At 55.8% G+C, this 461,373-nt stretch carries 388 protein-coding genes, 1 tRNA gene, 2 pseudogenes, 2 riboswitches and 2 other annotated features (1 of these 395 cut by a window edge); of the genes and pseudogenes, 69 read left to right on the top strand and 322 right to left on the bottom strand.

The genetic code is table 11. The features are described 5' to 3' along the window. Nucleotides 1-140, bottom strand: the beginning of a protein-coding gene (gene hisS, locus J4772_RS06435; RefSeq protein ID WP_209074605.1) for a histidine--tRNA ligase. 1,120 nt of this gene lie to the left of the window's left edge; 140 of the gene's 1,260 nt are visible here — the first part of the coding sequence; its start codon is at nucleotides 138-140; its stop codon lies beyond the left edge, outside the window. A gap of 569 nt (nucleotides 141-709) precedes the next feature. Here hisS and J4772_RS06440 point away from each other — a divergent pair. From J4772_RS06440 to J4772_RS06460, 5 genes are all read left to right on the top strand, one after another. After that, nucleotides 710-2,455, top strand: a complete 1,746-nt coding sequence (locus J4772_RS06440; RefSeq protein ID WP_209074606.1) for a sensor histidine kinase — start codon at nucleotides 710-712, stop codon at nucleotides 2,453-2,455. A gap of 1 nt (nucleotide 2,456) precedes the next feature. Then, nucleotides 2,457-4,133: a response regulator transcription factor gene (locus tag J4772_RS06445; RefSeq protein WP_209074607.1), complete on the top strand. Its 1,677-nt coding sequence runs from the start codon at nucleotides 2,457-2,459 to the stop codon at nucleotides 4,131-4,133. Nucleotides 4,134-4,245: 112 nt separating this feature from the next. After that, on the top strand, nucleotides 4,246-5,955 hold the full coding sequence (locus tag J4772_RS06450; protein WP_209074608.1) for a type 2 periplasmic-binding domain-containing protein: 1,710 nt from the start codon (nucleotides 4,246-4,248) through the stop codon (nucleotides 5,953-5,955). A 79-nt stretch (nucleotides 5,956-6,034) separates the two neighbouring features. Further along, nucleotides 6,035-6,937, top strand: coding sequence for an ABC transporter permease (locus tag J4772_RS06455; protein WP_209074609.1), 903 nt, complete (start codon nucleotides 6,035-6,037; stop codon nucleotides 6,935-6,937). Between the two features lie 12 nt (nucleotides 6,938-6,949). Then, nucleotides 6,950-7,831: a carbohydrate ABC transporter permease gene (locus J4772_RS06460; RefSeq protein WP_209074610.1), complete on the top strand. Its 882-nt coding sequence runs from the start codon at nucleotides 6,950-6,952 to the stop codon at nucleotides 7,829-7,831. Between the two features lie 689 nt (nucleotides 7,832-8,520). On the opposite strand, the gene J4772_RS06465 is transcribed toward J4772_RS06460, so the two are convergent. The 9 genes from J4772_RS06465 to J4772_RS37495 all read right to left on the bottom strand — a co-directional run bounded on the left by J4772_RS06465 (nucleotide 8,521) and on the right by J4772_RS37495 (nucleotide 18,899). Continuing rightward, entirely contained in the window at nucleotides 8,521-8,700 is a 180-nt protein-coding gene (locus tag J4772_RS06465; RefSeq protein ID WP_116059094.1) for a hypothetical protein, read from the bottom strand. A gap of 66 nt (nucleotides 8,701-8,766) precedes the next feature. Beyond that, complete coding sequence (gene dtd / locus J4772_RS06470; protein ID WP_209074611.1) at nucleotides 8,767-9,207, bottom strand: D-aminoacyl-tRNA deacylase; 441 nt, start codon at nucleotides 9,205-9,207, stop codon at nucleotides 8,767-8,769. Between the two features lie 27 nt (nucleotides 9,208-9,234). Beyond that, nucleotides 9,235-11,430, bottom strand: coding sequence for a RelA/SpoT family protein (locus tag J4772_RS06475; protein ID WP_116059096.1), 2,196 nt, complete (start codon nucleotides 11,428-11,430; stop codon nucleotides 9,235-9,237). Nucleotides 11,431-11,621: 191 nt separating this feature from the next. Next, nucleotides 11,622-12,134 carry an adenine phosphoribosyltransferase gene (locus J4772_RS06480; RefSeq protein WP_116059097.1) on the bottom strand — a complete coding sequence of 171 codons (513 nt, stop codon included), beginning with the start codon at nucleotides 12,132-12,134 and terminating at the stop codon, nucleotides 11,622-11,624. Between the two features lie 117 nt (nucleotides 12,135-12,251). Then, on the bottom strand, nucleotides 12,252-14,693 hold the full coding sequence (gene recJ / locus J4772_RS06485; protein ID WP_209074612.1) for a single-stranded-DNA-specific exonuclease RecJ: 2,442 nt from the start codon (nucleotides 14,691-14,693) through the stop codon (nucleotides 12,252-12,254). Nucleotides 14,694-15,006: 313 nt separating this feature from the next. Next, the gene (locus J4772_RS06490; RefSeq protein WP_209074613.1) at nucleotides 15,007-15,945 is read right to left on the bottom strand and encodes a cation diffusion facilitator family transporter; all 939 of its coding nucleotides are present in this window, start codon (nucleotides 15,943-15,945) and stop codon (nucleotides 15,007-15,009) included. A gap of 23 nt (nucleotides 15,946-15,968) precedes the next feature. Further along, a complete protein-coding gene (secF, locus tag J4772_RS36920; protein WP_116059100.1) occupies nucleotides 15,969-16,877 on the bottom strand; it encodes a protein translocase subunit SecF in 909 nt (302 codons plus the stop codon). Continuing rightward, nucleotides 16,867-18,141, bottom strand: coding sequence for a protein translocase subunit SecD (gene secD / locus J4772_RS36925; protein ID WP_247741038.1), 1,275 nt, complete (start codon nucleotides 18,139-18,141; stop codon nucleotides 16,867-16,869). The genes secF and secD overlap by 11 nt, the downstream gene beginning before the upstream one ends. Nucleotides 18,142-18,269: 128 nt before the next feature. Continuing rightward, nucleotides 18,270-18,899 carry a post-transcriptional regulator gene (locus J4772_RS37495; RefSeq protein WP_371822827.1) on the bottom strand — a complete coding sequence of 210 codons (630 nt, stop codon included), beginning with the start codon at nucleotides 18,897-18,899 and terminating at the stop codon, nucleotides 18,270-18,272. Nucleotides 18,900-19,052: 153 nt separating this feature from the next. Here J4772_RS37495 and spoVB point away from each other — a divergent pair, with 153 nt between their 5' ends. Next, nucleotides 19,053-20,624, top strand: coding sequence for a stage V sporulation protein B (spoVB, locus tag J4772_RS06505; protein WP_209076998.1), 1,572 nt, complete (start codon nucleotides 19,053-19,055; stop codon nucleotides 20,622-20,624). Nucleotides 20,625-20,671: 47 nt separating this feature from the next. Here the strand turns inward: spoVB and J4772_RS06510 are convergent, their stop codons facing one another. Continuing rightward, nucleotides 20,672-21,397 (bottom strand): DUF421 domain-containing protein, encoded by a 726-nt coding sequence (locus tag J4772_RS06510; protein WP_209074615.1) that lies wholly within the window; start codon nucleotides 21,395-21,397, stop codon nucleotides 20,672-20,674. Between the two features lie 231 nt (nucleotides 21,398-21,628). Between J4772_RS06510 and J4772_RS06515 the strand changes: the two genes are divergently transcribed. Both J4772_RS06515 and J4772_RS06520 read left to right on the top strand, forming a co-directional pair. Next, nucleotides 21,629-22,033 (top strand): TIGR04086 family membrane protein, encoded by a 405-nt coding sequence (locus J4772_RS06515; protein WP_116059103.1) that lies wholly within the window; start codon nucleotides 21,629-21,631, stop codon nucleotides 22,031-22,033. Nucleotides 22,034-22,101: 68 nt separating this feature from the next. Beyond that, nucleotides 22,102-22,959 carry a phosphatase PAP2 family protein gene (locus J4772_RS06520; protein ID WP_209074616.1) on the top strand — a complete coding sequence of 286 codons (858 nt, stop codon included), beginning with the start codon at nucleotides 22,102-22,104 and terminating at the stop codon, nucleotides 22,957-22,959. Between the two features lie 79 nt (nucleotides 22,960-23,038). Here the strand turns inward: J4772_RS06520 and yajC are convergent, their stop codons facing one another. From yajC to J4772_RS06615, 19 genes are all read right to left on the bottom strand, one after another. Beyond that, the gene (yajC, locus tag J4772_RS06525; RefSeq protein WP_116059105.1) at nucleotides 23,039-23,356 is read right to left on the bottom strand and encodes a preprotein translocase subunit YajC; all 318 of its coding nucleotides are present in this window, start codon (nucleotides 23,354-23,356) and stop codon (nucleotides 23,039-23,041) included. Between the two features lie 18 nt (nucleotides 23,357-23,374). Continuing rightward, on the bottom strand, nucleotides 23,375-24,508 hold the full coding sequence (tgt, locus tag J4772_RS06530) for a tRNA guanosine(34) transglycosylase Tgt (RefSeq protein ID WP_116059106.1): 1,134 nt from the start codon (nucleotides 24,506-24,508) through the stop codon (nucleotides 23,375-23,377). Between the two features lie 39 nt (nucleotides 24,509-24,547). Further along, a complete protein-coding gene (queA, locus tag J4772_RS06535) occupies nucleotides 24,548-25,588 on the bottom strand; it encodes a tRNA preQ1(34) S-adenosylmethionine ribosyltransferase-isomerase QueA (protein WP_209074617.1) in 1,041 nt (346 codons plus the stop codon). Beyond that, a complete protein-coding gene (locus J4772_RS06540; protein ID WP_209074618.1) occupies nucleotides 25,585-27,708 on the bottom strand; it encodes a SpoIID/LytB domain-containing protein in 2,124 nt (707 codons plus the stop codon). The genes queA and J4772_RS06540 overlap by 4 nt, the downstream gene beginning before the upstream one ends. Before the next feature lie 40 nt (nucleotides 27,709-27,748). After that, nucleotides 27,749-28,762 (bottom strand): Holliday junction branch migration DNA helicase RuvB, encoded by a 1,014-nt coding sequence (gene ruvB / locus J4772_RS06545; protein WP_209074619.1) that lies wholly within the window; start codon nucleotides 28,760-28,762, stop codon nucleotides 27,749-27,751. Between the two features lie 28 nt (nucleotides 28,763-28,790). Beyond that, the gene (gene ruvA / locus J4772_RS06550) at nucleotides 28,791-29,414 is read right to left on the bottom strand and encodes a Holliday junction branch migration protein RuvA (protein WP_209074620.1); all 624 of its coding nucleotides are present in this window, start codon (nucleotides 29,412-29,414) and stop codon (nucleotides 28,791-28,793) included. Beyond that, a complete protein-coding gene (ruvC, locus tag J4772_RS06555; protein WP_116059111.1) occupies nucleotides 29,411-29,914 on the bottom strand; it encodes a crossover junction endodeoxyribonuclease RuvC in 504 nt (167 codons plus the stop codon). The genes ruvA and ruvC overlap by 4 nt, the downstream gene beginning before the upstream one ends. Before the next feature lie 268 nt (nucleotides 29,915-30,182). Beyond that, nucleotides 30,183-30,896 (bottom strand): BofC C-terminal domain-containing protein, encoded by a 714-nt coding sequence (locus tag J4772_RS06560; RefSeq protein ID WP_209074621.1) that lies wholly within the window; start codon nucleotides 30,894-30,896, stop codon nucleotides 30,183-30,185. Nucleotides 30,897-30,964: 68 nt separating this feature from the next. After that, a complete protein-coding gene (locus J4772_RS37395) occupies nucleotides 30,965-32,950 on the bottom strand; it encodes a LysM peptidoglycan-binding domain-containing protein (RefSeq protein WP_305827845.1) in 1,986 nt (661 codons plus the stop codon). Nucleotides 32,951-33,092: 142 nt separating this feature from the next. Then, a complete protein-coding gene (gene pheA, locus J4772_RS06570) occupies nucleotides 33,093-33,995 on the bottom strand; it encodes a prephenate dehydratase (protein ID WP_209074622.1) in 903 nt (300 codons plus the stop codon). Beyond that, nucleotides 33,992-34,999 carry a homoserine kinase gene (gene thrB, locus J4772_RS06575; protein ID WP_209074623.1) on the bottom strand — a complete coding sequence of 336 codons (1,008 nt, stop codon included), beginning with the start codon at nucleotides 34,997-34,999 and terminating at the stop codon, nucleotides 33,992-33,994. Before thrB ends, pheA begins: the two co-directional genes overlap by 4 nt. A gap of 88 nt (nucleotides 35,000-35,087) precedes the next feature. Continuing rightward, nucleotides 35,088-36,374, bottom strand: a complete 1,287-nt coding sequence (locus J4772_RS06580) for a homoserine dehydrogenase (RefSeq protein ID WP_116059115.1) — start codon at nucleotides 36,372-36,374, stop codon at nucleotides 35,088-35,090. Nucleotides 36,375-36,416: 42 nt separating this feature from the next. Next, entirely contained in the window at nucleotides 36,417-36,854 is a 438-nt protein-coding gene (locus tag J4772_RS06585; protein WP_181917481.1) for an ACT domain-containing protein, read from the bottom strand. Nucleotides 36,855-37,348: 494 nt separating this feature from the next. Further along, nucleotides 37,349-38,686, bottom strand: coding sequence for a GTPase ObgE (obgE, locus tag J4772_RS06590; RefSeq protein ID WP_116059117.1), 1,338 nt, complete (start codon nucleotides 38,684-38,686; stop codon nucleotides 37,349-37,351). A 15-nt stretch (nucleotides 38,687-38,701) separates the two neighbouring features. After that, entirely contained in the window at nucleotides 38,702-39,460 is a 759-nt protein-coding gene (locus J4772_RS06595; protein WP_209074624.1) for a Spo0B domain-containing protein, read from the bottom strand. A gap of 168 nt (nucleotides 39,461-39,628) precedes the next feature. Continuing rightward, nucleotides 39,629-39,940 carry a 50S ribosomal protein L27 gene (gene rpmA / locus J4772_RS06600; protein WP_116059119.1) on the bottom strand — a complete coding sequence of 104 codons (312 nt, stop codon included), beginning with the start codon at nucleotides 39,938-39,940 and terminating at the stop codon, nucleotides 39,629-39,631. A gap of 4 nt (nucleotides 39,941-39,944) precedes the next feature. Continuing rightward, the gene (locus J4772_RS06605; protein WP_209074625.1) at nucleotides 39,945-40,289 is read right to left on the bottom strand and encodes a ribosomal-processing cysteine protease Prp; all 345 of its coding nucleotides are present in this window, start codon (nucleotides 40,287-40,289) and stop codon (nucleotides 39,945-39,947) included. A gap of 13 nt (nucleotides 40,290-40,302) precedes the next feature. Beyond that, nucleotides 40,303-40,614 carry a 50S ribosomal protein L21 gene (gene rplU, locus J4772_RS06610; protein ID WP_116059121.1) on the bottom strand — a complete coding sequence of 104 codons (312 nt, stop codon included), beginning with the start codon at nucleotides 40,612-40,614 and terminating at the stop codon, nucleotides 40,303-40,305. 12 nt (nucleotides 40,615-40,626) lie between these two features. Then, nucleotides 40,627-40,729: a sequence feature (ribosomal protein L21 leader region), on the bottom strand. Between the two features lie 102 nt (nucleotides 40,730-40,831). Continuing rightward, nucleotides 40,832-41,662: a helix-turn-helix transcriptional regulator gene (locus J4772_RS06615; protein ID WP_209074626.1), complete on the bottom strand. Its 831-nt coding sequence runs from the start codon at nucleotides 41,660-41,662 to the stop codon at nucleotides 40,832-40,834. A 150-nt stretch (nucleotides 41,663-41,812) separates the two neighbouring features. On the opposite strand from J4772_RS06615, the gene J4772_RS06620 reads away from it, so the two are divergent. Both J4772_RS06620 and J4772_RS06625 read left to right on the top strand, forming a co-directional pair. After that, nucleotides 41,813-42,574, top strand: a complete 762-nt coding sequence (locus J4772_RS06620) for a sugar phosphate isomerase/epimerase family protein (RefSeq protein WP_209074627.1) — start codon at nucleotides 41,813-41,815, stop codon at nucleotides 42,572-42,574. 38 nt (nucleotides 42,575-42,612) lie between these two features. Continuing rightward, nucleotides 42,613-43,716 carry a Gfo/Idh/MocA family protein gene (locus tag J4772_RS06625; protein ID WP_209074628.1) on the top strand — a complete coding sequence of 368 codons (1,104 nt, stop codon included), beginning with the start codon at nucleotides 42,613-42,615 and terminating at the stop codon, nucleotides 43,714-43,716. Nucleotides 43,717-43,780: 64 nt separating this feature from the next. Here the strand turns inward: J4772_RS06625 and J4772_RS06630 are convergent, their stop codons facing one another. The 18 genes from J4772_RS06630 to hemL form a co-directional block, all read right to left on the bottom strand. Further along, a complete protein-coding gene (locus J4772_RS06630; RefSeq protein WP_209074629.1) occupies nucleotides 43,781-45,016 on the bottom strand; it encodes an Rne/Rng family ribonuclease in 1,236 nt (411 codons plus the stop codon). 58 nt (nucleotides 45,017-45,074) lie between these two features. Further along, entirely contained in the window at nucleotides 45,075-45,950 is an 876-nt protein-coding gene (locus tag J4772_RS06635; protein ID WP_209074630.1) for a M50 family metallopeptidase, read from the bottom strand. Then, the gene (locus J4772_RS06640; protein ID WP_209074631.1) at nucleotides 45,943-46,914 is read right to left on the bottom strand and encodes a M23 family metallopeptidase; all 972 of its coding nucleotides are present in this window, start codon (nucleotides 46,912-46,914) and stop codon (nucleotides 45,943-45,945) included. Before J4772_RS06640 ends, J4772_RS06635 begins: the two co-directional genes overlap by 8 nt. A 152-nt stretch (nucleotides 46,915-47,066) precedes the next feature. Then, on the bottom strand, nucleotides 47,067-48,212 hold the full coding sequence (locus tag J4772_RS06645) for an FtsW/RodA/SpoVE family cell cycle protein (protein WP_116059128.1): 1,146 nt from the start codon (nucleotides 48,210-48,212) through the stop codon (nucleotides 47,067-47,069). Nucleotides 48,213-48,218: 6 nt separating this feature from the next. Beyond that, nucleotides 48,219-49,013, bottom strand: coding sequence for a septum site-determining protein MinD (gene minD, locus J4772_RS06650; RefSeq protein ID WP_116059129.1), 795 nt, complete (start codon nucleotides 49,011-49,013; stop codon nucleotides 48,219-48,221). 3 nt (nucleotides 49,014-49,016) lie between these two features. Then, on the bottom strand, nucleotides 49,017-49,682 hold the full coding sequence (minC, locus tag J4772_RS06655) for a septum site-determining protein MinC (RefSeq protein ID WP_371822888.1): 666 nt from the start codon (nucleotides 49,680-49,682) through the stop codon (nucleotides 49,017-49,019). Between the two features lie 72 nt (nucleotides 49,683-49,754). After that, entirely contained in the window at nucleotides 49,755-50,279 is a 525-nt protein-coding gene (gene mreD, locus J4772_RS06660) for a rod shape-determining protein MreD (RefSeq protein WP_247741174.1), read from the bottom strand. 2 nt (nucleotides 50,280-50,281) lie between these two features. Beyond that, nucleotides 50,282-51,148: a rod shape-determining protein MreC gene (gene mreC / locus J4772_RS06665; RefSeq protein ID WP_209074634.1), complete on the bottom strand. Its 867-nt coding sequence runs from the start codon at nucleotides 51,146-51,148 to the stop codon at nucleotides 50,282-50,284. A gap of 42 nt (nucleotides 51,149-51,190) precedes the next feature. Continuing rightward, nucleotides 51,191-52,222, bottom strand: a complete 1,032-nt coding sequence (locus J4772_RS06670) for a rod shape-determining protein (RefSeq protein ID WP_116059133.1) — start codon at nucleotides 52,220-52,222, stop codon at nucleotides 51,191-51,193. A gap of 84 nt (nucleotides 52,223-52,306) precedes the next feature. Continuing rightward, the gene (gene radC, locus J4772_RS06675; RefSeq protein ID WP_256442680.1) at nucleotides 52,307-52,996 is read right to left on the bottom strand and encodes a RadC family protein; all 690 of its coding nucleotides are present in this window, start codon (nucleotides 52,994-52,996) and stop codon (nucleotides 52,307-52,309) included. Nucleotides 52,997-53,368: 372 nt separating this feature from the next. Continuing rightward, a complete protein-coding gene (locus J4772_RS06680) occupies nucleotides 53,369-54,175 on the bottom strand; it encodes a Maf family protein (RefSeq protein WP_209077004.1) in 807 nt (268 codons plus the stop codon). Between the two features lie 193 nt (nucleotides 54,176-54,368). After that, complete coding sequence (locus J4772_RS06685) at nucleotides 54,369-54,611, bottom strand: DUF4321 domain-containing protein (RefSeq protein WP_116059134.1); 243 nt, start codon at nucleotides 54,609-54,611, stop codon at nucleotides 54,369-54,371. Between the two features lie 154 nt (nucleotides 54,612-54,765). Then, a complete protein-coding gene (locus tag J4772_RS06690; RefSeq protein ID WP_209074635.1) occupies nucleotides 54,766-56,097 on the bottom strand; it encodes an SPOR domain-containing protein in 1,332 nt (443 codons plus the stop codon). A 104-nt stretch (nucleotides 56,098-56,201) separates the two neighbouring features. Next, on the bottom strand, nucleotides 56,202-57,590 hold the full coding sequence (gene murC, locus J4772_RS06695) for a UDP-N-acetylmuramate--L-alanine ligase (protein WP_209074636.1): 1,389 nt from the start codon (nucleotides 57,588-57,590) through the stop codon (nucleotides 56,202-56,204). Between the two features lie 7 nt (nucleotides 57,591-57,597). Beyond that, a complete protein-coding gene (locus J4772_RS06700) occupies nucleotides 57,598-58,983 on the bottom strand; it encodes a bifunctional folylpolyglutamate synthase/dihydrofolate synthase (RefSeq protein WP_209074637.1) in 1,386 nt (461 codons plus the stop codon). Nucleotides 58,984-59,001: 18 nt separating this feature from the next. After that, nucleotides 59,002-61,668: a valine--tRNA ligase gene (locus tag J4772_RS06705; RefSeq protein WP_209074638.1), complete on the bottom strand. Its 2,667-nt coding sequence runs from the start codon at nucleotides 61,666-61,668 to the stop codon at nucleotides 59,002-59,004. 650 nt (nucleotides 61,669-62,318) lie between these two features. Then, nucleotides 62,319-63,617, bottom strand: coding sequence for a LysM peptidoglycan-binding domain-containing protein (locus J4772_RS06710; protein ID WP_209074639.1), 1,299 nt, complete (start codon nucleotides 63,615-63,617; stop codon nucleotides 62,319-62,321). A gap of 159 nt (nucleotides 63,618-63,776) precedes the next feature. After that, nucleotides 63,777-65,078, bottom strand: a complete 1,302-nt coding sequence (hemL, locus tag J4772_RS06715) for a glutamate-1-semialdehyde 2,1-aminomutase (RefSeq protein ID WP_116059140.1) — start codon at nucleotides 65,076-65,078, stop codon at nucleotides 63,777-63,779. 107 nt (nucleotides 65,079-65,185) lie between these two features. Here hemL and J4772_RS06720 point away from each other — a divergent pair, with 107 nt between their 5' ends. Continuing rightward, nucleotides 65,186-65,848, top strand: coding sequence for a Crp/Fnr family transcriptional regulator (locus J4772_RS06720; protein WP_209074640.1), 663 nt, complete (start codon nucleotides 65,186-65,188; stop codon nucleotides 65,846-65,848). A gap of 15 nt (nucleotides 65,849-65,863) precedes the next feature. On the opposite strand, the gene hemB is transcribed toward J4772_RS06720, so the two are convergent. The 18 genes from hemB to J4772_RS06810 all read right to left on the bottom strand — a co-directional run bounded on the left by hemB (nucleotide 65,864) and on the right by J4772_RS06810 (nucleotide 88,852). Then, nucleotides 65,864-66,853, bottom strand: a complete 990-nt coding sequence (gene hemB / locus J4772_RS06725; RefSeq protein ID WP_209074641.1) for a porphobilinogen synthase — start codon at nucleotides 66,851-66,853, stop codon at nucleotides 65,864-65,866. Nucleotides 66,854-66,897: 44 nt separating this feature from the next. Then, nucleotides 66,898-68,433 carry a uroporphyrinogen-III C-methyltransferase gene (gene cobA / locus J4772_RS06730; protein WP_209077007.1) on the bottom strand — a complete coding sequence of 512 codons (1,536 nt, stop codon included), beginning with the start codon at nucleotides 68,431-68,433 and terminating at the stop codon, nucleotides 66,898-66,900. A gap of 5 nt (nucleotides 68,434-68,438) precedes the next feature. Beyond that, nucleotides 68,439-69,380 (bottom strand): hydroxymethylbilane synthase, encoded by a 942-nt coding sequence (hemC, locus tag J4772_RS06735; RefSeq protein WP_209074642.1) that lies wholly within the window; start codon nucleotides 69,378-69,380, stop codon nucleotides 68,439-68,441. After that, entirely contained in the window at nucleotides 69,381-70,043 is a 663-nt protein-coding gene (locus J4772_RS06740; RefSeq protein ID WP_209074643.1) for a precorrin-2 dehydrogenase/sirohydrochlorin ferrochelatase family protein, read from the bottom strand. Between the two features lie 38 nt (nucleotides 70,044-70,081). Then, nucleotides 70,082-70,903 (bottom strand): cytochrome c biogenesis protein CcsA, encoded by an 822-nt coding sequence (gene ccsA / locus J4772_RS06745; protein WP_116059146.1) that lies wholly within the window; start codon nucleotides 70,901-70,903, stop codon nucleotides 70,082-70,084. Between the two features lie 29 nt (nucleotides 70,904-70,932). Then, nucleotides 70,933-72,312 carry a glutamyl-tRNA reductase gene (gene hemA / locus J4772_RS06750; RefSeq protein ID WP_209077010.1) on the bottom strand — a complete coding sequence of 460 codons (1,380 nt, stop codon included), beginning with the start codon at nucleotides 72,310-72,312 and terminating at the stop codon, nucleotides 70,933-70,935. Between the two features lie 237 nt (nucleotides 72,313-72,549). Continuing rightward, entirely contained in the window at nucleotides 72,550-72,951 is a 402-nt protein-coding gene (speD, locus tag J4772_RS06755) for an adenosylmethionine decarboxylase (protein ID WP_116059148.1), read from the bottom strand. 312 nt (nucleotides 72,952-73,263) lie between these two features. After that, nucleotides 73,264-73,854, bottom strand: a complete 591-nt coding sequence (locus J4772_RS06760) for a non-ribosomal peptide synthetase module (protein ID WP_116059149.1) — start codon at nucleotides 73,852-73,854, stop codon at nucleotides 73,264-73,266. Between the two features lie 154 nt (nucleotides 73,855-74,008). Next, on the bottom strand, nucleotides 74,009-74,662 hold the full coding sequence (yihA, locus tag J4772_RS06765; protein WP_116059150.1) for a ribosome biogenesis GTP-binding protein YihA/YsxC: 654 nt from the start codon (nucleotides 74,660-74,662) through the stop codon (nucleotides 74,009-74,011). A 32-nt stretch (nucleotides 74,663-74,694) separates the two neighbouring features. After that, complete coding sequence (gene lon, locus J4772_RS06770) at nucleotides 74,695-77,112, bottom strand: endopeptidase La (RefSeq protein ID WP_116059151.1); 2,418 nt, start codon at nucleotides 77,110-77,112, stop codon at nucleotides 74,695-74,697. A gap of 368 nt (nucleotides 77,113-77,480) precedes the next feature. Beyond that, entirely contained in the window at nucleotides 77,481-79,250 is a 1,770-nt protein-coding gene (gene lonB / locus J4772_RS06775; RefSeq protein ID WP_116059152.1) for an ATP-dependent protease LonB, read from the bottom strand. A gap of 117 nt (nucleotides 79,251-79,367) precedes the next feature. Then, nucleotides 79,368-82,661, bottom strand: a complete 3,294-nt coding sequence (locus tag J4772_RS06780; protein WP_247741040.1) for a DEAD/DEAH box helicase — start codon at nucleotides 82,659-82,661, stop codon at nucleotides 79,368-79,370. A gap of 5 nt (nucleotides 82,662-82,666) precedes the next feature. Then, entirely contained in the window at nucleotides 82,667-83,158 is a 492-nt protein-coding gene (locus tag J4772_RS06785) for a PCYCGC motif-containing (lipo)protein (RefSeq protein ID WP_116059153.1), read from the bottom strand. Continuing rightward, nucleotides 83,151-84,251, bottom strand: coding sequence for a flavodoxin-dependent (E)-4-hydroxy-3-methylbut-2-enyl-diphosphate synthase (gene ispG, locus J4772_RS06790; protein WP_116059154.1), 1,101 nt, complete (start codon nucleotides 84,249-84,251; stop codon nucleotides 83,151-83,153). The genes J4772_RS06785 and ispG overlap by 8 nt, the downstream gene beginning before the upstream one ends. Nucleotides 84,252-84,364: 113 nt before the next feature. Continuing rightward, nucleotides 84,365-85,621 (bottom strand): ATP-dependent protease ATP-binding subunit ClpX, encoded by a 1,257-nt coding sequence (gene clpX / locus J4772_RS06795; protein ID WP_116059155.1) that lies wholly within the window; start codon nucleotides 85,619-85,621, stop codon nucleotides 84,365-84,367. Nucleotides 85,622-85,726: 105 nt separating this feature from the next. Then, the gene (clpP, locus tag J4772_RS06800) at nucleotides 85,727-86,329 is read right to left on the bottom strand and encodes an ATP-dependent Clp endopeptidase proteolytic subunit ClpP (RefSeq protein ID WP_116059156.1); all 603 of its coding nucleotides are present in this window, start codon (nucleotides 86,327-86,329) and stop codon (nucleotides 85,727-85,729) included. A 183-nt stretch (nucleotides 86,330-86,512) separates the two neighbouring features. Continuing rightward, complete coding sequence (gene tig, locus J4772_RS06805) at nucleotides 86,513-87,802, bottom strand: trigger factor (RefSeq protein WP_209074644.1); 1,290 nt, start codon at nucleotides 87,800-87,802, stop codon at nucleotides 86,513-86,515. Nucleotides 87,803-87,928: 126 nt separating this feature from the next. Then, the gene (locus J4772_RS06810; RefSeq protein ID WP_209074645.1) at nucleotides 87,929-88,852 is read right to left on the bottom strand and encodes a hypothetical protein; all 924 of its coding nucleotides are present in this window, start codon (nucleotides 88,850-88,852) and stop codon (nucleotides 87,929-87,931) included. Nucleotides 88,853-89,196: 344 nt separating this feature from the next. Between J4772_RS06810 and J4772_RS06815 the strand changes: the two genes are divergently transcribed. After that, a complete protein-coding gene (locus J4772_RS06815; protein ID WP_116059159.1) occupies nucleotides 89,197-89,331 on the top strand; it encodes a sporulation protein YjcZ in 135 nt (44 codons plus the stop codon). A 184-nt stretch (nucleotides 89,332-89,515) separates the two neighbouring features. Beyond that, nucleotides 89,516-89,719 (top strand): hypothetical protein, encoded by a 204-nt coding sequence (locus J4772_RS06820; protein ID WP_116059160.1) that lies wholly within the window; start codon nucleotides 89,516-89,518, stop codon nucleotides 89,717-89,719. 121 nt (nucleotides 89,720-89,840) lie between these two features. Here J4772_RS06820 and J4772_RS06825 read toward each other — a convergent pair. Continuing rightward, nucleotides 89,841-89,917: transfer RNA gene (locus tag J4772_RS06825), tRNA-Arg, on the bottom strand. 166 nt (nucleotides 89,918-90,083) lie between these two features. Here J4772_RS06825 and J4772_RS06830 point away from each other — a divergent pair. Both J4772_RS06830 and J4772_RS06835 read left to right on the top strand, forming a co-directional pair. Then, complete coding sequence (locus tag J4772_RS06830; RefSeq protein WP_209074646.1) at nucleotides 90,084-90,650, top strand: GNAT family N-acetyltransferase; 567 nt, start codon at nucleotides 90,084-90,086, stop codon at nucleotides 90,648-90,650. A 13-nt stretch (nucleotides 90,651-90,663) separates the two neighbouring features. Continuing rightward, entirely contained in the window at nucleotides 90,664-91,092 is a 429-nt protein-coding gene (locus J4772_RS06835; RefSeq protein WP_209077015.1) for an EamA family transporter, read from the top strand. Between the two features lie 3 nt (nucleotides 91,093-91,095). Here the strand turns inward: J4772_RS06835 and J4772_RS06840 are convergent, their stop codons facing one another. The 3 genes from J4772_RS06840 to J4772_RS06850 all read right to left on the bottom strand — a co-directional run bounded on the left by J4772_RS06840 (nucleotide 91,096) and on the right by J4772_RS06850 (nucleotide 92,409). Further along, a complete protein-coding gene (locus J4772_RS06840) occupies nucleotides 91,096-91,881 on the bottom strand; it encodes a DeoR/GlpR family DNA-binding transcription regulator (protein WP_116059162.1) in 786 nt (261 codons plus the stop codon). A gap of 122 nt (nucleotides 91,882-92,003) precedes the next feature. Continuing rightward, complete coding sequence (locus J4772_RS06845) at nucleotides 92,004-92,144, bottom strand: hypothetical protein (protein ID WP_181917466.1); 141 nt, start codon at nucleotides 92,142-92,144, stop codon at nucleotides 92,004-92,006. 7 nt (nucleotides 92,145-92,151) lie between these two features. Further along, entirely contained in the window at nucleotides 92,152-92,409 is a 258-nt protein-coding gene (locus J4772_RS06850) for a hypothetical protein (protein WP_209074647.1), read from the bottom strand. 211 nt (nucleotides 92,410-92,620) lie between these two features. On the opposite strand from J4772_RS06850, the gene asnB reads away from it, so the two are divergent. Further along, nucleotides 92,621-94,477: an asparagine synthase (glutamine-hydrolyzing) gene (gene asnB / locus J4772_RS06855; protein ID WP_209074648.1), complete on the top strand. Its 1,857-nt coding sequence runs from the start codon at nucleotides 92,621-92,623 to the stop codon at nucleotides 94,475-94,477. 278 nt (nucleotides 94,478-94,755) lie between these two features. Here the strand turns inward: asnB and J4772_RS06860 are convergent, their stop codons facing one another. From J4772_RS06860 to J4772_RS06870, 3 genes are all read right to left on the bottom strand, one after another. After that, entirely contained in the window at nucleotides 94,756-95,403 is a 648-nt protein-coding gene (locus tag J4772_RS06860) for an XTP/dITP diphosphatase (protein WP_209074649.1), read from the bottom strand. Then, a complete protein-coding gene (gene rph / locus J4772_RS06865) occupies nucleotides 95,400-96,146 on the bottom strand; it encodes a ribonuclease PH (RefSeq protein WP_116059166.1) in 747 nt (248 codons plus the stop codon). The genes J4772_RS06860 and rph overlap by 4 nt, the downstream gene beginning before the upstream one ends. 143 nt (nucleotides 96,147-96,289) lie before the next feature. Further along, the gene (locus J4772_RS06870; protein ID WP_209074650.1) at nucleotides 96,290-97,366 is read right to left on the bottom strand and encodes a GerMN domain-containing protein; all 1,077 of its coding nucleotides are present in this window, start codon (nucleotides 97,364-97,366) and stop codon (nucleotides 96,290-96,292) included. Nucleotides 97,367-97,523: 157 nt separating this feature from the next. On the opposite strand from J4772_RS06870, the gene J4772_RS06875 reads away from it, so the two are divergent. Beyond that, nucleotides 97,524-98,063, top strand: coding sequence for a phosphatidylglycerophosphatase A family protein (locus J4772_RS06875; RefSeq protein ID WP_116059168.1), 540 nt, complete (start codon nucleotides 97,524-97,526; stop codon nucleotides 98,061-98,063). Between the two features lie 121 nt (nucleotides 98,064-98,184). Here the strand turns inward: J4772_RS06875 and J4772_RS06880 are convergent, their stop codons facing one another. Continuing rightward, nucleotides 98,185-99,189, bottom strand: coding sequence for an MBL fold metallo-hydrolase (locus J4772_RS06880; RefSeq protein ID WP_247741041.1), 1,005 nt, complete (start codon nucleotides 99,187-99,189; stop codon nucleotides 98,185-98,187). Between the two features lie 247 nt (nucleotides 99,190-99,436). Here J4772_RS06880 and J4772_RS06885 point away from each other — a divergent pair, with 247 nt between their 5' ends. The 6 genes from J4772_RS06885 to J4772_RS06910 all read left to right on the top strand — a co-directional run bounded on the left by J4772_RS06885 (nucleotide 99,437) and on the right by J4772_RS06910 (nucleotide 108,113). Next, complete coding sequence (locus tag J4772_RS06885; protein ID WP_209074652.1) at nucleotides 99,437-100,804, top strand: YheC/YheD family endospore coat-associated protein; 1,368 nt, start codon at nucleotides 99,437-99,439, stop codon at nucleotides 100,802-100,804. Beyond that, entirely contained in the window at nucleotides 100,779-101,999 is a 1,221-nt protein-coding gene (locus J4772_RS06890; protein ID WP_209074653.1) for a YheC/YheD family endospore coat-associated protein, read from the top strand. Before J4772_RS06885 ends, J4772_RS06890 begins: the two co-directional genes overlap by 26 nt. Further along, nucleotides 101,980-103,356 (top strand): YheC/YheD family protein, encoded by a 1,377-nt coding sequence (locus J4772_RS06895; protein ID WP_116059172.1) that lies wholly within the window; start codon nucleotides 101,980-101,982, stop codon nucleotides 103,354-103,356. Before J4772_RS06890 ends, J4772_RS06895 begins: the two co-directional genes overlap by 20 nt. After that, nucleotides 103,353-104,525 carry a YheC/YheD family endospore coat-associated protein gene (locus J4772_RS06900; RefSeq protein WP_371822829.1) on the top strand — a complete coding sequence of 391 codons (1,173 nt, stop codon included), beginning with the start codon at nucleotides 103,353-103,355 and terminating at the stop codon, nucleotides 104,523-104,525. The genes J4772_RS06895 and J4772_RS06900 overlap by 4 nt, the downstream gene beginning before the upstream one ends. Before the next feature lie 81 nt (nucleotides 104,526-104,606). Next, entirely contained in the window at nucleotides 104,607-105,779 is a 1,173-nt protein-coding gene (locus J4772_RS06905; protein ID WP_209074654.1) for a YheC/YheD family endospore coat-associated protein, read from the top strand. 1,239 nt (nucleotides 105,780-107,018) lie between these two features. Further along, nucleotides 107,019-108,113: a glycosyltransferase family 4 protein gene (locus J4772_RS06910; RefSeq protein ID WP_209074655.1), complete on the top strand. Its 1,095-nt coding sequence runs from the start codon at nucleotides 107,019-107,021 to the stop codon at nucleotides 108,111-108,113. Between the two features lie 77 nt (nucleotides 108,114-108,190). On the opposite strand, the gene J4772_RS06915 is transcribed toward J4772_RS06910, so the two are convergent. From J4772_RS06915 to moaA, 16 genes are all read right to left on the bottom strand, one after another. Further along, the gene (locus J4772_RS06915) at nucleotides 108,191-108,934 is read right to left on the bottom strand and encodes a YheC/YheD family protein (protein ID WP_247741042.1); all 744 of its coding nucleotides are present in this window, start codon (nucleotides 108,932-108,934) and stop codon (nucleotides 108,191-108,193) included. 104 nt (nucleotides 108,935-109,038) lie between these two features. Further along, nucleotides 109,039-110,628 carry a sensor domain-containing diguanylate cyclase gene (locus J4772_RS06920; protein WP_209074657.1) on the bottom strand — a complete coding sequence of 530 codons (1,590 nt, stop codon included), beginning with the start codon at nucleotides 110,626-110,628 and terminating at the stop codon, nucleotides 109,039-109,041. Nucleotides 110,629-110,668: 40 nt separating this feature from the next. Further along, entirely contained in the window at nucleotides 110,669-112,267 is a 1,599-nt protein-coding gene (locus tag J4772_RS06925) for a sensor domain-containing diguanylate cyclase (protein WP_209074658.1), read from the bottom strand. A 229-nt stretch (nucleotides 112,268-112,496) separates the two neighbouring features. Further along, entirely contained in the window at nucleotides 112,497-113,936 is a 1,440-nt protein-coding gene (locus tag J4772_RS06930) for a flotillin family protein (protein ID WP_246016396.1), read from the bottom strand. A gap of 41 nt (nucleotides 113,937-113,977) precedes the next feature. Beyond that, a complete protein-coding gene (locus tag J4772_RS06935; protein WP_116059177.1) occupies nucleotides 113,978-114,478 on the bottom strand; it encodes an NfeD family membrane protein in 501 nt (166 codons plus the stop codon). Between the two features lie 156 nt (nucleotides 114,479-114,634). Continuing rightward, nucleotides 114,635-115,204 carry a manganese catalase family protein gene (locus J4772_RS06940; RefSeq protein WP_116059178.1) on the bottom strand — a complete coding sequence of 190 codons (570 nt, stop codon included), beginning with the start codon at nucleotides 115,202-115,204 and terminating at the stop codon, nucleotides 114,635-114,637. Between the two features lie 15 nt (nucleotides 115,205-115,219). Next, nucleotides 115,220-115,447 carry a spore coat protein CotJB gene (locus J4772_RS36940; RefSeq protein ID WP_246016408.1) on the bottom strand — a complete coding sequence of 76 codons (228 nt, stop codon included), beginning with the start codon at nucleotides 115,445-115,447 and terminating at the stop codon, nucleotides 115,220-115,222. A 226-nt stretch (nucleotides 115,448-115,673) separates the two neighbouring features. Further along, on the bottom strand, nucleotides 115,674-115,907 hold the full coding sequence (locus J4772_RS06950; protein ID WP_116059180.1) for a spore coat associated protein CotJA: 234 nt from the start codon (nucleotides 115,905-115,907) through the stop codon (nucleotides 115,674-115,676). 191 nt (nucleotides 115,908-116,098) lie between these two features. Then, nucleotides 116,099-116,263 (bottom strand): hypothetical protein, encoded by a 165-nt coding sequence (locus tag J4772_RS06955; RefSeq protein ID WP_209074660.1) that lies wholly within the window; start codon nucleotides 116,261-116,263, stop codon nucleotides 116,099-116,101. 41 nt (nucleotides 116,264-116,304) lie between these two features. After that, nucleotides 116,305-117,339, bottom strand: coding sequence for a sporulation integral membrane protein YtvI (gene ytvI / locus J4772_RS06960; protein WP_116059181.1), 1,035 nt, complete (start codon nucleotides 117,337-117,339; stop codon nucleotides 116,305-116,307). A gap of 32 nt (nucleotides 117,340-117,371) precedes the next feature. Continuing rightward, nucleotides 117,372-118,730: a hemolysin family protein gene (locus J4772_RS06965; protein WP_209074661.1), complete on the bottom strand. Its 1,359-nt coding sequence runs from the start codon at nucleotides 118,728-118,730 to the stop codon at nucleotides 117,372-117,374. Nucleotides 118,731-118,777: 47 nt separating this feature from the next. Then, nucleotides 118,778-119,935 (bottom strand): radical SAM/CxCxxxxC motif protein YfkAB, encoded by a 1,158-nt coding sequence (gene yfkAB, locus J4772_RS06970; protein ID WP_209074662.1) that lies wholly within the window; start codon nucleotides 119,933-119,935, stop codon nucleotides 118,778-118,780. A 139-nt stretch (nucleotides 119,936-120,074) separates the two neighbouring features. Beyond that, a complete protein-coding gene (locus J4772_RS06975) occupies nucleotides 120,075-121,193 on the bottom strand; it encodes an HD-GYP domain-containing protein (RefSeq protein ID WP_209074663.1) in 1,119 nt (372 codons plus the stop codon). Nucleotides 121,194-121,346: 153 nt separating this feature from the next. Beyond that, nucleotides 121,347-122,195, bottom strand: a complete 849-nt coding sequence (locus J4772_RS06980; protein ID WP_209077021.1) for an undecaprenyl-diphosphate phosphatase — start codon at nucleotides 122,193-122,195, stop codon at nucleotides 121,347-121,349. A gap of 66 nt (nucleotides 122,196-122,261) precedes the next feature. Continuing rightward, on the bottom strand, nucleotides 122,262-123,698 hold the full coding sequence (locus tag J4772_RS06985) for a bifunctional metallophosphatase/5'-nucleotidase (RefSeq protein WP_247741043.1): 1,437 nt from the start codon (nucleotides 123,696-123,698) through the stop codon (nucleotides 122,262-122,264). A gap of 11 nt (nucleotides 123,699-123,709) precedes the next feature. Next, complete coding sequence (gene moaA, locus J4772_RS06990) at nucleotides 123,710-124,711, bottom strand: GTP 3',8-cyclase MoaA (protein WP_116059185.1); 1,002 nt, start codon at nucleotides 124,709-124,711, stop codon at nucleotides 123,710-123,712. A gap of 110 nt (nucleotides 124,712-124,821) precedes the next feature. On the opposite strand from moaA, the gene J4772_RS06995 reads away from it, so the two are divergent. Both J4772_RS06995 and J4772_RS07000 read left to right on the top strand, forming a co-directional pair. Then, nucleotides 124,822-125,595, top strand: a complete 774-nt coding sequence (locus J4772_RS06995; protein WP_209074664.1) for a molybdenum cofactor biosynthesis protein — start codon at nucleotides 124,822-124,824, stop codon at nucleotides 125,593-125,595. Next, nucleotides 125,592-126,641 carry a ThiF family adenylyltransferase gene (locus J4772_RS07000; protein ID WP_209074665.1) on the top strand — a complete coding sequence of 350 codons (1,050 nt, stop codon included), beginning with the start codon at nucleotides 125,592-125,594 and terminating at the stop codon, nucleotides 126,639-126,641. Before J4772_RS06995 ends, J4772_RS07000 begins: the two co-directional genes overlap by 4 nt. Nucleotides 126,642-126,743: 102 nt before the next feature. Here J4772_RS07000 and J4772_RS07005 read toward each other — a convergent pair whose 3' ends face one another. Genes J4772_RS07005 through J4772_RS07025 form a run of 5 tightly spaced genes read right to left on the bottom strand, consistent with a single transcriptional unit; the run spans nucleotide 126,744 to nucleotide 131,445 of the window. Further along, entirely contained in the window at nucleotides 126,744-127,697 is a 954-nt protein-coding gene (locus J4772_RS07005; protein WP_247741044.1) for a 1-phosphofructokinase family hexose kinase, read from the bottom strand. A 19-nt stretch (nucleotides 127,698-127,716) separates the two neighbouring features. After that, entirely contained in the window at nucleotides 127,717-128,571 is an 855-nt protein-coding gene (gene fba, locus J4772_RS07010; RefSeq protein WP_181917468.1) for a class II fructose-1,6-bisphosphate aldolase, read from the bottom strand. Between the two features lie 31 nt (nucleotides 128,572-128,602). Then, the gene (locus J4772_RS07015; protein WP_209074666.1) at nucleotides 128,603-129,568 is read right to left on the bottom strand and encodes an ROK family protein; all 966 of its coding nucleotides are present in this window, start codon (nucleotides 129,566-129,568) and stop codon (nucleotides 128,603-128,605) included. Nucleotides 129,569-129,574: 6 nt separating this feature from the next. Continuing rightward, on the bottom strand, nucleotides 129,575-130,375 hold the full coding sequence (locus J4772_RS07020; protein WP_209074667.1) for a DeoR/GlpR family DNA-binding transcription regulator: 801 nt from the start codon (nucleotides 130,373-130,375) through the stop codon (nucleotides 129,575-129,577). Between the two features lie 20 nt (nucleotides 130,376-130,395). Continuing rightward, a complete protein-coding gene (locus tag J4772_RS07025; protein ID WP_209074668.1) occupies nucleotides 130,396-131,445 on the bottom strand; it encodes an SIS domain-containing protein in 1,050 nt (349 codons plus the stop codon). 209 nt (nucleotides 131,446-131,654) lie between these two features. Here J4772_RS07025 and J4772_RS07030 point away from each other — a divergent pair, with 209 nt between their 5' ends. Continuing rightward, on the top strand, nucleotides 131,655-132,734 hold the full coding sequence (locus J4772_RS07030; RefSeq protein WP_209074669.1) for an HD-GYP domain-containing protein: 1,080 nt from the start codon (nucleotides 131,655-131,657) through the stop codon (nucleotides 132,732-132,734). Nucleotides 132,735-132,844: 110 nt separating this feature from the next. Here J4772_RS07030 and J4772_RS07035 read toward each other — a convergent pair whose 3' ends face one another. Both J4772_RS07035 and J4772_RS07040 read right to left on the bottom strand, forming a co-directional pair. Further along, the gene (locus J4772_RS07035) at nucleotides 132,845-133,786 is read right to left on the bottom strand and encodes a C40 family peptidase (RefSeq protein ID WP_247741045.1); all 942 of its coding nucleotides are present in this window, start codon (nucleotides 133,784-133,786) and stop codon (nucleotides 132,845-132,847) included. A 125-nt stretch (nucleotides 133,787-133,911) separates the two neighbouring features. Then, nucleotides 133,912-134,145 carry an alpha/beta-type small acid-soluble spore protein gene (locus J4772_RS07040; protein ID WP_116059194.1) on the bottom strand — a complete coding sequence of 78 codons (234 nt, stop codon included), beginning with the start codon at nucleotides 134,143-134,145 and terminating at the stop codon, nucleotides 133,912-133,914. A 255-nt stretch (nucleotides 134,146-134,400) separates the two neighbouring features. On the opposite strand from J4772_RS07040, the gene J4772_RS07045 reads away from it, so the two are divergent. Next, nucleotides 134,401-135,522, top strand: coding sequence for an FtsW/RodA/SpoVE family cell cycle protein (locus tag J4772_RS07045; protein ID WP_209074670.1), 1,122 nt, complete (start codon nucleotides 134,401-134,403; stop codon nucleotides 135,520-135,522). Nucleotides 135,523-135,614: 92 nt separating this feature from the next. Here the strand turns inward: J4772_RS07045 and J4772_RS07050 are convergent, their stop codons facing one another. From J4772_RS07050 to J4772_RS07125, 17 genes are all read right to left on the bottom strand, one after another. Further along, nucleotides 135,615-136,724, bottom strand: coding sequence for a DUF4179 domain-containing protein (locus J4772_RS07050; RefSeq protein WP_209074671.1), 1,110 nt, complete (start codon nucleotides 136,722-136,724; stop codon nucleotides 135,615-135,617). Further along, entirely contained in the window at nucleotides 136,711-137,253 is a 543-nt protein-coding gene (locus J4772_RS07055; protein WP_247741047.1) for a sigma-70 family RNA polymerase sigma factor, read from the bottom strand. Before J4772_RS07055 ends, J4772_RS07050 begins: the two co-directional genes overlap by 14 nt. Nucleotides 137,254-137,715: 462 nt before the next feature. Next, the gene (gene sufB, locus J4772_RS07060) at nucleotides 137,716-139,113 is read right to left on the bottom strand and encodes a Fe-S cluster assembly protein SufB (protein ID WP_116059198.1); all 1,398 of its coding nucleotides are present in this window, start codon (nucleotides 139,111-139,113) and stop codon (nucleotides 137,716-137,718) included. 22 nt (nucleotides 139,114-139,135) lie between these two features. Continuing rightward, nucleotides 139,136-139,585: a Fe-S cluster assembly sulfur transfer protein SufU gene (gene sufU / locus J4772_RS07065; RefSeq protein ID WP_116059199.1), complete on the bottom strand. Its 450-nt coding sequence runs from the start codon at nucleotides 139,583-139,585 to the stop codon at nucleotides 139,136-139,138. Continuing rightward, the gene (locus tag J4772_RS07070) at nucleotides 139,569-140,801 is read right to left on the bottom strand and encodes a cysteine desulfurase (RefSeq protein ID WP_209074672.1); all 1,233 of its coding nucleotides are present in this window, start codon (nucleotides 140,799-140,801) and stop codon (nucleotides 139,569-139,571) included. The genes sufU and J4772_RS07070 overlap by 17 nt, the downstream gene beginning before the upstream one ends. A gap of 2 nt (nucleotides 140,802-140,803) precedes the next feature. After that, nucleotides 140,804-142,108, bottom strand: a complete 1,305-nt coding sequence (gene sufD, locus J4772_RS07075; RefSeq protein WP_116059201.1) for a Fe-S cluster assembly protein SufD — start codon at nucleotides 142,106-142,108, stop codon at nucleotides 140,804-140,806. Between the two features lie 14 nt (nucleotides 142,109-142,122). Beyond that, complete coding sequence (gene sufC, locus J4772_RS07080) at nucleotides 142,123-142,905, bottom strand: Fe-S cluster assembly ATPase SufC (protein ID WP_116059202.1); 783 nt, start codon at nucleotides 142,903-142,905, stop codon at nucleotides 142,123-142,125. Between the two features lie 172 nt (nucleotides 142,906-143,077). Further along, nucleotides 143,078-143,644, bottom strand: a complete 567-nt coding sequence (locus tag J4772_RS07085) for a DUF1802 family protein (protein WP_209074673.1) — start codon at nucleotides 143,642-143,644, stop codon at nucleotides 143,078-143,080. A gap of 67 nt (nucleotides 143,645-143,711) precedes the next feature. Then, entirely contained in the window at nucleotides 143,712-144,965 is a 1,254-nt protein-coding gene (locus J4772_RS07090; protein WP_209074674.1) for a hypothetical protein, read from the bottom strand. A gap of 6 nt (nucleotides 144,966-144,971) precedes the next feature. Then, a complete protein-coding gene (locus J4772_RS37300) occupies nucleotides 144,972-145,097 on the bottom strand; it encodes a hypothetical protein (protein ID WP_256442681.1) in 126 nt (41 codons plus the stop codon). Next, nucleotides 145,087-145,341 carry an RNA polymerase sigma factor gene (locus J4772_RS07095; protein WP_209074675.1) on the bottom strand — a complete coding sequence of 85 codons (255 nt, stop codon included), beginning with the start codon at nucleotides 145,339-145,341 and terminating at the stop codon, nucleotides 145,087-145,089. The genes J4772_RS37300 and J4772_RS07095 overlap by 11 nt, the downstream gene beginning before the upstream one ends. After that, a complete protein-coding gene (locus J4772_RS07100) occupies nucleotides 145,292-145,522 on the bottom strand; it encodes a sigma factor (protein ID WP_209074676.1) in 231 nt (76 codons plus the stop codon). Before J4772_RS07100 ends, J4772_RS07095 begins: the two co-directional genes overlap by 50 nt. Nucleotides 145,523-145,704: 182 nt before the next feature. Then, a complete protein-coding gene (locus J4772_RS07105) occupies nucleotides 145,705-147,099 on the bottom strand; it encodes a hypothetical protein (RefSeq protein ID WP_116059205.1) in 1,395 nt (464 codons plus the stop codon). 315 nt (nucleotides 147,100-147,414) lie between these two features. Beyond that, nucleotides 147,415-149,046, bottom strand: coding sequence for an alpha-amylase family glycosyl hydrolase (locus J4772_RS07110; protein ID WP_209074677.1), 1,632 nt, complete (start codon nucleotides 149,044-149,046; stop codon nucleotides 147,415-147,417). Continuing rightward, the gene (locus J4772_RS07115) at nucleotides 149,043-149,873 is read right to left on the bottom strand and encodes a sugar ABC transporter permease (RefSeq protein WP_116059207.1); all 831 of its coding nucleotides are present in this window, start codon (nucleotides 149,871-149,873) and stop codon (nucleotides 149,043-149,045) included. The genes J4772_RS07110 and J4772_RS07115 overlap by 4 nt, the downstream gene beginning before the upstream one ends. Beyond that, a complete protein-coding gene (locus J4772_RS07120) occupies nucleotides 149,870-151,162 on the bottom strand; it encodes a carbohydrate ABC transporter permease (RefSeq protein ID WP_209074678.1) in 1,293 nt (430 codons plus the stop codon). Before J4772_RS07120 ends, J4772_RS07115 begins: the two co-directional genes overlap by 4 nt. 83 nt (nucleotides 151,163-151,245) lie before the next feature. Beyond that, nucleotides 151,246-152,583, bottom strand: a complete 1,338-nt coding sequence (locus tag J4772_RS07125; RefSeq protein WP_209074679.1) for a sugar ABC transporter substrate-binding protein — start codon at nucleotides 152,581-152,583, stop codon at nucleotides 151,246-151,248. A gap of 366 nt (nucleotides 152,584-152,949) precedes the next feature. Here J4772_RS07125 and J4772_RS07130 point away from each other — a divergent pair, with 366 nt between their 5' ends. The 3 genes from J4772_RS07130 (at nucleotide 152,950) to mtnA (ending at nucleotide 156,508) form a co-directional block, all read left to right on the top strand. Continuing rightward, the gene (locus tag J4772_RS07130) at nucleotides 152,950-154,113 is read left to right on the top strand and encodes a LacI family DNA-binding transcriptional regulator (RefSeq protein ID WP_256442682.1); all 1,164 of its coding nucleotides are present in this window, start codon (nucleotides 152,950-152,952) and stop codon (nucleotides 154,111-154,113) included. Nucleotides 154,114-154,179: 66 nt separating this feature from the next. Then, on the top strand, nucleotides 154,180-155,388 hold the full coding sequence (mtnK, locus tag J4772_RS07135) for an S-methyl-5-thioribose kinase (protein WP_209074681.1): 1,209 nt from the start codon (nucleotides 154,180-154,182) through the stop codon (nucleotides 155,386-155,388). 49 nt (nucleotides 155,389-155,437) lie between these two features. After that, nucleotides 155,438-156,508 (top strand): S-methyl-5-thioribose-1-phosphate isomerase, encoded by a 1,071-nt coding sequence (mtnA, locus tag J4772_RS07140; RefSeq protein ID WP_116059212.1) that lies wholly within the window; start codon nucleotides 155,438-155,440, stop codon nucleotides 156,506-156,508. A 16-nt stretch (nucleotides 156,509-156,524) separates the two neighbouring features. On the opposite strand, the gene J4772_RS07145 is transcribed toward mtnA, so the two are convergent. After that, nucleotides 156,525-156,839 carry a YunC family protein gene (locus J4772_RS07145; RefSeq protein WP_116059213.1) on the bottom strand — a complete coding sequence of 105 codons (315 nt, stop codon included), beginning with the start codon at nucleotides 156,837-156,839 and terminating at the stop codon, nucleotides 156,525-156,527. Nucleotides 156,840-157,022: 183 nt separating this feature from the next. On the opposite strand from J4772_RS07145, the gene J4772_RS07150 reads away from it, so the two are divergent. Then, nucleotides 157,023-157,460, top strand: coding sequence for a hypothetical protein (locus J4772_RS07150; protein ID WP_116059214.1), 438 nt, complete (start codon nucleotides 157,023-157,025; stop codon nucleotides 157,458-157,460). A 66-nt stretch (nucleotides 157,461-157,526) separates the two neighbouring features. Here J4772_RS07150 and nrdF read toward each other — a convergent pair whose 3' ends face one another. The 5 genes from nrdF to J4772_RS07175 form a co-directional block, all read right to left on the bottom strand. Beyond that, a complete protein-coding gene (gene nrdF / locus J4772_RS07155) occupies nucleotides 157,527-158,498 on the bottom strand; it encodes a class 1b ribonucleoside-diphosphate reductase subunit beta (protein ID WP_209074682.1) in 972 nt (323 codons plus the stop codon). Between the two features lie 47 nt (nucleotides 158,499-158,545). After that, on the bottom strand, nucleotides 158,546-160,630 hold the full coding sequence (gene nrdE, locus J4772_RS07160) for a class 1b ribonucleoside-diphosphate reductase subunit alpha (RefSeq protein WP_209074683.1): 2,085 nt from the start codon (nucleotides 160,628-160,630) through the stop codon (nucleotides 158,546-158,548). Next, the gene (gene nrdI, locus J4772_RS07165) at nucleotides 160,617-160,976 is read right to left on the bottom strand and encodes a class Ib ribonucleoside-diphosphate reductase assembly flavoprotein NrdI (protein ID WP_209074684.1); all 360 of its coding nucleotides are present in this window, start codon (nucleotides 160,974-160,976) and stop codon (nucleotides 160,617-160,619) included. The genes nrdE and nrdI overlap by 14 nt, the downstream gene beginning before the upstream one ends. A gap of 192 nt (nucleotides 160,977-161,168) precedes the next feature. Continuing rightward, nucleotides 161,169-162,986 carry a putative bifunctional diguanylate cyclase/phosphodiesterase gene (locus tag J4772_RS07170; protein WP_246016402.1) on the bottom strand — a complete coding sequence of 606 codons (1,818 nt, stop codon included), beginning with the start codon at nucleotides 162,984-162,986 and terminating at the stop codon, nucleotides 161,169-161,171. A gap of 91 nt (nucleotides 162,987-163,077) precedes the next feature. Further along, nucleotides 163,078-163,452: a DUF423 domain-containing protein gene (locus tag J4772_RS07175; RefSeq protein WP_209074685.1), complete on the bottom strand. Its 375-nt coding sequence runs from the start codon at nucleotides 163,450-163,452 to the stop codon at nucleotides 163,078-163,080. 70 nt (nucleotides 163,453-163,522) lie between these two features. Between J4772_RS07175 and J4772_RS07180 the strand changes: the two genes are divergently transcribed. Further along, nucleotides 163,523-163,975 (top strand): hypothetical protein, encoded by a 453-nt coding sequence (locus J4772_RS07180; protein WP_116059220.1) that lies wholly within the window; start codon nucleotides 163,523-163,525, stop codon nucleotides 163,973-163,975. A gap of 741 nt (nucleotides 163,976-164,716) precedes the next feature. After that, complete coding sequence (locus tag J4772_RS07185) at nucleotides 164,717-165,385, top strand: transposase (protein WP_209074686.1); 669 nt, start codon at nucleotides 164,717-164,719, stop codon at nucleotides 165,383-165,385. Nucleotides 165,386-165,485: 100 nt separating this feature from the next. Here J4772_RS07185 and J4772_RS07190 read toward each other — a convergent pair whose 3' ends face one another. Both J4772_RS07190 and J4772_RS07195 read right to left on the bottom strand, forming a co-directional pair. Then, on the bottom strand, nucleotides 165,486-168,578 hold the full coding sequence (locus tag J4772_RS07190; RefSeq protein ID WP_209074687.1) for an AAA family ATPase: 3,093 nt from the start codon (nucleotides 168,576-168,578) through the stop codon (nucleotides 165,486-165,488). Beyond that, complete coding sequence (locus J4772_RS07195) at nucleotides 168,575-169,741, bottom strand: exonuclease SbcCD subunit D (RefSeq protein ID WP_209074688.1); 1,167 nt, start codon at nucleotides 169,739-169,741, stop codon at nucleotides 168,575-168,577. Before J4772_RS07195 ends, J4772_RS07190 begins: the two co-directional genes overlap by 4 nt. 208 nt (nucleotides 169,742-169,949) lie before the next feature. On the opposite strand from J4772_RS07195, the gene yhbH reads away from it, so the two are divergent. Next, on the top strand, nucleotides 169,950-171,095 hold the full coding sequence (gene yhbH / locus J4772_RS07200) for a sporulation protein YhbH (RefSeq protein ID WP_209074689.1): 1,146 nt from the start codon (nucleotides 169,950-169,952) through the stop codon (nucleotides 171,093-171,095). Nucleotides 171,096-171,149: 54 nt separating this feature from the next. Here yhbH and J4772_RS07205 read toward each other — a convergent pair. The 33 genes and pseudogenes from J4772_RS07205 to J4772_RS07365 form a co-directional block, all read right to left on the bottom strand. After that, nucleotides 171,150-172,493: pseudogene (locus J4772_RS07205) on the bottom strand (FAD-dependent oxidoreductase); the annotation flags it as partial. Nucleotides 172,494-172,511: 18 nt separating this feature from the next. Then, on the bottom strand, nucleotides 172,512-173,375 hold the full coding sequence (locus J4772_RS07210) for a carbohydrate ABC transporter permease (protein ID WP_209074691.1): 864 nt from the start codon (nucleotides 173,373-173,375) through the stop codon (nucleotides 172,512-172,514). Then, nucleotides 173,359-174,273: a carbohydrate ABC transporter permease gene (locus J4772_RS07215; RefSeq protein ID WP_116059229.1), complete on the bottom strand. Its 915-nt coding sequence runs from the start codon at nucleotides 174,271-174,273 to the stop codon at nucleotides 173,359-173,361. The genes J4772_RS07210 and J4772_RS07215 overlap by 17 nt, the downstream gene beginning before the upstream one ends. Before the next feature lie 14 nt (nucleotides 174,274-174,287). After that, nucleotides 174,288-174,980, bottom strand: a complete 693-nt coding sequence (locus J4772_RS07220) for a hypothetical protein (protein WP_209074692.1) — start codon at nucleotides 174,978-174,980, stop codon at nucleotides 174,288-174,290. Nucleotides 174,981-174,982: 2 nt separating this feature from the next. Beyond that, the gene (locus J4772_RS07225) at nucleotides 174,983-176,290 is read right to left on the bottom strand and encodes an ABC transporter substrate-binding protein (RefSeq protein WP_209074693.1); all 1,308 of its coding nucleotides are present in this window, start codon (nucleotides 176,288-176,290) and stop codon (nucleotides 174,983-174,985) included. Between the two features lie 105 nt (nucleotides 176,291-176,395). Beyond that, on the bottom strand, nucleotides 176,396-177,187 hold the full coding sequence (locus J4772_RS07230) for a response regulator transcription factor (protein WP_209074694.1): 792 nt from the start codon (nucleotides 177,185-177,187) through the stop codon (nucleotides 176,396-176,398). After that, nucleotides 177,180-179,015 carry a cache domain-containing sensor histidine kinase gene (locus tag J4772_RS07235; RefSeq protein WP_247741048.1) on the bottom strand — a complete coding sequence of 612 codons (1,836 nt, stop codon included), beginning with the start codon at nucleotides 179,013-179,015 and terminating at the stop codon, nucleotides 177,180-177,182. Before J4772_RS07235 ends, J4772_RS07230 begins: the two co-directional genes overlap by 8 nt. Nucleotides 179,016-179,644: 629 nt before the next feature. Beyond that, on the bottom strand, nucleotides 179,645-179,875 hold the full coding sequence (locus J4772_RS07240; RefSeq protein ID WP_247741049.1) for a hypothetical protein: 231 nt from the start codon (nucleotides 179,873-179,875) through the stop codon (nucleotides 179,645-179,647). A 21-nt stretch (nucleotides 179,876-179,896) separates the two neighbouring features. Further along, on the bottom strand, nucleotides 179,897-180,898 hold the full coding sequence (locus J4772_RS07245; RefSeq protein WP_209074695.1) for a Gfo/Idh/MocA family protein: 1,002 nt from the start codon (nucleotides 180,896-180,898) through the stop codon (nucleotides 179,897-179,899). Nucleotides 180,899-180,930: 32 nt separating this feature from the next. Continuing rightward, on the bottom strand, nucleotides 180,931-181,275 hold the full coding sequence (locus J4772_RS07250; RefSeq protein ID WP_209074696.1) for a putative quinol monooxygenase: 345 nt from the start codon (nucleotides 181,273-181,275) through the stop codon (nucleotides 180,931-180,933). Next, nucleotides 181,259-182,761 carry a sugar ABC transporter ATP-binding protein gene (locus tag J4772_RS07255; protein ID WP_209074697.1) on the bottom strand — a complete coding sequence of 501 codons (1,503 nt, stop codon included), beginning with the start codon at nucleotides 182,759-182,761 and terminating at the stop codon, nucleotides 181,259-181,261. The genes J4772_RS07250 and J4772_RS07255 overlap by 17 nt, the downstream gene beginning before the upstream one ends. Before the next feature lie 5 nt (nucleotides 182,762-182,766). Beyond that, nucleotides 182,767-183,756, bottom strand: coding sequence for an ABC transporter permease (locus tag J4772_RS07260; RefSeq protein ID WP_209074698.1), 990 nt, complete (start codon nucleotides 183,754-183,756; stop codon nucleotides 182,767-182,769). 94 nt (nucleotides 183,757-183,850) lie between these two features. Next, on the bottom strand, nucleotides 183,851-185,032 hold the full coding sequence (locus tag J4772_RS07265) for a substrate-binding domain-containing protein (RefSeq protein WP_209074699.1): 1,182 nt from the start codon (nucleotides 185,030-185,032) through the stop codon (nucleotides 183,851-183,853). A gap of 104 nt (nucleotides 185,033-185,136) precedes the next feature. Beyond that, a complete protein-coding gene (locus J4772_RS07270; protein ID WP_209074700.1) occupies nucleotides 185,137-185,973 on the bottom strand; it encodes a sugar phosphate isomerase/epimerase family protein in 837 nt (278 codons plus the stop codon). 13 nt (nucleotides 185,974-185,986) lie between these two features. Further along, nucleotides 185,987-187,054: a Gfo/Idh/MocA family protein gene (locus tag J4772_RS07275; protein WP_209074701.1), complete on the bottom strand. Its 1,068-nt coding sequence runs from the start codon at nucleotides 187,052-187,054 to the stop codon at nucleotides 185,987-185,989. Between the two features lie 130 nt (nucleotides 187,055-187,184). Continuing rightward, complete coding sequence (locus tag J4772_RS07280) at nucleotides 187,185-188,258, bottom strand: LacI family DNA-binding transcriptional regulator (RefSeq protein ID WP_209074702.1); 1,074 nt, start codon at nucleotides 188,256-188,258, stop codon at nucleotides 187,185-187,187. Between the two features lie 292 nt (nucleotides 188,259-188,550). Further along, a complete protein-coding gene (locus J4772_RS07285; RefSeq protein WP_209074703.1) occupies nucleotides 188,551-189,606 on the bottom strand; it encodes a LacI family DNA-binding transcriptional regulator in 1,056 nt (351 codons plus the stop codon). A 360-nt stretch (nucleotides 189,607-189,966) separates the two neighbouring features. Beyond that, on the bottom strand, nucleotides 189,967-190,998 hold the full coding sequence (locus tag J4772_RS07290; RefSeq protein ID WP_209074704.1) for a glycoside hydrolase family 18 protein: 1,032 nt from the start codon (nucleotides 190,996-190,998) through the stop codon (nucleotides 189,967-189,969). A gap of 19 nt (nucleotides 190,999-191,017) precedes the next feature. Next, nucleotides 191,018-193,789 (bottom strand): alpha-mannosidase, encoded by a 2,772-nt coding sequence (locus J4772_RS07295; RefSeq protein WP_209074705.1) that lies wholly within the window; start codon nucleotides 193,787-193,789, stop codon nucleotides 191,018-191,020. A 179-nt stretch (nucleotides 193,790-193,968) separates the two neighbouring features. After that, nucleotides 193,969-195,144: a GntR family transcriptional regulator gene (locus J4772_RS07300; protein ID WP_209074706.1), complete on the bottom strand. Its 1,176-nt coding sequence runs from the start codon at nucleotides 195,142-195,144 to the stop codon at nucleotides 193,969-193,971. A gap of 86 nt (nucleotides 195,145-195,230) precedes the next feature. Further along, nucleotides 195,231-196,181, bottom strand: coding sequence for a carbohydrate ABC transporter permease (locus J4772_RS07305; protein ID WP_116059236.1), 951 nt, complete (start codon nucleotides 196,179-196,181; stop codon nucleotides 195,231-195,233). A gap of 16 nt (nucleotides 196,182-196,197) precedes the next feature. Beyond that, a complete protein-coding gene (locus tag J4772_RS07310; RefSeq protein WP_209074707.1) occupies nucleotides 196,198-197,109 on the bottom strand; it encodes a carbohydrate ABC transporter permease in 912 nt (303 codons plus the stop codon). After that, entirely contained in the window at nucleotides 197,106-199,751 is a 2,646-nt protein-coding gene (locus tag J4772_RS07315; RefSeq protein WP_209074708.1) for a DUF5696 domain-containing protein, read from the bottom strand. Before J4772_RS07315 ends, J4772_RS07310 begins: the two co-directional genes overlap by 4 nt. Before the next feature lie 17 nt (nucleotides 199,752-199,768). Next, nucleotides 199,769-201,826, bottom strand: a complete 2,058-nt coding sequence (locus tag J4772_RS07320) for a YIP1 family protein (RefSeq protein ID WP_209074709.1) — start codon at nucleotides 201,824-201,826, stop codon at nucleotides 199,769-199,771. A gap of 14 nt (nucleotides 201,827-201,840) precedes the next feature. Then, the gene (locus J4772_RS07325) at nucleotides 201,841-202,713 is read right to left on the bottom strand and encodes a carbohydrate ABC transporter permease (protein ID WP_116059299.1); all 873 of its coding nucleotides are present in this window, start codon (nucleotides 202,711-202,713) and stop codon (nucleotides 201,841-201,843) included. Nucleotides 202,714-202,720: 7 nt separating this feature from the next. Further along, a complete protein-coding gene (locus tag J4772_RS07330; protein WP_371822889.1) occupies nucleotides 202,721-203,626 on the bottom strand; it encodes a carbohydrate ABC transporter permease in 906 nt (301 codons plus the stop codon). A 31-nt stretch (nucleotides 203,627-203,657) separates the two neighbouring features. Continuing rightward, nucleotides 203,658-206,597, bottom strand: a complete 2,940-nt coding sequence (locus J4772_RS07335) for an extracellular solute-binding protein (RefSeq protein WP_209074710.1) — start codon at nucleotides 206,595-206,597, stop codon at nucleotides 203,658-203,660. A 105-nt stretch (nucleotides 206,598-206,702) separates the two neighbouring features. Then, nucleotides 206,703-208,121 carry an ABC transporter substrate-binding protein gene (locus J4772_RS07340; RefSeq protein ID WP_209074711.1) on the bottom strand — a complete coding sequence of 473 codons (1,419 nt, stop codon included), beginning with the start codon at nucleotides 208,119-208,121 and terminating at the stop codon, nucleotides 206,703-206,705. A gap of 679 nt (nucleotides 208,122-208,800) precedes the next feature. Beyond that, complete coding sequence (locus J4772_RS07345) at nucleotides 208,801-210,300, bottom strand: sulfatase (protein ID WP_209074712.1); 1,500 nt, start codon at nucleotides 210,298-210,300, stop codon at nucleotides 208,801-208,803. A 23-nt stretch (nucleotides 210,301-210,323) separates the two neighbouring features. Then, nucleotides 210,324-212,360: an alpha-L-fucosidase gene (locus tag J4772_RS07350; RefSeq protein ID WP_209074713.1), complete on the bottom strand. Its 2,037-nt coding sequence runs from the start codon at nucleotides 212,358-212,360 to the stop codon at nucleotides 210,324-210,326. Nucleotides 212,361-212,471: 111 nt separating this feature from the next. Next, a complete protein-coding gene (locus J4772_RS07355; RefSeq protein WP_209074714.1) occupies nucleotides 212,472-213,935 on the bottom strand; it encodes an ABC transporter substrate-binding protein in 1,464 nt (487 codons plus the stop codon). 32 nt (nucleotides 213,936-213,967) lie between these two features. Then, nucleotides 213,968-214,786, bottom strand: coding sequence for a carbohydrate ABC transporter permease (locus tag J4772_RS07360; protein ID WP_116059245.1), 819 nt, complete (start codon nucleotides 214,784-214,786; stop codon nucleotides 213,968-213,970). 15 nt (nucleotides 214,787-214,801) lie between these two features. Further along, nucleotides 214,802-215,698: a carbohydrate ABC transporter permease gene (locus J4772_RS07365; protein ID WP_209074715.1), complete on the bottom strand. Its 897-nt coding sequence runs from the start codon at nucleotides 215,696-215,698 to the stop codon at nucleotides 214,802-214,804. Nucleotides 215,699-215,887: 189 nt separating this feature from the next. On the opposite strand from J4772_RS07365, the gene J4772_RS07370 reads away from it, so the two are divergent. Together J4772_RS07370 and J4772_RS07375 are read left to right on the top strand one after the other, a co-directional pair. After that, entirely contained in the window at nucleotides 215,888-217,420 is a 1,533-nt protein-coding gene (locus tag J4772_RS07370) for a response regulator transcription factor (RefSeq protein WP_209074716.1), read from the top strand. Next, nucleotides 217,413-219,191 (top strand): sensor histidine kinase, encoded by a 1,779-nt coding sequence (locus tag J4772_RS07375; protein WP_209074717.1) that lies wholly within the window; start codon nucleotides 217,413-217,415, stop codon nucleotides 219,189-219,191. The genes J4772_RS07370 and J4772_RS07375 overlap by 8 nt, the downstream gene beginning before the upstream one ends. Before the next feature lie 240 nt (nucleotides 219,192-219,431). Here J4772_RS07375 and J4772_RS07380 read toward each other — a convergent pair whose 3' ends face one another. From J4772_RS07380 to J4772_RS07395, 4 genes are all read right to left on the bottom strand, one after another. Beyond that, nucleotides 219,432-220,439, bottom strand: a complete 1,008-nt coding sequence (locus J4772_RS07380; protein WP_209074718.1) for an asparaginase — start codon at nucleotides 220,437-220,439, stop codon at nucleotides 219,432-219,434. Between the two features lie 38 nt (nucleotides 220,440-220,477). After that, nucleotides 220,478-221,170, bottom strand: a complete 693-nt coding sequence (locus J4772_RS07385) for a copper homeostasis protein CutC (protein ID WP_209074719.1) — start codon at nucleotides 221,168-221,170, stop codon at nucleotides 220,478-220,480. A 388-nt stretch (nucleotides 221,171-221,558) separates the two neighbouring features. Continuing rightward, a complete protein-coding gene (locus J4772_RS07390; RefSeq protein WP_209074720.1) occupies nucleotides 221,559-222,950 on the bottom strand; it encodes a (Fe-S)-binding protein in 1,392 nt (463 codons plus the stop codon). Further along, nucleotides 222,943-224,358 carry an FAD-linked oxidase C-terminal domain-containing protein gene (locus J4772_RS07395; RefSeq protein ID WP_116059269.1) on the bottom strand — a complete coding sequence of 472 codons (1,416 nt, stop codon included), beginning with the start codon at nucleotides 224,356-224,358 and terminating at the stop codon, nucleotides 222,943-222,945. The genes J4772_RS07390 and J4772_RS07395 overlap by 8 nt, the downstream gene beginning before the upstream one ends. Nucleotides 224,359-224,540: 182 nt before the next feature. On the opposite strand from J4772_RS07395, the gene J4772_RS07400 reads away from it, so the two are divergent. Then, entirely contained in the window at nucleotides 224,541-225,257 is a 717-nt protein-coding gene (locus J4772_RS07400) for a FadR/GntR family transcriptional regulator (RefSeq protein WP_209074721.1), read from the top strand. A gap of 91 nt (nucleotides 225,258-225,348) precedes the next feature. Here J4772_RS07400 and J4772_RS07405 read toward each other — a convergent pair whose 3' ends face one another. Next, a complete protein-coding gene (locus tag J4772_RS07405) occupies nucleotides 225,349-226,491 on the bottom strand; it encodes an extracellular solute-binding protein (protein ID WP_209074722.1) in 1,143 nt (380 codons plus the stop codon). Continuing rightward, nucleotides 226,491-228,284: an RNA polymerase sigma factor gene (locus J4772_RS07410; protein WP_209074723.1), complete on the bottom strand. Its 1,794-nt coding sequence runs from the start codon at nucleotides 228,282-228,284 to the stop codon at nucleotides 226,491-226,493. The genes J4772_RS07405 and J4772_RS07410 overlap by 1 nt, the downstream gene beginning before the upstream one ends. 239 nt (nucleotides 228,285-228,523) lie before the next feature. Here J4772_RS07410 and J4772_RS07415 point away from each other — a divergent pair, with 239 nt between their 5' ends. Continuing rightward, nucleotides 228,524-229,042, top strand: coding sequence for a hypothetical protein (locus J4772_RS07415; RefSeq protein WP_209074724.1), 519 nt, complete (start codon nucleotides 228,524-228,526; stop codon nucleotides 229,040-229,042). A 328-nt stretch (nucleotides 229,043-229,370) separates the two neighbouring features. On the opposite strand, the gene J4772_RS07420 is transcribed toward J4772_RS07415, so the two are convergent. Then, nucleotides 229,371-229,757: a hypothetical protein gene (locus J4772_RS07420; RefSeq protein ID WP_209074725.1), complete on the bottom strand. Its 387-nt coding sequence runs from the start codon at nucleotides 229,755-229,757 to the stop codon at nucleotides 229,371-229,373. A 65-nt stretch (nucleotides 229,758-229,822) separates the two neighbouring features. On the opposite strand from J4772_RS07420, the gene J4772_RS07425 reads away from it, so the two are divergent. Further along, a complete protein-coding gene (locus J4772_RS07425) occupies nucleotides 229,823-230,845 on the top strand; it encodes a stalk domain-containing protein (protein ID WP_209074726.1) in 1,023 nt (340 codons plus the stop codon). Nucleotides 230,846-231,091: 246 nt separating this feature from the next. Here J4772_RS07425 and J4772_RS07430 read toward each other — a convergent pair whose 3' ends face one another. The 4 genes and pseudogenes from J4772_RS07430 to J4772_RS07445 form a co-directional block, all read right to left on the bottom strand. Beyond that, nucleotides 231,092-231,868 carry an anti-sigma factor gene (locus tag J4772_RS07430; protein WP_209074727.1) on the bottom strand — a complete coding sequence of 259 codons (777 nt, stop codon included), beginning with the start codon at nucleotides 231,866-231,868 and terminating at the stop codon, nucleotides 231,092-231,094. Beyond that, a complete protein-coding gene (locus J4772_RS07435) occupies nucleotides 231,852-232,376 on the bottom strand; it encodes an RNA polymerase sigma factor (protein ID WP_116065044.1) in 525 nt (174 codons plus the stop codon). Before J4772_RS07435 ends, J4772_RS07430 begins: the two co-directional genes overlap by 17 nt. A gap of 165 nt (nucleotides 232,377-232,541) precedes the next feature. Continuing rightward, a pseudogene (locus J4772_RS36945) lies at nucleotides 232,542-232,703 on the bottom strand (SDR family oxidoreductase); the annotation flags it as partial. Nucleotides 232,704-232,838: 135 nt separating this feature from the next. Next, nucleotides 232,839-233,222: a RidA family protein gene (locus J4772_RS07445; RefSeq protein WP_209074728.1), complete on the bottom strand. Its 384-nt coding sequence runs from the start codon at nucleotides 233,220-233,222 to the stop codon at nucleotides 232,839-232,841. Between the two features lie 144 nt (nucleotides 233,223-233,366). Here J4772_RS07445 and yyaC point away from each other — a divergent pair, with 144 nt between their 5' ends. Next, nucleotides 233,367-233,945: a spore protease YyaC gene (gene yyaC, locus J4772_RS07450; protein ID WP_116065047.1), complete on the top strand. Its 579-nt coding sequence runs from the start codon at nucleotides 233,367-233,369 to the stop codon at nucleotides 233,943-233,945. 147 nt (nucleotides 233,946-234,092) lie between these two features. Here the strand turns inward: yyaC and J4772_RS07455 are convergent, their stop codons facing one another. From J4772_RS07455 to J4772_RS07505, 11 genes are all read right to left on the bottom strand, one after another. Then, nucleotides 234,093-234,497, bottom strand: coding sequence for a tellurite resistance TerB family protein (locus J4772_RS07455; protein WP_116065048.1), 405 nt, complete (start codon nucleotides 234,495-234,497; stop codon nucleotides 234,093-234,095). Between the two features lie 151 nt (nucleotides 234,498-234,648). After that, on the bottom strand, nucleotides 234,649-235,788 hold the full coding sequence (locus J4772_RS07460; RefSeq protein WP_209074729.1) for a glycosyltransferase WbsX family protein: 1,140 nt from the start codon (nucleotides 235,786-235,788) through the stop codon (nucleotides 234,649-234,651). 57 nt (nucleotides 235,789-235,845) lie between these two features. Beyond that, nucleotides 235,846-236,733, bottom strand: a complete 888-nt coding sequence (locus J4772_RS07465) for a carbohydrate ABC transporter permease (protein ID WP_209074730.1) — start codon at nucleotides 236,731-236,733, stop codon at nucleotides 235,846-235,848. A gap of 17 nt (nucleotides 236,734-236,750) precedes the next feature. Next, on the bottom strand, nucleotides 236,751-237,608 hold the full coding sequence (locus J4772_RS07470; protein ID WP_209077034.1) for an ABC transporter permease: 858 nt from the start codon (nucleotides 237,606-237,608) through the stop codon (nucleotides 236,751-236,753). 107 nt (nucleotides 237,609-237,715) lie between these two features. Further along, entirely contained in the window at nucleotides 237,716-239,401 is a 1,686-nt protein-coding gene (locus tag J4772_RS07475) for an extracellular solute-binding protein (protein ID WP_209074731.1), read from the bottom strand. 106 nt (nucleotides 239,402-239,507) lie between these two features. Continuing rightward, nucleotides 239,508-241,244 (bottom strand): sensor histidine kinase, encoded by a 1,737-nt coding sequence (locus tag J4772_RS07480; RefSeq protein WP_209074732.1) that lies wholly within the window; start codon nucleotides 241,242-241,244, stop codon nucleotides 239,508-239,510. Nucleotides 241,245-241,272: 28 nt separating this feature from the next. Then, nucleotides 241,273-242,880, bottom strand: a complete 1,608-nt coding sequence (locus J4772_RS07485; protein ID WP_209074733.1) for a response regulator transcription factor — start codon at nucleotides 242,878-242,880, stop codon at nucleotides 241,273-241,275. An 18-nt stretch (nucleotides 242,881-242,898) separates the two neighbouring features. Then, entirely contained in the window at nucleotides 242,899-246,384 is a 3,486-nt protein-coding gene (locus J4772_RS07490) for a pilus assembly protein (protein WP_209074734.1), read from the bottom strand. A gap of 723 nt (nucleotides 246,385-247,107) precedes the next feature. Further along, the gene (locus J4772_RS07495; RefSeq protein WP_209074735.1) at nucleotides 247,108-249,009 is read right to left on the bottom strand and encodes a hypothetical protein; all 1,902 of its coding nucleotides are present in this window, start codon (nucleotides 249,007-249,009) and stop codon (nucleotides 247,108-247,110) included. Nucleotides 249,010-249,051: 42 nt separating this feature from the next. Then, the gene (locus tag J4772_RS07500; RefSeq protein WP_209074736.1) at nucleotides 249,052-249,996 is read right to left on the bottom strand and encodes a sugar phosphate isomerase/epimerase family protein; all 945 of its coding nucleotides are present in this window, start codon (nucleotides 249,994-249,996) and stop codon (nucleotides 249,052-249,054) included. Between the two features lie 61 nt (nucleotides 249,997-250,057). Continuing rightward, nucleotides 250,058-251,254, bottom strand: a complete 1,197-nt coding sequence (locus tag J4772_RS07505) for a hypothetical protein (protein ID WP_209074737.1) — start codon at nucleotides 251,252-251,254, stop codon at nucleotides 250,058-250,060. A gap of 177 nt (nucleotides 251,255-251,431) precedes the next feature. On the opposite strand from J4772_RS07505, the gene J4772_RS07510 reads away from it, so the two are divergent. Next, the gene (locus tag J4772_RS07510) at nucleotides 251,432-252,283 is read left to right on the top strand and encodes a helix-turn-helix transcriptional regulator (RefSeq protein ID WP_116065060.1); all 852 of its coding nucleotides are present in this window, start codon (nucleotides 251,432-251,434) and stop codon (nucleotides 252,281-252,283) included. Between the two features lie 17 nt (nucleotides 252,284-252,300). Here the strand turns inward: J4772_RS07510 and J4772_RS07515 are convergent, their stop codons facing one another. The 20 genes from J4772_RS07515 to J4772_RS07610 all read right to left on the bottom strand — a co-directional run bounded on the left by J4772_RS07515 (nucleotide 252,301) and on the right by J4772_RS07610 (nucleotide 272,338). Continuing rightward, the gene (locus J4772_RS07515; RefSeq protein WP_209074738.1) at nucleotides 252,301-253,260 is read right to left on the bottom strand and encodes a DMT family transporter; all 960 of its coding nucleotides are present in this window, start codon (nucleotides 253,258-253,260) and stop codon (nucleotides 252,301-252,303) included. A gap of 70 nt (nucleotides 253,261-253,330) precedes the next feature. Beyond that, entirely contained in the window at nucleotides 253,331-253,747 is a 417-nt protein-coding gene (locus tag J4772_RS07520; RefSeq protein ID WP_181918116.1) for a type II toxin-antitoxin system HicB family antitoxin, read from the bottom strand. A 401-nt stretch (nucleotides 253,748-254,148) separates the two neighbouring features. Next, nucleotides 254,149-255,141, bottom strand: coding sequence for an RpnC/YadD family protein (locus J4772_RS07525; RefSeq protein ID WP_209074739.1), 993 nt, complete (start codon nucleotides 255,139-255,141; stop codon nucleotides 254,149-254,151). A 996-nt stretch (nucleotides 255,142-256,137) separates the two neighbouring features. Beyond that, nucleotides 256,138-257,466: an LLM class flavin-dependent oxidoreductase gene (locus J4772_RS07530; RefSeq protein ID WP_209074740.1), complete on the bottom strand. Its 1,329-nt coding sequence runs from the start codon at nucleotides 257,464-257,466 to the stop codon at nucleotides 256,138-256,140. Nucleotides 257,467-257,494: 28 nt separating this feature from the next. Then, nucleotides 257,495-258,028 carry a GNAT family N-acetyltransferase gene (locus J4772_RS07535; protein WP_209077036.1) on the bottom strand — a complete coding sequence of 178 codons (534 nt, stop codon included), beginning with the start codon at nucleotides 258,026-258,028 and terminating at the stop codon, nucleotides 257,495-257,497. Continuing rightward, the gene (locus tag J4772_RS07540; protein WP_209074741.1) at nucleotides 258,010-258,507 is read right to left on the bottom strand and encodes a DinB family protein; all 498 of its coding nucleotides are present in this window, start codon (nucleotides 258,505-258,507) and stop codon (nucleotides 258,010-258,012) included. Before J4772_RS07540 ends, J4772_RS07535 begins: the two co-directional genes overlap by 19 nt. Next, a complete protein-coding gene (gene solA / locus J4772_RS07545) occupies nucleotides 258,504-259,673 on the bottom strand; it encodes an N-methyl-L-tryptophan oxidase (protein ID WP_209074742.1) in 1,170 nt (389 codons plus the stop codon). Before solA ends, J4772_RS07540 begins: the two co-directional genes overlap by 4 nt. 14 nt (nucleotides 259,674-259,687) lie before the next feature. Beyond that, nucleotides 259,688-260,851, bottom strand: a complete 1,164-nt coding sequence (locus J4772_RS07550; protein WP_209074743.1) for an amidohydrolase — start codon at nucleotides 260,849-260,851, stop codon at nucleotides 259,688-259,690. A 54-nt stretch (nucleotides 260,852-260,905) separates the two neighbouring features. Continuing rightward, nucleotides 260,906-261,934 (bottom strand): LLM class flavin-dependent oxidoreductase, encoded by a 1,029-nt coding sequence (locus J4772_RS07555; RefSeq protein ID WP_209074744.1) that lies wholly within the window; start codon nucleotides 261,932-261,934, stop codon nucleotides 260,906-260,908. Between the two features lie 62 nt (nucleotides 261,935-261,996). Beyond that, entirely contained in the window at nucleotides 261,997-262,749 is a 753-nt protein-coding gene (locus J4772_RS07560) for an amino acid ABC transporter ATP-binding protein (RefSeq protein WP_209074745.1), read from the bottom strand. After that, nucleotides 262,746-263,456 carry an amino acid ABC transporter permease gene (locus tag J4772_RS07565; RefSeq protein WP_116065075.1) on the bottom strand — a complete coding sequence of 237 codons (711 nt, stop codon included), beginning with the start codon at nucleotides 263,454-263,456 and terminating at the stop codon, nucleotides 262,746-262,748. Before J4772_RS07565 ends, J4772_RS07560 begins: the two co-directional genes overlap by 4 nt. Then, entirely contained in the window at nucleotides 263,453-264,235 is a 783-nt protein-coding gene (locus tag J4772_RS07570; protein WP_209074746.1) for an amino acid ABC transporter permease, read from the bottom strand. Before J4772_RS07570 ends, J4772_RS07565 begins: the two co-directional genes overlap by 4 nt. 40 nt (nucleotides 264,236-264,275) lie before the next feature. Then, nucleotides 264,276-265,160: a transporter substrate-binding domain-containing protein gene (locus J4772_RS07575; protein WP_116065077.1), complete on the bottom strand. Its 885-nt coding sequence runs from the start codon at nucleotides 265,158-265,160 to the stop codon at nucleotides 264,276-264,278. Between the two features lie 681 nt (nucleotides 265,161-265,841). Beyond that, the gene (gene ssuE, locus J4772_RS07580) at nucleotides 265,842-266,393 is read right to left on the bottom strand and encodes an NADPH-dependent FMN reductase (RefSeq protein ID WP_116065079.1); all 552 of its coding nucleotides are present in this window, start codon (nucleotides 266,391-266,393) and stop codon (nucleotides 265,842-265,844) included. Between the two features lie 12 nt (nucleotides 266,394-266,405). Then, on the bottom strand, nucleotides 266,406-267,293 hold the full coding sequence (locus J4772_RS07585) for a LysR family transcriptional regulator (protein WP_371822832.1): 888 nt from the start codon (nucleotides 267,291-267,293) through the stop codon (nucleotides 266,406-266,408). Between the two features lie 289 nt (nucleotides 267,294-267,582). Further along, nucleotides 267,583-268,356, bottom strand: coding sequence for an MgtC/SapB family protein (locus J4772_RS07590; RefSeq protein ID WP_209074748.1), 774 nt, complete (start codon nucleotides 268,354-268,356; stop codon nucleotides 267,583-267,585). Nucleotides 268,357-268,382: 26 nt separating this feature from the next. Next, complete coding sequence (locus J4772_RS07595) at nucleotides 268,383-269,201, bottom strand: sugar phosphate isomerase/epimerase family protein (RefSeq protein WP_209074749.1); 819 nt, start codon at nucleotides 269,199-269,201, stop codon at nucleotides 268,383-268,385. An 18-nt stretch (nucleotides 269,202-269,219) separates the two neighbouring features. Next, entirely contained in the window at nucleotides 269,220-270,029 is an 810-nt protein-coding gene (locus tag J4772_RS07600; RefSeq protein WP_209074750.1) for a carbohydrate ABC transporter permease, read from the bottom strand. 18 nt (nucleotides 270,030-270,047) lie between these two features. Next, nucleotides 270,048-270,923, bottom strand: coding sequence for a carbohydrate ABC transporter permease (locus J4772_RS07605; RefSeq protein WP_209074751.1), 876 nt, complete (start codon nucleotides 270,921-270,923; stop codon nucleotides 270,048-270,050). Nucleotides 270,924-270,997: 74 nt separating this feature from the next. Continuing rightward, on the bottom strand, nucleotides 270,998-272,338 hold the full coding sequence (locus J4772_RS07610; protein WP_209074752.1) for an ABC transporter substrate-binding protein: 1,341 nt from the start codon (nucleotides 272,336-272,338) through the stop codon (nucleotides 270,998-271,000). A 131-nt stretch (nucleotides 272,339-272,469) separates the two neighbouring features. Between J4772_RS07610 and J4772_RS07615 the strand changes: the two genes are divergently transcribed. Together J4772_RS07615 and J4772_RS07620 are read left to right on the top strand one after the other, a co-directional pair. Beyond that, the gene (locus J4772_RS07615; protein ID WP_209074753.1) at nucleotides 272,470-274,278 is read left to right on the top strand and encodes a sensor histidine kinase; all 1,809 of its coding nucleotides are present in this window, start codon (nucleotides 272,470-272,472) and stop codon (nucleotides 274,276-274,278) included. Further along, complete coding sequence (locus J4772_RS07620; protein WP_209074754.1) at nucleotides 274,275-275,033, top strand: response regulator transcription factor; 759 nt, start codon at nucleotides 274,275-274,277, stop codon at nucleotides 275,031-275,033. The genes J4772_RS07615 and J4772_RS07620 overlap by 4 nt, the downstream gene beginning before the upstream one ends. A gap of 10 nt (nucleotides 275,034-275,043) precedes the next feature. Here J4772_RS07620 and J4772_RS07625 read toward each other — a convergent pair whose 3' ends face one another. Further along, nucleotides 275,044-275,835, bottom strand: a complete 792-nt coding sequence (locus tag J4772_RS07625) for a lipase family protein (protein WP_209074755.1) — start codon at nucleotides 275,833-275,835, stop codon at nucleotides 275,044-275,046. Between the two features lie 70 nt (nucleotides 275,836-275,905). Then, nucleotides 275,906-277,228, bottom strand: a complete 1,323-nt coding sequence (locus J4772_RS07630; protein WP_209074756.1) for an alpha-L-fucosidase — start codon at nucleotides 277,226-277,228, stop codon at nucleotides 275,906-275,908. A gap of 120 nt (nucleotides 277,229-277,348) precedes the next feature. On the opposite strand from J4772_RS07630, the gene J4772_RS07635 reads away from it, so the two are divergent. Then, a complete protein-coding gene (locus tag J4772_RS07635) occupies nucleotides 277,349-278,182 on the top strand; it encodes an AraC family transcriptional regulator (RefSeq protein WP_209074757.1) in 834 nt (277 codons plus the stop codon). 58 nt (nucleotides 278,183-278,240) lie between these two features. Here the strand turns inward: J4772_RS07635 and J4772_RS07640 are convergent, their stop codons facing one another. The 3 genes from J4772_RS07640 to J4772_RS07650 form a co-directional block, all read right to left on the bottom strand. After that, entirely contained in the window at nucleotides 278,241-279,662 is a 1,422-nt protein-coding gene (locus tag J4772_RS07640; protein WP_209074758.1) for a SulP family inorganic anion transporter, read from the bottom strand. 168 nt (nucleotides 279,663-279,830) lie between these two features. Next, a complete protein-coding gene (locus J4772_RS07645) occupies nucleotides 279,831-282,182 on the bottom strand; it encodes a glycoside hydrolase family 95 protein (RefSeq protein ID WP_209074759.1) in 2,352 nt (783 codons plus the stop codon). Nucleotides 282,183-282,227: 45 nt separating this feature from the next. After that, nucleotides 282,228-285,245, bottom strand: coding sequence for a glycoside hydrolase family 2 TIM barrel-domain containing protein (locus J4772_RS07650; protein ID WP_209074760.1), 3,018 nt, complete (start codon nucleotides 285,243-285,245; stop codon nucleotides 282,228-282,230). 143 nt (nucleotides 285,246-285,388) lie between these two features. Here J4772_RS07650 and J4772_RS07655 point away from each other — a divergent pair, with 143 nt between their 5' ends. Continuing rightward, nucleotides 285,389-286,261: a helix-turn-helix domain-containing protein gene (locus J4772_RS07655; RefSeq protein ID WP_209074761.1), complete on the top strand. Its 873-nt coding sequence runs from the start codon at nucleotides 285,389-285,391 to the stop codon at nucleotides 286,259-286,261. Between the two features lie 416 nt (nucleotides 286,262-286,677). On the opposite strand, the gene J4772_RS07660 is transcribed toward J4772_RS07655, so the two are convergent. After that, the gene (locus tag J4772_RS07660; protein WP_116062768.1) at nucleotides 286,678-287,316 is read right to left on the bottom strand and encodes a hypothetical protein; all 639 of its coding nucleotides are present in this window, start codon (nucleotides 287,314-287,316) and stop codon (nucleotides 286,678-286,680) included. 164 nt (nucleotides 287,317-287,480) lie between these two features. On the opposite strand from J4772_RS07660, the gene uraA reads away from it, so the two are divergent. Further along, nucleotides 287,481-288,788, top strand: a complete 1,308-nt coding sequence (uraA, locus tag J4772_RS07665) for a uracil permease (protein WP_209074762.1) — start codon at nucleotides 287,481-287,483, stop codon at nucleotides 288,786-288,788. Nucleotides 288,789-288,969: 181 nt separating this feature from the next. Then, nucleotides 288,970-289,578 (top strand): 3'-5' exonuclease, encoded by a 609-nt coding sequence (locus tag J4772_RS07670; protein WP_209074763.1) that lies wholly within the window; start codon nucleotides 288,970-288,972, stop codon nucleotides 289,576-289,578. A 68-nt stretch (nucleotides 289,579-289,646) separates the two neighbouring features. Here the strand turns inward: J4772_RS07670 and J4772_RS07675 are convergent, their stop codons facing one another. The 7 genes from J4772_RS07675 to J4772_RS07705 form a co-directional block, all read right to left on the bottom strand. Beyond that, nucleotides 289,647-290,030, bottom strand: a complete 384-nt coding sequence (locus J4772_RS07675; protein ID WP_209074764.1) for a DUF4183 domain-containing protein — start codon at nucleotides 290,028-290,030, stop codon at nucleotides 289,647-289,649. A 106-nt stretch (nucleotides 290,031-290,136) separates the two neighbouring features. Continuing rightward, nucleotides 290,137-290,508 carry a DUF4183 domain-containing protein gene (locus J4772_RS07680; protein WP_209074765.1) on the bottom strand — a complete coding sequence of 124 codons (372 nt, stop codon included), beginning with the start codon at nucleotides 290,506-290,508 and terminating at the stop codon, nucleotides 290,137-290,139. 317 nt (nucleotides 290,509-290,825) lie between these two features. After that, on the bottom strand, nucleotides 290,826-291,911 hold the full coding sequence (locus J4772_RS07685; protein WP_209074766.1) for an SGNH/GDSL hydrolase family protein: 1,086 nt from the start codon (nucleotides 291,909-291,911) through the stop codon (nucleotides 290,826-290,828). A 92-nt stretch (nucleotides 291,912-292,003) separates the two neighbouring features. Continuing rightward, nucleotides 292,004-293,806, bottom strand: a complete 1,803-nt coding sequence (gene recQ, locus J4772_RS07690) for a DNA helicase RecQ (protein WP_209074767.1) — start codon at nucleotides 293,804-293,806, stop codon at nucleotides 292,004-292,006. Then, nucleotides 293,803-296,160, bottom strand: a complete 2,358-nt coding sequence (helD, locus tag J4772_RS07695; RefSeq protein WP_209074768.1) for an RNA polymerase recycling motor HelD — start codon at nucleotides 296,158-296,160, stop codon at nucleotides 293,803-293,805. The genes recQ and helD overlap by 4 nt, the downstream gene beginning before the upstream one ends. A gap of 139 nt (nucleotides 296,161-296,299) precedes the next feature. Next, entirely contained in the window at nucleotides 296,300-300,673 is a 4,374-nt protein-coding gene (locus J4772_RS07700) for a choice-of-anchor I family protein (protein ID WP_209074769.1), read from the bottom strand. Between the two features lie 357 nt (nucleotides 300,674-301,030). Further along, a complete protein-coding gene (locus tag J4772_RS07705) occupies nucleotides 301,031-302,023 on the bottom strand; it encodes a histidinol-phosphatase HisJ family protein (protein ID WP_116062758.1) in 993 nt (330 codons plus the stop codon). Between the two features lie 323 nt (nucleotides 302,024-302,346). Between J4772_RS07705 and J4772_RS07710 the strand changes: the two genes are divergently transcribed. Next, a complete protein-coding gene (locus J4772_RS07710; protein ID WP_209077038.1) occupies nucleotides 302,347-303,735 on the top strand; it encodes a SpoVR family protein in 1,389 nt (462 codons plus the stop codon). Nucleotides 303,736-303,911: 176 nt separating this feature from the next. On the opposite strand, the gene J4772_RS07715 is transcribed toward J4772_RS07710, so the two are convergent. Continuing rightward, nucleotides 303,912-306,020 (bottom strand): methyl-accepting chemotaxis protein, encoded by a 2,109-nt coding sequence (locus J4772_RS07715; RefSeq protein ID WP_209074770.1) that lies wholly within the window; start codon nucleotides 306,018-306,020, stop codon nucleotides 303,912-303,914. Nucleotides 306,021-306,205: 185 nt separating this feature from the next. Between J4772_RS07715 and J4772_RS07720 the strand changes: the two genes are divergently transcribed. After that, nucleotides 306,206-307,093: an SDR family oxidoreductase gene (locus J4772_RS07720; protein ID WP_209074771.1), complete on the top strand. Its 888-nt coding sequence runs from the start codon at nucleotides 306,206-306,208 to the stop codon at nucleotides 307,091-307,093. Between the two features lie 51 nt (nucleotides 307,094-307,144). Here J4772_RS07720 and J4772_RS07725 read toward each other — a convergent pair whose 3' ends face one another. The 10 genes from J4772_RS07725 to J4772_RS07770 form a co-directional block, all read right to left on the bottom strand. Next, nucleotides 307,145-308,491 carry an MATE family efflux transporter gene (locus tag J4772_RS07725; protein ID WP_209074772.1) on the bottom strand — a complete coding sequence of 449 codons (1,347 nt, stop codon included), beginning with the start codon at nucleotides 308,489-308,491 and terminating at the stop codon, nucleotides 307,145-307,147. Between the two features lie 188 nt (nucleotides 308,492-308,679). Continuing rightward, nucleotides 308,680-310,380 carry an extracellular solute-binding protein gene (locus J4772_RS07730; RefSeq protein ID WP_209074773.1) on the bottom strand — a complete coding sequence of 567 codons (1,701 nt, stop codon included), beginning with the start codon at nucleotides 310,378-310,380 and terminating at the stop codon, nucleotides 308,680-308,682. 72 nt (nucleotides 310,381-310,452) lie between these two features. Beyond that, nucleotides 310,453-311,346 (bottom strand): carbohydrate ABC transporter permease, encoded by an 894-nt coding sequence (locus tag J4772_RS07735; RefSeq protein WP_209074774.1) that lies wholly within the window; start codon nucleotides 311,344-311,346, stop codon nucleotides 310,453-310,455. Between the two features lie 33 nt (nucleotides 311,347-311,379). Further along, nucleotides 311,380-312,348 (bottom strand): ABC transporter permease, encoded by a 969-nt coding sequence (locus J4772_RS07740; protein WP_209074775.1) that lies wholly within the window; start codon nucleotides 312,346-312,348, stop codon nucleotides 311,380-311,382. 212 nt (nucleotides 312,349-312,560) lie between these two features. Then, nucleotides 312,561-313,334 (bottom strand): class I SAM-dependent methyltransferase, encoded by a 774-nt coding sequence (locus tag J4772_RS07745; RefSeq protein ID WP_209074776.1) that lies wholly within the window; start codon nucleotides 313,332-313,334, stop codon nucleotides 312,561-312,563. 253 nt (nucleotides 313,335-313,587) lie between these two features. Beyond that, entirely contained in the window at nucleotides 313,588-318,243 is a 4,656-nt protein-coding gene (locus J4772_RS07750) for a GLUG motif-containing protein (RefSeq protein WP_209074777.1), read from the bottom strand. Nucleotides 318,244-318,417: 174 nt separating this feature from the next. After that, a complete protein-coding gene (locus J4772_RS07755; RefSeq protein ID WP_209074778.1) occupies nucleotides 318,418-318,813 on the bottom strand; it encodes a LytTR family transcriptional regulator DNA-binding domain-containing protein in 396 nt (131 codons plus the stop codon). A 27-nt stretch (nucleotides 318,814-318,840) separates the two neighbouring features. Next, nucleotides 318,841-318,957 (bottom strand): cyclic lactone autoinducer peptide, encoded by a 117-nt coding sequence (locus tag J4772_RS07760; protein WP_209074779.1) that lies wholly within the window; start codon nucleotides 318,955-318,957, stop codon nucleotides 318,841-318,843. Beyond that, nucleotides 318,954-319,499, bottom strand: coding sequence for an accessory gene regulator ArgB-like protein (locus J4772_RS07765; protein WP_209074780.1), 546 nt, complete (start codon nucleotides 319,497-319,499; stop codon nucleotides 318,954-318,956). The genes J4772_RS07760 and J4772_RS07765 overlap by 4 nt, the downstream gene beginning before the upstream one ends. Then, nucleotides 319,492-320,151 carry a hypothetical protein gene (locus J4772_RS07770; protein WP_209074781.1) on the bottom strand — a complete coding sequence of 220 codons (660 nt, stop codon included), beginning with the start codon at nucleotides 320,149-320,151 and terminating at the stop codon, nucleotides 319,492-319,494. The genes J4772_RS07765 and J4772_RS07770 overlap by 8 nt, the downstream gene beginning before the upstream one ends. A gap of 583 nt (nucleotides 320,152-320,734) precedes the next feature. On the opposite strand from J4772_RS07770, the gene J4772_RS37305 reads away from it, so the two are divergent. Continuing rightward, a complete protein-coding gene (locus tag J4772_RS37305) occupies nucleotides 320,735-321,685 on the top strand; it encodes a sensor histidine kinase (RefSeq protein ID WP_256442683.1) in 951 nt (316 codons plus the stop codon). A gap of 163 nt (nucleotides 321,686-321,848) precedes the next feature. Beyond that, the gene (locus J4772_RS07780; RefSeq protein ID WP_209074783.1) at nucleotides 321,849-323,387 is read left to right on the top strand and encodes a glycosyl hydrolase family 18 protein; all 1,539 of its coding nucleotides are present in this window, start codon (nucleotides 321,849-321,851) and stop codon (nucleotides 323,385-323,387) included. A gap of 129 nt (nucleotides 323,388-323,516) precedes the next feature. On the opposite strand, the gene J4772_RS07785 is transcribed toward J4772_RS07780, so the two are convergent. After that, nucleotides 323,517-325,412, bottom strand: coding sequence for a PrkA family serine protein kinase (locus J4772_RS07785; RefSeq protein ID WP_209074784.1), 1,896 nt, complete (start codon nucleotides 325,410-325,412; stop codon nucleotides 323,517-323,519). A gap of 174 nt (nucleotides 325,413-325,586) precedes the next feature. Between J4772_RS07785 and J4772_RS07790 the strand changes: the two genes are divergently transcribed. Both J4772_RS07790 and J4772_RS07795 read left to right on the top strand, forming a co-directional pair. Further along, nucleotides 325,587-326,480: a DUF2161 domain-containing phosphodiesterase gene (locus J4772_RS07790; RefSeq protein WP_209074785.1), complete on the top strand. Its 894-nt coding sequence runs from the start codon at nucleotides 325,587-325,589 to the stop codon at nucleotides 326,478-326,480. Continuing rightward, complete coding sequence (locus J4772_RS07795; protein ID WP_209074786.1) at nucleotides 326,477-326,791, top strand: Rieske (2Fe-2S) protein; 315 nt, start codon at nucleotides 326,477-326,479, stop codon at nucleotides 326,789-326,791. Before J4772_RS07790 ends, J4772_RS07795 begins: the two co-directional genes overlap by 4 nt. Here J4772_RS07795 and J4772_RS07800 read toward each other — a convergent pair. Further along, nucleotides 326,788-327,924 carry an aminotransferase class I/II-fold pyridoxal phosphate-dependent enzyme gene (locus J4772_RS07800; protein ID WP_209074787.1) on the bottom strand — a complete coding sequence of 379 codons (1,137 nt, stop codon included), beginning with the start codon at nucleotides 327,922-327,924 and terminating at the stop codon, nucleotides 326,788-326,790. The genes J4772_RS07795 and J4772_RS07800 overlap by 4 nt on opposite strands. Nucleotides 327,925-328,078: 154 nt before the next feature. Between J4772_RS07800 and J4772_RS07805 the strand changes: the two genes are divergently transcribed. Further along, nucleotides 328,079-328,228 (top strand): hypothetical protein, encoded by a 150-nt coding sequence (locus J4772_RS07805; protein ID WP_181917857.1) that lies wholly within the window; start codon nucleotides 328,079-328,081, stop codon nucleotides 328,226-328,228. 102 nt (nucleotides 328,229-328,330) lie between these two features. Here J4772_RS07805 and J4772_RS07810 read toward each other — a convergent pair whose 3' ends face one another. The 19 genes from J4772_RS07810 to J4772_RS07895 form a co-directional block, all read right to left on the bottom strand. After that, entirely contained in the window at nucleotides 328,331-328,573 is a 243-nt protein-coding gene (locus J4772_RS07810; RefSeq protein ID WP_116062739.1) for an AbrB/MazE/SpoVT family DNA-binding domain-containing protein, read from the bottom strand. Nucleotides 328,574-328,751: 178 nt separating this feature from the next. Continuing rightward, entirely contained in the window at nucleotides 328,752-329,213 is a 462-nt protein-coding gene (trmL, locus tag J4772_RS07815; protein ID WP_116062738.1) for a tRNA (uridine(34)/cytosine(34)/5-carboxymethylaminomethyluridine(34)-2'-O)-methyltransferase TrmL, read from the bottom strand. A gap of 96 nt (nucleotides 329,214-329,309) precedes the next feature. After that, a complete protein-coding gene (gene serC / locus J4772_RS07820) occupies nucleotides 329,310-330,398 on the bottom strand; it encodes a 3-phosphoserine/phosphohydroxythreonine transaminase (protein ID WP_209074788.1) in 1,089 nt (362 codons plus the stop codon). A gap of 217 nt (nucleotides 330,399-330,615) precedes the next feature. After that, nucleotides 330,616-332,040, bottom strand: coding sequence for a type I glutamate--ammonia ligase (gene glnA / locus J4772_RS07825; protein WP_116062736.1), 1,425 nt, complete (start codon nucleotides 332,038-332,040; stop codon nucleotides 330,616-330,618). Nucleotides 332,041-332,430: 390 nt separating this feature from the next. Continuing rightward, nucleotides 332,431-333,492, bottom strand: a complete 1,062-nt coding sequence (gene aroF, locus J4772_RS07830; RefSeq protein ID WP_116062735.1) for a 3-deoxy-7-phosphoheptulonate synthase — start codon at nucleotides 333,490-333,492, stop codon at nucleotides 332,431-332,433. 182 nt (nucleotides 333,493-333,674) lie between these two features. Further along, nucleotides 333,675-334,160 (bottom strand): DUF2062 domain-containing protein, encoded by a 486-nt coding sequence (locus J4772_RS07835; protein ID WP_116062734.1) that lies wholly within the window; start codon nucleotides 334,158-334,160, stop codon nucleotides 333,675-333,677. 26 nt (nucleotides 334,161-334,186) lie between these two features. After that, entirely contained in the window at nucleotides 334,187-335,146 is a 960-nt protein-coding gene (locus J4772_RS07840) for a 4-hydroxy-3-methylbut-2-enyl diphosphate reductase (RefSeq protein ID WP_116062733.1), read from the bottom strand. 182 nt (nucleotides 335,147-335,328) lie between these two features. Beyond that, on the bottom strand, nucleotides 335,329-336,834 hold the full coding sequence (locus tag J4772_RS07845; protein WP_209074789.1) for a sensor histidine kinase: 1,506 nt from the start codon (nucleotides 336,832-336,834) through the stop codon (nucleotides 335,329-335,331). A 2-nt stretch (nucleotides 336,835-336,836) separates the two neighbouring features. After that, nucleotides 336,837-337,523 (bottom strand): response regulator transcription factor, encoded by a 687-nt coding sequence (locus tag J4772_RS07850; RefSeq protein WP_116062731.1) that lies wholly within the window; start codon nucleotides 337,521-337,523, stop codon nucleotides 336,837-336,839. A 79-nt stretch (nucleotides 337,524-337,602) separates the two neighbouring features. Continuing rightward, on the bottom strand, nucleotides 337,603-339,090 hold the full coding sequence (locus J4772_RS07855) for a S1C family serine protease (RefSeq protein ID WP_209074790.1): 1,488 nt from the start codon (nucleotides 339,088-339,090) through the stop codon (nucleotides 337,603-337,605). 213 nt (nucleotides 339,091-339,303) lie between these two features. Beyond that, nucleotides 339,304-339,723, bottom strand: a complete 420-nt coding sequence (locus tag J4772_RS07860; protein ID WP_209074791.1) for a YugN family protein — start codon at nucleotides 339,721-339,723, stop codon at nucleotides 339,304-339,306. Nucleotides 339,724-339,786: 63 nt separating this feature from the next. Beyond that, nucleotides 339,787-340,452 carry a response regulator gene (locus J4772_RS07865; protein ID WP_256442684.1) on the bottom strand — a complete coding sequence of 222 codons (666 nt, stop codon included), beginning with the start codon at nucleotides 340,450-340,452 and terminating at the stop codon, nucleotides 339,787-339,789. Then, nucleotides 340,449-341,522 (bottom strand): HAMP domain-containing sensor histidine kinase, encoded by a 1,074-nt coding sequence (locus J4772_RS07870; protein ID WP_209074793.1) that lies wholly within the window; start codon nucleotides 341,520-341,522, stop codon nucleotides 340,449-340,451. Before J4772_RS07870 ends, J4772_RS07865 begins: the two co-directional genes overlap by 4 nt. A gap of 3 nt (nucleotides 341,523-341,525) precedes the next feature. Next, nucleotides 341,526-342,527: a cell wall-active antibiotics response protein LiaF gene (gene liaF, locus J4772_RS07875; protein ID WP_209074794.1), complete on the bottom strand. Its 1,002-nt coding sequence runs from the start codon at nucleotides 342,525-342,527 to the stop codon at nucleotides 341,526-341,528. Between the two features lie 183 nt (nucleotides 342,528-342,710). Beyond that, nucleotides 342,711-344,159, bottom strand: coding sequence for a methyl-accepting chemotaxis protein (locus tag J4772_RS07880; RefSeq protein ID WP_209074795.1), 1,449 nt, complete (start codon nucleotides 344,157-344,159; stop codon nucleotides 342,711-342,713). A 129-nt stretch (nucleotides 344,160-344,288) separates the two neighbouring features. Next, nucleotides 344,289-344,417 carry a hypothetical protein gene (locus tag J4772_RS37310; RefSeq protein WP_256442685.1) on the bottom strand — a complete coding sequence of 43 codons (129 nt, stop codon included), beginning with the start codon at nucleotides 344,415-344,417 and terminating at the stop codon, nucleotides 344,289-344,291. A gap of 61 nt (nucleotides 344,418-344,478) precedes the next feature. Further along, complete coding sequence (locus J4772_RS07885; protein ID WP_246016634.1) at nucleotides 344,479-344,946, bottom strand: RNA polymerase sigma factor; 468 nt, start codon at nucleotides 344,944-344,946, stop codon at nucleotides 344,479-344,481. Nucleotides 344,947-345,295: 349 nt separating this feature from the next. Then, a complete protein-coding gene (thrS, locus tag J4772_RS07890; RefSeq protein WP_209074796.1) occupies nucleotides 345,296-347,236 on the bottom strand; it encodes a threonine--tRNA ligase in 1,941 nt (646 codons plus the stop codon). Between the two features lie 385 nt (nucleotides 347,237-347,621). Beyond that, on the bottom strand, nucleotides 347,622-348,527 hold the full coding sequence (locus J4772_RS07895; protein WP_209074797.1) for a putative sporulation protein YtxC: 906 nt from the start codon (nucleotides 348,525-348,527) through the stop codon (nucleotides 347,622-347,624). A 118-nt stretch (nucleotides 348,528-348,645) separates the two neighbouring features. Here J4772_RS07895 and J4772_RS07900 point away from each other — a divergent pair, with 118 nt between their 5' ends. Beyond that, complete coding sequence (locus tag J4772_RS07900; protein WP_209074798.1) at nucleotides 348,646-349,770, top strand: GGDEF domain-containing protein; 1,125 nt, start codon at nucleotides 348,646-348,648, stop codon at nucleotides 349,768-349,770. A 61-nt stretch (nucleotides 349,771-349,831) separates the two neighbouring features. On the opposite strand, the gene mqnC is transcribed toward J4772_RS07900, so the two are convergent. The 5 genes from mqnC to metA form a co-directional block, all read right to left on the bottom strand. Next, on the bottom strand, nucleotides 349,832-350,968 hold the full coding sequence (mqnC, locus tag J4772_RS07905; RefSeq protein ID WP_116062720.1) for a cyclic dehypoxanthinyl futalosine synthase: 1,137 nt from the start codon (nucleotides 350,966-350,968) through the stop codon (nucleotides 349,832-349,834). Nucleotides 350,969-351,048: 80 nt separating this feature from the next. Next, nucleotides 351,049-352,419 carry an EAL domain-containing protein gene (locus J4772_RS07910; RefSeq protein ID WP_247741176.1) on the bottom strand — a complete coding sequence of 457 codons (1,371 nt, stop codon included), beginning with the start codon at nucleotides 352,417-352,419 and terminating at the stop codon, nucleotides 351,049-351,051. 127 nt (nucleotides 352,420-352,546) lie between these two features. Continuing rightward, nucleotides 352,547-353,734 (bottom strand): MalY/PatB family protein, encoded by a 1,188-nt coding sequence (locus tag J4772_RS07915; protein WP_209074800.1) that lies wholly within the window; start codon nucleotides 353,732-353,734, stop codon nucleotides 352,547-352,549. Nucleotides 353,735-353,754: 20 nt separating this feature from the next. Beyond that, entirely contained in the window at nucleotides 353,755-354,912 is a 1,158-nt protein-coding gene (locus tag J4772_RS07920) for a PLP-dependent transferase (protein WP_116062717.1), read from the bottom strand. A gap of 6 nt (nucleotides 354,913-354,918) precedes the next feature. Beyond that, on the bottom strand, nucleotides 354,919-355,863 hold the full coding sequence (gene metA / locus J4772_RS07925; protein ID WP_116062716.1) for a homoserine O-acetyltransferase MetA: 945 nt from the start codon (nucleotides 355,861-355,863) through the stop codon (nucleotides 354,919-354,921). 99 nt (nucleotides 355,864-355,962) lie between these two features. Beyond that, a riboswitch (SAM riboswitch) is annotated at nucleotides 355,963-356,075 on the bottom strand. A gap of 369 nt (nucleotides 356,076-356,444) precedes the next feature. Here metA and corA point away from each other — a divergent pair. Then, a complete protein-coding gene (corA, locus tag J4772_RS07930; protein WP_116062779.1) occupies nucleotides 356,445-357,380 on the top strand; it encodes a magnesium/cobalt transporter CorA in 936 nt (311 codons plus the stop codon). A gap of 107 nt (nucleotides 357,381-357,487) precedes the next feature. Here corA and J4772_RS07935 read toward each other — a convergent pair whose 3' ends face one another. Continuing rightward, nucleotides 357,488-358,483 (bottom strand): HRDC domain-containing protein, encoded by a 996-nt coding sequence (locus tag J4772_RS07935; protein WP_209074801.1) that lies wholly within the window; start codon nucleotides 358,481-358,483, stop codon nucleotides 357,488-357,490. A gap of 225 nt (nucleotides 358,484-358,708) precedes the next feature. Between J4772_RS07935 and J4772_RS07940 the strand changes: the two genes are divergently transcribed. Next, nucleotides 358,709-359,005, top strand: coding sequence for a DUF3055 domain-containing protein (locus J4772_RS07940; protein WP_181917843.1), 297 nt, complete (start codon nucleotides 358,709-358,711; stop codon nucleotides 359,003-359,005). A 63-nt stretch (nucleotides 359,006-359,068) separates the two neighbouring features. Beyond that, entirely contained in the window at nucleotides 359,069-359,344 is a 276-nt protein-coding gene (locus J4772_RS07945) for a hypothetical protein (RefSeq protein ID WP_209074802.1), read from the top strand. Between the two features lie 61 nt (nucleotides 359,345-359,405). Here J4772_RS07945 and J4772_RS07950 read toward each other — a convergent pair whose 3' ends face one another. From J4772_RS07950 to J4772_RS07965, 4 genes are all read right to left on the bottom strand, one after another. After that, entirely contained in the window at nucleotides 359,406-360,365 is a 960-nt protein-coding gene (locus J4772_RS07950; protein ID WP_209074803.1) for an Rpn family recombination-promoting nuclease/putative transposase, read from the bottom strand. 150 nt (nucleotides 360,366-360,515) lie between these two features. Beyond that, the gene (locus J4772_RS07955) at nucleotides 360,516-361,877 is read right to left on the bottom strand and encodes a phosphodiester glycosidase family protein (protein WP_209074804.1); all 1,362 of its coding nucleotides are present in this window, start codon (nucleotides 361,875-361,877) and stop codon (nucleotides 360,516-360,518) included. A gap of 57 nt (nucleotides 361,878-361,934) precedes the next feature. Further along, complete coding sequence (uxaC, locus tag J4772_RS07960; RefSeq protein ID WP_116062711.1) at nucleotides 361,935-363,341, bottom strand: glucuronate isomerase; 1,407 nt, start codon at nucleotides 363,339-363,341, stop codon at nucleotides 361,935-361,937. A gap of 15 nt (nucleotides 363,342-363,356) precedes the next feature. After that, complete coding sequence (locus tag J4772_RS07965; protein ID WP_209074805.1) at nucleotides 363,357-364,649, bottom strand: Gfo/Idh/MocA family protein; 1,293 nt, start codon at nucleotides 364,647-364,649, stop codon at nucleotides 363,357-363,359. A gap of 160 nt (nucleotides 364,650-364,809) precedes the next feature. Here J4772_RS07965 and J4772_RS07970 point away from each other — a divergent pair, with 160 nt between their 5' ends. Beyond that, nucleotides 364,810-365,685: an AraC family transcriptional regulator gene (locus J4772_RS07970; RefSeq protein ID WP_209074806.1), complete on the top strand. Its 876-nt coding sequence runs from the start codon at nucleotides 364,810-364,812 to the stop codon at nucleotides 365,683-365,685. A gap of 139 nt (nucleotides 365,686-365,824) precedes the next feature. On the opposite strand, the gene ssuD is transcribed toward J4772_RS07970, so the two are convergent. The 8 genes from ssuD to J4772_RS08010 are packed head-to-tail and all read right to left on the bottom strand — an operon-like array spanning nucleotide 365,825 to nucleotide 375,057. Beyond that, nucleotides 365,825-366,967, bottom strand: coding sequence for an FMNH2-dependent alkanesulfonate monooxygenase (ssuD, locus tag J4772_RS07975; RefSeq protein ID WP_209074807.1), 1,143 nt, complete (start codon nucleotides 366,965-366,967; stop codon nucleotides 365,825-365,827). 22 nt (nucleotides 366,968-366,989) lie between these two features. Further along, complete coding sequence (locus J4772_RS07980) at nucleotides 366,990-368,432, bottom strand: 4-hydroxyphenylacetate 3-hydroxylase family protein (RefSeq protein WP_209074808.1); 1,443 nt, start codon at nucleotides 368,430-368,432, stop codon at nucleotides 366,990-366,992. Continuing rightward, the gene (locus J4772_RS07985) at nucleotides 368,429-369,823 is read right to left on the bottom strand and encodes an LLM class flavin-dependent oxidoreductase (protein ID WP_116062706.1); all 1,395 of its coding nucleotides are present in this window, start codon (nucleotides 369,821-369,823) and stop codon (nucleotides 368,429-368,431) included. Before J4772_RS07985 ends, J4772_RS07980 begins: the two co-directional genes overlap by 4 nt. 2 nt (nucleotides 369,824-369,825) lie before the next feature. Beyond that, nucleotides 369,826-371,202: an LLM class flavin-dependent oxidoreductase gene (locus J4772_RS07990; RefSeq protein ID WP_209074809.1), complete on the bottom strand. Its 1,377-nt coding sequence runs from the start codon at nucleotides 371,200-371,202 to the stop codon at nucleotides 369,826-369,828. 3 nt (nucleotides 371,203-371,205) lie between these two features. Then, nucleotides 371,206-372,327 carry an acyl-CoA dehydrogenase family protein gene (locus J4772_RS07995; protein WP_209074810.1) on the bottom strand — a complete coding sequence of 374 codons (1,122 nt, stop codon included), beginning with the start codon at nucleotides 372,325-372,327 and terminating at the stop codon, nucleotides 371,206-371,208. 37 nt (nucleotides 372,328-372,364) lie between these two features. Beyond that, nucleotides 372,365-373,438, bottom strand: coding sequence for an ABC transporter substrate-binding protein (locus J4772_RS08000; RefSeq protein ID WP_209074811.1), 1,074 nt, complete (start codon nucleotides 373,436-373,438; stop codon nucleotides 372,365-372,367). Between the two features lie 24 nt (nucleotides 373,439-373,462). Continuing rightward, complete coding sequence (locus J4772_RS08005; protein ID WP_209074812.1) at nucleotides 373,463-374,263, bottom strand: ABC transporter permease; 801 nt, start codon at nucleotides 374,261-374,263, stop codon at nucleotides 373,463-373,465. 41 nt (nucleotides 374,264-374,304) lie between these two features. Continuing rightward, the gene (locus tag J4772_RS08010) at nucleotides 374,305-375,057 is read right to left on the bottom strand and encodes an ABC transporter ATP-binding protein (protein ID WP_209074813.1); all 753 of its coding nucleotides are present in this window, start codon (nucleotides 375,055-375,057) and stop codon (nucleotides 374,305-374,307) included. A gap of 252 nt (nucleotides 375,058-375,309) precedes the next feature. Here J4772_RS08010 and J4772_RS08015 point away from each other — a divergent pair, with 252 nt between their 5' ends. Next, complete coding sequence (locus J4772_RS08015; RefSeq protein ID WP_209074814.1) at nucleotides 375,310-375,894, top strand: transposase; 585 nt, start codon at nucleotides 375,310-375,312, stop codon at nucleotides 375,892-375,894. 175 nt (nucleotides 375,895-376,069) lie between these two features. Here the strand turns inward: J4772_RS08015 and J4772_RS08020 are convergent, their stop codons facing one another. The 12 genes from J4772_RS08020 to cysK form a co-directional block, all read right to left on the bottom strand. Continuing rightward, the gene (locus tag J4772_RS08020) at nucleotides 376,070-376,963 is read right to left on the bottom strand and encodes a 5'-3' exonuclease (protein ID WP_209074815.1); all 894 of its coding nucleotides are present in this window, start codon (nucleotides 376,961-376,963) and stop codon (nucleotides 376,070-376,072) included. Between the two features lie 8 nt (nucleotides 376,964-376,971). Beyond that, nucleotides 376,972-378,162, bottom strand: coding sequence for an aminotransferase class I/II-fold pyridoxal phosphate-dependent enzyme (locus J4772_RS08025; RefSeq protein ID WP_209074816.1), 1,191 nt, complete (start codon nucleotides 378,160-378,162; stop codon nucleotides 376,972-376,974). Next, nucleotides 378,159-378,527 carry an arsenate reductase family protein gene (locus J4772_RS08030; protein ID WP_246016633.1) on the bottom strand — a complete coding sequence of 123 codons (369 nt, stop codon included), beginning with the start codon at nucleotides 378,525-378,527 and terminating at the stop codon, nucleotides 378,159-378,161. Before J4772_RS08030 ends, J4772_RS08025 begins: the two co-directional genes overlap by 4 nt. An 18-nt stretch (nucleotides 378,528-378,545) precedes the next feature. Then, on the bottom strand, nucleotides 378,546-379,517 hold the full coding sequence (locus tag J4772_RS08035; RefSeq protein WP_209074817.1) for an RluA family pseudouridine synthase: 972 nt from the start codon (nucleotides 379,515-379,517) through the stop codon (nucleotides 378,546-378,548). Between the two features lie 4 nt (nucleotides 379,518-379,521). Then, nucleotides 379,522-380,100 carry a cob(I)yrinic acid a,c-diamide adenosyltransferase gene (locus tag J4772_RS08040; RefSeq protein ID WP_209074818.1) on the bottom strand — a complete coding sequence of 193 codons (579 nt, stop codon included), beginning with the start codon at nucleotides 380,098-380,100 and terminating at the stop codon, nucleotides 379,522-379,524. After that, on the bottom strand, nucleotides 380,097-380,678 hold the full coding sequence (locus J4772_RS08045; protein WP_116062695.1) for a bifunctional adenosylcobinamide kinase/adenosylcobinamide-phosphate guanylyltransferase: 582 nt from the start codon (nucleotides 380,676-380,678) through the stop codon (nucleotides 380,097-380,099). The genes J4772_RS08040 and J4772_RS08045 overlap by 4 nt, the downstream gene beginning before the upstream one ends. Nucleotides 380,679-380,723: 45 nt before the next feature. Continuing rightward, nucleotides 380,724-380,972 (bottom strand): aspartyl-phosphate phosphatase Spo0E family protein, encoded by a 249-nt coding sequence (locus tag J4772_RS08050; protein WP_246016632.1) that lies wholly within the window; start codon nucleotides 380,970-380,972, stop codon nucleotides 380,724-380,726. Between the two features lie 130 nt (nucleotides 380,973-381,102). Then, on the bottom strand, nucleotides 381,103-382,332 hold the full coding sequence (locus J4772_RS08055) for an aminotransferase class I/II-fold pyridoxal phosphate-dependent enzyme (RefSeq protein WP_209074819.1): 1,230 nt from the start codon (nucleotides 382,330-382,332) through the stop codon (nucleotides 381,103-381,105). A gap of 38 nt (nucleotides 382,333-382,370) precedes the next feature. Next, entirely contained in the window at nucleotides 382,371-382,862 is a 492-nt protein-coding gene (locus J4772_RS08060; protein WP_116062693.1) for an Lrp/AsnC family transcriptional regulator, read from the bottom strand. Nucleotides 382,863-382,985: 123 nt separating this feature from the next. After that, on the bottom strand, nucleotides 382,986-383,348 hold the full coding sequence (locus J4772_RS08065; protein ID WP_116062692.1) for a spore coat protein: 363 nt from the start codon (nucleotides 383,346-383,348) through the stop codon (nucleotides 382,986-382,988). A gap of 15 nt (nucleotides 383,349-383,363) precedes the next feature. Continuing rightward, on the bottom strand, nucleotides 383,364-383,585 hold the full coding sequence (locus J4772_RS08070; RefSeq protein ID WP_209074820.1) for a hypothetical protein: 222 nt from the start codon (nucleotides 383,583-383,585) through the stop codon (nucleotides 383,364-383,366). Between the two features lie 159 nt (nucleotides 383,586-383,744). Beyond that, on the bottom strand, nucleotides 383,745-384,662 hold the full coding sequence (gene cysK, locus J4772_RS08075; protein WP_209074821.1) for a cysteine synthase A: 918 nt from the start codon (nucleotides 384,660-384,662) through the stop codon (nucleotides 383,745-383,747). 408 nt (nucleotides 384,663-385,070) lie between these two features. Between cysK and J4772_RS08080 the strand changes: the two genes are divergently transcribed. Further along, entirely contained in the window at nucleotides 385,071-386,315 is a 1,245-nt protein-coding gene (locus tag J4772_RS08080; protein ID WP_209074822.1) for an IS110 family RNA-guided transposase, read from the top strand. Nucleotides 386,316-386,455: 140 nt separating this feature from the next. Here the strand turns inward: J4772_RS08080 and J4772_RS08085 are convergent, their stop codons facing one another. The 3 genes from J4772_RS08085 to J4772_RS08095 form a co-directional block, all read right to left on the bottom strand. Then, nucleotides 386,456-386,998, bottom strand: a complete 543-nt coding sequence (locus J4772_RS08085; RefSeq protein ID WP_209074823.1) for a hypothetical protein — start codon at nucleotides 386,996-386,998, stop codon at nucleotides 386,456-386,458. A 110-nt stretch (nucleotides 386,999-387,108) separates the two neighbouring features. After that, the gene (locus tag J4772_RS08090) at nucleotides 387,109-387,528 is read right to left on the bottom strand and encodes a DUF350 domain-containing protein (RefSeq protein ID WP_094045542.1); all 420 of its coding nucleotides are present in this window, start codon (nucleotides 387,526-387,528) and stop codon (nucleotides 387,109-387,111) included. Nucleotides 387,529-387,543: 15 nt separating this feature from the next. Beyond that, the gene (locus tag J4772_RS08095) at nucleotides 387,544-389,904 is read right to left on the bottom strand and encodes an endonuclease MutS2 (RefSeq protein WP_209074824.1); all 2,361 of its coding nucleotides are present in this window, start codon (nucleotides 389,902-389,904) and stop codon (nucleotides 387,544-387,546) included. A 105-nt stretch (nucleotides 389,905-390,009) separates the two neighbouring features. Here J4772_RS08095 and J4772_RS08100 point away from each other — a divergent pair, with 105 nt between their 5' ends. Both J4772_RS08100 and J4772_RS08105 read left to right on the top strand, forming a co-directional pair. Continuing rightward, nucleotides 390,010-390,366, top strand: coding sequence for a phage holin family protein (locus tag J4772_RS08100; RefSeq protein ID WP_116062687.1), 357 nt, complete (start codon nucleotides 390,010-390,012; stop codon nucleotides 390,364-390,366). Between the two features lie 197 nt (nucleotides 390,367-390,563). Then, nucleotides 390,564-390,938 (top strand): cupredoxin domain-containing protein, encoded by a 375-nt coding sequence (locus J4772_RS08105; protein ID WP_116062686.1) that lies wholly within the window; start codon nucleotides 390,564-390,566, stop codon nucleotides 390,936-390,938. A gap of 68 nt (nucleotides 390,939-391,006) precedes the next feature. On the opposite strand, the gene zapA is transcribed toward J4772_RS08105, so the two are convergent. The 22 genes from zapA to pxpB form a co-directional block, all read right to left on the bottom strand. Then, a complete protein-coding gene (gene zapA, locus J4772_RS08110) occupies nucleotides 391,007-394,441 on the bottom strand; it encodes a cell division protein ZapA (protein WP_209074825.1) in 3,435 nt (1,144 codons plus the stop codon). A gap of 111 nt (nucleotides 394,442-394,552) precedes the next feature. Then, nucleotides 394,553-396,994 (bottom strand): phenylalanine--tRNA ligase subunit beta, encoded by a 2,442-nt coding sequence (pheT, locus tag J4772_RS08115; protein WP_209074826.1) that lies wholly within the window; start codon nucleotides 396,992-396,994, stop codon nucleotides 394,553-394,555. Nucleotides 396,995-397,031: 37 nt separating this feature from the next. Further along, nucleotides 397,032-398,066 carry a phenylalanine--tRNA ligase subunit alpha gene (gene pheS / locus J4772_RS08120; protein WP_209074827.1) on the bottom strand — a complete coding sequence of 345 codons (1,035 nt, stop codon included), beginning with the start codon at nucleotides 398,064-398,066 and terminating at the stop codon, nucleotides 397,032-397,034. 43 nt (nucleotides 398,067-398,109) lie between these two features. Continuing rightward, nucleotides 398,110-398,378: a binding site (T-box leader), on the bottom strand. A 47-nt stretch (nucleotides 398,379-398,425) separates the two neighbouring features. Beyond that, a complete protein-coding gene (thiD, locus tag J4772_RS08125) occupies nucleotides 398,426-399,292 on the bottom strand; it encodes a bifunctional hydroxymethylpyrimidine kinase/phosphomethylpyrimidine kinase (protein ID WP_209074828.1) in 867 nt (288 codons plus the stop codon). Further along, complete coding sequence (gene thiO / locus J4772_RS08130) at nucleotides 399,289-400,578, bottom strand: glycine oxidase ThiO (protein ID WP_247741050.1); 1,290 nt, start codon at nucleotides 400,576-400,578, stop codon at nucleotides 399,289-399,291. The genes thiD and thiO overlap by 4 nt, the downstream gene beginning before the upstream one ends. Then, nucleotides 400,575-401,393, bottom strand: a complete 819-nt coding sequence (locus J4772_RS08135) for a thiazole synthase (RefSeq protein ID WP_371822835.1) — start codon at nucleotides 401,391-401,393, stop codon at nucleotides 400,575-400,577. The genes thiO and J4772_RS08135 overlap by 4 nt, the downstream gene beginning before the upstream one ends. A gap of 8 nt (nucleotides 401,394-401,401) precedes the next feature. After that, nucleotides 401,402-402,322 carry a thiamine phosphate synthase gene (gene thiE / locus J4772_RS36955; protein WP_209074829.1) on the bottom strand — a complete coding sequence of 307 codons (921 nt, stop codon included), beginning with the start codon at nucleotides 402,320-402,322 and terminating at the stop codon, nucleotides 401,402-401,404. Continuing rightward, a complete protein-coding gene (locus J4772_RS08145; RefSeq protein ID WP_209074830.1) occupies nucleotides 402,300-403,559 on the bottom strand; it encodes a ThiF family adenylyltransferase in 1,260 nt (419 codons plus the stop codon). The genes thiE and J4772_RS08145 overlap by 23 nt, the downstream gene beginning before the upstream one ends. Further along, nucleotides 403,552-405,315: a phosphomethylpyrimidine synthase ThiC gene (gene thiC, locus J4772_RS08150; protein ID WP_209074831.1), complete on the bottom strand. Its 1,764-nt coding sequence runs from the start codon at nucleotides 405,313-405,315 to the stop codon at nucleotides 403,552-403,554. Before thiC ends, J4772_RS08145 begins: the two co-directional genes overlap by 8 nt. Nucleotides 405,316-405,620: 305 nt before the next feature. Continuing rightward, nucleotides 405,621-405,724, bottom strand: a riboswitch (TPP riboswitch). Nucleotides 405,725-405,756: 32 nt separating this feature from the next. After that, on the bottom strand, nucleotides 405,757-406,974 hold the full coding sequence (rhaI, locus tag J4772_RS08155) for an L-rhamnose isomerase (RefSeq protein ID WP_209074832.1): 1,218 nt from the start codon (nucleotides 406,972-406,974) through the stop codon (nucleotides 405,757-405,759). 23 nt (nucleotides 406,975-406,997) lie between these two features. Then, the gene (gene rpe / locus J4772_RS08160; RefSeq protein WP_116062677.1) at nucleotides 406,998-407,663 is read right to left on the bottom strand and encodes a ribulose-phosphate 3-epimerase; all 666 of its coding nucleotides are present in this window, start codon (nucleotides 407,661-407,663) and stop codon (nucleotides 406,998-407,000) included. Between the two features lie 17 nt (nucleotides 407,664-407,680). Further along, nucleotides 407,681-408,715, bottom strand: a complete 1,035-nt coding sequence (locus J4772_RS08165) for an alcohol dehydrogenase catalytic domain-containing protein (RefSeq protein ID WP_209074833.1) — start codon at nucleotides 408,713-408,715, stop codon at nucleotides 407,681-407,683. A 2-nt stretch (nucleotides 408,716-408,717) separates the two neighbouring features. Continuing rightward, a complete protein-coding gene (locus J4772_RS08170) occupies nucleotides 408,718-409,782 on the bottom strand; it encodes a galactitol-1-phosphate 5-dehydrogenase (RefSeq protein WP_209074834.1) in 1,065 nt (354 codons plus the stop codon). Between the two features lie 14 nt (nucleotides 409,783-409,796). Further along, nucleotides 409,797-410,699 (bottom strand): sugar phosphate isomerase/epimerase family protein, encoded by a 903-nt coding sequence (locus tag J4772_RS08175; protein WP_209074835.1) that lies wholly within the window; start codon nucleotides 410,697-410,699, stop codon nucleotides 409,797-409,799. 715 nt (nucleotides 410,700-411,414) lie between these two features. Beyond that, nucleotides 411,415-412,557 (bottom strand): GntR family transcriptional regulator, encoded by a 1,143-nt coding sequence (locus J4772_RS08180; RefSeq protein WP_209074836.1) that lies wholly within the window; start codon nucleotides 412,555-412,557, stop codon nucleotides 411,415-411,417. Nucleotides 412,558-413,642: 1,085 nt separating this feature from the next. Next, on the bottom strand, nucleotides 413,643-414,278 hold the full coding sequence (locus tag J4772_RS08185) for a YcnI family protein (protein ID WP_209074837.1): 636 nt from the start codon (nucleotides 414,276-414,278) through the stop codon (nucleotides 413,643-413,645). Nucleotides 414,279-414,411: 133 nt separating this feature from the next. Next, nucleotides 414,412-415,092 (bottom strand): response regulator, encoded by a 681-nt coding sequence (locus J4772_RS08190; RefSeq protein ID WP_209074838.1) that lies wholly within the window; start codon nucleotides 415,090-415,092, stop codon nucleotides 414,412-414,414. Beyond that, a complete protein-coding gene (locus tag J4772_RS08195; protein WP_116062669.1) occupies nucleotides 415,089-415,949 on the bottom strand; it encodes a sensor histidine kinase in 861 nt (286 codons plus the stop codon). The genes J4772_RS08190 and J4772_RS08195 overlap by 4 nt, the downstream gene beginning before the upstream one ends. Nucleotides 415,950-416,018: 69 nt before the next feature. Further along, complete coding sequence (locus J4772_RS08200) at nucleotides 416,019-417,689, bottom strand: copper resistance CopC/CopD family protein (protein WP_209074839.1); 1,671 nt, start codon at nucleotides 417,687-417,689, stop codon at nucleotides 416,019-416,021. A 21-nt stretch (nucleotides 417,690-417,710) separates the two neighbouring features. Then, entirely contained in the window at nucleotides 417,711-419,834 is a 2,124-nt protein-coding gene (locus tag J4772_RS08205) for a putative bifunctional diguanylate cyclase/phosphodiesterase (protein WP_209074840.1), read from the bottom strand. 104 nt (nucleotides 419,835-419,938) lie between these two features. Continuing rightward, a complete protein-coding gene (locus J4772_RS08210) occupies nucleotides 419,939-420,682 on the bottom strand; it encodes a LamB/YcsF family protein (RefSeq protein ID WP_209074841.1) in 744 nt (247 codons plus the stop codon). Then, nucleotides 420,679-422,430 carry a 5-oxoprolinase subunit PxpB gene (gene pxpB / locus J4772_RS08215; protein WP_209074842.1) on the bottom strand — a complete coding sequence of 584 codons (1,752 nt, stop codon included), beginning with the start codon at nucleotides 422,428-422,430 and terminating at the stop codon, nucleotides 420,679-420,681. The genes J4772_RS08210 and pxpB overlap by 4 nt, the downstream gene beginning before the upstream one ends. Nucleotides 422,431-422,661: 231 nt before the next feature. On the opposite strand from pxpB, the gene J4772_RS08220 reads away from it, so the two are divergent. Both J4772_RS08220 and J4772_RS08225 read left to right on the top strand, forming a co-directional pair. After that, nucleotides 422,662-425,082: an MMPL family transporter gene (locus tag J4772_RS08220; RefSeq protein ID WP_209074843.1), complete on the top strand. Its 2,421-nt coding sequence runs from the start codon at nucleotides 422,662-422,664 to the stop codon at nucleotides 425,080-425,082. Nucleotides 425,083-425,284: 202 nt separating this feature from the next. Beyond that, complete coding sequence (locus tag J4772_RS08225) at nucleotides 425,285-430,456, top strand: S-layer homology domain-containing protein (protein ID WP_209074844.1); 5,172 nt, start codon at nucleotides 425,285-425,287, stop codon at nucleotides 430,454-430,456. A 56-nt stretch (nucleotides 430,457-430,512) separates the two neighbouring features. Here the strand turns inward: J4772_RS08225 and J4772_RS08230 are convergent, their stop codons facing one another. From J4772_RS08230 to ilvB, 18 genes are all read right to left on the bottom strand, one after another. Then, the gene (locus J4772_RS08230) at nucleotides 430,513-431,115 is read right to left on the bottom strand and encodes an SGNH/GDSL hydrolase family protein (protein WP_209074845.1); all 603 of its coding nucleotides are present in this window, start codon (nucleotides 431,113-431,115) and stop codon (nucleotides 430,513-430,515) included. A 112-nt stretch (nucleotides 431,116-431,227) separates the two neighbouring features. Further along, nucleotides 431,228-432,820, bottom strand: coding sequence for an extracellular solute-binding protein (locus J4772_RS08235; protein WP_209074846.1), 1,593 nt, complete (start codon nucleotides 432,818-432,820; stop codon nucleotides 431,228-431,230). A 32-nt stretch (nucleotides 432,821-432,852) separates the two neighbouring features. After that, a complete protein-coding gene (locus tag J4772_RS08240; protein WP_209071836.1) occupies nucleotides 432,853-434,211 on the bottom strand; it encodes an IS4 family transposase in 1,359 nt (452 codons plus the stop codon). Between the two features lie 184 nt (nucleotides 434,212-434,395). Continuing rightward, nucleotides 434,396-435,274 (bottom strand): carbohydrate ABC transporter permease, encoded by an 879-nt coding sequence (locus J4772_RS08245; protein ID WP_246016630.1) that lies wholly within the window; start codon nucleotides 435,272-435,274, stop codon nucleotides 434,396-434,398. Between the two features lie 15 nt (nucleotides 435,275-435,289). Beyond that, nucleotides 435,290-436,222, bottom strand: a complete 933-nt coding sequence (locus J4772_RS08250) for an ABC transporter permease (protein ID WP_116062659.1) — start codon at nucleotides 436,220-436,222, stop codon at nucleotides 435,290-435,292. A gap of 7 nt (nucleotides 436,223-436,229) precedes the next feature. Beyond that, complete coding sequence (locus J4772_RS08255) at nucleotides 436,230-438,074, bottom strand: right-handed parallel beta-helix repeat-containing protein (protein WP_209074847.1); 1,845 nt, start codon at nucleotides 438,072-438,074, stop codon at nucleotides 436,230-436,232. Between the two features lie 361 nt (nucleotides 438,075-438,435). Next, entirely contained in the window at nucleotides 438,436-439,941 is a 1,506-nt protein-coding gene (locus J4772_RS08260; RefSeq protein ID WP_209074848.1) for a response regulator transcription factor, read from the bottom strand. Further along, nucleotides 439,934-441,730: a cache domain-containing sensor histidine kinase gene (locus J4772_RS08265; RefSeq protein WP_209074849.1), complete on the bottom strand. Its 1,797-nt coding sequence runs from the start codon at nucleotides 441,728-441,730 to the stop codon at nucleotides 439,934-439,936. The genes J4772_RS08260 and J4772_RS08265 overlap by 8 nt, the downstream gene beginning before the upstream one ends. A gap of 192 nt (nucleotides 441,731-441,922) precedes the next feature. Beyond that, nucleotides 441,923-442,891 carry an aldolase catalytic domain-containing protein gene (locus J4772_RS08270; protein WP_209074850.1) on the bottom strand — a complete coding sequence of 323 codons (969 nt, stop codon included), beginning with the start codon at nucleotides 442,889-442,891 and terminating at the stop codon, nucleotides 441,923-441,925. Between the two features lie 105 nt (nucleotides 442,892-442,996). After that, nucleotides 442,997-443,293, bottom strand: coding sequence for a HesB/YadR/YfhF family protein (locus J4772_RS08275; RefSeq protein ID WP_246016629.1), 297 nt, complete (start codon nucleotides 443,291-443,293; stop codon nucleotides 442,997-442,999). 85 nt (nucleotides 443,294-443,378) lie between these two features. Further along, entirely contained in the window at nucleotides 443,379-444,698 is a 1,320-nt protein-coding gene (locus tag J4772_RS08280) for an MFS transporter (RefSeq protein WP_116062654.1), read from the bottom strand. A 72-nt stretch (nucleotides 444,699-444,770) separates the two neighbouring features. Further along, nucleotides 444,771-446,084 carry an ATP-binding protein gene (locus J4772_RS08285; protein ID WP_209074851.1) on the bottom strand — a complete coding sequence of 438 codons (1,314 nt, stop codon included), beginning with the start codon at nucleotides 446,082-446,084 and terminating at the stop codon, nucleotides 444,771-444,773. Nucleotides 446,085-446,324: 240 nt separating this feature from the next. Beyond that, nucleotides 446,325-446,750 carry a hypothetical protein gene (locus tag J4772_RS08290; RefSeq protein WP_116062652.1) on the bottom strand — a complete coding sequence of 142 codons (426 nt, stop codon included), beginning with the start codon at nucleotides 446,748-446,750 and terminating at the stop codon, nucleotides 446,325-446,327. 190 nt (nucleotides 446,751-446,940) lie between these two features. Next, a complete protein-coding gene (leuB, locus tag J4772_RS08295) occupies nucleotides 446,941-448,020 on the bottom strand; it encodes a 3-isopropylmalate dehydrogenase (protein ID WP_209074852.1) in 1,080 nt (359 codons plus the stop codon). Between the two features lie 622 nt (nucleotides 448,021-448,642). After that, entirely contained in the window at nucleotides 448,643-449,839 is a 1,197-nt protein-coding gene (locus J4772_RS08300; RefSeq protein ID WP_209074853.1) for an aminotransferase-like domain-containing protein, read from the bottom strand. Nucleotides 449,840-449,964: 125 nt separating this feature from the next. Continuing rightward, complete coding sequence (ilvC, locus tag J4772_RS08305; RefSeq protein WP_209074854.1) at nucleotides 449,965-450,957, bottom strand: ketol-acid reductoisomerase; 993 nt, start codon at nucleotides 450,955-450,957, stop codon at nucleotides 449,965-449,967. A 147-nt stretch (nucleotides 450,958-451,104) separates the two neighbouring features. Further along, complete coding sequence (gene ilvN / locus J4772_RS08310) at nucleotides 451,105-451,590, bottom strand: acetolactate synthase small subunit (protein WP_116062649.1); 486 nt, start codon at nucleotides 451,588-451,590, stop codon at nucleotides 451,105-451,107. After that, nucleotides 451,587-453,332, bottom strand: coding sequence for a biosynthetic-type acetolactate synthase large subunit (gene ilvB, locus J4772_RS08315; RefSeq protein WP_209074855.1), 1,746 nt, complete (start codon nucleotides 453,330-453,332; stop codon nucleotides 451,587-451,589). The genes ilvN and ilvB overlap by 4 nt, the downstream gene beginning before the upstream one ends. 495 nt (nucleotides 453,333-453,827) lie before the next feature. On the opposite strand from ilvB, the gene J4772_RS08320 reads away from it, so the two are divergent. Further along, nucleotides 453,828-454,274: a GNAT family N-acetyltransferase gene (locus tag J4772_RS08320; RefSeq protein WP_209074856.1), complete on the top strand. Its 447-nt coding sequence runs from the start codon at nucleotides 453,828-453,830 to the stop codon at nucleotides 454,272-454,274. A 42-nt stretch (nucleotides 454,275-454,316) separates the two neighbouring features. On the opposite strand, the gene J4772_RS08325 is transcribed toward J4772_RS08320, so the two are convergent. Then, on the bottom strand, nucleotides 454,317-454,595 hold the full coding sequence (locus J4772_RS08325; protein ID WP_209074857.1) for a 50S ribosomal protein L33: 279 nt from the start codon (nucleotides 454,593-454,595) through the stop codon (nucleotides 454,317-454,319). Nucleotides 454,596-455,145: 550 nt separating this feature from the next. Between J4772_RS08325 and J4772_RS08330 the strand changes: the two genes are divergently transcribed. Continuing rightward, nucleotides 455,146-456,501 (top strand): lytic polysaccharide monooxygenase, encoded by a 1,356-nt coding sequence (locus J4772_RS08330; protein WP_209074858.1) that lies wholly within the window; start codon nucleotides 455,146-455,148, stop codon nucleotides 456,499-456,501. 216 nt (nucleotides 456,502-456,717) lie between these two features. Here the strand turns inward: J4772_RS08330 and J4772_RS08335 are convergent, their stop codons facing one another. Further along, a complete protein-coding gene (locus tag J4772_RS08335) occupies nucleotides 456,718-457,041 on the bottom strand; it encodes a hypothetical protein (RefSeq protein WP_209074859.1) in 324 nt (107 codons plus the stop codon). A 150-nt stretch (nucleotides 457,042-457,191) separates the two neighbouring features. Then, nucleotides 457,192-457,335 (bottom strand): hypothetical protein, encoded by a 144-nt coding sequence (locus J4772_RS08340; RefSeq protein ID WP_209074860.1) that lies wholly within the window; start codon nucleotides 457,333-457,335, stop codon nucleotides 457,192-457,194. A 137-nt stretch (nucleotides 457,336-457,472) separates the two neighbouring features. Here J4772_RS08340 and J4772_RS08345 point away from each other — a divergent pair, with 137 nt between their 5' ends. Next, nucleotides 457,473-458,102, top strand: coding sequence for a YfbR-like 5'-deoxynucleotidase (locus J4772_RS08345; protein WP_116062643.1), 630 nt, complete (start codon nucleotides 457,473-457,475; stop codon nucleotides 458,100-458,102). A gap of 152 nt (nucleotides 458,103-458,254) precedes the next feature. After that, nucleotides 458,255-458,467 (top strand): hypothetical protein, encoded by a 213-nt coding sequence (locus J4772_RS08350; RefSeq protein WP_209074861.1) that lies wholly within the window; start codon nucleotides 458,255-458,257, stop codon nucleotides 458,465-458,467. Between the two features lie 2 nt (nucleotides 458,468-458,469). Here the strand turns inward: J4772_RS08350 and J4772_RS08355 are convergent, their stop codons facing one another. The 4 genes from J4772_RS08355 to infC all read right to left on the bottom strand — a co-directional run bounded on the left by J4772_RS08355 (nucleotide 458,470) and on the right by infC (nucleotide 461,369). Continuing rightward, complete coding sequence (locus tag J4772_RS08355) at nucleotides 458,470-459,672, bottom strand: MFS transporter (RefSeq protein WP_256442688.1); 1,203 nt, start codon at nucleotides 459,670-459,672, stop codon at nucleotides 458,470-458,472. Nucleotides 459,673-460,139: 467 nt separating this feature from the next. After that, nucleotides 460,140-460,499: a 50S ribosomal protein L20 gene (gene rplT, locus J4772_RS08360; RefSeq protein ID WP_116062642.1), complete on the bottom strand. Its 360-nt coding sequence runs from the start codon at nucleotides 460,497-460,499 to the stop codon at nucleotides 460,140-460,142. A gap of 158 nt (nucleotides 460,500-460,657) precedes the next feature. After that, a complete protein-coding gene (gene rpmI, locus J4772_RS08365) occupies nucleotides 460,658-460,858 on the bottom strand; it encodes a 50S ribosomal protein L35 (RefSeq protein ID WP_094045461.1) in 201 nt (66 codons plus the stop codon). Between the two features lie 16 nt (nucleotides 460,859-460,874). Then, on the bottom strand, nucleotides 460,875-461,369 hold the full coding sequence (infC, locus tag J4772_RS08370; protein WP_116062641.1) for a translation initiation factor IF-3: 495 nt from the start codon (nucleotides 461,367-461,369) through the stop codon (nucleotides 460,875-460,877). Between the last annotated feature and the right edge of the window lie 4 nt (nucleotides 461,370-461,373).

Here is a 461,373-nt window from a genome sequence, read left to right on the forward strand (position 1 = left end):
GTTCCTTCGAAGATCGGCGTTCTAATCTCCCTGAATCTGTAACGCCGGCAAATGTCGCGAGCCGTGCTCTCTACGTATTGCCAAAGCTCGGAATTGCCGGGCATAATGTCCTGCGTGCCCGGAGGCTTCTGAAAACCCATCGTTCTTATCACTCCCCTGCTTGTGCTTCAATTCCAAACAAGCTTGCCGAAAGCCGATGAGGATCAAAAAAGCCCCCGTCCCATGGCGATCTCAATAAAGATCGTCAGGGACGAGAGCTTGTCGTTACGCTCCCGCGGTGCCACCCGTCGTTCAAGTCTGTCTAATCGACAGAGGCTTGCTGCTTTCGCCCGGTTAACGCCCGGCTGCGCCGCAATGCTACTGAGCCGTACCCGACAATACGTCAGGCAGGCGGTTCCCATCGGGTTCTCGGGGAGGTCGTTCGTCCGATCATTGCCGGAAAGCTTACAGCCGAAGGCTTTCCTCTCTGTGGGCATGGGGCCGGATTACTTATTCCCGTCGTCGAATCTGAGGCTTTGGAAATACAGTTTGGAAATACAGATGTAGTTTATTGTAGTCTGTTGCGCAGCGGCTGTCAAGGAATTCGCACATTCGCTCGCTCATTCGTATCATTCGCCCTTATTTGCCCGTTAATACAAGTAGCCCTTCCCTTAAACTCTGATATAATGACAGCGTATTCAGGATTACAGGGAAGAAGGACGGCGATCGCATGCTTCGCACTTTATGGAAAAACTCGATTTTCAGCAAGCTCCTGCTCATTTTTCTATTGATTCTCATACCGCTGTTCTCGCTCGGCATCCTGTTGTACAACTGGGGAATCGGAGCGGTCAGGACGCAGCTTACCGGATCGATCCAAACATCGCTCGAATCGATCTTGGACAACTTCGACCAAGATGTTCAGCGAACGCAAGCGCTGCTGTTCGAGACGTTGATGAACGACGAGGATCTGGCCATGCTCGCCCTTTTCCCCCAGTCGACGGCGCAGTATTCGGAGTATGAGAAATTCCAGATGATCGGCCGGCTGAAAAAGCTGCTGCTTGCTGTCAAAAACAGCAATCGCTATATCGCGGACGTCCGCATTCACGTTCCCCTGCTGAACCGGACGTTATCCGCGGCTGCGTGGCCGGAGAGCTTCCGCCAGGACGAATACGACGATTTCTCTCGTCAGGACGAGCGCCTTCGGATGGTGTACCGCAACGACCGGCCTTACATTGTTATGAAAACGTTTAACAGTAAAACCGACAACGCGCAGCCCTACTTTATGATCGTGGTCGAATTTTCCGCGAAAGAGCTGAAGGATTCTCTGTTCCCGCTGCTTCAGTACGGCAACAGCGGAATCTATCTTCGGGATGATTCGTCCCGCTTCTTTGTCGGCACGACGAACGACGACAAAGCCCAGTCCGTGGAAGCCGCCCTGCCCCGATACGGCCAAGCCGAACTTGCGGAGCTCAAAGCTGCAGGGAGCAGCTATCAGGTTTTCCGCGCGCATTCGTCTTCTCTTGGACTGGAGGCTGTTCAGTACGTAAGAAACTCGGAGCTGTTCCAGACTATCCGCATTTATCGGGTCTGGATCTGGTGCTACTCCCTTGTCGGGCTTTTGATCCTTGCGCTGTTCTCGCTATATGCTTATCGGTACATTCATCAGCCGCTGGTCAAAATGGTCCGTTCCTTCTCGCGCGTGGAGAACGGAGATTTCAATGTCTTTATCAAGCACGACCGCAACGACGAGTTCCAATACCTGTTTTCTCAGTTCAATGATATGGTCCGCAACCTGAATACGCTCATCGACCAGTCTTATCGTCAGAGGCTTCTCGTCCAGAATGCCGAGCTGAAGCAGCTCCAATCGCAGATCAACCCGCATTTTCTGTATAACAGCCTGTTTATTTTGAACACGATGACCCGGACGGGCGATTACGATAACCTGGAATATTTCACGATTCAGCTCGGCGAGTATTTCCGGTTCATGACGAAAAACAATCAGGACGACATTTCGCTGGGAGAGGAAATTCGCCATGCGCGAACTTATGCGGACATACAGAGCCTGCGCTTCGGCAGCCGGATTAAAGTCGTCTTCGACGAGCTCCCGCCGGCTTATGCGGGTCTTTCCGTTCCTCGGCTTATTGTCCAGCCCGTTATCGAAAACGCCTTTATCCACGGTCTTGAACAGATGCCCGAGAAGGGCTGGATCTCCATCTCCTTCGCCGCGGAGGAGGATCATCTTGCCATTGTCGTGGAGGACAACGGCGGATCGCTATCCGATCAACAGTTGCAGTACGTACAGGCTATTCTCGCAGGGGAAGCGGAAGCAGGGGAAGAAGTCGGCTTGCATAACATTCACCGCAGATTGCAGCTCAAGTTCGGGCGGCACGGGGCTCTGCGGCTGTCTCGCAGCACCGAGGGCGGCTTAAAAGCCGTAATTTTGATTCCGTTGGAACCGACAAAGGAGAGGGAGTAACATGATTCGACTATTGATTGTGGACGACGAGCAGATTATTGCCGACGGCTTGTTCGAGACGCTGCAGCAGCTCGGCCATCTTGAACTGGATCTTCATAAAGCCTATTCCGGTATGGACGCCTTAAAACTCCTGCACGATGCCCGTTTCGACGTCGTGCTCTCCGATATTCGCATGCCCGGCATGAACGGCTTGGAGCTTCTGCGGCATATCCGCTCGACCTGGGCGGATTGCCGGGTCGTCTTCCTGACAGGGTTCAACGATTTCGACTACGTGTACGAAGCGATTCAAAATCAAGGCGTACATTATTTACTGAAAACGGAAGGCTATCCGAAACTGATCTCCGTCATCGAAAGCGTCGTCGAAGACGTCCGCGCTTCCAGGCAGTGGAGCGAGCTTGTCGTCGAAGTGAACGAGCAAATGGAAGCGGCAAGCCAGGTGCTGCAGAAGGAGTACCTGTTGAGGCTGGCCGGAGGCGATTCCGCCGCGAATCGGGAGACGCAGTTCGTTCAGTTGAAGCTGCCGCTCAACCCCCAGCTCCCCGTCCTGCTGCTTGCGGGCAAAATCCGCACGAACCGGGACGGCGAGCTCGATTATACCGGAAGATCGAGACTGGGCTACTCGATCCAGTTGATCGTCGAGCGGCATCTGTCTCCCGCTATGACCGTCAAAAGCGCGATCGACGATCTTAACCGGCTCGTCTGCTTCCTTCAGCCTCAGATTTCGTCGCTTGATGCGGAAGGCGCGGAAAAGGCGTTTGAGAAAATTTCCCTGTTTGCCGCAGGCATGCTGGACGTGATTCAGCAGGCGATAGAGCTGTCGGTGCAAGTACCGGTCTCCTTCGCCATCGCCGACAGATCCGTAAGCTGGGACGAAGCCGGAAGAGCGTTCGCGCGTCTGCAGTACGCGCTCGATTACCGGACGTCGATTGACGCGGAAATGATTGTGACCGTGGATCAGACGTCCGAGGATGATAGCCGAAACGGCGCAGACAACGAAGAAGTTCGCTTGATTCTGAACAAGCTTGGCCGAATGGACGCCTGTCTGGACGAAGGACGCGCCGAGGAGGCGCTCGCTCTGCTCTCGCAGGCCAAGGACGTCGTAGCCCGCCTGCCGTCCGACGATGTCGGCATGAGCATGGAAATCTATTATCGCATTGCCCTCTCCTTGCTCTCTTACATGAATCGTACGGGTATAGCGGGACGCCAGGAAGAGGAGATCGACCTGTCCAGGCTGCTGCGCGCGGAAGGGCCGGATTCCCTGCCGTTCGCCATCGAATATGCGATGCGGCTCATTCCCGAGCTGCTGGAGCTTAGGCAGCACGAGCGGGACCGCTCCGCATCGCAGGTCATCAACCGGATCAAAGACTATATCGCAGACAATCTCGCAGGCGACGTCTCGCTGACCCGCCTGGCCGACATCGTTTATTTCAACCCCGCTTACTTGTCGCGGCTGTTCAAAAAAACGACGGGAATTACGATCGTCGATTACGTTCACGAGCTGCGCATGAAAAAAGCGATCTTCCTGCTGGAGGACACCGACATGAAAATCCAGGACATCTCGGAAACCGTCGGCTTTACGTCCGCCACGAACTTTACGAGATTTTTCCGCAAATACGCCAAATCGACCCCTTACGAATACCGGGATGCGGCGCGCGCCAAAAAGTCAAAAATGGATTAGTCTGCACCGATCTGAGGTACGTTTTTGAATATTGTGGGCTGCCGAATCGGTGTCTTATGCTTAATACAGAGGTTGTGCACACCTACTTGTTAACGACTACGGGGGATAGAGAATGACCAACATGACTGCCGGAAAAAGAAGGAAGACGCTCGCAAGTCTCGTCTTCTCCTTATCGCTTGTTTTTGTATCCGCTTGCAGCGGCAATAATGGCGGCAATGGCGGCGGCTCCGCAACGAGCGCTAGCCCTTCCGCTTCCAATTCCGCTTCGCCGTCTTCGTCTGCCGAAACGGTGCAGGCAGCCGATCCGTTCGAGAAATACGAGCCGCCGATCGAGATTACGACGGTCAGAAGCACAAGCGCCCGCTTTAAGTTTCTCGAGGGCGAATCGCTGGACAACAACGCTTGGTCGAGAGCTTACGAGAACGAGCTTGGCATTAAAGTGAAAAACGTATGGACGATCGACGAAGCCCAGTACCAGAACAAAATGAACGTCACGATCGCCTCCGGTGATCTGCCTGATCTGATGTTTGTTTCGCCCGCCCAGTTCCAGCAGCTGCTTGAGAGCGAACAGATCGAGGATCTGACCGCCGCCTACGACCGGTACGCTTCGCCTTTCCTGAGAAAAATCATGGAGCAGGACGCAAACGGACTGATGAAAAAGGCGGCGACCATCGACGGCAAGATGATGGGCATTACCGGTTTCGGCAGCATTGAGCAGGGAACGTCGGTCGTCTGGCTGCGTTCGGATTGGCTGAAGGAGGCGAACCTGCCCGAGCCGACGACGTTCGCAGACGTGCTGAACATTGCCGAGAAATTCGCTCAATCGCATTCCGGCGCTTACGGCATCGGCCTGAACAAGGATTTGTTCGGCGGACTGGCGACCATCGAAGGCATCGCCAACGCCTTCCACGCCTATCCGAAAACATGGGTGAAGGACGCTTCCGGCCAACTGGTCTACGGCAGCGTTCAGCCGGAAATGAAGCAGGCGCTCGCCGCTCTGCAGGACATGTACAAGCGCGGCCTGATCGACAAGGAGTTCGGCGTCAAGGACGGCAACAAGATTGCCGAGGACATTATGAACAACAAAATCGGCCTGCTCTACGCCAACTTCTGGCACCCGCTCTGGCCGCTTCAGGAAGCGATGAACATGAACGCAGCAGGCGGCATGACCTGGAAGCCTTATCCCGTGCTGTCCGCCGACGATCAAGCCGCCTCCCCGTCCACCAACATTCCGGTGACCGGATACTACGTCGTCCGCAATGGCTACGAGCATCCGGAGGCTGCGATCAAATTGGCGAATCTGCAGCTTAAGAACGCCTGGAGCGACGAAGCTCAGGCCGAAATCTACAACACAGACAAAGATCAGACGCCGTTTTATTTGTACCCGACCATCAGCATGGAGCCGCCAAGCAAAAACCTGGAAGCCGGCTTAGCGGTCACCGAAGCCTATATGGCCAAAGACCCTTCCAAGCTGAACGAGGAGCAGAAAGGCTATTACGACAACGTCGTCGCCTATTTGGACAATGGCGACATTAAGAGCTTCGGCAATGCGCTCATCTTCGGACCCGGCGGCTCAGAGACGGAAGTGCTCAAAAAATACGTCGAAGGCAACAGGATGAAAATCGGCGAATTTTACGGCGCTCCCGTGCCGACGCAGCAGATGAAGCAGGCGACGCTCGACAAGCTTGAATTGGAGACGTTCACCAAGATCGTCGTGGGCGAAAGCTCCATCGATGAATTCGACAGCTTCGTAGAGAAATGGCACAAACTCGGCGGAGAGCAAATTACGAGCGAGATCAACGAGTGGAAGGCCGCTCATTAACTTAAAGCTTACGACAAGGGGGACGGCCGGCAGCGTCGCGGCTCTCCCCTTTCTCGTTCGCGGGGAAGGAAGAGAAGAGATGGACATCAAGCGAGGAATGCGCAGGGAGCTTCCTTTTCACCTTATGGTGTGGCCGGGCTTGCTCGCCGTGCTGATCTTCAGCTATGTACCGATGGCGGGCATCGTCATTGCGTTCGAGAAATTTATTCCGTCCAAAGGGATTTTCGCTTCCAAGTGGATCGGCTGGGATAACTTCCGGTTTCTGTTCGAGCAGCCGGACTTCGCCCAAATCATTCGCAATACCGTCGTCATCGCGGTGGCCAAAATTATCGCCGGACTCATCGCCTCAATCGGCTTTGCGCTGCTGCTGAACGAACTGGGCAGGGCGTTCGTCAAGAGAGCGATTCAGACGCTTGTCTACCTGCCTCATTTTCTATCGTGGATTATTCTGGGCGGCATACTGATCGATATTTTATCGCCTTCGACGGGAGTCGTGAGCTGGGCGCTCGGGCTGATCGGCATCGATGTTCCCTTCTTTCTCGGCAGCTCGTCCTGGTTTCCCTTTACACTGGTCCTATCCGATGTCTGGAAGGAGTTCGGCTTTGGAGCGATCGTCTATCTGGCGGCTCTCACCTCCATCGACCCGACCCACTACGAGGCTGCGGTCATCGACGGAGCGAACCGCTGGCGGCAGACCTGGCACGTTACGCTCCCCGGCATAGCGCCTATCGTTGTGCTGATGGTTACGCTCAGCCTTGGCAACGTTCTGAACGCCGGATTCGACCAAGTGTTTATTTTGCTTAATCCGAGCGTCATGGACACCGGCGACATTATCGATACATGGGTATACCGGATGGGACTGGTCAACGCGCAATACGGGCTCGCGACCGCAGTCGGCCTGTTCAAGTCGGTCATCTCCACCGTGCTGATCGTCTCCTCGTTCATACTGGCGTCCAAATTCGCCAATTACCGGGTTTTCTAAGGGGGGAATGCAATGACTCGGCTGACTTTCGGAAGAAAACTGTTTTTAGCTCTCGATTATGCTTTTCTCATTGGCTTGGCTGTTCTGTGCCTACTGCCGCTTATTAACGTGCTGGCCATTTCGTTCAGCTCCAGCACGGCGGCGACCGCCAATCTGGTGAAATTCTGGCCGGTCGACTTTAATCTGAAATCCTACGATTACGCGCTGAGCAAGCCGGAATTCGCGGACGCCTACTGGGTGTCGTTCAAGCGAATTTTGATCGGGACGCCGGTGAACGTCGTTCTGACAATGCTTGTCGCCTATGCGCTGTCGAAGGACGACCGGCAGTTTCGCTGGCGCAAAATTTACTCCTGGGCGTTTATCTTCACGATGCTGTTTAACGGGGGGCTGATCCCTTGGTATATTACGATCAAAGAGCTTGGGCTGATTGATACGTTCTGGGCGCTTGTTCTGCCGGGCGCGGTTCCGGTATTCAGCGTCATTCTGCTGCTTAACTTCTTCCGCGGCATTCCGAAGGAGATCGAGGAAGCCGCGCTGATCGACGGCTGCGGCCACTGGCGGATCATGTGGCAAATATTCCTTCCGCTGTCCGCTCCGGCCATCGCCACCATCACGTTGTTCTCGCTGGTAGGACACTGGAACTCTTGGTTCGACGGCTTGATTCTTATGAACAAAACGGAGCATTACCCGCTCCAAAGCTATTTGCAGACGCTGGTCATTAGCTTCGATCTGAAGATCATGAACGTGAAGGAAGCCGAATTGCTGTCGCAGATTAACAACCGCACGCTCAAGGCTTCGCAAATCTTCTTGGCGGCGCTGCCGATCATGCTGACGTATCCGATGCTTCAGAAATATTTTATGAAAGGGATCGTCATGGGGAGCGTCAAAGGCTGATCCGTTCGCGCGCGCTCGTCCGTTCCGTAGGAGCTGGGCGTGCGCACCGGGCTCCCGACAAAGTGCCGGAGAAAGAAAATAACCTGCCAAAGACCGGCAGGTTCAAGTTGTTTTATATTGAAAAAAGGGGGTCGTCTATAGATTAGTCGATTAACTTTAAGCTCGCGTGTACAACAGATTACAGTTTGATTACAAAAAAGTAAGCGTTGCCTAACAGCTGGCTTCAAGCGGTTAATCTCTCTAACCTGTTAGTCCAGGTCCCCCATTGTTGTGGTTAGGCGAACTATGAGCGACCGCAGGAGTTGCTTGGACACTAAGGCACTTTTTGAGGCCTCTACTTCCCGGTTCGGGTGTCGCCAAGGCACTTTTTTGGCCTACACTTCCCGGCCCGGGTCTCATCAAGGCACTTTCTTGGCCTACCTTCCCGGCTTGGGCCTCGTCAAGGCACTTTTTTGGCCTACACTCCCCGGCTCGGGCCTCGTCAAGGCACTTTTTTGGCCTACACTCCCCGGCTCGGGTCTCTTCAAGGCACTTTTTTGGCCTCCGCTCCCCGGCTCAGGTCTCGTCAAGGCACTTTTTTGGCCTACACTCCCCGACCCGGGTCTAGTCAAGGCACTTTTTTGGCCTCCGCTGCCCCGCTTGACGAGCGCCGAGCATGGAGCGACTAGCTTTAACCTGGCAACATTGGGTTATCCCCTGCCGCCGGGAGGTTGCCGCCGCCCGTTTGACGCACCCGCTGCCGGTCCGGCGCCCAACTCGCCTCCGAATTCCTCGCTCTGCGCCGCCAAAGCCATCGCTTCCCTACGCTCCGGCATTAGCCCTTCCTTCATCAGCCACTGCGTCGTCTGTTCCTTGCGCGATTGCCTCATGTCGTTCCCCGCCTTAACAGATGGTTTTGACATGTATTATGGCCCAATCGCAGCCCTCCCAAACCGTCAGCGGCTTTCCAGGATGAGCGTTACCGGGCCATCGTTAACCAGCGAGACATCCATCATCGCCCCGAATCGACCCGTTTCGACACGCAAGCCCCGCGCCCGCAGAAGCCCGTTAAACTTGTCGTACAGCGCCTCGGCCAGCTCGGGCCTCGCCGCCCCCATAAAATTCGGCCGTCTGCCCTTGCGACAGTCGCCGTACAACGTAAATTGCGATACCGACAACACGTCGCCCCCGACGTCTTCGATCGACAGATTCATTTTCCCGCCGTCGTCCTCGAAAATTCTCAGCCCGGCCAGCTTGTCCGCCATCCAGATCAGATCCTGCTCCGTATCCTCCTGTCCGACACCGACAAGCAGCATCAGCCCTTTGCCGATTGCGCCTACGACTTCATTCTCAACGGTTACCTTGGCTTCGGATACCCGCTGCAATACGACTTTCATCCTTCAGAATCCTCCGTCTCCACGCCTCTATTGCATCGTCCGCTGCACAGAAAAAATATCTTTCACCCGCTTGATCTTATCCACAACCGACTGCAAATGCTCCTTGTTGCGGATAAGAATCGTCATGTGCATAATCGCGTTTTTGTTTTTGTCCGACCGTCCGGATACGGCGGCGATATTCGTCTTGCTTTCCGAGACGGCCTGCAGCACCTCGTTCAGCAGCCCGCGGCGGTCGTGGCCGAGAATTTCGATATCGACGCTGTAATTGGCTTCGACCGAGCCTTCCCACTCTACTTCAATGACTCGCGCCGCTTCATCGCCTTCTTCGCCCGTCGGAATGTTGGCGCAGTCGGAACGGTGTACGGACACACCGCGTCCCCTCGTAATATAACCGATGATGTCGTCTCCCGGCACCGGGTTGCAGCAGCGCGCGAAGCGAACCAGCAAGTTGTCTACGCCCTTAACGCTGACACCGTTGGACGCGCGTTTCTTCTCCGCCGCCGAAGAGCCAGGCGTCCTCATCTCCTTCACTTCCGAGGTGAGCTGGATCTGCTGCGCTTCCTCCGCTTCCTTGCGGAGCTTCTCGGTCAGTTTCGTGCAAATTTGCGCCGCCGTAATGCCGCCAAAGCCGATCGCGGACAGCATATCCTCCACGTCGTTAAACGTAAACTTCTTGGCCGCGTCCAGCAGCTTCTCGTCCGACGTCCACTCGTGCGGCTCCAGGCCAAGTCTTTTCAGCTCGCGTTCAAGCAGCTCGCGCCCTTTTTCGACGCTTTCCTCGCGCTTCTCCTTCTTGAACCACTGGCGGATTTTCGTTCTCGTATGGGAAGATTGCGCGATTTTGAGCCAGTCTTGGCTCGGCCCGTAGGAATGCTTGGAGGTTAAAATTTCCACGATATCGCCAGTCTTCAGCTTATGATCAAGCGGCACGATCCGACCGTTGACTTTGGCGCCGATCGTCCGGTTGCCGACCTCCGTATGCACGCGGTAAGCGAAATCCAGTGGCACCGATCCGGCCGGAAGCTCGAACACCTCGCCCTTCGGCGTAAACACGAATACGAGGTCGGTAAAAAAGTCCATTTTCAGCGATTCCATGAACTCGGCAGCATCCCGCGTATCCTGCTGCAGCTCGATAATCTCGCGGAAGAAGTTCATTTTCTCCCCGAAGCTGTCCTGAACGGCTCCCGCCGGATTGCCGTCCTTATACGCCCAGTGCGCCGCAATCCCGATTTCGCTCGTCCGATGCATCTCCCATGTGCGAATCTGCACCTCGGTCGGTTCGCCCGTCGAACCGACAATCGTCGTATGCAGCGACTGGTACATATTCGCCTTCGGCATGGCGATATAATCTTTAAACCGTCCGGGCATTGGCTTCCATAGCGTATGAATGATTCCGAGCGTGGCGTAGCAATCCTTCACGTTCTCGACCAAAATGCGAATCGCCAGCAGATCGTAAATTTCGTTGAACTGCTTGTTGCGGGACGTCATTTTTTTGTAGATGCTGTAGATATGTTTGGGACGCCCCGAAATGTCGCCCTGAATGCCCATCTCTTCCAGCTTCTCGCGAATTTTGTCGATGAGCTCGGTAATATGTTTCTCGCGCTCCGTCCGTTTCATCTTCATCAGATGCGCGATACGGTAATATTGCTGGGGGTTGAGGAACCGAAGCGCGATATCCTCCATCTCCCACTTGATGGCGCTGATCCCGAGCCGATGCGCGATCGGGCAGAAAATGTCGAGCGTCTCCTGCGCGATGCGGCGCTGACTCTCTTCGGATTGAAACTTCAGCGTGCGCATATTGTGAAGCCGGTCTGCCAGCTTAATTAGAATAACCCGAATATCGTTGGCCATCGCCACGAACATTTTGCGATAATTCTCGTTCTGCTGCTCCTCCTTGGACCGGAACTGAATCCGCTCCAGCTTGGTCAAGCCGTCGACAAGGCCGGCCAGCGTCTCCCCGAACCGTTCGCGCAAGTCTTCCAAGGTGACCTTAGTATCTTCGACGACGTCATGAAGCAACGCCGCCATCACCGTTATGACGTCCATCTGCATTCCCATGCAAATTTCGGCAACGGCTACCGGATGCAAAATATAAGGCTCGCCCGATTTGCGAACTTGACCGCGATGAGCTTCTTCGGCATACACGTAAGCATCCCGGATTTTCTGCAAGTCTTGCTCTTTCATATAAGTAGATGCTTTCTCGAGAAGCAGCTCCATGCCCATGCCGACTTTCCTTTCCGCCGACGCCTTACGCCGGTAATTTCCCCAGAAGTGTTGCTACCATTATGCCTCTTCGCGACGGGAATCGTCAACCTTGGCTGCGAGGCTTTAGTCCTAGATTCGCTAAAGCAAAAAGACACCCCGCTCGGCAAAGCCGCCGTGGAGTGTCTCTCCGCCGCGCCAAAACGCGGCAATTAGTAGGTGACAAGGGACGCGACATCGATTCCGTTCAGCTTGTCGCGTCCGTTCAAATAGCTCAATTCAATGAGGAACGCCGCCCCCACAATCTCTCCGCCAAGCTGGTTAATCAGCCCGATCGTTGTAGAAATCGTACCTCCGGTAGCGAGCAGATCGTCGGCGATCAGAATTTTCTGACCCGGCTGGATGGAGTCGCTGTGAATGGCCAGACGGTCTTTGCCGTACTCCAGATCGTAAGCCGCCTCCACAGTCTCGCCGGGAAGCTTGCCGCTTTTGCGAATCGGTATGAAACCGACGCCAAGCGCAAGCGCGAGCGGAGCGCCGATCACGAAACCGCGCGCTTCCGGACCCGCGATCAGGTCGATTTGCTTCTCCTTGACAAGCTCCTTAAGCCCGTCGATGGCGGCGCGATAAGCTTGCCCGTCCTTCAGCAGCGTCGTAATATCCTTAAACCGGATGCCCGGCTGCGGAAAATCGGGAATAACCCGAATGTAATCTTTGAAGTTCACGGATATCAGGCTCCTTTTATCGGCATAAAACAGAATCATTCAAGTTTACGAGTAGCATTATACACTTTTTGAACGGGATTTGGCTACATGGATACGAGCACAGTCTCGCCGAGTTTGCTAGGCCCCGGAATGGCAAGCCGCCATCCAGCTTCGCAGCTCCTCCGTCGTCATCTCCGCCACCTGGCGCACCGCAGCCTGCTCCTGCGCTCTACGGTAGCGCGCCGATTCGCTCAGCTCCTTGCGCGGCGGATTCGCCACCGCCTTGCGCGATACGCCGTTTGCGGCGATAAAGCCAAGCTCGACGAACACCTCGTGCATCATGCGGACAGTAGCCAGAGGCAGACGAACGGCCTCCGCCGTCTCCCGCACAAAGCCGTCCGGACTGTCCAGCCAGCTCCCCCGCTGTCGGCACATCGTATATACTTCCGCGAAGTGTCGACGCTCAGGAAACTTGCCGGCAGTACCGACCGACGATCGACTCCCGCCTTCGCCGTCCGACAGAACCGTGACTCGTTCCAACTCGCGCTCCGGCCGCAGCCAGCTTCGGAGGCTGCCGACCTCGCGCTCTTCAATCGGCAGCCCGACAAGCACCAGATGGCGCACGCCGGACGGCAAGCCGGCCTTGTCCCCTGACGCAGCCGCAGCGCTCTCGGAAGAGACATCTATTCCGACATCGGCGGCCATCTCATACAAACCTATCGTTACACCCGCCATCCCGTAACGGCTGACGGCTTCATGATACGCCGCCTTGGAGGCGCATGCGACGGCAAGCCCTTCGGATTCCGTCGCAATCAGACGTTCCAACGCCGTCCATACGCCTCTTTCCGCGCGCCGATCGTTTACGATGAGCTGTCCGGAGCGGTAATCCTGAAACATCATCTGCGTCTTTCGATTTCCGTTCCATTCATTTACGCTTAGCTCGCCCAGCAGATCCACGCGCATTCCCGGCGCCATTCTTTCCCGCTGCGGCCCCATGCCGAAGGCGACAACCTCCAGGGATCGGCCGGCTTGCTCGATCGTTAATCTCAAGTGCTTGTCTTCTTTGCCCATCGTCCGGGCTTCCTTAATTACGACATCCTCCAGTACGACGCGCGGCGTCGGATTGCCGTTGCCGAAGGGCTCCAGAGCCGCCAGCTGATCAACGGCGCTCAGCGTGACGTCCTCTAGCGACACCCGAAGATCGACGCGTCGCTTCGGCTGCCACTCCTCCTCCGTCAGTCTCTCTGCGGCAAGCAGATCGAGCCGGTCTCCCAGCTCTGTCACCTGGTCTGCGCGCAAGGTCATTCCTGCCGCAGCCTGATGCCCGCCGTAATGCTCCAGCAAATCCGCGCAATCCGTCAGCGCCGCATACAGATCAAAGCCGTCGATGGAACGCGCCGAGCCCTTGCACAGCCCTGTCTCTCCGTCGATAGCAAGAATAACGGCCGGCAAGTAATAGCGTTCCACCAGCTTGGAAGCGACAAGACCGGCAATGCCGGCGTTCCAGCCTTCCTTCGCAAGCACAATGGCACGTCTAGGCTTCTCCCCGTCCGCTTCGCGCAGCTTGAGCCACAGCTCGTCCGCCTCTGCGGTTGTGTGTTCAACCAGCTGCTGGCGTTCCGCGTTCAGCCGATCCAGTTCCATCGCATACGGTTCCGCTTCCGCTTCGCTGGCGGCAGCGAGCAGCTTAACCGCGCTGTCGGCATGCTCCAGCCGGCCTCCGGCGTTCAGCCTGGGAGCCAGCGAGAAGCCGATTCGGCCGCTGGAAATTTCCGCGATGTCAATGCCTGCGATCCGAGCCAGTGCTTGAATGCCCGGAATCGGAGCCTGCCTTAGCTGTTTCAGTCCGAGCCGAGCGATGATCCGATTCTCACCCATAAGCGGCATCAGATCGGCAATTGTGCCGATTGCGGCCAAATCCGCGTACTCCAGCGCCGGACGACCGAGCATGGCATGCGCCAGCTTGAAAACAACCCCTGCACCGCATAGCCCTTTGAACGGATAAGGGCAATCCTTCTGCTTCGGATTCACAAGCGCGACCGCTTCCGCAGGCAGCTTCTCCGGCGGCTCGTGATGGTCGGTAACGACGACATCAATGCCCAAACTAGCTGCATGCGCAATTTGTTCAACCGCACTGATGCCGTTATCCACCGTAATAAGCAGCCTGACGCCCGCCGCAGCGGCCAAATCAAGCGCGGCGTTATTCAGTCCGTAGCCTTCGCGGCTTCTATGCGGAATATATGTATCGAAGCTTGCCCCCAGCTCCGTCAACAGCCGAATCATAAGCGCGGTGGACGTTACGCCGTCGGCGTCGTAATCGCCGTAGACGCGAATGCGTTCCCCGTCGCGCACCGCTCGGCCGATTCTGTCCACCGCCTCCGCCATTCCCTTCATTCGCAAAGGATCAAGCAGTTCCTCAACAGACGGCTCCAGGAAAGACCGCGCCTCTTCGATCGTGTCCCATTCCCGTCGTGCAAGCACGCCGGCGACCATTGGCCCGAGGCCGAGATTGGCCGTCAGCTCCTGCTCCCGCTCCGCCGCGCGCTGCGGCATATCCCATCTGTACTTCGATTTGATCATAATTGCGTCTTCCTTCCCGATTCCTACACCGAATGCCAAATGAAAGGGGCTGTCTCGTAAGTAAAAAAGTCGTACGAAAGGATGATCGATAGAGAAGATTGTCGTGCATGTATCTCCTTACGATGCTATACGATCCTGAAATTTGGAATGGTCAACCCGTTAAAAGGTGATTTCAGGACCGTATGAGGCAGTCTCCAGGAGATACATGCACTTTTTCTTGATCGATCATCTTGTACGACCCTACTTATGAGGCAGCCCCTTATTGTTCATCGATAATCTTAGACGACTCTGTATAGGACAGTCCCATCGCGTGTTATTGCAGCATCGAAGATAGCTGTTCCTCTTGATGATTCGACTTATATGGGTATCCCGGGTCGTATGGCTGCACTTTGACATTGACGTCCATCACGTGCAGGAACCGCTTAGTCAACATTCGCCGCACCCGATTCGCTACGTCCTGGCCTTCGAAGACGCTGATGCGAGGGTTTACCCTTATGGAAATATCAAGCACGATATAATGTCCGCGCTCCTGCGGCTTTACCTCGTCTACAGCCACGACGCCGTCAATTCTCTGTACGGCTTCCAGCAGCGTCTGCGCGTCGGCGTCGTCGATTGAAGTCCTGTTCGATGCCCGGACGACGTCCGCAGTCAGCCGATAGCCCATGCGGACGACAAACACCGAGATGACCAGACCTGCCGCAGGGTCCAGCACGTACAGGAAAGGCATGTCGTACCAGGAACCGACGACCGCTCCGGAAGTGCCGACTAACGCAGTCAACGATGCGAAAATATCGGAGCGGTTATCTCCGGCGCGATCGCCGCGTATGCCGCAGCGGCTGTCGCACCTTCGTTTATAACGAATCAGCGCCTCGCGCGTACCGATGCCTGCGGCAATGACGACGACTGCGCCGACCCCCGGAGCTTCTTCCGCGCCGTTGGCAACAGTCCGAATCGAAGAAATGCCCATTTCCAGACCGACGACAAGCAGGATCGCCGACAAAACTATCGCCGCTACCGATTCCGGATGGCGGGAAGAGCTTGTCGCGTTCGGAGCAAGCCTGGCTCTGCGCAGACCGAGATACGCGGCGAACGTGCCGGCGCAATCGGCCGCCGAGTGGCAGGCGTCGGCCAGCAGCGCTTTGCTTCCCGTCAGCCAGCCGACAGAGCCTTTCACAATTGAGAGGCCGAGCAGCCCGCATACGGACACGAGAGAGCCGCGTTCAGCAGCAAGGGAACGTCGAACCGTAGTCACCTGAGCCCCCCCTTTCAAGCTTTCTATAGCGAGCTTTGCGGTTTAACGGCTACCTTTTTCAAAGGTTCCTTCTTCTTGAAGTACAACCATACTTGGCTGGCAATAAAGATAGAAGAGTAAGCTCCGCTTGCCAGACCGATGATAATCGCCAGCGAGAACAGTTTAATTGACGCGCCGCCGAAAATGAACAGACAGACCGCCGCGACCAATACGGTAATAACCGTGTTGATCGAACGCGCCAGCGTTTGCCAAATACTATCGTTTACCAGCTTGTCCAAATCGGCATGGCTCTTGATTTTGGCGAACCGCAGATTTTCGCGGATACGGTCGAAAATAACGACTGTATCGTTGATCGAATAGCCGATAATCGTCAGTACCGCTAAGATGAACGGCAAATTGACCTCGAGCCGGAATATCGAAAACACACAGATGACGAACAAGGCGTCATAGACGGTCGATACGATCGCTCCGATCGAGAAGCGCCATTCAAAGCGAATAACGATGTAGAGCATGATGCCCAAGCTCGCCACGGCCATTCCGATCAGGGCGTTGCGCTCCTGCTCCTTGGCGATGTCGACGTCGACGATATTGATTTCGAACGAGGCGTCCGGATCCAGTTTAGCCAAGAAATTGGCTTTAAAATCTTTCTCCTGCTGCTCGTTCAGCGCCGTCTTGAAGCGAATGGACTCCCGGTTCTCCCCGGATACGAGCGTATAGTCACCCAGGTTCTGCTCGTCTAGATACGCTTTGACCTGAGTGTCCTCCAGCTTCTTGGTCGTCGTGATGTCCACGGACGTTCCGGAGCTGAAATCGATGCCGTAATTCACTCCGAATACGCCGAGCGCGATCAAGCCGATCAACAGCACAGCGGCGGAGATCGTAAGGAAAATGCGGCTGGATTTGACAAAATCGAATTTGCGATTAGAGCGCACTTATCTCACTCTCCTTCACATTGTAATACTTCGGCTTAGTGAAGTAAGAGCTCTTCACGAGCAGGTTGAGCAAATAGCGAGGCAGGAATACGTTCGTCAAAATGTTGACGGCGATACTCCACAGGAAAACGACCGCGAAGCTCTTAACGATGCCGTGGCCCATGAACAGAAGCACGAAGCCGGCGATCGCGGACGTCAAGTGCGCATCGATAATGGTACGGAAGCTGTTTTTGGCGCCGGCGCGCAGAGAGGACGCGATCGACTTGCCGCTGCGCAGCTCTTCCATAATCCGCTCGGCCGTAATGATGTTGGCATCGACGGCAATGCCGACCCCGAGCACGAATGCTGCGATGCCCGGCAGCGTCAACGTAGCGTTCATCAAGTAGAGAACGCCGAGCAGCATCCATACGAACACGATGAGACAGATGCTTCCTACGAAGCCCGGAAGCCGGTAGACGACGATCATAAACACCAAAATGAGCACTGAAGCCAGCATGCCAGCAAACAGCGTGTCCTCCAGAGCTTTCTGTCCGAGCGTCGCTCCGACGCTCTGGGTATATTTCTCCGTCAGCTTAAGCGGCAGAGCTCCCAGGTTGATGATGTCGGCCAAATCCTGTGCTTCCTGGCGCGAATCCTGGCCGGTAATGACGGCGGTTCCGTCGGTCAGCGCCTGCTGCACGACAGGAGCCGATTGAAGCGCGTCATCAAGAAAAATCGCCAGTTGCTTGCCAACGAGCTTGCTGGAAGCGTCGGCCAGCTTCTGCTTGTCCTTCACTTCGATCCGAACCATATAGCTGTTGAGGTCGCCTATTTCAACCTTCGCAGCGCCTTCCTTGAAGTCCGATCCGTACAGCTCTACATTACAGTACTCGCCGCCTTCGCATCCAACAGAGCTGCGGAATTGAAGCTCCGCAGGGCGCTTCATCAGGTCGCGGATTTTCTGGATCGCATCGTCGCGTTCCTTGGCGGTTTCGCCTGTCGAGACGGCGATTTTCAAGCGAATGCGGTTTTTGCCCTCTGTCGTAACCTCCGGCTCGGCTACGCCGCTGCGGTTAGCCCGCTGCTCCAAGCTGAGCGCGGTCCGTGTTAATGATTCCTTCGTAACGGTGCCGCCCTCCGTCAGCGGATGGGCCTCGTACAAAATTTCGACCCCGCCTTTCAGGTCGAGCCCAAGCTTCGTCCCGTTCAGCAGCCCCGGCGTAAATACACCCATAACTCCGAAGCTGACGAGAACGACGAGCACGAAAGCTACAATACGTTTCATCTCTGGTGCGGTCCCCTTTCGATTCTCAATGTTCCTATTATACCTACGCGATCAAAAAGAAGTCAAAAAGAAAGGGACGACCCTCGCCGTCATCGAAAGATGCCGGGGATCGTCCGCGCTGTCCGCCGTTATTTGCGGTACTCTCCTCTATACATATTAAGCGTAACGAAGTTCATAAATTGAGTGATCTTCAACGATAAAATATCGTTCACAATCTCGTACAGCGGGGGGACGCCTTTCTTATGATACTTGTCGCTGACGCATTCCCACACATCCGCCCCGGTTACCCGCTCGTATCCGATCAAGTGGAATTCCTCCGCTTTGCTTAGGCATAGCTGCGCGATCGTATCGTTCAACTCGTCCTCGCTCAGCACACTTATTCCACTGAATTCGTCCAGCTCTTCTTCGCTCGGTTCATCAGCCCCGCTCAATTCGTCCAGCTCTTCTTCGCCCGGCTCTTCGACCCCGCTCGATTCGTCCAGCCCATCTTCGCTCGGTTCATCGACCCCGCTCGATTCGTCCAGCTCTTCTTCGCCCGGCTCTTCTGCCACACTCGATTCGTCCAGCTCACCTTCGCTCGGCTCTTCTACCCCGCTCGATTCGTCCAGCTCATCTTCGCTCGGCTCTTCTGTCCCGCTCGATTCGTCCAGCTCTTCTTCGTTAAGCCCGTCTCCATTCAACTGGTCCTCATTCAAATCGGACTTGGCCTCAAGCTTGTCCAGTTTGATGGCCGGCTCGCCATTATCCTGCTCCTCCACCCGCGATTCCCTCCTGTCCGGTGCAAATGTTGTACACTCGCTTATAAATCCTTCTCCGCGGGACCCTAGTTTTCCTTCCCAATGCATGAAGATGGACAACCATCGCATACATATGAAACTAACCCATGCTAGGGAAGAGGGATTTCTTTGAGCTTGCGCAAACAATCGTTCATCCAGGGCGCTATGATTCTGCTAGCGGCCGGACTGCTCAACCGGGTGCTCGGCTTCGTTCCCCGCATCGCGCTGCCGAGAATGATCGGCGCGGAGGGCGTCGGGCTGATCCAGCTCGTATTTCCCTTCACGATCGTACTTCTAACGTTAATATCCGGCGGCATCCCGCTCGCTGTGGCCAAGCTTGTCGCGGAAGCCGACTCGAAGGACGATTCGGCAGGCGCTGGCCGCATTCTTAAGCTGGCGGTCGCGATTTCGCTTGGAATCAGCCTCGTTGCCGTCGTCGTCTGCTTTCTGTTGTCGGATTTCATCGCCACCCGGATCATGACGGATTCCAGGGTGCACAGCGCTTTCCTCGCCATGATTCCGGTGCTTCCGCTCGTGGCGGTTTCGTCCGTCTGGCGCGGATATTTTCAAGGAAAACAGAACATGGTACCCACCGCGATGTCTCAGACGGCGGAGACGTTGTTTCGCATTGTCTTTACGCTGCTGCTCGCTTGGCTGCTGCTGCCCTTCGGCGGTCTGGAGGCCGCCGCTGCGGGAGGCGTGCTCGGCATGGTGGTCGGCGAATGCGCCGGAGTGCTCGTGTTATGGCGGCAGTTCGTCCGCGATCGCCGGAAAGAACGGCCGCCTTCGGCGACCAGCTCCGCAGCCCCGGCGCCGAGAAGCTACTTGCGAGAGCTGCTGAATACGGCCGTGCCGGTAACCGGCAGCAAAATGATCGGTTCCCTCTCCTACTTGCTGGAATCGATCATGACCGTAAGAAGCCTGACAATCGCCGGCGTCGCCGCTGTCGGCGCAACCGCTCAATACGGCGCACTGCAGGGAATGGTCATTCCGCTGCTGCTGCTGCCGGGGGCGCTGACCTATTCCTTGGCCGTATCGCTAGTACCTTCCTTGTCCGAAGCGGCTTCCCGGGGCGATTGGGCCGTCATCCACTCGCGTCTCCAGCAATCGATGAAGCTGGCGGTCATAACGGGGGCGCCGTTCGCCGTTCTGCTCGCGCTGCTGGCCGCTCCGGTGTGCAAGCTGCTGTACGGGGACGACTCGATGGCCCATATGCTCAGATGGATGGCGCCATTAGCGGTTTTCTTATATATGCAAGCCCCGCTTCAAGCGGCGCTGCAGGCGCTTAATCGCCCGGGAACCGCTCTGTTCAACACCTTTGCCGGAGCGGCCATAAAGCTCGTGCTTATCATGCGACTGGCGACCGATCCGCAGCTCGGTATCGTCGGAGTCGTCATCGCCATCGGCGTCAATATGATGCTCGTCACGCTGCTTCATTGGATCAGCGTCGCGCGGCTTACCGGATTTCGCATGCACCCGCTCGACTTCCTCAAAGTCACCGCTGCGATGATCGTCATGAGTGCAGCGGCTTTGCGAATATGGGAGTTCGACTGGTTCGGCCCAAGCTCGGCGAATCTTGTTCTCGCAGGCGCGACCGGGATTGTCGTCTATGTTCTGCTGCTCGTACCGCTAAGGCTGATCAATCGCGAAGATGTCGCAAGAGTACCGCTGATCGGACGTTATCTGTCGCCTCGAAATCCTCGATGAGCTCGTCCCCATTGCGTTTGGGCCTGCTCATTGAAGATTTGGTTTAACTACTTCTTATCTATATACAACTTGCCTTTATGGTCGATGCTGCAAAAGAATACCTGCTTAAAGTTGTCCACGTCGTGCCGCTGCAGCTCGCCTTTTAACCAAAACCTGGTTTTCCCCAGCTTCTCCAAATTGTCGTCCTGAACCTGTCCGTCCATAATTAGCGGCAGCGGCAGCACCTCGTATCGCACCCTCGGCCAGGAGTCGGCCTTGCTGTTCGACGCGGCGGAATTCTCGGGAGAACGGTTGGCCGCCGTCCCCTCATTGCCGCCCTCGTCTCGTTCCTTCAATATCACTGACAGCTTGCCCGTCGATTCCAATACGGCCAGTTTAACTTCATGCAGGCTGGATACTTGGTTCTCTCGCAGCTGGAGCATCAGATCGTCCAGATTGTATCGTTGACGGAACATCTCCTTGCGGTTCAGATGGCCGTCTTGAACAAGCACGCTTGGCTTGCCGTCGAACAACAGCCGCATCGTCCGGTTTTTCAACGTAAGGAAGGCAAACCCGATCTGGATCAGCACCAGAAGAATGATCGGCGCCAAAGCCGTTATCAGCGTCTTCTCGGTCGATTCGATCACGATAACGGCAATTTCCGCGATCATGATCGAAATGACCAGGTCAAACACCGACAGCTTGCCGATTTCGCGCTTGCCCATCATCCTCAAAATCAGGAAGATGAAGAAATACATGAAGATCGTCCGAAGCAATATCGCCGTCAGTTCCATGTTTCCCTCCGTCATTCGCCCCGGCGCGGCGCTCGTTACCGCTCAGCCATTCCGGGTAAGGTAGCTCGGACCTATAGTGTCACCGCCTGTCAAGAGCCTCATTCCGTTCCGCCCTGCGGAAAATATGGTAAATCCCCGCCCGAATCATTCGAAAACACGGCAGGCCTGTACTACGAACCCTTTCCCCGCCATAAGCTGATACAAAACTAATTTCGTTAGGAGTGATCCGCATTGAGTTCGTTATCCCGCATATTCGGACTGCGCAATGCTTCTCCCGTCGCTTCCGGTCTTTATTGGTCCGGAATTTGGCTTGCCGTCGGCGCTATCATCCTGTCCATTCTGCTCGCCGGCTCTTCTCTGAAGGAATCGGGCATGCTGCCTTGGGTATTCGGCGTACACGGCTTTGCGACTCTGGCGGGCGGTTTCGTCTCGGCCAAAAAATCGGGGCGCAGAGGCTGGTACTTCGGAATGGCCAACGGCCTGCTCTATTCCGCGCTGCTGCTGGCTATCAGCTTTCTGGCGACAGACGCCGGATGGTCGACGGCCGTTCCGATTTTGCTGCTCGTTACTTGTCTCTCCGGAGCCGTCGGAGGGATGCTAGGCGTAAACGCCGGCTCCGCGGCAAAAACCCGTTAATAGGTGAAAGCGCCACTCCTATGATATAATATGCGGGTGCTTGTCAACATCGGGTTCGGAGGACCAATATGACTTTATTTCACAGTATGTCTACCGTGACATACTCCACCGCCCTAGCAGTCGCGGTTCTAATCTGGTTCGGCGCGGGCCGGCAGCCGCTCGCCGTCGGAATGGCATTCTTCCGTGCGCTATTCCAGTCGCGCCAATATTTACTGGTTTTCATCGCCGTCATCGCGATCCTGTTCCTGAACAAATACGAGCTGCATTTGGAAAACTGGCTCAACGTCTCCTATGACCTGACTGCGGCGCTTACCGGTTGGGAAGGAGCCTGGCAAGCCAAGCTGCAGGCGAGCTTGCCGTCCGATGCGCTAATTGGCTTCACTGCGATATTTTACCTTGTGCTGTTCCAAGCGACGATGATGGCTTCGTTCGGGATTTACACCTATGCGGGGAACATGAAGCTCTACTACGCCCTAAGCTTCGCGATTTTGGGGAATTACTTGCTGGCCGTGCCTTTTTACCTGTACGTCCCCGTCAACGAAGCCTGGTACGCCGATTCTCAGATCCGTTTTCTCATGCTTAACGTGTTCCCGACCTTCGAACAGCATTATCGCGCGTTGTCCGGCATCAACAACTGCTTTCCGAGCCTGCATACCTCGTTGTCCGTCACAATGGCTCTCATCGCCAGCAGGTCCGGTATCCGAAGATGGTCGATATTCGCTTGGATTAACGCGATCGTCGTCATATTCGCGATTTTCTATCTTGGCATTCACTGGTTTACGGATATGGTCGCAGGGCTGGTTCTTGCCAGCGTTAGCGTGTACGTCGGCTTAAAAATAGCGGCTCGGATGGAAAGCCATCCCCATTCAGGCATTCTCTCTCGATCCCGCAACAAACTCGAGCCGCCTTCTCCCGTTGAATCCTGAATACCCAACGTCAAAAAAAGCCTTCCCGCTCCGGAATAGCGTCCGGAAAGGGAAGGCTTTTTCATTGTTACGACGGCGATTAGGACTTCTCCAAAGACGGAGTCTCGGACTTTGCCGACACGTTGTTGATAGAAGAACGGTCGAACGTCAGCTTCGTAACGTCGTTCACCTTCAGCACAACCGTATCGTCCGTTATCTCGGCGATCGTCCCGTGCATGCCTCCGACCGTTACCACTTTATCGCCTTTCTTCAGAGCGTTCAGCATCGATCCGCGCTGCTTCTGCTTCTTCTGTTGCGGACGGATCAACAGGAAATAAAAGATGGCGAACATCAGAATAAACGGCGCCAGCGTCATCCAAATGTTTCCTCCGCCAGCTGCTTGGTCTGCCAACCACATTTTGTTTTCCCTCCTCTCTTAAAAACCGCTTTCGTTGTGCGCCATGCCGTATTTCTCAAAAAATTCGTCGCGGAACGTTCCCAGTCGATCTTCCCGAATCGCCTCGCGCACCTGAGCCATCAACTGCACCAAAAAGTGAAGATTATGTATGGTCGTCAGGCGGAGTCCGAACATCTCGTCCGCTTTAATCAAGTGGCGAATATAGGCGCGGGAATAGTTGCGACATGCGTAGCAGGAGCATTCCGGATCGAGCGGACTAAAATCGTTCGTGTACTTGGCGTTGCGGACGACCATTCGGCCTTGGCTCGTCATTAGCGTTCCGTTGCGCGCGATGCGCGTCGGCAGAACGCAATCGAACATATCCACCCCGCGAATGCTTCCTTCGAGAAGCGCATCCGGAGAGCCGACTCCCATCAAATACCGCGGCTTATGGCTCGGCAGATGAGGAACGGTCTCTTCCAACATTTCGTACATAAGCGGCTTGGATTCGCCCACGCTTAGTCCACCAATAGCATACCCCGGAAAATCAAGGGAAGTCAAATCCATGGCGCTCATTTTGCGCAAATCTTTGTGCATGCCGCCCTGCACGATACCGAACAGCGCCTGATCGTGAGGCCGCTGGTGCGCCTTCAAGCATCTTTCGGCCCATCGGCTCGTCCGTTCTGTCGATTGCTTGACGTACTCGTACTCAGCCGGATAGGGCGGGCACTCGTCGAAAGCCATCAAAATATCGGATCCAAGCGCGTTCTGAACTTGCGTCGCGCTCTCCGGCGTTAAGCTCAGCTTGTCGCCATTGATGTGGGAGCGGAACTCTACGCCTTCCTCGGTAATTTTGCGCATCTCGCTGAGAGAGAACACCTGAAAACCGCCGCTATCGGTCAAAATCGGGCGATCCCAGTTCATGAAGCGGTGCAGGCCGCCCGCCTCCTTTACCAGCTCGTGGCCGGGACGAAGGAACAGGTGGTAGGTGTTGCTGAGAATGATTTGCGCGCCGAGCGACTTCAGCTCTTCGGGGCTCATGCCCTTGACCGACGCTTGCGTGCCTACCGGCATAAACGTCGGCGTGTCGATGACGCCATGCGGCGTATGCAGCCTGCCGAGCCGCGCTCCGGTCTGGGCGCATGTTTTGATCAATTCATATTTAACTGCCATCGTGTGGGTAATCCTTTCAGAGGAAAGATGAGATTGGTGCTAGCTAATGAACATGGCGTCTCCGAAGCTGAAGAACCGATACTCCCGCTCGACCGCTTCGCGATATGCCGCGAGAATATTTTCCCGTCCGGCAAGGGCGCTGACCAGCATGACGAGCGTCGAACGAGGCAGGTGGAAATTCGTCAGCAGCGCGTCGACCATCGTAAATTCGTATCCGGGAAAAATAAAAATGCTCGTCCATCCGCTGCATGCTTCGACTTGGCCGCCTTTGAACCGCTGTCCGATCGTTTCCAAGGTTCTGGCGGAAGTCGTGCCGACGGCGACGATTCTGCCCCCGCTCGCCTTGGCCCCGTTTAACAGCTTGGCGCTCTCTTCGCTCACCGAATACCATTCGGCGTGCATCTCGTGCTCCTCGATCGTTTCCGCCGATACGGGACGGAACGTGCCTAGTCCCACATGCAGCGTAATGGGGCACAGCTTTACTCCTTTTGCCTGCAGCCGTTCCAGAAACTCCTTCGTAAAATGCAGCCCGGCCGTAGGAGCCGCGGCCGAACCTTCATTGCGGGAATACACCGTCTGATAACGCTCGCGATCGCTAAGCGTCTCCTTAATATAGGGAGGAAGCGGCATGTGGCCTAACCTGTCCAGCAGTTCGTTAAAAATCCCCTCGTACTCGAAGCGAACGATTCGCGCTCCCAGCTCGCCTTCCTCTTCTACGGTCGCGGAAAGCAGCGGCTGCTCGGCGGGGCCAAAGACGATTCGCGCGCCGCGGTGCAGCTTCTTGCCCGGCCGGACAAGCGTCTCCCAGCGGTCGCCTTCGAGCCGCTTAAGCAGCAGCAGCTCCGCCTTGGCGCCGGTATCGGCTTTGCTTCCAAACAAGCGGGCCGGGAGCACTCTTGTATCGTTAAGAACCAAGGTATCTCCCGGCTGCAAATGATCCTCCAGATCGGTAAAAACGCGATGCTCGACGCGCCCGGTCTGCCGATGCAGCACGAGCAGGCGCGACGAGGTTCTTTCCAATAACGGAGTCTGCGCGATCAGAGACTCCGGCAGTTCAAAATCGTAATCGCTAACGTTCATCCCCAGGCATCCTTTTCGATTGTCGCGTTTTGATAGTAGTATTGCAGGATATATTGGTAGTCATACCCTTGTTCGGCCATTCCGCGCGCGCCCCATTGAGACATGCCTACGCCGTGGCCGTAGCCGTTGCCCGAAATGACAAAGCCTAGAGCGGTCGTGCCGGCGCGAAGACCCCCGTCTCCGTCCATCACGTACACATTCGGACCGGTTAAGGCCCGCGGCTTGCCGTCAGCTCCGACGACCTGCAGCGCTCCTCCCTGTCCGGCGACCTCGCGGGTTTTGCCGTCCCCGCCGATAATCGTGAAGCGCCCGGTCTCCTCAATAGAGAAAAGCGTGCTTTTGACGCCTCCGAGGGCGCTGCGCAGGTTGTCGCCGACGCCGACGTTAACGGCGGTGCCGTTCGCCTTCACTTCCGTCACACGTCCCGAAGGACCGCGCTTGGACACCTCCAGCGTGCGCAGCGGACCTGCGATCGGGGTTTTGGCCCTCTTATTCAACGCTTCAAGCAGTTGGTCTGCCGTCATCGGAGCTTCGATCCAGCTGAAATCGTTGTATTCGGGAACCCGCTTCAGCTCCACGACGAGCTCGCCGGCGTTAAGCCGCGCAAGCGGCTCCTCCTTGTCGACGATCCTCGGCTTGGGACGAACCGCGGCACCGTCACCGATTACCTTCAATAGCTTCGCTCCGCTGTCATGCTTGCGTCCGCTGTCCTCGACCAGATCGGAACGGACATATCCGTTTGCGCCGCTCGATAGCGCGACATGATGCCAATCGAGCTTGCCCTGCTGCGGGCCTTCGTCCGGACTCTTTACGGCCGGAGCGTAATAAGCATTTTCTCCGCCCCAGATTTCAAGATTATTATCGGCGGTAATGCCTCCGGCATTGGCGGAGAATACCGCATTGATCAGCTTCCCGCCGGACGTCAGCACTTCTCCGGCCGTCGCGTCTACTCCGGCCGTCGAATTCGGATTTTCCGAGCCGATTCCGTAATAAGCTTGACTAACCGTCGTGTCCACGACGTTGGCGATCTGGAAACCCATTCCGGCAAACAATGCGTAGGTGCGAGCCGCGACCGCCTGCGCCTTCTGCGCCTCAAGCGGCCAGCTCGCTCCTACTTCGACTCCGACGACGGAATACAAATATTGCTCGAAGCCGACTTCGTTAACGACCGACAGCGACTGATTCAAGGTGCCGATTTCCATGCTGCCTCGATAGGTTCTCTTGCTTCGCTCGCTTAGCAAAATGCCTTCCGCTCCGGCAGGCTCCGCGCGAATGGACGAAGCGCCAGCAGGTAGCGCGTACATCGTACCCGCCGAATCGGCCTGCGTAGCCGTCTGGCGCAGCGTCGCATAGGACTCCCCGGCTTCGGGCACGCGCACGTTGGCCGCTCCGGCGGCCGCTGCGGTCTGTCGCAGCGCGCCAAGCTTGGAGGCGTCCTGCTCCTGGCCGATCCGCACAACGTACTGCACGGCGCCGCTAAGCGGCTTTAACGCCGCGAACGCTTCCAAGCCCGCGCTGCCAAGACGATCCGCGTCGGCTTGCGCCTCCGCCAGACTCGCATAGGAACCTGTCTCCACAGCCCAAGGGCCGAGCACTCTCGCCTTCGACAACGCCGGACCCGTACCGGCGCCGGCGCTTGTCCATTTGGCCAGTGCCGCGTTTGCTCCGGCTACGCTGGAATACGCCCCCTCTGTCACCTGATAGACAGTTTGGCCGGATTTGTCGAGTTGGACGATCGCTCCGGCGTTGGACGAGGCTTGGATCTTCTTCAATGAAGCGGCGGCGGCTTTGTAATCCGCCGTCTCAAGCACGAGCGCGCGGTAGACGTCCATCGTGAAAACCGCCGTCTGGCCCGCCGGAACGCTGCCGAATGGCGTGCTTGTCTGCGCGTCGCACCAGACTAGATTCATGCCGCCTTCGGACGATAGAGTCGCCGTCTGCGTAATAGCCTGATACTTGCCCGCGCCGAGATTTAGAAACAGGGCGACGCGAATCGTATCCGGAATGGCGCTCGCCGCCCGCACAACGATCGGCGAAGAGCTCAGAGCCAGAACCGCGGAGAGAAAAGCGAACAGGAGCAGACGAGCAGATCTTGTTTTCCCGGTAGCGCTTGGGATCATATAAAGTACCTCCAGTCCTATTGTGGTCGACGGGGCGTCTTCAACGGCCTGCGTCAGGCAGCGGAAGTCCTAAATGTCCGTAAGCTGCCGGGGTGGCGATTCTTCCGCGCGGCGTCCGCTGCAGAAATCCGATCTGCATCAAGTACGGCTCGTACACATCCTCGATCGTCTGGCTTTCCTCGCCGATGGAAGCCGCCAACGTATCCACGCCGACCGGACGGCCGCCGAAGCTGACGATCATTGCGCGGAGCATTTTATGGTCGATGCTGTCCAGGCCCATCGGATCAACCTGGATACGCTCCAGCGCGTCATGTGCGACTTCCTCCGTAATTATGCCGTCTCCCCTGACTTGAGCATGATCGCGAACGCGCTTCAGCAGCCGGTTGGCGATCCTCGGTGTGCCTCTTGAGCGTCTAGCGATCTCTCTGGAGGCTTCGCCGATAATGCCTACGCCGAAAATTTCCGCCGTCCTCGTCACGATGAATGACAGCTCATCCTCGCCATAGAACTCCAGTCTGCTGACGACGCCGAAGCGATCCCGAAGCGGCGCGGACAGCAGCCCCGCCCTTGTCGTCGCTCCAATCAGCGTAAACTTCGGCAGGTCAAGCCGCACAGAACGCGCGCTCGGTCCTTTGCCGATAATGAAATCCAGCGCGAAATCCTCCATCGCCGGATACAGCACTTCCTCGACTGTCCGGTGCAGACGATGAATCTCGTCGATAAACAGTACGTCGTTCTCCTGCAAATTCGTCAGGATCGCCGCCAGATCGCCCGGCCGTTCGATTGCCGGTCCGCTCGTCGTGCGAATGTGCACGCCCAGCTCGTTGGCGATAATGTTGGACAGCGTCGTCTTGCCAAGCCCAGGGGGGCCGTACAGCAGCACATGATCAAGCGGCTCCCGCCGCATTTTGGCCGCCTCTATGTAAATCTTCAGATTGTCCTTCACCTGCGATTGGCCGATATATTCCGCCAAATAGCGAGGACGCAGACTGTATTCCACCGCTTGGTCTTCCATCATCAGATGCGCGGTGACGATACGCTCCTCTTCTTCCATTGCTCCGGTCTCCTCTCCCGCTTGCCGATCATCCCTGGAACAATTTCTGCAGCGCAAGCTTGATCAGCGTATCCGGCGACTCTTCGCCAGTAATCCGATCCTTCATGGACAGCCAGGCTTTATCCATCTCCGCTTCCCTGTAACCAAGACCCGCAAGCGCCTCGCGCGCGGCCGCCCATGACGAACCGCCTTCCTCGGGCTGGTTCTGCGGCTGCTGCAAATCGATCATCGACGCGACGGCCCAACGGCTGTCGATCGTGCCAAGCTTGTCCTTCAGATCGAGGATCATTCGCTGCGCCGTCTTCTTGCCGATTCCGGGGAGCTTCGTTAGAAAAGCGAGATTCTCCTGTTGGATCGCCGCCACGACGTTCTCCGGCCGGCCTCCCGCCAGCACCCCCAGCGCCACCTTCGGGCCTATGCCGGACACCTCCAGCAGCCGCCGGAACAGCGCTTGCTCATCTCTTGTCGTAAAGCCGAACAGCTGCATCGCGTCCTCGCGAACATGATGGTATGTAAACAGTTGAACCGGCTCGTCGGTTCTCAATAAGCCGTACGGATTCGGCGTAAACACTTGGTAGCCTACGTCATGTACATCGAGTACGACATATTCTGATTCCGCATAAGCTACTTTGCCTCGCAAATAGTCGATCACCGGCGCATCGCTCCATTCATTCTCTCATTCAGGACGATAGAGTGGGCGTGGCAGATCGCAACCGCGAGCGCGTCGGCGACATCGTCCGGCTTGGGTATCGCTGATAATTTGAGCAGCATTTTGACCATTTCCTGAACTTGCCTCTTTTCCGCGCCGCCGTACCCGACAACCGCCTGCTTCACTTGCATCGGCGTATACTCCGAGATCGGCAGCCCTCGCTGGGCTGCAGCCAGCATAAACACACCGCGCGCCTGTCCGACGCTGAACGCATTCGTTACGTTTTTGTTGAAGAACAGCTTCTCGACCGCTACCGTATCCGGCTTATACTGATCCAGCAGATCGCACACGGCCTCGTAGATTTGCTTAAGCCTCATCTCCTGCGGCGTACCGGCCGCCGTCTCGATGCAGCCGTATTGCACGGGGGTCAGCTTATGTCCCGACTTATCGATAAACCCGAATCCCATAATGGCTATCCCAGGGTCGATTCCCAATACCCTCATGAAACGATCCCCCGATTCTAGCAGCTCTATTCTCGCAAGTAACGCCTTCTATCCCTATCGGTCCGAGAATCGCGAGACTCCGATAAAAATAATACTCTTCATTATAGCAAAAGTTCCTCTCTATGAGAACAGAAGGAGAACACCTTCTTCCATTACATTCCGAAAACGACGGCTCGGTTGGCTGTAAACAGCAAAAAGACGCCCCGAAATGCGGCGGGACGTCGATACTACAATATGCTGCTGTCGTTGGTTGGCTAAAATTCGAAGGTTACGGCTGGGGCTTGGTCTGGGAATGCAAGCTTCCCGCATATTCGTTAAAGGTAGACAAGACGCTGTTATACTCTTCCTTGTCCGATACCCGAATGCCTTCGGCCAATTCCCGAACGCGATCATCGCCTAAACGGGATTCAAGCATGTCCACGTCCAGTTGAAAAAACGTACGGATCACCTTGTCCTTCCACGGAGGTCCGTCGAACAAACTGAGGTTTCCGTCGCTGTCCATACCGATATACGCCGTTTTGCGGCATTGCGGCGAAAAATCGTCCACCTCTTCCTTGACGGTCAGCTTCCCTTCCGCATTAAAAAGGACGTCCCACTCCCGATGAGACCTGAGCAGCTCTGCCGCCTGCGATGCCGAATGCGTGCCGAGCTGCCTAACTTCCTCCCCGCACAAATAAGAACGGTGCAGAATAAGCTGAACTTCGCCTCTGCGCTTCTGGAGCGCCAACAGCGCTTGATCGCGGTTTGAAAGCTCGGGTGCGATCCACTGGATATCCGCCCCGACAAGGGTTGCGTCCACGGGTTGAACAACTTCCTGTTGAACGACTTCCATGCTCATATCGGTAACAACTCGACCTGCTAGCCACGTTCCCGCCAGGGACGCCATCACGAAAGTGAACGCAATCATCCCGAGCGACCAGACGTGGCGGCGTTTTCTCTTCAGCGACTTCTTCAGTTCCTTGAAAATACGGAAGCGCGACACCGGAATCCCCTTCTTTTTCTTCGTTTTCCTCTAGTGTTGCCTGGGGATTCCGGCGCTATGCGCTCATATTACCATTTTATCCAGGGCATGCTTTCTTTGCGCTTCGGTTTGCTGACCCGAGCCGCTGCCGATTTGGGTTTTGGCTTAGCTTGACGCTTCTTGGCCGAGGGAGCGGCTTTGACCGATACTTCCTCCTCGTCGGCGATAGATCTATGATCGTCGTCAATATGATCTCTCAGCGGGGGCATAGGCGGGATTGGAGGAAATCCCGGCATCGGCGGAATTGGGGGAAACCCTCCGACACAGTTCGGGTCGTAATACCCGGGAGCAACGTTCGCTCCGGCCACCATTCCCGGCAATCCTTCGGCCATCGGCGAAAGGCCTACCGGGATGTCTCCCATTTGAGCCCCGTAGCCGTAGCCGGGCTGCATTCCGGGAAAACCGCCCGACGCCGGGCTCACCATGCCGGGCATTGCCCCGTAGCCACCCGACGCCGCCGGGCTCACCATGCCGGGCATCGCTCCGTAGCCGCCCGACGCCGGACTCACCATACCGGGCATTGCTCCGTAACCGCCCGACGCCGGGCTCACCATGCCGGGCATCGCTCCGTAGCCGCCCGACGCCGGACTCACCATGCCAGGCCCCGCTCCGTAGCCGCCCGACGCCGCCGGGCTCACCATGCCGGGCCCCGCTCCGTAGCCGCCCGACACAGGGCTCACCGAGCTAGGCGACTGAGCTCCTGCGACGAAAGGAGTCGGACCGTACGGATACCTGCCGTCGCTGTAGCCCGCAGCTTTCGCTTGAGCCTCGGCGGCATACAGGTTGCCGGGAAGCGCGGACTTGGCTCCGCACGGCGCGCAACCTGACATGCTTCCGCTCGGCATAGAGCTTTGAGGGGCATCCGGCGCGCTGTAGGAAATGTCCTGCTGCCCGTACAATCCGCCCAAATCGGCGGGAATGCCGCCGGTAAGCGGAGAAATGGCGGACGGAGCTCCGCACCCGCAGTCGGCTTCCCCTGCTGTCGTCATACCGTAGCCGCCGTGTCCTTCCACTCCGCCGACGATAGGCTGAGCGTGGCCATGACCATAGCCCTGATCGGCGTAGCCTTGATGCGCTCCGACGCCCGGATACGGCATGCTATGCCCATAATGAGGCATACCGTATCCATGCTGCGGCATACCGTAGCCTTGGCCTTCCATGCCATATCCCTGCTGCGGCATACCGTATCCTTGGCCCTCCATGCCATATCCCTGCTGCGGTATACCGTAGCCCTGACCCTCCATGCCGTATCCATACTGCGGCATACCGTAGCCTTGGCCCTCCATGCCATATCCCTGCTGAGGCATACCGTAGCCTTGGCCTTCCATGCCATATCCCTGCTGCGGCATAGTGTGGCCTTGGCCCTCCATGCCGTACCCTTGATGCGGCATCGAATGCCCGCCCTGTTCGCCTCCGATGTTCACCGGATAGTGGATGTATTCGATTTTCTCATGAACTTCAATCCCGTATATCGGCTTCGTCTCTGGCAGCGGCGCGACTTCTACGGGCGCAGGCGCAGGCGCCGGCTGGACCGGAGCAGGCTGAGCGGGCACAGTTTCAATGGGCGTAATGACCACCGGTGGCGGGGCCGTCTCCTGTGCCTTCACGCCGGTATTGGCTTTGCCCGCTCCCGACACCGCGCCAGTTGGCGCTTTTCCGTGCATCGTTGCGGTCTTTTCCCCGTCGCCCGACGAAGCTTGCGGAATGTTGACCACTTCCCCGGTCAGCAACGCGTTCGGGTTTTTAAGCTGCGGATTCGCTTTGATCAAGTCGGTCAGTTGAATACCCCAGGCCTTGGACAGCTTCCACAGCGTATCTCCCTGCTGTACGATATGCTGGTGAATGACGCCGAACGTCGATTTTGGACGGGTTGGAATTTTAACCTTCATTCCCACGTCGATCGCGTCGGGGTTGCTGATGTCCGGATTGGCTTTCAACACGTCTTCCAGCGACACGCCGTATTTCTGGGCGATCGAATACAGCGAATCCCCTTGTTTAACGATATGGATTTTCACGCCGTTCCCTCCTGATAGTGATGAAATCGTTCACGACCGGGCGAATGCCCTCGCGCAATCCTTACATCCTATGCAGGTTCTAGGCATTTGACATCTATTGCGACAAAAATCCGGCAGCCTGTCGGCGTGCCGGATCGTTTTTTTATCGAGATGAAGCGCCGTTTCCGGCTTTCGCGGGCTCGTAAGGCAGACTCGGATAGGAGCCTAGCAGACGCACCTGGCAGCCAAGCGCTTCAATTTCGGCCAACGCTCCGGGGAGCAGCACCGAGTCGAGAGAATACACAATATCGATGTAAAAATAATACGTGCCCAGCTTCTTCTTCGTCGGACGCGATTCGATCTTGGACAAGTTGATCCGGCGCCACGCGAACGCCGACAGCACCTGATGCAGCAAGCCCGGATAATCCTCAGGCAGCGTAATCAGCACGCTTGTCTTCTGCGTTGAGGAAACCTGCGTCTCGTAGAGCGTATGGCCGACTAGCAGAAAACGGGTAAAATTGTTGTCGTGATCGGTTACGCCGCGTTCCAGCACGTCCAGTCCCATATCCGCCGCGGCAAGCTCCGTACCGAATGCCGCCCAGCCTTTTCCGGGATTGTTTTTCACTGTACGGACCGCTTCCGCCGTGCTGCTGAGCGTCTCCAGCTCGGCATGCGGCAGTTTGGAACGAACGAATTGCAGGCATTGCGCCATTGCGACCGGATGGCTCATCACTTTGACGATTTTATCCGGACTCCACCGGCCGTCTTCGCCGCTGAGCTCGGAACCGAACCCGATCAGATTCTGGATCGATGGATACACCCATTCCGCCCGAATCGGCAAGTCCACTTCATGTACAAGCCAATCGGTATGCAAGTTCACGGAGCCGTCGATCGTATTCTCGATCGGAATAACGCTCCAGTCGGTATGACCGTTCGCGGTCGATTGGAACACGTCGGCGATCATTTTGCAATAAACGAACTCCACGTCTTCGCCTCGAAACAAATAACGGACCGCTTCATCCGATACGGTTCCTTGCGGAAGCAACGCGACCTTTTTCCGACTCATACGCCCACCTCCGCTTGAACGTTCTGCAGCATCAGGAGCGGCTCTTCCGCGTAGCGAGGGTCATCCTTCGCAATATAGCGCACTTGCGGACCGTGAAGACACGGCTTCAACCAGCGCGCGTCCATCTGAATGCCTTCCGCCGACATGACCCGCTTCACGAACGAGACCAAGCTTCCGTCCGCGATTTGCTCGGTTTCCGCGATCAGGAGCAGCGTCGGCCCTGCGCCCGACAGCACCGCGCCAAGCGCGCCGTGCTTCGTCGCCTCGCGCAAAATCGTCTCCATCCCGGGAATAAGCGCCGCTCGATACGGCTGATGCAGACGATCCCGCATTGCGCGCCCCAGCAGATCCAATCTTCCCGAAGCGAGCGCGGCCGTCAGCAGAGAGCTGTGCGTCACGTTAAACACCGCGTCCTTCATCGACACCTGCTCCGGCAGCACGTTTCGCGCTTTTTTCGTCGCCAGCTCGAATTCGGGAATCGCCGCAAGCACCTCCATGCCTGCAGGAGGCTCGATGCGCACATAGTCGGCCCGTTCGCCGTCCCACGACGCCGCAATAATTCCGCCGAACAGCGATGCGCCGACATTGTCGGGGTGCTTTTCCAGCTCAGACGCCATCTGAAACAAGTCGTCGTCCGACAGCGCGTTGCCGATCAGCGCATTGGCGGCCACAAGCGCTCCGACAATCGCCGTCGCACTGCTGCCGAGTCCCCGAGCAAGCGGAATATCGCTGCGAATGCCGATATCCAGCTCAGGCATCGCAACCCCCGCCTTGCGGAATACGGCTTGCGCCACTTCGTAAATCAAATTCGTCTTGTCGGTGGCCACTCCGTCAAGATTGTCGCCGACAAGCGTAATCCGGGTTTCCTCCGCCGGCGCCATGCTGACCCATTCAAATAAGGACAAAGCCATTCCGAGAGAATCAAAGCCCGGTCCCAGATTGGCCGTGCTCGCAGGTACTTGGACGACGACTCGTCCCGGCTCGGTTGCAGATGCTGCTTGCATATTAAAGCTCCTTTTAAGAGGTTGTTCAAAAAGTCCGATCTTGATCACGAAGCCATTCGAGAAGTCTATTCGACTTCGAATCTTGCATTCAGCCTTCCACGCGATAGACGCTTTTGACGCGCCGAACGGCGGACAGACTTTCGAACGCGTTCAGCACCTCGTTCATCGCTTTTTTGCTGGCCTGATGAGTGATGATAATAATTTCCGTGCTCGATTGGTGAGGCGTCGACGGCTGCATAACCGATTCGATGCTGACGTCGCAATCCGAGAACACTTGGGCGATCTGCGCCAACACCCCTGCACGGTCTTCGACGTGCAGCAGCAGGAAAAACTTCGAGGCGATCTGATCGTCGCTTTTCAGCTTCATCACGTTGTAGGAAAGCTGCGCCTGACGGCCGTTAACGCCGAGCTTCATGTTTTTAATCACGGCGACCAAATCCGCGACAACAGACGTCGCGGTCGGCAATTCGCCAGCGCCCGCTCCGTAGAACATCGTCTCGCCGACCGCTTCGCCATGCACGTAGACAGCATTAAACACGCCGTTGACCGCCGCGATCGGATGGGTCGTCTTAATCATCGTCGGCTCCACGCTGACGCTGAACAGATCGTCCTGGCGCTCCGCGATGCCGAGCAGCTTAACCTCGTAGCCGAGCCGTTTCCCGTAGCGAATATCCTCTTGCGTCACGCCGCTGATGCCTCTAACGCTGACATTGTCGAGATCGACATTCGAACGGAAGCCAAGCGACGACAAGATCGTCATTTTACGCGCAGCGTCCAGCCCTTCGACGTCCGATGTCGGATCGGTTTCCGCGTAGCCCAGCTCTTGCGCTTCCTTCAGCACGTCGGCATAGGCGGCGCCTTCCTGGCTCATCTTCGTCAAAATGTAGTTGGTCGTTCCGTTGACGATGCCCATTATTTTCGTAATCCGGTCGGACGAAAAACCCTCGACCAAGGTGCGAATAATCGGAATTCCGCCCGCTACGCTCGCTTCGTAAAGCACGTCGCAGCCTTTATCCCGCGCCTTCGCCAAAATTTCCTGTCCGTGCAGCGCCATCAGATCCTTATTGGCCGTTACGATATGCTTGCCGCGCTCCAGCGCTTCAAGAATGTATTCCTTCGTCTGAGCGATTCCGCCCATTACTTCGACGATAATGTCGATGTCCGGGTTGCGCACGATATCCCACGGATCCTCCGTCAGCTTCGCAGCCTCGATTGGAATGCTGCGCGTCTTGCGACGATCCTTAACGAGAATTTGCGCGATCGAGATCGGCGAACCGACCTGATTGGACAGATCGTCCTGATGACCTTCAACGATTTTGACGACGCCCGTCCCGACCGTACCCAATCCAAGCAAACCTATTTTTATCGGCTTCATCCCTGCTCCTCCGCTTCCGACTGTCTCCCGTAATCGTTAATCTTAACTTCGTCCGACGACGATCGCTCGTTTGACCCCGTCCAATGAACGAATTCGTTCCAGCAGCTCCTTCAACGATTCGCCCATCCTCGCCGCATCGATCGAGACGACGACGTTCGCCATTCCTTGAAGCGGAATCGACTGTGAAATCGTCAATACATTGCCCTCGCTGGAAGCCAGCATTCCCAGCACCTTGGACAAAACGCCCGAACGGTGCTCCAAATCCATCGACAGCGTCGCGATTGATTCGCGCGAAGCTTGCTCAAGCAAATATACTCCGTCTTTGTATTTATAATAGGCGCTGCGGCTTAAGCCGACGCGTTCGGCGGCTTCGTGAATCGTGGCCGCTTCCCCCCGGCGCAGCAGCTCCTTCGCCTGCTCCGTCTTCAGGATGCCCTCCGGCAGCAAGTCCTCGCGGACGACAAAATAACGCTCCGCCACTGTGCGTCCTCCCAGGAAAGACGATTGTGTATACATAGAGGACATTATAGCGAAACAAGCCGCTTGCGGCAATAGGCAATACCCGTTTAGGCAACTCACACTACCCGCTTGCGTCGGCTACAGCAGATAACTACCGGCATGTCGAAGCCGCAAACGATCGTATCGGCCGCCAACCGCTCAACCAGCTCGCCGCTTCGAGTTCTTTAATCCGCTGCATAACAGCTTGCCAGTCCGAGTATATCATAAGAGATTCCGTCATTCCGATCATCTGGAACAATTTTTTGTATTGGTCCTGCACGCTGCTAGCAAAGCTGTAAATGCCAGATCAAATCTCCTCGCAGCGTTCAGCGCAATCTTCCGGTTCAGCCGTTAATTCGTACTATATACTCTTCACACTTACAGAAAGCAATACAACGTCTGTTCACGCCAAAAAGACCGATACGCAAACGCTTCGGCGCCGCAGCATCGGTCTTATTCGTACAGCAGGGCTTCACTTATTCCTCATCAAACAAATAGTCGTCCTGTCCGCCTTCGAAGAAGTCGAACTCGAATTTGCCGATCCGGATCGTATCGCCGTTTTTGGCTCCCCGCTTGCGAAGCGCCTCGTCGATGCCAAGACCGCGCAAAATACGCCCGAACCGCATAACCGCCTCATAGGAGTTGAACTGCGTCCGCCGCATCAGTCGCTCGATGCCTTCGCTCTCGATCACGTACACTTCGTTGTCGCGCGCGATCGTAAACGCCATATCGTCGTTGGCCTCGAAGCGGAAAACGACACCCTCCTCCGCTTTCGCAGCCTGCTCTTCAGCTTCCAGCTCCGTAACTTCAGGCAAGGAATCGAGCAGATCGGCTACGCGATACAGCATCTCCCGAATCCCTTGCTTCGTCAGAGAGGAGATCGGCATAATCTCAATATCCGGTCTGAGCTCAGCTACTTTATCGCGAAATGCGGCGAGGTTCTCCTCCGATTCCGGCATGTCCATCTTGTTGGCCGCGACGATCTGCGGACGGTCCGCCAGCTTCGCGTTGTACAGCCGCAGCTCGTCGTTGATTTTCACCCAATCGTCGAACGGATCGCGGCCTTCCATGCCCGACATGTCGACGACGTGCAAAATGATGCGGGTACGCTCGACATGGCGCAGAAACTCGTGTCCAAGTCCGATCCCGGTATGAGCGCCTTCAATCAGCCCCGGCAAATCGGCCATGACGAAGCTGCGCTCCTCATCCAGATCCACCACGCCCAGATTAGGCGTAATCGTCGTAAAATGGTAAGCGCCGATCTTCGGCTGGGCCGCCGATACGACCGACAGCAACGTCGATTTGCCGACGCTGGGGAAACCGACCAAACCGACGTCCGCCATCACTTTCAGCTCAAGCGTAACCCAGCGCTCTTGCCCTTCCTCGCCGTTCTCGGCAATAGCCGGGGCCGTATTCACCGAGCTTTTAAAACGGATATTGCCGCGACCTCCGCGTCCGCCCTTGGCGACGACGACTTCCTGGCCGTGCCGAGTCAAATCGGCAATCAGCTCCCCGGTATCGTCGTCCATCACGATCGTTCCCGGAGGGACGCGAACGACCATATGCTCGGCATTGGCTCCGTGCTGCGACTTGTTGCGTCCCTTCTCGCCCCTGGTCGCCTTGAAATGCTTCTGGTAGCGGAAGTCCATTAACGTACGCAGGCCTTCGTCCACGCGAAACACGACGTTTCCGCCGTTTCCCCCGTCTCCGCCCGCAGGTCCGCCTTCGGGTACGTACAGCTCCCTACGGAAGGCGACAAGGCCGTCCCCGCCATTCCCGCCTTTAACAAATATTTTCGCTTTATCCACAAACATGATGTCTTCACTCCATTATGCCGGCAGAGGAAAATGAATGATCATCGTCCGCGCCTGCGGTGAATTTTCCGCCGGCTCTAGTCCCTGCGCCAATTGTCCTGCGCCTTGCAAGCATAGCTCCAATTCCTCGGCAATGCTGTCCGCTCCCGCCAATTCGCCGCTGTATTGCATAATAGCTTCCAGCGTTTCATCCCGACGAGCCAGCTCAATTCGCAACACGTTCTCCCCGGCATACGTTACAGATGCACGGAAGCGGATGACGTTGATTGCGCCGATCATCGCCTGGCTCAGCTTTTCCGCTTCAAGCGGTAGTTTATCGAGGGTCAAACCGTCCTCAATCTCGACTTCAAGACGCATCGTATCGCAAATCGTGCGAAACGACAGCAAATAAGACGACAGCTCCGGGCAGCCAAGCTGAGAAATCCGGCTGTCTTGCTCCATCTTCGCTCTTATTCTGTCCACTACGTCGACCGCTTTATCGAGCTTATTTAGCTTAAGATAACCATATATGATTTGCAGCTCGTTCATCCAGTCGTGACGATGATGACTAAGCGTGCGAATCGTCGATAATTGCGCATGAGCCAGCAGCTTATCGCAATGCTCGCGATGCGCCTTCCGCTGCCATACGGCAAGGCCGGCGAACACCGCTGCAGTCCACACAACGAACACGATTAGCGCCCACCATGAACGAGGCCAGATCAGGACAGCCGCGACAGGCAAACACAGCGATGCGAGAGCCATAGGCTCCCTTAGTGACATTTTCCCAAATCTCATCCTGCATCCCCGTTTCGTAATTCCTCTCCCGTCAACGTCGGTACGGCAGTCTACCCGTTCAGTATACCATGGCGGGACATGCATCACCACGTCGTTGTGAACGCGATACGGCGCGCGTCACGCAAAAACCCCGACCAACTTGCATTGGCCGGGGTTCTAGATGCTCTATTAAGCTTCAACCGCAGCAGCTACCGGAGCTAGCGCTACAGGATAGACGCTGACTTTCTTGCGATCGCGTCCGAGACGCTCGAACTTCACTACGCCTTCCGTCAAAGCGAACAGCGTATCGTCTTTGCCGATGCCGACGTTCGTGCCCGGATGGATCTTAGTGCCGCGTTGGCGGTACAGGATGCTGCCGGCCGTTACGACTTGACCGTCCGCTCTTTTGGCGCCGAGGCGCTTGGAGTGGCTGTCGCGTCCGTTCTTCGTCGATCCGACCCCTTTTTTCGAGGCGAATAACTGAAGATCTAACTTCAACATGGTGTCAACCTCCTTTTTTCTCAAAGGTTTCTTTTATGGTCACGTACTTACCGTAGGATTCCACGATGGATTCTAGAGCGGCGACCATTCCTTCCAGCAGTAGCTGGACTTGATCATTCCGCCTGGGGTCCGCGCTAAGCGGAGCTTCCGCCTTGAGCAGGCCAGATTTCGATTCGGCGTCCGGGACAAGTCCCGTCAGCTTCTCGATCGCATTGACCGCTCCGATGGTTACAGCCGATACTCCGGCGCAGACGATGTCTTTGCCAGGATCGTTATAATAAGCATGCCCCGATACGGCGAACCGCACGATAGCCCTCTCGTCATTGCGCACGATCGTAATCGCGATCATCTCGGCAACCCTCTTACGCCTTGATGCTTTCGATCGTCACTTTCGTGTACGGTTGACGATGGCCTTGCTTGCGCTTGTAGTTCTTCTTAGGCTTGTACTTGAAGACGATAATCTTCTCGCCTTTGACTTGCTGCTCGACTTTGCCCGTTACGGAAGCTCCGGCAATCGTCGGCGAACCCGTCGTCAGTCCTCCGTCTTTGGAAACCGCCAAAACTTGGTCGAACGTTACGCTGTCGCCTGCGTTAGCGGAAAGCTTCTCAACGAAGATAACGTCGCCCGCTTGGACTTTGTACTGTTTGCCGCCCGTTTGAATAATCGCGTACATCTGGTGCACCTCCTTGTGTCTAAGACTCGCCTCATAGGGTGTCGGATGCCGCAGCTTCGATAAGCCAGAGCAGCGCCGATCTTGTCGACCCGGTGGAGTGCGGTTGTAGCCTGCAAATCCTCAGATTGCACGCACTATAGGATTTTAGCACATCGAGTCTAGGAACACAAGAAGTTTGTTGCGAGAATTTCGCTGCGCGCCTGTCGTAATCGACGATTTACGCATGACTCGCCCGATGGTCCGTCCGATACTGACTTGGCGGTATACGGTAGCGGGACCGGAAAGCTCGGCAGAAATACGGATAGCTGCGGAAGCCGCACGACTCCGAAATATGCTCTAGCGGAAGCTCGGTATGCAGAATACGCTCGACGGCGACGGCCAGCCGCACTTCCACGGCATAGCGGATGATCGACAGCTTAAACGTTTTCTTGAAAAGATGAGACGCGCTGGAAACGCTGATGCCATGCTGCTTGGCGATCTCCTCAAGCGTCAGCGGCTCGGTCGCGTGCTGCTCGACGTATCTCTTGATGCGATAAGGCATATACAGATCGGAGCTGGCGTCATGACCTGCGCGGCGGCGAATCGATCGCTCCAAGGTGAGGCAGAGCGCCTTGAGCAGATAATCCATCAGCTCGGAATTATCCTCGCGAAGATTCCTTTTCTCGTCGATCAGCCTTCTCCATAGAGACAAAATATCGTCGTTCACTTCGATGCGCACGCAATCGGGAAAACCGCCCTGCGCAAGCCAGCGCGCGATCCACTCCCCTTCGCAAAATAAGTAGTAGTCCGCGCTTTCCTTGCCGGGCGAGGCGTCTACCGTAAGCTGATAGGTTTCCGAAGGCTTCGAAAAAACCAAGTCGCCTGGCCCGACCTCGTAAGGACGGCCGTTAAGGCTCACTCGGCAGTTTCCCTTCACTTGGAGCCGCAGAAGCAATAAGGAAGAGACGCTCTTCTGCAGGTTGAAAAAAGGCTTGCGATGAACGGAGTAGCCGAGCGAGTGAAGCTCAATCGCATTATGCGCCATGAAGGTTCCCTTCCTCCATTTCATTGGGTCATCTCTTCGATGCAGCTTGGTCCGGATGATTTAGCTTAATAACATTTTGCAAGATAAGTCAACCGTTATCGGATAGGCTATTCACCCATTCCGCTTTCGGGGTTATGCTCATTGCGGAACCATCATACGGGGGAGGAATACGAAATGAAACACAAGATTTCGGTACAGCTGTACACGCTGCGCGAGCAATGCGCCGCAGATTTCCCGGGCACGCTTCGCAAATTGGCAGAGATCGGCTACAGCGGAGTTCAGTTTGCCGGATATCACGGGCACGAGCCCGCCTCGCTGAAAGCCGTCATCGAAGAAACGGGGCTCCGGGTGTCCGGTTTGCATGTCGGCGAAAACGAGCTTCTGAACGATTGGGAACGGCTGATCGCGGAGGCCAGGCTGTTCGGCACTCCGGACATCGTCTGCGCCGGAATCGGCGCGGACAATCGCAACGAAGCCGGATACCGGTCGGTTAAACGCCGATTTAACGAGGTTGCGAGCCGCTTGCAGGACGAGGGCTTGCGGGTCAGCTACCACAACCATGCCTTCGAGTTCGACACGACCGTTGACGGCAAAGACGGGCTTTCCTTCTTAATTGAAGCAGCGCCGGACAATCTCATTCTGGCGGAACCGGACGTCTATTGGCTGAAGAAGGGCGGACGCGACCCGGTTGCGTTCCTCGCTCCTTATGCCGACAGAGCTCCGATCCTGCATATGAAGGATATGACGGACGACGAGGAGCAAACCTACGCGGAAGTCGGCACAGGCACAATCGATTTCGAAGCGATTATCCGCTGGGGAGAAGCCTCCGGCGTCGAGTGGTACGTCGTCGAGCAGGACAGCTGCAAGTCTGACCCGCTGGAATGCGTTAAGACGAGCTATGCGAATTTGTCCAAGCTGATGGACAAGATCGATTAATCCTAATCCATTCCTCAAGAAGAAAGGAAGAGGTCGGAATGAGCAAACTAAAGGTCGGCGTTATCGGTACAGGCAACATTAGCGGCATCTATTTTAAAAACGGCAAACGTTTCGAATCGATGGAAGTGGTCGCCTGCGCGGATTTGGACAAGGAACGCGCTTTAGCCAAAGCGGCGGAATACGGCGTACGGGGATGCACGGTAGAGGAACTGTTGGCCGACAAGGAAATTCAGATGGTGATCAATCTGACAGTGCCCCAAGCGCATGCTGCGGTTGCCCTGCAGGCGCTTGAGGCGGGCAAGCACGTTTATTCGGAGAAGCCTCTGGCCGCAACGCGCGAAGAGGGCAAGCAAGTGCTTGAGCTCGCCCGCAGCAAAGGTCTGCGCGTCGGCTGTGCGCCGGATACGTTCCTCGGCGGGGGAATTCAAACGTGTATCAAGCTGGTGGAGGACGGGTGGATCGGCAGGCCGGTCGGCGCAACTGCGTTTATGATGGGAGGGGGCCCTGAAGGATGGCATCCGAATCCGGAATTCTTCTATAAACCGGGGGGAGGTCCGCTGTTCGATATGGGACCGTACTATTTAACGGCTCTCGTGTCGCTGCTCGGTCCAATCTCCAGAGTGACCGGGTCGGCCGGAATATCGTTCCCGGAACGAGTCGCTACAAGCGCAGAGCGCTTCGGACAGATCATCAAGGTGGAGACGCCGACCCACATCGCCAGCGTGCTGGATTTCGCGTCCGGTCCGATCGCAACGCTGCTGACGAGCTTCGATGTCAAGGGCGGTTCCGTGCTGCCGCGGATCGAATTGTACGGAAGCGAAGGAACGATGCAAGTGCCCGATCCCAACACGTTCGGAGGCAAAGTGCGCGTCCGGCGTTTCGATTCCGAGGAGTGGTCCGACATTCCGCTTACGCACTGCAAATCCGAGAATGCCAGAGGAGTCGGAGCCGCGGACATGGCGAAGGCGATTCTGACCGGCCGCAGCCACCGGGCGAGCGGCGAGATGGCCTATCACGTGCTCGAAGCGATGTTCGGCATTCTGGACGCCTCCGAGCAAGGAACGCATTATGCCATGCACAGCACCTGCCAGCGGCCTGCTCCATTCCCGCTCGGCCTTATGGATCATAGCTTGGGAGAATAACATTGAAACAAAAACTCGGGATGCCCGATGATCTTCCGGGCATCCCGAGTCTCTGTTCCGCTAATTATCGGATATAGATCTTACCGCTGCCTTTGCATGCCGCGCAAGGCTCGTAGAAATATTTCATCGCGTTCTCCCGCGCTTTCTTCCGCGTTAGCTCCATCAAGCCGAGTCGTGTCCAGCCGACGACTTGGCATTTCGTGCGATCGCGCTTAATGCGCGTCTCCAGCCGCTGTGCGACCTGATGGCGATGCTCTTCGATTTCCATATCGATAAAGTCGATAATGATAATGCCTCCGACATCGCGCAGCCTTAGCAGCCTAGCCACTTCGTCCGCCGCTTCCCCGTTCGTCTGAAAAACCGTTTCCTCCAGATCGACGGAGCCGGTATACTTGCCGGTGTTGACGTCGATGACCGTGAGCGCTTCCGTCTGTTCCCATACCAGATAGCCGCCGCTTGGCAACCCTATTCTCGACTGGAAAGCTTTGTCGAGCTGCTCCTTAATGCCGAACCTCTCGAACAGAGGTTTAGCTTCTCGATACAGCTGAACACGCCCTTCGAGCGCGGGAGCCGTCTGCCGCAAATACGACTTCGCCTCCTCGGCTCTAGCCTCGTCGTCGACAATCAGTTGCTCGGTATCCGGGCTGATCACGTCCCTGACCATTCGGCCTACAAGTCCAGTATCCCGATGCAGCTCGAACGGGGCCTTCGCATGACCGCTGCGTTCGGCGATGCTCCGCCATACCCGGCGCAGACCGTTTAAGTCCTCTTCCAGCGCCTCTCGGCTTTCCCCCGCCGCATTCGTCCGCAGAATGACGCCCTCGGCCTGCTCACGAATCGTTTCGGCCAAGCTTCTTAGTCTGCTTCGTTCGGGCTCCTGTTCGATTTTCTTCGATACGCCTATGTAATCCGCATCCGGCATATAGACGAGCCATCGGCCGGGAATCGAATAGTGGGTCGTTATCCTCGCCCCTTTGCCTCCGAGCGGTTCCTTCATCACCTGGACGAGCAATTCGTCTCCCGGCTTCAGCAGTTCGCCAATTGGGGGCTTCTCCTTCGGCTGCTTGTCCAGATGCGGATGCAGCACGTCGTCTACATAAAGAAAGGCATTCTTCGCTAAGCCGATATCGACGAAAGCCGCCTGCATGCCGGGTAGAACGTTGACAACTCGCCCCTTGTACAGGTTGCCGATCAACGAAGCGCCTTCCGTCCGCTCCACGGCAAATTCGGTCAGAACTCCGTCTTCCATAAGCGCCGATTGCGTCACCTGATTCGAACAATGGATAAACAGCTGCTTCATGCCAACCTCCCTAACGGGGACTTTTTTTCAGCATCCGAAAATTATCTCTCCTCTTATTTTACATGAAAAATCTCAAATCCGCATGCCCGGATGACATTCGACCAAGAAATCCGTCAATAATCGCTTTTTCGGGAACAACGCGAGCGATTTTTCCCTGCTTCATCACGTAAACGAGATGGTATTGCTCTTTCATATACAGCTTCAAAATACGCGCAAGCGGTCGATTCTCCGAAATGACAATCGGCATCGACAGCTTTCCCCGGTCAAAATGCAGCTCCGCCCGCTCGCTGCGATGGACGAGAAAACGCAGGAAAACAAACGGAATATTGCGAAAATAAGTCCAGTTGGACGCACAGAGAAATAGGCCGACGGCCAGCAAATTGAGATGAAGCAATCCGCCTCTGGCAAGAGGATAGAGCGATACGGCAACCATCATCCCGCTGAAGAGCAGACTGATCTTCACGCTCCATAGCAGCGTCCGATGGTACGGAATTCGCAGGCTGAGCCACGATTGCAGCATCCGCCCTCCGTCAAGCGGCAATATGGGCAGCAAATTAAAAAAAGCGATTACCGCATTGGCGCGAACGAAATCTTCCGACCAAGCTTTGTCGATCCAGCCCACGTATCCGAGCAGCAATCCAATCGCCGCCAGAACGGCGTTCTGAGCCGGACCGGCTATCGCAACCCATAGCTCCTCGCGTACGGGAACCGAGCCCGCATCCTCGACCTCCACTACTCCGCCGAACGGCAGCAGCTTGATCTCCCTCACCTTCCAGCCAAACCGCAAGGCAGCCATCAGATGCCCCAATTCATGCCATAAAACGATAAAAAATAAAACGATAAGCTCGGCAAATCGGCCGGTCGCGACCGAGCCGATCATAATCAGCACAAAAAGCGGATGCAGCCGGAACCCGATCCCCTTCCATTTAATCAAGGCCGACCACTTCCGCCGGATCTATTGCTTTGCCGTCGTGCTGCACAGAGAAACTGAGCACCGCTTCGGATTGATCGCTGGCGGCCGGGCCGAGACGGCCTATCGCTTGTCCTGTTTGGACCCACTCGTTCGGCTTGACGATGGCTTCCGCCAGACCGCCGTAAACCGTCAGAACGCGATTCTGATGCTGCACGAGGATCGTCACGCCGCTCTTGTCGTCCCGGGTAACCTGCTGTACCTTACCGGTAAAGACGGCGAACACTTCGCTGTCTCCTTGCGCGGCCACCTGCACCCCTTTCCCGTTATCGGCAAACGTCTGAACAATCGTCCCTCGAACCGGCACCGAGGTGGCCGTCGGGTCAAGCAATGCTGCGACCTCAAGCGTATCCGGCTCCTGGCGGCCGAACGTGAGGAAGGACGGCGACCCTCCGAACGTATCTCCGTACCAGGCTTCGATGGCACGGAAATCCATATCACGCGATACCGATTCGACCATCCATTCCTTCGCCGGCCCACTGCCTGGCAGTTCCAGCTTCATCCAAGCCCAGAAGCCTGCGAACGCGAGCGCGGCGATGACCAGTCTCACGCCGACTCCGCGAAGAAACCGATCCGAATGAACTCCGCCACTGCCTCCCCCGCCGCCGTCCGATGTCGGAGGAAGGCTTTTCAGTCCTTCCCATCCGAGCGCTTGTCCCGTTTTCAGCCGTTTCTCCCGTTCTCTCCACCACAGCTCGGGATCCGAGTCGGACGACGAATTGTCCGGACGGACGAGTTCTCCTCTAGACTCGGCAGGCGGCGCTTCCAACTCGGAAAACGCAGGTATCTCCTCTCGTGCATCCGCAACCAAGCTATCCCTTGATTGCTGCTCCCGACCCGGCGACGGCGCGGATTGTACCTCTTGTCGTTCCACCAGCCGAGCAATTCTCTCCCGTCTCCGCTCGCGTACATTGTCCCGTACTTGCATCGCCAGCCCCTCCTCCGTTTGTACTATTTTATGGCGGACAAGCGGGGAATAGACCTTGCCGAGAGACGGCGCAAACGACGAACGGGCCGTCCTCGCGCCATCGTCGAAAATGGCGGAAGGACGACCCGTTCAGGCCGACGCTATGAAGCTCGTCATTGATCCAGTTGGTTTTTCTCCTGGTGCGCTTTAATGCTGAACACAAGTCCGATCGACAGCATATTCAGCAGCAACGATGTGCCGCCGTAGCTGATGAAGGGCAGCGTTATGCCGGTAATCGGCATAATCCCGATCATCATTCCGATGTTCTGGAAAATCTGAAACACCATCATCGTCGCAATGCCGATAATGATGAATGACCCTCGTCGGTCGTAGCATTGATATGCGATCAGAATCATCCGGTAGATGAATAGGAAGTACAGCAGCAGCAGCAGCGCCGCGCCTTGAAAGCCGAACTCCTCGCCGATGACGACGAAGATGGAGTCCGAATAGGTGTACGGAATAAACTTGCGGTTTTTGGATTCGCCTTGCAGGTAGCCGTCCCCCGCAAGCCCGCCGGAACCGATGGCGATCATTGCGTATTCGGATTGACGTCTGGCATCGGCCGACGCCTCCTCCGGGTGAATGTACGTATTGATCCTCTCGTACCAGTGCCCTAGCTTGCGGTCGTTCAGATAGGATTCGATCTCCGCATTGTAGGAATTAAACAGCGTAACGAACAGCAGCAAACCGCCCAGCACGGCAGCAAGTCCGATCATGACGTACGAATAGCGGACATTGCCGATCCATAACATGCCGAGCACGATAAAAATGTAGATCATCGCGTTGCCCAAATCCGGCTGGAGCATGACGAGCAGGAACGGCACGAAGGAAAACGCCGCCACAACCATCACATCGCTGCGCATGCGCAGCGGGTCTCCCTGCCTTCGTCCCATGATGGCCGCGATCCCGATGATGAGGAACAGCTTCATGATCTCTGCCGGCTGAAACGACACTTCGCCGAATTCGAACCAGCTGCGCGCTCCGTTCTTCGGCTCCACCAGCACGAAAATAAGCAATAGCATAATGATGCCGATGGCGTACCAGACATACCAGGTTTTTAAAATCAAACGGTAATCGACCAACGTCGCCAAGAGGACGACGCCGAAACCAATCCCGTAAAAGATCATGGTCTTGAGATCATGATTCACATACGCGGGATTGTTATACGTTGCGCTGCGGACCGCGAGCGTGCTGATTCCCATAAACATCAGGAGGATCGTCAGCATCATCCAGTCGATATTCTTCAATCGGTTAAGCAAGCCCGATCATCCCATTCCAAGAAACTTCTTTACTTTGCTAAACATGCCCGACTTCTCGTCAAGATGGGAGAGAGGAACCGTTTCACCCAAAATGCGCCGCGCGATGTTGCGATAAGCGAGCGCGGCTCGGGAGTTCACGTTCATCACCGTAGGCTCCCCGGAATTCGAAGCTTTGATGACGGACTCGTCGTCCGGCACGATGCCGATCAGATCGATAGCAAGCACTTGGCAAATATCGTCCACTTCAAGCATATCCCCGCTGCGGACAAGGCCCGGACGTATGCGGTTGATCACCAGCTTGGGCGACGGGAAATTGCTCTTCTCCAGCAGCCCGATTACCCGATCCGCATCGCGAACGGCGGCGTTCTCCGGCGTCGTAACGATGATCGCCTGGGAAGCACCGGCGATGGCGTTGCGAAAGCCCTGTTCGATTCCCGCCGGACAGTCGATAATGATATAATCGAAATCCGGCTTCAAGCTCTCGACGATCTGGCGCACCTGATCCGGAGAAATATCGTTTTTATCCTTCGTCTGCGCTGCGGGCAGCAAATACAGCTCATCGAAACGCTTATCCTTGATTAAAGCCTGATTCACCCGGCAGCGTCCCTCGGCCACGTCGATCAGATCGTACACGATCCGATTTTCAAGCCCCATGACCACGTCCAGGTTGCGCAAGCCGATGTCGGTATCGATCATGCATACCTTCTGTCCCAGAATCGCCAAGGCGGTGCCCAAATTCGCCGATGTCGTCGTCTTGCCGACTCCGCCTTTGCCCGATGTGACAACGATCGCTTCTCCCATGATCTACACTCCTTTGAACAGCATGACTTCTTTGCGGTGACGTCCCAGGCCGCTCAACTTATCGATGGACATCTTGCCTTCGTTCAGAAACGCATATTCCATCCAAGGCTCGGCCGATGCCCATTCGTCCGGAGGCCGGCTGATAATGTCGGCGATACGAAGCTGAGTCGGTCTCATGAGCGAGGCCGCAATGATAGCCTCCGCATTGCCCTGCGTCCCCGCATGCACGCTCCCCCGAAGTGCTCCGAGCACATAGACGTCCCCGCTGCAGCGGATCGTGCCGCCGGGGTTAACGTCTCCGATCAGAAGCAGATGCCCTTCGTACTCGACCGTCTGCCCGGATCGGATAATGCCTGTCATCGTATGCAGATGAGCAGCCGGCTTCGCAGCCGGATCGGCCTCCGGCGGATCGCTTTCAATCGATTGAACAAGCAAATTGCCCTGCTTGCGCAAAATCGCCTTCAGCCGTTCCTTATCCTCTTCGCTCAGTTGCCTTGCGCCAAGCTTTATAAAAATATGAACGATCGGCCCGTTGAACTGCTGACCGTGTTTGTCCAATTTCGTGCTCAACTCGTCCAGCAGTTCAACGAAGTCGCATTGGTCGTCCAGTTGAAAGACGAGTCCCTCTTTGACGCCTTTGATCGTAATAATAGATTTGCCCGTCACGATGCCCGCCCTCCTTACGCTATTTGAAATTCGGCTTCGCAAAGCGGAATTCCTGCCTACCGGGTCAAACATGCCTTATTCCGAACTGTCTTCTCCCGTGGATGGCAATGCCTTGACCAAGTAGCGGCGCACCGGAACGTACATCAGAAGAGCGATCAGCAGCTGCAGGAGCGCGGTCGGCGCCACCTGCCAATAAAAAACATGCGCAAACTGCAGATTCGTAAGGCGAAACAAATTATAAATCCAATAGACGATAGAATCGAGCATCATTCCGAACACCAGAATCACCCATGAGAACAGACCGATCGTATAACTCTTGTATTCCGAGAGCAAGCCTGCGAAATACCCGATCAAGCCCATACCGAAGCCGTAAGGCCCGATGAGATGTCCATATGCCAACATATCCTGAAGCAGCCCGAAGCCGAGGCCAAAGAGAAACGCGGGGTGGCGTCCTGCGTAGCCTGCTACGAAAATTGTTAAAATGAACGTCAAATGAGGCAGCAGCCTGTCGCTCCAGCCCGGCGGAATCAGCCAGGGCACGACCGCATTTTCCAAAATTACGAGTACAAGCCCCAGCAAAATCGCCCAGTTGATGCGCATGCTCACGGCTCATCCACCTCATTCACATCATCCAACTCGGGCACGACGATGACGAACACTTCCTGGAGATGATTGAATTTGGCCGCAGGTTCAATAACCGCCGTGTAGGTCAGCCCGAAGTCGCCTACCTGGCTGCTCTTGACCGTCCCGACAATAATGCCCTTCGGGAATAAGCTGCCGAGTCCGGAAGTAATGACCGTATCTCCGTCCATCGGCTTGTCTTTTTCCTCGATTTTGGACATCATCAACGTCTTCGTTTCCTCGTCGTATTCGATAATTCCAAAAGAGTCCGGTTTGCTGAGGAATGTGGCGGATACGGGAGAGCCTTTGGAAGAGCTGGGGTCCAGATTTGAGATCAGAGTGACGGTGGATGTGAAGTTTTTGACCTTGCTGACCAAGCCCACAAGCCCTTCTACCGTTCTTACAGCCATCTCTGGCTTGATGCCGTCCTTGCTGCCCAGATTGATCGTAATCGTCCGTTCGTATGGATTGGACGTGCTCCCGACCACATGCGCGATCAGATAGCGGTAATTGTCCATATTCTTCTGTCTTTCGGTAAAATTAAGCTCCTCTTGCAGACGCTTATTATCCGCTTCGAGCTGATTAAACCGAATCTGATCCTGCGTATATTGGGCGACCGTCTGGCGCAGTTGCTCGTTCTCCTTATAGACATCGGAAAGCCGGCCGAGGTCGCGGAAGAAATCCGCAACCGCTCCGACCGGCCGGTAAAACACGCCTTGCACAGTCCCGATGGCATCGCTGACGAACTTCTCCGGCCAAGTTAACCGGTTTCTGCCGAACGTAAACCCCATTAGGGCGATAAACAGGATCAGCCCTATCATGAGAATAAACAAACGCTTATTGCGCATTAAGCGAAAGATCGCGCTCACCTGCTTTCCCGATCTAAAGATTTATCGGCTGGATCGGGACGAACCGCCTTTGGACTTGAACAGATGGATGTTCTCAAGCGCACGGCCGGTTCCGATCGCCACGCAATCGAGCGGGTTCTCGGCGACCAGCACCGGCATCCCTGTCTCGCGGGCGAGCAGCTTGTCCAAATTGCGCAGCAGAGCTCCGCCGCCGGTCAGCACGATACCACGATCCATAATGTCCGCAGACAGCTCCGGAGGACACTTCTCCAGCGTCGCCTTAACCGCCTCGATAATCGAATTGACCGTATCGGCCAACGCTTCCGTCACCTCGTCCGAAGTGATTGCAAGCGTCTTCGGCAAGCCGCTCACAAGGTCGCGCCCGCGAATTTCAATCGATTCGATCTTGTCCAATGGCATGGCGGAGCCGATCTCCATCTTGAGCTGCTCAGAGGTCCGCTCTCCGATCATCAAATTGTACAGACGCTTAATATAAGCGATAATCGCATCGTCCATCTCGTCTCCCGCAATGCGGATCGACTTGCTTGTAACGATGCCGCCGAGCGAGATAACGGCGACTTCCGTCGTACCGCCGCCAATATCGACGACCATGCTGCCGGTCGGTTCCCACACGGGCAAATCCGCTCCGATGGCTGCAGCGAACGGCTCTTCGATAATATAGGCTTCCCTGGCTCCCGCCTGCTTCGTGGCATCCTCTACAGCGCGTTTCTCGACGGCCGTAATGCCGGAAGGCACGCACACCATCACGTCCGGGTGGCGCGGGAACATGGCCCGAGGCTTCTGTGCATTGCGAATAAAATACTTAATCATCGTCGCCGTCGTCTCGAAATCCGCGATTACGCCGTCTTTCATCGGACGTATGGCTACAATGTTGCCGGGCGTACGACCGATCATTTTCTTCGCGTCCGAGCCTACCGCTTCGATTTTCTTTGTATCAGTACGCAGAGCGACCACGGACGGCTCTCTGACGACTATTCCCTTGCCTTTCATGTACACAAGCGTATTTGCGGTTCCGAGATCGATGCCCAGATCACGCGTGAATCCTCCAACCATTCTAGCTACCTCCTGCTATGACCGCGACTGCTGGGTTGACGCTCAGGCTGCGCTTCAGTCGTCGGGACAATCTAACTCATTATATTATATGCAGCCCATCTCCTTCAAACTAATAAAGCTGCTGTCACCGATTACCAAATGGTCGAGAAGCTCGATGCCCAGCAATTGACCGGCTTCCGCCAGCCTCTTTGTCAGTTGAAGATCCTCTGCGCTCGGCGTCGGGTCGCCGCTGGGGTGATTATGCGCGCAAAGAATCGATGCGCTGCTGCGCCTGATAGCTGCCTTGAACACTTCCCGCGGATGAACGATGGAAGCGTTAAGACTGCCGATCGATAACGTCTGACGGCCGATGACATGATTTTTGGTGTTCAAGAACAAGCAGACGAATTGCTCCTCCCGGTAATGCCGCATTTCCTCCATAAGAAGGTCGGCAACGTCCTGAGGACAAGTAATCTTGACCGTCTCAGGCAGCTTGGAACGGGCAATTCTTCGGCCCAGCTCGATGGAAGCCTGAAGCTGAAGCGCCTTGGCCGGACCGATCCCGCGAATATGGGTCAAATCCTCCCAGCCGCTCTCCGCCAACTTCCTCAGTCCTCCGCATTCGTTCAGAATGCGCTGAGCCAAGTAAACCGCCGATTCGTTCCGTGTTCCCGTCCGCAGCAAAATAGCAAGCAGTTCGGCATGGCTGAGCGCCTGCGCCCCATGCTGCTGCATGCGCTCCCGCGGGCGTTCCCCGGAAGGAAGCTCTCTCAAGCGAAAAGATCTTTGCTCCAATGAGATAACCAGCTTTCGTACGCCGCATCGGCTGCGGAATTGGCTTCGTCGTTCGAAGAGGGGACATCCCTTGATACATGATTCAGAAAGGATGACATTCGCGAGCCTTCTTGGAAATCGTCTCCGACATAAACGTTATCCCTACCGATCCTCAGGACGGCTTAAGCCGTTTATGCTTGTATCTTTTATTATATCATGATTTCATACCCGGAATCGAATCTCCGACTTCCCTCCAAATCGTAAAATAAAACACCCCTCCATCGTATATTTTCCGCGTAGAGACGCTTCCCTATTCGACGGATTTAGCTTCAGATAAGTTCAAATCGGATGTCGAAGGTAATCCTTAAAATTTTCTAATACGGATCGCACGGATCAACGCTCATAGAACGTTTTAAAGGGATCGGCTTTAAACGTTAAAAGCATTTGATAAAGCATATTCAAGGGCAGCCCCATGACACTGTAAAAATCGCCTTCGATTTTCTCGATAAAAACCGCGCCAAGTCCCTGTACCCCGTAACTTCCCGCCTTATCGCGCGGCTCGCCGGTTTTTATGTAGGCATAAATCTCCTCGTCGCTCATAGGCCGGAAAGTCACATGGCTAACCGTATGGCCCACAATAGCTCCGGGACTCCCGCCCGGCAATCGCGCGCATAAGCGATATTGACCGGTATCTCCAAGCACCACAGCTCCGACTTCGCCGGAAGACTCGCCCTCCTTCTCCGGCAGACGGCTCATACCCCCGGCGCCATCCGCAGTCTCGTGGCTGTCTGGCTCTTCTCCTGTATCCGTATGGATGCAGGCCACTCCGCTATACACCCGATGAGTACGGCCCTGAAGCCCTTTGAGCATCGAGAAGGCGTCGGCCTCGTCAACGGGTTTGCCAAGAATCCGATCCTCCAGCACAACGATCGTATCCGAACCAATCACAATGCCTGGCTTGTCTTCCGCGGACAGCTTATGCTCCAGTACAGCCTGCGCTTTCCTTAAAGACAGCTCCTCCACAACCTGCTCCGGCAGCATGTTCGGCTCGACAGCCTCGTCCGCATCGCTAACGACAACTTTGTAAGGAAGCCGGAACGTACGTACCAGCTCCTGTCGTCTCGGCGACGAGGAGGCCAGAATGAGCAGCGGCGCGGAAATGTCGGCACCCTGCGAATGATCGTTTGTTGAAGGCGACATTGAATTCACGATAAATTCCTCCCAAACGATAGGCATACATTGAGTTCATCGAAGTCTTCTCCATCAGCATAACCAGAAAAGCGGATTGAATCGCCTTCAATGACGCGATAAAAATCATACGGATTAAAAAAAGCTGCGGGAATGCCAGGAGACAGCCCCGAAGCTTTTTTTATTTTCGGCCCTCCGGCCGCAGTTACATTTTACGATAAAGCCAGATTGCGACGGCTGCGCCGATCACGCTGAGCAGGCTTAGCCGAATTTCAAGATTCAAGCTGTATTTGATTACCGCCAAATCTGCAGCCGGCGACCAACTGACCTCCATCGCGCGGGTCAAGAAAGAGAGTCCCGGAACCTCCTTCAGCCAATTCGCGAGCAACGCGCCGGCCAGCAGTCCGAGAAAGATAAACAGCAGCAGAATCCATCCGTTTTTCTTCATTTATCCCTGTCTCCCACCATTCTTCAACACTTCTCTTTCATTATACGGCCCTCGTACAAGTCGCACAACGGATATAACAAAAGACAGCCTGAACGATGCAGACTGTCCCGTTCTAAAGTCCCGAAGAAGCATACGGAAGCCGATTGTGCGGAATTTAGCGCAAAATCGCACGCAAACGATGGTCCGCGAGCAGCGCGCTCATCGCCGCCGTCTGCATATTCCACAGCTGCTTCCGGGACGGCTCGCGCAAATACTCGGCCATGGCCGCCTCGCCGGCCTTCAGAGCTTGCGTCATTGCCGCCGTTTCTTCCGAGGCCCCGCTTCCCAAAGCTTCCGCATGTGAGGCAGCCTTCTTCCAGCGCTCCTGAGCCGCCTGCCATTCGGCAAGCCGCTTATCGCTGAGCGCTGAAGGCTGCCGCTCCTGCAATCCCGCACCCGATACCCGGACAAGCTCGCGAATCATGGCCGCGCCCGCATCGATAAACTCCGCTCCGTCTCCGGTCAAAGCGCCCGAGCCGACCTCCAGCGCGGCGCCTTCGATTGGCTTGATGTAAACGTCCAGACCGGTCATCTGCGCAGCCAGCAGCTCGGCCTCCTCCTTCGTCAGCGCCGCCGCCGCATACACGCGGTAGCCGTCGCTCGCATCCGTCCCCCAGGAGTACCCTTTATCCTTGAGCTGTCCCGCGGCAGTCTCCATGCTTTCTTGGCTGCGGAACACGCCGAACTGCAGCAAGTAATAACGGCTGGCTCCCGCCTCGGAAACGGATTTCGCGGAAACGGCTCCGCTTGTCCCCTCTGTCGCTGTCGCTCCCCCCTTCTCTGCCGATGCGACGGGTGCGGAGACCGCTGCGGAGGACTGAGCCGGCAGCGCGGCAGGCGCGGCTTCCGGCTGTTTCGGAAACAATGAGTCGCCGGTGAACAAACCAAGCGCCACGTAGCCGAACAGCACGCCGGTCGCGATTGCTCCTGTTACGGATAACACCACTCTGCCCCAGGAAGGGCCGCGCTCGCGGACGATTTCGGTTGTCGTAATCGAATCGTACCAACCGTTGTCGGCTCCGGACGTTTTCCCGTCCCCGTATCCCTCGGCAGGCTTGTCCGTTATATTTTCGCGCTCTCGCTCCAACCATTCCAGCACGGTGATATCCTCAAGGTCATCGCGAGCTTTTTTGCGCTTCGGATCGGTAGAGAAAGCTTTCTCCGCTAGCAGCGGTTGGCGGGGCGAGTCCGATTTCCGAATGATTTCCTCCAACGCGTGAATGTCGTCCGGATAAGCGCCTTTCCAGGCCTCGAACGACGGCGGGGCGGCGGGAGCTGTCTCTTGCGATATCGGTTTTATTTCGATCGGTTCGGGTTGAAGGGCCGCAGGCAGCCCGCTCGATTTGGTCTTCGGCTCGGTCTGAACGACCGCGGGCAATTCGCTCGTCTTCGGCTTCGGTTTGGCCTGCGGTTCGAAACGAATGGTCATTCTGGCGTTGGATGGCATGCGGCTTCTCTCCTTGTCCTAATCTATGAAATAGAATATGAGAGAAGAGAGAGAAATATGAACAAAAAACCGCCCCGGGCCTCTCAAGGCCGGAGCGGTTGCGTTTATTCGGTTTCCCGTTCCTTCAACAAACGGGACAGCTCGACAGCCGTTTTCCAAATATCTCCGGCTCCCATCGTCAGCACAAGATCGCCTGGGGCCAGCCGTTCGGCGAGAATGTCTCGAACTTCTTCCCTTGTGGGCGCGTAGGAAACGTTCGGATTACTGTTCTCGGCGATCATCTCCACGAGCTTGCGGGAGCTGACGCCTTCGATTTTCTGCTCGCCGGCCGGCGAGTAGATGTCGGTAATAAACACTTCGTCCGCACCCGCGAACGCTTTGCTGAATGCGTCGAACAAGAAATACGTCCTTGTATATCGTTGGGGCTGGAATACGGCGATTATTCGTTTTCCGGTCGCTATGGCGGCCTGGATCGTCGCCTGAATCTCCGTCGGATGATGCGCGTAGTCGTCGATGACCAGCATGTCCTTCACTTCGCCAACCACTTGAAACCGTCTCTTGGCGCCGCGGAACTCCTGAATCGCTTCCGCGATTGTTTGGAACGGCGCACCCGCCTCCAGACATACGATAATGGTTGCCAAAGCGTTATACACGTTATGGCGACCTGGAACGGACAAGGACACTTGGCCGAGCTCCTCGCCGCGATGGCTGACCGTGAACGAGACGCAGCGGTCTCCAAGCTCAATATTCGTCGCTTTGTAATCCGCGTAACCGGCCTCTGCGCCGTAAGTGATTACCTGTTTGTCCTGAACCTGAGGCAGCAGCTCCCGAATGTTCTCGTCGTCCGCGCAGACGACGGCGCAACCGTCGGACTTGATGTTGCGCAGGAACGATACGTATGCCGCTTTCAATTTATTGAAATCGCCGTCGTAGTTCTCCAGATGGTCGGCCTCGATGTTCGTCACGACGCCGATCGCCGACTCGTATTGGAGGAAGGAACCGTCGCTCTCGTCCGCCTCCGCCACGACGAACGGGCCTTTGCCCGCCTTCGCGTTCGTACCGACGTTCATAATTTCCCCGCCGATAATGTAAGTCGGATCGAGCCGACAATTCTCCATGACGAGAGCGATCATGGAGGAGGTCGTCGTCTTCCCGTGCGCGCCGGCAACCGCGATGCCTGTACGAGCGTTCAACAGACGAGCCAGCATTTCGGCACGGTGCAAGACGGGGATGTTAAGCCTCTCCGCCTCCCGACGCTCGACGTTGTCCTTGGACAAAGCCGTCGAATAAACGACGAGATCGGCCCCCTGTACGTTGCCCGCTTCATGACCGATAAAAATTTGCGCGCCTTTGGCTGCCAACTTCTCGGTCAGCTCCTGGCTCGCTACATCGGAGCCCGACACTCGATAGCCCATCTCCAGCATAACCCGGGCGATGGCGCTCATGCCGTAGCCGCCGATGCCGATAAAATGCACATGTTCTGCAGTCTGCAACGAAGCTTCACCAGCCTTTTTCAGATTTCGTGCCTTGAAGCAGCCAAGAACGGACGTCCGCGATCAGGTACAGCGTACCGGTCACCGCGTTCAGCACGTTCGCATCCCCGGCTGAAGATGAAGCCCCGAGCAGCAACTCCAGCGCGCGCCGCCAATCCGGCTCCACGATCACGGTAGGCGACAGATCCAGCTCTGCGGCCACCCGCGCCGCGACAGCGGCGAGCTCGTCGGCATTCATTTTTTTATGAAAATCCGGTTCCGTAATCACAAGCGTATCCACCAATGGTAGTATATGCCGCAATGAATGCTCATGATTCTTATTCGGCATCATCGCCATCATTACATTCAGGCGATCGAACGTATATACGTTCTTCAGAGCGCGGCTAAGCGCCTCCATCCCCTCCGGATTGTGCGCTCCGTCGATTAGAATTCGCGGCTGGCGGGATACCATCTCCAGCCTTCCGGGCCATTTGGTCTCCTTCAAACCGGCTTCCAAATGCTCGTCGTCGACGATCAGCGCGCAATACTGACGCAGCACTTCAAGCGCCATGACCGCCGCCGCCGCGTTCGCGATCTGATGCTCTCCGCTTAGCGTAATCGTCAAAGCAGGAATAGCCCGGAATGGGCTGCGGAAAGAAAAGCTCTGTTCATCTTCCGCCACGGTCAACGTTTCGCTGACGAACTGCTCTCCCGCCCGGTATACGGTCGCTTTGCGCGCGCGCGCCGTCTCTTCGACGACCTGCACGACCTCCGGCTGGGAGACCGATGTAACGACGGGCACGCCCGACTTGATAATGCCGGCCTTCTCGCGGGAGATATCGGTCAGCGTCGGTCCAAGCACGTCCATATGGTCGTGGCCGACGTTGGTAATAATGCTGACCACCGGGGTGACGACGTTGGTCACATCCAAACGGCCGCCAAGTCCGGTCTCCCACACGACGTAATCAGGGAACGAAACCGTTCCGTAATAGAGCAGTGCCAGCGCCGTCGTTACCTCGAACATCGTAGGCGCGCCTAGCTCGCCCCCAGCCAGTTCCTCCGCCGCTGGCTTCAGCCGATTGGCGAGCAATACGAGATGCTCATCGGCGATGTCTTCTCCGTTGTATTGCAGACGGTTGGAATAAGAGGTGAGATACGGGGACGTAAACGTCCCCACGTCGTATCCGCTTTTCAGCAGCACGCTCGTCAGATAGGCGCATACCGAGCCTTTGCCGTTCGTGCCCGCCACATGGATGAACTTCAGCCTTCGCTCCGGATGGTTGAATCGTTCCATCAACGCCTGGATCCGGTCAAGGCCCGGACGGATGCCGAAAGCGGTCAGCCCGGTAATCCAAGCCATCGCTTCCTCGGCCGTGCGGAAGGCAATCTGTTCGGCTTGTTTGTCATTAGTCATGTTGCCTTGCGCCTCCCGTCATCCTTGCAGCTCGGCGATTCTCGCCAGCACCTTGTCGCGCTTGTCGCGGTAATCCTGTCCTTTGGCCCGCTCCTGCTCAACGACATGCGCCGGAGCTTTGGAAATATAGCCTTCGTTGGAGAGCTTCTTCTCGACCCGCTCCACTTCAGCATTTAAACCGTCCAGCTCTTTGTTCAAACGAGCAATTTCCTGGGCAATGTCGATCAATCCGGCGAGCGGCAAGTACAGCTCGGCTCCCGTCACGATCGCCGTCATCGCCTTGTCCGGAGGCGTCAACGCGCGATCGAGCGTATAGGCGGACGTATTGCAGAAGCGTTGAATGTAAATTTCGTTTCGCGAGAAAATCGCTTCTTCCGCCTCTCCCGTCGGTTTCAGCAGCAGCTCGATTTTCTTTCCCGGGGATACATTCACTTCCGCGCGAATGTTGCGAACCGCGCGGATTGCCTCCATCAGCAGCTCCATCTCCTTGACGAAGCCCGAAGCTTCGAAGTCGGCGCGGTATTCCGGCCAAGCCGCCAGCATAATCGTCTCGCCCGGCTCATGAGGCAGATGCTGCCAAATCTCCTCGGACAAATACGGCATGAACGGGTGCAGCAGACGCAGAGTGCGATCCAGCACATAGGCCAGCACCGACTGCGTGCTGCGCTTGGCCGCCGGGTCGTCCCCGTACAGCGTAAGCTTGGAAAATTCGATATACCAATCGCATAGATCGTCCCAAATGAAGTTGTACAGCAAGCGTCCGGTTTCTCCGAACTCGTAGTTCTCCATCAGACGAGTAATGTCGCGGGCGGTTTCGTTAAAGCGGTGCAAAATCCAGCGATCCGCGGTCGACAGCTCGCCGCTCAGATCGATTTGATCATGTGTGAAGCCTTCCAGGTTCATCAGTGCGAAGCGCGAAGCGTTCCAGATCTTGTTGGCGAAGTTGCGCGCCTGCTCGACCTTCTCGAAACGGAAACGCAAATCCTGACCTGGCGTGCTGCCGGTCGAGATCATAAAGCGCATCGCATCCGCGCCGTACTTCTCGATCACCTCGAGCGGATCGACGCCGTTGCCAAGCGATTTGGACATTTTGCGGCCGTCCGCGTCGCGGACAAGGCCGTGAATAAGCACATCCTTAAACGGAATGCGATCGGTAAACTCCAACGCCGTGAAAATCATCCGGGCAACCCAGAAGTAGATGATGTCGTAGCCGGTCACGAGCACAGCGGTCGGATAGTAGCGTTTGAAGTCTTCGCTGTCCTCCGGCCAGCCCAGCGTGGAGAACGGCCACAGCGCCGAGCTGAACCACGTATCCAGCACGTCGTTGTCCTGCTTCCACGGCGAGCCCGGCTGCTCCGCGCCCTCCGGCGCTTCCATGCCGACGTAAATCTCGCCGGTGGTCTCGTGGTACCAGGCCGGAATGCGGTGTCCCCACCAGAGCTGACGGGATATGCACCAGTCGCGCACGTTCTCGATCCAGTGCAGATAAATTTTCTCGAACCTGTCCGGCACGAAGTTAACGCCCGCTCCCGACTTCTGCGAAACGATCGCTTGCTCGGCGAGCGGCTTCATGTTGACGAACCACTGCGTGGATAAATACGGCTCGACGACCGCGCCGGAGCGCTCGCTGTGTCCGACCTGGTGCACATGATCCTCAATGTTGATGCAGACGCCTTGCTCCTGCAAGTCCTTGACGATCGCCTTGCGGCAATCCGCGCGGTCCAGTCCATTGTACGGACCGGCGAACTCGTTCATCTTGCCGCCTTCGTCCATCACCGTAATTTGCGGCAGGTCGTGCCTTGCGCCGACCTCGAAGTCGTTCGGATCGTGCGCAGGCGTAATCTTGACTGCGCCGCTGCCGAACTCCTTGTCGACATATTCGTCGCCGACAATCGGAATCTCGCGGTTAACGATCGGCAGCAGGATCATTTTGCCGATCAGATGCTTGTAGCGCTCGTCCTCCGGATGAACGGCGACAGCCGTATCTCCGAGCATCGTTTCCGGACGCGTTGTCGCGACCGTAATCGATCCGCTGCCGTCGGCAAGCGGATAACGGAGATGATACAGATGTCCGTTTACTTCCTTATGTTCGACCTCAATGTCCGACAAAGCGGTGCGAGCTGCCGGATCCCAGTTAATGATCCGTTTGCCGCGATAGATCAACCCTTTGTCGTACAGGCGCACGAACACCTGGCGCACCGCCTTCGACAGGCCGTCGTCCAGCGTAAACCGCTCGCGGGAATAGTCGAGGCTGAGCCCCATTTTCGACCATTGGTCGCGGATCGTTCCCGCATACAGCTCCTTCCACTCCCACACCTTCTCCAGGAACGCCTCGCGGCCGAGATCGTAGCGGCTCTTGCCCTCTTCGCGCAGCTTCTGCTCCACCTTCGTCTGGGTGGCGATGCCCGCATGATCGGTTCCCGGCAGCCAGAGCGCGTCAAAGCCCTGCATCCGCTTGAAGCGGATCAGAATATCCTGCAGCGTAAAATCGAGCGCATGCCCGATGTGCAGCATTCCCGTTACGTTCGGCGGCGGAATGACGATCGTGTATTTAGGTGCGTCAGGTCGGCGTCCGGCTTGAAAATAGCCGCTCTTCAGCCAATGGTCGTACCATTTGCGCTCGGCGCTTGTCGGGTCGTAGGTCGTCGGCAATTCGACGTTCGGGGTTTTCGTGGATTCGGACATGTGTGGCACTACCTCCATAGAGACATCAATTCGCGGTTTGCGTAGGGCTTGGCGCCTGCTGTACAGTCGCTTAGAGCCGTAAAAAAAACAAAAACCTCCCGTCACAAAGGACGAAAGGTAAACTTCCGTGGTACCACCTTCGTTCCGCACGATCCCCTCAAACGGATTCGTAACGGCACTCGACGCAAAGTAACGGTTGCCACCGTCCCGTTCTATCGCCGGCCCCAGGCCGACTTTCGAAAGCGGGAAACTCCAGGGCGACTCGCAGCAGCTCATTTGCCGCGGAACCTCTCAGCGCTGCCTTGGCAGCGGTCCCGCTCTCTGAAGGATGATCTGACTGCTCTTCCCTATCCTCGTTATTGTAACTTATTTTACCCTCCACCCGTAAGAGAGTCAATACGGCGCTTCGGAGCAATGGCGAAGAGGCTGTCCCAACAGCAAATTGAGTCGTTCTAAATGATTATCGACGGATAAATGTTAAGGGCATCTATCTCCCTCCGATGCTATACGATCCTGAAATTTGGATAGGTAAACCCGTGGCAGGGTTATTTCAGGATCGTATGATGCAGTCTCCGGGTGATAGATGCCCTTATTTATAATCGATAACCTTACGACTCTGCTTGTTGGGACAGCCCCTTCGTGCTCCGGGCTTAGGGAATGTACAGCACCTGTCCTTCCGACAAGTAAGGCTCCTGCAAGCGATTGTACAGCTGCAGCTCGCGCATCTGGAGATTGTAGCGGCTGGCGATCTCCTCAAGCGTCTCCTCGCGCTGGACGATGCACATTCTGACTTTACGGAACGATTGTCCCTCCGAGCCGCCGCTTAGAAACAGCCGCGTCCACTCGATTTCGTCGCCCGATCTCGCATTCTGCGCCGCATTGCTTTCCTGCTCGGACTGCTGCTCCGCCAGCGCTGCCTCCTGACTGCGAAGCTGCGCCTCCCGCTTTGCGCCTTTATCGCCAAGTTGACTGAGCAATCCAACTCCGGAGGCTTGGGAAGACGCCGCAGAATCCAGGGGCTTGCCCCCCAAGGCTACCCGCAAATCCTGCTTCTCTTCCGCCACAGGAAGCTGGGACTCCGCTGCCGGAGGTTCTTCGCCATCGATTTCGGCATCCGCTCCGATTCCCGGACCGGCCTCGGCCAGTTGCTCCGCTGCGGGTCTTCCCGTTGACAGGTCGCCCCACTGCACGCCTCCTTCGCCGCTGTCGGTCAGATCCGCCCCCTCGGCAGATCCCTGCGCTGTCTCAACCTGATCGCTCCTTGCTTCCTCCAATTGCTGGAACATCGAAAGCCAACTGCTTTCCTTGGCCTCCTTGCCCTCTTTGGAGGCATCGTGGGCAAACGCCGCGTCCGTCTCCTGCTGCAAGCCCCATTCATCGACGCGCTCCTGCTCGACCAATTCCCCGCCAAGAAACGCTGCCTCTTCCGCCGCTTCGGTCTCTGCGTCCGCCTTGACATCGCCGTACCCGAACGAAGCCTCCTGCTCAACCGACCTTAACTGAGTGCTTGCGTCCTGAGCGTCTTCCGGCTGCGCTTGATGCACGACCGTAAAGCTGTCGTCCCGCCAAACCGGGCTTTGGACGGATTGCATCTGCAGCCCCCGTAGCGCCAGCACCCCCGTTACGTTAAGGGAGCGGGTCGTCAGCAGATCGACGTCGAAATTATCGATCTCCACTGCCAGCTCTTCCACACTCTGAATGCGGTTAAGCGGAAGGGCGATCTCCACCGGAATCCAGTGCTCAAGCTGGGACAAGCCTGAACCGCCCTGCGACTGGTAAACGCCCGTCAGCAGCAAGTGCCCCCTTAACAGCACTTGATCGTCTTGAGGCAAAGCTTGCATATGAGGTACCAATTCGATTTCTTCCAGCTCTTCGATTGCGGCTACATCATCAGGCAGATGCACGCGCTCGTAAATGTCGAATCGCAGCCCGCTTAATTGATCCGTCACGACGAAGTCCTCCTTTCGGCATTAGCGTTCGGTCGATAAGACCGACACCTGTGCAATTCATTAATTATCTATATGCCGGGGATGGGCGAGCATGACTGAAAATGCAAACAACCTCTGCCAAGACGGGCAGAGGCTGTATGCATATCTTTCAATTCGGCTTTATAGCTCGGATAGCGCGATTCGATGCGCTTCGATTGTCTGATCGATGTCGTGCTCCGTATGCGCTGTGGAAACGAACAAGCCCTCAAACGGCGAAGGAGCGATGTTGACTCCGTTGTCCAGAAGGCTGCGGAATACGTTGCGGAACCGCTGCGTATCCGCCGTCTTCGCGATGTCGTAATTGATGACGTGCTTGTCCGTAAAAAACGGACAGACCATAGACCCGACGCGGTTGATCGTCATTGGAACGCCGAGCTGATCGGCGTTGCGCTGCAGTCCGACTTGCAGACGACCGGACAGCCGCTCCAGAAGCTGGTAAGCCTCCGGCGTCATCAGCTTCAGCGTCGTATAGCCTGCAGCCATCGCCAGCGGGTTGCCCGACAGCGTTCCCGCCTGATAGATCGGACCGACCGGAGCCATATGCTCCATAATCTCCCTCTTGCCGCCGTATGCCCCGACCGGAAGGCCGCCGCCGATCACCTTGCCAAGGCATGTCAGGTCGGGCGTTACGCCGTACAATCCTTGCGCGCAGTTGAGATCCACCCGGAAGCCGGTCATCACCTCGTCGAAAATAAGCAGGCCGCCATACTGGGTCGTCAGTTCCCTCAGACCCGACAGAAAACCCGGCAGCGGCGGAACGACGCCCATATTGCCCGCTACCGGCTCGACGATAACCGCCGCGATCTCTTCTCCGTACCGCTCGAAGGCCAGCTTCGCCGAATCGAGATCGTTATATGGAACGGTCAACGTATGGGAGGCTACGCTCTCGGGCACGCCCGGGCTATCCGGAAGCCCTAGCGTCGCCACTCCGGACCCCGCCTTGATCAGAAGACTGTCCGCATGTCCGTGATAGGAGCCTTCGAATTTCAGAATTTTGCTTCTCTTCGTATAGCCGCGCGCAAGCCGCAAAGCGCTCATCGTCGCTTCCGTACCGGAGTTGACCATACGCACGATTTCCACGGAAGGTACCCGCTCGCAGACGAGCTCCGCCATCAACGTCTCCAATTCGGTCGGCGCGCCGAAGCTTGTCCCTTTCTCCGCAGTGCGCTTGATCGCCTCTACGACTTCCGGATGCGCGTGGCCCGCAATCAACGGCCCCCAGCTCAGCACGTAATCGATATACGTCTGGCCGTCGATATCCGTAATCCGGCTCCCTTCGCCCTTGTCAATCACAAGTGGAGTCAGCCCCACCGATTTGAATGCCCGCACCGGACTGTTCACCCCGCCAGGAATGAAGCGCTTGGCGCGCTCGAACTCCGCCCTGGAGCGGGAATCGACACGAATTCGCTCTTTTTCGCTCATCTTCTTCACGTCCTACTATCAGATTTGGAAAAGGCTGTGTTACACTGAATACGCGCTGTTAACCCTTCTACCGAACGCTATATATGTGGAGCAGGAGAGATGATTCCATGATTGAATGGTTAAAGAAAGTATCGCTCTTCGACAATTTGAACGACGAGCAATTGGAGCACGTTCTGCGCATTTCCCAGAAAAAAACGTTTCCCGCCGGTACGGTTCTATTCCATGAGAAGGAAATGGGGCTTACCTTCTACGTCATTCTCAGCGGCTCTATCAAGCTGTTTACGAGAAGCGCCAACGGCGAGGAGAAGGTGCTGTCGCTCGCGAATACCGGCGAAAGCTTCGGCGAGCTGTCCCTGCTCGACGGCAGACCGCGCTCCGCTTCCGCCCAGACGCTGGAGAAGTCGACCGTACTGGAATTGGCCTCCGAGCAGTTCATGAACCTGCTGCAGGCTCATTTTGATATCACGCGAGGCATTCTGACCGAGCTATGCCGCAGATTGCGCGCGACCAACGAGCATGTCAACGATTTGACGTTCCTCGACGGACGGACGAGAGTGTTGAAAAATTTAATCGCGCTTGCCAACCGCAACGGCCGACGCGACGGCAACCTCATTTCGATTCCTATGGCGCTTAACTACGACGAACTGGCGCAAATGGCCGGCGTAAACAAAACCGTTCTCTCGGAAGTGACCCGCGAATTGGAGTCGCGAGGGGTGCTGCACTTCGAACTGGGCGAATACAGGCTTAACCTCGACAAGCTCCGCAGCTGAGCCGCCCCCTCCGTTCTACTCCTCCCGCAACCAGCGCGCGGCGTCCTTGGCATGATACGTAATAATCAGATCCGCCCCCGCGCGCTTCATGCCGGTCAACGTCTCCAGCACGATCGCCTTCTCGTCGATCCATCCCTGCAACGCTGCAGCCTTGATCATCGAATATTCCGCGCTAACGTTGTAGGCCACAATCGGCAGAGCATATCTGTCCCTCAGCATACGAATGATGTCCAAATAAGCCAGCGCGGGCTTGACCATCAGGAAATCCGCGCCCTCGTCGACGTCGCTTTGCGCTTCGCGCAGCGCCTCGCGGGAGTTCGCCGGATCCATCTGATACGTTCTACGGTCTCCGAATTGCGGCGCGGAATGAGCGGCTTCGCGGAATGGCCCATAATACGCCGATGAATATTTTACCGAATAGGACATTATCGGAACGTTCTTGTATCCGGCTTCGTCGAGCGCGTTGCGTATCGCCCAGACAAAACCGTCCATCATGTTCGACGGAGCAATGATATCCGCTCCCGCGCGCGCCTGAGATACCGCCGTCCGAGCGAGCAGCACCAGCGATTCGTCGTTGTCGATCTCCGCGCCGCATTCCGTCGTATGCACGACGCCGCAATGCCCGTGATCGGTATACTGACAAAGACAGTTATCCGCAATAACGACGAGCTCCGGATAGAGTGCCTTCATTTTGCGAATCGCCCGCTGCGTAATGCCGTTATCGTCGTAAGCGGACGTGCCCAACGCGTCCTTGCGATCCGGCACTCCGAATACCATAACGGACTGTACGCCGGCTTCCGCAATCTCCGCCAGCTCCCGTTCCATCGTATCGAGCGACCAATGATAAACGCCCGGCATTGAGGAGATTTCCTCCTGCACGACTTCTCCTTCCGTGATGAAGATCGGCATAATAAAATCGGTCGCGTCCAGCCTCGTCTCTCTAACAAGACTTCTCAGCCCGGCCGAGCTTCTCAATCTGCGGTTACGAACAACCGGAAAGGCCATATTCCCTCATCCTCGCTTTCATAATGCGAATTCATCGCCTGGTCTTATTCCCGCTTCCCAACAAGCGCCTGAACCAAACCTTCTATCGTATACTCGTCCGGCACGATCGTCGGCGTCAGCCCGTGCTGCTCCGCCGTTCTGGCCGTTACCGGCCCGATGCAGGCGATCTCGCACCGGGAAAGCGCCGCTTGCGGGTCCTCGACGCCCAGGCGGCGAAGCGACTCAAGCAGATTAAGCACCGTAGACGAGCTCGTAAACGTTACAATATGGATTTCTCCGTTTTGCAGCATCTCCGGCAGCCAAATATCCGCCGGAACGGACAGCGCCGTCTCGTAAACATCGATCTCGACCGTACGAACACCCTTCTTCTTAAGCTCCCGAGGCAAAATCTCTCTTGCCAGATTCCCTCGCGCCAACAGCGCCGTCTGCCCTTCCGCAACTTGATCCGCCAGACTGTCCAACAAGCTCTCGGCGCGATAGCTCTCGGGCAGCAGATCGGCGCGGATGCCTCGCTGCGCCAGCGCCTCGGCCGTCTTAGGGCCGACAGCGGCGAACTTGGCCCGGTGAAAGCGACGGATGTCGACGCCGAACCGCTCCAGCCAGCGAAAGAAATAGTCGACGCCGTTAACGCTTGTCAGCATCACCCAGTCGTATTCCTCCGCGCGGATAAGCGCGCGTTCGATCGCGCTTTCGGCTTCGTCCCCCTCCGGCAGCCGCGTTTCAATCACGGGAAATTCGTACGGCTCCCCGCCTAACTCGTCGATTCTGGCCGCCAACTCGCTCGCCTGAGAACGAGCGCGCGTAACGAGAACGCGCCGTCCAAACAAAGGCTTGCTTTCCACCCAACCCAACGTCTCGCGCTGCTTGACCACGTCTCCGACGACGATGACGGCGGGCGGCTGCAGGTTGGCCTCCTTCACCTTCTCTTCGATATCGCCCAGCGTACCGGCAACCGTGCGCTGCTCCGCTCTCGTCCCCCATCGGACAAGGGCCACCGGAGTCTCGGGCGTCCGGCCGTGTTTGATCAACTGTTCGCTAATATATCCGATCTTGGCAACTCCCATCAGAAACACAAGCGTTCCCGTCGCGTTCGTCACCTTGTCCCAATAGATCGAATGGTCGAGCTTTTCCGGACTTTCATGACCCGTAATGACGGAAAAGGAGGAAGCCAGATCGCGATGGGTAACGGGAATGCCCGCATATGCCGGAACCGCGATCGCCGAAGTGATGCCCGGAATAATCTCGTAAGTAATGCCGTTGCGCTTAAGCAACTCAGCCTCTTCTCCGACGCGCCCGAATACGGTAGGATCCCCGCCCTTTAGCCGAATGACCGTTTTGCCCTGCAGAGCCAAATCGACCAGCAGCTGATTGATCGCCTCCTGCTTCATCGTATGGCGATCCGGAAGCTTGCCGACATAAATTCTCTCCGCTTCGGCGCGCGCATAATTAAGCAGATGAGGGCCCGCCAGACGGTCGTATACGACGACATCGGCGCGTTTCAACGCCTCCTGACCGCGAACCGTGATCAATTTCGGATCTCCGGGACCGGCCCCGACCAGGTACACTTTGCCTTTTTCCACCGCCACTATTCCCTCGCTTCCGCGAGCAAGCTGCCCGCACCACGGCTCAGCAGCGCTTCCGCCGCATCCGTGCCGACCTGTAGCGGATCGCCGCCCGCAGCGGATTCCCGAAGCAGCTTGCTGCCGTCCGGGGAGGCGACAAGACCCTCAAGCACGAGGGCGCCATCCGCATTGCCCGTCGTCTCCAGACGAGCGTATGCGCCGATCGGTACCTGGCACCCCCCGTTAAGCAGCCCGAGCAAACGGCGCTCGGCCTCGACGGCGCGGGCGGTCGCCGTATCGTTCAGACGGCTCAGCACATCCAGCAGCTCGCTATCGTCGCTGCGGCATTCGATGGCCAGCGCCCCTTGACCGACTGCGGGAAGGCAGACGTCTGGAGACAAATACTCGGTAATCCGATCCTTCCAGCCCATCCGATGCAGCCCTGCGGCCGCCAGCAAAATCGCGTCGAAGCCCTCTTCCTCCAGTTTGCGAAGCCGAGTATCGATATTGCCCCGAATCGACTCGATGCGGAAGTCCGGGCGGGATGCTTGCAGTTGCGCAGAACGGCGCAAGCTGCTCGTGCCGATTCTCGCCCCCTGCGGGAGCTCCGCAAGCAGCTTGCCGCCTCTGCTTACGATGCAGTCTCGCGGATCCTCGCGCTCGGGAACCGCACCGATAACAAGACCCTCCGGCAGCTCGAACGGCATATCTTTCATGCTGTGAATCGCCATGTCGATCTGCCCGTTCAGCAGCGCTTCTTCGATTTCTTTGACGAACAGCCCTTTGCCGCCTACCTTCGACAAGGTGACGTCAAGAATCCGGTCGCCTCGCGTGACGATCGGTTTTACTTCGAATGTATAAGGCAGATTATTTCTCTCGCATATTTCTTTCAGCAATTGAATCGTTTGATTCGTCTGAGTCAGCGCCAGAGCGCTCTGTCTTGATCCGACAATAATGTTGCGCATTTAAGTATCCGTCCCTTCCGTTCGTTTCGCGAGCTGCCGCAGCTGCGCGATCAGCTCGTCCTTATCGCGCAGCCGGCCCGCCGTTCGCCACTGCGCAAGCGCTTCGTCCGTAACAGCCGCGCCGAGTAAAACCCGCCGTTCGGCAGGATCGGCGACGTTCGCCTTGACGATGCCGCGAATCGTTCTTAAAGCTTCGACGTTCTCATTGTAGATGTGCCCGTACCTTTCGGCAAGTTCGCCGATAATGCGCAACGGCAGCGCGGGTCCGGCTGCCGAGGCGCTCGCCGTCAGAATAAGATCGCCTCTGCGCAGTACGGCGGGTACGATAAAATCTCCGCTTTCTCCATCATCCGCTATATTCGCGGGTATTCCCCGCTCGGCCGCCGCCTCGGCCAGTCGGCGATTCAGCTCGGGACGATCGGTGGCGGCAAATAGGAGTTCGGCCCCGTCCATATCGTGAGGCTCCGCTTCCTTCTCATGCCAGCTAAGGCGCCCGTTGTTCGCCCACTCCAGCAGCTCCGGCGTTACTCGCGGGCTGACAATGTGAACGTCGGCGGCTGCGTCCAACAGTCCGCAAGCTTTGCGCTGAGCGACCGCCCCGCCTCCGAACACGACGCACTTGCGCCCGTCCAGCTTAAGCAGCAGCGGATACCACCCCGTCATCGGCATCTTCCCCTTTCCCGATATCGTTCTCGTTGGATTTATACAACTTGATGGAAGGAAGATGCCGAACCGATGAAAAATCCGATGACAAGCAGCGCATAACCCAGCAAATTCCAGATCGCCAGCTTCATTCCGTCGTCCTTGGAGCTCATTTTGCGCAGCAGATAGAAAATGTAGACCAACCCGGCCAAAAACGAGAGGATCACTCTGCCGTCCAACAGCTTGCCCGGATCATGGTCCAGAATAAGCGCCGCCGTACCCGTTGACAACGAGAGCAGCAACAGCAGCACCCCGATTGCTCCGATCCGGAACGCATAGCTGTCTATCGATTCCAGACTCGGCATCTTGCGCATGACGTGCGTCCATTTCTTCGTTTTCAGCTTGCGATGCAGAAACAGATACATCGCTCCGAGCAGCGCCGCGATCGTCAGCAGCGCAAAGGAGAGCGTGATCAGGCTGACGTGCATGATCAGCAGCTTCCTCGCCACTTCCCAAGGCTCCAGAGCGGCGGTGTGCTTCGGCCGCTGGATCAGATTAAGCGCAAATACGGCAAAACCGACAACGTTCACAAGCAGCACGAGCAGCTCCGCGCGAATGAGCCGGTTTAGAATAAAGGAAACTGACACAAGCATCCAAGATACGAAAAACAGGTAGTCTTTCGTCGTAAGCAGCGGAACGGAAAATCTTTCGATCAGGAAGCTTAGCAAAAAACCGCCTTGAAGAATCCATACAAAAACAAGCAGCCCTGTTCCCGTCTTCTTCGCCCTCGGGTTGCCGGATGCGGCATCGGAGACGAAAAAAAGCAGACTCAGGGCGTAAATATAGAGCACCGCGTCGGTTAACCAATCCTGCGTAATCATGAGGGCAGCGCCTCCAGCCTCCGCTTGCGTTATTGCAGCGCTCCCGCCAGCTTTGTCAACAGTCTATCGACATCCAGAACGGGGGCTGAATTCGTCTTGCGGGATTTCTCTTCCGCCTTCTCTTCCGCTTTCAGCCGGGACACTTCCTCATCAAGCGCGAACAGCTGCATAAACAGCTCCAGCGCTTCGTCGCTGCGCTTCTCGGCGGCCAGCTCCTTAATGCGTAATATCGGATCGTGAATAATTTGATTGACAATGCTCTTCGTGAGCTTGCGAATTACCTTCATCTGCCGCTCGTCCAAATCCGGAAGCTTGCGCACCAAGCTATCCATCGTGCTGTCGTGGATAGCGGCGGCCTTCTCCTGCAGCGCTCTAATCACCGGGCTGACGCCGAGCGTCGCGTACCACTGGCGATAAGCCTCGCACTCCAGCTCGATCATCTCTTCAATGATCGCGGCCTCCTGACGTCTCTTCGCCAGGTTCGTCTCCACGATCCCTTCGAGATCGTCGATATCGTACAGGAACACGTTAGGCAAATCTCCGCACGCCGGCTCGATGTCTCTTGGCACCGCAATATCGATCAGGAACAGCGGCTTCTTCTTGCGGGAAGCCATCGCCGCTTCCACGTGCTTGCGAGCGAGGACGAACTGATCGGCGCCCGTGCTGCTGATAACGATATCCATGTCGGCAAGCCGGTTCAGCGCCTCGTCCAGCGCTAGCGCCGCGCCTTGGAATTTGCCCGCCAGCTCGCGGGCCTTCTCCACGGTGCGGTTGACGACGAACACTTCCTTCGCACCGTTGGCATGCAGATGCTGAGCGGTCAATTCGCTCATTTTTCCCGCTCCGACGATCATAACCCTCTTATCGTCAAATCGCCCGAATATTCGCTTGCCCAGCTCCACCGCCGCATAGCTGACGGACACCGCGTTCTCCCCGATCGAGGTGTTGGAATGGGCCCGCTTCGCGAGCGTAATTGCCTGCTTAAACAAACGATTGAACAGCGTCCCGGTCGCATTCCGCTCCTGTGCAAGCAGAAATGCGTCGCGTACCTGACCCAAAATTTGCGTTTCGCCAATAATCATCGAATCGAGACCGCAGGAGACGCGGAATAGATGCTCCACCGCGCGGTCGTCCTCGTACATATACAGATGGCTGTTAAATTGCTGACGCGGAATGCCGAACCACTGCTCCATAAACGAACGAATATAATGTCCGCATAGCTGCAGCCGATCTACAATCGCATAGATTTCCGTCCGGTTGCAGGTCGCCACAATTACTCCTTCGAGAATGCTGGTCGTCTGCCGTAGCGCCTGCAGAGCAAGCGGCATCTCCCGTTCGGACAAAGCAAACCTCTCGCGGATTTCCACGGGAGCGGTTCGATAATTCAATCCGACGACGATCAGATGCATGGCTATATTCACCCGGCTTTCTTCTAGAAGTTGTTCACTTTCACTTTATGATGAAGTGTGGACTGGCCTGTGTATCAACGACTATTATAGCACAGTTGCACGAACGCTTTTCCGTCAAATATGAAAACTTTATGAAACCGTGTCGGATAGGCGGCTTTTCCTCTATTGTCGTCGAAACGGCCTTATCGTATGCGAAAAAAAGAAAAAGCCACGAGCGTCAGCCCATGGCTTGCATGATTATTTTACAAGTTCGACCTGTTTGACTTCCGGTTCCTCGACTTGCAGTTCGCCAAGTCCGCGAATCAATTTCTTCGCATAGGTTTTCTCCGGCTTCAGAACGTCGATGAGATAGTCGATTGCCAGCTGTGGATCCACGGTCTCGCCGCATGTATAACAGTCGATCGCGGCAAAGCCTCTTTCAGGATACGTGTGAATGGAAATGTGACTCTCCGAGAGCATCACCAGAACCGTTGCGCCTTGTGGCTCGAATTGCTTGGCTTGAACCGAGAGTACGGTCGCGCCGCATGCTTCTGCCGCTTCCACCATGTGCGATTGGAGAAGTTCCGCACTGTTCAGTAGATCGATGTTGCCTCCCCATGTGTCAACCGCAACGTGCCGTCCGAAAGTCGAGTATTCCATCTTCCGGTTCCCCCTTCCTAGGAATAAAATTGTAAAACTGATTTCATCCGCTAGGACCTACGTCATTCACTTGGAGGGAAATTGCTCTCATCGCATTCCTTGAGTGAATCCTGGTTCCTAATGTATTGAGTTGTCAACGAATCTAAAAATAACATCTATCTTAGGTAAATGCAATAGTTTTTTTTGGCAGCGGACACGCACGTTTCGGATAACGCCCGGCGGCGTTCGCACAGCTGCGACAGGACCGGCTAGCGTAAAAAAGAGAGCCTCTCGGCTCTCTTTTTCGGATGCTTGCGCGCGCAACCCGAAACGTCAGGCTTCTAGCGCGAACAGCATACGGCTATGCGATGTCAGGCTGTCGTCAATCTCGCGAATCAGCTCGGAATCTTTGGTCTGATTCCGCATGTCCAGCAGATCGTTGACCGAGCCGCGCAGACGCGTAATCTCCTCTTCGACGGAGAGCAGGTTAAACAGCGATTCCAGTTGGCCGGCCGTGTCTCGGTGCTCGAACACGGTGCGCAAGGTCATTCCCTTATGCTCTGCAATGCGAGCGACTTTGCCTTCAATATAATGATAAATCATCGTAAAACCTTGATAAATCCGATTGACGACCGCGTCTCCCTTAAAGGTCGCCACGAGCTTGCGCAGTGCGTTGGTCAGCTTCGGATGAACGACCCGGCACGTTAATGAGCAGCGGAACTGTCCATCCACGCGTTCGAAGGTGAGGCGGATCGATTCTCCGACGCTCTCGTCCTCCAATACGACTTCCTGATTGCCGTTATCCAATACGAATACTTGCAAACGAAGCTGTTGAAGCTCGCAGATCGAAAGCAATTGCAGCATTTCGGCTTCCGTCAGCTGCAGGTTGGCATTGACATACTCCGTGGCTACGCGTTGAGCCATAAAATCTCCTCAATTCCCCTGTCTTGCGATTGTGTTGCGCTAACTTAACTGTTTTTATTATACGCGAAATCGCAAGCCTTTTCCTGCCATCGGAAACCGATAATTACGGAAAAATCGGTTAAAAATCGATTTCTCCCGCGATCCAGACGATTTATTACCCGTTATCCTCTGTTTCCTGCGCGATGTTAGGGGGTTCTGAGGGGGATTTAAGCGGCAATCCTGCCGCTTGCGCGATCAGACTCCATAATTCGTCTCTTCCTTGTCCCGTTTCCGATGAGAAAAGAACGAGCGGAACATGTCCGGGCATCCCCAGCGTTTGGCGGATCACCTTCAGATGCTTCGGCCATTGCGAGCGCGAGACTTTATCCGCCTTCGTCGCCACGACGATCATCGGAATACCGTAGTGGGACAACCATTCGTACATTCTCACGTCGTCCGCGGACGGCGGATGGCGCACGTCGACAAGCTGGAGCACGAGCTTCAACGGCTCGCGCTCCCGCAAATAACGTTCGATCATTTTGCCCCATGCTTCGCGCTCCGACTTGGATACGCGCGCATAGCCGTAACCGGGAAAATCGACGAAGAAAAGCTCGCCCAGCTCTGCATGGATCATGTAATAGTTCAGCGTCTGCGTCTTTCCCGGCTGCTGACTCGTGCGAGCCAGATTGCGGCGCAGCAGCATTTTATTGATCAGCGAAGATTTACCTACGTTGGAACGTCCGGCCAACGCCACCTCCGGAAGATCGCCTTCCGGATATTGGCTTGGGCCTACGGCGCTGATCACAAATTCGGTCGATTTGATTTTCATTGCAACAAAGCTCTCCTATCTTGTCGGTCCTCTCAGTGTGCGCTTAACGGGGGCAGCTCCTCCGGCTTGTCGTCCAGCGGCGGCTGCAGTCCCCCTTCGGCTCCCGCAGCGCCGACGGCCTCCAGCGGTTCGACAAACGCCTCGCGCAGCACTTCGTCCATGTGGGAGACCGGCACGAACGTCATGTTCTCCCTCACGCTGTCGGGAATGTCGCGCAAGTCCCGCTCGTTGTCCTTGGGCAGCAGCACCTTCGTAATGCCGGCGCGATGGGCGGCCAGCGACTTCTCCTTCAGGCCCCCGATCGGCAGCACGCGCCCGCGCAGCGTAATCTCTCCGGTCATCGCCACCTCGCGAGACACCTTGCGTCCGGTTAATGCCGAGACAAGCGCGGTTGCAAGCGTAATGCCGGCGGAAGGACCGTCCTTCGGAATGGCTCCTTCCGGAATATGAATGTGGATATCGTTCTTCTCGTGGAATTGCGGGTCGATGCCGAATTCCTTCGCACGGCTGCGCGTGTAGCTGAACGCCGCCTGAGCCGATTCCTTCATCACGTCCCCCAGCTGTCCGGTAAGCGTCAGCTTGCCCGTGCCGGGTAGAATCGTCACCTCGATAACGAGCGTATCGCCGCCGACCTCGGTCCATGCGAGCCCTGTCACCGCGCCGATCTGATCCTCCTGCTCCGCCATGCCGTGTCTGAACTTCGGCGGGCCGAGCAGCTCCTTCAGCTTTGCCTCGTCGATCACGATCGGCGCAGCTGCAGGATCGTAGACGATCGCCTTGGCTGCTTTGCGGCAGAGGGAAGCGAGCTGCTGCTCCATATTCCGCACGCCCGACTCGCGGGTATAATGGCGAATCAGCGACAGCAGAGCCTCTTTCTCCACGACCAGTTGACCCTCTTCAAGGCCGTGATCCTGCTTCTGCTTCGGCAGCAGGTGCCGCTCGGCGATCTGCTCCTTCTCCAGCTCCGTATAGCCGGGAACCTGCAACAGCTCCATGCGGTCAAGCAGCGGACGCGGAATGTTATGCACGACGTTGGCCGTCGTCACGAACATGACGTTCGACAGATCGAACGGATGCTCGACGTAATGGTCGCTGAACGTCGAATTCTGCTCCGGATCAAGCACCTCCAGCAGCGCAGATGCCGGATCGCCGCGAAAATCCATCGCCATCTTGTCGATCTCGTCCAGCAGAAATACCGGATTGGACGTGCCGGCATTGCGAATTCCCTGGAGAATCCGTCCCGGCATCGCGCCGACGTAAGTGCGGCGATGACCGCGGATTTCCGCTTCATCGCGCACGCCGCCCAGAGAAATGCGAACGAATTCGCGACCGAGCGATTTGGCGATCGACTTCGCCAGCGACGTTTTGCCGACGCCCGGAGGCCCGACGAGGCACAGAATCGGCCCCTTCAGCTTCTTGACGAGCTTCTGCACCGCCAAATATTCCAGCACGCGCTCCTTCGGCTTATCGAGACCGTAATGCTCGGCGTCCAAAATCCGCTCGGCGTTCGCGATGTCCAGATCGTCCTCCGTCATCTTTGCCCACGGCAGCGCAAGCAGCCATTCCACGTAGGTGCGGATGACGCCCCCTTCCGCGGAGGCCGCCGGCATTTTCTCCAGACGATCGATTTCCTTAGCGACCTTGGCTGCGACCTTCTCGGGAAGCTCCGCCTCCGCCAGCTGCGCTCTTAGCTCCTCGATTTCGCCGGTTCGGCCTTCCTTGTCGCCCAGCTCCTTCTGAATCGCCTTCATCTGCTCGCGAAGGTAGTACTCCTTCTGCGTCTTCTCCATCTGTTTCTTAACGCGCTGGCTGATCTTGCGTTCGAGCTCAAGCACCTCGCGTTCGTTGCCGAGAAAATCAAGCAGCTTCTCCAGACGGGGGCGCACCTCGACGGTTTCGAGAATCTCCTGCTTATCTTTGATCTTAAGCGACAAGTGGCTTGTGATGACGTCGGCCAGGCGACCAGGCTGGTTAATGTCGGACACGGCGGCTAGCGTCTCCGGCGTCACTTTCTTGGACAGGTTGATATAGTGTTCGAACTGGCTGAGCACGGCGCGCATAAGCGCGTCCAGCTCCGAATCGTTGGTCTCGGACTCATGCAGTTCATGAGCCAGTACCTCGTAAAACTCCTCGTTCGGCAAGTATTGCTCGATCTCCGCGCGGCTTACGCCTTCCACAAGCACGCGGATCGTTCCGTTCGGCAGCTTCAGCATCTGACGCACTTTGGCAATAGTTCCGACCCGGTAGATGTCTTCCTGCGTCGGCTCCTCAATGTTGACCTCCGACTGGGAACACAGCAAAATCATATGGTCGTCGACCATGCATTGCTCCAGCGCCTTGACGGACTTCTCCCGCCCGACGTCCAAGTGGAGCACCATGCTCGGATATACGAGTAGCCCTCTTAAGGGCAGCAGTGGGATGGAACGGCTCTTCTGTTTGCTCGAACCCATAATTGACGCACCTCGCTGTCAGGAACGATTTCAAAACCTTTCGTCATTGTATCAAATGTCGCCGCTCGCCGCAAAAAACAAGATGCTCTAAGCAAATCAGCCGCTATTTAAGCGCAATAAGAAAATCCGGGAGCGAACGCCTCGATCGAAGCGATCCACTCCCGGATTTCATTGCCAAGCTTGCGAAGATTGCCTTCCCGTATGACTACTGAAAAACCGTATCCGGAGTTAAGGTCACGAAAGATTCCGGCGACTCCGAGAGCAAGGGCTTCGTCGCAGCGCTTTGCTCTCGGATTTTTTTATGGGGGTCGCCCCACTGAGCGACTGTCCGACTTCCCGGCTATACGACCGCTCGTCCCACTATCGCGTTAACGTTCAATCGAGCGCGTCGTACCTTCGGCAGGCTGGGCGCGGGCGTCCGAAGGCAGCTTTCCGGCGTGCAGCACCGACCCTGACGGAGCTGCCGCGAACGTATCGGCCGCCATAGGCAGCTCGACCGGATGCTGCTTCTCCTCCGTCCACGCCGACGCGTCGCCGAACACATGCCGGAATACGTCCTCCATCCGATCTACCGGAATGACTTTGACCCCTTCGAGCCCCTCGAAGATCGCCTGCCAGTTTTCCTTCGGTATGAGAACCGTATCGGCCCCCGACTGGAATGCGGCCTCGACTTTGGCGACGACGCCGCCGACAGGCTTCACCGAGCCGTGAATGCTGACCTCTCCGGTCATCGCCAGCTTATTGTCGACCGGCTGCCCGGTCATAGCGGAGGCGATTGCTACCGCCATCGCCACGCCGGCCGAAGGACCGTCTACAGGCGTGCCGCCGGGAAAGTTGACGTGCAGGTCATAGTTTTCCGGCTGGAAGCCGTGGCTGCGCAGCACCGTCAACACGTTGTCGAGCGAGCCCTTGGCCATACTCTTGCGGCGAAGCGTCCGCTGTCCGCCGCCAAGCTCCTCCTCCTCCACGACGCCGGTAATATTGAATTGTCCTTTGCCCCGCAGCGCAGGAATGGCGGATACTTCGATCTCCAGCAGCGCCCCCATGCTCGGGCCGTAGACGGCCAAGCCATTGACAAGGCCGACTTGCGGCTTGGCCGGCACTTTGCGATCCGGACGCGGGGGAAGCTGACTGCTGTTGACGACCCATTCAATGTCCGCTCCGGTCAGCTGTTCGCGGTTTTCGGACAGGGCGAGCCCGGCGGCAAGCTGGACGACGTTGACCGCTTCCCTTCCGTTCGTCGCATATCTCTTCACCACCTCAAGCGCTTCGGGTAGCGGAGCGAAGCCGATCTTCTGAATGGCGTTCTCGGCAATCTCGCCGATCTCGTCCGGCAGCAGCGGGCGGAAATAGACTTCCATGCAGCGGCTGCGCAGCGCCGGCGGCAGCTCGCTCGGCGACCTCGTCGTCGCGCCTACAAGCCGGAAGTCCGCAGGCAAGCCGTTCTGAAAAATATCATGAATATACAGCGGAATATTCGTATCCTCCGCATGGTAATAGGCGCTCTCCAAGTAGACTTTGCGATCCTCCAGCACCTTGAGCAGTTTGTTCAACTGAATCGGATGCAGCTCCCCAATCTCGTCGATGAACAAAATGCCGCCGTGCGCTTTCGTCACCGCGCCCGGCTTCGGCTGCGGTATGCCCGCCACGCCCATTGCCCCCGCTCCTTGATAGATCGGATCGTGAACCGAGCCGATCAGCGGATCGGCGATGCCTCGCTCGTCGAAGCGAGCCGTCGTCGCATCGATTTCGGTAAACTTCGCGTCCAGCCGGAACGGCGACAGCTTATTCTTCTTCGCTTCCTCCAGAATAACGCGGGCGGCTGCCGTCTTGCCGACCCCCGGCGGGCCGTAGACGAGCACATGCTGCGGGTTGCCGCTGCATAGCGCCGCTTTAAGCGCCCGCAGCCCCTCCTTCTGGCCGACGATGTCGGCTATCGATACCGGCCGCGTTCTCTCAGCCAGCGGCTTGGTCAAGGAGATCGAGCGCAGCTTGCGCAGCTTGTCCATCTCCTTGCGCGATTCTCGGTCCACCGCGCTGCGGTTGCTCTTCTGATTGCGCAGCAGGTTCCAAAAATAAATGCCGATCACAACGGCAAAAAAAACTTGAATCAGCATCAAAATCATGCTTAAGTTCATCTGCTTTCATCCTCCCCGATCCTGCATCCGGGCGTTCACTCCGTTAACCGGCCATAAAGAAAAAAACCGACGCCCAGGCTATACTTGGTAGTATTGCCCGAATGTCGGCACCTATAGTCATATAATCTCCAGCAGTTCGCGGATATCGTCCTCCGTCAGTGCGGACAAAGACGTCTCGCCCGGCTGAACGATCTCTTCGATCAGATCTTTCTTGCGCTGCTGAAGCTGCAGTATTTTTTCCTCTATCGTCCCTTGAGCGACCAGCTTGAACACTTGGACAACCTTTTTCTGTCCGATGCGATGCGCCCGATCCGCCGCCTGCTGCTCCACGGCCGGATTCCACCACAGATCGAACAAAACGACCGTATCCGCCCCGGTCAAGTTCAGTCCCGTGCCTCCGGCCTTCAGCGAGATGAGAAACATATCCCGTTCCCCGCCGTTAAACGCATCGCACATTTCCAAGCGCCGAGCGGCCGGCGTAGAGCCGTCCAAATAAAAGTAAGGTACGTCCCTTCCGTCCAGCTCTTGCCGGATGATGTCGAGCATCGATGTAAATTGCGAGAATACGAGCATCCGCTTGCCGGCCGAACGACATTCCTCGACGAGCTCAAGCAGTTGCTCCAGCTTGCCGGAGCTGCCTTCGTAGCCTTCCAGAAACAGTGAAGGGTGGCAGCAAAGCTGTCGCAGCCGGGTCAGCCCGGCCAATATTTTCATCCGATTGCGCTGGAAGCCGCCGTTCTCGGACAAATCCCGCACCACTTCGGTCTGCAGCTTCTCCAGATAAGCCAGGTAGAGCCGTTTCTGGTCGCCGGACAGCTCCGACGGCTGCACGCTTTCGATTTTGTCGGGCAGTTCCTTCAGCACATCGCTCTTGAGCCTGCGAAGAATGAACGGCCGCGCCATTCTGGCGACCTTGTCTCGCGATAGCTCGTTAAACGATTTGCGGCTGCCGAACAGGCCCGGGAATATCGCTTCGAAGATCGACCACAGCTCGTCGAGCGAATTTTCGATCGGCGTACCCGTAAGCGCAAACCGCTGTCCGGCTTGAAGACGCCTGACCGCATGGGCGGTCAGGGAAGCGTAGTTTTTGATGGCTTGCGCTTCGTCCAGGAACAACGCCCGAAACGTCCGCTTCTCGTACCAGTCGATATCGCGACGCAGCAGCGGATACGAGGTGATCCAAACATCCGTTTCCCGAGAGCCTTCATCGTCCATCAGTCCGCCCCGCTCCTGGGGATCGCCGGCCGCGACGATCGTCCTGAGCTCGGGCGCGAACCGTTTGATTTCCCGCTCCCAGTTGTAGATCAGCGATGCCGGACAGACGATCAGCACCGGCGACGGCGCCCCGCCTTCTTCCGTAGGAACAGCCGCTTCGGAGACGATATAAGCGATGCTCTGTATCGTCTTGCCCAGCCCCATATCATCGGCAAGAATGCCTCCCAGACGGTAATGGGACAGCGTCTTCAGCCAGTGGAAGCCGAATTTCTGGTAGTCGCGCAAAGTCGGCTCAAGCTCGGACGGAATCTTGAAATCCAGATTGTCGGGATGACGAAGATTGTCCCACAGCTGCCGCAGCGACTTGCCGACTTGAACTCCGCGGGAGGCGCCGCTGAAGCGGTCCATCAGCTGGAAGCCGCGAACGGCCGGCATGCGCATCCGCGTCCCGTTCATCTCCGACCGGTGGAAGTCGAGATCCTCGAACAGCCTGCTAATATCGCGAAAGCTGGGCTGCTCGAGAGATAGAAACCGTCCGTCGGGCAGTCGGTAATATTTCCTTTTCTCCTGAAGGTTCCGCATCAAGCTGCGAACGTCCTCTTCCTCCAGTCCCTCCATATCGAAGGAGACTTCGAGCCAGTTCGTTCCCACGTCGACGTCCAGCCGGGCGCGGGGCTCGTACTCGACTTCGCGCATAACCGCACGAACCGCATCGGTCGCATAGACGTCCACGTCGTCTCCAAGCTGCGGAAGAATGTCGTACAGAAAATCGTACATGTCGTCCTCTTGATCCAAGTAGACGTCCTTGCCGTTAAACTTGAAGGCGGCTCGTTCGATCAACGCCATAATACGATGCTCCCGGTCGAGATCGCGCATGAGCAGAACGTCCTCCCGAGCGTTCTTGATCGCCTTCTGCGGAAGCGGACTAATGACGATATCGTCGTACACGTATTCCAACCGCGCCAGCAGCCGGTCCTCCTCCAACTCCAAATAAAGGCGGGCGTTAAGAGGTGGACTGACGATCCGATCGGCGATATGAGGAGAGATGTCTACCCGAATCATCGTCTTTAGCTCGCGCACGACTCGATCGATAAACGGTTCGATCTGCTCCGGAGAGATGAACAGCCTGGTGCCCGACTCGTAGCGAAAAAGCTCTTGCAATTCCGCCAGTCGTCCAAGCCGCTCGGAATCGGCTCGAAACAGAAGCCCTCCCGAGACGGCAACGCCGTACTCATCCAGCAGCACGATGTCGTTCAAGCCTTCGAACACAAGCTGATAACCGCTTCCGGCTTTATCCAGACGCGCCGCAACGGGAAGCTCCCCGTCGACCAGCTCCATGCGGTGAACGCCGAGCTTATCCTCGAAGCTAACGTTCGTATGCACCAAATGAGGCAGCATTCTCTCCCATACGGCAGGTGGAACGGCCAATATTCTTTCCTCCCGGTAAGAGTAGGAGGACAAGGAATGTAGCAGATCCTTGTAGGTTTCTTCGGCATGCATCGCTTCCTTCAGCAGTCCTATCAACGCCTCGTCATGCTCGTTAAACGAATGCTCCGAAGGATCGTACGAGAAGTGCTTGGCGAACGCCATCTGCGTGCCGCTCTCGATATGCTTCAGAAACTCTTTGATTTTCTGAACGACGTACATGCGGGACAGCCCGATTTTCATCGAAACGGCCATCATTGTGCGGCCGCCGAAGCTTCTCACCAGCTTAAATCCGAATTCCGTCGCCAGCGTTCGCTTATCCCAAGTCTCGTCTTCCAGCGTCTGCATGGAAGCTTCCGTACGACGGCTTAAAGCCCGATCGAACAAAAAGATAACCTGCTTCGTCAGATGGACGTCCTTCCCGGACATCTCTTCCTCCTCCGCAGGCAATCTCTCCCCCTCACCCAGCTTCAACAATACGGCGACGATATGCTTGCAGTAGGAGAGGGGAGCATAAGCCTCGCACCCGCATGACGCCCTCAGCTCCCCGTCCCTGCCGATTTCTACTTCAACTTCGTATTTCTCGTTGTTTGCTCCCTTTACGACGGCCTTGTAGCTTGCTTCGCTGTCCGACTCCATCCTGACGGCCAATACTTGACCCGAACGAAAATAAGCTTCGCCGCGCAAATACGTCGCATCGTCGCTCATTTCCCGGATCTTTTGCTTATCGAAGACGAATTCGTTCACGCCCTTTGAACCGATAAACGACAAGCCCGTCACGCCGCAGGCATTGGCGTGTCCGTAGGCTTGGCGTATCCAGTTTGATAGTTGCTGTCGATTAGCTTGCGAATTTCCAAATTCGATTTGCCCTGCTGCTTCATCTGGGCCGATTCGACGGCGATCTGAACACAGACGCCGCATCTCGTGCCGTGATCGTCCCATTCGACCGTGCCGTCTGCGCGAACTTCGTTGATGAAGCAATTCAAATTGCTCTTATGTCCTGCACTGTCGCCGCAGCCGCAGTAGCAAGGAATCCATTGCAGCGTATCCTCTATTGTACCGGCAATCTGGTAGGCCAGCCTCACCGCTTCCGGCTGCTCTTCGAGAAAAGAAGGCATCTTATCTACGGAAGCGGTAATTTCTCTGAGATCTCCGTTCGGCGCGTGGGAGAGATGCTCCTCATGGGAGTTTTCGGCTTTACCGCAAGCGGCAGCCGCAAGCAGCCCCAGACCGATTGCAGCAACCGCCAGCCTCTTCAGCTTAGCCATGTCTCCTCCCCGGTATAACCCCTGTCTCGGCGTAAGCCGCCGCGATCTGGTCGATTTCCTTCTTCAGCTCGCTGACGAGCTCCGCCTCCGGCACCTTGCGGATCATCTCCCCGTAGCGGAACAGCATGCCTTCGCCACGAGCGCCGGCGATGCCGATGTCGGCTTCGCGCGCTTCACCCGGACCGTTGACGGCGCAGCCGAGAACGGATACCTTGATCGGAACCTTAAGCTTGGACAAATATTCCTCAACCTCGTTTGCCACGGCGAACAAGTCGATATCGAGCCGTCCGCAGGTCGGACAGGAAATAAGCGTCGGAGCGTCGGTAATCAGACCGAACACCTTGAGCAGTTCTCTCGCCGCTTTGATCTCCTCAACCGGGTCGGCGCTGAGCGAAATTCTCATCGTATTGCCGATGCCGTGGTTAAGCAGCACGCCAAGCCCCGCTGAGCTCTTAATCGTGCCGGAGAACAGCGTCCCGGCTTCGGTAATGCCCAGATGGAGCGGATATCGAATCACTTCGGCCGCTTTCGTATACGCTTCGATCGCCATAGGCACGTCCGAAGCTTTAAGCGAGACGATAATATCGTGAAAATCAAGCTCCTCAAGAATGCCGATATGGAATAGCGCGCTCTCAACCATAGCGTCTGCCGTCGGGTATCCGTACTTCTCCAGCAGATGGTTTTCCAGCGAGCCGGCGTTCACGCCGATGCGGATCGGAATTTTGCGTTCCTTGCACGCCTTAACGACCGCTTCGACTTTCTCGCGGCGACCGATGTTGCCGGGATTGATCCGCACCTTGTCGATGCCGTTCTCAATCGCCAGCAGAGCCAATCTGTAATCGAAATGAATATCGGCAACGAGCGGAATGCTGATCCGCCGTTTAATTTCCTTGATCGCTTCCGCCGCTTCCTTGTTGTTGACGGTAACGCGCACGAGCTGGCAGCCTGCTTCCTCCAGCCGTTTGATCTCGGCGACGGTCGCCTCCACGTCCGCCGTTTTGGTCGTGCACATGCTTTGCAATAGGACCTTGTTGTTGCCGCCGATCGTCAGGTTGCCGACTTGCACAGCGACGGTGTCCGTACGTTTGTACATAAAATTTCTCCCCTGTATACGCCAAAGTCCACCCCGCATAGGCGGGGTGGAACCGGCAATCTAGGCGAATTCCGCGGCGGCCGAAAGGCCTTGCGGCTTCCGTCCTGCTCCCGTTACGCGCTTTCTTCTTTTTTCTTGCCTTTTTTGGTCGTCAGCTCCGGCGCTACCTTGTCTTTGATCGCCTTTTCGGTGACCAAGCAATTGACCACATCGTCACGTGAAGGCACATCGTACATTACGTCGAGCATAACGCTCTCGATAATGGCCCGAAGTCCGCGCGCTCCCGTGTTCCGCTTGATCGCTTCACGAGCGATCTCTTCCAGCGCGCCGCTCTCGAATTCGAGCTTGACGTTGTCCATCTCCAGCAGCTTCTGATACTGCTTGACGAGGGCGTTCTTCGGCTCGGACAGAATGCGAACCAATGCCGGCTCGTCGAGCGGCTCCAGCGTGGAGATGACCGGAAGACGGCCGACAAACTCGGGAATCAACCCGAATTTCAGCAAATCTTCAGGCTGCGCAAGCGACAAATATTCGCCCGGCTTCATATCCTTCTGTCCTTCGAGGACGGAGCTGAAGCCGATTACCTTTTTGCCGATCCGGCGTTTGATAATTTGCTCCAGGCCGTCGAAAGCGCCGCCGCAGATGAACAGAATGTTGGTCGTATCGATCTGGATAAACTCTTGATGCGGGTGCTTGCGTCCGCCCTGCGGAGGCACGGAAGCGACCGTACCTTCGAGAATTTTCAGCAGCGCCTGCTGCACGCCTTCTCCGGACACGTCGCGCGTGATCGAAGGATTTTCGGATTTGCGGGCCACCTTGTCGATCTCGTCGATGTAGATGATGCCGCGCTCCGCTTTCTCCACGTCGTAATCCGCAGCCTGGATCAGCTTAAGCAAAATATTTTCGACATCCTCGCCCACATAGCCGGCTTCCGTCAACGAAGTCGCATCCGCGATCGCGAACGGTACGTTCAAAATTTTGGCCATCGTCTGCGCAAGCAGCGTCTTGCCCGAGCCTGTAGGACCTACAAGCATAATGTTGCTCTTCTGCAGTTCGACGTCCTCGATCTTGGCTTGGGAGTTAATGCGCTTGTAGTGGTTGTATACGGCAACGGACAGCGATTTCTTCGCCTGCTCCTGGCCGATGACGTATTGATCCAAAATGTTGCGAATATCCTTCGGCTTCGGAATGTCCTTCAGATCGAGCTCTTCCTCGTGGCCGAGCTCCTCCTCCACGATCTCCGTGCACAGCTCGATGCACTCGTCGCATATATAGACGCCGGGGCCGGCAACCAGCTTTCTTACCTGATCCTGCGATTTGCCGCAGAACGAACACTTCAACTGGCCTTTCTCGTCGCTGAACTTGAACATGTATACCCTCCTTATTCAACCGCTCCTAGTGTCCGCTTTTGATCACGCCGCATCACAAGAAGCTGAAAAGCGGACTTATTAAAGTCGCGGGAAGTTGTTGTCTTCTTAAGCTTGCGGATTGTCGACAGCCGTCGGCTGGGTGATGACCCGGTCGACCAGACCGTAAGCGACCGCTTCTTCCGCGCTCATAAAGTTATCGCGGTCGGTGTCCCGTTCGATTTTCTCGTACGGCTGGCCGGTTCGCTCAACGTAGATCTGATTCAGCTTCTGCTTCGTCTTGACGATCCAATCCGCATGAATCTTAATATCCGATGCCTGACCTCTTACCCCGCCAAGCGGCTGATGAATCATGATCTCGCTGTTCGGAAGCGCAAAGCGCTTGCCGGGCGCGCCCGCCGTCAGGAGCAAAGAGCCCATGCTGGCGGCCATTCCTACGCAGATCGTGGATACGTCAGGCTTGATGAACTGCATCGTATCGAAAATTCCCATGCCGGCCGTTACCGAGCCGCCCGGGGAGTTGATGTACAGATGAATATCCTTCTCCGGGTCTTCCGCCGCCAGGAATAACAGCTGAGCGATAATGAGATTGGCGACATCGTCGTCAATCGCGCTTCCGAGAAAAATAATGCGGTCCTTCAAGAGTCTTGAGTAGATGTCGTACGACCGCTCTCCGCGATTCGTTTGCTCGACGACCATAGGTACTAGCATGTTACCAACCCCTTTTCTCAATAGACGTTCGAATCTCGGTAATAGTTTAACACGTTCAAATCGGAATGTCATGTTGACGGGCCGTTTTCGGGCGTTCGTCGTTCCAACTCTTGGCATTTCGTATGTATTCAGGGTGAAAAATAAGGCACGCGATTTGCACGTGCCTTGTCTTTGTTGCGCAGATTACTCGGATTTGCTGTTTTCTACGAGGAACTTCACGGCTTTGCGAACTTTGAGATCCGCATTCAGGTTGTCCAGGTAGCCGTTCGCGGAGAAAATGCCGCGAAGCTCATCCGCAGGACGATTGTAAAGCTTCGACAGGTTGTCAAGCTCTTCGTTTACGTCCTCTTCGGACACTTCCAGGTTTTCCGCTTTGGCGATTTCTTCAAGCACAAGGTTGCTGCGAACGCGCTTCTCGGCGTCGCCGCGCATTTGCCCTTTCAGGGCCGCTTCGTCCTGGCCGCTGAACTGGTAGTACAGGTCGAGCGTCATGCCTTGCTGGCGAAGACGATTTTCGAAATCCTTCAGCATAGCGCCGATCTCGGTCTCGATCATCACTTCCGGAACTTCCAGCTCGGCCGCTTCCGCCGCTTTGTCGACGATCGCCGTCTCGCGAGCCGCTTCGGCGTCCTTCGTTTTACGCTCGCCTAGCTTGTTAGACAGGTCGGCTTTGAACTCGTCCAGCGTGTCGAACTCGCTTACGTCTTTGGCGAATTCGTCGTCGAGCGTCGGCAGGTTTTTACGCTTGATCTCGTGCAGCTTCACTTTGAACACGACCGCTTTGCCGGCCAGGTTCTCCGCTTGATAGTTTTCAGGGAAGGTAACGTCGATGTCCTTCTCTTCCGCGATGTTCAGGCCGACAACTTGGTCCTCGAAACCCGGAATGAACGAGCCGGAGCCGAGTTCCAGAGAATGCTTCTCGCCTTTGCCGCCTTCGAACGGCACGCCGTCGAGGAAGCCTTCGAAATCGATGGAAGTGAAGTCGCCCAGTTGAGCCGGACCTTCGTCAACGACGACCAGCTCCGCGTGACGCTGTTGCAGACGCTCAAGCTCCGCGTTCACTTCTTCTTCCGTTACTTCCGCGCTCTCTACAGGGACGACTACGCCCTTGTATTCGCCCAGCTTCACTTCCGGCTTTACCGGAACTTTCGCTTTGAACTTGAAGGATTGGCCTTTAGCGAATTGCTCTACGTCGATATCCGGACGATCGATCGGCTCGATGCCGACTTCGTCGATTGCCTTCGTGTACACTTCAGGAAGCAAAATGTCGATCGCGTCCTGATACAAGCTTTCAACGCCGAAACGAGCTTCGAAAATCGCGCGCGGCACTTTGCCTTTGCGGAAGCCCGGTACGTTTACTTTCTGAACGACCTTGCGGAATGCTTTGTCCAATGCCAGAGTGACTTGCTCCGCGTCCACTTCAACTTCAAGAACGCCGAGGTTCTTCTCTATTTTTTCCCAATTTGCTGTCATATTATGCTTTCCCCTCCGTAACATCTTGCCGCTGCGATGCGACAAATCACATAAACCATTCCATTATAGAACAACATTGCGCTCGGTTCAAGGCACAAACCGTTATAATCCTTCATCGATCGGTAATTAATCCGTAATTTGCGGCTCCATCGCATAGCTTCTAAGCCAGCGCAGCGCCTGCTCGTAACGAAAGCGCAGCTCATCGGTAATGCCGTACTGCTCTCTGATGCCTTCGTCGTTCATCTTCGCGTGCAGCCTCTCCATCAACAGCTGATGAAGCGCGGCCGCCCAGACGTCCGAGGAGCCGTCGTCGTCCTCGGCCATGCCTTTGAACATCGGCGTCCCGTAGGCCAATTCGGCGCAATCCTTCCACGTCTCTTCCGCGAAGTAGGAAAGAGTCGGGTCCGACACCTCCGCCGACTGCTTCACCCGTTCCAGCGCCTGATGCATCCCTTGGGGAAACTCCGCGAAGCTTAACGGCGTATCCGCCGCCTCCACGGTCAAGCTCTCTCCGTCTCTCCAGAACGCTACGGGCCCGCTTCCACCCTGTTTCCGGATCGCCTGTAATGCGCGAAACTGCACGGGGGCGATATATTCCTCGCGGGCTAGCCACTGTCTGAGAGAGCTGTCGATGTCCGGATGAAAAAGATGCTGCAATTGCGCCAAAATGAGCATCTGCTGTCCCGGGTCGTCGCCATTGTGCAAGGAAGCCAGTAGCTCAGGTATGTAATTGACATCCGATTGGGTACGCTCCGCCAATCTGCGCTTGAAAATTTCCTCTTCGCCTTCGTCTTCCTGCTCGTCGCCCTGCATCCATGCCTCGTAATCCAAATCTCCCTCGGCTGTAGGGAACGCGGCGTCGAGCCACCCGAGCAGCGCCTGCCATTCCGTATGATGCCGCTCCGCTTCCCCCCTGCATTGAAGCAGGAAGCCGAGCAGCGCTTTGGCTTCGCCGTAACGCTCCGTTTCCAGCATTTTCGTCAGCTGTATTTGATAATAATCCAGCGTTTTCGGAAACAGCACCAGATTATCTTTCGGTTGATCCGTCATGTGGGCAGTTCTCCTCCACCTGTACCGGCATTTGAAACGCACATCGTCTGCAAAATTATAGCATGAACGCATTCTAAAAGAAAAAATCGCTTTAGGGCGTGTCTGAAAACCCGCTCAGGGGCACCTTTCACCGCCTTTTCGCCCCCTGCTGCGTCACTTTTGCTTGACGTACCTCCGGTTCGGCAATCATTTTTTCGCGCAGCCTGCCGGCATATATGACGAAGCCGTCGAATTGGCGTGGGCTGACGTGGATTATTTGCAATCTGTGCGAATGCACTGGCCGTATATTGGCCTCCACATAAGCTATCACATGACTTCAATCTTCGCAGTTGGGTGGTGATTGCATGAGTTACCCGGTTGGAGGCGCAGGCGTTGGTCCTTGCTACGGCGGCGGCGGCGGCATGGGCGCGGCAGCATTCGCGCTGGTGTTGTTTATCCTTCTCGTCATTATCTTGCGTGCCGGTGCTGGCATCTGGTAAGAGCTACACCTCCCAATCGCCGCAGATGACGACTCTAATTCCACTCTAGATGGCGAATGTTGCTTCTGCTGAGAACCCCCGCCGCGGCGACTGCCGCAGCGGGGGTTCTCAGCAACATGCAACTATTCGCGCGCCAAATCGTACATAACTATATACGATTCCCCCAGCAAAGGAGCTGTTGAATATGAGATTTAGAGCCGACGGCGCAATGATTGTCTGTCCCTGCTGCAGGAACGACACTTTCGATAAAGATTACAGACAGCTCAACTCAAGAGGGGCTACCTTCTTCGGCTTGGATTGGGCGAACCGGAACGCCACGATTCTTGTCTGCCAGCGCTGCACGCATATTGCCTGGTTCATGTCCGAGCCCGAGCGTTGGGACGATTAGCTGCCGCCGTCACGATCCCGTTGCCATCCGTCCCAGAGGGCAACAAGGAAAGAAGCCCATACCTTCGCTCAGAAGGGTATGGGCTTCTTATGTATCGTCCAAACGAATGTGTCTTCATAAATGGCGTCCCAGGAGGGATTCGAACCCCCGACCGACGCCTTAGAAGGGCGTTGCTCTATCCAGCTGAGCTACTGAGACACGCAAAAAGTATATTAGCATATAAAGGGATGTCGCGCAACCCTTTTTTGTCGACTATTTTTGTTCCAGGGTACAGACGGACGCGCTTTATTCCCGCTAAAGATTTGAAATTGCCCCCCTAACAAGCTAAGATCATTTAAGAATGTTAAAGAAAATGAAGGTGATCATGATGACCATTCGAGCAGCCGGCGAGCGCGACGCTTCCTCCCTCGCCCGCCTTATCCTGCTGGCTATACAGGATATCGCTTACCAACTGACAGGGGAATCCTCCGAACGAGACGTCTTGCGTCAGTTGGAGGCGTTCATCGACGCTGAAGGCAACCGTTTTAGCCGTTCCTGCATTCTGGCGAAAGTAGAAAACGGCATTCCCGTCGGGATGATTTTGTGTTATCACGGCAGCGACGCGGAGCGGCTTTACAAGCCCGTTCTGGAGCATCTCAGCCGCAAGAGCGGAAATCCGGCGATTACGATCGATGACGAAGCGGATGAGGACGAGTATTACATCGACGCGATCGCCGTCGACCCTTCGCAGCAAGGCAAAGGATATGCCAAACAGCTCATCGCGGCGGCCGAAAACAGAGCCAGGGAGCTGGGCCACGACAAAATCGCCTTAAACGTCGATCAGACGAACGAAGGCGCGCACGCTCTATATGTTAAACTTGGCTACCGTGCGAACAAGGAAATCAAGATTCATGACAAACCTTTTTGGCATATGGTCAAAAGTCTGTCCTAACCTTGGAGGAGAGATCGGAATGTGGCTAATCTATGCACTGCTATCCGCCGCGACGGCGGCCCTCGTCGCCGTCTTCGGCAAAATCGGATTAAAGGATGTCGATGCCAACTCGGCAACCGCTATCCGCGCGGTCATTATGGCGCTTTTCCTTCTCGGTGTCGTCGTTGTTCAAGGAAAGTTCACTCAGCTCGGCGAAATTTTCACGCAAAAAAAGGCGCTGTCGTTTATCGTGCTCAGCGGGGCTGCCGGGGCGCTGTCGTGGCTATTTTATTTTCTGGCCCTTAAGGGGGGCAAGGTGTCCCAGGTCGGACCGATCGACAAGCTCAGCGTTGTGCTGGCCGTGTTGCTTGCCTTTTTCTTTCTTGGAGAACGAATTTCATGGATCAATTCGGCCGGCGTCGCATTAATCGCCATCGGCGCCATTCTCGTAGCCTGGAAATAGTCCTTATTCGGCTTTAATCCATGTGACCTGTTTCGCCTTCAGGGCAGATTTCCACTCCGGAGGAGCGGAGACGTCGCTGACGACAAGATCGATATCCTGCAGATCGGAAATCTTGAACAGTTGGGCCTGGCCAAACTTCGTCTTGTCGGCTACGACGATCGTCTGCTTCGCATGTTCGATGATTTTTCGGGCAAGCACGCCTCTCGGGGTGTCAAAGCCTGTCAGCCCACGTTCGACCGTTAGCCCGTCCACGGAGATAAAAGCCTTGTCGGAATAAAACAACTCGGCCATCCGGACTGCGACCGTTCCGGTCGAACGGGACTGCGACGCATCGATCTCCCCGCCGATGAAATAAATTTTGCCGCTGAACAAGCCTCGGTTCGCATAATCGATCAGCTTGCACATGCCGGCGACGCAGATCGTCAACACCGTAATATTTTTTTTACCCAGTATGCCGTCAATCATTGGCAGCGTTGTCGTACCGTCGTCGATAAAGATGACGTCTCCGTCCTCCACAAGAGTTGCCGCAGCCAAGCCGATTCTGCGCTTCTCCTCGGAATTGATCGCCTCCCGCTTCTGATAGGCCGGCTCCTCTCGGGATTCGTCCAGCTTCAGCGCCCCGCCGTATACGCGTTTCAGCTTGTTGTCCGCCTCGAGCTCCTCCAAATATTTGCGAATCGTCTCCGACGACACCTTAAGCTCGTTGACGAGATCGAACGTTCTGACCTTTCCTTCCAAATTCAACTGCTGCAAAATGTAAGCTTTTCGCTCTTCTCCGACTAATGACACGCTATCTCCTCCTACTTTTAAACATCTACATAAGTAAAAGGGTACACCAGCCGGGAAGAGCTGTAAATCGTCATAGCGCAAAGAAGCCGCCCAGCCCGTAAAGGGCGGAGCGGCTCGCTAAGTCAGCCTCGTCTGATCCGGTCAAGTCTTTTCGGATTGTTCATCGCAGAATGGGCGATATTGTTTTTGAGCGTCTCCTCGACAAATTCCTCGCCCTTATGGGCGATTTGATTGCCTTTATTTTTCTTGAATTGGTCTGTCACCGCTGTCTCACCTCCCCGCTACTGCAAAATGTTCATCGATTCGATGTGGTTTCTCTTCCAGCTTGTCGATCTCCGCTTCGGTAGCCCGAATCGCGAATTCGAAGGCGGCCGTCTCGGGATCCGTCAAAATTTGTCCAGGCCCCACCGCAACGTAATAAATTCTTTTGCCATCCTCCGGCGTATCGGCGTCATTCATGCGCGTCGGACTCCTTTCCCCGCTGACGGGGGCGTAGTCTCCGTCTATTTTCTCCTCGCGGACATACATCTTATGCCCTTTTTCGTCATATCCATCTGAATATGCTTCGAATGCTCTTTGATCGAAAGCGAGGAACTGAGGAACGGAGTGTAGGAAAACCTACATGAGTACCGGAAGGTCCGGCTGAGTTCAAGATTCGATGCCGAGTCTGCTTCATGGAGAAGCATCGTGATCAAAATCGGACTTTTTGAACTACCTTTTAGAAAGGAGGGGGAGACCGATGTGCGGTATTACCGGTTGGATAGACTGGAATGCGGATTTAACGAGACAGGCGAATACGATCGAGAAAATGACGGAAACGCTCGAACCGCGAGGTCCGGATGCTAGAGGCACGTGGCTTTCCCGTTATTGCGCTTTCGGGCACCGCCGCCTGAGCGTGATGGACCCCGCGGGAGGAGCACAGCCGATGATTCGTCCGGCCAAGGACTCGGACAGTCACGACTGCGTGCTTGTGTATAACGGTGAGCTGTACAATGCACCGGAGCTGCGCAGGGAATTGGAGACTCTTGGTTATCGCTTTCGCACGACGTGCGATACCGAAGTGCTGCTGCTGGCGTATGTGGAATGGGGACCGGGCTGCGTGGATCGGCTTAACGGCATTTTCGCGTTTGCGGTGTGGCATACGGCGGAACAAAAATTATTTATGGCCAGAGACCGTCTCGGCGTCAAGCCGCTGTTCTACCGCCGAGAGGAAGGACGGTTGTTGTTCGGCTCCGAGCCAAAGGCGATTCTGGCTCACCCGGATGTGGAGGCGACCATCGACGCAGAGGGACTGGCGGAGCTGTTCGTCATCGGTCCGGCACGCACGCCGGGACACGGGGTATGGAAGGACATGTGCGAATTGAAGCCCGGACACTGTCTGCTTTACGACCGCAACGGAATGAAGCTGCACGCCTACTGGCAGTTGGAAAGCGCGGAGCATGAGCAAGATGTCGCAAGTACGGCCGAAGCGGTGCGCGAGCTGCTCGCTGACACGGTCGAACGGCAGCTCGTCTCCGACGTGCCGATCTGTACGCTGCTGTCCGGAGGGCTCGATTCCAGCGCGCTGACCGCATTTGCGGTCGACTACTACGATAGAACGGGTCAGGGCCGGGTTCATACGTTTTCGGTCGATTATGTCGATAACGACAAGCATTTTCAGGCCCACGATTTTCAGCCGAACGCGGACGCCCCGTGGATCAAGCGGATGAACGACTATTTGGGGACGATTCATCATCCGAAGCAGTTCGATACGCCGGAGCTTGCGGGAGCGCTCGACGCTGCGGTGCTGGCGAAGGATTTGCCCGGCATGGCGGATATCGACGCTTCCTTGTATTTATTTTGCCGGGAGATTAAAAAGGAGGCGACGGTGGCGATTTCCGGCGAGGCCGCCGACGAAATTTTCGGCGGTTATCCGTGGTTTCATCGAGAGGATGCGCTTAAGGCGGAGACTTTTCCTTGGTCGCTTGCGACGGATTTGAGGGCCAGCCTGCTATCTCCGGAGCTCAGAGCCAAGCTCAGACCGCAAGAATACTTGGCCGACCGCTACGCACAAGCCGTCGCCGAGGTTCCGCAGCTTCCCGGAGAGAGCGAAGCGGACCGGCGGATGCGGCGCATGTCGTATTTGAACATTACCCGCTTCATGCCTACGCTGCTCGACCGCAAGGATAGAATGAGCATGGCCGTCGGCCTCGAGGTTCGAGTGCCTTTTTGCGATCACCGGCTCGTCCAATATGTGTTCAACATCCCTTGGGAGATCAAGACGGCGGGCATGCGCGAGAAAGGCATTCTGCGCAAATCGCTTGAGGGCGTGCTGCCCGACGATGTGCTCTATCGCAAAAAAAGTCCGTATCCGAAAACGCACAATCCGCACTATTTCGCCGCTGTAAGAGACCGACTGCTGGAAAAGCTGGACGATCCGTCGTCCCCGCTGCTCCCGTTGGTCGACACCGCCCGCATCCGCGAGCTGGCCGCAGCGAGCGATGCCGGCTCCCATATTCCGTGGTTCGGCCAGCTCATGTCCGGCCCTCAGTTGTTCGCCTACTTGCTGCAGGTGGATTTCTGGCTGCGGCATTATAAGGTCAAGTTGGTTTTGTAGCGAAGGAGTCGATAATAGCGGGACTAGGTCCGCTTTGCAAAAAGAGGGCTGCCCCATAAGCTCTCTTAGTTGCTTTCAAAGATGATCTATACTAAAGGTTAAGGGGTATGTACCTCCTTCCGATGCTCTACGCTCCCGAAATCTGAATGGGTAAACCCGTCACAGGGTAATTTCGGGAGCGAATGAGGCAATCTACAGCATCTACAGCAGGTACATACCTCTTACTTGGTGTAATGATCATCTCAAGCAACTTAGCTTATGGGACAGCCCCTCTAGGTTTACTCTTTATCCGCAAGCAGCGCCAGCAGCTTCCTCAGCGCTACGCCGCGATGGCTGATCCGGTTCTTCTCCTCCGGGGTCAGCTCGGCCATACCGCGCTGCAGGGAAGGCAGCCAGAACAGCGGATCGTAGCCGAAGCCGCCGCTGCCGCGAGGACGATTCATAATCCGTCCTTCGACGTAGCCTTCCGCCGCCAGCTTGCTGTCGTCCGACGGATCGTACAGCACCAGCGAGCATGCGAACCTGGCCGAGCTCAGCGCCGCGACATCTTCGCCCGCTTCAGGCAGCGGGTCGCCTGAAGAGACCACACGCCCGAGCTCTCGCAGAAGCTTCTCGTTGTTGGCGGCGTCGCTGGCCGGCTCGCCCGCATAACGGGCAGAGTATACGCCCGGCGCTCCGTCCAAAGCGTCGACGATCAGCCCGGAATCGTCGGCAAGCACCGGCATTCCGACCAGGGCGGCAACCGCCTTCGCCTTAATTGTCGCGTTTTCCTCAAATGTCGTTCCCGTCTCTTCGATGTCCGGAATGCCTTCAACCTCGTTCAGATCCTTGACAATCACTCCAAGCTGACCGAAGGCTTCGCGGAACTCCTTCGTTTTCCCCCGGTTTCTCGTCGCAATCAGCAGCGTGTCTCCCTTGCGAATCATTGACCGCCACCGCCGATCCGCGCACCGGCCTGTCCTAACGCTTCCTTCTGCCGCGCGATCAGCTCCTGAATTCCGGCTTCCGCCAAGCTCAGCATCCGATCCAGCTCCTGTCGCGTAAACGGCGCCTCCTCGCCCGTGCCCTGTACCTCGACAAAAGCGCCCGCTCCCGTCATGACGACATTCATATCGACCTTCGCCTTGGAGTCCTCTTCATAGTTCAAGTCAACGACCGGCTGATTCTGTATAACTCCCACGCTGACCGAAGCCAAGTAATCCGTCAACGGATACTTCTCAAACGTAATCGTGCCCGATAACTTATGTATCGCCAGTGCAAGCGCAATAAAAGCGCCCGTAATGGACGTCGTTCTCGTTCCTCCATCCGCTTGAAGCACGTCGCAATCGAGCGTAATCGTCCGCTCCCCGAGCGCATGCAGGTCGACGACAGAGCGCAAAGCCCGTCCGATCAAGCGCTGAATTTCCATCGTCCGCCCCGTCAGCTTACCCTTGGCGGATTCCCTATGATTGCGGGTATGCGTCGCGCGGGGAAGCATGGCGTATTCCGCAGTTACCCATCCCTTGCCTTGCCCTTTAAGAAATGGAGGCACTCTCTCCTCCACGGACGCCGTGCATAGCACCTTGGTGTTCCCGACTTCGATGAGCACGGAGCCCTCCGCATATTTATTCGGGTTCAGCGCAATTGCGAAAGACCGCAGCTCGCCTTGTTGTCTGCCATCGGATCTCATTGATTAACCTCCCAACTACTCAATCCTTCCCATTCTACCAGAGGTTGAACGCAAAAGCATCCGAACCACTGCCGCCATCGCTGAAAAAAGCTGCGCCTCGCTCGGAATCCGAGTCAGGCGCAGCCGGTTAATCGAATCAATGGTCAGCGGGCAAGCGAGTTAATGTAGAGCGGACGGGTAACCGGACGGTCATACGTGCGTTTGTCCGAATCCAGGAAAGAATCGTCCCCGTTCATGACGACGCTCACCTGAGGCAAATCCGTCGCTTCCGTTAGCGTAAGCACGAGGGCCTCCATCATGCTGGACGGCACTTCGGACTTCGGCATTCCTGCGGCGTCCTTCAAAGAAACGTTGACGGTATCGGCCATGCGGACAAGCTTCTCGATCGAGACGTCCGGGGTCAGCACCGGCTGAAGCGCCTTCGTGTTCTGCGGACCCGCGATCAGCTGCTCAAGCGCCGCCTTCGCGGCGTCTTCCTGACGGTTGACGAGCCTCGTAACAGGGACAAAGTAGCCTTCCCCGTCCGCCGTCTGCGAGGAAAAGTACAGCGTTACGCCCATCGCATAGGTCGGCTGAACGTCCTTGCCCTTCTCCACGTTGATACCGAGTCCGCGGGTCAAGACGGCGTCTACCGGCAAGCCTGAGGAAGGCAGCGAACGGATCGGCAGGCCGCCGACAGACAGCTTTACCTTGTCGATGCCGGGCAGCTCCGTCAGCGTCCAGACAAGCGCTTCGATTACCTTACGCTCCCGCGAGGCGGGAATTCCGGGCAGCGGAGCGGCGAAATCGACGGATATCGTCTGCTCGGCGGCATTTTCCGTTACTGCGTTGACCTTCGTCCCTTCCGGCAGCACGGCTACAAATCCCGGCGGCAACTGGTCCGCCAGTTGCCGGTTGGCGGTCATCCAAGCGATAGCCTTCTCCGCTCCGGAAACCGGGTTGGCCGGCTGCTGGTCCACCCTAAGCGACATGGGAGCCAAATATTCGTTGCGGTCAAGCAAATAGACGGTAATCATCTCGCCGACATCCGCGATTGCGGTTTGCTCGGCGTCCTGCATCCATACCTCTTCCAGATCGCTCGGTGGAGGATCGATGCTGGTCTGGGCGGAATTGTTTCCATCTTTTCCTCCAACCAGACTGCAGGCGGATAGCAGCGGAACAAGCAGCAGGAGCAGCGCCCATTTTCTCAGCATGGTCTTACGATACAGTGTCTTTCTCATGAACTAACCTCCCTTGAATTGGGACCGTCGAATAGACTGCCGTTTCACCGGAACTCTATTTGTAGTACTATGTATACGAGCCCTTGGCGCAAATATGTTAGTTTGTCCCATTTGAGTTCAAACGGAGGCCGACAGGCTTCAGAAAGAGGTGTTGAGAATGTCCCAACCGAACGTGTACCGCCTTAACAGCAAACAGGTCGCGCAAGCGACGGAAGAATGGCTGACGAAACGTGGCGTAACCAAGGAGCAAATCGGACAGCTCGTCATGCTGCTGCAAAAAGATTACTTCCCGGATTTGACGCTTGACGAGTGCGTCCTCAACGTCGAAGCGGTATTGTCCAAGCGCGAGGTGCAGAATGCGGTGCTAACCGGCATTCAGCTAGACATGCTCGCGGAGGAAGGCAAGCTTCTGCCGCCCCTGCAGGACATGATCGCCTACGACGAAGGACTCTACGGCTGCGATGAAATATTGGCTTTAAGCATTGTTAACGTTTATGGCAGCATCGGCCTGACCAATTTCGGATATGTCGACAAGCTGAAGCCCGGCATTTTGAAAAAGCTGAACGACAAGAGCAGCGGAGCGACCCACACTTTCCTGGACGACATCGTCGGTGCCATCGCCGCGTCCGCTTCGAGCCGTATTGCCCACCGCAAGCAGGCAGAGCGCGAGGAAGCGGCCCGCCAAAGCGGAGAATAAGACCCGCCGTCTCGGTGATGAACCCGGACTTTTTGCACTAGCCTAACAAGCAGGGCCCATCCGCCAAGTCGATTGCTGCACTTAGCGAATGGGCCTTGTTTATTTTTGCGTCCGTTCAGCTTCACTGCCGGCGCCAGCGCTCCGCCGCCTCGCCGGGCGCTCCCTCATGGACAATTCGGACGATCATCCCCTCGGCTTCCATCCGGACAAGATGGGCGATCGTCTCCGCCAGCGCAAAGCGCAAATTGTGCGTATTGCTTCTCAGCTTGGCTCCGAACAACAGCTCGCACACTTCGAAAGCGGTAAGCTCTCCGTCTCCGATCAGCTCCGCCATCTTGTTCATCCGCCGAATGTGATGATCGAGCAGTTCGTCGATCCGCTCGCGGTAACGGGAGTAAGGATTCCGATGGCCTGGAAACAAAATGCCCACCTCCAGCGATCGGAGCCTCCGCAGACTGTCCAGAAAAGACAGCAGCGGGTCTGGATCTCCCCCAGGCATCCAGCCGATGTTAGGCGAGATGTCCGGCAACACCTGATCTCCTCCAAGCAATCGGCAGCTCGTCCGATCGTAGAAGAGCAGATGGCCCGGCGCATGGCCTTCTCCCCCATGCACCTCCCATTCGATGCCGCCCATCACGAATGTCTCTCCCGGCGAAACGAGCCGCACTTCGCCCGGATGCGGCGACACCTTCTCTCCAAAACCGGCCAGATGCCCGTGCATGGCTTCGCCCAGTTCTGCCGGCAATCCATGGCGCAGCAATGCTGCACTCAACTCGTCCGAGAACGTCTCCCCTTCTCCCCATAGCCGGCGCACATTGCACAGCGCGACCGGGGACATCCAGACCGGGGCGCCGGTGCGCTCCTGAAACCACCCGGCCATCCCATAGTGGTCGGGATGATGATGGGTGACGACGATGCTGGTAATGCTCGTCCAAGCCAGATTGCGACTCTTCATCACCTCTTCCCAGAACGCTTCCGTCTCCTCCAGCCGCAGCCCCGGGTCGATCACCGTCCAGCCCGCTTCTCCCTCGGGCAGCAAATATGCGTTTACCCATTTTAACGAATACGGAAGCGGCACTTTAACCTGCAGCCAGCCTCCGTCCCATTCCGTAATCCGATCGTTCATCGTTCGCATCTCCCCACAATAATCAATCGTTTCGCAGCTCTTTCCCCGTTATGGACCGCCCTCTTCATCGCCGCAAAACGGTTGCCGAATTTCCATCCCGACCTTCATTGTTCGCCAGTCCCAATCCAACCGGGGCAATCACCGATAGATAGATGTCCTCATATGATGGAGTATTCTCGCTAGCCCCCGGGAAGGAAGCCTCTAAGCCTTCTCCGCGACATTCGCACAGGTGGAAGGAGTACGAAACATGTCCACCCCGAAAATCGACGTTCATGTCGTCAGTTCCGGCATACTGTCCGACGACGTCCTGATGCTGGGGGAGTCCCTGATCAAGCAATTGAGAATACCCTCCCAGCAGCACCTTGCTCTGCAGTTCGGTTCTTTCCGCCACTCCGTTACTGTCGTCCCGGTTCCCCGGTACGAGGGGCTGCGCATCAGCCAAACGCTCGCTCGCCGAATGGGCATCTATTCGGGCACTCCGCTGCGTCTGCTGTATCAGCAGTCGACCCGGACGCTCGCCCTCGGCCCGTTGATCGGCGTGCTGGTCAGCCGGGATCATTCGAATCAGCCGGATAAGCCGTTCGGGGATATTACGATGTTTTGCCGCGAGCTGACGGATGCCTGCCGGAGCCAAGGCGCATACGTGTATTTTTTCACTCCGAACGCCATCGGGTCAAGTCTCTCTTCCGTGGAGGGCTGGGTATACACCAAAGGCTGGCACAGGTTATCGCTCCCGGCGCCCGATGTCGTCAACAATCGTCTCACCTCCCGCAAGCTGGAGAACAGGCCGGTTGTTCAACAGTTCATGGGGGAAATCAAGCGCCGCTTCGGCGCGCACGTGTTCAATGAGAAGTTTCTCGACAAGTCGGAAGTGTTCGACGCGCTCAAGAAGGACGCAGGCTTGCAGAAGTATTTGCCTGAATCCCACTCCCTGCACAACTATACGATGCTCAAAAGCATGTGCTCCAGGTACAGCACCGTCTTCCTTAAGCCTGTAAGAGGCAGTCTGGGCAAAGGCATCATTCGCGTTTCCCGTCTCGGTCCGGAAAACTGGCAAGCTTCGTACGCCACAGCCCTCGGCACGAAGCGGCAAACGTTCGGAAGTCTGGTGAAGCTGTTCTCTACGCTCGCAGGCAAGATGAAAACCGTTCGTTACCTGATTCAGCAAGGCCTGCAATTGATCGAAATCGGCGGAAGGCCGGTCGACTACAGGGCGCTCGCGCAAAAAAACGCCAGCGGCAAATGGGCGATTACTTCGATTGTCGCCCGAACGGCGGGGAGCCAGCACTTCGTCTCTAACCTCGCCCGCGGAGGCACGTTGTCAACCGTCAGAGAATCCGTCGCCAAGTCCAATCTTCCCGCCCAACATCGGGGAGACGCTTCCTTGCGCCTGTCGAGAGCCGCTTTGGACATTGCCAAAGGCATCGACATGTACATTCCCGCGCATTTCGCCGAGCTCGGTATCGATCTCGCGCTCGACACGTCCGGCCGGGTGTGGCTGCTCGAAGTGAATTCCAAGCCTTCTAAAAACGATAACACACCGCTTAAGGAAGGAAAAATCCGTCCTTCGGTACGGATGCTCATTCAATATGCCCGCTATATTTCAGGCTTCTAAGACGTTCATCGGAGCGCCGTCGCCCGCAGAGCTCGGCGTGCTCGTCTGCGAGCGCCCAGGCTGGCCGCCGTTCGCCGAAAGTCGCTATGTTAAACGTTTGTCCGTTATCGCCGCCGGTTTAGGCATGCAGCTGTTCGCCTTCGCGCCCTGGACGTGGAACCCGCGGGACGATTCCGTCAAAGGATGGAGCTGGAACGAGCAATCGCGGGACTGGGAGCCTTCCAATCGCAGGCTGCCTTCCGTCGTCTACGACCGCGCCTGGCCGGAATCGGAGGAGGAGAAGCTGCGGTATCGACGTGCCCTGAAAGCCGTTCAAACGGCCAAGCGGCTCGTGCTTCTCAACGGTATCCTGCCGCACAAAGGCAAAGTATACGAAATGCTCGTCAAGGAGAGCGAGTTCGCCGCTTACTTGCCGCCTACAGCCCTATACGAGGGCGCTTCCTCGCTGGCTCTTTGGCTGCGCAAGCACAACGGCGCCGCCTTCCTTAAGCCGGTCGCCGGAAGTCAAGGCAAGCGGGTGCTGGCTATTACGCTCGATTCGGGAGGCGATGCGGCGCTGTCCGGAAGGGACGACCGCAATCGGCCACTTATACGCAGCTATGACAGCTCGGCTGAAGCGCTGCGCAGAATTGATCGCTGGATCGGCGACAGGAAGTATCTGATGCAGCCGCTGTTGGATATGAGAAGCGGCTCCGGGGAGCCTTGCGACCTCCGAGCTTTGATGCAGAAAAACCGTCGCGGCAGATGGTCGTTGACCGGAATCGCCGCCCGGATCGGCGCCCCTTCGTCCGTTACGGCCAATCTTCATGGCGGAGGCAAGGCCGCTCCGGCTGCCGGTACTTTGATTGCGCAGTTCGGCGAACGCCGGGGCGGGGAACTGCTGGAGGAGATCGCCAATCTATCTTCGTCCATTGTCACGCGTTTGGAACAAACTTTTGGGAGATTCGCCGAAATCGGTTTGGACTTCGGAATAGAACGGAGCGGCAAGCTTTGGTTTCTGGAAGCCAACTCCAAGCCGGGCCGCTCCGCCATGAGCTCCGCTGGCGAAGGAGCCGCCGCGGCCGCAGCGGAGCAGCCTCTGTCCTATGCCAAATCCATCTTGCTTCGACTTGCGACAACCGACGCGCGGCGATCGCCGCCGGGTAGCGGTTGCGCTTCACCTGGGAGGGTAATTCATGAGTTTGACCATCTGTAACGTCCATTTCACACAGCAGCCGGAACGTATCGTATGGTTCTCCAGCCCGCTTGCGAAGCTGCTTAAGCTTGGCGGACGTAAATCGGTCAACGTCAAGCTCGGCAAAGACGTCGTGCCCGCCACGGTTCGAACCATCAAACGTAAAGGCAACCATGTATATATGTCCGCGGGGCTGCGCCGTTCCGTGAAAGTTCCGAAATCAGGCAGCGTTTATCTCGTAGGCGAAGAAGGAGAAGACATTCAGCTCGGTCCCTTGATCGGGGTACTCACGGACAGCGGAACGCGCTCTTCCTCCGCCCCGTTCGGAGAACGGACCGGGTTCGTCAAGCAATTGCTGGGCCTTGGCCAGAAGCGCGCCTACATGTTCGCCTTTACGCCCCGGGATATCAACTGGCAGCAGGAGAAGATCAACGGCTGGTTTCTCGACGGCGGAGGCGGCTGGACGAGACGAATCGTCCCGCTTCCCGACGTCATCTATAACCGGCTTCCGAGTCGGCGCGCCGAGACGGGCGCAACGATCACCTCGCTTCGCGAGCGGTTTATTCGCAAGAAAATCCCGTTTTTCAACTGGAGCTTCTTCAATAAAGCCGACGTCTATAAGCTGCTCGACAACGATCCCGAGGCGCTGCGGCACTTGCCAGAGTCGGTCAACAACCCGGCGCCGGAGAAAATTAAAGAGCTTCTGGAGAAGCATCAGTTTCTGTACTACAAGCCAAGCGCAGGCAGCCTCGGCGCAGGCATCTATCGCCTGACCTATCATCCGCGCAAAGGCTACTTCATCCGCTATCGCAAAAGCGGCGGCAACGTGCTGCTGCGCTTCAGTACCTTTGCCGGCCTGATGAAAATGCTGAGAGCCCGACACGGAGGCGACTTGAACAACTATGTCGCACAGCAAGGCATACGCCTTGTCGAAATCGACAATTGTCCGATCGATTTCCGCTTTCACATGCATAAGGACGGACGCAACGAATGGGTCGTCGCCGGTATCGGGGCCAAGAAAGCCGGACGCGGAAGCGTAACGACGCACATCAAAAACGGGGGCTCGCTCATGACGCCCGAGCAGGCGCTCGGCCGCGCGTTCGGAGCGCGTTCGGAGGAAGTTCTGAAGGAGGCTAGAACGGTTGCCGTCCGGTTGTCCGAAGCGATCGAGCGGAATTATTCGCACCAGCTCGGCGAGCTCGGCCTCGACATCGGCATCGACCGCGACGGCGAGGTATGGATGTTCGAGGCGAACGCCAAGCCCGGCAGATCGATCTTCAAGCATCCCGCCTTGAAGGAGCAAGGCAAAGCCTCTCTGGAATACATTCTCGAGCATTGTCTCTATCTAAGCAGATTCCGCAGGAGGGATGAATCTTGACGATTCCTAAACCTCTCCAAACCAAGGCGAGCGTAATGGAAGCGACGACCGACAAGCCGGTCGTCGCAATCCTTACAATCGAGGACGATACGCAATTGTTTAGGGGCAATCGGGCGAACTTCGCGGATTTGATCCAAACCGGCCAGCAGATGGGCATTCTCACTTATGTCGTTACCGTTAAGCATTTGAAACTGCAGGCGCCCAGAATACTCGGCTATATATTTCGGGAATCGGACGAAACTTGGGTGCAAGCCTGGTTCCCCCGTCCTCATGTCGTATACAACCGGATTCCCCAGCGGGAGGACGAACGGCTGCCAAGAGTGAAGAAGAAACTGTCCGCCTTGGCGAAGCAGCCCGACATTCGTCTATTTAATCGACGTTTCTTCAACAAATGGTCGCTCTTCCAGTGGCTGAACGAGAGCAGAGCAACGAAGCCTTACATCCCTGAAACGAAAAAACTGACCGACTCGCTCGTGCTGAGCAGCCTGCTCAAAAGGCATCGCCTGCTCTACCTCAAGCCTGTTCGCGGCAAAGCAGGCGTCGGCATTATGACCGTAACCGTACAGCCGGAACGAAAACTGCCCTATCGTCTGCAGATTCAGGAGGAGAAGGGCAGCCGTACCTTCCGCGCAGGTACGATGAGGAGGCTGTGGGATCGCGTCTCGCGACAATCCCAGCGGCTTGGAGAGCCTTACATCGTCCAGCAGGGGATCGCACTTGCCTGCGTGAACAATCGGCCGTTCGATCTGCGCGCGCTTGTGCAGAAGAACGGGGCCGGCCAGTGGGAGCTTTCCGGCATCGGTGCAAGAGTTGCTGGCGATTCCAGCATTACGACTCACGTTCCCAGAGGAGGTTACATCGACGAGCCGGAGAAATTGCTTGTGTCCGTGTTCGGACAGGATAAAGCAGGCAAGGTGCTCGGCAAGGTGAAAGGGACGACGATTACGCTAGCTAAGCAAATCGAACGATCTTCGCATAGCAGGCTGTGTGAAATGTCGATGGATCTCGGCGTAGATACGACCGGCCATGTCTGGTTTTTCGAAGCCAACTCCAAGCCGATGAAATTCGACGAGCCGCACATTCGCAACAAGTCGCTGGAACGAATTTTTCAATATAGTCTATATCTGCACCGTTTGAAGCACGAATCTGGGGGAGGCGCGGTCACGTGACGTCGAACAGAGCATCCCTTGTCGCTTCAGACAGATTTCCATCGTTCGCGACGGCTTCGCCAGAGCGGAGGTGAATCTACGGTGCGACAGCCTACCCTCGGCATACTGACTCTTTATTTGAACGAATCGAAGTCGTTGGAAGAAAGGCCGGTTTACGAGAAAATGATTGCGGCTGGCAAGCGGGTCGGCTTGGACGTCTTCGTATTCACGCCTCAAGACGTGGACGACGACAAAGAGCTCATCCGCGCCCAGCTGTACAACCCGGAGACGAAGAAATGGAGCCGCCGGTGGGTTCGCTTTCCTAACGTCATCTACGATCGCTGCCGGATTCAGAAAAGCCATCGCTTCGAACAATTGCTCGCTTTTCGCAAACGCTATTCCTATCTTCATTTTCTCAACCGGCCTCTTCGCAACAAATGGACGATCTATCGCGCGTTAAGCAAAGTGCCGGCCTTCCGCGTGCACTTGCCGGCCACAAGACTGTACCAGTCCGCTGAGGACGTTTCTCTGATGTTAAAGAAGTACCCGACCGTTTACCTGAAGCCGATCAACGGCACCGGAGGCAGAGGTATTCTGCGCATCGAGCGCGGGCGGGAAGGCGGCTTGCTGCTGCAAGGACGCAACCATTCGCGATCGATCGTACAGCCGAAGCATATTTCCCGCGGCCGTCTGGCTTCCGCGCTGGACAGCTGGGATAAGAAGGGCAATCGCTACATCGTTCAGCAGGGGCTGAACATTAAGCTTCCCAGCGGCAGAGTGCACGACTACCGAATGCTGGTGCAGAAAAACGGCTTGGGCATTTGGGAGGTTACCGGCTGCGCGGGCCGGGTCGGCCCTCTTCGCAGCATTACCTCCAACCTGCACGGTGGGGGCGAAGCGGCTCCGATGAACGATCTGCTGAGGCAATGGATCGGCAACGAGAGCGATATCCGGCAAATTCGCCAGACGGCGGAAGCGTTCGGGATCGACGTAGCGCGCTATCTGGAAACAACCTATGGCGCGCTGTGCGAGCTCGCCCTCGATCTGGCCATCGATCGGAGCGGAAAAATCTGGCTGATCGAGGTCAACCCGAAGCCCGCGCGCGAAGTATTTCATCAAGCCGGGGAGCGTGACGTATACCGCAAAGCGATCGTGCGCCCGATTGAGTACGCGCTATGGGCTTATCGGGAAAGGCGCGGCTTGCGCACCCAGAAAACAGGCTCCGGCGTCGCTGTCGATACGGAGCATCGTTCGTCCTCGGAAGCGAGCGACTAGGACGTCTCATAAAGCTGTAGAGACGGTTTCGGAAGCGAGCGACTTGGACGTCTCATAAAGCTGTAGAGACGGTTTCGGAAGCGAGCGACTTGGATGTTTCCTAAAGCGGCGGAGGCTGATAATGGGGCGGAGCTGGTAGAGAGGCGAAGCTGGTAATGAGGCGAAGTTGGTAGAGGGGGGCGCTGTCGGCGCTCGGGGCCGTCCCATAAGTCAGCCTACTTGATGTGAAAGATAATCGATAAACAGATGAAAGGTTAGTACCTCCCTCCGATGCTATACGCTCCCGAAACCTGAATGGGCAAACCATTTGCAAGGTTTCAGGAGCGTATGAAGCAATCTCCGGGAGGTATATACACCTTCTCTCTTATCGATTTTCTCATCAAGCTCCGCTATGGGACAGGCCTTTTGCATTGTGCTGTGAACTTTGCCGAACATCAGCTTCTTCCTCGCTGGAGTACCGCCTGGCGTTCTTATTGGCTAGTCCCCGGCATTTTTCTCGTCAATAGGGCCGCCTCGCGGTCTTATTCGCTGGTCCCCGGCATTTTTCTCGCCAATAGGGCCGCCTGACGGTCTTATTCGCTAGTCCCCGGCATTTTTCTCGTCAATAGGGCCGCCTCGCGGTCTTATTCGCTGGTCCCCGGCATTTTTCTCGCCAATAGGGCCGCCTCGCGGTCTTATTCGCTGGTCCCCGGCATTTTTCTCGCCAATAGGCCGCCTCGCGGTCTTATTCGCCGGAAATCAACTGCCTCACGCTGATAGTGCAATCTATATCTTGGCGCTAACTTCAGCAGTAGAGGTTAGCTAAGCCTCGGCGCTACCCAGGCGGGGATAAAAACCCAAATGTTACTTAAGATCCAACCACTGGAGACGAATAGTCCACTTAACCTGATAACATTGCCCTCTTCCCTCTCCTTCCCTCCTTCCCTCCTTCCCTCTCCCCACCACCTCCTCGCCCACCAATCCCAATCTGCGCTGCAGAGTTGCGTTGTCCTGTCTTTTCAGCCGTTACTGCGAGTCGAAAGGAAACGGCAACGGCGGATTCTGGCGAGTTTTTTTTCGTACATATTTCTTCGTGGTCGGCTTGGACACCTGTAACGTCAAGCGCTCTCACTCTCTTGCCGCGAGTTGGAGCGAATATTTACGTTGACAGGCGGTATTTGTCCTAAGCGAACCTCGGTCGTCCATCATAAGTTGTGGAGGATCAAGTAAAAAATTTATACGGAGCAGGTGTTCGAAAATATGCGCATTCTGATCGTCGCCCCCGAGCAAATTCCCGTTCCTCCGCCGCTCGGGGGGTCGGTAGAAATTACGATTCTGGCCTTAGCCAAGCAGTTGGCCCGCAAACACCGAGTCACAATCGTCAGCCGGGCTCACCGCCGCTATCCGCGCCATTCCGTCATAGACGGAGTGCACATCCACAGGGTGCCTTCCGGCACTCGGGAGACTTACTTGTCCAATGTCAAAAAATTCATTCGAGGGAAAAACTTCGATCTCGTGCAGGTCGACAACCGCCCCCGTTTCATCGGCCCGATCAAACAAATGTCTCCCGGCACTCCGGTCTCGCTTTTCCTTCATTCCTTAACGTTCGTCTCGCCGCCGTATGCGACGCGTTCCTCTGCGGCAGCCGGTCTCTCTCAAGCCGACATCGTCATCGCCAACAGCACGTCGCTGAAGAAGCAACTATCCGCCCGGTTCCCGGGATCCGCGGGCAAAATCCGCAAAGTGTGGCTCGGAGTGGACACGCTCAGATTTACGCCTGCGGGCAAACGAAACTCGGATCGAGCGTTCACAGTGTTGTTCGCCGGCCGCGTCATTCCCCGCAAAGGCGTTCCCGTGCTCCTAAAGGCGATAAAATTGGCCCAGAAGTCCGCGCGTCGACCGATACAAGCGATCATCGCGGGCGGTTCTCCTCGTCCCGGTTATTCGCAACGCATGCGCTCGCTTGCCCGGAAGCTTCGGGTGAACACCCGTTTCCTCGGAACCGTTCCGCATCGCCGCATTCACCAAGTATTCCGCAAGGCCGACGTTTTCGTCTGTCCTTCTCAAAAGCACGAAGCGTTCGGGCTTGTGAATGTGGAAGCGATGGCTTCCGGCGTTCCGGTCATCGCCTCTAGCAACGGCGGCATCAAGGAGATCGTGCGGCATAACCGCAACGGGATTCTTGTGCGGCGCTATCGTCAGCCGCAGTCTTTCGCGACGGCGATCGCCAAGCTCGCCGGCAACAAAGCGCTGCGGCTGCGCATGGCGCGGGCGGCCAGACGGGACAGCTTGCGGCAATTCAGCTGGCAGGCCACGGCAGCCCGGCTCGGTCGAATCTACAAAGCAAGAACATAGAGTTTCTCCGTCCTCTAAAAATAACCCGACCCTCTTCGCAATCGCGGCGGGGGTCGGGTTATTTTGGGGAAAGCTGTTTATTTTCGTCCATAGGCTCTCGCATATCGTCTGATTCTCTTGAATATGGACGGATCGGGCAGCTTGCGGAAAATGTACGGATCGGGGCTTGTATTGACTTCGATAATCCAAGGCTTCAAGGACCGGTCCATACCGATGTCGACGCCAACCTCGCAAACGCCGGGATACTTACGCCGCAATGCCTGCCCCGCGTTGACGCCAATGCGTTCAAGCGTCCGGAGCGTACTTCGCGCCGAATTCTCGCCCATATGACCGCTGAGCAGCCGGTTTACAGGTACGAGTCTGCCTCCGCTGTGGTAGTTGGTCACGATTTTGCCCGGAGCCGCCACCCTGCCGATCATTCCGGTCGTTCGCCACATTTTGCGCGGAGTTAACTGTGCCATAACGCGCAGATCGAATACACGTCCCTTGTGCTTAAGCAATCGGATGCCTCGTTGAATCAAATATCTTCTGCCGCGGATAGAACGACGAATCTCATCGGCCATTGCTCCGCAGGAGGAGTAGGTTTGCGTGCGCTTGCCGTACCGCAGCCGGTAGCGGCCGTTGCCGAGGATCTCGGCGCGCATAACGCCTTTCCCATGCGTACCCGATTCCGGCTTGATATAGACCATTCCGTAGCGCTCAAGCGTGCTTCTAAGCTTGGCGCCCTCAAATCGGATCGTCTCGGGAACGAGCCGCCGCAACGATACGCTCCCCATTAACGCCGCGGTTTTCTTCCACTTACTGCTCACATGCCGGGGCACAGGGCACCTCCTTGGAATCATAATGCGAGCATACGATTCCAGTGTATGAAGCGGGAAGGTCGCCGGAGACAAAAACAGGCTATCGCATGCGCTCTGCGCATCCGCTAATTCGTTGCCGCAAGATCGTTCGCCGCGTGCGCGATCTCCACTCGGTTGCGGCCCTGATGCTTCGCCCGATACAGCGCTTCGTCCGCCACGCGGAAGAGCTGCTCGGCACTGCGGGCAGAGTCCGGATAGTGCGCCGCTCCGATCGACAGCGTCACTATGCCGCCCGTCGGACCATTCGTCTCCGCCATATATTTCCGAATGCGCTCCGCCGCCTCCATTGCGGGATCGAACCGTTCGTCAGGCACAAGAACGATAAACTCCTCCCCGCCGAACCTGCAAATCACGTTGTTTTCCTTAAGCAGCTGACGCAGACTGGTCGCCAGAAACTTCAATACCTCGTCTCCAACGTCGTGCCCGTACGTATCGTTAACGCTTTTGAAATGATCCAAATCCATCACGAGCAGCGAGAACGGATTCCCGCTGGCAATCCAGCTTCCGATAAACTTGTCCATCGTCCTTCGGTTGAACAAACCCGTCAACGGATCGGTCTGTGCCTCCTGAGACAAGCTGTCGAACTGATAGCGAAAATGCCGAACCGCTCTTCCGAACGCCTTGTGAAGCTCGTTGGCTTCATAGTTTAGACCGTGAATCTTCGGCAGCTCATCCGCTCCGCTATTCGTCGGGGAAAGCATCGAAGCAAACTCGGTCAGCTTGACCAACGGCTCGGACAACTTGCGTACGAGAATAGTGATCACGACGACAAAAAGCATCAGCGCAGGCAGCATATACAGCATGATCGACATGATCAGCCGTTTCGCCGACTCTAGCACGGATTCGGCAGGCGTCTGAGCGACAATTCCCCAACCGGCGCTGCCTATCGGTGCGTAGCTGGCCAGCATGTCGACTCCTCTTGTATTAACGATTCTCTTCGCCCCGCTCAATCCGGAAACCACGCTGGAGACGACCGGATTCTCGGTCACCTTCTCCCCGATACGCCCCGAATCGGGATGATAGAGCAGCACGCCTTTGGAGCTTACCACGTAGGCGTACGAGCCGTCCGATTCGTTCGGAACGCTGCCCAGCACCGTCTGGAAAATATTCGTCTCGTGCAGCCGAATCGATCCTCCGATAAACCCGATATAATTGCCGGAAGCATCGTGAAGGGGGGCGCTGACCATTACGATCAACTTGTTCGTTACTGTGCTTACGTACGGCTCGGAGACAAGCTCCCGCTGTTCCCGAAGCGCCTGCGTCGCACCTGCGGACGCCAGCTTGCTGCCCACAGCCGAAGGCAAATTCGAGGCGACGATTAACGTGCCTTCCTTGTCGACGATAAATACGGAGTTATAAAAAGAGTTGCCCTCTTGAAACCGCACGAGCTGGTCCTTCAAATCTGAACGGGTCAGGTCCTCCGATACAGACTCTCCCGTTATCGCCAGGCCATTCATCATATGCTTAAAAATGAAATTCGTCGTTTCGGCAATTTTGTCCGCGTATACTTCGTTTAGCTGAAACGTCAACCGGAATAGCGATTTCTTCTCATTCTGATAAGCCACGAACGATATGATGACGACTGTAGCCAATACTGTAGCCAAAACGATTGCGTTTACTGTCGATCTTAGCTTAAATCCTATGTTTTTGCGCATTTCACTAAACCCCTATAGCTCTCTTTGCTGATGTATTCGATTAATTCGTTGCTGCGACTTCGTTCGCCGCGAGCGCGATCTCCACCCGGTTGCGGCCCTGATGCTTCGCTCGATACAGCGCTTCGTCCGCCACGCGGAAGAGCTGCTCGGCATTGCTCGCGAACCCCGGATAATGCGCCGCTCCGATCGACAACGTCACTTTACCGCCCGTCGGGCCGTCCGTCTCCGCCATATATTTCCGAATGCGCTCCGCCGCCCCCAGTGCGGAATCGAATCGTTCGTCAGGCACAAGGACGATAAATTCCTCCCCGCCGAACCTGCAAATCACGTTATCTTCCTTAAGCAGCTGACGCAGACTGGTCGCCAGAAACTTTAATACCTCGTCCCCGACGTCGTGCCCGTACGTATCGTTAACGCTTTTAAAATGATCCATATCCAGCACGAGCAGCGAGAACGGGTTTCCGCCCGTTATCCAGCTTCCGATAAACTTGTCCATCGTCCTTCGGTTAAACAAGCCCGTCAACGGATCGGTCTGAGCTTCCTGAGACAAGCTGTCGAACTGGTAGCGAAAATGCCGAACCGCTCTTCCGAACGCCTTATGAAGCTCGTTGGCTTCATAGTTAAAACCGTGAATTTTCGGCAACTCGTCCGTTCCCCTATTCGTCGGAGAGAGCATCGAAGCAAAATCGGTCAGCTTAACCAGCGGTTCGGACAATCTGCGCACAAGCAGGGTGATCACGACGACAAAGAGCAGCAGCACCGGAAGCATATACGTAATAATCGCCATAATCAGCCTTCGCGCCGACTGCAGCACGGATTCGGCCGGGGTCTGAGCGACGATGCCCCATCCCGCCTTCTCGATCATGGCGTAGCTGGCCAGCATTTCAATATCGTTGCTGTTCACTAGGCTGAGCGAGCCCGAGCCTCGTTCTCCCGCCGCTATTTTTGCTACGATCGGATTGCGCGCCACTCTCTCTCCGATACGTTTCGGGTCTGGATGATATAGAAGAATGCCTTCCGAGCTAACGACATAGGCATACGAACCGTCCGCCTCATTCGGAACGCTGCCCAGCACCGTCTGGAAAATATTCGTCTCATGCAGCCGAATGGTGCCGCCGATAAAGCCGATGTACCTCCCGGAATTGTCCTGCAAGGGAGCGCTTACCATTACAACCAGATTTTTAGACAACGGATTGACATAAGGCTCGGAGACGAGCGCCCGCTTCATTTTCAGCGCCTGTTCCACGCCCGCGGACTTCATCTTCTGCCCTCGACGAAGCGAGGAAAGATCAGAAGCGTCCACGAGATTGCCCTCCTTATCGACAATAAACGTAATATTGAAAAACGCATTGCTCTGCTGAAAAAGCATCAGTTGGAAATGCAAATCCGTACGCGACAGATCCGACGCCAAGTATCTCCCCGTAATCGCCAGCCCCTGCGTCATATTGTGAAAAATCGAATTTGTCGTCTCGGCGATTTTATTGACGTAGACTTCGTTTAATTGGTAGGTTAGCCGAATGAGCGACTTCTTCTCGTTTTGGAACGCAACTAATGAAATAATGACAACCGTGGCCACTACCGTAATCAATACGAGCGCATTTACCGTTGAGCGTAACTTAAAACCTCTGTTTTTGCGCATATGCATGACCCCTATAGTTCTCTATACTCATTAATTCGACGTATTCGACACAAGCCTGCATTTTCCCTGCGCCGAAGTGCATATCCGCAACGATTATCTTTGAGAAGACCTTTTCAGTCTGTGAAAAGAGCGCCCGAAGGCGCTCCGCTAATTGTTTGCCCACATCCTCTCGGAACAGAGCATCCGTCTCTTCGACTTTGGTCTGTATCCTCCTGGCCGAGGCTATCTGCTATTCAAGCTTCTTCTGCTCGGAGCTGCTGTCAATCGACCGCTCTCCCTCGGTCAGATTGCGCAGCCACTGATGAATGTCCACGCCGGTAAGGGCTCCGACCGTCTCCGGCATTTTCGCGAGCAGGTCGGTTACATAACCGGTCACCTTACCCGCTCCTCCGTTCGGTCCGCTGCCTCCTCCGTCGACGATGACAATTTTCTCCGTCTTCGCAAGCGGCTCGGCAATTGCCCGGGCAATTTCCGGGAATTTCTGTACGATCAGCTCGATAACGGCAGCTTCTCCATACTTGCGCAGCGCGTCCGCGATTTTGTCCTTCGCTTCCGCTTCGGCGAGACCCTTCAGACGAATAACGTCCGCTTCAGCCGTACCTTCCGCACGTTCCTTGTCCGCGTTAGCATTACCGGCCAATCTGACAGCTTCCGCTTCCGCTTTAGCTTTGGCTTCAATCTGGTAGCGATCGGCCTCGGCCCGCTGCTCCTGCGCGAAGCGCTCCGCTTCGGCCTGCTTCTTCACCGTAGCGACCAGCTCGCGCTCGCGCCGTTCGATCTCCTTGGCTTCCAGCTCGATTTGCTTTTCGCGCTCGATGACCTGGATTTGCATTTCTTCGGCTTTAACCGCCTGCAGCGTCTTCGCCTCCTGAAGCTTGTAGGATTGGTCCGCTTCAGCCTTCTTCATATCCTGCTCGCGCTTGAATTCCGCCTTCTTCACTTCCATCTGCTTATGCGATTCAGCAATGTTCGTCTCGGCGGAGAACTCCGCCTTCTTGCCTTCCTCCAGCGCCCGCGACTTGGCGATCTGTTCGTCCCGATAAGCGTTGGCCTTGGCGATCTCGGCGTCGCGTTTGACTTGAGCGATCTGCGGCTGGCCCAGTGCGTCCAGATAACCGTTCTTGTCGCGAACGTCGCGAATCGTGAACGATACGATTTGCAATCCCATTTTGTTAAGATCGCTTGCTGCAACCTCCTGTACGTTCCTCGCAAACTCTTCTCGGTTTTTGTATACGTCTTCCACCGTCATCGTTCCGAGAATGGCGCGCAGATGGCCCTCCATCGTTTGAGTGGCAATGCTTTTGAGTTCCGCTTCGGGTTTGCCGAGGAATTGTTCGGCGGCAGTCGCCATCGACTCCAAATCGCCCTTGATCTTAATCTGGGCAATGCCTTCCACCATAACCGGAACCCCGTGCATCGTATAAACCTCCGGGGTATGTACGTCGACCGTCTGCACCTGCAGCGACAGGAACGACGCTTCCTGGACGACCGGCCAGACGAACGCTCCTCCCGCTTTGACGATCTTCATCCCGTCGCGCGTCAGCGCCCCGGTCACAATCATCGCCTGATCGGCCTTAACCGTGCGGTATCTTGATGCGAAAACGACGATCAGTAAAATCACGACAAGCACAATGCCTACCGGAATGTACAAGGTTGCGTCCACATTCATATGAAGTCCTCGCTTTCTGTAATAGATTGCGCAAATGCGCTTTACGCTTCCTCCACCACGAAGGTACCGGCGATCTCATCCACAATTCTGACTTGAGCGCCTTGCCGGATCGAAACGTCGCCATAGGTCTTTGCCGGCGCGCTATGCCTCGATCCTCCTTGCTCATACACGATTTCTCCCAAACGCGAGCTCAGGATGGATGTTGTGACTTCCGCCAGCGCTCCGATCATCAGCTTCGCGGATTTGGCGCTTCCTTTTTGCGCCGCCTGCAAAGGAATGACGACCAGGAACAGCACCACCGAGGACACACCCAGCGCGATCAGAAGCGATAAGCCGGCGATCGGTATCGCGGACCATTCGGTATTATGCAGCAGCATGTATCCTACTCCGCCAAACACCGTCAGGAATGTCGCGACAATCGTCGGCGACAAAAAAGGCAGCTCTCCCGTATGGATGTCCAGACTGAACAAATCTCCTACGAAAGCCGATAGCACCGCATATCCGACTCCTATGCCGAACAGCACAATCATCAACGTTTCCAAGTTGCCCCGCACCTCCTTCCGTACCTTCGTGGCGGTCTAATAAGTAATACGTAAAAATCGTTGGAAAGTTACTCCTTTTTTGTATTGATCAAGGACGCTGAACCAGCTGCCGCAAAAAACGGCACTCCCGCCACGGGAATGCCGCCGTCCTTACGATCAATACACCTTCTTCTGCTCCCGATCCGATTTCAAAATCTCCACCGCTTCCTTAAACCTAAGCGAGTGTACGATCTCCCTTTCGCGCAAAAATTTGAGAGAATCCTGAATGTCGACATCGTCCGTGTAATCGATTAGCCACTGGTAAGTCGCTCGGGCTTTCTCTTCTGCGGCGATGTCCTCGTACAGATCGGCGATTGGATCGCCCTTGGCGGCAATATAGGCGGCAGTCCACGGTACGCCCGCAGCATTGTTGTAGAACATCGCACCGTCGTGATTCACGAAGTTCGCGCCGAGTCCCGCCGCCTCCAATTGCTCCGGAGTCGCGTCCTTCGTCAGCTTATAGATCATCGTGGCGATCATCTCGAGGTGCGCAAATTCCTCCGTTCCTATATCAGTAAGTAATCCGATGACTTTGTCCGGAATCGTATACCGCTGGTTCAAATAACGAAGCGCCGCAGATAGCTCTCCGTCCGCGCCTCCGTACTGCTCGACAAGGTAACGAGCCATTCGGGGATCGCACTTGCTGACTCTGACCGGATATTGCAGCTTTTTTTCATAAATCCACATATTTCCGCCTCCTCCCTATACTTGCCACGGCCATGGCGTGTCGATCCACTGCCACGGAAACCGGCTGTAGCTCAGCCCGAATTGCAGCAGCGGACCGTATTTGATCTCGAATTCATGCGCGATCTGACGCCTCCTCTGCGAAAGCTGATTAAATTGCTGAACGGCCTGCATATCGTTGGGGTGGGTATCCAAATAAAGCGTCAATTCGACCAGCGCGAAATCCGTCTTCTGCAGCTCGAACAGTTCCTTGCAATAGGCGTCGTCCCCCCTTGAGCCCGGCTCGGGAGCTTGATCCTGACCGTCTCGATAGCCCGGATAGTCCCGGTTGTGGCGTTCGTACGTATCGTGGCGTCCGTTCCAATCGTTGCGATCATTTCGGTCATTACGATCGTTACGTTCATTGCGCTCGTTGCGCTCGTTGCGTTCGTTACGTTCGTTACGATCGCTGCGTTCATTGCGATCGAATCGATCAGCCATTGCCTTTCCCTCCTTTCGCCGAGCGCCGGGCCGGATAATTGCTGTACAGCGCGGGCCACAGAGTGCCCTTCCGCAGCGCTTCCTCCAACGAGAATTGCGGCAGATTCATTGGCTGAAACGAGATATATTGATTAGGCGGAACGACGTACCACTTCACGCGGATGGGAGGGCAAGGGTCGTGCGGCCCGACATAGGGCTTCCAACTCCGCCACTGAGAATCGTACATGATGCTGTTACCTCCTCTGTAGTTCGCCGATCTCGGCGCGATAGACGTAATTATCCGCTAATATCCTATGCCCAAAGTCCTACGTTTCTGACACCCTCTTTAAAATAAAGACGCCCCCGAGACTTTCCATGCGGACGCAGGCTGTACACCTGCGGCTTCCGCGCGGATCGTCCAAGGACATCTTCCTCTTTCTATATAAGTTGAACCAATGAAAGGGAAGCCCATTGCATTCCAAAAGGGATGATTTTGCCGACTTCAGACAGGTTGTTTTGGGCTGCTTGGATCGATAAGATCTTCAGAGGTAAGCAGCCTAAAGCCAAAACTCGCGGCAAAACCATTCCCTTTTTCCATTCCATTGGGTCATCTCTTCGAGGTATCTTTGGTTCAACTTATATAGCTATTGAAATTTGATCTTGAAATCGAACAGTCCCGCCTTGCGCATCGCCATGAACACAATGACAACGATTGGTCCGAGGAATACGCCGACGATGCCGACCAGTTCATAGCCGACATAGAGGCTGATCAGGGCCGACAAGGCGCTGATTCCGACCGCGTCTCCGAGAATTTTCGGTTCGACGATCCGGCGCACGACCGTGATGACGAGGAATAACAAAATCAATCCGATACCGGTGTACATGTCTCCGACGGCGATCTGGAACGCCGCCCACGGGACGAGCGCCGAGCCTACGCCAAGCACGGGGAGAATGTCGACGATCACGATGACGAGCGCTATGGCGAGCGGATATCCCGTTCCGATGATCAGTAGACCGGCGAATGATAAAATATAAGTAATGACGCTGAGCAGCAGCTGCGCGCGCAGAAATCCAAACACCGATCTGCGCAGGCTGGCCAGCACTTCCTCCACCTGAAGCTTTGACTTCTCTTCGAACAAAGACAGGAACGAGCTTTTCATCATCGGCAGGCTCAACGTGAACAAATAAACCGCGACCAGGAACACGATAAAAAAGATAAAAAAGTCCGGTATGCCCGATGCGAAGCTGAACAGTACCCCGGACAGCTTCGTGGACAGCTGGCTGAGCGCGGCCGTGATGTTGGACACCCAGGTCTCGAGCTGATCCGGCAGCGGCGCAGCTCCGTGGTTTGAATAGGTCTGCGCCTGCTCGATCAAGCTTTGTATGTACTCGCTGGCATCCTCCAGCATGCTCGGCATTTTATCCAGAAACGCTCTCAACTCGCTAACCAGCTTCATGCCGAGCAAGCCGAGCAACCCAAGCAGAACTACGGTGAACAGCGTGCTGGAAACGGTCGATGCGGCCAGCCGGTTCATCCTCGCCTTGTTCATAAACTGCAGCGTGAGCGGCTCTAGGAAGATGGCCACGACAAGCGCAAGCAAGAACGGCGCGCCTACCGTAAACAGCAAATACAAAAATAAGAGTGAGGAAACCATCAGCACAATGGCTCGAATCGGCACGGCCTTTTCCCTCTTCCCGGGCTCTCCCGCCGCTACTGATTGTCTGGGTTCGATCGCGATGCTTTATCGGGGGAATCCGCCAACGCTAGTTTATTTTTGTAAATATGCACCCGCTGTACTCGAAGCCGTTCCGTCTGGGCAATTTCGAAGACGTAGCCTTCATAGACGACCTTCTGTCCTTTGGAGATGGTGCCCTCCAAGTGGTTGAACAGCCAACCGCCGATCGAATCCACTTCGTCGTCCTCGATATCCAGGCCGAACAGATCGTTCACGTCCTCTATCAGCATACGCCCGTCCACGGAAGTTAATTCCCCTTTGATCACGACGTTCGGCAACTCATCGTCGAATTCATCCTGCAGTTCTCCGACCAGCTCCTCCAAAATCGTCTCGGCCGTCAGCATGCCTGCGGTTCCGCCGTATTCGTCGATGACGATGGCGACTTGAGATTTTCGGCGCTGCATCAGGTTCAGCACCTTGCTGATCTCCATCGATTCCGGCACGCTTAGAATCGGACGCAGAAATTCCTTGAGATTATGCTCCTCATCCGGATCGGCGGTTAGCAAATCGGTAATGTGCACGAATCCGATAATCTGATCCTTGTCCTCGACACCGACCGGATAACGCGTATGTTTAGTCGCATACACCAGCTTCATGTTGTCCGCGTACGAAACGTTCGTAAACAGGCAGTCCATGTCGGTTCTCGGAAGCATGACCTCGCGAGCGACCCGGTCGGCGAACTCGAAGACGTTGTCGAACAACGTCATCTCGTCCTTGTCGATAATGCCGCTCTTGGCGCTCTCATCCATCAGAATGCGAATTTCTTCTTCTGTATGGGCCGCTTCATGTTCGCCGGCCGCTTCAACTCCGATCAGCTTGAGCAGACGGTTAGCCGCGCCGTTCAATAACCAGATAAACGGCAGAAACAGCCGATAGAACATGAGCAGCGGCAAGCTCAGCCAGAGCGAGACGCCTACGGAGCGCTGAATCGCCAACGATTTCGGAGCCAATTCCCCGAGCACGATATGCAGAAATGTGATGATGCAAAAAGCGGCTACGAACGCGATCGAATGGATCACCGTTTCGTCCGTTACGCCGAACCCGTGAAGCAGAGGCGCAATGATCAGATCGGCGATCGCCGGTTCCCCGACCCAGCCCAAGCCCAGCGAAGCCAAAGTAATGCCTAATTGCGTCGCAGACAAATAGGCGTCCAGCCTCTGATTTACCTTCAGCGCGTATTTCGCGCGAACGTTGCCTTCATTGCTCAGCTGAGTCAGCCGGCTTTGCCGCACCTTGACGAGCGCAAACTCGGACGCAACGAAAAAACCGTTAAGGAGTACCAGGAATAATACGAGAACGACGTTCCAGAAAATCAAATTCCATTCGAGTTCCAAGTGAACGTATTCCTCCTTATCTTCGCGGGCGGAGCACTATCGTATTTTTATGGAAGGGCTCGCCTTGTCATAAAGTCGACATCCCTGTAGTACATGTCCTGAACAAGCAAATTGGGGCCGCAGCACCCTGCGGCGGGACAATGGCAGTTGATCGCCTGCTGCATCGGATGCTCCCGCCACTTGGCGAACACGTCGTCCAGCTTTTCCTCCCGGATATTGCCGAACGGGGGAACCGAGGCAAAATCGGTCACGTAGACGTCGCCGCTAAACATATTGACGTTAACGCGATTGCGGCCGTCAGGATCGTTGCGGACGGTCACATTCGGCTCAGATCTCAATCTGGACACGAGCCGGCGTTCCTCTTCCTCTTCGCTGCAGGCGAAAAACGGCAATGTCCCGAACAGCATCCATATCCCAGGGTCGCGCACATCAAGCAGCGTCTTTACCGCATCCATCATTTGCCGTCTGGTAATGACCGGAAGAGAGGACGCAAACGAGCTGGGATACATCGGGTGTACCTCGTGGCGCAGGCAGCCCATCTCGATAATAAGTCGATGAATATCCGCAATGCGCTCATGCGTCCGGTAGTTGATCATCGATTCCGCGGATACGAACAGACCGCCCTCGGAGAGCCTTCTAGCATTATCGATCATTCTCTCGTACAGCTTGGAAGTCGTCTCAAGCCGAACGCTGCGCCCGGTGCGAGCGAAGCCGACCTGATGGAAATCCTCGGCTTGCGTATAGTTAAAAGAGATGTGCATGACGTCCAAATAAGGCGCAATCAGCTCATACCGTTCGAAGTCCAAAGTGACGTTAGAGTTAAGCTGCGAACGTATGCCTCTCTCGCGCGCATACTTCAATACAGGCAAGATGACGTTCCTGACCGTCTCGAGGCGAAACGTGGGCTCCCCTCCAGTTATACTGATCGTCTCCAGATGGCGCACTTCGTCCATTCTGCGGAAAAGTAAGTCTAGCGGAAGATGCGGCGCCTCTGTCATCGTTAAGCCGTCGCCTACGGCGCAGTGCTCGCATCTCATATTGCACAGATGAGTCACCGTCAGCTCCACGCTCGTCAACTCGTGTCTTCCGTGCTGCTGCAGGGAACGAATCGGATCCCATGGATCGTAAGCGGGAGATAATACGGGCCAGTCGGAAGGAGCGGCAAAAGGAGCCGCCTTCGCTGGCCGGGATAAAGCTTGCTGCATCGTTCATGCTCCTGTCGTTCTTTACGTTATTTTTATTGTAATGGTCGGAGCCGATAAAAACAAACCCATCGTGCGGGAAAGACCAAACAAGCCGCCCTCCGCGCAGGTTCGTCTGCGCACGGGCGGCCTTACATCGGCTTTAGGCAGGCATCGTGCCTGCTCCTTCTGCCGGATTCAACTCAATTTTGGTGATCAGAACGTTCAAATGCTTGGACAGATCCAACTCGAACGGCACTTTCAGCTCGACGCCGTCCTCGTCTGTCAGCACGCGCAAAATCGGCCGGTGAGCGCATGTAGAATTGATGTCGCAGACGACCGCGCTCTGTCCCGTGTTCAGCTTCACGGTTAGTCCGATCGGATAGATGGCTACCTTGTCGCGAAACAGCTGCAGCTTCGACATATCGTACAGAGTCCCGCTTCCCGAGTACAGCATCTCCACTGCCTGATGCGGAAGGATAGCGTCGCGATACACGCGGTGGCTCGTCATCGCATCGTAGGAATCGACGATTCCGACCCATTTGGCATAATCGTGGATTTCGTCGCCCTTAATCCCTCTTGGATAGCCCGAGCCATTTAGCCGTTCGTGATGCTGGTAGGCGCAGTGAGCGGCCAGTATCGGAATGTTCGGCTCATCCTTGAGCAGGTAAAAGCCCCGCTCCGTGTGCCGTTTCATTTCGTCGAACTCATAGGCCGACAGCGATCCCGGCTTGAGCAGCACCTGCATGGAAATTTGCGTTTTGCCCACGTCATGAAGCAATGCGCCAATCCCCAGCGTTACAAGCTCGTCGTGACTATAGCCGTGGGCCATGCCGAGCAAAGTCGTATACACGCACACGTTCATCGAATGCATGTACAAGTAATGATCCACTGTATGCAAATTCATTAGCATGATCATCGCGTCCTGGTTTCTGTCCAAGTCTTCCATGATCAGCTGCATGACTTCTTTCATTTTGCGTCCGACGTAAGGATACGTGCTGTTTTTGCTTTTCGAGGTCGAATTGCCGAATTCCCGAAACACCGTGCGGATCGTCTGCAGCGTTCGTCGCTGCGTCTCGTCGCTGAGCAGTTCGGGGATGGACAGGTCGTCCGTTCGTGAATCCTGAATATATACAAAACTGACCCCGCATTCTCCCAGTCGCCGGATGAGTGTGGAAGTGAGCTCGACGCCTTCGGCCAGCAGCACGATGCCGTCATCGGAATAAATTCTTTTCGCCAGTCTCATCCCCGGCCGACATAGAGAAATCGGCATCATGCGCATTTCGTGATTTTCCTCCTTCGCGACGGAATCTGGCAGACAAAAGTTCCCTTATGATTACATCGGAATTCAACTTCGTTTATTGAATAGCCCTTCGAGGAGAATTTTGATTATTCTCCATGATTCGACATTATTCCACCCTGATTAAAGCAGCCGCTATCGCATAATGAAGAAATAAAACAAAGCGGCCAGAACGAAACGATACCACGCGAAATATTTCAATTTGAATTTCTGCAGCGCCTTCAGAAACGCGACGACGACGATCCAGGCAACAAGAAAAGAGACGATAAATCCGGTAAGCAGGAAACCCAGGTCGATGTCGCCGGAACGGAAATTGTCGATGTTGCTGAGCAGCTCGTAGCCGGTCGCCGCCGTCATGATCGGGATAGCGATGAAGAAACTGAAGTCGGCGGAAGCCCGGTAGCTGACGCCGCCGAGCATGCCGGCCGCGATCGTCGATCCGGAGCGGGAGAAGCCGGGCCATACGGCCGAAATGCATTGGAGAACGCCGATCAGCAGAGCCTGCTTGTAGGAAATGTCGTCCATCGTTTCCGCCGTTCTCTTCATTTTCCCCGCATCGTATAGCGCCTCGGCCGCCCACATGTAGATGCCGCCCGCGACCAGCGCCCATAACACCGGAGCGGGGTGAAACCCGATTTCCTTAATCGTGTCCCGAAACAGATAAGCAATGCCTAACGGCGGGACGATGCCGAGCGCGACGTGGATCAGGTTCAACCCGCGCTTCGGAAAGGCGTCTACCGAGAGCCCGCGAACCGACTGTGCCTTGCCCAGGCCGAGCACTTGCAAAATCTTGTCCCGGTAGACGAGCGCAATCGCCAAAATCGCCGCGAACTGAATGACGATTTCGAACGTCTTGAGCTGCTCCGGAGCTTCCTCGTAGCCAAGAAGCTTGTTCGTCAAAATCATATGCCCCGTCGAGGATACCGGCAGAAACTCCGTCAGACCTTCCACAATTCCCAGAATGATAGAATCGAACCAATGCAGCACTGGCCTTTCACTCCCCCGGAACTAAAGTTCATTGCGGCGGTACAGCCGGTCCGCGGAAGCCGATCAGGATTCGTCGAAATATCGCCATCTCGGCTCCTTGGACCGCGCGATCAGCAAGCTGTCGTTAAGCGAGCGGACAAGCACGTCCCGGATAAACTCCGGCAAGTAGTAGCGAATGTCCCGGCCTTCCTTTAATCCGATGTACCCGACGCCGAAGGTGAACATATCCAGCGTCGCCACCGTGTATTCCCTGTGTTTGTCCAAGGCCGTCCCGCCCACTCTGGCCTCCACAATGCGATGATAAGGAGGCCGGGCAAAATCCGCGCTCACCTCTATGCCGTCCAGGCACAGCGTTCCGAGCACCCGGCCGCGAAAGCCGAAACCGCGTATTTCCAGGTTCTGAAATTCCGGCAGCAGACTCTCTTCGAGCGACCTTAGAATTAATTCCCCGTTCAAGCGCACCGAGCACGGGTTGATCGGAGACGGGCAAATCCCGTGAATCCTCTCTTCCGTGACGCCTCCGGCCGACAACCCTTCGAGCAGTTGTCCGGCGTTCACCAAGGCGAGCTCCGCCCCGGTCATCGTCCGAATCGCTGCGGACAGCAGCGTTGGCAGGGGAGATTCCCGATCGTACCGCAGCGAGAGCGGCTCGCTGAGACGGGCGATCTTCCGGCCCATCTTGAGCTTGGCCTGCTCGCGATGCGCCGCAATCAGAGCGTCGATGTCCTCGCTAGCCGCCATGTCGTCGGTCGACCTGCTGCCGCCGGACACTTTCACCAGTCTGCGGTCTGCCCCGAATTCCAGTTGCAGATGGCCGACATACGCGCCGAATTTGCCGGCGGCGCATATCGCAGTATCGCCTACGAGCAACGGAACCTCCAGCAGATGGTGGGTATGGCCGCCAAGAATGAGATCTACGCCCGGCACGGTCGCGGCGATCCGCTCGTCGCTGCGCAGCCCGAGATGGGAGAGCACGACGATTGCATCGGTCTGCGGCTTCAACCTTGCGACCTCAGCCTCCAGCGCGGCGATCGGCTCGCCGGCTTCCCAGCCGAGCAGGTCGTAGTACTCGGCGTAAGGAACCGTCAAGCCAATCAGTCCGATGCGCATGCCGGCCCGCTCCAGCACGAGGGACGGAATCATCCAGGATGGCGGGCGCCCGGTGGCGGACAACGCCATGTTCGCGCATACGAACGGAACGGTCGTTCCCGTGAATATCCGATCCAGTTCATCCGGCGTGTAGCTCAGTCCTTCGTTATTGCCGGGCAGCGCCGCGTCGTAGCCGATCCGCTCCATGAGCTCCCGGTTGACTGCGGCCATCGTTCCCTCCGTCTCCATACGCGCCCGATCCAGAAAGTCGCCGCAGTCGACGACGATCAGCTCGTTCCGCTCCGTCCGCTCACGCACCCCGTCAATATAGCCCGCGATCTTCGATGTCTCTTCCAAATGGCTGTGCAAATCATTTGTATGCAGCAATGTGACCGTTACATTCTTGATCATCGGACAATCTCCTAACCGCCAATCTGCGACATTCTCCGCTCGGTCGGCGCGTGGCTCAGCGAAGTGCCGGCCAGCACGGCGGCCATCTCGTGGTTTTCCGGCTTTACGTCCATCGCTTTCAGGAACAGACTCTCCATCGCTTCGGGAGAACCCAGCGCAGGCTTGACGCTTAATTCGTCCATCCAGTACAGGCAGGGCTTTAAATGGCCGTCGGCGGTCAAGCGAAGCCGATTGCAGCTTTGGCAGAAGTGATCGCTGACCGGGTGAATTAATCCGAACGTTCCGACTCCGCCCGCGATACGCCAGTTTTCCGATGGCCCGCTGCCCTGCGGTCCCTCTTCGCGCTGCAATGAGAAACCGAGACGAGCTGCTTCCTCTATAACGGCCGACAATGGAAGATAGCGGCTGCGCCATCCGGCATCGTCGTGCCCGATCGGCATATATTCGATGAAACGCACATGGATCGGCCTCTCCATCGACAGCTTCAGAAAACGTCCGATTTCATCTTCGTTAACGCCCTTCAGCAGCACGCAGTTCAGCTTAATCGGTCCAAGCCCCGCTTCCGCAGCCGCTTCAATGCCTTCCCACACCCGGTTTAGCTCTCCGCGGCGGGCAATAAATTTGAAACGGACGTCGTCCATCGTGTCCAAGCTGATATTGACCCGCTTAAGGCCCGCTTCCTTCAGCTTGCGCGCCTGCTGCTTAAGCAGCAGACCGTTAGTCGTCAAGGAGATGTCCTCGACGCCCGGCAGAGCGGAGAGGCCCGCAATCAGCTCGTCGAGGCCCTGCCGCACAAGCGGCTCCCCTCCGGTAATGCGGAATTTGCGGATTCCGAGCTTCACTGCCGATTCCGCGACTTCGACGATCTGCGGGTAGGTCAGCAGACGGTCCTGGTCCATGAACTGCACGCCTTCTTCAGGCATGCAATACAGGCAGCGCAGATTGCACCTGTCGGTCACGGATATGCGCAAATAGGTGTGCTTCCTTCCGAATCTGTCCAACAATTCCGCCACTGCCGATCCCCCTTTTCGCCACTCTCGTATCCTTCTAGCATAACATTTTCACAAGGGATATGGTATGCTTGCGGAAGCGAATGTTAGCGATCCGAGGGGGAAAACCAACGATGAATTCTGCATGGAACATCCAATTATTCGCGGGACTGGCGGAAAGATTGGGTCAGCGCTCGCTGCAGATCGATTGGGAAGAAGACGAGTTAAGCGCAGGGCAGCTCAAACGGCGGCTAGCCGAGCGACATCCGGAGCATGCCGATTTGCTGTCCGTCTGCTTTCTGGCATGCAACCGCGCCTACGCCCACGATTCTGCGACCGTAAAACGAAGCGACGAGCTTGCCCTTCTGCCTCCGGTATCCGGAGGCCTATCCGATGCCGAAGCCGCAGCTGAGAACGGTGCAATCAGTCAGCAGAGATACGGAATTACCGAGCTTCCGCTTGATGTCGAACGGACGATAGCCGCCGTATACCACCCCGATCACGGCGCAGCCATCGCCTTCGTCGGAACGACGCGCGAATGGACTGCGGGCAAGCGAACGGTCACGCTCGAATACGAAGCTTACAAACCGATGGCCGAAGCTTCCCTCGCATCGATCGGAGATGAAATATCCGCCCGCTGGCCGGGTACGCTCACCGCGATCGCTCATCGGATCGGAACGGTCGGTATCGGGGAGATCAGCGTCGTCATCGCCGTCTCTTCCGCTCATCGGGCCGATGCCTATGAAGCAAGCCGTTACGCGATCGAACGACTGAAGCAGGTCGTGCCGATCTGGAAAAAAGAAATCTACGAGGATGGCACAGAGTGGAAGGGGCATCAGCTAGGGCCTTGGAATCCGCTGGCTGCGCCAGGCGGCTCGGGACGACCGGAAGAAGGCGCCGGGCAATGACAAACGTCGAGCTCGATACCCGCTACGCACGGCAAGCGCGCTTCTCCGGGATCGGATCGGACGGTCAGCAGCGGCTGCTGCAAGCTCATGCCGCCATTGTCGGCGTCGGCGCGCTCGGCTGCGCGATCGCCAACCATTTGGCCCGCGCCGGAGTAGGCAGTTTGACGCTGATCGACCGAGACATCGTCGATCGCAGCAATCTGCAGCGCCAAATGCTGTTCGACGAAGCGGACGCCGCTGCCGGAACCCCGAAGGCGGTTGCGGCAGCGGCCCGGCTATCCGCCGTTAACAGCGGCATCTCGATTGCGGCCCGCGTGGCGGATTTGAACGCGTATAACGTCGAGCGATTGCTCAAAGGCGCAGACATCGTGCTGGACGGCACGGACAACTTCAGCGTACGGTATTTAATTAACGAATACTGCGTGAAGAACGGCATTCCATGGGTGTACGGCGGAGCGGTTGGCGCGTCCGGCATGTCGTTGACGGTCATTCCGGGAACGACGCCCTGCCTCCGCTGTCTGTTTCCCTCCATGCCGCCGGGCGGTTCGCTGGATACGTGCGAGACGGCCGGCGTGCTCGCCCCCATCGTGGACACGATCGCCTCCGTACAAGCGATGGAAGCGATCAAGCTGCTGACAGGTCGTACTGAAGCCTTGCACGGCTCGCTACTGCAGATCGATCTATGGCAGAGTCAGTGGCAATCGCTTGCCGTCGGCGGGGCACGCAATCCGGAATGCCCCGTATGCGGCCGCCGCCATTTCGAAGCGCTTGAGGGAAACGAGGAGACCGACGGAACGATGACCGTCTCCTTATGCGGACGCAGCACCGTTCAGGTCATGCCTGGAAGACCGCTGACGCTCGACCTGCAAGCGCTCGAGCCTCGGCTGGCCCGAGCAGGCAGCGCCGAGCTGACCGCTTACTCGCTAAGGCTGCAGCTGCCCGGCGGCGTAACGTTCGTGCTGTTCGACGACGGGCGCGCGCTCGTTATCGGAACGGAAGAAGCCCAGACCGCCCGGCGCATTTATGCCGAGCTTCTGGGCGAATAGAAAAGCGAATCTGATGCAAGCGAAGCTGTCTCATAAGTAAAAAGAGTCGTACAAAAAGATGATCGATAGAGAATGTTGTCGTGCATGTATCTCCCTACGATGCTATAGCCATTCCTCGACGGCAATTTCGCGAAGCAGCCTGGCGTGCTCCCTCGGATCGACGTCTCCGGTCGTCTCGGACAGCGCGTTGGCGCTGCCCGCCGCCGCCGCATACCGCAGGCACTCCTCGATCGGCCAGCCTCTGACGTGGCCGTAAGCGTATCCCGCGACAAACGAATCTCCGCTGCCCACAGTATTGACCGGCTCGATCTTCGGAATACGGACGCGGTAGATCCGTCCGCCGGCTCCGGCTACGGCTCCCTCCGCTCCCAGCGTCGCCGCTACGATCGGAATCCCCTGCGCCATCAGCTTGCGAATACCTTCGCGCAGATCGCCGTCGTGCGAATCAGGCAGCAGGGAGACAATCTCGTCCTCGTTCGGCTTGATAAAGGACGGCAGAGCCGTCACGCCCCTCACGAGCGATTCCCCGCTCGTATCCAGGAACACGTCTGCTCCCGCGGCACGGGAGAGAGCGATCAGCTCCGCATACAGCGTTGGAGAAGTTCCGCCCGGCAAGCTGCCGGAGAAGACGACAAGCGCCGACTCCGCGCTCAGCCGCTGCAGTTCGCGTTTGAACCGTTCAAGCTGATCTTCGCCGATGACCGGTCCCGGCTCGAGCACTTCAGTGGACGAGCCGTCGCCTTCATCGATAAAGTTCATGCACAGGCGCGACTCGCCCGGAATCGCGACAAACTCCGAGCGAATGCCGGCCTCCTTCACCCCGTTCACAATGAACTGGCCGTTATAGCCGCCCGCGAAGCCGGTCGCGGCCACCTCGGCGTGCCCGAGCTGCTTCAGCACCCGGGCTACGTTCAGCCCTTTGCCTCCCGCCGTGGACACGACTTTGGCCGCGCGCGACACTTTGCCTTTAACGAAAGCGGGCATATAGTACGTCTTGTCGATCGCCGCGTTCAGCGTTACAGTCGTAATCGTCGTTCTAGCATTCGCGTTCGTCACCGCTGTGCCTCCGCTTCGCTTATGCTTTGCCGATCGAGCCGCACAGACGCATTTTCTCGATGGCCGCCGCTTTCAACGCTTGCTTCGCCGGAACCATGTATTTACGCGGATCGTTCTCTTCGGGATTTTTGGCGAACACTTCCTTGATCGCGTCGGAGAAGACGATACGCAGCTCGGTCGCAACGTTCATCTTGGACATGCCGAGCGACACGGCCCGTCTCACCTGATCCTCGGGGATACCGGAGCCTCCGTGGAGAACGAGAGGTACGGATACTTTGGCGGCAATGCGTCCGATGCGATCGAAATCAATGTTCGGATCGCCTTTATAGATGCCATGAGCCGTACCGATCGCCGGAGCCAGCGTATGCACGCCCGTCAGCTCGACGAATTTGGCGCACTCGTCCGGATCGGCCAGCAGCGCGTCGCGCTCGTCGACGACGATGTCGTCTTCGACTCCGCCGACGCGGCCCAGCTCGGCTTCGACGTTAACGCCAACCGCGGAAGCCGCCTCGACGACTTTACGGGTTTGCTCGACGTTCTTCTCGAACGGATCGTGGGAAGCGTCGATCATAACCGACGTGTAGCCCGCGCGAATACATTGCATGATCGTGCCGAAATCGGAGCAGTGATCCAGATGCAGCGCAATCGGCACGGAGCTGCGGTTCGCCGCGACCGTAGCCGCAGCCGCAATGTAGTCGGGTCCCAGATGCTTTACCGTGCCGACAGTCGATTGGATGATAAGCGGGGATCTGGTTTCCTCCGCCGCTTCGACGACCGCCTGCAGCATTTCCAACGTGTGGACGTTAAACGCCCCGATACAATATCCGCCTTCTTTTGCCGCTTGCAGCAGCGGCGTTGACGATACAAGTGCCATGATGAGTTCCTCCGATTCAATTTATAAATGCTTATATCGATTTGCTGCGATGCGCGGCATACAGCGAGCTGCCGATAATTCCGGCATCGTCGTTTTGCTCCGCCGTCACGACCTTCAGCCCTTCGCGAAAATCCGGCAGCAGCAGGCGATACAGTTCATCGCGAAGAGGGGCTAGCAGACGTTCGCCCGCCAACGCTCCGCCTCCGCCGACCACGATAACGTCAGGGCTGAGCACCATCGCCGCCGCGGCCAACGCGCGGCCGTTCAACTCGCCGGCACGGACGATAATTTCCGAGGCCAATGCATCGCCAGCATCCATCGCCTTGGACAAGTCCGCTGCGCTAAGCCGCTCCAGCTCATCGCCCGGGAACCAGTCGTTCAGCACGCTTGCCCGGCCCTCGCGCAGCAGCTTCTTCGCCTGCCGTACCATGCCGGACGCCGATGCCACCGTCTCCAAGCAGCCGCTGAGCCCGCAGGCGCAATCCTCGTCGACGCCATCCATGCGGACATGGCCGATCTCTCCGGCCATTGCCTTGTGTCCGTAGTACAGCTCGCCGCCGTTCACAATTGCGGCCGCGATGCCGGTGCCGATCGTAATGCCCAGCACATGCTCATAGCCCCGTCCGGCTCCCGCTACCGCTTCTCCGTAAATGTACATGCGAACGTCGTTATCGATAAACACCGGCAAGCCGATCTGTTGTTCCAGCAGGCTGACTACCGGAATATCGCGCCACTTCAGGTTGCCGGCGAACTTCGACACGCCCGCGCGGGGATCGACTAGCCCGGGAACTCCCACTCCTACGCTTGTCGCTTCGTAATCCTCGCCCAAATCCTCGCGAATTTTCCGAACCATATCCGCGATCTTCCCGAGCACGGCTTCGTGACCGGCATGCGCTTCAGTCGAGCGCTTGAGCTTGCGCAGCACCCGTCCCGCTTCGTCCGTCGCCCCGCATACGATATTCGTTCCGCCTACGTCTACGCCGATTGTTATGTTCATGGCGTTCTACCTCTCTTCTCCCGAGACCGAATTGTCCTCTGCCGCATAGACTTTAATGCCCGCCAGCGCCGCTCCGCCTTCCGAATTCTCGGCCGGCCTCTTGTCCGTAATGCAGGCGTGGAGCTCCTGCAGTTCGGACACATGGAATAACGAGGTTTTGCCGACCTTCGTATGATCGAACACGGCAATCGTCTGCTTGGAGCGCTGCATAAGCAATCTGGCGATGTTCGCCTCAAGCTCGGAGTAAGTGCTGACTCCTTGCTCCGATACGCCGTCGACGCCCATGAACATCTTCTGGATGTTCAGCGCCTTTACGGTCTGCTCGGCCAACGGTCCGCACAGCTCGAAGCTGCGGTTGCGCAGCACCCCTCCCGTCAGCACGATCTGCAGCTCCTCGCAATCGGCAAGCTCCATCGCGATGTTAACCGCATTGGTCACGACCGTAATGTTGCGGCGCTTCTTCAGCGCCTTGGCGATCAGGAATGTCGTCGTCCCCCCGGTCAAGCCGATGACGTCTCCTTCTTCGACGAGTGACGCGGCCAAGAGGGCAATCGCTTCCTTCTCCGGGTACAGAGCTTGCTGCTTCTCGCGGAAAGGCACTTCGCGAATCAGGCCGCTCGCCGCGTATGTCGCTCCGCCGCCCATCGTGCGGATTACCTTGCCGGCCTTCTCAAGATCGTCGAGATCCCGTCTGGCCGTCGCCTCCGAGCAATCGAAATTGTCGGTCATTTCCTGCAAAGAAATGCTTCCGTATCTTTCCAGATAGGCAAGCACCTGCTCCTGCCTCTCGGACTTGTTCCGCGCCATACGCCGGCTCCTCTGCTATATTAAATCTTTACAACTTGCGTCAAATTTCTCGGGTGGTCGGGATCGACGCCGCGCTTCATCGCCGTATAGAAGCCGAGGTACTGCAGCATCGGCAAGTAGGCTACCGCACGCGCCTCATCGGACAGCGAACCGCCGCCGAGTTCGAATACCGCGTCCGCAAAGCTCGTATCGTCGCCTTTAGCCGTCGTCACCAGCAGCACGAACGCGCCATAGGCTTTCATTTCTTCCGCGACTTTCAGTTCATAGGAACGGGCTTGCTCGGAGACGAGCAAGCAGACAAGCGTTCCCGGCTCGACGACCGATTTCGGTCCGTGACGGAATTCCAGCGTTCCGTAGCTCTCCGTCCATACATAGGACATTTCTTTCAGCTTCAGACACACTTCCTGCGCCAGTCCGAAATATGCGCCCATTCCCAAATAGATATATTTATTGAAGTCGTTCGCTTCGACCAGGTTCTCCGCAAAAACGCGTCCCCGCTCGACAATATCTCCCTGCAGCTCCAGCGCGGACTCCATCTCGGCAGGCAGCGCGCCGCCCGCAGCAAGCGCGATTGCAGCCTGCATCATATAGGTCATGCTGCTGAAAGATTTGGTCATTACGGTGCTTTGTTCTTTGCCCAGAGGCGATACCAGACACTCTGTCATTCGTCCGAGACGGCTGTCCTCGTAGCATGTAATTCCGCAAGTGGTCCAGTTCGGCAAATCCTTCACCGAATCCAGCGCCAAAATGACCTCGGAAGACTCTCCCGAACGGGATACGCCGACGAGAAGCACTTTGCGGCTGCGGGCAACGGATTGATCGCGGAACAAGAAGATGTCCGAGGAAGGCAGCGCGCTTGCGCTCCGTCCAAGCCACAGCTTAAATGTCGAAGCCATCACCTGCGCTTGATAATAGGAAGAACCGGAACCGATAAATACGACTTCGTCGTATGCCGCGTTGCCGACAAACGTCTGCGCCCATTGCTCTTGCTTCTTTAATTGTTCCCAAGCCGCCTTCAATGCTTCCGCTTGACCGCCGATTTCCGGCAACGTCAATTTGCCTCTTGTCATTAAGACCACTCCTATTCATTTTCATTCAATGATATTATATTGCATATCATATGAAAATTTCAATCATAATTATGACAAAACATTTCATTTATAAGTTGGAAAATTTTATCTCGCCTTGATATTGCCAGAAAACGCTTTAATTGATAGCATAGATAGCAAGAGATTGGCGAAATTTCTCGAATTTAATCGAGGTTCTGTCGAGGTGCGATATGCGAGTACATATTACGGATGTGCGATCAGGCGATCGACTATCGGAAGATGTCTTTAATGCTTACGGCTTGCATGTTCTCTCCAAAGGCACGCCGTTAAACGAGAAGGAAATCTCACGAATTTTCCAACATCAGATTGATTATGTCAGCATAGAGCATCGTGAGAGCCCTTCGGCAGCAATTGCCGTAATGGAGCCTGAAGTGAAAGCTCCGACAACGACCGTAAAAGCCCCCGAATACAATCCGCTGTTAAGACCGCTTTACCACGATGCGGTCGCCGGCGCGGAGCAATTGTTCGAGAGAGCTTCCATTGAAGGCAGAATCTACGAAGACGATGTCAGGGAGAGCTTTCAGCCGCTTGTCGAAAATTTCCGCACGGAACGCGATGTCGTATCCCTGCTGCTGATGCTGAACACCCAGGACGATTACACCTACCAGCACTCCGTCCAGGTCGGCATGCTAAGCTACTACATCGCACGCTGGCTGGGCTGGAGCGAAGAAGATACGGTACGCGCGGGCAAGGCCGGTTTCTTGCACGACGTGGGCAAATGCAGAATCGCCGAAGTGATTCTCAACAAGCCAGCCAAGCTTAACGATGAAGAATACAAAGAAATCCAAAATCACCCGCAATACGGATATGAAATTTTAACCCGTTCCTTCAAGGACGAAGAAGTCGCGTTGGCCGCGCTCCAGCACCACGAGAGAATCGACGGGACGGGCTACCCGCAAGGGTTGTCCGGAGAACAGATTCACCCGCTGGCCCGAATCGTAGCGGTCGCCGATGTCTACAGCGCGATGATTTCTTCGCGAGTGTACAGCGAGAAGAAAGATTTGCATTTCGTGCTGAAGGAGCTCTACGAGCTGAGCTTTAAGGAATTGGACCCGGACATCACGCATACGTTTATCCGGCATATGGTTCCCAACTTTATCGGCAAACGCGTGGAGCTGTCGAACGGGGTGCTAGGCGTTATCGTAATGACGAATCCAACGGATTTCTTCCGTCCTCTCGTTCAAGTTGACGACGAATTTATCGATTTGTCTGTCGTTAGGGATATTTCTATCCTGGAAGTCAATATGTAAAAAAGGTGCGTGCACTCCTCTTTGTAGGATTGCATGCACCTTTTTTTGTTCGGTAACGAGCGGTGAAGTCGCCTCGTCTGCCTTGGGCGGCTATCGATTAAATTGGCCGCTCACGAATAACGTTTCGCGTATAGATAGGTGTCTTTCCAATACTCCTTGTCGATCGGAGTGATCTGAACGCCGTCTTCAGGCTTCGGACTTGCATGAATCATATTGCCATTCCCCATATAGATCCCCACATGGCCGACCGTTTCGTTGCTCTTGAAACGACCCGGCACGTAGAAAAACAATAAATCACCCGCCCGCAGTTCGTCGCGGGACACGAACTTGCCCTGCTCCGCTTGCGCCCTTGCCACCCTGGGCAAATCGATTCCGAAGCGGTCGAATACATATTGCGTGAACGAGGAACAATCGAAGCTTTTGCTCTGCGCGTAAGTTGTTGTGCCGAATTCATAAGGAACGCCCATAAATTTCTTCGCAAAGGTCAGCAAAGTCGATGCCGAACTCTCTTCATTCGCCGCCGCTTTCATTCCCGATTGGGACGAAGGCTTCTCGGCAAATTCCGCGTTTTGCCCGTTTGCGCCCGTCTCGCCAGGAGTCGGCTTCGGAAAAAAAGCAACCTCGTTCTCTTGCGTATGGAACACCGTCACGTCCCCGATCAGACGCTGCAGAGCGTTGACCGGTACGAACATCTCATTGCCTTCTTTCAGAGCCGGCGCGGGCATACTGGACGAACGTCCCGCAATAGACACCGCGCTCTCTCCCGTGCGGAACACCCATACCGCATCATTATCCCCCATGCCATAGCTTCCATCCGGCAGCCACTGCGCTCTGTACCCCGTCGCCTGACCGATCGCTCCGAGCGAGACGTATGCCGCATTCTGCAGCTGTCGCACCGGCACGATATGCCGTCCTTCCTCCAACGTTGCAGGAGACTGGTTGCTCTGTATTTTCACCGGAGCCTGGTCGCTTTTAAGCTTCATCGGACTTGTTGCACAACCGACCGTCAGCAGCAGCGAGAGCAATACCATTGATTTGTAGCCCGTCTTCATCTTTTCGAGCCGCCTTCCCATTAAGGTTCATTCTCCATATAGGATGACGTAGCGTTCTCCCGATTATGCTCGCAAAAAAAAAACGACCCCGCAAGCGTTAAGCTGGCGGGATCGTGAAGTCGACTTTAGAAGCGTCCGGCTTGGCTTGCTTGGCCTGCAAGTTGCTGTTCGGCAATTTGCACCAAGCGACGAGTGATGTTGCCGCCGATGCGGCCGGTATCCTTCGTCAGCATGTCCCCGTGATAGCCGTCGCGGGAAAATTGGATGCCAAGCTCTTGGGCTACTTCGTATTTCAGTTGATCCAGAGCTGCGCGAGCTTGCGGAGTTACGAGCTGATTGCTGCTGCGATTGTTCGCCATGTTTTCTCACCTCCATCATTTACCACGTATTATGTCTCTGCAGTCTCGGCTCTATGCATGAGTTATTGAGCTTTTCCCAATTTTTTTATGCCTTTGATTTGTTTGGATTCCTTTTTTTCTCGGGTGTCGATAAAGGAAATTTACTGGTATGATGGAGTTTGAGGAAAAAGTTGCCGTGTTCAAACGAGACAGCTCGGACACCTGATCCGGGAATTTGTATTTTCGAAAAATCAGAAACGAGGTCCAAACGGAATTATGATTGCTAAGCTTAAACGGTTAGATGTATCTCTGCTGCTGGTGGTTCTTTGTTTTATGGCCATCAGTACTCTGGTTATCTATAGCGCGACGAATGGTACGAAGTATGAAGGGCTGCATGTCAACAATCTGATTGCCTATGGCTGCATCTTTGTTCCCATGCTTCTTATTGCTTTCTTGGATTATCGTATCGCCGTGCGTTATCTGTCCTATGGTTTGTATGCGCTCGGTATCGTTTTGTTGGTAATCGTATTGTTAAACGGAACGAACCTCAACGGCTCTACCCGCTGGATCAGCATCAAGTCGTTTCAGTTTCAGCCCTCGGAGCTGGCGAAAATTTTCCTAATTCTGCTTGTTGCCAAACTGCTAAGCAATCGGAGCGGGGAACCGCTAAGACTGCTCAAAGACATTCTCCCTGTGTTGATTGCCACCTTCCTCCCCGTCGTCCTAATCTTAAAGCAGCCGGATTTGGGCACATCGATCGTGTTCGTCAGCATTATGCTCGGAATGCTCTGGATGGGGAACATGAAAAGGACTCATATCGCGATCGGGGTTGGCAGTATCGGAATTTTGGTTGCCTTTATCGTCACGCTTTACCTGACCGACAGCAGTCTTTTTCAAACCTTCGTCAAGCCGCATCAGCTCGCGAGAATTCAAACGTTTCTTGATCCCGCTTCCGATCCGGACAAAAGCTGGCATGTTCTGAACTCGATCAGAGCGATCGGGACGGGCGATATGTATGGAAAAGGCTTCGGGCAAGGCTTCCTGGTTCAAAACGGCTTTATCCCTTACGACTACGCCGATTCGATATTTGTCGTCATAGGAGAAGAATTCGGCTTTATCGGCAGCGCGGTATTGTTGTTTCTGTATTTCTTCATGATCTATCGTATGGTTCGCATCGCGTACGATAGCCCCGATCTGTCGGGGGCTTACATCGTGATCGGCGTCATCTCTATGTTGGTGTTGCAAGTGTTCGAAAATATCGCGATGCATCTCGGATTGATGCCGCTGACCGGTCTCGCGCTTCCTTTCGTCAGCTATGGAGGCAGTTCGCTATTAACGAATATGATTGCGGTCGGCCTTGTTCTGAGCGTTCAGGTTCATCATTCGAAGCGGGATTAACCGATATCAAATTCAGGAATAGATTATAAAGAAACAGCCCAAGAGTCTAAAGCTCCAGGGCTGTTTCGCATCTATAGGCCATTGCTCGTCCATCATTTAGGCAATTCCATTGTGATCTCCAACTCTTGAATGTAGTCGTTCTCGCTTTTGCCGTCTGGTCCCTTTATTCTTCTTGCAAAAGGCTTGATCGTGATCGACTTCGGCAAGGTTGACGCTCCTACAAAGTTTTGCTTTCCCCTGAAAAGGTCCTTCTCTCCAACTCTGGAATAGCCAGCTAGGTCGACGTGCTTGATCTCGTTCCCGTTCTCGTCGAAAAGCGCGAATTGCAGGAACTTATTCCCGTAGAACCGGGCTGGCGGCTCTAGCTCCGAGTTTGCTGAGACGCCAAGAAGAGCGACCAGATTAATGGTGGCCGGGGTAATCACCAGCTTCTCGATTTGCAAGGTGACCCCTTCATAATTTTTGATCTCGCTTTTCGTCAATTCGATCGCACCCGGCGCGTTTTTCTCGATTGGAACGACGAATTCGTACTCTTTTCCGGAACTCATCGCAATGGAAAACGTAAATTCGAAAGCGTCCGGGAACTCATAAGCTTGATCCATTCTTGCATCGTAGCCGGAGTGCCCGATATTAATAATTCGTACTGCCGTGCTCTCGTCTATCCATTGCGTATTTCCGATGCTATACGAGAGGGGGCCTTGCTCTCCGTTAACTCTGCCATCGACTTCGAACGCTTCAATCTCCTCTTCCGACAGCTTCCCTTCTTCATGAACTTTAACAGCAACGGACAGCCTGGCCCCGTCGTACATTAGGTCGGATATCGTAACGGTTCGCCCGGCTTTCGTCTGGCTGTAAGGTTTATCTGTCACCATCCCGCTGCGGACAGCGGTTACAAGACCCGCATCCCCGAAATGTTCATAGAGACTATTGATCCAAGGGATCTGTTTTAGCGAATTAGCCATAGAAGGAGAAATAAAACCCGATCCAATTAAAAGGATACCCGCTACCAGCACCGCAGCGACCGACACACTAGCCCGCTTAAGAAGCTTGCGATTTCGCCGACGCTTGCGAATCGGAGTCAGATCGATATCCGGGAGCTGCTCGTAGGCATGATCCAGCGCTTCTCTGACGCGATCGGGAAGACGATCGGGCATGAAGACCCGGGTATCGCGCAACGCTCTCGTTAACTTATCTTGATTCATATTGGCTCTCGACTCCTCTCGACTTTTCCATCCATCGCAGCAGCTTTTCCCTTGCCCGATAAAGTCTGCTTTTGACCGTCCCCTCCGAAAGCTCCAGCGTCCTCGCCACTTCTTTGATCGGCAAGTCTTGAATGTAATGCAAAACAACGACAAGCCGCATCGGCAGTTCCAGGCTGTCGATCGCTTCGCGCAGTTCCAGGCCGCCATCCTCTTCTGGGGACGGGGAAGGCTTGTCCGACAAATCCGTTAATGGAACTTGTTTATTTCTTTGTTTCAATAATCTACGACACTCGTTAATTAGAATTCGAATGATCCATGTTCGAAAATAGGCGGGCTCCCGCAGCGTATACATCGACTTATAGGCGATGAACACCGTTTCCTGCATTGCATCCGCGCAATCTTCGTCGCGTTGTACGATCTGTTTGGCGACGGCGTACATTGGAGTCTCCAATTGACGCATCAGTCGGGTGAACGCCTCCCGGTCTCCCTGTCGCGCTCGCATCACTTCCTGAATATCCAGACTATCCATCCTCTCTCGTCTCCTCGCCTCGGACAACTTCACCGCACTATATTAGGTTGAACCAATGAAGATGGAGCCCATTGTATTCCGATAGGGATGATTTTGCCGGCTTCAAACAGGTTGTTTTGAGTTGCTTGGAACGATAGGACCTTTATAGGTAAGCAACTCAAAGCCAAAACTCGCGGCAAAACCATTCCCTTTCTCCATTTCATTGGGTTATCTCTTCGATGTCTTTGGTTCAACTTATATAGAATCTGTCGGCATTGCCGATTCGGTTATGTAATTACTAATTAGATTGTTGAAACAGCCGGAAGGTTCCCGATAAAAAAAGTTTTTTGGCCAGCGTAATCCCAACCGTTCAACCCGCTCGCCGGAAATAGGGAGTAGGCTCAAAGCGAAGAGAATAAGAAAAGGGCACAAAACGGGAAATCCCGTCTTGCACCCTCTTTGGCTTTCTTCCAGACAGCAGTATTAACCAATACTGCCTTCCATCTCCATTTTAATCAAGCGATTCATCTCAACCGCATACTCCATCGGAAGTTCTTTGGTGAACGGCTCGATGAAGCCCATGACAATCATCTGCGTCGCGTCGGCATCAGACAGACCGCGGCTCATCAGGTAGAAGAGTTGGTCTTCGGATACCTTCGAGACTGTCGCTTCGTGCTCCAGCGTGATGTTGTCGTTCATAATTTCGTTGTATGGAATCGTATCGCTCGTCGATTCGTTGTCGAGGATGAGCGTGTCGCATTTGATGTTCGCTTTTGCGCCTTCGGCGTTGCGTCCGAACGAAGCGAGACCGCGATACGTCACTTTGCCGCCATGCTTGGAGATCGACTTGGAGACGATCGTCGAGCTTGTGTCGGGAGCAAGATGAATCATTTTCGCGCCTGCGTCCTGATGCTGGCCTTTGCCGGCGACCGCGATCGAGAGCACCATGCCCTTCGCGCCGCGGCCTTTCAGAATAACTGCTGGGTACTTCATCGTCAGCTTGGAGCCGATGTTGCCGTCGACCCACTCCATCGTCGCGTTCTCTTCGGCGACAGCGCGCTTCGTAACGAGGTTGTAGATGTTCGGCGCCCAGTTCTGGATCGTCGTGTAGCGAACGCGAGCGTCCTTCTTCGCGATGATCTCGACGACCGCGCTGTGCAGCGAGTTCGTGCTGTAGACCGGAGCCGTACAGCCTTCGACGTAGTGAACGGAGCTGCCTTCGTCCGCGATAATGAGCGTGCGCTCGAATTGGCCCATATTTTCCGAGTTGATCCGGAAATACGCTTGTAGCGGAACCGTACATTGCACGCCTTTAGGAACGTAGATGAAGCTGCCGCCCGACCAGACCGCGCTGTTCAGCGCTGCGAACTTGTTGTCCGCAGGCGGAATGACCGTGCCGAAATATTCTTTGAAAATTTCCGGATGCTCGCGCACGGCGGAATCGGTGTCCATGAAAATAACGCCCTGCTTCTCAAGCTCCTCTTGCATGCTGTGGTAGACGACCTCGGATTCGTACTGCGCCGATACGCCGGCCAGGAACTTCTGCTCCGCTTCCGGAATACCCAGCTTGTCGAACGTCGCTTTGATCTCTTCCGGAACCTCTTCCCACGTTTTCCCTTGCTTCTCGGACGGCTTGACGTAATACTGGATGTCTTCGAAATCCAGGTCGTCCATGTTGCCGCCCCATGTCGGCATTTCCATCTTGCGGAATTGCTCCAGCGACTTCAGACGGAACTTCAGCATCCATTCCGGTTCGCCCTTCATTTCCGAGATCGTGCGGACGATCTCTTCGGTCAAGCCTTTACCGGATTGGAAAATCGCTTTATGCTCGTCGCGAAAACCGTATTTGTACTCTTCCATTTCGGGCATTTGCTTTGCCATGGCGATCAACCTCCTTGTTTATTTATTCTTCAATGCCTTCGTGCTTGCCAGAGCCTTGCTCTACGCCCTTGCGCAGGGCGTTCCAGGCTAGCGTCGCGCATTTGATTCTGGCCGGAAACTTATTAACGCCGGACAGCGCCTCGACATCTTCGTAGTCGTCGAATTGCACATCTTCGCCCTTCATCAGGGCGGAAAATTTGTCTGCGAGCGCCAGCGCCTCCTCGCCCGTCTTGCCCATCACCGCTTCCGTCATCATCGAAGCCGAGGACATGCTGATCGAGCAGCCTTCGCCCGTAAATTTCACATTGCGAACGATGCCGTCCTCAAGCTGGAGCTGAAGAGAAATACGGTCGCCGCAGGTCGGGTTGTTCAGGTTGACGGTTACGGAGCCGTCTTCCAGTTCCCCGCGATTTCGCGGCGTTTTATAGTGATCCATAATGACGCGGCGGTACAAATCATCCAATTGACTCATAACCGAAAAACTCCTTTGTCTTAACCAGAGACTCGGCCAGCCGGTCGATATCTTGTTCGGTGTTGTACAGATAGAAGCTGGCCCGGGCCGTCGCGCTTGCTTTCAGCCACCGCATCAGCGGCTGGCAGCAGTGATGTCCTGCTCGCACCGCAATGCCTTCGGTGTCAAGCACCGTAGCCACATCGTGCGGGTGCACGTCGCCAAGATTAAAGGTGACGAGCCCTGCGCGCTGCTCCGCCGACGGACCGTAAATCGTAATGCCGTCGATCTCCGACAACCGCTCCATCGCATACTTGACCAGCTTATGCTCGTGCCGCTCGATGTTGTCCATGCCAATCTGCTCCAGAAAGTCGATTGCCGCACCCAGTCCGACAGCGCCAGCGATAATCGGTGTGCCGCCCTCGAACTTCCACGGCAGCTCCTTCCAGGTTGAATCGTGCAGCTCGACGAAATCGATCATCTCGCCGCCGAATTCGATCGGCTCCATCTGCTCTAACAGTTGCGCTTTTCCATACAATGCCCCAATGCCTGTCGGCGCACACATCTTGTGTCCGGAGAAAGCGTAGAAGTCCACATCCAGCGCCTGTACATCTACCTTCATATGAGGTGTGCTTTGCGCTCCGTCAACGACGAGAATCGCGCCTTTGCGGTGCGCGATCTTCGCGATCTCGGCAATTGGGTTGATCGTTCCGAGCACGTTAGAGACGTAGGTGATGGAGACGATTTTCGTCCGTTCCGTCACCGTCGCCTCCACGTCCTCCAGCGCAACCGTTCCGTTCGGCTGCAGCGGGATGTACTTCAGCGTCGCTCCCGTCGTCTTGGCGGCCTGCTGCCAGGGAATCAGGTTGCTGTGATGCTCCATTGGCGTAATGACGATCTCGTCGCCCTCGCGCAGCGTCTGACGGGCATAGCCGGAGGCGACCAGGTTCAGCGCCGTTGTCGTACCGCGGGTAAAAATAATCTGCCGCGAGCTCGCCGCGTTCAGAAACCGCGCCACCTTCTCGCGAGCGCCCTCGTAAGCGTCGGTCGCCCGCGAGCCCAAAGTATGGACGCCGCGATGCACGTTGGCGTTATCCCATTCGTAGTAACGTTTGACCGCCTCGATGACCGAGCGGGGCTTCTGCGTCGTTGCCCCGTTATCTAGGTATACGAGCGGATGTCCGTTAATATCCTGTTGAAGAATCGGAAATTCCGACTTCAATGCGATCGGGTCCATAATTAGCCCAGCTTTCTTTCAAGGATGCGGTGCAATTGCTCGCGCAGCCCTTCAAGCGGAATCTCGGAGACGACCGGATCGAGGAAGCCGTGAATAATCAGGCGCTCTGCCTCGGTGCGACTAATTCCGCGGGACATCAAGTAGTAAATTTGCTCGGCGTTCACTTGGCCTACGCTCGCTGCGTGTCCGGCTTTAACGTCGTCCTCGTCGATCAGCAGAATCGGGTTCGCGTCGCCGCGAGCTTTCGGGCTGAGCATCAGCACCCGTTCTGTTTGCTGACCGTTCGCCTTCGTCGCGCCGTGCTCGATCTTCGTGATGCCGTTGATAATCGCCGTCGATTCTTCCTTCATAACGGCGCGGGTAATCATATCGCTCTCGCTCGAACGTCCGAAGTGAACGGCTTGCGTCGTCAGGCTCATGCGCTGGCTTTTCGTTCCGACGGAAATAATTTTCGAATCGGATGTCGAACCGTTGCCTCTGAGCACCGACTTCGTATCCGTAATGGCATTGCCGTTATGCAAATCACCGACGATCCACTCGATGCGAGCGTCGTTGTCCAGCTCGACGCGGCGGTAGGCGATGTCGATCGCGCTCTCGTCCATATGATGGACGGCAGCATATTGCACGAATGCGCCGGCTTTGGCGAACACTTCTACGGCGCTGTTGTGCAGCAGCGTGGATGTCGTCTCGCCGAGCGCGGAAGCGACTTGCTCTACGAACGTCACTCGACTGTTCGTATCTGCAACGACCAATACGTGCGGCATGAACGTTGCCGTCGCATCGTCCGCAAACAGCAGCGCTTGAATGGGCTCTTCGATCTCCACATCGCGCGGCACGTACAGGAACACTCCGCCGTTCCAGAGCGCCGCGTGCACAGCGGCAAGCTTATGCTCTTCTTTCGTATAAATCGTCATAAAATACTTGCGGAACAGCTCTTCGTGATTGCGAGCCGCGTCCTCCAAGCTTGTTAAGACGACGCCTTTCGCTTTCAATTCATCCGAAAGCTCCGTGTAAATCACGGAAGAGTTATGCTGAACGATCAACGCGCTGCTTCTGTTTTCCGGCAGCAGCGCCGCGATCGGCGCGGGCAGGTCCGCAGCGGAAGCTGCCGGCTGACCCGGGCGGTTCGTTCCGTAATGATCCAGTGTCCAACGCGTCAGGGGAAGCTTCTCCGGCTTTGGCAATGCCAGCTCGGTCGCGAGCTGCCCCGCTTCTTCGCGGAGGGAGACGAGCCAAGCCGGCTCGTTCTTGCTGCGAGCGATCGCAGCAGCCGCTTCCCTGCCGAAGGAAGTAATCGGTGTACTCATCGATGCTTGCCTCCTTAAGCTTCTTGGCCGACGGTTTCGTCGACAATGCCCAATTCTTCTTTTACCCAATCGTAGCCTTCCGCTTCCAGACGCTGAGCCAGCTCAGGACCGCCGGATTTAACGATGCGGCCTTGCATCATCACGTGGACGTAATCGGGTTTGATATAGTTCAGCAAACGCTGGTAGTGAGTAATGATCAGGAAACCGCGATCTTCGGCGCGCATCGCGTTCACGCCTTCCGCAACTATGCGGAGCGCGTCGATGTCGAGACCGGAGTCGATTTCGTCAAGAATGACCAGTTTCGGCTCTAGCAGCATCATCTGCAGAATCTCGTTGCGCTTCTTCTCGCCGCCGGAGAAGCCTTCGTTCAGGTAACGGTGCATGAACTCCGGGTTCATCTCCAACTCTTTCATCTTCGCTTCCATTTGGCGAACGAATTTGATCAAGGAAATCTCGTTGCCTTCCTCGCGGCGGGCATTGATCGCGCTGCGCAGGAAGTCGGCGTTCGTCACGCCCGTAATCTCGCTCGGATACTGCATCGCCAGGAACATGCCGGCGCGAGCGCGCTCATCCACGCCCATCTCAAGCACGTCTTCTCCGTTCAACGTGACGGAACCGTCCGTCACTTCATACTTCGGATGACCCATCAACGCAGATGCGAGCGTACTTTTACCGGTACCGTTCGGTCCCATGATTGCGTGCACTTCGCCGCCGCCGATTTTCAGATCGATCCCTTTCAGAATCTCTTTGCCCTCTATGGACGACTTCAGACCTTGAATTTCGAATTGAGTAGACATTCCCTAACCTCCAAGTTCTTATGAGGACTTATTCATTTGGAATAAATCCTTATTTATAATTATTTTAATTTGATTCTCAGTGATTCTCAATAACAATTTTATGAAAGAACCGTCGAAAAAGCAAACCGCTCTTCGTTTTCGTCGGAAACGAAGCGACAGCTTGCCTGTAATATCAACGTTGTATGCGTTTTCTTACTATTTCCGATTGCCGTCGGAATTGCTCGTCGTCAAGCACCGGAATCATCGACGAAACGTTCAAATCCTGCAATTGAATCCAGGATTTGCACCCGCCGTACTCTTCGCGCAGCGGAATCGTTTGCGGTTCATCCAACCGATAAACGCGCAGAACGAGCACGTGTAGAGGCTTCGTTTTTTTCCACTTTAGCCGCTCTTCGGCGTAATCTTCCGTCCAGATGTGCAGTCCTTCCAGCCGTTTGAGCGTCTCCGCATCCGTCACTTCCAACTCTTCCGCGACCTCCGCGAACGAGGTGACCGTCACGAACCCAGGCGTCAACGCCGCTTCCGCTTGCGTCTCTTCCACCGCTCCGGAGGCTTCCGGAATAACCAGATTCGGACGCTGATGCTCAAACGACGGAAACAGGTAAAACTTCGGGCTTTCCAGCCGGAACTCCCTGGTCTCCTCCGCGATGCCGCCTTTGCGCAGCACGATGACCTGCCTGCCCGTTTCCAGCGCCCTGACGGCGACGGCCCATTCTCTTAATGCGATCGTCGATTCCATTGCGTTGCTTCTCTCCTCTATGCCCTACGATGCTTTCATTATAGCATAGTAAGCAGCGCAGAGGGGTTTACGGCAGGTCGACCGGGATTTCCATCTCTGTCAAGTAAACCATCTTGCCGGTCGCCTCCGCCACTATCTTAAGCTTTGCATTAGAGGCAACGGGTGCAAAAATCACTTCGTTCTCTTCCCCATATTTCGAATCGATGTACGGTAGCTGGCTGTTTTCTTGATCATACACGGAGAAAATGACGCCCTCGCCGGAGGAAGGCAGTGTACGGATGACCGTACGATTCGAACTTCTTTCAATGGCTGTAACGACAAGTTGCCTGCCTCCACCAATCGGAAGCACGAATGGATCATCAGGCGATGGCTCTGCTTTTACCAATCCGCTCACCTGCTTGTCCAGAGGTTTCCAGTCCCAATAGAGCGGCTTGATCAGCAGACTTTTCGTTTCCGGTGTAATAGGCGGGAAGCTCATTTGCACAACGCCATCGTTTTCAGTCGGCCTCAGCGTCTTCGAACCGTACGGATATCCTTGATCATCCTCAACCTCCACGCCATAAAATCGGTTTTCTGTGGAATCCGACTGCGTAAATCGGTAATCGAAAGTCGTCGCTACCGTCGAGAACGCGGCTTTTCTTAACTCTAAAGTTCCGTAAGGACTTGTCTTTACCAGATTGCTTTTTTCATATGAAATGATAAGCGGAGGCCCTTCTCTTTTCACCTCGGCGCTAAATACCCATTTCCCTGACACGGAACCGATCTTCGAAATGTCCAGTTCCAAATCCGCGTGCTGCAAACGAGCCCCTTCAAAAGCGTAATCCTCCGTCGATAAAATGCCTTCGTAACGCTTCGAGTCAATTCTCTCTACATCGTTGCGAAAAAGGCCGTATTGTCCCTCTTTCGTCTTCCCCGCGTACCCGATCGTTTGTCCGTCCAAGTGGATTGCTGCGCTCAGATCATAGTTGGCAATCGGCTCATCCGCAGTTATTGAATAACGAATCGATAGGCCGTAACCGTCGCTCACAATTGTGCCAAGCTGCACGCGAATACCCTGATCCGACACCACCTCCCCGGAAACTTTGTTCTTCTTACGCTGAAGGATCGACTGCCGCAACACATCTGCGGTAATCCGCGAATTCAGCTCCGAAATCTCGTTATGAACCTGCCCCGGATCTATGCCAGCTTGCGTCGTAGACGACGCCAAAGGCTGCTTGGTTACTTGCTCTGACCTATTATTCCCGACATAACCCGCAATCCCCCCGCCGACAACGACCAGGGCAACGACTGCAGCGGCCAGCGCCCTTGTTCTTACCGCCATCGATCTTTACTTGCCTCGCTCCGGCAAAGCCGCCAGCGTCTGTTCAATTCTCTGCGCAACGGCTGTCGGAATGCTCGATTCTTCCCATTTTTCGACGCCTTGAAATCTCTTTTCCAGTTCCTCAACATTCATACCTGATCTCGCTCCTTTCGGATACATTCAGCCATTTGACCAGCTGCCGCCTGGCCCGGTGCAGTCTCGATTTCAGCGTCCCCTCGGACACGTCCATAATTTCCGCAATTTGCGCCAAGGACAAATCCGCGTAGTAATGCAGCTTCACGAGCGTGCGAAGAGGCTCGTCCAATCGATTGACCGCATCCCGCAAATCAAGATCCGTCTCCCCTGTCGGAGCCTCGCGGTCGGGAAGAACGTCCATCGGGAGCATCCTCTTGTTTGTTGTGATAGATTCGCCGGCTCTCATGAATGAGAATCCGAAACATCCAGGTGCGAAAATAAGCCGGCTCCCGCAGCTTGGGGATGCTCCGATAAGCTTTCATAATCGCCTCCTGGATCGCGTCTGCGCAGTCCTCATCCCCGTGCAGCAGCGTTTGCGCCATTCTGTACAGCTCCCTGCATGTCCCGGACAAGCCTTGAGGCCTCGCGGTCGCCCGAGCAGGCAAGCTGAACATCCTTATCCGTTAGATTGTTCAACTCGGCAAACGGTTCATTTTTATTTATTATTCTAAAACAGCCGATCCGCGCGCGTCGAGACGACGATGGGCGGATCGGCCATAGCTCTCTATACAAGGAACATCGCGACAATCGTCGTAACGGTCAGTCCGATCAGCACCGGCTTTAGGTTGCGGCGAGCCAGCTCGAACGGACTGACGCCGCATATGGCCGCGGCGGGAATCAGCGCCCAAGGAATGAGCGTTCCGCCGCCGACCCAGATCGCCGCCACCTGGCCCAAAGCGGTCAGCGTCGCGGCGCCGCTGCTAAGCGCGAGGGAGAACATGTGCGCGACCGAGCCGACGAGGGAGATGCCCGAGAAGCCAGAGCCGTCTAGCCCGGTAATGGCGCCGGTCGCGGTCAGCGTCACCGAAGCGACCGCTCCGTTCATCGGCACGGAGTTGGCCAGCGCAACGCCAAGATCGTTGACGATACCGTGCGAGCCGAGCAGAGCGCCGTCCCCGAACAGCTCCCGGAACGCCGAGTCGCCGAGATAGAAAAACGCGGCAATCGGAATGACCGGGCCGAACACCCGAAATCCGAACTGAAAGCCTTCTATTAAATATGAGGTCGTCTCTTCCAATCCCTTGTTTCGGTGCGCCACCATCGTCGTCACGATCAGGATGAGCACTGCCGTGCCGCCGATCAGTGCCGTCGCATCGCCCCCTTGCAGGTCGAAGGCGAACATGGCCGCGACATCGACGGCGAACAGAATCGGAATGGCGATGGCCAGCGATCTTTTAACCGAATCCGGCAGACTCACAGCCGTTTTTGCCCCCGCCTCCTCACGACTGGCGGCGACCAATCCGTCATTCCACTTCCCGTTTTTCATGTCGCGGCGCATCATCCAAAATGCGGCCACAGTCGTTACAAGCCCCATTACGATAACAAGCGGAATGCTGGCCGCCATCACCTCGGACACCGGCAAGCCCGCCGCGTCCGCTGTCAGCTTCGGCGCGCCTTGGATAATATAGTCGCCGGACAGCGCAATGCCATGGCCGAACAGATTCATCGCGACCGCCGCTCCGAGCGCGGGAAGGCCGACACGCAGCGCCACCGGCAGCAGCACCGCTCCGATCAGTGCGACGCCGGGAGAAGGCCAGAAGAAGAGCGAAGTCAGCAGCATAATAATGCCGATGCCCCAGAACGCGAGCGTTGGCGTCCGAAGGAAGCCTGTAAGCGGTTTAATCATCGTTTCGTTGATGCCCGTAATGATGAGCACACGACTCATCGCCACGATAATCGAGATGATGAAAATCGTGCTTAGCAGTTCCTTCGTCGCATAGATAAAGCTGTTGAAAATACCCGCCACCGAGCCGCCCAGACTTTCGGTTGCGATCAGGCCAAGCGTGAAAATTCCCGCAACGCAAACCAGCGTCGTATCTCTTCGCTTCACGAGCAAAGCGAGAATAAAAGCGATAAACGCCACATACACCCAGTGAATCGCCGATAATTGAATGTCCACCCGCACCACTCTCCAGTCATTCGTGTGAGTGGTTCATTGTATGTGGCCGGGGGGATAGGCGTTCGTGCCAACGCAAATAGAGGGCTGCCCCTAAGTAAATAAAAAAGTCGTACAAAAACATAATCGATTGAGAAGGTTATCGTGCATATATCTCCTTCCGATGCTATACGATCCTGAAACTTGAATGAGTAAACCCGTTAAGAGGTGGTTACAGGACCGTATGAGGCAGTCTCCAGGAGATATATGCACTTTTTCTTAATCGATTATTGTGTACGACCTTACTTAGGGGCAGTCCCTATTTTGCAAAAAGTTTCATTAAGGTATCAAAACAACGGTCGTGTAAGGAGGCAAAGAGATCGTCCGCCCATCCAGCGAAGCGGCGTCGTCAGTCGTCAACGTCAGCTTAGCGAAAGACGTCTGGCCCGCGTTACTTTCCGGCAGCGTTACGGTCTGCAACTGCTCGGACATATTGTGCAGCACCAGCGCCTTCTCGTCACCGCTCGCACGCAAGTAAGAGGTGACGTACTCATTGCCCGCATCGTAGGACGCAATTGTACCGAGACGCAGCGCAGGCAATTGCGCCCGCCAGGAGATCAGCTTTCGATAGTGGTTCAGCAGCGACTTCGGATCCGCCTCTTGGGCTTCGACAGACGCTTCCTCTGTACGGTAGGAAGAGTTCTGCCACGTCGTCTCCTCGGGAGAACCTCCCTTTCTCGTCCATGGAAACGGCTCACGCAGCTTCTCATCCGGCTTTATGCCGGCGACGCCTAGTTCCTCGCCGTAGTAGACAAAAGCGTTGCCCGGCATCGTCAGCAGCAACGAAGCCGCCAGCTTGGCACGATCGACGCTGCCGCCGACCGCGTTCAAGACGCGGGTCTGATCATGGTTGGACAGGAACGGCGCATCGACGAATCGTCCGCCGGACACTTTGCCGAAATAGCCGTGCATGCGGGACAGCGTAAAGCCGATGCCGGACGACTTGCCCGAAGCCGCGGCGCCAAGCAGCGTGCCCGCCAGGTCGAAGTTAAAAGCCGAATCGAGCGCGTTGTCCAGATAAGGCGCGACGATTGCAGCGCCGTCCCACACCTCGCCGACAAGATAGGCATCGGGATTAACCGCGTTCAGGCCTTGCCGGAACTCTTGCCACCAGCTTTTGTTTTTTTGCTGCACTGCCGGCGTGGAGATCGTCGACTTAAAATCTCCGAAGATGTGCTTGGCCGCATCCAGGCGGAAGCCGTCCACGCCTTCCTTGAGCCAGTATTGGCCGATAGCGACCATTTCTTTACGCACTTCGGGATGGTCGAAGTTCAAATCCGGCATGCCGCCCCAGAATACGCCGAGGTAACTCCCGTGTGCGCCTTTATGCCACGGATCGGACCCCGTCGCCCCATCGGAGGGCGTCGCCTGCTCGGCATTTTCCGCCCAGGTATACCAATCCCGATACTTGCTGCCGGCACCCTGAGCCGAATCGACGAACCACGGATGCTCAGAGCTCGTATGGTTGACGACGAGGTCCATAATGACGCGGATGCCGCGGCGATGCGCTTCCTGCAGCAGCTTGCGAAAGTCGTCCATCGTGCCGTAATCCGGATGGATGCCGTAATAATCGGTGACATCGTAGCCATGATAGCTGGGCGATGGCTGAATCGGCATCAGCCACAGGCCGTCCACTCCGAGCCGGTCCAGGTAATCGAGCTTGGCCGTCAAGCCGTTCAAATCGCCGATGCCGTCGCCGTTGGAATCGGCAAACGAGCGAACGAACACCTCGTAGAACACGCCCGAAGGTCCCTCTGCAGGAGCGACGGATTCCTCAGTGACGAAGGTTTCACTCGGGATAGCGGATTCCTTCGAGACTGCGGATTCCTTCGGAGCGGAAGTCGTGCAGCCGCCTAGCAGCAAAGCCGTGGCTGCGAGGAGCGCGAGCGAGCCCTTCGCCCCGCGCCTCATCCTTTGGACGCTCCGGCCGTCAGTCCGTCCACAAGGAAGCGCTGAGTGTACATAAACAGCAGCGTAATCGGCACGGCGACGAGCACGCAGCCTGCGGCGAACAGCGTAAATTCGGTACTGTTGTAGGAATCGATAATGCTCCACAGGCCGACGGCGAGCGTCCAGTTTTCCGGAGTCCGCAAAATCGCGCGCGCGAAAATAAAATCGACCCATGCGCCGGCAAACGTCGTGAGCGAAATGTACGTAATGATCGGTCGGGACAACGGCAAAATGATGCGCATGAAAATCGACATATGGCTTGCGCCGTCAATTCGAGCCGCCTCTTCCAGGCTTCGCGGAATCGTGTCGAAGAAGCCTTTGGCGACGAACATCCCGAGCGCGGCTCCGGCGGAATACACCAGAATAAGCGCCCAGATCGAATCGAGCAGGTTGATCGTATTCAGGATGATGAATACCGCCATAATGCTCAAGAAGCCAGGGAACATGCCTAGAATAAGAATAAGCATCATCATCGCCTTGCGTCCTTTGAAGCGAAAACGCGAGAACGCATACGCGGTCAACAGTTGGATAAGCGTCCCGAGCACCATGCTCGCCGTCGCCACCTTCAGCGTATTCCAGTACCAGTTGGCGTAAGGAATCGAGCGGTCGGCGCGCACCCGGAACAGGTCGCGGTAATGATCAAGCGTCCAAGCGGTCGGGATAAAATGATCGCTGAACAGCGAATTCCCGACGCGAAAGGAGGACAAAACCGTCCACAGAGCCGGATAGATGCAAGCCACGGCGATAAGCGCCAGCAGCACGTAACTGAACAACAGACGCGGTTTCATTGGATCATGTCCTCCTCGTTGAACGATCTCGTTCTCCTGAACATGACGATGGCCGCGGCCGCGATGAACAGGAAGATCAGAATCGACACGGCTGCCGCGATGTTGTACTGGTTGAAATCGAGCGTCAGCTTGTACAGCCAGGTTACGAGCAGGTCCGTTTCTCCGGCGTTATTGTATTTCATCGTAGCCGGATTGCCCCCGGTCAGGAGGAAAATGACGTTAAAGTTGTTGATATTGCCAACGAACTGCGTAATGAGAATCGGCGCCGTCGCGAATAAAATATAAGGCATCGTAATGTTGCGGAACTTCGCCCAAGCGGTCGCTCCGTCCACCTCCGCCGCCTCGTACAAATCCTTCGGAATCGTCGTGAGAATGCCCATGACGAGAATCATCGATACTGGGATGCCGATCCACATATTAACGACGATGACGGACACCTTCGCCCAGAACGGGTCGTTCAGCCACGGCAAACCCTCCATCCCGAAGTAGCGGAAATACTGGTTGATCGGACCGAACTTCTCGTTCAACAGGTTTTTCATAATGAGCAGCGAAACAAACTGCGGAATCGCATATGGAATAATGAACAGCATTCTCCAGATGCCTTTGAACCGAATACCGTGTTGACTGATCAAAAGCGCAACGAGAATGCCCCCGAAATAACAGGTCACCGTGGCCAGAATCGCCCATACGATCGTCCAGCTCAGAACGCCGACGAACGTATTGCTCCAGACGTTCATATTAAACAGCTTGTCGAAGGTGGCGAAGCCGACCCAATCGACCAGGTTTTTCGGCGGAATATGATTAGGCGACGCGTAGTTCGTAAAAGCGATCAGCGACGTGAACACAATCGGCATAACCGTGAAGAACAGCACGCCGAGCATCGGCACGGACAGAAGCAGCCAAGGGAAGACGCTGCTGTTCAGCGCCCGCAGCTCGGAGCCGCCTTGCATTCTCCGGCCGACGACGACCGCATCGCGAATATTCAAAACGTAGAACAGCAGTAGGATCAGGACGACGAGAATCGCCAATACCCCGTAAATCAACATGAAAATGGAATGGTCGCCGGGAACGTTTTTGAATACTTTGCCGACTTTTATCAGATGCTGCCCCTGCTCCCCGAGGGTAACGATGCCCTTTAAGTGGGGAGTAAGCTTAGCGGCGATGGCATAAATGCCTGCCGCGTAAATCAGAATGAAAGTCAAACCTTTGAAATACTGCCGATTGTACAATTGGCCCAATCCCGCGCAAATTACGGAAAGCCAACCCGCCGTTGCAGCGCGATGCTTCAAGCTGAGCCCTCTCCTTCCTGTTAAGCCGTCTCACCCGCCGCGAGGCGGCGGGTGGATGGCGCATGGTTGCGTTGCTTTTGGCGTTATTGCGAAGAAGCGATCGCGTCCTTCACTTTCTTGGCCCAATCGTCCATTGTCGCTTGCGGGTCGGCTTTATCGTTCCAGAGGGAAGCGAGAGCCGCTTCGTGCGTCGACCAGAACGCGTTCATCTCGGCGATTTTAGGCATCGGCGTGGAATTGTCGAACTGCTTCAGGAACACGCTCGCGAACGGATCGCCGCTGACTTTGTCGCTTGCCGCCACATTTTTGTTGGACGGCAGACTGCCGAACAGCTCAAAGTTCTTCGCCTGGAACTCCTCGGAGGATACCAGCTCCGCGAACAGCTTAGCTGCGATCGGATACTGCGAATACGCATTGACCAGGAAGCCTTTAACCCCGGAGAACGGCATCATCGGCTTGCCGTTCGGCAGCGTCGGATATTCCATGACGCCCAGGTTGGCCACCGATTTCTTGAACTCGCCCGTCTGCCATGGACCGCTGACGTTCATCGCCAGCTTGCCTTCGTTGAACAGACTTGTCTTGATATCCGCTTTAATGTCAGCCGCCGTAATCGGCAGAATCTGATCCTTCAGGCTGCCGAAAAATTTCGCCGCTTCCACGGAACCTGCACTGTTCAGACCGATGTCGGAAGCGTCGGTGCCGTCCTTGCCGAACACGTAACCGTCGTAGCCGCCGAAGAAGCCCCAGCTCCAGTACCCGTTGCCGACTTCCCACATATAGGCGTATTTTTGCGCCTTTGCGTCATTGAACTTTTTCGCGAATTCGATGACGCCGTTCCAGTCCTTCGGAGCTTCACCGTTTGTATCTGCGAACAGGTCTTTGTTATAGAACACCGCCGTCGTCTCTACCGACATCGGATAGCCGTATAGCTGGCCGTCGATCGACCAAGCTTCGACGGATTTGTCGGAGTTGTTCGCTTTCGACTCTTCCTCGTGCAGGTCGTTCGGTAGCACGACGCCCGCTTGAACGGCCGAGCCGAGACGGTCGTGTACGGCGAGAAATACGTCCGCGCCAACGCCGGCAGGAGCGTCTGTAATCATTTTTTCGATCGATTTGTCCGGGCCTACGTCCTGATATTCGATGTCGATGCCGTACTTCTCTTTAAATGCTTTAGCGGCTTCGTCGATCAACGCTTTCTCGCTCGCAGAGTACCAGACAACCAGCTTCGCTCCCTCTTCTGGAGCATACTCCTCTTCTCCGGCATGCTCGGACGGAGCGGAGCTTGCGCTTTCCGTAGCGGCAGGAGCGCTCGAACTTGGGGAAGACGACGCATCGCTTCCGCCGTTATTGCCATTGTTCGCCCCGCAAGCGGACAACAGAAGCGCCATCGTCAGCAGCGTGCTTGCATACACTTTTTTCATAGGTTTTTCGTACCCCTTTCAATGATTTCATTTGTCGCGCTTTACCTCTTTATCGCTCCTGCTTTTCCCTCCCTTGCAAAATTCACCGTTCTCCATGTGCAAACGTTTGAACTAAAAGGCAAAAAAATGACAAACAGCCCAGTAACCGAGCATACTTGTGCAGGTTCAATAAATGAAAGCGCTTATGGAACTACTTTATATCATAATCTTAAATCTCATTTTGTAAATCGTTTGCACATATCAAAAACAGAAGAAAAAACCTATAATACTGCTGTTTACTCAGGATATCTCCCCTATTTGAATTTTCTCCAAATTTCGATTTTGTGCAATTTGTGGCACAATCTTTGCGCCACAGCGCATAATAGAATGCACAAAAAAAACCGCTTATCTCATGTACTCTTCGCACAGATCGGCTACAATAAAACTATTAGTTCGCGTTCACAAGGCCTGAGGCTTTTTGAACAACCTCTACTAAATTGTTCGCAAAGGAAGGCCAATGACATGACCGTCACGATCAAAGACGTAGCCAAGGCGGCCGGAGTATCGCCGTCCACCGTATCCAGAGTCATCTCCGAGCATCCCCGAATCAGCGCCGAGACGAGCCGAAAAGTCAAAAGAATTATGGAAGAGCTCGGATACCATCCGAACCTGATGGCGAAAAGTCTCGTCTCCCGAACGACCCGGACGATTGCCGTCATCTTTCCGAAGCCGGCCGAAGAGCTGCTTCTCAACTTTTTCTTCTATGAATTGATCCGCGGGGTTCTGGCTCAACTGACCCGCGCAGGCTACGATCTGCTGATGGCAGGGGGCAGCAACGAACAGGAGGAGCTGGACACCGTCGCCCGGCTCGTCAAAGGAGGCCGTATCGACGGCCTTATTTTGCTGTACTCCCGTTCCTCGGATCCGATTATTCATTTTTTGCGCAAGGAAAATATACCGTTTACACTCATCGGCAGAAGTCTCGATTACGTGGATGTGCCGCCGGTGGACAACGATAACGTACAGGCCGCCTATGATGCGACGAAGCACTTGATTGCGCAGGGACAGAAGCGGATCGGCTTCGTCAGCGGGCCGACAAAGCTGGCCATGACCCAGGATCGGATGAATGGCTATACGAAAGCGCTGGCGGAAGCGGGCCTTCCGTTTAAGCAAAGCTGGGTTGTCGAAGGAGAATTCCTCATCGAGAGCGGCTATCGGGCGATGGCTTCGATCATGTCGCAGCCGGAGCCTCCGACCGCGCTGGTCGTGATCGACGACGTCGTCGCTTTCGGCGTGCTTAAGGGCTTGTCCGAGCTCGGCATCCGCGTGCCGCAAGATGTCGCGATCGTCAGCTTTAACAATATCGCCTTGTCGGAGCTTACGATCCCTCCGATCAGCTCCGTAGACGTCGGAACCTATCAGCTCGGCTACACCGCCTCCCAAATGGTGCTTAATCTCATGAAGGATATTGAAATCACGACCCGCCAGATCATCCCGCATCGCCTAGTCGTGCGCGAATCTTCCCTCCGGGCGGAAAGTGATTTATACTAACATACAGACCGTTTCGCTATAAAATACAACTGAACCTGTCGGATAACTATATGGAGGGAATATCGCATGAGTAATTATCATCCGTTAACCGAACAAGAAGCGATCGGGATCGCCCGAAGCGTCCCCGGCATATTCGGCCCGGAAGGCGAGCTGAGCTGCCGCGAGATCGGCGACGGCAACCTCAACCTGGTCTTCCATATCAGCCAAGCTTCCACAGGAGCCAGCCTAATCGTGAAGCAGGCGCTGCCGTACGCCAAGGTTGTCGGAGAATCTTGGCCGCTGTCGCTGGACCGCGCCCGTATCGAAAGCGAAGCGCTTATCCTTGAAGAGCGGTTTGCTCCGGGACTTGTGCCGAAAGTATACCATTCCGATAACGACATGGCGCTTACGGTCATGGAGGACTTGAGCAGCCACGTCATTATGCGCCAAGGACTGATCGAAGGCGGCGTCTACCCGCTGTTTGCCGAACATATCTCGGACTTCCTCGCCAGAACGCTGTTTTTCACGTCCGACCTGGGCATGAACCAGCAGGAGAAGAAGCTGCTGACCCGTTCCTTCGTCAATCCCGACTTGTGCAAAATTACAGAGGACCTCATTTTCGACCATCCGTACACGAATGCGGACACGAACAGCTTCGATTCGCACCTGCAAGCGGACGCCGAACGGCTCTGGTCCGATCAAGAGCTGCATTTCGAGGTCGCGAGGCTGCGCGAGAAGTTTCTGACCCATGCGCAAGCGCTGCTGCACGGCGATTTGCATACCGGCAGCATCTTTATTACCGAACAGTCGACCAAAGTCATCGATCCCGAGTTCGCCTACTTCGGGCCGATCGGCTTCGATATCGGCGCTGTGTTCGCCAACCTGCTGCTGCACTATGCGTCGCAGGAGCATTGGTCTGCGGACGAAGCTTCCCGCAAGGCGCGCAGGCAGTATTTGACCGATACGATCGGAGACATCTGGCACGGTTTCGAACGGAAATTCCGCGAGCTGTGGAACGAACACGGCACGGATCGCATCGCTCGAACGGCCGAATATCAGGACGATTATATGCTTCGGCTGCTTCAGGACGCCGCCGGATTCGCCGGGGCGAAAGCCGTCCGCCGCATCGTCGGTCTCGCTCATGTCGCCGACATTGACAAAATTCCGGATGCCGACGTTCGCGCCAAAGCGCAAAGGCTTGCGCTGACTATCGGCACAACCTTGATCAAACGCAATCGTCAATTGACCTCTATCGAGGAAATCATTAACATCGCCGATTCCGCCTCCCGGGCATAACGCACGACGTACAGCACAGAGCATACCAATCGAGAGGAGCAACGAAAGAATGACCAAGGAATCGCAACAACCCACACCTGAGGTGCTTCAGTCCCTCATCTGGGATAATGATGCGCTGTCGCTGCTGGATCAGCGCCTGCTTCCGGAAGAGACGGTTTATCTGCGGCTGACGACGACGCAGGACGTCTGGGAGGCTATCCGCGAGCTGAAGGTGCGCGGTGCGCCGGCCATCGGCATTGCCGCAGCCTACGGCGTTGTGCTGGGCGTGCAAGACTTCATCGGCAGCACGGCCGACTGGGCGGCCGAAGCGGAGCGCCAGGCCGAGCATTTGGCGACATCCCGGCCGACTGCAGTGAACTTGTTCTGGGCGCTGGATCGGATGAAGGCGCGCGCCCGGGCACTAGCAGAGCAAGGCGTGGCCTCCGCGGAGGCCACGCAAGCGCTGCTGGATGAAGCGAAGCAGATTCACGCCGAGGACGAAGCGACCAATCGGCTGATCGGCGAGCACGCGCTGACGCTGTTCAAAGACGGCATGGGCGTGCTGACGCACTGCAACGCAGGAGGCTTGGCGACGGCGAAATACGGAACGGCGCTCGCTCCGTTCTACCTCGCCCTAGAACAGGGAATTCAACTGAAAGTATTCGCGGACGAAACCCGTCCCGTACTCCAGGGCGCGCGTTTAACCGCGTTCGAGCTTCAACGCGCAGGCGTGGACGTCACGCTGATTTGCGACAATATGGCCGGACACGTCATGTCTAAAGGCTGGATACAAGCGGTAATCGTCGGCACGGATCGCGTCGCCGCCAATGGGGACGTGGCTAACAAGATTGGCACTTACAGCGTAGCCGTGCTCGCCAAGGCGCACGGCATTCCGTTTTACGTCGCTTGTCCGCTCTCCACTATCGACTTATCGACGCCCACAGGCGCCGATATTCCGATCGAAGAGCGCCATTCCGACGAAGTCACGGTCGGCTTCGGCAAACGCACCGCTCCGGAAGGCATTGCCGTGTACAACCCGGCCTTCGATGTCACGCCCGCCGAGCTGGTCACGGCGATCGTGACCGAGAAGGGCATCGTGACCGCTCCTTACGAGGAAAACCTGCGCAAGCTGTTCGACTAACTCTCTGGTTTCGAGGTTATACGGCAGCTTGGGCCATCAGCTTAACCGCGTCCCGCCCGCGCATGCCGACAGTAATTCCGAGCGCCTGCGCGGCGTCGGTCACCGATTCGAGCGGTGCGTCAAGCAGCTGCTCGATCGTCTTCACCCCGACGGCTCGGCCCGCGATAATTGCGCGATCCTTCAACCTCTCATTAAGCAGTTGGACGTCCAGCGCACCGCACATAATGTACCCTTGACCTGCGGTAACCGCCAGAAGAGTCGTTTTCGGCAGCAGCACCTCGACGCCAATCGCGGTCCAATCCCCGATTTGCAGCGGCATCACGTTGACCATGCCTATTGCATCCCCTTTCATAGGTGTTCGGCTATAAGAGATCGTTTACGATAACATATGCGCATATAGAAATTTTTTTCAGGGCATTTGAACCCTCACCCCTATATTAGGCGCCCTTCTCGTGGTATATTGGGAGTTAGGACATGGTTTTAATGAACTACGCATGGCGACGGAGGCATCTTCATGACTGACAATTCTACGAATATCGATGACTCCCATAAATTTCTCGTGGAGTTCAAAGTCTCTTCTCCGAACAGGGCGGAGGCTTTGAAACAACTGCTTTTACAATTAAAAAGCTCTGACCTGGACCACTATCGGCTTGTGACGGACCATTCGGCGTCTGCCTCCAGCGCGAAAGCGCGGCCTTCTCCGCCTCCACCGGCGAAAAAGGCCCCCGTCCACTCTCCCGACCCGAACCCGCTGGAGCTGCGCATCCGCTTCTTCATCGAAAGCGGCAAGCTGATTCGGCTGAACATTAACAAGGGTCTTGGAGTGAAGCTGAGCATCCCTTGCCGTATCCTCAACTATGACTCCGACAAGCGGCTCATCACCGCGTATCATGTGGACGAGAAGCAAGTGTACACGGTGGGATTAAACGAAATCGACGACTTCGTAGAATAAAAGGCTCACAAAATAAAACTCGCACAGAGGTTTTCCCCTTGTGCGAGTTTTTGTATGCACCGTTGCTTATTTATCGAAATCGAACACGAAATCGTCGTCCGTCATCGCTTCTACATGAATTGTCCGAACGTAGCCATTGCCCTTTTTCGAGAAAAAGTCATGCTGCTTCGTCTTCGTGCTGATGCCGTTGAATACGATCGGATTAACGTCCTCCTCCGGGAAGACCGGGGCGAAGCCCATGTTCATGAACGCTTTGTTGGCGTTATAGCGCACAAACTTCTTAACCTCTTCGGCGAGCCCGATCGCCGAGTAGAGCTGATCGGTGTAGTTCTCTTCATTCTGATGCAGGTGCATGAGAAGTCCGTACAACACCTCGTAAACTTCCTTCTGCTCGCTCTCGTCGAGCTTGGCGTACACTTCCTGCGCCAACACGCCGACATACAGCCCGTGGATGCTCTCGTCGCGTAAAATAAGGTCGATGACCTCGCCGCTGCTCGTCATTTTCCCTTGCCCGGCCAAGTACAACGGATAGAAAAATCCACTGTAAAACAAATAGCTTTCCAGCAGCACGGAAGCGGCCATCGCCAGAAACAGGCTGCGCTGAGAATCGATGTTATTGTAGTATTGCACGATCGTATCGGCCTTCGTCTGCAAATACGGATTTGCTTCTACCCAGCGAAAAACGCCGTCAATCTCTTCAGTGGACGCCAGCGTCGTGAAGATGCTGCTGTAGGATTTGGCGTGAATCTGTTCCATCATTGCCATGAAGCCGAGTACGGCTTTGCGCTGCAGCCCGTCGACATGCTCCAGAATGCGAGGCATCCCGACGCCGCCCTGCACTGTGTCGAGCAGCGTCAAACCGCCCAGCACCTTCATGTACAGATCTCGCTCTTGCGGGCTTAAGTTCATCCAATCCATTTTATCGTCCGAGAGCGGAATTTCCTCATCCGTCCAGAACTGCATAATGTTCTGATTCCAGAACGTAATCGTAAAATCGTCGTCAGGCCGGTTCCAGTTCACGGCTTTTAAGGCGCACATCGGCGTTCGTCCTCCTCGTTTCTATCGCTCGTTGCCTTGCCGCTCACTTACACCGAGCAGGTTACGCACTCTTCTACGGACAGACGGTTCGTACGCGTATAATAGAGCGATTTAAGGCCCTTCTTGGCCGCATAGACGTAATATCTGGACAGCTGACGCGTCGTCACGTCGCTGTTGACGTGCAGAACGGCAGAGATGCCTTGATCCACATGGGGCTGAATTTCCGCGATCATGTCGATCACTTTGAATTGGTCCATTTGATAAGCCGATTTATAGAAGAAAATATTGTCTTTGCTCAGGAACGGCATCGGGTAATACGTCGTCGAGTTGGCGTAGGTGCGCGTTTCGATCGGTTCGACGATCGGCATCACGCTCGAAGTCGAGTTCTGAATGTACGAGATGCTCTGCGTCGGCGCGATCGCCAGCCTGTATGCATGGTACAGCCCGTGCTCGGCCACGTCGATCTTCAGGCCCGCCCAATCCGCAGGCGACGGAATGTCGATGCCCGCAAACAGCTGCTTCACCCGCTCCGTCGTCGGACGGTAGTCGGTCGTCAAATAACGATCGAAATAAGTGCCTTTCGCATATTCGGAACGCTCGAAGCCATGGAAAGTAACGCCCGTGCTTTTTGCAATCTCCATGCTCTTCTCGATGGAATGGAAGTTCATCATCATGAAGAACGTACGGACGAAGTCGCGGGCTTCCTTGCTTTCGTAAGCGATTTTATTCTTAGCCAGGTAGCCGTGCAGGTTCATGGCGCCCAATCCGACGGAGTGCAGCTCGGCGTTGGCTTTGGCGACGCCGGGGGCGTTGGCGACCGTCGTCATGTCGCTTACCGCCGTTAGACCGATAATGCCTTCATGCACGGATTCTTTGATTTTGCGCGTGTCCATTACATTGGCGATATTCAGCGAAGCCAGGTTGCAGCTAATGTCTCTGCGAATCGTATCCGGCTCGAAATAATCGCCGATCTCCGAAGTCTCCTGTAGCTGGAAAATCTCCGTGCACAGATTCGACATCTTAATGTCGCCGATATCTTTAAGAGCATGAGCGCGATTGGCGTTGGACTTGTTCATCATGTAGGGATAACCGGACTCGAGCTGCGTCGTGGCTATTTTGACGAGCATGTCGCGCGCGCTCATGACCGCTTTTTTCTTCACCCGGTCGTCGGCAAGCAGCGCATCGTACATTTCGTCCATATCCATGTCGTCCAGATGTTTGCCGTAGTGCTTAAACACCGTATACGGCGCGAATACGTGCAGCGGTTCGTTACGCTCTGCAAGCTGATAGAACTTGTCCGGCACGATCAGACCGATCGACAACGTCTTCAGACGAGTTTTCTCGTCCGCGTTAATCTTTTTGCTGTCAAGGAACTCGATGACGTCCCAGCCGAAAATATTGTAATAGCCTGCGCCCGACCCTTTGCGCTGTCCCATCTGGTCAGCGTACGAGAACGCGTCCTCCATCAGCTTCAGCACGGGCATAATGCCCTTGGCGGCGCCTTCGACGCCTTTGATTGCCTCGCCGCGCCCGCGAATCTTCGACAGGTTCACCGCTACGCCTCCGCCGATTTTGGAGAGCTGCATGCATGTGCCGATCACATAATTGATCGAATTGAGTGAATCGTCCATTTCCAGCAAGAAGCAGGATACCATCTCTCCGCGCCGACTCTTGCCCGCGTTCAGGAACGTCGGCGTCGCCGGCTGCAGCCGCTGCTCCATCATCGAAGCCGCCAGAGAACGAGCAACGTTGAAATCCCCTCTGGCCAAATGCAGCGCCACAATCGAGACCCGGTCGGGGAAATGCTCAAGATATAGCGTTTTGTCGTCCGTCTTGACGGCATAGTCGGTATAAAACTTGGAGGCGGCCATATAGGATCTGAATTGAAAGCGATACTCGTGGGTTAGTTCGTAGATTTGTTTAACTTCCTCTTCCGTATAAAGCTTATACACATCTGCGTAGTAGTTATTATCCAGCATGTAGCGGACCTTCTCGAGGTGGGAGGCGAACTTCAAGCTTTTGCGATAGACATCCTCCATAAATTCCGAGACGGCTTCTCGGTCCTTATCCAGTTGGAAGAAGCCTTCCGTATCCCTTTGCATCAGCAAGTTGTTCAGTTCAATATGACGCAACTGCTTGCACCCCCTCTTCAAATCTTTCCACGTCTTTGGAAGTCCCGGACAGCTCGAACTTGCTGACAACAGGCACTCCGTACATCTCGGAGATGCGATCGGCGCTCAGCGCGAATCCGGTTCCCCAGTTACGATTGCCGCTTGCGGATACCCCGCGCAGCTTCTGATGGTTTTTCTTCAAAAATGCGACGACCTTCTCCGGAACTTGCCCGAAACCGGTCGTGTATGTAATGAGAACGAAGGGCTGATCGAGAGCCATAGATTCCTCGATTTGAACCGAAGGAAGCGTTAATTTCTCTACGAACCTCCGTACGTTACCCGTCCTCGAATCATAGGCGATCAGCATGCCATCCATTCTCCTTCCCGTGAACTCGACACAATATGTATAGCGACAAGATCCAATTTATATCAAGATATTGTGTGTGTCAAGGTGAAAGTTGACCTATTGACAAATCCAGGGATCCTATTTTTCACACTCGAAAATAAAGAAAAAAAGCGCCGAAGCGCTTCTTTTCCGCTCTGTGTATGGGATGGAGGTCTAGTGATAATTGGGCAGTGCGGGACGGTTAAATTTCTCCGACAACAATTCTTTAAGCGCCGTGCTCGGCAGGGGGGGACTGCCATAGTAACCCTGCATTTCGTCGCAGCGATACGAACGAAGAAAATGAGCCTGATCCTTCGTCTCGACTCCTTCGGCAACGACCTGCATCTGCAAGCTGTGCGCCATCGATATAATTGCGGCAACGATCGCGGCATCGCTCGATCTCTGCTCAATGTCCCTAACGAAGGATCGGTCGATTTTCAGACGCGCGATCGGCAAATTTTTTAAATAATGAAACGAACTGTATCCCGTTCCGAAATCGTCAATGCTGATACTGACTCCCAATTCGGTCAGCTCTTTCAAATATTGCGACGCGCGCTCGACATCCATCGTCATACTTTCGGTAATTTCAAGCTCCAGATAACGGGGATGCAGGCCGGTTTTGCGCAAAATCTCGGAAATTTTGCTTGTCAGCTTTCGCTGCGTAAATTGTCGAAGAGATAGATTGACAGATACCGGTATGTTGAGCAAACCTTCATTCTGCCACTCCTTATTCTGTCTGCAGGCCTCCTCGATCACCCACTCGCCGAGCTGCACGATCAGTCCGCTTTCCTCCGCCGCAGGAATAAATTCGCCAGGAGGAACAAGCCCGCGTTCGGGATGCCGCCATCTCACCAGCGCCTCCATGCCGACGATTTGACCGGAAGCCAGGGCGTATTGGGGCTGGTAGTGCAAAATAAATTCCTTGTTTCTCAGCGCCCTGCGCATTTCGTGCTGAATCGTCAGCTTCTCCAGCGCAATATGATCCATGTCGCAGGAATGCAGCATATAGTCGTTCTTACCGTTAACCTTCACGCGGTGCAGAGCGGTATCCGCCCGTTTAAGCATCGTGGCGGCGTCACCGGTCCCGTCCGCGCTGACCGCAACGCCGATGCTTACCGTTACGTGAACCGGAACGCCGCTCAATTCGAACGGCTCCTTCATAACGGATATTAGACCGTCGAGACGTCCGGATATTTCGTCCGCGCTTTCCAGCGTATCCAGACAAGCCGCGAACTCGTCTCCCTCCATGCGAGCCAAGTCTCCGGGCACGGATAAGCTGCGACTGAGCCGTTCGGCGATTTGCAACAGCAGCATGTCGCCGAAATCCCGGCCGAACGACGCATTGATCAGCTTGAAATGGTCAACGTCAATATAACAGACGGCCAGAGGTCTTCCGCCCTCCTTGGCGGTTTGCAGCCTCTCTTCGAGCCTGTTCATAAAAAACTGTCTGTTCGGCAGTCCCGTCATATCGTCGTAATAGGCCATGTAGCGTATACGCTCAAGAGAGCGCTTTCGGTCGCTGATATCTTCAATGAATACGAGAAGGCCGATGGGCCTTTTTCTCCTGATCAACGGCGAAGTATGGATGTTGAGATCGATTGCGTGTCCCTGCTTATGTATGACCTTGATTTCCCTCGTGCAAGTTTCCCCTTGAAGCGTCCGTTGAAAAATAAGCTTGGTCTGCTCTCGGGACTCTTCCGCCAGCAGCGTCTCGAACGAAATGCCGTTGAGCTCTTCTTTGCCGTATCCGACCATATCGGACGGATCGCGGTTAATGTCCAGAAATCGTCCCTGCCGATCTATGACTGCAAAAGCGATCGGGCTGTGGTTATAAAGCGAATTCAACAATTCCCATTGGTAAGCAGGGCCAGATTGCCTGGCCCGATAACGTTTGCGCGAAAATATCCAGCCTAATGAAGCGGCGCTTGCGGTCAGTGCTGCGACGCCGGCGATACCTGCCAGCCAAAGTCCTTCGTCGGACCATCCGTTCACGAGGCTACATCCTTCCTCCGCCATGGGCAAATACTCATGAATAACATATCTATTATAGACCAATTAATAGAGATGTGTATCCTTTGTTTTCCTACTGTTTGCTCTTTCGGGAAGCCAGAGCCAGACAGATCCAGCCCGCGATAAACGCGACGCCTCCGAGCGGCGTAATCGCGCCAAGCACTTTGACCCCGCTAAGAGCAAGAACGTACAAGCTGCCGGAAAACAACACGATACCGACGAGAAGCAATCTGGCTGCCCAAATCGCCATCTTGGGCGCTGGAAGACGATCGATCAGCAAAGCGATTAGCAAAATGCCGACGGAGTGGAACATATGGTACTGGACCGCGGTGTCGTATACGTCAAGCGCGTCTGCCGTCAGCCTATCCTCCAACATATGCGCACCAAATGCACCGAGAACAACAGAAAACATAGCCGCAAGGGCCCCAATTTTTGTATACTTATTCATGTGAGGTTATCCTCCTTAGATTTTGGACAGCACTCCAACAACTATCATATCGTGAATGAGGTGGAAAGTCATGAACGAACCGTTCGAAAAAGATGAACAATTTGCGAACCGCGGCCCCTTTTCTCCAGCTCCGGGTCACGTCGCTCCGCTCAAGCATAGCGGACTAGGGATCGCATCCTTCGTGTTGTCGATTGTCGGCTTCTTGTCCTTCATCGTCCTGACAATCGTCATCATTAGCTTGTTGTTTCAAGCTATCGATATTACGCAGATTGTGGACGAATACGGCAATCGACTGATGAGCGACGAAGAGATCGTGGACAAAATCCAACCGTATATCGGTTACATGATCCTCTATCCGCTGCTGATCCTTCTCTCCATCGTGGGGCTCATCCTGGGCATCGTCGCCCTAACGCGCCCCGGCTACAAGAAAGTGTTCGCAATTCTCGGCACTATCTTCAACGGTTTGCCGCTCCTTTTCCTCGCGCTGCTTCTCCTTGCCGGCCTCGCTGGCGCCGGCGCATAAGCTCTCCCGCTCCGCACAGGCATTCTCATCCTGAGAATGCCTGTTTCTCTCTCCCTTCCTCTGCGACACTTCCTGCAACGCATCTGTATCTCATTTTGGCCCTTCCTGAGTCATCTACAGCTACATTTTCTATTTCCCTCTACCTCTCGACTTACCGACGCTCTCCCGAGTTTCGATGATGTGTCTCATTTTGGCCCTACCTGAGTCATGTGCAGCTACATTTCTATTCCCCTCTACCTCTCGACTTACCGACGCTCTCCCGTGTTTCGATGATGTATCTCATTTTGCTCCTACCTGAGTCATGTGCAGCTACATTTTCTACTTTCCTCGACCTTTCTACTACCGGCGCTCTCCCAAGTTTCGATGATGTGTCTCATTTTGACCCAACCTGAAGTAATGTGCAGTTACATACTCGACATACTCTACATCCTCGACCTCACAATTACCGACAATCTCCCGAGTTTCGATGAAGTTTCTCGTTTTAAGGCCAACCTGAGTAATATATTGTTCTAAGCCAGCCGTCCTGGTTTCTTGCCAGTGACTCTACACACAGTCGAGCCCCCCCTTTGCCATTAACTCAGGGAGGTCAAAATGGACATACAACATCGCAACGGAGTTCCACAAAAATCCAAAAATAGAGGCAGAATTTTAAAATTAATCATCGACAACAGAACGTATGTTTGGTAAAATGAAAATAGGAACAAACGTTCGTTTAGATGAGTGAAGGAGGGGTTTGACTTGATGTCTATTCGTAAGTTTTTGGCTTGTTTTCCTGATGAGCAGACTTGCCGAAACTACTTGTTCTCCATCCGCTGGCCACGCGGTTTCATCTGTACGAAGTGCGGCGAAATGCGATATAGCGTGATCAAGACGAGAAACGTGTACGAATGCATCAATTGCAAGACGCAAACCTCCCTCACCTCCAACACTTTAATGCACCGCACCAAGCTGCCCCTTCGTTATTGGATGGTTGCGTTGTATTGGGTCGCATCCGGACGCCGGTGTTCGGCGCGTAGGCTCGGCAATACGTTAAAGCTCCAATACCGCACTGCAAGACGGCTGCTTAACAAAATTAGATACGCTATGTACAATATTGAGTCCGGACCGCTATTCGATTTCTGGGATCGCCAAAAACGATCGGCCCAACAGCCGATCGTCAGACGAGCCATGCAATTGATGTTCAGAAGGGCTCGCGCTTTCGTACGCAAGCATTACGGCCGAGTGCCTAAATGGAGACGGCCGTACTACTATTGCGAATATCGCTTCCGCAGCAACAACGTCCATAATCCTTCTCAGGCGCTGATGAAGCTAATCATAAACACCTGTACGACTATCTACACTCTGAACGAGTATGGAGGATTTCGCGAGCCCAGACGAAAGCCCCTCTCACCGGAGCCTTTGTCAGCTTGAATTTGCCGCAAATTGATTGATGGCAAACTCCGTCAGATCCGATTCTGCCCCAAGTTTCCTTGATGGCAAATTCTGTCCGATGATCTGATTCTGTCGCAAGCTACTTGACGATAAACTTCGTTCGGCTGTGTCCTTCTTTGGTTTTGCTGACTTCCAGAACGGCCGGGAACGCGGTCTTCAATTCCTGAACGTGCGAGATGACGCCGATCATGCGTCCAGCTCGCTGAAGATCGACAAGCGCGGCAATGGCTTTGTTTAGGGAGTCCTCGTCCAGCGAACCGAAGCCTTCGTCAATGAACATCATCTCAATCGAGACTCCGCCTTGATAAGCTTGGATGACGTCGGTCATTCCGAGGGCCAGACAGAGCGAGGCGTTAAACTTTTCGCCTCCTGACAGCGATTTGACGTCGCGGTTCTGCCCGGTATAGGCGTCGAAAACATCGAGTCCGAGTCCGCTTTGTTTGCCGCGCGATTCTAGCCGATCACTTCGTTCCAATCTGAATTGGCCGTTGGACAAGTCGGTTAATCTAACGTTGGCCGCGTGCAAAATTTGTTCAAGGAACTCAATCAATATGTAGCGCTCGAATGAAATTTTCTGCGAGTTGTCGCCTTTGAGCATCTGATAGATATCCGCCACCTGCTGCTGCCGCTGTTCGAGGTCGCGGAATTGCGCCTCAGCTTCGGCAATCGCGGCGAGCAGCCGTCGAGCCTCTCGTTCATGTCCGCCAACGGCGTGTAATTCGGCTACGATCTGCTCCAATCGCGCCTTTAATTCTTCCATCGCCGCTTGCAGAGCCGCCGTGTCCGGACGAATCTTATCGCTTAACTCATGTTCCAGTTCGGCAATATGCCGCGTTACGGTCGTCATTTGCAGCTTGAATTGCTCGATCAGAGCAGAGAGACGCTCGCGGTCCGCTTCGGCCATCTTGGCCGCGCGGTAGCTTTCAACCGTTCCGAAGCCCGCTTTCTCCAGCTCTTCGGCCAAGCGCTCCTCAGCCTGTTTCAGATGAAGCTCTGACTCCTGTCGCTGATTGGACAGCTGAACGAAGTTTGCTTTCTCTTCCACCAGTTGGTTTTGAGTGCTCTGCAGCTTGCGCTGCGCTTCCGCCCATAAAGCATTTAGCCGCTCGATAAGAGCGGATTGTTCTCGATTACGAATCTCGAGCTTGTCCGGCGAACGCAATGACTCCGGCACTCGTCCCAACTCATTCTCCAGTACAGACTGCTTGGCGCTCCGCTCCATCGACAGGCGGTGCTGTTCGGTCAGCAATTGCTCGCGCTCGGTTTGCAGCCGCTCAAGCTGTACATCCAACTTCTCAACTTCAAGCCGACGGCTACGAACCGCTTCAGCCTGCTGCTTGAGGCGATCGGTCTCCTGACGCACCTTCTTGCCTTCGGCTTCGGCACGGATCAACTGCTCGCTCAGTGGCTCGTCGGTAATTTCGTATTCGGCAATCAGCTCCGCTCGGCCGGATCGGCCTGTACTCGCAGCCGCAGCCTGTGCCTGAGCATCGCCAAGCTCTCGTTCAACAGCGCGAAGCTTCTCCTTCACTTGCTGCAACTGCTCGCGCGTGGGGATGCTTGAAGCAGGAACGGCTTTGGCCGGGTGCGACTCGCTTCCACAGACGGGACAAGGCTTGCCGTCGTGCAAATGCTCGGCCAGCAGGCCCGCCTGTCCCTCTAGCCACAGCGTCTCGGCCCGATCATGCTCCTTTTTAATCTCTGCCGCCGCGCTCTGCAATTCCCCCTCGTGCTTGGTCCAACTCTCCAATCGCCTATCCAACTCGTCCAGCTCTTTAAGCAGCTTGTACTTGCTTCTTAACCGCTCGTAACGCTCCGCCATTTCCGGCAGCTGGGCCGCTTCCGTCTCCGCAAGCTTTAAGTGGTCGGCGGAAACTCGGCGCTCTTCGCGCTGCGATTCAAGCTGTCGGTCCGCCGTCGTTCGCCGCTCGTTTACTGCCTTCTCCTGCGCCGTCAGACGCTCGACCTCAAGCCGACGCTCGTCGAGCGTCTGTACGAGAGGCTTCAGTTCCACCAAACGCGTCAGCTCTCGCTCAGCCTCTTTGCGTTCCTCGCTCCGGGCTTCCTCCCGCCGGTAGCTCAGCTCGGCATCGGCATGCGCCCGCTCTACTTCCGCCAGATCGCGCTGCTTGCGCTCGAGCGTCTCGCGCTTCTGCTCGGCCTGCCGAGCTGCTGCGAGCGACTGCTCCTCGTAAGGCAGCAGGCGCGCGGCCTTCTCGGCCAGCGTCAGCCGTCGCTCGCTTTCGTCCGCTTCGGCTTTGCGAGCCTCCAAATGCTGAAGCTGTTGGCGTTTCTCCGCTAACTGAGCAAACCTCGCCTCCAGCGTAAGCGCCTCTCGCAAAATCTGCTCGCTCTGCTGAAGCTGCCCTTCCAGATCGGCCTTGCCGCGGCCGATCTCCTTGGCAAGCGCTTCGTAATAGGCGATTTCCTGTGTTAATCCGTCCGACACTTGCGCCATGCTGCTATACTCCTGCAAAAGCGTTGCCGCAAGCGCGCTCCCCTCCCTCTGCGGAAGCGACTGCTGCGCCTGCTTGGCGTATACGTCCTGCTGCGTCTTTGCCTGCTTAAGCGCCTCCTGGAGCTCGCGATTTTGCCGCTGAAAACGATCTTCGACCTTCTGATACAGCCCAGTCCGGAAAATGCGCCGCAAAATTTCCTCCTTATTTTCCGTATCGGAGGTGAGCAGCTTACGAAATTCCCCTTGCGGCAGCATCACGATCTGTCCAAATTGCTCCCGGGTTAATCCGAGCAGCGATTCGAGCTTAACGTTCACGTCCGAGACGGTGAAGCGATCGATGCATGGAACCTCCTCGCCTCCGGTCGTCTCGTATAGCTCCGCTTTGCCGCCCGTCTCGCTCTTGTTTGCGCCTCGACGATGAGGCATTTGCCGGAATACGCGATAGGTTCGCGCACCGACCGCAAAATGATAATCCACCGACGTATGTATATCGTCATCTGCGAAATGGCTTCGCAGCATCCTCGGCTCCGCGCGATCCTCGCCGCTGGCACTGCCGTACAGTGCAAAACAGATCGCATCGAAGATGGTCGTCTTACCCGCGCCGGTATTGCCGGAGATGACGAACAAGCGCCGGTCCTCAAGCGCCTCGAAATCGATCGTCTCTATATCCCGATAAGGGCCGAAAGCGGTCATGCTGATTCGAATGGGCTTCATCCCGCTCCTCCTTCCTCGCGCAAGACGGCCGCGTACGTGTCCGCGAACAATTCCTGCTTGTCGGACGACAGCGGCACGCCTTTCACCTCCTGATAAAACGCTGCGAACAGCGCCACCGGATCGGCCTCGCGTCTTGCCGATCTGCCAGCCGCCGCATCCGCGCCCTCCGCAAGCGGAGAAACCGTCACCTTGCGTTCCACGTGCAGCGCATTCGGATATACGGCGCGAACCTTCTCCATCGGGAATAGCACCGGATTGTCGTTCAGTAGCGTCACGAACACATAATCGTCGCATACCGGATGCCGCTCCAGCTCCTCGATCGGCGCGGCGATGCGACGCATGTCGCGGCGGGGCTTCAGCTCCCTTTTCTCCACCGATACGTTCCCTGCTCCGTCCAGTTCAACGATGAAGAAGCCTTTGCGATGATTCTCCTCGGAGATTGAATATTTCAAAGGAGAGCCGGCGTAGCGAATCCGTTCGTCCGCCACATGATGCGCCTGGTGCAGATGGCCGAGCGCCGTGTAGTGGAAGCCTCCAAAATATTCGGCGTGCACATGCTCCGCCCCCCCGATCGCCAGCGGGCGCTCGGACTGGCTCGTATTTTCCTCCGGCCTAGCCCCCGGTGTCACGAACGCATGTCCGATAAACACGTGGCGAGCTTGGCGGTCCAGTCCCGCTTCAATTCGGTCGACGATCGCTTTCATCGCGTCGTCGTGAGTGCGAATATTTTCATCTTCGAGTATGTAACGAACTTGAGCGGGATCGGCGTAGGGTACAAGGTGAAAATAAACCTCTCCGTCGCCGTCTCTCAGCAAGACCGGCTTATGCTCGGCTTTGAGTTGGCCGATCAGATGCAGCCCTCTCGCCTCCATAATGGCCATTCCGAACGACAGCCTGTCCGGACTGTCATGGTTGCCCGCGATGGCCAGCAGCGGCGTGTTAAGTCCGATGACAATGCGTTCGAACAACTCGTCCAGCAGTTCGACGGCTTCGGTCGGCGGAATGGCCCGATCGTACAAATCTCCGGCAACGACGACCGCATCCGGGCGCTCCTTTTCTATCGTTTCTACTAATTGCTCCAGCACGTAACGTTGATCGTCCGTCATATAGACGCCCTGAACCAGCTTGCCCAAATGCCAGTCGGCAGTATGTATGAACTTCATGGGGCACAATCCCTCCCATTTCCCTCTTTGTCGCGACAAGTCGCGCCAGCTACTATTATTGTAATCTATCGCCGGCCCAATTGCAGTTGGTAAAATGAGCTTTCTGCCCCAAAATCGGCTTGTCCGAGATATGCATACACATCGTTTAGCCGAACTTGAATATATTGAGTAATACATCCTTAAACAACGAAGCGATAGGGGGTTGCCCATGAATCATCCCTCGTTTATTTTATCCCGGGAAGACTGGTCGCTGCATCGCAAAGGCTATCAGGATCAGGCACGTCATCAGCAGAAGGTTCGGGACGCGATCAAGCAAAATTTGCCGGATCTCGTCTCCGAAGAGAATATCGTCATGTCCGATGGGCGCCAAATTATTAAAATTCCGATTCGTAGTCTGGACGAATACCACTTCGTCTTCAACACGAACAAGAAGAAGCATGTCGGACAGGGAGACGGGGACAGCCAGGTCGGCGACGTGCTGGGCGTCGATCCGACGCCGGCCGGCGGCAAGGGAGAAGGCGCGGGCTCCGATCCGGGAGACGACGTCGTCGAAGCGGAGATTTCCATCGCCGAGCTGGAGTCGATGCTGTTCGAAGAGCTGGAGCTGCCTTATCTGAAGAAAAAAGACAAACAGCAGATCGAGGTCAAAGATGTGCGGTTTACAGACGTCAGGCGTAAAGGCATCATGTCCAACATCGACAAGAAGCGGACGATTCTCGAAAATCTGCGCCGCAACTCGCGGGACGGCCGTGCCGAAATCGGAGGCATCTCCCCAGACGATCTGCGGTTCAAGACATGGGAGGAAATCGTTAAGCCGCAAAACAACGCGGTCATTCTGGCGATGATGGACACTTCCGGTTCAATGGGCTCGTTCGAAAAATATTGCGCGAGGTCGTTCTTCTTCTGGATGTCCCGCTTTCTGCGCCGCCAGTACGAGAAGGTGGATATCGTGTTTATCGCGCACCATACGGAGGCGAAAGAGGTAACGGAGGAGGAGTTTTTCACCCGTGGCGAGAGCGGCGGCACGATCTGCTCTTCCGCTTACGTCAAGGCGCTGGAAATTATCGACAGCCGTTATCCTCCGTCGTTGTACAACATTTATCCGTTCCACTTCTCGGACGGGGATAACCTGACGAGCGACAATGAGCGGTGCGTGCGGCTGATCAAGGAGCTGCTGGAGCGGTCTAACATGTTCGGCTACGGAGAAGTCAATCAGTACAATCGAAGCAGCACGCTTATGTCGGCTTACAAGCATTTGGAGCACCAGCAATTTTTCTATTACATCATTAAAGAGAAGGGCGAGATTTACAACGCGCTCAAGACGTTTTTTCGGAAACGGGAAACTGTGGTTTAATTATTTATAAAAATCCCGCGATGCATCGCTGCACTTCGCGGGATTTTCGACTTCTTAAAGATACGCCTTCTCCTGAATCAATGCCTCTCGCAGACGCGCGACGTTCACTTCGGCCGGCGTTACGCCGTCGAGAACGGCCAGAGCGGCGGCCGTACCGGCAGCCTGACCGGTCGCCATGCAGCTCGGCGTAAGCCGCGTTGTGGCAAGCGCTTCGTGCGTCGTGGAAATGCATCTGCCCGCCGCCAGCAAATTGCTGGCGTTCCGCGACACGAGGCAGCGATACGGAATGTCGTAGGTACCGTCGCCCGCGATCCAGGAGGCGGTCACGCCTTTCCCGGATGGATCGTGGATGTCGATCGGATAGCCGCTGCGAGCGATCGCATCCTCGAATTTCCTGCCGGCGACGACGTCCTCCTTCGTTAGCGCGTACAGACCGACGATGCGCCGCGTCTCGCGGATGCCGATCTGCGTGCCGACTGCCGATACGGACGCGCGAGCGAAGCCCGGCACGTCCCGCTTCAGAAACTCGGCCATCAGCAGCACCTGCTTGCGCCCTTCCTCCTCCGCGCGGGTCAAATCCTCCACCTGTGTGCCGTCGAGTCCCTGCACTCTCGTGCAGTTGACAAGCACCTCGTCGTCCGCCGGACCGGTAAACAGCAGCACCTGATCGCGATTGATCGGGACGCCCGACGCCTGCCACTCGGAGTAAAAACCGCTGATGCCCGTCAAGGGCAAGCCGGGCAGCTCGTCAATCGGCGTCTTCTTATAGAAGTTATCGGGATTCGCCAGCATATACGCCTTGATCTGCTCCAGATCGACGCCCCGCATGCGGAATTTCATCGTCATCGGCTGCGCTTGGGAGTCGCCGTCGCGCCCCTTCAACGTCTCGGCGCCGGACAAATACGCGACGTCCGCGTCTCCGCTCGCATCCACGAATATCCGTCCCGCCAGCTCTATTTTCCCCGACTTCGTCGTAATCCGCACCGAGCGGATCGTGCCGTCCGCTGCCTCCACCTCGTCCACAAAGCTGTGCAGATACAGCTCGACGCCGGCTTCCCGCAGCATCTCTACCGCCACGACCTGATAGATTTCGGGATGATACGGCGTGACCGTATGCACGAAGCCGACCGTATCCCGAAGGTGGCCGGGCGAACCGCCGCGCTCGATCAGCCGATCGACGATCTCCTGCGCGATGCCGCGAATGACCTGCTCCCCGCTGTCCGCATGGAACGTCATCCACGGATATACCATCGCCGCCGTGGACATGCCGCCGACAAAGCCGTACCTCTCCACGAGCACCGTCTTTACGCCTTGCCGCCCGGCGGCGATCGCCGCGACGATTCCCGCAGGTCCTCCGCCGACGACGATCACGTCCGCCTCAATCTTCTTCATCACCTGATGCCAACTCCGTTCCTTCTATTCTTTTAATCCCGTCATGGCTACGCCTTCGATGAATTGACGCTGCGCCAGGAAGAAAATAATCAGCAGCGGCACCGTCGCCATCACCGTCGCGCTCATCAGATGATGCCACGCCGTCCCGACCTCGTCCGTGAACAGCGACAAGCCAAGCGGAAGCGTCATCAGGCTGCGCGTATTAATGAAGATAAGCGGATCGAAAAATTCGTTCCAGTTGGTCACGAACGTAAAAATCGTCAGCGTCGCCAGACCCGGCTTGGCGATCGGCAGCATAATCCGCGCGTAAATGCGCAGACGGCTGCAGCCGTCGATCATTGCGGCTTCCTCCAGCTCCTTCGGAACCGTAATGAAAAACTGCCGCATCACGAAGATGCCGAACACTCCGCCCGCCCCGAAAATCGGCAGCAGGATCAATGGCAAATGCGTATCGATCCATCCGATCTCGCGCATGAACAGGAACATCGGAATCGCCGTGACCTCGTGCGGAATCATCATCGCGCTGAGCAGCACGAGAAATACGGCGTTCCTGCCCGTAAACGGGATTCTTGCGAAAGCGTAGCCTGCCAAGGACGCGAACAGCACCGTGCCGCCCACGACAAGCGCGGCGATATAGACGCTGTTGAAGTAAAACCATTCGAACGGGATAAGCTTGAACACGTCCGCGTAGTTCTCGAATCGGAACGTCGAAGGGATCAGCTGCGGCGGGTATTTGAACACCTCATTCGGCTCCTTGAAGGAGGTCGAGATCATCCATATGAACGGAACCATCATCACGAGCGAGATTGCGCCGAGAGCCGCATAGATGCCCGCCGTTCCGAGCGATTTGCGCCAGATGCCCACGGAGCCGTTATGCGTCGCTTTCATTGAACACCCACCTCTTTCTAAGCTGCCACTGCACCAGCGTCAGCACAAGCACGACGAAGAACAGGACGAAGGCAAGCGCCGACGCGTAGCCGAGCTGGAACAGCTTAAACGCCTTCTCCCAGATGTAGTAGACAAGCACCTTCGTGCTGTTGCTCGGTCCGCCCTGCGTCATGACGAAAATTTGCCCGAACACCTTCAGCGAGCCGATGACGGTCATCACGACCGTAAGAAAAATCGTAGGCGTAATCATCGGCAGCGTTACGTTGAAAAAGGACCGCGTCCGGCTTGCGCCGTCCAGCTTGGCCGCTTCGTAGAGCGATGCGGGCACCTGCTGAAGCGCCGCGATAAAGAGCACCATGTTCAGGCCGACGTTTTTCAGCACGCTTGTCACGATCACGGCCGGCATCGCCAGCTTCGTGTCGTACAGCCAGGCGGGGCCTTGAATGTGCAGCGCGGTCAGAAGCTGGTTGATCAAGCCCGAGTCGGTCGCGAACATGTATTTCCACACGATCGACCAGACGATCAGCGAGGTCATGACCGGCACGAAAATCGCGGTGCGGAACAGCCCGATGCCCCGCATGCTTCTGGCCAGCAGCAGCGCGAGCAATAGCGCCAGCACAATATTCAGCGGCACAAGTCCGACCGTAAAATAGACGGTATTGCCGAGCACCTGCCAGAACAGGGCGTCGTTCATAATGTGCCGGTAGTTGTCGATACCGATGTAGTTATGGCTGCCTAGCAGCGGCCAATCCGTAAAGCTCATATACAGCGCCAGCCCCATCGGGAACAGCAGCAGAAGCGTAAAACCGATTACCATCGGAGAAATAAACAGCCATCCGGTAATTTGCGCTTCGCGGGCCAATGGCCCTTTTATTTTCTTTGTTTTTTTCCCGCTCATCGGTTCACCGCCTGTCAGTTCCATCTGTCGATCGCGGCGCGGAAATCCGCCACCGCTCTGCGCATCGTTTCCTCCGTCTTGCCGACAACGATCGCCCCGAGCATAATCGCCTTGACACCTGTGTCTCCCAGCACGCGAACGTCGTCCGGAACAAGCTTGCGCTGCGAGGGCAGCAACACCGGAATTCCCGCCCGCTCAACGACGCTCCGATATTTCAGCACGTCCGCGAAGGTTAGCGGAGTCCCGTACTCGTCGCCCGGAACAATCGAAGCTTCGACCGCAGTAAAGCCGTAACGGCTTGCCGAAGACAACAGGGCGAGATCGGAAAACTCGTTCACCGCAAACGTCCGATCCAATTCGGTTTCGTGCAGCATGAAGGACGGAAGATGGTGCGCATAGATCGAATAGAAGTCGAAGCCTAGCGGAGACAGTCGCCCAATCTCCTCCGGCTTCGCCTCTTCGGCGCCTCCGGCCGGAACGATGCCGAGCGGTCCTTCGAACAATGAGCGGATTTCGCGAAACGTATTCTCGTATTCGTCCAGCGAGCCGAAGCGGTTGCCGCTGGCCCGATGTCCGACGTTCATATGCACCTTCAAGCCGTCGGCGCCTTCCTCCAGCGCCGCGCGGGCCAACTTAGCGTCATTGGCGGGGAGGCTTACGACGAGCGTAAGCTTCCGCGCCTGCAAACTGTTCTGCAGTCCTGCCATCTTTAATTCACCATCAGCGCATTGACTTCTTCGGCGATTTTCTTCAAATTCTCCTCCGCCGGCATCACTTTGCCGAACAGACGATCGAAGCCCTGCAGAATCGCGTTGTCGATGTTCGTCCAGCGGACGTGTCCCGGAAGAATGCGCGCCTTCGGCATCTCGTCGATAACGGCTTGAAGAATGTGCTCCTTGCTCGGGTTGTTCGGCTGGTTGATGAACTCGTCGGAGTTCAGCACCGTTGTGCGCGGAGGCACGAAATAAGTCGAGGTCGCCTGGATGCCTTCCTGACTGGCGAAATATTTCAGCAGCTTCTTCGCTTCCTCCGGATGCTTGCTGTCCGTGAACATCGCGTAGCCGGCCTGGCCCAGCATCGGCACGCTTCCAAGCGAACCGGACGGCGTCGGCGCGATGCTCCATGCGAAGTCTTTAATCTCTCGCGCCTTGGACACGTAGCTGTACACGTCGAAGAACATGGCTACGTTGCCGGCGTCGAAGCTGACCTGCTCGCCCGCCTTCGGATGCGATTCGTCCGTAAACATCATCCGCTCCAGCATCTGGAACGTCTCCACCCCATATTGGTCGTTCCACGTGAATTCCGTAATCTCTTTGTTAAACGGACCGCTGCCGTTGGACCAGGAGTAGGAGGACAGCGTCACCCACGTTTTCCAATCGCGGAAGAAGTTCGCGCCGTATACGCGGTTTTGCGCGTCCTTGCTGGCGACAGCCTGCGCGGATTTCTCGAACTCCGCCCATGTCCATTTCCCTTCCTTGGCCAGCGTGTTCGGATCGGTCAGCCCGGCCTTGTCGAACAGCGTCTTGTTGTAGAACATAACGACCGGCGGCGTGGAGAACGGCAGCCCTAGCAGCTTGTCGCCTTCGCGGAACAAATCGAGCGTGCTCGGAATGTAGTCGTCCAGCTTAAACTCCGCGTCGTCCTTGAATTCCGATACGTCGCCGAGAATGCCGTTTTCCTTGAATTGCGGAACCATCCGCTCGGACACCCAAGCGACGTCCGGCAGCGATTTCCCTGCGGCAAGCACCGATATTTTCTGTTGATAGTCGGCAAAAGGAACCGATTCCATCGTGACGCGGATACCCGGATTGTCCTTCTGGAAGCCGTCGATCAGCTTGTTATATACGTCCATATGGGCTTGGTTGCCCCACATCATGAACTTCAGCTCGACTTCTCCTTTTTGCTCCGGACTTCCGCTTGCTCCGCCCTCCGAGACGGTGCCCGAACCCGAATTGCTGCAGCCGACTGCAAACGCAGCCAATAGTGCCAACGAAATCGGCAGCTTTGCTCTTTTCATATAAATCCCCCTTGGAATGAGTAATGAACCGATCGTTCACCATGAGTATAACGGGGGACCCCCCTCGGCAAAAATCACGCCCGTTTAAGAAAAAGTACGTTTTCTTTATACATTGTCGTTCTCGTCCGAACTCTGCTGACCGTACCGGTCCCGGTACTCCCCCGCCGTCCATCCGGTCTGCTGTTTAAACACGAGCATAAAATGCTTCGGACTTTGATGGCCGGACAGACGCGCTACATCGTATATTTTCAGACGCGTATGAGCCAGCAGCCATTTGGCGCGCTCCATACGGGCCTCCGACACGTACTCCGAATAGTTCATTCCGGTTTCCGCTTTGAACAGCTGGCTTAAGTAGGTCGCGTTAAGATGAACTTTGCCGGCCACGGTTTGCAGCCGGAGATCGCCGTCGATGTGCAGCTTGACGAATTCCTTGACGTCGCGGATGAGCTTTCGGGCATCGCCGCCGGTATGGGCCTCCTCGGCTGTGCCTCCCGCAGCTGGTGCGGAGGATATACCGCGCTCGCGGTCTAGCGCCAGCTTGATTTTGTCCAGCGTCGCGACCAGCTCCAGCCGCTCGATCGGCTTCAGCATATAGTTGCACACGCCGTAAGCAATCGCCTTTTTTGCATATTCGAATTCGCCGTAGCCGCTAATGATGACGACGGGCAGGCTCGGATAAATCTCCCGAACCCGGGCCACCATCGTCAGCCCGTCCATCTCCCTCATGCGAATGTCGGTAATGAGCAGATCCGGCAGCTCGCACTTCAAATACTCCAGCGCTTCTACGCCGTTCGCCGCTTCTCCCGTCACCTCGAAATATCCGGTCGACTTGCCGATCAGTTCCCTCAGCCCTTGACGGATGACCGTTTCATCCTCTACGAGCAGCACTTTATACATGCTTGTCCCCCCCTGTCCCTTCAAGCTTAATCGCAATCGTGACGGCCAATCCTTGGCCGAGGCTGCCGTCCACCGTCACTTCGCCTCTATCCCCGTAGATCAGCATAATCCTCTGAGCGATGTTGGACAGCCCCAATCCGCCCCGCTCGCCCCCGCTCTGCAGCCCTTGAAAGGACGGCGTCGCGCGCAGCCGCTCGTTCAGCGCCTCGATCTCCGGCTCCGCCAGCCCTTTGCCGTCGTCCCGTACCGTAATCAGCAGCTCGTCTTCGAACCGCAGCGCCGAGATCCAGATCGTTCCTCCCTGCTCGGCCTCGTCGATGCCGTGGTACACGGCGTTTTCCACAAGCGGCTGAAGAATCAGCTTCGGAATCACGATCAGGTTGGCCTCCTCGGCAATGTCATACTCCACCCTTAGCCGTTCTCCGTAACGAAGCTGCTGAATCCGGACGTAGGATTGCACAAAGCGAATTTCTTCAAATAGCGGCACAAGACGGTCGACCTTGTCGATCGTATATCGAAGCAGCTTGCCGAGCGCGGATACCATGTCGGACACCTCGGCGTTGTTGCCGCGAATCGCCATCATGCTGATCGATTCCAGCGTATTGTAGATAAAGTGCGGATTGATCTGGCTCTGCAGCGCGGACAGCTCCGCTTCCTTCTCGCGGATGCCGAGAATAAACACCTCATTAAACAGCCGGTCGATTTCCTCCGTCATTTTGTTGAAGCCCCGTCCCAGTTGACCGAACTCGTCACGGCCGTAAATCGCGATTCTCCTGTCGAAATTTCCTTGCTCGACGCGGATCATGCTTTTCTTCAGCTCAATCAATGGACGGGTAAGCCGATAGGATACGATAACCGCAAGCAGCGTAACGACGGCGACGCAGAGCGCGGCGAACCACAACGTAAACGTGCCTAGCTCCCGCGATTCCTTCCGAATGACTTTGATCGGCGTCAGGCTGATGACGGACAGCCCCGAATAATTGGAGTGGTGCTGAACGTACAAATAGGACTGGCCTCCCAGAACGATTTTCTGATTGCTTCCGTATGGCTGCGGTTCGGCATGCTGCAGCAGATCGCCGTAAACCGACTGCTCGCCGGCGGAATTGCGTTCGAAGAGCAATCTGCGCCTGCTGTCCGTCACGATAACGTTAGCGTCCTGCTCGAAATTCAAATTGGACAAAATGTTGCGAAAAGCATCCAGCTTAATATCGATCAAAATATAGCCAAGCGTACGCAGCGTGTCGGGATCGCGAATCGTTCTGCCCACCGAAATGTAGGCGTCGCCCGTGTTGACGGTATAATAGGAAGGCGAATGCGGCGGAATCAGCACCCAAGCTCCGCCGGACCGTTCAACCTCCGCGAACCATTCGTCCTGCCGGCTGTCCCATACCGAATCGACTGCCATCGAATCGACGTTGGAGAAAAAAATGCCGCTGTTGCTGATCAGATGAATGCCGCGTATTTCCGCTCTATCATAGGCGTTGGCCGAGGTGTACAGTTTCATTTTCATATAGTCGTCCGACGAAGCCCACGCGCCTGTGCCCATTTCTCCGTCATACTTGCTCAATATCGTCAGCACCACCTGATCGTACAGCGGCATCATCGACAGCCTCTCGAAGTCCTTCAATAGCCGATCGAGATTGGCGTTGATCTGCCGCACGATGTCGACGGTGAACTGCTCCGTCTTCTCGTCGACGGTCGCCGAGAAATGCCTGTAGGTGACAATTCCCTGCAAACTGAGCGGAAACAAAATAAGCAGCGTGAACAGGAGCAGCAGCTTCGTGCGCAAGTTCAAATCTTTAGACAATCCCAATAGCCGCCGAACCATATTCTCTCTCCTTTTTCTATATAGGTTGAACCAACGAGAAGTCATTGCATTGCGAAAGGGATGACTTTTCCATCTTTTTTTGTATGCGCTTTCATTAAGGTTTCGCCAGAGAACTTTATTATAACGAGGTACGGTAGAAAAGCTATCCCTTGCGCGCAGGAAAAGGTACGTAATATTGGGAAAAGCACAAAAAAAAGAAAACGTGAAGGACCGACGGCTTATCGTCGGCTTCACGCCTTCCTGTTCGAGATTATCTTACTAACTCAACTTTCGAAGAGCGAAACCGGCTTAAATGCATGATGTAACTGAGAAAACGGCGGATTGAATACGGAAGTTGTAAAAATAGAAAAACACCGCTTCGTTCGGTAAAGTGAGAGTGTCGAGCAATCACTACCACACAGAAGAGGTGTCCTTTATAGGATAGATCAAAACGCACCCTTGAAGCAACATCCAAATGAAATCAAACCGGTTTTCAAGGAATTGAAAGTGCTGCAGCAGAAACAACAGGCTTCAAGAAAAATTCGGCTATACCTACTCGTTTTTGTTTCAACTTGTCTTTGTCCTCTTGTTACATCACAAAAACTGGTTTCGTTTATTGGAAAGTGAGAAGGGAGCATCGTTTCCTCGCTCTATGTTTGAGCGTAACCGCAGCAAGGCGGTCGAGTTGCGTCCCCGTCCAAGGAAAGAACAAGGGGATTTTGCGCTACCGGATTTCCGTAGTAGAGGCTCATATCGCTTCGGCAGATCACCGACGCCTTCAGCTTCACCCGTACCTCGCCCGCTCCCGGAACTGGAACTGGAAATTCCCTAACCTCGACTTTCTTATCACCAGGAAATATGACGCCTTTCATGATCGTCATGACAAATCCCTCCTTTGCTTATCACTGAGGAAGCTCGACACGGGTTTCCTCTATTGCAGACTGCAAACACGCGTCGATGACTTTCATGTTGGCAACGGCATCCATCGGATCAAAGGCAAGCGGCTCTGCGTTCAGAATGCTCCGGGCAAAACTGTCCACCTGCAGGCGATAGGTGTTCAAGGCTTCCGCCTGTTCTTCCCTCCGCTCGCCCTTCACCGTAATGAAGTAATTCGCGGTCAAACCCGGCCATGGAAGGAAGGCATCCGGAATGCCGATGCGTCCGTCCGTGCCGATGATTTCCACCATATCGCGGAATTCGGCCCTCATCCCGCACTGGAAGGTCATGTTCAGCCCGTCGCCGAACTCCAGCAACCCGGCCGCCATCAAATCGACATCGCCATATTCCGTAGAAACTAGCGAACGAACAGTTGCGGCCTTGGGCTCACGACCGAGCAGTAGCCTGCCGGCGCTGATTAAATAGCATCCGACGTCGTACAGGGCCCCTCCTCCCATGTCGGCTTTCAACCGGATGTTATCCGAAGCGGGACCGATATTGAACGTGAACGTGCCTTGCAAACCCCGCAGCTCGCCGATTTCGCCGGAACGGATGATCTCGAGGATCCGATCATAGCGCGGATGATAACGATACATGAACGCCTCGGCAAGCTTTACTCCATGCTTCCCGCAGGCCTCGACCATTTGCTCCGCTTCGCGGACGTTCAAACTGAGCGGCTTTTCGCAGAGAATATGCTTGCCTGCTTCCGCCGCGCGGATCGTCCATTCGTAGTGCATGTGGTTCGGCAGCGGGATATACACCGCATCGATGCTGTCGTCTGCCAGCAGCGCTTCGTAACAGCCGTAAGCCTGCGGGATGCCGAGAGACTCCGCAGTCCGCCCAGCTTTGGACTCATCCCGGCTGGCTATGGCCGCAACCTCTCCAAGCTCGGATTGCCGGATGGCCGGAATGATGTCGTTTACCGCGATTTGCGCGCATCCCAAAATGCCCCAGCGAAGCTTCTTCATGCATTCTCCCCCTGAATTTCCCGGACGGAATGTTATCGCTTGATCGAAGCGATTTCTTCGAAATGGGTAACTTTCATTTCTTCAGCCAGAAGCTCTGACAGGTTGGCGATCAATCGTTTCGTGTAAGGCTCCGAGTCGTGGAATTCGAGAGCGGCCTGGTCTTTGTATCTCTCGTAGAAATAAAATTCGCCCGGTCTCCCTTTAACCCGATGAAGCGCATAAACCAGCGCGCCGTCCTCGTTCTGGACGTCCGGAATCATGCTTTTCAGCGCTTCTTCGAGTTCTTGTTCTTTACCGGGTTTCGCCTTTAAGTCGACGCTGAATACAACCACCTTGATCCCCTCCGTCTCGTCTGACCGGTTACTGTTGAATGGCATGCTGCAGGACTTCCTCGGACGGGATTTCGTCTCCGTTCAGTTCTCCCGTGATCCGGCCGTCCTTGAGCACGATAATGCGGTCGCAAATCGCCATGAGTTCGCTGAGTTCCGAAGAGATCAGAATAAAGCTGTTCCCTTGATCGGCCAGCCGCCGGATCATGTCGATGATTTCGCCTTTGGCGCCGATATCGATGCCCGCGGTCGGCTCGTCCATCATCAGCACTTTCGGCCCGATTTCCAGCCATTTGGCGATGACGACTTTCTGCTGGTTTCCTCCGGACAAGAGGGAGATGACTTTGTTGCTGTTGTCTGTTTTTATGGCAAGTTCACCGATTTTGGATTGAACGATGTTTTCCACGCGTTTTTTGTCCAAGCCCAGACCCTTCTTCAACTTGTCCACGACGGGCAAAATCATGTTGTCCTTCACCGTGTGGATCAAGACCAAGCCTTGTCTCCTCCGGTCTTCGGGGATCAAGGCGATGCCGACATCGATGGCGTCTTTCACGTTCCGGATTTTAACGGGCTTATGATCCACGATAATATCTCCGCTTTTCGCGGGGGTGATGCCGAAGATCGCTTCGGCGATTTCCGTTCTTCCAGAACCCATCAATCCGGCGAAGCCGAGCACTTCGCCTTTCTTCAGTTCAAAACTGACGTCCTTTAGTTTGTCGTTAATGTGCAGGCGTTTGACTTCCAAAATGTTGGCGTTTGACGGTTTTCTCTCTCGGTGCATTCTTTTGAACGCTTTTTCGACCGTCGTGCTGCCGAGCATGTGATGGATGATGGAGTCCATGCTGAAGTTCTTGGTGTTGTCCGTGATGATATGCTGACCGTCTCTCATGATGGTAATGGAGTCCGTGATCTGGAAAATCTCATGCATCCGGTGGGAAATGTAGACCATCGTGACGCCTCCGGCCTTGAGTTTCCTGACGATGCCGAACAGGATTTGGGTCTCCGCTTCCGTAAGCGATGCCGTCGGTTCGTCCAGGACCAGAATTTTGGCGTCCCGGGATAAAGCTTTCGCGATTTCGACCAGCTGGCAATACCCTACGCCCAGCGTGTTGACGACCCGGGAAGGATCCAGGTCGATTTCGAATTCGCGCAGCAGCTCTGCGGCCTTTTTCTCCATTTGGCGGTTGTTGATGATGGGTAAGCCTTTGGCTTTCGGCTTTTGGTTCAGGAAGATGTTTTCCGCCACCGTCATCGTGGGGACCAAGCTGAGTTCCTGGAAGATCATGCGGACCCCGTAACGGCTGGAATCCTGCGCGGATTCGAACTTTACCGGCTCGCCGCCGATCCGGATCGTTCCCGAGTCCGCCGTATATACTCCGGTCAGAATTTTCATCATGGTGGACTTCCCGGCGCCGTTTCCGCCCACCAGCGCATGCACTTCGCCCTTCTTGATTTTCAGGCCCACGTTCTTCAAAACCTTGACGCCGTTGAACGATTTGTTGATGCCGTCCATCTCGAGAATATACTCGCTCATATCGTTCACCTCTTAAATGCGCTACCCCGAGTGGCAAGCATGCTCAGCGTAACGAACAGAATGATGATCCCGCCGCGCACCATCATTTGCTGGCTGACGCTCAGGCCGCCGATGATCAGCCCGTTGTTGATCACGCCCATCAGCAAAGAACCGACCACGGAACCGATGACCGTGCCTACGCCGCCGGCCATGCTGGTGCCGCCGAGAATGACGGCCGCGATAACGGAAAGTTCGTCGCCTTCCCCGAACGTGTACCGTGCGGTCTGCACCCGTCCTGCATAAAGCATGCCCGCGAAAGCGGCCGCAATGCCGGAAAGCACGAATACCGCCATCGTCGTACGGGCTACGTTGATACCGGTGTATTTCGCCGAGGTTTCATTGCCCCCGGTCGCGAGCACTTTTTTGCCGAATGGCAGCTTGGTCAAAGCAAAATAGCCGATGGCCGCCACGATCAACGTCCAGACGAACAGAATCGGAATCGGGCCGATCGTTCCCAGGCCGAATATTTGCGTATACGTTTCGTTCGTAATCGGTACGGCCGAAGTGTTCGTTGCCCACATCGCCGCGCCCTTGACGAGACTAAGCGTTCCGAGGGTGACCAGAAACGCGGGAATCCTGATTTTGGCCACGAAGAACCCGTTGAACAAACCGATTGCCGCGCCCGTCACCAGACCGGATCCGATGGCCAGGAACATGTTGTCCGTGCTCTGTAGGACGAGAGCGGTGACAAGCGATGACAATGCCACGATGGAACCGATGGAAAGGTCGATTTGTCCGGCTGCAATGACGAAGGTGCTGGCCACGGCCATAATGGAAATCATGGCGGTTTGCCGGGTGATGTTGAGAATGTTGTTGGCGGAGAAAAATTTCTCGCCGTGCCACAGGGCGAAAATCAGCAGAACGATCACGAAAATGATGTAAACCATGTAATTGCTGAAGTTGAATTTCACTTTCGCCCCTTGCGGAATGCCAAGCAGCGATCGATTGTTTTGCATGTGTCACACCCCGTGTATGGTTCGATTTCCAATCTTTTAAGCAGAGCCTCCGTTAAGCGGCTTATGCCGCTTAACGAGGCCGGAAGCTTATCGTTTACTTGTTTTTGCTGACGACATCCACGATTTCCTTAGGAGCGTCTTTATGGTATGCCGTCTCGAACGCTTCAAGCACGTTCGATTTCACGACCGGAAGGGCCGGCGGGCAAATATAGGACGGAGCTTCTTTGCCAAGCAGGGCATAAGCGGCTGCCATCGCTTCCGCAACGCCTTGGTCGTAGGAACGGGCGGTCGTCGTGCCGCGGATGAATCCGTCTTCCGCGATCATGCGGGCCGTGTTGAGACCCAGATCGACCGTCGTGAGAATGACGTCGTTCTTGCCGATGGACTTCGCCGACGCAATGATGCTCTCAGCCGGCACGTCCCAGCTGGCATAGACGCCTTTGAGATCCGGATAACGGGCGAACAGACCGTCCGCCACTTCGCCGACTTTGTTCGGGTCCGCGAATCCGGACTCGGCAACCAGCTTGATATCCGGGTACTTCTGGATCGTTTCTTTGAAGCCACGGTCGCGTTCGTTGGTGACGAAGAACACCGCATCGTAGTACACCATGGCGACTTCGCCTTTGTAACCGATTTGCTGAGCCATGATTTCTGCTGCCGCTTTGCCGTTGCCGTAGCTGTCCGAGTTGATCAGGCTCGTATATTCGCCCGGTTTGAAACCGGCCGGAACGTTTTCCATGAATACCAATTTGGTTCCCGCTTTTTGCACTTCGCGGAACGCGGAAGAGGTCGCATCCGGGTCGACAGGCATTGCGATCATGACACTCGGCTTCAGCGCTATCGTGCTTTCGATCTGGCCGATCATCGTTTGGGCGTTGAAGTTGGCGTCCGTGGTGGAAACCACTTTTACCCCGAGATCTTGCAAAGTTTTCTTCGCGGCTGCGAGCTTGATCTGGTTATGATCATTGCTTTGCATGTGGTAAACGAAAGCAGCCGTGAAATTGCCGTCTTTCAGTTTTTGCTTCTCTTCGTCCGTCAGGGTGAGGACGGAAGGCAGCTCCGCCTTCTCGCCGTTAGGACCGACGCCTTCAACGGAGGTGGGGTTGAGGTTGACTTCCTGCCCGGCGGGCGAGCTTCCGGAAGCGGCGGGGCTGCCGCCTTCGGCAGCGGCCGGCGCCGAGGATTCACCACTGTCGCCCGATTTGCTGGATCCGCATGCAGCGAGCACGAACACGAGTAACGCCGTCAAGCATACTGCCGACAATTTCCTGAACATTGTTCTTTTCCCCCAATTAACATATCTGAATTTTTGTGAAGCAGCCGTTAATAGAGCGCTTTCATCGAGTCAGGAAAGGGTTGCCCGGCCGGGCAACCTCCCCTTCACTTCAGCGAAGCCAGTTTGGAACGCAGGAAGTCGATGGACGTTTGCGCATACCAGTCGGGATCCGCTCTTCTGGTATGGAATCCGACTTCCATGGTGAGGTAGCCTTTATAGTCGATTTCTTTAAGTGCTTTCAGAACGGTGTCGAAGTTGCCGTAGCCCTGGCCCGGAGGCAAACGATCGTTATCGGAAATGTGGACGTGGTGCAGTTTGTCTTTCATCCGGTACACATAGTCGCTCGGCACTTCGTTGCGGTACAGCGCATGGATCGTATCGAACATCACTTTGACGTTGGATTCGCCGGTTTCTTCAACCAGCTGGAGCGCATCGTCCGCGGTTTCGATCAGGTTGCTGTCCACCGGGGTGGGCTCGACAACCATCGTGATGTCGAGTTCTTTCGCATAACGCGCGACTTCGGCCAGGCCTTCCCGGCTGTAGTTCCAGGCGTCTTTCTGCGGCATTCCGAACGAGGCCCAGCCGGCTACCCAGATGACCGTGGGACATTCCCACTCATAAGCCAGTCGTACGACGTCCTTGTAGTGCTTGACCGCGAATTCGCGCTCTTCTTTGATCAACGAGCTCGGGTTGTTGCCCGGTCCGCCGCCCGGAGCCGGAAGCATGGACGAAACGGCCAGGTTGTTGTTTTTCAAATGCTGGAGAATGAATTTGCGCCGTTCAGGCGATACATGATCCGGCCAAGCATGCGGATTCGCACAGCCGATTTCGATTCCGTCGTAGCCCATGGAGGCGAGCCGTTCGATGACGACTTCCAGCGGATAAGAAGGCACCCAAACCGGAAAACTGCTGTATGCCCAAGTGTTGAATGAGATTTTCATGCGTGGCACCCCCTTAATAGCCGTTTTGAATGTTGGATCGGAAAAACTCGTTCAGGTCGATGCGCTCTCCGCCCCGTTTGGTCGATTCGACGGCGGCCAGCACCAGGTTCAAGCTGCGCATGTTGTCCTCGCCGTACGTTTCCGGCTGCCGGCCTTCCTTGATGGAAGACGTGAATTCCTTAAGCGTGCCGTATCGTTCTTCCTCTTCCACGTTGTCTAGCGGAACTTCGAGAATATCGTTCGCTCTCTCAATGGCTCCTTTGTAGAATACGGTGTCGCCGATCACGTTCTCGTGCGGATAAATCAAGACGCGGTTGTCATCCCAATAAAGCGATGCGTAAGTACCGTGAACTTCCCAGGATCCGTCCCATTGCGTATGGGGTCGGCGGGCCACCCAAGAACCCGTGTAAGAAACCATCGTGCCTTCCTTAGATTCGAACTCGACGAAGGCCGAAGCATTGCTTTTGAAGTACGACCAGCTTGGGTTGAAGCTCCGGGCGCGGACATAATCCGGTTCCAGGCCGAAAATGCCGCGGATATAGTCGAAATGGTGGATGGATTGGTCCACGATCAGCGGCTCATCCATTTCCGCACGGAACCCCGTGAACATCGGCGCTTTTCTGTAACGGCCGTACAGGGCTTCAATCTTGCCGACCGCGCCTTGCTGGATCAAACGACGAACGGTGCGAGGTCCTCTCTTGAACCGGTGGCTTTGCGTGATCATGACGTACAAGCCTTTTTCCTTCGCTTTGCGGACGATCCGGTCCGCGCCGGCAAGCGTATCCGCGATCGGTTTCTCGACCATGCAGTGGAGACCGGCTTCGAGTGCTTCAAGCGCCACGGATTCGTGGAACGGGGGTGGCGTGACCACTAGGGCTGCGTCAGCTTCCACATGTTTCATCGCTTCTTGGAAATTCGTGAATCTGCGCTCTTTCGGTAATCCGACCTCGTCGCCGACTCTGTGCAAGGTTTGTTCGTTCAGGTCTACAAGCGCCACCAATTCCGTATAAGGAGATTCTTTCAGGACGCTTGTCCATCCGCCGCCCCAGAATCCGGCTCCGATTTGAATCACTCTCATCATATTCAACACTCCGTTTCCGACTTTGTTCGTTTTTTAATGAACTTCAGGTTGTCATTGAAATGATTATGAGAACGTTCTCATTTCGACATAAAGTCAACCCCCTTTTGGGGTCGTCTCCACGTTTCTCACATCATGACCACCGCCTTTCAATCGGCTGACCGCATGACCCCCGGACGACCAACTGCGTGGAAAGCAGGATTTTGGGATCCGAACCGTCCTGCATTCCGACACCGTTGATCAAATCCAGGAGCCGGTTCGCCGTAATGCTGGCAATGTTAAAAGGGTTTTGCCTGACAACGGTCAAAGGAGGCTCCAGCAGCGGTGCCAAGTCGAAATCGTCCCACCCGATGATCGCCACGTCCTTCGGGATTTCCAGACCCAGGTCCTGGATCGCGAGCAGAGCGCCGAACGTCAATAAGTTGTTCAAGGCCAGGATCGCGGTCGGCTTCTTCCTGTTTTTCGTCAGCATCGTGATCGTTTTGTTATAACCTTCCTTCACCTCTCCAACCTGGATATCCGTTAGGTCTTGATCCAAGATGAACGATTCCGTAAAGGGTAGGTTATGATGGTCCAACGCTTTCCTGTACCCCTCCACGCGCTTGCTCAACGTGCTGATCGTTGTACCGATAACCCCGATCCTGGTGTGCCCCAGCCGGATCAAATGGCTGGTTGCTTCATACGCGCCTCCGAAATTGTCCGACGTGACCGTCGGCAGCTCCAAACTGGGCACCTCGCGGTCCAGAATAATCGTAGGGATGCTTCCGTTATAAATCCGGTGGATCTCCTCTTTCGCCATCTCGGTACCTTTCAGGACACTGGCGATGATGAGGCCGTCGATCCTTTTCTCGTACAACGTTTTGAGATAGGTGATTTCCCTGTCCAGATCTTCATCCGTATTGCAGATGATCATGTTATAGCCTTGCTTCATCAAATGCTCTTCCAAAGCTCTCGCGATGGTGCTGTAAAACGGGTTGGCGATATTCGCGATCAGCAAGCCGACCGTATAGGTGTTTTTCTTTTTCATGCTTTGCGCGATTGCATTAGGAATGTAATTCAGTTTTTCAGCGGCTTCCAGAACGGCTTTCATCGTCTTCTGGGATGCGCTGCCGTATCCCCCGAGCACTCTCCCCGCTGTTGCGGTAGAAACTCCTGCCAAGTTGGCGACATCCCGGATGGTATATTCCTTGTTTGATGCTCCTTCCACACTTTCAACTCCTATGCCCCAACACCATTCGAACGAACAAGCCGAAACCGCGAATTATAGCAGCTTTTTCAAAATGGCTTTCAAAATTGAGAACGTTCTCATTTTAGAGTAAAAAAATGATTTGAACTTAGATACTAATGCAACTAAACGGGCAATTTTTGCTGACTGGTATAACGTGTGCGTTTTCATGAGAATTGAGAACGTTCTCTTTATATTGCCTATGATATTTCGTCAATTATGCAAAGTCAAGTGATTTTCGAAAAATACTTTGGAGAAAATGTCTGGAATCCATTCACGCGCCGCAAGATCCCCGGACAATCAGCTGCGTGGCGAGCACGACTTTTCGATTTCTGTCGGCCTCATCCTGAGCCGGTTCATCCATCATTTGAAGCAACCGGCTGGAAGCGATGGCGGCGATGTCGCCGGTCGATTGATTAACCACCGTAACCGGGGGATTCATGACTGTGGCCAGCTCAAAATCATCCCAGCCGATAAATGCGACATCGTCCGGGATTTTCAAACCCAACTCGCGAATGGCTTGCAAGGCGCCGAAGGTTAACAAATTATTTAGCGCCAGGATGGCCGTCACTTTCGTTTTCGAGGAGGTCAGCATGTGGATCGCGATTTCTTTGCCTTCCCTCACGTCCCCTGCCTGGAGGTTCGGAACCCCCTTGTTCGCGATCAGATCTTGATCTAACGGAATTCCGTTATCCATAAGAGCCTTCTTATAGCCGTCGACCCTTTGGTACAAAGTGCTGATTGTCGTTCCAATGACCCCGATGCGTTTATGACCCAGCCGGATCAAGTGGCTCGTCGCGTCATAAGCGCCTCTGAAATTATCCGAAGTGACCGTCGGGAGGGATAACCCCGCTATTTCACGATCAATGATCAAGGTCGGGATTTTACCGTCATAAATCCGGCCGATTTCTTCGGAAATCTTCTCATTTCCTTTGAAAGCGGTGGCGATCATCAATCCGTCTATTCGCTTCTCATAGAGGGTTTTGATATAGGAAATTTCTTTGTCCAGATCTTCATCTGTATTGCATATAATGACATGGTATCCATGTTTGGCCAAATGCTCCTCGGTGGCTTTGGCGATCGTGCTGAAATAAGGATTGCAAATGTTCGCCACGATCAAGCCGACTGTATTCGTATTTCTTTTCTTCATGCTTTGCGCGATCGCGTTGGGAATGTAGTTCAGCTTTTGAGCCGCTTCCATCACAGACCTGGCGGTTTTGCTAGAAACGCTCCCATAACCGCCGAGCACGCGTCCGGCCGTGGCAGTCGATACTCCAGCGAGGATCGCGACATCTTTGATGGTGTATTCCTTCTTGTCGTTAATAACCATGAAAAATCCTCCGGTCTGCCGAGTCATCTATTCTAGTATTATAACGTATTTTCATCTTAATAATAGCAAGAGACCGGGAAAACCGGCCGCTTGCTGCCGTTCCTATCGATACATTTTCTCACTTCACCGAAATGCGAACTTGCCTAAACGGTCCGTTTTGAATTCATCCGTTCCGGAGGCGGAGTTATACCCGGCCTTTCCATCTCCTTCTCATTTTCCACTCAAAATACCCCGCAGTATCAGTTAAAATACAGCGGGGAGTTGAAGGCCTGGAGACTCAATTCAAGTATATTCATGTCGCTACACATCACATTTGTTTGTCAGCCTTCTTGCGTCGACTTGATCCGTTCGTGCGGAAACTCATTCCAGACCGTCGTGCAGCGCATCCAGAAGCCGGTGCGTCTTATCGCAGCTGTATTCCCAGAACATGACGCCGGCCAGCCCTTCGCTGCGGATATATTCACACTTATGACGGAGCGATTGCTCGTCGTCGTACGTGATGAAACTATCCCCGTCGAACAGGTACGGAGCCTTCGCTTCTTCGTCCCAATAGCGGACAAAACCGTTTCGACCGATGTAGTCGGCATGCAGCCGGGTATAATCGGGGCCGTAGCCTCCCGATGAGGCGGTCATCTGATGCAGCCCTGCATGGCGATTGGGTACGTTCCGCCACATGCGGGAATAGAAGGCCGCTCCGATGACGATTTTTTCCGGCGGCACGCCGGCATCGCGGAACATCCGAACGGAGGCATCCACGCTGATTCGGAACAAATCGCCAGTCGGCGTATACAGGTTCGAATGGTGGCCGGTCAGCGTCTGAAAACCTCCGCGCATGTCGTACGTCATCAACTGTACGAAATCCAAATACGGATGCACCCGGTCCATCTCGGTTCCGTCGATATAATATCGATCCGCGCCCGCTGCGATCGTCAGTAAATAATGCCGTCCTTGCTCGGCCCCCTCAAGGTCAAGCGCCTCTCTCATTTCGCGCAGCAGCAGCGTAAAGTTCGTCTTGTCCGCAGGAGATGCGGCAATATCCGCTTCGGCGTAGCACGGGTACTCCCAATCGAGGTCGATGCCGTCCAGCGGCAAGCTGCGCAGCATGCGCACGGCCGATTGCGCCATGCTGGCACGTCCTTCGGCGGTGGCGGCCGCTTCGGAGAACCCGCCCGCGCCCCAGCCGCCGACGGACAGCAGAATCAGTAGCTCGGGATTCATTGCCTTCAGCTCCGGCAGCCTATCTAAATGCCGCAGATGATCGACGCGAATTTCATCGCCTCGCACATGACCGAACGCAATATTCAGGTGAGTTAGCTTTCTCGCGTCTTCGTCGGTGATCGTCGGCAGCGCCTCGTCTCCGGCATAACCGGCCAAAATCCACTGTCGCTTCATCGCGTTCACGTTCCTTTCCTTAATCGGGTAGTTGCGGCGTAATCGCCAGCGTCACGATCCGGTGCGGACCAACGGGAAAACCGCCGCCCGAATCCGATTCCAGCGTCTCCCCGCGCCGCTCCAGCACATCGCTCATCGCCATTCGCTCATGCGCGAAGGCCGGGATCGCGGCAAGCTCGGTGGCTTCGCCGATCCAATTAAACCATCTGACAATCACGTCCCCGGTATCCTCGGCGACCTTAAACGCCGACAGCGCCAGATCGCGGCCGCTCCAATTCAGCCAGCTATAGCTAGGCGGAACCGCTCCGCCATGGACGCCCGTTGTACCGACGTATAGCGGCGTCTGAAACTGATAGGCTTCGGCGTAAGCGTCCGTTCGCTGACCTCCGCCTCCATGCGGAATAATCATCAGCTCTGCGCCATGCATACCGGGACACTGGGCTTCTGGCGTCGGAAACAAGCCCCAGTCGCCCAGCTCGCCGACCGATCGCAGCAGCGTAACGGCAATCGTGTTGCGGCCGTCGCACAGCACCTCGTATTCGTTCAACCCTTTGTTGGCGATCGTCAGACCGGCCGTCTCGTCGTGCAGGCTGACAAAAGCCTGTTGATGATGACAATAGCTCGGATTGCGCCATTCCGCAGCCGGCTCGTTGTCCCGCCGCGCCGCCTCGAAAATCGAATCGGCGTAATGAACATCAGTGCGCAAATCGGTCGGGAACAGCATACGGACGCGATGGTCGCGCGCCGTATTGTTGAGTTCGACGTTTACTTGAAGTCCGCGGCCGCCGCGCTGCAAGCGAACGACGGTGCGGATGCGCAGCGCGACGGTTTGCTCCGTGCGCACAGAGCGGCGACCGGTGAACCAGATCAACTCGTCGCGTTCCCGCGCGAGCGAAGCCTCTGCCTCCTCCGGGATCTGCCACTCCTGCTCGATTTCCAGCGCCGCCTCATAAGGCGTATCGGTCAGCACCTTCACCTGGGCCTGCAAAAGCTCAGTCGTCTGCGCCGTCTCGCCGTTCGGCTGTCGGTACATGTATTCGTTGCCGACATCCCCGGCATTCTCGTAGATGCACAATCCCCGGAACGTTCGACCGCCGGCTTTGTCGGTCAGCGTCACCGACCCGTTGTCTTCGACGGTAGCTTTGATCCGGTCGTTCTCCAGCGATCGTCCATCGTCCGCGAGCAAGGAGCCTTCGCTTGCAAACCGTGGCTCTGGCAGTTCCCCCAACTCCTGACTGGAAGGGATATAGGCAAAAGCCCGATGGCCGCAAGCCGGAACGTCGTCCGCTTCGAACTCGACGCGCAGCGTACGGGCGAAGTACGGTTGGCGGAAGCGGTCGTCCGGAAGATCGTAACCGAAGCGCAGGCCCAAGTCGGTCACAATGCTCGCCAACTGACGGCCTTCCGCGTCCACGATCGCCCCCCCGTTCACTGGCAGCGTTTTCAACCGTGCCTTCATTTCGCCGAACTCCACACCCTCGCGGAAATAGATGCGGCTGACGTCCAGCTCCGCCGACACGATACCGCCGCGCTTCCAGCCTGTCGTATTGAATACGACAAAAGGCAACGCCTGCTCGCCATAACCTCCGAATGCGGACGTATCCACGCGCTTGACGATGTGCGCAACGCTGTCGGCGATAATGCACTCGGCAGTCTGGCTGCTCTTCTCGAAGCGAGTAACCATCTCGCGGTGTACCTCGTCGACGCTGCAGCCGCAGATGCTGTCGTGCGGATGGTTCTGCATCAGCGTTTTCCAAGCATGCAGCAACTGATGATGCGGATAGTCCAGGCCAAGCAGGTGCGCGTAAGCGGCTAACGGTTCAGCGCCCTTCTCCAGCAGCGTCTGCCCCCTCTCATTCCTCTGCTTTAAGTAGATGCGGGCGGAAGCCGTATTGACGAGCGTTCCCCAGCCGTCCGTGCGCTGGCTGCGCAGCTCGCCGCGAATAACGCTGAGGTCGTCCGGCATCGATTGCTTAAGCGCTTTCACATAAGCGTTAAAATCGGAATGGATGAACTCAATGTCCGGATATAGTTCGGCGGCTGTCCGCAAAGCCTGCGGCAAATCGGTCTGAACCGGCTGATGGTCGCAGCCGTTCATAAACAGCAGGTGCGGCGTCGAAGCGTACTTCTCCGCGGCGGCCAGTCGCTCGTCCCAGAAGCTCAGGGCCTGCTCCGAATCCGTCGGAACCTCGTTGCCGTTGCTGTACCAGTTCGCAAACAAAATGCCGAGCACCTGCGAGCCGTCCGGCGCTTCCCAGAGCAGTTCAGAGTAAGGGGATTCGTAGGCGGCCTGTTCCGTGACCTCGTTGTTGAATCCGGTTGGCTTGACGCCGCGTCCGAACGCCGCGACATCGATATCCGCCTGCTGCAAGATTTGCGGAGCTTGGCCGATATGGCCGAACGAATCGGGAAAGTAGCCGAGCTTGGAGACGGCCCCGAACTCTCTGGCGTCGCGCAAACCGGCCAGCAAATTGCGGATGTTGGCTTCGCCGCTCGTCAGAAATTCGTCCTGCAGCACATACCAAGGTCCGATATTGAGACGGCCTTCCCTAATCAGCCGCTGCAGACTCTCTCTCCGTTCCGGCCTTACGGTCAAATAATCTTCAAGAAGGATCGTCTGTCCGTCCAGATGAAAGCTTCTGTATGCAGGGTCGCGTTCCATCGTCTCCACCAAGCGATCCATCAGCTTGATCAGATGGTAGCGATGCTTCTCGAACGGCAAGTACCATTCCCGATCCCAATGCGAGTGGGATATGACATGGGCCGTTTTGCCGCCTCTCGTTCCGGTCATCTCGTGTCCTCCCCACTATTTTCTCTCTACTATTATATACCTTAATCGAAGTTCGGTAAATATTAGTTATATCTTTTTAGAGGGATAATCAAAATATTTGGTATACCAAAAGAAAGAAAACCATTCTACGATATGCGCAATCGTAAAATGGTTTTCAACAGCATGCCCCGGCTCCCCGCTCAACGCGCCTCCTGCTCCTCTTCGTCGGAGTCGGCGTCGGCCTCCGGCCCCGGGCCTGTCGACTGCCGCGCAATCCAGACAATCGGCACCTCGACGCGGTTCGTCTGCCGTTCGCCGCTCTCAAGCTGATCGACAATCATCTCCGCCGCCCTCCTGCCGATTTCCCGGTACTCCTGCTCCACCGTCGTGATTGGCGGCACATCGGAATGCAGCGCGAAGTCGAGATTGTTGTCGAAGCCGACGACCGACAGTTCCTCGGGCACGCGCACGCCCATGTCCGCCGCCGCCTTGACGATCTCGAAGGCGACCAGATCGTGCTCCGCCTGAATGGCGGTGACCTGCTGCTCCAGCATTTGCGCAAGCAGCGACTTGTAAAATTGCCTGCGGCTCGGCGGGTCGCTCTCGGCCTGGTCGGTCATCCCGCTGTACACGAGATCGATATCGACGGGAAGCCCATTGTCGCTGAGCGCCTTGCAGTAGCCGAAGAAGCGGTCGCGAACCGTGCTGCGGTACTGAATGTCGATCGTCGACAGGAAGGCGATGCGCGTGTGTCCAAGCTCGATCAGCTGCGCCGCGCTCGTATAGCCGCCGCCGAAGTTGTCGGAGACGACGCTGCCCATCGACAGCAGGCTGTAATACTGGTCAATGGTTACGATCGGATAACCGGTAGCGTGCAGCGCATGAACGATGTCCAAATTGCGCTGGGTGCTGACCGGATACAGAATAATGCCGGACGTCCCCCGCTTCGGCAGGGAGCGCAGCAGCTCCCGTTCCTGCGCGCTGCTCCAGTCGCTGTTATGAATGCTCAAATAATAGCCGCGCGACTCCAAATAAGCGGAGATACCGGGAATGTAGCCAAACATGTTGTTGGAAGCGACATAGGGAATAATCATCGACACGATGCGATTCGCAGCGGCTCCGCCCTGCTCCTCCGGCGGTCTGCGGACGCCTTCCTTCTTCTTCACGAAGCTGCCGCTGCCGCGCCTGCGGTAGATCAGGCCCTCCCGCTCCAGCTCGATCAAGGCGCGCTTGGACGTAATCCGGCTGACGCCGAATTGCTCGGCCAGCTCCACCTCGGTCGGAAGCTGCTGGTCGGGCACGTATTCGCCGCGTTCGATGCGACCTCGCAAAATTTCAATGATTTGACTATATAACGGCTTATCTCCGCTTAACAAATGGACTCACACCCCGGATTCTCGAATCTGTTACAATTATAGCCTTGTTTATTGGTATATCCAATAGTTTGTTCCGCACCGCGTCCTTACCCGACGATCCCCGTACGCTCCACGCTTTCGACAAAATACCGCTGAACAAACAGATACATCAGAATAAGAGGCGCAATCGCCAGCAGCACGCCGGTATTGAGCAGCATCGACGTATAGACCGGATCGGGCTCTCGCAGCCCTACTCCCATATCCATCAGACTGGTGGACAGCACCTTGACCTGCTTCAGGAACAGGCTGACATAGTAGCTGTCGTTCCATTGCCAGACGAACGAGAACAGCAGCACGGTGACGATCGCGGGCACCGCATTCGGCACCATAATGCGCAGGAACGTTCGGAATACGCCGGCCCCGTCCACGAGGGCGGCTTCTCCGATCTCCTTCGGAATGCCGCGGAAAAACTGCCGGAAAATATAAATGTACAGCCCGTTCTTCAGTCCCATCGCCGTGCTCGACGATAGAATAAACGGCCAGAACGTATCGATCAGGTTCAGACTGTCCTTACTTGAGAACAAGCCGACGAGACCGAACAAGTCGAAGTAGCGGTACGTCAAGTACAGCGGAATCATAATCGTCTGCGGCGGCACGATAATCGTAAAAATGACGAGGCCGAACAGCAGCCCGCTGCCTCTGAATTGCAGTCTGGCGAAGGCGTAGGCCGCCAGCGCGCACGAGACGAGCTGAATCAGCGTTGTGCTGGCCGAGATAAGCGCCGTATTGCCGAGCGCCTCGAAGTAGTTCGTCGTCTCGATGGCGATTCGCAGATTGTCGAACGTAAAATTGCGCGGAATCCAGAGCACCGTCGGATCGTAGATGTCGGCCTTGCTCCGGAACGCGATCGACAGCCGCTGGAACAGCGGGAACAAAATAATGAAGCAGAAGCCGACGACAAGCACGGTGCGAATCAGCACCCATGCCCAGCGCTTGCCCTTCTCCACGGGCTGGTACCGGCTGACGAACAATTCCGTATATGCGGTCTTCGAGCTCATCGCTCCGCCACCCCCATTAATCGTAGTAAAACACCTTGCGCGAGATCAGGCCGACAGATATGGCGAGAATAAGCGCGACGGACAGGAAATATACCCAGGACATGGCGGCGCTGAGACCGAAGTCGAACACCTTAAACGCCGTCTCCGATACGAGCTTGTTGATCGGGCTGTCGCTGAACGAATCGATGATTGAATATACCGTATTCGTTAGAATCAGCGGCGACATCATCGGAAACGTCACCTTCCAGAAGCTCTCGTACCCGGTCGCCCCTTCGATTTTCGCCGCTTCGTAGAGCGAAAGCGGAATCGACTGCAGTCCGGCCAGGAAAATCAAAATCTGCACGCCCGACGAGCTGATAATCTCGTAAATCCGGTCTACCGCCCCGGTCAGATAGTCGACGAAAATCGGCGAGATGCCGGATTCGAGCATCATTTTCTTCAGCTCGAAGCTTTGCAGCAGGTTCGATTCCGCATCCCCTCCGCCGGCCGAGAGCGATCCGCTTCCGACGAAGCTGCCAATATCGAGATTGGCGATCACGCTGGAGGCGAGAATGACCGGGAGAAAAAATACCGCTCTGGCGAACGGCCGCCCTTTGAACCTCTGGTTGAGCAGCACCGCCGCGAACAGACCGAAGACGAGAATGAGCGGCACGTTGACGGCCATGCCCGCGATCGACTCGGCCAGACTTCGCGGGTAATCCGGATTCGACGTAAACAGGCTCGTAAAGTTGGAAATTCCTTCGTATTCGACGGAGAACCCGCCTTCGACGAGTTGAATCGAGCTTAGACTGTAGCGCAGCGATTGGATCAAGGGCAAAATAAACAGCATAATCATGCCGAAAATAAGCGGCGAAGCGAACAGGACGCCGAACCAGGCGTTTTTTTGCTTCAGGGTCAGCTTCTTTTTGCGTTTGAGCGTAAGTTTCATCTGGTGGCTTCACCGCCTATCCGGTAGCTTTCTGCCGGGATCGTCAGCCCGTCGACCCGCTCGTCGGCGTCGCCGTAGTTGACGATAACGGTCGTTCCGTTGCCGAACGTCGTTTCCGTCACGTTCGCGGACAACTTGCGATGTCCGGTAATCGGCTGGTCGCGAACCTGCTTCAGCACCTCGTCCGCTTCCTTGTACAGCGCGATCGCCTCGTCCAGCCAATCTTGATAATGGAGCGCGTACAGACCGTTGTAACGCGTATCCTTCACCGCCGACGACGGACTGTAAAACCATTGATAGAACACGTTGGAGCCGGTTTCCAGCGCCTTGAGCATCGACCTGCGCGGGTTCTGGCCGCGATCCGCGTTAAACGGAGCGCCCGCCAAGTCCACATAGCCGTGCAGGGCGATTTGGAAGAACGGAACGTCCTCGTCGGTCAAGCTCATCCCGCTGGCGGACGTCGGCGCGTTGACGACGATGTCGGCATACGGCAGCGTATACGCATTGCCGCCGCTGACCATAACGGAGCCGAGCTCGTCTTTGAGCCTGCCCGTCTCCGCCGCGATCGTCTCCCGCGCCTGCTCGCGGGTCAGCGGAGCGGACGGAGCGAAATCGGAGTTGACCTCCTCGCCCATATCCCGCAGCGACACGCCGGACACGCCCAGCTTGGCGTAATCGGACAGAAAGCCGCGAACGACGTCCGGCAGCCGGGAAGCGGACAGCACGTAATGCGAGAAGCGCGAGCCGAGCTTGTGGTACGTGACCGGATCGTACTCGTAGATCGCCGCATTGCGGCGGTCGAGGAAGTCGGCGCTGCCGCTCGAGCCCTTGAACTTCCGCAGGAAGGCGACGTCGGGATACAGCCGGACTCCTTCAGCCCCCGCGAATTCGGCCAGCTTGCGGAAGCCCTTCTTCCCGCCGAGCGCACTGACGAACCCGATGTCGTCCGGAGAGCTATGGCGAATGCCTCCGTTAAACCAGCCGACATACCGCAGCGCGATGTCGTCGACGCCGCGTTCCTTGAGCAGCGCAAGCAGCTCGGCCGCCTGCTCGTACGTCGTCAGCGCCTCCGTCGAGTCGTACGGAATGCCGAGGAAGGAGCTGCGGCGCTGGAACGCGCCTTCCACCTCAAGCACGAACGGCGCGTTCTCTCTTGGCGTCAGCCGTTGCATATTGTGCTTAGCGACGAAGTAATCGCTATAGGCCGCCGCCATGCCGGCGTAATCGGCCGCTTCGTCGGAGAGGAAAGCGTACCGCAGCCGAATGTCGCCTTGATACGACGGCGTCTGGAACATCGGCACGGAGCTGCTCTTGCTTCCCGAGCTTAACGTATACAAGTCCATCGCCGTAAAGCGGAAGCTGCCGTTCACGCTGTTGTAGGACGTAAAGCGTCCGCCGATATCGGCCAGGACGCTCCCCATAGCCGCTCCGTCCTCCATCATGCCGATAAACGCATGATCGTTCTTCTTCAGTCCGAATACGGGCAGGCGCGCTTTCTCATTCGACAGAAACCGTTCCTGTACGTCGAACGTGCCGTCCTCCCCGTAAATCGGCATCTGATACGGCTCGGCGCTCAGCTTGCCGTTGTTCAGCCGGATCAGCGCTCCCGAGCCGTCGGGAACGAGCATGTAACCTTCCCGATCGTCGCCCGCCGCGCCGAAATACGGCAGCACCTGCAAGCTGGCCAGCGGAAACGTCGGACGGCTCTCTACCTCTCCGCCCTTGACGGCGACGGACAAATACTGACCATCGAGCGTATATTCGACGGGGACCGCGAATTGCGCCTGATCCTCCGACTCCTGCCGTCCAGCCCCGTTTTCGCTGTTGTCCCGCTCCGCATCCTCCGCCGTGTAGCCTGCGGAATCGAGCAGCGCCGACAGCTCGGCGGCGACGTTGTCCTGCAGCTTGCGCACCTCGTAGATTTGCTTCTCATTATTGAGCCGGTACTTGTAGGTGACCTGCTTGCGCGCCTCGTCGTCGGCCAGCTTGCTCAGAATCGCCTGCTCGAAGCGCTCCTTGCCGATCACCGACGGAATGTTGGCCCAGGCGACGTCCGGCTGGTTCCCGAAGCGATAGACGATGCGAACGCCGTTATCGATTGCGGCAATGTCGAACTGCCCCTTTTGTACGCTATCGGTAAAGCTGTTGTACCGCGATAGCTGGCCTTTGGCATTGTAATAAGACAAAATCAGCTGCGATTGCAGCTCGGCCTTGTACAACGGCGAGGCAATCGGATCGCTCGCGGCTTCGACAGGATTGGAGAACCAGACGTAGCCGCCCTGTTTCTGCTGAACGGCGATGCCCGCGCCTGCCCGCTGCAAGTACAGAATGAGCTTTTCGTTCTCCGCGACCCGCTCCGTCCCGGCCAGAGCGGAACGCTCCGCCGCCGTGTTGGCCGCGCTCGGCGTCAGAGCCGCTCCCATCGCCAGCACCGCCGGAAGCGCGCTCCGACCCCCGGCAGCCGCCTGCACCGCAAACCCGCCTTGAGCCGCAGCAGGTCCGCCGCTTGCCGCCGCGGCCCTTGCCGGGGCGCCTGCCTGCGCCTGCTCGCCGCCGCGTTCGCCTCCCCAGCCGACGATGATGCCTCCGACCGCCAAGGCGGCGCAAACCGCGATCGCCAGCGCTTTATTTTTTCCGTTCACTGGCCGCCCCTCCTTCCCTACCATCTGAAAGACATTTCCCGGATCAGCGACTCGGCGAAGCTGACCATCTGTTGGACCATGCTGAACAGCAGCACTCCGATGAACAAAATGATTCCGATGACGACAAGTGTCAGCAGCATCGTCGCGATCGTTTTGCCGGCCGTGTATTGGTGAATCGTCATCGTCCCGACAAACAGCAGCCAGACGAACCAGAGATACGCCACCGTGTCGATCAAATAATAAAAAGAGCTTTCGTCCGCCGTAATGACGTTGCTGTACAAAATTTGCGGCACGTACAAAACGACGAACGGCATTAGCGAATAGCCGGCAGCCATCATGATGTCCTTGAACTTGCCGATGCCGTCCATCAACGTCGTCAGCGACCAGTTGGCCACGCACCACAGCAGCAGCGGCAGCACGATGAACTTCAGCTCGTCGAGGCTGTTCAGCTCGGTCGGGTTGTTGTAGTTGACGACGAAGCCGCTGAACTGTCGCTTCACAATGGTTAGCAACACGAACAATAGCGCGATCGCGGCGGCAATCGATACTCTGCCCTTGCCCTCGAACTTCATCTCCCAAAACCCGGCGAACGGATGGAGCATCGTGTGCAGCGGATGCTTCAACGCCCCGGTGTCCTTGTAGCGGACGCCGGCGTTGCGGCGGCCGGCCCGCTTCGCCGCAAACATGACGATGCCGAGAGCCAGCGCGATCACAAGCACGATTTTGCCGAAATGCTCCATCACAATGTCTTTGCGGTACAGCTTAAACGCCTCGGAATAATACTCCCGGCTGCTGCCGAGCTTGAAGTAGCTCATCGCCTCACGGTGGTCTCCCTGCTGCAGCAGCGACTTGCCGATGCCGATATACGCGACGTCGAAGTTGCCGTTCAGCTGCAGCACCTGGCGCCAGGCGGCGGTCGATTCCTCCATCCGGCCGTCGTACAGCGCGTTTACCGCTTCGCGGATCAGGCTCCCGTACCGCGTCGGCGCGAATACGGTCAGCCGATTGTAGTCCTGATCGAGCACCAGCGTCCGCTCGCCAAGCAGAGCGATCGCCGACGGGTTGCGGAACCGATCCTGCCGGCTGCCCAGCCCGCCGAAGACATACAGCAGGTTGCCGTCCTTGTCGTAGGAGAAGACGCGGCCGCGCTTGGAATCGAGCGCGCTGTACATGCCGCCGCGGTCGGAGACGATGTCGACGAAGATCGAGCTCCCGCGCACGCTGCCCGTCTCCGCCGTGCCGATATCTCCCTTCGGCGGGAAATAGCCCTTGCTGCGCAAAATGTCCGTGCCCGACGGGTTCAGCTTCTTGATCGGGCTGTCCGAGCCTTCCTCGGACGTCGTCGTGAACAGGAAGCCGTCCTCGTTCAGATCGATATTGTTGAATTCCAGCGGTATGAACTGCTGCATCTGATCGCGCTGCTTTTTCGTGGAAATCTGCTTCCAGAGCAGATCGATCGGCTTGAACTTGACCCGGTTCGTCCCCAGAAACCCGGTGAACTCGCCGTCGGCCGTGAACTCCATAATGCCTTCGTACGAGCCGCGCCCGACAACGTAAATTCGCTGCGTCCGGTCGACGACAACCTTGCTCGGCGCGTATTGGAAGCCTTCGCGAATCAGCGACGACTTCGGCTCGCCGACCTCGCGCACGAACGCGCCTTCCGCGGTGAGCTCGACCAATCTGCGATTGCGCGTATCGGCGACGTAAATGCCGCCCTCGGCGGTGGCGAACACGCCTTCCGGCTGGTTGAACGCGTCCTTCTCGCCGCCGCGCTCGAACTCCGTAATCACCTTTTCCACCTTCAGCTCGCCGCTTAGAACGACGATCCGGTTGTTGCCCGTATCGGCGATGTACACTTTATTTTCCGGACCTACGAATAGATCCTGAGGCGATGACAGAGGACCGATCCCCAGGTCGTTCCCATACACGATTCGCTCCGGAGCGTAAGCGTCCGGCGCAGGCACGGCGTCTCCCCAATAAGAGTAGCTGTACCCCTCGGCCGAAGCGGCGGCGGGAGCCGCCAGCGCGAGCAGACCGAGAACGAGAAGTTGAACTGCGATACGTATGACGTTCACCGTCCTGCCCCCCCTTAATCCTTCAGCCCCGACGAGGACATCGTCTGAATGATGTTGCTTTGCGTTACGATAAATACGGTGATCGGCACAAGCATCATCAGCAGCGTGACGGCCGCGACCGGCCCCGTTCTGGCGATGCCGCCGCTCGCGATCTGTCCGAATACCGCGTCGACCGTACGAAGCTGCTCGCTGTAAATGTATTTGTGGCTCGTGACCGAGCCGTTTGTCCACAGGTTTTGGAGCGAGAAAATAATGAGCGTCAGCCATGCGGGTTTAACGATGGGCATGACGATGGTCCAGAAAATCCGGTATTCGCTCGCTCCGTCTATTTTCGCCGCCTCGATCAGCGCGTCCGGAATCTGCTCCATAAATTGCTTCATTAAATACAGTCCGAGCGTCATGCCGAAGACGGGAATCAGAATCGCCCAATACGAGTTGATCATGCCGAGCCACGAAATTGTCATATAGTTCGGCACCTGCGTAATGTACGGGGTGAACATAAGCGACAGCACAACGATATTGAACAGCAGACCGCGCAGCGGGAACTTGACCTTGGCCAGCGGATAAGCCGCCGCCGAGGCGATGATAACATGTCCGACGGTTCCGACGATTGCGATAAAAAACGTGTTGAACACGTATCGGGAGAACGGCACCCATGAATCCGAGAAAATGCCGAGCAAATCCTTGAAGTTCTGCACTGTCGGATTCCGAACGATAAACCGGGGCGGGAACGCGAATATTTCGTCCAGCGGCATGAACGCCCTGTTCACCGTGTAGACGAGCGGGGCCGACATGAAGACGGCCACTCCCGCCAGCAGCAGGAACAGCAAAATATCGACGGACCAGGAACGGTTAAGGCGTCTGCGCAAAAGCTGCTTCACTCTGATCACCGTTCTACTCACCCACTTTTTTGAGCAATTTCTGCGTCAGCAAATTCGTGCCCAGCATAATCGCGAACAGAATGGTCGCAATCGCCGAGGCGTAGCCCATCTGAAAACGGATCGTGCCATAGTCGACCAGATGCGTGACGATCGTATGCGCCGCGTAATCGACGCTCGGGAACCCGATCATATAGATGGAAATCTCCGCGACCGAGAACGCGGTCGTAATCTGAATGACGGCTCCGAACATCAGCTGCGGCCGCATCGTCGGCAGCGTAATAAACCACAGCTCCTGCCAGCGGTTGCGGACGCCGTCGAGCGCGCCGGCTTCGTACAGCGTGCGGTCGACGTTCTGCAGCCCGGCGATAAACGCCAGGAACGACGTGCCGAGACTAAGCCACAGCTGCACCAGAATTAAAATGCCGAGCATATAGCGCGGGTCCTGCAGCCATTGGATCGGCTCCATAATGAGGCCCCAGCGCATCAAGAAAGAGTTCATATAGCCGTACGAATCGCTCGAGAACAGCGTCTGCCAGATCAGATACGTGTTGCCGGCGATCGACGGCGCATACAGAATCAGCGTGAGCAGCGCGCGTAATTTGGGCGGCAGCTCGTTGATCAGCCAGGCGAACAGGAAGCAGGCGACGTAGCTGATCGGCCCGGTGATAAAGGCGAACAGAAAAGTGTTTTTGAGCGCGATCAGAAAGACGTCGTCCTGAACGAACAGTCTGGCGTAATTGTCCCAGCCGACCCAGCGCGGCGGCTCCAGCATGTTGAAATAGGTGAAGCTAAGCGCCAGCGACATCAGGACGGGAACGACGGTGAACGTAAAGAAAATCAGGAAATAGGGCGCCATCAGGACAAAGGCCTGCCGATTCTTGCGAACTTCCGCCGCCGTATTGATTAGCTTTTTGCGAATGATCGGATAGATGGGTCAACCCTCATTTCTCCTAGGGAAGATTAAATTCTTTCCGCCTGGCGGCAATTTCTTCATTCATATAACGGACGTAATAGGCCATCGTCTCGCGCGGGTCTTCGCCTTGGACGACAACTCGGCGGAAAGCGTTGTCAATGTGCCTGCCGGTCAAGTAACCGCCCGGAACCTCGGGAACGCCGCGCACCCAGCGCATCTGCTCCATCAGCTTCGCCAGATCGGCGGTTGGCCACGGCAGCTTCGTCAACGCCGCGACGTTCGCCGTCGGGTAGCGGGCCGAAGCTCCGAGACGCACTTCCATCTCGCGCCCGAAGGCGAGCTGGGTTTCTTCGCTTGTCCACCACTTCAGAAACTGCCACGCCGCGTCCTTGTCGTCGGTGTGCTGGAACATGACGGCCGCGGAGCCGCCGCCTCCGACATCCCGGCGAATCGTGCCGTCCGCCGTCGCCGTGCCGGGCACGGGAACGAAATCCCACAGCCCTTTGATCTCCGGCGCGAATACGACCAGCTTGTTGTACATCGTGTAATCGATAATCCCGATCGGCATCTCCCCGGTGCGGAAGCGGTTCGCGAAGTCGACCTGGATCGGCAGCTTGTAGTTGACGTACAGATCGGTCCACTTCTTGAACTGCCCGATGGCGACCTCCTCATCCAGGCCGCTGGCCGTGTCGCCGTTCTTATAAAACTGCCCGTCGTGCTGGTACAACAGCATCGCGAACGTCGGGCTCGGAGGCAGCGTAATGATGTCCGTCGTCACCAGGTCGTTGCCCTGCGCGTTCAGCCCTTTCTGCGGCAGTCCGAATTGCAGGTTGCGCTTCTGCAGCTCCGGCACGAGGGCGTACACGTCCTCCCACGTCTGCGGCACCTTCAGCTTCAGTTCGTCTTCGATAATATCTTTGCGATAGAACATGACCGGAAAGTTGAGCTGCTCCGGCAGCCCGTAGTAGCCGTCGGTATAAGCGAACGGCACCATCGCGCTATCCTCGAACCGCGTCCGCACCTCGTCGAAATCGGGGAATACGGACAAATCCTGCAACGCGTTGCGCGTCGCGAAGTTGACCGGCACCTCGTTGCCGACCTGCAGCGCAACGTCGGGCCCTTCCCCGGATACGGTCGACGGCAGCAAAATGTCCGCCGATACGAGCTTCAAATTGACCGAAATGCCCGTCTGTCTCGTGAACGAGTCGTCGATCAGCCGCTTCACGATCTGCGCCTGGTCTCGCGCCGACGTGATCCATACAGACACTGAACGCCCGGTTCCTTCCTCGCCTCCGAAATCGTCATAGTTTTCGTAGAACGACGCCGCGAACGAAGCGGTCTCCGCGCGCACCTTCTCCCATCTCGTCGCGTCCGGGTCCGGCAGCTTCGCGCCGGGCGTCGAGACGAGCAAATAGTCGACCGCCAGCGGCTGCTCGGTCATCATTAACAGCCATGCGCCGAGCGCGCCTACGTTGTTTTTGAACGAATCGAGCCGGCTCGGAACGGTGTCGGGCCGTTCCGCCATGTCCTTCAGTTGGTAAGCCAGCGTATTCAGCAAGGCCGAGCGGTCGTTGCTGCCGCCGTCCGGACCTTCGATAATCGCCGCGATCGTCTGCAGGCGATCGCTGTGCTCGCGAAATACGCCCGCCATCTCGGGAATGCGCTTCTCCAGCGCGTAATCGCGGAATGCATCCGGCACGACGCCGGTGTAGCTAATGATTTTGCGATAAATCGAGTTTAGCTCCAGAATGCTGTTTTCCGCCGTGCGCACCACGGGCGCGATCTCGCCAAGCGTCACTTCAAGGCGCACCCAATGACGGCCTTTCTTCAGGTAGAACAGATAAGGGTCGTCTTCGCCGCGTCCCAGCACTTTCGTCTGCCAAGCGCTGTCGAAGGCGAAACCGATTCGTTTCGCCTCGCGGAACGGGATTTCGTCGTCGATGTACAGCGTCCGCAGCGACGACATGCCGGTCAAATAGTTTTGCCGGTTTTTGAACGCGATCTGATAGAGCCCGTCCTCTGGCGTCTCGAATTCCCATTCGATCCACTGTCCGGGCATTCGCCATGCCCAGCCGCCGGCCGCGTTAATACGCAGCTTGGACGAATGGTACGGCTCGACGGCCGGACTGGAGCGGTCGTTGTACGGCGCCAGCATCGAGTCCGATTTATAGACCGCCGCTTCGCCCTGCACGGTGATCAGCACCCCTTCGGCGTTGCGGTAGCCCTGTTCCTTATATAGATTCGCCAGCTCATCGTAAGACGGCGCAATATCCGGATTCGTCAGCTTCAGCTCGGCGATGACAAGCGGCTCTTTAATGGAAGAGAGCGTTAGCTCGTGCTTGCCTGCGGAAAAATAAAATAAGTAAGGCTCCTCGTAATAGCCCGTCGCATCCTTTAACCAAGCTTCGCGCCACATCGGCGCTTCCGCCTGCTTCGGCGTCAGGTCGTTGCCCCTGCCGTCGCGTTCGAGCTTGCTGCTCTCATCCTTCCATACGCGGTTGAAAATGAGGCTTTTCGCTTCTCTGAACGGAGCTTCCCCGTCGATCGTCAGCTCCCGCTCGATATCGGAATCTTTGCCTTTAACCGTGTAATACTTGAGACCGATCTGATATAAGCCGGGCTGCCCGACGTCGACCTCCCACGTCATCGAGCCCTCGTCTCCGGTTTGCGCCAATTGGCCGCTCACGCCCTCGAACTCGTCCAACACTTTGGCGGTCATTCCTTCCGTCCGGCTGAAGCTGCCTCCGGAGATACGGATGTCCGCGCTCGGACGGTCGGCGTCGGCGTGCTTGGTCAAATACTCGTCATATCCGCCTTGCTTAAAAGAGACGTAGCTTCCGAGGCCCGAGACGTCGAACGGGCGATCCTCCGCGGCCGCACGGCCGCGGGATCCGTCCGAGAATAGAACGACGAGCAAGACGGCCGCAGCCGCGGCAAGGGCCGAATACGTTATCCATTTTCGTTGTGCTCTCCGCATAGTTCCCCTCACAAGACGTACCCCTACTCGTCATGGCCGGTAATCACCAATCCCGAAATAGGGGTACCCGTTCAGAATAAAAGCCGGAATTGCCGATTTTACTGGTTACTCGCCCAGCATCTTCTGAATGTTGGCGTCGAATTGATTTTTCACTTTTTCCGCGGCTGTAGCCGGAGCTACCTTACCCTCGGTAATGTCCTTAACAACCTGGTCGACCAATTGGTCGCCTTCCGGAACGGCGATAAAGCTGCCGCTGTAATCGATTTTGTCGTACATCTGCACGCGCGTCTCGTACGCTTCCGGCGGCCAGGAGTTTTTCCAGCTCTCCATCGCCAGCTCTTTGTTTTTGCCGTGCAGGCTGATTTCGTCCATGATCTTGACCGCGATCTCCGGATGCTTGGAATACTTCGACAGCATATACATGTTGCCGTACGGCGTAAAGGCGGTGTAGTCGGTCGCGTTCGGCGCTTTCGGGAAGAAGACGTACCCGAGCTCGACGCCCGGCATATTGTCCTTCAGCCCGGAATACTCCCAGTTAAAGCCGCCGTACATGACGCTTCTGCCGGCGATAAACGCTTTGTCGTTGCCTTCCTCCGGCGCCGGCTGCACGATCGACTTGTCGACGTTGTACATGTCGTACATGAGCTGCAAGCCTTGAATGGAGTTGGCGCTGTCCATCGAGAACTTCATGTTTCCGCTTTCATCTTTGTCAAACGCGCCCTTATTGCCGTACACGAACTGCTCAAGGCTCGTTTTCATGTCGCCGATGAAACCGAACACGTCGGTTTTGCCGTCGCCGCTCGTATCCTGCGTCGACTTCTTCGCCAGCTCGCGGAATTTGTCCCATGTCCAAGAGCCGCTTTGCTGCAGTTGGAACGGATCCTCCAGCCCCATCTCCTGAACGAGCTTCTTATTGTAGAAAATGCCGTAAGGAGACGGCGGGGAATCGATAAAGCCGTACTGCTTGCCGTCGAACTTGCCTCCGTTGGTCATCCAGGAAATATATTTCGTATCGCTCAAATCGAGATAATCGTCCAATGGAGCGATAAACCCTTTGTTCACCAGCTGCGGGAACGACCAGAACAGCTCCAGCACGACGATGTCGGCGAACGGCTCTCCGGCGAGCGACGTTGTCGTGAAGTTCTCTACGTATTTGCCGTAGTCGCCGAACTTGACGTATTCGATCTTGCCGTTGTATTTCTTCTCGGCCGCTTCGATTAACGCGATCACCTCGTCGTCCGCGGGCGTGCGATCGGCTTCCGCGATGCTCCGCGGATCGGCGCCGTCCCACCATAGTCCGATTTTGACGGTTGCGCCTTGCAGGTCCAGAGCCGGCTCGGCGGATTCGGACGGAGACGCGGACGGCGTTTCCGATGCCGAAGGGCTCGGGCTTGCGGATGGAGACGGCGATGCGCTTGGCGACGATTCCGAATTGGATTTGGAGCCTCCGCATCCGGCCAACGAAACGGCTAGCAGCGCCGCCACCGCGGCGGCCATAAATTTGCGTGGATTGTAGAACTGCATGAAGATGAGTCCTCCCCTTGAATCTCAAAGTTAATGAACAGCAAATTCGCAACTGCTTCTGGCTTAACTGCCGATTGCTTCGCGCAACCTCCCCTCGTCCGATTACACCCTCAAAACGATTTGGTATACCCAAATTCTTCACTTTCATGCCCACACCTAGATGATTACGTTTTCATTTTATATTCTGAAGAAGTTTTTGTAAATAGTGATTATATCTTTTTATTCAAAAACCGCTAAAACCGCCAATTTACATGTATTTTATCTACAATTCATCAATATGGTATATCTTATTTGCAGGGAAATGGCCATTTTTCTCGCATAACTATACCTTTTTCATATGTAAGTAAATACGCCCTTGGCGCCCCAGGACAGAGTACTGCATTCGAAAGGCGATCTGATCGTTCCTGCGATAGGAGCATTTGCCACATGCCAGCTTTAGATGGAATTTCGTACAAAACTTCACCCTCTACCTCTAATTGAGATCAGATTGTACTACTTATCGTACAAAATCTACCAACCAGCCTTTCTAACGTCCAATTTTGTACGATAAATCTGATAAAATGGAAAAAGAACGCATCAACCAACAAAACCGCAGAGTTTGACTCAAGTTCTGATCATTGCAAAAAAGCCGTCTCCCGATCACTACTCGGGAAACGGCCCATTAAAAATAGAGGTTATGCTAATTTGCCAGCCCTAAGCGTTCAAGCTGTTCGGCCGGCGCATGAAGCCGGGTTAACGTCTCTTTGAGAGCCTGCCGCATTTTCGCGAGCTGTCCGCGCTCGCGATCGGCCAGGTTGACGAGCTCGCCAGAGTCTTCGGCCTTGTCGCTCAGCCAGGTAGGCGTCGGCCACGAAGAGCAGTCCGTCACCTCTCTCCGTCCGTCCCGATAAGGACCGAGGTCGTAGGGAATGAACTTGGCCAAGCAGGTTCCGTACCAATTCAGCGGCTGATTCTCCGCGACCGGAGATTGATGCAGCGCCCAGCGGCCGTCGGTAATCGTGACGCTCTTGCCGAACATCCCGCTGATCGCGTATTCGCGGAATCGGGCATGCTCGTTCTCCAGCACCGGTGTGAGATCGAGCCCGTGACGGTCGTCCGGACAGCGTTTGCCCGCTGCGCGCAGAACGGTCGGATAAATGTCGACGAGCTGGGCCAGCTGCTGTCTTCGGGTCCCCTGTCCGCCATGCGGATAGGCGACGATAAACGGGATATGCGAGACGGCGTCGTATTGATGCGTCTGCAGCTTACCCGTACGGCCAAGGTCGCCGTTGTACGTACCGTGGTCTGTCGTAAAAATGAGCATCGTGTTGCGCCACAGATCGAGCTCGTCCATCTTGTCGAGCAGCTTGCCGAGCCATTTGTCGACGAGCACGACGTTGGCCGCGTAGCAAGCCTGCACATGCTTGAGCTGGTCCTCGGTCATATGCTTGCGCCACTCGTCGTAAGGCGCTTGCGGGATAAAGCGTTCGACGTCGTAGCCCCGAAGATCGAACATTTTGACGTATTCCTCCGGAGGATCCCAAGGCTCGTGCGGATCGAAGCAGTCCAAATGCAGGTAGAAATTGTCGTGCGTATGGTTCGCTTCCAGCCACTCCGCCGCCTTGGTGAAAATTTGGGCGGCGAAATAATCGGCCTCCGATTTGCGCGTCAGATGAACGTTGCGGAAATGCCGCTCCAGCTTCGTGCCCCGTTCCGAGTCCGGACAAGGAAACTCCACCGGGTCCGTTCTCCAGGCGTCCGCCTCGTGCCCGCGCACGAATTCGAAGCCTGTATAGCCCATATGATAGTTGCCGGCTCCCTGCTCCCACATATGAAAATGATCGGTAATAAAGTAGCTGACGGGATTGCCCTCTCTCAGCTGTTCGGTCAACGAACGGTTCGGCGGACCGGAGATTTGCCGGGGCAGGTCGAGGTCGTCCTCCTCTAGCGGGCCCCAGCCGCGCTCCAGAAATTCGTACCTTCCCGTATAGATATCCCGGCGCGCCGGCATGCATGGCGTCGAACCGCAGTAAGCGTGGTCGAACACGATTCCCTTCTCGGCAAGGCGGTCCATATTCGGCGTCGGGACGACCCACGGCTGCTGCGCGTCTCCCGTAACCCGGTCAAGCGGACGCCCGTGATGATAAGGACCGCAATGATCCCGTCTTAACGTATCGCATACAATAACAATGCTGTTCATGAACTTTCACCTCGGATTTGCAATCATTCGTTGTCGCTCAGTTCGACGATCGTGTGGATATGAACCTTAGGAACGGTAAACCGGATGCCGCGCTCCGTCGCCACTGTCTCCAGCTTTAGTCCGTCCGGACGCGTCGTTGCCGAACGGATGAGCGGATCGTTGATGCGCACTTCAATGTCATGCACCGGCGTAATGCTCTCGATCGGGTCGTAGAACGAGCTGCTCTTCTCGCCCGCATGGATGTTCTGGAAATTGATCAGGTGCAAAAACTTCTTGCCGTCCTTCTCCATCAGGTTTGCTTCGACGTGCACCGGGGCGTCGGTTTCGAACGTTTTGCCCGTATCGTACTGGTCCAGCAAATTCGTCACGATCCGCCTTACCCAGAAGTGATTGCTGTTCCAGTACGTGCGGAACACCGGGGCCGCGATATAGAGCGCCGTGCCTTGGCCGTACCGGTTAGCGCTGATCGCGGGAAAATCGCTGACCAGCCCGGCCGGCGGCATCGGATGGCGGAAGGCGCGATTGACCGCCGGCACCGTGAGCGGCCATTGGATCAGGCTGAGCGTCTCGGCCGTCGTCGGGACGGTTTTGATAAATTCTCCTTCTACCAATTGAGGAATGCGAGCAACGCCCTTCCATAGCTCCTCGCGTTCCGTCAAATAAGCGAACGAATAAGGCGTGCGCTCCAAATAATCCAGGCCGAGTACGTCGGCCAGCGCGAAGTTTTTCGCTTCCCTGGAGTATGTCGCCGATCCTTCGGCCAGCAGCAAGCCGCCGCCTTGCACGAATGCTCTCAGCCGTTCGGCCGACTCCGGCGACAGCTTGACGTTCTCCGGCAGCACGACCGCTCGATAGCCCGTCAAATCCGGAAAATCGTTATTATAGTAGAGATCGAATTGATGATGGCCCTCGATCAGCATTTTCGCCGAGCCGAACGTCGCCGCATCGTCCTTGTCGTGATACCAGTTGTTCGTGTTGTCGGCGATTACGGCGATGCCGCGAACGCTCTTCGCGCCGATGCAGAACGCCTCTCGCTCCTCCACGAAGGAGAACGCCTCGCCGATGATGTCGTACACGCCGCTCTGCAGCGTGCCGTTCGGCAGCACCTGGTCGCCGATGTTGATGATGCCGCCGTTAGCCATAATGCAGGCGAACTCGAACTTGAGCTGCTCGGCCGTCTTGCAGGACATAAGCCCCCAGCCTTCCGTGAAGCGGACCGTCATGATCTGAACCGGCACGTCCAGCGTGCGAATGTGGCGGGCGCGGATCGAGTGGCCGAGGAACGAGCCGGTCGCGGATGGCTGCGACTCCCACAAGCCGTAGTTGCTCGTCGCGTTAACCGATGCAGGCTCGCCCATTCGCCAAGCTCCGTTGCAATTGACGAGTACCTCCGGACGAATTTTCCGAATCACGTCGTAAATTTCCTTCATGCAGCGGGCGGCAGTATCGATGCCGAAGCCGACGACCAGCTCGCGGTTCGTCTTCAGCAGCTCCGGCGTCAGCTCCTGCCCGTGTTCCTCGTAAAATTTCTTTTTGCAATAATTGCAGAAGCAATAGTGGTTATGAAGGTAAGGGATATCGAACAGATAGCCGTCCATCTCGTATTTCTCGGTAATTTCCTTCACCTGGGGAATGACAAGCTCTTCCCGGTAAGGGCTGTTGAGGCACGGCAGCTCCCATACGGTGCCTTCGCTGCCCCGGACCTTGCCGAATTCGTCGACTTGATACCAGTCGGGGTTGTTCAGCACCGCATGCGCGTCGGTCCCGAGCGAATAGTAGGCGATTACTTTGATATCATGCTTCTTCGCCTCCGCGAGCACCTCGCCGAAGAAATCCTCCTTCAGCCCGCTGTGTCTGTGTCCGACCGCATTGTCATAAAACGCGTTGCCGAAATGGCATTTCGTAAATACGCCGATGACGTTTGCCTTGGCCCGGACAAACTCGGAGACAAACTCTTGCGCGTTGAAATTATGGATCGCGTCGCGCGGAAATTCCGGCATGTGAAAATCGATATGAACCTGTCTGATATTTTCGCGAAACCATTGATCGTTCTTTTTCATGAATTGCGCTCCTCCTGTTGCCGTATGGAAAAATCCCCGCATATGGGAAGGAGGAACCGCCCTTGCGGGCGCTCCTCCTGTCGATCACCCGGCCTTCCCTCGGCGCGAAGCCTATTGCTGCTTCGTTCCGTAGCCGTTTTCCTTGGTCCAGTCATTCGTTTTCAGCACCAGTCCCATATCCGCTTTCAACGTTTTCTGCAGCTCGGTTCTGTACTTCTCTTCCGTTATCGTGCCTTCCAAATACAGCTGGCCGATCTTCACCAGATCCTCGTTCAACTTCTTGTCGATATGCGCAGCGTAGAAATTAACGAGAATCCGTTCGCCGACAAACTGGAAGCCGCTCAGGTTGGACGGCAAGTCGACTCCGGCCAGCGTTGTCGCGACGTACATCTTGTTGCCCATAATCGTGGCGACCTCCGGCGAAGACAGGTACATGAAGAAGTCTACCGCCGCCGCCAGCTTGTCCCCCGTCACCTTCTTCGGAATTGCGAAGACCAGATCAGGGTAGCCGCCGAGCTCGTAGTTTTTCTCAGCCGCGTTCGGGTTTTGCTCCTTGGTCAGGTAAGGCAGCGCAAAAGTTCCGTATTCGAATTTGCGAGCCTTGGAATCCTGGATCGTCTTCAGTTCGAAGTTGCCGGCCATGACCATCGCCGCGTCGCCGCGCAGGAACATTTCCTTGGCCGCGTCGCCGTTCATCGCGTTGTAGCCCTTCGCCCAGTATTGCGACCAATCCTTGATGATCGGCATATAGCCCGTCCAATCCGGCGACTCCAGATCGACCGCGCCTTCGTCGACGGAAGCGGCGATCTCGTTAAGCTCAAGCTGACGGTTGCCGTTGAAGTCGAAGCTTCTGACCTTCTCGGCCGCAAGCTGGTTGGTCATCATATTGACGGCCCACAGGTAATGGTTGTCGCCCGGCTTGGAGTTCGCGAAAGCGAACGGCGTTACGCCGGCTTCCTTGAGCTTCGCCTGCACGTCGAGGAATTCCGTCCACGTCTTCGGAATCGACAGATTGTGCTGCTTGAACAGGTCCTGATTGTAGAACACCCGAATGGACAGCGTTTGCAGCGTAATGCCGGCGAGGCTGCCGGAGGTCGGGTTTTTCATTTCGTTCAGAATCGAAGGATTAAACGTATCCTTCCACACCTTGTTGCCCGCGTACGGGTTCGGCTTGTCATACTCTGCCGTCAGATCGACAAGCAGATCCTTGTTCAAGTCCTCGTGCGTCCATGTATAACGGCTGGGAATGATGTCGGGCGACGTGCCGCCGATCAGCCCCGTCGTCAGCCAGGTCCGGAACGCGTCTCCGTCGTTAGGCGCATAATCGAGCTTGATGCTGACGTTGTCGTGCTTGCTCGTATAGCCGTCGACGATTTCCTGCCAAACCTGCTTCGTCTCTTCGTCCTTCGGCGTCTCTACCGCGAACGTCAGGCTAACGGATTTGGCCCCCGGCTCACCGGACGCGCCCTGGCTTTCCTTGGAATTCGAATTTCCCGACGCGCAGCCGCTAAGCAGCGCAACCCCCATGCTTAAAATAAGACCTGCGGATAATAAAGCCTTTTTGTTCTTCAACACGCGAACCACCTCTTTGTCTTTGTTTTTCTATCCTAACCCTTTACGGCCCCGGAGGTCACTCCGGAGATGAAAGGTTTGGTAGCGACGATGAACAGCAGCAGCAGCGGGATCGAGGAAATGATGTAGCCCGCGAGCTTGACGCCGACGCCCTGGTCCATGTTCCCCGTAATCGTGCTGAGCGCAAGGATGACCGGCTTGACGGCGTCGCCGTTAGTAGCGACGAGCGGCCAGATGTAGTTGTTCCAGCCGGCGAGAAAGTTGATGATCGCGACGGTGGCGATAATCGGCAGCGACAGCGGAATAACGATCCGGAGAAAAATTTGCCGTTCTCCGGCGCCCTCCATGTCGGCCGCTTCGAGCAGACTTTTGGGCAGCCCCTCGAAAAAGGTTTTCATCAGAAACGTCGCCATCGCCGCGCCGAAAGCCATCGGAGGGAAAATCTGCCCCTGATACGTATTTAACATGTCCAGTTTCTGAACAAGCAGAAACTGAGGGATAAGAATCAAGTAACCGGGAATCATCATAAGCGACAGGATCAGCACGAAAAAGAGCTGCTTCCCCGGATAGTCGAACCGGACGAACGAATAGGCGGCCAGCGAGGAGATGATAACGACTCCGACGACGATGGCCGAGGAGATCAGCACCGTATTGCCGATAAATGGCGCGATCTGCTTAAAGGCGACCGAGTAATTGTCCAGGTGCAGCGGGAACGCCAGCCCCCAGAAGTTGTGGATCGCCTGCTCCGTATATTTCAACGAGCTGACGAGCAGCATGTAGAACGGGAACAGCGTCAGCGCAAGCAGAAGGGCCAGAGTTCCGAAATGCGGAACGGCTATCAGCTTCTTGTTCATCTCATTTTCACCTTCTTAGTCGATTTTATCTGTATTCTTGACGAACTTATTGTTGATGAGAGTGAGCAGCAGCAGGATGACGAACAGCACAAGGCCGATGGCGGAGGCATAGCCCATCTCGCTGTAAGAGAAGCCTTTGGTGTACAGATACAGCGCCGGCGTAATCGTCTTGTCTCCCGGTCCTCCGTTCGTCAGCACGAGCACGTTCTCGAAGCTTTGAATCTGGTTGATAATTGTCAGCACCATGACGAGCTTAACCTGACTTCTCACGAGCGGCAGCTCCAGTCGAACAAACCGCTGCCAGGCGTTCATGCCGTCCAGCTTGGCCACCTCGAACAATTCGCTTGGGATCGACATGAGCCCCGCCAGATAGAGCAGGAACGTAATGCCGCCGATCCACGGAAAGTTGACGAACACGATCGACCAGATCGCCGTCTTGCTCTCCCCGAGCCAAGCGTGCGTCCAAGATTCCAGTCCGAGCTGCTCAAGCAGTTGGTTCAGCACTCCGTACTCCCCTGCGAAAATCCATTGCCAGGTCAAGTAGATGACGATGCTTGGAATGACGAGCGGGACGACGAACCATACTTTTAATAAGTTCTGCATTTTCAGCTGCTTGACGTGAAAAACGAGCACGGCCGCAAGCAGCGGAACCGTAAGCTGAATCAACACTCCGCTCGCCGTGAAAATTCCGATGTTCTTCAGCGAAGTATAGAACGTATCGTCCTGAAACAGGCGCACAAAGTTGTCGAAGCCGACAAACTCTTTCACGTTCGCGCCGTTCCAATTGTAGAACGACATCTTTACGGCATTGAAGAACGGGATGTACTTGAACGTTCCGAGCACGAGGAAGATCGGGATAAGAAAGATGTAGCCCTTCCACTGCCTGCGGAAAAATCTAGCCGTATTTGTCATAACGTGACCTCCAATCGATAATCTAAACTGTAATTGAAACCGCTTTACCCGTATAGGACGCTTTCTTTTTTCATGAGGGGGGTCATTTTTCGATGTGCTTCGTCTCCGCTTTTTCCCGCGAAAATGTATGCTATACTATTCCGTATCTTTAATAGCGCCGGGGAATATCGGTCAAAAGGTGGGGACAACATGAACGTGCTGATCGTGGACGATCAAAGATTGTCGCGTGCGGGTATTGTGAAAATGATCGCGTGGGAGGCGCTGGGCTTGCGCCTTGCGGGAGAATGCGCGAATGGATACGAGGCGCTGAGGATGCTGGACGAGCTTGAGATCGATCTGGTCATTACCGACGTTCGGATGCCGCTTCTGGACGGGCTCGGCCTGATCGAACAGGCAAAGGAGCTGTATCCGAATATTGCCTTTCTCGTCATCAGCGGCTACGACGATTACGCCTATGTGCGTAAATCGATTCAGCTTGCCGTGGCCGACTATTTGTTGAAGCCGGCGGACGCGGACGAGCTGAACGCCCAGTTGGAGCTGCTAATCGGAAAAACGCGGAGCGCTCGGGAAAAGGCGGAGACGCAGCTGCGCAAGACGCGGGAGCAGTTTATTCATCTGCTGCTTGAAGGCGCTTACGATCGAAACGAGCTGCTGCTGGAGGATTGGACGGACATTCGTCCGGAAGAGGGCGAGGACGCTTTCGCTGCAGCCATGTTCGACTGCTCGGAGGATAAGGCGTTGCTGGAAGCGAGATTCCGAACGCTGGCGGACGGCTGCGAGACGTTCCTTATCCGGATGAGGGGCGATTGCTATACGCTCGTCGCGATGGGGCGAGCCGAAGCGATCGAAGCGCTCCTCCCCGTTCTCCGCGCCGAGCTGGAAGATAGAGGAAGCTATCGCTTCGCGGGCATCGGGGCCGCGGTTCGCGGCATCGAAGCGTTAGCCGGGACGGCGACAGAAGCCAGCGACGCCTATCTGCTTCAGGCCAGCCTGCCGGACGGCGGACAAGAGCGGCTGACATCTCCGGGTGCCGAAGGAGCGTCCTCCGAGATGGGAGCATTCCCCCTTAACTCCTCTTGGGAGCGGGATTGGCTGCTGCTGCTGAAGAAGGGCAACGCGAAGGCAATCGTCGGCAAGCTGGACGAGCTGAGCGGCGCGGGCGAACCGTCCGCCGGCGGACAAGACTGGCTGGAGGGCGTGTATCCTTACCTCCAGCTGCGCGGCGCACGGGAAATATACGAGGCCGGGCTCATTGACGAGCAAACCTACGAGGAGGCTTTCGGCATCGCCAGAAAGCTGCCGTATATCGCCGGCCTGGAGCGCAAGCGCGACGTTGTGGCGGACTATTTCTCCCGCTGCCTGGATTCGGAAAACCGGCTGCAGACCAAGCAGCTGAAGGAAGCGGTGGAGAACGCCAAAGCGTTCATCGACGCCAATTACCGTCTGCCGATCAACCTGACGGATTTGGCGCTGACCTCCTATATGAGCCCGGGCTATTTCAGCACGCTGTTCCGACAGCATACCGGGCGAAACTTTCTTGAATATGTGACTCAGCTGCGAATCGAGCATGCGAAGAAGCTGATCGCGGACGATCCGGACGCGAAGATCGGCGACGTCGCCGTTCAATGCGGCTATCAGGATCTCAAGCATTTCCGCAAGCTGTTCAAACGCTATACCGGAGTAACTCCGCTTCAGTACAAGGAGGGAACCGGCGTTGATTAGAGCGAGGCTGTCGGCGTTCAACAACAGCTTGCACAACAAGCTGTTTTTCTCGTACGCGGTCGTCATCGTCATTCCCCTGCTCATTCTGGGCGGCATTCTGTATATGACGACAATCGGCCTGACGCAGCGGCAAACCCAGGAGAATCGGCTGCTGGAGATGAAGGTTCTGTCGCAAAATTTGCAGGAGTACTTCAATTCGCTGGAACTGTACAGCAGAGCCATCTACACGGGGGAAATTCAGCAATTGCTGAACCGGGGATTGCCCGAGGACATGATTGAGCAAACCCGCTGGAAAACGAGCCTATTCCAGCAGTTCGCGGAATGGTACGGATACATGGGCGTCAAGGGAGAAATCCACAACGTGACGATCGTGATGCCCGACGGCACGATGATTCAGCGCGACCCGCTGTACATCGACGAATCCTTCGCTGACCAGTCCTGGTATACGCAGACGCTCGCCCTTCAGGGGGAAGTGCGCGTAGCCGGACCGTTCAAGCGGTCCTATTACCTTCCGCCTTCTGCTGCCTCTCCCTATACGTTCTCGCTGGTCCGAAAAATCAACAATACGACGGGAAGCGCCGCTCTCGGCGGCCTTGTCGTCGACGTGAGCGTGATGGATATTTATAGAATGCTGGGGGGCTTGGAGCTGAAGGATGTGCTCATCCTGAACGCGGACAACGAGATCGTCTACAGCAGCGCCGTGGAGCAGATCGGACAGCGCTGGGAGGATGGCAGCAAGATCGGCGCTAACTTCTCCGGGTGGATGGACATCGGGGGCGAGCGGATGTTCGTCGGCTCCGCCTATTCGGACGTCACAGGCTGGCGCTTCGTGACGCTGGATCCGCTCAGCAGCATTCAGAGCAACTCCATTCGGTACCGGGACATTACGTTCGGCATCGGCGCATTCGCGCTTGTCGTCGCGCTCGTCATTTCGACCTTCGTCTCCCGGAGGATTACGAGACCGCTGCGAAGCCTGCAGCAGAAAATGAAAAAGGTGCAAGCCGGCGACTTCAACATCCAGCTCGACGTGGCCAGCTCGGACGAGGTCGGGCAATTGACGCGCAGCTTTAACCGGATGACCGAGGAAATCCATACGCTTGTCCACCATGTGTACAAATCGGAGCTCGCTCGCAAGGAAGCGCAGCTTAAAGCGCTGCACTCGCAGATCAATCCGCATTTTCTGTACAACACGCTCGATTCGATGAACGCGATTGCCGTCATCGAAGAAGTTCCCTTACTTTCCCGAATGGCGAAAATGCTCTCGGAAATGTTCCGCTACAGCATCTCGTCGGGAGAACAGATCGTGCCTCTGCGCGAGGAATTAAAGCAGGTCGTGCGTTACGTGGAAATCCAGCAGATTCGCTACGACGATAAATTCAGTCTCGTCGTGGACATTCCCGAGGAGCTGCTCGATTACCGGATTCCGAAGCTGACGCTGCAGCCGATCGTCGAGAACGCCATCTATCACGGTTTGGAGATGATTCCCGGCGAAGGGCGCATCTCGATCGTCGGACGCGAGACGGACGACTATACGATCCTGGAGGTGACCGACAACGGCAAAGGCATTCCTCCGGAGGAGCTGGCGGACATCCAGAGCCGATTGCGGCAGCGCGGCGCTCCTTCGTCCGTCGAGCATATCGGCCTGGCCAACGTTCAGGAGAGGCTGGAGCTCCACTACGGGGCCGATTGCGGCATCTCCGTCCTCAGCGAGCCGGGCCAAGGCACTACGGTCGCCTATCGGCTTCCCAGGGCCGGAGCCTCTTCCGTTTAAGATCTCTTAAGGGGCTGTCCCGTAAGCAGAGTTGTCTTAAGATGATCGATAGTTAAAGAAAGGGGTATGTGTCTCCCGGAGACTGCCTCATACGCTTCTGAAATCACCTTATCACGAGTTTACCCATTCGGATTTCAGAAAGCGTATAGCAGCGGAGGGAGACACATACCCCTTGCCCCTTTATCATCGATTATCTTTCAAGCAACTTTAAGCGCTTATGGGACAGCCCCTTTGCTGCAATTACCCGACCGTCTCCAGCCGGAAAACCGCCTTGTTCGTGCCAACAATTGTGCCGCTGCCGTTAGCGAATTGGCGGGGGCACAGCTCGTATAGACTGTCGATCGTCCGCTGGTTGTCATAGCCGATCTGCTCCAGAATGGACGCAACGATAATCGGCCATTTGTCCTCCGAGCCGTCCATTACCTTAAGCGCGAAAGCGAGTCTCTCCTTGCGCAGGCCGAAGCAGTAGATGCCCTTGGCCCCGCCCTTGGCGACGATATTGTCGTCCCTGAGCAGCGTGGAGCAGATCAGTCCCGTGCCCGACACCATCTCGGCGTTGGCGTTCATCAGATTGCCGATCCGCTCGACGGCCCGACGCGTCGGCTCGTCCTCGATGAGCTCCGGACAGGCGAATTTCAAATAAGCTTTCGCCATATGCAGCAGCGGCAGCCCGAACACGGGAAAACCGCAGCCGTCGATGCCGATCTCGATCCGTTCAGCCGGGTACTCCGCCAGCAGGGCAAGCGTCTCCAGCACTTCCCGCTGCGCGGGATGGCCCGGATCGGCGTAGCCCTCCGTAGGGTAGCCTTTGCTCCGGCAGTAGGACAGCAAACCCAGATGCTTGCCGGAGCAATTGTGATAGAGACGCCGCTCCGGCTTGCCCTGCGCGACCAGCCCGTGTCTGGCGGCGGCGTTAAGCGGGTACGTCGAACCGCAGACGAGCTCGTCCTCGCCGATGCCGACTTTGTCCAGCATCGCTTCCAGCGCTTGTACGTGGAACGGCTCGGCGCGGTGCGAAGCGGTCATGATCGTCAGCTCTTTATCGTTAAACGGATACCGTTCCTCGATCCCGTGGCGGAACGCCGGTATCGCCTGAATCGGCTTGGCGGCCGAGCGCATGTATGTCACGTGCCGCGGATCGCCGAACCTGTATTTGATCTCTCCCGAATAAGAAACTCCGCAAATATGTCCCTCGTATTCGCATTCCACCAGCTCGCCTCTAAGCTCCTGCACGAGCAATTTGTCCATTGCGCAATCCCTCCGCCGTATGTCATTCTATGCTGTCGTTATTTATATCGGGCTACGATGTCCGCCGCCGTCCTCAGTTTGTCGGGATCGATCGGCTCAAGCGCCCGGCTGTTCCTTCTTACGCCGGTGCCCATATGCACTTCTGTGACTTGCGTCTGCCGAATAAACTCGTCCAGCGTCTCGACCCCGAGCCCGCTGCCGGCGAGAATAGCCAAGGATCTGCCCTCGCTGAGCTTCGCCAGCTCCGCGATTTCCTCCTTGGCGTCCAGCACGCTGGGCTTGCCGCCGGAGGTCAAGATTTTGCGGATTGCCGGATAACGGCTTAACAGTTCCAATGCGGAGCGACGATCTTGCAACTCGTCGAAAGCGCGATGAAAGGTGACGGCCAGCTTCCCCGTTTCGTTTAGCAGCATTTCCAATGCGGACGTATCGATCTCGCCCCGCTCGTCCAGCATGCCCATGACGATGCCATCCGCTCCGCTCTCGCGAATGATCCCGGCGTCGCGCGCCATGACCTCCAAATCGTCCCCGTCGTAGCGGAAGCCGTTCGCATGCGGCCGCAGCATGACGTTCACAGGAATGTCGACCGCCTTCACGACTTGCTCGATCAAGCCGATACTGGGCGTCACTCCGCCTTCGACGATGCCCGAGATCAGCTCGATTCGGTCCGCGCCGTGTTCCTGAGCCAGCTTGGCGTCCAATACGCTTGTTGCAATTACTTCCAATATCATGGCGTGCCCCTCCCCGTCATTACAATTCAAACAATGAAATTACCATATCAGAGATCGTCCGCCCCGTCCATGTCCGCCATCATGAAAAAACAATGTAAAAAAATCGCCCCCCTCTTTTCCATCGTTAACCTTTATGAAATGGGCAATGAGGCTGTCCCAAAAGTAAAAAGGTCGTACAAAAGGATGATCGATAGAGAATGTTGCCGTGCATGTATCTTCTTACGATGCTATACGGTACTGAAACCTGAATAGGTAAACCCGTTATAGGGTGGTTTCAGGACCGTATGAGGCAGTCTCCAGAAGATACATGCACTTTTTCTAAATCGATCACCTTGTACGACTCTACCTTATGAGACAGCCCCATTTTGTAAATTAATTCCCTTTGGAGTCAGTCGGACTTACTGCTTCGGTCGGCGAATCTCTCGTATAAATAGTCTACGATATGCATCGCTTCCATCCGGTCTTTCGCGCCGTGCTTCTCGATTCCATGCTTCATCTGCAGCAGGCAGCCCGGATTGCTCGTCAAAAGGTAACGGGCGTTCGTTGCATTGGCGTGCTCCATTTTATGCTCGAGAATTTGCCCCGCCATCTCCGGCTGGGTAACGTTGTAGATGCCCGCCGAGCCGCAGCAGCGGTCCGAATCCTTCATCTCGCAGAAATGGGCGCCCGTCACTTGGTTCATCAGTTCTCTCGGCGCAGTCGAGCTCTTCATGACGTTGCGCAGATGACAAGAGTCCTGGTAGGTGATCGTCACCGGAGCCGCGGCCGCGGCGGCATCCGCTTCGGCAAACTCGGGAATGCGGCCTTTCTCCACAAGCAGCTTGCTGACGTCGACGACGCGCGGAGCGAACCACTCGCCAAGCTCGCGATATTCCGGGTCTCCGCTTAGCAGATGATCGTATTCGACGAGCAGAGCTCCGCACCCGCCGGCATTGGAGACGATGTACTCGACGCCCGCCTCGCGAAACGCCTTGACGTTGACGCGGGCCAAATCTCTCGCTTGATCCATCTCGCCGCTATGGGCATGAAGAGCGCCGCAGCACACCTGAGTCTCGGGGATCACGACCTCGAAGCCGGCCTCGGACAGCAGCTTAACCGTATTGACGTTCGTGTCCGCGAACATGACGTCCATAATGCAGCCGCGGAACAGCGCAACGCGAGCGACCTTCTCCCCCTTCGCCGGATAGACTGTGCCGAGCCGCTCGACGACGCCTTTGCCGGTGGCGTCGGGCAAAATTTGCTCCATCTCGCGCAGATGCTTCGGAAACAGCTTCATGATGCCGGTTCCCCGGGCGATCTTGCGCAGGCCGGACTTCTGATAGAGTGCAAGAGATCGCCCCAACCACTTGAGCCTGTTCTGATGAGGGAACACGCCTTTGAACATCAGCTTGCGAATGCCTTTGATCGGCGCGCTGTGTTCGGCATGGTCCTCGATTGCGTCGCGGGCCTGCTCAATCAGTTGACCGTATTTCACGTCCGCCGGACACGCCGGCTCGCAGGCCCGGCAACCGAGGCAGTGGTTCATCTGGTCCTGGAACGCCTGATCGGGATCCATCAGCCCGTCGGCCACCGCTTTCATGAGCGCGATGCGGCCGCGCGGCGATTCCGGCTCCAGTCCGGTCTCCCGGAACGTCGGACAGGCGGGCAGACAGAACCCGCAGCGCATGCAGTTCGTCAGTTGGTCGTAATCCAGCTTGGCGAGCAGCGTCTGCGCCATCGGGTTGGCATGCTGAATGTCCGGCTTCCGCTTAATTGTCGTAGATGCGCCTGGATTAGCCATGCTGAATGACCACCCTTTTTCTCGTTTCCTTGGCGAAAATTTTGCCCGGATTGAGCAGATTGTCCGGATCGAACGCCCGCTTGATGCCTTTCATAACCTCGATGCCCGCACTGCCGATCTTCCATTCCAGGAACGGCGCCTTGACCAGCCCGACGCCGTGCTCGCCGGTAATCGTGCCGCCCAGATCGATCGCCGCCTCGAAAATTTCCTCGAACGCCTGCTCCACGCGATGAACCTCTTCCTGATCCCTGGCGTCCGTCGTCGCCGTAGGGTGCAGATTGCCGTCTCCGGCATGGCCGAACGTGGCGATCGAAACATTGTATTTGCGGGCGATATCGTTGATTCGCAGCACCATGTCGGCGATGCGCGAGCGCGGTACGGTCGCGTCCTCCAATATCGTCGTTGGCCGAAGTCGCGCGAGCGCGGTGAAGGCGCTGCGGCGCGCCGTCAGCAGCTTCTCCGCCTGCTCCCTCGTCTCCGCCACTTCAAGCCGGTCCGCCTGCTCCGATACGCAAATTTCCCTGATCAGATCGATGTCGCGTTCCACTGCCTCCGGATCTCCGTCCTGTTCGATCAGCAATATCGCTTCCATATCTCTCGGCAGTCCCAGCTTGGCGAAATCGTCGACGACGCGAATCGTCGGATTGTCCATAAACTCCAGCGTCGCGGGGATGATCTTCGCCTCGATGATTCGGGACACCGTTCTCGCCGCTCCGTACAGGTCCTTGTACATCGCCAGCATCGTTTTTTTGCTTTTCGGCGGCGGGACAAGCTTCAGCGTCGCTTCGGTAATGATCGCCAGCGTGCCTTCCGAGCCGACAAGCAGCTTGGTCAGATCGTAGCCGGCGACGTCCTTCATCAACTTGCCTCCGGTGCGGATGATCTCGCCGTTAGCGAGCACCGCTTCCAGTCCGATGACGTAATCCTTGGTCGTCCCGTATTTTAGTCCGCGCAGCCCTCCCGAGCATTCGGCGATATTGCCGCCGAGCGTCGAAATTTTCATGCTGCTCGGATCGGGCGGGTAGAACAGTCCGAGCGATTCGATATGCGCGGTAAATTCCGCCGTAATGATGCCTGTCTGCGCAGTCGCCGTCAAATTTTCCATGTCTACTTCCAGAATGCGGTTCATCCGGTGCATAACCATGACGATTCCGCCTTCAACGGGCACTGTGCCTCCGCACAAATTGGAGCCGGATCCCCGAGAGACGATGGGAATGCGATATTCGGCCAGCACCTTCATAATTTCGGACACTTGCTTCGTGCTTTCGGGATAAATAACGCCGTCGGGCAAGCTTTGCAGCATCGGCGTTCCGTCGTAGGAGTGGGCTACGAGCGATTGCCGGTCGTCTTTGAAATGTTGGTCCCCTACGATCTGCCTCAAACGTCGGGTAACGGCAGCATCCAGCATGCGGGAATCCTCCTTAATTGATCGAAAATTAGTCAGGTCATCTGATGACTTTGTGTTCATTATATTTCAATTTTGTAGTATTGTATAGACTGTAGAGCATTGAAGTTTCGTTGGGCGAGACCGTGGCCCGATCATCCCATATCCAAAAGAGATCAATTTGCGGCGATAGAGGAGACTTGAGCATGCGGCAGATGAAAATAGAAACGCCCAAGGGGCATGAACTGGTTGCGGAGGATATTTTGCGCCGCATTCGAGAAGGAGAGTGGCAGCCGGGGCTGCGCCTTCCTTCGGTGGTCGAGCTGGCGGAGGCTTACGGCGTCGGCCGATCCACGATAAGGGAGGCGGCCAGCGCGCTTAAGGCGATGGGCTGGCTGGACGTAAGACACGGGGGCGGCACATTCGTTAAGGAGGAGCTTCCGAACGAAACGAAAAGCGGAGCGGAACGGCTGTTTCAAGGAGCCGATTCGCTGATCGAGCTGCTTGAGGTTCGCCGCACGCTGGAGATCGGAGCGGCTTCGCTGGCCGCGGAAAGACGGACGTCCGCAGACGTGGCCAAGCTGCGCAGGCTGATCGAGACGATGGAATCGTGCCTCGAGCGCAACGACACGGCCGAAGGCGAGCGCGCCGACGCGGAATTCCATATGGCGATCGCGGCTGCAGCGGGCAACTCCTTGTTCGTGCAACTGATGGAATCGCTGTCCGACCGCTTCGCCGGATCGATCCGTCAGACGCGCGAGCTGTGGTTTTATAGGGAGAAGGCGACCGCCTCGCGCCTGCTGGACGAGCATCGCTCCATCTTCGAAGCGATCGAAAAAGGCGACAAGCAGCGGGCGACCGAGCTTGTCTCCGCGCATCTGAGCAAAGTCGAGCATGTGCTCAGGGAAGCTTTGTCGAAGTAGCAACATTCCCCCTTCCGACCCGCCCGCCGATTGAACCCAAAAGCCCCCGGCTCCGCACGGCTTGCCGCGTTCGGAACCGGGGCGTTTGATTTTAGGCGAAACGCGTCCACCCTTCGATTGTCCGGGCGATATCCGTCCCCTCGTTGATCATTCGGATAATTTCCTCGTTAATGAGCTGTCGGGAGGAATTCCACTTCTCGCTGAGGTAAAACCCGCTCGTCTGAACGACGCTCAATTCCTCGATATATCTGCGCCATATCGGGTGATCCGTAAACCCGCTACGCTCGGCAAGCGAGTTCGTAATCGGCAGCGTGTAAGTGTAACCATGGCGGAACGATTCGGGTCGCTCCAATACATAATGGCGCAGAAATTCCCAGGCAAGATCGCGATTCGGCGAATTCGCGCTGATTCCGGCGGCCCCCATGTAAATCATGTTGGAATTGTCGGCGCCTGGCATTCGAGGCAGCCCCACAACGCCGAACTTGGCCTCCAATCCGTTATGAGCAATCCCTCCCGCAAACCAGGCAAAGCCGAAGATGAGCGCGAACCCTTCGTGCAGCTCTCCCGCCTCGGACGGCTCGCCTGGCCTGCGAATGACCTTGTGAACTCGGTATGCGTCGACCAGTCTGCGGTACGCTTCGATTACAGCGGGCTGGTCCGCATAACCTCTGGAGGTCAAACCGTCCGGAGAGACATAACGTCCTCCGTTGCGCATGACGAACGGCTCGATCTCCTCGACGTCCACCCCAAAGCCCAAGCCGAACTGGGTGCCCACTCCCTGCTCGTTGCGTAACGTCAGCTTTTTGGCCGTCTCCATCATTTCGTCCCAGGTCCAGCCTTCCTGTGGATAAGGAAGACCGGCTTTATCGAAGATCTCCTTGTTGTAAACGATCAGCGGAAGCGCCACATCCACCGGCAGCCCCGGAAGCGTTCCGTCTTTACAAGCGACGCGCATGACGCCGGGATTCAAATCCTCCTTCAGTCCGGGCGTCTCCGCTACGTGCGGCAGCAGATCTGCCAACAGGCCTTTGCGGTTGAAGATCGCCCAGCCCCCGGACTCGACAATGTCCGGCGACTCGTCGGATTTAAGCGCTTGGAACGTTTCATAGTGATCGGCGGCTTGCTCGATCGTAATGCTGACGTCGGGCCGCTCTTTCTCGAAAGAGGCTTTGGCGTCGAGCAAATTGTACAAGTTCTGGAACTCGGTCATAATTCTAAGATTCGTCGCGCTCATCAACAGATCGTTCCCTTCTCTATTTCCTTGATCGTTTTCTCCAAATAACCAATCGCCGACGCTTCGAAAATTTTCGCCTTCTCCAGCAGTTCGGCGCACTGTTCGCACAATTCCGCACCCATCAGCTCCGACGTTTTGACAAACGGGACCGTCTCTTCAAGCTCGGCTAGAGCATGGCCGACCTGCTCGTATGCTTCGGAAGCCAGTAGAGCGAATCTCATCGCATCCCCTTCGAACGGAACGGTTCGCAGATACCCGGCGGCATAGCTTCTCGTCCGAGAATACACATAAGCAAGCTGCCCCATACCATACCGGTTGGGCGGAGAGCCCGGGCCGCGCCGCAGATGCCCGATCCATACGTCGTAAGCCGCCAATCCCGTCGAGTATCTTAGGTAAGAAGTCATCGGACAGTATGCCCGTCGGTCTTTCGCGAACGCCACGGCGAATCGGACCGCCTTCTCCGCTAGGCGGCGCCGCTTCGACTGCCGAGAAACTGACGGAACTTGTCCGTTGTCCGCTTGGCGTGTCAAGGCGGCCAAAAATCGAACCGGGTTGTCTGTTACGTCATCGTAGCTCAGCGTTTTCCCTTCCGTGCGCATCGCATCAGTCAGATGCACAACCCGACGCTCATCGTCGTAGCCATAGATCAACGACCACTCGTGAACGAACGGTCTAGCAGCCGACGTGTCGAAATACAAAACTGGCCTGCCGCTGTCGATCGTTTGACGGATAAAGGGCAGGACCGCCTCTTCAATCGGCAGAACGACGGGAAATTTCTCGACTGCTCCCAGCAGCGGCACCGGAAAATCGGAAAGCTGACCGCAGACGAGCGCAGCCTCGTACCCTAGATCTCGGGCTAATGAAACGAGTGTCTCTCGCCAATCGAACATATAGACTCCGTCTGAGAACGTTGTTTTATCGGATATCTGCATCCGAAAGGCAAAACCCGATAAGCCCATCAGTTCCGTCATGTCCTGCGAATCTCCCATCATTGCCATCATATGCCCCAGCCGGTCGACCAAGGTCGTCGGCACGAAAGCGTGCGAAGGCCATTCCGTAAGCTTCAGCATCTTACACCCGGCCAAAACGGCCCCTCCTTTCTCGGGAGGCAGGCCAAGGGAGACCCGGATTTGTTCTTGCCGGAGCTTCTGTCGCGAGCGGTGAATGTACGTATAGATGGAGCCAGTCGTCATGCCGTACATCGCTGCGATTTCATCCGGACTCAACTGTTTAAAGAAGAAGGCTTCAAAAATCGTTCTCTCCTTCTTCGTCAAGCAATGCAGCACCGAATGAATCGTCTCGTACATTTCCTTGCGCATCAGATGCTCTGCAGGGTCCTCCTCCTTCATCGCGGCTTTGCCGGCGGAGCGCGTCAGATGGTCCAGAATGCTGTCCAAGCTGTCCCAATCGACGCTCCCCCTCTCCCGCGCTTCGAACGATGCGAACGGCTTCTCTCTGCGGTGCGGTCCGCCGCGCCTTAAACGCATGTTCGCCTGGTTCCGAACGATCCGGTGCAGCCAGGGCAGAAAACGATTCGCGTCCTGAAGCGATCCGATGTGCATAAAGGCGCGAATCAAAGCATCCTGCACAATATCGTCGGCCAGATGCGGATCTCCGGTTATTCGTTCGGCCCAGCCTTTGGCTCGGCTTCGGTGCCGCTCGATCAGTTCCCCGAATGCCTCCGTATCTCCGGCACGCGCTCGTTCCGCCAGCTCTCTTCCCGGGTCGGCGCCTTCTCTGGCCTCCTCCTCATTTTTCGCATTCTCCCGATCAAGCCCGTTCCCGTCTCTCATCCCGATCTCCCCTGTTCCAGCCGCCCCTCAAAGAAAGAGATGCCGAAAGCCGTATTCATTTGAACATTTTTAGGAAAAGTTCATTTTTTTTATTCAATCCCTTATACTCTCCCGGCGCCCATTTGTCGCTGCCCTGATTCAGATCATTTTTCCTCCAATCGATCCGATCCGTCTTCATTCGAGCAAAATAGTAATCTTTTCCTCCGACGATCCAACATCCTTTTCTCCAGGAACTCTGTATGATGAAAATCGTTATGAAAATTCATTTGCAGAAGGAGCAAGAAGCCGTAAAAATGATGAGACACACGTATTTGGAGCCTGCCGTTTTGAATGTCGTGTTCGCACTGCGGGTCAAAGCCGCCAGCAAAGCAAAAGCGTTCGAGTCCGCCATGTGCCAATTGAGCGAAAGAAACCTGTGCCTGGACCGTATCCGGTTAGCTGACGAGCAAGGCAAGACGATCTGGTTCTCGGTGGAGCGGGTCGAAGCGATCCGTTGGACGGCTGTCGTATCGACCGGGTTCAGCCATCAGTTTCAGGTTCACGGCCAAATCCGGCTCGAGATCGCACCTGAGCGGAGTGCCGCAACCCCTCTGCCGCTCCCGCCGTCCGGCGACTACCGCTTTCCCGGCTCCAGGCTGTCGGATAAGCCCATATGGGTCATCCCGACCGTCGGAGAGCCGGCATTCGCGCACGTGCTTAATCAAACTTTGGAACGGCGTCTGCCCTGCAGCACCTTTTCCCTGACAAGCGCCGTTTGAAGCGAGGCTTTGAAGAACGACAAACAGAATAGTTTTCTATGATCATACAAAAGAATGGCGGAACAAGGAGACTCTCCCTGCTCCGCCGTTTTTAGTTTTTGAATGATCGAACTATTTACTGCCTCCCTATTGCCCATTTGAGTTTATGCCCTACGAAGAGACCTCCGCGAGGGAAGTTAGTCGGAAAACCGTACAAAGCTGCTCGAACCAGGCTGATATGCGGACATTTGGTAGCAATATCGTACAAAGCAATTCAATTCAGGCTTAAACGACGAGCAACTGTAGGAAAAAACGTACAATTCGTCTAAAATCAAGGGTTTCGACAAGCCTATTCCTCCAGAACGATCGGATGAAAGCTGGAGGAGATCCACACCGCTCCGACGCCGCAGCCGTAAAACCCGTTTCCGCGGTAAGTGCGGAAGAAGTAGCCCTGCAGATCCTGCGTCACGGTCGGGTCGACTTGGATGCTGGAGAACGGAATGACCTGAATCGAGTTCCAGCGATCCGTTCCGATGGCGGTATAAGCCTCCCATTGTCCGTTATAGCCGCTGTTCTGGGCCGGACCACTGTATTCCGGCTTCAGCGCCTTGGCGTTGTTGAAGAAGACGTAGTACGACGCGGCGGCCGGATGGCCGGTAATGAACGTCTCGTTATCGTCTTCCGCTCCGCTTGCCCACCATTCGCCGCGCGCTGCCGCAACCATCATTTTCCACACAACAAACCGTCCTTTCCTCTCGTCAAACCTTATAAGGCATACGAAGAAAGGATGATGACGGCCAAATGTTAACGAGAATAGGATCTATCGCCTTGCTCGGCCTGATGCTCGGACAAGCGCTGCCTGCTCACGCGCAGACGGGCGGCGCGCCGGATATCTACATAGACGGAAAGAAGCTCGTGCTGCCTGTCGACCCGGTCATCACGGGAGGAACTACGCTTGTCCCGATGCGCGCGGTCTTCGAATCGCAGAAAGCCGAGGTTCGGTGGTCGAACGCCACTCAGACGGTAAACGCGGTGAAAGGCGACATCCTTCTCACCTATCGCATCGGAGAAAAAACGGCTAAACTGAACGGCAAAACGGTCCCGCTGCCGCAGCCGGGATCCCTGATAAACGGAACGGTCATGCTGCCGCTGCGCTTTGTCGGCGAATCGTTAGGCAATGTCGTGCAGTGGCACCCTGCGCTTAACGACATTTCGATCTCCACCCTTCGGGAATTTCGCAATTCCGTCGCTTACGGCGTGAACCTGCGAACCGAGCCCGACAACGGCCCCGATACTCCGATCCGCGGCATGCTGGCCAAGGGGGAGAAAATCCAGGTGCTTCGCGAGATCGATGCGAAGTGGCTGGAGGTTCGCACGCTGGACGATCGGATCGGTTTCGTCTCGGCCAAGCCGCTGTACACCGATTACACGAGTCCCGAGCTCGCCAAGCTTCAAGGCGAAGAGCTGATCACCTTCGGCTCGCAATACATAGGCACGCCTTACGAATTCGGCGCCGCGCTTGGTCAGACCGATACGTTCGACTGCTCATCCTTCGTGCATCACGTTTTCGAGGAAGTGCTGTCCATCGACCTGCCGCGCGTCTCCTACAATCAGGCGAAGGAAGGCCGCGAGGTCGGATTGGACGAGCTTCGCGTGGGGGATCTATTATTTTTTGGAGCACGTGGGCTTGAAATCGGACACGTCGGCATCTATGCGGGGGACAATCGGATCCTGCATACCTTCTCCAAGGATAAGGGCGTTCACTTCGGCGATTTCGACGACAAGTGGAAAAAAAGATTCGTCACAGCGCGTAGACTGATTTAGTCAGAAAGCGCGCTAAGGAGCTGTTGGGGAAGTAAACCGGGTCGAACTAAATGATTATCGATGGATGCATGAGAATGAGCATCTATCTCCTTCCTATGCTATACGATTCTGAAATGAGAACGGTAAACCCGTTAAGAGGTGATTTCAGAATCGTATGAGGCATTCTCCCGAAGATTGATGCTCACCTTGTTTCATCGATAATCTTGTACGCCCTTACTTTTATGGGACAGCTCCTTCTTTTCGTCGTTACTCCGACAGCACCTCGAACTCCTTCAACATCTGATAGAACCGGGCGCCGTGCCCTTCGGACGCTTCGAAGAAATACTTCTCCGTAATCGCAAAGCTGCCGTTCTTTCCATTGTCTACGGTGTAGATGACGACAACCTCGCTGTCCCATTCCTTTCCGGCCAGCGCCCGGACCATGTAGCCCTGTACCGGCTCCGATACCTTCTCGACTTTGCGCACGTCCACGTACTTGCCGGACAATTCCCCGCTCAAGCGTTTGATCAGGTCTTCCGGCTTCACGTCCTTAACCTGCTCGATCGTCATCGACACTTCGGGATATCGCTCGGGCAGCGGCTCCTTCGTCGTAATGACGTCCTTGCCGCCCTCTTGAACGAGCTTGTAACGTTCCTGATCGTAGTAGATGACGTACTTGCTCTCCTCGTTCTGATGGAGCTTCTGGTCCGTCTCTTCCTTCTGGCCCTCCACTTCGACCTCGACTTTCTTCTCCGGCGCGAACCACTGTTTGACGTCTTTCATAAAAGCCGTTCCGGCCGGCATCGCCAGGAAGATCCCGAAAGCCATAAAAGCGACGGCGACCCCCATTGCAATTTGTAATTTTCTCATCGATCGTTTGCCCTCCCCGGTGTAATGTCTCGGTGCCCGCGCTCTTGTTTCCGCTCTCGACGGCGTCGCCGGCTCATCGTCCAGCCTCGCTTCGATCCGGTCCCATAGCTCCTCCTTCGTCTCCTCGGCGTAACGGCTCTTCTCGAGCAGCGTGTCTTTAAGATTCCGTTCCATAGCGTTCGCCTCCCAGTCCTTTCTTCATCTTTTCCCGTCCCTTAAGCAAGCGCGATTTCAGCGTATTCAAATTCACGTCCAGCATGTCGGCGATTTCCTTCTCGCTGTAGTCGTGCAAATATTTCAAAATCAGCGGAATGCGATACAGATCGTCCAGCGACTGCAGCGCTTCGTACACGTCCACCGATACATCGGGCAGCTTCTGTTCCACGCCGATTTTCTCAAGCTGTTCGCTTAGCGGCACGACCTTTTTCTCCCGTTCCATCACCCTGTAGCACTCGCGGAGCAAAATACAATAGAACCATGGCTTAAACGGCTTGCTCCTGTCGTACTGCCAGATGTTCCGATATATCCGAAGGAACGTTTCCTGCACCGCGTCCTTCGCCCACTCCTCGTGTTTCGTCACAAGCTTGGCGGTGCGCATCGCATAGTCGAAATATTCGTCGTACAGCGACCGAAACGCGCTGCGATCTCCTTGGAGAATGCGTTCGATCAACCGATTGTCCACTCGAATCCCCTCTTTCCTGCTGTTCTATAAGTATTACCCGGCGAAAAAGCGGAAAGTTTGCTGTCGGATGAAAAAAGATAAAAAAACTCGCGCATAAGAGATTGGCGGAACGACAAAAGCCCGCCGGAAACCCGGCGGGCTGAAGAAAAACGAATGTCGCGGCTATTACGTCTCCGTCATCACCCCGCCGTTGACATGAAGCACTTGTCCGGTGACGTAGGAGGAATCGTAGGAGGCTAAATAGACGTACGTCGGAGCCAGCTCGAACGGCTGTCCGGCACGCTTCATCGGCGTCTCGAGCCTGAACGTCTTCACGTATTCGGCTGAGGAAAGTGATTGGCACCTGCCGGCACTTCGTTTCTTGCCCGTAATACGGATATCCGGGAACCGTCGAATAACCCTCCATCTACCGAACTGATAGCAGGGGAGACAGCTTCGAGATTCCCTTGATTTTAATCGGGGTTATCGCAAAATTGCGTACACTTCAATCTCGACAAGGAGCCGAGGGTCGATTAGCGCTTGCACCTCAACCATTGTCGCGGCAGGTTGAACCTCCTTGAAAAACTCGCCGTGCGCCTTGCCGATTTCTTCCCACTTGGAAATATCCGTGACAAACATTCTCGTCCTGACAACGTCCGACATGCCGGAGCCTAATTCAATGAGAGCCTGTTCTATCGTTTGCAGGATGAACTTCGTTTGTTCATAAGGATTGCCGACGCCTACTACTTCGCCGTCTTTCATCGCCGTCGTTCCCGCAACCTCGATTCTGTCCCCGATCCGTATAGCTCGGCAGTACCCTACAAGCGGCTCCCATGGCGACTCTGTAAATACTCGTTTTCTATTCATTGTTCTCCTCCATGGCTGTCGAACCTTCTCGCAACTTGCGTCGGAGGCAGGCGAAAATGTGACAGTCTTTTTCCGATACATAATGTATCATTCATTTAGAAATAGCGATTCGAGCTTATCATCCCTGTTTAACGAGGTGAAGCAATGTCCATTACATCTATGCCCTGCTATGTCTTCCATAACGATTCGGCTGCTACGATGCGGCTCGCGAACAAGTTCGGCGCGTATTTCGGAAAGCTTCCGAGGCATAGGCGCATCGTTGTCGTCTGTATCGGCACCGATCGCTGCACGGGAGATTCGCTAGGCCCTCTGACGGGCACCATGCTCGGTAAGTACCGCTCTTCGGAATTCGATATTTTCGGCACGTTGGAAAATCCCGTTCATGCGATGAATCTCGCGGATACGATGGACAAGCTGCAAATGCTGTTCGACGATCCGTTCGTCATCGGCGTCGACGCCTGTCTCGGACAAGCTTCCAGCATTGGCGCCGTAATGGTTGGAGACGGCCCGCTGCGACCGGGTGCAGGCGTCAATAAGCAGCTGCCTCCGGTTGGCGACATTCACGTATCCGGCATCGTGAACATCGGTGGACTGCTCGGGTATCAAGCCTTGCAGAGCACTCGGCTGCATCTGGTGATGAGCATGTCCGGCCTGATCTCCCGCAGTCTGCTCATCGGAATTCGCATGTCGGCAAATCGCGCGATTAGACCGGCTGTTCCTTGAAATCTAAGAGGCTGTTCCGCAAGTGTAGCACAGCTGTACGAATTGTTTATCGAGAATGAGCGTTGTATGCATCTATCTCCCTCCGATGCTTTTTTCGCTTCTTGATAATCTTGTACGACGCGCTTACGGAACAGCCTCTTAACTTGTCTATTGATTCAATATGAGCTGCATGCCCTGAGCTCTGAGTCGATCGTACGAAATCGCCCACTCTCTGAACTCTTCATACGTCTCTTCCGAGATTCCGAACGCCTCTTTCATGTCCATTACGATCTGTTTTTCCTCATCGCAATAGTCTCCGTCCGCATAAGCAAGCAGCAGAATTTCCAGAAAAAAGAGATGCTGAACCTGTCGGTCCGTAATCTCGGACAATACTTCCTTCAGCGCTCTCGTCGGCTTAACGATTCGCAAATCCTCGAGCCCCAGCTCGAAGCCTACAGACTGCAAATACCTCTTCTCGTTGCCGCTGACAAAACCGTCCGCATTGGCGACGGCATGAGCCAGCTCCATGAAAATTTCCCGATGCTCTCTTCCCTGTAAAAAATGCAAAAACAACCGCAGTCAGCTCCTCGTATCGCCAGATGTGATCTTGCTTCATCTTGCACCGAAATCGGTTGTTTTTCAATAGCGTTGACGAACTTTTCGCGAAGTTTTAGATAAGTGAGGGAATAACGGAGACCCCATCCGTTAAGCAAGAACTGCGGTCTTATCCCTTAGAGGGTCCAAAAATCCTTCTAACCGCCTCCAAGTAACCGAACCCGTGAACCGTGTCCGGCTCCAGGTAGCTGCCCTCCGTCCATTCGTTCCAGGCGTTGATCGTGACGATGTTCAAGCCGTCGCTTTTCTCTTCCGCCAGCGCCTTGGTCCGTCTGAGCGCCGTTTCGAATTCCGCGGGTGTATTGCCGCCGGCCGTGGCCATGTATTGGTAGCCGATCGGCTCGTACTTGTCCGACTGCACCGTGCGCGGACTCGTGTCCCAGCCCATCGTAACGTTCGGAAAATAAGGCAGCTGAAACTCGTCCGCTAGCGCGGACATTTTGGCGACGGCTTCGTCCCGCCAAGCCCCGTAGTCCGATTGCGGGAACTCCGGAAGCCCGGCGTGATGAAGCCATACGTAGGAGGTGACCGAATCGAAGCCGAGCAGGTCGAGCAGCTCGTTCGGATTGTCGATGCGCTTCTCCCCCGGCAAAATCTGCACGCCCCAGACGACCGCGTTCAGATGAAGCTCGCCCAAGCCCGCTTGGCGCACGCGCTTCCGGAATTCGCCGAGAATCCGCTTCGTCTCGTCCAAGCCGCCCAAGCCTTCGACGAGGTTCATCAGCTCGTAGATCGAGAAGTACAGTCCGCCCCCGACTCTCCAGTAGGACGGATGGCGAAAATAACGCTCGATCATATGCTCGGTCGCCGCGACGAACGCCTGCTCCGACACCTTGCCGGAGGCGAGCGTCGCCGGCTGCAGCGCCCGAGTCAGCGGGTGAATGTCGATCCAGTCGTGATTCGCCCACATGAGCGAAAACTTCAGTCGGTCCGCGTTGCCCGCCTGCAGAAATCCTTCCTCCAGCCCCCTATGCAAGTATGGACCGTCCTCGTACCAATACCAGTCGAAAATAAAGCAATCGATGCCGTGGTCCGCCGCGGCGTTGATTTTGCGCGCCATCGCCTGCGGATCGGATTCGTCTTCGTAACCCCAGAGCGGCACCTTAGGCTGCGCATGGCCTGCGAACCGGGGCTCCGCCCGCTTCACCAGCTCCCATTCGGTCCACCCCCGGCCATGCCACTTGTCGTTGCGCGCATCGGGATGATAATTCGGAAAATAATATACGGCCACTTCCGTTTTCGTTTTCACTCGGGATTCCCCTTTCTAATCCAGCTATTTCTCGCCTATCCCTACTGTCGTCCAGCCTTACTCCTTCACGCTGCCCAGCGTAATCCCCTGAATGAAATGCTTCTGAAGAAACGGATACAGCAGCAGAATCGGCAGCGCAGCCAGGAAAATCTGCGCCGCCTTCGTCGTCTGGTCGGAGATTTGCGACAGCGTCTTCAATTCCTCGGTCGTTGTCATCAGGCTCGGATCGCGATTAATGACGACCGACTGTAAATACGTCTGCAGCGGAAAATGCTCCGGCTTGTTCATATAGATCAACCCGTCGAACCAGGAATTCCAATGGCCGACGCAGATGAACAGCAGCAGCGTGGCCAGCGCGGGCTTCGCAAGCGGAACGGCGATCCGCCACAGCACCGACCAATGCCCGGCTCCGTCTACGAACGCCGCCTCGTACAGCTCCTTCGGCTGCGAGCGCATGAAGTTGAGCAGCAGAATGACGTTAAAGACGGGAACGGCTCCCGGCAGGACGAGCGCCCAGATCGAATCGAGCAAGCCGAGCTGCTTGACGACCATAAACACGGGGATCAGACCGCCGGAGAACAGAATCGTCACGACGAAAAACCAGGCGTATACCGAACGCCACCGGAACTGACGCCTTTCCTTGGACAGCGGGTAAGCGATGAGCACCGTCAGCGTCATGTTAATGATCGCCCCCAGCGCGACCCTCTCCAGCGACACGAGGAAGCTGTCGATGAATTGCGGCTTGTTCAGGGCGTACTTATACGAGGCCAACGTAAAATCGACAGGCCACAGCTTCACGAAGCCGGCCGTGGCGGCGGAGCTGGCGCTGAACGAGACCGCGAGCACGTGGATGAGCGGCAGCAAGCACAACAGCGCGGATCCGCCAAGGAAGACGTAGTTCGCCCAATCGAACGCTCGTCTTCCGAATGCGTTTTTGTAGATCATCCGTATCCCTTCTTCGTTTAGAAAATTCGGTAGTTCGCCAGCCGGTAGGCAAGCGTGTAGGAAATCGTAATCAGGATCAACGAAATGACCGATTTGAACAGACCGACTGCGGTTGCCAGACTGTACTGCGCGTCGACGAGCCCGATTCGATAGACGAGCGTGTCTATAATGTCCCCCGTGCTGTACACTTGAGGACTGTACAAATTGAACACCTGGTCGAAGCCCGCGTTCAGAACGTTGCCGAGGCTGAGCGTCAGCATCAGCACGATGATCGGCATCATTCCCGGCAGCGTGACGTGGATCGTCTGCTTGATCCGGCCCGCTCCGTCCATGACCGCGGCTTCGTACAAGGTCGGATTGATCGAGGTGATGGCGGCCAGAAACACGATCGTCGAGAAGCCGAACTCCTTCCAGATGTCGGAGACGACCAGCACGTAAGGGAACCATTTCTCATCCCCCAGGAAAAAAACGGGCCCAAGGCCGAAATACCCGAGAAAGGAATTGACGATGCCCGAGGACGGCGACAAAATATCGATCAGCACGCCGCCCAGAATGACCCACGATAGAAAATGGGGCAAATAGACCATCGTTTGGACCGAACGCTTAAACGCCGTCCGGCGCACTTCGTTCAGCAGCAGCGCGAAGAGAATCGGTACGGCCAGCCCCAGGACGATTTTCATCGTCGCGATCCAGACGGTGTTGCGCAGCACCGAGCCGAAGTTCGGCAGTTGAAACAAATAGCGGAAATGCTCCAGACCGACCCATTCCGAACGGAAGAAGCCCTTGGTCGGAATAAAATGCTCGAAGGCGATCGCGATGCCCGTCATCGGGTAATAGCAGAACGCGAGCACGAACAGGACGCCGGGCAGCAGCATCAGGTGCAGCGAAGCTTCGCCGCCTTGCTTTTCGCGGATCTTCAAATTCCGTACCTCCTATCGTTGCGCGGGAAAGAAAAGGAGGGGATCGCCCCCCTCCCTTCGGCTTATTTGGATGCCGCCCACTCGTTCACTTCGTTGGTGATCTCTTCCCCGCCGAGCTTGTTCCAATTGGCGACGAATGTATCGAACGTATCGATCGATGCGGCGTTCAAAATGATTTTGGTGAATGTCTCCAGCTCGAGCGTATCGAGCGTAGAGCCCTTCTTCAGCATCGTCTCCGTAGGCGCGCCCAGGAAGCCGTTCAACGTCACCTGCCCGTTATTGTCGTAACCGTCCTCCACGCTGAGCGCCCCTTCCGGTCCCGACCATTTGTAGCTGCCCCAGAACGCTTCGTCTCCGGCCAAGTACTTATTGATGCTCTCGTAGTTGTCCTTGGCGTCGAACGACAGGCCGGCATCGCTCTTGCTTTCCATTGCCTGCTTGACCCCGCGGTAGATGTTGATGTTCTGCAGCGGATCTTGAGCCGTAACCGCAGCGTAAGCGTACAAGTTCATATTCGTGTCCTCGTTATTGAAAAACCGCTTGTCGCGTCCGTTCGGGCCGTACTGCTTCTCCAAGCTGTAGTTCAGCAGCTTGACGAGCGCTTCGGGGTTTTTGGCCCCTTTCTTCACCGCGTAGAAGAAGACGGCGCCGTTGCCCGCGAGCGAGCTGGCCGACGAGCCGTCGGCGGAGGCGATCGGATAAGGCATCCAGTTCGCCTCCGGGTCGTTCTTGAAGCCGTCCGGCAGCGGCCAGAACGCGTTCCAGTGCTGTCCGTAGAACATGCCGATCTGTCCGGATGTAATCAACTCGTTCACCTTGTTGGCGTCGTAGACGCCGAACTCGGGATCGATCAGCCCGGCCTTGAACATCTCCTGCAGCTTGGCTAGCGCGGCCTTCATCTCCGGCTGAACGGAGCCGTAAGCCAGCTTGCCGTCCGCTCCCGCCACCCATGCCTTCGGATACGCCTTGAAGCCGTACGCCAACCCTCCGATGCCTCCGTAACCGGAATAAATGTCCTTGCCCAGTCCGAGCCCGTACGTTTTCGCCTGGCCGCCCGGCTTTTGCTTGACGAACGCGTCGGCGATGTTCCATACGTCGTCGATCGTTTTCGGCGCGTCCATGCCGACCTTCTTCAGCCAATCCTCGCGAATCCAGATCATCTGGGTGCCGTCGATGACCGAAGCCGTCGAAGGCAGCGCCATCTTCTTGCCGCCGAACGTCGCGGCCGTCCAGCCGACGCCGCCGTCCATCGACAGCGTCGTCTTCGTCAGCTCGGATGCGTACTGCTCGAAGACATCGGTCAAATCCATGATCATGTCCGACTCGATCAGCTTCTGAAGTTGGGTCAGATCGACCGTCACGATGTCGGGAATGTTGCCCGATGCGATGGAGACGTTCATTTTCTGCCCGTACTGGCCTTCCGGAACGGTCCATTCGTTTTTCAGCACGATGCCGAGATCTTCCCGATAGCCCCGATACCATACATTGTTGTCCAGCGATTCGCCTTCGGCGAACGTTACGGTGCTCCCGAGGCTTCGGGCCGTCGTCACCTCGATCGGCGTTTCGTATTTGCCCAGCGGGTCCTGCGTTCCTCCCGTCGCGGCCGGCGAGCCGGATTCGCTCGGAGCCGAAGTTCCGGAGCCCGACGGCGCCGCGCTTCCCGTCGCCTCGCCTCCGCCGCCGTTAGAGCTGCATGCGCTCAGCAGCAGCATGACGGCGATCAGGCCGTATCCCATTTTGCGTTTCATGTGCGTCCCCCTCGATTATGTTGTGGTCTAGATGATCATCTGTTTCTATTGTAGAATCCCGGCGGACGCCGTTAAATCGTAATCTCTCTACTTTCTGTCCCGATCTCTACCTGTTCGGAGACGGGAACGCAACTTCCACCCTCAGCCCTCCGAGAGCGCCACGCGAGAGCCGAAGCCCGGCTTTCTCGCCGAAGCGCAGTCGCAAGCGGCGGTGCACGTTGCCGAGACCCGTCGTTTCCCCGCTTTGTCCCGCCGTCTGCAGCTTGCGCCGCAGCGCCTCCAGGGCGGTATCGTCCAGTCCCGTTCCGTTGTCCTCGACCGCGATGACCGCCTCCTCCTCCGTCAGAAAGAACGACACATCCAACAGCCCGCCTTCGGCCCGTTTTTCCAAGGCATGCACGAACGCATTCTCGATGACCGGCTGAAGGGTCAGCCGCGGAACGGACATCCGCTCGAGGGCTTCCGGCACGTCCTCGAAACGCACGGAAATCCGGTCGTGGAACCGGAATAACTGGATGTCCGTATACGTCCGCGCATGAACGACCTCATCCTGCACGGTCACCTCCTCCGCGCCGTCGCGCGTAATGAAGCGATAATATTCGCCCAAGTACTTCGAGAATTGAGCGACGTTGTCGTTCTCTCCGAATTTCGCCATCCGGTAGATCGTAAAGAAGCTGTTGTAAAGGAAGTGCGGGTTGATCTGCGATTGCAGTTGCTTCAGCTCCGCGGTCTGGGTCCGGTATTTCTGCTCGTACACTTCGTATACAAGCTCCTGCAACTTGCGGATCGTCTGATTGAAATGGCGGTACAAATAAGCGAATTCGTCCTTGCTGCTCCGTTCGATCGATACGTCGAAGTTGCCGTTGCCGACCTGGCGGAAAGCGACGATCATTTTGCGCAGGGGATGATGGACAAGCCGGTAAACGACATAAGAAACTACAGCGATAATTAGCAGGGAGACGAGGGAAACGTAGCGGATGCGGTCCCGGTTCGCTTTGAGCTTGCCCAGCACTTCCTTCTCCGGGACGAACACGGCGAACGTCGCGCCCAGAAACGCAGAGCGTTCGCTGTAATGAAGATAGTCTCCCTGTTCTGTGTGAAGCGTCTCGACGGCGGTCGGCCCGATGCCCCCCGCGGCATCCGCCGCCCGCAGCAGGCTCTCGCGCTCCTCCCCGCTTCCGTCCGAAGCGACTCGCCAGCCATCCTCGGAGCCAAACAGCGCGGCAATGCCGACGCCGTTGTACTTGAATCGGTCCATGGCCGCCGCCAGACGCTCCCGGTCGAGCTCGATCGTCAGCACGAAGGACGGGATCGCCACGCCGAACAGATAGGAATTGGAATAACAGATATAAAGGCGGCCCTTCTCCTCGATCAGCGCCGCAGCGGACGGCCGGACGAACCGCTGCAGCGATTCCCGCTCGGAGTCCGAGATATCGCGGTACGTCTGGTTGGCCGTAATCATCGTGCCCAGGTCCGGCAGGTAAGCGGTCGTATCGGCAATATATTGGCTCATCGATTGGAGCTGAATGAGCTGGCGTTGAATCGCAAGAACGGCTTGCCGCTTCTCTTCGTTGGTCATGATTTCCGAGGCATTGGAGAGCGTGTCCAACTCCGGGGAAGCCGACAGCTGCTGCTGGAACTTGATGACTTGCGACAGCTCGGTCTCGAGGCTGCTCAAATAATAATGCGCCTGAGAGCGCACGGATTCGGCGACGCCGTCCCGCACGCCCGTCGCATCGGAGCGGTTGATCTGCAGCACGATCAAATAAAACGGAAGGACAGCCACGAGCAGGGTGACGACCATTTTCGTATAGATGGATTGGAAGAGGGAGCCGAGAGGCAAGCGAATTTCCCCTTTCTGGTGATGTCCGTTAGCTTTCTCTGTATTCTTGAGGGGACTTGCCGGTCAGTCTTTTGAACAGGCGGGCGAAATACGAGGGAGATTCCAGCCCTACGGCGACGGTAATCTCTTGAATCTTCATGTCCGTGGCGCGCAGCAGCTCCTTGGCCTTCCGGATTCTCCGGTCCGTTACGTAATCCGACAGCCCGACTCCCGTAAGCTGCTTGTACAGCCGGGACAGATAGGCGGGATTCAAGTAAACGGCCTGCCCAAGCCGGTTCAGTGACAAATCCTCGCTCAAGTGCCGGGCGACGAAGTCCTCGACCTTGCCGACGATTTCCAGGCCTCGGTCGGCCTGCATTTTTCTGCGATGGGCGAACAAGGCGGCTGCCGTCTCCCGGAAAAAAGCGATCGTATCCACCCACGACGGAAACGCATCGTATCTCGTCAGCCTCTGCAGCCGATCCGAGTCCTCCGAAATTTCCTGCAGGCCGCTGCGGTTAAGCTGGGACAGCAGAAGACTCGAAATTCGGTTAAAGGCTTCGAGCGACAGCGCCAACGGCACACGATTGCGGTCCGCGGCGTTCAGCAGCCGAACGAGGTCGCGGTCGAACTCTTCCGCCTTGCCGTTCTCCAGATGCGCCTCCAGAAACACGAACCGCTTCAGTTCGGCACGCAGCTCGTCCGTCCGGCGCTCGTCCATGCCGGTCCCGCCTCCGCTGCCCAGATAGGAGATTTCCTCGCCGATGCCCGCTCCCTGATGCAGCAGATCGCGAAGCCGGTCATACACCCGGCCGATGTCCGTCCATTCGAACAGGCCGCTGCAGGCAAAGGAGAAGCGCAAGCTCAGAAATCGGACCGCGGCCTGCTGAATCCGGTCGAGGCTAAGCTGCAGTTCGGCGTCGACTTCGTCTTCGCCCCTAGACTGAATGAGCCAGAGAAGCGCCGCTCCGTCCAGGGAAAGCGACAGAGTGGCGCAAGAGGGGGGAAGAAGCTCCCCCGCGATATTTTGGAGCGCATAGAGCAGCAAGGTACGATCGGAAGGGCGATCGATGCCTTCCCACGAATCCGCCTTGCCGAGCAGCATGTATATCGGCGCCGCTTCCGAGAAAGGAATGTCCAGCTCCTCGAAGCGGGCCTTCAGGCCCGTCGAGGCGAACGGCTCTCCCAGCAGCAGATTGCCGATATATTCCCGTTGCGCCAACGGCTGCAGCTGCTTCATTTTCGACTTGGCCTCCGCGACGAATCGCTCAACGTCCAACTCCTCGTGAAGGTCGGCGATCGCCTTGCGGACGGCCGCTACGATGTCCTCGTCTCCCTCCATTTTCAGCACGTAGTCCGCACCGCCCTTGCGCAGCACCTCCTGAACGTACCCGAAGTCGCTGTAGCCGGTCAGGAACACGACCTTGCAGCGCTTCCAGCGCTCGCGAACCCGGTCGAACAGCTCCAGCCCCGTCATCTCGGGCATGCGGATATCGGTCAGAACGATGTCGATGCGGCTTCGTTCCATGATTTTAAGCGCTTGGATGCCCGAGTTGGCGCGGTGAACTTCCAAGTCCGGAATGCCGGCCGTATGGAACAGCTCCGTCAGACCGTCCAGTATAATCGCCTCGTCGTCGACGATGAGCAGATTGATCAAGTTGCGTTTCCTCCTTTATTACAGTTCCACCCGGTAGACGTGAGCTCCCGCTCCCGTAGCCGAGAAGCGAATAAATCCGTCGGCGTCGGCGGTAAACGTGCTCCATGCCGCGCCGTCCCGCTTCACCTGATACGCCGTCCCGGGTGTCAGGCTTCCGATTTTGAGCTTCTTCGCTCCGGACGACGAATCGATCGTTACGGCCGTCTCGGTCACGGACGCATATACGGACGCTTCCGCCCCGTCGTACACCAGCTTCTCGACCTTCATCCAGCCAAGCGCGGAAGGCCGGCGCGGCGCGACGGAAAGTCCGTCCTTCTCCGTATCGATGCCGAGGAACCCGTAGAGGAACGCGAGCGGAACCAGCGCCGATTCGGTAAACTCGGCATCGATGCCGATGCCTCCCGCCGAACCGTCTCCCTGCATTCCGATGCCACTGATGCCATAGTAGGACCGATAGCCGCCTTCTTCCTGCGCTTCCTCGTAATGCTCCAAGATCGCCGCGAAGCGATTCCACGCGTCGTCCGCGGACTTGTATTTCAGCCTGGCCATCACGTCGTAATAGCAGACGTACATAATGGCTCCGCCGTCCTGAACCTGTGTGCCGAACGGATGGCTGTCGGATTGCGTCCAGATGATGTTGTACCATTCGGTGTTGCGCTTCGTCGAAGCTCTTGCCGCGAATTTGGGCGCATAGATGTCCGCGCCCGTCGACGTATCCCCGGCGACCGTACGCGTGCCGTCCAGCCACGAGAAAATGCTCGCCGCCCGGGTCGGGTCGGCCAATCCCTGGGCCAGCGCCTCGAGATTGACGAACGTATACCCGTAATCGTGCATCGCTCCGTTCGTATCGACGCTCGGCACGTATCTGCCGGTCGCCGCATTCCAGAACGGGGAGGAGCTTCCAGTCATCGCCGCCGCCACGTTCGCCGCCTTCGCGCTCAGAGACGCCGAATCGTCGCCGTACGGATTTGCCGCGATCGACCAGCCGGCATTGTCCTCGATCAGCTTCTCGATCTGCGCCATCGTTTTCAGCGCTTCATAGTAGTAAATGGTATCATAGAAATCCTTGTATCCGATCGGCAAAATGTCCCAGTAATTCGAACCGACCCCCTTCCCGTGAACGTAGCGGTCGGCAACGTTCGGCTTCGTCATGTCCACGCCGCTCGTTCCTTCGTGTCCGACCCACGGGATCGTCAAATAATGATTCGAGCCGGAATCGAACTCCGTTTTCAGAAACTGAAGAGCGGATCTCATCCGCGAAATGTTGCCTTGCAGGAACGCGACATCGCTCGGATTCCACAGGAACAGCTCGGCGCTTCCGAGCACGAAAGCGGTGTTCGTCTGAACGTGCCGGGTATCGTATTCTCCCGCCACTCTCTCGAGCCCGACCTGGCTGCCGGGCTGCCCGCTGTCCGCCGGATCGATCCGGTACTGCTTGATCGTGCCGGTCCAGTGCGGATTTTTGAACATCGGAATCTGGTAGCCCTTGCTCGCTCCCGTCGTATCGACGGTAAAAGCGACGCTTTTCGCTTCGTTCCAGGTCGGGTCGGCATCCGTCGTAAAATAAATTTTGCCCGACGAGTCGGCGTTCGTACTGCTCATCTGCACGTAAAGATATGGCATACGGGAAGCCGGAGTGTTCTGCACGGGCGACACGACGAAAGGATCGGCTCCGGTCGTCTGCAGCACCCATTGGCCGCCGGAGATCGCGTGGGAGGCGACGCTTGTCGTCCATCCCGAGACGCTTGTCCCGAACGCATACTTGCGCACCGCGGGATCGTCCGGACTTGACGTCGAAGGAAACGGCCATCCGACGAGACTTGTCCCTTCTCCCCACCAGTTGGTCGAATTCAGGACGTAGACGTAGCCATCGTCCGTCATTCGCACGTCGTTGAGCAGATGCTCCCGAAGCACCTCGTTATAGTCTGCGCCGTATTTTCCCTTGTTGAGCCCGGTATTCATCCAGGCCGTCGTCATGGCGTCCCACTGCATCCAGTTCGTCTGCGGATTGCCGTCGACGGGACTCGGGCCGAATTTCAGCGTGTACAGCGATTTGAACATCCGGTTGACCGTCTCCGCGGTCGCCGCATCGGACGAAGAGAAGACCGGAAGGTCGGGAAGCACCTTGCTCGGCGTATACGTAATCCGCGACTTGAAGTCCCCGTAGGCGGAAGCGACCGCTCCGTCGATGTAGGGCGTGCCGGGGAAAAAATTGTTGCCCGACGTCTGCCAGACGCCGACCCCGTTCGTTCCGGCGCTCAGCACCCACAAATAATCGCCTGCCGGCTGTTCAGGAACGTCCAAGGCGAGCCACGCATTGTCTGCAAAATCGACGAACGTCTTCTCGGCGATCGGAGCGCTCGCAACCGTCGTCGCGTAGTCGGTGTTCCAAGCGTACAGGGAAAGCTTCAGACTGCCTTGGTCGTCGCCGTAGCTCGGCGTATTCGTCTCGATTCTCGTAAACGGCCACACGGCCTGGAATCTCTCTCCGGCGGAGCCCGCTCCCGAGATCGGCACGTCGCGGACCGTCGTATCCACGTGGCTGTACATTTCCTGCGGCTCCGTGCCGTATTCTCCGTAGTACAGGCGAGCCTGGTAGTCTCCGGACGTTTCGCTCCCGTTGAAGTATGCGGTCGCCGGATGTCCGCTATCCGTCAGCTTCCAGACGCCGACCCAGCCCGAAGCGCCGGATAGCGTCCATACGTATTGTCCCGCGGACTTTTCTGGAAATTGAATGCGAAGCCAGGCGTTGTCGGCGAAATCCGTAAACGTTTTGCTGACGAGCGGCGTTCCTCCGACTGAGGTCGCGTAGTCGGTATTCCAGGCGTACAGCTTCAGCGTCAGGCTGCCGTCGTTGTCCGAGTAGCTCGGCGTTCGAACCGCCAGGCTGTAAAACCGGTCGTGAGCCGCAAAGCGCGAGCCCGCCGTATCGGACGCGCCGATCGTCACGTCCTGATAAGCGTTCCCGTCGTACAAATAAGGGTCCGCATCCGCGAAGTAAATCCGACCTTCATAATCGCCGGACGTCGGAGCCCCGTTCCAGAACGCCTCCGCCGGATCCGCGCTGTCCGTCAGCTTCCAGACGCCGACCCAGCCGACCGCTCCGGACAACGTCCAGACGTATTGGCCGGCCGGCTGCTCGGGAAAGTTCAGGCGCAGCCATTCGTTGTCTTGGAAATCGACGAACGTACGGCTCGCAACCGGAGCGGCCGCGACCGTCGTCGCGTAATCCGTATTCCAGGCATACAGCTTCATCGTCAAGCTTCCGTTATTGTCCCCGTAGCTTGGAGCTCGCACGGCGACGCTATAGAACGGGCCGCTCGCCGCGAACTTCTGGCCGGCCTCGTCCCCTGCCCCGATCGTCACCGAGGCGTAATGGATGCCGTCGTAATGCCTGACCGGCGCCGACGCGGCAGAGGCTGACGGCGCGCCTCCGGCAACCGTCCACGTTCCGAGTATGAGCGCCAACGCCAAAGCGAGCGCGATCCATTTTCTTCCCTTCATTCGGCATTCCTCCCTGATTGTCCGAGCGATCGGCCTCGCCGCCCGCCCTCATCCGGAATGCGCTTACATCTCGCTTGGCGCGTTTTCCGGTTTCCTCCCTTCATTGTAGCTTGGCCTATACGCGCGATATAGGCTAAAACTTCTACTTTCTGTTCCGATTTCTACTTCCTATTCGTATGGTCGGGCTATTCGTATGGTCGGGTCTAGGCGTATGGTCGAGCTATGCGTATGGTCAGGTCTAGGCGAAATTGTGGGGCTGCAAGCCGATAGTCGGGTTCGAGCGGATAAATGGTGGGTTGACGGGGCTGTAAGCAGACTGAGTTGGGCTCTAGTGGGTAAATGGAGGGGTGGCGGGGCTGCAAGACGACTGAGTCAGGTTGCAGTGGATAGACCAGACCAATAAGACCGCCTGGCGGCCTTATCTCCCGCATCCGACTCCAAGACCAGACCAATAAGACCGCCTGGCGGCCTTATCTCTTGCATCCGACTCCAGACCAGACCAATAAGACCGCCTGGCGGCCTTATCTCCCGCATCCGAGTCCAGATCAGGCCAATAAGACCGCCTGGCGGCCTTATCTCACGCAACCGGGCTATGAATTTAAGCCTGCCGGAAGCAAATGATCGCCTAATGCAACTAGGTTGGCTCATAGGTTGGCCTATAGGTTGGCTTACAGGTCAGCCGCTGCTTGAAGCTGGAACGGTTTCAAATTTCGCCGCGGACTTCTATGAACGATATTCGGCGTAGTGGCGTACGGCCGCGATGTTCATGCCGCTCTCCCACGGTCGGCACCTTGTATTGAAGGGCCGCCCCGCGTCGTAATATTCCACCCATGCATCCGTCGAATCGGCGATGCTCACGACATGCGCCAGAACGGCTTCGGCACCGGGATGCCGCAAAAGGGTCAGTCCATACAGCAGCAAGCTTTCGTCATAACCGACGAAATAGGAGGATCCCGGAACGGTAGGCAAATAGCCGTAACGCTCGAATATATCGTAAGCTCTGCGAAGCTCCTCCGCCTTCTCCTCGTCTGTCAGCAACCCAGCATGTACAAAGGAAGGAAGCAGCCCCGCGGATTGAACCGCGACGACTTGAGGCGCGACCGCCTCAAGCGGCGGCTCGTTCGCCAGACAGGCCGGGCAAACGTAACGGCCCGCGGCCGTTCTTCGCGTCCATTTTAACGCATGAATGCCTCGTGGATGACAGCTTTCGCAGACGCCGTGACGGTAAACCGGCAGCTCTGCCGTCTCCGCCCTTTCGGGCGCATTGGCGTAAAAACGTCCGTCCTTCCGGAAGCGCGTTCGGAACACCGCCTCCGTTCGCTCCAGCAAGCTTTCACAAGCTGCGGCTCGTTCTTCGTTCCATAGGCCGCGGCCGACCGCGAACGACAGCAGCCTTCTGCTGGCTTCCAGAAACAGCAGCGTTGCCTCCATAGAGCCGTCGTTCAGGGACGTGCGGGGCAGGAAGCCTCCTGCGACGTAAGTCTCGTCTCCGTTAAAGGGCAGCATGCCGTCATGCAAATGCGGCAATTGGACCTGCCAGCAGTCGTCGAGCATCGGGAACAGAGAGGCGACGTAATCCCAGTCTCCCGTCGCCTGCCCGTAATCGAAAGCTTGCACGATCATATAGGCTGTAATCTCTACGTCGTCGTTCTCGTGCACATGGCGGGCGCGATCGTGCCCCATGCTCTCCGCGTTGCGAATCCCGCCTAGCCTTGTCCACTTCCCATAGCGGAAAGCCAGATTCCTTCTTGCTTCCTCGTACAGGCCGAGCGAGAGCAAACCCCTCGACGCGCCGTATTGATCCCGCACGTAGGCCAGCGCGTAGTTGTGGCCGGCCATGATGCCACCGTCCTGCGACTGCTGCGCGGCAATCAGGAACGCGACGCTCTCGGACAGCTCGTCGATGCGCTTCCTCATTCCTTCCCCGATCCGCTCGCCGTATTCAAGCGAAGCGATGCGCGAAGAGAACCGGTGATCCGCCTCCTCGGCTTGCGCTCTAAGCCGCTCGTAGCCTAGCGCCAGCATCGCACGGGCGTGCCCCTCGGCTTCCGGATAAGAGGGGCCACCGACCAGCGCGAAATACGATTCTCCTGCGGGCACCGCAATGCCGACTTTTCCAGTGCCCGGTTCGAACTCAATTCGGGCTTCCTGTCCCCAGAAGACTGTGGCAAGGAACGTCTCCTCGCCCATCGGATAACGGTAGATGCGGGCCGTGTCGGGCGCTTTCACGAGAATCGACTTGACGGTTATCTCCGCGGAGGTCAAATCCTCGCTTCCCGGATAGCATTCGTAATCTTCCCCGAGCGTTAGCTCGAGACGCAAAGGTTCGTCGGCATGCAGTCGGCATAGATAGGCCGGCAGCTCGCTTGCGACGAAAGCTTCGGCCAAGGCAACTTCACGGCCCGCTTCGTTCAGATACTTATGCCGCCAGCGGTTCGTGCCCTTGTCCCGGCACGATTCGTAGCAAGGCTCCGCGCCGTCAGCAAGCGCCCATTTTCCGTGCAGCATCGACGGCGAACTATACGGAGGCCCGTAAACCTCGGTAATATCGTTCCCGCGCCCGTATACGAGAAACCGTCCGTTGCCTAACGCATGGATCGCGCCGTCGTCGTTCTTTTTCCACATCTCCGTCACTCCCTCCATTCGCTCTTCGATCCGGGGAAACCGTCACCCGACCAAAAATGCTTCTCTTTCGCGGAAGTACGCTGCGGTTCTCGCGACCAAGTCGTCCAGATTGGCCGCATCCGGCTTGCCGTACATCGCCGGATAGGGATCGCCTCCCGGTCCCAGCGGCTCCGGGGTCACGAATCGGCCTTCGCGGTTAAATCCGAGCACGTACAAAGCCATAATGATCGTATCCAAGTCCATGAAGCCGTCTCCGAGCGCCCCCCGGTTGCTGTCGGCCATGTGCAGGTTGACGAGCCGTTCGCCCGCCTCCAGCAGAGCTTCACCGATGTGAGCCTCCTCCGCTTGCATGTGGTACACGTCCGCGTTGATATGTTGAACTCCCGGATGATCGACCGCAGCGATGTAGGCCTTGGCATCGGCAATTGTGCGGACCAGACTGACTTCCGCCGCGCGGATCGGCTCGATCGCGGCCTTCACTCCGTACTCCACGAACCGGTCCGCTACGATGCCCAAAGTGTCCACGCTGCGCTGAAACTCCATATCGTCGTAGGCCTTCGGTCTGCCTACCGCTCCGGGCACGACCAGGAGATAAGAGCCTCCCATCTCGGCAGTAAATTCGATTTCCCGCTTCAGATAATCGATGGCCGCCTGCCGATGCGGCGCCCGGCTGCTCGACAGATCGTTGTCGGCCGAGAACATGCCGCATACTCCCGACGTCTTGATGCCATGCGCTTCAAGTATGTCGATCGTTTCCTTCGCCCGGTAGCCCAGATCGGGCCCGTAATGGTTGCCGTGAAGCTCGATGTAGCCGATACCCGAACGTTGCAGTCTCTTCGCGGACGTCTCCAAGCTCTCCATACCGAACCCCCAGTTGCTCCACGATAAGTTCAGCCTGTCGCATAACCTTTCCGGCTGTTCCCTTTTCAATGCGAGGAAGGCGCTCCTAATCCGCTCGTTCTTCTCTTCGTACCGTTGCTTGGTCATTTCGCGCAGTCCCCTTTTATTAAGTATAGGTTCAATAAGTCCGATTTTCAGAAAAACCTCTTTAAGACATCTCCGGATGATTAGGCCCGAAATGCTTGAGAAACACCATAGGCTCCCACTTGCTGTCGTTGACGATGAGCACGCCCTCCCGGGCGGCCGTCTCGCTAACGAAAAACTCGTCTCCGCTCATTTGACCGAACCGAAGCATATTTGCCGCCTCGGCTTGATGGGGACCGAACCGGCCGTGCCCCTGAACGAGCACCGTGCCGTATGCCGCCGAATCGCGAACGATTACGCTCTGTCCGGGATTTACGGTCAGCTCCTTGGCGCCGATGTACGGATTGCCGTAAGTGACCCACTTCTCCGCATGCCGTTCGTCGGAATGCCCGCAAAGGAGGGGCGGACGATAATAATGCCGCTTATAGTGCGGGTCCGTATTTTTCTCCCAATCCATCAGGCTCAGAATATACTCGATATCGCGCTTGCGGTCCTCCGGGCAATTTTCCGTTAGAAACTCGTACGGATACGTTTCGCCGCTTACGATATTCTCGTGCACGGAGTTCACGTCGCTGTTCCACTGAGGTTCATAAGTAAGCACAGATCCCGGGGCATGCACTACGCCAGGAGGCGTATACCAGCCCGTCCCCAACTGAATGCGATAAGCCCGCGACAGCTCGGTGATGCGGTTATCCGCTTCTTCGTACTTAAGCAATCTCTCCCTAACCTCGTCCAAGGTCGTATCCGGATCGTAGCCGAAATAGGTGACCGGGAACACCCCCAGATGGTTGTTCAGCTGCGGCGGAAAATAATATGCCTCCGGCTTGCCGATCCTCCCGACCAGGCTTGCGGCCGCGTCGTCCAGATGGAGATGGTGGAACAACGGCGTCTCGTAATCGAAAAACTTGGCGTACATCGGCCAAGTGCCGTAACGTTCGTAGAGCGTTTCGCCGATCAGACGGCTGCCCAATTGTTCAACCGCATCCTTGAACAAAAAGACGACGGAGCCGTCCTCGTCGGCGGCGACGTAGCTCATCCCTTCGTCGGGAGGCGCCAGCGGTCCGTTCATGGCCGGTATGACCGAAGAGAACCACCGTTCTTTAATAGAGCCCCGTTCGGTTCCGAGCGCGTAATAGTCGTCGGGGTGCAGCCGCAATCTCCGGCCCGCTTGCGCGAAGCGCCTCGGCACGAACACCGGCTTCAAACGCAGAATTCCTTGTCCCCTATCGTAAGTTTCTTGAATAATCGAATGGTTGGACACGTTGTCATTCCCTCCTTATGTCGTGTAGACGGATGAATCCCTCTTCGTCCAATCTACACCGTCATGCCGCCTGGAGGAATTCCATATCTTGCGATTCATCTCAGCTTTCTTGTCGATTTGGCTTAACGGCAGGTATACTGTGTACAAAACAAACGATGCGAGCCAGGAGGTTCCGAGATGTTTCAAATTCCGTTCGAGCACCGGGAATATCCGCTCTTCGCCGACGATGCGCGGCCGCTTCTCGTATACGCCGGTCAAATCGGCGACGAACCGGACTGGGCGTTCGAAAGCCATAAGCACGACCACTTCACCGAAATTATCTACATCTGCGACGGCGAAGGGGATTTCCGGATCAACGACCGGCCGTACCGCGCGCGCAAGGGGGATCTTCTCATCTATCATCCGGGCGTGCTTCACGAGGAGAGATCCGATCCTGCGCGACCGCTACGCACTTATTTCTGCGCCGTAAGCGGGCTTCGTCTCGCCGGCGCGAAGCCCGGATGGCTGCTCTCCGAGCAAGCGGAGCCCGTTATCCGGGCAGAGAGCTGCGGACCTCAAATTGAACAATGCTTCTCCGTGCTCCTGAACGAGCTGCGGTCCCAGACTTGGGGGCACGAAATGATCTGCCAGCATATGCTTAACTGCATTCTGATCCTGATTCTGCGAATCGCGGACGGTCAGGGCTCCGAGAGCGTCGGCGGCTCTTCGCATACGATCGGGGCGAAGGCCAAAGCCTTCATCGATCTGAACTATACGCGCGATCTGCCTTTATCCGAAATCGCGAGCCGTCTTTATCTCAGCCCCCATTACTTATCCCATGCTTTCAAGGAGGAGACCGGCAACTCCCCGATCAATTACTTGATCCAGAGAAGAATCGGCGAGGCCAAGACGCTGCTGCTGACCACGACTCTGACCGTACAGGAAATCGCCGGCCGGATCGGGTACGAGAACGCGAATTATTTCAGCATGGCGTTTAAGAGAGGGACGGGGCTTACGCCAAGCGAGTTTCGCAAAAAGACCAAAAAATAAGGCCGATGCAGGCACGATCAAACTTTAAGCCGAGCTCCCGTCGGCGCAGGATCGGCCGGGGTGGGCTTGCGGTTGACGATGACGATTCCGCCCGCGACCAGCGCAAGCGCCAGCCAAACGGTCAAGTGCAGCGGCTCGGACAGCAGCCATGCCGACAGGAATACGCCGAATACGGGAATCAGGAACAGATACATGGAGATGCTGCCCACCTGGTTGTATTTCATGACCGTATTCCACAGCACGAAGCCAAGCGCCGACAATACTGCAAGATACAGCAGCATGCCGATGGCGCGCCAAGTAAACTCAAAAGGCATAACGCCCGCGCCTGCTGCGCCGATCGCGCTCAGCGCAAGACCGCCGAGCAACATCTGGTACGAGGTCATATACAGAATATCGAGGCGCTCGGACTCTTTTTTCGAGAGGACATTCCCCAAGCCTCCAAAAAACATCGCCGCTAGCAAACACACTTCGGCCAAGCCAAAATGAACGCCGGTCGCCCCGCCCGACAAACCGACTACGACAACTCCGGCGAAGCCGACGACAAGTCCGGTCAGCTTGCGCGACGTAATCCGGTCGTCCGCATACATCCGATGGGCGATGAGAATTTGGAAGAAGGAGGTTGTCCCGGCCAAAATCGAGCCCTGCACCCCAGTCGAGCCGCTCATGCCATAGTAGAAAAACACATATTGCAGCAGCGTCTGGGAAAGCCCGATCTTCGCTACGCCCTGCCATGAGCCGCGTTGATAGCCGACGCTTCTGCCCATCAGCTTCATGAGCGCCAATATCAGCAGCGCCGCCAGCGTAAACCGGAATCCCGCGAATAAGATTTGCTCGTACACCTGCCCCTTCCCGATCTCCAGCTCGGCGTAGCTCAGCTTGATGAACGGAAACGCGCTTCCCCACAAAAAAGTAGCACCCGTCGCTGCGGCCAATATGCCGAGCGGGTGCGTAAATATTTTCTCCGTTGTCCATTTCATTCGTGTTGGTCTCCCCATGTTTGCGGGCGTTTTTAATTCCTGTATCCAAAAAGTCCGCGATTATCTGATTTTATTGCTGGTTGTTTATCCCGAGCGCTTCTTTTAACCCATTCTGAAGGATTAAAGAATAGTTAAGCCCAGCCTCATCACCGGCATCTCTAAGCCATTTCGGCAATGTACAGTTTTTCGTAACCGACTTGTTTGCAGCTTCATCCCGGTAGGGAGGAAGGTATACTTCGACAAAAACGATTTTGTCGCTTGCATCTTCCAGTTCGATCGATTCAGGCGCAGACGGCTCAGGGTAAGAAATGCCTGCCTCTTCTAATTCGAGTGCACGGGTGACAAGCAGTTCCTTCGCCCTGGGGAGTCCTTCTATTAGATCCGTAGCTGTTACGGCCGTTCCGGGAAAATCAGGAAAATACATACTCAGATTAGTTTCCAACTTTTCGACGACAATCGGATATACAAAGTGATTTTTCTTTTCCAAATTCAATCACGCTCCCTTAAATAAAGTCACGAAGTAGTCAATGTGTCACCAAGACCGAGAACGCTGATATCGGCGAATTTGGTTGGGTCGTTCGGGTTTAGGTATCGCCGATGGCTTGTTTTGTTACCATGATTAGGGGATTCAATGAATCCGGCCTGTTTGAGAGCCTTTAGCACTTCTCGTACCGTTCGTTGTTTGCCCACTTCGTCTCCTACTCTCTACCTTTATTATAATGCGCATAAATAACACGCGTCAATTTTGATCGATCATGGAACAAAAAAAACACACCTCGAACGCTTAGGCGCTCATAGGGGTGTGCTTCACTCACCGAATCGCTTTATTTTGTAGTTGAACTGCCACAGTGAATAGGTAGAGCGATACTTAGCCATGATGTTATCACTTCATTTTTCCTTACCCAGCTTCAGAACTTCTTCCTCGCCCAGCTCCGTCGCTTCTACGATTGTGCCAATATCGACTCCGAGCTTCAGCAGCTTGCGGGCCACCGCGATTTTCTCTTGCTGGATGCCTTCTTTCTGACCTTCTCTCCTCCCCCTCTTCAACACTTCGGGGTCTATGAACGTCTTGATCATTTGGCTAACCTCCTCGGTTTGTTGATCGTCGCCGTAGCTGTTGTACAAATATTTTAAGATGCTGTCGAGAACCCGAAGCAGCCTGTCGATGTCGCCAAGCCGCAGCAGGCGTTGCTGGTGCAAATCCCGAATCGTGTCCAGCGTCTGTCCGACAACGGCCTTAAGCCGCTCGAACTCCTGGGCGAACAACCGCCTCTTCTCTTCGTCCGATCGACTGCTTGACGCGATGCCGCGCATGCTTTTCCGTGAACGAAACACCTGCAAGGGGAGCAAAGCGATCAAGCGGCGCTCCTGCAAATCGCGAGGGGTTAGCATCCAGTAGCGCAGCGTCGGAACCGTGTAGACCGTCTCCGAGCCGTTCGGCAGACGCAAGCGAAATGCCAGCTCGTCGCCGATCGCTTCGTTTTCCTCCAGGAAAATGACGATTTGACGGGGAAACGCCAGCAGCTGCGGTTCGTTGTCTTCCTCAACCCCGACCGCCAATTCCACCGCTTTTTCAAAGCCGTATCTAAACATTCGAATGATCATCGACTGATCGTTTAACGTCTGAAACTCGACATGATAATGATAAGTGCCGCGAACGGTCGTCAGCTTCAAAAATAGATCGCCTACAATGCGATCGTACGCGTCCGTCACAAACTCCGAGTTGCCATAGTGAATCGATTGAACTTCCTCGCTGGCGAACTGCTCTCCGAACAAGCCGTTAACGAGCTGCACGGTCAGCCGCTTCGATAGGCGGAACAGAACGCGCAGCATTTGATCGAGCTTAAGACTTTCCTTATTGCCGCGATCCGATGGCTTCATTATACTACACTTCCTTTCCGTCTTCATGGCACAAAAAAAGCACACCCCCAAGCGCTTCAAGCGCTCAACGGAGTGTGCTTCACTCACCGAAATTCCTTAATTTGTAGATTTATTGTAGCAGACGCATGGCTGCAAGTAAAGCTCAGGGAGTCAAAGGCAGCTTAATCCTCACCTGAGTCCCGACGCCCCTTCTGCTGAACAGTTCAACGCCGAAGCCCGGCCCGTAAGCCAGCTGAATCCTGCCCCACAGTCATTCCCGCCCCGTCGTCAACGACTTCGAAGATCATCCCCTCGCCTTTGCGATACAGACGAATAATGATATTCAAAAGAATCCGCAGCGGAAGCGGAGAACGCGTACAATAAAATGATCGGCAATCTGCAAGCCAACAAGGCGGAGAAAATTGAAGAAATCTATTCGAAAAATTACGCCGAGCGCGTTAATCTGTGGAAGTAACCAGGTTTGGGATTCGTCTGTCTCATAATTAAAAAGAGTCGTACGAAAAGATGATCGATAGAGCATTACCGTGCATGTATCTCCTTACGATGCTATACGATCCTGAAATGGGAATAGGTCAACCCGTTAAGAGGTAATTTCAGGACCGTATGAGGCAGTCTCCAGGCTAATCATGACCCACAGCGTTTACAATTTACTGGAAATTAAACTTTTACGACGGATCTATTTGCACACATGAGCTTACGAGGGAAGTTAGTCGGAAATTCGTACAACGTAGCTCCAACCAGGCTTAAATGGCGAACTTTTGTAGGAAAAACCGCACAAAGCAACTCGGATCAGACTCAAACGACGAACGTTTGTAGGAAAAATCGTATAAATCAACCAAGGTCAGGGATTCTATGTCACTAGAGCGTCTTCGATAATTATACGAATAAATTCTGGGAATTATCGGGAAGTGTTGTGGGTTATGATTAGGTCTCCAGGAGATACATGCACTTTTTCTTGATCGATCATCTAGTACGACCCCACTTACCGAAACCCACTCAGCTATTAACTTCGGCGGCGGAGTAGCGGTTGGACGGAATTTTCAGGCCAAGGTTGCCGCGCAGCGTGTCCGCTTCGTATTCGGTCCGATAAATGCCGCGCTCCTGAAGAATCGGGATCACCAGCTCGACGAAGTCGCGCAGACCGCTCGGAAGCTGGGAATGGATGATGAAGCCGTCCGCTCCTTCCTCCTCGTACCATTTTTGAATTAGATTCGCAATATGCTCCGGCGTGCCGACAAACTGTCCGCGCGGCGTTGCCGAGCGTAGCGCCACCTGACGCAGCGTCAACCCTTGTTCGCGAGCCTGCTGCTTGATTTTGTCCGTGCCGCTGCGGAAGCTGTTGCTGCCCAAATCGCCGATGTCCGGGAACGGCTCGTCGAGCGGATATTGCGAGAAATCGTGATGCTCGAAGAAGCGGCCGAGATAATCGAGCGCCTTCTCAATGCTGACAAGGCTGGCGATCTCCTCGTATTTGCGATCGGCCTCCTCCTGCGTCCGACCGATGATCGGCGAGATGCCCGGCAGGATAACGATGTCGTCCGCCTCGCGGCCGTAACCGATCGTCCGCGTTTTTACATCTTTGTAGAAAGCCTGAGCTTCCTCCAGCGTCTCATGTCCAGTAAAGACGGCGTCGGCGCCTTTGGCCGCAAGGTTTTTGCCGCTCTCCGAGGATCCGGCCTGGAACACGACCGGCTGTCCCTGCTTGGAACGCGCGATGTTCAGCGGCCCTTCTACGCTGAAATGCTCCCCCTTGTGATTAAGCCGATGCAGCTTCGCCGGATCGAAAAACACGCCGGATTGTTTGTCGCGAACGAACGCGTCGTCCTCCCAAGAGTCCCACAGTCCTCTCGTCACCTCAAGATGCTCTTCGGCGATTTTGTACCGCTCGTCGTGCGTCGGATGCTCCTGCTTCCCGTAGTTGCGAGCCGAGCCTTCCAGAGGAGAAGTAACGAGGTTCCAGCCTGCGCGGCCGCCGCTTAGATGATCGAGCGAGGCGAATTGGCGCGCAACCGTGAACGGCTCGCTATACGAAGTCGACAAGGTGCCGACGAGCCCGATGCGGCTCGTAACCGAGGCTAGCGCGGAAAGCAGCGTTAGCGGCTCGAAACGGTTCAGAAAATGCGGGATCGATTTCTCGGTAATATAGAGACCGTCCGCGATAAAGACAAGATCAATTTTGCCGGCCTCGGCAATTTGCGCTTGCCGCTGGTAGAACGTAAAGCTTACGCTAGCGTCCGCCGGAACCTCCGGATGCCTCCACCCCGCGATATTGCCTCCCACTCCGTGAATAATCGCTCCGAATTTGATTTTTTTGCGTTGCGCCATGTCCGGTTCCTCCCTCGATTTATACTTCTTATACGTTAAGCAGCGCCGTGTCCGCCAGCTTCAGCCGATAGCTCTTGACCAGCACGGCCCCGTTGTGAAACTCCTTGTCGTAAGCCCGCTCGAAGCCGAGCCGTTCGTACAGCCTGACCGCCGATTCCATCATGTCCGACGTATGCAGATGCAGCGTATCCGCTCCCCATTCCCGGATCAGACGAACGCTGGCCCGGATCAACTCCGTGGCGATTCCGTGGCCGCGCGCACTCGGCAGAACGCCCAGCAGTCGGATGATCGGGTTGTGGATTTCGAGCTGCTGCGAGCCGTAGGCGGTTTCCGCCGAATCGTAAATAAATACGCTGCCGACAAGCTCTCCGTCCAGTTCGGCCGCCAGTCTCGCCTTCGTCGTCGGCGAATGGACAGCTTCCGCGATGCTTTCCTTGTACTGCGTCCACCGTTCGTGCGACAACGCGGCCTCATACTGGCTGTATGCTCCAAGAAGCACGTTCAAGATCGCGGCGCGATCCCGCTCCTCCGCATACCGAACGATCACTTGGCCGCTTGGCATTGTCCCCACCCGCTTTCTCCCGCTTGCTTGATGCGATCGATCTGCCCCAAATGATGGTGCACATGGTTGATGAACGACTGCGCGATAGCCTCTACCGTCACCATCTGTCCCTTGAAGTTCACCCCCGACTTATTCCAGTCCTCGGCGGTTAATCGATGAAACAACAGGCTGTTGTAGAGCAGCAGCGCGCGGAAAGCGGCCAGCACGTCGGCGGCTTTGGCGGCGTTCGCCCGCTGACCGGCGACCCATTCGTCCTGGGCAAACGCCGGCAGGCGAACCTCCGAACCGGCCAGCACCTCGCGAATGCGGAAGGAAACGACGAGATTGTGATCGGCCAGATGCGTCAGCACCTCGGTTACGCTCCAGGACTTCTCCGACGCCTTCCAGACGAGCTGCTCGTCGGATAAGCCGGCAATGGCCTCCTGCAACTGGTCGTAGGTACGAACGTAACTTTCTATCGAGATTGGGGTTTGACTCATGACGGTACGCCTCCTTGAGAATGAGAGATGCCGGAAGCGGAGAAACGCGAGACGGAAAAACGTTCAATCTCCCGCCCCCACTTGCCCAGCTCAATCCGGTTGGCGAGAAGCTCGCCGACAACGCTGGCAAATTTGAATCCGTGACCGGAAAATCCGCCTGCCAGCAAAATGTTTGCATGCTCGGGATGCCTATCGATAATAAAATGTTCGTCCGGCGTATGCTCGTACTTGCAGACGGAGCCGCGCAGCAGCCTGCCCGCCGCTCCTGGAAGGAAAGCGTCGAGTGCTCGTCGCAAATCTTCCTCATCCTCCGGGGCGGTCCCGAACGGCGCAAGCTCCTCGCCGGGCTTCCATTCTCCGCCGGTGTCGTGGCGGCCGATTTTGACTCCGGAGCCTCCAACGCTCGGAAAACCGTAGTAGCCTCCCGTCTCGTCTCCGAACGTAAATCCGGGGAATCGGTCCGCGTCGTATGCAGTCGTCCCCGGCTCGAACCAGCCGACGACTTTGCGCACGGCGCGAATCGGCAGGCGGACGAACGGCTCCAGCGTCCGGAACCATGCCCCGGCGCTCAAGATCACGCTGCTCGCCGCATATACGCCCTTGTCCGTATGCACGGTCACGAACGAGGCGGACGGCTCGATGCGCGTGACGAACGTGTCCGTCAGCAGCCTGGCTCCGGTCTGTAAAGCCAGCTTTCGGAAGGCGGTCACGCATTTGTCGCTATACAGCAAACCCGCGTTCGGTTCATACATGGCCCGATAGGAATCGGGAACGCGCAAGCTTGGCCAACGATCCCGCACCTGCTCCGTGCTCAGCTCTTCGAACGGAACGCCAAGCTCCGCCGAGTATTGGAATCTGTCCGCGTAGGAATAGACGGAAGGATCGAACAGGTTTAGCACCCCCGTTCTATCCAATAGCTTCTCCCCGGAAACGCCCTCCAGCTCCTGCCACAGCTCGTCGGCTCGAAGCGCAAGCTTCACATAGTCCGGCCCGCCGCTGTAGACGTGCCGAATGAGGCGCGTATCTCCGTGATGGCTGCCCTGTGCGTGGGGCGGATCGAAGGCGTCGATCAGCAGTGTCTTAAGCCCCCGGCGGGACAGCTCGTAGCCCGCGCTCATCCCCATCGATCCGGCGCCTACGATAATCACGTCGTATAGTTTGCGCATGGCGCTCCCTCCTTTTATTTCAGCGACGAATCCGACAGCCGTGCAAAGGCGTCGACGGCGAGCGCAGCGAAAAATGAAGCCCCAATCGGCAGCGCGCGCTCGTCGACATCGAAAGCCGGATGGTGCCATTCCTGCGGTCCCGAAGTGCCGAGGAAGAAGAAGCTGCCCGGAACATGCTGCAAGTAGAAGGAAAAATCCTCTCCCGCAGGGGAAGGCAACGGCTCGACGACATGCAAGCCGATCGAATTGGCGACAGTCGCCGCCGCCTCGGCCCAGCGGCGATCGTTGACGACGGCGGGCGGGCCGTCTAGCCAGCGGACTGAGGCTTGTGCCCCAAGCGCCGCGCCGACGCCGGTGACGATCTGCTCGAAGCGCTCGCGCACCTTCGTTCGCACCTTCTCGTCGAACGTCCGCAGCGTGCCGTCGAACACGGCTTGTTCGGCGATAACGTTCCACGCTGTGCCGCTGTTCAGCCGCGTCACGCTGACGACCGCGCCGTCCAGAGCGCCGACGTTGCGGCTGACGATCGACTGCAGCGCGGTTATGATGTGCGCGGAGGCGACGATCGGATCGATGCCCGCCTCGGGTACTGCGGCATGCGTGCCGAGCCCCTTCACCTCGACGATAAAGCCGTCGGCCGCGGCCATCAGCGGACCGGCTTTAATACCGATCGTGCCGACCGGCAGGTCCGGCTTGTTGTGCAGTCCGAACACGGCTTTAACGCCTTCCAATGCGCCGCTTGCAATCACCTGCGCTGCGCCCTTCGCCTTCTCCTCGGCCGGCTGGAACAGAAAGCGAACCGTGCCTTCCAGCTCAGCCTCCCGCTTCTTCAGCAGCAGGGCGGCTCCGAGAACGGCGGCCGTATGGAAATCGTGCCCGCAGGCGTGCATTTTGCCCGGAACCCGAGAAGCGAACTGCAGTCCGGTCTCTTCCTGCAGGGGAAGCGCGTCGATGTCGGCGCGAATGGCGATGACCGGTCCCCCGAGCAAGCCGCCGACTTCGGCAACGACGCCGGTGCGCAGCGGATAGTCGGCGATACGAATCCCCGCTTCTTCCAGCCAACCTCGAATCGCCGCAGTCGTCTCGAACTCTTCATGGGACAGCTCCGGATGGGCATGAAGCTGGCGCCTGATGGCGACTAATTGCTCGTATAGCGGCTCAGCCGCGAATGTACTCATCTCTATCTTGCACCTCCTTGCTTCCGTTTGGGGACAAAAGCGGACCAATAGCCCCTAGGCAGGCTGTTCCTCGAATTGCTCCTGTTCCTCGAACGCCTCCTTCAGCAGCCGGAACGAGCGCACCCGTTTCTCAAAATCGGGGATGATCGTCGTGAAGATCAATTCGTCTGCGCCATAGGTTTGCTGCAGCTCCAGCAATCGACGATGCACCGTCTCTTTCGTACCTTGCGTGATGTCGGCGTCCCGCACCTCCGCCGTATACGTCTCCCCGGCCTGGCGGGCGAACTCCTCCGCCTGCTCAAGCGAGCCTACGTTAACGGTTTTGCCGCTGGCCAGCGTCACGCGTACGTTCTTGAACTGGCCGGCAAGCTCGGCCGCCTCTTCCTCCGTGTCCGCCGCGATGACGGACAAGGCAAGCAGCGTGCGCGGCTCCCCTCCCTTGGCCCGGTTAAAGCCGGCTCGGTACGCGTCGAACGCTTCTTTTGCGGCAGCCGGGTCATTGTTGATGAACAGCGCGAACGCGTAAGGAAATCCTCGCTCCGCCGCCAGCCTGGCGCTGGACACGCTCGTTCCGAGCAGATAAACGTCGGCGGGCTGCACCGGCAGCGGATTGGCCTGCAAGCCGGCGAGCGGTTCATCGTCGGCGACGGGTCCGCGCAAATACTGCTCAAGCTGCGCCAGCTTCACCTCCAGCGACTCCGGCTCGGCGACGCCCTCCTGCAGCGCCCTTGTCGAGCGCGGCAGCCCGCCGGGAGCGCGTCCGATGCCGAGATCGACTCTTCCCGGAGCAAGCGAGGCGAGCACGTTGAAATTTTCCGCCACCTTGTACGGGCTGTAATGCTGAAGCATCACCCCTCCGGAGCCGATGCGGATTTTGTCCGTGCGGGCCAGCAGGTGGGAAATCAGCACCTCCGGGGAAGCGCCGGCCATCTGCGGGGAGTCGTGATGCTCGGACACCCAAAACCGTTCGAAGCCAAGCTCTTCCGCAAGCTGCGCGAGACGAACGGTATTGCCCAGCGCCTCGGACGGCGTCTGGCCCGGAAATACGATGCTTTGATCCAAAATACCGAGTTTAAGCGTCATCTCTATCTCTCCGTTCCGTAGTTGTTCAAAAGCCCTCTTTAATCGCAATGCGTCTCAGGAGGTTAAATCGAATAGCTGCTTTCCGAAGTGAACCTGGCCAGAAATTGCCGCGTCCTCTCCTCCCTAGGCGATTGAAAAATGTTCTTCGGCGGCCCTTCCTCGACGATCGAGCCACCCTCCATAAACACGATATGGTTCGCGACCTCTTGAGCAAAGCCCATCTCATGCGTGACGATAATCATCGTAATGCCTTCTTTGGCGATTTTGCGGATAACGGAAAGCACTTCCCCCACCAGCTCCGGGTCAAGCGCCGAGGTCGGCTCGTCGAACAAAATGACCTCGGGGTTCAGCGCTAGCGCCCGGGCAATACCGACGCGCTGCTGCTGCCCTCCGGACAATTGACTCGGATACGCGTCCAGTTTGTCGCTAAGTCCGACTTTCTCCAGCAACTCGACGCTCCTTTTGCGCGCCTCCTCCTTCGCCAGCTTTTTGACGATGACGAGCCCCTCCATCACGTTCTCAAGCGCGGTTTTGTGGCGGAACAAATTGTACTGCTGGAACACCATCGCCGTTTTGCGTCTAAGCGCGTGAATGTCCTTCTTGGCGGGCTTGCGGCAATTGACGGCGAATTCGTCGATCGAGATCTCCCCATCGCTCGGCCTCTCCAAATAGTTGATGCAGCGGAGCAGAGTCGTCTTGCCCGAACCGCTCGGCCCGAGAATTGCGACGACCTCGCCTTTGTCCACGGTCAGATCGATTCCCTTCAGCACTTCGTTTTTGCCGAACGCTTTGCGAATTCCGGTCAGCTTGATCATGCGACACCTCCTCGACTGTATCGGGTGACTCTTCTTTCCAGCAGCGCCGACAGCCGTTCGATCAGTACCGTCATTCCCCAGAACAGGAGCGCCGCAGCCAAATACGCCTCGAAAAACTTCCAGTTCGTCGTCGCCACGATCTCCGCCTGGGCGTTGATGTCGACGACCGACACCGTAAAGGCGAGCGTGGAGCCATGCAGCATGCCGATCACGCTGTTCGTCAGGTTGGGCAATGCCGCCGCGAACGCCTGCGGAAACACGATCCGTCGCAGCGCCTGCGGCGTCGTCATGCCGACCGCGTGCGCGGCTTCCATCTGGCCCTTGCTGACTGCAAGCAAGCCGGAGCGAACGACCTCGGACAGATAAGCCCCCGCGGTAATCGAGAAGGACAAGTACGCGAACCCGATCATCGGAATTTGCGCCGACCGGATCGGCCAATCAAACCTCTCCGCCAAACCGTCTACGATTAGCGGAATCGCAAAGTATAGGATCAGCAGGTGCGTCAGCATCGGCGTGCCGCGGATAACCGTCACATAAGCGGCGGCGATCCGGTGCAGCACGGGAACTCTGTACATGCGGCACAGCGCGATAGCGGTGCCGATCGCAAAGCCGCACAGCACCGATACGGCCGTAATTTTGAGCGTTGTCGGCACGGCAGTCAGCAGGCTGACGAACGCCGTCCAAATAAACGAGAAATCCAGACTCATGCGCCCGTGCCCCCTTTGCTCAACGCGATTGCAGCGTTCGTGCGTTTTTTCAGCCACTTTTTCCCGAGCGGGACTCTCTCCGTCTTGCCGGTGTCGCGTTCATGCTTCAGCATGCGGCGCTCGGCGAGCAGGAACAGCCTCTCTAGAGCGATGCTGAGAAGGAAGTAAACCGCCGCCAGCGCAATATACGACTCGATAAAATGCCGGGACATCGTCGCCAGTGTCTGCGATTTGCCCGTCAGTTCCATTACGCCAAGCGTAAATGCCAGCGACGTGTCCTTCAGCGTGGCTATGACGAGATTCGCAAGAATCGGCACCGCAATCCCGATCGCCTGCGGGAAAACAATCCGGGTAAGCGCCTGAAACCCGTTCATCCCGACCGCGTACGCCGCTTCGACCTGACCGCGATCCACCGCGCTTACCGCCGCCCGGATGCCTTCCGATACGTAGGCACCGCTATGCAGTCCATAGACGAGAATGACGAATACGAGCACGGGTAGCCGCGTAATGTCGATGTGGACCAGCTTTAGCACTTCCGGAAGCCCGTAGTAGAGCAGGAACAGCTGGATCAAAATCGGCGTGCCCCGGAAAAAGGATGCGTAAAGCTGGGATAGCCTCTGCAGCACGGGAACGCGATACAAGCGAGGGAGTGCGGCCAGCAGGCCGAACAGAAGACCCAGCACGATCGATGAAGCTACGATAAATAGAGAGATTTGAATGAAGGGCAGCAGCTTCACGAAATATTCGAACACATACTGAATATCGAATTGGGCACCCATGCGGGGGTTCATCCTCTCGCCTTTTTATTTCTGCAGCTGTTTATTCTTCGGCGGTAAAATCTCCGCCCAGCCATTCCGTGCTCAGCTTGCCGAGCGTGCCGTCGGCTTTCAGCTCCTTGATTGCACCGTCGATGGCGTCTGACAGCTGTTGCGATTCCGCGTCGTTCTTGCGGAACATGAACAGAATGTCGGCTTCGGAGAGCGCCGGGCCGGTCGCCTTCAGCTTGGCCTCCGGATCGATGAGCGACAGCGCGAAATCGGCGGCCAGCGTCGCGTCCACCCGACCGCTAACGATCTGCTCGACCGTGTCGTTGGCGCCTCCGTTGCTGAATACGACTTTGATGGCGTTGTCGTTCGCTTTGTTATAGTTATCCAAAATTTGCGCTTGGGCGCTCGTCGCGCCTACCAGCACCTTCTTGCCCTTCAAGTCGTCCAGCGTCTGAACGGAGTCGTTGTCCTTGGCGACGACGATTTTGTTTCTCCAGTGCGCGTAAGGCTCTTTGTTGAATAAATACTTTTCTTCGCGTTCGGGGTTTTTCTCCATCTCGTGGGCGACGAAATCGATTTTCTTCGTTTCGAGGCTGAGCAGCAGGCTTTTGAATTCCTGCGTCTGCAGCTCGAATTCGTATTGGGGCAGCCGCTTGTCGATCTCTCTAACGAGCTCGACATCGAAGCCGGTCAGCTTGCCGTTCTCGTCGATGAAGCACACTTTCGGAAACTGCGTGCCCGTGCCGACGATAATCTTCGTCACTTTTGCCGGCTCCGCTTCGGTGCCAGCCGACTGGCTCGGCGAGGACGACAGGCTCGCTGCCGGCGCTTCGGGCGAGGGCGACGAGGAGTTGGCCGCATTGTTGCCTTTCGCTCCGCAGGCGGTTAAGGCGAGCGAGAATGTAAGAATAACGATGGCTAGACTGGTTTTTTTCATAGTGAGGTTCCCTCCGCTTTTCTTTGTTTTGTTAACCTTATAATTCCTACCCGATAAGTAAGAATTGTTGTTGGGATTAACAATAGCACCTGAGCTATTTTGTCGTCAATGGATTTGATAATAGAGATCTTCTATCGATCGATTCAATAATCCGATACGACTTTATGGGCGGTGGGGATGAAGGTGGGGCTGTAGTGGGGCGCTAGAAGGATGGAGAGCGAGGAGAGTGCAGTGGGGGCGGAGTGCAGTGGACACTGGGAGTACAGTGGGTATGGGGAGTGCATAGATTGCGAAAGGCTCGACTGTCGAGCCGGCACCTCAAAAGAGTCCGGAATTATCGCGGAAATTTGGTTGATACGGAAATCGTATGATGCGACTTGGCGAGTGGGGCATTCTTAAACGATCTACCCAGGCTAATGTTGAAGGAGTAAAGGAGTAGGTACGTGAGGGGGACTTATTCGATCCTCCCGAGTCGATGCCAGACGTATAGGTGCCTGGGAGGGACTTATTCGATCCATCCGAGTCGATGCCAGACGTATAGGTGCCTGGGAGGGACTTATTTGTCGCCGTCAGCTGGTGGGAGGGCGAATAGGTGCGTGGGACGGTCTTATTTGTCGCGGTCAGTAGGCGTCGGGAATAAAAAAAGGCTACCCCCGCATACTCGGGACAGCCTCTACTAAACTATGCGTTAGAACGAGCGCTAAGCCAGGCCAACTCTTCGGCCAATTCGTCCGAAGCGCGGTCGAGCCGTTCGCCTAGTTCCTCGGACAGCTCGTGGCCGCCGTTCTCAAGCCGCTGCACCCACTGATCGATTGCAAACACGCCGCCCAGAATGTTGCGGCTGCCCAGCACCGACAGCACCGGCTTCAGCGCGTAATCCAGGCTGAGCAAATGCGCGATCGTGCCTCCGATAAACAGCGGCAGCGTGATTTTGCCCTTGAGTCCGGTCTGCGGAAGCAGATCGAGGAAGGCTTTCAGAATACCCGTATAAGACGCTTTATAGACCGGACTTGCGATCACGACGGCACTGGCGGCTTCCACCTGCGCAAGCGCGGCGAGGATCGCCTCATCCTTGAAGTTCGCATGAAGCAGCGCTTCGGCGGGCAGATCCGCGACGTGAATATGGCCGATTTCGAGACCTTTCTGCTTCCAATTGTCCTCAACCCGCTGAATAAGGCCGTTCAAACGGGAACCCGGCGTCGGACTCCCAGAAATAATGACGATTTGACTCATGCTCTACTCCTCCTATTGGGCGTTGAATTGTTGGCCGATTGCGATAATTTCGTTCAGAAACTGTCCGTGCTCCCCCGGATTGGAGATAACGTTCGTCTGCAGGGCAATGCCGTCCGTCTCCGGCATGCGAAGCGGAACGAGCTTGCCGGACGCGACCTCCTGCCTTACGCTAAGCCCCGGGAGGAACGAAATGCCCGTCCTGCCGAGAACAAGCCGCTTCGCCATTTCCGAATTGTCCGTCTGAATGCGGATATTCGGCGGGTGGTCGAGATTTTCGAAGATGCGGTGGATTCTCAGCCAATCGAGCGCTCCACATTCGAAAAAGACGAGCGGCTGCCGAGCGATCTGCTCCACCGATAGCCGTTCCATCCCGATAAACGGATGATTCTCGTAAACGTACAAGGAAATCGGATCCTCGTAAAATTTGACGGAATGCAGGTTCGGATGATTCACTCCGCGAACGAAGCCGATATCGACTTCCTTGTTCAGTACCTTGCCCACGATCTCGTCGGTCGTTCCCGTCACAAACTTATAATGGGTATTCGGAAAATGAGCCGTCAGCCGCGGAAGCAGCTCGGGGACGACGTAATTCGACACGGTTACGGTACAGCCGATCTTGATCTCTTCGGGGAGCGACTTCTTTCGGTTGACGTGCAGCTTCCCTTTCTGATAGGTCAGTAGCAGTTGCTGCGCGTAGGGCAGAAATCTTCTGCCCTCCTCCGTAATTCGCACGGCCTTGCCTTGACGGTCGAACAGCCTGCAGTCGAGATCGCGTTCGAGCGACTGGATGCGGGCCGTAACCGACGGTTGGGATAAGTATAACGCTTCCGCCGCTTTATTGAAACTCCCGCAATGGATGACGTATACGAACGCTTCGACGTTTTCGATATTCACCGTCATCCCCCCAACTTCTCCAAGATTAATTTTCAGTCATTGATATCCAATATAATAAATCGGAATTATCGGATTGTAAAGAAAATCATGTTAAGCAAAGCTCCCCATTACGCAAAAAAAGCTCGCATGCGTCTAGGGCGTGTCTGAAAACCCGCTCAAGGGCATCTTTCGCCGCCTTTTCGCCCCCTGCTTCGTCACTTTTGCTTAACGCACCTCCGGTACGCCTTCACAAAAGTTCCTTGCCTGGAACGAAAATTCGGCAAAATCTGCTGCCCTCGGAGTATTCAGACACGCCCTAAGCATCGAGCTTCTCCTTATCCAGTCCTTTCTTCCCCTTGCTCTTCCGCGCCGACAACCGCCCTTTTCCGGCAGCCCCCTCATCATAGCCGTGCAAGTTGACGGACTGCACCCCTTCGCATTCGCTGAGCGACTGAAGCGCTCCCTCCAACCATCCGCTTTTTTTGCCGGACAGCATATAGACGATCTGCAGGTTCTCCCGGTCGGAACGATCGGTCAGCGACACTCTCCTGACCGTTGCCCCGCAATCGTCCAGCGTTCGGTTCAATCGCTCCAGGACGCCGGGGTCCCATGCCGCCGTGACGGACAGCTGCCGGTTTTTCCTTGTCCGGAACACCCGCTTCTCCACACCGTTCAGAATAAACAGACAAGCGAACACAATTAGCGTTACGACCGCAGACGGCAAGTAGAAACCCGCTCCCACGGACAAGCCGATTGCGGCAACGACCCATAAGGATGCTGCCGTCGTCAGCCCGCTGATCGCCATGCCGTTGCGCAGAATCGTGCCTGCGCCGAGAAAGCCGATTCCGCTAATCACCTGAGCGGCCAGCCGGGCCGGGTCCATCCTGACGTTCGCCTGGTCGGCGTATTGCGAAAACCCGTACATCGACAGCAGCATAATCAAAGCCGAGCCCACGCATACCAGAATGTGCGTACGCAGCCCTGCCGAATGATTCGAATATTCCCGCTCCCAGCCGATGATCCCTCCCATCGTCACCGCGCACAGCAGCCGGCCGCCCAATTCCCAATGCGAGATATGCCAGACATCCACCGGCCTCGCCTCCTCTCGCGCTCCCGCTAACCGATGAACCCGTCGCGCAAGGCGGTCAAACGCTCGACCGATTGTTCCGCATAGGTGGGCGATTCGGTCTCGATGACCCAGCTGCCGCGGAAGCCGTGCCGCATCACCGTCGCTACCAGCTCGGCATAAGGGATCGTCCCCATGCCGACGGCCAGATGCGAATCGTAATCTCCCTGATTGTCGTTCAAGTGCATGCCGATCAAATGCGGCAGACAGAGGCGCAGCCCCGCCAGGCAAGCATCGGGCCCGAGCACATGGGCATGTCCGGCGTCAAACAGAATACCCAGACGCGGGTGCCCGACCCGCTCGACGACCGACTTGACGAACTCCGGTGACACTCCGTGAAGCTTCGGCTTCGGCGGTACGTTTTCCAGCGCCAGCTTAAGCGGAGACGGTCGACGCGCGGCCAGCACTTCCGTCAGGAACGAGACGCATCTGTCCAGCGCCTCCGGCCCGTCGCGCTCGCCCTCCCCCATCCCGGCGTGCAGCACGACATAAGCGCAATCGAGCCGCTCGGCAATATCCATGGCCCGATGGAGAACGGCCTGGCTTGAGCGCCGCTCCCCTTCGTCGACAGCGCAAGGATTCAGCGTAAAAATCGGAGCGTGCAGCGTCCACCTCACGTTATCCCGAACGCCTCGTCGCTTCAGCTCGTCCAGCCGCTCATCGCTCCAGTCCAGCAGCTCCCTGTGGCCGTCCTCGCACATCAGCTCGATCCTCGTCCAGCCTTCCCTGATCAACCAATCGAGCGCTTCGGTCAGCGGCTCGTTTATCAATGCAAAAGTAGATATGCTGAAATACGGTTTTCTGTTCATGCCGTCTTCTCCCCTTTGTTACTTGATACCCGAATGCATAAAGCTATTCATGAACTGTCGCTGGAACAGCAGGAACGCCAGCAGCAGCGGCAGGACTACGATCAGCGTTGCGGCGCTAACCTCCGACCATTGTGCGCCGGTTTCCTGCGACAACCCGAAGATTGCCAATCCAACCGTCACCGGACGATTTTCGATCGAGTTGGTGACGATGAGCGGCCACAGAAAGTTGTTCCAATGATAGCTGACCGACACAAGTCCGAATGCGATATAGATCGGCCGCCCAAGCGGGAAGTAAACCTTCCACAACAGCTGCCACTTCGTATACCCTTCCATCGTCGCCGCCTCGTCGTATTCCTTCGGGATGCCCATGAACGCCTGCCGCAGCAGAAAGACGCCGAAGGAGGAAGCGAAGAACGGCAGCATAATTGCCAGCTTCGTATCGATCAGCCCCATCTCGCCGACGACGAGATAGTTCGGGAAGATCAGGACGTCGTTAGGCACCATAATCTGCATGAGGAAGACGAGAAAAACAAGCGATTTGCCGATAAAATTCACTCTGGCGAACGCATATGCGGCCATTGTGACGGTAATGAGCTGCACGGCGAATACACTGGCCACGATAATAAGCGTATTTAATAGATAGCGGTCGAATGGAGCGGACTGCCACACATGAATATAGTTATCGAACGTAAAATTAAAGTTGAACCGGGTAGACAGCGCCTCGCTCTTCGGTTTGATCGACGTCCACAGCATCCAAACGAGCGGAACCGCCCACAATAAGGAGACGACGAACATGAGCAGCTGCGGAAGCTTGGATAGATAGCGCATCTCGTAAAGCCCTCCTTATTATTGATAGTGGATTTTCCGGTCCAATCCGAAAAATTGCAGCGCCGCGATAACGAGCAGCAGGACGATCATGACCACGGTCAGCGCGGACGCCATCCCTTGATCCCAGAACGTAAACGCCTGTTCGTAAATATAGAAAAGCAGCAGATTGCTCGCATTGTCCGGGCCGCCCTTAGTCATCGTCCACAGATGATCGACCCATTTGAACGAGTTGGTCAGCGCCACGATCATCACGAACAGCGTTGTTGGCATGAGCAGAGGAAACGTTATTTTCCGGAATACGGTCCAGCCTCCTACGCCGTCCATATCGGAAGCCTCATACAGCTCTTTTGAAATATTTTGCAGACCTGCGAGAAAGAAAATCATAAAATAGCCGGCTTCCTTCCAGACGATCATCACCATCATCGCCCACATGACCAGCTTTGGATCGCCGAGCCAGTTCAGATTCCCCTGTCCTACGTAATTGATCGCGCGACTGAGCAGCCCGTACTCCGGCGTGTAAATAAACAGCCACACGTTCGCGACAGCAATCATCGGTATAATCGTCGGGGAGAAAAAAGAAGTGCGCACCCAATATTTGAACCGAGTAATTCTATTCGCAAATACCGCCATGGCAAGCGCGAGTGCAATCGAAGCGGGTACAGTAATCGCAGCGAACCAGAGGTTGTTGCTCATCACCTTCCAGAACGTGCTGTCGCCCGCCATGGCGATATAGTTGTCCAGGCCGATAAATTCGGGAATTCTCGTCGTCAAGTCTTTGCGGTACAAACTCAGCACGATCGTCTTGCCCATCGGATAGAACGTGAACAAAGCCAGAAAAACAACCGAAGGCAGCAGCAGAAACCAGGCAAATGCATTTGTCTTTAACTGTCGCATATTCAGAAACGATCACTCCCCTCTACCAAATCCCGGAGAAGGCGGCGCAGCGCCGCCCCTGCCGGTTAAAGCGGTTACTTTTTGAAGCTCTTTAGCGCGTCGTCGGCTTCCTGCTGCGCCTTCTTGAGCCCTTCCTCCGGCGTATACTTGCCTAGAATGACTGCCTGCATGTTGTCGTTAAGCGCCTTGGCGACTTTGCCGTAGTTGTGGGTGGAAATTTCCCCTGCCGCATATGGAAGCTGATCTCGCGCTACTGTAACGTATTTGAATTCCTGAATATAATCTTTCATCAACTGCGTCTCGTACGCGGCCGGCTTTACGGCCACGTAGCCGGTTTCCTTGCTCCATTCGGCCGCGCGCTCCGGCGTCGTCATAAACTTGATGAACTTCCAGGCCGCTTCCTGCTTCTCCTTCGGCGTGCCCTTGAACAGATAGAAGTTGCCGCCGCCGGTCGGAGAACCGAGTTGCTTGTTGCCGGGCAGCATGCTGACGCCGAAATCAAACTTGGCGTTGTTCTTGATGTTGGTCAAATTTCCGGTCGTATGATAGATCATAGCGGCTTTGCCTTCCAGGAAGTCAGAAGGCGTCGTCCCCCACTCGGTAACGCCTTCCGGCATCACTTTGTGCTTGTGGATAAGATCGTTCCAGAACGTCAGCGCTTCGATCGTCTCCGGCGTATCGAAATAAACTTCGGTGCCGTCGCGGTTCATGACGTTTTTGTAAGTCGTGCCGTTCTGCATCGCGAACGGCTGGAACAACCAGTTAAAGCTGTTCGGGCCGTTGGAAGCCAGCTCGATGCCCCAACGTCCGGGCTTAGTCAGCTTCTTGGAGTATTCCAGCAGCTCGTCCCACGTTTGCGGCGGCTTCTCCGGATCGAGGCCGACTTCGCGATAGGCGTCCTTGTTGTAATAAAGCACGACTGTGCTGCGCTGGAACGGAATGCTGTACGTGGAGCCGCCCGCCTGCGAGTTCTCGACGAACGCCGGATAAAACCCTTGCAAGTATGCGTCCCCGCCCTCCTGCGCAATATAATCGTCAAGCGGAACGATCGCATCCATGTCGAGGAAGCTGAACAACTCGGTGGCAAGCAGTACGGCCACGTCCGGCGGCGTGTTGCTCATGACGGCGGCCTGCACCTTGATCGTCGTATCGGAATAGCTTCCCGCATAGACCGGCTTGATCACGATGTTCGGATTTTCCTTTGTGAACTCTGCCGCCATCCGGTCGATGATCGCCGTCACCGGGCCTCCTACCTGAACCGGATAGTAGAACGAGAGCTCGATTGGCTTGCCGGACGACTGCGAGGAAGCGTTGCCCGAGGCGGTTGCCGAAGGGCTATTGTTTTCTTTGCCGCATGCCGCTAACATAAGAGTCGTAATTGACAGTACCGCTACAGCCGTTCTCATTTTGTTCATGTGTGGCGTTTCCCCTTTTCTCTTGGAATGAATCCAGCATAATGTAAGCGCTATATTTGTCGAAACCATCCGAGTTATAGATTTAGTACGATTTTTTAAAACCACTCCTTTTTGGACAAGCAGGTGACATCGTGATAACCGCGCTCAGAACTTTCTCCGCTTGGACTCTGCGCACAAAATTCGTCGTTCTTTTTCTGTTGTTGATTTTAATTCCACTCGGTTTTCAAAGCGCGATTACATTCCGTAATTTCTCGGGAGCGCTGGATCGGCAGGCCATCGGCTATACGGAGCAAATCATCAAACAGATGAATACCGACCTGGAGCGCACGCTCCGCGACGATATGCAGAAGTTCTCCCTTATGGTGCTCTATAACCAAGAATTGCTGGGCATTCTGGAAAAATACAGCCTCGATTCGGTCGACAAGGCACCGGATGTAAATGAACGGACGCGCATTTTCCAATATATCGCCGGTTACGACTTCAGCCGATCTTATATTAAAGGCGTACAGATCATAACGAATAACGGCTATATTTTCAGCAATGTCGCGCCCGACAACATTCGTCCGGCGCTGCCGCCCGGCCGGAAGGAATGGATCGAACGCATCAAGCTGGCCGAAGGCCGCTGGGTTATTCTGCCTCGTCAACGCTCCGATTACTTGCTTCAGCAGCCGCAGGACGGCAGCGTATCGATGGCCAGCCTCATTCTGGAGCCGAGCTCGGCTCAGGTGATCGGCATGATCAAGGTCGATTTTACCGACGAATTATTCACCCGGCTGTCAGCCAACTACCAGAACAAGCAGATCGGCAATCTGTTCGTCGTTAACGACCGGAACGAGCTGTTCTATCGACAGAGCGGGCTCGAAGCCTCATCCGACGAGGATTTTCTTAACGCAAGCATCCCGAAGGAGAACGAGGCGACCAAGCTGCGCATCGGCGGGCTCGACTATTTGACGACCGCTGGACATTCCAGCTTCTCCGGGCTGAGGATCGTCAGCTTTAATCCGGTCGATTCGCTGCTGGAAGAGACGAAACCGCTGCTGCGGTCGACGATCTTGTTCGGCCTGCTCTGCCTTGGCTTCGCCGGATTGCTGGCGGTATTTACATCGTATAAGCTAACCCGTCCGCTCATGCAACTGCGGCGTAAAATGCTGCTCGTCCGCCAGGGCAAGCTGCGTCAGACGGTGGAGATCGATTCCCGTGACGAGCTTGGCCACCTGAGCCGTGAATTCAACTTGATGACCGAGGAAATCGACCGGTTGGTCAACGAGGTTTATCTGATCAGCCTGAAGGAAAAAGAAGCTCAATTGTCCGCGCTACAAAGCCAGATCAACCCGCATTTTATCTACAATACGCTGGAATCTATCAATATGATGGCCATCCAGTCGAGTGATTATCGGGTATCCGATACGGTGCATGCCCTGGGGCAGTTCCTTCGATACACGGTGGACAAATACGACCGGTTGGTCGAGCTGCGGGAGGAACTAGAGTCCGTTCTGGCGTACATGATGATACAGAATAACCGATTCGGCAACCGGCTCAAGCTGATTGTGGACGCAGACGAAGCCTACGAGAGAATCAGAGTGCCCAAGCTGCTGCTTCAGCCGCTGGTGGAGAACGCGATCATTCACGGGTTTGACGATATGAAACGAGAGGGAACGATTTGGGTCTCGGCCGTGCGGCTCGAAGAGGTGCTATTGCTTACCGTCAAGGACGACGGGAAAGGAATGAACGAGGAAGAAATGCTGCAGCTCAGGCAATCGCTGCGGACGGATCAGCCGCTGGAAGCCAGCGGACAGAGGCAAGGACTTGCGCTTCGCAATATTCATCAGAGGCTTGTCCTTATCTACGGCCCCGAATACGGGCTGGATATCGACGGAACGCCGGGACGCGGAGCGTCCTTTACAATTACCGTTCCGATTCGCAAGGAGGAAACACTATGAAAATCATCGTCGTCGAAGACGAGGCGGTCATCCGCCAAGGCATCCGCAGTATTCTCGAGGATATTTCCCCGGACGGCTTCGCGATCGCGGAATTCGATAATGCCGGGGATGCATGGACCTATATGCAAAGACACGTACCGAATATGGTCATTACGGACATCCGGATGCGTGAGATGGACGGGCTGACGCTCATTCGCAAAATTCGCCAGCTCTACGCGGATATGCCTGTCGTCATTATCAGCGGATACGAAGAGTTCGAATATGCTCAGCAGGCCATCCGTTACAAGGTGACCGATTATTTGCTTAAGCCGATCAATCGTCGTGCGTTGATTTCCCTCGTTACGGGCGTCGCGAGCCGACTGGCTCCTCAGGCGGCTCGCGATACCGCGGAAGACGAAGAGGACCCGGGATTGCCCAAGTCCAAAAGCGGGGACAACAGACGTTTAATCCGCAAGGTAAAGGAATCGATCGACGCCAACCCTGACGGAGACTTAAGACTGCAAGTGCTTGCGGAATATGCGGGAATTAACGCTGCCTATCTGAGCCAGCTGTTCAAAGCGGAGACCGGGCGCAATCTGTCGGATTACATTGCCGGCGTTCGTCTGGAACGCGCCAAGCATCTGCTCGCCACGACCCATCTGAAGATCTACGATGTGGCGCACCAATCCGGCTATCAAAGCCCGAAGCACTTCATGCTCGTCTTTAAGCAACATGTCGGCAAGACGCCAAGCGAGTATCGGGAGCAGTCCCAATAAAATTCGCGGTTCAAAGGTCGAGGGTGACGCCCGGACAGAAGCCGGGATTGTATTCGCTTAACTGCAGCGCGAACAGCGGATCTCTTGCCGCCAATTCCGCATAGTAGCTGCCGATGCCGTGATTGCCTGCAACCGAGCCGTTGTGGAAGCTGAGCTGTTCGGAGCGACGAACGTGTTGGTAGTAAAACGTTCTGTCGGTCTTCGGCATCGTCAATGTCGAGGGCGGCAGATGAGTGACGACATCGAACGAGTTGCACACTCTGAAGCTGCGCGCGATTTTGCCGTCGTACGCTTTCGCGAAGTCCGGATCGCCGGCGCGCGGAGCCGCGTACGTATAGACGACCGGGTGACGAAACTTCGTTCCCGCCGCCGAATCGAGCGCGCATAGCGTCGCCAGCGCTCCTCCCAGGCTATGGCCGGTAACGTACAGCGTTTTGTCCGGGGAAATCCGTCTCAGGCAAGAGGAAATTCCCGCCCTCGCCCCGCCGTATATGTCGGTAAAACCGCGGTGAGTCATTCCGGCGTTTCTGACGAACTTAAATTTGACCTGACTGACCAGAGCATCGGACGCCCAGTCCGACGTCGAGCTTGTGCCGCGGAAGGCGACGATTGCATGCGTGTCGGATTGCAGCACGAAGCCGAATTTCTCGGATTCGCCGAGCAGCGATTTGGAGCGAATTTCGCCGACAAACTCGAACGGCCGGGGAACGACGAACGCTCCGTCCGGGTTGTTCCACTGCGCATAGGTCTGGCTGCATACCGCAGCCAGAAAAATCGCCGTACGATTGTTGAACCCTTCCATCGGCAGCGCCCCCGTAAAAGCCTTTCCAGTAGCCTATTAACGGGAGCGCCTGTTGGTGCTTATCCTTTAGTTAGCCGTCGGCTTCCTCAAGTAAAATTTCCACGACGGTGTCCTGATCGTCCGGAAGCGGATACGTAAAATGCTCGGGCTGAGCAAAGTTAAAGAATGCGTCGTCCGGGTACATGACGGCATTCCACGGACGGGAGACGAACAGCTCGGAGCCGTCGGCCAATAGCCGCGCCCGTTTGATCTTCCCGGCGAGACCGGCCAAATTAATGGGGCCGATGCTCTCCTCGAACAGATGCGCGTAGAGCTTGTTGCCTTTTTTCGTGTAACGGCCCCAGTCCGGCTTCGGAAGAGACGCCTGGCCGCATCCGTAGATACTGTCTCCGTTGCGCTCCATCCACCGGCCGATTTGATCCAAAATCCGCAGCGATTCCACCGGAATTTCTCCTCTGGCATCCGGTCCGACGTTCAGCAGCAGATTGCCGTTTTTGCTGACGCATTCGACCAGCTTGCGGATGACCGTTCTCGCCGTTTTGTAGGTTTTGTCCGCGGCCGCATAGCCCCAGTTGTTGTTCAGAGTGATGCACGCTTCCCATGGGATGGACTCCCCGTTCTCGTTCACGACGCCGCTAGGCGGAATGATCTGCTCGGGAGAAGCGAAATCCCCGGAATAGAAGCTCGGCTCGCTCGAATAAATCGAACCGCCCTCTTCGCCGCTCGCCTCCAGCCGATTGTCCACGACAATGTGCGGCTGCAGCGAACGGATCATCTGCATCAGCTCGGTCGCGCGCCATTTTTCCCCCTTCATCTCATCGTAGGAGAAATCGAACCACATAATGTCCAGCTTGCCGTAATCGGTAAGCAGCTCGCGCACCTGGCCGTGCATATATTCCAAGTACGTGCCAAACGTTGCCGGATCGCGCTTGTACGCCTCGTTGTCGCGCATCGGATGGATGCGATCGCCATAGGCCGGATAATCGGGATGATACCAGTCGATCAGCGAATAGTAGAGACCGACCTTCAAACCCTCGGCGCGGAAAGCTTCCAGAAACTCGCGCACTAGATCGCGGCCCGCTTTCGTATGGGTAGACTTGTATTCGGTCAGCTTGCTGTCGAACAGACAGAAGCCGTCGTGATGCTTGGCCGTTAGTACCGCATACTTCATTCCCGCGTCCTTGGCCGCTCTCGCCCAAGCCTTCGGATCGTACTTGTCCGGGTTGAATTCGTCGAAATAAACCTGGTAATCCTCGTTGCTGATTCTTTCTCCGTTTCTGACCCATTCTCCTCGGGCCGGAATCGAATATAAGCCCCAGTGGATAAACATGCCGAAGCGGTCTTGCAGAAACCATTGCGTTCTTTCTCTGATTTGCTCGCCGTAGGTTGACATCTCTTTGGCCTCCATCCTGATTATCGGATATCCCTAGATTAGCAACCAAATGCTATAATCAACAAGGTTGGCAATTAGCCTTTATGGGGATACGATTAACTACTTCGAGGTGACCGACAAGTGCCGCTTAACGAACGTTCCGTCTATTTGTCCGAGCTGCTTCGCAACCTGAAGGTTCAGCCGATAGACGCTTATTATACGCGCTGTACGTCCCACTGGCGGGAGCTGGACTACGTTCCCGATTACAATAAGCTGTATTATATTTGCGACGGAGAAGGCTGGGTCAAAATCGGTGATGCCGAATATTACCCCAAGCCGGGTCAGATCGTCTTTATGCCCGCGAATGTGAAGCAGTCCTATTCCGTCATAAGCGACAATACCTATGAAAAATATTGGTGTCATTTTACGGCCACGATCGGCGAGTTGGACCTGTTCCAATGGTTCGACGTTCCCCATTGCATCGACGTTCGGCAGCATGACCGGTGGCAAACGCTGCTCGAGGAGTTGGCCGCGCTGCATGCGGACGGCGCCTTCCTCTCGCGAATCCGGGAGAAAGCCGTCATGCTTGAGCTCGTCGCGCTGCTGCTGGCGGAGGCGGGAACGGAAATCCGCGTGCTTCCGGGCCGGTCGTCCGACGTGCAGCGGCTCGACCTGATCGAACGGTATATCGAAGAGCAGCTGGCGAAGCCCGTTACGCTTGAACAGCTGGCTAGACACGTCCATCTGCATCCGAACTATCTCGTGCGCTACTTCAACAAACAGTTCGGGGTGTCCCCGCTTAAATATTTAAACCGCAGAAGAATGCAAAAAGCGAGGGAGCTGCTAAGCTCAACCTCGCTGTCCGTCAAAGAAGTGGCGGAGCGCGTCGGATACGTCGACACGAACCACTTCGCCAAAGCGTTCCGCCGGGAAAACAGCTGCAGTCCTACGGAGTACCGGAATCGGGGCGTATAGCCGTCTGCCCCGGACGCATGGAGTCCGGGGCAGACGGCCCACCCAATCTAAATTAACATTAAGCCGGCTTCACCTCGGAGTCGACCTCCTGCCGCAGTACGCGCACCTTCTTTCCCTTGCTCTCCAGTCTGACCACGATTTTATCGAGCGTTTTTGCCGCTGAGTGATCCCAAACATGGCTGTCGGTCAGGTCGAGGCATATACTCTGAGCCTCGTCGTTAAAGTCGATGCGATCCATCAGCTTGTCGCTGGAGACGAAAAACAGCTGGCCTCTAATGCGATATACCCGCTCCCGTCCGTCCCATTCGTCGCGAATGTCCAGCTTCGTGGCCGAACGGTAAGCATAGAGCAGTACGCTCAACAGGACACCGACAATAACCCCGATCGCCAGATCATGGGTGACCACGACGATGGCCACTGTGACGACCATAATGAACGTATGCGCGAACGGCTTGCGTCTAATGTCCCGCAAATAGCTCCAATCGAACACCTCGATGCATACCATCAGCATAACGCCGACCAATGCGGCGATCGGAATCGCATTCAGCACATCCTTCAGCAGGAATACGAGCACAAGGAGCGACAGAGCCGCGACAAGCGTGGACAGACGGCCGCGGCCGCCGACCTTGACGTTGATCGCGGACTCCGCGACAAGCGCGCAGCCGGCCATTCCCCCAAAAAAGCCCGTCACCGTATTGGCGATCCCCTGCCCTCTCATCTCTTTATCCTTGCTCGTTTTCTCCTCGGTCATCTCGTCGATAATCGTTTGGGTCAGCAGCGTCTCGGAGTAACCGACGACGGCGAGCGAAAACGCGGTAGGCAGCAATATCCACAGCGTCTCCCAGGTAAACGGAATAGCGGGAATATGCAGAAAAGGGAGCATCGGCTCGATCGTCGCAATGTCCCCGACCGTGCCCAGCCCCATCTGGCCGACGAAGACGACAAGCGTCATTGCACTTACGGCGACGAGCGGCGACGGGATGGCTTTGGTCAGCTTCGGGAACAGATAGATGATCGCCAGCGTCGCCCCGACCATCGCGTACATCGGCCAGGACTGTCCGTCAAAATAGCGTAATTGAGATATAAACAGCAAAATGGCCAGCGAATTAATGAACCCGGTTACGACGGAATGAGGAACAAAGCTCATCCATCTCCCCATCTTCAACGCGCCCATCGCGAATTGAATTATGCCTGTCAGAATCGTCGCCGCGAACAAATATTCCACGCCGTGGCGGGCCACCAGCGCCGTCATCAGCACGGACATGGAGCCTGCCGTGGACGAAACCATTCCCGGGCGGCCGCCGAAAAACGAGATCAGCACGAGAATGCAGATGGTAGAGTAGATGCTGATCATCGGGTTAACGCCGGCGATGAACGCGAACGCCAGCGAATCGGGAATCAGTGCCAGCACGGTCGTAATTCCGGCCAATACGTCCGCTCTTATGTTGGAAAACCAGGTTGTTTGGAATCGGTGTAACATGCTCGCTCTCGTTCTCCTTTTCTTGCTGCGCTACAACACACCTTGTAGATAATACACCTAAGCTCTCGATACGTCTATCGGAAACTTCCCGAAAATAGGCTGCCAGAGGCAGCCCCAAGAAAAACAAGGAACGCGGCAATGCCGGCTCCTTGTTTGAACTGCTATATTCTACAAAGTGGAACGAATGAGGTACGTCCGCCCCGGCTCGGTAGCAAACCGGATTCCTCCTCGTTCGGAGCGTTGGTTGGCGACTTCCTCCCCGTCCAACGTGACGATCAACCCTTCCGCGTCCGCGATTTCGCAATCCCGTCCCTGCAAGGATCGGACTTCCGCCTCCTCCAGGCAGCCTTCCCGCCAGCGAATGTCCACTTCGAATCCGCCGCGAGCCCGCAGTCCTTCCACGCTGCCGCTGGGCCAAATGTCGGGAAGCGCCGGAAGCAGCTCCAGCACATTCCGGTGCGATTGCAGCAGCATCTCGACGATGCCGGACGTCGCGGCAAAATTGCCGTCGATCTGGAACGGCGGGTGCGCGTCGAACAGGTTCGGATACAGCCCGCCGCGGGAGTAATTCTCGCCCTCTTCGGAAAGCCGCATCAAGTTCGTCAGCAGATCGTAGCTTTGGCTGCCGTCGCGGAAGCGCGCCCACAGCCCAACCTTCCAGCCGAGACTCCAGCCTGTGCCCTCGTTGCCGCGCAGCTCCAGCGAACGGCGCGCAGCGGCGAACAGCTCCGGCGTATCCCGCTCCGTCAGCTGCCTGCCCGGATACACGCCGAACAGATGCGAAACGTGGCGATGCTGCGGATCCTCGTCTTCGAAGTCCTCGAACCATTCCTGCAGCCGCCCGTCCCGTCCGACCTGAAGCGGATACAGCTTCGCTCTGGCGGCGCGAAGCTCCTCCGCAAACCGTTCGTCCGCTCCCAGCGCATCGGCCGCTTCTATGCAATTCGTGAACAGGTCCCAGATGAGCGACATGTCCATCGTCGACGCTTGGCTTATGGCGGCCAGCTTGCCGTTATAGCGAAATTTATGCTCAGGTGAAGTCGACGGACTGGTTAATAGACGGCCGTTCTCGTCCTCTTCAAGGAAATCGAGGCAGAACTGCGCCGCTTCCTTCATCGTCGGATACGCCGTATCCCGCAAATAATTTGCATCTCCGCCGAAGGCGTAATGCTCCCACAGATGCTGCGCCAGCCAGACGCCGCCCATCGGCCAGATCGCCCAAGAGGCGTCGCCCGCCCCCCGTCCCCCCGCGGGTGCCGAGTGTCCCCACAGGTCGACGTTGTGATGTGCGACCCAGCCTCCGCAGCCATAATGAACCTTCGCGGTTGTACGTCCGGTCTGCGCCACTCTGCCGATCAACGAAATAAGCGGCTCGTGGCACTCCGACAGATTGGCCGTCTCCGCAGGCCAATAGTTCATCTGCGTATTGATATTGACCGTGTAGTTGCTGCTCCACGGCGGACGGGTCAGATCGTTCCATATGCCCTGCAAATTCAACGCTTGAGTGCCCGGGCGGGAGCCGGCGATCATTAAGTACCGGCCATATTGGAACAGCAGCTCGACGAGATTCGGATCGGAGGAACCGAAATCGGAAATCCGCCGGTTGGTCGACATCCCTTCGGGCGAGACGCGTTCGCCAAGCTTCAGCTTGACTCTTCCGTACAGAGCGCGGTAGTCGGCGATATGATCGTCCCTAAGCGCAGCATACGTTTTGCCCGTCGCTACGTCCAGGTGCTTCCCCGCCTCCGTCGCCGCGTCCGGAATTCCGCTAAAGGTTGTGGCGGCGGCAAAGATAAACGTGGCGCTGCGCGCGCCGACGACATGCAGGCCGTCTCCGTCCGCGCGCACGCTCCCGCCTTCCGCGGAGACGTGCAAAACGCCCGCGAAGCGAATCGCCTGGGAGGTCTCGGCGTCGCCGTAGACAATCGGATTCGGAGTATCGCGATAGTTGGGGGAGACATGCTCCGGAGCGATGCCGCGTATAACGAGCCGCCCGTCCTCGATTGAGGTCGCATGACGCAGCGGACTGTCCAGGCGCGCATGAATCTCAAGCGCTCCCGGCTCGTCGGCCTCCAGCCGCACAACGAGCACCCGGTCGGGATGCGAGACAAACAGCTCTCGGCTGTAGCTCACTCCCCCAATCTCGTATTTGACCCGCGACAGCGCGTCGTCCAGATCAAGGGAACGTCGATACGAGCGATGCGCGTCCCCGTGGCCGAATGTAAGCAGCAGGTTTCCGAACGGCAAATACGATTGCGAATAATCGCCCATCATTTCCTTGCTCTTCAGATCGGCCTCCTCGTAGCGGCCTTCCCGCACCAGCTTGCGAACCTCCGGCAGAACCTCGATCCCTTGCGCGTTGTTGCCGTCCTTAGCCGGAGTGCCCGACCATAGCGTATCCTCGTTCAGTCCGATTCGATCGCGTTCGACGCCTCCGAAATGCATCGCTCCGATTCGGCCGTTGCCCAGCGGCAACGCCTCCGTCCACCTGAAAGCCGGTTTGTCGTACTGCAGCTTCACCTGCTTCTCCCCCTGCACTCGTTTTTACGAATTGTGCCGTTTCGTTTACTCGTCTTCCTTAAATACCGGCTTAATCAACAGATCGAACGCAAACTCCCGTTCGTCGAAGCGGTATTTTTCCGCCAGCTGCGGACCGCAGGAATTCGAACCGACGCCGCTCATCCGGTAGTCGAGATGAACGATCGTCCGATCGCTCTTGCGCAGCAGATGGGCATGGGTAGCGCGGGTCAGCTCCTCTGCCGAATAGTGGGACGCTCCGAACAAGAACGGCCTGCCGCTCTCGAAACGAAGCCCCATTCCCAGCTCGTTGGACACGATCGCCCATTCCGTATCGTATCTCGCCCCGTTCTCCTGCGGATAGATATACGGTTCGAACATCTCGTCCACCGTCTGCAAATACCGGCCCTTCTTCACGCTGCGACGCTTGTCGACGTAGCTCTCGTGCGGCCCGTAGCCGAAGTATTCGACTTCCTCGTTGCCCTGCGGCATCGTCAACTGCAGTCCGAAACGCGGCAAATACGGAAGCCCTTCGCGAACGTTCGCCTGCACGGCCAACGCGATCTGCCCGGCGCCGTCGATCGTCCATCTCGCCTCTCCGTTCAGCAGAGGACGACGAATGTAGCCGCCAAGCGAGAAACGCACCTCGATCTCGACCTTTCCTTCGTCGCGCTGCCGCCATTCGCACGCATACACCTTCATCTCCGCGCGGTCATAGCCTTCGTCGAACCATTGCCGCTTGATGTGCATATCGTTATCGGTCGGCGCTCTCCAGATCGCGAAGCTCGTCGGAGCTGCCAGCATTTCCACTCCATGCTTCTTCAAGCTGTTGAACGCGCCTGCGGCCAGATCGAACGCATAGCGGAAATTCCTGCCCGTAAGCATAAGCTCCGAGCCGGATTCACGCGCCTGAATCGACGATGCGGCCGCATCCATGGAAGCCGCTCTTGCAGATGCGTTCCCAAGCTCGAACTGAGCGAAGGCCATCTCGTAGCCCGCTTCCGCCCACGGCGTCTCCTCCTTCGCTCGCACCGTGAACGTCAGTTGACGAGCGGACGAGGAAGCCTGACCGAGATCCGGCTTAAGAAGCTGGGCCTGCTGCGGAGCGGCATCGAGCTGCCAGATCGTGCCTTGACGAACGATCTTCCCGTCCTCCTCCAGCTTCCACTGAACGTATGTCCGCGACAAATCGGTAAAATCGTACAGATTGCGGATTTCGTACTGCCCTTCTTCTGCATCGGACTTGGCGATCGCGACCGGGGCGATCACCTGTTTAAGCTCCAGCAAGCCGGTATGCGGTTTCCGATCCGGCGTAACGAGCCCGTCGATACAGAAGTTGCCGTCGTTCGGCATGTCGCCGAAATCGCCTCCGTAAGCGAAGTAAGCGACGCCTTCGGGCGTCTCTGTCGCGATACCGTGATCGGTCCATTCCCAGACGCAGCCGCCCATCAGCTTCGGATAGCGATAGATGATTTCCCAATAATCATGCAGATCGCCGGGGCCGTTGCCCATCGCATGGCTGTATTCGCACAGGAACAACGGCTTGCGGTTGTCCGGATTTTGCGCGTAGGCTTCGATGTCGGCCGGAGAAGCGTACATCCGGCTCTCTATGTCCAAACTTTCCGTATCCGTGCTGCCCTTGTTGATCGGAGCGCCTCCCTCGTTGTGAACGAGACGGGAATCGTCGCGGGCCTTCGTCCATTGCTGCATCGCGATATGATTGTCGCCGTAGCCCGATTCGTTGCCCATCGACCAAATGATGACGGACGGATGATTTTTGTCCCGTTCGACCATCCGCACCGCGCGATCCAGGAAGGCGTCGCGCCAGTCGGGATCGTTCGTCAGCCGGTGAATTTCGCCCTCAATGGCGTTATCGGCGCTGCCGATGCCATGGCACTCCAAATCCGCCTCGTCGATGACGTAGAAACCGAATTCGTCGCACAGGTCGAGAAAACGCGGATCGTTCGGATAGTGAGACGTGCGAATCGTGTTGACGTTGTGGCGCTTCATCAGCTTCAGATCGCGGATCATATGGTTCAGCGGAATCGTCTGGCCCAGCGAAGGGTGCGAGTCGTGCCGATTGACCCCTTTCAGCTTGACCGCTTTCCCATTAATGCGGAATACCCCGCCCTCGACGTCCACCTTGCGGAACCCTACCGGAAAATAAAACGTTTCGTCGCCGGCCTGCACATACAGGCGATAAAGATATGGATTTTCTGCGTTCCACAGCTGGGGACGGTCTAGAGTCAAGCGAATCGTCGCCGCATTGGGCACGTCCGACTCCCCGGAGGTGATCTGTGCGCCTTCCGCATTCGTCAAAATAGCGGACACCCGAACGTCGCCAACCGCTTCCACTTCGACGTTCAGCACGGCCGCACCGAAATCTTCCGACAACTCCTGCTTTAGAAACACATCGCGCACATGCGCCTGATCCCTCGCCAACAAATAAACGTCCCGAAAAATGCCGGAGTAACGCCAAGCGTCCTGGTCCTCAAGATACGTCCCGTCGCACCATTTCAGCACCATGACCGCAATCCGGTTCGTTCCGCTTCTTAGGCCCGTCAGCCGGAACTCGGCAGGAACGCGGCTGCCCTGGCTGTAGCCGACAAAACTGCCGTTGACCCACACGTAGAAGCAGGAGTTGACGCCCTCGAACACAATATATTTTTCCTTGTCCGTCCAATCGTCCGCCAGCTCGAACTCTCTTGCGTACAATCCGGCCGGATTGCGGTCCGGGACGTACGGCGGATCGCACGGAATCGGATAATTGACATTTGTATAATGAAGCTGGTCGTAACCGTTCACCTGCCAGCAGGACGGAACAAGCAGTTCATCCCACTCCGAGCGGTCGGCGTTCTCTTCATAGAAATCTTGCGGAACGTCCTGGACGCTGTCGTAGTATCGAAATTTCCAGCTTCCGTTCAGGGTGCCGTAGTAGGGAGAGCGGCTCCGCTTGCCCGATGCCGCGGAGCTCCGGTCGGCATAGGGAATGCCGTTCGCTCTGGCCGGCTCGCGATTGACCTGCAGGATGGAGAGATCCTCCCAATATTTCGCAATAGAGATCATCTGTTTAATCGTCCTCCCGATTTCTTCGATAGATTCGATAGCGTGCATAGTTCCATTATAGATTGTGCTATACTGGATCATACAACCCTCGGAAGGGACACATTCTCGTACAAAATGGACATTTTTAAGAGGAGGCGGGAGGAATGAAGCTGGGGCTGCGCTCCAACTTTTCACCGGAGGAGCACCCTGTTCCGTTCACCGTCTACACAGTCGGGATGGAGCAGCAGGGCGTGCTTAGCCGTATGGAGGGATTTTCCGCCCACCAGCTGCTGATCACGGTGTCGGGCAGGGGGCGAGCACACCTGCTTGGACAGAACAAATGGGACATCCTTGAGGAAAATACCGTGCTGTATGTCCCCGCCGGCTTTCCGAACGAATACATGCCGGTCGTCGAAGGAGACTGGCTGCTCGCCTTCGTCTCCTTTCATGGCTCGGAAGTCGCTTTGGCTTCGTGGGGATTCGGCGACGCCTCCTCCGTCCTATCTGTCCGTTCCGCGGATCGTCTGCTAAAGCTGCTGAAGAGCATTTGGCTTCACTCCGGCCCCGATTACGACGCTTGGGCAGCCTCGGAGCAGCTCTTCGCCCTGCTGACGGAACTGCGCAAGCAAAGCTGCGAGGACCGGAGCCCGCCGGAGCTGCTGCGGCCGCTTCCCGAAGCTTCGCGCTCCCCGACCGCGCTCAAAGCGGCTAAGTTTCTGCAGGATTACATGCATCGGGACATCAGCATTTCTCATCTGGCCGAGCAGGTCGGCTATTCGCAGAAGCAGCTGACGCGGCTGTTCCTGCAGACGTTCCAGACGACGCCGCTGCAGTATTTGCGCCGCGTCCGGCTTAAAGCGGGACAGCTGCTGCTGGAGACGGGCGAAAGCATGTCGATCAGCCAGATCGCGCTTCGCGTCGGCATGGAGCCGACCTACTTTACCCGCGAGTTCCGCCGCGTATACGGCGTCGTTCCCGGCAAGTACAGGCTTCAGTACGGGCGGGAAGCGGCGGCTCAAACGGAGACGGACGCGTAGTGAATTAATGGGGACTGATCGTTCTTGCGATTAGGCCGAGTTGGGGTGGAGTGGGGTGAGCCGTTTGTCGTCGCACACGTCAACTTTAGGTGAAATTCCATGCAAAATTCGGCCCTCTTCGTTTATTTGAGGTCAACTCGAACTTGTACGATTTATCGTACAAATCCGCCGTTCCGCCCCTTCCAACTCCGTATTTTGTACGAGAAACCACACAAAATGGACGCAGCGCCTCACAAAATCGCGGCATCTATACGGTTCATCGTACAAAATTCACATGTTCCACACTTAGACTTTCTGAATCGCCAATAAGAAAATGACGCCTTGAGCTGCTGCTCTTGGCGTCTCTTTAGGTGTCACATTTTTACGAAAACAAGGTAACAAAGCCTACTGAAGCAACCTTCGCAAGCCGCATAAAATCAAGACTTCGTATTCCTGCGCTTCAGATGGTTCTGATAGGACGCGTCCAGCAGCCGCTTCATGCCTTCCTCGAATTCGGCGTCGGAAGCGGCTTTGTCGATCTTGGCGTCGGGAAAACGAATGTCCTTGATCTCCCAGTTGTTCGTAGCCAGATTATGCTTGAAGCCTTGGGCGAGTAGATATTTCCGTCTGCCGTCCTTGTACTCCGGCGCAACCGGCTCGCGCTTCGTCGGCGCCGGCGCTTCCTCCGGCTCCTCCTCGATCGGCTTCGGAGCCGGCTTAATGCCGCGCGCCGCATCCGCCTTCAGCTTCTCGTGCTCGGCCAGCGACATCGGGCGCTCCTGCTTCCTTCCTTTCAGCCAATCCAGATCGTACCGCATTTTCGTATTGATGACGTAAAAGTCTTTGCCTTTGATTTTTTCCTTCGGAATCTCGTCGTACAGCTCCTTGCGCTTCTTGAAGCCTTCGACGACGCGCCGAATCTGCTCCTTCTCCACGTCGATCGGAACGACCTCGTTTCCCGGCATGTAGACGTCGCACATCACCTGCTTAAATAAAAAGTCCCCCAGCTCGGTATCGTAATAGCTAGTGAACGTAACTGCAATTTCCTTCTTGTTGATTGTAACCTTGTGATTCAAAGATGGTCCTCCTCATAATTTCGGCTCTTTTATCTATTATAGCCAACAGAAAACGAAAGAGCAGCAGCAAATTCATAGAAAACGCTTGCCAAAAGGATGGGAGACTATGTAGAATCAACAAGGAAATTCACGAATGAACAGACGACTATTGGAGGAAACACATTATGAAACGCGAAATCGGGGTTCATGAGCGCCCCCCACTCGGGCAAAGCGTTACGCTGAGCTTGCAGCATTTGTTTGCAATGTTCGGCTCCACCGTGCTTGTCCCGAATCTCCTCGGCGTAGATCCCGCAGTCTGCCTGCTGATGAACGGTATCGGCACGCTGCTGTATCTGTGGATCTGCCAAGGCAAAATTCCCGCCTATCTCGGCTCCAGCTTCGCCTTCATCTCTCCGGCAGGCGCCGTTATCGGCATGTATGCCTCCGAGGGCGACGGCTATCCGGCTGCGCTGGGCGGCTTTATCATCGCAGGCGTAGTGTTCACCTTGGTTGCGATTTTGATTCAATACGCTGGAACCGGCTGGATCAGCGTCGTGTTTCCTCCCGCGGCCATGGGCGCAATCGTCGCTGTTATCGGTCTTGAGCTGATCCCGGTCGCCGCTCAAATGGCGGGATGGATCGCTCCTGCCGGCGATGCCGAATGGAGTATGGACGCAAACACGGTCATCATTTCAGTAGCGACTATGCTGGTCACGATTTTAGGCAACATACTGTTCCGCGGCTTCATGCGGATCATTCCGATTCTGATCGGCATCGTGTTCGGCTACGTGCTTGCCTACGCGATGGGCGAGATCAAATTCGGCTTCCTGGACGAAGCGAGCTGGCTCGACTCTCCGACGTTCACGACTCCCGTGTTCCATTGGACGGCCATTCTGACTATCGTGCCTGCGGCGCTTGTCGTCGTAGTCGAGCACGTCGGACACTTGATCGTCACCAGCAACATCGTGAACAAGGATTTGTCCAAAGACCCGGGTCTGCACCGCTCGATGCTTGGCAACGGGCTGTCGACGATGCTGTCCGGATTTGTCGGAGCGACGCCGAACACCACCTACGGGGAAAACATCGGCGTGCTCGCGATGACGCGCGTATACTCCACATTCGTCATCGGAGGAGCTGCGATCATTGCCATCCTGCTCAGCTTCCTCGGCAAATTCTCGTCTCTGATCGCTCACATTCCGGTAGCGGTCATGGGCGGCATCTCGCTGCTGCTGTTCGGAATCATCGCAGCATCCGGCTTGCGGATGCTCGTCGAATCGAAGGTCGACTACAGCAAGCCGACCAACCTGTTCTTGACTACGATCGTACTCGTCGTCGGCCTGAGCGGACTCAAGATCAAGTCGGGAGACTTCGAGCTGACCGGCATGGCGCTTGCGACGGTCGTCGCTATCGTGTTCAGCCTGCTGTTCAAGCTGTTCGAGATCTCCAAGCTGTCCAACGAAAACGAAGATGCGGTCGACACCGCGAAGCATTAATTGAATCGGATTCTGTACGCCGGAGGGAGCTTTCAGTCCCTTCGGCGTTTTTTTTGCGGCTGCCCAAGCTGTGGATTTCAATTAGAATTCCGCAGGCGAATTATGGTAATGTAGAAGTGACAGCATTATCCGTATTGTGCCACTTTACGAGCTTATTCGCATCTGCAAGGAGGAAATCTTAATGAAACTGGACAACATAACCGTGCTAGATTTCGAGACGAGCGGTTTGGACCCGGCACGCGACCGCGTTATCGAGATGGCGGCCATCCGCTGCTACGGCGGAGAGATCGTCAGCCAATTTCAGACGCTGGTCCGCTTCGAAGGAGCGCTGGCGCCGAAAATTACCGAGATCACCGGTCTTACGTCCGCCGATCTCGTTCACGGAATGGACGAAGAAACCTCCTTCCGCATCCTGAACCGGATTATCGGGGACAGCATTATCGTCGCCCATAACGCCCTGTTCGACCTCGGATTTCTGCATCACGCGCTGATGAGATTCGCCAAGCGGTCGTTCAATAACGATTTTCTCGATACGCTGACGATCGCCAGAGAACGGCATACATACCCTCATAATCTTAAAGACATGTGCGACCGCTACGGCATCGTACTGGAAGGCGCGCACCGTTCGCTCAACGATATCATCGCCTGCTGGAAGCTGCTGGAGAAAATGAATGAAGAGAAAAGCGTAGAACCGTCTCTGAATACGCTCGGGTACATGACGAAGTACGGCGTGCCCAAGTGGAGTCCCCTGCAAGCGAATCTCGTACCGGTCGAGATCAAGTACGCTTAACGAAAACAAGCATCCGGAGAATACGGGCGACCGTATCCTCCGGATGCTTTTCTTTCGCAACGCTAATCTTACGTCGATACCGTAGTCGTGGAAGTCGGTACGAAAACGACGGTCTCCAGCACTACCGGCGTGTCGCTCAAGATCGAATCCCCTCCGGCTGGTACGGCGATCGCCAGCGATCCCACGCCCGTTGCACCGGGCGTGTATGTGCTGATGCCCTCCATCTGCAGAATGCCGTTTACGTAGACGTTGAAGTAGCTGTTGCTCGCGTTAAGAGCGGGCAGACTCTCGACCGGCGCGCCCGTATCGTCGAAGAAACTCGCTGCGTCGATCGTTAAGGTCGCGCCGGCTGCCGTAACTGCGGTCGTCACATAGAAATACCTCGTCGACGCAGGATCTACGGTCGTCGTTGTCGTTGCGCTTACCGCCAGCTTCATCAGTTGCAATGCCATGAATCATCCCTCCTCCGCTACCTGCTGGACATGCTATATCCTTTCCTCATATTCTATTCAGAAGAACCCTCGGCGATCGGGCGATTACGATGGTCGAAATCCTATTTTAGGATACTTTGGCGATAAACCCGACAGATTCCAAAATAATCGGCGTACCTGCCAGTATCCTCTGTCCCGTGGACGCGACGGAAACCGATCGGGAATCTACGCGAAAAAGCTGGCCTTCCTGCAGAAGTCCGTTAACGTAGAGATTGAAGTATCCTTCCTGACGATGATCGGGGAACGATTCCGCCGGTTCGCCGTGGTCATCGACGAACCGAGTTGCGGGTATGACCAGCTCTTCCGTCAAGGGAATGTCGTCCGCGGGCAAATAAAAATAGCGTTGGACGATTGGACGAACGCTCACGGTTGGAAGACGCGACTGATCGGCGCCGCTCGTCGGCACCACGGTCGGCGGAACCGCTCTCCTCCGGCTCAAGCTCCCCCGTTTCCTAAGCGGACGTCGTTTCTTTTTCGCGCGCCCGCGTTTGGACGAGCGTCTGCACAACCGTTTCGTCCGGCAGGAGCATTTTATCCCCGAACGCCTCCGTCCCCCAGCTATGGCCATTTCCCCACTCCCTTGCTGCAAAAAATCCTCTATTGTCTATAGTACGCAGACGTCTCCTGCCGGAATAGACCATCAACTATAAAGCGAAAAAAAGAGAACCCCCCGCAAGAGATTCTCTTCTATCTGCCTAAAGTAGGCGTTGGGATTCTCGGCTATACGTCCGTAATCCAGCAAGGCGCCTCGTTTCGTTATCGGATTTCGCCGATAAAAGCCAGATCGAATCGAGTCCCCGTACAACCTTCCCGGTTTCCGTGAACGACTTCGACCTCGCAACGATGAGGGCCGTCCGGCAGTTCGTCGGCGATCAGAAACAATCTGTACCAGCCCCGATCGGGACACCAATTCGGCCGGTCGCGGCCGCTCAGCTGCCACTCCCCTCCGTCCACGCGATAGCGGAATTCGGAGGAAGTTTTGCCGAAATCGAAAGCCATTGCGAGACCACGGCCGGTAAAAGCGAATTCCAGCTTCGCCCCGACGGCTGAGGTCGATAAAAGCTGATCCATCCAGCATGAGTTCGAAGAACGGCGAATCGTCCAGGGGCCCGAGCCTTGAACATCGTCGAAAGAGAGCCTCTCTACATTCTCCCATGCAAGGGGCTCCAGCGGAGCCGGCAGCGGAGAACTTCCGGAAGACTTGGAGACTTCGATAGACAATTCCTTTTCCAAAAACCGAATTACGCTTTGGGCATATGATAAGCTTCCCCGGTGGGTCGGATGCAGCCCGTCCGGAAGCCACTCTTCCCACTTCATAATTCCTCTGCGGACTTCGTCGAAGGCATGCAGTCCCATCCATACGCTGCCGATTCCGTAATGCTCCGCGATCCTTTCGAATTCCGCGATCGAATCGGGAACCCGGCCGGCCGCCATATCCTCGTACATCTCTTGAATGTACGTATAGACGAGGACGACCTCGATTCCTGCGGAGAGCAGACGGCGAATCAGACCTTCCCGGGAACGCGCCCTCTTGGAATTAGGTTCGAAATAGTCGTTCACTGCATATTCGACAAAAACAAGATCGCATCCCCTATCCAGAATATCCCTCTTAGCGCGGAAGACGGCTAAATCGCTTCCCGTTGCGCCAATGCCCGCGTTCTCGACCTTGAACCGGACATCCGCATAAGCGTCGACCAGCCATGCGACGACGGCTTCCGGCCAGTTGTGACCCGGCGCCGCATCGGTAATCGAGCCGCCCAAGAAACCTAACGTTACGTTGCCGCTTTGCAATTTTTCCTTGAAGATGGACAAAGGTTTTCGATGGCGTATAACGGTTTGCACGGATTTTCCTCCTTTTTCCCTCTATTAAGAGATTACTTATCTTTCTCGTTTCTAGCAAGATTAACGGTCGGATAAGCGGGGATTCGACCCAATTACCGATACTCCCGAATCAACTGCAGAAATGCCAGCCCGTATTTCTCGTACTTGGCGGCGCCGACGCCTTTTACGCTGCGCATCTCTCGTTCGGACTCCGGCATCGCCTCGCACATCTCCCGCAGCGTCGCGTCATGGAAGATGACGAACGGCGGCAGCCCCTCGGAATCGGCGATCTGCTTGCGCAGCTGACGCAGGGCGTTAAACAGCTCCACGTTCGCGACCGGAGCGGACGACCCGCTTCCGCGCGAGCGGCTGCGCGAAGCCGGGGGCGTATCCGGCTCGACTTTCTGATAGACGAGCTCTTCGCCGCGCATCACGGCAAGCACAGGCTCCATCAGCTGCACGACCGGATAAGCCGTATCCGACATACGCAAGTAGCCGTCGGCCACAAGCGCGTGGATGAGCTGCACAAGCGGCTTCTCGGCCATATGCTTCAGACGGCCGTAAGACCGGAGCCGATCGAAGTTGAATTGCTTAATCTTCGCGTCGTTCGCGCCTCGAAGCACTTTCGCCGTCAAAGTCACCCCGAAGCGCTGCTTCATCTCGGAGATACAGGCGAATATAAACTTGGCTTCCTCGGTCACGTCCTTGCTCTCGCGCGTATCCGTGCAATTGCCGCACGTGCCGCAAGCTTGTCCGTTTTCCTCGCCGAAATAGCGCACGATCGCCAGCTGCAGGCAGTCGCCGGTATGCGAATATTGGACCATGTCGTTGAGCAGACGGTAATCGTTGCGCTTGCGCTCCTCGTCGGCCTCGCTCTGTTCGATAAAAAACTTCTGCGTCACGACGTCCTGCGCCGAGAACAGCAGCACGCACTCGCCCGGATCCCCGTCCCTTCCGGCGCGGCCGGCTTCCTGATAGTAGGCTTCGAGATTTTTCGGCATATTGTTGTGAATGACATAGCGGACGTTGGACTTGTCGATGCCCATGCCGAAGGCGTTCGTGGCGACGATAATCTGCAGGTCGTCGCGCTGGAAAGCTTCCTGCGTCTCGGCTCGCTCCTCCTCGCTTAAACCCGCGTGATATTTTCCGACGGGAACGCCAAGGCTGCGCACGAAAGAATAGACGCTCTCCACCTCGCGGCGCGTGGAAGCATAGATAATGCCCGCCTGATCCGCATGCTCTCTAATATATCTTTCTACGAAATCCCGTTTGTCTGCGCCGCGAACGACCGACATGGCCAGATTGCTTCGCGCATAACCGGTCGTTACCCGCGAAGGATCGCGCAGCTTCAGCCGTTCCACAATGTCGTCCTTAACGACGTCCGTCGCCGTCGCTGTGAACGCGGCCATGACTGGCCGCGGTTCAATGTCCTGCAGCAGCCGGACGATCGTCATGTAGCTCGGGCGAAAATCATGCCCCCATTGCGAGACGCAGTGCGCCTCGTCCACCGCGATCAGCGGCACTTCGAGACGGCGAATCATCGCGCGAAACTGCTCCGATTCTAGCCGTTCCGGCGCGATATAGAGCAGCTTGTAATGGCCTGCGGCCACGTCTCTCATTCTCTTGCTTGTTTCCGAAGCGGAGAGAGAGCTGTTGATATAAGTCGCCTCGATGCCCGCCGCGTTCAGCGAGTCCACCTGATCCTTCATCAGCGAGATCAGCGGAGAGACGACCAGCGTTACGCCGTCCAGCAGCAGCGCCGGAATCTGATAGCAGATCGATTTGCCCGCTCCCGTCGGCATAATGCCGAGCACGTCGCGTCCGTCCAATATCGCTTCGATCAGCCTCTCCTGTCCGGAGCGGAACCGGTCGTAGCCGTAATAGGTTTTCAACGCATCCAATGCGGCTTGATTCATCTTGCTACCTCCGTTCCGGGAAGCCATGGTGAAGGCTCGCCCGCCCAATAAATATGCAAAACATGCAAAGCACGCGTACATACGGTGTAAAGCAGCTTACGGTCCTTCTCTTGTCCGTAACGCTTCGAAGAAGCGTCCCAGACGAGCACGGCGTCGAACTCGATTCCTTTGGCCAGATAAGATGGCAGCACCGATACGCCCTTCGGCAGCTCGGCAGAGCCTCCCGTCACCAGCGTCAGAGGCACGTCGTCCGCCAGCATCTCCTTGAGCAGCGCTTCGGCATCCGCGGCCTCGCTTGCCGTTTTCGTAATAACGCCGATCGTCCCGCTGCCTCTTGCCAGCAGCCCTCCGATATCCGCCGACGCGCGGTCGCCAAGCTCGCCGGCATCGGCGCAGGCGATCAAGCGCGGCTGCTCTCCGCTGCGATGGAAAGGTGAAATGTTCGCCGCATCCTCGGGTGTCAAGATACCTTTCGTAAAATCGACGATCTGCTCGGTCGAACGGTAGCTCGTCGTCAGCCGCAATACCGATGTCACTTCGGGAGCCATCAGCCTCGTCCATCCGCCGAAGCCGCCGCTATCCTGCGATTGCACGTAGATCGCCTGGTTGAAATCGCCCAGCACGGTCATCCGCGCCCGCGGATACCGACGGCGCAGGAATGCCGCCTGGAACGGGGAATAGTCCTGCGCTTCGTCAACGAATACGTGCTGAATGTCGCCCTCGACGCGGCGGAAGCCTTCCAGCGCTTCCGATACGTACATAATCGGCGTTGCGTCCTCGTGATCGAGCCGCTTGCGCCCGATCGTCTCTTCGACGCGCAGGCTCATCCAGTCCCAGCCTTGCGGCAGCTTGCCATCCGGGGCGCATGCGGCAAACACGGGCCGACTCTCGAACAGCACGGAGTAGGTCTCGACCGCGTCGATGAACCGGTAGGAGCGAACCGCCTTGACGATCGGAGCGATCGCCGTCTCGGCGACCTGCCGCTTCAGCCTCAGACTCATCTGCTCCTCGTCGTCGAACACCTCGTCATGAAAACCGCCGCTGCGCCGAACGTCGACGTACGCTCGCTGAATATCCTCCTGATCGACCAGTTCGGCCGCTTCCTCCAGCCACTTCTCGCCCATCTGCGAATCTACCCACGCCTTCAGACGCTGCAGCAGCCAGCGCTTCGTCGTCGCGGTTCGCGTGGCAAAGCCGTCCGACGCTTCAATAGCGTAGAACTGTTCGGCGATCTCCTCGGACGAGGCGACCGTCATATCCCGGAACCGCAGCGTACGGAACTTGATTCCTTCCCGCTCCAGCCGCTTCAAGTAATTTTCCACCGTAACGAAAAAATGCTCCGAGCCCTTGTACTTCACCGCACGCTCGCGGGCTTCTCCTTCGGCGGTTCCATCCAGCTCAGACAGCGCCTCCGTCTGAGCAAACAGATCCTCGACCTCGAACCGGCGCCCCAGCCGGGCTTCGATCAATTCGCGGAACGTCATCTGACGCATGTTCGCTTCTCCCAGATCGGGCAGCACGTGCGAGATGTATCCTTTAAATACGGGATTCGGGGAAAACAAGATGATCTGATCCGGCGTCAACGCATCGCGAAACCTGTATAGCAGATAGGCGATCCGCTGCAGCGCGGCGGACGTCTTGCCGCTTCCCGCCGCTCCTTGCACGACGAGCAGCTTATGTCTCTCATCGCGAATAATGCCGTTCTGCTCCTTCTGGATCGTCGCCACGATGCTTTTCATCGCCGTATCCGAACCTTCAGACAGCACGGCCTGTAAAATCTCGTCCCCGACCGTCTCCGACGTATCGAACATATGCTTCATCAGGCCGCCGCGAATGACGAACTGACGCTTCAGCTCCAGCTCCCCTTCAATTTGGCCGTCAGGCACCCGATAGGCGGCTGGCCCCGGCTCATGATCGTAGAACAGGCTGGACACCGGAGCGCGCCAGTCGTACACGTAGAACGTTTCCCCATCCTCGCCGACCAAGGACGCGCGGCCGATGTAGACGACCTCCGTCCCGCCTCCGCGTTCCGTGAAATCGATACGGGCGAAATACGGCGAATCGAACTGCTTCGTCAGCCGCTCCACCGCCTCCGAGGCAACGCGATGACTGCGCTCGCGCTCGGCCAACACCTCGGCCTGCTGCACGATGCTGGTCCACGTCTCGGCAACCTCGGACGAATCCGAGAAGTTCATCCGCACGTCCTCCCAGAATTCCTGGCGAATGCCGACGACGTCGCCCCGTCTCTCCCCGAGCACGGAAAGCTCCTTGCGCATCCGTCGGCCGACTTGCTCCAATACAGCAAGCAGCCGCTTCTCTTCCTCTTCCCGAGGAGACTCGGAACCGTTCTCCATGCCTTTTTCACTCCTTGCGCGTAAACTTCGTATTCTCTGTTGTAACATGTGATTGCGGCAAACGCAACCTCTCGGGAGCAAAACAAAAAACGCCGCGTCCCTCCAGCAGGAGAGTGAGCGGCGTCCAAACGATGATTATTTATTTCAGCATCGACTGCATCAACAGCGCCAATATTTTCGCCGTTTCGGCGCGTGTGGCATGAGCCTGCGGCGCGAACAAGAGTCCGTCTCCGTTCGGAGACGGCTTGCCGTTAATCAAACCGGCCTGCTGAGCCGCCCTCAGCGCTCCGGCGGCGAAGCCGGACACCTCGCTCTGATCCGCAAACGCGACCGGCGCGTTATCCTTCGGCAGCGAGTACCCCTTATGCTCGGCGTAGCGGGCTATCAAGGTTACGAACTGCTCGCGGGTGACGTAATCCTTCGGCTTGTACAGGTCTTTGCCGACGCCGCCGGCAATTCCGTTATCCGCAGCCCATGCAACCGCACTTGCATAGTAAGAGCCGGACTCTACGTCGATAAAGCTTGAGGAAGTCCGGCCGCCTGTGTCGGCCCCGGCCATTCTCGCAAGAATAACCATCAGATCGCCGCGCGTCAGCTTGGCCGACGGGGCGAACTTGTCTTCGCCGACGCCCGTCAGCACATTTCTCGCCGCCAAGTAGGTGATCTCGTCCGCAGCAAAATTCGCCGCCGTATCGGCAAAGCTTATCTTGCGGTAGCCTACGGCTATCCGGGAGAATTGCGGTCCGCTGAACTTGACCGTTCCCGTCGCCGGGTCGAATACGCTGTTCGGCGCTACAACAAGCTCGCCCGTACCGGTCACATAGTAAATGACAATCGCGTTAGGATCTTCGTTTGCCGCCGGCTTATACGACACGGATGCTGCGATCGAGCTTCCGCCGAAGCTTGTAATCTCCTTGCCGCCCGCCGTTACCGCAAAGTCGTACACCGGTCTGCCGGCGATCGCCGCTGGCGACGCTGCATCCGACTTCTTGATCGATACGGCTACTTCGCCGCCCGATGCGGCCGACGACACCGCGGCCAATGCTTGACGGTCAAAACTGACGGAGCCGATACCTGCTTCAATCGTAATCGCAGTCACGCCGCTTCCGTCGATCCGGCTCCAAGCCTCGGCAGGAATCCGAATAACAGCTTCTCCCGCTTGGCCTACGCCCTCGGCTTTAAGCCGAAGCTCCGCGCCTTGCCCCGCGTTCTCCAAAGCTTTACCGATTGTCTCTGCTGTAAATACCGCTTCCGCCGCGCCTGAGGCATTCGTCCGGGCTTGCGCCTCCACGGTTGCCTGCTTCGGATCATTCGTGTTTACAGGCGGTTTTTCCTTCGTTGGAGGAGTCGTCGTGCCCGTTCCTCCGCCGTTCCCCGTGCCTGGATTCGTACCCGGATTCGTTGAAGCTGCCGTTACCGTTACAGTCGCTTGAGCTTCCCCGTAACCGTCGGCGCTCAGCGCGGTGATGACCGCCGTTCCTGCCGCGCGAGGCGTGACGTTGCCGTTTGCGTCGACCGAGGCGACCACGGCATTGGAGGAGGACCAGGTAACGGATGTTCCCGCCCCTGCGGCCGGTTCCACCGTTGCGGCGATTTTCGCAGCCGCGTTGCCTGCTCTAAGCGATAATGTCGTCTTGTCGAGCGTGATCTTCGTTGTGTCGAGCTGATAGACGCCCACCGTTCCGCTTACTTCGAAGGCGACAAGCAGCAGCGGCCGTCCTGTCGGGCTGTCGGATGCGGAAATAAATTCGATTCCTTCCGGCCCTGTATCGGTAGCGAGAATCTCCGATTTGGTTGGCGGCGTTCCTGGCGTTCCAAAGTTTCTCGTATTCGTGTAATTAACGAAAAACGCGTTAGAAGGATCGGATACGTCGTAGGTCATGATACCCCCGATGCGCTCCAGGCCGACGAATGCCAACGTTTTATTTCCGACTCTCCCGGTTTCGATGTCCTCCGGCTCCGGACCTTTTTTGGAGCTGCGGCTGTCCAAATCCAGGTTGACGTGACTGGCGTTAAAATAAGGCGCATATTGTCCCGAGGAAGTGATTCGTTCAAAATCGCTGCCGCTATCGTACACCTGTTTTATCGTGTCCGCTTCCCAGATGGAGAAGGAGCGGCCGCCGAACAAATAAATATCGTCGTAGCCCATATGGCTCAGCACTTCGACTCCGTCATACGTTTTGCCTTTGTCCTGAAGGAAATTAGAGGCATCCGAACCCGCTGTCAGATTGTCCTTGATCGATTTGATCTTCGTCAAGCCCGTTCTCGTATAAGGCTCCTCTACCGGCCATTCGGTCGCATCGCCTTCGTTGGCCGTGAACAGGTAGGTTTTTCCGCCGATCTCGTGAGAAGCCATGCCATCCGGCATATATACTCCTTTAAAAGGGACGTTTTCCAGCTTGATCTGGCCGTCCTTGAGCAAATCCAATACGTTATTCGGATCGTTCAAGTCCTTGAAGCCGAGCGATTTGACCGAAAGCAACGACTTGGCGGCGATATCGATCGTCGCGATGGCGTTATTTTCCTGCAAGGTGACATAGGCTTTCTTGCCGTCTCCGGACAAAGCGATATATTCCGGCTCGAAGTCGCGAACCGCATCCGCTTTTGTGCCTGCGCCTACAATCTGCCCCTTACTATCCACATTCGGGCTGCGAATAATGACATCGTCGGCGATGACGGCGGGATTATCGAACTTCACGCGGAAAGATTCTCCCGTTCCCGTATCGACGATCGTGATCGAGCCTTCCGGATCGACGCCTCCCGCTCCCAGGCGCGGCTCGCCTTCATCGGCGGTCAGCACGTACTTCCCGTCTGCGGTCGATTTGATCATATCCGGCTGAATACCTGTATCGTAACCGTTTAGCAGATTGCCTTCGTAATCCAACATCAGAATTTTTCCGGTTTTGGCGTAATCCTTCTCCTGTACCGAGACGAAAATACGCTTCGTCGCCGTGTTAATGTCAACGCTGGTCAAGTCGCCGTAGACGAACCCGGCAGCTCTCTCGGACAGCTCCTTCACGTTCACACTCTTATCCTTCGTCATTTCTCCGCTTGTCGCCAGAGTCACGATATCGAGCGTCGGAGGATTGGCAGAGCCGTTTACGAGATAAAATTTGCCGTTGTCCTTGTTGTATTTGACGATTTCCGCTACGCCGCCATCCTCATTGGTCGTTCCGACGGAATAGGAAGCCAGCTTGCGAATTTGCAGTTTCTCTTCATAAACTTTCGCTTCCGGACGCACGCTTAGAGGCAGGACGACGCTGCGCGAATTAGCGGCGTTATCCGTTACCCTGACGGTTACCCTATACGTGCTTGCTTTAGCGTTCGTTATCGTTCCGGCAATAATGCCTGTCGCAGGATCGATGGCCAAGCCTTGCGGCAAGCCTGTCGCAGAGAACGTTAATGGAGCCGTGCCGCCGCTTGTGTCGATTGTCGCTGTATAAGGCTCGGCGATCGTCGCTTGCGGCAGAGCCGATGTGACGATCTGCAGATTGTCGAGAGAAGCGTTCACCAATAAAGGATACGTCCCGTATACGGATGCAGTGACGTTGTCCGTCACTCCAATATGGATTGTGGCTGTGCCTGCCGCTGCTGCAATTCCGGTAATTTTGCCGTTGCTGTAGCTTAGACCCGTCGGCAAGCCCGTCACCGAGATGATGTACGGGGATTGTCCGCCGTATACCAGCCCGAGCACAGAGTATGTATACGGCATATCGACAGTCGCCTCAGGAAGCAGGGCATCCCTCAGTCCCAGCGGTACAGTCCAGATTCCCTCGGCAGCGCTTCTTGGCATATGCGCAGCCAGAAGTGTCGGGTTGGACGCGAGCGCGCTGTAATCGACTTGAACGAAGTCGTTCTTGTTGTTATCCGTGTCGATGAAGCTGACGCGACGGAGCGCTTTTTTCTTCGAGGTGCCCCCTGCTTCGCCCGTCGGATAATCCGTCTCGAATCCGTCGATCGAGCTGCCCTCCTCATTGGCGCCCGTGCCGATCATATCGACATAGCCTGCCGGCCTGTCATCGAACGGATTAACGGCGGTCAAAAGCGTCTGGCTGCTCAACAGCGCGACCTTCATCCCCTTGTTGTTAATAAAATGGTTCGGCGGCCACGCTTGATCGCTGACCGTCAGCATGTTTGTTGGCACTTTGAGCGGCGTTTTCACGATATCTTCCCCAAGCACCAGGTAAGACGAATGCGCCTTGATCGTGCCGGCGAGATCCAGTTTGACCCACGGTTTGCCCGATCCTTCCGCATACTGAAGAGACCAGCCGCTCAGAGTTACGTCGGCGTTCGTCGGATTATACAATTCTATAAAACCGTGGGAGAAATAAACGTCGTCGGCTTTCTTTAGTCCGCCCCCATAAATCTGATTGATAATGACGTGAGGCACGGCAACATCATAATTGCCGAGCTCGTCGTATGGCGTGCCCGGAATAATCGCGATCGGCTCTGCTTGCACAGCCGCCACTCCCGTCAATATCGTTCCAGCCAGCATCGAAGATGATAACAGCATGGAAAGACCTTTCCTGCTCCGCTTGAACACCGAATACACTCCTTCTAGGAAGTTATTTTTCCCAGTGTACCGGCTTAGGGTTAACGGAAAAGACCGATTATTGTAAAGCGGGCGTTAAATTTAATAAACACGGGGCTGTCTCATAAGTAGGGTCGTACAAGCTGATCGATTAAGAAGAAGTGCATGTATCTCCTGGAGCTGCCTCATACGGTCGCGAAATCACCTCTTAACGGGTTTACCCATTCGGATTTCGGGATCGTATAGCAGCGGAAGGAGATACATGCACGACAACATTCTCTATCGATCATCCAATCGTACGACTCTCTTTTACTTATGAGACAGCCCCTTGCGAAGCTTTTATAGCGGCAGAGTACGCCGTTCTCTCTTCTCGAAATAAACGATTTCCTTATACCCCGTACGCTTGGCAAGCTCGGCGGCTTCGTCGAGCAAAGTTCCGATGTCGTCCGGGTAGTGGGAGTCGGAGCTGAGCGTGATCGGCACCCCGTGTTCATAAAGCTTGCTCAGCAGGCTTGGGCTCGGACACATTTCCTTGACCGGATAGCGGTAGGCAAGCCCCGTATTGATCTCCGAAGCCACGCCGGCTCGCTTCAACGCCGCGGCGACGTCGTCGTACAGGTCGATCATCAGACTCTCGTCGGGTCGGTAGTTAAACACCTTCAAATTGTCGAGATGCGCGATCATATCGAATAGGCCGGAATTGGCCGCAGCTTTGACATGCTCGAACAAGTACTTATAAAGATCTAGCAAGTCCTTGCTCTCGTAAATCTCCTTCACTTCCGGATTATCGAAGCCCCAGCCGTCCAGGAAATGGACGCTGCCGATGACGTAATCCAGCTCGTAGCGATCCAGCAGCTCCTTCAGCTCAGCCTCTCCGCCCGGAAAATAATCGGCCTCTACACCAACGGACAGCGGAAATCCCTTAGCTTGCATTTTGCGCGCCGCGCCCAGAAAATCCTCGATCGAACACATTCTCACTCTGTCAAACCAATAACGCTGCAGACGCCCCAGCTCGCTGTCGTCCATCAGAATGTATTTCTCATAGTAGCCCCGGAACTCCTCGAACCGATACAGATGATCCACCATACCGAACCGCTCGATGCCTTTTTTCCGGCCTTCGATAAAGTAGGCTTCCAACCATCGCTCCGTAAAACAGCCCTCGTCAAGCCGATTTTTCAGCCGCTCCGCCTGGTGCTCCATCCACTGCAGCGTATTCCGTTCGCCGACCGGCTTAGGCTCCCCTGGCACGACCTCCAGCGCTTTAGCCGTTCTCTGCAGCCAATTAAATGAATAAGGCCCTTCCTCTAGATGAAAGTGGAAATCTACCTTCATTTTCGTCCTCCTTGTCCGCAATCCTGCTGCCCATTATTCTAAAGCCTTCTATTGTTTTCCCTTGCTTTTCCATTGTTTTTATTGCTTGTTTCTGTATTATACCTACCCAAAGATTAACGCATCAACAACATTGCGTTAACGGAATGTTAAATTTACAGCGGACGGAGCTGTCTGTTGAACTCGCCTCATTCCCCAAGAGTGACCCCGGATTCCTTTCAGTACATCATTCGATCCCGCGATTTCCAAGCACACTCCGAGACGTTCCCACATATACATAAGGTGGTGAAATTTTTGTTCAGAACAGGGGGCTTGGCTTAGTCATGATGCGCGAAGAGGAACAGCTTGAGCTGGAGACGGCGATAACGGATATTACGAAAATAGCGGAAACGTTCGGACTCGATTTCTATCCGATGCGGTACGAGATCTGTCCGGCGGACATCATCTATACATTCGGCGCTTACGGAATGCCGACCCGCTTCAGCCATTGGAGCTTCGGCAAGACTTTTAACCGGATGAAAATGCAATACGACCTTGGCCTCAGCAAAATTTACGAACTCGTCATCAACTCCAATCCTTGCTACGCTTTTCTGCTAGACGGCAATTCGTTGGTACAAAACAAGCTGATCGTCGCCCACGTGCTCGCCCACTGCGACTTCTTCAAGAACAACGCCCGTTTCTCCGTCTCCAATCGCAATATGGTGGAGAGCATGTCCGCCGCAGCCGAGCGCATCAGCGGCTACGAGATTGAATACGGAACCGCAGAGGTTGAACGCTTCCTCGATGCGGTCATGGCGATCCAGGAGCATGTCGATCCCGTCATCCGTAAACCGTACGGCCTCGATCGGAAACATTATATCGAAGCGCAGCAGCGACGCGAGAAGAAGGACCGGAGCGCTAACCAGCCCTCCTCTCCCTACGACGACCTGTGGGATCTGGAAAAGCGGGATCAGGCGAACGAGGAGACGAACGAAGATCCCAAACGTTTTCCGGTCAGTCCGGAAAAAGACATCGTTTGGTTTGTCCAGCAGTTTTCTCCTGTGCTGGAGGATTGGCAGCGAGACATCATGAGCATTATCCGCGAGGAGATGCTTTACTTCTGGCCGCAAATCGAGACGAAAATTATGAACGAAGGCTGGGCTTCGTACTGGCACCAGAGAATCATGCGCGAGCTGCCGCTGACGAGCGAGGAGACGGTCGAATATGCCAAGCTGAATTCGGCGGTCGTGCAGCCCTCCAAGCACTCCCTTAATCCGTACTACCTTGGACTTAAAATATTCGAGGATATCGAGAAGAGATTCGGTCGCGAGAAAATATTCGAAGTGCGCGAGCTCGATTCCGACGCTTCCTTCCTGCGCAATTATTTGACGAAGGAGCTGACGGAAGAGCTGGATTTGTACATTTTCGAGAAAAAGGGCCAGGAGTGGAAAATTACCGATAAAGGCTGGGAGAACGTGCGCGATCAACTCGTATTCTCTCGCGTGAACGGCGGCTTCCCTTACATGGAGGTAACGGATGCGGACTATCAGCGAAGCGGCGAGCTGTACGTGACGCACCAGTACGAGGGCACCGAGCTGGACCTGAAGTACGTCGAAAGAACGCTCCCCTATCTCGTTGCGCTGTGGGGCAAAAACGTGCATCTGGAAACATTCTGCGACGACAAAAAGGTGCTGTTCACTTGCGACGGCAAGAGGACGAACCGGCGAAGCGTATAGCAAAAAGTGCATGTATCTCCTGGAAAATGCCTCATACGGTCCTGAAACCAGTCACGGGTTAACAACCATTCGGATTTCAGGATCGTATAGCACATCGGAAGGAGGTACATGCACGACAACCTTCTCCATCGATCATCTCTTCGTACAATTCTTTTTACTTTTGGGACAGCCCCTCATTAGATCTTAAACCGGGAAAGCTTCTCAAGCAGCTCCTGAACCATCGCGCTCAGCGCGGCTGCGGAAGACGCGATCTCTTCCATCGAAGCAAGCTGCTCCTCCGAAGCCGAAGCGACACTTTGGGAGCTGTCGGACGCTTCGCCGGCCAACCGGGCCAGTTCCTCAATCGAAGCGCTCACTTGCTGGGAGCCGGCATTTATTTGCTCGGAGGTCGCCGATACCTCTTGGATTTCTCCGTTGACCCGCTGCATTTCTTCTCCGACGGACTTGAACAGCTTCGCGCAATCGAGCACGAGTCTCTCTCCCGCTTCGACCTCGACCGCGCCCTGTCTCATTCGTTCCGATGCCCGAACAGAATCCTTCTGAACGGCATGAATCATGCCGGATACCTGCTCGGCAGCCTTGAGAGTCTGATCTGCCAGCTTGCGCACTTCCGAGGCCACAACGGCAAAGCCTCGACCTTGCTCCCCTGCCCTCGCAGCCTCAATTGCAGCGTTCAGCGCGAGCAAATTCGTCTGACTGCTGATATCCGAGATCATGGCCACAATCCCGCCGATCTCCTGGGAACGCTCTTGCAATTCGGCCATCACTCGTTCCGTCTCAGCTACCGTGTCTTTAACCCGCGCCATCTGCTCTCCCGCTTGGGCGATTCGAGAATTGCCGAGCTCCGTTTGCGATTGCACCTCTTGAGCGGAGGCCGACACCTCAGAGCTCGAATTTGCGATCCGTTGGATACCCGATGACATCTCGGCCAAGGCGCTAGCCGTCTCCCGCGTATGGCGATTTTGCGCTTCGGAGCCCGCTGCGACCTCTTCGATAGATCGGGCAATCGTCTCGGAAGCAAGACTTGTCTGCTCGGCGCTTGCCGTCAATTGCTGGGAGGTTGCTCCTACGGACATCGAGAGATCGCCGACTAGATGAAACATTCCGCGCAATTCGTCCGACATCCGATTAAAATCGGCGCCCAGTTGTCCGAGCTCATCCTTGCTCCGAAGGTCCACCTTTTGCGTCAGATCTCCGCCTGCCATAAGGTTTACGCTTCTCGCCAGCATCTTCAATCGACGAATGATTAACATTCGCGTCAAGCCTGCAATGACGAGGCCCAATACAATCAACGCGATCACGCTCACTAATTGCATCTGGCTTCGGCCTTCCCTGTACGTCGCCATGATTTGTTTCTCCGGAATAACGGCTTCCGCGTACATCGCATCATCGGAGCCCGCTAATCGGATCGGAAGGAATACCCGAAGCGCCTTTTCTCCTGACGAATCTGAAGTATAGCCTTGAATAGCTTCACCTGCCGCAACCTTGGCGAACAACGCTTTCTTCTCTTCAGTGTCCGCATAGGGCTTAGCGACCAAATCCGGCTGCGCTGGATTCGCTACGTAATTCCCATGATGAGAGATCATCGTAACATGGCCGCCCAACGGCGTGTAGCCTGCCGCCTCCTGCTGCAGCGAATCCAACGCAAAATCCATGCCGACGATTCCTTTGAAGCGCTGATCGGCATCCAGAATCGGAACGACAACCGATGTGATCTGTATCGTACTATTCCCGACCTCGTAGGCGTATGGCTCAATAAGAGCAACCTTTCCCGTTTTTTTCGGGATCTGGTAGTAATCTCCGCCTCCCTCTTTGTCATACCCTTTCAACGGCTCAACGATAATATCCGTGCCGTTGCGCGCAACATAGGGAATAAAGCGCCCCGTTCCATCATCATGAGGCGTGCGTTTAACCCATTCTTTGTCTTTGCCATCGAACGCATTCGGCTCCCATAACGTATAGACGCCCAGAATATCAGGATTCCCCTCCAGAGTGTCCTTCAGCAGTCCAATTACTTCGTCTCGCGGCACAGAGCCGGTTTGACTCGATTGGAGCAGAACTCTGGATAGCATCTCAAGCTCCTGCTTCAAGCCGTTCAGCTTGGAACCGAAAGCCTGCCCGAACTGCTCCCCGGAGTTCAGCGCTTCGGCCTCGCCTCGACTGATGCTGATTCGCTTCAGGTTGTTCAAATTCACCTGAAACATCACCACGAATACGAGAATCAAACACAAAGCTAGAAACGAGATAAACTTGGTCGTCAATGAAACGCTGAATTTGCTCATCATGCGTACACACCCCTGCTTTATCGAATACGACTTTTATCGACTTTTTATGACAATTTCTGAAGTGTCTCGGTCTCAAATGCGAGTGGAAAAATCTTCTTCCTGCGTAAGGATGGATAAAGACGTTTAATCTAACACTATTAACAATAGCGGCCGTCTTGGCCACTTACACTAAGGAGTGATACCAAATGATATCAACGAACCATTCGAAGATCTCTCCGGAAAGACCCGCCTCTTTCCCGCCGCAGCATCAGAACAACCAGCCGGGCATCGAGATGAATATGAATCCTCGCCCGGAAGCCGAATCCCCTGTCTACAAGCCGGCCGGCAAGCTGATAGGCAAAGTCGCGTTGATCACCGGAGGAGACAGCGGCATCGGCCGCGCGGTGTCCATCGTCTATGCCAAGGAAGGCGCGGATGTCGCAGTTCTATATTTGAATGAGGATCTCGATGCCGAGGAAACGAAGCGGCAGGTGGAAGCCGAAGGACGACGTTGTCACCTGATCAAAGGGGATATCGGCAATGCGGCGTTCTGCAAGCAAGCGGTAGAGCAGGCCGTCGGCGCCTTGGGCCGTTTGGACATTCTGGTGAACAACGCCGCCGAGCAGCATCCGCAGGATAAGATCGAGCAGATTACCCCTGAGCAGTTGGAGAGAACGTTCCGGACGAACGTATTCGGCATATTCTATTTGACGCAAGCGGCGATGCCGCACCTGGCTTCCGGTTCAGCGATTATCAATACGGCCTCAATCACCGCTTATCGCGGCAGCCCAACCTTGCTCGACTACTCGGCGACCAAGGGAGCAATCGTCTCCTTCACCAGGGCGCTCTCGCAAAACGTCGTCGGACAGGGCATTCGCGTCAATGCCGTAGCGCCGGGCCCGATCTGGACGCCGCTTATTCCTTCAACTTTCGACGCCCAAAAGGTATCGCAGTTCGGCTCCGATACGCCGATGAAACGGGCCGGACAGCCGGATGAGCTTGCGCCGGCTTATGTTTACTTGGCCAGCGAGGATTCCTCGTATGTCGCCGGACAAGTTCTGCACGTTAACGGCGGTGAAGTCGTGAACGGATAGAGAAAAGGAGCTGCGCCAGGGCGCCTTAAGCCCCAGAGCAGCTCCTTTCTTTTATCCATGCGCTTCCTTCAGCTTCACGAAAGTAAAGTCCGTTCGGTAGTAACGGATCATCACCGCCAAGCCAAGCGCTACGAGGAAGGAATAGAGCGCAAGCCATGCGCCCATGCTTCCCCACTCGAACACCATGACGAACAAATAAGTCAGTGGTACGAACATCCCAAAGCTAAGCGCGAACGAAGCTTTCATCAGGAATGTCGTATCCCCGATTCCTCTCAGACCACCTGCATAAAAATTATAAAATCCGTCGAAAATTTGTAAATAAGCCGAAACCTGAATTAGATGCGCTGCCAGCTCATACACCCCAGGATCGCTGCTGTACATTCTCGCAATCGGAACAGCCCAGATCAGCTCGACCGTTCCAAGCAAAATCAAAAATATCGCGCCGAGCACAGCCGTATTCGTTCCCGCCTTCTTCGCCTTGTCAGGCCTGCCCTCCCCGATACCCTGTCCAACAAGAATCGTCGCCGTTGAACCGAAGGCAAAAGCGGGCATAAAGCCGAACGACATAACGCTGAGCGCCACCTCGTTAGCCGCGGCCGCCAAATCCCCAAGCTTCAGGACGAACATGGTGAAAATGTACATCGAGACGCTCATCGAAAATTCCTGCAGTCCCAGCTTTCCGCTCTCCTGGGAGATCAGCTTCAGCTCTTTCCAGTCCGGATTTTGCAGCTTCCGCGTCTGATAACGTTTATGCATCGGCCCCAAGAACACGAATAAACAGATGACCAACTGCACCGCTTCGCCGATCAGCAGCGCGTAACCGGCGCCGACGACGCCCATGTTCGGCATCCCCCAATGTCCGTACGTCAAGCCGTACGTCAAGCCGACCATCAGCACGTTAGCAACGATGGAAACAACCATCGATGTCCGAGTGTCTCCAACGCCCCGGAAAAAGCCATGGAATACAAAACTGATTATTCCGAAAGCCATAGCGTAGAAGCGCAATTCCAAATATTCGCCTCCGGTGGCGACAAGCTCGGCCGAACCGCCAGTGAATTTCAACACCGCTCCGCTGGCCAACCAGCCGGCGAACGCGATAAAAATCGCCACACCGAGGCTTACGACTAAGGCAAGATACATGCGCTGCATGCCCTTGCGCATTTCACTCGCACCAAAATTTTGCGCGACAAGGTAATTGACAGTGTGCCCGATCCCCGAGAAGATCGCAAACACGTTGTACATAATGATGTTGGATACGCCAACGACGGCAATAACCACGTAGCCAAGATCGCCGACGAGAATCAGGTTAATCGTACCGGTCATCGTCTGTGTGGCAAAGGCGAATAACGATGGAAGCGCCAGTACAAGAATGCCGTACCAGCTCTTAAGCAGTTTCATGAAGTCCGTACCTTTCCCCAATAAGAATGATTTCAATCTCACCATTTTGCCGGAGAAAACGATCGTAGTCAATAGCGAGAACTGCCGTCGAAAACGGCGGTCTAGCGACCGGTACTTTGACTTGCGACAAAAAGAAAGAACTGCCGTGCGAATGCACAGCAGCTCCTTCTGACCCTAAATCATGAAGCTTATTGATTGAACTTGCCAGCCATGATTTCTTGGTTTTTATGCCATTGTTCCGTCTTCCACTCGAGAAGCATGTCGTAGCCAGCAGCTTCGGCATCCTTCTGCGCCTTATCGAGAATTTGATCGACTTCTGCATCGTTTTTCGCTGTCAACGTTCTTGCCAGCACTTCGTTAAAGATGTCGTCAACCGCTTGACGAGCATAACCTTCCGGAGAATCCGGATCCGGAGTCAGGTTAGAGAACTCCGTATGGTCGGCTTGCGTTTTCCACGATACTTCCGATTGAACCTTGGAAATCCAGCTTTGCTCTTCCGGAGGCAGTTGGCCTTGAGCTTTAATTTTGCCGCGGTCGTTCAGCTTGGCGTTGCCGACCCACCAGACGTCTTGGTTCTCTGCTTCGATTTCAGCCGCCTTCTTCACGTCCAGCTTATCCGTGAAGTTCGGGTAGCCTTCATCGTCGAAACCTTGCCACATATCGCCTTCAGGACCGTAGTGCAGAATCGCATGACCTTCCGAACCTGTCATCCAATCCAGGAATGCAAATACTTTTTCCGGATCTTTAGCGCTCGTCGTAATGACCGCGGCGTTCCAACCCAGCGTGGAGTAGGAGCCTGGGAAGATTTTGTTTCTGTCAAGACCGGCTTTGTGAATCGGCCAGGTCATGAAATAGCCCGGATGACCTTGCTTTTCAAGCTCGATCTGAGCTAGCATGCCGTTTTCCGTCGGGGAAGAAGCTGCATAGACTGCAACCCGGCCTGACGTAACTTTCTCCTTAATGTTGTCAAGCGTTTGCGTCATGGCATCCTGCGCCATCAGACCTTCGCGATACAGCTTGGCGACATATTTTTGCGACTCGCGGAAAGCCGGATCGGTCAAGACGGAAGTCAGCTTGTCGCCGCGAGGAATCGCCCGCATCTGATTGCCGAGATACCAGTACAGCGCATTTTCTTCAAAGGCGGTGTACAATAGGCCGATACCGTGAAGGTCCTTGGCCAAGTGCGGCTCGAACGGAATGACATCTTTGTACTTCTCTTTGACCTTCTTCAAATAGTCATACAGATCATCGGTCGTTTCGAGCGAAGGCGCGCCGAGCTCGTCGTAGATCTTCTTGTTAACGAGGTAGCCGGCATTGCCAAACGGCTCGTCGTTATACCAGTTCGGGAACATGTACAGCTTGCCGTCCGCCGGGGAACGCAGCATGTTCAGCACTTCGGAGTTCAGCCATTTTTTCAGGTTCGGATACTTCTCGACATAGTCGTCCAGCGGAACGAGCATGCCCGCTTCGCGCAGACGCTCGACGTTGGCGCCGCGGTCGCCCCAGATCACGTCAGGCAGTTTGCCGTCGGCGATCATCGTCGTCAGCTTTTGCTCATGGTTCCCCGACGCCTTGATCGGCGTCATCGTCACTTGAAGCTTTTCTTTCGCGTAACGGCCAAACGGGGTGCTCTCCCATTCCGGCGCATCGGACCAGCCGTAATGATGGTAAACGGAGAATTCCAGAGGCTCAGAACCAACTTGCCAAATGTCGGGAGCTGCCTCTTCGCTCCCAGGCTGAGACGCGCTAGGCGACGCGGCGGATGAGGTCGGCGACGAGCTTGCTGCGCCCTTGTTGCCGTCATCTCCCTTGCCGCTACAGCCGGCAAGAACGGCTGTGAGGGCCAGGGAAGTGGCCAACAAAGCGGACGAAAGTTTTCTTACTTTCACTTGCGGATTACCCCTTTCAATTTAAGTATTGTATATGTTCAAAGCCTTGCGGCTTATCCCCGAATCCGGGAACTACTCTTTCAATGAACCGATCATAACGCCTTTGACGAAATACCGTTGGAGGAACGGATACAGCGTGATGATCGGCAACGTCGCGACCATCATCGTCGCCATGGAGATTGACTTGGAGGTTACCTTTTGCATCTTTTCTATACGCGCTATGGCTCCGGAGTCGGCGGAAGACAGAAAATCCGTGACCGTGCTGGCATTAATGATTTGCCGCAGCATCGTCTGAACCGGAATCAATTTCTCGTTCGAGATATAGATCGTCGCCACAAACCAGTCGTTCCAGTGCGCGACGGCTGTGAACAAGCCAAGCGTCGCGAGCACCGGTCCCGAGAGCGGAAGCACGATCCGGAAGAACGTTCCCCAGTTTCCGCAGCCGTCTATTTTCGCAGATTCCTCCAGCCCCGCCGGAAGCCCCCTGAAGAACGTCCGGAATATGATCATGTTCCATACGCTGATCATCCCGGGAATGATATATACGAGGAATGTATCGATCATTCCCAGCGAGCGAATGAGCAGAAATGTCGGGATCAAGCCGCCGCCGAAGTACATCGTAATAATGAAGAAGATCATAATATATTTGCGGCCGATCAACTCGCTCTTGGACATTCCGTAAGCAAGCAATGCGGTCATAAACAGCGCGGTCAATGTACCGATAATCGTACGAACGATCGTCACTACGAATCCGTTGAGCAATCGGTCGTCCGAGAATACGATATTGTAATTCTCCCAAGTAAACGCCCTGGGCCAGAACGTTACTCCGCCCTTGGCGGTATCGGCCCCGATGTTGAAGGATATGACGATCGCATTCCAGAACGGATACAAGGTAGAGAACGCCAGCAAGGCAAGAAAAACATAGATAAAAGTCATAAGCACACGATCGGACAATCCTAAACGCATGTTACAGTCAGCCTCCTTGTATGCCTGAGCGGATTACCACAGACTATTGCCCGATCTTCGTGCGGCGTAGTTTGCCATGACTAGAAGTCCTACGCTGATCAGCGCCTTGAACAAGCCGATTGCCGTCGCGTACGAATATCGATAGTTCTGCAAGCCGATTCGATAGACGTATACATCCACGACGTCGGAGACGTTGCGCAATGCCGGATTGTTCGCCAGCAGCAGGATATCTTCAAAGCCGGCGTTCAGCAATTGCCCGATCGCCAGAATCAAGAAGATCGTTACGATCGGAATAATCGACGGGAAAGTAATGTAGCGTATTTGCTGCAGCCGGGAAGCTCCGTCAATCTGTGCCGCTTCATACTGATGCGGATCGATGGAGGCGATCGCCGCGAGATAAACAATGGACGCAAACCCGATTTCTTTCCACACGTTGGACGAAACAAGAATACCCCAGAAATACTCGGACATCGAAAGGAAGTTCACGGGTTCTGCAATGAGTCCTAGCTTCATGAGCAGTATGTTGATGCTGCCGTTATCCACCGACAACAGCGAAATAACGAGATTGGCTACGACAACCCACGACAGGAAGTGCGGCAAGTAGGTCACCGTCTGGACCGTACGCTTGAACGCCATGTTGCGGACTTCATTCAACATTAGAGCTAGAATGACCGGCGCCGGGAATCCGATCGCCAGCTTGAGCAAACTGATTACCATCGTGTTTCGCAAAACCCGACCGAATTCAGGCGCTTCGTAAAACATCTTAATATGTTTAAGTCCGACCCATTCGTTCGCGAAGATATTGGCACCGGTATGAAGCTTATAATTCATAAACCCGGTTAGCACGCCGTACATTGGAAAATAGGCAAAGACCAAAATTAGAAGTATACCTGGCCACACCATGAGTTGAATGTCCCATTGTTTGAGCAACCGCTCTCCAAGACTCCTTGGTTTTAACTGCGGTTGGGGCGGATACTTTGTCGTTGTCGATAAATCTGCCATACTACTCCCCTCTCTGCCATTCATGAGCTACGATAATCTGACTCGCTCCGTCCTTGTTCGAATTAATTGTAAAGGTTCTCAAAACCGTTTCCTATTTGACAGAACAACGAAACTTTATACTTTCTCACGATATATCGCTCATAAAATGTATAAAATGAAAAATCCCGCTTCGATCGCGAAAATGCGACAAGCGGGATTGCTTTTTCTAGTGCCTATTTTTTGAACGCAACGATGCGCAGCCTTCGGTAATCCGCCTTCCACCGGCTACCGTCATAGAGAGCGCCCTTCACCCTCTCCGCCGATTCTTCGATCCACAGCTTAGCCTCCTCGGCTGTCGCGCTCGGAAACATGGCCGTTCCAAACATTCCTAACCAATCCCTCATTCCGGCTTCGCCGTTCTCAAGCAGCGTCGGTCGATCCAGCAGAAGGGCCGTCCGCACCTCCATTCCGTACTTCTCCAACATTGAAGCATATTCCCCTACCGAGGGAAAATACCAGGGCATTACGAACCGATCCTCTACTCCCCGTTCTCGCAACGTTAAACGCGTCGCTGCAACAATCGCCTGCACGTTCCCTTTTCCGCCAAATTCCGCAACCAGCCGTCCTCCCGGCCTCAGTCCGGACAAGAAGCTGCGAATTGCCGCCTCTGGCTCCCTCATCCAATGCAGCGCCGCATTGCTGAAGACGGCATCGTATTGGAAGTCCGCTCGCCAGCCCATCCCATCCACACACCTAAACTGAAGCTTCGAATATTTCTTCTGCGCCCTATCGACCATTTCCGAGGAAATATCAAGACCATATACACTTGCGCCTCTCTCTGCGATCGCAGCAGCCAGGTCCCCCGTCCCGCAGCCGAAATCAATTACTGTCTCCCCTTCCTTCGGATCCAGCCATTCGATCAAATCTTCACCGTAACGCGACACGAAACCCATCATTTTGTCGTACCCGTCCGCTTCCCAATGCACCTTTTGCTGAATCTCCTCCATCCTGATCCACTCCTTTTTTATTGATATACCAGTTATAACACCTTTTGGATTGTTGGTTAAATATATTAAAGTTATATATTTAATAGGTTATAACTATTATCAGTGAACTTTACGCGATCCCATCCGTTTGACCAATTATGGCACTTTTCTGGCCTTCGCTCCGCGGCTGGGGGCAGCGTCAAGAGTATGTTGATTGGTCAGCTGTAGAAAAAAAGGATGACAGAAACCTGATGTTCCTGTCATCCATACTTGTTTATTTTACATTATTTTCTCCACCTTCGGATCTAGACGTGAAGGCATGGTCTCGGGCTGCTTCTTCCACTTCGTTGAACGCCCAATGTGTCTCTTTCACATCATTAAACGTTGGTATGCTCACTTCATATAACGGACCACGATCAAACATACGGTTCATCGCTTTGACAGCTTCGGCGCGTGTAAGCTTTCCATTAGGGCGGAATGTTCCATCCTCGTAGCCCTTCAGGATTCCCGCTTGCTGATTAGCCGCAATCTCCAATACTGCCCAATGACCTGCTATATCCGAGAATGCCGTTATGCTTTCTGCCTCAGTCGCTAACTTTAATTGTTTATATCGCGCTACGATTGCTGCCATTTCCCCGCGCGTGATCGCCGTATTCGGGTTAAATGCCCCTGCAGCGTCCCCTCTCATTAAGCCTCGCTGCTTCACATACTCAATCGCTCCAGCCGCCCAATGAGAGGTCGATACATCGGAGAATGGGGCTGCTGCCGCTTTTTTCGAATCATCACCCCCTAGATTTCTTGCTATCATCGCCGCGATTTCTGCCCGTGTGACGATATCGCTTGGCTTGAATGTTCCGTCTTCATACCCTCGAACATAAGCTTCATGGAAATTTACTGCAGGGTCTTCTTCTATGTGAAGAATCGTAAACGTACTAAATTTGTTCACCTCAAACTCAATGCCTGGCAGACCGTTCTTGTATTCTACGATTTCCCCTTTTACTAGCCGCTTTTCGCCGTCACTGTGCTCAATGAAGATCTTGAGTTCATCCAAGAATGCTGTGCGCTCCGCACCATTCGACGGGAGCTGGACATCTCGCAAAGGCAATATAAGGATGACCTGTTGGTTGGGCATATTGGTTTCAACTGTCATAGGTCTTGAAACGACACTCACCTTAGCAGCCTTTGTCGATTCTCTAACCACCCGTTCCGATCTTGCACGATTCTCTACTTCTTGTCGCTGCGATTGTTCCTTCAGCGGAATGACACGGAAGTATAGATCCTCTTCAACAGTATCCATAGATCGATACGGGATTAGAAGTCGTATATTTTCTGTGAATATTTCAAGGCTCACATTTTTATTAAACAATTCTCTTATTGCGTCCCTTAGTATTTTAACATCGACTTGAGCGACTCTATCCTCTTCGTCCGGAATCTTGATACGAGCCGTCGTTTGACCCGCTTCCGCAATACGCTGCGCCGCTTCCCTGGCTCGATCGGACGTTAATATGGCTTCGTCTCTTACTCCGCCGCTTGGCTCGGTAATACGGGTGATTTGCGTTTGCGTGACCGTTGAAGCCGAGCCTACATCCCCTGTTTCTAACGGTACATTGATGATCTGGGAAGTCGGTTGATCGGATGAGGATGAATCGTCACTTGGCCTCGTAATATCGATCGTATACCTTTTCGTCTTTGTTCCATCATAGGCCGTGACGACCACATCGATCGTATTTCGTCCCGCATGCAGCGGAACAGTTGTTGCAACGCCGCTTATCGCGCTTATCCCGTTCACTTCCAGACTTGCGCCCCCGCTTGCTGCCGTGGCTGTTACATCCACGCTGTTTGCCGATCTTCTTACGCTAATCCTATAATTGACTTTATCTGCTGCGAACGCCGGGCTTAATGTCCCCTCACTCATCGTCAAGCCGCTTAAATTGGCATTAGTCCCCCATCTCAAAGAGGGGTACCGTTCATTCTCTTCGATTTCCCAGACATTATCAAAGTCCCAACTGGCAAACGTCGCTTGCTGCTTCATCTCGGCTGTCGACTTGCCATAGGATCGATTGCTTCCAGCACTTGCTGTTTGGAGTGTCGTCTCTTTATCCCAGAAGGAATTCATGATTTGGCCGCCATTAACTTCACTGACTAAACCGCCGACATAGCCAATGCCGATCACCTTGCCGATTGCATAGGAGTTGCTAATCTTTCCGTCATTAGCGCCAGCCAAACCGCCCGTATAACCATTAGAAGCGATGACATCGCCGGTTGCATAGGAATCACTAATACGTCCATTATTTACTCCGACCAAGCCGCCTAAAAAATCGGCTCCTTCCACTTTACTGCTCGCATAGGACTGATCGATTTTTCCCGAATTGGCTCCCGCTAAACCGCCTAGAAAATCACTGCCAGTTATCAAGCCGCTCGCATGGGAGTAACTGATATTGCCATAGTTATATCCGACCAAGACGCCGGAATTGCCGGAATTGCTGGGATCATCAAGATTACTATATATTTCCAAATTTCCATTCACAGAGGAGTAACTTATGCTTCCGTGGTTATAACCAACCAAGCCGCCGACACGCAGTTGAGCAGCTACAGTTACGTCCTCTAGTTTTACGTTAGAAATTTTGCTCACAGCTCCCGTGTAGCCAAAAAAACCGACAAAGTCCCCGCTAGGACGGTCAATATACAGACCTGTGATCTTAAATCCCTTACCATCTAATTGACCTTTAAACGGATTAGAATCTGTACCAATCGGCTCCCAGCCTTCTCCTGTGTTATACGGAAGCACATCGAGGTTAATATTGGCTCCAAGCTTGAAATGTGCCTTCGGGTGATCGCGCATCTGATCTAAATGAGTAGCCGTTTTAATAATAAATGGATCTTCCGCTGTACCCGAGCCTGTCCAAGGCAATCCCGGTCCTTCGTAATCCGATTGCAGATACGGATAACTTTTACCCTCGTCGATCGCCCAGATGCGATCGAAATCCCAGCCGGCAAACGTCGCTCGCTGCTTCATTTCAACTGTGGACTTCCCGTATTCCTCACTGCTTCCGACGCTTGTTGCTTGGTTTGTCGTCTCTTTATCCCAGTAAGAAGCGGCGACGTTTCCACTCCCATTTGCACTCGTTAAGCCTCCCACATCGCCATGGCCTGTCACCTTGCCAATCGCATAGGAGCTGCTAATGCTTCCGCTATCATTAGAGCCGACCAAACCGCCTGCATGTCCATTAGAAGCGGTGACATCGCCGCTTGCATAGGTATCGCTAATATTTCCATCGTTTGCTCCAACCAGGCCGCCTACAAAATTAGCGCCTTCCACTTTACTTCTCGCATAGGATTGGCTAATATTCCCTGCATTTGCACCGGCAAAGCCGCCTACAAAATCATTGCCTGTTACCTCGCCGCTCAAATAAACATGGCCTACGGCTCCGCCGTTCTTACCGACCAAACCGCCGACATTTGAATGACCTGTTACCTCTATATTCTCAAGCCTTACATTCGAAATTTCGGCCCCGTTGCCAGTGACGCCAAACAGGCCGACATCATTATGACTGGGACGATTAATATACAGCCCTAGTATTTTGTACCCCTTGCCGTCTATTGAACCGATAAACGGGTTATCCGGTGTGCCGATCGGTTCCCAGCCTTCTCCCGCACCGTATTCCAAGCTAAGATTGATATCCCCGCTAAGCTCGAAATGTGCATCCAGGTAGTTGCGCGCTTCATTTAATTGACTCGCTGATGCAACAATGAACGGTTTGTTCTCCGTTCCTTTGCCTTCGCCACTCCAAGGAGGCGGCCCCGCTCTATTCAATTCCCATCTTAATATAGGATAACTTCCATTTTCGCCTATCGTCCATATCTCAAAGAAATTCCATTCATCAGAAAAAGTGGCTTGTTGCTGCAATTGCTCGGTCGTCTTGCCTTCTCCCGCTGCGCTGTGAGCTTGTCCGGAAGCTTGTATATCCCAGTAGGAATTCGTAACCGCTCCAGTGTTGAAACCTACTAAACCGCCTACCGCAGTGTCACCCGTCACCTTGCCGCTCGAATAAGCATTGCTTACCGCTTGTACATTAAAGCCGACCAGTCCGCCAACATTACTACCGCCATTTACCTCTCCGCTTGCGTAAGCGTTGCTAATACTTCCTACGTTTCGGCCGACTAAACCACCGATTTCCTCATTACCTGTTACTTTTCCGCTTGCATGGGAATTATGAATCGTTGTCCCGCTAAAATTATAGCCCACCAACCCGCCTACACTTTCAACACCGGTTACGTTCGCGCTCGCATAGGAGTCCGTAATACTTCCGCTGTTATCGCCTACCAATCCACCGGCCGAATAATCTCCTGTCATCTCGCCACTTACAGATGAATTGTTAATACTCCCTCCGCTATTCCAGCCTACCAAACCGCCAACAGCAGCAAAGCCTGTTACATTTACATTCTCCAGCTTAACATTAGATATCACAGCCTGATTGCTAATGATTCCAAGTAGTCCTACATTCTCATCAGCAGGACGGTTAATATACAACCGCGAAATCTCAAATCCATTCCCATCCAACGTACCGTTAAACGACGGAATCGGCTCCCAGCCTTCTCCTGCGTTGTACGGCGGCACGTTCAGGTTAATATCATCGCCAAGTTTGAAGTGTGCACCCGGATAATCGCGAATTTGATTTAAATGGGCAGCTGTTGTTATGACGTATGGATTATCCTCGGTCCCTTCGCCGTTCCACAGCGTCGCATCGCTCATCGTGATTCCAAAATGCTGCGGTTCGTCTCCATAGACAGCAGAAGTAACCGATTTCGTGTCATCCCCGACAAAAGACGAGCTATCCGCTCCAGCTCTGGATAGCGGCAGCATCGCAAACAATAACGTCATTATAGTGAGTAGGCTAATCATTTTTTGCATCCTGCGTTGTTTGAGCATTATGTCATTCCTCCGAAAACGTATTTTCTATATGGAACCCTCCATTTTTGTTAGTATACTCTGTCGAATGTTGCAAAATCGTGACAAACTCTCAGGCATGGTAACTATCTGATATACAGAAAAAAACCAAACCTAGGCGGCTTGGCTTTTGTTTCCTTATGGCTATAATGCAGTTCACTTCTTCCAGAACAACGACGGCCTTAAGATAGCTTTAGTCTTATAATCGGCACTGTCTTCTTTAGCCAGATGTTGCACTTTCTTCACATTCGCCTCCGACACGGTAGCAAATTTGCTGTCACCACTCCAAGGATGCTCAAAGTAAACCTTTCGAGCCTTTGGATCAAAAGCCTTCACTTGGTTCATGTTTACGATGTTTGTCCGATCCAATCGTTCAAAACCCAGGTCTTTAAATAAGACAAGCAGTTCTTCAAGCGTAGTGGGATAGAAATACATGCTGTCCTTCGTATAGAACTCAGGACCATCCGCCGTTGGCTTAACCGCTATTAAATCTTCAACGTTGACGACGCACGGATTTCCATCGCGATCCAACAGACGGATTTGATTCGACATGATTTTATCCCCTTTCTAGACTAGTACTTAAAGCTCTTCAGGTATTTCTGGACGATGAGCAAATAACATACATGCTGTGCTTACAAACAAAACTGCTACCAAGGCCAATCCTTTTCCCGCAACCAGCGCTATTCTCCTTTTCATTCAGATGTCACCTCCTTATTTAGTTGCAGTTTTGAGTAGGGAAGCAACAAACATGCTTGAAAGAGCATTGCAAATCCGGCGGCATCGCTTTTAAGAATCAAATTAATCAATACGATACAAACAGAAATCAACTTTAGTATCGGAAAATACTTTTTAGGGATTCTAGCATGACCTTCTATATTAGCCGGAGCAAAGAATACTACTATTATTATAGTAATTATTGTCAGAATAAACAACCATAATTCATTAAGATCAATCAATATCGAAGCAATAATCATAGAGGATGAAAATAATGTACACATTAATGCCGATTTAAAATGATGTCCGCCAGAGAAAAAATGTAGTCCCACAAAAAATAGCGATGCGGTTAAGCTTTCATAAAAGTGCCCTGTAATAACTCCAATTGAAATAACAAGAAGAAATACAAAACCGCTATTTAATATTCCGATCAAAGCAAATTGCATAACGGCTACACTGGCAGTTTGTTCCGGGTTCTGCTTTTTGATCCAATGAGCAATACGGAGTGCGTATTTGTCAAACAAGATCATCATCCCTTCTAATTGCCAGGTAGAGCAAAAAGAGCAGTGTCAACAAAAACACTAAGGCAATTAACAGATATGGAGGATTAGCCGAGTTATAGTAGAGTCTAGTCACAATTGTAAAAAGGATAAACGCAGCAACCAAAGCAATAAAGAAGACTCGATTTGATTTGTTAAAAATCAGGAATCTCTTTCTGCTGCTTTTATAATCAACAAAACTGAAGCCGCCATGTTTCAGATAAACAATTAACGCAAATAAAAACATGTAAAATGAAGAAGCTCCTTGCGTCAAAAACGCTGAAAACTTATAAACCTCGACTGTATCAATAATTCCGAAATACGTAAAGATCATAATTAAAGTAATCTGCACTAACCCAAATATAAAATAAATCGTAAGAACCATGATCATAGAATTAAAAATACTTACGCGTAAAATAACATAAACAAGAAAAACAAAGGCCAATAACTGAACAAGTGGTCCTATACTCTCAAGTTGTTGCTGAATTAGAGTATTCGAAATAAGAGACAGCAACACTGAGGAAATCAAAAATTTCAAAAAATGTTCTTTCGCATCAAAGCGAAATAGGACTAACATAAGAGTTAAGGAGGATATGTATTCCAATGTCGAGAAGATGATAAATAGAACAAAAGTCATTAGTCTGGGAATCTCCTCTTAGCATACTAGTATGTACCTGTAATCATATTATCAAAAAAATAATAAAACGTATCCATAAATTCTTATTATATATGAATATAAATCAATATTAATATCATATTTTTTACAAAAAAATGAAGTAAAGTAATAGAATACGAACGACATTTGGGAGGAAGCTGAATCTGTGGGCGATTTTTTACATTTTCTCAAACTTTTCTTTTTAGCATCTATTCCACAACTTTTTGTATACTGGCTATTTTGTTTCTCTTTTATAAATCCTCAACCGCCTAAACTGATTAAAAGAATAATACTATTGGCAGTCATTCACTCCTTATATACCGATTCATTAGTACTGATTCTGCCAACCTATCTACATTTAATAAATACAACAATAGCTGGATTTATTCTGTTGTGGTTCTTTTTTCGCGACTTAAAGCCTAAACAGAAAATAGTCATGTATTTATTCGTGCTTGTATTTTCAATTGTGATGGATCTTGTCTTATCTACGATCGTTGTATACCTTGTAGGAGTCCCTAACCGTGAAGCTTTTTTGAACGAAGACTTTTTTAAGCTACTTCCGGTTATGTATCCTCAGCTTTTTGTAATTTGGGTCGCTTCTTGGTTTATTCGTGAGCGTAAAAACATTTTTGGAAAAAGGATATTCACCATACTATTAAATATCGAAAAGAGCACTCTCACACATGTTTCCACCTATATTATCATCCAGTTTATTCTTCTGGCCGCCTTGCAGCTTATCCAAATTACTACGGAGGAACACAGTTACTATTTAAGTGTAATTCTCGTCTACCTCATCATCCTAGTCAGCCTACTAGCACTAGTCTCCATCATCCGATTGGTCATTCGCACCAGGGAGCAAGCGGCGAAAACGACGCAAGAGGTGTACATAGACGATATTAACGACATGTTCACATCGATTCGGGGACAGAGGCATGATTTTCTCAACCATGTGCAGGTCATTCATACAATGGCGCAGATGGGCAAGACGGAGCAATTGAAAAATTATGTAGCGGACCTGGTCAAGGAGACCCGGGACGTAAGCGATATCGTTCATCATTCGTCTCCCGCGCTTGCCGCCTTCGTTCAGGCCAAGATCGCCGTCTCGCTGGGGAAAGACATTCAGTTTACTTATGAGCTGCCCGACAAGTGGGAGGCCAAGGAAACGACGATTAAAGTGATCGATATCATTAAAATTATTGGGAACCTGGTAGACAACGCATTCGACGAGACGATGCACCTTCCTCAGGAGGAAAGACATGTCTTCGCCTCTATCCGCTCCCAGGAGGACGGCTCAATTGCGCTTAAGGTATCCAATCGCGGCCGCGCAATAACAACGGACGATAGACTGCAAATTTTTAAGCCGGGGTATACGACCAAAGGAGAAGGGCACAGCGGGCTTGGACTCGCTATCGTTCAGGAGAGAGTAAAGCATTATAAAGGAGCGCTTGAGCTCGTTTCCGATGAAAAGGAAGGGCTGACCGTGTTCAAAGTATGCCTCCCGGAGGCAAGCGCGTAAGGCATTAGCGGCGTCCCGTAAAGTCCTCCGTCTACCTCCATCCAATATTTTAACATTTACGAGAGTCCTCCCTAACCGGAAAATAGATAGAAACAAGCTTATTTTCTTATTTCTATCTATTTGAGCCTAATAGGCCATCAACCGACCTGGGAGGACATTTCTATTGAATCGACATCATGTATATTTGCGAGTCGCCCTGCTTACCTTCGTTCTTGCCGTATTGCTCATTCCGATGCCGCCGGGAAACGCCGACAGCGACGTCAAAGTTACATATAACGGCAATACAATCGAGTTCCAGACCAGCCCGTTCGTAAGAAACGACGCTACATACGTTCAAGCCCGGCCTCTGTTGAATGCAGCAGGATTACAGGTCCAATGGATCGATAAAACCAGATTCAAGCTGTTCCGTTCAGGCATAGTTGTCGATATGGAGGTCGGAAAAACTGCCGCTGCCCTCAATGGGAGCAGCCTGTCGCTCACTCACGCGCCGATTCTGTCCAACTCAACTTTGTTCCTTCCTATACGCCCTGTTTCTGCTCTCATAGGATTGAATGTACAATGGTTCGCTCGCTCCAACACGATTGCTTTAACTACAGCAGGTAGTACGAAACCGTCGGCTTCGCCGTACCGGATCGTTGCCTATTATCCGTATTGGGCTTCCTATCAGCAACTAACCCCGTCTCGCTTCGCAACATCCGAAATTACTCATCTCAACTATGCCTTTGCTAACGTTCAGAGAGGCGAAGTCGTGATGGGCGACGCCGCTGCGGATCGCGCCAACTTCGCCGAATTGAAGCGGATAAAGAAGGACAATCCGAAGCTGAAAACCTTGATCAGCGTCGGCGGTTGGAATGGGTCCGGCTCCTTCTCCGACGTCGCTCTGACCGCCGCCGCAAGAACCAAGTTCGCGGAAAGCGCGGTTCGATTCATTCGGGACAACGGATTCGACGGCGTCGATCTCGACTGGGAATACCCGGTAGCCGGAGGCTTGTCCTCCAATCGCACGAGACTGGAGGATAAGCGGAACTTTACTTTGCTGCTGAAGGAGCTTAAGGCCAAGCTGGACGATGCAAGAAAACAGGACGATAAACCGTATTTGTTAACGATTGCCGCCGGTGCTTCTTCCGACTATATTTCCAACACGGAGATGGATCGGGTCGCAGCCATCGTCGATTGGGTCAATCTGATGACTTACGATTATCATGGAAGCTGGGAAAAGACGAGCAATCACCACGCCCCCTTGTACTCCGATCCGAAGCGGCCGAGCACCTCCGGCGCCAGCGCGAACGATACGGTTAACGCCTTTATGAAAGCGGGGGTTCCCGCAAACAAGCTTGTGCTGGGCGTTCCGTTCTACGGACGGGGCTGGGCGGGATGCGGATCGACAGGCAACGGATTAGAGCAGACCTGTACAGCTTTGTCGGAAGGAGTAACCGCCTCTGGCGTACATGAGTTTGGTAACTTGGAGAACCTCGGCTGGTTAGACGGGAGCGGCTTCGTGCGTTACTGGGACGATACGGCCAAAGTTCCGTGGTTGTACAACAAAAAAACCGGGACCTTCATCACTTACGAAGATCCCGAATCGCTCGCCTACAAAGCCGGTTACGTCAAAGCTAAGGGGCTTGGAGGCGCTGTCGTCTGGGAGCTCAGCCAAGATTTCAACGGCACCTTGCTAAGGAAGCTGGCTCAGTCTCTACGATAGTCGACAGTGTGGCGGAATTAACCTGCTGTCAAGGCTCTCCGACGCAGCACACTAAGGTCTGGCAGATCGTTAGCCAACGTCATGACGCTCCGACGCAGAGCTTAACGATTTGTGCCAGACCGCCGCCGCTTATCGATTCAGCAGGCTGCCGACGTACCGAAGCAGTTCATTCGCGCAAACCGGGCAATATTGATGCTCGTCGATCAGCCGCTTCGTTACCTCGTTAATGCGTTTAAGCTGGCTTTCATCCGGCGTTTTCGTTGAGGTCGTAATTTTCACGATGTCCTTCAGGTCGGTGAACAGCTTCTTCTCGATCGCCTCGCGAAGCCGGTCGTGCATGCTGTAATCGAACTTCTTGCCTTTGCGGGAGTACGCCGACAGACGAATGAGAATCTCTTCGCGGAATGCCTTCTTCGCGTTCTCCGACACGCCGATCTGCTCCTCGATCGAGCGCATCAGCCTCTCGTCCGGGTCCAGCTCCTCGCCTGTCAGCGGGTCTTTGATTTTCGACCAGTTGCAGTACGCCTCGATATTGTCGAGATAGTTTTCGAACAAGGTGCGGGCCGACTCTTCGAACGAATAGACGAACGCCTTCTGGATTTCCTTCTTGGCCAGGTTGTCGTATTCCTTACGAGCGGCGGAGATGTAATTGAGATACTTCTCCCGCTCCTCCCTCGTAATCGAAGGATGCTGATCGAGACCGTCCTTGAGCGCGCGCAGCACATCCAAGGCGTTAATGCACGGCAAGTCGTGCTTGATCAAGGCGCTCGATATCCGATTGATGACGTAACGTGGATCAATACCGGACATGCCTTCCTCGCTGAACTCGTTCTGCATCTCCTTCAGATCGGCTTCCTTGTAGCCCTCTACCTCCTCGCCGTCGTACATCCGCATCTTTTTGACCAGATCCATCCCCTGCTTCTTCGATTCCTTGAGACGAGTCATAATCGAGAAAATCGCGGCGGCCCGCAGCGCATGAGGCGCAATGTGGATATGGCTCATGTCGGATTGACCGATCAGCTTCGTATAGATCTTCTCTTCCGAAGATACCTTCAGATTGTACGGAACCGGCATTACGATCATCCGCGACTGCAGCGCTTCGTTTTTCTTATTGGCGATGAAAGCCTTGTACTCCGATTCGTTCGTATGCGCCACGATCATTTCGTCCGCGCTAATTAATGCGAACCTGCCGGCTTTGAAGTTGCCTTCCTGCGTCAGCGAAAGCAGGTTCCATAGAAACTTCTCATCGCACTTGAGCATCTCCTGAAATTCCATCAAACCGCGATTGGCCTTGTTCAGCTCTCCGTCGAACCGATACGCTCGCGGATCGGACTCCGAGCCGTATTCCGTAATCGTGGAGAAATCGATGCTGCCGGTCAGGTCGGCAATATCCTGAGATTTCGGATCGGACGGGCTGAATGTACCGATTCCGACGCGATTTTTCTCCGAGATCAGCACGCGCTCAATCGGCACCGTCTCGATGTCGTTGTCAAACTCCGTCTTCAACCTCATCTGGCAGGACGGACACAGATCGCCTTCGATGCGTACCCCAAGCTCCTTCTCGATCTCCGGGCGAAGCTCTTCGGGAATGAGGTGCAGCGGGTCCTCCTGCATCGGGCAGCCCTTAATCGCATAAACGGCTCCCCTTGTCGTTCTTGAATACTGTTCCAGTCCTTTTTTAAGCAGAGTGACGATCGTCGATTTCCCCCCGCTGACGGGTCCCATGAGCAGCAATATTCTTTTGCGCACGTCAAGTCTTCTGGCCGAAGAATGAAAGTACTCCTCCACCAGCCTCTCCATCGTCCGGTCCAGCCCGAAAATTTCCGAGCTGAAAAACTTGTATGTTTTGCTACCGCCCGCCTCTTCCACCCCATGGGATACGATCATATCGTAAACCCGGGCGTGAGCGGTCATCGCCGGAGAATTGTCGCGGCGAAGTATATCGATGTAATCCCGAAAAGTCCCCGACCAGCTTAATTTTTCACTCTCGGCCCGATACTCTGAGATCCGACTGAAGATGTCCATGCCGCTTCCTCCTCGCAGCTTTCTCTACTCTGACTTGACGTAATATCATCCTATGCGGGGAGAGGGACGAATTTGACCTTACATTCTTGTTCATTGCTAAATCCTCTGTGCCCCGTATGCTATAATGGCGATAAAACCAACGTATTTACGTGCTGATCAGGAGGAGATTTCACCTTGGCCGTCAAACTGGAAGCCGAGCTGTACCCGCCGGTCAAAAGCTTCTTCGCCTCCCGAGGATACGAAGTAAAAGCGGAAATTCGCGGCTGCGACCTGGTCGCCTATCGCCCCGAAGAGCACGGCGATCCGACGCCCACGATCGTCGAGATGAAAAAAACGTTCACGCTGCCGCTGCTGCTCCAAGGAATCGACCGGCAGAAAACCGGAGCGTCCGTCTGGCTCGCCGTGGAGAGGAACCGCGTAAAAAAAGGCGCCCACAATCAAAGGTTCAATGAAATAACTCATCTGTGCCGAAGACTGAATCTCGGATTTATTACCGTTACTTTCTATCGTACAAAATCCCCCGTCGTCGACGTCTGGTGCGAGCCTGCGGAAATCCGCAGCTCCGCCCCTTCCCCGGCCCTCTCCGGCTCGTCTTTGGCGGCGGAGACGGGTGACGCCTACAACCTGCCAACGGGAAGAAGAAGCAAAGCCAAAGCGAACAGACTGCTGAAAGAATTTAATGCCAGAAGCGGAGATTACAATGTCGGAGGCAGCTCGAAACGCAAGCTCGTTACCGCTTATCGGGAGAGAGCGATCCAATGTGCGCTTGCGCTCGCCTGTCACGGTCCCTCCGCTCCCAAACAAGTTCGGGATTGGACGAATTGCCCGAATGCCGGCACGTTTCTGCGCGACAATCACTACGGCTGGTTCAGACGGATCAGCAAAGGCATATACGAGCTGACCCCCGGCGGCGAAGCGGCATTGCAAGAATATGCTCATGTCGCTCTCGTATGGGCTCGCCAGTTTGTATGGGCCGACGTATGGGCGAACGCGAACGCGCCGGAGCCGGCGAACGCGAACGCGCCGGAGCCGGCGAACGAACAAGCGGAAGGAGCTGCATCCCGATGAGCGAAGAGCTGTATCCGATCGACCTTGGCCCTGTAACCCAATATGAAATCTTACCTGTGGAAATAACGGCGGAGGACTCCCCTTATTGGCTTGTCCGCAGCGCCGAAGGGGTTTATCGCCTGTTACTGGCCGTTTGTCCCCATGCGGGCGGCGACATCCGTCCGCACGAGGATATTTTCTATTGCCCGCTGCACTTCTGGACTTTCCATGGCGAAACCGGAGCGTGTCTTACCCTCTCCGACCGCAGATTAGCCTACCGTCAAGTCATCGAAAGAAACGGGCGACTCTATGCGGCCGCCAAGTTCGATTAGGAACGGGACCATCGACCCGTAAACTCCTCAATGCTCTCCGCCAGTCTCGCCACGCCTTGGCGGATTTGTCGCTCGTCGGCGAAGGCGTGAGTAATTCTGACAGTGTTGGGCTTCGGATCTTTCGTAAAGAACGGAGCGCCCGGCTGAAAAATTACCCCTTTTAACCACGCCCCTCGCAGCAAAGCTTCGCCGTCCAAGCCGGGCGGCAGCTTAAGCCACAGATGAAGTCCGCCTCGCGGCTCTACCCAAGTTAACTCGCCGATGCGCTGGCGGGTCAACTGCTCCGTCATCATTCGCTTCCGTTCCCGACATTGAACTCTGAGCATGTCAAGCAGCGGCTCAAGGGGCTGCTCCTCGATTAAACCGCTTAATGCCCGCTGCTCGATTGGACCTAACGCGTATTTCCTTGCATTCTCTTCTCTCGCAAGCGACGGTCGACTGAATGGCTCCGCGGTTCCGGCGATCCATCCGACGCGGGAGCCCGCTATCAGCCCCGGAGGCAGTTGACCGATAGACAGTACCCCCGGCTCTAGACGCCGCTGCGCCGCCGCGATCTCTTCCGGGTCATAGAGCAGCGTCTCCTGCCTGTCGTCGACGACGAGCAGCACTCCGGCTTCTCGGCAGCGATGGAAGACGGCGGCCCGATACTCCCCGCTCCACTTCATCCCTTCCGGCTCCGTACAGGACGGGGCGACATAGACGAGCTTAGGACGATGCCGGAACAGGGCTGTCGTCAGCGCTTCGGGGTCCATCCCTTTCCGATCTCCGTCCACCGCTTCCACCCTCATGCCCGCTTTGCGAAACGCTTGCAGAGCGGTGCGCGACGTCAGCCGTTCAGTCAGAACGACGTCGCCGGGCTGCAGCGCTTCGCCGATGATCCAGCTTAGCGCGCTGTCAGCCCCTTTGGTAAATCTGATTCGTTTGCTGTTCCCGCTGATTTTCCCGTTCAGCAAGCTTGCGGCAAACTGATCGTTCAGATTTGATTCTCCGCCGCTGCCCGCTTCTTGCCGCCCCGGTCCGAACTCCTCCCCCGCCAGCTTCTCTGCGGCGGTTTCCACCCTCTCCTCCCAATCCGATGCGGCTACGAGTCCTTCCTTCGGCCATCCGCCCATCCAGTTGATGATCGAACTCAAGGCGATTCCCTCCCCTTGCGATGTTGGCCACGATTTCATTTATATGCCCGACGAGCGGAGATCATCAATTGTTCGGGTTTGTTCACAACATTTTGCGTTTTCTTTTTAACAAGGGTTGGTTATAATAAAGGGTAGTTAATCGGAGGTGTAGGATATGTTCCTTTCGGCAGCTGGCGAAGCAGCACAAGAAGTGATCTTATTCGGGATGTCCCACAAGTTCTGGATCGTCGTTCTCATCCTGGCGTTGTTCATCGGAGCAATTTTGACGGCTTCGTATAACGATGATAAAACCAAAGGCTTGTAAATATCCGCCGACAAGACCGGAACCGGAAGGTTCCGGTTTTGTTTACGGCATATATGACAAAAAAACCGTCCGAGAGGACGGTTTTTATTGTTCCCGGTATCTTTACAGCCCGTGCATATCTTTAACACAGGAAGCGCAGACATAACGCTCCTTGAATTCCCCGACGGATTCCATCGAAGAACAGAACACGCAGCGCGGCCGATAACGTTCCAAAATGATATGATCGCCTTGAACCAATATTTCCACGGGATCCCCTTCATTCATCTGGTACCGTTTGCGCAACGATTTCGGAAGAACAATTCTTCCTAATTGATCGACTTTACGAACTACGCCTGCAGGTTTCAATGCAGTTCCTCCATTCATACGCTAATCTAGCTGGTTATCTCGAAACCTTTTGGCCTTTTTGACCACTTTATACCGTTCTATATAAAAAGCTTATTCCCTTCCGTTCAACCAATTTGCTTAGGATTATGCAATTTTCGACAATTAATCTCGAATCATTACGAATTATGTCGAATCAAGGCTAAAGGAGAGGGAAATCGTTCTGCCTCAGCGCCTCGAATACGACAATTGCTGCAGAATTGGACAAATTCAGCGAACGAACCTTGTCCGTCATCGGGATCCTCATGCACGTATCGGCATGAGCGTCCAGCATTTCCTGCGGAAGCCCCTTCGTCTCTCGTCCGAACACGAAGAAATCTCCATCCCGGAACGAGAAATCCGTATATCGCTTGGTCACCCGAGTGCTCGCGAAGAAAAATCTTGCTCCAGCGTGCGCAGCCTTCACCTCTTCGAACGAATCGTAGTAAGTGATGTTCACGGAATGCCAGTAATCGAGCCCCGCCCTTTTCAACACTTTATCGTCGGTCGAGAAGCCAAGCGGACGCACGAGGTGGAGATGCGTTCCGGTTGCCGCGCAGGTTCTGGAGATATTGCCCGTATTGGCCGGAATTTCCGGATTGACGAGCACAATGTGAAAAGGCATCGATCGCGCCCCCTTCTTCACGCATACAAATCGAAGGGCTTCCCACAGCCATCGAAATCGATGACCGGAGAAAGCCCGGATGAATCGGTCGCTTCCTTAACCGTTACGGCTTTGGAAATCGCGCATAAAGCCTGCCAACGCCTGCACATTTTCCGGCGTAACGGCGTTGTAGATCGAAGCCCTCAAGCCGCCGACGCTGCGGTGGCCCTTCAGTCCGACGAAGCCTTGCGCTTCGGACTCCTTGGCAAACTGCTTCTCAAGCTCTTCCGTGGCCAGACGGAAGGTGACGTTCATGATCGACCGGCTGCCGGCGTCCGCAAAGCCGCGATAGAAGCCGCCGCTGGAATCGATCGTATCGTACAGAAGATTCGCTTTCTCGTTATTGCGAGCTGCCATTCCGGCCGCTCCGCCGTTCGCTTTCACCCACTTCAATACTTCGCCCGCCATGTAAATCGCGAACGTAGGCGGAGTATTGTAGAGCGAATCAGCCTTCGCGTGCGTATCGTAACGCAGCATCGTCGGCACGGCGCCCTCAGGTTTGGCGATCAGATCCTCGCGGATAATCACGATCGTCACGCCGGAAGGTCCAAGATTCTTTTGAGCGCCGGCGTAGATCAAGCCAAATTTCGACACGTCGACAGGGCGGCACAAAATATCGCTCGACATATCGCCAATTAGCGGTACGCTGCCTGTGTCCGGGTAATCCGTCCATTGCGTACCTTCAATCGTTTCGTTCGAGGTCAGATGCACGTAAGCCGGATTGCTCGGCAGCTTCAGCTCCTCGGCCGCAGGAATACGCTTATATGCGTCAGCTTCCGACGAAGCCGCGACCGCAACGTCGCCGAACAGCTTCGCTTCCTGAATCGCTTTGGTCGCCCAGCTTCCCGTAGCTACGTATGCCGCAGTCGCGCCTGCGCGAAGCAGGTTCATCGGAACCATGGCAAACTGCGTGCTGGCTCCGCCTTGAACGAACAACACCTTGTAACCTTCCGGAATGGACATCAGTTCGCGAAGCAGCGTTTCCGTCTCGTAATGAACCTTCTCGTAGACTGCTCCACGATGGGACATCTCCATCAAAGACATGCCGCTTTCTTCGTATTCGACAAATTGCTTCTGAGCGTTCTGCAGTACTTCAAGCGGCAATGCCGCCGGCCCGGCGTTAAAATTGTATGCGCGATTGGCCATCTCGTCCCCACCTTGTCTGGAATCATACATAATAGGCTAATCATATCAGAGCTTCGCGCCGCTCGGCAACCATTTCCCTTGATATTCACGGAAATTTCGACTAATTTCCGAACGAAAGCGATACCATCCCAAGATAATCTTCGGCTTTGGCACAAATGAAAAAGCAGTCTCCATCCCAACGGATGAAGACTGCGGTCTTGATGCCTTAATTATAGAATTAGCAATCGAAGTAAAGGCTATACTCGTGCGGGTGAATACGGATGGAGACGGCCTTCGCTTCCGAGCGTTTTACTTTCACATAGTTATCGATAAATTCTTTAGAGAATACTCCGCCTTCCGTCAAGAACTCGTAGTCGGCCTCAAGAGCATCCAGCGCCTCGTCTAATGTGCCTGGAACATTGCGAATTTCTTTCTTCTGTTCGTCGGACAGTTCATAGATATTCGTATCGAACGGACCGAAACCAAGCGCCGAAGGATCGATTTTACGTTTAATTCCGTCCAGACCAGCCATCAGCATAGCGGCGAAGGCCAGATAAGGGTTAGCCGTAGAGTCCGGAGTACGGAATTCTACACGGCAGCCTTTAGGCGTAACTGCAGCAACCGGAATACGAATAGCTGCGGAGCGGTTGCCCTTGGAATAAACAAGGTTTACCGGTGCTTCGTAACCTGGAACAAGACGCTTGAACGAGTTTGTAGACGGGTTCGTGATCGCGATAAGAGCAGGCGCGTGGTGAAGGATACCGCCGATGTAGTACAGCGCCATCTGGCTCATATTCGCGTATCCGCCTTTCTCATAGAACAGCGGAGTGCCTTCGTTAAAGATGGAAGAGTGAACGTGCATTCCGCTTCCGTTGTCCCCGAAAAGCGGCTTTGGCATAAATGTAGCCGTTTTGCCGTATTGGCGGGCGACATTGTGTACAATATATTTATACTTCATCAGGTTGTCGGCAGTTTTGGTCAACGTATCAAAGCGGAAGTTGATTTCCGCTTGCCCGGCTGTCGCCACTTCGTGATGGTGACGTTCTACGCGCAGGCCTGCTTCTTGCATTTGGCGCACCATCTCGCTGCGAATGTCCTGCTGAGCATCCGTCGGAGCAACCGGCACATATCCGCCTTTAACTCCAACCTTGAAACCAAGGTTGCCGCCTTCTTCTTTACGATTCGTGTTCCACCCTGCTTCTTCAGAATCGACGTAGAAGGAGGAAGAGTTCATAGTGGACTCATAACGGACATCGTCAAAAATGAAAAATTCGGATTCGGGAGCGAAATAGGCAGCCGTTCCAACGCCGGACTTTTGCAGAAACTCTTCGGCCTTTTGTGCAATGGAACGTGGATCGCGATCGTAGCGAGTACCGTCTGGAGTATGAATGTTGGAAATAACGATCAACGTCGGATGTGCGGTAAAAGGATCGATATACACCGATTCGGTATCGGGCATCATCATCATGTCCGACTCCTCAATCCCGCGGAAACCGATGATGGAAGAACCGTCAAACGCAACTCCGTTTACAAAAGTGTCTGCCTCTACTTCAGCAGCAGGCACTGTAATATGATGTGCGCGGCCGTTCAAATCGATAAATCGGAAATCTACGAATTCAATACCTTTTTCCTTGATAAGCTCCAATACTTGTTGAACTGACATGTTGTTTCCTCCCTATTTCCGAACATTAAGTTGTTAATTCCGAAGTAACGTTCAAGTTTTCGTCGAACTTATGAAGTTATTATAAAACTCTGCTCATTCGAGCGTCAATACTTATGTCAGGTATTTTTTGAATCCATGTTAGCATTTCTCACAAAATTTTCGACATTTGGGGCTATGGCCTATGAAAATGTTCTAAACACAGTCCCGCGATGAATGCGCTTACGCTCAAAAACCCGGTAAAACCTTACATAGCTCCCATTCCCCTAATCGACCACCCCAATCCCTCTCACGAAAAATCCGGTCCCGTCAGCTTCCCTTCCGTCAACAAAAAAAAAGCCGATCGCCGCCGGATTCCGGACAACGATCGACTCTGCTTCAATTATAACCAGCTTATTTGATCCACGTTGCGAAAGCTTCCGCCGGAGCCTTCTCCGTATCGAACTTCTTGCCAAGAAGCGGTGCAAGCTGTTCCAGCTCCTTCAGCAGATTGGCGAATTGATCCGGGAACAGCGATTGTACACCGTCTCCCGTCGCTGAATTGTCCGGATCGGTATGCATCTCGATGATGAGACCGTTGGCTCCTGCCGCCAGGGAAGCTTTCGTCATCGTCTCGACGAGTTCCCGGCGTCCTGTCGCATGGCTCGGATCGGCAATGACCGGCAGATGCGAGAGCTGCTGGATAACCGGAATGGCCGTCAGATCGAACGTATTGCGGGTATACGTCTCGAATGTACGAATGCCGCGCTCGCACAGCATCACGTTAGGGTTTCCGCCTGCCAAAATGTACTCGGCCGCATTCAACCACTCATCGTACGTTGCGCTGAAGCCCCGCTTGAGCAGGACGGGATTTTGAATCGTGCCCAGCTTCCGCAGCAGGTCAAAGTTTTGCATGTTGCGCGTTCCCACCTGCATAATGTCGGCATACTCGGCGCAGACATCGACGAACTCCGGAGCCATAACTTCGGTAATCGTCAGCAGTCCGTATTTCTCCCCGGCTTCCTTCATCCACTTCAGACCTTCAACGCCGATGCCCTGGAAGCTGTACGGACCAGTCCGCGGCTTAAACGCGCCGCCTCTCAGAACTTGGCCTCCGGCAGCTTTAACGAGCCTTGCGATCTCGTCGATCTGCTCCGGCGTCTCGACCGCGCACGGGCCGCCCATGACGACGAGATTGTCTCCGCCGATCTTCACGCCCTTCACTTCGATGATCGTGTCGTCCGGATGGAAGTCGCGGCTTGCGAGCTTGTAAGACTTCGAAATTTTGATTACATTTTCTACGCCCTTCATCGAACGGATATGTTCGGCCAGCGAAGGCTCCGCCTTGCCGATAATTCCGATTACGGTTCTGTCCGTCCCGCGGGACACATGCGCCTGCACGCCGGACTGCTCAATGTGGCGTACGATTTCATTGATTCGCTCTTCTGCGATATGAGGGGATGTAATAACGATCATAAAGCTCACTCTCCTAATTATATTAACGCGTATACGCTGCAACGCTTATACGCTTTTAAGCGCTAAAGTAAATATAAAAGATAATAAGCCCTATGTCAACCCCAAAGCATCACTTAGGCGACATAGGACTTTTCGACGTTCTCTTTGAAAATAACCGCGCCCGGCTCCAAAAGAAGACGTCCTCAGGCTTCCAGACGGGCGCGAATCAGCTTGCGTTTATCTTTGCGTTTGGATTTATAGGCGTTCAGACTGTAGCGGATCGGAAAATAACACAGCAGCCCGAGCAAAGCCCCGTCCACCATCCCGCCGACGATCAGCTTCAAATTCGTCAGCAGCAGATGATTGATCCATTCGGGCAAAATCGGCAAGTGAATACTGAGATGCTTAGGCAGTATCCAGCCGCCTACCTTCGAATTCGGATACATCATGGGAATGTAGATGATCTTGCCGATGACGAAGCCAATCAGCGCCGCCGGCAAATTGCCCCGCAGCAGCAGACAGAGCGGGAAAATAAGCACGAAGGCGACTCCCAGCGTGGGCAGCGTGAACATCTCGATGGCGATTCCGATCGCAAATCCCATGGCCACGATAGAGGCGCCGCCCTTAGCTCTCAGCAGCAGAATGTACTTATATTTTAGCCAACGGCCAAGCGATTGCAGTCGACTCATAGGATGCTCCTTTTTTGTACTGGCACTTACAAAGTCGTCTCCGTCGATTTGATCTTAACGTTGGGCAGCAGCTTATTCGGATTCACGGTCCGCTTGATTGCCCATGTCGATGGATCGGAGGAATCGAACTGCTCCAAATAAGCGATAACTTCCTTGGTCAGAGCCGTAGGCGTGGAAGCCCCGGAAGTAACCGCAACGCGCTCGACGCCCTGCAGCCACTCCTGCTGGATCTCGGATACGTCCGCTACGCGGTATGCAGGTACGCCCGCGATTTCTTGAGACACTTGGGCTAGTCGATTGGAGTTATTGCTGCGCGGATCGCCGACGACGATGCACAGCTGCGCCTCTCCTGCCTGGCCCGCAACGGCTTCCTGACGAACCTGCGTCGCCAAGCATATCTCATTGTGGATTTCCGCGGTCGGAAATCTCGCCAGAAGCAGCGACATCAGATGCCGAATATCCCATTGGGACATCGTCGTCTGGTTCGTAATGATAATTCGTTCCGTGTCCAACTCCAGCTTCTCGATGTCCTCCTCGCGCTCGATCAAGTAAACATGTCCAGGAGCGATGCCGATCGCACCCTCGGGCTCGGGATGATTTTTTTTGCCGATATAGATGACTGCATACCCTTCGCCGACTTTCTCGCGAATCAGGTCATGCGTCTTGGTCACATCCGGACAAGTCGCATCGACGACCGTCAGCCCTTTCTCCTTCGCCCGCTTGCGAACTTCAGGAGACACGCCGTGAGCAGTAAAAATGACGGTGCCGCCGTCGATCTGCTCTAAAATGTCCAGCCGGTTGGGACCGTCCAGCGTAATGATTCCTTCGTCCTTGAAAGCTTCCGTCACATGACTATTATGAACAATCATTCCCAATATATAAATCGGTCTGGGCAGATCCAGATTCCGCGCCGTCTGAAGGGCCAATACCATGGCATCGACGACTCCGTAACAGTAGCCCCTTGGCGATATTTTCACGACTTGCATTGCTTGCGCCCGCTTTCTCGCCCTTTATTTGTCCTTGATCAAGTCAATAGATCGTCAGTCGTAGGCGGCCCGACTCTTCCTTCTCTATTATAGCCTATTCAAGATACAGACGAAAGGCGCGGAAACGGCAAGGAAGACGGCCGCTCCGCCTCATTCGGCAGTCGACCGTCTTCCTAGCAAAATCATGCAGGCTTCTCCTCCCGTTGAACGGGCAGCCACAGCGTGAATACCGTCCCTTCGCCGAGTCTGGTCTGAACCTCGATCCGGGCATGATGCATATCCGCGATCCATTTGGCGATCGACAGCCCCAGCCCCGTTCCGGACGTTTCGCCGCGCGACACGTCCACGCGGTAAAATCTCTCAAAAATATGCGGAACCTCTTCCAGGGCGATCCCAATGCCGGTATCGGCCACCGACAATCCGATCGCATTATCCCGCCGTGCGGCATAGAGCCGGACAACCCCGGATGGCGTGTACTTAAAGCCGTTCTCGATCAAAATAAACAGCAGCTGAAGCAAATAATCGCGATTGCCCCGCACTTTGACTTCTGAGAGCAAGTCCAGCGGTCCTACAGCCCATTCGGCTTTCCTAGGCAGAAAAGCCGCCCTTCTCGCAGCCTCCTCCGCAAGCGGGAGCAGCTCGACGTCGCCCATCTCCATCACGTAGCCGGCGTCTGCCCTGGCCAACGACAGCAGATGATTGACCAGCCCGCTCATCCGGCGAGCCTCGTCGGCAATATCGCGAATCGATTCGAGCGACATGCCCCGCTTCTCCTCTTCCGTCAGAACAAGCGTCGTAGATGCGACATTCTCCGTGTCTACGCGCGGCTCCGCTTCTCCGCCGACCCATATTTTCTCCAGAAGATCCACGTTGCCCCGAATCGTCGTTAGCGGCGTCCGCAGCTCGTGCGATGCGTCGGACACGAAGCGCCGCTGGGCCGCATTCGAATCCTCTAGGTTTTTGTACGCTCGCTCCACGCCCGAGAGCATCGCATTCAGCGTATCGGTCAGCCGGCCGATTTCGTCGTTGGGCTTCTCTCGCGGAATTCTCAGACTCAGCTCGGAGCCGCTCTGAATGCGCTCCGCCGCTTCCGTCACCCGATTGATCGGCATAAGCGCTTTACGCGAGAGGAACATGCCCAACAGGAACGCGGCAATCAGCCCGGCGGCTCCGGCGAACCATAGAATGGAGCGAAGCTGGTGCAGCAACTGCTCCTCGCGTCCGGTCCAAGCTCCAACCTGCAGCAAGCCGACGACTTCGTCGTTATACATGATTGGATTTTCCAACACAAGGAAGGGGATTCCTTCAATTTCCCTCTTCACAAAAGCGTACTCGCCATGGCGAACTTCATTCTGCTTCGGGAACGTAAACGTCAGCTCCGGCCTGTTCGTGGAAGAGCGCATATTCGGAGTTTTATCATCGACAACCCCTGTGATTGTCGGTATATAATTGACGATTTGAATAAAGAACGAGTTGTAATCGATTGCGCTTCTCAGAACTCCGCTCAGGTTGACGCCTTGCCCGACTCTGCCTCTTACCTGAGTTTCCTCGCTAATTCGCCGCAACTGATCTTTTAACGAAGACATCGTATTGTTTTGCACGATTCCATAAATAACGACACCGAAAGCGACCAAAGTGACCGCCAGCAGCCCCGAATACCACAAAGTCAACCGCAGCCGAATCGACATGCTCAGCCGTCTCCTTTCAGGACGTACCCGGCTCCTCTGACGGTTAGAATCAGCCTCTTCTCGCCATTCTCCTCAAGCTTCTGCCTGAGCATTGCGACGTAGACTTCAAGCACATTGGATTCGCCGCTGTAATCGTAGCCCCATATCCGTTCCATGATCAGATCGCGAGACAGCACCCGCTTCGGATTCTGCATAAACAGATGCAGCAGGTCGAACTCCTTCGCCGTCAGCTCGATGCGACGATCTCCGCGCGCCACCTCGCGCGCATCCACATCCATTACGAGATCCTCGAAGCGAAATTGTCCGCCCTCGTCCGTTCTTTCGGGTCTTCTGCGCAGCAGCGCCCTGACACGCGCCATCAGCTCCTCCAGCGCGAACGGCTTTACCAGATAGTCGTCAGCGCCCAGATCGAGCCCTTTCACCCGATCGGACACCTCGTCCTTGGCGGTCAGCAACAGAATCGGCGAGACGATGCCCGCCTCGCGCAGCCTCCTGCATACCTCCCAGCCGTCCATCTTCGGCATCATCACGTCCAGAACGATCAGATCGGCCGCCTTCTGCGCGATCAGCTTTAGTCCTTCCGCGCCGTCCGACGCCGTCGTCACTTCATACCCTTCGAACGCCAGACTTCGCCGCAGCAGCGCCGTTATTTTCTCATCGTCGTCAATTACCGCAATATGGGGTCTCACCGAGAACGTCCTCCTCTATCGACAAGAGCGGGAATCCCTAATCGGTTTCCCGCTCTTTTCCAGCTTTTTCAATCCATCTTTACTGCTGAACGTTGAATTCGTTTCTGTCTCCGATTTCGACGACGATCTCGATCTTCTTGTCTCCGCGCAGCACGTCGAGCGTCACTTTGTCTCCCACTTCTTTCTTCTGGATCGCCGCGATCAATTCCTCGTTGTTTTTGTAAGCCGTGCCGTCCATCCCCGTAATGACGTCGTATTGGCGCAGATCGCCTCTGTACGACGGGGAGTTAAAGATAACCTCCCGCACGAACGAGCCTTTCGTGTCTTTGTCGATGCCAAGCTGCTGAGCAATCTCCTCGTTGATGGTCATCAGAGTCGCGCCGATGAAAGGTACGGGCTTCTGCGGAATTTTCGTGTTCGTCTTCAAGTTCTCCAGCACTTCGGTAATCGTGCTTGTCGGAATGGCGAAGCCGATGCCTTGGGCCTGCGTGCTGACCGCCGTATTAATACCGATGACCTCGCCGTTCAGGTTCAGAAGCGGACCGCCCGAGTTGCCAGGGTTAATCGAAGCGTCCGTCTGCAGCAAATGCTGGTATTTGCGCGTGCCGCCGTTGTTGTCCTGAATCGTAATTTCCCGCTCATTGGAGCTGAGCACGCCGACCGTGATCGTATGCTCGAAGCCAACCGGGTTGCCGATCGCGACGACCCAATCGCCCATGTTCATGCTGCTGGAATCGCCCAACTTCAGCGTCGGGAAGTCGCTGCCCTCGATTTTCAACACGGCCAGATCCAGCTCGGGGCTCGTGCCGAGCAGCTTGGCGGTGTAAGGCTCATCGCGGCCTTCGACCGCAACCTTGATCTCGTCGGCTCCGTCGATGACGTGCTGGTTGGTCAAAATGTACCCGGTCGAGTCGAACAGGAAGCCCGAGCCCATTCCGCTTTCCTGCAGATCGCCTTGGCCTTCGTCGCTTCTGTTGCTTCTATAGTTGTCTCCGAAAAACTGACGGAAGAACTCGTCCTCCCAAGTCGTTCCTTGGCGAGCCTTTGCAAACGTTTCGATTTTAACGACCGCCGGCGAAGCCTGCTCGAAAATCTTCGCGATATTGTTCGGCCGAACGACGTCCTCGCTATTGCCGACCGGGCTGTTCACCGGCTTGGCCGTCGTGTTCACCGCTTGCGGCGCATTCCCGAACAGCTCTCCCGAAAACCAATTTTGCCGGTCCGCCACAAACATCAAGGAGCCGACAACGACGACGCCCGCCAAGAACGAGGCGAATACCGCAAGAAATGAAGTCCTGCGCGGAGGTTTGGCCCCCCAGTCGCTCTTGACCGTTCCGCCGGATACGGTGAATGGCCGGTATTCCTTCGCCGCAGGAGTCGAAATCTCTACGACGCCCGGCGCCTCTTGGCGAGCAGGCTCTTCTCCGTACGGGCGGCTAGGACCGCCGAACGGACCGAATGTATAGGGCTCCGTCTCCTTGCGCGTCTCCGAGAAGGAATCGTTCCGCGGTTCATCTCCGTATGTGAATCCTTGCGGCTGTTCCGATTTTTTGTTGTCGTCTTCCATCGAAATTACCTCCTCGCGCAGCCTTGAAGGCTGTCGCCGTTCTGATCTTGTAACCGTATCATAAACCCCATTCCTTAAAACTATCTTAAACGGAAATGAAGATGAAGTAAAAGCCGGGCAGAAAACACCTAAAAAAGGGGCTGATCCATAAGCAGAGTTGCTTATGGAACAACCCCTTTGCGGGGCCGCAACGGGTTGCGGCATTGCGACTGGTTATGCGTGCCTTGGATAGATCGCCTCGACCTCGTCCAGCTTACGCCGGGCTTTATCGATCCAAGCGCTCTCGATGTCGTCGTCCGGATCGACCGGCGCGGAGAACTGATTGATTAAGCCTCCGACCGTACCCGCCCTCGCGCTGTCGTCCAGCCCCTCGTTGTATACGTGCTTAAGCACGTAAGGACAGCCAAAGCGAATTTCCGTATCCATCGGTTCGGCTTCGCTGTCAAGCCGTCCTGCCGTGACTTCAAACGGCAGTCTAAGCCATACGAGATTCGCTTCGTCCAGCGCACAATCGAACGAGCCGTGATCATAATCCCAATTACCGCCCAAAGTGAAGCCCCGCTCGGACAGCAGTTGGCGCGAGACGCCGTAATCGTGAACTTGCGAGGTCAGAGAAGAATCGAGTTCGCGCATGCCGAGTTACCGCCTTTTTTTCTTACTAGGCTTCCCATGCGTTGCCCGATTATCCTTGTCGCGCTATGCTTCCTTGACCCAGCCTTTGCGATGCGCGAAAATCGCAAGCTGAGTGCGATCCTCGAGCTCGCATTTCATCAGCAAATTGCTGACGTGCGTCTTCACCGTCTTGATGCTGATGTGCAGCTCGTCGCCAATCTCCTTGTTGCTCAGACCTTCGGCAATAAGCAGCAGAACCTCTCGTTCGCGTTCGGTTAACCCTTCGACCTCCGTGCTCGCGGAACGCTTGCGCAGCCCTCGCGTCAAAGCCTGCGAGACGTCCCCGCTCATGACCGGCATATTTTTGACCGCGCCCTGCATCGCATAGATCAGCTCATCCGCCGATACCGTCTTCAGCACGTAGCTGACCGCCCCGGCCTCGATCGCTTCGACGACCTTCTCGTCTTCCAGGAAGCTGGTCAGAATAATGATCTTGAGCCCCGGATAACGCGCCAACAGCTCTCGCGTTGTCTCCACGCCGTTCATCTCGGGCATCATCAAATCCATCAACACAATTTGCGGCATCTGGCCGTCGAACCCGCCCTGCTCCAGCTTGGCGACTGCCTCCTTGCCTCCGCCCGCTTCGCCGATCACTTCGAATCTGGAATCGAGCATCAAATATGTCCGCAAGCCCATTCGAACCATCTCATGATCGTCGACGATCAGCACCTTCCACGTCGTTCCCGTCACTTCGCATTCGCTCCTTGTCCCATTTCTTCTCCGGTTATCTGCAGCTCGTCCGGCTCCGGAGCGAACTTCGGAACCCATACCCGAACTCTCGTGCCCGAGCCCGGCTTCGTTACAATTTCCGCGTCTCCGCCCAGCTTCTGCGCGCGCTCCCGCATCGTCGACAAGCCGTACCCGCCGGCTCTGACCTGGCCGCCCTTGAAGCCGAGCCCGTCATCCTCGACGGACAGCGAGATTTGCGCCCCCGTATCTCCAAGAAGCAAGCGGACGCTCTTCGCCTCCGCATGCTTGACGACATTGGCCATTGCCTCTTGAATGATAAGGAATAGTTGATGCTCCTTCGCTTCCGAGATGCGGTCGCCGATCTGGATGTCCAGCGTTCCCTGGAGTCCGTTCTGTCGGCAATAATCGGGGAACCAACGGTCCAGAGCTTCCTCCAACGTTCTGCCCTGAAGCTCCATCGGACGCAGCTGCGCAATCAAGCCCCGCATTTGTTTCTGCGCTGTCGAAGACATCGCGATCAACTGCTCCATCACCTGCTGCGCATGCTTCATGTCCCTTTCGATGAGCTTAGGCAGCGAGGAAGCCGACATGTGCAGCGCAAACAGCTGTTGACTGACCGTGTCGTGCAAATCTCTCGCCAGACGCTTTCTTTCCTCTAGCACGGCGTCCTCCGTAGAGATCATCTCTTCCAGCGCTTCCTTCTCCCCAAGCTGCTGCAGCAGCTTGATGCGCGATTCGAGCTGCCCCATCATGGCGTTGACCTCGCGGTAGACTCCGGAGAATGCATCTCCTTCCTCTTCCGGCAGTCGATACTTCCAGTTTCCGGCCGAAGCGTGCTTCATCGCGAGCTGCAGCTGATCGATTTTGCGCTGCATGCGCTGGCCGATCTGATACGTGACCGCCATCTGCAGCACGGCTAACGTCGCCATCCACGTCAACCACGTTTCCAGAGACGGCGCGGAATCCGTGAAAAAAATAACGCCGTAGTATAGGGCAAACATAAGCACAATCGTAGCAAGACCGGCATAAATCGACGAAGCCCATTTACTCGTGCGAACTTTTCTGACCATCGATTAACCTACCTTCGTGACGCGCACGTCGCCGATGAAGCTGCTGACGATCAGGATAACCCGTTTGTCCGCATCCTGGAAAAACGGCGTTTCCTCCGTGATCTGGTTAAACAGCCCGCCGCGCTTCTGTCCCAGCACTTTGACGTCGCCGATCAGACTGCTGGATACGACTTGAATGCCTACGCCAAGATCGTTAGGTACATATACCTTAACGTCGCCGATAAACGAAGAGACATATACGCGGGTTTCTCCGACCGGGATTTGCGCCTTCGTCAGGTCCAGCGTCGTATCTCCGATAAAATGGGAGATATTCATCGGACGCAGCTCCCAATAATCTTTGCCGAAGTGCGCATCTCCGATAAAGCGGCTGTGCGCGTTTTTGCCGGCGTGCTTCCAATCCCACCAATCCTTATCGTCGCCTCCGTTCTTCCAGCTGCCGTAAGGATCCGGATTGGGAGGCGGGGGCGAAGCATGCTTCCGATTGTTAAATCTGTAATCGTCCGAATGCTCGGCTTTCGGCTCTTTGCCAAGGTTGATTCCCGAGCGTCTCTCGAAGTCCTCCAGTTCGGGAGGCGCGGGAGGCGGACCCGGCGGCATAGGCGGAGTCGGGGCTTGAGGATCTATCGGATTCCAACCTTCGTGCTTCTGATGATGCGAGCGAGAATTCCGACACGATGGACGATTCCCTCTGAAAATCAAGCTTAGTCCGAACAAAATAATCGCCACCGGCCCTAGAATCCGGATAAAGTCGCCGAAGCCCCATTCCACCCACCCGAGATTTCTTCCGAGAAAATAGCAGCCGACAAGTACTGTAATCAAATTCCACCATACTTGCTGAAGCAGCATGCCTTGCAAGCCGAATACGATAAGCAGCAGCGGCCAATAGGTGCGGAACAAATCTCCGATATCCATTGAAATCAAGCCGACCTGGTTCAGTAAAAATACGACGCCTACGACGACGATGAGCGCTCCCCATAGCAGTCGATGAACGATTGATGAATTCATAGCCCTGTCCTCCAACCCGTTGCGGATGTTAATCTGTTGTATTCAGTATAGCGAAAAGCTCGGCCTGCACAACAGCGGCGCGGGTTGGAAGTTGACCTCGGTCTGCAGACCGAGAAGCCCATGAAGAGAAAAGGCCGCCCTAGGTCGTCTTTTTCGACACCCCTCCGGACAGCCTCTCTTTGTTCATGATGCCGCAATATCGATTCCGACGATTCCGACGATCGTTCCGTCGTCCCGGCACAGCGGCATGGACACCGTCAGGCACGGCTTTTTCGTAATTGCGGATAAGTATACTTCCGAGACGAACGTCTCTCCGTTCATCGCCCGCTTCCACCATTCTCGCCCTCGGGCGTTAAGCAGACCGGCCGCCGGCTCGGAGAATACGAACGATCCGTCGCTGCGGTTGGACCAGATCGCCTCCATGCCGGAGGAGCGCTCCAGCCATCCTCCCAACACGCTGCGGTGCGCCTCCTCCAACATAGACGCCAGTTCACGGTCGGAAACGATTGCGTGCAGCAGCTCGGTCCATCTATCCGTATCCGCTGCGCCCGATCCTTCCCAGACACGCCCGCCGGCGCTTTGAACCGCGTCTACAAGCTCGTCGGCCGACTCCTTCAGTTCCTTCGACACTCGCGCCAGATTGGCGATCTCCGCCCGCTGCCGTTCGTTCTGGGCCAGCGTCTCGTCGACGCTGCTGAGCGTAATGCCGACGGATTGCACAACCTCCTCCAGCATCGCGTTCGTGGCCGCCGTTCGCTCCGCCTGCTCGATCGCGAAATCCAGCGTCCTGCCGACACGTTCGTCCACGTTAAGGAAGGAGTTGAAGATAATGTCCATCCGCTCGCGGGTCCTGCCCATCTCCGCCAGTCCGAGCGAGACGGATCTCTTCTCTCCCTCCACCGAGCTGACGACCTGACGGATGCCCGCTTCGATGTTATGCACGATTCCCGTGGAATTTTTGATCGCTTGGGCGCTTTGCTCCGCCAGCTTGCGAATTTCCTGCGCAACGATGGAGAAGCCGCGCCCGTGCTCGCCGGCATGAGCCGCTTCAATCGCGGCGTTCAGCGCCAGCAGCGACGTTTGCGAGACAATTTCCTGTATCCACGCGTTGATCTCTCCGATTTTGGAGGCCTGAGCAATCAGAGCGTTTACCCGCTCCTCCATCGTGCCGTGATTGCGGGACAAGTCGTTCATCACCTCATCCGTATGCGTCAACGATCGGCATACTTCGACGACGACTTCCCTCGCCTTCTTGCTCTGTAAGCTTAGCTCCTCCGTTGCGCCGCGAATTTCCCGGGAGGAAGCCTCCACCTCCCCGAGCGATGAGAACGATTCTTCCAAGCGCAGCATCGCCGACTGGGCATGCTGACGCAACATCTGCTCCTGCTTCGCCGCCAAGTTGGCGATTCCGTCAAGCTGGCCCATGCTGGAGTCTACTTCCGATACTGCGGCCTGGAGCCGGTCGGCGATGACCACCGCCTCTTCAATCATCTTCCGAAGCGCTGCCGGATTAGCCGCGTCCGATACAGCCGCCTCGGGATCGGCCGCTCCCGCCTGCCCGAACCGACTCAAAATCCGCTTGTCCGCTTCTTTTCCGTCATCCTTTAACAACCAACGCCGCCAATCCCCCATCTCCCCATCCCTCCAAACCCAACTATCATAATATGTAAGAATACCTAACATTATATAAGGTTTATCGACAAAAAGGAAGGGACCTCGCGGCCCCTTCCCCATTAATACGAATTCAGCTTACTGCTTTTTTTAACGCTTGGATTGGTTTTTCTGAGCGGTTTTGACGTTGGCCGCCGCGTTATTGTCATTCAGCTCCGTAGCGAATTCTTCCTGATAGGCATTCGAATTGCCAGGCTTCTGCTTCTTGTTCTTGGCCACTTCTCCCTCACCTCCACACATAGCATGGACAGAGGGAGTTGTCTTTATGTGCAAGCTCTCTTTATGTATGCCCGCTCTCATCGTCCGCCTGCGTTCTCAGCCGGGCTTTGCCTCTATGAATACGGGCTTTGACCGTGCCGACAGGCAGATCCAAAGCGGCCGCAATTTCGGCGTCCTTCAGCCCGTAATAAAACTTGTAAAGCAGCAGCGTCCTCGTCGTCGGATCCAGCCGTCCAAGCAAATCGGACAGCTCCGTCATCGCTTCCGGCTCGAAGACGAACGTCGGGCTGACAAGCTCGTTTTCCAGCATATCGTAGTTGGCATCGTGCCGTCTTGCGCGATTGGCGTTAGAAGCGAGGTTGTAGGCGATCGCTTTGGCCCAAGGAACCAGCTTCTCTTTGTCCCTCAGCGTAGCGCTCTTCTCCAAAATGCGCACCCAAGCTTCCTGCACGACGTCCACCGCATCGCTTTTATGCCATAGCTTATGGCGTACGACCTTTAACATCTGAGAATACAGCTCAGTCAACATCTCATCTTCCGATTGAAACGCTTTCGGTAAACGAGAATCGCGGAGGAAGTCCATGTAACCAGCCACTCCTAAAAGGACGCTTTTATTAAAGTACTCCTATTCTATCATATACGCGATAAAAAGAGAATAATTCCCACAAAGTAGGAAATAAACGACAGGAATCGGTAACTCCAGCAGAAACGGACAGCCTTGCCTTTGAGAATGAGGTTGGCGGGCGGTGCATGAGGCGTCGTGTCCTATCCACTAACCTAACGCACCAAAAAAGGCCGTTCCCCAAGCAGTTCCGATTGTCCAGATCCACTCCGCAACAATCCCTGCTTGGAGAACCGCCCTACTCATCTACAATACCTTAGTCGACCCTTTTGGAGGCGATTTCGCCCGTAATGCGAGCAATGAAATCTTCCACCGCTTCTGCGCCCAAGTCGCCTTCGCCGCGGCGACGCACGGATACAGTGCCATTAGCGGATTCCTGTTCGCCGATAACAAGCATGTAAGGAATCTTCTCCAGCTGCGCCTCGCGAATTTTGTAGCCGAGCTTCTCGTTGCGCAAATCCGCTTCGACGCGAACGCCCGCAAGCAGAAGCTTCTCTTCCACCTGCTTCACGTAAGGCTCGTACACCGGGTTAACCGGGATGAGCTTCGCTTGAACCGGGCACAGCCATGTCGGCAGCGCGCCCGCGAAGTTTTCCAGCAGGAACGCGGTCATGCGCTCCATCGTGCTGATAATGCCGCGGTGAATAACGACCGGACGATGCTTCTTGCCGTCGTCGCCGACGTATTCCAATTGGAAGCGCTCCGGCAGCAGCACATCGAGCTGAGCGGTCGACAGCGTCTCTTCCTTGCCCAGCGCCGTCTTGATCTGCACGTCCAGCTTCGGACCGTAGAACGCCGCTTCTCCTTCCGCCTCGAAGAACGGCAAGCCGAGCTCTTCGACGACCTCTCGCAGCATACGCTGCGACGTCTCCCACATCTCGTCGTCCGGCCAGTATTTCTCGGTATCCTTAGGATCGCGATAGGACAGACGGAAGCGATACTCCTTGATGCCGAAGTCTTCGTACACTTGGCGAATCAGGTTGACGACGCGCGTAAATTCTTCCTTGATTTGATCCTGGCGGCAGAAAATGTGAGCGTCGTTCAACGTCATTGCGCGAACCCGGTGCAAGCCGGTCAGTGCGCCCGACATCTCGTAGCGGTGCATCGTGCCCAGCTCCGCGATCCGGATCGGCAGGTCGCGATAGCTCCTCATGTCGCTCTTATACACCATCATATGGTGCGGGCAGTTCATCGGACGGAGAACGAGCTCTTCGTTGTCCAGCTCCATTTTCGGAAACATATCTTCCTGGTAATGCTCCCAGTGTCCGGAAATTTTGTACAGCTCTACGTTGGCCAAAACAGGCGTGTAAACATGTGTGTAGCCCAGCTTTTCCTCCAAGTCGACGATATACCGCTCCAGCGTGCGGCGAACCTTCGCTCCATACGGAAGCCAGAGCGGCAAGCCTTGTCCGACCTCGCGGGAGAACGTAAACATTTTCAGCTCGCGGCCCAGCTTGCGGTGATCCCGCTTCTTCGCTTCCTCCAAGAAGTGCAGATGCTCGTCCAGCTCGGCCTTCTTGGCAAAGGCAGTGCCGTATATCCGCTGCAGCATTTTGTTTTTGCTGTCGCCGCGCCAGTAAGCGCCGGCAACGCTGAGCAGCTTAAACGACTTGATGCGTCCGGTGGACGGCAAGTGAGGGCCACGGCACAGGTCGAAAAATTCGCCCTGATCGTAGATCGTAATCGCAACGCCTTCCGGCAAATCGCGAATCAGCTCCAGCTTCAGCGGATCGTTGATCTCCTCGAAAATGCCGAGCGCTTCTTCGCGGCTCACTTCGCGCCGGGTGATCGGCAGGTTCTCCTTAACGATCTTCTCCATTTCCTTCTCGATCGCCGCCAGATCTTCCGGCGTAATCGACTGCTCCATGTCGATATCGTAATAGAAGCCGTCCTCGATGACCGGACCGATTCCCAGTTTAACCTTATCGCCTCCATAAATCCGCTTGATCGCTTGCGCGAGCAAGTGAGCCGTGCTGTGACGCATCACTTCCAGCCCTTCCGCATTGTCGAGCGTCAAGATTTCGAGCGCGACGTCACCGTCAATCGGCGTATTCAGGTCGACGACTTTGCCGTCCACCTTGCCGACTACCGCGACTTTACGCAAGCCGGGGCTGATCGATTGCGCCACCTCTTCGATCGTGACGCCCGCATCGTAGGTGCGCACGGCGCCGTCCGGCAATTTCACTTGTACTGACATTTCGAATGCCTCCTTCGTCTTGTGGGGAAACAAAAAAAGCACCTCGTCCCGAAAAGGGACGGGTGCTCTGTATGCGGCCCGTGGTTCCACCCTCCATCAACCGACATCGCTATGTCGATCCTCCGGCATGAAGCTAACGGTCATGACCCGGCAGGAAATACTGCAACGGCGGATTAAGCCGTTAAATTCCTTCCTGCAGCTCGAAAGGGGTATCTGTCAGTCGTTACGGAAGGAACTTGCAGCCTAAGGTTCCTCTCTCTGGACCGTCCGGTTCAGACAGCATTGTCTTTCTCATCGCTTTTGAATGTGGATTTCATACTGCTTATTATATCGATTGTGTCCGATATCCGTCAATATCCCGCAGCAACTAACAGCTCAGGCTCCCTTAATGAACCGGAAGGTCGGGATATAGCGACGCCCGATCTCCGAAAATGCCAATGATCGTACGAATGACTTGCGCTTCAGGTTCCGGCGTATGGATATATAGCTGACGTGGCGAAGCGACAAGCAGCCGACTAACCAGCAAGCTTTCCTCTTCCTCGGTCTCCTCCAAGCTTTCCTTCCCGCCCGAGTTCGACCGTCCCGGCGCTTCCGGCTCGGCTTCGTCGGCTTCTCCGAGCGGACGCAGCTCCTCATCGAGCAACCGGAAGGCATGCCCGCCGGAATGCAGAACGTGAACCGTCGGCGTTCTCGATTCCTGCCGCTCCACCATCGACTTAAGCAAGGCCATGAATTCCTGGTACTGACGCTCCATCATTCGCTCTTCAATTGCCGCTTCGGCCGCTTCCAGAACTTCGGCTCGGTAGTCGGAGAGGCGGAACCTCAGAAAGCCTTCCAGGTTCAAACGTTCATGCTCCGCCAAATACTGCGAAAACTTGTCAGCCAGCTTCTGCCGCCTGCGCTCCCTTCCACGGCCCATCCACCCGCTGTCCGCTTCCGGCTCGCCGTCCAGCAGCGCAACGGCTTCCGCAATCATTGCATCGAGCTCCATTGCATCGCTTAAGCTGAACTTGGATCGAAACAGCTTCCTAAGCAGCGACGGCTCTTGCTCCGACAGCGTATATTCCGCCAACACCTTTCCGACGCGGTCGCATGAATTCTTTTTTCCTTGCGGCCCCGGACCGATCGGGAACTGACAGCGAATCACGCCGTCTTCCTGGCTTAACTCCCATAACACGCTGTCCACCGGAGCGTCAGCATCTACGAACGTTCGGCTCAGCATGCCCGCCAGCCGTTCCAGCGAAGGAGGATCGCTTGCGTATGCCACGACGAACTTCATCTTTTTTTTCATTTCCCCGCCTCCACCCTTCCGACTCGTTACTTAACTATATGGTGGCCCAAAAAGGGATATACGATGGCAGGGCGTTTATGGTATATTTTATAAAGTTTGATCAAGAAAGGACGTCCCTATGTCTTTATCGTCGTTTTCCAATCGTCAGATACGTTGGAATCGGTTACTGCTGAAGGGCTGCTGGGTCGTGTTCCTGCTATCCATAGCCACTGAATTCCTTTATTTGCAAGTAACCGAACTGCCTGCCGCGCAATTCATCTCCTTATACATCGTCCGACCGGCGGCAATCATGGGAGTCATCCTGATCGCTGCGGAAATCAGCATTCGTTATTTTTCCAAGCATCACGATTACATCCTCATCACGACTGCCACTTTGTTAACCTATACCGTCACCTTCGTTCATTCTTCCTTGGAGTATCTCCTGTTTCTTCTGTTTTTTCCGATTTTGATCAGCATTTTTTATTTCCAGTACAAAAAGCTGGTGTACGCCATCTTGATTACCGGCGTCGCTTTTGCCGCACTGCTTGCGTTTAACGGCGAGATCGAGGAGCGCATGTCAAGCGCGGGAGTGCTGACGATGGCGATCATTTTGCTTGTATACAGCGGAATCGGATTCGGCATTCTTGCCAGAGGCAAAGAAATTTTGAGTCATTTGCGCAGCTCGTACGAATCGAATCAGGAGCTGCTTGTGCGCACGATAATGATGGACAAGCTGGCGAAGACGGACGCGCTTACCGACACCTACAACCACATGGCTTATCACGAATATACGGACTACCTTGTCGCACAGGCGGACAAAGAAGTGTTACAGCTGCATCTGGCCATTATGGATATCGACAATTTCAAGAAAATCAACGATACGTTCGGCCACAAAGCAGGGGACGTCGTATTGCGCAAAGTCGCTTCGATCGCCCGCTTGAAAACCGGAAGCAACGACTTCGTCGCCAGGTACGGCGGAGAAGAGTTCGTTATTTTGTTTACGGAGAAAAGCTTTCAGGAGGCGTTCGATCTGGTCGAGGATATTCGCAAGGAGATTGCCGCCTCGTCGCACGACACGTTGGACGGAAGCAATGTAACCGTCAGCATCGGGCTGAACGCCTACATTCCGGGAATGGGCAAGGAAGAACTGTTTAAGCTGGCGGATGCGGCTCTGTACGAGGCGAAACGCTCGGGCAAGAACCGCACCGTCATCGCCCAGCCTGAACAGACGCCGCAGCATCTTGCCGCAAGCGGAAGCTGTTGAGCGAAATAAAGGGCCGTTCCCGGGTCGCAAATCGCCCACGGAACGGCCCTTTATTTATGAATCAGTTCTGCATGACGTAATCCTTCTCGGCGGTCTCGCTTTCCCCGTACACCTTCAAAATCTCGTACTTCGTGTTGCGCTGAGCCGGAATTTTGCCGCTTTCGCGAATCAACTTAAGGATAAGTTCGATATTGACTTTATGCGTCGTGCCTGCGGCCGAGACGACATTCTCTTCGATCATCGTACTGCCGAAATCGTTGCAGCCGTACTGCAGCGACAGCTTGCCGATCTCCGGTCCCATCGTTACCCAAGACGACTGGAAGTTCTGGATATTGTCGAGAGCGATTCGGCTGATGGCCAGCGTCTTCAGATACTCCTCCGGCGTCGCCTTCTCGCGCTTCATGTTCGTGTTGTCGGGCTGGAAAGTCCACGGGATGAATGCCAGGAAGCCCGGGGACGGATAGCCGTTGTTCAAGCATTCGTCCTGCGCGTCGCGTACGCGCAGCAGATGCAGCGCCCGCTCCTCCATCGATTCGCCAAACCCGATGACCATCGTCGCCGTCGTGTTCATGCCGATTTTGTGCGCGGTCGTCATCACTTCCATCCAGTCTTTCCAAGAGCCCTTCAGACGGCTGATTTTCTTCCTCGTCCTATCGTCGAGAATTTCCGCGCCGCCGCCCGGCAGCGAGTCCAGGCCCGCCTCGTGAAGCTGTCTGACGACATCCTCGATCGGGATGTTGCCGGCCACGACTTGCATCTTGCGGATTTCCGCAGGGGAGAACGAGTGCATGGTGATGCTCGGGAAGCGCTGCTTGATGCCGCGCAGCAAGTCCAGATAATAGCTGAACGGCAAGTCGGGATTCGTCCCGCCCTGCATCAATATTTCGGTGCCGCCCACGTCGATCGTCTCCTGAATTTTCTGGAAGATCGCTTCGTCCGGCAGCACATAGCCTTCCTTGGAGCCCGGCGCCCTGTAGAACGCGCAAAAACGGCAATAAACGTCACACACGTTCGTGTAGTTGACGTTACGCCCCACGACAAACGTCGTGATCGGCTCCGGATGCTTGGCCAGCATAATCCGGTTAGCCGTATGCCCCATCTTTTCTATTTCATCGCTCTCGAACAAAGCAACAATATCTTCCTGTTGAAGACGTTTGCCCTGCAGAGCGCCTTCCAATATCCGATCCACTTGACTCATGTTCGGACCCTCCTCCTCGGTGGACTGCTGTCCTCTTCAAACCTTATCCCATCGTAACATAAAATCACCGCGGGAGTCACCTAAGAGGCGACAAGTCCGCGGCGATGTTGAATCCGATCTTTCGTTTCCTGAAACATCTGCCGTTCGTGCTCATGCAACAGTACGTTTGGTCGCGCGAAGTAATAGCCCTGCCCCATATCGACTTCGAGCTTGAACAGGATGTCGGCTTCCTCCTCGCGCTCGACTCCCTCCGCCACAATCTCGCAATTCATCTCTCGAGCGGCCATGACGATGGCTCGCAGTAGCGATTCCTTGATGGCGATCTGGTCGACATGCTTAATGACCGAACTATCGATCTTGATCAGCTCAGGAACGAGTTCTCCGATCCATTGCAGACTGGAATAGCCCGAACCGGCATCGTCCACCGCAAAGCGGAAGCCGTGCTGGCGGAACGATCCCAAAATGGCATTCATTGCTGTAAAATTTGTAATCTGGTGGCGCTCCGTAATTTCAAAAATCACCTGCCGAGCGCTGAGCGACGGACTCCGTTCCAAGCATTCAAGCACATGGGAGAGAAAAAGAGGATGCGACAGCGTCACTGCGGTTATGTTCAGAAACACCGGTTCCTTAATGCTGCGAGAAGCGATCTCGTCCAGCGCGCGCTTAACGACGAGAAATTCCAAACGGCTGAGAAGTCGGCTCTGCGTGGCGAAATTGAACAGCTCGTCCGGAAAATGCAGCAGAGATCCTTCCGGCCCCCGCGTCAGCATCTCCCATCCGAACACGTCTCCCGTCGTCAAATTCATAATTGGCTGCGCTAATACGGTAATCGTCCCGTTGTCCAGCACATGCTCCAGCTCGCTCCGCAGACTCTGCATCTGAGGCGTAATTGTCCCCGTTGCCAACGCCAACGCGGATTGATAGCTTTCCAGCAGCAAAATTTCGGTTGGGGCATCGGACGCGGGGGCGGCGGAAAACGGCACTGAAGCAGAAACGACGGTCAGCGTATTTCTCCATTCGGGGCGATGCCCCGCCAGACCGACCTCCAAGTCGGTACGCACTCCGTCGAGCAACAGCCGTAATTTCTCCGGCACGAAGCTGCTTTTCTCTTTGAAGTATCGGCTCTCGGTCAGCATAATGAGCTCGGTGTCGGAATACTGAACTAGCGCGATTACCTCTTGCTCCTCGAAACGGTTCATTGCGGAGATGCGAAGATGACGACGGGCGGCTTCCAGAAAGTTGGACCATTCGCCGCGGGAAATCTCCTGCTTAACAGGATAGCAATCCAGCTTGAACAACGTCAGATAGCAGTCCTTGCCTCGTCTGATTCTCTTGTTCAACAAGGAAACGGTTGGGCGGCGCAAGGTGAAGTCCGGCGGATAGAACCTAAGCAACCGGTCAGGCAGCAGCATGCGGCATGCCCATGAAAACCGGTCGATCATCTTCTGCATTCTCAAGTTCCATCATCCCTGTCTTGAAATAGATTGGAATATTATAACACAAAAGGAGCGAAGACGGTTAGATAAAACAAAGCAAAAAACCGCAGGAATCGACACATTTCCTGCGGTTTCCACTTTGTTAGGTACGGGTTGCGCTTTCTTCTCGAATCGCTTCGACAAACTTATCGAGCGCCTCGAGCAGCAAAGAGCGCGGACAGGCCAGATTCACCCGCAAGTAGCCGGCTCCTTGTTCGCCAAACACGGAGCCTTCGGTGAAGGCGACGCCCGCTTTGTCGAACATGAGCTGCTTCAGCTCCGAAGGCTTGTTCGAGATCGCCGTGCAGTCCATCCATACCATGTACGTACCTTCCGGCGACATCGCCTTCACTTGCGGCAAATGCTCCTTCACGTAAGCGAGCAGCGCGTCCCGATTGCCCTCCAAATAGACGAGCAATTGATCCAGCCATTCATCGCCGTGCGCATAGCTCGTCTCGGTCGCGGTCAGTCCGAAGTACGACTCCATGTGGATGGACAGCGTTTTGAGCGCCGCATTGTACTGACGGCGAACGTCCGCATTCGGGATGACGACAGCCGCCGCCTGCAACCCGGCGAGATTAAACGTTTTGCTTGGCGCGATGCAGGTAATGGAATGCTGCGCGCTCGCCTCCGACAAGGAAGCGTACGGCACGTGCTTATGGCCGGAGAAGACGAGATCGTGGTGAATTTCGTCCGCGACGACAAGCAGTCCGTGCTTCGCGCAAATTTCTGCGACCCGCTCCAGTTCCTTGCGCGTCCATACTCGTCCGCCGGGATTGTGCGGCGTGCACAGCAACAGCATTTTTGCCCCGGCCGCCGCCTGCTTCTCCAGCAGCTCGAAATCCATCTCATAGCGGTCATTGCGAAGGACTAGCGGATTGTTCACGACCTCTCGCCCGTTCATGCGAATGACGTCGTAGAACGGATAATAGACCGGCGATTGTAAAATGATTCCGTCCCCCGGCTGCGTAAACGTCTGCACCGCCACGCTCAGCGCCGGCACCACTCCCGGGCTGGAAGAGAGCCAATCCTGCTCGATCCGCCATCCATGGCGTCGCGACAGCCATCCGACAATGGCGTCGTAATAGCTTTGAGGCCGCATCGTGTAGCCGTAAATGCCATGCTCCGCTCGATGCTTGATCGCGTCCACGACTTCCTTCGGGGGCTCAAAATCCATATCCGCTACCCACAAAGGCAGAATATCGGGACGACCGAACAGCTTCTCCGATTGATCCCACTTGTAGGAGGCCGTTCCCGTCCGGTCGATGCGTCTGTCGAAATCGTATTTCATGCGTTTTCCTCCGATTCGTTTTACCCGTTGATTTCCCGCTCCGCAGCCTCGATTGCCTGCCGCAGATCCTCCAAAATATCGTCCCCATGCTCAAGTCCGACGGAAAACCGCAGCAACCGGTCGTCCACGCCGACCGCGCGACGGATTTCTTCCGGTATGTCCGCATGCGTCTGTACCGCCGGGTAGGTCATCAGAGACTCCGCGCCTCCCAGGCTTTCCGCAAATGCGATCAGCTTAATGTGGCGCAGGATCGGTTCAATCGTGCGGGCATCCTTCATTCGGAAGGAGAAGATGCCTGTATTACCGGAAGACTGGGCGTTCTGAATCTCATGTCCGGGGTGATCCGGCAGCGCCGGGTAGTATACCTCTTCCACGGAAGGGTGATCCTTAAGCCACTCAGCAATCTTCGTCGCGTTTGCCTGGTGCCGTTCCATCCGCAGCGCCAGCGTCTTCATGCCGCGCATCAACAACCAGGAGTCCTGGGGAGCAAGCACCGCGCCAATCGAGTTATGCAAGAACGCCACGTCCGCGGACAATTTCTCGCCCTTAGTTACGATGAGACCCGCAAGCACGTCGTTATGGCCGCCCAGGTATTTGGTTGCGCTGTGGACGACGATATCTGCGCCAAGCTCGATCGGCCGTTGGAAGAACGGCGTCAGCAGCGTATTGTCCACAATTGTGAGCAGGCCGCTACGCTTTGCCCAAGCCGCCACCTTGGCAATATCCGTAATCATCATCAGAGGGTTCGTCGGCGTCTCGATGAGCACCGCCTTCGTATTCGGCTTGCGATGCGATTCCAGGGCATCCAGATCATTCGTATCGATATAAGTCGCCGTCACGCCGAACCTGGACATCACCTGCTCCAGCAGACGGTAGGTTCCGCCGTATAGATCCAGCGATACGAGCAAATGGTCTCCGCTGCTGAACAAAGAGAAAACGATCTGCAGCGCGGCCATGCCCGAACTAGTCGCGAAGCCTGCGTCCCCGCCTTCCAGGTCGGCCGCCGCCGCTTCCAGCACAGCGCGCGTCGGGCTCTTCGAACGGGAATAGTCAAAGCCCGTGCTTTGCCCGAGGCGAGGATGCCGGAAGGCGGTGGAAGGATAGATCGGGAAGCTTACCGCTCCCGTCTGCGGATCGTTCTGCGACCCGATTTGGGCCAAGCGACTTTCAATTTTCATAATGATTCAAGCGCCTCCTAACGAATTGGTTTGCGACTTGGCTTTGCCTAGCTCATATGGCGTTGCTTGGTAAACGTAATAATTCAGCCAGTTGGAGAACAGCAGGTTGCCGTGCGCTCTCCAGGTGGATAGCGGGAACTTCGTCGGGTCGTCGTTCGGAAAATAGTTCTTCGGAACGTTAACCCGCAGTCCTTTGGCTTTGTCTCGATCATACTCCCACTTGAGCGATTGCGGATCGTACTCGGAATGGCCGGTCACGAAAATCTGTTTGCCGTCCGCTGACGCCGCGATGTAGACCCCGGCCTCCTCCGATTCCGACAAAATTTCCAGCCCCGGCGCTTTCTCCACGTCCTCCCTCAACACTTCGGTGTGGCGGGACTGAGGCGCATAGAACATTTCGTCGAAGCCCCGCAGCAGAGGCGTATTTGGTTTCGTCACTCCATGCGCGAAGACGCCGAACATTTTGTCCTGAAGCGGATATTTCGGAATGCCGAAGTGGTGATACAGCCCTGCCTGCGCTCCCCAGCAAATATGGAAGGTGGACGTCACGTTATCGACCGACCAATCCATAATTTCCTTCAGCTCTTCCCAGTAGTTCACTTCCTCGAACGGCAAGTGCTCGACAGGAGCGCCGGTAATAATCATCCCGTCATACTTCTCGTCTTTAATGTCTTCGAACGTTTTATAGAAGCTGGACAGATGCTCAGTGGACGTATTTTTGGATGTGTGCGTCTTCGGATGCAGCAATACCGCCTCCACTTGCAGCGGAGTATTTCCGATCAGGCGCAGCAGTTGGGTTTCCGTCGTTTCCTTGGTCGGCATCAAATTCAGGATCGCGATCCGCAGCGGGCGAATATCCTGATGATACGCGACGCTTTCATCCATGACGAAGATGTTTTCTTGTGCCAGCACTTCCTTGGCCGGCAAGTGGTCCGGTACTTTAATCGGCATATTCATTCCTCCTATTGGGCCGAATGTTGCATGTCGCCAAATAAAAAAACGACCCCAAATGAGTTCAGGGTCGTGTATCCGTCAATCGTACGCGCGCCCCTCTCATCTGTCAGAAACATACCGTTTCCGCAAGAATTAGCACCGTGCGTATAATAGCTACGCCGGTTGCCGGGCTTCATAGGGCTAGTCCCTCCGCCTGCTCTTGATAAGATGGCCATCATTATTTGGTTGTCGGGAAAACTACCCTTAATGTACCCGAAATCACGGGGACAGTCAAGGTGTCGTTTATGCGCGGACCGCCGTCTGCAAAGGCTTGATTTTCTCCTTGAAAGGTTTGGGGGGTGAGGATTATACTTATCACGTTAACCAACATTATCGACAAAGTCCACGCGACTGCAAAAAGGGGGGAGCCGGGCATGGAAGGCGATAAACCGAAGCCGGATGGAAGTCACATAAAAAATGCAGGATCGATTTCCGTCATTGGCAAGATAACGATGTCCGGCCTCTTCCGGATAATCTATATCGCTTAGGCGGAGTCGTCCTGCATGAACGGAAACGGACATGCAAAAGGAGCGATTCCCATGAAAATCAGACTTGTAAACAATGGCATATTTACGCCGATCGACAGCATTGAAGAAACATTGATTGCGCCGAAAAACGGATTTTACTGGATTGACGCGGACGTAGACGATCTGGTCGTCCTTCAGCCCCTGTTCGGGCTTCACGATCTGGCCGTCGAGGACTGCTTGACGGAAGAGGAACAGCGCCCCAAGCTGGAAATTTACGAAAACCAGTATTTTCTTGTGATCAACAGCATCCGCTTCGACGATGAGGAAATTTTCCTGCGGGCGGTGAACCTATTTCTCGGCCGTCACTATCTGATTACGGTTACCCGTCAGAAGATCAACGAAATCCGCAGCGTCAAGCCGATTCTATGGGAGCAGGAGGTCGATACGGCCGACCGCTTCATGTACCACCTCGTCGACCTTGTCGTCGACAATTACATTACGGTAGGCGACAGGATCGAAGCCCGCATCGAAAGCCTCGAAGAAGATATTCTCATGCATACGAAGAAATCCCATCTGACCGAGATCATTGGACTTCGAAGCGAGATTTTGTGGCTGAAGAAAGCGCTGGGACCGCAGCGTGATTTGATTGCCACACTCAACAAGAAGGATTTGCGCCTGATTGACAACGATTTGCAGAAATACTTTGGCGACATTCACGAGAACGCGGTCAAAATTTATGAAACGTTCGAGACTTACCGCGACCTGATGGGGAACTTACGAGAGGCTTACCAATCCAGTCTGGCGAGCCGCGCGAACGAAATTATGAGAGTGTTTACCGCTCTCACGACCATTTTCATGCCATTGACCTTTATTACCGGAATTTACGGAATGAACTTCGACTATATTCCCGGAATGCATTTCGCCTACGGTTCGGTTGTTCTGATCGTCTGTATGACCGTCATCGGCATTGGCATGTTTTACTTGTTCCGCAAGAAGGATTGGCTATGAAAGCGAGCCAACCCGCACCCGATCCGTCCGATAGGCGAACGATACGCCCTTAGAGCCGGCTTCCTTCATCCATACGAAGGGAAGCCGGCTTTGTTTATATTCGCGGATCAGACGGCTTGAACGACCGATCTGCGATGCCGGATTCGCATCATGCGCAGCTTCGCGTATTTCGTCTCCGCTTCATCGGCGGAGACGGAATCCCCATACATTTTGCGAAGCAGCGGCTTCAAATATTGATCTCCGAGCTCGCCGATGGCCGTTTCGAATTGCTGCGCTTCCTCTTCGGTCAACTCGCTGAGCTCCCGCTCCACGATCGGGAGCACATCGTATCCTTCCTCGTCCAGACGCTCAATTCGTTCAATGAGCGCCCGGCGCGAGCATTTTAGGTCGTCCCCTAATTGAACCAGCGTTTTACCGCCGCGTATTCCTTCAAGAAGAGAACGCTTCTCCCTGACAATCGCCAGCTTCTTGCTGTACTTCTCCTCCTGCTGCCGGAACATCCAGGACGCCAACTGCTCTGCAGTTACCGATCCCGGCACCCACTCGCTAAGCGGAAACGTATGCCGCCTCTCCATGCCCTGCAGCAGTTCGATGATCTCGCCGCCGTATCGTTCCGTCTTAACCTTCCCGAAGCCCGGAATCTCCCCCAACTCGTCCAGCGAATGGGGCAAATAAACGGCCAGCAGCTGCACTTCCCGGTTCGTCGCGATCAGATAGGCCGACTTCTTCTCTTCGACCGCTCTGGCTCTCCTCCAGGTCCGAAGCGTAGATACCACTTCTTCCGCATCTTGCGTATCCGCATAGCATTGCAGCAGCTGCGGCATAGCTTGACGACGTTCCCAGAACGGCACCTCCTCCAACATTCCGTCCAGAAGAGGCCTGAAGCCCAGCTTCATTTTGACAGCGACCCCATGACGGAACGCAGCCAGCAGCTCTTCCCAGCTCATGCCCTCGTACCACAGATCCTGCACCTCCGACGCCGCATCTTGAAGCGTCCGCCAGCCAACGCTCCAAATCCCCTGCAGTTCGCCGATGAACACCTGTGCGCGCTCATCCGCATGTCCCGTCACCCGCTCGAACTGATTCAAAAATACAACCTGCATTCCAATTCCTCCCCGGCCGCATCCGCGGCTTCATAATGTGCGTTCAACTGCAACGCCGGCCAGGGAAAAACAAAAAAAGCACCCCACGCCGGTTTGGCGATGAGGTGCTTCCTCAATCGTGCGAACATTGAACAACTTAAGATTATCAGAATTATCCAGGTTAGGCAAGACCTCTTTGATCATTTATAATAAAGGCAACAACTGCCCCAAGGAGGACTTATCCGCATGGTTTTGAAAGATTACGATTTTCTGTCCGATTCGACTGAACAAACGTCGACCCGTTTTGTTACATTCATTACTCCCGGCCTTAAACGCTTCGATCTGGCCATATTAACGACGAACCGTTTTTACGGCAAAAAATTGGTCACCGACATGATGTTCGGGCGAAGCGCCATACTCGGCCCCGACGACCTGGAGGAAGAGGGCGTGCTTGAATCGGCATTTCGCATCTCCGAAGAAGAAGCCGCTGAGCTAGCTCAGTTCCTGACTCTCGTACTGGGAGCTGTCAACTTCACCGATTAACGGACGAATGGTTCGGATATGCTAACGGAATCAGTCGCCTTAAGAAGGAGTTGAGATTTCGCCATGTCCCCTTTCTCTCCTGAAAACAAGCAGCCGTCGACCGATCTGGCCACAGTAGAATCGCAGCGCAACGACCTCGCTTCCGAGGAGTTCCCGGAGGGGCCTTACGGCTCACCCGCTCCGATGCATGCCATCGGCAAAAGCTCACCATGGCGCGACGACCAGCGTCCGCCTAACCCTTTCTCCTATGAAAATCGCGAGTTCCATGCCGGTATGGAGCGAGGCTACCCGGGAGACGTCGACGCTCCGGACGAAGTTGTCGAAGAAGATTATCCTTAGCCGCTCGTTCGGCCCGGATATGGAATCGGCATTTCTGTCGACCATCCCCGGGCCTGAGTTTCTATCGTTTCCCGATTCGCTGCACCTCGTCATGCGTAAGGTCGAGCATATCGGCGATTTGCGCTGCATCCAAACCTTTAGCGAGCATTTTGCGGACTACCTTAGCCCTCTCTTCTGCCATACCTTCAGCTTTTCCTTCAGCTACTCCCTGCTCCTTGCCCTTCAACAGTCCCTCTTCAATGCCCTCCTCATACCCCCAACGCTTCCAGGCCGGCATCAATTCCATAATTGCTTCCCCCTCCTTCGGATGATCGTTCATCAATTCGCGCATGATTCGCTCGTCCTGCTCAGGGTCGGGTTTGAAATACAAATCCGCCACCGACATCAGCAGCGCTATCCGCGCATCGTCCAGCTTCCTTCTGAGCCGTAAAAGCATCCGCAAATACGCCAGACGCATTTCTTTTTTCTCATTCTCATTGTAACCCATTTTCGCCAGCAGTGCAGCAGCTACCGGATTGTCCGAATCGACAAACCTCCTCCAGGAATGCCGCCTCAGCTCCACCTTCCAATATTGAAATCGGACGATTTCGCGCCCCGGGATGGCCATCCTGAACGTATCCGGTTCCTCGCCGCCTTCGTCCGCGGTGAAGATGGCGATCGGAATAATCAGTCGATGCTCCTTGCGATGACGCTCGAACAGACGACCGAAATAAATGAACATTCGTTCGGAAAAGTCCTTCTTACGCGACGATTGCGGCTCCATATGAACCAGAATGTACGCATCCAGCGCTTTGTAGCGGGTTTCCAATAGCAAATCGAGAATTTTCGCCTCCTCGCCGACAATATCGACGAGCTGCTCCTGCATCAACAGCCTCGTATGACTATGATCCAGCAAAACGTCCAATTCGGGAAAAAACAGCTCGATAAACTCTGCAAAAAAAGTTTGCAGCAGCTTCTTGAATGCTTCGTCATGCGGTATCGCCGCGCCTTTCTCCTGATCCCGCATCCCTCTGTTTCTCATCTCCACCTGCCTCCTCTTTGAGTCGGCCGAAAACGACAAACGCCGCCTACTCCCCGTAAAACAGGGAGCAAGCGGCGTGTTCTTCACGACCGAATATTCAAACCTTGCCTAAATTGTACCAAACCTCGGCCATTTGCGCCAGAGCCAACCTTATCGTAAATCCGGGCCGAACAGCAGCACGTTGCTCAAATTCCGCCCCGGCGTGAACAACTGAACTCCCTGCGAGTAGATGCCGGCCGAAGCGCCTCCGTCCAACCCCATCGCATCGACGGCGCCCTTGGCTCGCAATAATTCGGCGACTTCTCCGTGCGTTGCCGAACCGGTCGTGACCATGACGACACGGCCGTCCTTCGTAATTCCGATACCGCTACGGGCGGCACGCTTGGCGTCGGCCCCGTCCTTCTCGACTACCTTGCCGCCTTCGATCAGCTTCGGCCAGGCCTGCACGGCCGTTACGACATCGTTCCAGCGAACGAGTCTCCCCTCCGCGTTCGAGTACGTCACGCGGTAATGCACCTTCCGGCCGACCTTGAACATTTCCTTCAGCTCCGCCAAGCTTTCGCGCTGATTGACGATCACGTAGCCGTCGCGGGGTATTTTGGCGTTTTCGCCTTTCGCTACCCTAATCACCTTACCGTCGCTTACGACGATCATGACGCCTTTATCGGTGCCGATTCTCGCGCCGTAGTCGGGCGTATAGATCGTTGTCCCGCTGCCTGCCCGACGGTTTACGTAGCTTGCCGACCAGCGACGCTGCGAATCGTACAGCCCATCGAAGCCCCCTACAATGCTCGGCGACGCCTCATCAAGCCGTGCGGTGCCGTCCGCAGCAAAGCTAACAATCGTTCCTACGCTGCCGGTATTAAACAGCAGCTCGCCGTCTTTGACCAGCGTTCCGTAGGGCAACGGCACTTCATCGTTGTACGCGGCGAAATAAGTGCCGTTAATCGCATAGCTCGCCTGACGCCTCGTTACGATCGCTTTCATCGCTTCCGCGTTGCCGAGCGCGTCCTTCCCAAGTCCCAGACCTGCTGGCATCCCTTGCGGCAGCACGATCGTATTGACGTAGGCTTTCCGGCCGTTCAGCTTCGTTTGGCCCGATTCCGTCTTCGGCGCGGAGGCCGACTTGAACTTGACGGGATCGACAATCTGCAACCGGAAGCTGCAACTGGCGGCCTCGCGCTCGTAGCCGGACGCTGTGACCTCTACTTGCGTCGTTCCTTTTGCCAGCGGTATCGCGATGCCTTGCGAAGTGACGCGGGCTAACTTCGGATTTGCGAATTCATAGTATAAATACGGCTCATATTGAAACAGAGCGTCCAGACTCGTCTTCGCGTTCATAGGCAGTTTAACCGTTTCTCGCGGACAAACCAGTCCGTCTTCCGCCGTCTGATCCTCTTGTGAAGCCGACGATGCCGCAGGCCTATCTGTCCCGGCATCCGCTCCCATCAAGCTGAATCCAATTAGTGCTACTCCTGCTGTCTTCGCCAAAAAACGCAACCTTTTACCCACGAAAAAAGACCCCTCCATTCCGAATAACGTTATTTTCGGACGGAAGGGGGCTAATGTTTAGAAGCCGAAGTAATTTTTAGCGTTGCGGTAGCAGATATCCTCCACCATGCCGCCGAGCAACTCCATATCCTCCGGGGCTTCTCCGCGCTCGACCCACCCGCCGAGCATATCGCACAAAATTCTGCGGAAGTATTCATGACGAGGATAGCTCAGGAAGCTTCGGGAATCCGTCAGCATGCCGACGAACCGGGACAAGAGGCCGAGATTAGCCAATGCGTTCATCTGCTCCAGCATGCCGTCCTTCGTATCGTTAAACCACCAAGCCGAGCCGAGCTGAATTTTCCCCGGAATTCCGCCGCCCTGGAAGCTCCCCATCACCGTTCCCAGCACATAATAATCCTTTGGATTCAGCGAGTATAGAATCGTTCTTGGCAAGCCTGCTTTGGCATCAATGCCGTCCAGCAGCTTCATCAGCGGATAGGCCAGTTCGCCGTCGTGAATCGAGTCGAAGCCGGTATCCGGCCCGAGCCGGGCGAACGAACGGCTGTTGTTGTTCCGGGATGCATGGATGTGGAGCTGCATCGTCCAGCCGAGCTTGCTGTACTGCTCGCCCAGATGAAGCAGCGTGTACGTCTTGTACTTGCTTTCCTCCTCCAGCGTCAACGTCTCGCCGCCAAGAGCTCTCGCATAGATGGCGGACACTTCTCCAAGACTCGTCTCGGCGTACAGGACGCGATCGAGCGCATGGTCCGACACTTTGCAGCCGACCTTCGCGAAGAAGGCGATGCGGTTGTCTACCGCCTCCAGGAAACCTTCGTACGTATCGACGTTCATTCCCGCCGTCTCGCCGAGCTTGCGCACCCAAGGCACGAACGTGTCGCGGCGAATTTCCAGCCCTTTGTCGGGCCGGAACGACGGGAGCACAAGGCAATCGAAATCGGCGATACCTTTAATCCCCTCGTGATACTCCAGTGTATCGGTCGGATCGTCGGTCGTGCAGATGACGCGCACGCGCTGGTCCCGGATCAGCCTTCTGACGGAAAAGTCCTCGGAACGCAGCACCGCGTTCGCCTTCTCCCAGATCGCCGGCGCGTTCTTCTCGTTAATCGGTTCCTCGATGCCGAAATAGCGCCTCAGCTCGAGATGCGACCAGTGATACAGCGGATTGCCGAGCGTCGCGGGAACCGTCCTCGCCCAGGCGAGGAAACGGTCGTAGTCGTCCACCCCCGGCCCTCCGGTCACAAGCGTTTCCTCGATTCCGTTCGCCCGCATCGCCCTCCACTTGTAGTGGTCCCCGTACAGCCAAATTTCCGCGAGGTTGCCGAAGCGCTTGTCCTCGTAGATTTCCTGCGGATTCAGATGGCAGTGGTAGTCGATAATCGGCTGCCCCGCCGCGTAATCGTGATACAGCCTCCGCGAAACCTCGCTCTGAAGCAAAAAGTGATCGCCCATGAACTCCTTCACTCCGTTATCGCCCCTTCATCGAAATTTGACCAGCTCGTCTACACGCACCGCCTGCCCCGTGCGGATCGAACGGTTCGCCGCGATGCCCGTCAATATGCTTTTCGCTCCGTCGATATGATTCGCCGCCCGCTTAAACCGATCCTCCGCCGGAACGCCGAAAATATCGTTCAGCAGCACCGGATCGCCGCCGCCGTGTCCGCCTTCGCCCTCTTCAACGTCGACCTCGTAAGGAGCCGCAAACATCGGGAACACGGTGATGGATCTGTCTTTAAGCGCGCCTTCCTCGGATTTCTCGCCGCCCGAGTTGACGTACGATTGTTCGACGATTGTCATCTCGATGCGCCCCTTCGTGCCGTTAAACGCAATGCGGTAGCCTTCCCAAGGGAGGTAGGCGTTAAGCGAATACGTCAAAATCGCATTGTTCTTATACCTTACCAGCACGCCCATCGTATCCTCGATGCTGATGCCGTCTCCGAACACGCTCTGGTCGCGCTGATAGCCGTCCTCATGCTCGGCGTCCAGATAGAGCGCCTTCAGGTTGTCGTTCCCGTCGAGCGGCAGCGCGAACGGATCGTCCTTGGCGTTCGGATTTCCGGTCGCGCGGTCGTAAAACTGGGTCACTCCGCGCTGCTCCGCGTTCTCCTTGCCGTAGAACAGCAAATCCCCGAAAGCGAACACCGTATCCGGCTCCGAGCCGATCCAGAAGTTGACGAGATCGAAATGGTGCGTCGACTTGTGAACGAGCAGCCCGCCGCTGTTTCTTTTGTCCCGGTGCCATCTCCGGAAATAATCCGCCCCGTGCTGCGTATTCAACAGCCATTCGAAGTGGACCGAAGTAATTTTGCCGATCGCGCCGTCTTCGATCAGTTCGCGGGCTTTCGTATGGTGCGGCGCATAGCGATAGTTAAACGTCACCCGCACGTTCCGCCCGGTACGCTCGACCGCGTCCAAAATATCCTGACACTTCTTCTCGTCGACCGTCATCGGCTTCTCGGTCACGACGTCGCAGCCCAGTTCCATCGCGCGGATGATGTACGTATGGTGAGTGCGATCCACACTTGTCACGATGACGGCGTCGGGCCGTTCCTTCGCGATCATCTCTTCGAACTGCTCGGCCTTGTAAGTCGCCACCCGGCGGTAGCCGTAACGATCGGTCAACTGCCGATTGGCGTACTCCATTCGAGTCTGATTCGTGTCGCAGAACGCCAGCAGCTCCGACGTATCGCGGAAAGACGTCGCGATCGCCGAATAGAAAAACTCCGCCCGTCCTCCCGAACCGACTAACACATACTTTTTCTTGTCGTTCATATTCGCTCACCCTTATGTTGGATTTGTTGTTCCGATAAGAGTAACTTATAGCAAACAAGAAACGTTTTCTCCTTCTTTCCTGCTCACTTCGGCCAAAACCCCGCATATTTTGCTATAATACGTAATAGATCATAGCGAACGGAAAGAAGGTGCTGCCGCGTTGACTGCTTCATCTTTGACGGAGAGGCTTGAGCACGGAAACTTGTCCGACCCTTTCTACATCGAGTACGTGAGCCGCACCCAACCCTTTACGATGGAAGCGCATCATTTTCATTCTTACTTCGAGCTGTACTGTCTGTTGTCCGGCACGCGCGATTATTTCGTCCGCGATTCGACGTACGGCGTAGAAGCCGGCGACCTCGTCTTCATCGGACCTAACATGCTGCACCGAACCCTGCTCGCAGGCGACCCCGCTCATGCGCGCATTGTCGTCCATATCGACGATCGCTACGTCCGGAACGTACTCGGGGAGCATGCCGAGCTGCTGCTGGGCCCTTTCGTCGCCGCCGCGCCGATCGTCCGGCTGAAGGGCGAGCAAAGGCTTCGGCTAGACGCATTAACGGACCGCATACTCGAAGAGCTTCGTATGCGACCTCCCGGTTTCGAGCTAGCCCTTAGGTCGGCGTTCGCGGAGCTATTGCTGCTCTCTGCTCGCGCCGTTCAAGCCGGGCATGCCCCGGAAGCCTCCCTGTCCTCGCCGATGCATCGCAAAATGTCCGAAATCGTGCGCTACCTGAACGCGAGCTACGGAGAACCGATCAAAGTCGGCGAACTGGCCGAGCGTTTTTATATCAGCCCGTACCATATGAGCCGCTCGTTCAAAGCGGCTACCGGCTTTACGGTCATCGACTACCTGAATTTGACGCGCGTCAAGGAAGCGCAGCGACTGCTTCGCGCGACCCGTCTGCCGATCACCGAGATTGCGGCCCGCACCGGCTTCGACAACTTCTCCCACTTCGGAAAAACGTTTAAAAAAATAACCCGGGCTTCCGCCCGGGATTATCGCAAGGAGCATAGCGCCGCCTCTCCACAATAGCATATAATGCGGTCGGGAGGCTTCATTGGAATATTACGTTTTCGCTTCCGATTTGATTTTGAGTCTTTAATGAACCATCGTCAAGCAAGCCGTCAGCCGCTTGTACAGTTGCCCAGCCAATCCCAGTCGGGAATCGCCCTCATCGGGCGCTAGCCTTCGGAATTTCGTTGTTCGCGATCATCTCTCCGAACGGACTGACATACGAATTGCCCGTCGGCCGCTCTTGTTTGTTCGCCAGAGGAAGCAGCGGGAAGAGTAGCTCGGCCGTCCGGTACGCTTCTTCGAGATGCGGATAGCCGGACAGAATGAACGTCTCGATGCCGAGCTCGGAATACGCCTTCATGCGGTCGGCGACCGTCTGCGGATCGCCGACAAGCGCCGTGCCGGCTCCACCGCGCACGAGGCCTACGCCGGCCCACAGATTTGGGCTGATCTCCAGCGCCTCGCGGCTGCCGCCGTGCAGGTTCATCATTCTCCGCTGTCCGACCGAATCGAAGCGGTCCAATATTTTCTGCGCGCTGGCGATCGTCTCGTCGTCCAAGTAGCCGATCAGCTCTTCCGCGGCTTTCCAGGCGTCCTCCTCCTTCTCCCGGACGATGACGTGCAGACGAATGCCGAATCGCACCGTCCTTCCTTGCTGCGCGGCCAGCTCGCGAACGACGGCGATCTTCTCCGCCACCTGCTCCGGCGGCTCCCCCCAGGACAGGTAGACGTCGACATGGCGGCCGGCGACCTTGTGGCCCGCGTCGGAGGAGCCTCCGAAGTAAAGCGGCGGATAAGGCTGCTGCACGGGAGGGTACAGCACTTTGCCCCCGTCGATGCGAATGTACTCGCCGGCGAAGTCGATTTCTTCGCCCTGCAGCGCCTTGCGCCAAATGGTCAGAAATTCGTCCGTCAAGTCGTAGCGGGCGTCATGGCTCAGATGCAAGCCCTCTCCGGCCAGCTCGACCGGATCGCCGCCGGTCACTACGTTGATCAACAGCCGTCCGCCCGAAATCCGGTCGAACGTCGACGCCATTCGCGCGGCGATCGTCGGGGACATAAGCCCAGGCCGGACCGCGACGAGAAACTTGAGCCGACGGGTAATCGGAATAAGCGCGGATGCGGCGATCCAAGGATCTTCGCAGGATTTGCCCGTCGGCAGCAGTACGCCTCCGAATCCGAGACTGTCGGCCGCTTTGGCGATTTGACTCATATAGTCGAAGTCGACCGCCCGGGCGCCATGGCCGGTACCCAAATATTTTCCGTCCCCGTGAGTCGGGATGAACCAGAACACTTCCATTTCCTTCAAGCCCCTTTCCTGACTAGCGCGTCTGCCTCAACAGCTTCCATACCGGATCGATCAGCGCGGCCTTGTCGCTGCTTAAATATTGATTGGCATAGCTCCTTACCGGGTCGCCGGCATAGAACCTTTCGTACAGCTCGTGCCGCGAGCCCAAGGGGCTTCCGATCAGATCCCAGGCCAGCTTGAACAGCCGGACCTTCTGCTCGGCGCCCACCGACACCCCTTCGAAGTATCGGTTCAGCAAGTCGCCGAGCGGACCGTCGAACTGGCTCATCCGTGCGGGCGTCTGCACAAACCCTCCCCCGCCGACCTGCTGCAAAATCTCAATCGCACGCGGGTACAGCTTCGTCCCGATGCTTCTCGCCGTATCGATGAACGTCGGCTCCGGCAGCCACATTCCCGTTGCCGGGTCGGGCTTCGCCTGCGCTTCTGCGGCAATCAGTAGCGCTTTGATCGTATCGATCTGCGTGATGAGTTCGCCGAGCTTCTCCTGAACGTGGAGAAAACCGTTCACCCCGATCGCATCGGCGACGGCGAACGTCACCCCGGCGACGAATTCCAGCTTGGCGACGAAGCGAACGACCGTCTGGTGGAAAGCAAGCGAATTCGAAGGCACATGCGAGCGCAGCTTCCAGACCGCGTCGGCGTCCCCGTTCAGCAGCACCCGCTCCCACGGAACTAGCACTTCGTTGAACAGCAGCACCGCGTCCATCTCGTCGTAGCGCGAGCTGAGCGGATGATCCTGCCCGTCGGGCTCGGCGAACGATTCCCGGCATACGATGTGCAGCCCTTCCGATCCGGCCGGCACGATCAGCGCATGGGCGTGCTTACTATGCCGGGCATCCAGTTTATTGAACGAGAAAATGAGAAAATCGTGCGTGTAGGGCGCGCCCGTCGCGATCATCTTGGCTCCGCTCAGCACGATGCCTTCTTTCGTTTCTTTGACGACATGCAAGTATCGCTCGGCGAGCCGCTTGTCGTCCAGCCCCTTCGAGCGGTCGATCTGCGGGTCCAGCAGCGAAGTCGTCAAGAAGCGGTCGTTGTCCCGAGCTTCCTCGTAGTACGCGGAGATTTTCGCCTCCAGCCCGGCGTCCAGCTTGCCGAGCTGCTTGCGCGAGCCATACCACCCCGCTACCAGCGAGCGCGCATAATCGGACAGACGGCTCATGACGCCGTTCGTTTCCTTGGCCCAATAAGCGAAAGCTCGGCTTCTCTTCGCCAAATCTTCGGCGGTGTAAGGCACGAGAAACGAGCTGTGGGCGAATCTGCCGCTATCGTCCGCCGCGTACCCGACATAGTCTCTACGGCGGGGATCGTCAAGCAGGTCGAACAGTCGGCCGATCGTGGAGAGCGTTCCGGAGAAAGCCGGATGCCCTGGCAGTTCGGTTACTTTCTCCTGGTCTACCCATACGTTTCTGCCGTCCTGAAGGCTGTCCAGAAAACGTTGGCCTCTCGATGTCATGTTCCCGATCGCTCCTTCGCCTCGCCTGCGCGGCGGAATGCCGCGCCCGGATGTCTGTCCGGCAGACGGCTTGCGCCGGGCCCGAACAGCTTCTCGCGCATCGTTCCCTTGGCGTATTCCGTTTTGTACAGGCCGCGCTCCTGCAAGATCGGCACAACCAGATCGATGATGTCCTTCAAGCTCCCGGGCGTAATAAGATGAGCGAGATTAAAGCCGTCGATGCCCGTCTTCTCAACCCAAGCCTGCATCTGATCGGCGACTTCTTCGGCCGAGCCGAACAGCAGGGCGCTTCGTCCCCCGATCTTGACGATCTCGTCGACGACTTCTCCGACGTTCATCCGCTTCTCCGACATCGTCGTGAACCGGGCTACGGCCGCCTGTCCGTGATCGGAAGCGAAATAGGACAAATAGTCGGAACGGTCGTACTTCGACAAGTCGATGCCGCTGAAGCCCCCGTACAGCACCTGCGGAGCGTCTTCGCTGCGCAGGGCCGTATATTCCCTGAGCTTCTCCTCCGCTTCCGCTCGAGTCCGGCCCACGATGGAGTTAATGGCCATGAACACTTTTACGTCCTCCGGCTTGCGTCCGTAGGAGACGGCCTTCGTGCGGATGTCGTCGACGTAAAACTTCAGGCTCTCGTAGTTGTGCGCGTCGATGAACACGCACTCGGCGTGCTTCGCGGCGAACTCCCGCCCTTTGGCGGACGTCCCGGCTTGATACAGCACGGGCGTGCGCTGAGGCGAAGGCTCGCTCAGATGAGGTCCCGGAATGTTGTAATACCGCCCCTCGTGATTGATCTCGTGAACTTTGGAAGGATCGGTATAGATGCCGCGCACGGCGTCGCGAACGACGGCGTCCTCCTCCCAGCTCGCTTCCCACAGCTTGTAGACGACTTCCATGTATTCGTCCGCAACCTCGTAGCGGCGATCGTGGTTGACCGCCTGGTCGAGTCCGAAATTCTTTGCGGCGCTCGGCAGAAACGAAGTGACGATATTCCATCCTACCCGGCCTCCGGTCAGATGATCGAGCGTGGACATTCTTCTCGCATGGGCGTAAGGAGGCTCGTAGGTCGTCGGAATCGTGACCGCGAAGCTCAGATGCTCCGTCGCGTACGCCATTGTCGGAATAATCAGCGACGGATCGTTGACCGGCACCTGGACGGCGTCCCGCAGCGCGGCGTCGCGATTGCCGCGGAACACGTCGTAAAATCCGTATACGTCCGCCAGGAACAAGGCGTCGAACAAGCCCCGCTCCAGCAATTGCGCCAGTTCGACCCAATAGCGCAAATCCTTGTACCGGTGTCGTTCGCTCGCGGGATGCTTCCATAAGCCGTGCGCGCTGTGCATGGCCGTGTTCATATCGAATGCGTTAAGCCGTATTTGTTTCCCCATGTTCATTCCCCTCGCGCCAAGCGGTATCCCGCGCCCGGATGCCGCTCGGGAAGCCGGGCGCGGCCGGCTCCGAACAGCTTCTCGCGCATCGTGCCCGCTACGTAGCTTGTTTTGTATAAACCCCGTTCCTGCAAGATCGGCACGATCAGCTCGACGATTTCCTTAAGACTGCCTGGCGTAACCAGGTGGCCGAGATTAAAGCCGTCTATACCGGTTTTCTCGACCCACTCCTGCATCCGGTCGGCGACCTGCTCGGCCGAGCCTTTGAGCAGCACGGTTCTTCCGCCGATTCTAGTAACGGACTCGATCACTTCCCCGTAGGTCATCTCCTTCGGAGACAGCTTCGTATATCTCGCCATGACCGTCTGCCCGTGATCCGTCGCCCGATAGGTCAAAATCTGGTTCGGATCGCCCTGCGCCAGGTCGATTCCCGTATATCCGCCATAGATGGCCTGTGGGCCGTCCGTACTGCTTAGATCGGTCAATTCGCGATATTTCTCCTCCGCCTCGGCTTCCGTTCTTCCCACGATCGTGCTGAGCGCCATGAACACTTGGACATCGTCCGGCTCCCTGCCGTACGCGGCCGCTCTGGCACGAATGTCGTCCACGTAAAACTTCATGCTCTCGAAGGAGTGACCGTCGATGAAGACGCATTCCGCGTGTTTGGCGGCGAACGCCCTGCCCCTCTCCGACGCGCCCGCCTGATAAATGACCGGAGTCCGCTGGGGCGAAGGCTCGCTCAGATGAGGTCCGGGAACCCGGTAATGCTTCCCTTCGTGACCAATCTCCCGAACCTTGAGAGGATCGGTATAGACGCCTGCGGCCGGATCGCGAACGACGGCGTCATCGGCCCAACTGCCCTCCCACAGCTTGTAGACGACTTCCATGTATTCCTCGGCCCGCTCGTAGCGCTCGTCGTGTCCGATCATCCCGTTCAGCCCGAAATTGCGGGCGGCGCTCGGGAGGAAGGCCGTGACGACGTTCCAGCCGATACGGCCGTTCGTCAGATGATCCAGCGTCGTCATTCGTCTCGCATGGGCGTAAGGATGCTCGTAGGTCGTCGGCACCGTCACGGAGAAGCCGAGATGTCGGGTCGCATAGGCCATCGTCGGGATAATCAGCGCCGGATCGTTGATCGGGGCCTGGACGGCGTCCCGCAGCGCGGCGTCGCGGCTGCCGCGGAACACGTCGTAAAACCCGTATACGTCCGCGAGAAACAAGGCGTCAAACAAGCCGCGCTCCAGCAGTTGCGCCAGTTCGACCCAGTACCGCAAATCCTTGTAACGATGCCGCTCGTTGTCCGGATGTTTCCACAGGCCGTGCGGATTGTGCATGGCCGCGTTCATGTCGAAGGCGTTGAACCGGATCTGCTTCGCCATCGCTCAGCCCTGTTCCTGGACGCCAAGCTCATACTTGGCGACGTACAGCCGGCACAGCTCGCTGGAATAAGCCATCAAGCCGCCCGCCTGGGCATCGCGCAGATGGCGCTCGAAGGACAGCGCGCGCGTGAACGCCAGCCCTCCTCCGACGCGCAAGCCGAGATCGGCTGCATCCTTGGCGATCTGATTCGCCAGGATTTTGGCTTCCATCGAGACGATGATCGTCTCCTGGGAGCCCTCGTCCGCCAGCTCCAGCAATCGCTCGGCCAACAGCTTGGCGGCTTTCAGGCGAACGTGAACGTCGGCCGTCTCGTACTGAATCCACTGTACGAGAGAGAGCGGCTTGCCATCGGTCAGCTTCTTCCCTTTCGCCTGCGCGATCAGCGCGTCGTACGCCGCCTGGGCGATGCCGAGCGACAGCCACGGCAAGCCTAGCGCGATCAGATTTTGGCGCGGGGACGCGGCCTCGACGAAGCGGTTGGCCGCTTGAAGCCGGGTGCCGCGGAAGCCGATCAATTGGCTTCGCGTGCCTCGCATGCCGAGCGCGTCCCAGATGTCGTGAATGTCGACCGTATCGTCCCGTTCCACGCCGAAGAAGGCGGGCTGGCCATCGATGCTCGCGTTGATCAGGAAGTAATCGGCCAGTTCGGCGCCGGAGACGAAGCGTTTCGCTCCGTCGAGACTCCAGTCGCCGTCTCCGAGCGGCGTCGCCTCCTGTACGGGATTCAGGAATAGATTGCCCGAGGAAGGCTCGCTAAGCGCGTTGGCGAAGCGCTTGCCCTGCTTCCACTCCCGCAAATAATGCTCGGATCTCTCCGGCGAAGAGAGCGTGATCAGCGATTCGGCGGCGGCTGTGTTCATCAGCCAGACGCAAGCGGTCGACGGGCACCCTCTGGCGATCTCGAACACGATCCGTCCGAACGTCCGGTACGAGATGCCCGCTCCGCCTTTCTCTTCGGGAAGAATCGCCGTGTCGAGCCCGCGCTCAAACAGCTCCCGCAAGTTATCTTTCGGCAGCTCGGCGTTCCGGTCGATCTCGGCCGCCGTCAAGGCGAACTTCGCCGACAGCTCGGACGCGAGATCGATCAAGCGCTGCTCCTTCGCATGCGATATCAAAGTGCTCATTGGTAGTTTCCTCCGTCGCGCGTTCTGTGCGTTTGCGTTATTTCGGCAAATATTCCGTCGTGAACGCTTCGTTCACGTCGACGTCGTTCTTGAGCAAGCCGACTTCCAGCAGCTGCTTCTTGTTCTCTTCCCAGCGCGCTTCCTTCATGACGCCGAAGCCTTCCGTCGCGGCGTCGCCTCCCGTTACGAACGGCTTGTAGGCGACGGCCTGCTCGTTCATCGCGGGGATCGGCAATTCCTTGTTGTCCTCATGAATGCGCACGTTCACTTCCTCGAAGTGGTCGAAGTAATACGCCCAGCCTTTCTTCACGGCGCGCAAGTAGCCTTTTACGACCTCCGGATTTTCCTTCAGGAAGCTTTCCGACGTAATGATCGTAATCTCGTAAGGATCGTAGCCCGACTCGGACAACAGGAACGGTTCCGCTTCCACGCCCTGTTCTTTGAGCGTAATCGGCTCGGAGGTGGAGAAGCCGTGCAGCAGGGACGTCTCGTCCGCAAGGAAGCGCACGAGCGTTCCGTCGGTCACTTGCTCTTTCAATTGCAGATTGTATTTCTTCTTCACGTACTCGTATGCCGGCACCCCGGGAACGAAGAAAGCGGTGCGGCCGTTCAAATCTTCGAACGATTGAATGTTCTGCGATTTATGGAAGATCAGCGCCTGAGGCGAGCCTTGCAGAGCGGCCGCCACAGCTACGATCGGCAGCCCTTCCTCGCGGTTCTGCAACACGGTATCGGCTTTGGCGAATCCGAATTCGGCATTGCCCGTGGCGACGATTTGCCTGCCGTTCACTTTGGGGCCGCCCTGCTTGATCGTCACGTCGAGACCTTCCTCGGCGAAATAGCCCTGAACCAGCGCGGCGTATTCTCCTCCGTATTCTGGCTCGGCAAACCATCCGAGTTGGACGGTGATTTTGCGAGGTTCTTTCGGCTTCTCCTCCGAAGAGGCGGAAGGGGAAGCCGCAGGGGACTGCGACGCTGAAGCGGATGGCTTCGGAGACTCCGGCGAGGCGGAGGACGCCCCCGGTTCCGCTTTGCCGCCGCAAGCAGCTAGGATTACGGTCGTTATCAGAAATAAAAGAATTAATTTGAACGGTTTTCTGATCATAGTCATCGTCATCATTCCTTTGGATAAAATTTAATCGTCTTCGGGCGCGAGCTCCGACTCGTGCCAAGAGCCCAGCAACTCTCGGGAAAACCAATTCACGAGCTGATAGAAAGTAATGCCGAGCAGCGAGGCCATCAAGCCGCAGGCGAACAGATACGGCGTCTGAATCCGCATTGCCGCATACGTAATCGCATAGCCGAGGCCACCCTGCCCTCCGCCGACGCCGGCGACGTATTCCCCGACGATCGCGCCGATCACGCAGAGAGAGCAGGAAATTTTGAGGCCGCCCACGATGTACGGAAGCGCCGCGGGAATGCGCAGCTTCCACATCGTCTGCCATTTCGAGGCGTTGTAGAGGCGGAACAGGTTTTTCAAATGTTGATCCGTAGAGTTAAGCCCGATCAGCGTGTTGGACAGCATCGGGCAGAAGCCGATCAGAAAAGCGATAATGACGATCGACCTCAGCCCCGCATCGAACCAGATGACGATGATCGGAGCGATGGCGACGATCGGAATCGTCTGCAGCACGATCGCGTACGGATAGACGCTTCTCTCGATCACTTTCGAACTGGCGAGCAGAATCGCGCCCAACACGCCTCCGACGACGGAGAGCAGAAAGCCGATCACGGTTTCCAACGCCGTCGTGTATACAGAGCCGAACAGGCTCCTCCAGTTGTCCCCGACTGATGCGACGATGTCAGTCGGCTTCGGCAGCATGTAAGGCGGAATGCCGGCTTGACCGACGATCAGCTGCCATAACCCGACGAAGAGCACGAAGGCGACGACGGGCGGGACGATACGCCATAGCTTTCCGCTTCTAATGGCGTTCATAGCACACACTCCCTTTCTTGCGAATCGTTCCCACGATCCGATTAATGCTTGAGCGACTCGCTTACTTTGCTGACGTATCGGCCGAAGTCGGGATGAGCCCTGAACCGTTCCCCGCGCGGATACGGCACGTCGATGCGGATTTCGCCGGCGATTCTTCCCGGTCTCGGCGTCATGACCATGACCCTGTTCGACAGATACACCGCTTCGAAAGCGTTGTGCGTCACGAACAGGATCGTCATCCTCTCCGTTTTTTGCCGAATCGACAGCAATTCATCCTGCAGCGTCTGCCTCGTAATCTCGTCCAGCGCGCCGAAAGGTTCGTCCATAAACAATATCCGCGGATTGGCGACGAGCGCACGCGCGATCGACACGCGCATTTTCATGCCCCCGGACAGCTCTCGCGGCAGCGCTTTGGCATAATCCTGCAAGCCTACGAGATGCAGCACCCGTTCCGCTTCTTCGATCTGGCGCTTTCTGGGCTGCTTGCGAAGCTGCAGCGGCAAGGCGATATTATCCCTTACCGATACCCACGGAAGCAGCGTTGCTTCTTGGAAGACGCAAGCAATGCCGTTGCTCTTCCTGGCTTCGTCGGGAGATCCGCCGAGAATTTCTATTTCTCCCCCGGTCGGCGCGGACAAACCCGCGGCCATACGAAAAATCGTGGATTTGCCGCAGCCCGAAGGTCCGACGAATGAAACGAAATCCCCCTCGCGAACGCTCAAATTCGCCTGCTGTACGGCGATCGTTCCATTTTTATACGTTTTCGAGACGTTGTTCAGGCCAAGCACTTGCATTTCCGTCTCCCTCCTCCTTGCAACCAGCCGTCCCAACTCTATTTCAACGAACCTCCAGTTGTCTGGTCAGTAGAACGCCCCTGGCAGCTTCCGCCGCTTCAGGTTAATAGGAATCTTAATTTACTAAATTCCTATGTGTCAAGTAGGATTAATTATTGTGAAACGGTCGCGTTTACACTAAAATGAACATAGTCGAGTTTACTCAAGCTCGAAGCGAACTGAAATTTGGACCACGATAAGGAGGGATTAAAGATGGCGGCAAAACGCAGAAGATTTACGCCCAGCCAGAAGGCGCACATTTTATCCAAGCTTCTTGAGGAACAGGTCAGCGTCGCCGGATTGGCCGAGGAATACCGGATATCGCCCGTCGTTTTGAACAGGTGGAAAAATCATGTCGTCCAAAACATGCACAAGCTGTTCGAAAACGAGCGCAAGTCGGAAAACGAACTGAAGACCGCTTACGAACATAGGATCGAGGAGCTGCAGGAGGAGGCCGACAAGCTGCGCCTGCAGCTGGAGTGGCTGAAACAGGCCATGATTTCGAGACTTCCCAAGGAACATCGCAACGAACTCGTCACCCAGGACGACGGAGACTTGCCGATCCGTACGAAAACCGCTCTGCTCGGCTTGAGCCGTTCAACGCTTTATTACCGGATGAATCACGGCTCCCCCGCGAGACGATCGCCGCTGGAGGACGAACGACAAGAAGCCGCCCACTTCCCCGCCTACCTGTTCGCCAGCTTAAGCATCGAGCCGCAGCGCTCCAGTCGCGAAAAAGAGCTGTCCAAGCTCAAGATTATCAACGGCTGGATGGACGTGTTCGGTGGCTATCATTGATACCGAACTTATTTTTTTCCGTTTTCGTGTCCAAGTCGAGACGACTCAACTCTCCAACCGTATTTATCATTCTGCTTCAGTATACTAGATTAAGAATTTCTCATAATAGAGAAAGAACCTGCACACTGGTATACATTCGCCCGCGTGGAGGTTCTTTCGAACAGTATGGATTAACTTATGAAACCGAGAGAACCAGCTTGCTTACGTCCTTAACAAGGCTGTTAAACTCCAATTCCTCGAACAGAGACGAGATTTGGGCCTGATTCGGCTGCCAGTAACACTCCTCTGCGGTGCAGATGACAGGCGCTTCGCAATGAATCGTCGCCAGTTCGCGGCATAGGTGCAGCATCTCGACGTCCGCTTCGATTTTAGCTTTAACGCCCTTCGGCAGCAGATGCAGGTTTTCCAGTATACCGTCAATAGAGCCATACTCTACGAGCAGCTTCGTCGCCGTCTTCTCCCCGATGCCTTTAACGCCCGGATAATTGTCCGAGGTGTCCCCGATTAATCCCTTCAGATCGATGAACTGCTTTGGCGTTAATTGCTTCTCTTCCAGCAGCATCCCCGGATCGTAGACCGCATAGTTGGACGGTCCCTTCTTCATGATCACCACTTTAACCCGCTCGTCGACCAACTGCAGCATATCGTGATCGCCGGTCAGCACATAGACGTCCATATGTTGGCCGAATTGCTTGGACAGCGTTCCGATGCAATCGTCCGCCTCGTAGCCGACGATGCCGACATTCGGAATGCCCAGCCCGCTTGCGACCTTTTTCACGAGGTCGAATTGCGGAATCAGATCCGCCGGAGCTTCCGGGCGGTTCCCTTTGTACGCGTCGAACTTCTCGGTCCGGAACGTCTTGCTGCCCATATCCCAGCAGCAGATAATATGCGTCGGGCCGAACGTTCGGCAAGCATCCAGCAAATACCTGACGAAGCCGAATACCGCATTCGTCGGAAGACCCGCTTTTGTCTTGCGGATGTATCCTCCGTAAGCGTTGGCATAGTAGCCTCTGAACAGAAGAGCCATGCCGTCGACGAGCATCACCTTTGGTTCTGACATGTTCATTTCTCCCTTTATTTCCACGGATCGGTTCCTCGAACGAATTCACCGACTCGTTTCGCCGCCTCCGCCAGAATTTCCTCTTCCTCGACCAGCGCCAGCCTGACAAAACCTTCTCCCTCTGCGCCAAACGCGTTGCCCGGTATCGACGCTACGCCTGTAGCGGCCAGTAGCGACTGCGAGAAGCTGCGCGAGGACCAGCCCTCGGGAACACGCGCCCACAGGAACATCGTCGCCTGGGGAGACGTCACGTTCCAGCCTTGCTCGCGAAGAGCGCGAACGAATACGTCCCGACGGCGCTCATATAGGCCGGAAATCGGCTTCGGCGCGTTCATATCCAGCTCCAGCGCCGCGATTCCCGCTTCCTGAGCGCCCAGGAAGACGCCGAAATCGATGTTGTTCTTCAGATCGCGCAAGCTGGACAGCACCTCCCGGTTGCCGACCGCAAAACCGAGTCTCGTGCCGGCCAAGTGATACGACTTGGATAGCGAGTGGAATTCAATGGCGACGTCCAACGCGTCCGGCACTTCCAGCACGCTTGGCGGACGGAAGCCGTCGAAGGCCATCTCGCTGTAGGCGTTATCGTGAACGAGCAGAACGCCATGCTTGCGCGCCGTATGTACCGCCTTCTCGAAGAAGGCCAGATCGGCCGTCGCGGACAAAGGGTTGCTCGGATAATTCAAAATCATGAATTTGACTCGATCCCAGACAGCTTGCGGCACAGCCTCGAAGTCCGGCAAGTAGCCGTTCTCCTCCAGCAACGGCAGCGGAATCGCTTCGACGCCCGCCACAGCCAGCCCCGCGCCGTAAACCGGGTAACCGGGATCGGGCAGCAACGCCGCATCTCCCGGATCGGCAACCGCGAGCGGCAAATGCGCCAGTCCGTCCTGCGTGCCCATCAGGGAGAGAATCTCGCTTCGCGAATCCAGTTCCACGCCGAACCGATATTTGAACCACTTCGCTACCGTTTCCCGAAAGGCCAGTGTGCCTTCCGTTCCGGGATAGCGATAAGTATCGGACCGCAGGCTGGCGGCGGCCAGAACGCCGCGCAGCTCCTCCTCCGGCGGACGATCCGGGCTTCCGATATCGAGCGAAATGACGGATAATCCTTGTTCCCGCGCCTCCCGCTTCCAATCGGCCACCTCGGAGAAAATCGCCGAGCCGAGCCGGTCCAGTTTTTGCGCGCGCACATTAAGCTTCTTCATTGTCCGTACCACTCCGGACCGAATTCCTGTTCGCGGAAGCCGATCGTCGTTTTGACTCCGTCTGAAACGATAGGACGCTTGATGAGCATGCCGTTCGACGATAGCAGCCGAATTTTTTCTTCGTCGGACATTGCCGCCATTTTGTCCTTAAGCCCCATTTCCCGGTAGACTTCGCCGGACGTATTAAACCATTTGCCGATCGGCAGCCCGCTGGAAGCGATCAGCTTGCCCAGTTCTTCGGCTGACGGCGGCGTCTCGCGAATATCGTGCAGCTCCAACTCGTAGCCATGCTGCTTCAAAGCTTTAACGGCCGCCTTGCACGTGCTGCAAGTCGGCAGATGATACATTTTCAACGCTTTTGCCACTTCAACTAACCCCTTCGCTTAATCATTAGCCCATTTGCCGAGCTCTCGTTCCAGCAGTCTCATATCTTCCGGAAGCGCCGCGTCCAGCCTCATCTCTTCTCCCGTAACGGGATGACGAAAACCTAATCTGCAGGCATGCAATGCCTGTCTGCCAATAATGCCGGACACCCTCTGCGCCGCCTCCGACTCGTTCCACCGTTTCTCCGAGTAGTAGCTGTCCCCGATAATCGGACAGCCGATATGCGTCATATGAACGCGAATCTGATGCGTTCGGCCCGTTCCCAGTCTCACATCGATCGCGCAGGCTTGTTCCCCGTACGTTTCGGCGACCCGGTAAAACGTCAAGGACGGAGCTCCGTCCTCGCGAACAACGCGCCGGTGCGGATCTTCCGCCTGCCTTCCAATTGGCGCGTCGATTCTGCCCTCCGCCGCCGGAGGGCGGCCGTAGACGTACGTTCGATACTCCTTAACGACGGTCCCCTCGGACATTTGCGCCGACAACTGCTGCTGAGCGAGCGAATGCTTGGCGACGACGACCAGACCGGACGTATGCTCGTCCAGACGATGAACCGGACGAAACCTGACCCTTTCGCCTTTCTCCTGCCAATAGTGCATAACGCCGTTGGCCAGCGTATTTAGATAGTGTCCCGTCGTCGGATGGACGATCAGTCCGGCAGGCTTGTTCAACACGAGCAGGTGCTCGTCCTCGAACACGATGTCCAGCTCCATCGGCTGCGGCAGAATCGTTTCCGAGCTTTCCGCCTCCATGCGCAGGGAAATAACATCTCCCGCAACTATTTTATGGTTGGGCCATACCTTCTGCCCGTTGACGGACAGTCCTTCCTCCGACGTCTTAAGCCGCACCATCAGCCTGCGCGAAATGCCGATTCGCTTGCGCAGCACATCCCTTAGCGTGCGGCCTTCGTCTCCCGCCTCCGCCACGAACTCGATCGGCGCGTAATATTCCGTCCCCTTGCTTGTTTCGTCCATCCAGCTACGTCCTCCGGCGAAACACCGAAGCGCTCCGTTCGTATTCGACATCCGTCACATTCAACCGGGCATTGGCCGCTCTTGCCGCGGAGAAGAAATAGTCCGACAGGCGGTTTAAGTATTTCCGCACCTCTTCCGGACACTCCTGCTCCCGCGCCAAAGAGACGACCCTCCGCTCCGCCCGCCTGCAGACGGTTCTGCAAACATGAAACAGAGCTGCCGGTTCGCTTCCTCCGGGTAAAATGAATTTCTCAAGCGGCGGATTAGACGCTTCCAGTTCGTCAATCCACCGTTCCAATCGTTCCGTCATCTCCGGGGCGACCTTCATCTTGTCCGGATCGAGGGAAGCGTAGCTCAAATCGGAGCCGCAATCGAACAGCTCGTGCTGAATCATCGTGAGCTGTTCAAGCCGATCGCTCCACTCCCCGTCCGGCAATCTGGCGATGACCGCTGCCGCTTGACCGACGAAGCTGTTCAACTCGTCGATCGTACCGTAAGCTTCCACTCTTGCATCGTCTTTCTCGACGCGCGCGCCGATTACCGACGTTTTCCCCCCATCGCCGGTCCGCGTGTAGATTTTCATTTGGTTTCGTTCCTCTCTTGTATACGATAGCCTTTCATTTCCACGGCCATTCCGGCCGTTACCCGATAGACGGCATGACTTGCCCTCAGCAAAACGCGATTCGCCTCCGCCAGCCGCCCGGCATATTCCAGTTCCAGGGCGGCAGGGGCTAAACCGATCGCCGGCTCTTCCGTCACGACGACAATCCTGCCCTCGAACGCCAGTATCGCCTGGATCGTCTGCTGCCATTTGGCCGCTTCGAACCGGAAGGCTTCGTCTATCGTTCCCTGGGCCTCCGTTCGCGCGAACGAAGCCCTGAGCCATCCCGACAAGCTGTCGACGACAACGACTCTCCGCTCCGCGCGATAAAAGTTCGACTCCATATTGATCGCATCGATCTTCTCGGGCAGAGTTCCGTCCGCCTCCGACATTGTCCTGAAGAAACCTGTTTCACTTCTACCCTCAGGATGTTCAGCCGCTTCCCCGTATGGAAAAGAAGGACAGGACAAGCGAATGCCTTCGCGCCCGACGGCAATCGCAAGCTCGTCCGCGAAAGCGGATTTTCCGCAGCCGATGCCGCCGATCACGAGCCACAGCATCTGCTCCCCCTCCTTGCTATAGAAAAAAAGAGGCCGGTGAGTTCGTCACCGCGCCTGCTCCCTGCCCAATAGAACAATCTTCATATATTCGTTAATCTTCCGATCTAATTGCCGGCTCAGCTCCATGACGGAATCCGCGACGAAGGAGCGCTCCTGCAGGAACGTATCCGTCATTACCTTTCTGAGAAGGTCGATTTCCTCCGCCAAATCCGCCGCTTGGCCCGAGTAACGAGAAATGGGTGCATCGGCTTTTGAAGACGACATTTTCTTCGATTTATGTTTTGCCTCAGCCATGTAACTCCCCCTTCTCATAATCGAGCGATATAGGTTGGGTTCAACTTATACAGACTCGACGGGTCGAAAATCATGGTTATTATAGCAAAACATTAATCGTTTGAATATGCTTTTTGTAATTTATTCATTTTTATTCCAAACTTCTAAGGAATTGATGAATTCTCTCCAGCGCTTCTGTCAGTTGTACGACAGAGGTCGCATAGCAGCAGCGCAGGAAGCCTTCTCCGCCCTTGCCGAACACATGACCGGGAACGGCTGCTACTTTGCCCTCCAGCAGCAGCCTCTCGGCAAACTGCTCGGACGTCAGTCCGGTCGATCGAACGGACGGGAACGCATAGAACGCGCCTTGGGGCTCGTGGCATTCCAGCCCCATATCGCGGAAGCCTTGCACGACTAGACGGCGCCGCTGGTTATACGATTCCATCATGCGATCCTTCTCTTCCAACCCGCCCTTGGTCAAAGCTTCAAGCGCGGCTACCTGCCCCATCGTCGGCGCGCACATGATCGTATATTGGTGAATTTTGAGCATGGCGCTGATTAAATCCGGGTGTCCGCAAGCATAGCCCATCCGCCAGCCGGTCATCGCGAACGCTTTGGAGAAGCCGCTGACGAGTATCGTCCGGTCCTTCATCCCGGGCAAAGACGCAAAGCTCGCATGCTTGCCGTTAAACGTCAGCTCCGCGTAGATTTCGTCGGAGATGACGATCAAATCGTGTTCTTCCACGATTTTGGCGATCGGCAGCATTTCTTCATAGGTCATGATTGCCCCGGTCGGATTGCTGGGATAGCAGAGAACCAGAATCTTCGATTTGGGCGTAATCGCCGCCCGCAAGCTTTCCGGCGTCAGCTTGAACTCGTCTTCGGCGAACGTCTCGATGCCTACCGCCACGCCGCCGCTTAGCGAAGTGATCGGCGAATAGGAGATGTAGCAAGGCTCGGGAACGAGAATTTCGTCGCCCGGCTCGATCAACGCGCGCAACGCCAGATCGATGCCTTCGCTGCCTCCCACAGTAACGATCATTTCTTTGCCCGGATCGTAGGTCAAATTAAATTGATTGTATAAGTATTGTCCGATCGCTTCCCGCAGCTCCAGCATGCCCGCATTCGGCGAGTATTGCGTCTTGCCTTTTTCCAGGGAGTATACGGCTGCGTCTCTGACCCGCCACGGCGTCACGAAATCCGGTTCGCCTACGCCAAGCGTAATAATGTCTTTACCTTTGCTGGCGCTAACCAAGTCGAAGAAGCGACGGATTCCGGAAGGCGGAATCTCGCGGGCGCGGGAAGCCAAGTAACGCTGCATACCCTCGCTTCGCGAAGGATCGGCCAGCGCGACGTTCGGCTTTTCCTCATCTTTAATCATTGGACATTCTTCCTTTACGTTTACGTTAGACCGCAAGTTTATGGCGATACGAGCAGACGATGATCGTCTTCGATCTCTTCGAAAATAATGCCGTCCTGCTTATATTTTTTGAGAATAAAGAACGTTTTGGTGGAAATGACCGATTCGATCGTCGACAATTTGTTGGAGACGAACGAAGCGACTTCTTTCAGGTTTTTACCTTCGATCTCGACCAGCAAATCGAACGCGCCGGACATCAGATAGACCGATTTCACTTCAGGGTACAAATAAACGCGCTCCGCGATGTTCTCGAATCCGCGCCCTCTTTCCGGAGTGCAATTCACCTCGATCAACGCCGTTACCTTCTCATCGTCGACCTTGCTCCAATTGACGACGGTCGCATACTTGACGATGACGTTATCCCGCTCCATTTCCGCGATCGCCGCAGACACTTCCTCTTCGGCAGCCCCCAGCATCGTCGCGATCGTAGCGGCGGACAAGCGGGCGTCCTCCTTGAGCAAATCCAAAATGCTCAATTTCAATTCGTTCATCCTGATCCCTCCTGAATTACTCTTCATGATACATCAAAAACAGGCCGAATGGATAGTCAAATCCAAGGATGCTCTAAAAAATCCCCGTACCGGCGCTAGCGCGCCGATCGGGGACGAGTCTCGTTATTGGTAAGCCGGAGCTTGAGCGCCGTTCTGCGCATTCATCGCCATGTTGGCTTGCGCCGATTGCGTCTGCTGAACGAATTGCGAAGTCTTCTGTTGCGTCTGCTGGTACGACTTCAATTGCTTGTCGATATCCGGCTTAAGCGCCTGTGAAGGAAGGTTGTACATGTTGTTTTGCTGCATCGCGCTAAACAGTTCGCCTTGCAGCTTCAGCGTATCGTCGAGAAGTTGCGTGAACATTTGCCGAACGACCGGACAAGCCGATTCGGTTGCTGCCGTGGCGTATTCGCGAGTAACCCGTTTGAGATCGGCCAAAATCGTATAAGCCATATCCTCGTCGGGAAGCACCGGATTGTTAAACATCGTTAAAACCTCCTTTTAAGCTTGGGGTTGGGCCGGGGCGAGCGGTTGGTGCTGCTGTAGCGAGCTCAGCAGCGTGTTGTAATGCTGCGTATGCACGTCCACCATGTGCGAGCACGCCTGGCGCAGCTGCGGATTTGTAATGGTAGCGGCTCCTATCGCGCACTGTTTGATCAACAAGTCCTCGTTCGACATCGAATCGGCGATGTATTCCAGTTCTTTGGCTGTGATGGCTTGCATGGATTATCATACCTCCCGGGCATTCATTGGCACATCAAGTTGTAGTCTTTGTTGATTCCCCTTCGGGTATACACCCGTAATAAACGGAACAGGTTTTCCCCCAGACATAAATAAAAACGCCTGCGGAAATCCGTAGGCGCAACGTACCGATGCTACTATTCAAAAAATGTCCATACTCAAATAACGTTCGCCCGTATCCGGAGCGATGCACAGCACGCGCTTGCCCGGCCCCAGACGCCGAGCGACTTGCAAGGCCGCCCATACGGACGCCCCGGACGAAGGCCCTACCAGCAGACCTTCCAGGCGTGCTAGACGTCTGGTCGTCTCCAATGCGTCCTCATCCTTAACTTGGATAATCTCATCGTAGATCGAAGTGTTCAAAATTTGCGGCACAAAACCCGGGCTTGTCCCGACCAGCTTATGCGGCCCCGGCTGTCCGCCGGAAAGCACGGGAGAGCCTGCCGGCTCAACGACCGCAATATGTAGACCAGGGAGTTTCTCGCGCAATGCTTCCCCCGTCCCTGTAACCGTGCCCCCAGTGCCGGAGGTTGCGACAAACGCGTCTAGACGGCCGGCCGTTTGTTCGAGAATTTCCAATGCGGTCGTCGTACGATGAATGTTCGGATTGGCCGGGTTCTCGAATTGATTCGGCATGTAGCTGCCGGGGTTTTGCTCGATTAGCTCCCGAGCCTTGGCGATCGCTCCCGGCATGCGCTCGGCTGCCGGCGTGAGCACCACTTCCGCACCGTAGCCGCGAAGCAAAGAAATGCGCTCCGCTGTCATATTATCCGGCATAACGAGAATCAGCCGGTATCCTTTCGCAGCCGCATACATGGCAAGTCCAATGCCCGTATTGCCGCTGGTCGGCTCGACGATCAAGCTTCCCGGCCCGATCAATCCTCTCGTTTCCGCATCTATAAGCAGACCGGATGCAGCGCGATCCTTGACGCTTCCGCTAGGATTCATTTTCTCCAGCTTGACCAGCACTTGAGCGTCCTGCGGTCCCGTCAACCGCTGAAGGGCGACGGCAGGCGTGTTTCCAATCAGGTCGATTACAGATTGAACCATACGGGTCATACTTCATTCTCCTCGTATAGTATTTCTTGAAGGCAGTTACGAGCCAATTTCCAGTCCCCTAGGGGACTAGGGGCCGCCCTCAAAATTTCCAGTGAATCGTTCTTTGAAAATTGAAAAAGGGACTGGACTTTCCGGCATGCCTCCGGACAATGGAACTTAGGGTCCATTCGGGGCAATTCGTATCTCTCCTGTAGCGCGTCTACATCTTAAGTCTGTTTCTCCGGTACGCGTTTGAGCTTCTGACCCGCTGGCCGTTCCCTTCGGCAACCCATGCCCGACTTTAGCAGACCGGGGCAGCTCATGGACCGAAGCGTGTTCTTATAGGCGAGGGTGATTGATCTGCGCGTGCGCCGGAGGCATCCCGGAGTGTCCATTCCCTGAAACCCTTATCGAAAGGAGGAATTCCACTTGAAGTTATTTGTCGGTATTGACGTCAGTTCGCAAGAACTCGAAGCGTGTTTCATGAATCCTGACGGTGACAAGCTTGAGACGCTTAGCGTGAAGAACAATCTCGAAGGCGCTTCTTATCTGAGAGATCGGATCGTCGCTGCGGCGGACAAGCACTCGTCTTCCGAAATTCACATTGGGCTGGAAGCGACTTCGGTTTACAGCTGGCATCCCGCCATGTACATGCACGAGGATCCAGCACTTAAAGAACGCAAGGCCAAAGTCTTCACCATCAATCCCAAGCTCGTCAGCAAGTTCAGAGACGCTTATCCCGATCTGGATAAGACCGATCGCCTCGACGCTTGGGTCATTGCGGATCGCCTTCGCTTCGGCAGGCTGACGACCACCATCGTCATGCAGGAACAGTACGTTGCGCTCCAGCGCCTGACACGCATGCGGTTCCACTTGATTCACAATCTGACCCGCGAGAAGCAGTATTTCTTGCAGAACCTGTTCTACAAGTGCAACGCCTTTACAACCGAAGTCGACAGCTCGGTGTTCGGCCACGCCATCTTGGAGATGCTTTCCGAGAAGTACAGTCTCGATGACATCGCGACAATGGAGGTCGCCGACTTGGCCGACTACTTGCGGGATAAGGGACGCAACCGCTTCCCCGACCCTGAGAACGTCGCGCGCTGCATTCAGAAGGCTGCCAGAGCTTCTTATCGGCTGTCCAAGGTTGTCGAGGATTCCATCGACCTTGTGCTCGGCGCGTCCATTCAAGCGATTCGAAGCATCCAAACTCAGCTCAAGGATTTGGACAAGGCGATCGAGCGGATTCTCGACGGCATCCCTGGCGCCAAGTGCTTGCGTTCGATTCCCGGTATTGATCGGGTTTATGCCGCTGGTATTCTCGCCGAAATCGGCGACATCGAGCGCTTCAGCGATCAAGCCGCTGTCGCCAAGTACGCAGGTCTCACGTGGCGTCGGCACCAGTCTGGCCCCTTTGAAGCGGAAGATACGAAACGCATTAAATCCGGCAACCGATTCCTTCGCTATTACCTGGTTGAAGCTGCCAACTCGGTAAAAAACCGCGATGAAGAATTCGGCGAGTATTACCGGAAGAAATACAAGGAAGTACCCAAGCACCAACACAAACGCGCCCTCGTCTTAACGGCAAGAAAACTCGTGCGTCTGGTCGATGTGCTGCTACGCAACGGCCAACTCTATACGCCTCGAAAGAAGGTGATGACTGCGAAGGATTGACGCCTCCTTTGCCAAAGTCCTTCATGAATTCCCAGTAAATATCTGGTTATTCACTTGATTTTCGGCTGGGTTTGATTTGATGTGCCCATTTTTCATGACTGATCTAACTTATAGCCAAGAAAATTTCCAATTCTCATGATTTAGGGGCTTGACATCATACCGCTGGACTTATCATGGCGACTTAAGCCGCGTATAAAACGTTGACGCGCTTCATCTCCCAGAAAGGAATGAGTCGCAAAGCAGGACGGACATACAAACATCGTCAGCTTGAACGGAGCCTCCAGCAAAGGCGCATCCGAATTTCCCGGCAGGCGCGGAGCAAACTCTGCAGCCCCGACGAGACGCTCTCCGGCTTCAATCATATATTCGCGGCAGACTGGACATTCGGGCATGAGCGCCTGTTCGTCGTAGAGCTCCGTCAGCGCCTCGTCAAAGCGGACAAGCTGCTCGTTAGAATCCAGATCCTCCTCGTCCAGCCAGCCTAGGTCCTCGTCGTCGTCAATGGATACGAGACGCTCATCTTCCGCCTCTTCTTCCTCTGACTCTTCTTCGTCTCCAAGGCTGAATTGAAGCGTGCGATAGCCGTCAAGCTCATTGTCGCACACCGGACAAATTTTCTCCGGCTCTTCTCCCTCTTCTTGGATAATCTCGCTTTGACACCATGGACAAATAGTAACCGACATGACGTATTAAGCCTCCTTCATCATATAGAATACGCCGACCGCGATGAACAAAATCGCCAAGGCAAGCAAAGTTCCCCACAAATATTTCATAGCTTTTGTTCCCTCCGTGCTCAAATGACGGCTGCGCCGATAATATAGGACAAGGAAACGGACAATACGAGCGACAGGAGACCTACCGCACGATTATCCTTGCCGATTTCTTCGTCTACCCGAAAAACCGGGGTGAAAAACTCGAACAGAAAATACGCGACAAGCAGCAGCACGAATCCGACGGCCGACCACAAAATACTTTGATAAATCGTATCGTTAGCTTCAATCGAGAATCGGAAGATATTGCAAATTCCGAATATTTTGCCGCCGGTCGCCATGGCCGCCGCCAAGTTGCCTCTGCCGATTTCCTTCCACCCGTCATACTTCGTCACCCATTCGAAGCAAGAGAGAAAGACGATCAACGCCAATATGCCTACGGAAAAATAAGCCAGCACCGCAAGAAAAGGCTGAGACATGATGGAATCGACAACATCCTGCATTCGCAAGACCTCCCGTTAGTGAAGCTCGGCTACGGATACGCCCGCGCCGCCTTCCCCGAATTGGCCTAACCGATAGCTTTTTACATGCGTATGACGCCGCAGGAAATCCTGTATCCCGCTGCGCAAAGCCCCGGTACCTTTGCCGTGTATAATGTAAACCTGCCCCAGATTGCCAAGGAACGCTTCGTCCAGAAAACGGTCCACTTCCATAAGCGCTTCGTCGAGCGCCATTCCGCGCAAATCCAGCTCGGTGCGGATATTCTCGTCGCGGGAGCGTTTGACTGTCGTCGCTTGCGCCGGCGTCTTTGCCGACGATGCCGATCGCATCGGTTCCAGATCGGATAGAGACACCTTCATCTTCAAAATGCCCAGTTGAACGACGGCTTCTCCGCTTCCGACAAGCTCGACGACGTGACCCTTCTGCCCGTTCAGGCTGTGGACCTTTACTTCGTCTCCCGCTACGATCTTCGACGGCTTTGCCCCGCCTTGACGAGTCGGCCTGGAGACAGGATCGGGAACCGCTTCCTCAAGCCGTTTCTTGGCTTCGATCAGCTTATGCTCCTTAACGGATGCCCCTTCCTCCAGCGCCAACCGACGGAGATCCGCGATAATCTCCTCAGCCTCCCGTTTGGCTTTGGCGACCTGCTGACGCGCTTCCTCGCGAGCCGCTTCCAGCAGCTTTGCTTTCTGCTCTTGAAGCTTGAAGCGTTCCTCCTGTATTTCTTTACGCAACTTCTCCGTTTCAAGTCGCAACATTTCGGCCGTTCGTCTTTCCGTTTCGGCTTGCAAGCGATCCTGCTCCAGAGAAGCGATCATCGAATCGACTTTCAGTTCGTCTTCGCTCACTTCGCCGCGCGCGTGATCGATAATGCTCTTCGGAAGCCCGAGTCTCTCCGCGATGGCGAACGCATTGCTCCTGCCGGGAACGCCGACCAACAGCCGATAAGTCGGACGCAGCGTAGCGACGTCAAACTCCATGCTGGCATTGGTGATCCCTTCCCGGTTGTAGGCATAAGCTTTAAGTTCGCTGTAGTGCGTCGTCGCGATTAGTCGGCATCCCAGTTTCTGCAGATGCTCCAGAATCGCGATAGCAAGAGCGGAGCCTTCCGCGGGATCCGTCCCCGCGCCAAGCTCGTCAAGCAGCACGAGACTACGGCTCGTGACTTGCCCAAGCATGGAAATCAGATTCGTCATATGGCTGGAGAAGGTGCTCAAGCTTTGCTCGATGCTCTGCTCGTCGCCGATATCGGCATAAATGCCGTCGAACACGCAAAGCCGACTGCCGTCCTCCGCGGGCACGAACAAACCGGACATCGCCATCAGGCTGAGCAAGCCGATCGTTTTCAGCGAAACGGTTTTTCCTCCGGTGTTCGGACCCGTAACGATAATCGACGTGTAGCTCTCTCCCAATTCGATATCGATCGGCACGGCGGTTTTGATGTCCAGCAGCGGATGTCTGCCTTTATACAGAACAATTTTGCCTTCATCGTTCATAACGGGAAGGGTCGCGGATAATGCATGGGCCAGAGACGCTTTGGCGAAAACAAAATCGATGATCCCGAGAATTTCCGCATCGCCCGCGAGCAAATCCGCGCGCTCTCCGACCTCGGCGGTCAGCTTGCGCAAAATGCGTTCGACCTCGTTCTGCTCCTTGATCTTAAGCTCGCGCAGCTTGTTGTTCATCTGCACGACGGCCTCCGGCTCGATAAACAGCGTTGCGCCGCTTCCCGACTGATCGTGGACGATGCCTCCGAAGTGTGCCCGATACTCCTGCTTCACCGGAATAACGTAACGGTCGTTGCGCATCGTAATCAATGTTTCCTGAAGCATTTTCTGTACCGAAGACGAACGGATCAAGCTTTCCAGCTTTTCTCTGGCCCGGCCTTCGTTGACGCGGATATCTCTGCGCATGGAGGCCAGCTCCGGGCTGGCCGAATCGAGCACGTCTCCCTGCTCGTCAATGCATCTGCGAATTTCGTCTTCGAGAGCCTTAAAGTCGGTCAGCGGCTCGCACAGATCGGATAGCAACGGAAGTTCCGTCTCTTCACCGGCAGACGCAATAAAGCGGTTTAACCGGCGCGAGCCCATAATAAACTGGGCGACCTCCATCAGCTCCGGCGGCTGCAGCATCCCCTGCAGCTTGGCTCGCTGAAGGGAAGAGCGAATATCCGTAATGCCTCCGAACGGAGGCGCCCCTTTCAAACTTACGGCTCTGGACGCTTCGTCCGTCGCAGCCAGCCGCCGCTTGACGATTTCGAGCTCGCGGCTGGGGGTCAGCTTCTCCGCCTCTTCCCTGCCCAGGCTGGTGGCCGCAAGTCCTGTCAACCTTCGAATGATTTTATCGTACTCCAATGTATGTAAAGCCTTCTCGTTCACGGCAATTGTCATCTCCTTCGCCTATATTATAGCCGAATCCTTCATCCATGCGAAAGCATAGGGATTGAATCTTAGGATAAACTACTTCCAAAGGAGGTCGAAAACATGAATATCATCGGCACGATTGTTCGCTTTATTGTCGCAGCCATTGTCTTGATGGTTGTCGGCTGGCTCGTTCCTCAATTTTCCGTGGGCGGGTTTTGGAGCGCATTGATGCTTGCAGTCGTCATCGCCGTATTGGGGTGGATCATCGAAGGAATCTTCGGTAAAAAAGTGACCCCGTTCGGACGGGGGATCGTCGGATTCCTTTGCAGCGCCCTCGTCATCTGGCTGGCTCAGTTCGTCGTTGGCCACGTTGAAGTGACGGTAATCGGCGCGTTGCTGGCGGCTCTTGTAATCGGGATCATCGATCTGTTTATCCCGATCGCGTCCCCGTACGAAGCCGGCAAACACAGAAGCTAGCTACAGAGGGCGCGCAAGGTCTTTAATGCCTAAGGCCTTGCGCGCATCCTGCGTTAGGCCTATTTCTAAATAATGTCATGACTCTGCCATAGATTAAGCAATAGGCGCCCACAGCCTTATGATACAATGGTGTGCAGACGACAACGCCCAACGGGACGGACCGTCTGTCATTTCACCTTGTACGGAGGTTATTAATCATGCAAAGAAAATTCGCCTATTTCTTGACTATTGCAGCCTTGACGCTGATTTTATCGGCATGCGGAGGCAAGGATACAAACTCAGGCAGCAACGCTGGAGCAAGCGAAGAAACCTTTTCTCAAGAGGTTGTCGTTAAAGCGAGCAACTGGGAATTCGATCAAGCCGAATACGCCCTGCCGAAGGACACTCCGGTCAAGTTAACGCTCGAAAACTTGAAGGGTGCCCACGGGATCGAAGTTGTCGGTCAAGACATCTCGATCAGGGGCAACAAATCCAAGGTCGTCACTTTGCCGGCCGGTACTTATGAAATCCGATGCAGCATTATGTGCGGACAAGGCCATGCGCAAATGATCGCGAAGCTTGTCGTAAGCTAAACCATCCAAATTTCAAAGGCGATTCATCTCGGACAAACGTCCGGATGAATCGCCTTTTTTCGCATGCGTTATTCTTGTTCCAGCATGTCGATCCATTCGTTGTATTCGCTCTGGAGCTTCTTGTATTCCTCGTTCAGCTTGGCGTGCTCGACTTGCAGCCGCTCCAGTTCCGTTCGGTACTTTGCTCCCACCGCTGCTTGTTCGCTCAACTCTTCAAGCGCGGCTGCATCCGCTTCGCGGGAAGGTGCTGCCGCCGCTTCCGCTCGTGCGGCTTCCAGCTCGCTCTCCACGCTCTCGACAGCTTCTTTAAGCGCCGAACGGGAACGCTCCAATTCGACGGTGCGAGTTTCCAGCTCGCGAATCCGATCGGCCGCAGCTTGCCGCTCTTGCTGAGCTTCGGCCAGATGCGTCCGAAGCTCGCGGATCGTCTCGCTCCATTTCTGCTCCTGTTCATCACGCTCGGTAAGCTCCCGGATCAGACCCTCTCTCTCTCTTTGCGCTTCACCCAGAGCCTTCTGCTGAAGCTCCAAGCGCTCAGTCGTCTGAAGCTCGACCTCCTGCAGCATCTCCTGCTGCTCGAAGACGGTTTTCCTTTGGTCTTCCGCCTCCGCAGCCCATCGATCGACATCGCTTTCCAGCCGTTCGCGCTGCTCCTGCCACTCCTGCTCTTTGGCGCGCCATTGCGCTTGCTCGGACGACAAAGCTTGAAGCTCCGCTTTCACAGCTTCCAGTTCCTCCGAATAGATTGCCTCGAGCTCCTGCAATTCGGCAGCGGCATGAGCTTTCGCGTCCTTCAGTGCTTCTGCCAGAAGCCGCTCCGTCTCTTCTTTCGTCTTAGCCAGCTCTTTGTCCGCGATTGCTCTTGCTTCTGCGAGAGCAGCCTCCTGTTGGGCGCGTTCGGCGCTCACGCTTTGCTTGGCCTCAAGCCGTGCAGCTTCCAAGGCACTCGCGGCGTCAAGCTTCGCTTGCTCAAGCTCCAGCTCTGCTTCCAGCTTTGCTTCTTCCAGATCGGATGCCGCTTTTTCCGCTAGCTCACGCTTCTCTGCCTCAGTTCGCTGTTTCTGCTCTTGCAGCTCTGCCTCGGCCCGTTCTTTCTCCGCTTGCAGCTCTAGCTCCGATTCGAGCTTCGCCTCTTCCAGTTCGGACGCTTTCTGCTTCAGCTCACGCAGCTCTGCCTCGGCACGTTCTTTCTCCGCTTGCAGCTCTAGTTCCGCTTCCAGCTTCGCTTCTTCCAGTTTGGCTGCCTTCTGCTCCAGCTCCTGCAGCTCTGCTTCGGCCCGTTCTCTCTCCACTTGAAGCTCTAGTTCCGCTTCGAGCTTCGCTTCTTCCAGCTTGGCTGCCTTCTGCGCCAGCTCCTGCAACTCTGCCTCGGCCCGTTCTTTCTCCGCTTGCAGCTCTATTTCCGCTTCCAGCTTAGCCTCTTCCAGTTCGGATGCTTTCTGCTTCAACTCACGCAGCTCTGCCTCGGCCCGTTCTTTCTCCGCTTGCAGATCTAGCTCCGCTTCGAGCTTCGCTTCTTCCAGCTTGGCTGCCTTCTGCTTCAGCTCGCGCAACTCTGCCTCGGCCCGTTCTTTCTCTGTTTGCAGATCTAGCTCCGCTTCGAGCTTCGCTTCTTCCAGCTTGGCTGCCTTCTGCGCCAGCTCCTGCAACTCTGCCCCAGCACGTTCTTTCTCCGCTTGCAGCTCTATTTCTGCTTCTAGCTTGACCTCTTCCAGCTCCGACGCAGCTTGCATACGTGCTGCTTGCAGCGCTAACTCGACCTCGAGCTTCACTTCTTCCAGCTTGGCTACTTTCTGCGCCAGCTCCTGCAGCTCTGCTTCGGCTCTTTCTTTCTCTGCTTGCAGCTCTATTTCCGCTTCTAGCTTGGCCTCTTCCAGCTCCGACGCAGCTTGCATACGTGCTGCTTGCAGTGCTAGTTCGACCTCGAGCTTCCCTTCTTCCAGCTTCGTTGCCTTCTGAACTAGCTCCTGTAGCTCTGCCTCGGCACGTTCTTTCTCCGCTTGCAGCTCTATTTCCGCCTCCAGCTTCGCCTCTTCCAGCTTGGCTGCCTTCTGCGCCAACTCCTGCTGCTCTGCCTCAGCACGTTCTTTCTCTGCTTGCAGCTCTATTTCCGCTTCTAGCTTGGCCTCTTCCAGCTCCGACGCAGCTTGCGTTCGTGCTGCTTGCAGCGCTAGCTCTGCTTCGAGCTTCGCTTCTTCCAGCTTGGCTGCCTTCTGCGCCAGCTCCTGCAGCTCTGCTTCGGCACGTTCTCTCTCCGCTTGAAGCTCTATTTCCGCTTCTAGCTTGGCCTCTTCCAGCTCCGACGCAGCTTGCGTTCGTGCTGCTTGCAGCGCTAGCTCTGCTTCGAGCTTCGCTTCTTCCAGCTTGGCTGCCTTCTGCGCCAGCTCCTGCTGCTCTGCTTCGGCACGTTCTCTCTCCGCTTGAAGCTCTATTTCCGCTTCTAGCTTGACCTCTTCCAGCTCCGACGCAGCTTGCATACGTGCTGCTTGCAGTGCTAACTCGACCTCGAGCTTCCCTTCTTCCAGCTTGGCTGCCCTCTGCTTCAGCTCCTGTAGCTCTGCCTCGGCCCGTTCTCTCTCCGCTTGCAGATCTAGCTCCGCTTCCAGCTTTTCCTCTTCCAGCTTGGCTGCCTTCTGCGCCAGCTCCTGCAGTTCTGCTCCAGCCCGTTCTTTCTCCGCTTGGAGCGCTTGCGCCGAAGCTTGCTTTTGACGCTCCAGCTCCGCGTTCAAGCTTCCCCTTAGGCTTCCCAGCCGCTGTTCGGCTTTCTTCTCCGCCTGCTCAAGCTCCTCCGCAGCCTGCATCCGCACAGCCTGCAGCTCCGCTTCCGCAGCCGACCTTGCGGCTTCAAGAGCGGCTTGCGCGCGGGCCAGCTCCGCCTCCGAGTCTTTCTTCAGCGTCTCCAGTTCGATAGCGAATTCGACCTTGGCCAGTTCAAGCTCGTCTGCGGCCTGTTTTCGCGCCGCATCCAATTCCTTGGCCGCCCCGGCAACGGAAGCCTCCAGTTCAGCCGCAGCCTGCGTTTTAGCCGCACTCAATTCGGCGGCAGACCGCTCCTTAAGTTCAATTCGCTCCGCATCCGCTTGCTCGATGAATTCAGCCAACTCCCTAGCCGACTGTTCCCTCGCCGTCTCCAGCTCATTGGCAGACTGTTCCCTCAACGTTTCCAGCTCTCTGGCAGACTGTTCCTTAATAGCCTCAAGCCCCTGTGTCAGCGTGGACCGGATCTTTTCCAACTCTTCGATTTGCTGTTGTTGGTCGTGCTCGATTTTCAACAGCTGCTCGTTCTCCCGACGCAAACGCAGAAGCTCGTCCGCGATATTTACGGCTGCGAGCACGGCCAGCTTGGGCAGATCAAGCCTCGGGTAACCGAAGTCTACCTTGTTCATCTGCTCGTTGACGATCGCAGCCACTCTTTTCATATATTCCGTGCTTGTATGCCCCGTTATCGTATACTGCGTTCCATATATGTCAACGGTGACACGCGTTTTATCCTGATTGCTCACGGCGTGGTCCTCCCATTGCATTCGTAGTGATTGTTATGTAACAAAAGCAGCGAATCATCCTCCGCCAATCGGCGTCTAGATGTATTCGCTGCCTGCCTTATCGTTTCCTGCCTATTTCCGAAGTTCCGCTCCGTAAGATTGTTCCAATTGTGCAAGCACGCGCGCATGCGCCTCTCCGACTTCCTCATCCGTCAGCGTACGTTCCGCGTGACGGTACACGAGCGCCAACGCGACGCTCTTTTTATCGCTGCCGATCCGTTCCCCGGTATACACGTCGAACACCTTCACCGACTCCAGCAGTTCGCCCGCGGAAACCGAGATCGTCTCCGTCAGCGCCCCCCCGGCGACTCCGCGATCCACAACGACAGCGATATCGCGCTCGATCGCCGGATAACGAGGGAGAACGCGATATTCGATGCTCGCGTCCGCATACTCGTAGATCGGATCAAGCTCAAGCTCCGCCACGTATGCGTCAGGCAAATCGAACTCCCGCTGCGTCTCCGGGTGCACCTGGCCGATATAACCGATCTTCTCGCCCCCGCGCTCCGTACGAATGACGATCGCGGCGGTGCGGCCCGGATGGAAGCCGGCTGGCTGAGCGGCCTCGTAAGAAATGCGGCCCGTCAAACCAAGCCGGTCGAACGCCTGCTCCAGAATCCCCTTGGCGTCGTAGAAATCGACTGGCTCCGCAGTGCGGTTCCAAGCGGAGGAGCGACGGTTGCCCAGGAGCAGCAACGCGAGTCTCGGCTTTTCGTTCGGCAGCCTCGTCAGCGTCGTTTCATCGGTATGATAGACGTTGCCGATTTCGAACAGGGCGACATCGTTGTTTTTCCGATTCAGGTTATAGGCGGCCGCCTCAAGCAGACTCGGAATCAGCGTCGTGCGCAGCACGCTGCGCTCCTCGCTCATCGGCATCGCTAACGCGATCGGCTTGGCGCCTGCCGACAGCTCCGCGAACAGCTCCGTTCTCGGCAGCGAGGTTACGGAATAACTGATTGCCTCGTGCAGGCCCGCTCCGGTCAGAATCGTCCGCAATTTGCGGCGAATCGCTTGCGGCCTTGTCAGAGAGCCCGGCGTCGTCGGTCCTTCGATCGGCGTCGTCGGAATTTCGTCGTAGCCGTGCAATCGGGCGATCTCTTCCACAAGATCGACATCGCGGGAGATGTCTCCGCGCCGGGAAGGAACCGTAATCTTCCATACATCCTCGCCGCTAGCTTCCACCTCGAACTGCAGCCGGGACAAAATCGTCTTGATCTCAAGCGAGGACAGCTCTGTACCTAGCATGTTGTTGACCCGAGAGAGAGACAGCTCGATAACGGCCTGCTGCTGCGTGGACTCCTCAGCCTCGGCGACGCCTTCGGTCACTAATCCTTCGGCATAACGAGCCATCAGTCCCGCCGCGCGATCCAGCGCCGCGCGCACCCGCTCCGGATCGGTCTCCTTTTCGAAGCGAGCCGACGCCTCCGAGCGCAGACCCAGTTGGCGCGAAGTCCGCCGAACCGTGCTGCCGTCGAATTTCGCCGATTCCAGAATAATGTCCGTCGTGCCCTCCGACACCTCGGAGTTCGCGCCGCCCATCACGCCGGCAAGGCCGATCGCCTTCTCCGCGTCCGCAATGACGAGCATGTGCGGCTCCAGCTTGCGCTCCTGGCCGTCGAGCGTCTCCAAGGTTTCTCCAGCCCGCGCCAGACGAACGTCGATCCGTCCGCCCGCAACCTGCGCTGCATCAAACGCATGCAGCGGCTGGCCGTATTCGAGCATGACATAGTTCGTAATATCGACGATGTTGTTGATCGGACGAACGCCAGCCGCGATCAGACGATTCTGCATCCATTGCGGCGCAGGTCCGATTTTCACTCCTTTAATGTAGCGAGCGGTATAGAGCGAACAATGCTCAGGAGAACTAATCGATACGCGGACGTAATCCGAAGTAACTTCCGCAGCAGGATATACGGCCGCATCCGGCAAATTCAACGGACGTCCCGTCAGCGCCGACACCTCGTAAGCCACGCCGAGCATGCTGAGGCAATCCGAACGGTTCGGCGTCAGGTCGAGCTCGAGAATCGAGTCGTCCAAAGCGAGCACGTCCAAAATGTCGCGTCCGATCTCCGTGTCGGACGGAAGCACGAGAATGCCTTCTTGTTGCTCCTTCGGCAGCAGTTTGTCGTTGATACCGAGCTCGCGCGCCGAACAGATCATCCCCTGCGACTCCACGCCGCGCAGCTTCGCGCGCTTGATATTGAGGCCACCCGGCAGCTTAGCGCCGACGACGGCGACCGGAACCTTCATGTCCGCGTCAACGTTAGGCGCACCGCAGACGATCTGCAAATCCTCGCCCGTTCCGGCGTCGACAGTGCAAACGCTCAGCTTATCCGCATCGGGATGCTTCTCTCTTTTTTTCACATAGCCGACGACTACGCCGGTAACGCCCGCATTGCGGGACGGCACGGAATCGATCTCGATGCCTCCCCGCGTCATCATCTCCGCCAATTGCTCGGCAGGAATGCCGCTTAAATCGATATAATCGGATAACCACCGATAGGATACGTTCATGGGAAACTCCCCTCGTTTTTATCGTAATTTTTTCGCGTTATATTTTGGCGAACTGACTCAAGAACTTCGTGTCGTTCGCGTAGAAATGACGGATATCGTCAATGCCGTATTTCAGCAGCGCGATCCGTTCCACGCCCATGCCGAACGCAAAGCCCGTTACTTCGTTCGGGTCGTAGCCGCCGTATTCAAGCACCTTCGGGTGCACCATGCCGCAGCCGAGAATTTCGATCCAGCCGGTATGCTTGCACATCCGGCAGCCGCTGCCGCCGCACTGGGCGCAGGTAACGTCTACCTCCGCGCTCGGCTCCGTGAACGGGAAGAAGCTCGGACGCAGGCGAATTTGCATTTGCGGCCCGTACATTTCCTGCACGAATTGCAGCAGCGTTCCCTTCAGGTCGCTCATCCGAATGTTCGGCCCGATGACCAGCCCTTCGATCTGATGGAACATAAACGAATGCGTCGCGTCGTCGTCGTCTCGGCGATACACCTTGCCGGGACAGATGACTTTAACGGGAGTTTTGCCGTTTGCCGCCTTCATCGTGCGAATCTGCACCGGGGACGTCTGCGTACGCAGCAAAATCTCGTCCGTAATATAGAAGGAATCCTGCATATCGCGCGCGGGGTGGTTTTTCGGCAGATTAAGCGCCTCGAAGTTGAAGAAGTCGGTTTCGACCTCCGGCCCTTCCGCCACCGTATACCCCATCCCGATGAAAATATCTTCGATTTCCTCGACGATTTTGTTCAAAGGATGAATGGCGCCGGCGCCGACCGCCTTGCCCGGCAGCGTAACGTCGATCGTCTCCGCTTGCAGACGGCGCGCTGTCTCGGCCTGCTCAAAGCCGGTCTGCTTCTCCGCGATGACCGCTTCAATCGCCGCGCGAACCTCGTTGCCTACCTGTCCGATGATCGGACGCTCCTCGGCGCTGAGCGAGCCCATGCCGCGCAAAATTTCGGTGAGCTGCCCCTTCTTGCCCAAATAATGCACGCGGAGATCGTTCAGCGCGGCGGCGTCCGCCACGGTTTGCAGCTTATCCAGCGCTTCGCTCCGCAAAGCCTCTAATCGTTCCTTCATCACCATTCTCCTTCTCGCGACAAAATAAAAAGCCTTCTCTCCCGTAAGGGACGAAAAGACCGTGGTACCACCCTTGTTGGAATGCCGCTGCCCATCATCGGACGCACGCCTTATTCGGCGCTCGGACATTCCCGCTTCGTACGGCGTAACGGGCCGCAAGCCGGTATCTCCTACTGGACGGCCGCAGCCGAACGTTCAGAGATCTGCTCCGGAGCGAACTTCGGCAGCCTGATTTCTTAGGAACGCTCGCAATCTTCGGCGCTCCCTCCCTGTAAGAAGGCACTGCTTACTTTTCTCCATCGTTGCATTTGTGCATTTATTGATCATTATAGGGGATCGGAGAACCGCAAGCAAGCCGATTATCGCAAAAACCGCCTCTTTTCCGCAAATGCGCCATGCCAAAGTGAGCCTGTTCCTTTCCCTAGCGCAAAGGCTTCCGAAATCGCCGCGGCCACGAACGCTTTCGCTTCACGGCAGGCCTCCTCCGGCAGAGCTCCTTTCGCCAGCAGAGCCGCGATGGCGGACGCCGTCGTACAGCCCGTGCCGTGCGTATGGGGAGTCGGATACCTCGGTCCGACGAACCGCTTTGTCTCCCCGGGACGCTCGGCGGAGACGAATACGTCGACGGCCTCCTCTCCGCTCCAATGTCCGCCCTTAAGAAACACATGCCTGGAGCCCAACGCGAGCAGACGCTTCGCCAATCGCTCCATATCCGTCATCGTTCGAATGTCGCCGGAATGGACGCCGAGCAGCCGACAAGCTTCCGGCAAGTTCGGCGTGACGACTTCCGCCATCGGCAGCAGCAGACGCTTCATCGCTTTGAACGCGCCGCCGTCCATAAGCGGCGAACCGTCCGAGGCAGCGCCCACAGGATCGACGATAAGCCGCTTGACCCGATGCCTCGCGAACGACCTTGCCGCCGCTTCGACATGGGCGGTCGCGGGCAGCATTCCCGTCTTGACGGCATCGGCTCCAATGTCGGACATCACGCTTTCGAGCTGCGCCTCCACCATGTCAGGCGAGACGTTGTCCACGCGCTGCACTCCCAGGCTGTTTTGCGCCGTCACCGCCGTCACGACGCTCATCCCGTATACGCCAAACTCCTGAAACGTCTTCAGATCCGCCTGAATGCCCGCTCCCCCGCCCGAATCCGAGCCGGCGACCGTCAAAGCCAGCGGACGGCGAAAAGCAGATGCTTCCCTGGACAACCGGGCGCCCTCTCTCATCCTAAGCCCCTCCTCGTCCCCGCTACACAGAACCGCTTGATCCCGAAGGCATTCTCATACCCTTTTTCGCCGGCCTTCCCTTCCAACAGATCTCCCACCAGCGCCGCCGTCGCCGGAGCCAGCAAAATACCGTTGCGATAATGGCCGCACGCCAGCACCAACTCCGAAACCTCGGGGACGGGGCCGATCAGCGGCCAGCCGTCCAACGTCGCGGGCCTTAGGCCCGCCCAGCCCCGCGAGGGAGGGATACCGCCAAGGAAAGGCAGCGCGCGATCGCTCCAGCGCTTCAGCCGTCCAATCCCCTGCTCTGTGACGCTCCGCTCAAAACCGGCGACATCTTCCGAGGCTCCGCATACGAGGCTCCCGTCTTTTTTGCCGACCCAATACGCTTGGCTGGAAAAAACCATATGACGGACAGGATCGCCTTTCCCGTCATACGCGCAAATTTGTCCCCGGATCGGATGAACCGGCACGTCGACGGGCAGCCACTCTCGCACGAATCCGCTCCATGCTCCGGCGCACACGACGACCCGATCCGCCAGCCAGCTTCCCGCGCCCGCGGTTCGGACGACGACGCCTGTGCCGGCTACCCTCTCCATTCCCTTTACGCGTCCGGCATGGGCCACGAGCCTCACCCCGGCCCGGCGACACGCTTCCTCCGCCGATCCGACCAGCTTCGGCGCGAACACATGACTCTCGCCGGGACAATAGAGCGCGCCTAACGCCCGATCGGACAACTTCGGCTCCCGGCGGCGCAGCTCCGCCGCTCCGAGCAGCTCGAATCCGGCCCCGTACCGGCTCTGCCATTCGAGCCTCGCGCGCAGGGACAGGAAATCCGCCTCGTGAAACGCGACGTTCAAGCTCCCGCTGCGCTGCAATTCAGCCGAATGACCGGTCAGTTCCTCAAGCTCGCGAACCCAGTCCGGGTATCGCGAATGGCTGTCCGCGCACAGCCGGAAAAACGCGTCGGGGCTTTCGGGATTTTCCGAGAACGGCGCCAACATTCCCGCAGCCGCCCCGGAGGCTTGACCGCCGAACGCCTCCGCCTCCAGCACCGTGACGCGGAAGCCCCGCTTGGCCGCCTCCCAGGCGCTGGACAGCCCGATGATGCCGCCACCGAGGATCAGCACCTCCGCGGATCGCGCCGACTTGACACCCCCGGCCGATTGCACCGATCTCGCGCTCCCCGTCGATTGCGCCAACTTCGCACCTCCGGCTGGTTGCGTCGACTTCGCGATCCCTCTCCCGGGCTTCGCTTCCGCGCTTCCTTTCGACGCTCCGCTCACGTTTTCCCCTCCCAGGCTTCGGGTCTGAACAGCCGTCCCTCCAGTTCGCTGCTGGCAGAGGCATAGCGCTTCCGGGGAATGCGTCCGGCCATCCGGGACAGCCGTCCCGCTTCGATTGCCAGCTTCATCGCCCGCGCCATCGCCACCGGGTCCACCGCTTTGGAGACGGGCGTATTGGCGAGAATGCCGTCCGCGCCCAGCTCCATCGCCTGAACGGCGTCCCCGGCCGTGCCGAGCCCCGCATCCACGATAACGGGAACCCGCGCCTCCTCGGCAATCAGGCCCAGGTTGTACGGATTCAGGATGCCCAAGCCCGTGCCGATCGGAGCTCCGCCCGGCATGACCGCCGCCGCTCCGGCATCCTCCAGCCTGCGGCACAGCGCCGGATCGTCCGACGTATAGGGCAGCACAGTGAAGCCTTCGTCAGCCAGCCGTTCCGTCGCCTTCAGCGTCTCCACCGGATCGGGCAGCAGCGTGCGGGGATTGGAACTGATCTCCACCTTGATCCAATCCCCCAGCCCCGCGGCGCGCGCCAGCCGGGCGATTCGCACGGCCTCATCTGCGTTTCCGGCCCCCGACGTATTGGGCAAATAGATCAGCTCTCTGCCCGCCACATGCTGCAGCACGCCGTCGTCTTCATAGTTGTCCAGATTGATCCGGCGCACCGCGAACGTAATAACCTCGGCTCCGGATGCCTCCAACGCCTGGAGAAAAACGGCGGGACTCGGAAACCTGCCCGTGCCCAGAAAAAAACGCGACTTCAACTTCCGTCCCCCGATAACCATACCGTCTTGCACAATTATATCCATTTCCATCCCCACGCTCAGCCTCCCCCGACAAAATGAACGAATTCGACCGAGCCCCCGCCTTGCAGCGGCGTCTCTCCCCACAGCTGGCGCGGGACGACCGCCCCGTCCAGCTCGGCGATGACGCTTCGGCCTTCCAGTTTGTACTCCGCTGCCAGTTCCAGCAGGGTGGCCGCCTGCGTCCGCTCGCTGCGGCCGTTGACGACAACGTCGATCTCCCGGACGTCCCCGGGAGCCGGCATCGGTACCGACAAGGATACCGGTACGGATAGCGACACCGATTCCGCCAATGCTGCCTGCTCTCCCAGACGCCAGGCGTTAATCTTCCCCAGCAGATTGCGGCAGACCGATTCGGGATTGTCATGGCCGACGATGGCGGACACCGCGCACAGTCTTCTGGCCCCTGCCCGCAGCACTTCCTCCGCATTGGTCTCCGTAATGCCGCCGATGGCGACGAACGGGATGCCAATTTCCGCGGCCGCCTGCGCGACGTAAGCGGTCGTCACTGCTTGCCGTCCCGGCTTGGTGCTCGTCGGATAGACGGGACCGACGCCGATATAATCCGCTCCCGCTCGCTCGGCGGCGCGAGCCTGCTCGATCCGATGCGTAGAAATGCCGATGATCCGGCGCGAACCGAGAAGCTCGCGCGCCGCCTCGATCGGCAGGTCGTCCTGCCCGAGATGAACGCCGTCGGCGTCCGCGGCCAGCGCAACGTCCGGATGATCGTTGACGATGAGAGGCACGCCGTACTTGGCGGTCAGCTCTTTCAGCCGCTTCGCCTTCTCGATCAGCTCCCGCTTCGGGCTCATCTTGTCGCGGAGCTGCACAATATCGGCTCCTCCCCTTAAAGCCGCCTCCATCACCTCCAGCATGCCGCGCCCCGGATGATAGTTTTCGCCGGTAATGACGTACAGCTTAAAATCCAACGGACGTTTCATCTGCTTCCCTCCCTGTCCCGTCGCTCAAATAATGCCGATAAATTTCCATCGCGCGTTCGGGCTCGCCCGCGCCTTGAATCAGCGCGCGTCCTTCCGCGAAAATGACGATCCGCTCTTCTGCCGCCGTTGAAGCACGCAGCAAATACCGATTGTCGGCGGTAATGGCGCAGCCCGCCGCAACCAGCCGCCTTCTCCACTCCGACAGCGACACCGACGGCTTCAGCGCTAACTGAAACGTATCCCTTCCGCACAGGACGATCAGCCTTGCCGCCTCCCGATCGTCGCCGAACAAAGCATTTCCCGTCGCACTCTCTGAGCGGTCGGCAATCGAGACATCTTCCGCCGCGACCGCCCTTCTAACACCGAGCAATGCCGCTTCAGTCGCATTTTGCTCCTTGGCCCGTTCGCCGTTCGCAGAGAGGCGGACGGAGTCTCCATGCTCCGCAAGCTCCCGGCGAGCAGCTGCCGCCGACTCCCCCCACCCGCAATAAGGGCAAGGTTCAACCGGCGGCGGCAGCTTCCATTCCTTGACCGCGAAATGCCACGCATCCAGAGTCAGCCACGTTCCGCGCAGCGCCGAGCGATTGCCCGTCAGCGCCTTCAGCGCCTCCGCCGCCTGCAAAGCGGCCACCATCTCCACCGCAGGCGAGATAACGCCGAGCGTGTCGCAGGTCGGCGCGCCGTCGCTCCCCGTCTCCTCCTCGCCAAGCAGACAGCGCAAGCAGCAGTGGTCCCCCGGAACGAGCAGCGCAGTCATCCCTCCTGAGCCGGCAACGCCGCCGTACACGAGCGGAATGCCGCGGCTGAAGCAGGCGTCGCTGAGCATTAGCCGCGTCGCCGCATTGTCGGTGCCGTCAAGCACAAGGTCGACGTCTGCCGCCAGCGACTCCGCATTGCGCCGATCCACGTCGGCCACGAACGCTTCAATTCGCGCCCTGCCGTTGACCCGGCGCAGCTTCGCTGCGGCGGCGACCGCCTTGGGCAGCGCCGCTTCCGCGTCCTCCTCGTCGTACAGCGTCTGCCGGTGCAGGTTGCTCAGCTCCACGTAATCCCGATCGACGAGGCGCAGGCGGCCCACTCCGGCCCGGATCATATGCTGGGCGAGCGACGCGCCGAGCGCCCCGGCGCCTACAACGAGCACGCTCGCCTCCCCGAGTCTTCGCTGGCCCTGCGTCCCGATCGGTGCGAAGCGAATCTGCCGGGAGTATCGCGCCTCCGTTTCCGCTTCCCTAAGCATAGATCCGGCTTCCCCCGGCCTTAAACGCTTCCGCCTGCTCCTGCATGCCGGCCTCCAGCGCTTCCTCCTCCGCTACGCCGTGCTTCTCCGCGTAATCGCGAATGTCCTGCGTAATGCGCATGCTGCAAAACTTCGGGCCGCACATCGAGCAGAAATGCGCCGATTTGGCCGCCTCCGCCGGCAGCGTCTCGTCGTGGTAGGCCATAGCGCGCTCCGGATCGAGCGACAGATGGAATTGATCTCTCCAGCGGAATTCGAATCTCGCCTTGGACAGCGCATCGTCGCGCAGTCGAGCCCGCGGATGGCCCTTCGCCAGATCGGCGGCATGGGCGGCGATCTTGTAGGCGATGACGCCGTCCTTGACGTCCTCCTTGTTCGGCAAGCCGAGATGCTCCTTCGGCGTCACGTAGCAGAGCATCGCCGTGCCGAACCAGCCGATCATCGCGGCGCCGATCGCGGACGTAATATGGTCGTACCCCGGAGCGATGTCGGTCGTCAGCGGCCCCAGCGTGTAGAACGGCGCCTCCTTGCACACCTCCATCTGCCGGTCGACGTTTTCCTTGATCAGATGCATGGGCACGTGGCCGGGTCCTTCGATCATCACCTGCACATCGTGCTTCCACGCGATCTCGGTCAGCTCGCCGAGCGTGTCCAGCTCCGCGAACTGCGCCTCGTCGTTGGCGTCGGCGATCGAACCGGGCCGCAGACCGTCTCCGAGCGAGAAGCTGACGTCGTAGGCTTTCATAATCTCGCAAATGTCCTCGAAATGCGTATACAGGAAGTTCTCCTTGTGATGAGCCAGACACCAGGCCGCCATAATCGAGCCGCCGCGGGAGACGATGCCGGTCACCCGCTTCGCCGTTAGCGGAATATAGCGCAGCCGCACCCCGGCATGAATCGTGAAGTAATCGACGCCCTGCTCCGCCTGCTCGATCAGCGTGTCGCGGAACACCTCCCAGCTCAGCTCCTCCGCCTTGCCTCCGACCTTCTCCAGCGCCTGGTAGATCGGCACCGTGCCGACCGGAACCGGGGAATTGCGAATGATCCATTCTCGGGTCGTGTGAATATTTTTGCCTGTGGACAGGTCCATGATCGTATCGGCTCCCCAGCGGGTCGCCCACGTCATCTTCTCAACCTCCTCCTCGATCGAGGAGGCGACGGCCGAGTTGCCGATGTTGGCGTTAATCTTGACATGAAAATGCCGCCCGATAATCATCGGCTCGCACTCGGGATGGTTGATGTTCGCCGGGATAATCGCTCGCCCCGCAGCTACCTCCGCCCGTACGAATTCCGCGCTCATCCCTTCGCGCAGCGCGATATATTCCATCTCCGGCGTAATCCGCCCTTGGCGGGCGAAGTGCAGTTGCGTCACGTTGCGCCCTTCCGCCGCCCGCAAGCAGCGGTTATGCGGCTTGGGAAATACCTCCGCGCCCCTCTTCTCCGCCGCATCGGCCGTCGCAAAGCCGTTGTCCTCAGGCCGCACCTCACGTCCCTCGTACTCGACCGTGTCGCCTCGCTCCGCAATCCAGCGTCCCCGAACGGAGGGCAGTCCCCGCCGCACATCGGCCTGAAAACCATCCTCCGTATACGGGCCGCTGGCGTCGTACACCCGAATCGGATCGTTCGGCTCCTCCAGCCCGTTTCTCCCTGAACTCGGCTCAAGCGCGATCTCGCGCATCGGCACCCGAATGTCTTCCCTGTCTCCCGTCGCGTACACCTTGCGGCTTCCCGGCAGCGGCGTCGTCATCATCGGCATAACAAAAAACCTCCTTAAGCGGCGTAATGTCAAATTCCGCTGGGAGGCCATGAGTAAGAAGATAAGAAACGACGGCCAGACTTGACGACGACTCCATTTCAGGCGCATGCATACCGACTGCGACACTCGTGCCGATACGGCAAGCGATGGCGAGTACGCGCGGTTCGCCCCTGCCGTTGCGCCTGTCCGCGGCAATCCGCCGCATAACAAAAGCCGCCCCGGCAGGGAGCGGCTGAATGTGTCACGCTCATGAAAAGCCATGACGCAAGCATGAAGAAGCCCGCGGCCATCGCCTTCCAAAGTCTGACGTACATTGCCCACTTTCCTACGCTGGCATAACCCAGATCAGGTTCAAAGGGACCAAGGCATCGCCTTATCTCAGCCCTTGCGGGCGCCCCTAGTGGAATTCAATGAAAACTTTACAATCGATTCAGGCTTCTGTCAACCCTTGAACGACGAAGCTCTTTTCTTTATTTTTCCGTTATAGGCCCCTTCCCGGAACGCCGCGATCGGATCGACCGGCAGCCCCTGCTCCTCCCGGACTACCCTCAGCAACGGGCCTACATCGAACTCGAACGCCTTGCGAACCGCTTCCTCGGCGCCCAGCACGTCCTGCCTTTCCTGCGCCGCGCGCACTTCCGCATGATCGACCAGCAGCGCCTTCGCATACTGGGTCTGTACGTTCAAGATCGAGCGGACCATTGCCTCGACCTTCGGCTCGATATTGTGCGATTGATCGATCATGTAAGCGATGTTGTCCACCGTGCTCCGAACGTCCGCGCATGCATCCTCTGAGGCGTGAACAATTTGATAAAAGATCAAAAACAACTCGTAAGGATCGATCGCCCCGACGATCAAATCGTCGTCCGCGTATTTCCGGCTGTTGAAATGGAACCCGCCCAACCGGCATTCGTCCAGCAAATAAGCAACGATGTGCTCCACGTTCGTGCCTGGCGCGTGGTGGCCCGTATCGACAAGCACCTGCGCTTGCGGTCCAAGCTTGCACGCCAAATTGTACGCCATACCCCAGTCCGCCAGATCGGTGTGATAAAACGCCGGCTCGAAAAACTTGTACTCGATCAGCATCCGCATCCCCGGCGCCAACGCCCCGTAAACCTCCTCTAGCGACTCCCGCATCCACGTTTTGCGCGCCCTTAAGTCGCCTTGCCCCGGGTAATTCGTACCGTCCGCGAACCACAGGCTAATATCCCGCGATCCCGTCTGCCTGGCAATGTCGACGCATTCCAGCAAGTGCTCCGTCGCCTTGCGCCGAATCGTCGCATCCGCGTTCGTCACGCTGCCCAACATATAGTCGTCGTCCTGAAACAGATTCGGGTTTATCGCGCCAATCGTGACGCCGAGACTCTCCGCATGGCTGCGCAATCCGTCGTAGCTGTCCGTTTTGTCCCACGGGATATGGATAGCGACGGAAGGACAAAGCCCCGTCAGCCGATGAACCTCCGCGGCGTCTTCGATTCTCTCGTACGGCGTTCGGGCGGCATAGCGGTTGAGAAACACCTTGAACCGAGTGCCCGAATCTCCGAAGCCCCAGGACGGGGTCTCGATTTTGAGCGCCTTCAGCCTGCTTTTCACCCGTTCTACATCAATTCCTCTTGCTCGCTGCCTCTGCTCGAACAGCTGATAATCTTGGTCCGTCATAGCGAAGCTACCTCCCTGCATTGTTATAGAATGCTTGTCTTAAAGCGCTTAGTCGCCTCTTCGATGTCCGTCCCAGGGGTAAAAATGCTCGACGTTCCCGCGACGAAAATGTCCGCGCCCGCCTGTCGCATCTTAAGCGCATTGTCCCAACTGACGTTGCCGTCCACCTCGATCTCGATATCCGGGCGGCCGCTTGCGGTCAGCCGCTCCTTCAACCCGGCGATTTTGCGCAGTGTTGAAGGGACGAGCTTCTGCCCCGCGAAGCCAGGATTGACCGTCATGACAAGCACGAGCTCCAAGTCGTCCAGCACCTCGTCGACGGCGTACAGCGGTGTCGCCGGATTGAGGGCGACGGAAGGCCGCGCCCCCTTGTCGCGAATATGCTGCAGCGTTCGCTGCAAATGCACCGAGGCTTCCTGATGAACCGACACGATGTCTCCTTCGCGAATGTCGAAGACGGATAACAGCGACTCCGGGCGTTCCACCATCAGATGAAAATCGAACGGAATACTCGTCATCTCCCGAACGCAGCGGATAAAATCCGGACCAAGCGTAAAGTTAGGCACGAAGTGGCCGTCCATGACGTCGAAATGAAGATAGTCCGTTCCGGCCCGCTCCAGCGCTCGCACACTCTCCTCAAGCTTGCGGAAATCGACGCACATCATCGATGGCGAAATTTTGCCCGACATTCGCTTCTCCTCCCTTCTCACGGGTTCACGATAACGCGCAGACCTTCATGGCTCTCTGCGACGCGAATCGCTTCCTCGATCCGTTCGAGCGGGAAGCGATGGCTAATAAACTTGGACATATCGATGATGCCGTTATTGATCAGTTCGACTGCCTGCTGATGATGGCGGGGAAGCGAGCCGTGGGCGCCGTGAACGAACAGTTCCTTGTAGTGAATCAGGTTTGTATCGAGCGGAACAATCGCCCGGTCCTTGGGGAGCCCGCCGAAGAAGTTGACCCGAGCCCTGTTCTTGGCCATGCGGATCGCGTCGACTTGGGATTCCGGCGACGGGTTGCACGTGATGACGACGTCCGCTCCGAGGCCCCCCGTTTCATCAAGCACGCGCTGCACTGCGTCTTCGTCGCCCGAACAGATGTAGGCCGCCGCTCCGAGGCGTTTCGCGATTTCGAGGCGGGGACGCGAACGATTGACGAGCAGCACTCTCGCTCCCATCTTCATCGCCACCTCGACGAGCATCATCCCGATCGGTCCGGCGCCGATGACGACGACGGTGTCCCCCAGCTTCACCTGAGACAGCTCCAATCCGTTCAATACGCAGGCAAGCGGTTCCGCCAAGGCGGCTTCCTCGTAGCTGATCCCGTCCCCGATTTTGTGTATCGGTCCGTAGTTCACGACCATCTTGTTGAGCAGAACGTATTCCGCGAAGCTGCCGGCAAACTGGTAACCCATCGCGTAGTTGATCTGACAGTTGTTCCCGATGCCCGCCTCGCAAAATACGCACTCTCCGCACGGCACGTCCGCCCCGAGACATATCCGGTCGCCGACCGAGAACCGGGTGACGTTGGCGCCGACCGCGACGACGCTCCCCGCGGCTTCATGACCGAGAATTTGCGGAAGCTGCACGCGGCTGTTGCCATGACGATAGATTCGAATATCGCTGCCGCAGATGCCGACCGCCTCCACCTTCATCAGAATGCTGTCCGCGTCGACCTCCGGCGTCGGCACCTCCTTTAACGCCATTCTTTCCAATTGCTCCAATACCGCCGCTTTCATCTTTAACCCTCTCCTTTACCGATAGTCCACATCACTTTGTTGTAAAAAGCCGTCCGGTCCCGCATCATGCCGAGCGCTTCTCCAAGCTCCTCCAGAGCAACCTTATGCGTAATCAAAGGAGGGATTTGAAGCTTGCCCTGGGCCATTGCCCGTACGGCCAGCTTCCATTCGTTCTTCGGCAGCTCGGCGTAATCCGAATTCCACGTTCCGACGACGGTCAGCTGCTTGCGAAGCATTTCCCAATAGCCGTTTTGCATCAGCCCCATCGGTCCGGACGGGTTGCCCATCAGCACGACGCGCCCTCCCGGCCGAGCCGCGCGCAGGCAGTTTTCCCACGAAGCAGGATGTCCCGCGCCTTCGACGGCGAGATCGACGCCCGCTCCCTCCGTCCGTTCCATCGTCCACGTCTGTACATCCTCGTTCGCAGCGTTCACGACGTCTGCAAAACCGTTCTCTCGGGCGAACGCAAGCTTGCTATCGTCTACGTCCGCAAGCAGCACCTGGGAAGCCCCCCAAGCTCGCGCCCACTGGGCCAACATCAAGCCGATCGGCCCGGCGCCGCTAATCAGCACACGATCGCCGATGTCCAGCCCGCCGCGCCGCAGCGCATGAATCGCAACCGCGGCCGGCTCGGCCATCGCCAGCTCCTCGCCGCTCAGCCCTTCCGGAGCCGGAATCAAATTCCATGTCGGCACGCAGACGTACTCGGCGAACGCCCCGTCCGACCGGGAGCCCTTGTAGTCGTAGGCGCTGCAAGTTGCGTAGGCGCCGACCTCGCAGCTGGGGCAGGCGCGACAAGGCAGCAGCGGAAATACCGCGGCCATCGTCCCCATCAGCCGCTCGTCCTCTCCTTCGCCAACGGCTTCTACGCGCCCGGAAAACTCATGGCCCGGAATCGTCGGAAACTTGTAGGTGCCTTTCTCATAAATGCGGGGAATGTCGGAGCCGCATACGCCGCATGCCGTCACCTTCAGCAGAACCTCTCCTCTGCCGGGGGCCGGCTTCGGCACCCGCATCAGCCTCAGATCGCCGATTCCGTTCAACACCCACGCCTTCATCGTCGCCATTTTTTCCCCGCCTCCTAGTCCTTAACGAACTGCCGCCAGTAGTCCACCGATTCCTTATGATCCTGAACGATCCGGAACTCCGTCGACCATGCCTCGCGATGCGACAGCTCGAACACAAGCTCCGCCTCCTCCGCGCCGGACTGCTCGATCGCCTCCAGCAGCTTCTCTCCGTGAATGATGCCAAGCGCGTTGTACTCCTCCGTAAAAGGCCAATGTCGGCTATGATTCAGCTCCGTCTGCTGGATATGAATAATCGGGGATACGCGGCCCAGCTCCCTCACCCAGCGGTAAGGATCGCGATCGTCCGGATGCGGAGCGTGACCAACGTCCAGACACACCTTGAAAGGCAGCCCCGCCCCGTCGTTCAAGCGCTCCAGCAGTTCTTTCGTGTCTTCGACCGTATTCGCCATTTCCCGGGGAATGGACATCGGCTCGAACGTCAGGTAGTCCATTCCCAGGTCCCGACAATACCAGCTCAGTTCCTTCCACAGCTTCAGCGCTTCTTCGATGACGAATTCCCTGCGCTTGACGTCGTCGAAGTCCGTAAACGTCAAAATGCCGAAATGGCTTCCGGTCGATTTTGCCCCGAGAGCGACGGACGCCTTGGCGAACTTTTTGAACCACTCCAGCCAAATCCGCCGCGTTTCCGCATCCGGATGCATGAAGTGATTCACCCGCGTAAACGCGCTCGTGAACGTCGACGTCACATTCAAACCGTACCGCTGTGTGCTTGCATTGATCCTCTCTACCTGTCTCAGGACGTAGTCGTCCGGCAGGAACACATTGAGCAAGTCCGCGACGAGCTGCACGTTGCGGACGCCCATCTCCTCGGCGACGAGCCTCGACCATACCTCCGGCTCGACGTACTTGTTGATCGCAAATCCGAGATTCATTCCCAGCTTCAATTTTGCGGGCATTCGGTTCTCTCACCCTTTTCGTATTATTGATTCTTTTTTAATACTATTTTGTTTCACTGATACATTCAAGGGTGTTTTAAGCAATTTGAGTAAAAAAACTATGGCAGCCCCATTCGCATATATGAACTCGATAAACTCGTGTAATATCGCTTGAACTGAGTGGCTTTGTGGTCTGGTAGGCGGTTACTCGAGCAGATTCGAGCTTTCCTCTGCTTCTTACGGTCTGTCAGACCCTTACGCACCCAAATTCGTGCTTTCAACCTCCTCTTACGGTCTGTCAGACCCTTACGCACCCAAATTCGTACTCTCAACCTCCTCTTACGGTCTGTCAGACCCTTACGCACGCAAATTCGTGCTCTCAACCTCCTCTTACGGTCTGTCAGACCCTTACGCACCCAAATTCGTGCTTTCAACCTCCTCTTACGGTCTGTCAGACCCTTACGCACCCAAATTCGTACTCTCAACCTCCTCTTAGGGTCTGCCAGACCCTTACGCACGCAAATTCGTGCTCTCAACCTCCTCTTACGGTCTGTCAGACCCTTACGCGAGCGGTTTCGAGCACTCCAGCCCTTCTTGCGGTCTGCGAGCCGTTTCTCGTAGGCATACTGATATCTACCTCAGTTGGTCCGCTTTAGAAAAAGCGACGAAAATAAATAAAAACCCGCCCAAGGACCAATCGGTCCCTTGAAAGGGTTTCTGCCAAATTCGTATATGCTTATATATTTGAATCTCCGATTGCTCTGACGCTATCCCGCTCCCTCAGGCGAGTCGGGATAACAAGCGGCGGACGACGGGACGACGGATCGGCGATGAGCTCGGCAAGCATTTGCGCCGCCGCAAAACCGAGCTCTAAAGCCGTCTTCTCGACGGTGGTCAGCGGCACGGGCAACAGCTCGGAAAAGGCGAAGTCGGTAAAACCGACGATCGACAGGTCGTTTGGCACGGACATGCCGAGCCGGTGCGCAACCTGCATGACGGACAACGCCACATAGTCGTTGGAACAGACGACTGCCGTCATGTCGCGGTTCGCTCCAAGGTAAGCGGCCAGCCGCTTCCCCTCCTCTCCGGACTGGGTGTGCGTGTCGCCGAGTTGATGCACGAGGCTCAAGTCTAGGCTTAAGGAAGCGTCCAGGAACGCCTGCGTATACCCGTTGAACCGATCCTCTCGACTCATCAGGCCGCGGAAGGGCTCGGAGACGTAACCGATGCGGCGATGCCCGCGTTCGATCAAATAAGCGGTCATTTCCAGCGAACCGCGAAAATGGTCGTGGTAGACGCTCGGGATGCTGATTTCCCGGAAAGCCCGGTCGACGACAACGACCGGGAAGCCCTGTGTATGAAGCCTTAACAGCACCTCGTTTAACGTATCGTGGCGCCCGGGGTATACGATCAATCCCGCCACGCCGTATCGCTGCACAAGCTCTTCCGCCATCTTGTCTTCCTTCTCCGGCTCCCCAGAAGTAAAACGGATCAACATCTCAAATCCGCGCTCGGCCAGCCCCTCCGTCAGCGCCTGCAGCACGCGCCCAACATACTCGTCCGGATCAGGCAGCAGCACACCGACCGTAGGACGGTCCGCTATGCGCAGAGGGCTTCTCTCCCGCTCCGTCCCGCCCTCCTCCGGCAGCTTGGCCAGAAACGTTCCCCGCCGCGGCATGCGGTACACAACGCCCTCGCGTGCAAGCTGAAGCAGCGCCTCCTTGCTTGTCCGGCTGCTGACGCCGTACATTCGGGCAAGCTCCGTCTCCGATGGAACGGGATCGTGCGGCTTCAGTCCTTGCTCGCGGATCAGCTCTAATATTTTCACTCTCATCTGCTCATAGAGCACGACTGGCCCCTTCGTCAACTTTTCTCTCATCGCTCGGCTCCCCAATAATACATTTACATATCAGATGTATTATAGCGAAATTAAGGACAAGGAGAAACCCGCTTCTACATCCCAAAAATCTCCGACTGAACGATTGGGAATTGACTACCACTAACTCACTATAATCTCATGGGGTAAATCGTTATGGCTTCGTTGGACGCTGATACGCGATTTCTTCGCCAATCCCCTCCTCCAATGCTGTCAGCGCAAGTCGCTCCATGATCCAAGAGAAAAGGTTGTGGAGGACCGAAGCCTTTGGGACTCAGGCCAAAAGAGAGTTCGGAGGCCAAAAAGGTGCCTTCGCGGTGGCCGGAAGAGAGTGTGGAGGCAAAAAAAGTGCCTTCGCGGTGGCCGGACGAGAGTGTGGAGGCAAAAAAAGTGCCTTGGCGATGGCAGGACGGGAGTGTGAAGGCAAAAAAAGTGCCTTCGCGGTGGCCGGACGAGAGTGTGGAGGCAAAAAAAGTGCCTTCGCGGTGGCCGGACGAGAGTGTGGAGGCAAAAAAAGTGCCTTCACGGTGGCCGAACGGGAGTGCGGAGGCAAAAAAAGTGCCTCGCGGTGGCCGAACGGGAGTGCGGAGGCAAAAAAAGTGCCTCGCGGTGGCCGGACGGGAGTGTCGAGGCAAAAAAAGTGCCTTCGCGGTGGCGAGACGGGAGCGTGGAGGCAAAAAAGGTACCTTGGTGCTACCTCAGCAGTGGAGTAACATTGCTCCTCGTCTCCGTCAAGCTGCAGGTGAGGGACGTTCAATTAGACGCACGTTATATGATGCTTTCGGGCAATTCTTACTCGCCCCTACGCATGTGAAATATTCATGCGTATGAATTGGTCGGTTTTATGTTGATGCGAATGGTTTAGTCATTTTATGTTGATACGAATAGTTTAGTCGGTTTTATGTTGATACGAATGGATTAGTCGGTTAAATGTTCAGGAGTATTGATGGGTCGATTGTATGTTCACGCGTAAATTGGTCGGTGTATGTTCATACGAGGATTAGTCGGTTATATGTTCATGCGAGGATGGGGCGGTCATAAAAAAAACGCCAAGAAACCGCGGCTTCTTGGCGTTCTCCCCTATTAAATTATCCCCGCTTAGGCTTGCGAACAATCGCAACGATCAGCGCCAGAACGCCCGCGGCAAGTCCGGCGATCGCCAGCGACAGTGTCAATGTATCCCGCCCGCCTTCATCGTTGGCGTCGCTGTCAGCAGCAGTTGCCCCGCTCGAAGCGCCGTGTCCGTCACCGTGACCGTCGCCGGTCGCAGCCGTCACCGTAGTGATCGAGGCCGGTTTATCGGCGTCCGGTGCGCCCGTCCATTCGACGACCTCTCCGTCGGAGTAAGTCTGGTACGCTTTCCAGCTCAGTTCCTTGGCTTCTTCGGCGACTTTGCCCTGCATGCGGAATTCGCCGAACTCCGTAGCGCCGAGGCCGTTTCCGGTCGCCTTCCAAGTGACGCTGACGATTTTATCCTCCGCGCCCTTCTCGATCTCATACGTCCATTCCGCCTTAGGCTCGAAACGGCTGATGTTGACGCCGTCCGGAATCGCCACCTTCACCTGGGTCGTAGCAGCGTCCTTCTCGGACGGAACGCGAACGGTGAACACTTGATAGGAGCCTGCCGGCACGGAGCCCGGTTGAACCGTCACGTGAGCGCTGGCCAAGCCCGCGAAGCCGAGCGACAGCAGAAGAACAAGCAGCAAAGATACGCTTTTTTTCATTGGAATATCCAACCTTCCTGATTCGATTAGTTAACGATATTCCACAGTATAGTCCGTTCCCGGCAGCGGCGCATGACCCGAAAGAGTCATTTCGTTCTGCTCATTGTGACAATATTGAAACATCGCCGTTCGTCTACTCCGGCTCGACCATTCCCCGTTCATAAGCATATCGGGTCAACTGAACCCGGTTATCGAGATGAAGCTTCTGCAAAATATTTTTCAAATGATTTTTGACCGTATGCTCGGACAGCCCGAGCAATGCGGCGATTTCCCGGTTCGTCTGCCCACGGGCGACCTCTTGGAGAATATCCCGCTCCCGCGGCGTCAAGCCGCCGCCGCCGTCCTGCATCCGCTCCCTGGTCGAGTCCGTCGCGTGACCGGGCTTGCGATCGGCAAACTCGCGAAGGATCGACATGGCTACGTCCGGATTCAACGGAGCTTCGTCGAATGCGACCGCGCGCAAATAATCCCGCCAAGCGGCAGGATTCAAGTTTTTCAGCAAGTAGCCCTGCGCGCCCTTCTTAAGCGCCTCGAACAGATGCGAGACATCGTCCGACACCGTTACCATTACGATCTTCACCGCGGGAAACGACGTTTTGATCGCCTTGACCGCTTCCAATCCGCCCATTCCCGGCATGTTGATATCCATCAAAATCATATCCGGCGCAAGCTCCTCCGTCATTCGAAGCGCTTCCTCGCCGCTGGCGGCTTCCCCGACGACGGTGAACTCCTCCAGCGAGGATACGATCGTCCTCATCCCTTCTCTCGCGTGCCGATGGTCGTCGGCCAGCAGCAATCGTACGACCCTGTTCATTCCTTCTTCGCCTTCCTCCCGCTTTTGACGAGCTCCACAACCGTCCGTTCCCCACGTCGTTCGGCCAGGAACGACCAGCCCATCGCTCCGGCCCGGTCCCTGACCATGCGCAAGCCGAAACGCCCCTGTGCCTGAAACGGATCGCCGCCGAACCCAACGCCGTCGTCTTCGATGCGGCAGCGAAAACCGCCCGCTCCGTCCGGTTCCCCGACAACATACACATGCGAAGCTCTCGCATGCTTGCGAACGTTGACCAGCGCCTCCCGAACGCAGGCGTGAAGCTCCACCTTCTCCTTATCGGTCAAGCCGTCATCCGGAATCGTCCACTGAAAATCCGCCCTGGCTCCGCTAAGCTCCGCCGTCTCGCCGAGCAGCTCCCGCAGCGGTCCGACCCACGCGGCCGATTCCGGCGAAGGAGGAAGGCGCAGATTGGCGATCGCCTGGCGTACATCCTCGTGCATGACCCGGACCGTCTCCCTAAGCCCTTTGGCCAGCTCCCGCACCGATTCCTCCCGGCTCGCCCCGTCAAGCTGGTCCAGCTTAACGGCGAGCAGAAACAACGACTGCGAAATTCCGTCATGGAGCTCCCGCGCCAAGCTCTCCCGTTCCTCTAACGCCGCCTTCCCTTCCTTCTCCCGCTGCAGTTCCTTCTGGGACTGCTCCAGACGCGCGAACAAGCTGCGTACCAACGTCAAGGTAACGGCCAGCACGATAAACGGCGCCAACAGGTTACCCAGCTCCATCGACACATACGGCAGCAGGAAGGCATGCCTGACATACTCCCACAAGCCGATCGTCAGCGTCGGAATGAGTAAAATCAGCCATTTGATTCTTCTGTCCTTACTCCGGTTATCCAACCCGCTTCCCCCTCCCCGCTCCCGTCGCTACGCGCTGTGTGATCGAAATCGGACTTTTTGAAACAATTGCTAATAGATACGATACGTCGTCTCTACAACCCGCTCCGTATCTTCCGCATCGGTAACCCGGACCTGCGCCTTCCATTGTCCTGCGAACGGCAGATAAGGCCCCTCCGCCGTATACGTCGATTTTTTATAATCCGGAAATGCATCCTGCTCTTCGTCCTCGTACGGCTGAAGCGGTACGTCGATATAGCCCATCCCTTCCCGATCGAGCGGGAGCAGACGCAATTGAACGCTTTTCGCCTCGCCTTTGCCGACCCATTCGGGCAGCCATATTTTCAATGTAAACCGGTTTTCACCGGGCGTATTCGGCGAGATGCGCAGCGTGACGTGCATATCCGTGCCCATCTTGTGATAGCTGAGCGGCTCGTTGACCGGCAGCGGCGTCTGATAGGTCAGAATGCCGACGCAGAGCACGATGCCCGCCAGCAGACCGATGTCCACCTTCAGCAGACTCCCGCGCGGAAGCTCGCCCTTCTTCAGGCGCAACCGGATCAAGAACGCCGTCACGGCTACGAGCAGAGAAATGGCGATTTTGGCGATCAGCCATTTGCCCCAGGCGGTGTACTGCAAATATTCCAAGGAAGGCAAATATTTGAGCGTTGACAGAATCCCCGTCACCCACAGCGCGAGGAACGAAATCAACGCCCATTTGGAGAAGACGAGCGCAAAACGTCCCGCCTCGGGCCGCTCCTTGTACCACACCGCGAGCAGCAGCACTAGCCCTCCGCTCCATAAAGCGGCGGCAACCAGATGCGCATAATCCAGCGATATCGTGTAAGAAATCGGGTCAAACGCCGCCGCATGCCCCGACCAAGCTTCCGCGAACAACGCGAGCGCAGCCCAGACCACCCTCAGGAAACCTTTCAGCGAAGGAAGCAAAGGAGCCGCCAACGCCAGCAGCAGTTCGGCAATGTACAATCTTCCGATCGTCGTTTCCGTCAAAATGCGGCCCCACTCGGATAGCGGCTCGCCTTGGCCCAGATCGCGCAGGCTGAAGAAAACATAAGCAAGCGTGGCGATCAACGCGAATTTGCCCGCTAAGCCAAGCGACCGGGAATGCGTATCGCGAACGATCGGCGACATGGTGCGCAGCAAGCTCCACAGCGCCAGTCCGGTCGCAGCGAGAAGCCCGGCGTAATACAAAATTCTGGCCGCGTACAGCAGGAAGGAGTCCGCGCCCAGACCCGCTCCGCCATGATTGTGGGAATGGCCGACCTGCTGATGCGGGTCCAGCTTACTCTTATCAAGCGGCGCGGGATTGCCCACCGTAAACACGTAAGCTCCGGAAATCGGGTGTCCGTCGGCCGAAATGACCGAATAGGAGACGGTATAGTGCCCTTCCCCGAGCTTCGTCAGTCCGACTCGGATCCCTTTGCCTTCTTCGATGCGCTCAAGCTCGCCCTTGGCGACGTTCTTCGACGACTCGTTAAGCACGAGCAGCTTGGCTCCTCCGTTGTCCAGCCTTTCGTTAAAGACGATCTCCACCGCATCCGGACTTGCGTCCATCCGGGAATCCGCCTGCGGACTCGCCTTCTCCAGCGTGGCGTGGGCTTGCGCCTGCCCCGGGGCTCCGAAAAGCGAAAACAGAACAAAACCGGCGCCCAACAAAGCGATGGCGAAGACGCGCACCACCCATTTTCTATCCCTTAATTCTAGCTTTCTTAAATACAACATTTATGCCTCCTTCCGGATCTTTCAACCGTTAGCAGCAGCCGACTCCCGTTTCGACTTGTCCAGCTCGTACAAGCTCTGGAACTGATCGGGCGGAACCGGCTTGGAGAAATAATAGCCTTGGGCCTCCTGACATTTCAGCTCTTTCAGGAAGGCGACCTGACCCTCGTTCTCCACTCCTTCGGCCGTCACCTTGATCTCCAGACTAAGCGCCATCGCGGAAATGCCCGACACGATGGCCGCATCGTTGCGATCCGTCAGCACCTCGTCCACGAATGTGCGATCGATCTTCAGCTTGTCGATCGGGAACCGCTTCAAATAATACAGCGAGCTGTAGCCGGTCCCGAAATCGTCGATGCTGATTCGCACCCCCAGCTTCTTGAGCTGCTTCAGCATCTCGGTCGCATAGGTGACATCGGCCATGATGCTCTCGGTAATCTCGAGCTCCAGCCACCGGGGCGGCAACCCCGTCTCCGATAATATTTTTTCGATGCGAGCGCAAAGATCGTGTTGACGGAATTGACGAATCGATAAGTTGACAGACAGAACGATCGGCGGCAGTCCGAGATCGTGCCAACTCTTCATTTGCTGGCAGGCGTTGCGCAGCACCCATTCCCCCAGAGGCAAAATGAAGCCGTTCTCCTCGCATAGCGGAATGAACTCGGACGGAGGGATTTCCCCCTTCTGCGGATGCTGCCATCTAAGCAGCACTTCGACTCCCACGAGATAATCCTGGCTAAGATCGACCAGCGGCTGGTACACTAGGCGAAATTGCCCAAGCTCCAGCGCAATGCGCAGATCGTTCTCCAGCAGCAGCCTCTCCCTGGCCTTCTGATTCATCCTCGTCTCATATCTTTTCCAGCCGTTGCGCGATTCCTTTGCTCCGTACATCGCCGTGTCCGCGTTTTGCAGCAGCAGGTCGAGCGTTTGGCCGTCTTCCGGATAGATCGCCAGTCCGACGCTGCCTGTAATGTGGAAGGCGGACGGGCCGGCCCTCAGCGGCTGGTCGAACAGATTGACCAGCCGCTGCGCCTCCTCCTCCGCTTCGTTCGCGTCGCGGATGTCGCTCAGCAGCACCGTAAACTCGTCGCCGCCGAGTCGGAACACGTTATCCGGGCTGTTCACGTTGGCCGTCAAACGCTTGGCGATCGAGACGAGCAACTGGTCGCCGAACGAATGGCCCATCGAATCGTTGATCGTCTTGAACCGATCGATGTCGAGCCATAGCAGCGCGAAACGACTGCCATCCTTGTACGATTGGGTCATCTCGGACCGAACGCGTTCCGAGAATAGCCGGCGGTTGGGAAGAGCGGTCAACTCGTCGTGGTAGGCCATATACTGAATGCGGGCTTCCGCCTTTTTCTGTCTTCTGTGAGGCTCCTCGATCAGAACGAAATAAATTCCCTTCAGCAGAAAATAGTAGCCGATCAGCTTAAAACCTTCTCCGAACAGATCCTGCGGCGAGCCGAGCCCGCTGCCCAGCATTTTCTCCAGCTTGGCCAGCAGCAGCCAGATGAGCGCCTGGACGATCGTAAGCATCGATTCCGGGCGTTCGACCCGATTGCGGTACAGCAGCGCGAAGATCGTTGCCGCATAACACAGCAGCGTTAGGATTTGCTGGTACGGTTCGATCGAATCGATCAATGAAACATTCCAGCTCTCCGCGCGAAAAACGAAAGCTGCGGCGACCGCAACGGTAACGAGTACGGGAATGATCGCCAGAATGCGAGTTTGCGGCTTTACTTGCGCGTTGCCGAGCGAGAAAATGACAAGCAGGCCGACCGCCCCGGTCGATTCGGCGATCCATTCCAACAGAACGCTTGGCGTGTCGCCGACCGCCCCTTCGTACAAAGGCATGCTCGGAGCGCTTATGGCGTGCAGCAGTCCCAGCAACCCGACCGCCGAGAACAACGCCGCCGTCATCAGTCTGTGCCTGCACAAGGTCGGCACGAATACCATCCAGCCTAGGATAAGCAAGGCAAAACAAACCGCGAAAGCCAATGATTCCAAAATGAGGTGAATAGCGTAGCGATCGAGCGAATCAAGCGGCGTCTGGAGCCAGCCGCCGCTCCATTGGATGCCGGCGAACGCAACGGCCGCCAGAACGACCGTCCAGACCGTTTTCAATTCCGTGCGATTAATCCACATACACTGCCTCCGACGAATTCCCTTTTCAATGCCCATTCATCAATACTAAATTTTCCACATGAACAACTTCTTTTCCTGCACGAAAAACTGCGGTCATTCGACAATTATTCGACGCTTTTCGTCTCGTTTGCATGCGGAGCGGCGATTTCGAATCCCTCTTGCTGCAACTTCTCGGCAATTTGTCGGGCAAGCTCCGCCGCTTGCGGCGTGTCTCCATGCACGCATAACGTCTGGAATCTTCCTTGTCCGGCTAATGCAAGAGCTTGTCGAACGACGTCCTCCGACCGTTCCAGCACCGCCCCCGGCAATCGCCGCGATACCAGCTCGCCATCCGGCGAATAAGCGCGATCGGCGAAGCCTTCGGCCGCGTAGCCGATGCCGAGCTTCGCGGCGGCAGCCTCCAAGCTGCTGCCCGGCAGTCCGTACAGCAGCAGCTCCGGGTCCAGGCTCCGCACCGCCTGCGCAACCTCCTCGGCGAGATTCGCATCCTTGGACGCCATATGATAGAAAGCGCCGTGAAGCTTCACGTGCCGCAGCCGTCCTCCCGCCGCGCGCGCGAAGCCGGACAGCGCTCCGACCTGGTACAGGATAAAGTCCGCCGCTTCGCGCGGGGAAATCGCCAACTCTCTCCGTCCGAAGCCAAGACGGTCGGGCAAGCCGGGATGCGCTCCGATCGCTACTCCCCTGCTCACGCAGGCTTCTACGGTCGCCCGCATCGTATGCGGATCGCCCGCGTGGAAACCGCAGGCGATGTTCGCAGACGACACGACGTCGAACAGCCGATCATCCTCCCCGTATTCGTAGGCGCCGAAGCCTTCCCCCAAATCCGCGTTCAAATCTATTTTCATTTCGCTTCTCCTTTACTCGCGGCTTGTGCGAATCGCAGGCAGATTCCGGCTTTCAGCAGCGCATGCTCTCGGAGCCTCCGCCTCCACGCCTGCTCGGCTTCCTCAAGCGTAACCGCCTCGAAGGCGAGCATGCAGCCCGGCGCCGCTTGCGCCAGCAACGGCCAATCGGCCCCGATGACGTGCCCGATCTTCGGATAGCCGCCCGTCGGCTGACAGCCCGCTCCCAGCACGATCGGCTTTCCGTCCGAAGGCACCTGAATCGTCCCGGCGATGACGCTGTGCGAATCCAGTTCGGTTCCTCCGTCCCGAATCAACGGGTCGCCGGCCAGCCTCAAGCCCATCCGATCCGAAGAGGCTTCCACCCGATACTCGGCGTCAAGCAGCCGCTCTCTGGACGCCTCGGTAAACTCCTCCCACTCTTCTCCCGGCACAATGCGAAGCGTAAAGCCTTCTCCGCCAGGCCAAGCCAAGCTGCTTATATCGTCGGCGGCATGCCAGCTTACAGAGCTCCATGCAGCTTGCTCGTCAGCGGCTTCAGCTTGCTTCCTAAGCGCCCTTAACAATGCCTCCGCACGGAAGGCAGGAGCTCCGGCGGCAAGCGCATCTCCGGCCGCGAGCGGCCGACCGCCGCCGCCGAAGCCCGCTCGCGGCTCCGCGCTGCGGCTTCCGAGAACCTCCGGCACGTCGATCCCGCCCGCGATCGCCACGTAGGCGCGACAGCCGGAACTAAGCTTGCCGAACGATAGCTCCGTGCCTGCGGATACATATACCGGCCTGTTCAGCGGAACGGGATCGCCCGCCGCAAGCGGCGATATATCCGCGCCGCAGATGGCCAGCAGCAAATCTCGCTCGGCTAAATAGCTGCCGCCAACCATCGTCAGCTCCAGCACGGCGGCTTCCTCCTCATTGCCGACAAGCAGGTTGGCCCTGCGCATCGCCCAAGCGTCCATTGCCCCTCCGGCCGGTACGCCGTACGCCCGCCAGCCTGCGCGCCCGGCATCCTGCACGGTCGTCAGCAGCCCCGGCTTCAGCACCCTGAGCGCCGGGGTCTCCGGAGCGAAGAAAGTATTTTTCTCCCCGTCTTCCCGCAGCTCCAGCTCTGTGGAGAGAACAAAGCTGACGGCGTCGCCCGGCTTGAGCAGGAAGGGCTCCCGTTCCTCCGGCCGAAATAGCGGAACGGCCGTTCGGCCAATGACTTGCCAACCTCCCGGCGATTCGTTCGGATAGATACAGGTTCGGCCGCCGGCCACAGCCACTGATCCGGCCGGTACCCGCTTGCGCGGACTAGGCCTGCGAGGCTGCTCCAGCCTTTCGTCCAGCCCGCTTAAATAAGGAAATCCCGGAGCGAACCCGATCATCTCCACCTTGTACTCGGCTGCGGCGTGAAGCTCTGCGAACTGCGACTCCGTCATGCGGCTTCTGGCTGCGCAAGCCTCCAAATCCGGTCCGTTCTCTCCCCCGTAAACGACGGGCAATTCGACCCGCCGGGCGGCCGGCGGATTTACCGCTTCATAATCGTTCCACAGCCCGATCAATTCCGTCGCCGCATCCTCTATCGATGAACAAGAAGGCTTCAAATAAAAAGCGATCGCTCCGCTGACCGCCGCAGCTTCCAGCAGCCAAGACAGCCCCAATCCGGCAATGGCGGAAGCGCGCGCGGCAAGATAGGCGGTCTCTACCGGCTCGCGCCAACGGAAAACAAACGCCCGATCTCCCAGCGAGATCGTCTCGAACGCATGTCGACGCATTCGGAGCCTCCTTTCCGTAACTTTCATTTGCAACGTTTTCGAAGATCACGGTACAATTATACTATAGGCAAGATCGGATTGGTTCAAAAGCGGAATCGCAGTCACACCGGAAAGGCTGATCTTCGTTAAGCCAGACGCCGACGAAGAATCGGCCTTTCCCCGTGCGCATCCCCATTCGAAAGAGACCGCCTCTTGTCCGCCCCGTACATCTCTGAGGGAGGGACCCGCAAATTGGAAAAGTGGATAAGGACAATCGCCAAGCTGCGTTGGGTCGTACTGGCGGCTTGGCTGGCGGCAGCTCTTCTCTCGTTATTCGCGCTGCCGAACCTGCAGACGATTCTTAAGCATTCGGAGCAGCGGTTTCTGCCGGATAGCGCGGACTCTGTGCAGGCGACGCAACTGCTGCAAAATATCGATCCAGGCAATCGTTCCCTCTCCGGAGCCGTGCTGGTTTTCTCCCGGGACGAAGGCTTGCGCGAGTCGGACAACGACTGGTTGAATGCAACGCTTCATGAAATCGACAACCGCAAAGCCGAGCTGGGCATAACTAGCGTTGTCTCTTCTCTCACGCAGCCGGAGCTCGCAGAACGGCTGCTCAGCCAAGACGGGACGACCCGTCTTGTGCTGGTCAATCTGCCCGCCGCCGACTTCGAGGACGTCACGCAGGCGACGCTTGGCCGCTTGAAAAGCATGCTCGCCTCCGCCCCCGAAGGAGCTAATGCGCTGCTGACCGGAAGCGCGCCGCTGTCCCAGGATTTTCAGAAGTCCGCCGAAAACGGTCTGCGTCGCACCGAGATGCTGACGATCGGCCTTGTGCTCGCCATACTTCTGATGCTGTTTCGCTCCCCCGTGGCCCCGCTGCTCCCGCTAGTTACAATAGGGATCAGCTTCGCCGTATCGGAGGGACTGCTTGGAGCTTTAGCGCAGTGGGGGATTCCGATTTCTCATTTCACCGAATCTTTTCTGATCGCGGTTTTGTTCGGCGCGGGAACGGATTATTGTATTCTATTGATCCAACGTTACAGGGAAGAACTACAGAGCGAAAGCGGCGGAAAAATCAACCGGGTCGACGCGCTCGTCCGTACGATGACGAGCGTAGGCGGCACGATTCTATATGCGGCCAGCACCGTATTCGCCGCCTTTCTGCTGCTCGGTGCCGCGGAGTTCGGCCTTTACCGCTCCGCCGTCGGCGTGTCGCTCGGCGTGTTAATTACGGTTGCGGCCGCGTGGACGCTGACGCCGTCGCTGCTGCTAATATTCGGCAAGGCGGCGTTCTGGCCCGCTCGCCGCAAACCTGCTGCTCGTTCCAAGCCGCTATGGGACAAATTGGCCGCCATCTCCATGAAGAAGGCGGCACTCGTGCTGATCGTCTCCGTCGTCTGTCTCGCGCCTCTAGCTTTGCTCTTCCAAGGCAAGAGAACGTTCGACGACCTGTCCGAAATCGATCCGAAGCTGGAATCCGTTATCGGCTTCCGGCAAGTCGAGAAGGCGTTCAGCGCCGGAGAAGTGTTCCCGGTCACGATCGCGGTCACGGCCAAGCAATCGATGCGAACCACATCCGGCCTGGCGGCGCTGGAGCAAGTAAGCGCGGAGCTGGCCGCTCTCCCGTACGTGCGCGAGGTGCGCAGCGCCGTTCGCCCGCTTGGAAGGAAGCCGGAGCAGTTGACCGTGTCCGGACAGCTTAAAGGCCCGAACGTCGGAGAACTCATCCGAGCGCTGGAGGGCGAACAGCAAATTTTAATGGCCGCTCTGCGAGAAATCGCGATTCATTCCACTCCGCTAAGTCAGGGCATGCTCGGCATCTTATCGTCCGCCCGGCAACTGCAGGAGGGGTTCTCCCAGCTGCTTCAGTCGCAGTTCGACTCCTGGAAGCGGCTTGAGATTGCCAATCCGGCGCAGCAAGAGGGTTCTAAGCTCAGCGCAGGAGAACAAGCGCTCAACTACTACATCGCTCCGGACGGACGAACGGCGAAGTTCGAGCTGCTGCTAAAGCCCCATCCCTATTCAGACGAGGCGATGGATGCGATTCCCGAGCTTGCGAGCTTTGTTCTCAACAGCATGGATCGTACTTGGCTGGAGCAGCCCCAGGCGTTCGTCACCGGCGTAACTGCCAAATACAAGGAGCTAAGCGGGATTTCCTGGCGGGATTTCGCCCGCACCGGCTGTCTCGTGCTGGCCGGAATCGCGGCGGTGCTGGCGCTCCTGCTCCGTTCGTTCGTCAAGCCGTTGTGCCTCTTGCTGTCGCTCGGCTTGAATTACTTGATCACGATGGGAGTTCTGGAGTACATCTTCGTGAGGGTGCTCGGCTATGCCGGGTTGTCGTGGACCGTCTCGTTCTTCGTCTTCATTATTACCGTCGCGCTTGGCGTCGACTACGGCATCTTCCTGATGGCGCGATTTAAGGAGGAGGAGCAGCGCAGCCCGAGAGCGGAGGCTATGGCCGTCGCCTTGTCGACAACCGGCGGCATCATTCGCTCGGCAGCCGCGATTATGGCGGGAACATTCGGCGCGCTCGCCTTCTCGGGGCTGGATACGCTAGTCCAGATCGGCGTCGGAGCGCTGATCGGCTTGCTGCTGTACGCAACTCTATTCACGGGGCTTATCGTGCCCTCGATGATCCACTTATTCGGCAGATCAGGCAGCAAGCGATAGACATGGCGGGGCTGCAAGCAGGCAAATGCGGCTTCCGCCTAAGCTTCCGGACGGCTCACGCTTCCTCCTCAACCCCGAAAAATAAAAAACCACATGCAAATCCCCCTATTCGACACATGCCATTCAAAGAGTCCGAATGATACGTTAAGTAGGCTAACGGCCAATAGCCGAACAACATTTCATTACGGAGGTAGAAAGCAACATGCCAAAAGTCTTCAACCATCGCGCCATACTGCTCATGATGATCTTCATGCTGGTCATGACAGGCACGCCAATCGCCTTGCCGGGACAGGCGGCGGCGGAACCGAACGTCCTGCTGTTCCAGGAGGACTTCGAGAACGGAGCTGCCGCGGCCTGGACGCCTGTCCAGGGAAATTGGGAGACCGTGAACGGGGGCAACCCTACTCTTTTCTCGGACGATTTCGAAAATGAAAGCGCTGCCCAATGGAGTAATAACGGAGGGGCTTGGGTCGCCGCGTACAACGGAAGCTCTTATGCGTACAAACAAACGAACGAGAACGGAGCCTCGGAGCTCGTCGCCGGGGATGCCGCGTGGACGGATTACGTCTACGAAGCGGACGTCAAGCTGGGGGTCGGAGCGGGAGCGATGATGGATTTCCGCTATATGGACAGCCGGCATTTCTATTATTTGTACATGAGCGACACGTACATCCGAATAATGAAGCAAAACGGCGACGTTCAGGATTGGATCAAGGCTTACGACGGTCCTTCTCTCGATCGCTCCGATTATGTGAGGATCAAGGTAGAGGCTTCGGGCAACCAATTCAAAATCTACCGCAACGGGGAACTGGTGCTTACAGCAACGGACGATAACGCTCCGTTTCTCTCCGGCAAGATTGGACTGGCCACTTGGGCAACCTCGGTCGAGTTCGACAATGTCTCCGTCACGAATCTGGCGATGAATCAGGTGTTCTTTCAATCTGACAGCCAGGGCGGCGAGGCTTATGCGGGAGACGAAGCCTGGTCCGACTATGCGGTGCAAGTTCAGGTCGCAGCGGTCGACGTGGAGGAAGACGGTAAGATCGGCATCGGAATGCGATACCAAGACGCCAATAACAAATACGTCGTGCAATATTCCGCAAGCGGAACCGTGCAGATCGCCAAGGTCGAAAACGGCCTGACTACCGTGCTGGCGGAAGCGCCATATTCCTTGACCCCGGGGATGACGTATGCATTTAAAGGCGTAGCGGCGGGGAAACAATTGGAACTCCATATCAACGGGGTTAAGCTGTTATCCGCCGTCGACACGGCCTTTGCCGCGGGGAAAATCTCCTTATCGCTGACAAGGGCGACGGGAACCTATGATTCGGTCAGCGTCTTCTCGGTCTCGGTTCCGGTCGTATCCGACGGAAATACGACATATTACGTCAGCTCCGATACCGGAAACGACGCGAATGACGGGCTAAGCGAAGCGACTGCATGGAGAACGCTCGATAAGGTCAACCAGGCCGTCTTCCGGGCCGGGGATTCGATTCTGCTCAAGGCGGGCGACGCGTGGAACGAACCGCTTATTCTGAGCGGGTCGGGTACGGCTCAGTCTCCGATCAAGGTAGCCTCCTACGGTACGGGCGCCAAGCCGGTGATCTCGTGGAACGCCCCCGGAGGCGGGAGCGTTATCACAGGCTACAATCTAAGCCATTGGATCATACAAGGCTTGGCCGTTAACATTATCGCGTCCTCGACGCTATCCTGGAACGCAGTTACGGCCGGCATTCTTATTCAATACGATTCGTCGAAGCCCCACGGCAACGTCGTCATCGACGGCAACGAAGTATACAGCGCGAGCTACGACGGCAACACGAACGGAATCGTCGTCTCTGCCCTCGTGCCGGGAACCGATCACAGAGAGGTCGCAACGGACATCGTCATTTCCAACAATACGGTGCACAACATAGGCTGGTACGGGATCACGACGACGGGCTGGGATACGGCCAAAAACGAGGAGCTGCGCTCTCAACTGCTGTACGGAAATCTCAAGGTATCCGGAAATCTCGTGCACCATACGGCCAGCCAGGGTATCGTTGTGCAAAATGCGCATAACTCGGTAATCGAGAGAAACGTCGTGCACGACGGCGGCCAAGGGACGGATACGTGGGGTCCAGGGGGGATATGGTTCATCGCTTCGCGGGATTCCGTCATCCAGTTCAACGAGGTATACAACATGAAGGACGCCGGTTCGGGCTACGACGGAGCCGGAATCAACATCGATTGGTTCTGCGACAACATTACGATGCGGTACAATTACTCGCACGATAACAAAGGCAACGGCATCACGACCATGAGCAATTACGGAGGAAAAATAATAAACAACAAAGTCCGAGGCAATCAAGCTCTGCAATCGAACGGCAGAGGTCAAATCGCGCTCGGCAACTTCACGGGAAGACCGGATTTGTCCACAGGGCTGCACGACGTGGAAGTCGCGAACAACACGATCATCGTGGATGTAGACAACACGGTAGCCGTCAATAGCGCGGCTAATCCGTACGGCACATGGACGGGTATCTCCATTCATGACAATCGTATCGTGCTTAAAGAGGAGGCGACAGGCACCGGCGTATTCAACATCGGTCCGGATACGAGCGTCGAGACGATCGATCGCAATTCCATTTTCAGCGATTCGCTGCGGTTCAACGCAAGCTTCCACGACACACCGTACACCGATCTCGCATCATGGCAGACCGGTACGGGATATGATAGGGCGACCCGGCTGCTGCCCTCGGATCTGACGCCGCCTTCGGCTGTGCTGGGCGTTGTCGCCGCGCTGGACGGTTACGTTCGGCTCTCCTGGACGCCCGCCGCAGACGCGAACGACGAGATCGCGCACTACAATATTTACAGAAGCACGACGGCGGATTTCGTCCCGGCCTATGCCAACATGGTCGGCGAGTCCGTGTCCGCTTCCTTCGAAGACCGCGAGGAAATGCTGCCGAACACGACCTACTTCTATAAGATCGAAGCCGAAGACCGCAGCGGAAACGTCGGCATCGCTTCGGCGGCAATCAGCGTGACGACAGGTCCGTCCTTTCCGGTTGCCGAGAAACCGAAAACAGTCGATTTCCTGTCTATTAGGGACGGATATGAGCTTACCCTTGCCGACCTGCCAACCGCCCCTTATATTACGGGCATTCCGAACGTCCGGAAAGTTCAACTGTTCGTCGACGATCGGCTGGAGCAGGAGCTGGAAACCGCGCCTTACGCTTATACCGTAACGGGCCTAAACAATGGAGAGCATCGCTTGCAATACAAGGTTTACGATCAAAGCGGAGCTGTAACCGAGTCCAGGCCGATCACCGTCTACAAGCATGTGTCGGCACTGCGCAGCCGGTACGCGACGCAGCGGCCTACCGTAGACGGCAATCTGGACGAATGGAGCGCTCCCGGATTTCGCATGAACGAACGCTCGCAGGTGAGAAGCATCGAACCCGGGTTCGCAAATCGCTGGTCCCCGCAGCAGCTGGAAGCGGTGGGCTACACCTCTTGGGACGAGAACCATTTCTACTTCGCCATGGAGGTAACCGAGGACAATCACCATTTGGCGATCGCAGATCCGGCCGACCTGTGGAAAGGCTCGGGAATTCAAATCGCCATCGACCCGGACAGAGGAAGTTCTCCCGGCAGTAAAGGATACACAGAGCTCGCTTTCGGGTTAACCGACGACGGGCAGGCGCTCGGCTACCGCTATCACGCGATCGCGGGCAAAGCCGAGGGAGTTTTTACCGCCGGAGAAATTGCAATTGTCCGCGATTCGGCGTCCAATAAGACGCGTTACGAAATTTCCGTGCCATGGAGTGAGCTTATTCCGGCAGGATTACGGGCGACAGACGGTTCCGCCTTGGGAATTTCCGTATTGGCGAACTACAGCGATGGGACCGTAAGTCATCCGGATCACGGAGACTCCCGCAACGGATGGATCGAGTACAACAGCGGCATCGGCGCGGGCAAAGCCCCCGCCCAATTCGGCTATATGCTGCTCGGCAACCAACCGTTCGCCGCTCCGCTCCTGAGCGGAACGATCTCGGGACAAAAAGCTGCGCTAAGCTGGGAGGCGATAGTCGGCGCTTCCGGCTACATCGTGAAATACGGTACGTCGCCCGGCATTTACGAGAATGCGATTAACGTCGGCCCTTCGACAAGCTACGAAACGCCGAATCTGACACGCGGAAAAACGTATTACTTCGCGGCGAATGCCTACGATTCATACGGAGAGAGCGGCCTGTCCAACGAAATTGCACTGTTCTTCGCTGCGGGAACAGGCTCCCAGCCTAACGCCGGAGGTAGCGGCGGATCGCCAGGCGTTAACAACCCAAGCGAGAGCAGCGAAATCAAGCAAGGGACGGCTTACGTTACAATTGACGAATCGTCTCCCCAAGCTCGGCTCCCTCTTGCCGCTTTAGGGGATTATCCGCTTCAAGTCCGGCTGGGCGGCGTTGCGCTGGACATCCCGAAAGCGGTATTGAAAAAGCTGAAGGAGCAAGCCGGGGAAGCGCAAAGCGCCTCGATTGAAATCGGCATCGTTCCGCTGAAGGAAACGTCCGCACCGGAGAATGGCGGCAGCGTCCGCTGGACGCTTGCGGATCGGGCTTACGACATCTCCGTATCCCTGATCACGAATGGACAGCGTCTTCCATTCCCGTCCGGCGACATCGCGATCGCGCTGCCCTATGATCCCGATCAAGTCGACGAGCAGCTTCTCGGACTCTATCTCTACGAAGAAGGAACGTGGAAATATATCGGCGGCAGCGCGGACCCCGTCAAGAAACAAGTAAGCGCGCTTCTGCTCCGATCGGGCGTCTATTCGCTATTCGAGTACGACCGATCGTTCGCCGACGTTCCGGCGGAGCATTGGGCGAATCGAACACTGCAAATTCTTGCGGCCAAGCATATCGTCAACGGGAGAAGCGATTCGTTGTTCGATCCTGCCGGAAAGACGACACGCGCGGAATTCGTCGCCCTGCTGGTCAGCGCCTTACGGCTTCCATCTGCGAGTGAAGCGTCCGGATTCAACGACGTTGCTCCCGGCGCCTGGTATGCCGATGCGATCGCGGCCGCCGTCCGCTCCGGTATCGCAACGGGAAGAAGCTCGGACCGTTTCGCTCCCGAGCAGCCGATGACTCGCGCCGAGATGGTCGTCATGCTGGCTCGCGCGCTGCGTATCGAGGCAGGCTCCGGCACCGCGGCCGATTATGCCGATGCGTCAGACATCCCGGCCTGGGCGCAAGCTGCCGTCGTCGCCGCTTCGAAGGCCGGCCTCGTGCAGGGCGACGGCAATCGTCTGTTCGCTCCGCAGCGTCAAGCGACGCGGGCGGAGGCCGCTCAACTCATTTACAATCTGCTCCGGTATAAGCAAGGATAAGCGTTAATGCAAAAGAGGAAGCCGCCATGCATCAGGCGGCTTCCTCTTCTTCTTATTCAAGAGATGATCCCGCAAGCCCTTAGCCAGTTGAGCGCAATGAGCAAGTTGCCTGCCGAATTCATATGAACCTGGTCGTAGGTGAGAGTTTTCCCCCGCTGAGCCCGCAAGTATCGTTGAAACAGCTCATTCTGCCGCACAAGAATCGCCCCAAACTCCTCCGCCACTTCCCTGACGATCCGATTATAAGGCTGCAGCCGTTCGTTGCTGCCGTCGTCCGGATTTTCCGAGATGATCGTCGTTTCCATGAGCACGAGGGACGACCCGCATTGGCCGATCGTCTCTCGCAGCAGCTCCCTGTACATGTCCCTGTACCGCTCCGGGCCGACCTGCTTCCATTCGTCGTTAATGCCGATCGACACCGACAGCCAATCGGGCTTAAGCGCCACGACATCCTCCTGCCAACGCGCCTTCAGATCGAGAATCGTTTCTCCGCTGACGCCTCTGTTCACCACCTGGAGCGTCACGTCGGGCAGCAGAAGCGACAAATAATCGTTCACGATTCTGACGTACCCGCTGCCGATTCCCTCGGGATCGTCCTTCCTGCCGCAATCCGTAATGCTGTCTCCGATAAATACGATACTCTGCCCTTCCTTAAACATGAGTTGTTCGCCTCTTTCGCCTAATATTAAATCAATAAAGAAGGGACTATTCGCGCAGCCGGCGCCGTACGCCGTCCGAAATAGTCCCTTCCGGTAAAGTTTTTCTCTTTGTTTAACGACCTTCAGTCGTCGCTTGCTTGTTCGTTTCCTCGATCACCTTGGCGCCGCCCTTGGACAGCCAGGCTTCCTTGAATTTGTCAAAATCCGCGGCGACGTCTTTGGAGTTGGCGATCAGTTTAACAATCTCCTCGTTCACGAAGTCTGTCAGTTGATTAGGAATGCTTGGATCGAGAGCATCCTCGTCGATATTCAAGTACGCAAGCGGATTGGAAACGGCGTAATCGCCCGTAGACTTGGACAAGGCTACGATTTCCTCTTTGTTGGGCGTAGTGTCCGGCAAGTAGTCGGTATTCCAGGATACCAAAGCTTTAAGACTGAAGCCTTTGTCCTTGGTTTTCTCCTCGTCGGTCATCAGCGAGACGACAGTGTCTCCGTCCTTCTTGTAATGAACGCCTTCGACTCCGTTGAGCATCAGGTCTTGCCCCTCGTCCGAGAGCAGGTAATCCAGCAATTCCAGCGCCTTCTGCCGTTTCTCTTCGGAGATGCCGGCGTTGATCGAAGTCTCGCACCAGAAGTTATTGAAGCCGTCCATGCGCTGAATGCCCGTCTTGCCCTTCAGTGTGCCAACCCAGGTGAAGATCGACTTAGGGTCCGCCTCGGGCTTAGCCTGATTAAACTTGTTGTAAATGTCGTTATAGAAAGTCGCGTTGGCATTATGAATGATCATTCCGACTTTGCCGGTCACGAACTTCTCGATTTTTTTGTCGTCCGTGTTCAGCATGAATTCAGGGTCGAGCATTTTCTCGTTATACATTTGATGCAGGAACGTGACCGCCTCCTTCGTCTCTTCCGAGATTACTTCCGGCATCCACTGTCCGTCTTTTTTCTCCCAGCGCTCCGTGCTTGTGTCGAATGCGTTAAAGATCGGGTACTGCCACCATACGCCGCCCGAGCTGGATGTGTATCCGTACGTGTCCTTCTTGCCGTTGCCGTCCGGGTCGTTCTCCGTGAAAGCTTTGGCTACCGAATAAAATTCGTCGATCGTAGTCGGAACGGGCAATCCGAGCTTGTCCAGCCAATCCTTGCGGATCAGAATGTTATGTCCGCTGACCGCGTCCTTGCCGCTTCCCGACTCATTGTAGATCGGCAGCGCGTAGTGCTTGCCTCCCGTCGTCTTGGCCAGCATCTCGAAGTTGGCGAGAGAATCGCGGATATTCGGATACGAATCGGCATAGTCGGAGATCGGCAACACCATTCCCTCTTTGATCCACTGGCGATATTGAACCGGGCGGTCGATGCCGTAAGAGATAAATACGTCGGGCATTTCGCCCGAGGCGATCATCACGTTGAGCTTCTCTTCCCAGTCGTTCCAGGAAGCCGTAACCGGCTTCAGCCTAACGTTCAATTTCTCCTGCAGCTTCTTGTAGATGACGGAATCCGGAGAATCGGCTCCTTCGAACATCCAGCTGAATACGGATAGCTCGACAGGCTCCGCCGATTGCGCAGCTTTGCTCTCCTCTCCTCCGCTTGTCGAGGAAGAACCGCTTCCTTCCGCCCCATTATCTTTGCTTCCGCCGCAGCCCGACAGAATGCTGGCCACCGTGAATACGACCAATAACATCAGCACCAGTTTTTTTCTAAACATGCATGTCCAACTCCCCTGAATGATTTAGTAACTCAACTTTCGCAGCATGAAATTGGCAAACAAGCCTTGATGTAGCTGGGCAGACTGGCAATCCATTGCTGAAGTTGACGCTGAATCAAAACTGAAAGCCTCTTTCCTGCTTTCGTGGCGATTTCGCTGACAAGATCGAGCAGTTGTTGTAAGGCGACTGTCCAATCCAGTGTGCCGACTTCGTCGCACAGCACATAAAACAAACCGCCGAACGTACGTGCATCAGTGCTTTGCCGATGCTGCCAGGCTAGTAGAAGGTAGCGTGAGAAGACAATTGTCGTATGGCTGATCAGCAAATCATAAGAGCGGCCTTGAAACTCCTTTTGCAAACGAAGCAGCGACTTGGTGCATTTGAAGAAAACCTCAATGTCCCAGCGAATGGCGTAAATTCGGATGACGTCCTCTACACAGAGCGTCAAATCGGTCGTCAAAACGGCGAGCCAATCATTTTTCTTCGAGCGGTTGCGAACAAACACCACATGCACCGGCGTACCGCAAGCCAGCTCCGTTCGGATCGAGCGGAGAATACTGCGCTTCTGGCTCGCTACAGGTGCGGCTGCTAAGTAAAGCTCTTTAAGCGACAGCTTCTGGCCTTGCACAAGGAATCGTTTATTGTCGTTCTTGACCATGCCGATCACATCGAGTCCGCGGGAGACGACTTCGCGAATGAGCGGCGCGTGCGTGAACCAACTGTCCATCAAGACATAAGAGGCGGTTGCTCCGGCTGCCAAGGCGCGATCCAGCATGGACGCAACGACTTGAGGAGCCGACAGAAGTGCTTCCTTCCGGCGCTTGTAACCATGTGTTCGTTTGTCGATGGATTCGCTCATGCCGGTGATTGCCGACTTGCTAGAGCTTAGCAGCGCAAAGTCCATGGGTAAGAACGTATGACCATCCGACCACCCCATCGTCAGCATGCGGAAACCTTTGTAATACGCACCCGTGGCATGATCTTTGAACCTGGCGAGCAACTCAACGGCTTTACTGCGATTGCGTTCGAACATCGAATCGTCGACGATGAAGACGACATCCCGATCCGCAGACGTCAGCGCATCCACTTTCTTCACGGTAGCCACGCTAAGCGAAGTCAGAAATCGGCGCCATGCAAAGCCGGCATGATTGAGAAAGCGATAAACCGCATCTTTGCCAGGCATGGAATCGTCCTTGCGGCTCTCAAGCAGGCGAAACCAGTTTTTCTGATGGAACAACAAAACGAAAACAAGTTGGAATAGTCGGGCACAGCTAAAGCCAAAGCGTTTACGAAATCCAGCTTGTTGCAGATGCTGCATGACTTTCAGTTCTTGGAACGCTGGTTTTAGTTCGTTAGGCAGTTGATTCAATTCGGATGGTTGGGCTATCATTAGGGTAGACACCTCTTCGGTTGAAGTGATTGCTCGACACTCTCACTTTAGCAAACGAAGCGGTGTTTTTCTATTTACAAGCCCAATACCTGATCACCTTGAAAGACTACAACGACATGCTCTCAAGATGATTTGTGCTCTGCGAAAGTTGAGTTAGTAAGCATAATATTTTCCCCGAACTGGATCAACTTTTGATCGAACCGATCATCACCCCTTTCACGAAATGCTTTTGGATAAACGGGTATACGGCGATGATCGGAACGACGGAGACGACAACGATGGCGCTCTTGATCGTGTCTGCCAGCATAAATTCTTGACTGACGAAGCTGCCGCCCCGAGTTAGCTCCATATTGTTGTTGATGAGGATGTCCCTCAACACCATGGCTAGCGGCCACAGTCCCTTGTCATTGAGAAACAGCATCGGAACGTACCAGTTGTTCCACTGTCCGACCGCGACGAACAGGCCGATCGTAGCCAGGGCCGGAACGGACAGAGGCAGCACGATGCGGGCAAAGACGGTCATATAGCCGGCGCCGTCTATCGTCGCGGACTCTTCCAGCTCCTTCGGTATGTTCTGGAAGAACGTCTTCAACACCACCATATTGTAGACGCTTAGCGCCGCAGGGACGATCATGACCGCAAGGCTGTTGACCAGTCCCAGCGTTTTGATCAGCAAATAGTAAGGAATAAGCCCCCCGCCGAAAAACATTGTAAAAATTATGAATAGAAAGATCGCCGTTCTTCCCGGGAGATCCTGCTTGATCAGCGGATAGGCGGTAATCGCCGTAATGAACAACTGATACAAGGCTCCCGCCGCCGTCACGAAGACGGAGACGATCAGAGAGCGGACGAGCGTGTCCTTGGAGAACACGTACTCGTACGCTTCGAAAGACAATTTGCGAGGAAACAAATGAAAGCCGGATTTGATCGACTCCTCGTAAGGCAGGACGGAGCCGACAAGAACGTGCCAGAAAGGATACAACGTAATCGCGGCCATGAATAGAAGAAACAAGATGTTGAAGCCGTCGAAAATTTTGCCGGAGAGGCTCGTCGACTTGACCAATCAGGAACGCCTCCTTTAATAGATGCCTTGACCGCTCATCCTCTTCGCCGCTTGGTTGACAAGGATCAGCAGCAGGAAATTGATGATATTCAGAAACAGTCCGATCGCGGTCGCCATGCTGTATTTTCCTTGCGTTAATCCGATGCGGTACACATACGTGTCGATAACGTCGCCGCTCTCGTACACCATCGTGTTGTACAGGTTAAACACCTGGTCGAATCCGCCGTTCATCATGCTGCCGAAATTCAAGATCAGCAAAATGGAGATGACGGGAAGCAGGCTGGGCAGCGTAATGTGCACAATTTGCTTAAACCGGTTGGCTCCGTCAACGGTAGCCGCCTCGTACAGATCCGGATTAACGCCCGCCAGAGCGGCCAAAAAGATGATCGTCCCCCAGCCGGCCTCCTTCCATATGCCCGAGAGCACGAGAAGCGGCCTGAACATGGCATTGCTCGTCAGAAAATTGACGCTCTCTCCTCCGAATGCGGTGATGATTTTGTTGACAAGCCCTTCGTTGGAAAGAAGAGAAAAAATAATGCCCGCTATCGTCACCCATGAAATAAAATGCGGCAAATAAACGATCGTCTGAATCGAACGCTTGAACAGCTTGTGCCGGACTTCGTTAAGCAGAATAGCCAGCACGATCGGAGCCGGAAATCCGAACAACAGCCGCAGCAGATTAATCTCGATCGTGTTCCGGAACACCTGCCAGAATTTGTCGGTCGCGAACAGCCTCTCGAAGTGTTCGAAGCCGACCCACGGACTTCCCAGAATGCCCTTGGTCATCCAGAAGTCCTTAAACGCGATCGTCGCCCCATACATCGGAATGTAGTTAAAAATAATCAGGAACACGACGGCCGGAAGCAGCATGACATAGAGCATTTTATATTTGCTTATCCGCCGCGCAACGTCGTCGGCCCCCTGCGTATTTACAGCTCTCGCTGCCATGTCGTTCTCACCCGCTCTCCTTCGTCCGCTCTTCGACGCCGCTCCGGTCGCCGAAGCCGGTATTGTTTCGCACAAGCACATTGTCCGTCGTCTCCGGGTCGACGCATATTCCATCCTCGGTCGCGGGAACGAACGTCAATCTTCGGTTGTTCTCAATCGTGACATCCTCGGCGTGGCTGACCATCAAGCTTCCCAGGTACAGCTCGCGATTAGAGACGCAATTGCCGTCTCCGTCCTCGGCGGTTTTACGCGGTCCTGCATTGGAATTCATAATCGCGTTGTTGCGAATGAAAACCCGATTGCAAGAGGATACGAAGATGGCCTGCTGCGGACAGTTCACGATGGTGTTGTCCTCTATGCAAATGTTGCGAAAGACGGGATAACGCGTTCTGCCCTGCTCCAAGTAAACCCCCATGTAGATGACGGCCATATTCCAATGGTTCACATCGCAGCTCTCGATCAGATTGCCGCGAATCGTCACATTCTCCGCCCCGAAGCCCTCCGCCCAACGCGACTCCGCGCCGCATTCGATTTGAATCGCCGAGCCTTGATTCAGATAAAAATGATTATTTTCCACCCATCCGTCGCCTGCATGCAATAGAACGCCTCTGGCCCGATTTTGATGAAAAAAGTTGCGGCGGACGACATAGCGGCCGGAATCGTATTTTCGGTTAAACAAAATTTCATTGCCGACCAAGTCGTCGGGAAGCGGCGCCTCGAATTCGATCGTGCAGCCTTCTCCGCGCTCGTCCCACTGCGCCTCGACAATGCGGGCGACGATTCCGGTCGGAGACAAATCCGCTCGGCGAAATTCGATCGGATCGCCTTCGCCGAACGGATTGCGCCACTTGAACACGCGGCTTAGCCGGAGCTTTGCGACTCCGATTCGTTCGAACCCTTGAACGGAATTGTCATGGATGTTTAAGCAGTCGTCTCCGTTATAGCTGAAATCGCAATTTTCAATCACAAAATACCCCTGTGAATTGCTGATATGGCATCCGTCTGCGGTGGCCGATATACAGCGCGTCGTCCCAGGCCGCTTGACGACCCTGCAGCCGTCCAACGTCCAATTGCGCTGCTCGCCGCTTACGACGAACGCATGCCCCGGAGCCGAATAGATCGTAATATCGGCCATGCGCAGGTGCCGATTGCCCTGCAGCTCGAACCCGTTCGCGTCATACACGTAATGCCGGACGATATACGTCTGACCGGGTTTCAGGAAGCGGTAATCGGCCGCATTCGGAAGCTCGATGCGCAACGCATTCCGGGCGACGACGGTCGCAGGCCCCAAAGGCTCTCCGCTAAATTCCTTGCCTCCCTCGCAGCCGGGCGTCAACGTGCGCGGGTTCATCGGATTCAAGGTACGTATGTCGAACCTCTCGGGAACGCCTTCATATTCGGGAAGTTCCAGCTCGAAGGACAAGCCGTCCTCCGCGACTTGGCGTATCCGGCCAATGCTAGCCAGCGGTTGTTGGTCCCAATCCCAGTCCACGGTGAAATTTTCGAATACCGCCCGCTCGCAATGACGAATTGTAACGAACGCAGCTGCGGTTGAGAAAATCAATTCCGAGCCCCCTCCGTCGAACCGAAAGTCCCGCAGACCGTCGAACACCGGGTGCTCGCCGCTTATGAAGCGATAGATGCCCTTGGGAACAACCAATTCGGATATGTCTTCCTGTCTGCAATACTCGATCGCCTTCCGAAAAGCTTCCCCATTACAAAATCCTTCCACGGGTTGCGCTCCGAATTCGCTAACGCTGACTTTCCGCCGGTCGCCCGCTGCCGGACAATCTATCCGAATCGACTGCGCTTCCATCGGCGCTGAGCTTGTGTGTCTCCTGCTTGAATTCAACTGTTTTCCCCCTCGGACAACTTACTGGTTAACAACCTAGCTTGATTGTGCCACAGACGATCCTCCCGTTATATGTGGTTAGTTCGGATACTCGGATGTGCTTTGTTGCGAACCTTGTTCCCTATAAACAAATGGGGCTGTCCCATAAGCAAAAAAAGCCGTACAAAAGAATGATCGATAGAGAGTGTTGTCGTGCATGTATCTCCTTACGCTGCTATACGATCCTGAAATCCGAATGGTAAACCCGTAATAGGGTAATTTCAGGACCGTATGAGGCAGTCTCCAGAAGATACATGCACTATTTCTTTATCGATCATCTTGTACGACTCTACTTATGGGACAGCCCCATCTGTCCGGAAGTTTATGAGGAAGCTTGCCCGGGCTGACGTTTCATGGATTGCTTATATTCGAACGGCGACAGACCGACATGCTTCTTGAACAGCTTGCTGAAGTGGGCATAGTCGTCGTAACCGACCATCCGTCCGACCTCGTACAGCGAAATGTCCTGCTCCAGCAAAGAAACGGCCGCTTCAAGCCTTCTTTGAATCAAATAATTGATGAAACTTTGTCCCTTCTCCTGTTTAAACAGGTGGCTCAGGTAATTCGGGCTGAGGAAATATTTGCGAGCCATATCCTTAAGCGAAATTCGGTGAGCGTACAGCCGGTCGAGATCTCTCGCGATGTCCTCCACGACCTGCAGCGAGCCGGCTTCGTCGGGTTTCTTCTTCTGCTCGTCGACAAGGCTTCTCATCTCCTCCAACAAATCGCCGGGATTCCCGCAATGTAAAATGAGATCTTGTCCGGTGATTGCGTCCGCTCCGTCCGGCTCGCTCCCCGAACGGATACCTGCGACGGAAACGACGAATTGATTGTAGATCTCGACAAGGCCGCCAATATGAATTTTTTTAGAGGAGATGCCTTTATGCACCTCGAACAACGCTGCTTCCAGATGCTCCAGCCTTGCCGCTCTGGCGATCCGCTCCCGCAGCGCCGGCACGGCCGCGTTCGCTTCGGGCCTATAGCGATAGATGGCGCTTTCGCCGCCGTCGTATAACATCGAGGTTTCCGCCATCGTGTTCGCTTGATGATAGAGCCGCCCGATCCGGTGCTCCGAGCCGGCAAGCGAGCTGATTCCGATGTCCCACTCCCGATCGGCCGATAAACTCCTAAGCTCGCGCCATAGCTTGCGAAGCTCGGCCGGGCGAAAGTCGGGCCATCCCCCTAACAACGTCCATTTGAATGCGCTCGTTTGCCAGCGACAAGATGCAATCCGATAACTCGCGAGCAGATTGTCCAATTGGCGCAGCTCGTCTTCCGCAAAGGTCCGCTTGCCCTTAACCGTCGCGAACGAATACCGCTTAGCAGAAGGGAAGGCAGCCCCCTTCGGCGCCAACCGCGCAACAGCCTGCAGAATCGTGACATCGTTCTCGATCCATTCCAGAAACCGCATAGAATTGCCGTAAGCCTCTCGCGCTTCGCGGTCCCGCTCCTGCTCCGCGAGCCGCCGGGAGCATCTCTCCAACGTGTGCAGCAGCTCCTCTGTGTTGACCGGCTTCAACATATAGTGAAAGCAGCCCTTCTCCAACGCTTCCTTGGCATAGGCAAATTCCCCGTAGGCGCTCATAAATACGACCAGCGTTCGAGGCGACGCTCGATTGATAAACGTCAGCAAGTCCATCCCGCTTTTGCCCGGCATGCGGATGTCGCTGATAACGACGTCGATGGAGTGACTCCGCAGCAGGCTTTCCGCGGCGTTGACGTCGCTGACCGCAGCCAAGATGCGAAATCCCGCTTCGCTCCAATCGATAATCTGTTCCATATCTTTTAGAATCCACGGTGCGTCGTCTACCAGAATCAAGTTATGCATCGGTGTCTCCCCCGCCCCTTAGTGGGACCGTAATCGTGATGATCGTTCCCCTATTCTGCCAGCTTTTGATTGTCAGCCCGTACGGCTCCCCGTAATAGATGCGGATTCTTTTATGAATATTGACGAGTCCGATGCCTTGCCCAAAGCCGCCGCTTCCGGCGGAAGCGCCAGACATCCGCTCAAGCTCGGAGCGCAAGTTCGCCGCCTTGCTCTCGTTCATTCCAAGGCCGTTGTCCATGACCTTGATTTGCAGTTCGTCCTTCTCCGTGGCGATGGCTTTAATACGGATGATCCAGCGTCCGCTCTTCTCTTCAAGCCCATGGAATAGCGCGTTCTCGACGAGCGGCTGCAATATGAGCTTTACGATTGACTGTCCCCCAAGCGCCGGAGCCAAAGAAACCTTGAATTGCAGACGTTCGCCAAAGCGAATTTTCTGGATAGCGATATACCTTTCCAAGTGTTCCAGCTCTTTGTACAGAAGAACAAACTCGTCCGTACGGGTAATGTAGCGAAAATAGGACACCAAATTATCGATCGCCATCGCGACCTCCCTCTTGGCGTTGGAAAGCGACATTCCCCGGATCGAATGCAGCACGTTGTACAGAAAATGCGCATTGATCTGGCTCTGCAGCCCGTTCAGTTGGTACAACTGCTTGTCCATCTCCGTTTCATGAAGCTGTCGCTGCGATTGGAGCAAATGTTCGGTAAGCCCTTTGATCTGGTCCAGCATATTGTTGTAATGGTCCTGAATCACCGTAATCTCGTTCTTATAGCCGAATTTCAGCTTGGCGTCCAGATTGCCGCTCGCCGCGCTGTCGAACGCGTCAGCCATTTTAGTAATCGGGTGGGTGAGACGAATGTTGAAAGATACGACGGCAAGGAAGACGATCAGCATCATGACCGCCACGATCGCAATCAACGCATAGGGAATAATATTGGCTTTTTCCAGCAGCTTGTCTTTGTCGATTAGCGCGATAAACTTCCAATCCAGGCTCTTGATCGGAATCGATTGATACAGATAGTTCCCGTTTTCGATACGGACGTCGGACACCCGATTCGACGGAAGATCCCGAACGAGCGTGCGAATATTCGCAAAGTCGTGCCGCCCGTCCGAAGCTCCGATCAGATCGTCGTTTTCGTTCACGATATACACGATCGCTTTATTGTCCAGGCCGCTCGTATGCAAAATCTGTTGAATCCATTTCGTATCCAGCAGCAGAACGCCGATATAGATTCCCTGCAAGTAACGATTGCGCTGAATCGACTTCACCTGCGAGAACGCCAGCAATCCTTGCTCCTTGCTGCCCATGGGCGGAGAGATTTTGATTTTGCCGTTAATCGAACCCGTTTGTTGCTTGTTGCGGATATAATCTATCATTTCTCCGGACAGCAATTGTCCCGTCGAGACGATCCGGTAATCATCGGCGTTAATCATCCCGACTGTCTTGATCGTCGGGTCAAGCGACATATAAGAGCTCATATTTCTTAACAAAGCGTCGGTTTCCCGCCAGGACATATTATCCAGCATGACCTGTTGGATGTTCCGGTTATAGAAGACGGACTTGGCCAGCAAGTCGACGCGACTAAAATATTCTTCGAACCGATCATTCGTTTGGTTAACGAATTGATTGATATTGTCCAGTGCGTTTTGCTTCATAATATGGACATACGAGAAATAGCCCACCAATCCAAGCAGGAGAATGGGCAATATGGCAATGCAAATATTGGTCAAAATCATACGGTAGCTCAATCTATATTTCTGGGTGTAGGAAAGGATCTGCTTATACATGAGTTCCTCCGCACGATGCATGAGGGTAAATCCCCGATGTAGGGGTGTATCTATGATGTCACATTCGCCATCGCTCGTCCATGTGTTTTTCATCCGTTCCGGCATGTCGTCTTGTGGGAATACATGAAAAAGGAGCCTCTCCGAACCCGGATGAGACTCCTCTTGGATTGCTTATAAGATTACCCGTTCCGCTTATTTCCCGTGAAAAACTTCCGGAGTCGTCATCTTGTCGTAAAACTCCGTGAACAGGTCGCGCTTGTCGGAAGCTCTCCAGCCCATGGCCGATCTCGGATGCTCATCCAGCGTGCCCGTAATCATGTCGGGAATCAGGTAGCCCCACTCTTCCTTCTCGCGCAGCTTAACCATGTGCTTCTCGATCATGCCGAGCACCGGACGAAGACTGTACTCCGGACGCGTGAGCTTGGCGAGCAGCAGCTCTGTCGGCGTATTGCCGGCGGCGCGTCCCATGCCGAAGACGGATGAGTCCAGCAGCTCGACGCCGAGCTGTGCGGCGGTCAACGTGTTCGCGAACGCCAGCTGCAGATTGTTATGGGTGTGAACGCCCAAGCGCTTGTTCTTCAGCGAGCGGCTGAACTTCTCCACCAGATAGCGAATGTCGTCCGGATCGAGACTGCCGTAGGAGTCAACGATGTACACGATATCGATCGGGCTGTCGTTGATCATCGCCAGCGATTCGTTTAATTCGTTGTCCATAACGCCGGACAGCGCCATAATGTTGATCGTCGTCTCGTAGCCGCGCTTATGGAACAGCGTGCCAAGCTCGATCGCCTTCGCCGTGTCGCGGGCATAGCAAGCGACGCGGATCAGATCGAGCATCGACTCGCTGCGCTCAAGCACGTCATTCTCGTCTACGCGTCCGACGTCGACGAGCGCGGACAGCTTCGTGCGTTTCTTCTCTCCGATGACCTTGCGCAGGAAATCGTCGTCGAGAAATCTCCACGGCCCTTCCTTGCCTTCGCTCTTCAGCAGCTTAGGAGAGTTTTTGTAGCCGATTTCCATGTACTCTACGCCGGCTTCATTTAAGGACTTGTACAGATCCTGCACGAACTCTACGCTGAAATCCCAGTTGTTGACCAAACCTCCGTCGCGGACGGTGCAGTCCACGATCTTGCAGTGATTCGTCTTGCTATGTACCGTCATGATTGTAATTCTCCCTTTCTCGGCCCCGCGGATACCTGTGTCGAAATATAATGATTATTAGTTTACATCAAACGGCCCGTGTTTGCTACCTTTAATCCGCCAATTTTAGGAGAATTGAAATACGATGCCGTCTCCGTGACAATCGATGCATAAGCTTTTACCTTCCATAAACCAGACGTCCTTGCTCTCCATATAGAAGGTCACCTTCTCGGCGACCGCCGTCACTGCGGCGTCGATCGGCGTATCCCGCGTAATGCCGAAGGCAAAAGGAAGCTCCCCTCCGCTAACGTATCGCACGAATACTCTTACCGTTTCCCCATCGGCGATTCCCCATTCCCCTTTGAAGCATGACAGCGCGGAAGGCGTAACGATCAATTCCATATCCAACACCTCACCTTTCAATTTTGGGTACCTCTTCATTTTACATTTATTCCGCTGATAAGAAAATGAGCCGAATCACACGAGATTCGGCCGATTGCTTTGTTATTTATACATTTCGTCGGATCGCGGCGTCGGTTGGCGGTCTACGAGGTGCCGATCCGTTTCTGAACACGAGCGGCGCGACCGCAGCCGACAGCGCCAGCAGCGCTGCTCCGGCAAACATCGAAATGCCGTAGGACTGCACCCACATCGGCCCGCCGGCCGCCTGGTCGTACAGCCACCCGCCCGCGATCGGTCCGATGAAGCCCGCAATGCCCGTGAACGCCGAGAATACGGCGACGTACATCGGCCGCTCCGATTTCGGCGAATCCCCGATCAAAAAGTTGAAGACGAGCAAGTTGTAGCCGGCCAACCCGAAGCCGAGCAGCACATGCGCGACGATCAGAATGAGCAGCGCGGGCAGGACGGCCATAATCCCCCATATCGCGCATGCGCCTGCGATCAGGGGAAACGTCCAGAGCAACAGCGCGTTCGTCGAATATCGGCTGTTGAGCAGGCCCCAATAGTAATAGCTGATCATCATCACCAAATTTTGCAGCATAATGATCAAAGTGACCTTGCTCGCGCTCAGCTTCATCACCTCAAGCATAACATAGGAGAACAGCGGAACGGCAACGTTCTGCAGCAAAATAAACAAAGCAATGAACAGCGTAGCGGTCAGAAACCTTCGGTCCGTGAACGGACGAGAGAACATGCGCAGCGACTTCCCGCTCTCCGACGGCTGAAACGGCGGGTTCGGATAGCGCGTCAGCGCCCAGCCGTTCCAAACAATGCAGACGGCGCTTATGCTGAACAGTACGACGAATCCTTGCGTACCCGGCAGCCACTCCATAATCTGCCCGCCGAGCAGCAGCGTAATGCAGACGACGGCCCAGTGTACCGTGTTGCGAATGCCGAAATATTTTCCCCTGACGCTTGCGGGAACGATGTCCGCCATCAGAGAGGTCCACACGACGCCCCCCGCCTGACCGGAAATCATGCAGACGAGCCACATCGCCAAATAGACGGGAATCCATGCATCCTCCGAAAACGTTAGCGGGATCAGTCCGGTTCCGACCCACATCGTCCGATGAACGATACCGAACAACGCGACGAAAAAGCGACGATTGCGCCAGCTCTGCATCACGAAGGCGATCAGCACTTGAATCAGCAGAGCGAATGGAGGAATCGCCAGCACCAAGCCGATATGAAAAGCGGAAAACCCCAAATAGGTCAAAAAGACGGTTTGCAGCGGACCGCCCAGCAGATTTGCCAATATGTTCGCCGGAATGCCTTCGATCAAGGAGATTCTTAAACTTTTACGATTCTCGGATTCGCTGCTGCGAACTGTGAGCGAGCGCTTCATTCCGCTGATCCAACCGCTCATCGCGATGTTCCCCCATGTTGTACCGAATCTTGCCTCGAGATGCTCTGTATGCTTACACCGATTGTACTCCCTCTACTCGACGCATGGCAAATAAATCTTGCACTCGGTTCCTTCGCGAATTTGGCTATCCACCCGAATGGTGCCTCCGTGGTTGGCGATGATGCGATAGCTGACCGATAGCCCCAATCCCGTGCCGGCTTCCTTCGTAGTGAAGAACGGATCGAACAGCCGATTTAACGTCGCTCTCTCCATCCCTTTTCCGTTGTCTGCAATCGAAATGATGGCGAACTTGCCCTCCTGCCTGGCGGAAATGGCGATGCGTCCTTTTCGCTCCCCGATCACATCCTGAATGGCATCCAGCGCATTTTTCATCAGGTTCAGCAGCACTTGCTTGATTTGTTTTACGTCAACCGCTACCGCAAGCTCGGGAGCGAAGTTTTCATAATAAATTTCGCATCCCTTCATGTGCGCCTCGCTCTCGGACAGAAGAGCCGTCTCCCGCAGCAGCATATCCACGGAAACCTTCTGCATCATGGGGGCGGACGGCTTGGACGAATTCAGAAACTCGTAAATAATGTCGTTGGCCCGGTCAATCTCCGATAAAATAATTCTTCCGTATTCCTGCTTGCCGATTTCCGACAGATACGGATTAAGCAGCTGAATAAAGCCTCGGATCGAAGTGAGCGGATTGCGGATTTCGTGGGCGATCGCAGCCGAGATTTTGCCGAGCATCGCCAGCTTGTCGTTCTGGAACGCCGCCTGCTCGATTAGCTTATACTCGGATACGTCCTTCACGCTGACCAAATAATCTCCGTCCAGCTCGTCCGGCTGCGAGATGCTCACCAGCAAATGACGGCCGGCCGCGTCCTGAAACTCGTCGTGATAGCGGCGATACAACGCCAATCCACGATAGACTCTAAGGATATGCCTGCGAACCGACAGACTTAGACTTCGATGAAAAAAAAGCCGAAACAGCGTGCTTCCGATCAATTCTCTGCGCGGGGCTTTCAACAATTTCGACATTTGCACGTTTACGAACCTCAGGTTGCCTTCGGCATCGAACAGGGCGACGCCGCTGTCCATATGCTGTAGAACGGTTTCAAATTTGTTCGAACGAGCCTCCTCCGCGGCCGCTTCGGGCGCACGCAAGGAAACAAGCAAATCGGTAATAAACGTAAGCGACCTTTGGACAACCGTGATCCGTTCTTTGGGCTCCGCATTGGATAGTAGAAACTGAACGCTCTCTTCATGGTGTCTTAGAATCACGGATGTCGGCAACCCGATCAATTCATTCGATAGTTGCTGCGTTTCCGCTCGAACGGCGTTCCCGCCGCTTTGGGCGAACTCCGCAAGAATCGGAAAATAGCGCGCCTTCCAACCGTTCATACGAGAATCCTCCATTACCAGAGCAGTCTCTGACACCTACCCGCTTTAAATTAACCAAATCATATCCATTAACGATAACGAATGTCAATCAGAGAAGTTGTCGAGTCGTGACGAATGCCTTTAGGGCCCATCTTGCATTTTCTGTCGAATAACTCCCGCAAAAAAAAGAGCCGTCCGGTCATGATCCTTAGATCTGCCGGACAGCTCTCGAGTTTGTTCCGCTCGCTATGGCGTTCGCGCTTATATCGCTCCGCCAGGCGCTCGCTTCAGCTTTAGCTTGTGGCGTCTTTGGCTGAGAACGATCAAACGTTTCTTCAACTGCTGCTGCCACTCGGTATCGGCGATTTCCTTGGCAAAGGTCAGCAAATCGAGCGATACGTCGATTTGATTTTGCACGATCGCCATCGGATCCTCATCTTCGTTGTTTACGCAATTTTCGTGCAGCGCTTTGTCCGATTCATCGACGTAATCCTGGAAGTCGACTTCAGACGCTCCGTCGCCATGCGCGTATTCCGCCAAAATTTCGTATTCGTTCTCCACCAAATAATGGACTTCAACCCGGTGGCATACGGGGCAAAACAAAATCGGCACGTTATGGATTCTCGTCCGGTAATGCTTTAACGTCCCTTTCGTTCCGATCATGCTGGCTCCACAGCAAAAGCTCATCGTCTTCCCTCCCTGAATCTGCATCGCTAAATCGGATTCCTTTATTCTTCTCACTATATTCTCTGTACATGAACACAATTCCTGCCGGAAAATGGTCTCATAAAGCTAAAAACTCCCCATGGCTTCCGCCCGGGGAGTTGCGTCGCAGAGAAAAGCGTTCGCTAGTGCTTTTTAATTATTTTATCGACAATTACTTCGCCAATTCTGCAACGATCAGATCGCCCATAGCCGTCGTTCCGATTGCCTGGCTCTTGTCCGTGGCGATATCTCCGGTACGGTGGCCGGCGTTAAGCACGTTTTTGACCGCCGTCTCGATGGCGTTCGCAGCATCTTCGTAACCGAACGTGAGGCGGAACATAAGCGCAACGGACAGAATCGTTGCGATCGGGTTGGCGATGCCTTGTCCGGCAATGTCCGGAGCGGAGCCGTGCACAGGCTCGTACAAGCCGAAGCTGCCTTCGCCGAGAGACGCCGAGGACAGCATGCCGATCGACCCCGTCAGCATGGCCGCTTCGTCGCTCAGAATGTCGCCGAACATGTTCTCCGTCACAATGACGTCGAAGCTTGACGGACGGCGAAGCAGCTGCATCGCGCAGTTATCGACGAGCACGTGCTCCAGCTCGACATCCGGATATTCCGGAGCGATGCGGTTAACCGTCTCTCTCCACAGGCGGGAAGTTTCGAGTACGTTTGCTTTATCTACGGAAGCGAGACGCTTGCTGCGCTTCTGCGCCACTTCGAACGCTTGGCGTACGATACGCTCGATTTCCGTTACGTTGTATACGCAAGTATCGACGGCTTCCTCGCCTTGCGCGCCTTCGCGACGGAATTTCTCGCCGAAGTAGATGCCGCCAGTCAGCTCGCGAACGACGATCAGGTCGGTGCCGTCCAGCACTTCCGGCTTCAGCGTGGAAGCGTCCTTCAAGCAATCGAACACAACCGCCGGACGAATGTTGGAGAACAGGCCAAGCGCTTTGCGAATGCCCAGCAGTCCTGTCTCAGGGCGAAGCTCCTTGGAATTGTTGTCCCATTTCGGGCCGCCTACTGCACCCAGCAGCACGGCGTCGGAGCTTTGGCAGATTTCAAGCGTTTCCTGCGGGAGCGGCGTGCCTTTCTCATCGATCGCGATGCCGCCGAACAGGCCGTGCTGGAATTCGAACTTGTAGCCGAACAGTTCCTCCGTCTTCTTCATAACCTTAATCGCTTCCGCGACAACCTCCGGGCCGATTCCGTCTCCGGCGATGACGGCGATTTTCTTAACTTCTGACATCGTTCGTATCCACTCCACCTGTATGTTATAGTTGTCCATTGAGACTTTCTCTCAATTGTAATACACTTCATCCCAGAATGAAAATATATAAAAACTATCGTTTCTATAGGCAATGCCTATTCAACTAGTTGGGCTGACTCGTCCACTCGCGCTGCCGTATAACGGATTGCTTGCCGCTTAGTGCGTAGGCCCTTATTTTACGGCAGAATGCGCTGATTCCCTCGATGCCACTACGCAGTCTACAATCACCGCATAATCAAATAAAGCGGGTTGTCCGCCTTATTTCCGACTACCGGGTAGATCCGTGGCAATTAAAGCCGGTTTTCCGCCTTATTTTTCGGAAAATTGGCTTTTTCCAAATTTAAGTCGGGAAATCCGCTCTATTTTCCTTCAAATGGCCCGTTTCCCGAATTTAAGGCGGCATTTCCGCTTTACGAGTTATCCACCAGCTTGCTATTCCCGGTGCCGCTCACACTTTTGGCCCCAGGCTGAGTTGTTTTTGCCGCCATTTTGAGGACGTTATTCGAGCGCGCGAAGGAGGGGCTGTTCCATAAGCCAACCAAGTTGCTCTGAAAGATCATCATGCAACCCTGCTTATGAGACAGCCCCCGTCCGTCCGCTTCTACTTCACCAGTACGCTCTGCATCGCCTGATCTAGACGTTTCATGCCCGCAATCGTTCCTTCGGCGTCGTTATGCGTGAAGTTAAGGCGCATCGTGTTCCGACCGGAGCCGTCTGCGAAGAAGGAGACGCCCGGCACGAAGGCTACGCCCAGATCGACCGCCGTCTTCAGCAGTTCGGCGGTGTCCACCGATTCAGGCAGCTGCAGCCAGAAGAACATGCCGCCCTTCGGCTCGTTCCACGTCACGCCCGGCCAATCCTGCTGCGACAGCAGATTCGCCATCTGGCGCATGCGCGCTTCATACTCCTTGCGAACGAACTCGATGTGACCGGCGAGATCGAAATGCTCGATCAGTTGATGCAGCGCCTGTTGATCCATTGAGCTGGAGTGCAAGTCCGCGGCCTGCTTGGCGCGGGCCATGTGGCGAACAATCTCCGGATCGGCCATCACCCAACCCGTCCGCAGCGCCGGAGCGACCGTCTTGGAGAACGTGCTCGTATAGACGACGCACGAGCCCTGCGGGTGAGCATCCAGAGAAAATAAAGACGGATACGTCAAAGATGCATCGCCGAACTTCAATTCGCCGTAAGGATCGTCCTCGAGAATAAGCGCGTCATTGGCGCGGCACAGCTCCAGCACGCCTTTGCGTCGCTCGAGGCTCCAAGCCTTGCCCGTCGGATTGGAGAAGGTCGGGATGACGTAGACGAGCTTCGGCGAATACTGCTTCAGCTTGGCTGCCAGATCGTCCAGCACGATGCCGTCTTCATCGGTTTCGACGGATACAAGCTCCGCTCCGTAAGATCGGAACACTTGAAGCGCCGACAAATAAGTCGGCTTCTCCACCAGGATGACGTCGCCCGGATCGATATAGATTCGCGTCAACAGATCGATTGCCTGCTGCGATCCGGTCGTAATCAGCAGATCGTCCGGAGTAATCGTCACGCCCTTAGGCGCCATCCATTTGCAGATGCTTTCCCGCAGCGGAAGGAAGCCTTCCGTCAAGCCGTACTGAAGCGCCTTGTTGCCCGCCGCCAGCACCCTGTCGAACGCTTCCCCGATCGCCGCGACAGGAAAATGCTCCTCCGCCGGTAGTCCGCCGGCAAAGGAGATAATCGATTTTCTCTGCGTCAGCTTCAAAATTTCGCGAACCGCCGACGAAGAGAAGGAGTCCAGTCTCTTGGAATACCGATAGTTCATCCGAAGCTCCCCATTTCTGTTAGTCAAAGATACTTTGCTGACAACGCCGTGTGTCTCTTCTCACAGCCGTTTAACAAAAACCCCGGCAACGTTGTGCCGGGGTTCGTATCCGCGCGAGACGGGAATTATTTCTTGATCCAGTGCATCATGCCGCGCAGCTGCGCGCCGACGACTTCGATCGGATGCTCGGCTTCGTTGCGGCGAGTCGCCGTAAGGAATGCGCGTCCGGACTGGTTTTCGAGGATGAAGTCGCGAGCGAATTTGCCCTGTTGGATGTCGGACAGAACGCGCTTCATTTCCTTCTTCGTCTCTTCCGTTACGACGCGAGGGCCGGTAACGTAGTCGCCGTATTCCGCCGTGTTGGAGATCGAGTGGCGCATGGAAGCCAGTCCGCCTTCATACATCAAGTCAACGATCAGCTTCAGCTCGTGCAAGCACTCAAAGTAAGCCATCTCAGGCGCGTAACCGGCTTCAACCAGAGTTTCGAAGCCCGCTTTGACGAGCGCGGAAGCGCCGCCGCACAGAACGGCTTGTTCGCCGAACAGGTCGGTTTCGGTTTCTTCTTTGAAAGACGTCTCGATAACCCCTGCGCGAGTACAGCCGATGCCTTTGGCATAAGCCATGCCGATTTCGAACGCTTTGCCTGTGCCGTTCTGATGAATCGCGATCAGTCCCGGAACGCCGAAGCCTTCGACGTAAGTACGACGAACCATGTGACCCGGAGATTTCGGAGCGACGAGCAGAACGTCAGCGTCCGCCGGAGCGACGATTTGCCCGAAATGTACGTTAAAGCCGTGGGAGAACATCAGAGCTGCGCCTTTTTTCAGGTTAGGCTCGATTTCGTTTTTGTAGACGCTTGCTTGCGTCTCGTCAGGCATCAAGATTTGTACAACGTCCGCTTTGCGAGTAGCGTCGGCGACGGACAGCACTTCGAAGCCGTCGTTGCGCGCGCTTTCTGCGGATTTGCCTTCGCGAAGGCCGATGATGACGCTCACGCCGCTGTCGCGCAGGTTTTGCGCTTGTGCGTGGCCTTGGCTGCCGTAACCGATTACCGCGATTGTTTTGCCTTTAAGAACGCCCAGATCGGCGTCTTTCTCATGAAACAAATTAACTGCCATTGAATTGTGTTCCTCCTTAAAATAAATCAATATTGTCGACCCTCGAAGCGGGCGTTCCAAGAGAGACGGCTCCGCCTGCGAAGCCGGAGGTTCTCTCCTCGAATACCCGCTCCGCGGGTACGAGATCTTGTCCGGACGGGACGCCGCTTACCTTGCGCCCCTGTTCATCGCCGTTACGCCGGTCCGCGACAGCTCGCGAATGCCGTAAGGCTTGAGCAATTCAATCATGGCGTCGATTTTCTCGGAATCGCCGACGACTTGAACGATCAGCGTGGACGGACCGATGTCTACGACCGCGGCGCGGAACGTTTCGACGATGCCGAGCACCTCCGGACGCATCGACGGCTCGGCGCTGATCTTGATCAGAGCCAGCTCGCGGCCGACCATCGGATTGCCGCTGACGTCGATTACCTTGATCACGTCGATCAGCTTGTACAATTGTTTCTGGATCTGCTCCAGCGTATGATCGTCGCCCGTCGTGACGACCACCATACGGGACAATCCCGGCTCTTCGGAAGCCCCGACGGTAATGCTCTCGATATTGTAGCCCCGGCGGCCGAACAGGCCCGAAACCCGTTGCAGCACGCCAGGCTGGTCGTTGACGAGTATCGCTATCGTAAATTTACGGTTCATTCGGCATCCCCCATGATCATCTGGTCGATCGTGCTACCTTGGGTAACCATCGGATAGACGTTTTCGTTCCTGCGAACGACGAACTCCACGACCGCCGGGCCCGGATGCTCCAGCGCTTCCTTCCATACCCGCAGGGCGTCGTCCTTGTTCGCGGCGCGATAGCCTTTCACCCCGTAAGCTTCTGCCAGCTTGACGAAATCCGGGCTTCCGGCCAGGTCGATATGGCTGAAACGGTTCTCATGGATCAGCTCCTGCCACTGGCGAACCATGCCGAGCACCTGGTTATTGATAATGACGACTTTGACCGGAATGTTATTGATCGCGCAGATCGCCAGTTCCTGGGCGCACATCTGCATGCCGCCGTCGCCGTTGATCGAGACGACCGTTCTGTCCGGGTTGCCCATCTGGGCGCCGATCGCCGACGGGAAGCCAAAGCCCATCGTGCCGAGACCGCCGGACGTCACCCAGGAACGCGGCTTGTTAAGCGGATAATACTGCGCCGCCCACATCTGATGCTGCCCAACGTCCGTCGTCACGATCGCGTCGCCGTGCGTCGTCTCGTGAATCATAGAGACGACCCATTGCGGCTTCAGCTCCGTATCGGAGTCGATGAAGGAATACGGCTTAGCCGCTTTCCATTCTTGGATCTGCTTGCGCCAAGCGTCCGCTTTGGATGCAGGCTTCGCCAAGGCGTTCGCCTGCTGCAGAACGGCTTTGACATCGCCGACGATCGGGATGTCGGTCGGTACGTTCTTGCCGATCTCCGCCGGATCGATGTCGATATGGACGATTTTGGCATTCGGCGCGAAGCCCGCCAGCTTGCCCGTAACGCGGTCGTCGAATCGAGCGCCGATGTTGATCAGCAAATCCGCCGACTGGATCGCCATATTCGCAGTCCAGGTTCCGTGCATGCCCGGCATGCCCATGTGCAGATCGTTCCCGCTTGGGAAACCGCCAAGGCCGAGCAGCGTCGTCGTCGTCGGAATGCCGGTCTTCGTAACGAATTCGTACAGTTCCTCATGCGCTCCGGAGTATACGACGCCGCCGCCTGCGAGAATAACCGGCTTCTCGGCGCTCTCGATCGCGCGCAGCATCTTGTCCAGCTGGTTTTTGTTCGGCTGGATCGTCGGATTGTAGCCGCGAAGCTGAACGTCGGAGATCGGTTGGAACAGCGTCTTCTGCGCCGACACGTCCTTCGGAATGTCGATGAGCACCGGACCTTTGCGTCCGCTGTTGGCGATATGGAAAGCTTCGTGAATGATGCGCGGCAAATCCTCCGCCTTGCGCACCAGGTAGCTGTGCTTCGTAATCGGCATCGTGATGCCGACGATATCGGCTTCCTGGAACGCATCCGTTCCGATCAGATGCGTCGCTACGTTGCCTGTAATGACAACGAGCGGTACCGAATCCATATAAGCCGTCGCGATGCCGGTGACGAGGTTCGTCGCCCCCGGACCCGAAGTCGCGATACAAACCCCGACTTTGCCTGTGGAACGGGCATAGCCGTCAGCCGCGTGAATAGCGCCCTGTTCATGTCTCGTCAGCAAATGCTTGAAATCGTCAAAGCCGTGCATGGCGTCGTAAATGTAGAGCACCGCGCCGCCCGGATAACCGAAGACGCATTCCGCACCCTCCAGTAACAGACTGCGAAGCAAAATTTCCGACCCCGAGATCACTTCCGGCTTGCTCCATTTGGCGATCAATTCTTCTTTGGACTTGATAGTAGTTCCTTGTGCGCTCATCTTTTTTCCTCCTTTCAACAAATCAAAAAAGCCCTTCATCCCGACGTCAATACGACATCTAGGGACGAAAGGCTAATAGCTTCCGTGGTACCACCCGAGTTTGCCGATCACCTCACGATGACGGCCTTATAAAGTACGAGGCGGGTTAGATCGCCATTCGTACTCCAAGCGCAATAACGTGCGCCAACCCGATTCTCCCTAATGGGCCTTCCGGCGGTTCAGGGGAACAGCTCCGAGGAGACTTCGCTAACAGGGGTTAAGGCATCGGTCTCAGCTAATCCGACGCTCTCTGAGCTTAAGAGCCCTATCGCTTTTTCCTCATCACGGCTATTGAATGATCACTTGATTTAGCATTTATTATATTCCCCGGCGGGACATTCGTCAATACACAACTTAGCCGTTCCGTGCGGAACGACTTGTTCATACGCTATAAAACCCTATTGCCGCCGATTCCGCTCCCATCTCGAGCGTCTATTAACGAAGGAGGAATGGCTGTTGATTCGCTGGAGAAGAAGTCGCGACGATAAAGCCATCGTAGAACTCGTCCGCACACAGCTTGTTCCGATCTCTCCCTGGCAGCACCCGCGAGACGGCAGACTGCATGCCGAAATCGTCAAACGTCTTCGCAAAGGCGCCACTCTCGTCGCCTCGAGAACGGACCGAACCCCGCCGATTGGCTTTCTCCATATGGAGTTCCGTCACCCGACGCTAATTATCGACCTGCTGGCCGTAGATTCCCGGCATCAGAACAAAAAACTCGGAACGGCCCTTATGGATCGCGCGGAGAGCTATGGCCGAAAACGGGGATTCACCGCCGCTATCGTGTTCGTCGACGATCACAATTATCGTGCGCTGCGATTTTACCGCCGACTCGGCTACGATACCTTAAGCGAGATTCCTTCGCTTAAAATCGTCGAGCTTGCTAAATACTTATCCCTGTAAGTCAGAACGTGCATTCCGGTCGTCAGGGGGAGGGCGGCCGCTTTACCACCAGCCCCAGCCGCCTCCCAATCCGCCGCCCCAGCCGCCCAAGCCTCCTCCCCAGCCTAAGCCTCCGTCCACTGTTCCGATCGCCAACAAATCGAACAATACGAGCGGAAGGATTGCGCTCGTCCGCGCTTTTTTGCCTCGCGGCTGCTCCAGAACGAGCGTATCGCCGGCTATCCGGACAAGTTTGCCCGTAGCGATCGTGCCATCCTTGCGAACAGCGTATACCTGCTTTCCAACCAGCCTCTGCGCCTGCGAGCGTGTAACTTTCGCCATCGTTAAACACTCCCCTCTAACCAACGAACTAGACTTGGCCCCGTCCTCCCCGCTTGTCGCGCAAGATAGCGGAGCGCTGCCTGTCTTTTAGCTTATGGTGCTGCGGCCCGCAATGCTTGTACCCTTGTCCTCTTACGATAAGGGATATTTCATCTGTAACGAAAAATGGAAAAGTGTTGAAATTTACCCCTGTCCCATTGGAATTTAACCCTTCAAATTTGAAAAAATGGAGTATTTTATAAGTAAACGCTTACTTTACAGCATTTTATCCTTTCTCCCTCTATTCGCTCCTATTCGCGGCAGCGTTTGCTTAATTTTCGACGTCATCATCCAACTCCCGCTTCCTCTGTTGCTTCTTAAAACTGATTTGTTAAGTCCGGTCAACTCTTTAAGGGGGTGGTTATCTTCACAGCAGCCTGTTAAATCCCGCGTCGTTCGTCGTCAGAGCCCGTTTTTGGCCTTGTCGTAATCCCACTTTCACTAAACTGGAGGCGAAGAGAACCAAAAAAAATGGAATTTCGAAAACCAAAAAACGAGGAGGAATGATTTTATGTTGCGGCAGTATACTTTGGATTCGTCCAAATGGTTGAAATTGTTGGTCCCCGGCTGCGGCATGTTGATTGTGTTTGCGTTAACTGCGTGGTGGGCGAACAGCGCGTCCGCCCACGGTTACGTGGACGGTCCTTCCAGCCGGGCAATCCTGTGCAAAAACAGCGTAAACACCGATTGCGGCGCAATCATCTACGAGCCTCAAAGTCTGGAAGCTCCTAAAGGCTGGCCGAACGCAGGACCGGCCGACGGTAAAATCGCCAGTGCCGGCGGCGCCTTTCCGAAGCTGGACGAGCAGTCCGCTACCCGCTGGGCCAAAGTAAACATCACTCCGGGACCGACGACGTTCTCCTGGACGCTGACGGCTCGACACTCTACCGCAAGCTGGAAATATTATATTACGAAGCAGAATTGGGATCCGAACGCTCCGTTGTCGAGAGCTTCCTTTGATTTGACGCCGTTTTGCAGCCTGCCGTACAGCGGCCAACCGCCTGCAAACTTCTCTCACACGTGCGACGTTCCGGCCCGAACTGGATACCAAGTCATATTGGCAGTGTGGGAAGTCGCCGATACGGCCAACGCTTTCTATAACGTTATCGACGTCAATTTCACCGGTCCGGCCGACGTGATCCCTCCGACCGCTCCGAGCAACGTCGCCGTCACGAATGCGACTTCCTCCACGATTTCGCTGTCCTGGACGGCTTCGACCGACAATGTCGGCGTTAACGAATATCGCATCTATCGGAACGGCGCCCACGTCGGCACCGTGAACGGCACGACGACGACGTTCCAGGATACCGGCCTTGCGGCCAGCACCTCTTACGTCTACAAAGTCGTTGCGCGCGATCTTGCGACCAACACGTCGCCCGACAGCAACTCCGTGACGGGTACGACAACGCCTCCCGTTCCGGACACCCAGGCGCCCACCGCGCCCGTAAGCTTGCATAACATGGGCGTAACGACGAACAGCGTCTCCCTGATGTGGGGAGCGGCAACGGACAACGTCGGCGTATCGGAATACCGCATCTATAACGGCTCGACTCTTGTCGATACGGTGAACGGCTCGACGCTGACCTACAACGTAACCGGGTTGTCGCCGAATACGAGCTACACCTTTACCGTCTATGCCGCCGACCAAGCCGGCAACGTATCTCCGGCGAGCAACGCGCATACGGCGACGACTTCGAGCGGCAACACTTGCCCGGCTCCTTGGAGCGCAACGCAAGTTTATTTGAACGGCGATCAAGCCACCTACAACGGCCAAATCTATCAAGCCAAATGGTGGACGCAAAACGACCGTCCAGACCTGAAGAGCGGACAGTGGGACGTCTGGACAGTTGTTGGCAATTGTCCTTGAACTGAGCTCGAGTAGAGAAAAGGCGCTGTCCCATAATTCGAGTTGCTTGAGATGATCGAATAAAAAAGAAGGTGTATGTACCTCCCGGGACTGCCTCGTACGCTCCAGAAACCTTGCAACGGGTTTCCCCATTCAGATTTCGGGAGTGTATCGCATCGGAGGGAGATACATACACCTTTCCTATTGTTTATCGATTACCTTTCACTTTTTTATGTCCTAATCGTGCGTAACCCGATGAGATTCAAGCTCGCCGTTCGCATCAAAGCTGAGGCGAAGCAGGCTGTCATCCACGCCAAGGCCGGCTCTTCCCAAGTAATAAACGTATTGACGAGAAGGCTCGTCCAGCTTCTGCTCGGGCTCTCCAAGCAAATCGATAATTTCCGTCTCCGTCATTCCTTTAAGCTCATACTTACCGGTCAGGCTCGACACCATACCGCTTCTTTTCTCCGGTTCTGTCATCCATGCTTTCTGATCAAATTGACGACTGCTGCAGGAGGAAAGAATCAAGAGCACGAGGCATGACAGAATGATCTTCTTCATTCGACCAGTCCCTTCTATGTATGGACAAAACAATCAAGAGGAGCAATTAACCCTTTCGCGTACGGTGCGGAGCGCTCCTGTTCCTTGTTGTCTATGTAACGAGACCAAACCGGGTAAAGTTGCAAGTCGAGACGGTATCCGAAGAAGAAGCTAGTTTTTCCTTAATTCGTTCTGGACAGCAAATACAGGAAGTACGGCGTGTACAATCCGCGACAGACGAAAATCCATGACCACCGTCTGCTGTCGCTCCGTTCCCTCCCCCAGCAGCGCCTTCACCATTTCCAGCGGCGTCATGCCGATCGCTCCGCCTTGTTTCGGCTTGATCCTCGCAGGATAAGACTTCCACGCTCCGCTTAATTCTCTCTTAACAAACCGATTGTACACTGGATGTAAAAGAACACGCCGATAATGGCAAAGGAAGGACTGATTAGATGGGAATTCATGCGTATTTTCAATCGTTAACCGATCTGGAGCGGATCATCCGCTGCCCGGGGAAATTCAAATTTCAGGAGCACAGTGTGTCGGCGCATTCCTGGAAGGTCGTGCAGTATGCGAAAACGTTGGCCGATATCGAGGAGAGCAACGGAGTCACCATCGATTGGAAAAAGCTGTACGAAATTACGAGCAGTCACGATTACGGCGAAATTTTCATCGGCGATATCAAGACGCCCGTGAAGCACTACTCGCTGGAGTTGAGGGCGATGCTGCAGCAGGTGGAGGAAGGCATGGTCGACCATTTCATCGACGAGCACATTCCCGCCGAATTCCAGCCTATTTTCCGCCGACAATTGCGCGAAGGCAAAGACGATTCGGTCGAAGGCCTGATTCTGGAAGTTGCCGACAAAATGGACCAGATCTACGAAGCCTTCTCGGAGCTCCAGTTGGGCAACACGGAGAAGGAATTCGTCACGATGTACCGGAACGCCCTGATCAAAATCAAGCAAATCAAACTTCATTGCGTCGATTACTTTCTGCGGAACATCCTCCCCGATCTCGTCAGCGAAGGCTCCCGCTCCCCGATTGACATCGCCAAAATCACAAACGAAGCGCTCGCCTCTTAAGCTAACCTCCCCTCCTTTAACGAAATCCTCCTCCTTTTCTCAACATCCGTTCCTCCCTGCTCTTTTACCCGGTTTCCCGCCCACACCACTCAAGAGAACCGCCTTCCTGCTGCTCGCAATCGCCATACTTCTCCCGTCGGGATGGCTTGCCCTTGTCGCGAGAGCCGATGACGCGCAAGCGTTTCTGCAAAACCGTCGACAGCTACGTTCGCGTGGAGAAATTTGTGGACAAAGGCGATGAGTATAAGGTTACGGCTTGGGTCAAGCTGATCGAGCCCGCCAGCGCAGGTCGGCGACGGAAGCGGCGGTCATCCTGTACCGAATTTGGAAGCTGTAAAGCATTCGGCACCGTGCCGGGGCTCTAGCTTCAAGGCGTACCGCCTTGCTGCGCCGGGTCCCGGTTGTGCTTTGCACGGAATCCGAAGCCTAGCAAGGAAAATACGAGAAACGCGGCGCCCAGAAACAGAAAAATACTGTGAATGGATACGTAACGAATGCCGTACCCGCCAAGAGTCGGGCCCATCATGCTCCCGATACTGAAGTGAATCGAGGCGATGACATTCGCCGTCGGCAGCATCGCCCGCGGCAAAATATCCGCCGCATACGCAAGGCCAAGCGTAAAGAACGAACCGACCACGCCTCCCGCAACGGCGAACAACAGAAACAAGACCGCAACCTGGCTTCCCGCCGCAGGAATTGCTAAGAATGCCAAGGCGCCCGTCAATCCGCAAACGATCAGCACGGGCTTACGCCCGATTCTGTCGCTCAGCATGCCAAGCGGAAGCTGCAGAACAAGCGAGCCGACGCCAAATGCCAACAGCAGCAGCGAGATCCAATGCCCCTCCAGCCCGATCCGCAAGCCATACAGCGGAAAGCTGCTATTCATGGAAGATTCCATCAATCCGTACAGCAAGCCCGGAATCAGCACGAACCAGGCGATTCGATAAGTCGCCATGAAGCGATTCTCCCGCGCCGCGTCCTTCTTGATCGGTTCCGGATACTCGTTTCTCAGCCGCAGCGCAAGCAGAAGCACAACTACGAAGAACGCCGATGTAGTCAGGAAAGGAACGGCTTTGCCGAGCGGCAGAAGATTGATTCCCAGCGGGCCTACGCTAAACCCGATTCCGTAAGCCATTCCGTAGAAGGAAATATATTTTCCCCGCCCCTCCGCCGGGCTTGAGCTGACGATCCACAATTGGGTCGTATAGTGAAGCGCGCTGTCTCCGACGCCGACCAGCAACCGCAGAACGAACCACACGGCCAATGATTCGGTTAACGGAAACAGAATTCCGGCCATGGACACGATCGCAATTCCCGCCACAATTACGTTTCTGTAACCGTAGCGCTTAACCGGCCGTTCTATAAAAAACATCGTGCAGAAAATTCCGATATACATCGCCGCCGAATTCAATCCGTTCATATCCGAGGAAACCCCGGAACGCTCCAGCATGATCGATAACAGCGGCAGCAGCAGCCCCTGGCTCATCCCGGCGACGACGACGGCCAAGAGCAGGACGATTAAACGATAACGAAAGGATGAATACTCCGCCGCCGCGATTGTTGATGACAAACCGATTCCCTCCTTTTCCGATCAACCGAGACGAATGTTTCCAACACACCGCAGCTCCACCGCGAGAAACCACCGATTGCCTCCCCTTGCGAGAAACCCTCGAATGCTGCTCGTGCGAAAAACTCTCGACTCCTGTCCCTTGCGATCTGCTTAAGGGGAGTTTTAGCTACAAACACCACTTTAAGTTCGTTTCCGCACCTTTCCGAGCGACCTAAAGCGGTTAACCCGCTTTATTTTCTGCAATTATCCACTTTTCAGGAAAATAAGGCGGATAACCTGCTTTATTTTCTGCGATTATCCACTTTTCAGTAAAATAAGGCGGATAACCCGCTCTCCTTCCGCTCATTTTCCCCATTTGAAAAAATTAGCGCGGATTATCCGCTTAATATGGTTTCGTCCTTCTCCCGCTGGACGCGAAAATAAAACAAGCCCCGGTCGCCCGAGGCTTGTCTGCTCTAACGCTAGAACTAAGCGTTGATTTTTTCTTTTGCTGCGCCGGCCAGCGAGTTGAACGCGCCGATGTCGTTCACGGCCAGGTCGGCAAGCATTTTGCGGTTTACTTCGATGCCGGCCAGTTTCAGGCCGTGCATCATTTTGCTGTAGCTCAGGCCGTTTTGGCGAGCTGCTGCGTTGATACGCACGATCCACAATTTGCGGAAGTTCCGCTTCGTCTGACGACGGTCGCGGTATGCGTACATCAAGGATTTCATTACTTGCTCTTTAGCTTTCTTAAACAGGCGATGTTTCGCGCCCCAGTAACCTTTAGCCAACTTCAACATTCTATTGCGACGACGGCGCGTGACGAATCCGCCTTTGACTCTTGCCATGATTCATTACCTCCCGGAAGTGTTCGATATGAGGTTCAAAAGTCCGATTTTGATCACGAAGCGATATCCCTGAAGCGGATTCGACGTCGAATCTTGAACTCAGCCGGGCTGAAAGCCGAACTTTTGAACTTGATTGGACGAAACCGCCCAATTCTGTATTATTTCAAGTTAGCGATTTGTTGTTGCATGCGGCGAACGTCGCCTTGGGCAACCAGCGGCTGCGTGCCCAGAACGCGCTTCTGACGTCCGGACTTGTGGGACAGCAAGTGGTTTTTGTAAGCTTTGAAGCGTTTCACTTTGCCCGTTCCGGTTACTTTGAAACGGTCTTTCAAGCTGCTGTGTGTTTTCATCTTAGGCATGGATAGTATCCTCCTGTCAGTGGGGTTTCGGCGCCAGAATCATAATCATGCTGCGGCCTTCCAGCTTAGGCATGCGTTCAACGATACAAATGTCGGTAACCTCGCTGGCCACTCGCTCCAGGATCTTCTGGCCAAGCCTGGCATGCGTAATTTCGCGACCGCGGAACCGCACGGAACATTTCACCTTGTCGCCGTCATTCAAAAATTTCACAACGTTGCGAAACTTCGTCTGGTAGTCGTGTTCCTCGATGTTCGCACGAAACCAAACCTCTTTAAGGTCGACGATTTTCTGATTCTTCCGAGCTTCCTTTTCCTTCTTCTGCTGCTCATAACGGAACTTGCCGTAGTCCATAATGCGGCACACCGGCGGTTTCGCCTGCGGCGCCACGTTGACTAAGTCAAGATTCGCGTCAATGGCCATCTGCATCGCTTCACGAAAAGGTTTGATTCCCAGTTGCTCGCCTTCTGAGCCGACCAGCCTGACTTCTTTCGCCCGGATTTCCTCGTTGATTTGA

This window comes from Cohnella sp. LGH (assembly GCF_017671885.1).
Classification (GTDB): domain Bacteria; phylum Bacillota; class Bacilli; order Paenibacillales; family Paenibacillaceae; genus Cohnella; species Cohnella phaseoli.

Coding starts and splice junctions, on each gene's coding strand:
- rplU (WP_116059121.1), bottom strand. CDS start 40,614: ATGTACGCGATTATTCAAACGGGCGGCAAACAGTACAAAGTCCAAGCG.
- J4772_RS08045 (WP_116062695.1), bottom strand. CDS start 380,678: ATGCTGTGGCTCGTGATCGGCGGCATCGGCTGCGGAAAATCCGCTTTC.
- J4772_RS07555 (WP_209074744.1), bottom strand. CDS start 261,934: ATGACGCTTAAACTCGGTATTTTGGATCAAAGCATCGTATTTCCGGGC.
- J4772_RS07870 (WP_209074793.1), bottom strand. CDS start 341,522: ATGGTCAGAAAAGTTCGCACGAGTAAATGGGCTTCGTCGATTTATGCC.
- J4772_RS06705 (WP_209074638.1), bottom strand. CDS start 61,668: ATGTCCGAATCCACGAAAACCCCGAACGTCGAATTGCCGACGACCTAC.
- J4772_RS07025 (WP_209074668.1), bottom strand. CDS start 131,445: ATGACAAGAGGCAAATTGACGTTGCCGGAAATCGGCGGTCAAGCGGAA.
- J4772_RS06975 (WP_209074663.1), bottom strand. CDS start 121,193: ATGCGCATGATGCCGATTTCTCTATGTCGGCCGGGGATGAGACTGGCG.
- J4772_RS06605 (WP_209074625.1), bottom strand. CDS start 40,289: ATGATCGCGATTACGATCGTGCGCAATGACGAGAGGGCTATCGTGCGG.
- J4772_RS07265 (WP_209074699.1), bottom strand. CDS start 185,032: ATGTTCAGGAAATTGTCGGCAGTATGCTTGACGGCGTTACTCGTGTTC.
- aroF (WP_116062735.1), bottom strand. CDS start 333,492: ATGATCGTTATTACATCCCCTCATATCGCAGAAGAGCGAATCAATGAA.
- J4772_RS06740 (WP_209074643.1), bottom strand. CDS start 70,043: ATGACGGGGTGGTATCCGCTGCTGCTTAAGCTGGACGGGCGCAAGTGC.
- J4772_RS06810 (WP_209074645.1), bottom strand. CDS start 88,852: ATGACGGATCAACCGAAAGATAATCTGGTGCTGTTTCCGAAAACGCTG.
- J4772_RS07550 (WP_209074743.1), bottom strand. CDS start 260,851: ATGAGTACATTCGCGGCTGAGCCGCTATACGAGCAATTAGTCGCCATC.
- mtnK (WP_209074681.1), top strand. CDS start 154,180: ATGAGTAATTATCATCCGTTAACCGAACAAGAAGCGATCGGGATCGCC.
- J4772_RS07560 (WP_209074745.1), bottom strand. CDS start 262,749: ATGATCAAGCTGACCGGAATTCGCAAAGCGTTCGGCAAAAACGAAGTG.
- pxpB (WP_209074842.1), bottom strand. CDS start 422,430: ATGCGTCGACATGCGTTCGAGACGATCTCGCTGGGAGATCGGGCGTTT.
- J4772_RS07570 (WP_209074746.1), bottom strand. CDS start 264,235: ATGGGTGCCCAATTCGATATTCAGTATGTGTTCGAATATTTCGTGAAG.
- J4772_RS08210 (WP_209074841.1), bottom strand. CDS start 420,682: ATGAAAATAGATTTGAACGCGGATTTGGGGGAAGGCTTCGGCGCCTAC.
- obgE (WP_116059117.1), bottom strand. CDS start 38,686: ATGTTTGTGGATAAAGCGAAAATATTTGTTAAAGGCGGGAATGGCGGG.
- ilvC (WP_209074854.1), bottom strand. CDS start 450,957: ATGGCAGTTAATTTGTTTCATGAGAAAGACGCCGATCTGGGCGTTCTT.
- secD (WP_247741038.1), bottom strand. CDS start 18,141: ATGAAACGTATTGTAGCTTTCGTGCTCGTCGTTCTCGTCAGCTTCGGA.
- J4772_RS08000 (WP_209074811.1), bottom strand. CDS start 373,438: ATGACTATGATCAGAAAACCGTTCAAATTAATTCTTTTATTTCTGATA.
- J4772_RS08270 (WP_209074850.1), bottom strand. CDS start 442,891: ATGACGGTACATAGCAAGACGAATCACTGCAAGATCGTGGACTGCACC.
- solA (WP_209074742.1), bottom strand. CDS start 259,673: ATGCGCAAACTATACGACGTGATTATCGTAGGCGCCGGATCGATGGGG.
- J4772_RS08020 (WP_209074815.1), bottom strand. CDS start 376,963: ATGAACATGTCAGAACCAAAGGTGATGCTCGTCGACGGCATGGCTCTT.
- J4772_RS08090 (WP_094045542.1), bottom strand. CDS start 387,528: ATGCAGGATGTTGTCGATTCCATCATGTCTCAGCCTTTTCTTGCGGTG.
- J4772_RS07270 (WP_209074700.1), bottom strand. CDS start 185,973: ATGAAAATCTCATTCAACACTTGGGCATACAGCAGTTTTCCGGTTTGG.
- J4772_RS07895 (WP_209074797.1), bottom strand. CDS start 348,527: ATGAAAAAAAAGATGAAGTTCGTCGTGGCATACGCAAGCGATCCTCCT.
- J4772_RS07310 (WP_209074707.1), bottom strand. CDS start 197,109: ATGAAACTTACGCTCAAACGCAAAAAGAAGCTGACCCTGAAGCAAAAA.
- J4772_RS07220 (WP_209074692.1), bottom strand. CDS start 174,980: ATGGCAGGACTGCAGAACAGTTTGCAGGCGCGGAAGCTTACGCTCGTC.
- J4772_RS07980 (WP_209074808.1), bottom strand. CDS start 368,432: ATGACATCGAGAGGCCAACGTTTTCTGGACAGCCTTCAGGACGGCAGA.
- J4772_RS06445 (WP_209074607.1), top strand. CDS start 2,457: ATGATTCGACTATTGATTGTGGACGACGAGCAGATTATTGCCGACGGC.
- J4772_RS06920 (WP_209074657.1), bottom strand. CDS start 110,628: ATGCGCAAAAACATAGGATTTAAGCTAAGATCGACAGTAAACGCAATC.
- J4772_RS06830 (WP_209074646.1), top strand. CDS start 90,084: ATGATGACCATTCGAGCAGCCGGCGAGCGCGACGCTTCCTCCCTCGCC.
- J4772_RS06985 (WP_247741043.1), bottom strand. CDS start 123,698: ATGATCAAGAATGTAACGGTCACATTGCTGCATACAAATGATTTGCAC.
- hemL (WP_116059140.1), bottom strand. CDS start 65,078: ATGAGCGAAAAAGAGCGAATTCGTGTCGATTCCCGCTCCAGGGCGGAG.
- J4772_RS08145 (WP_209074830.1), bottom strand. CDS start 403,559: ATGCTTAGGGAAGCGGAAACGGAGGCGCGATACTCCCGGCAGATTCGC.
- J4772_RS07715 (WP_209074770.1), bottom strand. CDS start 306,020: ATGATGAGCAAATTCAGCGTTTCATTGACGACCAAGTTTATCTCGTTT.
- ilvN (WP_116062649.1), bottom strand. CDS start 451,590: ATGAACCGTAAATTTACGATAGCGATACTCGTCAACGACCAGCCTGGC.
- J4772_RS07130 (WP_256442682.1), top strand. CDS start 152,950: ATGCACAAAAAAAACCGCTTATCTCATGTACTCTTCGCACAGATCGGC.
- J4772_RS07400 (WP_209074721.1), top strand. CDS start 224,541: ATGCGGCAGATGAAAATAGAAACGCCCAAGGGGCATGAACTGGTTGCG.
- J4772_RS07510 (WP_116065060.1), top strand. CDS start 251,432: ATGTTTCAAATTCCGTTCGAGCACCGGGAATATCCGCTCTTCGCCGAC.
- yihA (WP_116059150.1), bottom strand. CDS start 74,662: ATGAAAATCAAATCGACCGAATTTGTGATCAGCGCCGTAGGCCCAAGC.
- J4772_RS07755 (WP_209074778.1), bottom strand. CDS start 318,813: ATGTCGAATCAAATCCGTCTGTTGGATCGCGATGGAAATCCGTGCGTC.
- J4772_RS07885 (WP_246016634.1), bottom strand. CDS start 344,946: ATGTTGACTGAGCTGTATTCTCAGATGTTAAAGGTCGTACGCCATAAG.
- J4772_RS08040 (WP_209074818.1), bottom strand. CDS start 380,100: ATGAAAATCTACACGCGGACCGGCGATGGGGGGAAAACGTCGGTAATC.
- J4772_RS06925 (WP_209074658.1), bottom strand. CDS start 112,267: ATGCGCAAAAACAGAGGTTTTAAGTTACGCTCAACGGTAAATGCGCTC.
- J4772_RS07380 (WP_209074718.1), bottom strand. CDS start 220,439: ATGGACAAATTGCTCGTGCAGGAGCTTAGAGGCGAGCTGGTGGAATGC.
- J4772_RS06890 (WP_209074653.1), top strand. CDS start 100,779: ATGCCCGCTATATTTCAGGCTTCTAAGACGTTCATCGGAGCGCCGTCG.
- J4772_RS08260 (WP_209074848.1), bottom strand. CDS start 439,941: ATGCATAACTTGATTCTGGTAGACGACGCACCGTGGATTCTAAAAGAT.
- J4772_RS06700 (WP_209074637.1), bottom strand. CDS start 58,983: ATGACTAATGACAAACAAGCCGAACAGATTGCCTTCCGCACGGCCGAG.
- corA (WP_116062779.1), top strand. CDS start 356,445: ATGAAAATCAGACTTGTAAACAATGGCATATTTACGCCGATCGACAGC.
- J4772_RS07055 (WP_247741047.1), bottom strand. CDS start 137,253: ATGGATAGTCTGGATATTCAGGAAGTGATGCGAGCGCGACAGGGAGAC.
- serC (WP_209074788.1), bottom strand. CDS start 330,398: ATGGCCAATCGCGCATACAATTTTAACGCCGGGCCGGCGGCATTGCCG.
- J4772_RS07860 (WP_209074791.1), bottom strand. CDS start 339,723: ATGCGCGAACTCGATTCTTCTCTGACCTCGCAAGTTCACGATTACGGC.
- J4772_RS07045 (WP_209074670.1), top strand. CDS start 134,401: ATGATTGCTAAGCTTAAACGGTTAGATGTATCTCTGCTGCTGGTGGTT.
- J4772_RS07190 (WP_209074687.1), bottom strand. CDS start 168,578: ATGAAGCCCATTCGAATCAGCATGACCGCTTTCGGCCCTTATCGGGAT.
- rpmI (WP_094045461.1), bottom strand. CDS start 460,858: ATGCCTAAGATGAAAACACACAGCAGCTTGAAAGACCGTTTCAAAGTA.
- J4772_RS08100 (WP_116062687.1), top strand. CDS start 390,010: ATGAATATCATCGGCACGATTGTTCGCTTTATTGTCGCAGCCATTGTC.
- J4772_RS06895 (WP_116059172.1), top strand. CDS start 101,980: ATGAGTTTGACCATCTGTAACGTCCATTTCACACAGCAGCCGGAACGT.
- helD (WP_209074768.1), bottom strand. CDS start 296,160: ATGGAGAACGGTTCCGAGTCTCCTCGGGAAGAGGAAGAGAAGCGGCTG.
- J4772_RS07090 (WP_209074674.1), bottom strand. CDS start 144,965: ATGGCGGTAAGAACAAGGGCGCTGGCCGCTGCAGTCGTTGCCCTGGTC.
- pheT (WP_209074826.1), bottom strand. CDS start 396,994: ATGAACGTATCCTATCGGTGGTTATCCGATTATATCGATTTAAGCGGC.
- clpP (WP_116059156.1), bottom strand. CDS start 86,329: ATGCTAGTACCTATGGTCGTCGAGCAAACGAATCGCGGAGAGCGGTCG.
- J4772_RS08085 (WP_209074823.1), bottom strand. CDS start 386,998: ATGTCGGTTACTATTTGTCCATGGTGTCAAAGCGAGATTATCCAAGAA.
- J4772_RS06440 (WP_209074606.1), top strand. CDS start 710: ATGCTTCGCACTTTATGGAAAAACTCGATTTTCAGCAAGCTCCTGCTC.
- J4772_RS08230 (WP_209074845.1), bottom strand. CDS start 431,115: ATGTTTAAGGAAGGGCAGAGTATCGTATTTATCGGAGACAGCATTACG.
- J4772_RS08265 (WP_209074849.1), bottom strand. CDS start 441,730: ATGTATAAGCAGATCCTTTCCTACACCCAGAAATATAGATTGAGCTAC.
- J4772_RS06785 (WP_116059153.1), bottom strand. CDS start 83,158: ATGGCTAAGCTGAAGAGGCTGGCGGTTGCTGCAATCGGTCTGGGGCTG.
- J4772_RS06720 (WP_209074640.1), top strand. CDS start 65,186: ATGATTGAATGGTTAAAGAAAGTATCGCTCTTCGACAATTTGAACGAC.
- J4772_RS07210 (WP_209074691.1), bottom strand. CDS start 173,375: ATGAAAGCGACGCATAACGGCTCCGTGGGCATCTGGCGCAAATCGCTC.
- J4772_RS07760 (WP_209074779.1), bottom strand. CDS start 318,957: ATGAAAAGGAGAATAGCGCTGGTTGCGGGAAAAGGATTGGCCTTGGTA.
- J4772_RS06630 (WP_209074629.1), bottom strand. CDS start 45,016: ATGAAGCAGCTGTTTATCCATTGTTCGAATCAGGTGACGCAATCGGCG.
- clpX (WP_116059155.1), bottom strand. CDS start 85,621: ATGTTCAAGTTCAGCGACGAGAAAGGCCAGTTGAAGTGTTCGTTCTGC.
- J4772_RS07650 (WP_209074760.1), bottom strand. CDS start 285,245: ATGATCTCTATTGCGAAATATTGGGAGGATCTCTCCATCCTGCAGGTC.
- J4772_RS06815 (WP_116059159.1), top strand. CDS start 89,197: ATGAGTTACCCGGTTGGAGGCGCAGGCGTTGGTCCTTGCTACGGCGGC.
- J4772_RS07020 (WP_209074667.1), bottom strand. CDS start 130,375: ATGGCGCGGAACAAGTCCGAGAGGCAGGAGCAGGTGCTTGCCTATCTG.
- J4772_RS07700 (WP_209074769.1), bottom strand. CDS start 300,673: ATGCTGTTATCATCTTCGATGCTGGCTGGAACGATATTGACGGGAGTG.
- sufB (WP_116059198.1), bottom strand. CDS start 139,113: ATGGCAAAGCAAATGCCCGAAATGGAAGAGTACAAATACGGTTTTCGC.
- J4772_RS07285 (WP_209074703.1), bottom strand. CDS start 189,606: ATGGTTATTAACGACAAGAAGGAATACACCATCAAAGATGTCGCGATC.
- uraA (WP_209074762.1), top strand. CDS start 287,481: ATGAAACGCGAAATCGGGGTTCATGAGCGCCCCCCACTCGGGCAAAGC.
- J4772_RS07950 (WP_209074803.1), bottom strand. CDS start 360,365: ATGAGAAACAGAGGGATGCGGGATCAGGAGAAAGGCGCGGCGATACCG.
- J4772_RS07180 (WP_116059220.1), top strand. CDS start 163,523: ATGAACGAACCGTTCGAAAAAGATGAACAATTTGCGAACCGCGGCCCC.
- J4772_RS07835 (WP_116062734.1), bottom strand. CDS start 334,160: ATGAGTCGACTGCAATCGCTTGGCCGTTGGCTAAAATATAAGTACATT.
- nrdF (WP_209074682.1), bottom strand. CDS start 158,498: ATGTGCGCCTTAAAAGCCGTGAACTGGAACCGGCCTGACGACGATTTT.
- recJ (WP_209074612.1), bottom strand. CDS start 14,693: ATGATCAAATCGAAGTACAGATGGGATATGCCGCAGCGCGCGGCGGAG.
- J4772_RS07100 (WP_209074676.1), bottom strand. CDS start 145,522: ATGGCGCAAACGCTGCTGCACGGGGATGAGGACTGCGCAGACGCGATC.
- dtd (WP_209074611.1), bottom strand. CDS start 9,207: ATGAAAGTCGTATTGCAGCGGGTATCCGAAGCCAAGGTAACCGTTGAG.
- J4772_RS08010 (WP_209074813.1), bottom strand. CDS start 375,057: ATGCAAGTGCTTGGCCTGAACAACGTCTCGAAAACGTATAAAAATGGA.
- J4772_RS06450 (WP_209074608.1), top strand. CDS start 4,246: ATGACCAACATGACTGCCGGAAAAAGAAGGAAGACGCTCGCAAGTCTC.
- J4772_RS07500 (WP_209074736.1), bottom strand. CDS start 249,996: ATGACCAAGCAACGGTACGAAGAGAAGAACGAGCGGATTAGGAGCGCC.
- J4772_RS07530 (WP_209074740.1), bottom strand. CDS start 257,466: ATGGCGCAACGCAAAAAAATCAAATTCGGAGCGATTATTCACGGAGTG.
- ccsA (WP_116059146.1), bottom strand. CDS start 70,903: ATGATTACGCAGGATTGGTTAACCGACGCGGTGCTCTATATTTACGCC.
- J4772_RS08280 (WP_116062654.1), bottom strand. CDS start 444,698: ATGAGCGGTTGGATCAGCGGAATGAAGCGCTCGCTCACAGTTCGCAGC.
- J4772_RS07145 (WP_116059213.1), bottom strand. CDS start 156,839: ATGGTCAACGTGATGCCGCTGCAAATCGGGGATTGGACCGCGATTGGC.
- J4772_RS07880 (WP_209074795.1), bottom strand. CDS start 344,159: ATGGGGGATTGGCGGCGTTGGTTGTTAAAGGATGACGGAAAAGAAGCG.
- J4772_RS07475 (WP_209074731.1), bottom strand. CDS start 239,401: ATGAAACGCAAAATGGGATACGGCCTGATCGCCGTCATGCTGCTGCTG.
- J4772_RS07230 (WP_209074694.1), bottom strand. CDS start 177,187: ATGTATAAAGTGCTGCTCGTAGAGGATGAAACGGTCATCCGTCAAGGG.
- J4772_RS07035 (WP_247741045.1), bottom strand. CDS start 133,786: ATGAAGACGGGCTACAAATCAATGGTATTGCTCTCGCTGCTGCTGACG.
- J4772_RS06680 (WP_209077004.1), bottom strand. CDS start 54,175: ATGTCGCCTTCAACAAACGATCATTCGCAGGGTGCCGACATTTCCGCG.
- minD (WP_116059129.1), bottom strand. CDS start 49,013: ATGGGAGAAGCGATCGTTGTCACATCGGGCAAAGGCGGAGTCGGCAAG.
- J4772_RS07840 (WP_116062733.1), bottom strand. CDS start 335,146: ATGCAAGTCGTGAAAATATCGCCAAGGGGCTACTGTTACGGAGTCGTC.
- J4772_RS07225 (WP_209074693.1), bottom strand. CDS start 176,290: ATGAAAAGAGCAAAGCTGCCGATTTCGTTGGCACTATTGGCTGCGTTT.
- thiE (WP_209074829.1), bottom strand. CDS start 402,322: ATGAAACGTCCGTTGGATTTTAAGCTGTACGTCATTACCGGCGAAAAC.
- liaF (WP_209074794.1), bottom strand. CDS start 342,527: ATGAATTCATCAATCGTTCATCGACTGCTATGGGGAGCGCTCATCGTC.
- J4772_RS07000 (WP_209074665.1), top strand. CDS start 125,592: ATGACAAACGTCGAGCTCGATACCCGCTACGCACGGCAAGCGCGCTTC.
- J4772_RS07275 (WP_209074701.1), bottom strand. CDS start 187,054: ATGATGAGAGTGATTCAAATCGGAGCCGGATTCTGGGGCGGCGGATGG.
- J4772_RS08050 (WP_246016632.1), bottom strand. CDS start 380,972: ATGGCTGAGGCAAAACATAAATCGAAGAAAATGTCGTCTTCAAAAGCC.
- J4772_RS06885 (WP_209074652.1), top strand. CDS start 99,437: ATGTCCACCCCGAAAATCGACGTTCATGTCGTCAGTTCCGGCATACTG.
- sufU (WP_116059199.1), bottom strand. CDS start 139,585: ATGAGTCAATTGGATGATTTGTACCGCCGCGTCATTATGGATCACTAT.
- tgt (WP_116059106.1), bottom strand. CDS start 24,508: ATGGCAGTTAAATATGAATTGATCAAAACATGCGCCCAGACCGGAGCG.
- J4772_RS07985 (WP_116062706.1), bottom strand. CDS start 369,823: ATGGGGAAACAAATACGGCTTAACGCATTCGATATGAACACGGCCATG.
- J4772_RS06510 (WP_209074615.1), bottom strand. CDS start 21,397: ATGGAACTGACGGCGATATTGCTTCGGACGATCTTCATGTATTTCTTC.
- J4772_RS06670 (WP_116059133.1), bottom strand. CDS start 52,222: ATGGTTGGAGGATTCACGCGTGATCTGGGCATCGATCTCGGAACCGCA.
- ssuE (WP_116065079.1), bottom strand. CDS start 266,393: ATGAGTCAAATCGTCATTATTTCTGGGAGTCCGACGCCGGGTTCCCGT.
- J4772_RS07945 (WP_209074802.1), top strand. CDS start 359,069: ATGTCCCCTTTCTCTCCTGAAAACAAGCAGCCGTCGACCGATCTGGCC.
- J4772_RS08330 (WP_209074858.1), top strand. CDS start 455,146: ATGTTGCGGCAGTATACTTTGGATTCGTCCAAATGGTTGAAATTGTTG.
- J4772_RS07350 (WP_209074713.1), bottom strand. CDS start 212,360: ATGAAAAAGAACGATCAATGGTTTCGCGAAAATATCAGACAGGTTCAT.
- J4772_RS07260 (WP_209074698.1), bottom strand. CDS start 183,756: ATGCAAAACAATCGATCGCTGCTTGGCATTCCGCAAGGGGCGAAAGTG.
- J4772_RS07625 (WP_209074755.1), bottom strand. CDS start 275,835: ATGGAAGGGTTCAACAATCGTACGGCGATTTTTCTGGCTGCGGTATGC.
- J4772_RS07240 (WP_247741049.1), bottom strand. CDS start 179,875: ATGACGATCATGAAAGGCGTCATATTTCCTGGTGATAAGAAAGTCGAG.
- J4772_RS07490 (WP_209074734.1), bottom strand. CDS start 246,384: ATGAAGGGAAGAAAATGGATCGCGCTCGCTTTGGCGTTGGCGCTCATA.
- yfkAB (WP_209074662.1), bottom strand. CDS start 119,935: ATGCAGCAAGCTTTATCCCGGCCAGCGAAGGCGGCTCCTTTTGCCGCT.
- J4772_RS07600 (WP_209074750.1), bottom strand. CDS start 270,029: ATGCGCTATCTATCCAAGCTTCCGCAGCTGCTCATGTTCGTCGTCTCC.
- J4772_RS07585 (WP_371822832.1), bottom strand. CDS start 267,293: ATGACGGTGAATATCGAAAACGTCGAAGCGTTCGTATACGTCATCCAT.
- J4772_RS07605 (WP_209074751.1), bottom strand. CDS start 270,923: ATGCGACAGTTAAAGACAAATGCATTTGCCTGGTTTCTGCTGCTGCCT.
- J4772_RS06940 (WP_116059178.1), bottom strand. CDS start 115,204: ATGTGGATTTATGAAAAAAAGCTGCAATATCCGGTCAGAGTCAGCAAG.
- J4772_RS06955 (WP_209074660.1), bottom strand. CDS start 116,263: ATGGAATGGAAAAAGGGAATGGTTTTGCCGCGAGTTTTGGCTTTAGGC.
- J4772_RS07655 (WP_209074761.1), top strand. CDS start 285,389: ATGAAGCTGGGGCTGCGCTCCAACTTTTCACCGGAGGAGCACCCTGTT.
- J4772_RS06620 (WP_209074627.1), top strand. CDS start 41,813: ATGAAACACAAGATTTCGGTACAGCTGTACACGCTGCGCGAGCAATGC.
- J4772_RS06950 (WP_116059180.1), bottom strand. CDS start 115,907: ATGTACGATTCTCAGTGGCGGAGTTGGAAGCCCTATGTCGGGCCGCAC.
- J4772_RS08055 (WP_209074819.1), bottom strand. CDS start 382,332: ATGATTAAAGATGAGGAAAAGCCGAACGTCGCGCTGGCCGATCCTTCG.
- J4772_RS07940 (WP_181917843.1), top strand. CDS start 358,709: ATGGTTTTGAAAGATTACGATTTTCTGTCCGATTCGACTGAACAAACG.
- J4772_RS07195 (WP_209074688.1), bottom strand. CDS start 169,741: ATGAAGTTCATACATACTGCCGACTGGCATTTGGGCAAGCTGGTTCAG.
- J4772_RS07290 (WP_209074704.1), bottom strand. CDS start 190,998: ATGAAGCGACAGTGGATTTTGGCCGGTTATGCCGGAGACGAGGCGCTG.
- J4772_RS07445 (WP_209074728.1), bottom strand. CDS start 233,222: ATGAATAGAAAACGAGTATTTACAGAGTCGCCATGGGAGCCGCTTGTA.
- pheA (WP_209074622.1), bottom strand. CDS start 33,995: ATGAGTCGGAAAAAGGTCGCGTTGCTTCCGCAAGGAACCGTATCGGAT.
- J4772_RS07070 (WP_209074672.1), bottom strand. CDS start 140,801: ATGGACCCGATCGCATTGAAGTCGGAATTTCCGATTCTTCAACAGGAT.
- J4772_RS07995 (WP_209074810.1), bottom strand. CDS start 372,327: ATGAGCACTTTGATATCGCATGCGAAGGAGCAGCGCTTGATCGATCTC.
- J4772_RS06760 (WP_116059149.1), bottom strand. CDS start 73,854: ATGGCTCAACGCGTAGCCACGGAGTATGTCAATGCCAACCTGCAGCTG.
- J4772_RS07795 (WP_209074786.1), top strand. CDS start 326,477: ATGAGCGAAGAGCTGTATCCGATCGACCTTGGCCCTGTAACCCAATAT.
- J4772_RS06875 (WP_116059168.1), top strand. CDS start 97,524: ATGTCCCAACCGAACGTGTACCGCCTTAACAGCAAACAGGTCGCGCAA.
- J4772_RS37305 (WP_256442683.1), top strand. CDS start 320,735: ATGTATCCTCAGCTTTTTGTAATTTGGGTCGCTTCTTGGTTTATTCGT.
- J4772_RS06595 (WP_209074624.1), bottom strand. CDS start 39,460: ATGAGATTTGGGAAAATGTCACTAAGGGAGCCTATGGCTCTCGCATCG.
- J4772_RS07370 (WP_209074716.1), top strand. CDS start 215,888: ATGAACGTGCTGATCGTGGACGATCAAAGATTGTCGCGTGCGGGTATT.
- J4772_RS06615 (WP_209074626.1), bottom strand. CDS start 41,662: ATGAAATGGAGGAAGGGAACCTTCATGGCGCATAATGCGATTGAGCTT.
- J4772_RS08170 (WP_209074834.1), bottom strand. CDS start 409,782: ATGGCGACGATGAAGGCGTGGGTGTTGAACGGAATCGGCGATCTGAGG.
- J4772_RS07185 (WP_209074686.1), top strand. CDS start 164,717: ATGTCTATTCGTAAGTTTTTGGCTTGTTTTCCTGATGAGCAGACTTGC.
- metA (WP_116062716.1), bottom strand. CDS start 355,863: ATGCCGATTAAAGTACCGGACCACTTGCCGGCCAAGGAAGTGCTGGCA.
- lon (WP_116059151.1), bottom strand. CDS start 77,112: ATGGGTTCGAGCAAACAGAAGAGCCGTTCCATCCCACTGCTGCCCTTA.
- J4772_RS06465 (WP_116059094.1), bottom strand. CDS start 8,700: ATGAGGCAATCGCGCAAGGAACAGACGACGCAGTGGCTGATGAAGGAA.
- J4772_RS06995 (WP_209074664.1), top strand. CDS start 124,822: ATGAATTCTGCATGGAACATCCAATTATTCGCGGGACTGGCGGAAAGA.
- J4772_RS07335 (WP_209074710.1), bottom strand. CDS start 206,597: ATGCGGAGAGCACAACGAAAATGGATAACGTATTCGGCCCTTGCCGCG.
- ruvC (WP_116059111.1), bottom strand. CDS start 29,914: ATGAGGGTATTGGGAATCGACCCTGGGATAGCCATTATGGGATTCGGG.
- J4772_RS06685 (WP_116059134.1), bottom strand. CDS start 54,611: ATGAAGAAAAACGGATGGATTCTGCTGCTGTTTATCTTTCTCGGACTG.
- J4772_RS07175 (WP_209074685.1), bottom strand. CDS start 163,452: ATGAATAAGTATACAAAAATTGGGGCCCTTGCGGCTATGTTTTCTGTT.
- J4772_RS07415 (WP_209074724.1), top strand. CDS start 228,524: ATGATGAAAATCGTTATGAAAATTCATTTGCAGAAGGAGCAAGAAGCC.
- hemB (WP_209074641.1), bottom strand. CDS start 66,853: ATGGCCTTTCCGGTTGTTCGTAACCGCAGATTGAGAAGCTCGGCCGGG.
- rph (WP_116059166.1), bottom strand. CDS start 96,146: ATGAGATCCGATGGCAGACAACAAGGCGAGCTGCGGTCTTTCGCAATT.
- J4772_RS06540 (WP_209074618.1), bottom strand. CDS start 27,708: ATGATCCCAAGCGCTACCGGGAAAACAAGATCTGCTCGTCTGCTCCTG.
- J4772_RS07405 (WP_209074722.1), bottom strand. CDS start 226,491: ATGAGCGCGACGAATCTTAGAATTATGACCGAGTTCCAGAACTTGTAC.
- J4772_RS06475 (WP_116059096.1), bottom strand. CDS start 11,430: ATGGGCATGGAGCTGCTTCTCGAGAAAGCATCTACTTATATGAAAGAG.
- rhaI (WP_209074832.1), bottom strand. CDS start 406,974: ATGACGGACCAAGATTATCAGCTGTTCGAGCAGAGGCAGCGAGCAAGA.
- hemC (WP_209074642.1), bottom strand. CDS start 69,380: ATGCGCAACATTATTGTCGGATCAAGACAGAGCGCTCTGGCGCTGACT.
- J4772_RS06640 (WP_209074631.1), bottom strand. CDS start 46,914: ATGCAAGTACGGGACAATGTACGCGAGCGGAGACGGGAGAGAATTGCT.
- J4772_RS08225 (WP_209074844.1), top strand. CDS start 425,285: ATGCCAAAAGTCTTCAACCATCGCGCCATACTGCTCATGATGATCTTC.
- J4772_RS08065 (WP_116062692.1), bottom strand. CDS start 383,348: ATGTTTAACAATCCGGTGCTTCCCGACGAGGATATGGCTTATACGATT.
- J4772_RS07785 (WP_209074784.1), bottom strand. CDS start 325,412: ATGGACATCTTCAGTCGGATCTCAGAGTATCGGGCCGAGAGTGAAAAA.
- J4772_RS08205 (WP_209074840.1), bottom strand. CDS start 419,834: ATGTGGATTAATCGCACGGAATTGAAAACGGTCTGGACGGTCGTTCTG.
- J4772_RS07365 (WP_209074715.1), bottom strand. CDS start 215,698: ATGACAAATACGGCTAGATTTTTCCGCAGGCAGTGGAAGGGCTACATC.
- J4772_RS07725 (WP_209074772.1), bottom strand. CDS start 308,491: ATGAAACTGCTTAAGAGCTGGTACGGCATTCTTGTACTGGCGCTTCCA.
- thiD (WP_209074828.1), bottom strand. CDS start 399,292: ATGAGAGAGGGCGCCCGGTTGTCCAGGGAAGCATCTGCTTTTCGCCGT.
- thrB (WP_209074623.1), bottom strand. CDS start 34,999: ATGCAAGCAGCATCTGCAACCGAGCCGGGACGAGTCGTCGTCCAAGTA.
- J4772_RS07535 (WP_209077036.1), bottom strand. CDS start 258,028: ATGCCAAGCGGCCAAGTGATCGTTCGGTATGCGGAGGAGCGGGATCGC.
- J4772_RS08175 (WP_209074835.1), bottom strand. CDS start 410,699: ATGCCCGCAAAATTGAAGCTGGGAATGAATCTCGGATTTGCGATCAAC.
- J4772_RS08250 (WP_116062659.1), bottom strand. CDS start 436,222: ATGGCAGCGAGAGCTGTAAATACGCAGGGGGCCGACGACGTTGCGCGG.
- nrdI (WP_209074684.1), bottom strand. CDS start 160,976: ATGCTGATCGCCTATGATTCGAGGACGGGTAACGTACGGAGGTTCGTA.
- leuB (WP_209074852.1), bottom strand. CDS start 448,020: ATGTCAGAAGTTAAGAAAATCGCCGTCATCGCCGGAGACGGAATCGGC.
- J4772_RS08005 (WP_209074812.1), bottom strand. CDS start 374,263: ATGAACGCCATTAGAAGCGGAAAGCTATGGCGTATCGTCCCGCCCGTC.
- J4772_RS07565 (WP_116065075.1), bottom strand. CDS start 263,456: ATGAGTCTGGATTTCTCGTTTATTTGGACGGCGTTCGTCAGCCTGCTG.
- J4772_RS07235 (WP_247741048.1), bottom strand. CDS start 179,015: ATGGTTCGGCGGCTATTGGGATTGTCTAAAGATTTGAACTTGCGCACG.
- J4772_RS37300 (WP_256442681.1), bottom strand. CDS start 145,097: ATGAATGTTGAGGAACTGGAAAAGAGATTTCAAGGCGTCGAAAAATGG.
- J4772_RS07495 (WP_209074735.1), bottom strand. CDS start 249,009: ATGTGGAAAAAGAACGACGACGGCGCGATCCATGCGTTAGGCAACGGA.
- J4772_RS08070 (WP_209074820.1), bottom strand. CDS start 383,585: ATGCAAGCCATCACAGCCAAAGAACTGGAATACATCGCCGATTCGATG.
- J4772_RS06910 (WP_209074655.1), top strand. CDS start 107,019: ATGCGCATTCTGATCGTCGCCCCCGAGCAAATTCCCGTTCCTCCGCCG.
- J4772_RS07345 (WP_209074712.1), bottom strand. CDS start 210,300: ATGAACAGCATTGTTATTGTATGCGATACGTTAAGACGGGATCATTGC.
- J4772_RS07630 (WP_209074756.1), bottom strand. CDS start 277,228: ATGTCAACCTACGGCGAGCAAATCAGAGAAAGAACGCAATGGTTTCTG.
- J4772_RS07965 (WP_209074805.1), bottom strand. CDS start 364,649: ATGAACGACAAGAAAAAGTATGTGTTAGTCGGTTCGGGAGGACGGGCG.
- J4772_RS07745 (WP_209074776.1), bottom strand. CDS start 313,334: ATGGAGGAGATTCAGCAAAAGGTGCATTGGGAAGCGGACGGGTACGAC.
- mreC (WP_209074634.1), bottom strand. CDS start 51,148: ATGCGCAATAAGCGTTTGTTTATTCTCATGATAGGGCTGATCCTGTTT.
- J4772_RS07770 (WP_209074781.1), bottom strand. CDS start 320,151: ATGACTTTTGTTCTATTTATCATCTTCTCGACATTGGAATACATATCC.
- J4772_RS08180 (WP_209074836.1), bottom strand. CDS start 412,557: ATGAGAGAAAAGTTGACGAAGGGGCCAGTCGTGCTCTATGAGCAGATG.
- J4772_RS07470 (WP_209077034.1), bottom strand. CDS start 237,608: ATGCTGCTGCCCGGCGTCCTGTTCGTGCTCGCGTTCTGCTATTACCCG.
- ssuD (WP_209074807.1), bottom strand. CDS start 366,967: ATGGAAGTGTTCTGGTTCATCCCGACTCACGGGGACGGAAAATATTTG.
- J4772_RS07125 (WP_209074679.1), bottom strand. CDS start 152,583: ATGAAAAAAGTGTATGCAAGCACGCTGCTGACGATGGCGCTTCTGTTG.
- J4772_RS06580 (WP_116059115.1), bottom strand. CDS start 36,374: ATGAAGCCGATAAAAATAGGTTTGCTTGGATTGGGTACGGTCGGGACG.
- J4772_RS08325 (WP_209074857.1), bottom strand. CDS start 454,595: ATGGCGAAAGTTACACGCTCGCAGGCGCAGAGGCTGGTTGGAAAGCAG.
- J4772_RS06520 (WP_209074616.1), top strand. CDS start 22,102: ATGACTTTATTTCACAGTATGTCTACCGTGACATACTCCACCGCCCTA.
- J4772_RS08240 (WP_209071836.1), bottom strand. CDS start 434,211: ATGATAGCCCAACCATCCGAATTGAATCAACTGCCTAACGAACTAAAA.
- J4772_RS07610 (WP_209074752.1), bottom strand. CDS start 272,338: ATGAACAAAATGAGAACGGCTGTAGCGGTACTGTCAATTACGACTCTT.
- J4772_RS07040 (WP_116059194.1), bottom strand. CDS start 134,145: ATGGCGAACAATCGCAGCAGCAATCAGCTCGTAACTCCGCAAGCTCGC.
- pheS (WP_209074827.1), bottom strand. CDS start 398,066: ATGAAGGAACGATTAGAGGCTTTGCGGAGCGAAGCGCTGGATAAGCTG.
- J4772_RS07735 (WP_209074774.1), bottom strand. CDS start 311,346: ATGCGTTTAGGATTGTCCGATCGTGTGCTTATGACTTTTATCTATGTT.
- yajC (WP_116059105.1), bottom strand. CDS start 23,356: ATGTGGTTGGCAGACCAAGCAGCTGGCGGAGGAAACATTTGGATGACG.
- J4772_RS07150 (WP_116059214.1), top strand. CDS start 157,023: ATGACTGACAATTCTACGAATATCGATGACTCCCATAAATTTCTCGTG.
- J4772_RS07385 (WP_209074719.1), bottom strand. CDS start 221,170: ATGATATTGGAAGTAATTGCAACAAGCGTATTGGACGCCAAGCTGGCT.
- J4772_RS07710 (WP_209077038.1), top strand. CDS start 302,347: ATGCGCGAAGAGGAACAGCTTGAGCTGGAGACGGCGATAACGGATATT.
- J4772_RS07595 (WP_209074749.1), bottom strand. CDS start 269,201: ATGAACAGAAAACCGTATTTCAGCATATCTACTTTTGCATTGATAAAC.
- J4772_RS07720 (WP_209074771.1), top strand. CDS start 306,206: ATGATATCAACGAACCATTCGAAGATCTCTCCGGAAAGACCCGCCTCT.
- speD (WP_116059148.1), bottom strand. CDS start 72,951: ATGGAATACTCGACTTTCGGACGGCACGTTGCGGTTGACACATGGGGA.
- J4772_RS07250 (WP_209074696.1), bottom strand. CDS start 181,275: ATGCCATTCAACAGTAACCGGTCAGACGAGACGGAGGGGATCAAGGTG.
- queA (WP_209074617.1), bottom strand. CDS start 25,588: ATGAACGTTAGCGATTACGATTTTGAACTGCCGGAGTCTCTGATCGCG.
- J4772_RS07465 (WP_209074730.1), bottom strand. CDS start 236,733: ATGATCTACAAAAACGCATTCGGAAGACGAGCGTTCGATTGGGCGAAC.
- yhbH (WP_209074689.1), top strand. CDS start 169,950: ATGAATCATCCCTCGTTTATTTTATCCCGGGAAGACTGGTCGCTGCAT.
- J4772_RS07255 (WP_209074697.1), bottom strand. CDS start 182,761: ATGAGCGAGTATATTCTCGAGATGGACGGCATCAACAAATCGTTCAAC.
- recQ (WP_209074767.1), bottom strand. CDS start 293,806: ATGAATCAAGCCGCATTGGATGCGTTGAAAACCTATTACGGCTACGAC.
- trmL (WP_116062738.1), bottom strand. CDS start 329,213: ATGCCTTTTCACATTGTGCTCGTCAATCCGGAAATTCCGGCCAATACG.
- rpmA (WP_116059119.1), bottom strand. CDS start 39,940: ATGTTGAAGTTAGATCTTCAGTTATTCGCCTCGAAAAAAGGGGTCGGA.
- ilvB (WP_209074855.1), bottom strand. CDS start 453,332: ATGAGCGCACAAGGAACTACTATCAAGTCCAAAGAAGAATTGATCGCC.
- J4772_RS08185 (WP_209074837.1), bottom strand. CDS start 414,278: ATGAAAAAAAGCGTATCTTTGCTGCTTGTTCTTCTGCTGTCGCTCGGC.
- J4772_RS07245 (WP_209074695.1), bottom strand. CDS start 180,898: ATGAAGAAGCTTCGCTGGGGCATTTTGGGATGCGCGCAAATCGCGGTA.
- J4772_RS07915 (WP_209074800.1), bottom strand. CDS start 353,734: ATGAAATACGATTTCGACAGACGCATCGACCGGACGGGAACGGCCTCC.
- J4772_RS07805 (WP_181917857.1), top strand. CDS start 328,079: ATGTTCCTTTCGGCAGCTGGCGAAGCAGCACAAGAAGTGATCTTATTC.
- J4772_RS07540 (WP_209074741.1), bottom strand. CDS start 258,507: ATGAGTCAAACCCCAATCTCGATAGAAAGTTACGTTCGTACCTACGAC.
- J4772_RS06870 (WP_209074650.1), bottom strand. CDS start 97,366: ATGAGAAAGACACTGTATCGTAAGACCATGCTGAGAAAATGGGCGCTG.
- J4772_RS08060 (WP_116062693.1), bottom strand. CDS start 382,862: ATGAACGAATTGAAATTGAGCATTTTGGATTTGCTCAAGGAGGACGCC.
- J4772_RS08300 (WP_209074853.1), bottom strand. CDS start 449,839: ATGAACTATCGGTATTCCAAGAGACTGGACTCCTTCTCTTCGTCGGCG.
- asnB (WP_209074648.1), top strand. CDS start 92,621: ATGTGCGGTATTACCGGTTGGATAGACTGGAATGCGGATTTAACGAGA.
- J4772_RS07305 (WP_116059236.1), bottom strand. CDS start 196,181: ATGAGCTCGAAGACCGCATATACGGAATTGTTCGTCAGCCGGTACCAG.
- J4772_RS08345 (WP_116062643.1), top strand. CDS start 457,473: ATGGGAATTCATGCGTATTTTCAATCGTTAACCGATCTGGAGCGGATC.
- J4772_RS07740 (WP_209074775.1), bottom strand. CDS start 312,348: ATGGCAGATTTATCGACAACGACAAAGTATCCGCCCCAACCGCAGTTA.
- J4772_RS06690 (WP_209074635.1), bottom strand. CDS start 56,097: ATGCCATCCAACGCCAGAATGACCATTCGTTTCGAACCGCAGGCCAAA.
- J4772_RS07935 (WP_209074801.1), bottom strand. CDS start 358,483: ATGCAGGTTGTATTTTTGAATCAGTTCGAGCGGGTGACGGGACATGCG.
- J4772_RS06850 (WP_209074647.1), bottom strand. CDS start 92,409: ATGTATGTCCGCGAGGAGAAAATAGACGGAGACTACGCCCCCGTCAGC.
- J4772_RS07670 (WP_209074763.1), top strand. CDS start 288,970: ATGAAACTGGACAACATAACCGTGCTAGATTTCGAGACGAGCGGTTTG.
- J4772_RS07855 (WP_209074790.1), bottom strand. CDS start 339,090: ATGGAAGACGACAACAAAAAATCGGAACAGCCGCAAGGATTCACATAC.
- J4772_RS07900 (WP_209074798.1), top strand. CDS start 348,646: ATGTCTTTATCGTCGTTTTCCAATCGTCAGATACGTTGGAATCGGTTA.
- J4772_RS07515 (WP_209074738.1), bottom strand. CDS start 253,260: ATGAAATGGACAACGGAGAAAATATTTACGCACCCGCTCGGCATATTG.
- mqnC (WP_116062720.1), bottom strand. CDS start 350,968: ATGAGTCAAGTGGATCGGATATTGGAAGGCGCTCTGCAGGGCAAACGT.
- J4772_RS07620 (WP_209074754.1), top strand. CDS start 274,275: ATGAAAATCATCGTCGTCGAAGACGAGGCGGTCATCCGCCAAGGCATC.
- J4772_RS07845 (WP_209074789.1), bottom strand. CDS start 336,834: ATGTCGATTCGGCTGCGGTTGACTTTGTGGTATTCGGGGCTGCTGGCG.
- J4772_RS06625 (WP_209074628.1), top strand. CDS start 42,613: ATGAGCAAACTAAAGGTCGGCGTTATCGGTACAGGCAACATTAGCGGC.
- J4772_RS07410 (WP_209074723.1), bottom strand. CDS start 228,284: ATGAGAGACGGGAACGGGCTTGATCGGGAGAATGCGAAAAATGAGGAG.
- J4772_RS07990 (WP_209074809.1), bottom strand. CDS start 371,202: ATGGCGAAGCAGATCCGGTTCAACGCCTTCGACATGAACGCGGCCATG.
- J4772_RS08335 (WP_209074859.1), bottom strand. CDS start 457,041: ATGAAGAAGATCATTCTGTCATGCCTCGTGCTCTTGATTCTTTCCTCC.
- J4772_RS08165 (WP_209074833.1), bottom strand. CDS start 408,715: ATGAAAGCGGCGGTATTGGAGCAATTGGAAAGAATGGCGTTAAAGGAG.
- J4772_RS07390 (WP_209074720.1), bottom strand. CDS start 222,950: ATGGCTAATCCAGGCGCATCTACGACAATTAAGCGGAAGCCGGACATT.
- J4772_RS07640 (WP_209074758.1), bottom strand. CDS start 279,662: ATGTTACACCGATTCCAAACAACCTGGTTTTCCAACATAAGAGCGGAC.
- tig (WP_209074644.1), bottom strand. CDS start 87,802: ATGACAGCAAATTGGGAAAAAATAGAGAAGAACCTCGGCGTTCTTGAA.
- J4772_RS06880 (WP_247741041.1), bottom strand. CDS start 99,189: ATGAACGATCGGATTACGGAATGGGACGGAGGCTGGCTGCAGGTTAAA.
- J4772_RS07425 (WP_209074726.1), top strand. CDS start 229,823: ATGTTAACGAGAATAGGATCTATCGCCTTGCTCGGCCTGATGCTCGGA.
- cysK (WP_209074821.1), bottom strand. CDS start 384,662: ATGACCCGTATGGTTCAATCTGTAATCGACCTGATTGGAAACACGCCT.
- J4772_RS06460 (WP_209074610.1), top strand. CDS start 6,950: ATGACTCGGCTGACTTTCGGAAGAAAACTGTTTTTAGCTCTCGATTAT.
- thrS (WP_209074796.1), bottom strand. CDS start 347,236: ATGTCAGTACAAGTGAAATTGCCGGACGGCGCCGTGCGCACCTACGAT.
- J4772_RS07360 (WP_116059245.1), bottom strand. CDS start 214,786: ATGAACAAGAAGCTGATAGCCGTTCCGCATTTCGGAACTCTGGCCCTT.
- J4772_RS07215 (WP_116059229.1), bottom strand. CDS start 174,273: ATGAGCGGGAAAAAAACAAAGAAAATAAAAGGGCCATTGGCCCGCGAA.
- J4772_RS08200 (WP_209074839.1), bottom strand. CDS start 417,689: ATGTTGTATTTAAGAAAGCTAGAATTAAGGGATAGAAAATGGGTGGTG.
- yyaC (WP_116065047.1), top strand. CDS start 233,367: ATGTCCATTACATCTATGCCCTGCTATGTCTTCCATAACGATTCGGCT.
- rplT (WP_116062642.1), bottom strand. CDS start 460,499: ATGGCAAGAGTCAAAGGCGGATTCGTCACGCGCCGTCGTCGCAATAGA.
- mreD (WP_247741174.1), bottom strand. CDS start 50,279: ATGCGCATCAACTGGGCGATTTTGCTGGGGCTTGTACTCGTAATTTTG.
- J4772_RS07430 (WP_209074727.1), bottom strand. CDS start 231,868: ATGGAACGGAATCTTAAAGACACGCTGCTCGAGAAGAGCCGTTACGCC.
- hemA (WP_209077010.1), bottom strand. CDS start 72,312: ATGCATCTGATCGTCGTCGGATTGAATTATCGAACCGCTCCCGTGGAA.
- J4772_RS07050 (WP_209074671.1), bottom strand. CDS start 136,724: ATGAATCAAGATAAGTTAACGAGAGCGTTGCGCGATACCCGGGTCTTC.
- J4772_RS08290 (WP_116062652.1), bottom strand. CDS start 446,750: ATGAGCTTTTGCTGTGGAGCCAGCATGATCGGAACGAAAGGGACGTTA.
- glnA (WP_116062736.1), bottom strand. CDS start 332,040: ATGTCAGTTCAACAAGTATTGGAGCTTATCAAGGAAAAAGGTATTGAA.
- sufD (WP_116059201.1), bottom strand. CDS start 142,108: ATGAGTACACCGATTACTTCCTTCGGCAGGGAAGCGGCTGCTGCGATC.
- J4772_RS08340 (WP_209074860.1), bottom strand. CDS start 457,335: ATGACGCCGCTGGAAATGGTGAAGGCGCTGCTGGGGGAGGGAACGGAG.
- J4772_RS08235 (WP_209074846.1), bottom strand. CDS start 432,820: ATGTTTAGAAAAAAACTGGTGCTGATGTTATTGGTCGTATTCACGGTG.
- J4772_RS07705 (WP_116062758.1), bottom strand. CDS start 302,023: ATGAAGGTAGATTTCCACTTTCATCTAGAGGAAGGGCCTTATTCATTT.
- J4772_RS07675 (WP_209074764.1), bottom strand. CDS start 290,030: ATGGCATTGCAACTGATGAAGCTGGCGGTAAGCGCAACGACAACGACG.
- ruvB (WP_209074619.1), bottom strand. CDS start 28,762: ATGGAAGAAGAGGAGCGTATCGTCACCGCGCATCTGATGATGGAAGAC.
- J4772_RS07525 (WP_209074739.1), bottom strand. CDS start 255,141: ATGAAGCCATCGGATCGCGGCAATAAGGAAAGTCTTAAGCTCGATCAA.
- J4772_RS07910 (WP_247741176.1), bottom strand. CDS start 352,419: ATGCAGAAGATGATCGACCGGTTTTCATGGGCATGCCGCATGCTGCTG.
- J4772_RS08025 (WP_209074816.1), bottom strand. CDS start 378,162: ATGAAGAAGCTTAATGTGCGCGCGCAAAAACTGGACCGGCTCGGCTCG.
- J4772_RS06455 (WP_209074609.1), top strand. CDS start 6,035: ATGGACATCAAGCGAGGAATGCGCAGGGAGCTTCCTTTTCACCTTATG.
- J4772_RS07295 (WP_209074705.1), bottom strand. CDS start 193,789: ATGACCGGAACGAGAGGCGGCAAAACGGCCCATGTCATATCCCACTCG.
- J4772_RS07015 (WP_209074666.1), bottom strand. CDS start 129,568: ATGAACATAACAATCGGCGTAGACGTAGGCGGAACGAATATCGTATGC.
- J4772_RS08135 (WP_371822835.1), bottom strand. CDS start 401,393: ATGGAAATGGATATAATTGTGCAAGACGGTATGGTTATCGGGGGACGG.
- J4772_RS07115 (WP_116059207.1), bottom strand. CDS start 149,873: ATGAAACCGCGTCTGTTGTTCAGTTACGTGCTGCTGGCGCTTATCGCC.
- J4772_RS06860 (WP_209074649.1), bottom strand. CDS start 95,403: ATGATTCGCAAGGGAGACACGCTGCTGATTGCGACGAGAAACCGGGGG.
- J4772_RS07110 (WP_209074677.1), bottom strand. CDS start 149,046: ATGAGGCGCGGGGCGAAGGGCTCGCTCGCGCTCCTCGCAGCCACGGCT.
- lonB (WP_116059152.1), bottom strand. CDS start 79,250: ATGAACTTAAGCATGATTTTGATGCTGATTCAAGTTTTTTTTGCCGTT.
- J4772_RS07920 (WP_116062717.1), bottom strand. CDS start 354,912: ATGAAAATTGAAAGTCGCTTGGCCCAAATCGGGTCGCAGAACGATCCG.
- J4772_RS07575 (WP_116065077.1), bottom strand. CDS start 265,160: ATGAAAAAAACCAGTCTAGCCATCGTTATTCTTACATTCTCGCTCGCC.
- J4772_RS08190 (WP_209074838.1), bottom strand. CDS start 415,092: ATGAACAGGGTCGTACGATTGCTGCTGGCCGACGACCATCGGCACGCG.
- J4772_RS08105 (WP_116062686.1), top strand. CDS start 390,564: ATGCAAAGAAAATTCGCCTATTTCTTGACTATTGCAGCCTTGACGCTG.
- J4772_RS08035 (WP_209074817.1), bottom strand. CDS start 379,517: ATGGACGAAACAAGCAAGGGGACGGAATATTACGCGCCGATCGAGTTC.
- J4772_RS06820 (WP_116059160.1), top strand. CDS start 89,516: ATGAGATTTAGAGCCGACGGCGCAATGATTGTCTGTCCCTGCTGCAGG.
- J4772_RS08285 (WP_209074851.1), bottom strand. CDS start 446,084: ATGAACGGTTGGAAGGCGCGCTATTTTCCGATTCTTGCGGAGTTCGCC.
- J4772_RS08015 (WP_209074814.1), top strand. CDS start 375,310: ATGGCGGCAAAACGCAGAAGATTTACGCCCAGCCAGAAGGCGCACATT.
- fba (WP_181917468.1), bottom strand. CDS start 128,571: ATGGCACTTGTATCGTCAACGCCGCTGCTGCAAGCGGCAAAAGAAGGC.
- J4772_RS07395 (WP_116059269.1), bottom strand. CDS start 224,358: ATGCTGGATGCTGCCGTTACCCGACGTTTGAGGCAGATCGTAGGGGAC.
- thiC (WP_209074831.1), bottom strand. CDS start 405,315: ATGCCGATGATGACGACGCCGCTGCCGGGAAGCCGCAAGGTGTACGCG.
- mtnA (WP_116059212.1), top strand. CDS start 155,438: ATGACCAAGGAATCGCAACAACCCACACCTGAGGTGCTTCAGTCCCTC.
- J4772_RS07095 (WP_209074675.1), bottom strand. CDS start 145,341: ATGGACGTTCTTCCCGACCGCGAGGCTCCGACAGGGGAGACGGATCTT.
- J4772_RS06930 (WP_246016396.1), bottom strand. CDS start 113,936: ATGAATGTGGACGCAACCTTGTACATTCCGGTAGGCATTGTGCTTGTC.
- rpe (WP_116062677.1), bottom strand. CDS start 407,663: ATGTCGGGCAAAATTTCGCCATCGATGATGTGCGTCGATTTCCGCAAG.
- J4772_RS07085 (WP_209074673.1), bottom strand. CDS start 143,644: ATGGAATCGACGATCGCATTAAGAGAATGGGCCGTCGCCGTCAGGGCG.
- J4772_RS07030 (WP_209074669.1), top strand. CDS start 131,655: ATGCGAGTACATATTACGGATGTGCGATCAGGCGATCGACTATCGGAA.
- sufC (WP_116059202.1), bottom strand. CDS start 142,905: ATGTCTACTCAATTCGAAATTCAAGGTCTGAAGTCGTCCATAGAGGGC.
- ispG (WP_116059154.1), bottom strand. CDS start 84,251: ATGTACAAACGTACGGACACCGTCGCTGTGCAAGTCGGCAACCTGACG.
- J4772_RS07750 (WP_209074777.1), bottom strand. CDS start 318,243: ATGCTCAAACAACGCAGGATGCAAAAAATGATTAGCCTACTCACTATA.
- J4772_RS07340 (WP_209074711.1), bottom strand. CDS start 208,121: ATGCAGTTCTACAATCCACGCAAATTTATGGCCGCCGCGGTGGCGGCG.